This is a genomic window from Serratia sp. AS12 (genome assembly GCF_000214195.1).
GTDB lineage: Bacteria > Pseudomonadota > Gammaproteobacteria > Enterobacterales > Enterobacteriaceae > Serratia > Serratia plymuthica.
This window is the reverse complement of the sequence record NC_015566.1, coordinates 4,397,260-4,858,632: the sequence shown is the minus strand read 5'-3', so window position 1 is coordinate 4,858,632 and position 461,373 is coordinate 4,397,260. Positions and strand designations below refer to the sequence as shown.

Genomic DNA, 461,373 nt, shown 5'->3' with positions numbered 1-461,373 from the left:
GCTCGACCGGCGGCGACGTGAATATCATCGCAGGCGGCAAGGCGCATATCGGCGGCGCGGATGTGATTGCGGATAAGAATCTGAACGTGGTGGCGGGGGACATCAGGATCGATCCGGGCAATGACCTGTTGCGGCGCAAGGAGCGCTACGAGCAGAAGCAGAGCGGGTTGACGGTGTCGGTATCCAGCCCCATCACCGATACCCTGCTGGCGATCAATGATTCGCTGAAGCGTGTGGAGGACACCGGCGACGGCAGGCTGAAAGCCCTCTACGCGGTACAGGCCGTGCGCGCCGGTTGGGTTAACTCGGAGGCTAGCGCCGATCAGGCGCAGGGGCTGGCCAACGGTGAGCTGTCCAATAGCGTGAAAGTGCAACTGAGCGTGGGTGCCAGCAAAAGCACCTCCGAGTCTGAACTGGCGCAAAACCAGGTACGCGGCAGCAACCTGACGGCGGGCGGCAATGTCGCGCTGGTCGCCACGGGGGCGAATGGAGCTGGCGGTGACGTGCATGTCAGCGGCAGCGGTATCACCGGCAACAAGGTGACGTTGGTAGCGCAAAACGACGTGTTGCTGGACGCGGCAAGCAACAACAGGGAGCAAACCAGCAAGAACAACAGCAGCGGCTGGAACGCCGGGGTGCATATCTCGCTGGGGCAGGAGACCGGCATTGGTGCCTCGGCCAGCGGTTATCAGTCGAAAGGCGCCAGCGACGGCAACAGCACCGAGTACGTTAACACGCGGGTGAATGCACGGGATGAACTGAGCCTGAGCAGCGGGCGCGATACGGTGCTGTCCGGCGCGCAGGCGCTGGGTGAGAAGATTAAGGTGGATGCCGGTCGTGACCTGTCCATCAGCAGCCTGCAGGATACCGACGATTACCACAGCTGGCAGAAGGACAGCAGCGCGGGTGCGAGCTTTACCTTCGGTTCGATGGCGGGGTCGGCATCGCTGAGCATGAGCCAGACCAAAATCGACAGCGAATACGCCAGCGTGGGTGAGCAAAGCGGGCTGTTCGCGGGTGATAAAGGGTTTGATATCAACGTCGGCAAACACACTCAGCTTAACGGTGGGGTGATTGCCTCGACGGCGGACAGCATCAAAAACCAGTTGTCGACCGGCACGCTGGGCTGGGATTCCATCGATAACAAGGCGGAATACAAGGCTAGCAGTAGCGGGTTCGGTCTGTCGACCGGCGGGCCAACCGGTGGCGGGCTGGCGAAGGAGAAGGGCAAGGCGAGCGGTACCACGCAGTCGGCCATCGCCGGGGGCCAGATTGATATCCGCGATACGGCGAACCAAACTCAGGATGTCGCAGAGTTAAGCCGGGATACGGACAACGCCAACGGACGTATCGATAAAATTTTTGATGAAGCGAAGGTGAAGGACAACCTGGCGTTTACCCAGGGAGTCACACAACTGGCGACGCAGCTGGTGAGCGACTACGGCAACAAGCAGATGCTGCAGGCGCAGCGTGCGGCAGCGGAAAAACTGAGCAAAGACCCGGCTTACCTGAGTGCCTCGCCAGAGCAGCGGCAGCAGATGCTGGAAACCTCGCCGGAGTATAAGGCGGCGCAAGAAGCGTATGGGGTCGGCAGCAACTTCTGGGCGGCGGGTACGGCCATCAGCGCGGCGCTGGCGGGGCTCAGCGGCGGTGATATCGGGGCGGCGGCGGGTGGTGCACTGGCCCCCTATCTGGCGAAGGAAATCAAAAGCCGGACGGAGGGCAACACGGCGGCGAACGCGGCAGCGCATGCGGTGGCGGGAGCCCTGGTGGCGCTGGTATCGGGCAATAACGTGGCGGCGGGAGCTGCAGGTGCGGCGAGCGGTGAACTGGCTGCTAAAATCATCAGCGAGCAGTATTATGGCAAGGCACCGTCGGCGCTGACGGAGGCCGAGAAGCAAAACGTCAGCGCGCTGAGCCAACTGGCTTCCGGGCTGGCGGGTGGACTGATAGCGGACAGCACGGCTGGCGCCGTGGGCGGTAGTGTGGCCGGTAAGACGGCGGTGGAGAATAACTATCTGAGCGTGTCTGAAAAGACGGAGTTTGAGATAGCGAAGCAGAAGCTCAGCAGTAAAGACCCGGCAGAGCGCGTGCAGGCGCAACAAAAAGTTAACGAACTGATGGAGCTGGATATCAGTCGTGACAAGAGGGTGATCGAGGCTTGCGGAAATGGTACGGCAGCGAGTGCGGCCTGTGGGGCGGCGAGACTGGAAGTTATTGCGGCTAAAGGTGAGTATGAAACCGGGCCGTATAACTCGAGGGTAAGCCAGCAATACGCGGATGCTTACGGCAAGATAGTAAACCTGCTTAATATCACCAGTGTTGATGCGCAGAATCAACAGCAGATCCAAGACGCAATGATCAACTTCTTTATGACAACGAAAGGAGTTGATTACGCAACAGCCAAAGATTACACCGAGTTGAAGCAAGGGGCCGATATTATTATGGCTTCGGTTACTCCGGTACTTGGTGCGGCAGCGGCGAAACAACTTGGCAAGATTGTCGATGCGAATCTGAAGGTTGTTGCGAAAGGAAATGTTGATGGCAACAAGTTCACTGATACTAATCAGGGAGTGAGACCACCATCATTAGCCGATATTAATAAGCCAACACTTATAGATGGAAGGATACAAGCCAAAATAGAAAAGCTTGGTAAAGATATGCCTAACGGAAATATGGCAACGGCTCATGCTGAAGTAGGAGTGATCCAACAGGCTTATGAAAAGGGCATGACTCTAGGTCGTGAGATGACTATGACTGTGTCAAAAGAGCCTGTGTGTGGCTTCTGTCGTGGAGATGTAGCTGCAATGGCTGAAAAATCTGGATTGAAATCGCTCACTATATATGAAGAGCAGACAGGGAAAGTTCTGTATTGGCAGCCTGGAATGAAATCTCTGAAGGTGAGGGAGTAACTATGATTTTTTTATCTAGCTGGACATTGAATGGCAAGGGAGGAAATAAAAAAACTTCCCAATGGGAAGATATATCGCTTCTATTAAAATGGCTTAAGGATGAGGCTGGGACATTAACACTTGATCGGGTAAATACTGATAATACAGGCCCTGAAATGTTACAAGTTAGAACTGAAAAAGGTAATTATCTACTGATGTTGGGGGAAACAACAGAAGATGACTATGAGGTACGTTCTTACTGGGATAAAAGCTTGCCAGAGGAAAAGATTTTAATCCTAGGAGATTATTGGTCAGCAAGGCAGGTAACAAAAGACTTTGATCTTGTTGTCAGGATCTTTAAGGAATTCTTCGAGACTGGCAATGTATCAACGGATCTTCTGAACTAATGTACTCCCCCCAGCCTTGGCCGGGGGGGGGATTGAGCCCTAAATCCTCCTTCTTCCCGCCGCCGTAACCGGATAACACCGGGTGCGGCGGTGATCTCCAGTTGTTCCGCCTCGGTAATGCCAGACTCGGTAAGCCAGTCGCCGCCAATCACCAGCTCGCCGTTCTGCCGTACCCAATCCGCTCCCAAATCTTGCCTATGTTGACTAGCCTCACAGGCGGCCTCTCAGATAGCCGCATCGGTGACGACGGTTATCCACAGCCCGTCTGGCCGCAGGGTGAGTTGCAACGGCTCACCGATACTAAAACCCAGTTCGGCCAGCTCAGCACCTGCGAGAGTCAGCTCGGGGTTCGGTTCAGGGGTAAAGTTGATATTCATGCTGTACCCCCCGTGACTGGTGCAATACGGATGATCAGCTGGCCCGGCTCGGTGATCACTTGGATCTTCTGTCCGGTGGTGAATCCCAGAGGTTCCAGCCATTGGCCGGTGAGGGTGAGTTGCGGCGGCAGGTTGGGCCTGCCGCCGTTGTGGCGGTAGCCGTCATGCAAGCCCTGCACTCTAAACCCGCACTTCCCCAATCCTCTCCAGCGCATCCACCACCAAATCCCAGAACCTGTCTTGATCCAGCGTTACCGCGACCTGCGTGTGGCAATCCGGCGGCGGCGGGGCGCGAAAATCGGCCACGGTCATGCCCAGCGTTAGGGTGCCGGTCAGTTCGATATCCACCGGCACCTTACGCACCGTCATCACTTCAGGGTCGATTACGTAGGCCACCGCGCAAGGATCATGTACCGGTGGTGCGCTAAAGCCCTGCGCCTGTTGGTACATCTTGCCGAAGAACGCGAGCAGCTCGCCGACGAATTTCGCCGGCCCGGTACCGATGGCGGCAATGCGTTCGCACACCTCCGGCGTGGCGAGCGCCTGATGGGTCAGGTCCAGCCCGACCATGGTCAGCGGCCACTTTTCATTAAACACGATGTGCGCCGCTTCAGGGTCGATCTTGATATTGAATTCCGCCACCGCGCTCCAGTTACCCACGTGATAGCCGCCGCCCATCAGCACCACTTCCTTTACCCGCTCGGCGATACGCGGTTCTTTGCGCACCGCCATGGCAATGTTGGTCAGGCCGCCGGTCGGCACCAGCGTCACGCTGCCTGGCGGATGCGCCATCAGCGTATCGATGATCAAGTCCACCGCATGGCGCGGCTCCAGCGTCAGGGTCGGCTCCGGCAGCGCCGGACCATCAAGGCCAGACTCACCGTGAATATCGGGTGCTACCTCAATCTGCCGCACCAGCGGGCGCGGGCAGCCGGCGGCAAAGGGGACGCCGGTAATATTGGCGATACGCGCAACGGCCAGTGCGTTGCGGGTGACTTTATCCAGCGTCTGGTTGCCGACCACGGTGGTGACCGCCAGCAGTTCGATCTGCGGGTTGCCCCAGGCCAGCAACATGGCGATCGCATCGTCATGCCCAGGGTCGCAATCCAGTATGATTTTTTTCATTTTTATTCCTGATGCAGAGGAGAGGTGCCCGCAGCATAGCGCAGCGGTGCAGAGCGGAGTAATGCCAATGGTGCTTTTGTTAATCGCATCAAAGCATTGCCAATGTTGCGGTGTAATTAAACGTAAATCCCCGCGCCGGCGCTTTACCCTGGAGTGGAGTCCATGGTTTACATTGCTGCTTAGTGCAACACAGAAAGGGGAGATCATGACAAAGAACGGATGGGCGCTGGCAGCCGTGCTGGCGGCAATGGGGTTATGGACGCTGCTGGCCTGGGGCGTCTCCGGCGTGCTGGGTTGGTTACCTGCACTGGTGGGCTTGGCGGAAAACGGCTCGGCGCAGTTGGCACCCCAGTTTACCGGCTTGCTCAGCCTGGTGCCGCAGACGCTGGTAGAGGGCTGGTTACCGATGCTGCAGGAGCTGGGGCGTTGGTTGGCCGGCTCTTTCCCGCAGTTGCTCACCTGGGCGGGCTACGCCGTTTGGTTAATCTGGGGGCTGGGCATGCTGGCGCTGTTGCTGCTTGGTGCCCTGGCGCGCCGTTTTCTGATCAGCGGTAGCCCTGATAGACTTCCGCCACGCGCTTGAAGTACTCCGTCAGGTAGTCGATGCACACCTGCACCTTAAGCGGCAGCTTGTCTTTCTCGGTGTACAGGGCGTATACCGGGCGAGGATCCGAGTGATAGCTTTTGAACAGGATCTCGATCTCACCGCGTTTGATCTCTTCGATCACCCACATCAGCGGTGCATAGGCGATGCCTGCCCCGGCTTTCAGCCAGCGGATCATGGTTTGCGAATCGTTGGTGACAAAGCGCCCTTGCGGCGAGATGCGTGTGGTGATGCCTTCGGGGGCTATCAGTTCGAATTCGCTGTCCGGCCGCACGCTGTATTCCAGCCAGGAAAAGTTGACCATGTCGCTGGGCTTCTGCGGCGTGCCGTGCTGGCTGAGGTAATTTTTCGCGGCGCATATCACCATCGGCATTGAACCGAGGCGTTTGGAGAACAGGCTGGAATCTTGCAGCGCGCCGGTGCGGATCACCACATCCAGCCCATCGGCAATCAGATCCGGCGCCGGAATACCGGTCACCAGGTTCACCGTCAGGCCGGGATATTCCTTCAGCATATCGGCGGTCATGGTCGCCAGCACGTTTTGCGCCATGGTGGACGAACTGCCGATACGCAGCGTGCCGGTCGGCGTATTGTTAAACGCGTACAGCTGCTCGTGCACCTCGCTCACTTCCTGCAGCATGCGGCGGCAGCCCTGATAGTAAATTTTCCCGGCTTCCGTCAGGCCAATGCGGCGCGTGCTGCGGTTGAGCAGCTTGACCTGCAGCTCATTCTCCAGTTTGGAGACGGTCTGGCTGATAGACGAAACGCTCATATCAAGCTGGCGCGCAGCCGCCGTAAACGACCCGCATTCAACGACTTTTGCGAACACCGACATCCGTTTTAGTCTTTCCATTATTCACTCTGGCTTAAAAGTGATTTAGATCACAGATTGTTGATAGGTTGATAGTAAGCACGCTAATATAAACCGGTCGGGTGGAAAGACCTTACCAACGCGTGAGTGCGGTCGGCAGAGCAGCTTTGGCCGATCCCTCCGATATCCTCGCAATCCCTATCGCGGATGTATGCCCCTGAGTTTATCCTTTTTTCAGGTTCCTGACCTGTCTGGGCCGAAATTTGTGGTGCGCGTCAGCTAACATGTAAAGAGAATGTGAATGAGAAGAAAGGGTAACGCCCGGTGCAGTGAACAATAAGGAAAAATGGATGAGTTTGCTTCCGGTTATGGTCATCTTCGGACTGTCGTTTCCCCCGGTATTTTTTGAGTTGCTGGTATCGCTGGCGCTGTTTTTCTTGCTGCGCCGCCTGCTGCAACCCACCGGGATTTACGATTTTGTCTGGCATCCGGCGCTGTTTAATACTGCGCTGTATTGCTGTCTGTTCTATCTGATTTCACGTCTTTTCGTTTGAGGTCGCTGTGAAAAATTTCTCAATAAAAATAGTTCGAATCGCGATCACTTTGTTTCTGGTCCTGTTAGCGATCGTCGCCATATTCAAAGCCTGGGTGTTTTACACCGAATCCCCCTGGACGCGTGACGCCAAGTTTACCGCCGACGTAGTGGCGATAGCGCCGGACGTCACCGGCCTGCTGACCGACGTGCCGGTGGTGGATAACCAACTGGTGAAAAAAGGGCAGGTGCTATTCGTTATCGACCGGCCGCGCTATGAGCAGGCCTTGGCGGAAGCCAGCGCCGACGTTGCCTATTATCAGACGCTGGCGGCGGAGAAAAAACGTGAAGCCGGCCGTCGCGTGCGTTTGGGCGTACAGGCGATGTCGCAAGAAGAGATCGACCAGGCGAACAACGTGCTGCAAACCGTGCAGCATCAGTTGGCGAAAGCCGTGGCGACCCGCGAGTTGGCGCAGCTGGATCTGGAGCGCACCACGGTGCGTGCGCCGGCCGACGGCTGGGTCACCAACCTGAACGTCCACAGCGGTGAATACATTACCCGCGGCTCGGTTGCTGTGGCACTGGTGAAGAAAAACACTTTCTACATTCTGGCCTATCTGGAAGAAACCAAGCTGAATGGTCTGAACAAGGGCGACCGCGTAGAAATCACCCCGCTGGGCAGCAACCGCATCATGCACGGCACCGTCGATAGCGTGGCCGCCGCCGTTAACAACAGCAGCAGCACCGTGAACAGCAAAGGGTTGGCGTCTATCGACAGCAACCTGGAGTGGGTGCGCCTGGCGCAGCGCGTGCCGGTTAAAATTCTGCTGGACGACAAAGACCAGTTGCATCCGTACCCGGCCGGTACCACCGCGACCGTGGTGATCACCGGCAAGAACGATCGCAAGGCCGACAGCGGCTCGCCTTTTGTTCGTTTGATGCATCGGCTACGTGAGTTTGGCTAATGAATAGCCCAACGTTTATTCGGCTGAGATTTGCTTTCAAGCTCAGCTTCGCGATTGTGTTTGCCCTGTTTGTCGGTTTTCATCTCAATTTGGAAACCCCGCGGTGGTCGGCGATGACCGCCGCCATCGTGGCCGCCGGCCCGGCCTTTGCGGCGGGCGGCGAGCCATTCTCCGGTGCCATTCGCCACCGCGGCTGGTTGCGCATCATCGGTACTTTTATCGGCTGTTTCGTCGGTCTGGTAATTATCGTCACCACCGCGCGTGCGCCGGTGGTGATGTTGCTGCTGTGCTGCATGTGGGCCGGGTTTTGCACCTGGATCTCTTCGCTGATCAAGGTTGAAAACTCCTACGCCTGGGGGCTTGCCGGCTATACCGCGCTGATCATCATCGTCACTGTCGCTACCAGCGAAGCCCATCTGCTAGAGGCGCCGCAGTTCGCCATTGAACGTTGCAGCGAGATTGTGCTGGGGATCGTCAGCGCGGTGCTGGCGGACCTGTTGTTCTCGCCACGTTCGATCAAACTGGATATCGACCGGGCGGTAGACAAGCTGCTGGTGGATCAGTATCTGCTGATGCAGATGTGCGTCAGTAACGCCGAGAAAGAAGACATTGACCGCGCCTGGAGCAATCTGGTCAAAAGCACTACCGCGCTGAACGGCATGCGCAGCAACCTGATGATGGAGTCATCGCGCTGGCAGAAGGTCAACCGGCGCGTTCGGGCGCTGCATACTCTGTCGCTGACGCTGATTACTCAGGCTTGCGAGACCTATCTTATCCTGCTGAATCACCCGGATGCGGTGAAGGACAATATCCGCGAACTGCTGATGGTGCCGGCGGAAACGCCGCAGGAGATCCACAAGCGCATGAAGCTGCTGCGCCAGGTGCTGACCACCAACCGCACCGACGAGACGCTGCTGACTATCACCAGTTGGGTCGGCGCGGCCACGCGTTACCTGCTGTTGGCCAAAGGCGTGCATACCAACAGCAGCATCAGCGCAGTGGAAGAAGACGTGCTGAGCAGTGAAGTGGTGGTCAAACCGACCTCAGCGGAAGGGCATCACGCCATGATTAACGGCCTGCGCACCTTTGTGGCGACGGCGTTTGGCAGCCTGTTGTGGCTGTGGACCGGCTGGACTTCCGGCAGCGGTTTTATGGTGATCATTGCGGTGATTACGTCGCTGGCGATGCGCACCCCGGCACCGCGCATGGTGGCGATGGACTTTGTGCTGGGCATGCTGGCGGCGATCCCGGTCGGTTCGCTGTTCTTTATGGTGATCCTGCCGGCGACCCAGCAGAGTATTTTATTGCTGTGCCTCAGCCTGGGTCTGCTGGCGTTTTTCATCGGCATCGAGGTGCAAAAACGGCGGCTGGGTTCGCTCGGCCTGCTGGCGGGGACCATCAATATTCTGGTGTTGAGCAACCCGATGACCTTTAACGTCACCCAGTTCCTCGATGGCGCGCTCGGCCAGTTCCTCGGCAGCTGTGTGGGGTTGATGGTGCTGCTCTTGATCCGTGACAACTCGCGTGAACGCACCGGCCGCACGCTGCTGAACCAGTTTGTCGGCAGCGCGGTCTCGGCGCTGACCACCAAGGCGTCGCGCCGTCGGCAGAATCATCTGCCGGCGCTTTATCAGCAGCTTAATCAACTGTTGATGATGTTCCCGAACGACATCGCCAAGTACCGGCTGGCGCTGAACCTGATCATCGCTCACCAGCGCATGCAGCGGGCGGAAATTCCGGCCAGCGAGGAGCTTTCGGCCTTCCATAAGCAGATCCGCAATACTGCCGACCACGTGGTTTCGGCCAAGAATGACGTGAAACGTGCCTACTATTACGATCGGCTGCTGAGCGAGATGAACGACTATCAGCAGAAGCTGGTGGACTATCAGGCACCGCTCAGCGTCACCGGTCCGGTAAAACGCCTGGCCGACATGTTGCACCGCTATCGCCATGCGTTGATCGACTGATGCGCTAAGGGCCCCTGATGCCGCTATCCGGGGCTATACTTGCCTGATATGGCCTTGTTTCGGAGTTGCACTGAGTGTCAGGCATACGGGAAAATGGCATGATAAGCATGAATGGGTGATGCGGATTGTTGAGGCATGGGTTCCCTGAAGTGAAAATGTTACCTGCCGGTCATCTCTGATTCATTTTTTTCATCTATAAATCCAACGGGCATGGGTACTGATGTACCCCTGTCGGCACTCAGTCAGGGACAGTAATGAACAAGCGGATCCTCGTGGCGATCGTCATCGCCGTTGTGATAGCCGGTTTTAGCGCTTTGCGCGGTAACGATCGGGTGATTGCCAACGTGCCTGCGGTGGCCGAAGGCCAGAGCATTGACCAACTGACGCAGCAAAAAAGGGTGGTGAGCTACCTGCAGCAGCATCAGCGGCTGCCGGACTATTACATCACCAAAAAGCAGGCGCGTGAGCAGGGGTGGGATGCGCGCAACGGCAACCTGTGTTCGGTTTTGCCGGGCAAAGCGATTGGCGGCGATCGTTTCTCAAACCGTGAAGGGCAACTGCCCACCGCCCGCAGCCGGGTATGGCGCGAGGCGGACATTAATTATCAATGCGGCCGGCGCGGGGCCGATCGCCTGTTGTATTCCAGCGACGGCCTGATTTTTGTCACGCGTGACCATTATAAAAACTTCATTCGGGTGGAGTGAGTTTGATGGCAAAAGTAGAGTTCGATTTTAATCAGATCCACGATTTGCCGGCGTTCTATCGCGATTTTGCGCATAAGTTTGCGCTCGACGAAGCGTTCGGCGCCAATCTGGACGCGCTGTGGGACGTGGTGACCGTCGATATCGGGTTACCGGTCGAGATTGAGTTTACCCATCTCGATGCCCGTAGCAAACGCCGCTTCGGCGCGATTATCCTGCTGTTTGAAGAGGCGGAGGAAGAGCTGGAAGGCAGCCTGCGTTTCAATATTCGTGAAAGCAGCGGTGAACCTGCACATCACCGGGGATGAAACGGGTTCATCCCATGGTGACGGCGACGATCATTCGGCGGTCTCGGCCAGATCGCGCAGGTACTGGAAGATTTGACGGTAGGCTTTCGGCGGCTTGTTAGCGGCCTTCTCTTTCTGCGCGTTACGCACCAGTGCGCGCAATTGCTGGCGATCGGCTTCCGGGTACAGGGCCAGGATAGACGGGATCGCGTCATCGCCTTCTTCCACCAAACGGTCACGCAGCGCTTCCAGCTTGTGGAACAGCGAAACCTGCTGGTTGTGGCGGTTCTTCAGCTTGTCGAGCGCGGTTTGAATCGGCTCTACGTCGCGGGCGCGCAGCATCTTGCCAATCAGTTGCAACTGACGGCGGCGGCCTTCTTTCTTGATCTTCTGCGCCAGTTCAATGGCGGCGCGCAAATCTTCGTCCAGCGGGATGCGTTCCAGCGCGTTCTTACCCAGTTCGACCAGCTCGGCCCCCAGGTCTTTTAGTGCTTCGGCATCACGTTTAATTTCACTTTTACTGACCCAGATAATCTCGTCATCGTCCTCGTCTTTGTTCTCCGGGACATCGTCGAGCCAGTCTTCAGGCTGTTTGTTCATGGTAGGCTCCGATAAAAAGAGGCTAATCCTAACAGGTTGCCGGCTTTATGCGAAATTCCACGCGGTTCCTGTTAGACTCAAAAGCATAAATCACATGATTTTTGCGCGTGACTCCGCGCGCAACCACGCCGCCACGGCACTTTTCTCAACGATTTTCTGATTAATTATGGCAGATTGATGAAAGTAGTCACTCAAGTTGCAGAACAGCGCAAGGCGCTGGAACAGGCCGTTTCACAGGCTCTGGAACTGGCGCGCGCCGGTTCCGATGCGGCAGAAGTTGCCGTAACCAAATCTACCGGTATCAGCGTCAGCACCCGCTTTGGCGAGGTGGAAAACGTCGAGTTCAACAGCGATGGCGCGTTGGGCATTACCGTGTATCACCAGCAGCGTAAAGGCAGCGCTTCTTCAACCGATCTCAGCCCGGACGCCATTGCCCGCACCGTGCAGGCTGCGCTGGATATCGCCCGGTATACTTCTGCGGATCCGAACGCCGGCCCGGCGGAAAAAGACCTGCTGGCGTTTGAGGCGCCGGATTTGGATCTGTTCCACCCGGCGGAGCTGGACGCGGAGCGAGGCATCGAGCTGGCTGCCCGCGCCGAGCAGGCATCGCTGGCGGCGGACAAACGCATCACCAATACCGAAGGCGGCAGCTTTAACAGCCACTACGGCATCAAGGTATTCGGCAACAGCCACGGCATGTTGCAAAGCTACTGTTCAAGCCGCCATTCGCTGTCGAGCTGCGTGATCGCCGAACACAATGGCGACATGGAGCGTGACTACGCCTATACCATTGGCCGCGCCATGGGCGATTTGGCAAGCCCTGAATGGGTGGGGGAAGAGTGCGCCCGTCGCACCTTGTCGCGCCTGGCGCCGCGCAAGCTGTCAACCATGACCGCCCCGGTGCTGTTCGCTTCTGAAGTGGCGACCGGTCTGTTCGGGCACCTGGTTGGCGCCATCAGCGGCAGCAGCGTTTACCGTAAATCCACCTTCCTGCTGGACTCGCTGGGCAAGCAGATCCTGCCGGACTGGCTGACCATCGAAGAGCACCCGCACCTGCTGAAAGGGCTGGCTTCCACGCCGTTCGACAGCGAAGGCGTGCGTACCCAGCGGCGTGACATTGTCAAAGACGGCGTGCTGCAAACCTGGTTGCTGACCAGTTACGCGGCGCGCAAGCTGGGCATGCACAGCACCGGCCATGCCGGCGGTATCCACAACTGGCGCATTGCCGGGCAGGGCCATGACTTTGCCGGTATGTTGAAGCAATTGGGTACCGGTCTGGTGGTCACCGAGTTGATGGGCCAGGGCGTTAGCGGCATCACCGGCGACTACTCGCGCGGCGCCGCCGGTTTCTGGGTGGAAAATGGCGAGATCCAGTACCCGGTCAGCGAGATCACCATTGCCGGTAACCTGAAAGACATGCTGCGCAACATCGTCAGCGTGGGCAGCGATATCGAAACCCGCAGCAATATCCAGTGCGGTTCCGTACTGCTGCCGGACATGAAAATCGCCGGCCAGTAATACCGGTCAAGGCTGGCCGCTCCGGTTGCCAGCCTCTCCCCTTTCCCCCGTTATAACCTTGCTTACAAATCTCTTGTTCCGGTTTTCAGTGCCTTTGCCTATGTTTAGGTTGAACAAAAGCTTATACCCTATGAATGTCGAGTGGCGGCCAACAACGCTGCCGCTTGAAAGGCGACGGGTAGATAAAATAATAACTGGAAGGTGAGTAAGCATGTCGAACAAACTGAAAGCATTGATGGCGCTGGCGCTGCTGGGAGCCAGTTCATTGGCGGTCGCAGCCGATCTGGCTGATGATATGGACACCATCGCCGGCAATTACAAAACGGTGCTGAGCACGGACTCAACGGACACTCTGAAGCAGAGCCTGCAGAACATGCGCGCCGCCGCGCTGGATGCGAAGCAATCCACGCCGCCGAAGCTGGAGGATAAAGCGGCCGACAGCCCGGAGATAAAAGATTTTCAGCATGGGCTGGACCAGCTTATCGGCCAGATAGACCAATCGCTGGCGCTGGCCAATCAAGGCAAGCTGGCTGAGGCCAAGCAGATCGCCCAGGGATTCAAGCAGACCCGCGACGTTAACCACAAGAAGTTCCGCTAAGCCTTTTCGCGCCGTTCCGATCCCAGATAGCAGGACGGCGCCTGTCCCAACACGCGGCGAAACATGGTGGCAAAAGCCGCGCTGCTCTCATACCCCAACTCCAGAGCGACCTGCGTTACGCTGCTGCCTTCCGCCAACTGAGCCAGCGCCAGTACTACGCAGGCCCGTTGTCGCCATTGTGAAAATGACATCCCCGTTTGTGCGCGAAAGAATCGGCTGAAGGTGCGGATGCTCATGTACAGGCGCGTGGCCCATTCCTGCGGCGAATCGTGCGCGTTGGGCTGAAGCAGGAACAGCTGGCACAGCTCACCCAGCCGCCGATCGGCGGGAAGGGGGATGTGCAGCGGCAGGGATTGCAGTTGGGCAAGCTCGTGAAGCAGCAGGAAAACCAGCGCGCCGTCGCGGCCGTCCGGATCGTACTCCAGCGGCATATCCACCGCCGCCATCAAGAGTTGGCGCATCAGCGGCGTAACGCTGACCACCTGACAAACCTGCGACTGAGAGGCCAGCAGTGCGGCCGGTTCAATGTACAGGCTGCGGGTGGTGACGCCGACCATTCTCACTTCATGCGGCATCTGCGGCGGCAGCCACACCGCCCGCTGCGGCGGCACAATCCAGTTCCCCTGGTGGGTAAATACGTGCATGACGCCGGTGGCGCCATAGAGCAACTGAGCACGGCGGTGGCTGTGCATGGGCAGTAAATGACCCGACGGGTAGTCGGTGCCGATGGCAATCACCGACCTTGGCACGTGGTCGATGTCATCAATGCGTACGTTGCGCATAATCCTTATCGGAGCAGTTTGGCCGAAATGCAATGATAGTTGGCCTTTCATATAAAGCAAGCCACTGGTCATAGCTCTACTATCAGGGCAGAAAAATAACGCTGCCTTGGTGGCGAAGTATTTTTATTGTTGATTACCCCCTTTTTAATTTAAACGCCGGGGCCGGGCGGGTTATCTCGTCTGCATCATACAAGAAGTTAATAAGGAATTATTCTATTCCAACACCTGAAGCAATAGTTCTTCTTTTAATGCTGTAACTATAAGGTGATATTTCATGTATAAGATCGGTGTGATTGGCGGTGGGGCGGCAGGTATTTCTTTCGCTTATAATTTTATCAAGAATAAGTCTGTTAATAATTGCACTAAGCCTCTTTCCCTGAAGGTGTTTGACAAGCAGGGGTTCAATGGCGGTATGGCCTACAGCAGCGATTTTGACAGCCATATTTTAAATATGGCGCCAGAGAATATGTCGGCGGATATTTTTGACAGCGCACATTTTTCCGATTGGATCACGACGCATTTTCGGCGATACAGTAAAGACCGTTATCCACCCCGCTGGCTTTATAAAGAGTATCTCGATTTTATTCGCGACAGGGCGGTGTTTATGGCGGCTGCCAGCAACGTCACGCTGAATTTCGTGACCGCGGAAGTTGAGGAGGTAGGTTCGCACCCTGGAGGATATCTGCTGACAACGGCCTGCGGGGCCGCGGAACAGATGAATGCGGTAGTGCTGTGCTCGGGGCATAACGAGCCGGCGAGCCTCTACCCGGTTGACGGGGTGATTGCCTATCAGGCCAATCGGGATCTGCCCGCCATCAATCCTGCATCGGCAGTCGGCGTGATTGGCTGTAGCCTGACGGCGATCGACGCCATTATTGAGCTGATTGAGCGGGTGGGGGCGAGCAATATTTCCGCCCTGTCGCGTTCCGGGCTTTTCCCCAGCGTGCAGCCTGCGTTGATGCGCGCGCCACCGCCAGAATTCAGGCAGCGGCTGAGCCGTTTTGTCGCCGACAACAACTATATTGATGCGCACCAATGGGTTCAGGTGATTAACGCGGCGCTTGAAGAATATTACCCAGGGCAGGAACGGCTAACGGTGCTGTCTGCAATGGGCGCGGCCAGGGATTGCTATCGCGACCTGGCCGAAAGCCTGGATCGGGCGCGCTTTGCCCGTGAGCATATCTGTAGCTATCTGGCGGCGATTCACCCGACCGTATGTGAAGCTTGGGTAAAAATGGATGAACATAACCGACAGATCTTCATGCGCTTCTATAACTCTTCCTGGATGCGCAATCGGCACGCCATGCCATTAAAAAATGCCTATAAAATGATTACGGCGCTAGAGAGTCAACGTCTGCGCGCCTTTGGTGGGGTGGTAAATATAGAAAAAGAGGGCCGGGGATTTAAAACTCTCTGCCACAATGTGGAGGTGCACAGCCAATATTTACTTAATTGCACCACGCCCTCATACCAGCTGAAGTTAAGTCGATTAAATAAAAACCTGCTTCAGGGCGGCCTGGTGCAGGAAAATATCTTCGGTGGCGTAAAATGCAATCCATTTACGTTGAAAGTATCGGATGAAAAAGGTAACGAGCAGGATCTTTATTCCCTTGGCGCTCCTGCCAAAGGCGACCTTTTTTATACTTCCGCGATGGAATCCATTACCCGGGATATCAGCAAAATAGTTTTCAATAACAGCATATTTAATGGAAATAAGGCGGAAGCATGAAAAACGTAGCGCTATTTGTTGGCAACGATATTTTTTCCTGGCTGGCCTGTCAGGATGTTATTAGCGCCTTAAACAAGGAATGCACCTTTAGGGTTTATTTTCCACTGGCGAAAGCCACCGGCCGGATGCAGGAGCCTGAAGTTCGCCAGCTTGCCCTGTATGAACGTGAAGTGCTGAATGACTTCGTTTTCCCCTTTGTCAGCGGAAATGCCGATGCCTGCGAGGGCGCGTACCAGCCGCCGCAGGTTTTCCTGGCCGGCGCAGGCGTCACGGCGCACCGTATTGCAGACATCAATGACGTCACTTTTATCAGCAGTCTGGGTAATATGGACGCGGTGATTTCTTTGCGCTGCTACCAGAAATTTTCCGCGGATTACGTCCGGGCCTTCAGCCAGCGAGGCAAGCTGCTGTGGAATCTGCATCCGGGCGACTTGCCGCATTACCGTGGCGTGATGACGCTGTTTCGCGCCATGATGAACGGCGAGAAAAACGGCGCGTTAACGTTGCACGAGATGGATGAACACTGGGATGCCGGGCCGGTGCTTGCCCGCTTGCCGGTCGAATTGCGCTATGAGCTGTCGTTTTTGGAAAACATGATGCTGGCGGGCATGCGGTCCGGTGCCTTTTTAGCGGGGCAGCTAATGCGCGCAGGCGAACGTAAGTCGCTTATTGTCGAGCGGCAGGGTAATTACCGCTATTGGGGATTTCCTGATGCGCTGACTCTGGCGCAGGCGGCGGAAGCCGGGATTGAGCTTATCGATCATGATGCCATTCGCCGGCATTATCTGGCGCTGTTTGTCGGCGACGAGTTCCATCCACTTGCCGGCCAGTTCTCTGCCGGTTTCGACGATTTCATCCGGGCGCATGGCCATGTTTGAAACGTTGATTATTCTCGGTGCCGGTTTTATTACCGGCATCACCACCATCTTGTTCGGCTTTGGCGGCGGCTTTGTGGTGGTGCCCTTTGTCTATCACCTGGTGTCTTCCTCAGGCGAACAGCCGGGCCAGGCGATGCATATCGCCGTAGCGACCTCGACGGCGGTGATGATCCTCAATTCGGGTTACGCCACCCTAACCAACTGGCGTAGCGGCAACCTGCTGCGTGAAACCATCATCCCGCTGATCTTTTTCATCAGTATTGGCGCCGCACTGGGCGCTTTTGCCTCCACGCTGCTGGCGGACAATGTGGTCAGGCTGCTGTTCGTAATTTATATGCTGGTGACGATTGCGGATTGTCTGTTCAGGCAGGGTTTTTTGGTCAAACCGGCGCGCGCGGCGCTGTCAAAGATGACGTTGTGGGTCGGTGGCCCGCTGATTGGGGTGATCGCCACTATGCTCGGCGTGGGAGGCAGCGTGATGACGGTGCCTTTATTGCGTCGGCATGGCTATGAAATGAAGCACTGCGTCAGCGCGGCCAATCCCTTGTCGATTCCGGTCGCTGTCATCGGCGCACTGATGTATATCGGTTTGGGCTGGCAGGAAATGAGCGGGCCGCACTATCTCGGCTACGTAAACCTGACCATTCTTGGGCTGCTGGTGGCGGCCGGCATTGCGGGGATCGTCTTTGCCAAAAGGGCGTTGCCGAAGGTTAATGACAAGCTGCACGCCAGAGTTTACGTGTTGCTGCTGGTGGTGGTACTGATCGCCATCAGCCTGTAAGGCTCAGAAAGGGCGGCATGTTCACCGCCCTGAATTACCGCTTAGCGGTGGTATTCACCTGCCGCTTCCGGCTGGTACAGCAGTTCCAGCACTTCGATCCGCGCTTCTTCGCCGTTCGGCAACTGCCAGGTAATCTGGTTGCCTACATGCATGCCCAGCAGCGCTGCGCCCAGTGGGGCCATCACTGACAGCTGCTCGTGGCTGTCCTTCAGCGAGGCCGGGTACACCAGCGTGCGCACGTGCTCTTCTGCGGTATGCAGATCGCGGAAACGCACGCGGCTGTTCATGGTCACCACGTTGGCCGGGATCTGGGCCGGCGGCAGGATTTCGGCGCGATCCAGTTCGTCGTTCAGCGCGATGGCGACGTCGGTGTTGGCAAAGGCCGGTTGTTCCAATAGCGCATCCAGGCGTTCCGCATCCAGCTCATTAATAGTAATGATTGGTTTGGTCATTCCACTCTCCAGTCAAATCAAAGGGCGCCCGTTTTCGCGCCCATAAATTCGGAAAAACAGCACAAAAGCAACGCCCCCGCGCCAGAGGAGCGGGGGCGTTGCTGATGTCGAATTGTCTTACCGATAGTAGGCGGTTAAGCGGTGAAAAGAAAGAGATCCCGATCACGAAGCTTTTCACTGCGGCGGGGCGAACTGGAAACCCTTTGTGGCATTAACTTTTTGTAATGTCATTAAATTATCTTAAAAGCGCTTATTTTGCGAAATGGATCCCTGACAATCATTGAATTTCCACTTTAAACTGGAAAAAAAGCGGCTACACAGAAATTCTCCCCGGGGTTAGGGTAAGGCATCAAAGAAAGCGGGAAATACCCGTCGCCTTTCAAGCTGCAACGTTGTTGGCTGTTTGACAAGACTCACGAGCTGACCGCCTGGCTGCAACTTGAAATTCATAGGGTATATTCAAGTGATGCATTCTGCGACTTACGAATAATGTTGGAACCAGGGGTATTGAAAAGTGAATGAAGGATCTGTTGCGAGAGAAAAAAATGAACGGTCTGACCTCAGCGAGGCCGGGGCGATCACCGATAAGGTGTTGGCCGATATTACCGCCATGCTGAATGCAGAAAGCATTTATACCAATGCAGTACAGCAACAGATGCTGGAGTCGCATATTCGTGCCATGGTGCTGCGCTCAATGACCGGTGAACCTTTGCCGGAAGTCGATAAATCGCTTTTTGATGAGATTTCAGAGGAATCGATGCAAATGGCTGAGCGAGTTGTCGATAATTTTCCGGCTCTGCCGATCGAAGAAGCTTATTTACTTTCTGTGCATTTTGAAGTGGCAAAAGACAATAACCAATAGCGATTAACGCATTCATATCATCAGGAGAAAATACCATGGGTCAAATTACCGTAGTGATTGGCGATCGTTTGGGCAAAGGCCAGAAAGTCGGCCAAGGCATTGAAACAGCAGGCGGAAAAGCCATCGTTATCCCTGGCGTAGCGGCGGATATGAAGCTGGGCGACGTAATGAAAGCGGAAGGTGCGCAGTTGGGAATTTCTTTCTGCGGCAGCGGCGGCGCCGGGGCCATTACCGCGCAGACCAAATACGGCTACAAAGCAAAATACGGCATGCGCTCCATTGATGAAGGCGTGACGGCAATCAACGAAGGTTACACCGTGTTAGGTTTTGGCTTTATGGATAAAGAAGAATTGGGCCAAAAACTGGTGGAAGCCTACATCAAAAAACATGGCAACCCGTAATGAAAGAACACTATACCACATCGGTAAAGGTGGAGGGCAAGGGTGACAGCAAAGCGAAAGCTTTTGCTTCCGCCTTGGCTAATGTGCAGGGCACGGTATTAAAATCCACCAGCAATATTCTGCTGCGCATTGAACCGCAGGATGTCAGCGTATTAAAAGCGGAAGAGAAAATAACAAAAGAGAAATTTCTCTTTTTCTTTTTACCGCGAGAAAGAAAAACCTACACCGTGACTCTGGAAATAACCGTGAACGTGACAATGATTAATACAGAAAAGGTTGTCTTCGTCACGAAATAAAAACGTTAGCATAAATCAAAGGGTATACTGATGTTTTTAATCATCTTATTTAAGTCGCTTATTATTGGCGGGCTGGTGGGGGTTGGCGTAGGGGCCGGCGCCGCACGCATGTTCCATGCTCCGACGACGCAGGGCATGGGCGCCTTCCGCACCTTGGGCGAGCTGAATTCCTGCGAAGGCGATCCGGCTTCCCACTTCTCATTCGGCCTGGGTTTCTTCTTCAACGCCTGGGCGTCTTCCGTGGCGGCGGGGGCCTTCACGCAGGACGTTGACCACCGCATCATCCCTCATTGGGGCGCGGCAGCCTTGATGGTCAAGAACCGCAACCTGGCGCAAACGCTGCATGACCCGAAAAAAATGGCTATCGCCTGCGGCGTTATCGGCATGCTGGTGGTGGCGTTCCTCAATACCACCGCTTCCGCAGTGCCCGCTGCATTGCAGGTTACGGCAATCAAAGTGCTGGTGCCGGCGGCCAACCTGCTGGTGAATACCGTGATGCCGGTGATCTTCTGGCTGGCGGCGATCGACGCCGGGCGTCGCTCCGGTTTCTGGGGCACCATTTTCGGCGGCCTGGCGCAGCTGATCATGGGCAACGCCGTGCCGGGTCTGGTGCTGGGCATCCTGATCGGTAAAGGGGTGGAAGAGAGCGGCTGGAACAAAATCACCAAGATCATGATGGCGGTGATCGTGCTGCTGTTCGTGCTGAGCGGTTTCTTCCGCGGCTTCGACATGAAAGTTCTCGAGTCCTTCAGCCTCGGCGTGCCGGGTTGGCTGGACACTATTCACAACACCCTGAGCGGTAAATAAGGAGCGGGATGATGGAAGAACAAACCCAAAAAGGCTTCTGGTACGCCGACTGGTCATTCCCGATTTTTGTTGGCCTGCTCTCGTCCGGCGTGTTCGCCGGGACGCACATGTACTACCTGTATGGCATCGGCGCGTTTAACGAGGTGGCCTTCGTTTCCATGCTGCGCGCCGGGATGGACACCGGCGTTTATGGCGCGGTGGCGGCATTCGGCGCCAGCTTCCTGTTTGCGCGCATCATTGAAGGTTCGCTGGTGGGCATTCTGGACATCGGCGGCGCGATCCAGACTGGTGTGGGGCTGGGCGTTCCGGCGCTGCTGCTGGGCGCGGGGATTATCTTCCCTGTCGCCAACTTTGCCGCCTCGCTGGTGACCGGCCTGGTGATTGGCCTGGCGATTGGCTACCTGATCATTCTGGCGCGTAAATTTACCATCAACCAGAGCAATTCCACCTACGGCGCAGACGTGATGATGGGGGCAGGTAACTCCTCCGGCCGCTTCCTGGGGCCATTGATCATCCTGTCGGCGATGACCGCATCCATTCCGATTGGCGTAGGTTCGCTGCTTGGCGCGCTGCTGTTCTATATCTGGGGCAAGCCAATCACTGGCGGGGCGATCCTTGGTGCAATGCTGTTAGGGGCCATTTTCCCTGTCGCCATTGCTTAATCACCGTTCCAGAGCCGTGTGTGTGATAGTGGGGGCGGTGCGCCGCCCCCTGCTGGAAAAGGAGTAGCGCAGTATGTATGACTTAGTAATTAGACGCGCCAGACTGGCGGACGACCGGCTGGTCGACCTGGCGGTTCAGGACGGTAAGATTGTCGACGTTGGGCAATTGACCGATGACATCAGCGCCCACAGGCAGCTGGATCTGGCGGGCAATTGCCGCCTGAGCGCCGGCTGGATCGACTCCCACGTGCACTGCTATCCCTCTTCACCGATTTACCATGACGAACCGGATTTAGTGGGCGTAGCCAGCGGCGTGACCTCGGTGGTTGACGCCGGCAGCACCGGCACCGACGATGTTGACGAGTTCTATGCCCTGACGCGCCGCGCCAAAACCAACGTGTTCGCCTTCCTGAATATCTCGCGCATCGGTCTGTTACGCCAAAATGAGTTGGCCGATCTGGCGGATATCGACCCGCCGACGGTGAAAAAATCCATCGATGCGTACCCCGGTTTCATCATCGGCATCAAGGCGCGCATGAGCAGCAGCGTGGTGGGTCAAAACGGCATTGTGCCGCTGGTGCGCGCCAAGCAAATCCAGCAGGAAAACAACCGTTTGCCGCTGATGGTGCATATCGGCAATAACCCGCCGAATCTGGATGACATCGCCGATCTGCTGACCCGCGGCGACATCATTACCCACTGCTATAACGGCAAGCCGAACCGCATTCTGACCCCGGCGGGTACGCTGCGTGAGTCTATCCAGCGGGCGCTGAAACGCGGCGTGCTGCTCGACGTGGGCCACGGTACCGCCAGTTTCAGCTTTGACGTGGCGCGCCAGGCGATCGGACTGGGTATTCTCCCGCACACCATCAGTTCCGATATCTACTGCCGCAACCGCATGGCCGGGCCGGTACACAGTCTGGCGACGGTGATGTCCAAGTTCTTCAGCATCGGCCTGTCGCTGCCACAGGTGATTGCCTGCGTGACGGAAAATGCCGCTTCGGCGCTGCACCTGCCCCATAAAGGCCGGCTGGAGCCGGGTTATGACGCCGATTTCACCCTGTTCGATCTTCGCCAGGGGCCGCAGGTATTTGCCGACTCGGAAGGACAATCGATCGGCGGCGAACAGGTGTTGGTTCCGTTGGCTGCAGTGGTGGCCGGTGAAATTCTATTAACCGACGAAGGGAAAGCTCATCATGTCTTCGATTTATGAAAAATATAATTTAAAACAAGTGATTAACACTTCCGGCCGTATGACCATTCTTGGCGTATCTACCCCGCGTCAGGAGGTGATTGACGCCGTCGACTACGGCCTGAATCACTATTTTGAAATCAAGGATCTGGTTAACAAGACCGGCGCTTACATCGCCGATCTGCTGAATGTGGAAGATGCCGTGATCGTGTCCTGCGCCTCGGCGGGTATCGCCCAGTCGGTGGCGGCGGTGATCGTCAAAGACAACGCCAACCTGCTGGTGAACCTGCACTCGGCACCGATCACCGTGCCGCGCGAGATTGTGTTGCCGCGCGGTCACAACGTGAACTTTGGTGCCCCGGTCGACACCATGGTTGCCCTCGGCGGCGGCAAGGTGGTTGAGGCGGGTTATGCCAACGAATGCTCTGCAGAGCAACTAGAGGCCTGCATCACGCCGCAAACGGCGGCGATCCTCTACATCAAGTCGCACCACTGCGTGCAGAAAAGCATTCTTTCCGTCGAGCAGGCGGTGGTGGTGGCGCGTAAGCACAACCTGCCGCTGATCGTCGATGCTGCCGCAGAAGAAGATCTGATGTGCTACTACCAGATGGGGGCCGATCTGGTGATCTACAGCGGCGCCAAGGCCATCGAAGGCCCAACCAGCGGCCTGGTGGTGGGTAAGCGACAATACGTTGAGTGGGTGAAGCTGCAATCCGGTGGCATTGGCCGGGCGATGAAGGTCGGTAAAGAGGGCATTCTCGGCCTGACGCAGGCGATTGAAAGCTACCTGAAGCTGGAAAAAACCACCGGTGAGCAAATGGTGGCGCGAATGACGCCGTTTATCACCAGCCTGAACTCGCTGACCGGCATCAGCGCCAAAACCGTCTGGGACAGCGCCGGCCGCGATATCGCCCGTGCTGAAATCACCTTTGACGAAGCGGTACTGGGGCGCTCTACCACCGACATCGTCCAGGCGCTGAAAACCGGCGAAATTGCCATTTACTTCCGGGGTTATAAGGCCAATGAAGGCAAGATCGAAGTGGATGTGCGTAGCGTCGACGAGCAGCAACTGATGACCGTCTTTACCTGTATTAAAAATCTGTTCACGGAGAAACAAGCATGAAGCTGCAGCCAAATTATTATCGCGACCGTCTGTGCCTCAACGTACTGGCCGGCTCTAAAGACAATGCGCAAGCTATTTATGCGGCGGCGGAAGGGCATGTGCTGGTTGGGGTTCTCTCCAAGAACTATCCGGACGTCGACAGCGCGGTGGCGGATATGCAGCACTATGCGCAACTGATCGAGAATGCGCTGTCGGTGGGCCTGGGGGCGGGCGATCCCAAACAATCCGCGATGGTCAGCCTGATTGCCCAGCGCGTTCAGCCGCAACACGTCAATCAGGTGTTTACCGGCGTGGGCGCCAGCCGTGCACTGCTGGGCCAGAGCGACAGCGTGGTGAACGGGCTGGTTTCTCCGACCGGTCGCGTCGGCTTTGTGAAGATCTCGACCGGCCCGCTGAGCGCTGCCGCGCCAGACGGCATCGTACCGGTCGAGACGGCCATCGCCATGTTGAAAGATATGGGCGGCAGCTCCATCAAGTATTTCCCGATGGGCGGGTTGGCGTGTAAAGAAGAATACCGGTATGTGGCTCAAGCCTGCGCCGAGCATGATTTTATGCTGGAGCCGACGGGCGGCATCGATCTGGAAAACTTCGAACCGATCGTTGAGATTGCATTGGCCGCCGGCGTGAAGCGAATTATTCCGCATATCTACAGTTCCATTATTGATTCTGCCACCGGTGATACCCGCCCGCAGGATGTGAAAACCCTGTTGGCGATGAGCAAAAAGCTGGTGGGTTAAGCGCAGCCAACAACGCTGCAGCTTCAAGCAAGAAAGGTATATCGGATGACGTAAGGCAGGGAGGCTATAGGTTTTGTCTCCACAGGCGCGGTATGCCGCGCCGTTAACTACAATAAGGACAATCATGCGAAACTGGCAGGCTTCCCCCTTACGTACTGCGTTAACCCTGGCGCTGCTGGCTATCGCCAGCCCGGCGCTGCATGCTGAGGATGCAATGAACCCCACGTCATCTCATTTTGCTTATATCGGTACTTACAACCCTAACGGCGAAGGTGTTTACCGGGTACAGGTCGATCCGGCCAGCGGCGCGCTGAGCGCTAAAACGCTGGTCAGCAACCAGCCTAATCCGGCGCAGCTTACCCTGGATGCTCAAGGCCGGACGCTGTATGTCGCCAGCGAAGTGGCCGATTTTAACGGCAGCAAGCACGGCGGCATCATCGCTTATCGCATCAACCCGGTTGATGGCGGGCTGACGCAGCTGAATCAGGTTGATTCGCAGGGCGCGGGGCCGGTTTACCTTTCCCTGACGCCGGACGGCCGCCATCTGCTGGTGGCGAACTATGTCAGCGGCACCGTGGCGGCGTTTCCGGTTGAGAATGACGGCAAATTGGGCAATGCCAGTTCAGTGCAACAGGATCAGGGGCCGGCAGGCGCGAGCAAACCTGCGGCGGCGGTGGAGGGCAGTTTTGCCGCCAGCGACCATAATGGCCCGCACGCGCATATGATCGCCTGCGATCCGAGCGGCAAGTTTGTGTTTTCCACCGATCTGGGGCTGGATCGCCTCTACCAGTGGCGCTTTGACGGCGCAAGCGGCCAACTGACGCCGAACGATCCGCCGTGGATCGCCGCTTCTTCCGCCGGTGCCGGCCCGCGTCACTTTGTGTTCCATCCGGACGGCAAGACGGTGCTGTTGGTGAACGAAGAGGCTTCGACGCTGACCAGCTACCGTTTTGACAGCCAAAAAGGTACTCTGAAACAATTACATACCCTTTCTTCGCTGCCTGCCGATTATAAGGGCACCAGCTTTGCCTCGGGGTTGGTCTTGAGTGAGGACGGCAAGAATCTGTATGTCGCCAACCGGCTGCATAACAGCATCGCGCAGTTCAGCGTTGGTGCCGATGGCGAATTGAAGCCGGTGGCGGAAATCTGGACGCGCGGTGACTATCCGCGATCGTTGACGTTGAGCCCGGACGGGCATTATCTCTATGCGATGAATCAGCGCAGCGATAACGTCACCCGTTTCAGCCTGGACAAGGCCAGCGGCAAACTCAGCTTTGTTGAGGGCTATACGCCGGTAGGCAGCCCCTCGCAAATGGTGTTCCTGCCGGTGGCGAAGTAACTCGTTGCCCGCCTGATTTCCCCAGGTGGGCACCTTAATTGACGGAAAGAGCATGGTACGATTTCCCTACCCGCGTTTGGCCTATCTGTTCGACGCTTTGCAGTCTGAGACCTTGCCGCAGGATGAATTGGCGAAGCGCTTTGCGGTATCCACCCGTACCGTGCGTGCCGATATCACCGCGTTGAACGATATCCTGGAAAAATACGGCGCTCGCTTTGTGCATAGCCGTGGGGCGGGCTATCGCCTGCAGGTGGATGATGCCGCGCTGTTCAGCGCCCTGCAGCATAAAGAGCGCAAAAAGCACGCCACGCCACGCAGTGCGCAAGAGCGGGTGCACTATCTGCTGATTCGTTTTTTGACCTCAGCCTTTTCCCTGAAGCTGGAAGATTTGGCCGATGAATGGTTTGTCAGCCGTGGAACGCTGCAAAACGACATGGCTGAGGTGAGAGAGCGCCTGGCGAACTACCAATTAACCATTGAAACCAAACCACGCTATGGCATGAAGCTGTTCGGCTCGGAGATGGCGATCCGCGCTTGCCTGACCGATCTGTTATTCCAACTGCATCTGGCCGATGCCGAAAACCCGTTGCTCAACAATGAAATCCTGCTGCAACCGCAGGTGGCGACCTTCGCCGGGCTGCTGCATCCGCTGCTGTCGCAATACGCCATCCGCCTGACGGATGAAGGCGAGCAGTATTTGATTTTCTACTGTGCGGTGGCGCTGCGGCGCATCGGCGATGGCTACCCGCTGTCGGACTTTGACGTTGAAGACGGCGATGACGCGGTGCGCAAGGTGTCCACCTGGCTGGCGGGGGAACTGCGCAAGGCCAGCGGCAAAGAGGTGTCGATGGCGGAAGAGGCCTACCTCAGGGTGAATATTGCCGCGCGCCGGGTGCAGGACGTGCAGCCGACCGAGATCAACGCCGACGACGAAGAAGCGCTGGTGGACTACATTTTGTCGTACATCAACGCGCACTATAACTACAACCTGCAGGGTGACCACCAACTGCGGGCTGACTTGCTCACCCATATCAAGACCATGATTACCCGGGTGAAATACCAGATTAATATTCCCAACCCGCTATTGGCCAATATCAAGCAACACTACCCGATGGCCTATGACGTGACGCTGGCGGCAGTATCGAGCTGGGGAAAATATACCCCTTACACCCTGAGCGAAAACGAAATCGGCTATCTGGTGCTGCATATCGGCGTTGGGTTGGAGCGGCACTACAACATCGGCTACGAGCGCCATCCACAGGTGATGCTGGTGTGCGATACCGGTAACTCAACGGTGCGCATGATCCAGGCGCAGATTGCGCGCAAGTACCCGCAGCTGGTGATGACGCGCATCGTTTCGCTGCGCGATTACGAGGTACTTACTCATATCGACGAAGATTTTGTCATTTCCAACGCGCGGGTCAGCGAAAAGAACAAACCGGTGGTGGTAATGTCGCCGTTTCCTACCGACTACCAGTTGGAACAGCTGGGTAAACTGGTGCTGGTGGATCGCACCAAACCCTACATGCTGGAGAAGTTCTTCGACGCCGCGCATTTCTGGGTGGTGAACGAGCCACTGACGCAGGCGGAGCTGTTCCGGAAAGTGTGTGTTCAGTTGGAGCGGGAAGGGTATGTCGGTGACGATTTTTACCCGTCGGTAGTGGAGCGCGAAGCTATAGTGTCGACCATGCTGGGTGAAGGTATTGCACTGCCGCACTCGTTGGGATTGCTGGCGAAAAAAACCGTGGTGATGACGCTGCTGGCGCCGCAGGGCGTGGTGTGGGGCGACGGTGAGATCGCCCACGTGATTTTCCTGCTGGCGATCAGCAAAAGCGACTACGAAGAGGCGATGGCGATTTACGATCTGTTCGTCACTTTTGTACGCGAACGTTCGATGAGTCGCCTGTTGGGCAGCGATAATTTCGACAGTTTCAAGGCGGTGGCGCTGGACTGTTTAAGCCGGATTTAAGCCGTGCGAGCACCTCAGGGGGCGAATATAGTCGTCCATTTGCACAAGAAACAAGCTGGATGGATTTACAGGGATTTGCTGCAGAATTTGGAATTCGGCTCGCAAAGCGGCGTGTGGCCTTAATAGTGCTGAAGGGGACTGGGCATTGGGGGAGTGGCGGTTATTAACGCGCCAAGAAAGGCGCGTTTATCAGGCTTCTTACTACAGGCTAGTCTTCATCAAACCCGGAATTAATCAGTTCAATCACCGCATTCAGCGCTTTCACTTCGTCCGGGCCGGTGGCTTCCACTTCGATGTGCCGCCCCTGTGCGGAGTCCAGCATCAGCAGCGCAATCACGCTGCTGGCTTCGGCCTCGGTGCCGCTGTCGTTACGCAGCATCACTTCGGCGTCAAAACTCTGCACCAGCTCGAACAACTTCATCGCCGGACGAGCGTGCATACCGAGTTTGTTTTTGATTTCAACCGTTTGCTTGACCGTCATTGTTTACGTTTTTCCAGCGTCCGGTGGCGCGATTGCACATTCTTGCCGCGTGAGCGGAAGTAGTCGGCCAGCTGTTCGGCTACGTAGACGGAACGGTGTTTACCGCCGGTACAGCCAATCGCCACCGTCAGGTAGCTGCGATTGTTGGTTTCCAGCATCGGCAGCCACTGTTCCAGATAGCTGCGCGTCTGGTAGATAAAGTTGTGCACTTCAGTGTGACGATCGAGGAACGAGGCGACCGGTTTATCCAGGCCGGTCATCGGGCGCAGTTTCGGATCCCAGTGCGGGTTCGGCAGGAAGCGTACGTCGAATACGTAATCGGCGTCGATCGGGATGCCGTGCTTAAAGCCGAAGGATTCGAACACCATGGTCAGTTCGCGCTCGCGTTTACCCAGCAGACGGGTACGCAGCATTTCAGCCAGCTCATGCACCGACATTTCCGACGTGTCGATGAGCAGATCGGCCCTTGAGCGCAACGGCTCAAGCAGATCGCTTTCTTCATCGATCGCGCTTTCCAGCGACAGGTTCTTGGTGGAGAGCGGATGCAGGCGGCGGGTATCACTGTAGCGGCGAATCAGGGTATTACGGTCGGCGTCGAGGAACAGCAATTGTGGAGAAAAGCAGTCCGGCAATTGGGTCATCGCATATTCAAACACTTCCGGCGATTCCGGCATGTTACGCACGTCGATGCTTACCGCTGCGGATATGTTGCGTTCCGCCAGCGTATTGGCAAGCTGCGGCAGCAGTACCACGGGCAGGTTATCAACGCAGTAAAAACCCATGTCTTCCAGCGCCCGCAAGGCGACGGATTTCCCTGAACCGGAACGGCCGCTGACAATCATCAGCACCATGTGGCAACTCCCCCTGGCATCTCAGTGGCGTTTATCGCCACCGTTAGAAACTTTATTATTCCGGCCTGAGCCGAAACCCATCATAGCTAAACAGTATCGTTATCCTGGCTGGAAGTCACGCCAGCCGGGCGTTACTCGGTAATGATCTGGTAAAGCTCTTCGTCGCTTTGCGCCGAGCGCAGGCGACGGCATACGGTTTTGTCGGCCAGGCGCTTGGCGACCAGCGACAGGGTATGCAAATGGGTTTTACATTGGTCTGCCGGCACCAGCAAGGCGAACAGCAGATCGACCGGCTGGTTATCAATGGCGTCAAAGGCAATAGGTTGGTCGAGACGGATAAACACGCCAACGGCCCGCAGTGTGTCCTCTTCCAGTTTGCCATGGGGAATGGCGATACCGTTGCCGATACCGGTACTGCCCATGCGCTCCCGGGTGAGAACCGCGTCAAACACCACCTGCGACGGCAGGTTGAGCTGTTTTGCAGCCAGTTCGCTGATAATCTCCAAAGCCCGTTTCTTGCTGGTGCAGTGTACCGAGCTTTTGGTGCACTCGATGTTTAACACCGAGCTTAATTGCATTGTTTCGTTGTTCATCTCATCTTCACTTAAAACCACACCATCAAGTTGCCTTGTGAGGTGATTTTTCGCCTTGTTTAACCCTGATGGCTTATCGGCGCGGTACCATACCCGTCATACTTGAAGCTGCCTCTGTGTTGGCTGTGCTTACTTACCCGAATCACTTACCTGTGTAAGTTCGTGGGATAAGCGCTCATGCCACTTCGATGCAACGTCAATTATTCAGAGTAATACAGGTAACGCGCCGACGACCTGGGCTATGTTTGAGCCGTGCCCGCTGACGGAAACGGCCCAGAATGTCAGTGTTGTTTCAGTTTGTCTTTATGTTTGTTCAATTGACGCGCCAGTTTGTCGATCAGGGCGTCAATTGCGGCATACATGTTCTCGTCTTCCGAGGTGGCATGCAACTCGCCTCCATTCACGTGCACCGTCGCTTCTGCGATCTGCTGCACTTTTTCCACGCTAAGCACGACATACACCTGATTTATGCGGTCAAAATACTGTTCGAGCTTGGCGAACTTGGTATTCACGAACTCGCGTAAAGGTTCGGTGATTTCGATGTGGTGTCCGGTAATGTTGAGCTGCATAGTGTCTTCCTTCTCTATTGAGGTCAAACCAACTGTTTACGCTGGTTGGACGGCGGGATGGACAAAGACTCTCGGTACTTGGCGACGGTACGCCGCGCCACGATGATCCCCTGATCGGAGAGCAGGGTGGCCAGCTTGCTGTCGCTGAGCGGTTTAGCGGGGTTTTCCGCCGCAATCAATTTCTTCACTAACGCCCGGATCGCCGTAGAGGAAGCTTCGCCTCCGCTGTCGGTATTCACATGGCTGGAGAAGAAATATTTCAACTCGAAAATGCCGCGCGGACTGTGCAGAAACTTCTGCGTGGTGACACGTGAGATTGTCGATTCATGCATCTCCACGGCCTGAGCGATATCCGCCAGCACCATGGGCTTCATAAATTCAGCACCCTGTTCAAAGAACGCCTGTTGCTGCTCGACGATGCAGCGCGTGACTTTCAGCAAGGTGTCGTTACGGCTTTCCAGGCTCTTGATCAGCCATTTCGCTTCCTGCAGATTGCTGCGGATATACTGGCCGTCACTGTCGTTACGCGCGCTGCTGCCCATGGCGGCGTACTGCTGGTTGATCTTCAGCCGCGGAATGCTGTCGGCGTTGAGCTCTACCGTCCAACTGTCCTGTACCTTGCGTACCAGCACGTCCGGGATCACGTATTCTGACTCGCCAGTATTGATCGACTGGCCCGGGCGCGGATCAAGAGACTGAATCAGCAGCATCGCTTCTTTCAGTGTATCTTCTTTTAGCCGGGTTGTTCGCATCAGGCTGCGAAAGTCGTGATTGGCCAACAGAGCCAGATGTTCGCTGATGATCAGGCGCGCTTCAGCCAGATAGGGCGTATCTTTTGCGTATTGGGAAAGCTGGATCAGCAGACAGTCGCGCAGATCGCGCGCGGCGACGCCAACCGGATCAAAACGCTGCACGCGCTTCAAAACCGCTTCGACTTCGTCCATTGTCACACTCTCGTCACCCATGCTCTCCAGAATATCTTCCAGCGGTACGGTGAGATAGCCGGTGTCGTCGACGGCGTCGACTATCGAGGTGGCAATGGCGATATCGGTATCGGAGAATGGCGTGAGATCCACCTGCCACATCAGGTAATCCTGCAGCGTCTGGGTGGTTTCGCCCTGATAGACCGGCAACTCATCATCGCTGTAATCGGTGCCGGTGCCGGACGGTGTACCTGCGGTGTAGATTTCGTCCCAGGTGGCGTCAAGCGGCAGCTCTTCGGGCATGTCCTTTTGTTCCAACGCCTCGCGGGTATCCAGCCCTTCGGTCTCGGTACTCTCTTTGGCGTCGATTTCTTCGTGCAGATCGGTCTGCTCAAGCAGGGGATTGCTCTCTAACGCCAGCTGTATCTCCTGCTGGAGCTCAAGCGTGGACAACTGCAGCAGGCGGATAGCCTGCTGGAGCTGGGGGGTCATGGCCAGTTGTTGGCTGAGCCTGAGTTGCAAACCTTGCTTCATAATCTTCAGTCTACTTCCGTTAACAGTCGTCCATCAGGACGCGCCGGCACTCAGAGGCGGAATTCTTCGCCCAGATAAACGCGTTTCACCTGCTCGTCAGCCAAAATGGCATCCGGCGTGCCGTGAGCAATCAGTTTGCCTTGGCTGACGATATAGGCACGTTCACACACGTCCAGCGTTTCGCGCACGTTGTGGTCGGTGATCAGCACGCCCAGGCCGCTGTCACGCAAGTGCTCGATAATTTTTTTAATGTCGATAACGGAAATGGGATCAACCCCGGCGAACGGCTCATCCAGAAGGATGAATTTCGGGTTAGCCGCCAACGCACGGGCGATCTCCACACGGCGGCGTTCGCCACCGGACAACGCCTGGCCCAGGTTATCGCGCAGATGGGAGATATGAAACTCTTCCATCAGCTCAACCGCACGGTCCGCACGCTGCTCGCTGCTGAGATCCTCGCGGATCTCCAGGACAGCCATCAGGTTGTCATACACGCTCAGGCGACGGAAGATCGACGCTTCCTGCGGCAAATAGCCAATGCCGCGACGCGCACGGGCGTGCAGCGGCAGCAGGCTGATATCTTCTTCGTCAATCACGATACGGCCGGCGTCACGTTGAACGATGCCGACCACCATGTAGAAGGTGGTGGTCTTGCCGGCGCCGTTTGGCCCCAGCAGGCCGACGATCTCGCCGGATTTCACTTTCAGGCTGACGTCTTCAACAACTTTACGGCCTTTGTAGGCTTTCGCCAGGTTTTCTGCGATGAGTGTAGCCATAAGTGATTAGTTACTCTTCTTTTGCCCGTTTTTGTCTTGCAACTGCGACGGTACCAGAACCGTAGTCACGCGTTTGCCTTTATCGCTGAACGCCTGCATTTGCTGCTGTTGCACCAGATAGGTGATGCGATCGCCCTTCACGTTGCTGTCGAGCTGTTCCAGATAGGCGTTCCCGGTCAGGGTCACCAACTGCGACGCCACGTCGTAACGGACCTTCTGCGCATGGCCTTTTACCGGCTTGCCGCTGTCTTGCATCTGGTAGAAGGTGACCGGATTGCCAAAGGCTTCGATATAGGTTTTGTTCTGATCGCCGCCTGGGCGGGTAACGACCACTTTATCCGCTTTGATATCGATGGTGCCTTGCTTGATCACCACGTTATCGGTAAAGGTGCTGACGTTGCTCTGCATATCCAGAGACTGTTTCAGCGAGTCGATGCTCACCGGTTGGTTGGAGTCAGATTTCAGCGCCCATGCGGGTGCGCTGGCGGCCAAAATGAGGCTTCCGATCAACAGATTACGGCGTTGTTTTTTGGTTTTGAATTTCATAGTTGGTCTTAACCTTATCAATCAGCTCAGCGGTTTTGGCCCGCAGGTTCCCACGCATTTTCATGCCGTTCGAGGTAAAGTTTGTCCCGTAGAGGGTCACTTCATCATCCGAAGCGACATCCTGGGTCACCAGATTCACCTGAGCATTGTCCGTTTTAATTTTTTCCAGCTGTGAGGTGGTGGTCAGGCTGTTCACCTCAACGTGGCCGTAAAGATACAGCATTCTGTCTTTAGTCAGTTTGGCGCGATCGGCGCGAACTGACCAGGTGGCCACTGCGTTTTCATCAAACAGCGTCATCACCGGCTGGGTAAACCAGCTTAATTCATCGGCGGTATAATACTTCACGTCTTCCGCCACCAGCTTGTAACTCAGCTTACCGGCCGGATTGTACACTATGGTGACCGTGTGCTGGCTCTGATAAGTCGGGTCCTGATCGTTAACGGGGCCTGGAACCGCATCATCACTGAAATCAGTCATGTTCCAGCCAATCAACGCCAAGGCGATCACCGCCAAAAGGAGGGTGATCCAAAGTTTGGTTTTGCTCATATCGACAGCCCTTTGGCGTCCTCCAGCTTATTCTGCGCCAACAGTATAATGTCGCACAGTTCGCGCACTGCGCCACGGCCGCCGGCAATACGGGTAACATAGTGGGCTCTTGGCGTCAGCAACGGATGTGCATCCGCAACGGCGACCGCCAGGCCAACCTGAGCCATCACCGGCCAGTCGATCAGGTCATCGCCGATATAGGCCACCTGATCCGCGTTTAACGACAGTGTATCCAACAGTTCGCGGAAGGCCAAAAGCTTATCGGACTGCCCCTGATACAGATGGGTGATGCCGAGGGTTTTCGCCCGATCTTCCAGTAGTTTGGCTGAACGGCCGGTGATAATTGCCACGTCGATATCCGACGTCTTCAGGCAGCGAATGCCATAACCGTCGCGCACGTTGAACGCTTTTAATTCTTCGCCGTTGTTGCCCATAAAAATCAGGCCGTCTGACAGCACGCCGTCGACATCGCAAATCAGCAGGCGGATTTTGCCGGCACGCGCCATGACGTCTTGTTCTACAGGCCCGTAGCAGGTTTCAACCAGACTCATTGAGTTCTATTCCTTTAATTAAACGACGCCGGCGCGCAGCATGTCATGCATATGTACCACACCCAGCAATTGGTCGCCATCGGCAACCAGCAGCGCGGTGATATGGCGCTGTTGCATCAGGTTCAACGCATCGACCGCCAGCAGGTTCGGGCGCACCCGCACGCCGCCGAGCGTCATGACATCGACGATCCGGGCTTCATTGAGGTTGATGCCCATATCAAATATCCGCCGCAGGTCACCATCGGTAAAGATACCGGCGATTTTCATCAGATCGTCGCAGATGACCGTCATGCCCAGGTTTTTGCGCGTGATTTCCAGCAACGCGTCGCGCAGCGATGCATCGGCGCTGACGTGCGGGATTTCGTCGCCGCTGTGCATGATGTCGCAAACGCGCAGCAACAATCTGCGGCCCAGGGCGCCACCGGGGTGCGACAGTGCAAAATCTTCCGGCGTGAAACCGCGGGCTTTCAGCAATGCCACCGCCAGCGCATCACCCATCACCAGGGTCGCGGTGGTGCTGGTGGTTGGTGCCAGGCCAAGCGGGCAGGCCTCCTGCGGCACCTTGATGCACAGGTGAATATCCGCCGCTTTACCCATCGAACTTTCCGGGTTGTTGGTCATGCAGATCAGCGGGATTTGCTGGCGCTTCAAGACCGGGATGAGGGCCTGGATCTCGTTGGACTCACCGGAGTTGGAAATGGCGAGCACGATATCTTGTGCCGTCACCATGCCGAGGTCGCCGTGGCTGGCCTCCGCCGGATGAACAAAGAATGAAGGCGTGCCGGTGCTGGCGAAGGTCGCGGCAATCTTGCAACCAATATGCCCGGATTTACCCATGCCCATCACGACCACTTTACCGCAACAGCCGGCGATCAATTCGCAGGCGCGGGTAAAGTCTGCATTGATGTACCGATCGAGCTGGGCCAGCCCGTCACGCTCAATCTGCAGCACTTCTTTGCCTGCCTGTTGAAAATCAAAGCCTGGTTGCAACTGAATGTTCGACATGCTCATTCCTATCGGTTTAGCCGAAAGTACTGAAAGGATTAAAAAACAGCACCGCAAGATACGCAATAAAGCCACATAATAACAGAGCGCCTGCCAGATGACCGATGCGATGTTTTCGCCCGATGCACAGGGCGCTGAGCACAATGCTGACCGCCAGCATGACCCAATAATCGCGGTGGAAGGCGGCAGGATCGACACTGCCCGGGGACAGCAGGGCGGGAACGCCCAGCACGATCACCGTGTTGAAAATGTTGGAGCCGATGATATTACCAATCGCCATATCATCCTCACCCTTTAGTGCCCCGGCGATGGATGTGGCCAACTCCGGCAGGCTGGTGCCGATGGCGATGAGGGTCAACCCGACCACCAGTTCGCTCATGCCAAAATAATGCGCAATTACCGTGGCGTTATCGACCACCATTTTGGACGACAGCGGCAGAATAATGAACGCCAACACCAGCCACAGCACCGCCACGGTGTTGCTGCTGTCTTGCGGCAGCTCGGCGAGTTGTTCCACGGTCAGGCTGTCGCTGCCTTCGCGCTGCGCCAGCCGGGCAATTTTCAGTATCAATAAAATAAAGGCGGCGGCGGCAGCCAACAGCACCACGCCATCCAGCCGGCTCAGGGTGCCGTCCATCAGCACAAAACCGCACAATACTGTGACCGCTAACATCAGCGGCAGTTCGCGGCGCAGTACCTCGGAGCGCGCCGCCAGCGGGTGAATCAGCGCAGCCACGCCAAGGATCAATAATATATTGGCAATGTTGGAACCTAATACGTTCCCCACGGCCATATCTATCTGCCCATTCAGCGCAGCGGTGGTCGAGACGAACAGCTCCGGCAGCGATGTGCCGATGCCGACGATGGTCATGCCGATGATTAACGGCGGCACGCCAAGCGAACGGGAAATCACCGCAGCACCGTAAACTAAGCGGTCTGCGCCATACACCAGTAAAAATAAACCAACGATGAGTAAAGCTATCGCGAGAAACATGCAGGGTCCTTTGTTGGGTATCAACCCGGTTCGTTGGTTAAAAGCCGAAATTCGGCTATCTTGCTTTGCCCTCCGTTGCGCAGGCTAAAGCCGCAGCAACGGGTTTTCCCGGCTAATATATGAACAGATTCGTTTTTTTCGTTATATGAGCAATTTTGACCGGGTGGCGCGTAAAAGTAAAATCAGGTACAGCCTTAGCGCACCATTGGTAGCGAAATACCGGTAAGTTTTTGTAAAGATGAGACGCATTGCGTCCGTTGCTTTAACATCGTGGGTAGATTTGGCAAAAATGAGCCGTAAAGGATCCATTAACATGCACCAAAATGCAGAGAATCTGGTCGAAGTGCGCGACATGAGTTTCTCGCGCGGCGATCGACTGATATTCGAAGACATCAACCTGACGGTTCCCCGTGGCAAGGTCACGGCGATCATGGGGCCGTCCGGTATTGGTAAAACCACGCTGCTGCGCCTGATTGGCGGCCAACTGGCACCGGACCGCGGCGAGATCTGGTTCGATGGCGATAACATTCCCGCGTTATCCCGCCATCAGTTGTATGAAGCACGCAAGAAAATGAGCATGCTGTTCCAGTCCGGCGCGCTGTTCACCGATCTTACGGTGTTTGAAAACGTGGCCTATCCGCTGCGTGAGCACAGCCGTTTGCCGGAACCGATTTTGCGCAGCACGGTGATGATGAAGCTGGAAGCTGTCGGATTGCGCGGCGCGGCTGAGCTGATGCCCAATGAACTGTCCGGCGGCATGGCGCGACGTGCCGCGTTGGCGCGTGCGATCGCGCTCGACCCGGAACTGATCATGTTCGACGAACCTTTCGTCGGTCAGGATCCGATCACCATGGGCGTGTTGGTGAAGCTGATCGATGAGCTGAATCATGCGCTGGGCATCACCTGCATTGTGGTTTCGCACGATGTGCCGGAAGTGCTGAGCATCGCCGACTACGCGTATATCGTCGCCGATCACCGGGTGATTGCCGAAGGGACGACGCCACAATTACAGAACAATCCTGATGCGCGCGTGCGCCAGTTCCTGGATGGTATTGCCGATGGGCCGGTACCCTTCCGTTATCCGGCCGGGGATTACCAGGCCGAGCTGTTAGGCTTAGGGAGTAAATAAGCTCATGTTATTACAGGCGTTAGCGTCGTTAGGGCGCCGTGGCATCAATACCAGCGCCAGCTTTGGGCGCGCGGGGTTGATGCTGTTCAACGCGCTGGTCGGGCGGCCGGAGCCGCGTAAACAGTGGCCGTTGTTGCTAAAGCAAATGCACAGCGTGGGTGTGCAATCGTTGCTGATCATCATGGTTTCCGGGCTGTTTATCGGCATGGTGCTGGGGCTGCAAGGTTATCTGGTACTGACGACTTACAGCGCCGAGGCCAGCCTGGGCATGATGGTGGCGTTGTCGCTGCTGCGTGAACTGGGGCCGGTGGTTACTGCTCTGCTGTTTGCCGGCCGCGCCGGTTCCGCGTTGACGGCGGAAATCGGCCTGATGAAGGCGACCGAACAGATTTCCAGCCTGGAAATGATGGCCGTCGATCCGCTGCGGCGGATTGTTGCGCCGCGCTTTTGGGCCGGTTTGATCAGCATGCCTCTGCTGACGATTATCTTCGTCGCGGTGGGCATCTGGGGCGGTTCGATAGTCGGCGTGGATTGGAAGGGCATCGACAGCGGCTTCTTCTGGTCGGCGATGCAGGGCGCAGTAGAGTGGAGAAAAGACTTGCTCAACTGCTTGCTCAAGAGCGTGGTATTCGCCATCACCGTGACCTGGATTGCCATTTTCAACGGGTATGATGCGGTACCGACCTCTGAAGGGATTAGCCGGGCAACGACGCGTACCGTGGTACATTCGTCACTGGCGGTGTTGGGATTGGATTTCGTGCTGACAGCACTGATGTTTGGGAATTGATTCGATGCAAACGAAGAAGAGTGAAATTTGGGTTGGGGCGTTTATGCTGATTGCGCTGTGCGCCATCGTCTTTCTCTGCCTGCAGGTAGCAAACATTAAGTCGATCGGTAATGAGCCGACGTACCGCATCTATGCGACCTTCGATAATATCGGCGGCCTGAAAGCGCGCTCGCCGGTGAAAATCGGTGGCGTGGTGATTGGCCGTGTGGCCGATATCTCGCTCGATCCTAAGACCTATACGCCGCGAGTAGCCCTGGATATTCAGGACAAATTTAACCAGATTCCGGACACCAGCTCGCTGGCGATCCGCACCTCCGGCTTGCTGGGGGAGCAGTATCTGGCGCTGAACGTCGGTTTTGAAGATCCTGATATGGGCACCACCATTCTGAAGGACGGCGGTACCATTCAGGACACCAAATCAGCCATGGTTCTGGAAGATCTGATCGGCCAGTTCCTGTATAAAAGCGGCGGCCAGGATAATGCAGCCAAACCGGGAGACGCGGCCGCTGAGCCGGCTGCCGGTACTGTGCCGCAATCTGTCGCCCCAAGTCATTAAGAGAGGAAACCTGCATGTTTAAACGTTTACTTATGGTTGCCCTGCTGGTGGTTGCGCCGCTGGCGAATGCGGTCGATCAAACCAACCCGTACAGCCTGATGCAAGATGCGGCTGAGAAGACCTTCACCCGGCTGAAAACCGAGCAGCCAAAAATCAAGCAGGACCCTAACTATCTGCGTTCGGTGGTGCATCAGGAGCTGATGCCGTTTGTACAGGTCAAGTATGCCGGTGCGCTGGTGCTGGGCCGTTATTACAAAGAAGCGACGCCGGCGCAGCGTGAGGCCTATTTCACCGCATTCCAGGCCTATCTGGAGCAGGCTTATGGACAGGCGCTGGCGATGTATCATGGTCAGACCTACCAGATCGCCCCTGAGCAGCCGCTGGGTAATGCCGACATCGTCGCGATCCGCGTGACCATCATCGATAAAGACGGCCGTCCACCGGTACGTCTGGATTTCCAATGGCGTAAAAACAGTAAAACCGGCTACTGGCAGGCGTATGACATGATTGCCGAAGGCGTCAGCATGATCACCACCAAGCAGAACGAATGGGCGTCCACCCTGCGTACTCAGGGCATTGACGGTCTGACCAAACAGCTGCAAGCGGCTGCGCAGCGGCCTATCACGCTGGATCAGAAAAACTGATGTCGGCCGCACTCAGCTTTGAATCGCAGCAGCAGACCCTGATCCTGCGCGGCGAACTGGACCGGGAAACGCTGCTGCCGCTGTGGGAACAGCGGGAAACGTTGCTGGCGGATAAAACCGCTCTCGACGTCTCGCAACTGCAGCGCGTGGACTCTTCCGGGTTGGCGCTGTTGGTGCATTTGCGTGAGCAGCAGCGCCAGCGCGGCGTTGAATTAAAAATTTCCGGCGCCACCGATCGCTTGAAAACGCTGATCGCGTTGTACAACCTGCAAGCAATAATGCCTGTCGATACCGCTGGTTAGCGATATTTTCAGCTGGCTGAAGACGGTCATCCCCCAGAAAGCCCCTGTTACACAGGGGCTTTTTCTTTAGTTTAAGAAAACGTCGTATTCCACTAAGATGTCAGGCTGATTATGATCCTTTTGCTGCAGAACTGGATACTATGGAAAATAACGAGATTAAAGACGTGCTGATGCAAGCATTGGCACTGGATGAAGCACATGTCACGGGCGATGGCAGCCACTTTCAGGTGATCGTGGTCGGCGAGCTGTTTGCCGCCATGAGCCGCGTCAAGAAACAACAGACTGTCTACGCACCGCTGATGGAATACATTGCGGACAACCGAATTCATGCCTTATCGATCAAGGCGTACACCCCTGAAGAGTGGCAGCGAGACCGCAAACTCAACGGATTTTAAGGCTGTTTGCCCTTCGGGCGGGCAGCTTCAGATTAGATAACAGAGAGTAGTCAGATGGATAAATTTCGTGTGCAGGGCCGGACCCGCCTCAGCGGTGAAGTTTCTATTTCCGGGGCGAAAAACGCCGCCCTGCCGATCCTGTTCGCCGCATTATTAGCGGAAGAGCCGGTCGAGCTGCAGAATGTCCCTAAGCTGAAGGACATCGATACCACCATTAAGCTACTCAGCCAGTTAGGCACCAAGATCGAACGCAACGGTTCGGTATATGTAGACGCCAGCGGTGTGAACGAGTTTTGTGCACCTTATGACCTGGTGAAAACCATGCGCGCTTCTATCTGGGCATTGGGGCCGTTGGTCGCGCGCTTCGGCCGCGGTCAGGTTTCTCTGCCGGGCGGTTGTGCGATCGGTGCACGTCCGGTCGATCTGCATATCAGCGGCCTGGAGCAGCTTGGTGCGGAGATCAAACTGGAAGAAGGTTACGTTAAGGCTTCCGTTGAAGGCCGCCTGAAAGGCGCGCACATCGTGATGGATAAGGTGAGCGTTGGCGCCACCGTAACCATCATGAGCGCAGCGACCCTGGCGACCGGTACCACCGTGATTGAAAACGCCGCACGCGAGCCGGAAATTGTCGATACCGCCAACTTCCTCAACACGCTGGGTGCGAAAATCAGCGGCGCCGGCAGTGATCGCATCACCATCGAAGGCGTTGAGCGCCTGGGTGGCGGTGTGTATCGCGTTCTGCCTGACCGTATCGAGACCGGCACCTTCCTGATTGCCGCAGCGGTTTCCGGTGGTAAAGTGATGTGCCGCGACACCCGTCCGAATACGCTGGACGCCGTGTTGGCCAAGCTGCGTGAAGCCGGCGCGGATATCGAAGTGGGTGAAGACTGGATCAGCCTGGACATGCACGGCAAGCGCCCTAAAGCGGTTACCGTACGCACCGCGCCACACCCTGGTTTCCCGACCGATATGCAGGCCCAATTCAGCTTGCTGAACCTGGTAGCGGAAGGCACCGGCGTGATCACCGAAACCATTTTTGAAAACCGCTTCATGCATGTGCCTGAGCTGATCCGTATGGGTGCACACGCCGAGATTGAGAGCAATACCCTGATTTGTCACGGTGTTGAGCAACTGTCCGGCGCCCAGGTGATGGCAACCGATCTGCGCGCTTCCGCCAGCCTGGTACTGGCCGGCTGTATCGCCGATGGTGTGACCGTTGTCGATCGTATTTACCACATCGACCGTGGTTATGAGCGTATTGAAGATAAGCTGCGTGCGCTGGGTGCGAATATTGAGCGTGTGAAAGGCGAGTAATTTGTCAGATGCCGGGGCGACGCCCCGGCGGAAACACTGCGTTGAGGGTCCGGCTCACTTTGGCCGGGCCCTTTTTAATTGCTGTCTTCCGGGAACTCTCCCACCGTCATCTTCAGCGTAATGCGTTTGCCGTCGCGCAGCACGATGACCGGAATTTCCGTGCCCGGGCGGATCTCAGCGACCTGGTCCATGGTTTCCAGTACCGATATTGCCGGTTTGCTGTCTACGTTGGTGATTACGTCGTTAATATGGAAGCCGGCGTTACCCGCCGGTCCGTTCGGCGTAATTTCGGTTACGATAATGCCTTGCAGGCGGTCGATACCGGAATTGGACGAACGCAAAGGAATAATCTCTTTGCCCTGAATGCCGAAGTAACCGCGGATAACGCGGCCATCACGGATCAATTTGTCCATGATCTTGGTGGCCAACTCGATGGGAATGGCGAAGCCCAAGCCTTCCGGCGTCTCGCCGTCGGTGATTTTATCGTAGGTCAGGGTGTTGATGCCGATTAACTCACCCAGTGAGTTAACCAGAGCGCCGCCGGAATTGCCGCGGTTAATCGAGGCATCGGTTTGCAGGAAGGTCTGGCGACCGGTGGTGCTCATACTGATGCGACCTGTAGCACTTAGGATCCCCTGAGTGACGGTCTGGCCGAGATTATAGGGATTGCCGATCGCCAGTACCACATCGCCCACGTGCGCGGCGCGGGCGTTATTGATAGGGATTACCGGCAGATTGCCCGGATCTATCTTCAGCACCGCCAGATCGGTCAGGCTGTCGGAGCCGACCAGCAGCGCTTCGTAGCGGCGGCCGTCCTGCAGCACGACGGTAATTTGCTGGGCATCCTTGATAACGTGGCGGTTGGTCAGAATATAACCGCGCTCGTTCATGATCACGCCGGAACCCAGCGACAGCACGTTGGCGGCGCCGCTCATATTACGGTTGTAGATATTCACCACGGCGGGCGCCGCGCGCCGCACGGCCTTGTTGTAGCTGACCGGCGTTTCGTCACTAGTATTGTCATGTTTTTCTGCGAACAGAGTATTGGAAGAGCGCAGCACAGGCAGCGCAGCCAGCAGCAGGCCGGCAACGATTAAACCAATAACGACAGAACGCAAGAGCTTAGCAAACATGGAGTTTTAGTACGTGAGATGAAGGATGCAGGGAGGATAACATGAGAATACCGGGCGCAGTATGTCACTGAGCCCGGTTTTTAAACAAATTAACGCAGCAGCAGATAAAGGGTTTCAGTGCCACGCACGATGTTCAGCGCCATGACTGGAGGCTTGGCTGCCAATACTTTGCGCAATGTCGTGATGTCCTCAACGCGCTGGCGGTTGACGCCAATGATCACATCGTCTTTCTGCAGCCCAATCTGCGCTGCCGTAGAGCCTTTATCCACCTTATCGATCTTCACGCCTTTATCACCGCTGGCAAGGGTGCCGTTGCTGAGGGAAACACCCAGCAGGGCCGGTGAAAGCGTTTCGGCATTGGTGGAGGTGCCCTCGCTGTTATCCAGCGTAACGGCAACTTCCTGCGGTTTGCCATCGCGCAGCAGCCCGACCTTAATGGTTTTGCCCGGTGCGGTAGTGCCCACTTTGGCACGCAGTTCTGCGAAGCTGCTGACCGGTTTGCCGTCGACGGAGACCAAGATGTCGCCAGCCTTGATGCCCGCTTTGGCAGCGGCGGACTTCGGCAGTACTTCACTGACGAAAGCGCCGCGCTGGGCGTCAGTATTAAACGCTTTGGCCATATCGGCGGTCATTTCGCTGCCTTTGATGCCTAGCAGGCCGCGTTTCACCTCGCCGAATTCGATCAACTGTTGGCTGAGGTTCTGCGCCATGTTGCTCGGAATGGCAAAGCCGATGCCGACGTTGCCGCCGCCCGGTGCCAGAATGGCCGTGTTGATGCCTATTAGCTCGCCGTTGAGATTAACCAGCGCGCCGCCGGAGTTGCCGCGGTTGATGGAGGCGTCCGTCTGGATAAAGTTTTCCAGCCCCTCCAGGTTCAGGCCGCTACGGCCCAGGGCTGAGATAATGCCGGAGGTGGCGGTCTGGCCGAGGCCAAACGGGTTGCCGACGGCAACGGCGAAATCGCCGACCCGTAAGGCATCGGAATCCGCCATTTTTATCGCGGTCAGGTTTTTCACGTCACTGAGCTGCAGCAGGGCTATATCGGATTGCTCGTCGCGGCCAACCAGCTTGGCGTCCACTTCGCGGCCGTCATTCAGCTGTACGCTGATTTTGTCGGCGTTGTTGATGACGTGGTTGTTGGTCAGCACATAGCCTTTGGCAGCGTCGATGATTACGCCGGACCCCAGCCCTTCAAACGGGCGTGAGCTTTGTTGCTGCCCAGGGCCGCCGGGGCCGAAGAAGCGTTTGAATTCCTCCGGAACTTGCTGGCGCTGCACCTGGGTCCCTTCAACATGCACGCTCACCACGGCGGGCAAGACTTTTTCCAGCATCGGTGCCAGGCTCGGCAGCGATTGCCCCTGAACAGCGACGGGCAATGCGGCGCTGGCTGCCGGTACGGAGGTGATCGTGAGGCCAATACTCATTGCCAATGCACTAAGAATTAACGACTTTTTCTTCATTGATAATAACTCTCTCAATACCTGCCGATGAAATAGTGATGATAAAGCAGCAGCAATACCATAGTGAAGGGTAAGACCGTGAATTTGCGTGAAAAGTTCACTCAAGCACTAGCGTTAAGGATAGTTCAGGCGCGAGGAGATAAAGCGGGCAAGATCAAAACCCGTGGGGCGGGCCCACGGGCAGGGGCGAGGATCAGTCGCGGCGCGGACGTTCGCCACGCAGCAGGCCAGAGGCGCCTTCAGAATAGTCGCGCGGCATTTCTACCGGTGCCTGATCGTTATCGGCTTCGGCTTCGGTCAGGCGATAGCGGAACGGATTTTCCTGCATCGGCAGATCCGGCAGCAGGTTGTTGGAGCTTTTCGCCATGTGTTGATACAGCTGGCGATAGTCTCGCGCCATGTTATCCAACAGCTCGGCGCTGCGGGCAAAGTGGCCGACCAGTTCCTGACGATACTCTTCCAGCTCGGTTTTGCTCTTGTCCAACTCGTTCTGCAAAACTTGTTGTTGACGTAATTTACGGTTACCAAAACGCATCGCTACCGCACCAATGGCGATGCCGACGACTAAACCAATCAGCGCATACTCCCAGGTCATGATGACTCCTATTTTGACTTCGTTGTTCCGCAGGGATTTTTCACTTAATAATATCCACTATAACCGTTAACCTTGTCCGAGTGGAATCCTGATAAGCCATAACCTGGCGTTTGCAGGGTTTTTCAGTATGCCGCGACGCGGACATTTGTGGCGATAACGGTGCGAAGCAGCATCAACATGCCGCGAAAATTTGCTAAATAATTTCTACGGGTTCTAAGGGAACATCGAACAGATGCAGGCATTATCACCGTTATCACGCTACCAGCAGGCGCTGGATGCGGGGGAATATCAGGCCGACGAGGTTCAACGCCAGGCGGTTACCCGGCTGGAGGGCATTTATCAGGCATTACAGCAGACACCTGCAGCAAGCGTGGCGGCCAATGGCCTGCGCGGCAGGTTAAGCCGCTGGCTGGGCAAGGGCGCTGAAACGGCCAGCCTCCGTCCGGTACAGGGGCTGTACATGTGGGGCGGCGTTGGACGCGGTAAAACCTGGCTGATGGACATGTTCTTCCACAGCCTGCCGGGGGAGCGCAAGCTGCGGCTGCATTTCCACCGTTTTATGCTGCGCGTGCACGAAGAACTGACCGAGCTGCAAGGGCAGGAGAACCCGTTGGAGATGATTGCCGACGGTTTCAAGGCGCAGACCGACGTAGTGTGTTTTGACGAGTTCTTCGTCTCCGACATCACCGACGCGATGTTGCTGGCCACGCTGTTGCAGGCGCTGTTTGCCCGCGGCATCACGCTGGTGGCGACGTCCAATATTCCGCCGGACGATCTGTACCGCAACGGCTTGCAACGTGCGCGCTTCCTGCCGGCGATTGCCCTGATTAACGACTATTGTGATGTGATGAATGTCGATGCCGGCATTGATTACCGTTTGCGTACTCTGACTCAGGCACATTTGTACCTGACGCCGCTCGACGGTCAGACCCGAGAGACCATGGACAGGATGTTCATCAAGCTGGCGGGGAAGGCTGGAGAGGACGCGCCGGTGCTGCAGGTCAATCACCGGCCGCTGCAAGCGATCCGCGCGGTGGATGGGGTATTGGCGGTAGATTTCCATACCCTGTGCGAAGAGCCGCGCAGCCAACTGGACTATATTGCGCTGTCGCGGCTGTATCACAGCGTAATACTGTACAATGTCCAGGTGATGGGGCCGTTGAAGGAGAACACCGCCCGCCGTTTCCTGGCGCTGGTGGACGAATTCTACGAACGCCACGTCAAGTTGGTGATTGCCGCCGAAGCGTCGATGTTCGACATCTACCAGGGGGAGCGCTTGAAGTTTGAGTATCAACGCTGCCTGTCGCGCCTGCAGGAGATGCAAAGCGAAGAGTATCTGAAGCTGCCTCATCTGCCTTGATCGTCCGGGGGGCCTGGCCGCCAGGATCCCCATTTTCCTCTCGCCGGCGATAAATTGCTTTTCCATTCAAAAAGCGTTCGATCTTTGTGAGCGACTTCTCTATAATCTTGCGACCCCACGTTACAACAAAGTTTTTTTCCCAAAAACTTTATAGTGCCGGCAATGGCTATTCGAAGGGGTAGGTTTGCTGGACTTGTATGGTCGTGTGAGCCTCAACTGTTTTCGAGCGTTTGGGTGTTCACCAACGTGTAACTAATTATTGGGTAAGCTTTCTAATGAAAACTTTTACAGCTAAACCAGAAACCGTAAAACGCGACTGGTTCGTTGTTGATGCGGATGGTAAAACTTTAGGCCGTCTCGCTACTGAACTCGCTCGTCGTTTGCGCGGCAAGCATAAAGCGGAATACACCCCGCACGTTGATACCGGTGACTACATCATCGTTCTGAACGCAGAAAAAGTTGCTGTAACCGGCAAAAAGCGTACAGACAAGGTGTATTACCGCCACACCGGCCACATCGGTGGTATCAAGCAAGCGACCTTTGAAGAGATGATTGCCCGCAATCCTGAGCGCGTGATTGAAATCGCGGTTAAAGGCATGCTGCCAAAGGGTCCGTTGGGTCGTGCAATGTTCCGTAAACTGAAAGTTTACGCGGGCAACGAGCACACTCACGCGGCACAGCAACCGCAAGTTCTTGACATCTAATCGGGATTATAGGCAATGGCTGAAAATCAATACTACGGCACTGGTCGCCGCAAAAGCTCCGCCGCTCGCGTCTTCATCAAGCCGGGCAACGGTAACATCGTAATTAACCAGCGCAGCCTGGAACAGTACTTCGGTCGCGAAACTGCCCGCATGGTAGTTCGTCAGCCGCTGGAACTGGTCGACATGGTTGGCAAATTTGACCTGTACATCACTGTTAAAGGTGGTGGTATTTCTGGTCAAGCTGGTGCTATCCGTCACGGTATCACCCGTGCACTGATGGAATATGACGAGACTCTGCGTGGTGAGCTGCGTAAAGCTGGCTTCGTCACTCGTGATGCTCGTAAAGTTGAACGTAAGAAAGTCGGCCTGCGTAAAGCACGTCGTCGTCCGCAGTTCTCCAAGCGTTAATTTTTACTGCTTCGGCAGTGGAGTTTACGCCAAAAACCCGGTGCTTCACCGGGTTTTTTTATGCCTGAAAATCACCTTCTCACGACTAAAATCTGTGGCATATCAGACAATTCAACACGAAATCACCGCAGAGTCCCCACAAAACAAGCAAAATCTGGTAAACTATCATCCACTTTTGCGCCTGTTCGCCATGCAGCTGTCGTCAGTCTACCTCCGCGTCCTGTTTTAGACCCAGGGTTTATCTGTGTGCTGCTGGCTAGCGGTCAAGATCATTCAGGATAGCAGCCTGTTAGTTGGCTATTCGCAGTATTTTCTAGATAAACTTGGAGGTTTTCATGGCTGTCGCTGCCAACAAACGTTCGGTAATGACGCTGTTTTCTGGCCCGACCGACATTTTTAGCCATCAAGTACGTATCGTACTGGCGGAGAAAGGTGTCAGCGTCGAGATTGAGCAGGTTGAGTTGGATAACCTGCCGCAGGATTTGATTGACCTCAACCCGTACCAAACGGTGCCTACGCTGGTTGATCGCGAGCTGACCCTGTATGAATCCCGTATCATCATGGAATACCTGGATGAGCGCTTCCCGCACCCGCCACTGATGCCGGTTTACCCGGTAGCTCGTGGTGAAAGCCGCCTGATGATGCTGCGTATCGAGAAAAACTGGTACTCGCTGATGTACAAAATCGAGAAGAGCAACGGCCAGGAAGCAGAATCAGCCCGTCGTCAGCTGCGTGAAGAACTGCTGGCGATTGCTCCGATCTTTGGTCAGACGCCTTACTTCATGAGCGAAGAGTTCAGCCTGGTGGATTGCTACCTGGCACCGCTGTTGTGGCGTTTGCCGCAGTTGGGCATTGAACTGAGCGGTACAGGTTCCAAAGAGCTGAAAGGCTACATGACCCGCGTGTTCGAGCGTGATGCCTTCCTGGCCTCCCTGACCGAAGCCGAGCGCGAAATGCGCCTGCAGACTCGGGGCTAAGCGTCATGGATATGTCTCAGATGACCCCGCGCCGTCCGTATCTGTTGCGGGCGTTCTATGACTGGTTGCTTGATAATCAGCTGACGCCGCATCTGGTGGTGGACGTGACGCGCCCTGACGTGCAGGTGCCGATGGAGTTTGCCCGCGATGGCCAGATCGTACTGAACATTGCGCCACGTGCGGTAGGCAGCCTGGAATTAGGCAACGACGAAGTGCATTTCAACGCGCGTTTCGGTGGTGTGCCACGTCAGGTCTCGGTGCCAATGGCAGCGGTACTGGCGATTTATGCGCGTGAAAATGGCGCTGGCACCATGTTTGAACCGGAAGCCGCCTATGAGGCGGAAGGCACTTTTGAAGGCATGGACAATGAGACTATTCCATCGGAAAGCCTGATGTCGGTGATTGATGGCGATCGCCCGGACATGAGTGATGACCACGAGCCGGACGATGAACCGCCACAGCCGCCGCGCGGTGGCCGCCCGGCGCTGCGCGTGGTGAAATAATCCTGCAGTTACGGACAGCAAAAGGTCGCTCAGGCGACCTTTTTTATTGCCCTGATCCTGCCGAATAATCAAGTCATGCAATCGTTGTATCGGGGCCGAAGGTGGCGGTTGTTGCGTGTGCACAAAAACAAAGGGCCCGGTATTGTGAACCGGGCCCCTGAAGCGTGAAGCAGAAGGGATATTACACTTCCAGGTAGCTCATGATGCCATCGGCAGCTTTACGGCCTTCGGCAATCGCCGTGACTACCAGGTCTGAACCGCGCACCGCATCGCCACCGGCGAAGATTTTCGGGTTGCTGGTCTGGAAGGCATTATCGGTGCCTTCCGGGGCCACAATGCGGCCCTGCTTGTCGAGTTCAACGTCATGTGCCGCCAGCCAATCCATCTTGTGCGGACGGAAACCAAACGCCATCACTACGGCGTCGGCATCGATCACGTGCTCGGACCCCGGCACTTGCTCAGCAACCTGACGGCCATTGGCATCCGGCTCACCCAACTGAGTGCGAACCATTTTCACACCGGCGACGCGGCCGGCGCTGTTCAGTTCGATGCTCAGCGGCTGCAGATTGAATTTGAACTCAACCCCTTCCTCACGCGCATTTTTCACTTCGCGTTTGGAACCCGGCATGTTGGCCTCATCACGACGGTAGGCGCAGATAACCTGAGTTGCGCCCTGACGGATGGAAGTACGCACGCAGTCCATCGCGGTGTCACCACCGCCCAGAACCACCACGCGCTTGCCTCCCATGCTGACATACGGCTCGTGTGGCTCGGCTTCATAGCCCATCAGCTGCTTGGTGTTGGCGATCAGGAACGGCAGTGCGTCGTAGACGCCCGGCGCTTCCTCGTTCTCCAGCCCGCCGCGCATCGACTGATAGGTGCCGACGCCAAGGAACACTGCGTCGAACTCGTTCAGCAGTGCATCCATGGTGATGTCTTTGCCCACTTCGGTATTCAGCTGGAACTCAATGCCCATCTCGCTGAAGATGCCGCGGCGTTTCACCATCACTTCTTTTTCCAGCTTGAAGGCCGGAATACCGAAGGTCAGCAGCCCGCCGATCTCCGGATGACGATCGTAAACCACCGCTTTCACGCCGTTACGGGTCAGCACATCGGCACAGGCCAGGCCGGCTGGACCGGCGCCAATCACCGCCACACGCTTGCCGGTAGGCTGCACGTGGGACATGTCCGGCTTCCAGCCCATTTCGATCGCTTTATCGCTGATATAGCGTTCGATGTTACCGATGGTCACAGCACCAAACTCATCGTTCAGGGTACAGGAACCTTCGCACAGGCGATCCTGCGGGCAGACGCGGCCACACACTTCCGGCAGGCTGTTGGTCTGGTGCGCCAGATCCGCAGCCTCCATGATGCGGCCTTCGTTCGCCAGCTTCAGCCAGTTCGGGATGTAGTTGTGAACCGGGCATTTCCATTCGCAATAAGGGTTGCCGCAGGAAAGACAACGGTCCGCCTGCGCTTTCGCCTGAGTTTCCGAAAACGGCTCGTAAATCTCTACAAACTCAATTTTACGGATCTTCAGCGGTTTTTTTGGCGGATCAACGCGCTGCAGGTCGATAAATTGATAAACATTCTGACTCATTAATGACCTCTTACTGCGCCTGAACCCGCAGCTCGGCTGCGGAACGACTACGGTGACCCAACAATGCTTTGACATCACTGGACTTCGGCTTAACCAGAGCGAACTTCGGTGCCCATTCCGGCCAGTTAGCCAGAATCTCTTCCCCGCGCGCAGAACCGGTCGCTTGCACGTGTTCGGTAATCAAACCGCGCAGGTGCTCCTCATGAATGGCCAGTTGCTCGACATCCAAGACTTCCACCAGCTCCGGGTTAACGCGTTTGCGGAACTCGCCATCTTCATCCAGCACGTAAGCGAAGCCGCCGGTCATACCCGCGCCAAAGTTGATGCCGGTTTTACCCAGCACGCAGACGATGCCGCCGGTCATGTATTCACAACCGTTATCACCAATGCCTTCAACTACGGTGATAGCGCCGGAGTTACGCACCGCGAAGCGCTCGCCCGCACGGCCTGCAGCGAACAGTTTACCGCCGGTGGCACCGTACAGACAGGTGTTGCCGATAATGCTCGCTTCATGGCTGCGGAACGCAGAACCAATCGGTGGGCGTACGGCGATACGGCCGCCGGCCATGCCTTTGCCGACATAGTCGTTGGCGTCGCCGGTCAGGGTCAGCTCAACGCCGCCCGCATTCCATACGCCGAAGCTCTGGCCAGCGGTGCCTGAGAAATAGGCCTTGATCGGATCTGCTGCCATGCCCTGATCGCCATGTACGGTGGCAATAGCGCCGGACAGGGTGGCACCTACTGAACGGTCGGTGTTACGGATATCGAAGTAGAAGGTCTTGCTGTGCTTCGCTTCGATATGCGGCTCCGCCTGCGCCAGCAGATCTTTGTTCATCAACCCTTTATCGAACGGCGGGTTGCTGCTTTCGGTGCAGTACAGCGCCTTGCCTGGATGCGGCGTTGCGGTTTTCAGCAGCGGCGACAGATCCAGTTTGTTCTGTTTGGCGGAGATGCCGTCCAGCTCGGTCAGGAACTCAGTGCGGCCAATCAGATCAACCAATTGGCTGACACCCAGCTGCGCCATGATCTCGCGGGTTTCACGCGCGATAAACTGGAAGTAGTTGGTTACGCGTTCCGGCAGGCCGTGATAGTGATCGCGGCGCAGTTTTTCATCCTGAGTCGCCACGCCGGTTGCGCAGTTGTTCAGGTGACAGATACGCAGGTATTTACAACCCAGCGCCACCATCGGTCCGGTGCCGAAGCCGAAGCTTTCTGCGCCGAGGATCGCCGCTTTGACGATATCCACGCCGGTTTTCAGGCCGCCATCCACCTGCAGGCGGATTTTGTGGCGCAGGCCGTTAGCCACCAGCGCCTGCTGAGTTTCCACCAGGCCCAGTTCCCACGGGCAGCCGGCGTATTTCACCGACGACAGTGGGCTGGCACCGGTACCGCCATCGTAGCCGGCGATGGTGATCAGATCGGCATAGGCTTTCGCCACGCCGGTAGCGATGGTGCCGACGCCCGGTTCGGAAACCAGTTTCACCGAGATCATCGCCTTCGGGTTGACCTGTTTCAGGTCGAAGATCAGTTGCGCCAGATCTTCGATCGAGTAGATGTCATGGTGCGGTGGTGGAGAAATCAGGGTTACGCCCGGCACCGAATAACGCAGTTTGGCGATATAAGGCGTCACTTTATCGCCAGGCAACTGGCCGCCTTCGCCCGGTTTTGCCCCTTGCGCCACTTTAATTTGGATCACGTCGGCATTCACCAGGTAGGCCGGCGTCACGCCGAAACGACCGGATGCCACCTGCTTGATGCGTGAAACCTTGTTGGTGCCGTAACGTGCAGGGTCTTCGCCGCCTTCCCCGGAGTTGGAGAAACCGCCTAGGCTGTTCATGGCGATGGCCAGCGATTCGTGGGCCTCCGGGCTCAATGCGCCGATAGACATTGCCGCAGTGTCGAAGCGTTTGAACAGCGATTCTGCCGGTTCAACCTGGTCGACCGGGATCGGCGTACCCTGCGGCGTAATGGCCAGCAGATCACGCAGCATGGCGACCGGGCGTTCATTCACCAGTTTGGCGTAAGCCTGATAGTCGCTGTATTTGCCGCTGTGTACCGCAGTTTGCAAGGTGCTCACCACGTCAGGGTTGTACGCATGGTACTCGCCGCCGTGAACGAACTTCAGCAGGCCGCCCTGTTCCAGCGGTTTGCGTTTCAGCCATGCGCGCTTGGACAGGTTCTGCAAATCCTGCTGGAAGTCGCTGAAGCTGGCACCGCCGATGCGGCTGACTACGCCCTGGAAGCAGAGATCGGACAGGTCACGATGCAGACCGACCGCTTCAAACAGTTTGGCGCAACGGTAAGAGGCGATAGTCGAGATGCCCATTTTGGACATGATCTTGTACAGACCTTTATTGATGCCGTTGCGGTAGTTCAGCATCACGTCGCGGTATTTCTTGTCGATCGCCTGAGTATCCACCAGTTTGGCCAGCGTTTCGTAGGCCAGGTACGGGTAGACCGCGGTCGCGCCGAAGCCCAACAGCACGGCGAAGTGGTGCGGATCGCGGGCGCTGGCGGTTTCAACGATAATGTTGGCATCGCAACGCAGGTTTTTCTCTACCAAACGGGTCTGGATCGCGCCTACTGCCATCGGCGCAGGCACCGGCAGACGGTTGGCGGCGATGGCGCGATCTGACAGCACCAGCAGCACGGCGCCGTCGCGAACTTTACGTTCCGCTTCGTCGCACAGGGCGCGGATGGTTTGCTCCAGATCCTGCACTGCAGGATCGAAGGTCAGATCGAGCGTGTCGGCGCGATAATATTCGCCTTCCAGCGTGGTGAGCTGTTTAAAGTCGGAGTACAGCAGGATCGGCGATTTGAAGCTCAGGCGGTGCGCCTGGCCTTCGGCCTCGCAGAACACGTTCATTTCGCGGCCGATGCTGGTCGCCAGCGACATCACATGCGCTTCGCGCAGCGGGTCGATAGGCGGGTTGGTCACCTGCGCGAACTGCTGGCGGAAATAGTCATACACGATGCGCGGACGGCTGGAGAGCACGGCGAACGGGGTATCGTCACCCATCGATCCGGTAGCTTCCTGGCCGATCTCGCCCAGCACGCGGATCACCTGATCCAGCTCTTCGCTGCTGTAGCCGAACTGTTTCTGGTAAGTCTCGAGCTGCGAGTCATCGAGTTCACGGCTGCCAACCTGATCTTCAGGCAGATCTTCGAACGGCACCAGGCGCTTGACGTTCTTTTCCATCCACTCTTTATACGGGTGGCGGCTTTTCAGGTCGTCGTCGGTTTCGGCGGAGTGCAGGATCTTGCCGCTGCGGGTGTCGATCACCATCAGCTCGCCAGGGCCAACTCGGCCTTTTTCCACCACTTCATCCGGCTGGTAATCCCAGATGCCGACTTCGGAGGCGCAGGTGATCAGTTTGTCTTTGGTTATGACATAACGCGCCGGGCGCAGACCGTTACGGTCCAGGTTACAGGCGGCGTAGCGGCCATCGGACATCACGATGCCAGCAGGGCCGTCCCACGGCTCCATGTGCATCGAGTTGAAGTCGAAGAAGGCACGCAGATCGGTGTCCATGTCCGGGTTGTTCTGCCAGGCCGGCGGCACAAGCAAACGCATGGCGCGGATCAGGTCCATGCCACCTGCCAGCAGCAGCTCCAACATGTTGTCCAGCGAGCTGGAGTCGGAGCCGGTTTCGTTAACGAAGGGAGCGGCGGTTTGCAAATCCGGGATCAGCGGCGTCTGGAATTTATAAGTACGGGCGCGCGCCCATTGGCGGTTGCCGGTGATGGTGTTGATCTCACCGTTGTGCGCCAGATAACGGAATGGCTGCGCCAGCGGCCAGCGCGGCACGGTGTTGGTGGAGAAACGCTGGTGGAACAGGCAGATGGCCGATTCCAGGCGCAGGTCCGCCAGATCGAGATAGAAACGCGGCAGATCCGCAGGCATGCACAAGCCTTTATAGATCGTGACCAGATTCGAGAAGCTGCAGACATAGAAGCTGTCGTCCTGAACGCGCTTTTCGATACGGCGACGCGCCACAAACAGGCGGCGTTCCATATCGCGCGGGCGCCAACCCGCTGGGGCGTTAACGAAGATCTGTTCAATGCGCGGCAGGGAAGAGAGGGCGATCTCACCCAAAACGTCCGGATTGGTCGGCACTTCACGCCAGCCGACGACCGACAGCGTTTCATTTTGCAGCTCTTCTTCCACAATGCGGCGGCTGGCACGGGCTTCCTCTTCGTTCTGGCTGAGGAACATCATGCCAACGGCGTAGTTCTTGGCTAAACGCCAGCCGCGCTCTTCTCCAACCATGCGGAAAAAGCGATCGGGCTTTTGCAATAACAGGCCGCAACCGTCGCCAGTCTTGCCGTCAGCAAGGATTGCGCCACGGTGCTGCATTCGGGCCAGCGCGTGAATAGCAGTTCGCACCACCTTGTGGCTAGGTTCGCCTTCTATGTGGGCGATTAGGCCGAAACCACAGTTGTCCCTCTCAAGGGATTTATCGTACAACATATTAGTGAACCTCCCCAGGCTCTGCGTGACTCTTACAACCAACTGCGAGGGGGCTTCCCAACGTCAGGCGGAAGTCCAATCAGCAAGGTTAATATCGCCGATCTGCTTTTCCGCCCTCCATCAATGGCCTCTCGTGACGGTTCTCACAAGTGGTGAATGACTTGTTTTAAGAGGGAGTCTTAAATAACTGCATAAATATGACGAGACGTTTGCCCGTCCAGAAAGCTTCCAGCGGACTTCCAACTTAGCGAGAAAGAATACGCAGGTCAAATATAGGCTTAAGATCGTTTTTTATTGAATTATTGTGGGTTATCTTTTTGAAAAATAACTATTTTTACATGAATTTACGGTGGTGGCGAGGAACGTCTGGGCTTGAGGAAATGTGAGCTGTCTCACTATAGTGCAACCTCTGAATCTCTGCACCATGCTAGTGCGGGCGTGAATGTCAGAATTTTATTCTATTAAGTTATGCTTTCTTGTTATTTGTAACTATTTTTCATCGCTTTGTCATACAGACGTTAACGGTTAGGGGAGAATAAGAAAAATTCATCTTGGCTCGGGTGATTTTATTTGCATTTATAATGAATAGTTATGCCTGGCGAAGCCTTGAAGGGAAAGCGTTGATCTCTGTCATCGCGGGAAAAGCCGTTTCTTATTAGCATCACGGGCTTTGAGTACAGAGAAAGCCAAGATTATGCAGTTGCCGCAATTAGTCAATATGTTTGGCGCCGATCTCCAGCGTCGGCACGGCGAAAAGATCCATAAACTCACGCTGCACGGCGGTTTTAGCTGCCCAAATCGCGACGGTACCCTGGGCCGCGGCGGTTGTACCTTCTGCAACGTAGCCTCTTTTGCGGACGAACAGATGCAGCGCCAGAGCATTGCCGAACAGCTGAGGGTGCAGGCCGGCAGGGTCAACCGTGCAAAACGCTACCTGGCCTACTTTCAGGCCTATACCAGTACTTATGCAGAAGTGAGCCTGCTGGCGGACATGTATCGGCAGGCGCTGGCGCAGGCAGATATGGTCGGGATCTGCGTTGGCACGCGGCCGGACTGCGTGCCGCCCGCCGCGCTTGATTTGCTGGCGGGTTACCTTGAACAAGGTTATGAGGTTTGGCTCGAACTGGGCCTGCAGACGGCACACGATAAAACGCTGAAGCGCATTAATCGCGGCCACAACTTCTCCTGTTATCAGCATACCGCCCGATTGGCACGCGAACGTGGGCTGAAGGTATGCAGCCACCTGATCGTCGGGCTGCCGGGGGAAAACTCGGCCGATCATCTGGCTACGCTGCGGCAGGTGGTGGACAGCGGCGTGGACGGCATCAAGCTGCACCCGCTGCATATTGTTACCGGCAGCACCCTGGCGCGGGCCTGGCAGGCCGGGCGCATGCCTGAATTGGCGCTGGAGGAATACGCCGCCAGTGCCGGGGAGATGATCCGCCATACGCCGAAAGAGATTGTCTATCACCGCATTTCCGCCAGCGCCCGTCGGCCGACGCTGTTGGCACCATTATGGTGCGAAAACCGCTGGAACGGCATGCAGGCGGTCGGCGGTTACCTGCAGCGTTATGGCGGACAGGGCAGCGGATTGGATGAAAAGCGGCAATATCGCCCTTGATCGCTGTTTTGATTTGCAAACTTTCCCACACTTCGGTGTTTGCTTCCTTATCTCACCGAGGTTTTACGGTATGATTTAACCGATTCTGTCTGATGGGAGCCGCTATGAAGCAAATCCGGGTATTAGCCCAGTACTACGTTGATTTAATGGTGAAACTGGGGCTGGTGCGCTTTTCGCTGCTGCTGGCTTCGGCGCTGGTGGTACTGGCGATGGTGGTACAGATGGCGGTGACCATGCTGCTGCGCGGCGAGGTGGAAAGCATCGACGTGGTACGTTCGATCTTCTTCGGCCTGCTGATTACGCCCTGGGCGGTGTACTTTCTGTCGGTGGTGGTCGAGCAACTGGAAGAATCCCGCCAGCGCCTGGCGCGTCTGGTCGATAAACTGGAAGAAATGCGCCACCGCGATCTGGAGCTGAACCAGCAGCTCAAGGACAATATCAGCCAGTTGAATCAGGAAATCGCCGACCGCATCAAGGCGGAGCAAGATCGCCAGCAGGTGATGGACAAGCTGACGGAAGAGATGGAACAGCGCGAGCTGGCGCAGATTGAGTTGGGTCAGCAATCGGCGCTGTTGCGCTCGTTCCTCGATGCCTCCCCTGACCTGGTGTATTACCGCAACGAAGACAAAGAATTCTCCGGGTGTAACCGGGCGATGGAGCTGCTGACCGGCAAAAGCGAAAAGCAGCTGATCGGCCTGACGCCGTTTGACGTCTACAGCCAGGAGATCGCCGAAAAGGTGATAGAAACCGACGAGAAGGTCTTTCGCCATAACGTCTCCCTGACCTACGAACAGTGGCTGGTTTACCCGGACGGGCGCAAGGCCTGTTTTGAGCTGCGAAAGGTGCCGTTTTACGATCGCGTGGGCAAACGTCACGGACTGATGGGCTTTGGCCGCGATATAACCGAGCGTAAGCGCTACCAGGACGCGCTGGAGAATGCCAGCAGGGACAAGACCACCTTCATCTCAACGATCAGCCACGAGCTTCGTACGCCGCTTAACGGCATTGTCGGGCTGAGCCGCATTCTGCTCGATACCGACTTGAACGATGAGCAACTGAAATACCTGAAGACCATCCATGTCAGCGCCATCACGCTGGGCAATATCTTTAATGACATCATTGAGATGGATAAGCTCGAGCGGCGGAAAGTGCAGCTCGACAACCAGCCGGTGGATTTTACCGGTTTCCTGGCGGATCTGGAAAACCTCTCCGGTCTGCTGGCGCAGCCGAAAGGCCTGCAGTTCGTGATGGAGCCGCAATCGCCGCTGCCGCAGCAAATCATCACCGACGGTACCCGCCTGCGGCAGATCCTGTGGAACCTGATCGGCAATGCGGTGAAGTTTACCCCGCACGGGCAGATTGTGGTGCGTGTGCGGCGTGAAGAGCAGGATCGACTGGTGTTTGAGGTGGAAGACTCCGGCATGGGTATCCCTCAGGACGAACAGGACAAGATCTTCGCCATGTATTATCAGGTTAAAGATCAGCACGGCGGCCGCCCGGCGACCGGCACCGGCATCGGGTTGGCTGTTTCCAAGCGCCTGGCACAGAGTATGGGCGGCGATATCACCGTCAGCAGCGTACAGGGGCACGGTTCTTGCTTCACCTTGACCATCAATGCGCCGGCGGTGCAGGAAGCTGAAAGTGAGGCGCGGGCCGAGGAGGATCTGCCGTTGCCGGCGCTGCATATCCTGCTGGTGGAGGATATCGAACTGAACGTGATTGTGGCGCGCTCGGTGCTGGAGAAGCTCGGCAACAGCGTGGACGTGGCGATGAATGGCACCGACGCGCTGGCGATGTTCGATCCGGACGAGTTTGATCTGGTGCTGCTGGATATCCAACTGCCGGACATGACCGGGCTGGATATCGCCCGGGTGTTGCGCGAGCGTTATGCCGGACAAGCGCTGCCGCCGCTGGTTGCTTTGACCGCCAACGTGCTGAAAGACAAAAAAGAGTATCTCGACGCGGGTATGGACGATGTGCTGAGCAAGCCGCTTTCTGTACCGGCGTTGACCAAAGTCATTAAACATTACTGGGATCATCAACCCTCTCACACTACAAAGAAAACGGAGCAAAAGGCGATGCAGATTAATGAGTCGTTACTGGATACCACAATGCTGGAACAGTACATGGACCTGGTGGGGCCGCAACTGATTCATCAGAGCCTGGAGATGTTTGAGCAGATGATGCCGGGCTATCTGGCGGTGCTGGAGTCCAATATGACGGCGCGTGACCAGAAAGGCATCACCGAAGAAGGGCATAAAATCAAGGGCGCTTGCGGGTCGGTTGGCCTGCGTCATTTGCAGCAGCTTGCACAGCAAATTCAAACCCCGACGCTGCCGGCGTGGTGGGATAACGTGCAGGACTGGGTTGATGAGCTCAAGCAGGAATGGCGCAACGATGTACAGGTACTGCGTGAGTGGGTTGCGAACGCTGAAAAAAAATGACCCCGACCTAGGCCGGGGTGCGCGAATATTGCGCCAACACCAGGGAAATTGTGAACCTGCGTATTGGTATTCAGTGTTCTGGTCGAGCAGGTTGTAGAGAATTCCTAAACATCATACAGCCAACAACATAGCAAATGTAAGCGCTCTTGTTAGAAGATTCATTAAAATATGTGATGTAGATTAGTGTTTGTTAACTCCGAGCATTAACCAGTTGACAGTCTCATAAGGAGTAAGGGTGATGAAAAACGTTGGCGTTGTGCTGAGCGGCTGCGGAGTTTATGACGGCGCGGAGATCCATGAAGCTGTCCTGACGCTGCTTGCATTGGACCGGGCGGGGGCACAGGCGGTGTGCTTTGCACCGGATAAATCTCAACTTCATGTTATTAATCACTTAACTGGCGATGAAATGCCGGAAGAACGCAATGTTTTGGTCGAGTCTGCGCGTATTGCCAGAGGGAACATTCAGCCGCTTTCACAGGCCGATGCCAGCCAGTTGGATGCGCTGATTGTACCCGGTGGGTTTGGTGCGGCGAAGAACCTCAGCAGCTTCGCCAGTGAAGGGGCGGAATGCTGGATTGATAAAGATTTAGCTAAGTTAACGCAACAAATGTATAAGGCAAATAAACCAATTGGTTTTATGTGCATTTCCCCCGCGCTGCTGCCGAAGCTGCTGGATCAACAAGTGCGGCTGACCATTGGCAACGATCCGGACCTGGGTGAAGTGATTGATGCCATGGGGGGCGAGCCGGTTATTTGCCCGGTTGATGACATCGTGGTGGATATTGAGAACAAAGTGGTGACCACGCCGGCCTATATGTTGGCGAAATCTATCGGCGAGGCGGCCGACGGGATTGATAAGCTGGTTTCACGGGTGCTGGATTTGGTTGAATGAGAAAGTCCGCGGGCAAATCGATTTTTTCCCGACCGTGGTTTTGGCTGAAACTCGGAATTATTGCCCTTGTCGGCCTGTGGGGGCTTGGGATAGCCGTTTTTGCTTTCTTGCCGGTGCCTTTTTCTGCGGTGATGGCGGAGCGGCAGTTCGGCGCCTGGCTGAGCGGTGATTTTGGCTATGTGGCGCATTCCGACTGGGTATCGATGGACGATATTTCCCCGCAGATGGCGCTGGCGGTCATGGCGGCGGAGGACCAGAAGTTCCCTGAACACTGGGGGTTCGACGTGGCGGCGATCGAAAAGGCGCTCAGCCACAACGAACGTCGCCCCACACGCATCCGCGGCGCCTCCACGCTGTCGCAGCAAACGGCGAAGAACCTGTTTCTGTGGGATGGCCGCAGCTGGCTGCGCAAGGGGCTGGAGGCCGGGCTGACCTCGGGGATCGAACTGGTGTGGACCAAGCGTCGGATCCTGACGGTTTACCTGAATATCGTTGAATTTGGCGATGGGGTATTCGGCGTGGAAGAGGCGTCGCAACGCTTTTTCAATAAGCCGGCAAAACGCCTGACTGCTTCTGAAGCGGCTCTGCTGGCGGCGGTGTTGCCAAACCCGCATCGTTTTAAAGCCAGTGCGCCTTCCGGCTATGTGATTCAACGGCAACAGTGGATTATGCGCCAGATGCGGCAGTTGGGTGGGGAAGGTTTTCTTAAAGACAATAATCTGGATTAGCGCGCCGGGATAAAGGCATCAGGCCTACCCCGGCGCAGCGGGTTATTTCACGAAGGTAAAAGCGGTGGTGACGTGTTTCACGCCGCTCACCTGGCTGGCGATCTGCGCAGCCGATTGCGCTTCCTGTTGTGTGACCAGGCCCAGCAGGAACACCTCGCCGTTTTCGGTAGTGACCTTCACATTGGATGATTTCACCGTGTCGCTGGTGAGCAGCTGCGAGCGAACCTTGGTGGTGATCCAGGTATCGGAGGACGCAGTGCCGAGGCTGATTGGCGTCCCTTGGCGGATCTCGTTATACACCTCGGACGTGCCTTCGACACCCATCGCTATTTGCTTGGCGCGGGCGGCGAGGTCGGTGCTCGGCGACTGGCCGGTCAGCAATACTTTACCCTGATAGGCGGTAGCAACCACCCGGGCGTCTTTCTTCAGCTGTTGATCTTTACTCAGGGCGTTTTCAACCCGGGCTTCCAGCGTGCCGTCGTCTACCTGAGTGCCCACGCTGCGTGGGTCAGTGGCGCTCTTGGTGGCGACAGCTGCGCTGCCGACGACAACGCCGGCGATACAGCCTTGTAACAGCAGGGCGCTGGATAGCACTGCAAATGTGGCTTTCAGCTTCATCTCAGTTCCTTATTCGTCCTGGTGGGGAAACAACGTACTATCTATCAGGTCGCATAGGCAATTTACTGTGAGCATATGCATTTCCTGAATACGAGCACTGCGATGCGATGGGATACGGATCTCGACATCCTGTTGACCGAGCAAACCGGCCAGCTCCCCGCCGTCGTAACCGGTGAGTGCGACAATCGTCATGTCACGCGTCACTGCGGCTTCGACCGCTTTCACAATATCACGGCTGTTGCCGCGGGTGGAAATTGCCAGCAAGACGTCGCCGGCATGGCCGAGTGCGCGCACCTGCTTGGCATAAACTTCATCGTGCAGACGATCGTTGGTGATCGCCGTCAGCACCACGTTATCGGCATTCAGCGCAATGGCCGGCAGGCTTGGGCGCTCGGTTTCAAAGCGGTTGATCATGCTGGCGGCGAAATGCTGCGCGTTGGCCGCCGAGGTACCGTTGCCGCAGCACAGAATTTTATTACCGTTAAGTAAGGATTGAACCAGCGTCATCGCCGCACGCGAGATGGCGTCGGGCAAGGCTTCCGCCGCCGCAATCTGGGTTTGGATGCTTTCGGTAAAACAGGCTTTAATTCTATCCAGCACGTTGTATTAATCCACTAAGTCAAAGGGCCGGTCTGCACCGGTAAACCATGATTAATCCGCATTGAAGGCGTTGGGTATCCATTCTAACTGGCTACCGGTGATGGCCAAAACATCAAAACGGCAAGACGATGTGTCAAAACTGGCTCCGCGCCCCGCCAACCAAACGGCGGCGGCATGCAGCAACCGCTGCTGTTTACGGTAAGTCACGCTGGCGGCCGCACCGCCAAAGGCGTCGCTGCGGCGGTAGCGGACTTCAACAAACACCCAGGTTTGACCATCGCGCATGATGAGATCGAGCTCACCGCCGCGCAGCGTAACGTTGGCGGCGAAGAAGGTGAGCCCGGCGCGTTCCAGATAGCGGCGGGCCTGTAACTCATAGCCCGCCCCCTTGGCGCGTTGACTCAAGAGACGGGAACCACCATTCCCTGACGGTATTGCAGCCAAGGCAGTTTCCTGTTGATCACACAGCTTGGTGAGGCGGTCAGCATGCCGGTGGTGCCGGATACCTGGAAGCCAGGCAACTGGCGCATTTCAGCAAAGTGATTGGCCAATGTCCAGGCATCCATCCCCATGGCGTACAGACGCACCAGCGAATAGTCGTTGCGGAACCGGCTGCTCGCCTGCTGCAACAGCTGCGGGTTGGCGCCGGCCAGCAACGGGATATCGCTGAACTGCAGGCCTTCCATTTCCAGACGGAAGTCAGGGCCTGCACCGGCCTGGTAGCTACGCGAGCTGGCGTACATTGCCGGCTTGCTGCGCGAGGTGGTGGCCATGTCGATCATCGGTTTGATCAGCGTCAGCTGGGACTGGGTCGCCACGATGTAGACTGCATCCACGTTGCCGCCGGATTCGGCAGGCACATCGCTTGGCGGCGCCGGGATGGTCAGCCCGGCAATGGTCACGGCCTGTGGAGCCGGTGCCGCGGAAATCGGCGTACCGGTCATGCGGATGCCGCCGCTGTTCACCGCCTGACGCAGTTCGCCGGCAGAGCCGATACCTTGTTGCAGTACGGTCTGGCCGCCCAGTTTTTGCCATTCCTGGTTAAAGGCTTTGGCAACGCGATCGCCGAACGAACCGCGCGGGATCAGCAGCAGTGGTTGGCGCTTTTGCTGTTCCCAAATGTGGCGGGCAGCGTCGCGCGCTTCGTCTTCCGGCGACAGGGCGAAGTAACAGATGTTCGGATTGTCTTTCGGCGTTTCCGGCTGATTGAGCGCCAGCACGTTCAGCGTGGTATTGCTGCCGGACAGTTGATCGACGTTCTCTTTCAGCAGCGGGCCCACCACCAGGGTTGCGCCGTCTTGCTGTGCCTGTGTCAGTAACGCGGCCAGCGGTTGGCTGGTGGTATCATACACTTTAATTTGCGTATTGGTGGCCTGCGGCGGCGTAATCTGCGCATTGGATGGCGTAGAAGGTTGAGCCGCAGTCACGGGCGCGGCATCCGCAGACGGCGCCGAGGTGCTTACCGCGCCGTTGGCATTGGCATCCGCAGGGGCTGCTGCCTGAACGGGATTGTTGGCAGGTTGCTGTTGTTGCTGTACCTGCGCCGGTGCGGTCACGCCGTTTTTCGCCGCTTCAAAACCTTGTTGGATTGCGTCGGCGAACACTTTTGCCTGGCCGTTCATCGGCAGCAGCAGGGCGATTTTAGAGGTGGAAGCCTGGGTAAAGTTCAGCACCTGGTTCAACTGCGTCGGCAACGTTTTCGCCGCCGGGTTCTGCGGGTAACGGTTTTGCCAGTCCTTGATGCCGGCCTTCAGCAGGTCGGGATCTTGCTTGTTGTCCTGATAGACACGCAGCAGATCCAGCCAGCCTTGCAGCACGTTTTCATTGGCGTTGATCACCAGACTGCTCATGTCCTGCGGCGTCAACTGCAGCAGCGCCTGCCAGGTTTGATCCAGATTGGTTTGATGAGCCTTGCCGGTCAGCAACGGTTCCTGCGCAACGTAGGCGCGGATCAACGGCAGAGAGGGTTTACCCTGATTGGCGGCGATCTGCGCCTGGTAGAAGCGCACCAATTGGTTAGCTGACAATGAACCGCTATCCAGATGGCCCAGCGTGCTGCGGGCGCTCACATAGCTTTTGTTCGCCACCTGCAGTTCTGCGGTCAGCAACTGGCGTTCAACCTGCTGAACGCTGTTGAGGTTTTTCGACAGTTGGTTCAGTTGTTCACCGGCCTGCGGCAGTTTTCCTTCACGTAACAGCGCGCGAATAGCAAGTAATTGCCAGTCAGCCTTGTTATCATCGCTGCTTTGTTGCAGCTGCTTCAGATAGTAATCGGAGCTGGCGCTCGCTTCGTCCTGTATATTGGCGGGCGGCGTCTGCGGGGCCTGACCAGGACAGCCTGCAAGGAGCAGGGCTGCCGCGATAACTGCGGTAAGTCGGACAGGCTTTGAACGCCCTGCTTTGGTACGAACGAATGTTGAGGAAAGCATACTGTATCCAGTGATGTTTTTTTCAAGATGCTCAATATTAAATCGGCAACCCGGATGAAACAATGAATCAACACCAACAATCAGTCATTTCTGCATCAACGCTGTATGTGGTGCCCACTCCCATCGGCAATTTGGGGGATATTACCCACCGCGCGTTAGAGGTACTGAAAAGCGTTGATCTGATTGCGGCCGAGGACACGCGCCACACCGGGTTGCTGTTGCAACACTTTGCGATTAGCGCGCGGTTGTTTGCGCTGCATGACCATAACGAACAGCAAAAGGCGGACCAACTGCTGGCGAAACTGCAGGAAGGCCAGAGCATTGCGCTGGTTTCCGACGCCGGCACCCCGTTGATCAACGATCCCGGTTATCACCTGGTGCGTCGCTGCCGCGAAGCCGGCATCCGCGTGGTACCGCTGCCGGGGGCCTGTGCGGCAACCACCGCACTGTGTGCCGCCGGCGTTGCTTCAGACCGCTTCTGTTACGAAGGGTTCCTGCCGGCGAAAACCAAGGGGCGTAAGGATACGCTGATGGCGCTGGCAGAGGAACCGCGCACGTTGATTTTCTACGAATCCACCCACCGTTTGCTGGAAAGTTTGCAGGACATGGTCACTGTGTGGGGGCCGCAGCGCTATGTAGTGCTGGCGCGTGAACTGACCAAAACCTGGGAGTCCATCACGGGTGCGCCTGTGGGTGAGCTGCTGGCCTGGGTGCAGGAAGACGAAGTGCGTCGCCGTGGCGAAATGGTGCTGATTGTCGAAGGCCATAAGCCGCAGGATGACGCATTGCCGCTGGAGGCGCTGCGCACGCTGGCGTTGCTGCAAAAAGAATTGCCGCTGAAAAAGGCGGCGGCGTTGGCGGCGGAAATCCACGGCGTGAAGAAAAATGCGTTGTATAAACACGCGTTAGAGCAACAAGAACAGTAAAGCGGTTGACCTGCCGTGAGCGCGACGCTACTATCCGCGCCGGAGTTGACCAGACAGTCGCCGCTTCATTGCCGTCCCTTTCGGGGGAGACAGATGGAGGGGAGGAAAGTCCGGGCTCCATAGGGCAGGGTGCCAGGTAACGCCTGGGAGGCGCAAGCCTACGACTAGTGCAACAGAGAGCAAACCGCCGATGGCCCGCGCAAGCGGGATCAGGTAAGGGTGAAAGGGTGCGGTAAGAGCGCACCGCGCGACTGGCAACAGTTCGTGGCACGGTAAACTCCACCCGGAGCAAGGCCAAATAGGGGTTCACATGGTACGGCCCGTACTGAACCCGGGTAGGCTGCTTGAGCCAGTGAGCGATTGCTGGCCTAGAGGAATGACTGTCCACGACAGAACCCGGCTTACCGGTCAACTCCCTCTATAAAGAAAACCCCGCGTGACGCAAGTTACGCGGGGTTTTTTCCTTTCTGGATGCCCATTACACCGGTAAATCGATCAGCAGCGCGCGCAGCGGTGTCTCGGCGCGGATGGTCAGGCGGTTTTCCTCGTGGATAAAAGCCCCGTCGCCGCAGGTCAAGCGTTGGCCTTCGTTACGGTCGCCATTGGCTTCAATGGTACCGTGTATCGACTGCAGGTAAGCCCGTTGCCCGTTCAGCGCAAACGTCTGCTGTTCGCCCGGCTGTAAATCCAGATGATGGATCCACACCTGCTGGCGCAGTTGCAGGCTTCCCTGGGCGCCGTCCGGTGATGCCAGCAGCGTCGAGCCGTTATCCGGCAGCATCAGGCGCTGTACTCGATCGTTGTTGCGCTCCGGGCAGGCATCCAGCCACAGTTGCAGACGGGTCAGCGGCGTATCGCTGCTGACGTTCTGTTCGCTGTAACTCAGCCCTGGCTGCGTGGCCAACAACAAGGCTTCACCGGCCTTGGCGCGCACGGTATTGCCGTCGTTGTCGCGGTATTCGGCTTCCCCCTGCAAGATCAGATTCAGGATGTCCACGCTGGGATAGGTGCGTGGCTGGAATGACGCACCCGGCGCCAGCACCTCCTGGTTCAGCACCCGCAACGAGGCGTAGCCCATCAGCTTGGGATCGAAGTAATGTCCAAAAGAAAAGGTGTAGCGAGCCTGCAGCCAACCAAAGTCAGCTTGCCCGCATTGTTGTGCTGTTCTGCATGTAATCATGGCAATCGGCTCTCTAAATTCATTATCCAAATGGTAAGCATCTGGACGCCGGATTGTTAGCCAGTTAATCTGGTCGGCATATTCAAATTTCCTGACAGAGAGATTCGATGGCCAGAGATCGGGCGTTAACGCTTGAAGCGTTAAGGGTTATGGATGCGATCGACCGACGTGGCAGCTTTGCTGCGGCAGCCGATGAACTGGGGCGTGTGCCCTCGGCGCTCAGCTACACCATGCAAAAATTGGAAGAAGAATTGGACGTGGTGCTGTTCGATCGCTCCGGCCACCGCACCAAGTTCACCAACGTTGGGCGCATGTTACTGGAGCGCGGGCGGGTACTGCTGGAGGCGGCGGACAAGCTGACCACGGATGCCGAAGCGCTGGCGCGCGGTTGGGAAACTCACCTGACCATCGTCAGCGAAGCGCTGTCACCGGCGAGCAAACTGTTTCCGCTGGTCGACAAGCTGGCGCTGAAGGCCAATACCCAGGTATCGATTTTTACCGAAGTGCTGGCCGGTGCCTGGGAGCGGCTGGAGCAAGGGCGAGCCGATATCGTCATCGCCCCGGACATGCATTTCCGTGCTTCCTCGGAGATCAACACCCGCAAGCTCTACAAGGTGATGAGCGTCTACGTCGCCGCGCCGGATCACCCCATTCATCTGGAGCCGGAACCCTTGTCCGAACTGACTCGCGTGAAATACCGCGGCATTGCGGTGGCGGATACTGCCCGTGAACGGCCGGTATTGACCGTGCAGTTGTTGGATAAACAGCAACGCCTGACGGTCAGCACCATTGGCGACAAGCGCCTGGCGCTGCTGGCCGGCCTGGGCGTGGCGACCATGCCTTACCCGATGGTGGAAAAAGACATTGAAGAAGGGCGGCTGAGGGTGGTGGGGCCGGAATACAGCCGTGAGGCCGATATCATCATGGCCTGGCGGCGCGACAGCATGGGGGAGGCGAAAGCCTGGTTCCTGCGCGAAATCCCGCGGCTCTTCGCCCAGCAGGAACGGCAGTAACCGGACTGTGTGCTGCATTGATCGCCAACGGCCCGCAGGTGCAAGCACGGCGGGCCGTTTTATTGTTCCCCTTACCGCTAAAGAAAGGGGGAAAATGGGCTAACCGAAACGTTTGTCGCGGCCGTGCGGCTCGTCCAGATCCTGCGCCGGCCCGATGGAAATAATGCCGTGCGGATTGAGAGTGGTGTGGCTACGGTAATAGTGGTTGCGGATGTGCGGTAGGCTAACCGTTTCGGCGATGCCTGGCATCTGGTAGATGTCGCGCAGGAAGCCGTACAGGTTGAGATAATCGCTGATGCGGCGTTTATCGCATTTAAAATGGGTGACATACACCGGATCGAAGCGCACCAGCGTGGTCCACAGACGCAGGTCGGCTTCGGTCAGGCGATCGCCGGCCAGGTAACGGTGTTGGCCCAGGATCTGCTCCAGCCGCGCCAGTGCGTCAAACAGCGCATTCACCGCTTCGTCATAGGCTTCCTGACTGGTGGCGAAACCGGCCTTGTAGACACCGTTATTCACCTGGTCATAAATCCAACCGTTCAGCTCATCGATTTTACCGTGCAGATCGTTGGGATAATAATCCCCCGCGCGAGCGCCGACGCCATCAAATGCACTGTTGAACATGCGGATGATATCGGCAGATTCATTGCTGACGATGGTCTGCTGCTGCTTGTCCCACAATACCGGCACCGTTACGCGGCCGGTGTAATGTTCATCGGCGCGCAGGTAAAGCTGATAGAGAAAGTCTGAGTGATAAAGGCTGTCGCCGGTCGTTTCAGGGAAGTCCTGGCCGAAGGTCCAGCCGTTTTCCAACATCAGCGGATGCACCACGGAAACCGGGATAATCTGCTCCAGCCCCTTCAGCTTGCGCATCAGCAAAGTGCGGTGCGCCCAAGGGCAGGCGAGTGAAACATACAGGTGATAACGATCTTTCTCCGCTTTAAACCCTCCGGTGCCGTGTTCGCCCGGTTGGCCGTCTGCAGTCACCCAGTTGCGGAACTGAGAGGTTGAGCGTTTGAAACGGCCTCCGGTGGACGATGTGTCATACCAGATGTCTTGCCAAACGCCATCGACGAGTTGTCCCATGATGATCTCCTTCGTGTCCGAGTGAAAACGCAGAAGGGTCCGGCATGCCGGACCCCTGATTCGGTAATTAGAAGCTTACCACTTTTTGTTCAAAATACGGTCGATGCTGAAACCGCCTGGGCCGGCAACGGCCAGTACGATATAGCCACCGGCGATGGTCAGGTTCTTCATGAACATCAGCTGGTTTACGCCTTCCGCAAAGTTAGTATGGAACAGTACCGCGGTCAGAAGAGTGAAACCGGCAGTGAACAGCGCCACGGTGCGGGTCAGGAAACCGAACAGAATTGCCAGGCCGCCACCAAACTCCAGCAAGATGGTCAGCGGCAACAAGAAGCCAGGTACGCCCATCGATTGCATGTACTGCTGGGTGCCGGCATAGGCGTCGCCCATTTTGCCGTAACCTGCCACGATAAACAGAATTGGCATCAGAATACGAGCAACCAGCAAACCTGTATTTTCTAATTTTTTCATCATCAACTCCAAAGTGATTTTTAGTTCGCCAGTCTTGGCGTTTACCGCTGTTAGCGGGCGGAATGCCGGGTCTCTGACCCTGTCCTGCCCGTTACGTGTTTGATGGAGTGAATGTTAATCGGGAAGTGATTCCGTTGTTAGCAAGTAAAACTGTCGTATTTTTTCAAAAAAACTGAATCTGTAGCCTGCTAACAAATGATGGCGAATCAGAAAGTTACCCAGCCTTTATCGACAGAAAGAATAAATTTCTGTGAAAAAGGGGGCATAACGACGGAAGAATTGAAGAAATAAGTAGGATTACTTGGTCGAAAAAGTTTTCTGGATCAATCGGATAGTGCCAAAGGCACCAAAAGCGCGACGTGACCAGCGAATCAGTTTGCTTGGGTGGCGGATACCGTAAAGCGCCATCACGCTGGAGCCGACGACCAGGTATTTGCGCAGACCGAAGAGGGTTTGCCAACCGCGATCGATGCGTTCGGTTTTTTCCAGCCACAGGCTTTTGTTGTCGGCCAGATCCAGCCGTTGTTGCTGGATCTGCCGAATCAGTTTCTCTTTTCTCCATTCCAGGTAGCGACGGCGATTCATTTTTCACCCTCCAGCTCGGAACGGTCGATCTCCAACTGTTTGCGTGTAGCGCCCAACAGGGTGGAGCGGCGCGCTTTGACCAGCGTCCAGATGGCGCCGAAAATAGCCAGGAACAGCAATATGCCCGTGGTGGCGCCTAACGCCATCAGGCGGTAGATAGGGTCAATGGCCCAGAAAATCAGGATCAGCAGGCTCATCAGGCCAAATGCGGTGAATAAAAGGGTCATACCGGCCATGATCAGCAACTGAATGAGGTTCGCTTTCTCCTCTTCCAGCTCGACAACCGCCAGGCGCACCCGCGTTTCGACCATACTCACCAGAATGGTGATGATGCGTTGGGCGATATCGAGGACCCCTTTGGCGGGGCCCTGTGCACGAACTTGTGGTTGTTCTGCCATATTAGCGGCGCGCTAGCAGAACGCCCAGCACTACGCCAACCGCAGCGCCGATACCGATACCTGTCCACGGATTATCACGCACGTAATCATCCGCCTGGCCGGCGATTTGCTTGGTCTGGGAAGCTATTTTGTCCCCGGCGTCGCTCAGGCGAGCGCGGGTATCTTTCAATGCGTCTTCAGCTTTGGAGCGCAGCTTTTCCAGCTCGGCTTTTGGTTTATCGGTGGAAGAGTTCAGCACTTCTTCCAGCGTATCGGCTAAGGATTTAAGTTCAGCGCGTAAGTTTTCTGCATTTGAATCATGTGCCATGTGATTATTCCTTAACGTTAACTTCGACAGACTTTCAACATAGCGGATTTTTTCGCCGGAGCAAAGGGTGAATGGGTAGCTGATATCACTAAGCATTCATTCTATATACAGTAAAAATCCCGTATGATGCGGCTCTCAGCGATAAATCCGCTGGTGTAAAAAAATTATTCCGCCTGGGCCTGTTTAAGCTCGGCCTGTGCTTCCGTCAATTTTTTCTGCTTCTTGGCAACTTTATCCAGGTTGCCGGTTTGCTGGGCTGTTTTCAGCTCTTGCTGACGTTCAGCGACCTTGCTTTGTTTCTCTTCGATTTTTTTCTGGCGCTCGGCCTGCAGGCTCGCTTCGGTACAGTTCGCCTGTACTTCACTCAGCGCCTTTTTCAGCCCGGCTATACGGTTATGATTGCCATGTTGGGTGGCGTAATCAATCTGCTGCTGGATGTTTTGCGCCTTGGTCGCACAACCGCCTTCGGCGGCAAATGACAGGGTCGGCAATGCACATAACGGGAGGGCCAGTAAGAGTGAGTGGCGTAATTTCATGCTATCGGTTCCTTGTTAATGGGACGCATTGGCACGCATCCGCTTTTCCTGACTGCTTGCAAAAGCAGTGCGACAGGAGTTTACGCAGCTAGCTTTCAGCATAGCCTTGAATCGCGCAGACCCCAAAGAATCAGCCGCAGTTCGATGGCGATTGGTGATTAATTGAACGGGGCGTAAAAACGAAAGGAAAACCCTTCATTCGAAGGGGTATTATCCCAGATTGAGTGGGGCGCGTGCAAATTCACGCACCCAATGGGTCGGAACAGGGGATTCGCTCAGAGCGATGATATAACCCGGCGGTAAAATCGTTTGCAGCGCTTCGCGCGCCAACAACTGCTGTTCCGGTGAATCCAGGCGAATCACCAGACCATCACCTTCGGGAGTAATGCTTTTGATGCGAATGCCACGCTCATCCAGCCGCTGATAGACAAAAAAGCCGTCAGGCAGCGAAAGGCCTTGCTGGCCGGCGCGGATACGCAGCTCGCTTTCGGTGCGCACCATACAGGGCACCAGCAGCGTTGCCAGCGCCAACAGGGCGAGTGCAATCAGCAAAACATACTGCCAGCGCGGGCGCTTTGCCATCACGCCCCTTTCCCCTGATTCTGGCTGTCGGCGCGTTTCTTGCGCCACAGCACGATCAGCGATCCCACCAGCCCAACCACCAGCAGCACCAGCGGCAGCAGCATCAGGCAGAACATCAGTTGGTCTTCGTACTTGCGGAATACCGGGGTTTTGCCCAAAGCAAAGCCCAGTGACGTCAGGATCACCACCCACAGCAGGCCACTCATCCAGTTAAAGAATTGGAAACGGGCATTACTCAGGCCGGAGAGACCGGCAATGGTAGGCAACAGGGTGCGGACAAACGCCAGAAAACGACCGACCAGCAGAGCGGAAAGCCCGTGGCGGTGGAACAATTGGTGCGCGCGCTGGTGATAATGCGCCGGCAGATGCGACAGCCAGCCCTGCACCGTTCGCGTATTGCCCAGCCATTTGCCTTGTATGTAACTGACCCAGCACCCCAGGCTGGCGGCAACGGTCAGGATCAGGATGGTGAGCGGGAAATTCATGGTGCCTTTGGCGATCAAAACACCTACCAGGATCAGCAGGCTGTCGCCGGGTAAAAATGCCGCCGGCAGCAGGCCGTTTTCCAGAAATAAAATCAGAAACAGCAGGACGTAGAGCGTCCAGACCAGCGACGGGTTCGCCAGCGTCTCAAAATCCTGCTGCCATAAGGCATGTAACAGTTCTTTAATGATGTCCATCCGATGTTCCTAAAACGTCATTGTTTGTCTTTATCTCAGCGGCGGATCAGGAGTGGGCTGAAAGCGCGCGGGCGATCCTGGCTGCTGATAACGATGAAACGGTGTTGCTTTTAGTGAGTTCTCGTCGGTGCGACACCGGTCATGAGTGGTAAGTCAGCGTGCCACGATAAAGCATATTACTTTCTTTCCAGCCACCGAGCCTGTTTTGCTGCTGTGGGGTGTGCAGCATCCAGTTGGCCTGAACAAGCTGATTGGGTACAGATAAGTGCTGACGCGGGAATCTGGCATTATGGCCCAGTTCAGAGGTCAACGCATAGACCGGCTGCAATTGGGCGGAGGCCGGCAGTGAGCCGGGATAAGAATGCACACGCGGCAACAGCAGCGGTAATTTGCCGGGCGCTTTGCGCTGCAACTCTGCTGGAGACCGATAAACCTGGTCATAAGGGGACAGCGCCGGGTTATCGAGCGAGGGCAGGCTACTCAGTGCCGTGGGGGTTGCTTTGGAGGGTGCCGCGCATAGCTTTTGGCCGGAGACCGAGCCGGTCCAGCAAAAAAGAGCAATAAGCATGGCAAACAACCAGCGCATGTATTCGTGTTCCGCCCCGTAGCAAAGGGTAAAAAAAGTGGCCTAACTTTACCAAAATAGCACGATTGGCAACAGGGAAATCTACGTTGCCTCCGGTGAAATACTACACGGCAAACGGCGGCTCAGGCATCGATTCGGAGGATTTTACATTACCTGACATAACCCAACGGTTTTTGACCGCGTACGCTATTTGTTTTCGGCGGTCATGCCGTCCAGATGCACCACCGGGTTTTCGGCGAACAGATAGCGGTCGGCGTTATATTCGAAATCGTCGCTGGTGGCGTTGAACAGCATTTGCTTGGTGTTTTCCAGATGCTGCCACATTGCCAGTTTCGCGGCATAAGGGTCTTTACGTATCAATGCCTTGAGGATTTGATCGTGATCGTCGCACCAACTGGCGATAGATCGCTCGTCGATATGCTCGTGCAGCTTGATCCAGTAAGGGTTATTCACCCGCTGGCTCCACATTTTTTCCACGATGGTCGCCATCGCGGTATTTTGCGTGGCCAGCGCCACCTGCACGTGGAATTTCAGATCCCACTGCGAATCACGGAACCGGTCTTCCTTGCGTGCGTGTTCCTGGATCTCCATCAACTGGACGATATCTTGTTTGGTGACCTGTGTGGCGGCGAATTCGGCGATGTTGCTTTCAATCAACTGACGCGCCTGCAACAGTTCGAACGGCCCGGCGGTGGCGAACTCAATGCTGTCGCCCGGCACCACCAGATGCTTTTGCTGGTTGGACATCACGTGGATCCCGGACCCCTTGCGTACGTCAACGTAGCCTTCCACTTCCAGCATGATGATGGCTTCGCGTACCACGGTGCGGCTGACATTCATCTCTTCAGCAATATAGCGCTCGGCCGGCAGCTTATCGCCCACCGGGTAGCGGCCGCTTTCAATACGCTGCTTAAGCTCGGCGGCCAGTTGCTGATACAGGCGTCTGGTTTCAGTGAATTCCATAATGAATGCTCTTAGGGTAAGAAGGGGCGTGGCTGTCGGATTTGTTATACCACTTATTCGGCAGGGCTGCCAGTGGCCGCAGGGGACGCCCGGCGCGTGGCCGGGCGGGGGGTTAACTGCGCGCCGGGACAGGCTGTGGAGCCTCTTTCGTGGGGGATAAGGCAGGCCGGTTTTGCAGGACGGTCCAGATAACGATGGCGCCGAGAATATCGAATACCGACAGCGCGGCGAACAGCGGGCTGAAGCCCAGGGTATCTGCTAAGGCGCCGACCACCAGAGCAAACAGGGTGCTGGCGGTCCAGGCCGCCATGCCGGTCAGGCCGTTGGCGGTCGCGACCTCGTTACGGCCAAATACGTCTGAAGACAGGGTGATCAACGCACCGGACAGCGCCTGGTGAGCAAAGCCTCCGACGCACAGCAGCGCGATGGCGGCATAAGGGCTGGTGAACAGGCCGATCATACCGGGACCAATCATCAGCACCGCGCCCATCGTGACCACCAGCTTGCGTGAAACGATCAGGTTCACCTTGAAGTGTTTCTGGAAAAACGGCGGCAGATACCCGCCAACGATGCAGCCGAGATCGGCGAACAGCATTGGCATCCAGGCAAACATGGCGATCTCTTTCAGGTTAAAACCATAGGCTTTGAACATGAATAGCGGGATCCAGGCGTTGAAGGTGCCCCAGGCCGGTTCTGCCAGAAAACGCGGCAGCGCGATGCCCCAGAACTGGCGGTTGCGCACGATCTGCCAGGCGGACATTTTCTTGGCGTTGCCGGTCTGGTGTTGCGGTTCCTGGCCCTCGAGGATGTAATCCCGCTCTTCCTGGCTGAGTTTCTTTTGATCTTTCGGATGCTTGTAGAAGATCAGCCAGCAGATGGCCCAGATCAGACTCAGCACACCGGTGATAATAAACGCCATTTCCCAGCTGTGGGCGACGATGGCCCAGACGACCAGCGGCGGCGCGATCATCCCGCCGATCGACGAACCCACATTAAAGTACCCTACGGCGATGGAACGCTCTTTGGCCGGGAACCACTCGCTGCTGGCCTTCAGGCCGGCGGGGATCATTGCCGCTTCGGCCATGCCCACGGCGCCGCGCGCCAGCGCCAGCCCGCCCCAGCTGTTAGCCAGCGCGGTCCCCATGCAAAACAGCGCCCACAGGACGGCGAACATGGCGTAGCCCACCTTGGTGCCCAAGACGTCCAGCACGTAGCCCGCCACCGGTTGCATCACGGTGTAGCAGGCGGAATAAGCGGCGACGATGTAAGAATACTGTTGCGTGGTGATATGTAAGGTGCCTTCCAGCGTCGGCGCCGCCACGGCAATGGCGTTGCGGGTCAGGTAACCCAGCACGGTGCCGATGGTCACCAGCCCAATCATGTACCAGCGTAACCCTTTAATTTTACGCATCCGAAATATCTCCCAGTCTTGAATATGCGCAGCCGAGGTGGCGGCGTGTAGGGGTGTGATTCCTTTTCGTTGATCTGCATCGGCCCTTCCATCACCGACACATTCCCAACGCGCCAGCGACGGGGTGGCGAGACAATAACTTGTCATACAGATTTAAAAGTTGAGTGATATCACAAAAGCCAAGATTCAATGGGGCAATACGCTTTGGCCTGTAATCACGTGATTTAGGCCGTGTTTTGCTGCGAAACTGCGCGTTAATCGCCTTTCACGAGGGAAATAGGCCGTAGGTTGGGGTAAGATTTTGCTGGACGCTCTGTGTAATTGGTGTGATAACTTTGTCTCATTGAACACTGTTCCGAACGGTCAGCAAGGTGAGGAGCCTGATATGGCGACGTTTTTAAATGAAGATTTCTTGTTGGGCAGCGAATTTGCCCGGCGTTTGTATCACGACTATGCGGCGGATCAGCCGATCTTTGACTACCACTGTCATTTGCCGCCTGAACAGATCGCCGAGAATACCCGCTTCAAAAACTTATATGACATCTGGTTAAAGGGCGATCACTACAAATGGCGGGCGATGCGCACCAACGGCGTGGCCGAACGTTTGTGTACCGGCGATGCCGACGACCGCGAGAAATTTGACGCCTGGGCCGCCACTGTGCCACATACCATCGGCAACCCGCTGTATCACTGGACTCATCTCGAACTGCGTCGCCCGTTCGGCATCACCGGCACGCTGCTTTCCCCGACGACGGCGGACGATATCTGGCATCGCGGTAACGCGCTGTTGGCACAGGACGATTTCAGGGCGCGCGGCATCATGCAGCAGATGAAGGTGAAAATGGTCGGCACCACCGACGATCCGATCGACGATCTGCGCCACCATAAAGCGATCGCCGCCGACGACAGTTTCGATATCAAGGTGCTGCCCAGCTGGCGGCCGGATAAGGCGTTCAATATCGATGCGCCGGGCTTTAACGATTACCTGAAAAAGCTGGAGGCGGCAGCGGATATCAGTATCAGCCGCTTCACCTCGCTGTGCGACGCGTTGAAAAAACGTATGGATCACTTTGCCGCCCACGGCTGCAAAGTGGCTGACCATGCGCTGGACGTGGTGGTGTATGGCGAAGCGAACGAAGCCGAGCTGGACGCCATTCTGGCCCAACGCCTGAGCGGCAAGCTGCCTGGGCCGGAGCAGAGCGCCCAGTTCAAAAGCGCAGTGCTGCTGTTCCTGGCTGCTGAATATCAACGCCGTGAATGGGTGCAGCAGTATCACATTGGTGCATTGCGCAATAACAACAGCCGGATGCTGGCAAGCGTTGGTCCGGATATCGGCTTCGACTCCATTAACGACCGGCCACTGGCGGAACCGCTTTCCCGCCTGCTGGATGCTCAGTCCCGGCAGGGAGGATTACCGAAAACCATCCTGTATTGCCTCAACCCGCGCGATAACGAAGTGATCGGCACCATGGTGGGTAATTTCCAGGGGGAGGGCACGCCAGGCAAGATGCAGTTTGGTTCAGGCTGGTGGTTCAACGATCAGAAAGACGGCATGCAACGCCAGATGACGCAGTTGGCACAGCTTGGCCTGCTGAGCCGTTTTGTCGGCATGCTGACCGACAGCCGCAGCTTCTTGTCGTATACCCGTCACGAATATTTCCGCCGCATTCTCTGCCAGATGATGGGGCGCTGGGTGGAAGAGGGTGAAGCGCCGGCGGATATCGCGCTGCTCGGCGAGATGGTGAAAAACATCTGCTTCGACAATGCCAAAAATTATTTCGCCATTGAACTGGCGTAGCCGCTGCCCGAGGTTGGTTTATGCAAAGCATCGTAAAAATTCATTCGCAGGATAATGTGGCGGTGGCGCTGCGCGATTTGGCCGACGGCGAAACGCTGGCGCTGGAAGCGTTGACCCTTCGGCTTTCGCAACCCGTGGCGCGTGGGCACAAGTTTGCGCTGCAACCGATCGCAGCCGGCGAGGCGATCATCAAGTACGGGCTGCCGATCGGCCATGCGCTGGTCGCCATAGCGCCGGGTGTGCACATTCACTCGCAAAATGCCAAAACCAACCTGAGCGATCTGGACAGCTATCAGTACCAGCCGGAATTTCCCGTACTGCTGCCACAGGCAGCGGATCGAGAGGTCCAGCTCTATCGCCGCAGTAGCGGAGAGGTGGGGATCCGCAACGAACTGTGGATCGTGCCGACCGTCGGTTGCGTCAACGGTATTGCCCGGCAGATCCAGCAGCGTTTTCTGAAGGAAACCCAGGATGCGCAGGGGATCGATGGCGTACACCTGTTCAGCCATCCGTTCGGCTGTTCGCAATTGGGGCAGGATCATGAAAACACCCGTACCATGCTGCAAAATATGGTGCGCCATCCGAATGCCGGCGCGGTGCTGGTGATTGGCCTGGGGTGCGAGAACAATCAGGTAGACGTTTTCCGCAGCACGCTGGGGACGATGGATGAACAGCGGGTGCGCTTTATGGTGTGCCAGCAGCAGGACGATGAGGTGGAAGCCGGGCTGGAGCAACTGCATGAGTTGTACCGGGCCATGCGCGACGATCGTCGCCAACCGGGCAAATTGAGCGAGTTGAAGTTCGGCCTGGAATGCGGCGGATCGGACGGGCTGTCCGGCATCACCGCCAACCCGCTGCTGGGGCAGTTTTCCGACTATGTGATCGCCAACGGCGGCACCACGGTGCTGACCGAGGTGCCGGAGATGTTTGGCGCAGAACGGATCCTGATGAGCCGCTGCCGCGATCGGGCGACCTTCGAGAAAACCGTCAGCATGGTCAACGATTTCAAACAGTATTTTATCGCCCATAACCAGCCGATTTATGAAAACCCTTCGCCGGGCAACAAGGCGGGCGGCATTACCACTTTGGAAGAAAAATCTCTCGGTTGCACGCAGAAAGCCGGGCAAAGCCGGGTAGTGGACGTGCTCAAATACGGCGAACGGCTGCGGCAGCCAGGGTTAAACCTGCTCAGCGCGCCCGGCAATGACGCGGTGGCGACCAGCGCGCTGGCCGGCGCGGGCTGCCATATGGTGTTGTTCAGTACCGGGCGTGGCACGCCCTACGGCGGCTTCGTTCCCACGGTAAAACTGGCGACCAACAGCGAACTGGCGGCGAAAAAACCGCACTGGATCGACTTCGACGCCGGGCAATTGATCCACGGTACGCCGATGGATCGCCTGCTGGAACAGTTTGTCGATCTGATCGTGGCGATCGCCGATGGCAAAGCGGCGCGCAACGAAGCGAACGATTTCCGCGAGTTGGCGATTTTTAAAAGTGGGGTGACATTGTAAAGCACCGGCAGCGGGAGTAGCATAAAACAGCGTTTCACTTTTAACGCCATTGTCTCCCGCTTCAGGATCCCCTAATGACGTTTTATTGGTTTGCCCAGGCCGTGGGCGTGCTGGCTTTTCTGGTCGGCATCACCAGTTTTTTCAATCGCGACGACCAGCGTTTCAAGCTGCAACTGTCAGGATACAGCCTGATTATTGGCATCCACTTCTTCCTGATGGGGGCGAGCGCCGCCGGCAGCAGCGCGTTGCTCAGCGCCTGCCGCAACCTGGTTTCAATGCGCACTCGCAGCCTGTGGGTGATGTGGCTGTTTATCGGTTTGACGCTGACCATCGGCCTGACGCACTTCCAACATCCCATCGAACTGTTGCCGATCTTCGGTACTTCAATCAGCACCTGGGCACTGTTTCGTACCCGCGGGCTGACGACCCGTTGCGTAATGTGGTGCTCCACCGCCTGCTGGGTCACGCATAACATCTGGCTCGGGTCGATAGGCGGTTCGCTGATAGAAGGCAGCTTCCTGCTGATGAACGGCTTCAACATTATCCGTTTCCGCCGCCTGCAACTGCGCGGCATCGATCCTTTTGCGGTAGAAAAAAAGGCGCCCATTGGGCGCCTTGCTGACGATCGTTAACCGCTTAACGCACGTTCAACGGGTCTTCATCCGCCAGACGTTGATCTTCCGCCTGGCAGGCCGCCGCGGTGAACAGCACGTCGGTGGATGAGTTCAGTGCGGTCTCTGCGGAGTCCTGCAGCACGCCGATGATAAAGCCCACCGCCACGACCTGCATGGCGATATCGTTCGGGATGCCGAACATGTTGCACGCCAGTGGGATCAGCAACAGCGAGCCGCCGGCCACGCCGGAAGCGCCGCAGGCGCAGATCGCTGCCACCACGCTCAGCAGCAGCGCGGTCGGAACGTCAACCGGAATGCCCAGAGTGTGCACCGCCGCCAGCGTCAGCACGGTAATGGTGATCGCCGCGCCGGCCATATTGATGGTTGCGCCCAACGGGATAGAAACCGAGTAGGTGTCTTCGTTCAGATTCAGCTTCTTGCACAACTCCATATTCACCGGAATATTGGCGGCCGAGCTGCGGGTGAAGAACGCGGTCACGCCGCTTTCACGCAGGCAGGCGAACACCAGAGGATAAGGATTGCGGCGGATTTTCCAGTAAACGATCAGCGGGTTCAGCACCAGCGCGACCAGCAGCATACAGCCGATCAACACCATCAGCAGTTGCGCGTAGCCCCACAGCGCGCCAAAGCCAGTTTCCGCCAGCGTCGAAGCCACCAGACCGAAGATGCCGAGCGGCGCACAGCGGATCACCGCGCGCACCACCAAAGTTACCGCATGCGACATGTCGTTAATCAGCGATTTGGTGGTTTCCGAAGCGTGGCGCAGCGCCAGCCCCAGGCCAATCGCCCAGGCCAGGATGCCGATATAGTTGGCGTTAATCAGCGCGTGGAACGGGTTGGCGACCACGCTCATCAACAGACTTTTCAGCACTTCAACAATGCCGCCTGGCGGGTTGATGTCCGCATTGCCGGCAACCAGCGCCAGATTGGACGGGAACATAAAGCTGACCACCACCGCCACCAGCGCCGCAGCGAAAGTCCCCAGCAGATAGAGGAACAGGATCGGGCGAATATTGGTTTTCTGCCCGTGCTTGTGGTTGGCGATTGAGGCCATGACCAGTACCAGAACCAACAGCGGCGCCACGGCCTTTAACGCGCCGACGAACAGTGCGCCAAGCAGCCCGATGGCGGAGGCCGCTCCCGGTGAAACCAGCGCTACGATAATACCGGCCACCAGGCCGACCATAATTTGCTTAACCAGGCTGCCCTGTGTGATCCATTTTAACAGTTTTTGCATAATGCTTTTCTTCCCGGTGAGGTTGCGCACAGACTGACCGCCTCGACAGGAACGCTGCCGGGCAATTTTTATTTCTATCTGTAACTAAGTATGTTTGCCAAATCAGTATTCAGTAAACAAATGGGGTTGGAAAGGAGAGGAAGTGAAATTCTGAGGGCGGATCAACTCTTGATAACATACTGGTTACATTTGTGTGATCGCAATAACGTTTGGCGTTTTGGACGAATTGCCAAACAATCACGGGGCGGCTAGCGCCCCGGATAACAGATTATGGTGCTTTATTCGCCAGGCGATCGTTGCGGCGGTTAACCCAGGCATTGATCAGCAGCGTTAATGTCAGAATACCGGCTACCACGCCGAGTGAAACGCCGATCGGGATATGGAAGAAGTCGATAATCAGCATTTTGACGCCGATAAACATCAGGATGATCGACAGACCGTATTTCAGCATCGAGAAGCGCTCCGCCACGTTGGCCAGCAGGAAATACATGGCGCGCAGGCCCATGATGGCAAACAGGTTAGAGGTCAGGACGATAAACGGATCGGTGGTGACGGCAAAGATGGCCGGAATGCTGTCGACCGCGAAAATCACGTCGCTCAGTTCCACCAGGATCAGCACCAGCACCAGCGGCGTAGCGAACAGCAGCCCGTTGCGGCGCACGAAGAAACGCTCGCCTTCGAGATTGTCGGTCATGCGCAGATGGCTGCGCAGCCACCTTACCAGCGGCTTGTCGCCAATCGCCGAATCGTCTTCCTTCGCCAGCGCCATCTTGATGCCGGTGAACAGCAGGAAGGCACCGAACAGATACAGCAACCACTGGAACTGGGTCACCAGCCAGCTACCGGCGAAGATCATGATGGTACGCAGCACGATCGCGCCCAATACGCCGAAAATCAGTACGCATCGTTGCAGGTTAGCCGGAACGGCGAAATAGCTGAACAGCATCAGCCAGACGAAGACGTTATCGACCGCCAGCGCTTTTTCGATCAGGTAACCGGTGAGGAAGGCGAGCGCCTGCGTATCGGCGACGGCGCGCCCGGCGGTTTGGTTCAGGTAGTACCAGAAACCCAGGTTGAACAGCAGGGAAAGGCTGACCCACACCAGCGACCAACTGGCGGCCTGCTTCAGCGTCATGGTGTGCGCGCCTTTGCGGCCTTGCAGCAGTAAGTCGATTGCGAGCATCACAACTATGATGGCGGCGAAACTGCCCCATAACCAAGGTGTGCCAACGGTATTCATCATCAGAGATATCCTTCAAAAACAAAAACGGCCAACGTCGGAAGACGCCAGCCGCTCTGTGAACGCTGCAAGCAAACCTCGCCTTCCGGCAAGGTCTCACTTACAACGTTGATGAAGGTGCACCTGCAGTGCCCGTCACATCATGTTGCCCGGTAACCGGATGCTTGCGCATCGTAATGACGATTAACCGGCAATGAAGTTACTCCCCTTTGCACCGCAGAAAGTAATGCAAAATGTGTCAGCGGTCAACGTTTATCACGCTAGCCGGCCAGGGCCTTCTGCGCGCCGAGGCTGACGACGAAACCTTGCAGCAATAACCGACTGAAGGGCGTATCGCTAACCTGCTGTTGCTTAAGCTGATACTGCGTCTGCTGCTCGGGGTTCAGTTCGCCGAGCCAGCTCAGGTATTGATGCATCACCGCGCCGTTAAATTCCGGATGGAACTGGGTGGTCAGTACGTGATCGCCATAACTGAGGATCTGACAGGCGTCCTGTTGTGAGCGAGCCAGCACCTTCGCGCCGGCAGGCGGCGTCAGTACGCTCTGCGAGTGGATCAGATTGGCCTTGAAATGCGGCGGCAGCATCGCCAGACGCCGATCGTTGGTGGCGGCGGGCAGCAGTTCAATATCCAGCGTACCGACCTCCATGCCCTGCGGGTGGTAGCCCACTTCACCGCCGAGCGCATAGGCCAGCAGTTGGTGACCGTAGCAGGCGCCGAAAATCGGCAGCTTGATCTGCATCGCCTGACGCAGCCACTCGGCGGCCTGCTCGCTCCACGGCAATTGTTCGGTGACCATCGCCGCCGATCCGGTAATGACCACGCCGGCGTAGTGTTGCGGCGCCTGCAGCTGTTCGCCTGAGGGAAGGTGCACGATCTGCACGCGATCGGCGTCAATGTTACCCTGTTGCAGGAACATTTCGTCGAAGTTGGCCTTTTCCCTGCGGATAATCTCCGGCGCATCACCGGTTTGCATCAACAATAGCGGTTTCACGTCATTCTCCGTCGGCAGGGAATACTACGCCGGTCTGGCGGCGGATTTCGGTCAGCAACTGGGCGACGATCAGCGAGTTTTCCAACCCTGGATGTTCCACCTGCCGTTTTTCAACCAGTTCAGCGAAGGCTTGCGCCTCATACAGCATGGTATTGATATGCTGCGGTTGGGTCAGATCCTGACGATTGCCACCGCGCGGCGTCAGCGCCACACCCTGACACTCCGAAATTTTATCAATGACCAGCGTCCCTTCTTCACCCTGGATTTCGCTCGGAATATCCGAGTTGCTGACCTTGGAATGCGAAATGGTTACGTCAAAATCCCCGTAATTGAGGCAGGCGGTTCCATGCGCATCAACGCCGGTGTCCAGCAGCGCGGCGCTGGCGATCACGGATTTTGGTGCGCCAAACAGCGCCACGGCACTGGCCAGGCAATAGTAGCCAATGTCCATGATCGAGCCATTGGAAAACTGTGGGTTAAAGGTGTTTGGGTTCTCGCCGGCCAGATAACGCGGATAGCGCGAAGAGTATTGGCAGTAGTTGATAAAGGCTTTGCGCAGCCGGCCGATTTTCGGTAGCGCCTGCTTCAGGGCCAGGAAATTCGGCAGGTGGGCGCTTTTGAAGGCTTCGAACAGCACCACCTGGTTTTCCCGTGCGCAGGCGACCAGTTGTTCTGCTTCGCGCAGGGTGGAGGCCAGCGGCTTTTCGCAGATCACGTGCTTTTTATGGCTGAGGAACAGCAGCGATTGCTGACAATGCAGGGAATTGGGGCTGGCGATGTACACCGCGTCGATGGCGTCGGATTGGGCCAGCGTCTCCAGGGAATCGAAAAACAGACTGACGTGATAGTTGGCGCCAAACGCCTGCGCCTGCTCGAGCTTGCGCGAATAGATGGCGGTCAGCTTCAGTTTGCCACTTTCATGTGCGGCGTCGATAAAGCGTTCTGTAATCCAGTTGGTGCCAACGACGGCAAAGCGAATCATAGATATCTCCGGTTCCCAAGCCCTATACCCTATGAATTTCAAGTGCTGCATAGGGTAGAAAGAATCAGATTATCACGGCAATTACCGAAGGCGAATCCCGCTATGCATACAGATCGCCAAATACGGAGAGGTGGGTCAGGTACAGCCGGGTGTCGAACTCCAGTTGATGGTAATTCGGCTCCATATGGCAGCACAGGCTGTAGAAGGCTTTGTTGTGATCCTTCTCTTTCAGGTGCGCCAGTTCATGTACCACGATCATGCGCAGGAACGGCTCCGGTGCCAGCTTGAACACCGTCGCCACGCGGATTTCCGCCTTGGCCTTCAGCTTGCCACCCTGCACGCGTGAAATGGCGGTGTGCATGCCAAGCGCGTGTTTCATCACCTGGATTTTACCGTCGTAGGCCACTTTGCTCAGCGGCTGAGCGTTGCGCAGATACTGGTTTTTTAGATCGACGGTATACTGATAAAGCGACTTGTCGGTGGTGCAATCATGCACCTGCGGATAGCGCTGCAGCAGCACATCCCCCAGCCGCTGCTGGTCGATCAACTGCTGCACCTGGCTTTGCAGATGTTCAGGGTAACCCTGCAGGTAAGTCAGTTCGGACATCATCTTCCCGTATTGGCGGCAATTCAGCGGGCTATTCTATGACGTTTTTTCGCGCAAAGCCCGCAAAGGGCAATTTATCCGAAAAAACATTTTACTGATGGACGTTTTTAGGGGATAAACAGCCCAAATTTTATCAGTCAGGAGGGGCAATGAGCCAACTCGATCTGGGAACACAGCAACTTGAGCTGGAGCGTTATCCCCAACAGGAAGAATCCACCCAATTGCAGGCGTGGGAAGCGGCAGACGAATATCTGCTGCAACAGCTTGAAAATGTAGACATTGGCGGTCGCCCGGTGCTGATTTTCAACGACAACTTCGGCACGCTGGCCTGTGCGCTGCACGGCCATCAGCCTTACAGCATCAGCGATTCCTATATGAGCCAGCTGGCTACGCGCCATAACCTGAAGCTCAATGAGTTGGATCCGGAGCAGGTTACGCTGCTGGACAGCCTCGCCGAACTGCCTGCATCACCTGCAGTGGTGTTGATCCGCATTCCCAAGGCGCTGGCGCTGCTGGAACAGCAACTGCGCTCGCTGCGCAACGTGGTGGCGCCGGACACGGTGATCATCGCCGGAGCCAAGGCGCGCGACGTGCACACCTCAACCATGCAGCTGTTTGAAAAGGTGCTGGGGCCGACGCGCACCAGCCTGGCGTGGAAGAAAGCGCGCCTTATCCACTGCGAAGTGGCGGACATCGTGCCACCGGCGGCGCCGGAAACCACCAACTGGACGCTGGACGGCACCGATTGGCTGATCCACAACCATGCCAACGTGTTCTCACGCGGCAGCCTGGATATTGGCGCTCGTCTGTTCCTGGAAAATCTGCCGCACGATCTGGACGGTCACATTGTCGATCTCGGCTGCGGTAACGGCGTTATTGGCCTGGCCGCGCTGGTGCAGAACCCGCAGGCGCAGATGAGCTTTGTCGATGAGTCCTATATGGCGGTGGCGTCCAGCGAGTTGAACGTGGAACACAACCTGCCGCAGGAGCTGGATCGCTGTCAGTTTGAAGTGAATAACTCGTTGGCGGGGATTGAGCGTGAAAGCGTGCAGGCGGTGCTGTGCAATCCGCCGTTCCACCAACAGCATGCGATCACCGATCATACTGCCTGGCAGATGTTCTGCGACGCCAAGCGTTGCTTGCAGGTGGGTGGCGAGCTGCGCATCGTCGGCAACCGTCATCTGGATTATCACCAGAAGCTGAAGCGTCTGTTTGGTAACTGCACCGTCGTGGCATCCAACAAGAAGTTTGTGATCCTGAAAGCGGTGAAATCCGGCGCACGTTATTGAGTAACCGGGGGGCGCAATGCATGCGCCCCTTAATGAATGGCTATTTATTACAGCGCCATCGCCAGCCGCGTGCCTTGATCGATTGCGCGGCGGGCGTCCAGCTCGGCGGCAACGTCCGCACCGCCAATCAAATGCACGGTTTTTCCCATCGCCAGCAGCGGCTGCTGCAGTTCGCGGCGCGGTTCCTGCCCGGCGCAGATAATCACCGTATCTACCGGCAGGCAGCTTTCCTGCTCGGCGCGCGCGATGTGCAATCCTTCCTCATCAATACGTTGATAGTTCACGCTATTGAGCATCTTGACGCCACGCATTGTCAGACTGGTGCGGTGGATCCAACCGGTAGTTTTCCCCAGGCCTTCACCCACTTTGCTGGTTTTGCGCTGCAGCAGATAGATTTGCCGCGGCCCGCGTTCCGCCACCGGCCCTTGCGCCGCCAGCCCGCCGCGTTGGCTGAGCTGGCCATCGATACCCCATTCACGGTTAAATTCTGCCTGATCCAGGCTGCTCGACACGCCGTGCTGGCTGAGGTACTTGGCGGTGTCGAAGCCGATGCCGCCGGCGCCGATAATCGCCACCCGCTGGCCGACCGGCTTTTTGTCGCGCAATACGTCCAGATAGGTCAGCACCTTGGCGTTATCAATTCCTGGGATCGCCGGCGTGCGCGGCACTATGCCGCAGGCGAGGATCACTTCGTCGAATTCCGCCAGATCGACGGCTTCTACCTGCGTACCCAGTTTTACCGTCACCTCAAGCAGTGCCAGCTGGCGACGGAAGTAGCGCAGGGTTTCGTGGAATTCTTCTTTACCGGGGATCTGCTTGGCGATATTGAACTGTCCGCCAATCTGATCGGCGGCATCGAACAGCGTCACCCGGTGGCCGCGGCTGGCGGCGGTGGTGGCAAACGCCAATCCTGCTGGCCCGGCGCCGATCACCGCCAGCTTTTTCGGCTTTTCGGCCATGGTCAGCGGCATTTCGGTTTCACGGCAGGCGCGCGGGTTCACCAGGCAGGAGGTGAGCTTGCCTTCAAAAATCTGATCGAGACAGGCCTGATTGCAGCCAATGCAGGTGTTTATCTCGTCGGCACGCCCTTCTGCGGCTTTTTGCACAAAAGCGGCGTCGGCCAGGAACGGGCGGGCCATCGACACCATGTCGGCGCAGCCGTCCGCCAGCACCTGCTCTGCAACCGCCGGGTCATTGATGCGGTTGGTGGTGATCAGCGGAATGCGCACTTTGCCCATCAGCTTGCGGGTCACCCAACTGAAACCGGCGCGCGGCACCATGGTGGCGATAGTCGGGATCCGCGCTTCATGCCAGCCGATGCCGGTATTGATCAGGGTTGCACCCGCCTGTTCGATCGCCTGCGCCAGCTGTTCGATCTCCTGCCAGCTGGAGCCGTCTTCCACCAGATCGAGCATCGACAGGCGGTAAATCAAAATGAACTCGCGGCCAACCGCCTGACGCACCGCCCGGACGATCTCCACGGCAAAACGCATGCGATTGCTGAAGCTGCCTCCCCATGTGTCCTCGCGCTGGTTGGTGCGTGCCACCAGGAATTGGTTGATCAAATAGCCTTCGGAACCCATCACTTCTACGCCGTCGTAGCCGGCCTGCTGAGCCAGCAGTGCACAGTGGGCAAAGTCGGCGATGGTCTGTTCGATCTCCGTCTCACTCAGCGCGGTCGGGGCGAAAGGGTTGATCGGCGCCTGCAGCGCGGACGGCGCCACCGGCTGCGGTTGATAGCTGTAGCGGCCGGCATGCAGGATCTGCAACGCAATTTTTCCCCCGGCCTGGTGGACGGTATCGGTGACGATCCGGTGATGATCGACCTGATCCCGGCGGTTGAGAGTGGAGCCGCCGCGATACACCACACCCTTTTCATTGGGGGCGATGCCGCCTGTCACGATCAGCGCCACGCCGGCCGCTGCGCGTTCGGCATAGAAAGCGGCCATGCGTTCCGGGCCATCGGGAAGTTCTTCCAGGCCGGTGTGCATCGATCCCATCAGCACCCGGTTTTTCAGGGTAGTGAAGCCGAGATCCAGCGGCGCCAGCAGGTGTGGGTAATTGCTCATTGCAGTCTCCATCGCGTCTTTCATCGTTATTATTATGTGCGACCCAAGTGGTCGGATGAGATAAATCTAGCCGTTGTCTGTGCCGTTGGGAATTTGCATTGCGCTGAATGTGATAGATGTCATGAATCTTTGTAGTTGTTTGCATAGTAGACAAGTTATCGGGTAACCTTTGTCTGCGGCATGTCCATGCCTTCTCTGCGGAGCCATTATCGAAAATGAACAAACACGCCTGTTGATATCTTGTCCCATGCTGAGCACGCCAGTGCCGGATGGGGATGCTTTGATTTCACTCAGGAGTGCTTATGGCTCATTTTGCGCAATCCCCTCATTTTGTTTTACACCAACTAACTTGCCAGTTCGCTAACGGCGAAACGCTGTTCGGCCCGCTGGATCTCACTTTCGATCAACAACGCTGTGGCCTGGTTGGGCGTAACGGCGTCGGCAAAACCCGTCTGCTGCGCTTGATCGCCGGCCTGGATCAACCGGCTGGCGGGCATGTGGAAACGCATGCTTCTCTGGCTTATGTGGCGCAACAGCCGGAAATCGCAGTGCAGATTACGCTGGCGCAGTTGCTGGGCTATGGCGAGGTGTTTGCCGCGCTGGCCCGTATTGAACAGGGGCATCCGTTGGCGGACGATATCGATCGCCTGGAAGGGCAGTGGGATCTGATCGATCGTCTGCACGCTGCCTTTGCTGCCGCCGGATTGCCGGCGTTCGATCCGCTGCGGCCGGCCGGCTCCCTGAGCGGCGGGGAGCGAATGCGCGCGACGCTGTGTGGCGCGATGTTGGGCGGTGCGGATTACTTGCTGCTGGATGAACCGACCAACCACCTTGATACCGATGGGCGCGACTGGCTGTACCGGCAGTTGGCACAGTGGCGCGGCGGGCTGCTGGTTGCCAGCCACGATCGGCAACTGCTGGCGCGTATGGCGCGCATCGTCGAGCTGACGCCCGATGGGCTGCACAGCTACGGCGGCAACTACGATGACTATCGGCGGCAGCGCGATTTGGAGCAGCAGGCGGCGCGATCAGGCTGGGAACATGCGCGGCAGGAACGCAAACGCATTCGCGCCCGACAGCAGAAAGAGCACGACATCAGCCAGCGGCGCTCAGCCCAAACGCTGAAAACCGTCGATACGCTGAATATCGCCTCTTTCGAACGCGTGGCCTACAAAGCGGCGGCCAAAGAGAGCCTCGGCACGCTGCGCAAACAGCATCAGGACCAAAAAAGCAGTCTCGATGCCGCCGTGCGCGAGGCGTACCAGCGGGTGGAAGAAGACAGCCCGGTGATGTTAACCCTGCCTGGCAGCGCGGTGATGGCGGGCAAGCAGGTGCTGGTGCTCGAGCAGCTGCAACTGCCTTTTGTCAGTGCGCCGCCGCTGGATATGCGTATCGACGGACCCATGCGCGTAGCGCTGACCGGCCCGAACGGCTGCGGAAAATCCACGTTGCTGAAGGTGATTCTTGGCCAGTTGGCTGCGGTGTCCGGTCACGTTCACTGCCCGCTGCCAATGGCTTACCTCGATCAAACCCTGTTGCAGTTTGATTCGCGGTTATCGGTGATGGCGCTGCTGGGGTTGCAGGATTCTCCGCTGGCCGAGGGGGCGTTGCGCACCCAACTGGCGCAGTTGCAACTCGGTGCGGAACGGATCACGTTGCCGTTGGCGGCGCTGAGCGGTGGAGAAAGGCTGAAGGCGGCGCTGGCCTGTGCGCTGTGGCGTAAAGAGCCGGCGCAATTACTGTTGCTGGACGAGCCGACCAACCATTTGGATCTGGCTTCGTCACTGGCCATTGAGGCCGCGCTGGCGGAGTTTCCCGGTGCTATGTTGGTGGTCTCGCACGATGAAGCCTTCCTGCGGGCGCTGAAACTGACTCATCGCCTGCATTGGCAGGACGGGGGCTGGCAGTTCAGGGCGCTGTAATGCATTGCAGCAGCAGGGTAAAGGCGGCGGCCATCTGTTCCTCCGGCACGCAGGCGAAGCCCATCAGCAAGCCGCGGCGGTGGTTGGGCAGCATGTAGTAACGCGACAGCGGTCGCACCAGCACGCCGTGTGCGCTGGCGGCGGCGGCGATCGCCACGTCGTCGGCTTCGTCCGGCAGGTTCAGGATCAGGTGCAGCCCGGCGTTGTTGTTGAATTCGCTCAACGCCTGCTTGCCCAGATGCTGCTCAATCAATGCGGTCAGAAACGCCCGCCGCCGGGCATACAGCAGCCGCATGCGGCGAATATGCGCGGTGTAGTGGCCTTCCTGAATAAACTGCGCCAGAGCGGTCTGGATCAGCAGGTGACCGCCGCGATACAGTTCGGCGTGCGCGGTTTTCAGCGCCGTCATCAAGGGTTTTGGCAGCACCACGTAACCCAGCCGCAGCGCCGGGTACAGCGTCTTGCTGAAGGTGCCGATATAAATCACCGGCGCATCGGCTTCCAACCCTTGCAGCGCCGGGATGGGCTGGCCGGAAAAGCGGAACTCGCTGTCGTAGTCGTCTTCGACAATCCAACTGCCGCCGTTGCGCGCCAACGCCAGCAACCGCTGCCGCCGTGCCAGGCTCATCACCGATCCCAGCGGATACTGGTGCGATGGGGTGACGAAAATCAGCCGTGGCGCGCCGGTTGGCTGTTCCGGCGGCACCATGCCGGCCTCATCGACCCCCAGTGGGCAGATATTCACGTCGTTCATCCGCAGAATATTGCGGATCCCCCAATAGCCCGGTTCTTCAATCCACGCGTCGTCGCCCGGATTGCACAGCATGCGCGTCACCAGATCTATCGCCTGATGAATGCCTTCGGTAATCAAAATTTGCTCCGGCGAGCAGCGCACCGAACGCGCCACGCGCAGATAGTCCACCAAGGCATGCTGCAACTCCGGGCTGCCGCCCTGATTACTGTAGGTCAGCCGCTGCGGGACGGGGCGGCGGCCGATGCGCGCCTGGATCTTGCTGAACAGCTGGTGAGGAAAGGCGTTGACGTCGGGTACGCCAGGGATAAACGCACCCCACTGTTTGGGGCTGGCGCTGGCGTGATGCAGCAGGGTGGATCCTCGGGCCGACAGCTCAATGCGCCGTTGTTCTCCGTCACTGCCTGCGGGGGCGCTGACGGTAGATAAACAGCTGTCCGGCACGGTTTCGGCGACGAATGTGCCGCTGCCTGCGCGTGCCAAAACATAACCTTCTGCCAAGAGTTGTTCATAAACGGTTAATACAGTGTTGCGTGACAGCCTGAGTTCCTGCGCCAGATCGCGCGAGGCGGGCAGGCGGCTGGAGGGCGACAAACTGCCGTCCAAAATGCTGGTGCGGATCGCGTTATACAGCCGCTTGTGCAGCTTATCATCAGGCTGTTCGCCGAGGCGCTGCAACAACAGGTCACCACTCAGTGAGCGCAATTGGATCCCTCAATTAATCGTAACTGGCACTCGATTATAGGGCCACATCCTGTGTAAATAAACGTCATTGTTTCACGAATGTGAACGAAACGTACAACGGACACCGACCGGAGAGAACAGCATGAAAAACGCAGAACTGAATCAACGTCGTCAGGATGCCACCCCACGGGGGATTGGCGTGATGTGCGGTTTTTACGCCGAGCGTGCGGAGAATGCCACGCTGTGGGACGTAGAAGGCAATGAGGTGATCGATTTCGCTTCCGGTATTGCTGTTCTGAATACCGGACACCGGCATCCGAAGGTGATCGCCGCCATTGAACAGCAACTGAAGGCCTTCACCCACACCGCTTACCAAATCGTTCCTTACGAAAGCTATGTCTCGTTGGCAGAGCGCATCAACCAGCGCGCACCGATCGAAGGCCCCTGTAAAACCGCGTTGTTCACCACCGGCGCCGAAGCGGTGGAAAACGCGGTCAAAATCGCCCGCGCCTATACCGGCCGACCGGGCCTGATCACCTTTGGCGGCGGTTTCCATGGCCGCACTTACATGACCATGGCGCTGACCGGCAAAGTGGCTCCGTACAAGCTGGGCTTCGGGCCCTTCCCCGGTTCGGTGTTCCACGGCCAGTATCCGAATGCGCTGTATGGCGTGACCACCGAAGACGCGATGAACAGCCTGGAGCGCATCTTTAAGGCGGATATCGATCCCAAACAAGTGGCCGCCATTGTGCTGGAACCGGTGCAGGGCGAGGGCGGTTTCAACATTGCGCCGGCCGATTTTATGCAGGCGCTGCGCGAACTGTGCGACCAGCACGGCATTTTGCTGATTGCCGACGAAGTGCAGACCGGTTTTGCCCGTACCGGCAAGCTGTTTGCCATGGAACATTACGCGGTGAAACCGGATCTGATCACTATGGCGAAAAGCCTGGCGGGCGGTATGCCGCTGTCGGCGGTGGCCGGCCGTGCCGACGTGATGGACGCCCCGGCGCCGGGCGGGCTGGGCGGCACTTATGCCGGTAACCCGCTGGCGGTGGCTGCGGCACTTGCGGTGCTGGACGTGATTGACGAAGAACAGCTGTGCCAGCGTTCCCAACGTTTGGGCCAGCATTTGGTGGAGGTGCTGCAACAGGCGCGCAAAACCAGCCCGGCGATCGCGGATATTCGCGCGCAGGGATCGATGGTGGCGGTGGAGTTCAAGGATCCGGCGACCGGCAAGCCTTCGGCGGAGATCACCCGTCAGGTACAGCAGAAGGCGCTGGAGGAGGGGCTGTTGCTGTTGAGCTGCGGTGTGAACGGTAACGTGATCCGCTTCCTGTATCCGCTGACCATCCCTGAGGAGCAGTTCACCCAGGCGCTGGGCATTCTTTCCCGCGCGTTGGCCCAATAAGGAGTGACCGGCAATGAAACTGAATAATCCCGAGCTGCTGCGCAGCCAGTGTTTGATTAGCGGTGAGTGGTGCGACGCCTTGAGCGGCAAGCGTGAGGCCGTCATCAACCCGGCGACCGGTGCTGAGCTGGCAAGCATCCCGTTGGTCAGCGAAGAAGAAACGCAGCAGGCGATTAACGCGGCGCAGTTGGCGCAGCAGGGCTGGAAGCAGCTGACCGCCAAACAGCGCTCCGTGCTGTTGCTGGCCTGGGCCGACAAGGTGCTGGCAGCCCAGGAGGATTTGGCGCAGCTGATGACGGCCGAGCAGGGTAAATCGCTGGCGGAAGCGCGCGGTGAAGTCGCCTATGCCGCTTCGTTTATTATCTGGTTCGCCGAAGAGGCCAAGCGCGTCGACGGTGCCGTGTTGCAGGCGCCGCTGGCCTCGCAGCGCCTGGTGGTAGTGAAACAGCCGATCGGCGTTTGCGCGGCGATCACGCCGTGGAACTTCCCGGCGGCGATGATCACCCGCAAGGTTGCGCCGGCGCTGGCAGCGGGCTGCGCGATAATCGTCAAACCGGCCGAGCAGACGCCGCTGACCGCGTTGGCATTGGCGAAGCTGGCGCAGGATGCCGGCATTCCGCCGGGCGTGTTGCAGGTGGTGACCGGCGACGCGGCGCAGGTGGGCAAGGTGCTGTGCGACAGCCCGGTGGTGCGCAAACTGAGCTTTACCGGTTCGACCGAGGTCGGCCGCATTCTGATGGCGCAGTGCGCGCCGACGATTAAAAAGCTGTCGCTGGAACTGGGGGGCAACGCGCCGGTGATCGTTTTCGACGACGCCAATCTGGACACGGCGGTGGCGGGCATTATGGCCTCCAAGTTCCGTAACAGCGGCCAGACCTGCGTCTGCGCCAACCGCATCTACGTGCAGGACGGCATCTATGATCGTTTGGTGGACAAGCTGGTGGCGGCGGTTGAGCAACTCAAAGTCGGTGACGGCAGCCATGAAGGCACCACCCAGGGACCGCTGATCGACCAGGACGCGGTGGATAAAGTGCAGAGCCACATTGACGATGCGCTGATCAAAGGCGCGCAGATTGCTATCGGTGGGCAGCCGCACGAGCTGGGCCGCACCTTCTTCCAACCGACGGTGGTGACCGGCGTGACGCAAAAAATGCGCTTCGCCCGGGAAGAAACCTTTGGCCCGGTGGCGCCGCTGTTTCGTTTCCATGATGAGGCGGAAGCGATCGCCATGGCCAACGACACCGAGTTTGGTCTGGCCGCTTATCTGTTTACGCAGAGTGCCTCGCGCCAGTGGCGAGTGCCGGAAGCGCTGGAATACGGCATGGTCGGCATCAACACCGGGCTGATCTCCAATGAAATCGCGCCGTTTGGCGGTGTGAAGCAGTCAGGACTCGGACGTGAAGGATCGCGTTACGGCATTGAAGAATATCTGGAGCTGAAATACCTGTGTATCGATGTGAGCTGTTAACCACCGGGAAATTAACCTGTCCCGGTGGCCGGAGCCGCCGGGCAACAAAGGATGCTGCATGTCTTCTGAAAACATCTCTATTTCTCCGGCGCTTGCCGCCGGGGTGCGAACGTCTGCACCCGCCAAATCACTGAGTTTCCTCGAAGGGGTGGCGATGATTGTCGGCACCAATATTGGCGCCGGCGTGTTGTCCATCGCCTATGCCTCCAGCAAAGCCGGTTTTTTACCGCTGCTGTTCTGGCTGGTGCTGGTGGGGAGTTTGACCACCATCACCATGCTGTACGTCGCCGAATCCACCCTGCGCACCCGTGCCCACCTGCAATTAAGCGGGCTGGCGAAACGCTATGTCGGCGGTATTGGCGCCTGGCTGATGTTCGCTTCGGTGTGCGTCAACAGCGTCGGGGCGTTGACCGCGTACATGACCGGCAGCGGCAAGCTGCTGCAATCTCTGTTCGGCATCTCGCCGGCCATCGGCAGCCTGCTGTTTTTCGTTCCCGCTGCTGGGGTGTTGTACCTGGGGCTGAAGGCGATTGGCCGTGGGGAGAAATTTATCAGTATCGGTATGGTGGTGATGCTGACCGCGCTGGTGGCGGCCACACTGCTGAAAGACACCACCCAGATGCGCAACCTGCTGGACGGCGACTGGCGCTTTATGGTGCCGGTATTCAACGTGGTGGTGTTCTGCTTCTCGGCGCAGTACATAGTGCCGGAAATGGCGCGTGGCTTCTCGGATAAGCCGGAACAGCTGCCGAAGGCGATTATCGTCGGCATGGCGGTAACCTTCGTGCTGCTGGCGGCGGTGCCGATGTCGGTGATTGCCCTCAGCGGGCTGAATAATATCTCCGACGTGGCGACCATCTCCTGGGGGCAGGCTCTCGGGCAGTGGGCGTTCTTCTCCGCCAATATCTTTGCGCTGTGCGCGATGCTGACCTCTTACTGGGGGCTGGGCGGCAGCTTCCTGACCAATATTTTCGACAAGTTCAGACTGGGCAATGACGAGCAACCGCTGCGCCGATTCGGCGTGCTGTTGCTGGTGGTGGTGCCCCCGTTCGCGCTGGCATACAGCGGCCTGGTGTCGTTCGTTAACGCGCTGTATTTCGCCGGGGTGTTCAGCGGGGTGATCCTGTCGATTATGCCGATGCTGATCCTGCGAGGGGCGCGCAAGCACGGTGACCAAACGCCGCGCTGGCAGTGCAACTGGATCACCCACCCGCTGTTGCAGATCAGCATCGTGCTGCTGTATCTGGCCAGTGCGGTATACGCTATTGCGTCGTTGTTAGGCTATCTGCCCTCTGGATGGTGACCTGCCTTCCTTCAGGAAGTGATGTTGTTTCTCAGTTGAGAGCGGCGGCGTCGTGGCCGCCGATTTTTTTATTTTCCGTGCATTTGTTCCGGCAGCGCCAGCCAGGCCTGCACCGAAGGGCGTTGCCACTGTTTTTGCGCGTAGTGGCGAAGGTTCTCCGGCACGTCATCTCCGTTCATCACCAGCCGGTTCAGCATCAACGCCAGATCGGTATCGGCAATGCACCACTCCCTGAACAAATTATCCTGGCCGTGGCCCAGCAATTTTTCGACTGCGGCGATCAGCTTGTTGGCAGCGGCCTCGGCGGCGGCGGACAGGGGTGGGAATTTTTCGTTGCCGAATACCGCCTCGGTTGGCCGTTCGACGCGAATTGGCAACAGATCGCTGCGCAGCCAGGCTTGAATTTCGCGCGCTTTGGCGCGCAGCTTGACGTCGCGCGGATAGACCGCGTGAGCCGGATGGATATCTTCCAGATACTCGGTAATTGCCGAGGACTCGGACAGCTGGAACTCACCGATCACCAACGTAGGCACCCGACGGGTTAGCGACAGTGCCGCATAGGCAGCGCCTTTATTTTCTTCCTGCGCCAAATCGACCGGTTTCACGGTGAAGGGGATGCTTTTCTCCGTCAGCACAATAAATGCGGACATGGCATAAGGGCTGAAAAATTGGCTGTCGGTATAGAGCTCGGTAATCGGTTGAGGCATCGGCTTTTCCTCAAGGCTAAGGGGAGAACATTGATCATTACCGAGGGGGGGCGAAAAATCAATCTGTTAGCGGAAAGTTGTTGCCGGGTGCAGGCGGGGCTACGGTTATTCCGCCGGACATGATGTGATATATTTGTTGCTATTACGTTGAATTTGGCAGTGCGAAGTAACATGAAGAACCCGTTAGTAACAAGATTCAAGATTGGTTGCGCGCGCCTGTGGCCGCACCCGTTGGCCATGGGCAAAAAAGAGATTTTGCTTTCCAGCATCGGCGCCGGGCTGGGGTTGATGATTACCGGTTGGATCAGCCATTTTGTGTTGGGGGAGGTAAACCTGTGGTTTATCGCGCCGATGGGAGCCTCCGCCGTTTTGCTGTTTGGCGTACCGAACAGCCCGTTGGCGCAACCCTGGTCGATCGTGGGCGGCAATATGTCGGCTGCGCTGGTGGGGGTCAGCACCAGCCTGCTGATTGCCGATCCCGGGCTGGCTTGTGGCGTGGCGGCCGCAGTGGCCATTGGATTGATGTTCAAACTGCGTTGCCTGCATCCGCCCGGCGGCGCGGTGGCGCTGACCGCGATCCTCGGCGGGCCGGGCATTCACCAACTGGGTTACAGCTTTGTACTGTACCCGGTGCTGCTTAACTCGGTGTTGCTGGCGGTACTGGCGATTATCTTCAATAACCTGGCCGGGCGCCGTTACCCGCACCAACTGGCACCGGCCGAAGCCAAGCCCACTGGCCTGCCGATTGATGCGGTATCGATTACCCGGGCGGATCTGCATGAAGTGCTGATGCAGGGTGAGCTGTTTGACATCGACGAGGACGATTTGCAGGAAATCCTGCAACGAGCGGAGCAGGTCGCTCATCGGCGGCAGAACGGCGCAGCCTGATGATGTCGGCGAGCGACAAGACGGCACCGGTACACAAACCCACTGTTTTAACCATACAGAATCACAGAACGTCGATCTGTGTGGTGTTGATTATTGGTTGCTGAATCTGTCTTGTGTTTGTGACCTGAGTCACCCTATTACTTTGAGTGTAATTGGGATGACCTTAATGGAAAAGACACTAGATTTACCCGCTGACCGCGAAGGCTTGTGGCGCAAATTATGCCGGTATTGCCGCCGTGGGTATTTTACGTATACCCGTAGAAAGTCTTTGCGCTCGATGAGCCGGGAGCAACTGCATGACATCGGGCTACGGCGTTGCGACGTGCATCAGGAGGGGCGGGATTCGCTTTGGCAGCGTTGAGTGAGCGGAAACAAAAAACCACCTGCAGCGAGGTGGTTTGATGCGCTGTTATGTCAGCGAGAATTTGGTGGCCCCTACTGGACTTGAACCAGTGACCAAGCGATTATGAGTCGCGTGCTCTAACCAACTGAGCTAAGGGGCCAAGCGGCGAGATTATACGGTAATCCTCCGGTGCAGGTCTACTGTTTGACGCCTGTATGTTGTTTTTCTGCGCAGTTGTAGTCTGTTGTAATTGCTGGCGGATTTTGCGATAACCGATGTAAATCCCTTTTATCGGACCTCTCAGACCCATGAATCTTTTGGCGCCAAACTTGCGGGTGGTGTTTTGCGGCATCAATCCCGGCCTTTCCTCCGCCCATCAGGGCTATCCCTTTGCCAATGGCAGCAACCGTTTCTGGAAGGTGCTGCATCAGGCCGGTTTCACCCAGCGCCAACTGGCGCCGGAGCAGTGGCAGCAGTTGCAGGATACCGGCTGCGGCATCACCGCTTTGGTGGCGCGCCCGACGGTCGCGGCCAGCGAAGTGACGCGTGAAGAGTTGCGCAGCGGCGGTGAGGCGTTAAAAGACAAAATTCTGCAATTCCAGCCGCGTGCATTGGCGGTTCTGGGTAAGCAGGCGTTCAGCAGCGCCTTCGGGGTGAAAAATGCGCCCTGGGGGCGGCAGGAGATGACGATCGGCAAAACCGAGGTGTGGGTATTACCTAATCCCAGCGGGTTGAACCGTGCCACGCTGGAGCAGCTTACGGAGAGCTACCGCGAGCTGTTCCTGGCGCTGGAGTGATCCCCCAGGATTTCAGGCAATAAAAAACCCCGGCATGCCGGGGTTTTTTGTTTGCAGCTAACCGCTAGCCTTAGTCGTCCAGGAAGCTGCGCAGCACTTCGGAACGGCTTGGGTGACGCAGTTTACGCAGTGCTTTGGCTTCGATCTGACGAATACGCTCACGGGTAACGTCGAACTGTTTGCCCACTTCTTCCAGCGTGTGGTCAGTGTTCATATCGATGCCGAAACGCATGCGCAGCACTTTCGCTTCACGGGCGGTCAGGCCGGCCAATACGTCGTGCGTTGCAGAGCGCAGGCTTTCCGAGGTGGCAGAATCCAGCGGCAGTTCGAGGGTGGTATCCTCGATGAAATCGCCCAGATGTGAATCTTCATCATCACCAATTGGCGTTTCCATGGAGATCGGCTCTTTGGCGATCTTCAGCACTTTGCGGATTTTGTCTTCCGGCATCAGCATACGTTCAGCCAGCTCTTCCGGCGTCGGTTCGCGGCCCATCTCTTGCAGCATCTGGCGCGAAATACGGTTGAGTTTATTGATGGTCTCAATCATATGCACCGGAATACGGATGGTACGCGCCTGGTCGGCGATAGAGCGGGTGATGGCCTGACGGATCCACCAGGTGGCGTAAGTTGAGAACTTATAACCACGGCGGTATTCGAACTTGTCTACCGCTTTCATCAAACCGATGTTGCCTTCCTGGATCAGATCCAGGAACTGCAGACCGCGGTTGGTGTATTTCTTGGCGATCGAAATAACCAGACGCAAGTTGGCTTCAACCATCTCTTTCTTCGCTCGGCGGGCTTTCGCTTCACCGATAGACATGCGACGGTTGATGTCCTTCACCTGCTCGATGGTCAGGCCGGTCTCTTCTTCGATTTGACGCAGTTTCTGCAGGCTGCGCTGTACGTCGTCCGTTACGTCTTTCAGCTTTTCTGACCATGGCTTGGCCATCGCCAGCGCCGCTTCGAACCAGGAATTGCTGGTTTCGTTGCCGGCGAACAAAGTGACGAAGTTTTTCTTCGGCATTTTGCACTGTTCAACGCACAGCTTCATGATGATACGTTCCTGGGTACGAACGCGGTCCATCATGATGCGCATGCTGTTGACCAGGAAGTCGAACTGTTTTGGCACCAGGCGGAACTGCTTGAACACCTCAGACAGCTTCAGAATTTCTTCTGCTGCGCTGGCGTGGCTACGGCCGTTCTTTTTGATGACCAGACGGGTCGCTTCATACTGATCGCGCAGGTCGGTGAATTTCTGACGTGCCAGTTCCGGATCGATGCTGTTGTCGTCTTCAGCGTCGTCGTCTTCATCTTCGTCTTCTTCGTCGTCGTTCTGCTCTTCGGTCGACAGCTCAGAACCGACGTGCGTTGCGGTTGGGGCGATGTCCTCTTCCGCATTAGGATCGACGAAACCGGTGATCAGGTCGGACAGGCGAGCTTCGCCGGCTTCAACGCGATCGTACTGCTCCAGCAGATAGGTAATGGCTTCCGGGTATTCGGCAACCGAGCACTGAACCTGGTTGATACCGTCTTCAATACGCTTGGCGATGTCGATTTCGCCTTCGCGCGTCAGCAGTTCAACGGTACCCATTTCGCGCATGTACATGCGCACCGGGTCGGTGGTACGGCCAATTTCAGATTCAACGCTGGACAGGACTTGAGCGGCAGCTTCTTCCGCATCTTCGTCTGTGCTGTTGGAGTTTTCAGCCAGCAACAGGTCATCGGCGTCCGGGGCTTCTTCCATCACCTGGATGCCCATGTCGTTAATCATCTGGATGATGTCTTCGATCTGATCGGAGTCGACGATATCTTCCGGCAGATGGTCATTGACCTCAGCATAGGTCAGATAGCCTTGCTCCTTACCACGTTGGACAAGAAGTTTAAGCTGTGACTGCGGGTTTTGCTCCATAAGACGGTATCCACACTTCAGAGTATTTAGGTTGGTGTCGGTCGGCGAAACCGCCAACAATAGCATTTGGGGCGTTTTTGTTGTTGCCGCGGCCCACTGTGGCGGCATATTGCAGGGCTCTGCCCTCGCATTTATCGGCACTTAAGCCGTTTGGTATTCAGTTTTTCTTCGCTAAAACCTGATTGAGAGAACGGACTTCTTCACGTTCTTCCGGGCTCAGGCCGTGCGTTCTGGCCTGCGCAATCAATGTCTCCAGCCGCTGCTCCAGTACGGAGTCGTACAGGCTGGCCAAGGTATCCAAAAATGTCTGCTCGACCCTGTCCTCAACGATCATATGGTTCCATGTCGCCAAGGTTTCAAGCTGCTGGCTCAATTTGTTGTCGCGATACTGCTCCAGCAATTGGCCGGTTGTCAGCCCCGGTTGGGCCAGACAGGTCTGCACCAGCTCGACAAATAGCGGTAAACCCGCCTGTTTGGTCTGCTCCAATCCCTCGAGTGAAGGGATAAGTGTAGCCAGTTGCGGATTTTGTACCAGTAACCCTATTAGTATACGCATGGTTGTGCGTTTTAGCTGGGGCGCCTGATAAGTATTCGCATTTTCAGCCTGTTTGGGCATCAGCTTGTCGAGCTGGCTGTCATCGAGCAGGCCAAGCTTGCTGCCGAGCTGTTGGCGCAGGTACAAGCGCAACGTTTCGCCCGGCACCTGAGTAATCAGTGGCAGTGCCAGCGTGCTCAGTTTGGCGCGGCCGTCCGGGCTGCTCAAATCTACCTGTGGCATCAGCGTTTCGAACAGGAAAGTGGAAAGCGGCTGCGCCAGCTCCATTCGCTGCTCGAAGGCGTCTTTGCCTTCTTTTCGGACCAATGTGTCCGGGTCTTCGCCGTCGGGCAAAAACATAAACCGCAGTTGGCGCCCGTCGTTCAGATAGGGCAATGCGGTTTCCAATGCGCGCCAGGCCGCTTCGCGACCGGCTCTGTCACCGTCATAGCAGCAGACAACGTTATCGGTAGCGCGGAACAGCAGCTGAATATGTTCAGCCGTCGTTGAGGTTCCGAGCGAGGCGACGGCATAATCGATGCCGTATTGCGCCAGCGCCACCACGTCCATATAACCTTCCACTACCAGCAAACGTTGCGGGGTAGGGTGGTTCTGCTGCGCTTCATACAGGCCGTACAACTGACGACCCTTGTGGAATACTTCGGTTTCCGGCGAGTTCAGGTATTTCGGCATGCCGTCACCCAATACGCGTCCGCCAAAGGCGATCACTCGCCCGCGTTTGTCGCGAATAGGGAACATCACGCGCTCACGGAAACGATCGTACGAGCGGCCTTGATCGTTAGTCACCAGCATGCCGGCATCGTTCAATGCGAGACGGCTGTCGGCGTCACGACCAAAACGCTTCAATGCGTTATCCCAACCGGCAGGTGCAAAGCCGATGGCAAAATGGCGGATAACGTCGTCACTGAGCCCGCGCTGTTGCAGGTAATTGCGCGCCGGCGTGCCGGAAGGCTGATGCAGTGACTGTTGATAGAACGCACTGAGCTGTTCCATCAGTTGATACAGGCTTTGACGCTGATGACGTTCAATCTGGGTCGGCCCGGTTCCTGCCTCGTAAGGCACTTCCAGCCCGTGCATGGTCGCCAGCTCTTCGATGGTTTCGACAAACTCGAGTCTGTCGTAATTCATCAGAAAGTCGACGGCGTTACCGTGCGCACCACAACCAAAACAGTGGTAAAACTGCTTTTCGCCATTAACCGTAAATGAAGGCGTTTTTTCGTGGTGGAACGGACAGCACGCGTGATAGTTCTTGCCTTGCTTCTTGAGCTTTACACGCGCGTCGATCAGATCGACGATGTCGGTGCGAGCCAGCAAGTCATTGATAAATACACGCGGAATTCGTCCAGCCATAAGCCCTTACTTTACTAGCCTATAAACGAGAACAAGCCGCGCATTCCTTTCGGAAAGCACGGCCTTCGTATGCAACTACACGGTCTGCGCGATTTTTAAAATCAGAAATTCACGCGGCGGGGTTACCCCCGAAGAATTAATACAGACGAGTGCGGCGTGCGTTTTCGCGAGCCAGTTTCTTCGCGTGACGTTTCACAGCAGAAGCTTTAGCGCGTTTACGTTCGGTAGTCGGTTTTTCATAGAACTCACGACGACGAACTTCAGCTAAAACGCCTGCTTTCTCGCAAGAGCGTTTGAAACGACGCAGAGCAACGTCAAATGGCTCGTTTTCACGTACTTTAATTACCGGCATGTGCCTCTCACCTCAATAAAATTCGGTTTGCTGCTGGCCAAGCGCCAGCCTTTTCAAAATGGTGCGGAATTTTACTTCAACGGATGCTGCTTTGTAAAGCACCACAGCAAATTGAAACCTGCGCCGCCCTGGTAAAACGTGCGCAATTTTGCATCGGGCGCTGATTATAGTCTAATCAAAAAAAAATGCTCGTTTTTAATCAAACCGGCATTTATGGCTGGAATCATCGACATAGCTTCCGGCCAGCGACAAGATGTACCCTGCTGGCGGTAAATAGGCATGATTGTGGTAAACTGCAGGCCGCACGTGAATGATGGGAAAGGGTAATGCGAGTACTGGGTATAGAAACCTCCTGCGATGAAACCGGAATTGCAGTGTATGACGATCAGACCGGTTTATTAGCGAATCAGTTATACAGCCAGGTGAAGCTGCATGCCGATTACGGCGGTGTAGTGCCGGAGCTGGCCTCCCGCGATCACGTGCGTAAAACCGTGCCGTTGATTCAGGCGGCCTTGAAAGAAGCGAACCTGACTGCCGCCGATATCGACGGCGTCGCCTACACTGCCGGGCCAGGCCTGGTGGGGGCGTTGCTGGTCGGTGCCACCATTGGTCGCGCGCTGGCGTTTGCCTGGAACGTGCCTGCGGTGCCGGTGCACCACATGGAAGGCCACCTGTTGGCGCCGATGCTGGAAGACAATCCGCCGGCATTCCCGTTTGTCGCGCTGCTGGTTTCCGGCGGCCACACGCAGTTGATCAGCGTGACCGGCATTGGGCAGTATGAACTGCTGGGCGAGTCGATAGACGATGCGGCCGGTGAAGCCTTCGATAAAACCGCCAAGCTGCTTGGGCTGGATTACCCTGGTGGGCCAATGCTGTCGAAGATGGCGCAACAAGGTGTGGCGGGCCGTTTCACCTTCCCGCGTCCGATGACCGATCGTCCGGGGCTGGATTTCAGTTTCTCCGGGCTGAAGACGTTTGCCGCCAACACCATCCGCTCTAACGGCAATGATGATCAGACGCGTGCAGACATAGCTCGCGCGTTCGAAGATGCGGTGGTGGATACGCTGGCGATAAAATGCAAACGTGCGCTGGAGCAGACTGGCTTCAAACGCCTGGTGATGGCCGGCGGCGTCAGCGCCAACCGCACTCTGCGCACCAAAATGGCGGAAATGATGCATAAACGCGGTGGTGAGGTGTTCTACGCCCGTCCGGAATTCTGTACCGATAACGGCGCGATGATCGCCTACGCGGGTCTGGTGCGGTTGAAGAGCGGTGCCAACCCGGAACTGAGCGTTTCGGTGCGTCCGCGCTGGCCGTTGGCAGAATTGCCTGCGGTATGATAGACATAAGGCCGGAAATTTCCGGCCTTTTACTTCACGATTCTTTCTTTTCTTCCTGATCCGCCGCATCCGCTTTTTTCTTGCGGAACTTGTCCCAGATTTTCCCTTCCTGCCCACGCCACAGGCGTTGGATGTTGTCATGGTGCCGCATTAAAATCAGGCAAGACAGCATCGCTACCGGGAAGGTGAACTGCGGTTTGAACCACCAAACGTAAAACGGGGCAATCAAGGCGCTGATAATTGCGCCCAGCGAGGAGTAACCGCTAAGCAGCACGGTCAGCAGCCAGGTGCCGGTCATCAGGCCGGTAAGATCCCACCCGATCGGCGCGATGGCGCCAAAGGCCGTCGCCACGCCTTTACCGCCGCGGAAATGGAAGAATACCGGATAGATATGCCCCAGGCAGGCGGCGATCGCCGTCAGGCCCAGATACAGCGGCGGTATTTCAAGCTTGTACGCCAGCCAAACCGGCAGCATTCCCTTGAGAATATCGAACACCAGCACCGCTGCCGCCGCCAGGCGACCGCCGATGCGCAGGACGTTGGTGGCCCCTGGATTCCCTGAGCCATGTTCACGCGGATCGGGCAGCCTGGCGATCCGACAAACCAGGATCGCACTGGAAACTGAGCCACACAGATACGCGAAGATAATCATGCCAAGCGCGGTAGCACTCATAACGCGGTTCCGTTTAATAATGGTCGTTTTACTAGCAACATCTATGGATAATACGCATATTCCGCTGGAAGTGGTATCCGGCAAGGCCAAAAACAGAGAATGACGTGATGGATATCGTATTTATTGAAGAGCTTACCGTTATTACTACCATTGGCGTTTATGATTGGGAACAAAACATTCGCCAGAAGCTGGTGTTCGATATCGAAATGGGCTGGGACAACCGCCAGGCCGCTGCCAGCGATGATGTGAACGACTGCCTGAGCTATGCCGATATCAGCGAAGCCATCATCCAGCACGTGGAGCCGAATCGTTTTGCGTTAGTTGAGCGGGTGGCAGAGGAAATATCTGAAATTTTACTCCAGCGCTTCAATTCCCCGTGGGTCCGTATTAAGGTCAGCAAACCGGGCGCAGTTGCACACGCCAGCCGGGTTGGGGTCATTATTGAGCGTGGTACCCGGCCGGTGTGACTTCCTGTCATACGCGTGCAACTAAAGACCGTTAACCTGGTCTGAACCTGAGAATTGTTTTAGCGGCAATGTATTGAGCACTGCCGCTTTTTTATGTTGGTAGTCGCAAATTTATAGGGTGAGCGAAACACATGGCGGACATGCATTCACTGTTTATCGCGTTTGTTCTTGGGGTGGTCGAAGGGTTAACTGAATTCTTGCCGGTATCCTCTACCGGGCACATGATCATTGTGGGCGAGTGGCTGGGCTTTACCGGCGACAAGGCCAAAACCTTTGAAGTCATTATTCAGTTGGGATCGATTCTGGCGGTGGTGGTGATGTTCTGGCGCCGTCTGTTCGGCCTGATCGGCATTCACTTTGGCGGTAAGCCGGTTGAGCACGAAGGCAAGACCGCAGGGCGGTTAAAACTGGGCCATATCCTGCTGGCGATGATCCCGGCGGTGGTGCTGGGGCTGTTACTCCATGATTTCATCAAGTCGCTGTTCGCACCAAAGAACGTGATGTATGCGCTGGTGGTCGGTGGTTTCCTGCTGCTGGCAGCGGAATGGCTGAAGCCGAAAAAACCGAGTGCGGAAGGGCTGGATGACATCACTTACCGTCAGGCGTTTATGATTGGCTGTTTCCAGTGCCTGGCGCTGTGGCCGGGCTTCTCCCGTTCCGGCTCCACCATTGCCGGCGGCATGTTGGTGGGCGTGAACCGTTATGCGGCTTCTGAGTTCTCGTTCATTCTTGCGGTGCCGATGATGATTGGTGCCAGCGGCCTGGACCTGTACAAGAGTCTGCATTTCCTGACGATGGGCGATCTGCCGATGTTCGCCGTCGGCTTTGCGACCGCTTTCGTGGTGGCGCTGATTGCGATTAAGACCTTCCTGTCGCTGATTAAGCGCATCTCGTTTGTGCCGTTCGCCATCTACCGCTTTATCGTTGCCGCCGTGGTTTACATGGTCTTCATGTAAGCGGCAGCGTCAATAAAAAACCCCCCCCTCTGCGGGGTTTTTTTATGCCTGATCGAGAGGGATATCCTGGGTGAGTTTCCAGTCGGCCAGTACCTGCTGGCGACGGCGTTTTAGTTCATCGCGGATCGCCAGTCCCTGCAGGCCGCTGGCGACCACCTCTTTTACCGAGACAGCATTTGCTACCAGGAAAGCCTGGCGCAAATAGTCGCCCTGTGGGTAGGGATTGTTTTCAAAGCCGGTACGGCCGCGCGCGTCCGCCTCGCTGGTCAGGATCATCTGTTCCAGCCGCTGTGGTTTACGCCAGACGTCTATCGCATCGAAAAGCTTCAGCAGAGTCTCCGGACGCAGCTTGTTTACGGTATGAATCAGGTCATGGTATTCAGCCACCAGCTTGGCCAAATCGCGTACCGGGTTGGGCACCCGTAAACGTTGGCACAATTCTTCGACCAGCTTAACGCCGGTCAGGCCGTGACCGTGATGGTGCGGCCAGAGTTCTTGTGGCGTCAGCCCTTTACCGAGATCGTGGCACAGTGCCGCGAAGCGTACGTCGACGTCAGGGCTGAGCTGGGCGGCAATAGCCAGCGTCATCAGGGTATGAATGCCGGTGTCGATCTCCGGGTGCCACTTGGCCGGGGCCGGCACGCCGAACAGGGCGTCAATCTCGGGGAACAGTATCGCCAGCGCATCGCAGTCACGCAGGACCTGGAAATACACTTGCGGACTCTGGCTTTGCAGCGCTTTTTCCGTTTCCTTCCATACCCGTTCGGCGGTCAGCGTCGCTAATTCACCGCTGTGGGCCATTTGGCGCATCAGCTCAGTGGTTTCCGGGGCTATGGTAAAGCCCAGATGAGCAAAGCGGGCGGCAAAACGGGCCACGCGCAACACGCGCAACGGATCTTCACCAAAGGCATCCGAAACGTGGCGCAGCACGCGCGCTTGCAAGTCGGCCACGCCGTGGAAAGGGTCTATCAGCTCACCGTCGCTGCCGCGAGCGATGGCGTTGATGGTCAAATCGCGGCGCTGCAAATCTTCTTCCAGCGTCACATCCGGCGCGGCGTAGCAGGTAAAGCCGGTATACCCCTGGCCGGATTTACGCTCGGTGCGCGCGAGCGCATATTCTTCATGGGTCTCAGGGTTGAGAAACACCGGGAAGTCTTTACCGACCTGTTGATACCCCTGCGCCAGCAGTTCTGAAGGCGCAGCGCCCACCACCACCCAGTCACGGTCGAAAACCGGTATCTCAAGTAAACTGTCGCGGACAGCGCCGCCGACCAGGTAGATCTTCACTATTATGCTCCTGCATGATTCTGGGACTCTGTTGACCAGATTACCTTAATTAGCCGGGCCGTGCCGAAGCCAATAAAAAAGGCGCCCGCAGGCGCCAATCTCAAACTGAACGATACTGAAATCAGTTCATCCAGCGATTGCTGTTCTTGCGACGCGGGATCAGGTGCGGCAACAGCAGGCCGAGCAGCAGGCCAACGCCGGCGACGCCGCCGCCGTACATGAACCACTGCAGAATAATGGTGCGCTGTTTGTCGTCGAGCTGCAGGTTAACCGCGTTAACCTTCTTCTGGGCTACGACCAGCTGGTTTTTCAGATCTTGATTTTCCTGCTGCAGGCCGCTGATGGTGCCGTCGCTTGCAGCCACTTTTTGCTGCATTTCCGCCGTGCGCTGGTTCCAGCTGTTGTCGATATTGGCCAGCTTGTCGGTCAGGGTTTTCACCTGTTGTTCCAGCGCAGGTACGCGAATGCGCAGGCTTGGCGTCTGGCTGAGCTGATCGAGCGGGATCCAGATATTGCGGCCTTTAGGATCGCGGATTTGGCCATAATTGGTGCTTTCATTTACGCTCAGCAGGGCGACTTCTTCACCGGCGTTCAGAGTACCGACAATACGGTACTGATTACCTGGGCCGCTGTGGACGTAAGTACTTAATTCATCGGAGATATAGCGCTTATCTTCGGCATGTGCGCCCCAAGTGATGCTGAAGCTCAGCACGGCAAGGCAAATTAGGCGTAATTTCTGCATTAGTTCATCGTTTCTGTGTGAATTTATGGAACGATAGTAGAGCGTTCAGTCTGACGACGCAACGCAAAAACCGGAATGAGAACTATCTTACTGTGGCAGATTCTGTGAGTTGCGCAGCGTTTTATAACGTAACAGGTTTTTTCTGCAGTTAGCAGGGTTAAGGCGCCGGGAATCGCGGTAAGATAACGGCAACTGTGCGTCATCGGGCAGAGCGTGGCAGGCAGAGCTCGCCGCCGTGAAGGCTGACGCGAACGCGTAACTTATTGGTGTAAAAGACTTATGACCGTTGAAATAGAATTGAAATTTATTGCTACCCCGGATGCCGTCGCCGCGTTGCCGCAGCAACTGGTTGCCTGGCCGCATCAGCATTCGGCGCCGCAAAAGCTGACCAATATTTACTTTGAAACCGCCGACAATTTTTTGCGCAGCCATGATATGGGGCTGCGCATTCGCGGTTTTGACGACAGTTACGAAATGACCATCAAAACCGCCGGTAAGGTGGTGGCGGGTTTGCATCAGCGTCCTGAATACAACGTGGCGATCGCCAAGCCCGAGCTGGCGCTGGATTTGTTCCCGGCGGATATCTGGCCGCAAGGCTGCGACATCCAGGCGCTGCAGCAGCAATTGCAACCGCTGTTCCGCACCGATTTCGTCCGTGAGAAGTGGGTGGTCACTTACGGTAAGAGCGAGATTGAGGTTGGTCTGGACCAGGGTGAGGTGAGCGCGGGTGAACTGAACGAAGCGCTGTGCGAGATCGAGCTGGAGCTTAAAGAAGGCAACACCGCCGATTTGCTGGCGTTGGCTAACGCGCTGGCAGAACACGGCGGCCTGCGTCAGGGCAGCCTGAGCAAGGCGGCGCGTGGTTATCATTTGGCGCAGGGCAACCTCCCGCGCGAGCGCCACCCGCTGGCGGTATTGAAGCCGGCAGCCAAGTCCAGCGTTGAGCAGGGGATGGTTGCCAGCTTTGAACTGGGGCTGAGCCATTGGCAGTATCACGAAGAACTGTGGTTACGCGGTGATAACCAGGCTCGTCGTTCGGTGATGGAGGCGATTGCTCTGATCCGCCAGGCTCTGGTTATCTTCGGCGGCCTGGTGCCGCGCAAGGCCAGCGCCGATCTGCGCGCCCGGCTAACTGCCCTGGAGCCGCTGCTGGTTGATAAGACCACCAAACCGCAGGTGCTGTGCTACAGCGCGGAATATCTGCAATGTAAGTTGGCGCTCACATCGTGGCTGGTGACCGGCGCCTGGCGGCCATTTATCGACGCAAAAGCGCAGACCAAGCTGGACGGTTCCTTCAAACGTTTCAGCGACATTATGTTGGGGCGCAGCGCCGCCGAGCTGAAAGAAGCCTTCACCCGCACGTTGAATGACGACGAGTATGAAGAACAGCTGCCGCGTCTGACGCGCCAGGTCTCTGCGTTTATTCTGCTGTCGGGCGCGTATCCGGACGACGAAACCGGCCCGTATATCGAAAGCTGGCGCGAGCTGCAGCTGGCGGTGGCTGAACGGCGTCAGGGCTGGTACGAAGCTACCCGCAAACAGGCCTTATCGCATGCGCCATTCTGGTTAAACGGCGCGCTCCGCTAATCAAGCCGGCCTGCGAGGCGCAGGCCGCAGGACGGATCATTCACTATGTTGCCACTCTCATGCGCGTTACAGGCTCAGGCACAGAACATCGTGCAGCGTTTTCAGGAAACTCAGGGCGCGGATTGCGCGCTCAGCAGTCAGGAACAATGGGTTTTAGCGTCAAGTGACTTTGTCAGCGACATGTTGCTCAACCAGCCAGCATGGCTGGAGACGCTGCGTAAGCAACCGCCGGTGGCGGATGAGTGGCAACACTATGCCGCTTGGTTGCAGGACTCTCTGGAAGAGGTGCGTGACGAAGCGCAACTGATGCGTGTGCTGCGTCTGTTCCGCCGCGAGACGCTGGTGAGGATCGCCTGGGCGCAGGCGCTGAACCTGTGCAGTACGGAAGAAACGCTGCTGCAACTGAGTGGGCTGGCGGAAACGCTGATCGTCAGCGCCCGTGATTGGCTGTACCAAACCTGTTGCCGCGAGTGGGGCACGCCTTGCAACGCGCAGGGCGTTCCGCAGCCGCTGCTGATCCTCGGCATGGGGAAATTGGGCGGTGGTGAACTGAACTTCTCGTCCGATATCGATCTGATCTTCGCCTACCCGGAAAACGGCCAGACCCAGGGCGGGCGGCGTGAGCTGGATAACGCCCAGTTCTTCACCCGTCTGGGGCAGCGGCTGATCAAAGCGCTGGACCAGCAAACCATTGACGGCTTTGTCTATCGCGTGGACATGCGGCTGCGGCCTTTTGGCGACAGCGGCCCGCTGGTGATGAGTTTTGCCGCGCTGGAAGATTATTATCAGGAGCAGGGCCGTGACTGGGAACGTTACGCCATGGTAAAGGCGCGGCTGATGGGCGGGTCTGAAGACGCTTACAGCCAGGAGTTGCGCAAAACCCTGCGGCCGTTCGTGTTCCGTCGTTATATCGATTTCAGCGTGATCCAGTCGCTGCGCAACATGAAAGGTATGATCGCACGTGAAGTGCGTCGGCGGGGTTTGAAAGACAACATCAAACTGGGCGCCGGCGGCATTCGCGAAATTGAATTTATCACCCAGGTGTTCCAGCTGATCCGCGGCGGGCGCGAGCCGATGCTGCAAGGGCGTTCGCTGCTGCCGACATTGCAAGCGGTGGGTGAACTGGGGCTGCTGGAGCCGCAACAGGCGAAGGCGCTGAGCACCAGCTATCTGTTCCTGCGCCGGCTGGAAAACCTGCTGCAGGCGATTGCCGATCAACAGACCCAAACGCTGCCGCAGGATGAGCTCGATCAGGCGCGTCTTGCCTGGGGCATGGGGTTCAGCGACTGGCCGGCGCTGCTGGCGGCGCTGGAAACCCACATGCAGGCAGTAAGGGCGGTATTTAACGACCTGATTGGCGATGATAGCCCCGATGTGGGCGAAGATCCCGACTATCAGCACTATCACAGTCTGTGGCAGGACGCGCTTGAAGAGAACGAACTGGCGCCGCTGACCCCGCATCTGGATGAAGAAGCGCGCAGGCAGGTGCTGCGTATCATTGCCGAATTCCGCCATGACGTAGACAAACGCACCATTGGCCCGCGCGGCCGCGACGTGCTCGATCAACTGATGCCGCGCTTGTTGGCCGAAGTGTGCCCGCGCCGGGATGCGCCGACTGCGCTGCTGCGTTTGACGCAACTGCTGCTGAGCATTGTGACCCGCACCACCTATCTTGAGCTGTTGGTGGAGTACCACGCGGCGCTCAGCCATTTGATTCGCCTGTGCGCCGCTTCGCCGATGGTCGCCAATCAGCTGTCTCGCTACCCGCTGCTGCTGGATGAGTTGCTGGATCCGGCGACGTTGTATCAGCCGGTGGCGCCGGACGCCTACCGCAGCGAGCTGCGCCAGTACCTGCTGCGGGTACCGGAAGACGACGAAGAACAAAAGCTGGAAGCGTTGCGCCAGTTCAAGCAGGCCCAGCAACTGCGTATCGCCGCCGGGGATATCTCCGGCGCGCTGCCGGTGATGAAAGTCAGCGATCACCTCACCTATCTGGCAGAGGCGATCATCGACGTGGTGGTGCAGCAGGCGTGGAGCGACATGGTGGCGCGCTACGGCCAGCCAACCCATTTGCAAGAGCGGGAAGGGCGTGGTTTTGCGGTGATTGGCTACGGCAAATTGGGCGGTTGGGAACTGGGCTACAGTTCCGATCTGGACCTGGTGTTTATCCTCGATTGCCCGCCGGACGTGATGACTGACGGCGAACGCTGCATTGATGGCCGCCAGTTCTATCTGCGTCTGGCGCAGCGGGTGATGCATTTGTTCAGCACTCGCACCTCGTCCGGTATTTTGTATGAGGTGGATGCCCGCCTGCGGCCTTCGGGCGCCGCCGGCATGCTGGTCAGCACCGTCGAGGCGTTTGCCGATTATCAACAGAACGAGGCCTGGACCTGGGAACATCAGGCGCTGGTGCGGGCGCGCATCGTGCACGGCGATCCGGCTTTGCATCAACAGTTTGACGTCATCCGCCGCGAGATCCTGTGCAAACCGCGCGATCCTGAAACCTTGCGGAAGGAGGTGCGCGAGATGCGCGAGAAAATGCGCAGTCACCTCGGCAGCAAGCAACGCGAACTGTTTGATATCAAAGCCGACGAGGGCGGCATCACCGATATCGAATTTATCGCCCAATATCTGGTCTTAGGCTATGCGGGCGCCGAGCCGCGCCTGACGCGCTGGTCGGATAACGTGCGCATTTTCGAGCTGATGGCCAATTACGACATCATGCCGGAAGAGGAAGCGCGCGCTCTGACCCAGGCTTATGTCACCATGCGCGATGAGATCCATCACCTGGCGTTGCAAGAGCATTCTAGCAAGGTCAGTAGTGAGCTGTTCGCCGCCGAACGTGAGCAGGTACGCGCCAGCTGGGCGAAATGGCTGGGCTGACAAGGCCGGTTGCGCAATACGTTTTGCAGGTATTACGGACGTCTGTGGTAATATCTGCGCCACTAAAATTTTGGACTTTTTTGGAGTTATCGGATGAAAGTTACGCTGCCTGATTTTCGCCGCGCCGGAGTATTGGTGGTGGGTGACGTCATGTTGGATCGCTATTGGTATGGCCCGACCAGCCGCATTTCACCGGAAGCGCCGGTGCCGGTGGTCAAGGTTGATACCATCGAAGAGCGTCCGGGCGGTGCGGCTAACGTGGCGATGAACATCGCTTCGCTGGGCGCTAACTCACGTCTGGTGGGCCTGACCGGCATTGATGACGCGGCGCGGGCGCTGAGCGCCAAGCTGAACGAAGTGAACGTACGCTGTGATTTTGTTTCGGTGCCGACGCACCCGACCATCACCAAGCTGCGCGTGCTGTCGCGTAATCAGCAACTGATCCGTCTCGATTTCGAAGAAGGTTTCTCCAACGTCGATCCGCAGCCGATGCTGGAACGTATCCAGCAGGCCCTGCCGCACATTGGCGCGCTGGTGCTGTCTGACTACGCCAAAGGCGCATTGAGCCAGGTGCAGAGCATGATCCAACTGGCACGCGCCGCCAAGGTGCCGGTGCTGATCGATCCAAAAGGCTCCGATTTTGAGCGTTATCGCGGCGCGACGCTGCTGACGCCAAACCTGTCCGAGTTTGAGGCGGTGGTAGGCCACTGCAAAGACGAAGCCGAATTGGTTGAACGCGGCATGAAACTGGTGGCGGATTTTGACCTTTCCGCGCTGCTGGTTACCCGCTCCGAGCATGGCATGACGCTGCTGCAACCGGGTATTGCGCCGCTGCATCTGCCAACGTTGGCGCAGGAAGTGTTTGACGTGACCGGTGCCGGCGATACCGTGATTGGCGTGTTGGCTGCTGCTCTGGCTGCCGGTAATACGCTGGAAGAGTCCTGTTTCCTGGCCAATGCCGCCGCCGGCGTGGTGGTGGGCAAGCTGGGGACCTCGACCGTTTCGCCAATCGAACTGGAAAACGCGGTGCGCGGCCGTGCCGAAACAGGCTTTGGCGTGATGACCGAAGCCCAGTTGAAAACTGCCGTGGCGCAGGCTCGCCAGCGCGGTGAGAAAGTGGTGATGACCAACGGCATCTTCGACATCCTGCATGCCGGCCATGTTTCCTATCTGGCGAATGCCCGCAAAATGGGCGATCGCCTGATCGTGGCGGTGAACAGCGATGCGTCCACCAAACGTCTGAAAGGCGAAACCCGTCCGGTCAACGTACTGGAAAACCGCATGATCGTGCTCGGCGCGCTGGAAGCGGTGGACTGGGTCGTGCCGTTTGAAGAAGACACCCCGCAGCGCCTGATCGCCGACATCCTGCCGGATCTGTTGGTGAAAGGCGGTGACTACAAGCCTGAAGATATCGCCGGCAGCGCCGAGGTGTGGGCCAACGGCGGCGACGTCAAGGTACTGAACTTTGAAGACGGCCTGTCGACCACCAACATCATCAAGGCAATCAAAGACGGGCGTGGTTAACGCCTGCTGAAAATGGCGGTGGTCAGTGAGTGGACTGAAGCAGGAACTGGGGTTGGCGCAGGGCGTTGGGTTATTGTCCACTTCGTTGCTGGGTACCGGAGTGTTTGCCGTTCCGGCACTGGCGGCACAGGTAGCGCAAGGCGATAGCCTGTGGGCCTGGCCGGTGCTGATTGTGCTGGTATTCCCTATCGCCATCGCTTTTGCGGCTCTGGGTCGCCACTTCCCCAGTGCCGGTGGCGCTGCACACTTTGTCGGTATGGCGTTTGGCCCACGCATGGCGAAGGTCACCGGCTGGTTGTTTCTGTCGGTGATCCCGGTTGGCCTGCCGGCCGCCTTGCAAATTGCCGCCGGGTTCTGGCAAGCCACGCTCGGTTGGAGCGCCAACGGTCTGCTGCTGGTACAGATCGCCACGCTGGTGGCGATTTGGCTGTTGGGGACGCGCAGCGCGGGCTCCAGCGCCAATATTCAAACGCTGATCGCCATTCTGGTGGTGGGGTTGGTGGCCGCTATCTGGTGGCGAGGCGATATCTCGCCTGCCCAAATCCCCTGGCCTGCAATAGACGAAATTTCTCCTCCCAATTTGTTCCATGCGTTGGCGGTGATGTTCTGGTGTTTTGTCGGGCTTGAAGCGTTCGCGCATTTGGCAACCGAATTTCGCAACCCCGAGCGCGATTTCCCGCGTGCGCTGCTGCTTGGCATGTTAGTCGCCGGGGCGGTCTATTGGGGCTGCACCGTGGCGGTGCTGCATTTCCACGCTTACGGCGAACATCAGGCTGCCGCGGCGTCGCTGCCCGGCATCGTGGTGCAATTGTTTGGTCAGCATGCGCTGTGGGTTGCCTGCATCATTGGTTATCTGGCCTGCTTCGCCAGCGTGAATATCTATACGCAGAGCTTTGCCCGGCTGGTGTGGTCGCAGGCGCAGGATCGGCCGTCCAGCGCATTGGCCAAGCTGTCTGCCGGGCAAGCACCGGTCAACGCATTGAGCGCGGTGGTGGGCTGCTGCCTGCTGTTCACCTTGCTGATTTATACGCTGAAACTGCCGCTGGATACGCTGCTGGTGTATGCCAATGGCATCTTTGTGCTGATTTATCTGCTGTGCATGCTGGCGGGGTGCCGAATTTTGCACGGGCGTTCGCGGTTGATGGCGGTGGCGGGTTTGGTGCTGTGCCTGTTACTGATGGTGATTATCGGCTGGAAAAGCCTGTATGCGTTGGGGATGTTCGCGCTGATTTGGCTGGTGTTGCCGCGCAGGCCGCGAGCGGCGATTGGCTCCTGATAAGGGCGCGGTATCGCGCCCTTGGCGACATCTTATTCAGCGTCTGGCTGTTGCGCTGCCGGTGCTGCGTTCAGCTTGCTTTCCAGCTCGCTCATACGCTGTTCCAGTAACGCCAGTTTTTCACGGGTGCGCAGCAGCACCTGAGTTTGCACGTCGAACTCTTCGCGGTTGACCAAATCCAGGCGAGTGAGCTGCGACTGCAGCACCTGACGGATTTTCTTCTCGACGTCTTCCCCGAATTCACGAACGCCTTTAGGCATGGACTCATGAACCTGGCGTGCGATCTGTTCAATTTTTTTCGGGTCAATCATGGCGTATCCCTTTCAGAGTTTAATAGCTGTTGCCTAGTGTAATGCGAGTTGCCCGCCGGATAAACCAATAACCGCATTCTCCGCAGGGGGCCGAATTGTGCTTTTGCCAATTGCCCTGATTAATCATTAGCGTTATAGTCAGAATGCTTATTCTCAGGGCGGGGTGCAAGTCCCCACCGGCGGTAAATCACCTTCTACGGTGAAAGCCCGCGAGCGCTCAGCCAGTCTCTTGTAGTTTGGTTAGAGGTCAGCAGATCCGGTGTAATTCCGGGGCCGACGGTTATAGTCCGGATGGGAGAGAGTAACGGTATCTGCCGGGCTTGCGCCCGCTTGCGTTATTTTTTTAGCTATTGTTGTAGCTACTCCTCAAGATCGCCCTGGTTCTGGTAATCCATAATTTTCTAATGAGGTTTTTTACCATGAATCAGACGCTACTTTCAGATTTCGGCACGCCGGTAGAACGCGTTGAACGCGCTCTTGAAGCATTGCGCAACGGGCGCGGTGTGATGGTGCTTGATGATGAAAATCGTGAAAACGAAGGTGATATGATCTTCGCCGCAGAAACCATGACCGTTGAGCAAATGGCGCTGACCATTCGTCACGGCAGCGGTATCGTGTGCCTGTGTATCACCGAAGACCGCCGTCAGCAGCTTGAGCTGCCGATGATGGTGACCAACAACTCCAGCCAGTTCCAGACTGCCTTCACCGTGACTATCGAAGCGGCGCAGGGCGTGACGACCGGCGTTTCCGCCTCCGACCGCCTGACCACGATTCGTGCGGCAGTGGCCGATAACGCCAAGCCGAGCGATCTGAACCGCCCTGGCCATGTGTTCCCGCTGCGTGCGCAGCCGGGTGGGGTGCTGAGCCGCCGTGGCCACACCGAAGCGACTATCGATCTGGTGGCCATGGCCGGTTTCAAACCTGCCGGCGTGCTGTGCGAGCTGACCAACGACGATGGCAGCATGGCGCATGCTCCGGAAGTGATCGCGTTCGCCAGGAAGCATGATATGACTGTGCTGACCATCGAGGATCTGGTGGCTTACCGTCAGGCCCACGAGCAGAAAGCCAGCTGATTTAGCCTGGTCTTCGCCGATAAAAAAAGCCGCGTAATGCGGCTTTTTTATCGGCTTAACAAAGGGCTACAGATTTGACAGACGTTCGCCGATACGGCTGGCGTGGTTCATCACATGAAACGTGTAGTTCTCCTCGACCGTGCCCTGGAACAGATGCGACCAAGGGCCGATGGCGTAGATGCCAAGATCCTCCCCCCCATGCGTTTCGCTCTTCATCGGCACCAGCGCCGGCTGGATAAAGTCGGGTACGCTGGCCTGCTCCATGGTGAGTGCTGGGCGCTCCGGTAGCGGAATGACACCGCCGGGGCCGTTGGCGAAGCTGACCGTGGTATAGGGCTTGCCGTCGCTGCCCAGCAGCGGTTTGCCGTTGACGCCAATTGAGATGCCGAGGATCGGATTGCCCCGTTTGGCATAGCCGGCAAGGGTGAGCGTATGGCTATGATCGCCGGTCACCACCACCAGCGTCTCGTTCAGGTCAACTTTGCCGATAACGGTTTTTACCGCTTCATTGAGGGCCACCGTATCGGTCAGGGTGCGATAGGCATTGCCGTTATGGCTGCCGTGGTCAATACGCCCGCCCTCAACCAGCAACAGATAGCCCTCGGGGTTTCTGGCCAGAATATCGATGGCCTTACCGGTCATTTCGGCCAGAGAAGGCTCACCTGCGGCATCTTCCCGCCGATCGTGGTCGAAGTTCATATGTGACGGTTCAAACAGGGCCAACAGATGATCAACCTTCGTGGAGTCGATCCGATCGAACTGCGCTTGATTCCACACGTAGCTGCCGCGTTCACCATAGCGTTTTAGCCAGGCTTGCGTCAGGTCACGACCATCCTTCCTGTTGCCTTTTTTAGCGGAGTATTCAGGGTCGGTTGCGCTCTCCGGCAGGAAGTTGGCGCGCCCGCCGCCCATGGCGACGTTGAGGCCGTTGCCGTATTTCATCTCAACCAACTGACGAGCAATATCGCTGCAGCCGGCGGCCAGGGCTTCGGCCGGCATTTTTGCATCGGACTCCCAGTCTCGGTTAGCGATATGGGCATAGGTGGCGCCGGGAGTGGCATGGGTGATGGTCGCGGTGGTGACGGCTCCGGTGGACATGCCGAGGGAGGCGGCCATCTCCCACAGGGTGGTGACCGTTTTGGTTTTCTGATCCTCGCAGTTGTTAAGGCTCGCCGTATGGTCCAGCCCCATCAAGTCATTGAGGGTTTTGACGCCGGTGGTCATGGCGACTGCGCTGGGGGCGGAGTCGGTTATCTGGGCATTGGCAGAGTAAGTTTTGGCTGCAGCCAGGTAGGGGAAGGCTTCCCATGCCAACACGTTAGATTCGCCGTCGACTCTGCGTTGTTGCCCTTCGAAAATGCGTGCTGCGGTAACGGTTGAAAACCCCATTCCGTCGCCAACGACCAGAATGACGTTTTTCGCCCGATGGGTATTCTTAGGCTGTGCCAGCCTTTGTTGCAGCTGTTCCTGCGCCTGTTTGAAGTAAGGATCTTCGCGCTGTACCAGTTGAGCTTTTTCCTCTGCGCAGACGGTTGCTACCCACCCGGTGCATAAGGTAGCGGAAAGAGCCAGGTGGGTTGCCAGTGTGGATCTGAACATGAATTCCTCCTTGTTGTGCTTGAGTTCCGTGTTGCCGAGCGCGGAGGGTACGACGTTTTCACCGTAGCGCCGGAACCTGCCGACGGGGAGCCGGCAGAGAAATTCATTGTATATTTTGAATTAACAAATCATATGCAATTTGTTCACAATTTAGACCTGTGTGGCAGTAATGCTTTGATATTCATAAGGGTTATGAATTGAGTGGAAGGTATTCGATTTGGCGGGGTTGGGTGGCCCCGCCAGTCAGAATCGGCGTTAACCGATGCCGCCGCTTTGCAACAGCGTCAGGCTGAACCCCATGACCGCCATCCCGCATAATACGCCGTAGCTGGGGTTGTTGTGTGGGTCGATCTCTTTGGCCAGCGGCATCAATTCATCTACCGACAGCGCCACCATAATACCGGCCACGGCTGCCATAATCGACGCCATCACCACCGGCGAGATCATCGGGCCTAACAGCAGGAACGCCAGCACGCCGCCGAGAATTTCCGCCATGCCGGAAATGCCCGACCACAGCAGCGCTTTGGTTTTTGAGCCGGTGGCGGCATACACCGGTCCGGCAACCGCCAACCCTTCAGGAATATTGTGGATGGCGACCGCCAGCGCGACACCCATCCCCAATTCCAGATCGGCGCTGGCGGTAACGAAGGTAGCGACGCCTTCCGGGAAATTGTGCAGGCTGATGCCGAGTGTCAGCAGCATTGCGGTGCGTTTCAGGTTATAGGGAGTGAGCGGCTTTTGCTGTAAATCCTGTGGATGCTGATGTGGCAACATGCGGTCCAGCGCAAAATACCCCAAGAGGCCGAGCATAAACATGCCGTAGCCCAGTATCGGCGACATACCCTGGGTGTGCAGCGCCGCAGGCAGCATTTCCATCAATGAAATCAGCAGCATAATCCCGGCGGCAAAGCCGAGGGCAAAGGCCAGCATCCTGTTGGACGGTTTTTGGCCGATGATACCGAACAGGGCGCCGACAAAGGTGGCACCGCCGGCCAGCAGGGTCAGGATCAGGGGTACTGACAGAATAGCCTCCTTATATGCTGCTAATTAGTGTTTATTTTCTGATACTAACAGAGTCACAGCTGAAATCGAGCGGGTTTGACGGATGACTTCGATTGTTTAAACCATTCAAATTTATTGAAGATCATCATCATGGTTATCCGGCTGTGTTGCTGTGGCAAACGGCGTAATCTGGTTAGCAGAACGTAAGATGACTAACCAAGGATTATGTATGAACACCTCTCGTATGCCTGCTCTTTTCCTCGGTCACGGTAGCCCGATGAACGCGCTGGAAGAAAATCGCTACACCCTGGCATGGCGTGCGCTGGGTGAAATGCTGCCGCGTCCAAAAGCCATCGTCGCCGTTTCCGCGCACTGGTACACCCGTGGCACCGCGGTTACCGCGATGGAAAAGCCAAAAACCATCCATGATTTTGGCGGTTTCCCGCAGGCGCTGTTTGATACTCGGTACCCGGCGCCGGGCTCTCCTGAACTGGCGGCGCAGTTGCAGCAGTTGCTTGCGCCGATTGAGGTCACGGCGGATGTCAGCGAATGGGGGCTGGACCACGGCACCTGGGGAGTCTTGATCAAGATGTATCCCGACGCGGATATCCCAATCGTACAACTCAGTATCGACGGCACCAAACCGGCTGAATATCATTACCAACTGGGGCGCAAACTGGCGGCGCTGCGTGAGCAGGGGGTGATGATTGTCGCCAGCGGCAACGTGGTGCATAACCTGCGAATGGTGAAATGGCAGGGGGATACCACCCCTTATCCGTGGGCGGAGTCCTTTGACAAGTTCGTGCGCGATAATCTGAATTATCAGGGGGATAATCATCCTCTGGTGAATTTCATGCAGCATCAGGGAGCGGCGTTGTCGAACCCGACGCCGGAACATTATCTGCCGTTGCTGTACGTGCTGGGCAGTTGGGATGGCGAAGAAGCGATATCCGTGCCTGTGGACGGCATCGAGATGGGCGCTTTGAGCATGCTGTCGGTGCAGGTCGGTTAAATAAAAAACGCCAGTCTCAGACTGGCGTTTGCATTTTAGGTCACTGGCGAGTCCCCGTCAGCCGAGGATGATGTGCGGGTAGAAACGCGACAGATCCTGGGTGATCAGCTCGCGATCTTCACGCAGGCCGATACCGCAGGGTTGATCGTCCACCAGCCAACTGCCGATCAGCGTATAGCTGCCCTCGAACTGCGGCAAGGGGTGGAACTGTTGCACAATCATGCCTTCTTCGCCGTACGGGCCGTCAACGCGTGCCACTTCCTGACCGTTCTGCACGATCTGGATATTGGCGCCTTCGCGTGAGAACAGCGGCTTGGTGACGTAGTGATCGAGCTGCGGATGTTCGTCCTGCGCGAAGTAGGCCGGCAGCAGGTTCGGGTGATCCGGGAACATTTCCCACAGCATCGGCAGCAGCGCCTTGTTGGAGATAATGCTTTTCCAGGCCGGCTCCAGCCAGCGCACGCCGGCATCTTCCAGCTTGGTGGAGAACATCTCGCGCAGCATAAACTCCCACGGGTAGAGCTTGAACAGATTGCCGATGACCTGGTCTTGCAGATCGGTAAACTGGCCCTTTTCGCCAAGACCAATGTCTTCCATAAACAGGAACTCGGTCGGCACGCCGGCTTCCTGCGCGCAGTCCTGCAAGTATTGCACCGTACCGCGATCTTCTTCGCTGTCCTGGCAACAGGCCAGATGCAGCAGACCGAAGCCGTGGTGCGCTTTCAGATCGGCAAAACGCTCAATCAGCTTTTCTTGCAGGCTGTTGTACTGATCGGACTCCGGGCTGAGATTGCCGGCGTTGATCTGGTCTTCCAGCCACAGCCATTGGAAGAAGGCCGCTTCATACAGCGAGGTTGGCGTATCGGCATTGTTCTCCAGCAACTTGGGTGGATTGACGCCGTCGTAGGCCAGATCGAGACGCGAATACAGCGAAGGTTGGCTGGTGCGCCATGAGCTGCGTACGAAATCCCAGGTGTGCTTCGGGATCTGGAATTTGGCCATCAGCGCATCGCTGCTGACCACTTTCTCCACCACTTGCAGGCACATCTGGTGCAGCTCGGCGGTGGCGCTTTCAATCTCTTCGATTTGCGCCAGCGTAAACTGGTAATAGGCATCCTCACACCAGTATGGCTCGCCATACATGGTGTGGAATTTGAAGCCGAACTCGGTCGCTTTTTCACGCCAGTTCGGGCGCTCGGTAATCGCAACGCGTTTCATGCCTTAACCGCCCATGCTGCGTGAGCTGCCGGAGGTGGCGCTGCTGCGCTGCATGCTGGTCTGCTTGGCCACGGATTCGCCAAAGCCACCGCGGGTAACGGTGTTGGTTACCGCCGGTTTTGGCGCCATCGCGGTTTTCGGCACCGTCATGGTGCGGCCGCCTGCAGTGGCCGGGCCGTAGCTCTTGCCGGTGGCGTCAACGAACTTGCCGTTGGCTGGGCTGGCGGCGTTTTTGGAGGTGAACAGCGGCTGTTGGGCAAAGCCGGAGCCGCCCATCATGCGGCCCATCATGTAGCCTGCCATCAGTGGCATCCAGAAGCTGCCGCTGCTTTGCGATTCTGCCGCCATGCCGGCCTGCGCCGGAGCGGGTGCCTGAGTACACTGCGCTTCACCGAACTCGGCGACGCAGTCTTCACGGGTGGCGTATTTAGGCGCGGTTTTTTCGGCTTCTTTCAGGGCGTTGTTATAGGCGGTGGTGCACTGCTCGCTCATGGAAGGGTTAGTGCGCGAACACTCGTCGGCATTTTGATACATCGAGACCGTTTCATCCGCTTTTTCACAGCCGGCCAGCATAAAGACTCCGCTGATTGCCAAGGCTACGGGCGCAACGCGGTAGCTGCGCCAGGATTTGCGGAACGTCTCTTGGTTGATGTTTTTTGTCCGTTTCATCGTTATTAATCCCATCAGTCGGGCTGTTTTCGCCCTTTCCCAGTAGTGGCGGTAAGAATAGGGGAAAGATGGTCAAAATTAAAGCTGAAACGCCCGTAGAATCCACTCTTTACGCAGTTATACGTTAGGCTGTGCGCCAGCTCGCTTTACCGGCTGGAAAAGCGGCGGCAGAGTTTCATTATGAAACGGTGGAGTGGCTGTTATGTTCCATAATGGAACAAAAACGCAGTCTGTCGAAAAGCTCTCCGTTAGCCCTATAGTCAGTGCATAACAACGCGACGGCACAAGACCGGACGCATCATCACCTGATATCTGAACGTTACCATCGCCAATTTCCCCACAAGGATCCGGTTATGTTGAGAATCATCCAGTCTCCAGGCAAGTACATTCAGGGCGCCCATGCACTGGTCGCCGTGGGCCAATACGCGAAAGCGCTTGCCGACCATTATTTCGTGATTGCCGACGACTTCGTCATGAAGCTGGCGGGCGATACCCTGATGGGCAGCCTGCAACAGCACGGGGTGAAACATCACGCCTGCCTGTTCAACGGCGAATGCTGCCATAAGGAAATCGACCGGTTGGGGCGCGAACTGAAGGCCCATGGCTGTCGCGGCGTGATTGGCGTCGGCGGCGGCAAAACCCTCGATACCGCCAAAGCCATCGCGCACTACCAGCAATTGCCGGTGGTGTTAATCCCCACCATTGCTTCCACCGATGCGCCGACCAGCGCGCTGTCGGTGATCTACACCGAACAGGGCGAATTTGCCGAGTACCTGATCTACCCGCGCAACCCGGATATGGTGGTGATGGACAGCGCGATTATCGCCAAGGCACCGGTGCGCCTGTTGGTCGCGGGAATGGGCGATGCGCTTTCCACCTATTTTGAGGCGCAGGCCTGTTTCGATGCTCAGGCAACCAGCATGGCGGGCGGCAAATCGACGCTGGCGGCGCTCAGTCTGGCGCGGCTGTGCTATGAGACGCTGCTGGCAGAAGGCGTCAAAGCCAAACTGGCGGTTGAGGCCGGGGTGGTGACGGAAGCGGTCGAACGTATTATCGAGGCCAATACCTATTTGAGCGGCATTGGCTTTGAAAGCAGCGGGCTGGCGGCGGCGCACGCTATTCACAACGGTTTCACCGTGCTGGAAGAGTGTCATCACCTGTACCACGGCGAGAAAGTGGCTTTCGGCACGCTAGCGCAACTGGTGCTGCAAAACAGCAGCATGGCGCAGATCGAAACGGTGCTGGATTTCTGCCACCGCATCGGCCTGCCTGTCACGCTGGCCGAGATGGGCGTTAGCGGCGATGCGGCAGAGAAAATCATGGCGGTTGCCGAAGCCAGCTGCGCCACCGGCGAAACCATCCACAACATGCCGTTCAAGGTGACGCCGGCCAGCGTGCAGGCCGCAATCTTGACGGCAGACCGGCTGGGCAGCGCCTGGCTGCAACAACACCAACGCTGATAATGCAGGGGCGCAGCAGGCTGCGTCCCATTGGCTAAACGAGGAAATGACCGTGAAAAAACTGATCAATAAGGTTGAGTCGGTACTGGAAGAGCAATTGCTGGGGCTGGCGGAAGCGCACCCTGAACTGCTGGTGCATCAGGAGCCGGTGTTCGTGACCCGCGCCGACGCGCCGGTAGCGGGCAAGGTGGCTATCCTGTCCGGCGGCGGCAGCGGCCACGAGCCAATGCATTGTGGCTTTGTCGGCGAAGGCATGCTCGACGGCGCCTGCCCTGGGGAGATTTTTACCTCGCCGACGCCGGATAAAATGTACGAATGCGGCCAGGCAATCGACGGGGGGGCCGGGGTGTTGTTGCTGATCAAAAACTACACCGGCGACGTGTTGAACTTCGAAACCGCCACCGAACTGCTGCATGACAGCGGCACCCAGGTGGCGACGGTGCTGGTGGACGATGACGTGGCAGTCAAAGACAGCCTGTTCACCGCCGGCCGGCGTGGGGTAGCGAATACCGTACTGATGGAAAAACTGCTCGGTGCAGCGACGGCGCGTGGCGACGATCTGGACACCGTGGTGACGCTGGGCCATAGGATCAACAATCAAGGGCATTCGATTGGCATCGCGCTGGGTGCCTGTACCGTCCCCGCAGCCGGCAAGCCCTCGTTTGTATTGGCGGAAAACGAGATGGAGTTCGGCGTCGGTATTCACGGCGAGCCGGGCATTGCGCGGCGTCCGTTCACCGGCCTCAACGCGGCGGTGGATGACATGTTCCATACCCTGATCGAACACGGCCATTACCAGCGCACCCTTCGTGCCTGGGATCGCCGGCAGGGTGAATGGCGCGATGAAGTGCAGACCAAGCAGCCGCTGACGCGCGGTGACCGGGTGATTGTGTTGGTGAACAATCTGGGGGCGACGCCGCTTTCCGAGCTGTACGGCGTTTATCACCGGCTGGCGGAGCGCTGCGCCGAGGCGGGCATGATCGTTGAACGCAGTCTGGTGGGATCCTATTGCACCTCGCTGGACATGCAGGGGGTATCGATCACCCTGTTGAAGGTGGATGACGAACTGTTGGCATTGTGGGATGCGCCGGTGAAAACCCCTGCGCTGCGCTGGGGTTGCTGAGGAGGATTTATGGCATTAACGAAACAACAGATAGTGGACTGGCTGATGCGTTGCGGCGAGGTGTTTACCCAGCAGCGTGACTTTTTGACCCGGCTGGATACCGAGATCGGCGATGCCGACCACGGTCTGAACATGAACCGCGGCTTCAACAAGGTGGTGGAAAAGCTGCCGTCGGTGGCGGATAAAGACATCGGTTTTATCCTTAAAAACACCGGTATGACGCTGCTGTCGAGCGTTGGCGGCGCCAGCGGCCCGCTGTTCGGCACTTTCTTTATTCGCGCGGCACAGGCGGCCAATGCCAAGCAAAGTCTGGATCTGGCGGAGCTGCATCAGTTGATGCAAGAGGGCGTAGAGGGCGTGGTGATGCGTGGCAAGGCGGAACCGGGCGACAAAACCATGTGCGACGTCTGGTGGCCGGTGGTGGAAAGCCTCGGCCAGTCGGCGCAGCAGCAGTTGAGCGTGGCAGAAGCCTTGCAGCGCGCCAGTGAGCGGGCGGAACAGGCGGTGGAGGGCACCATTATTCTGCAAGCGCGTAAAGGGCGGGCCAGCTACCTGGGTGAGCGCAGTATCGGTCATCAGGATCCGGGCGCCACCTCGGTGATGCTGATGATAAAAACGCTGGCCGAGGTTGCCGGCCACTAGCAGGAGGCGAGATGATCAATATCGTTGTAGTTTCCCACAGCGCGCAGTTGGCGCGCGGGGTTGAAGAGCTGGCGCTGCAGATGATGCGTGGCGACGGCTGCAAACTGGTGCTGGCGGCGGGCGTCGATGACGCCGAGCATCCGATAGGCACCGATGCAATCAAGGTCATGGAAGCCATTGAGTCGGTGGCGGACGGTGAGGGTATTGTAGTGCTGATGGATTTGGGCAGTGCGTTGCTGAGTGCCGAAACTGCGCTCGATCTGCTGGACTCGCAGTTGGCCGCCAAAGTGCGACTGTGTTCGGCACCGCTGGTTGAGGGGACGCTGGCTGCGGTGGTCGCCGCCAATTCCGGCGCCGGGCTGGAACAGGTGTTGGCAGAAGCGCAGGGCGCGCTGCTGGCCAAGCAGGCGCAACTGGGTGAAGCCGTGCCTGCGGCAAAAAGCGTTGAATTGCCGTTGACGCAGGGAAAAAGCATCAGTTGGACGGTGCAGAACCCGCATGGGTTACACGCCCGACCGGCGGCGCGGCTGGCGGAAGCGCTGGCGCCCTTTGAGGCCGAGCTGGTGTTGGAAAAACAGGGGCAATGCGCCAATCCGCGCAGCCTCAATCAACTGGCGTTGCTGCAGGTGCGACACGGCGACACCGTTCGGTTGATTGCCGACGGCCCGCAGGCTGAGCAGGCGCTGGCGGCGTTCAGGGCACTGGCGGAACAGCACTTTGGCGAAACGGTATCAGAGCAGCAACTGCCCTCGCTGCACGGCATCCCGGTAGCGGAAAGCGTGACCAGCGGCCCGGTGTTGCAGGCGCTCAGCTTTTGGCCGACGGTGACCGAGCGCCCGATTGGCGCGGACGACGTGCTGACCGAACAGCAGCGGCTGCGCGAGGCGCTGCAGCATACCCTGAGCGATCTTAGTCGGCTGGCGGAGCGTACCGGCACATTGATTGGCAAGCCGCAGGCGGCGATTTTCGGCGCGCACAGCATGCTGCTGGACGATCCGGATCTGCAACAGGCGGCCTATACGCGCATTGCTCAGCAACAATGTTGCGCCGAGCAGGCCTGGCGGCAGGAAATGGAGGCGATCATCGAAGATTATCGCGCGTTGGACGATGAGTACATGCGGGCGCGCGAACTGGACGTGCGGGACATGCTGCGCCGTACTCTGAGCCATCTGCAACAGCAGCCGTTGCTGCCGATTACGCTGACTGCGCCCTCGATACTGGTGATGGATGAACTGATGCCTTCCGACGTGGTGATGCTCGATCGTCGCCTGGTGCTCGGCATCTGCCTGAGCGGCGGCAATGCGCTGTCGCACAGCGCGATCCTGGCGAAAGCGATGGGCATCCCGATGGTGGTCGGCATGAACGACTGTATGAGCAAAACCCGCAGCGGCCAGAAAGCGATGCTGGACGCGGCGCGCGGGGTATTGCAGCTCAGCCATTGAGTGCGGCTATCAGGCACGTAGCTTAAATTGCCTGATATCAATTTGATATTGTTTGATTTTTCGCCACAGCGTGGTGCGGCCGATGCCCAACAGCTGTGCCATTTCGTTGAGCTGCCCGCGGCTGACGTTGGCCGCGCGAATGATTGCCTGGCGTTCCATTTCCGCCAGCGTCAGCAGCGGCATACCCGGCTGCGGTTCGTTTTCCAGCAGCGGCTGGTGGCTGAGCAAGTGCTCGGGCAAGTCCGCTAACTGGAGATGGTGGCCGTGGCAAATCATCGCCGTGCGCTCAACCACGCCTTTCAGCTCCAGATCGTTGCCGGGCCACAGATACAGGCCAAGCTGGGCCATGACTTCATCATCGACCCGGAACCGGCACTGGAAATGCTGTTCCAGCGCACGCAGGTGGTGCTTTACCAACAGCGGAATGTCGCTCAGCCGCTGGCGCAGCGCCGGGATCTGGATCTCGAACGCTTGCAGGCTGTAAAACAGCTGGCGGCGGAAGCGGTTCTGCTGCACCAACAGCGGCAGATTGGCGGCGCTGCCGGCGATCACCCGGACATCGACGGGGATCACCCGGTTGGAATTAAGCCGCATCACCACACCGGTTTTCAGCACCTGCAGCAGTGCCGACTGCATTTCCGCCGGCAGATACTCAATCTGCTCCAGGTACAAGGTGCCGCCGTTGGCCAGTTCAAACTTGCTGAGCTGGCCCGCTTCCTCCTCACTGGCGTCGCTGCCCAGCAGTTCGCGCAGCCCCTGCGCTTCCGGCAACAACTGGCAGTTGAGCGCGATATATGGCCCAGCGGCGCGTTCGCTGGCGTTGTGGATTGCCTGGCTGAGCAACTCCTTGCCGACCCCTTCTTCGCCGCACAGCAGGATCGGGTGCTGGCCCTTTGCCGCCTGCTGGCCGTAGCGGATCAGACGGCGCATTTCCAGAGAAGCGGAAGGCATCTGTTCAAAGCTGTGGCTGACGCGACCCAGCTGGCTGCTGACGTACTGGTGTAGCCGTTCAATCGGGTGCAACAGGGCGATAAAACTGCATCGCTCGCCGTCGAAGATCGGTTTTAGGGTCAGCAGCGCGGCGATAAACTGCCGCTGGCTTTCGAAGGTGACCTCAACATGTTGCAGCGGCTGGCGCTGGGCGATGGCCCGCTTGAGCAGGGCGGGCAGCGTCAGCAACTGCGTCAAGGGTTTGCCCTGGCTTTGCTGTTCGTCCAGCTTCAGCAGGGTGGCGGCCCGCTGGTTGATGTATTGCAGGTAGCCGCGATGGTCCCAGGCCATCACCCCGTCATCTACCCCGTCAAGCAAACCGTAAAGCTGGTTCAGGTGACGGTTGGATTCCGCCAGCAGGCCGTCGGCGTTCAGCGAGTTGCCTATCTCGCGTGCGATCGCCAGCGTCAGTGACAGATCGCCGGCGGCGGAATCAGCCAGCAGGCAGCCTAGCGCAATCGAGCCGCGCTGGCGGCCGCTGTTGTCATAAACCGGCGTGGCGCAGAATGACCAGTCGTGCAGTGCCTGGCGCACATGCTCGCTGCCGCTCACCTGTATCGGGTGGCCTTCTGCCGCCGCCAGCGAAGGCGCGTTGGTGCCAATGTCCCCCTCGGCCCAATAGGCGCCGGGGGTAAATCCCAATTGCTGCAGGCGTTCACGCGTCAGGGCATCGCCGCACAGCCACAGCATGCAGCCGCTTTCGTCGAGGATCATCAGCAGGCAGCGACGGGGCTCCATATATTCGCAGGCGTCTTCCAGCGCCGCCTGGCCCAGCGTCAGCAGATCGTTTTTACGCTGGCAGATAGAGTTGAAGGTGGCGCCGAGCGCACAGTGCGGCGCTTTCCACACGGGGGGCTGCATCAGGCTGCGACAGCGCAGCCAGGAAGCATAGATTGCCGGCGCAGGGCGTTGTGCGGGCGGCAATACGCCATCGGCCATCAACTGTTGCCAGCTTGAGGTGTTCTCCATGGGATCCCATCCGGACTGAGATAAGGCAGTGGCGCCGATGATACCACCGCAGGGCGGGGGGCTGGCTGTGAGGCGGTGGGCAGAACCGGCATTGAGGCAAAAAAAACGGGGCGCGGCAGATGCCAGGCCCCGTGTTCAGCAGTGCGCGAATCAGTTGCGGAATGGGTTACCGCTGTTGCTGCGCGTCGGCTGGGTAGTGGTGATCGCCGGCGCAGATGCGCGGGTAGCGACCGGTGCCGGTGCAGCCGTTTGCGGCGCAGGGGCATTGCCGTTATAACCTTCCGCGTAAGCGTCTTGCGCGGTGGTCGGCGGCGCTACTACATCTTGCGAGGTAGAAACCGGTTTGCCCAACGCACCGTTCAGCAACAGCAGGTCATTTTCATTCAGCGTGCCGAGCGCGGACTTGATGTTCAACTGGTTGATCAGATAGGTATAACGCGCGCTGGAGAGCTGCTGCTTGGCGTTATACAGCGTGGTGGTGGCATCCAGCACGTCAACGATGGTACGGGTACCCACCTGGTAACCGGCTTCCATCGCATCCAATGAACTCTGAGCAGAGATCACGGCCTGTTTGTAGGCATTGATGCTGCTGATCGACGCGTTCACGTTGTTGAATGACGAACGCACGGTCTGCACTACGCTGCGGTGCGCGCTTTCCAATTGCTCACTGGCGCCGACGAAGTTGTACTGCGCCTGTTGCACCTGTGAATTGGTCTGACCGCCGCTGTACAGCGGGAGATTGAAGCTCAGCCCCACTTTGTTTTCGCCGGCATCGTTATCCGTAGTAATGCTACGGGAACCGCTGTACCTGTTGTTGGACACGGCGGTTGAAGCGCTGAAATCAACGGTCGGCATATAGCCGGTTTGCGCTGATTTGATCTGCTCGCGCGCCAGATCCTGGCTCAGACGGGCGGAAAGCAGGCTCAGGTTGCGGCTTTCGGCTTCTTTCAGCAGATTATTCACCGCTTCCGGACGCTGGGTGCTGAAGCGATCGGTATTCAACGAGGCCAGTTCCGGGTAGAAGGTGCCGGTCACCTGGCGCAGTTTTTCCAGCGCGTTATCCAGGGTGTTGCGAGCGGTCACTTCGGCCGCCAGCACGGTGTCGTAGTTGGAACGGGCGTTCTGCACGTCGGTGATCGCCACCAGGCCCACGTTAAAGCGTTGGGTGGTTTGATCCAGCGTGCGGTAAACCGCCTGCTTTTGCGCCTGCGTATAAGACAGCGAGTCGATCGCGCTCAGCACGTTGAAATAGGCGGTGGCGGTGTCGAGGATCAGCTGTTGCGACGAGGTTTGGAAGGTCACGTCGGAGATACCGGCGGTTTTTTCCTGCAGCGTCAGTGCGCGCCATTTCGACATGTCGAAAATGGTTTGGGTCAGCGCCAGCGAGCCGCTGGTGGTGTTGCCGTTTTGGTCACGGTTGTCGCGATAGCCATAGCTACGGTCATAACCGGCGCTCAAACCCAACTGCGGCAGCAGCGGGCTGCGCGCTTCGTTGATTTTTTCGAATGCGGCGTCACGGTCAGCGGCAGTCTTGCGCAGATCCGGGTTACTTTCCCTAGCCTGTTTGTAAACCTGCAGCAGGTTCTCTGCCTGGCTCATTGCACTGAAGCCGCCCAGGCTCAGTCCGATAAGAAGGGGGAGCAGTTTCTTCATTTGCATTCCTTGTTGTGCAGCAATATTGCTATGTTAGCGCTGACGATAGACGAAATAGTTGCCGATTCTAGCAGAGTCTGTTGTTCGCATAAGGTGGCTGAATGTGCCATCTCGCGTATCTTTTGCCTTTCAGACCGCCGTGTTTACTTTGGTTCAACTGGCCGAGCACGTTACACCTGATATCATGGTTCACAATCTAGCATAAAGCTGCGGAAGATTACCCCGCCGTTTCTGTCATCAAAACTGTTTATTTTATCGGCATACTCACGCAGGAGAATTCGCTTATGAACCACTCACAGCCGTCGCCCGTTACTCTCGATAAAAATGATGTAGAAATTATTGCACGTGAGACGCTTTACCGTGGTTTTTTTTCACTCAATCTCTATCGGTTCCGCCATCGCTTGTTCAACGGCGACATGAGCCCGGAGGTGAAGCGCGAGATTTTCGAACGCGGCCATGCGGCGGTGCTGCTGCCCTATGACCCGGTGCGTGACGAAGTGGTGCTGATTGAACAACTGCGGATCGCCGCGGTCGATACCAGTAGCTCCCCCTGGCTACTGGAAATGGTGGCGGGTATGATCGAAACCGGCGAGAGCGTTGAAGACGTGTGCCGCCGTGAAGCGCAGGAAGAGGCCGGCGTCGAGGTCGGGCGCTGCAAACCGGTGCTGAGCTACCTGGCAAGCCCCGGCGGCACCAGCGAACGGTTGTCAATCATGGTGGGCGAGGTGGACGCGACCACTGCCGAAGGCATCCATGGGTTGGAAGAAGAGCATGAAGATATCCGTGTCCACGTCGTCAGCCGCGAACAGGCTTACCGTTGGGTTGAAGAAGGCGCGATTGATAACGCCGCATCTGTGATTGCATTGCAGTGGCTGGCGTTGCACCATGAATCGTTAAGAAAAGAGTGGGCCAACCAATGAAACAGCGCTATACCCCTGATTTCCCGGAAATGATGAGATTGTGTGAAACCAACTTCGCGCAATTGCGTCGCTTGCTGCCGCGCAACGATGAAGTGGGCGAAACGGTGACTTATCAGGTGAACGGTGCCAGCTATCGTCTGACTATTGTTGAATCCACGCGCTACACCTCGTTGGTGCAGATAGAGCAGACCGCACCGGCGGTCAGCTATTGGAGCCTGCCCGCCATGACGGTGCGGCTGTATCATGACGCGATGGTTGCGGAAGTGTGTTCCAGTCAGCAGATCTACCGCTTTAAAGCGCGTTATGATTATCCCAATAAAAAGTTGCATCAACGCGACGAAAAGCATCAAATTAACCAGTTTCTTGCTGATTGGTTGCGCTACTGTTTGGCGCATGGAGCAATGGCGGTTCCGGTTTGTTAGGTAGACTGAAATAACAAAGGACACCATTTGGAAAGCCTGTTTAAACTGACCGTGGCAAGTGGGGCCAGGGTCAGGATTCTGCAAATAACAGATACCCACCTTTTTGCCGGCGAAAACGAGACCTTGCTCGGCATCAATACCTATCGCAGTTACCACGCGGTGCTGGACGCCATTATGGCGCAGCAGCGCGATGTTGATCTGGTTGTCGCCACCGGCGACTTGGCTCAGGATCATTCGCTGGCTGCTTACCGGCACTTTGCCGAAGGTATTGCGCGGTTGCCTGCGCCTTGCGTCTGGCTGCCGGGCAACCATGATTTTCAGCCGGCGATGGTCGATGCGCTGGCCGCCGCAGGCATTGCCCCGTCAAAGCAGGTGCTGTTGGGCGAGAACTGGCAGGTGTTGCTGCTGGACAGCCAGGTGTTTGGCGTGCCGCACGGTGAGCTGAGCGACTACCAGCTCGAGTGGATGGAGCGCTGCCTGCAGGCCCATCCCGAGCGTTATACGTTACTGCTGCTGCATCATCATCCGTTGCCTTCCGGTTGCACCTGGCTCGATCAGCACAGCTTGCGCAACCCGCACATGCTGGGCGCGGTGCTGCTGCGCTACCCGAACGTAAACACCGTGGTGTGCGGGCATATTCACCAGGATCTGGATCTGGAATGGCAGGGCCGCCGTTTGCTGGCATCGCCTTCCACCTGCGTGCAATTCAAGCCGCACTGCACCAATTTTACCATCGACGACGTTTCGCCCGGTTGGCGCTATCTCGATCTGCTGCCGGACGGTCGCGTCGAGACCCAGGTTTTCCGCTTGGAAAACGATGATTTTCGCCCCGACATGGATTCGGAAGGGTACTGATGTCGACGCTACTTTATTTGCACGGTTTTAACAGTTCGCCGCTCTCGGCCAAGGCAACCTCTTTCAAGGCGTGGCTGGCTGAGAACCACCCGGACATCGAGATGCTGGTGCCGCAATTGCCGGTTTTCCCGGCCGATGCCGCCGAGATGCTTGAAAATATGGTGATGGAGCGCGCCGGGCAGACGTTGGGCGTCGTGGGTTCCTCGCTGGGCGGATACTACGCCACCTGGCTTTCACAGTGTTTTTCACTGCCGGCGGTAGTGGTTAACCCCGCTGTGAAGCCGTTTGAGCTGTTGATTGACTACCTTGGCAAAAACGAGAACCCCTACACCGGTCAACAATATGTGTTAGAGTCACGTCACGTTTACGATCTGAAAACGATGCAGATCGATCCCTTGGAGTCACCGGATTTAATCTGGTTGCTGCAACAAACGGGCGATGAAATTCTCGATTATGGGCAGGCGGTGGCCTATTACACTGCGTGCCGGCAAACGGTGGAGTCGGGTGGAAACCACGCCTTCGTCGGTTTCGAGCACTACTTCCCCCAGATTGTGGATTTTTTAGGGCTAAACGCTGTGTGAATAAGCGAGTTATACCCTGCGGCTTGAAAGACGACGGGTATAGGCACCTTCCTTCTAACCACGAAAAAAATTCAACGATGACTCAATCCACCTATAACGCTGATGCCATTGAAGTCCTCAGCGGTCTAGAACCAGTGCGCCGTCGTCCCGGCATGTATACCGACACGACGCGCCCAAATCACCTCGGCCAAGAGGTGATCGATAACAGCGTCGATGAAGCCCTGGCAGGCCATGCCAAGCGCATCGACGTGATTCTGCACGCCGATCAGTCACTGGAAGTGATCGACGACGGCCGCGGTATGCCGGTGGATATCCACCCTGAAGAAGGCGTCCCGGCGGTTGAGTTGATCATGTGTCGTCTGCACGCGGGCGGTAAATTCTCCAATAAAAACTACCAGTTCTCCGGCGGCCTGCATGGCGTGGGGATTTCGGTGGTTAACGCCCTGTCGACGCGGGTGGAAGTCAACGTTAAGCGTGACGGCAACGTCTACAGCATCGCCTTCGAAAACGGCGACAAGGTGCAAGAGCTGGCGGTGACCGGCAGCTGCGGCAAACGCAATACCGGCACCAGCATCCACTTCTGGCCTGACGAGAAGTTCTTCGACAGCCCGCGCTTCTCGGTTTCGCGCCTGAGCCACCTGCTGAAAGCCAAAGCGGTACTGTGCCCCGGCGTTGAAATTTACTTTATCGACAAGCTGAACAATACCGAGCAACGCTGGTGTTATCAGGACGGTCTGACCGATTACCTGATGGAAGCGGTCAACGGCCTGATCACCCTGCCGGAAGCGCCGTTTATCGGCAACTTCGCCGGCGATACCGAAGCGGTGGATTGGGCGCTGTTGTGGCTGCCGGAAGGCGGCGAGCTGTTGACGGAAAGCTACGTTAACCTGATCCCGACCATGCAGGGCGGCACCCACGTTAACGGCCTGCGTCAGGGGCTGCTGGACGCCATGCGCGAATTCTGCGAGTTCCGCAATATCCTGCCGCGCGGCGTGAAGCTGTCCGCCGAAGACATCTGGGACCGCTGTGCCTACGTGCTGTCGGTGAAGATGCAGGATCCGCAGTTCGCCGGGCAGACCAAAGAACGCCTGTCGTCGCGCCAGTGCGCGGCCTTCGTTTCCGGCGTGGTGAAAGACGCCTTCAGCCTGTGGCTGAACCAGAACGTACAGGCGGCGGAACAACTGGCCGAGCTGGCTATTTCCAGCGCCCAGCGCCGTCTGCGCGCCGCCAAGAAAGTGGTGCGCAAGAAGCTGACCAGCGGTCCGGCTCTGCCGGGTAAACTGGCGGACTGTACGTCGCAGGATCTGAACATGACTGAACTGTTCCTGGTGGAAGGGGACTCGGCGGGCGGTTCAGCCAAGCAGGCTCGCGATCGCGAGTATCAGGCCATCATGCCGCTGAAGGGCAAGATCCTGAATACCTGGGAAGTGTCCTCGGACGAAGTACTGGCCTCGCAGGAGGTGCATGACATTTCCGTGGCGATCGGCATCGATCCGGACAGCGAAGACCTCAGCCAACTGCGTTACGGCAAAGTCTGTATCCTCGCGGATGCGGACTCCGACGGCTTACACATCGCCACGCTGCTGTGCGCGCTGTTTGTACGCCACTTCAGTTCGCTGGTGAAGGGCGGCCACGTGTATGTGGCAATGCCGCCGCTGTATCGCATCGACCTCGGTAAAGAGGTGTTCTACGCGCTGGATGAAGAAGAGAAAGCCGGCGTGCTGGAACAGTTGAAGCGCAAAAAGGGCAAACCGAACGTTCAGCGCTTTAAAGGGCTGGGCGAGATGAACCCGCTGCAACTGCGTGAAACCACGCTCGACCCCAATACCCGTCGTCTGGTACAGCTGACGGTGAGCGATGACGATGTGGCCCAGACGCTGGCGATGATGGACATGCTGCTGGCCAAGAAACGTTCTGAAGATCGCCGTAACTGGCTGCAGGACAAAGGCGACATGGCCGATCTTTCCGTCTGATTCTGATCTCTTGTCAGGCCCGGCTTCTGCGCCGGGCCTTCTTCCCGCAGGGGTGCGGCAGGCCGCACCCGACCACTCTGGGCGGAATGCATGAAAATCACCCTCGAAGAATTGCTGGCGTTTACCTCTGTGGTCGACAGCGGCTCCATTACCTCCGCCGCAGAACAGCTCGGCCAGACCACGTCCGGTATCAGCCGCGCGCTCAGTCGCCTGGAAAAGAAACTCGACACCACCCTGATGCGCCGCACCACGCGCCGACTTGAGCTGACCGAAGAAGGCCAAAGCTTTCTTGGCCATGCGCGCGACATTATCCGTTCGGTGGAGAACGCCGAAGAGCAGATGGCGCTGCGCAGGCTGATCCCGGCCGGCAAATTGCGGGTCAACGCCGCCGCCCCCTTTATGGAACACGTGATCGTGCCGCTGGTGGCGGGATTTCGCCAAAGTTATCCGCAGATCGAGCTGGAGTTGAATACCGACAACCTGATTATCGATCTGCTGGAGAAGCGTACCGACATCGCCATTCGCATCGGCATATTGCGCGACTCAACCATTCATGCGCGTCTGCTGGGGGCCAGCCGTTTGCGTATTCTCGCCAGCCCGGATTATCTTGAACGTTATGGCACCCCGAACAGCGTGGAAGCGCTGCGCGACCACTGTCTGCTCGGCTTTACCCAGCCTGAGTCACTCAATCTGTGGCCGCTGCGCAACCCTCAGGCGCCGCATTTCGCCATCACGCCGACTCTCTCGGCATCCAGCGGTGAAACGCTAAGGCAACTGGCGTTACGTGGCGAAGGAATAGTGCAGTTGGCGGATTTCATGACGCGCGACGATCAGCGCAGCGGGCGGTTGGTGCAGTTGCTGGAGCAGGACACGCTGGATGTGCGCCAGCCGATTAATGCGGTGTATTACCGCAATACCCAGCTGGCGGCGCGTATTACCTGTTTTCTGGACTACGTCAGCGCGCATATCGACGCGCAGACGCTATAGGGACCAGAGCGGCCCCGGGCATTACAGCGCGTTACCCAGCACGTGAATGGTCACGCCAACCACGCTGTCTTTGATGGTGTCGCGATGCTTGTGCATATGAGCGATATCCAGATGTTTTTCCAGATGCGCCTGGCTTTCCCATTTTTCCAGCATAAACACCGAGTCCGGCGACAGCTTCTGCCATGGGGCCTGAGTATGGCTGTCGATCATCGGCGTATATTCGCCGCAACCCTCTTCCGCCAGTACCAAGGGGATCAGTTTCTCGATCGCTTTGAGCACCGTTTCACGGTGGCCCGGTTTGGTCTTGATTTCTGCAATTACGGTGATCATCACAACCTCATTGTTTTATGCGCTTACGCGGCCTTAGTTAAGCAAAAATTTCTGCCAGGTGCGCGCGATAACGTGCGATATCGCTGTCGATATCAGGTTGTTTAATCACGTCATTACAGATAAAGGTCGGCAGCGCTTCCATGCCCAGGAACTGATTGGCCTTGTGGAAGTGCAGATAAACGCCGTCAACGCCCACGCCGTGGAAGAACTGCTGCGGGTCGGTAAAGGCTTCCAGCGGCGCGTTCCAGGTCAGGCTCAACAGGTATTTCTTGCCCTGGATCAGGCCACCTGAGCCGTATTTCTTGCCGGCGTCGGCGCGGGTGCGACCGTCGCTGGCGTACAGGCTGCCGTGCCCGGCGGTGAACACTTCATCGATGTATTTTTTCAGGATCCAGGGTTCACCCATCCACCAGCCTGGCATCTGATAAATCACCACGTCGGCCCACAGGTATTTCTGCACTTCGGCTTCGATGTCATAGCCGTCGTCGACCACGGTGACCTGCACATCGTGTTTCACGTCGCGCAAGAAGCTTTCCGCCACGTCGCTCAGCGTTTGGTTAAGTTCGCCGTTTGAATGGCCGAATTGCTTTTTAGCATTGATAATCAGGATGTTGCTCATTTTCGCGGCTCCTGTCAGAGTTAAAATGGGGACTGCTTTCCGCGTTTGAGCGCAGAAAGCATTTCGTTGACAGGGAGTGTAATCGTTAGCAATAGCCGTAAAAATGGGATCCAGCGCACAACAGTGTTGACTCTGAGTCAATAAAGGCACCGCCAGGTAATGAATTTTTGCATAAAATCGGCCGTTGAACCGGCTTCACCGGGCGATTGCTGCGCCAACTGTGACAGCTACCCTGCTGATGGGTTACTATCGCCGACAGAATCGACAAGCTATACCCTTTGTCGTCCAGGGATTGCCAAGCCACGGTCTGAGGATAATTGAGTAATGAGTGATCTGACTCATGACGGTGTAGAGCGTTTACCGCTGCACACATTCACTGAAAACGCCTATCTGAACTATTCCATGTACGTCATCATGGATCGGGCGTTGCCGTACATTGGCGACGGTCTAAAGCCGGTACAACGGCGCATCATCTACGCCATGTCCGAACTGGGGCTGAACAACAGCGCCAAATTCAAAAAATCCGCCCGTACCGTGGGTGACGTGCTGGGTAAATACCATCCGCACGGCGACAGCGCTTGCTATGAAGCGATGGTGCTGATGGCGCAGCCGTTCTCTTATCGCTATCCGCTGGTAGACGGCCAGGGGAACTGGGGGGCGCCGGACGATCCGAAATCCTTCGCGGCGATGCGTTATACCGAATCCCGCCTGTCCAAATACGCGGAAGTGCTGCTGGCCGAACTGGGCCAGGGCACCGTTGACTGGGTGCCGAACTTTGACGGCACCATGCAGGAGCCGAAGATGTTGCCGGCGCGCCTGCCCAACATCCTGCTGAACGGCACCACCGGCATTGCCGTCGGCATGGCGACCGACATCCCGCCGCACAACGTGCGGGAAGTGGCCGCCGCCGTCGTGGCCTTGATCGACAAACCCGGCGCAGGGCTTGAGGAGTTGCTCGAGTTCGTGCAGGGTCCGGACTTCCCGACCGAAGCCGAAATCATTACGCCGCGCGATGAAATCCGTAAAATTTACCAGAACGGCCGCGGCTCGGTGCGTATGCGCGCCATATGGAAAAAAGAGGACGGCAGCGCGGTGATCACCGCCTTGCCGCACCAGGTTTCCGGCGCCAAGGTGCTGGAGCAGATCGCCAGCCAGATGCGCGCCAAAAAGCTGCCGATGGTGGAAGATCTGCGTGACGAATCCGATCACGAGAACCCGACGCGGCTGGTGATTGTGCCGCGCTCCAACCGTATCGATCTGGACCAGGTGATGAACCACCTGTTCGCCACCACCGATCTGGAACGCAGCTACCGCATCAATATGAACATGATCGGTCTGGACAACCGCCCGCAGGTCAAAGGGCTGGTGGAAATCCTTACCGAATGGCTGGCATTCCGCCGCGACACGGTGCGCCGTCGTCTGAATTATCGTCTGGAAAAAGTGCTGAAACGCCTGCACATTCTGGAAGGTTTGCTGGTGGCGTTCCTCAATATCGATGAAGTGATCCACATCATCCGCAGCGAGGACGAACCCAAGCCGGTGCTGATGCAGCGTTTCGGCATTTCCGACACCCAGGCGGAAGCGATCCTCGAGCTGAAACTGCGCCATTTGGCGAAGCTGGAAGAGTTCAAGATCCGCGGCGAGCAGGATGAGCTGGCCAAAGAACGTGATCACCTCCAGGCATTGCTGGCTTCTGAACGCAAGCTGAACACCCTGATCAAGAAAGAGATCCAGGCCGATGCGCAGGCCTATGGCGACGATCGCCGTTCGCCGATTACCGAGCGTGCGGAAGCCAAGGCGATGAGCGAGCATGACTTTGTGCCGTCCGAGCCGGTGACTATCGTACTGTCGGAAATGGGCTGGGTGCGTAGCGCCAAGGGCCACGATATCGATCCAAGCGGCCTGAGCTACAAAGCCGGCGACAGCTACCGCAGCGCGGCGCGCGGCAAAACCAACCAGCCAGTGGTGTTTATCGACTCCACCGGGCGCAGCTACGCGCTCGATCCGTTGACGCTGCCTTCGGCGCGCGGGCAGGGCGAGCCGTTAACCGGCAAGCTGACGCCACCGCCGGGCGCGACCATTGAGCAAGTGCTGATGGCGGCGGACGATCAGAAACTGTTGATGGCCTCTGACGCCGGTTACGGTTTTGTCTGCACCTTCAACGATCTGGTGGCGCGCAACCGTGCCGGTAAGGCGATGATCACTCTGCCGGACAACGCCAAAGCGCTGGCGCCGATGGAGATCCACGGTGACGACGACATGTTGCTGTCGATCACTGCTGCCGGACGCATGTTGCTGTTCCCGGTTGCCGATCTGCCACAGTTGTCGAAGGGCAAGGGCAACAAGATTGTTTCTATTCCGGCGGCGCAGGCCGCTTCCGGCGAAGACAAGCTGACATGGTTGTTCGTGCTGCCACCGCAAACCTCCGTGACCTTGCATGTGGGTAAACGCAAGCTGACGCTGCGTCCGGAAGACTTGCAGAAATTCCGTGCGGAGCGCGGCCGTAAAGGCACCTCATTGCCACGTGGCTTGCAGCGTATCGATCGCGTAGAGATCGATGCACCGGCGCGTGCGCCTGCGGGCGACAGCGAAGAGTAAGCCGACGGCATAACAAACGGGCGCAGCATGCTGCGCCCGCTTTATTTCCCGCCACCGGCAATTATTTTCAAATAGTTAACATTTCTCTGCATAAAATTATTGTGCGTATCGTCGGCTGGCGGGAAAATAGAAAAAAATGCAGGTGAGGTTTTCGGACTCTGCAATCAAAGAATGAGTAAAGGGATCTGCGCAGCGCTTCAGGCTGCGTCGGCAGTGTGCTAATGAGGTTGTTATGTTATTAATTTTACGTGCCGTGCTCGCCACTCTGTATTGTCTTCTGGTGTGCATTTTCGGTTCTATTTACTGTTTATTATTCCGTCCCCGCGATCCCCGCCATGTGGCGACGTTCGGCCATCTGTTTGGCCGTCTGTCCGGGTTATTCGGTTTGAAAGTAGAAGTCCGCGTACCGACCGATGCAGCCAAAAACGGCAACTGCATTTATATCGCTAACCACCAGAATAACTACGATATGGTGACGGCAGCCAAAGCCGTGCAACCGCGAACCGTGACCGTCGGCAAAAAAAGCCTGTTGTGGGTTCCCTTTTTTGGCCCGCTGTATTGGCTGACCGGTAATCTGCTGATTGATCGGGATAACCGCGCCAAAGCGCATGGCACCATTGCTCAGGTAGCCGAACAGTTCAAGAAGAGAGATATCTCGATCTGGATGTTTCCGGAAGGCACCCGCAGCCGCGGGCGCGGGCTGATGCCGTTTAAAACCGGTGCATTCCACGCGGCAATCGCCGCTGGGGTGCCGATTGTGCCGATCTGCGTTTCTACCACCACCGGTAAAATTAATCTTAACCGTTGGAATAATGGCCATGCGATCGTAGAAATACTGGAGCCGATCGACATCAGCAATTACGGCAGAGAAAATGTGCGTGAGCTGGCGGCCCATTGCCATGAGCTGATGTTGGCGAAAATCGCCGAGCTGGACGAAGAAGTCGCTCAGCGCAATGCGGCCGGAAAATAATATTCCCACCGGCTTCAAAGAATGAACTTTTAAACGGCGCTTGATGCCGTTAACGCCTGGGCTCCTGCTAATCTGATTAACAGGGGTCCGGTCTTTGCACATGGTTTAGTCATTGATTTTCATGGAGAAAATATGTCACTCAGTCGACGTCAGTTTATTCAGGCATCGGGCTTGGCGCTGTGCGCGGGAGCCGTGCCGCTGAGGGCTGAGGCGAGCGGAACGCAGACGCCATTACCGATTCCTCCGTTGCTGGAATCCCGCCGCGGTCAGCCGCTGTTTTTAACCTTGCAGCGCGCCCATTGGGCGTTTATGGATAACCGCAAGGCGTCGGTGTGGGGCATTAACGGCATGTATCTTGGGCCGACGGTGCGGGTTTATAACGGGGACGACGTCAAGCTGATCTACAGCAACCGTCTGCCGGAGCCGGTGGCGATGACCATCAGCGGCCTGCAGGTGCCCGGCACCCTGATGGGCGGCCCACCGCGTATGATGTCGCCTAACGTCGACTGGTCGCCGGTGTTGCCTATTCGCCAGAGCGCGGCCACCTGCTGGTATCACGCCAGCACGCCGAACCGCATGGCGCCGCACATTTACAATGGCCTGACCGGGCTGTGGCTGGTTGAGGATGAGGTCAGCAAAGCGCTGCCGCTGCCGAACCACTACGGCGTTGACGACTTCCCGCTGATCATTCAGGACAAACGGTTGGATAATTTCGGTACGCCGGAATACGATCCGCCGTCGCAGGGCGGTTTTGTCGGTGACACGCTGCTGGTCAATGGCGTGCAAAATCCTTACGTCGAGGTTTCTCGCGGCTGGGTGCGCCTGCGACTGCTTAATGCCTCTAACTCGCGCCGCTACATGCTGCAACTGAGCGACGGCCGGCCGTTCAACGTTGTCGCCAGCGATCAGGGCTTCCTGCCTGCGCCGGTGGCGGTGCAGCAGCTTTCGCTGGCGCCGGGCGAACGCCGTGAAGTGCTGGTCGATATGTCAAAAGGCGATGAGGTCACCATCACCGCCGGTGAAGCGGCGGGCATGATGGATCGCCTGCGCGGCCTGTTTGAACCTTCGAGCATTCTGGTCTCCACCCAGGTGCTGACGCTGCGGCCTACCGGCCTGTTGCCGTTGGTGACCGATAACCTGCCGATGCGCCTGCTGGCGGATCAACTGCTGGACGGCAGCGCCAGCCGCACCCGCGAATTCCGTCTGGGCGACAGCCAGCCAGGGATCAACGGCGCTATCTGGGACATGAACCGCATCGACGTGCAAACACAGCAGGGCACCTGGGAGCGCTGGAACATTCATGCGGATACACCGCAGGCGTTCCACATTCAGGGTGTGCAGTTCCTGGTGAAACGCGTCAATGGCGCGCAGCCAATGGCGGAAGATCGCGGCTGGAAGGACACCGTATGGGTCGACGGCGACGTCGAGCTGCTGGTTTACTTCAATCAGTCCACCTCGGAGCACTTCCCGTTCCTGTTCTACAGCCAGACGCTGGAGATGGCGGATCGCGGTACCGCAGGTCAGTTTATGGTGCAGCCGGCGCTGTAAGCCGGCCCTGTGCGGCGCTGTCAGGGGGCCGCACGCAGCATGTCCAGAAACGCCTGCACTACCGGCGTGGCGCTCTCGGCATGATAAATGGCGTACAAATCCGCTGACGGCGCCTGCTGCAGCGGGCAGAACCGCACGCCTGGCCACGGAATGCGGCCGTAGCTGTCCGGCAACAGCGTGATGCCATAACCTTCGGCCACCAGCGCCATCAGGGTTTGCGGCTCATTGACCTGATAGGCGATGTCCGGTTTGAAACCTTGCTGCAGGCACAGATTGTGCAGATACAGCCCCAGACTGGCCTCGTGCGGCGGCAGGACCATGAATTTGTCATGCTGCAGTGCCGCGAGCGGCAGGCTCTCCGCCTGTGCCAGCGGGTGATCGAGCGGCAGCACCACCGCAATATTCTCCCGCGCCAACAGTTGGCAGGCCAACCCCGGCAATGCCTGTTCCCTGGCCTCTCGCCAGACGCCAATATCGATATGACGCTTTTGCAGCGCGGCGATCTGCTGGCTGGGCGTCAGCTCGTTCAACGCCCAGGTGACGTTGGCCGTTTGCCCGGCAAAGCGCTTCAACGCCGGGATCAACCCGCCCCACACCGAGGTGCCTACCATACCGACCACCATATGACCGGCTTCGCCACGGCCCAACTGTTGCACCTGATTCAGCGCATGACCGGCCTGATCCAACAGCATCTCGACGTTGCGAAACAGCGTGCGGCCGGCCAGCGTCAGCGACATCGAACGGGTGGTGCGCTTGAACAGCGCGACGCCGAGTTGGCTCTCCAGTTCTTTAATGTGCTTGCTGAGCGGCGGTTGCGAAATATTCAGCCGTAGCGCCGCCTGGGTGAAGTTCATTTCCTCTGCCACGACGCGGAAATAGTGCAGCAGGCGGAAGTTAATCCGGCTGGGGTCTGGCAGTTGCTGGGGGGATTTTATGCTGATGATGGCCTCCTGGTGCTACCAATTTATAGGTAAACGGAATAAATCGGCTGCCAATAATGTATTGGTCGCCGTCGCGCATCGCTCTCTACTATGGGGATTATTTCACCCACCCACAGAAGAGAATACTATGTTTAATCAAGAAGATGCTTTTTCCTGTGCCGAAGCGATCCGCCGCCGCCTGCCGGGCTTCCAGCCGCGCGCCGCGCTGATACTGGGTTCCGGGCTGGGCGCGCTGGCGGAGGTGATGACCGACACCCTGATCATCGACTACGCTGAGCTGCCAGGGTTCCCGGTCAGCGGCGTTGCGGGCCACGCCGGGCAACTGGTCGCAGGCTGGCTGGAAGGCGTGCCGGTACTGTGCATGAAAGGCCGCGGGCACTACTACGAAGGGCGCGGCATGCAGGTGATGACCACCGCCGTGCGCACGTTCAAACTGCTGGGCTGCGAATTCTTGCTGGCAACCAACGCCGCCGGCTCGTTGCGCCAGTCGGTGCCGCCGGGCAGCCTGGTGGCACTTACCGATCACATCAACTTTATGCCTGAATCGCCGTTGGTTGGCGACAACGATGAGCGTTTCGGTCCACGCTTCTTCAGCCTGGCCAACGCCTATGACCGCGAACTGCGCGGCCAACTGGCGCAGGTAGCCGAGCGCGCGGGCATTCCGCTGGCCGAAGGGGTATTTGCCGCCTACACCGGGCCTAACTTCGAAACCCCGGCGGAAATTCGCATGATGCAGACGCTGGGGTGCGATGTGGTCGGCATGTCGATCGTGCCGGAAGTGCTCTCGGCGCGCCACTGCGGCCTGAAGGTGCTGGTGGTGTCGGCGATGACCAACTACGCCGAAGGGCTGTCCGATACGCCGCTCTCCCATGAACAAACCCTGAGCTGCGCCGCGCTGGCGGCCGACGATTTTATGCGCCTGATCCGTGAGTTCTTCAAAACGCTGTGATGCTGTAAACCTCGCGGCAGGGCGCAGGGACCTTGCCGTGCGAATCATCGTTTCAATCAAAATAATAAGGTGATGGTGATGGCAATAAAAACGCGACTGAAGGTAATGGTTTTTCTGCAGTTTTTTATTTGGGGCGCCTGGCTGGTCACGCTGGGATCTTACATGATTAACACCTTGCATTTCAGCGGTATGCAGGTGGGTATGGTGTACAGCGCCAAGGGCATAGCGGCGTTGATTATGCCGGGTCTGGCGGGCATCATTGCCGATCGCTGGGTCAAGGCTAACTATCTGTATGCGCTGTGTCATCTGTTCGGTGCGATCGCGCTGTACTGTGCCGCCCAGGTTGAGCAGCCGATGATGATGTTCTGGGTCATGCTGTTCAATGCCATGATGTATATGCCGACCATTTCGCTGTCCAACGCCATCGCCTATTTTTGTCTGGAGAAACACGGTTACGACACGGTGAAGGATTTCCCGCCGGTGCGGGTGTACGGCACTCTGGGGTTTATTGTGGCGATGTGGCTGATCGGTTTCAGCAAAATTGAACTCAGCAATATGCAACTGTATCTGGCTTCCGGGGTGTCGCTGCTGCTGGCCGGCTATGCGCTGACGCTGCCTAATTGCCCGACCAGCAAAGTGGAAAAATCAAAAAGCTGGTTCAGCGTTCTGGGGCTGGACGCGCTGGTCTTATTTCGCCAACGACGCATGGCGCTGTTTTTCCTGTTTGCCATGCTGCTGGGCGCGGCGCTGCAAGTGACCAACACCTTCGGTAACCCGTTCCTGCACGATTTCGCGCAAAATCCGCTGTACCAGGACAGCTTCAGCGTCAGATACCCGGCGGTGCTGTTGTCGCTGTCGCAAATTTCTGAGGTGTTTTTCATCCTCACCATTCCGTTTTTCCTGCGCAGATACGGCATTAAACAGGTGATGTTGATCAGCATGGCGGCCTGGACGCTGCGCTTCCTGTTCCTGGCCTACGGTACCCCGGTCGGTTTTGGCTTCGTGCTGCTGCTGCTTTCGATGATCGTTTATGGCTGCGCCTTTGATTTCTTCAATATTTCCGGCGCGATCTTCGTAGAGAAAGAGGCCGATCACCGCATCCGCGCCAGCGCGCAGGGGCTGTTCATGACGATGGTGAATGGTTTGGGCGCTTATCTGGGGGCGATCGCCAGCGGCGAGGTGGTGGATTTCTTTACCCGCAACGGCATAAAAGACTGGCAGAGCATCTGGCTGGTTTTCGCGCTGTATACGCTGGTGCTGGGCGTGGTCTTCGCACTGACCTTCCATTATCGGCACCGGCCGGAGGAGCAGACCGGGCCGGTAGAGCGCGCTCATTAGATCAAGGCAATGGGCGCAGAGGTGCGCCCATTGTGCTTCAGCTTTCGGGAAAGCGTTGTTGCAGCTGTTGCCAGTTCGGTGCGCTTGCTGCACCCTGGCTTGCCACTACGCAGGCGGCCACGCGGTTGGCCAGGCTGACTGCCTGCGGCAGTGGCCAACCGGCGGAGATACCGGCCAACAGACCGGCGCAGTGGGCGTCGTCGGCACCGAGAGTATCCACAACCTGGGCCTGAGATGCGGCAACGTTCAGCGGCGGATTACGGCCATCGCAAATCCATGCGCCTTCCCCCTCCAGCCGGCATATCAGCGTAATATTGTGCGCGGCGGCAAAACGTTGTGCGGCGGTGAACACGTCGCCTTCGCCGCACAGCGTTGTTGCCTCGTTGCGATTGAGCGTCAGTACCGTGTCGCTGTCGCTGAGCATGGCGAAGAAATCCGCATCCAGCAGGCCAACCCGCGAGCCGGGATCGATCAGGCGCCATTGGTCGAACGGCAGCCGTGTCAGCCAGTCGCGCAGCGCTTCACCGCTCTCGCCCGTCAGTTCGTCGCCATGGATGTAGATCAGCGTTTCCTGCGTCAACGGCAGTGTGGCGAGCTGAGCCTTGTTCCACTGCGTTTCGCACCCCGGTATCCTGACAAAGGTGCGCTTGCCGCAGGGCTCCAGTTGCGTAAGACGCTGGCCGTTATCCCTTTGGCCGTGGCGCAGCAGCACCGGCAGACCGAGTTCATTCATGGCGGTTTCAATCATCGCGCCCCATTCGCCATTGCCTACCGGCATGCCATTGACCACCGGCGCCTGCAGGCGGCTTAGTGCGCGGGCCACGTTAAATGCACTGCCGCCGATCTGCCGCTGTTGCCCCAGATCGATTTCTCCGATTGCGCTACCCAGCACCAGAACCGGTTTTACTGCTAAAAGCTCATTCATTTTGTCCTCCGCTGCCGGCCATCGGGCCGGACAGATAGGCTATGATGACGTCGCAAACGCCCGGAGTCGAGGGGCAAGCGGGTTGGCGATGTGACTAATGTGTGAAATAACCATGCTCTTTTTGTCACTAGTGCGTATAATCGCCGCCCGGCGATTAATTAACCTGTGAAAGAGCACCAGAATGAGCACGACCAGCCTGATCCAACCCGACCGTGAATTGTTTTCCTATAAGCCTTATTGGGCCGAATGTTATGGCACCGCGCCGTTTTTACCGATGTCGCGCGAAGAGATGGATCAACTGGGCTGGGACAGCTGCGATGTGATCATTATCAGTGGTGACGCCTATGTCGATCACCCGAGTTTTGGCATGGCGATCATCGGCCGCATGCTGGAAGCGCAGGGCTTCCGCGTGGGCATTATTGCGCAGCCGGACTGGAGCAATAAAGAAGATTTCATGCGCCTGGGCAAGCCGAACCTGTTCTTCGGCATCACCGCCGGCAACATGGATTCGATGATCAACCGTTATACCGCCGATCGCAAACTACGCCACGACGATGCCTATACCGCCGGCAACGTGGGCGGCAAACGCCCGGATCGCGCAACACTGGTGTACAGCCAGCGCTGCAAAGAAGCCTATAAAGACGTGCCGATCGTACTGGGTGGCATCGAAGCCAGCCTGCGTCGCATCGCGCATTACGATTACTGGTCGGATACCGTGCGCCGTTCGGTGCTGGTGGATTCCAAAGCCGATATGCTGATCTACGGCAACGGCGAGCGTCCGCTGGTGGAAGTGGCGCACCGCCTGGCCGCCGGTGAAAAAATCAGCGAGATCCACGATATCCGCAACACGGCGGTGATGCGTAAAGGCGCGCTGCCGGGCTGGACCGGCGTGGATTCCACCCGTCTGGACAAACCGGGCCGCATTGAGCCTATCCCCAACCCTTACGGCGAGGATCTGCCGTGCGCCGACGGCGGTACGCCCGAGCCGGAAGCCAAGCCGGTCACCGTGCGCGCCGCCAAGCCAAAGCCGTGGGAAAAAACCTACGTGCTGCTGCCGTCCTTCGAAAAAGTGAAGGCCGACAAAGTGCTGTATGCGCACACTTCGCGAATTCTGCACCATGAAACCAACCCAGGCTGCGCCCGTGCGCTGATGCAATCGCATGGCGACCGTTATGTGTGGATCAACCCGCCGGCAATCCCGCTGACCACGCCGGAAATGGACAGCGTGTTTGCCCTGCCATACCAGCGTATTCCGCATCCGTCCTACGGCAAGGAAACCATTCCGGCCTACGACATGATCCGCTTCTCGGTCAATATCATGCGCGGTTGCTACGGCGGTTGTTCGTTCTGTTCGATCACCGAGCATGAAGGGCGTATCATCCAGAGCCGTTCGGAAGATTCGATCATTCGTGAAATCGAAGAGATCCGCGACAAGGTGCCGGGCTTTACCGGCGTGATCTCCGATCTGGGTGGCCCGACCGCCAACATGTACATGCTGCGCTGCACCAACCCGCGCGCTGAGCAGACCTGCCGTCGCGCCTCGTGCGTCTATCCGGAAATCTGCACCTACATGGACACCAACCACGAGCCGACCATCAACCTGTATCGCCGCGCGCGTTCGCTGGAGGGCGTCAAGAAGATCCTGATCGCTTCCGGTGTCCGTTATGATCTGGCGGTGGAAGATCCGCGCTACATCAAAGAACTGGCAACCCACCACGTCGGCGGCTATCTGAAGATCGCCCCGGAACACACCGAGGAAGGGCCGCTGTCGAAAATGATGAAGCCGGGCATGGGCAGCTACGATCGGTTCAAACAGCTGTTCGACCATTATTCGAAGTTGGCGGGCAAAGAGCAGTATCTGATCCCGTATTTTATCTCTTCGCATCCGGGTACTCGTGATGAGGACATGGTGAATCTGGCGCTGTGGTTGAAGAAAAACCGTTTCCGCCTCGATCAGGTACAGAACTTCTATCCTTCACCGATGGCCAACTCCACCACTATGTATTACACCGGCAAGAACCCGTTGAGCAAGGTAGGGTATAAGTCGGAAGACGTGGTAGTGCCGCGCGGCGATCGTCAGCGCCGTCTGCACAAGGCGCTGTTGCGCTATCATGACCCGGCTAACTGGGCGATGATCCGCACCGCGCTGGAAGAAATGGGCATGAAGCACCTGATCGGCAGCCGCCGAGAGTGTCTGGTACCGGCGCCAAGCATCGACGAGCAGCGCGAAGCGAAGCGCCTGCAGCGTCATACCCGCCCGGCGCTGACCAAGCATACCGACATTACCCGGCAGCGCACGCCGTCGAACAAGCCGCCGCGCAAGCCTATCCGCAACGGCAAGCCGTAACGGCTGAGTCAGGTGCTTAAACGAAAGGAGAACCCCAGGGTTCTCCTTTTTTGCTTTTGAAAATCACAATTGTTCGTAGGCCGCTTCCACCTTCATCAAATGGCGCGGTGCCTGCGGAGCGGGATGATATTTGCGCACATGCCAGTTAAAGGCTTCCGGCGACAGCGTATTAATCATCGTGATGGCTTGCTCGCGGTTGCTGGAAAAGGTCCGCAACAGCGCGCCTGTGCCGTTGACGTAGGCGATAATGGTGGCGTAACGCAGAGTCACTGGATCGTAGATCCCTCTAAGCTGCTGTTTTTGCAACACGGCCAGATAGGCAGCGCCGAGATCGATGTTGGTATCGGGATCCAGTAGATCGTCTTCGTCCGGGCAGCCGCGTTTCCCTTTGTAGCGATAGGCGTCGCAGCCGGCGGTGTCGGCTTTCAACTGCATTAAACCGATGGCATTGGACTTACTCACCGCCTCTGGGTTAAAGCCGGATTCTACCTTAATCATTGCGGCGATCAGTTTTTGGTCGACGCCGTATTTATCGGCAGCATCTTCGATCGCGTCGTCGTAGGCGTGAGGATTGTAACTGACGCGGTGCTTTTTGCCGGCGCAGCCTGCCAATACCAGCATCGCGCAAACGATGCCCAAGCGTGACCACTGCCGTAGAGAAAATTTCATGGTGCTCCGTGCTTTAGTTGAGTGGGGGGTAACCTCAGGTGCGTCATGATAGCGTCAGCCGGGTAAAAGATCTTTAGCAAAAAAATGGCTGTTTTCCTGTACTCCATGATGATGAATTTATCGCCGGCGGCAATTCTGGATCTTCCTCACATAACCCGATTAAATGATGAAACCGGTTACTGAAACCGGTTGCTGTTTTTTCATATTTTCCACCATACTCATTTCTCAACTGAATCATTTGTACGCAATTAGCTTCAGGAGATCGGATGAAAAAGATATTTCTTTGCTGTGCTGCCGGCATGTCGACCAGCATGGTGGTGAGTAAAATGAAAAAGTCTGCCGAACAGCAGGGAATTGAGGTGGATATTATTGCCGTAGGTATAGAGGAATTCGAATCTACGCTGGCTAATTACCAATGCTGCCTGCTGGGGCCACAAATCAAATATAAGCTGGCCGATTTTAAAAAGATCGCCGATCGGGAAAATAAGCCGATTGCGGTTATTAACAGCATGGATTACGGCATGATGCGCGGCGATAAAATTCTGGCCGAAGCCTTGGCGATGATCGCATAACACCGAGAGAACCAGGGCCGTGCCACCTCTGTTATCCCTGGCTCTCCGGCCAGGATTGAGCCGCTTTTTACCCCATTGCTCACCAAACGTCCCGAGGGTTGAACCATGAGTATCAGCCAGGCTGCATTCAATTTCATCGAAAACCGCATCAGCCCGATTGCCGGTAAATTATCGACCCAGCGCCATATTATGGCGATCCGCGACGGTTTTATTTCCGCCATGCCGTTCATGATCGTCGGCTCATTTTTACTGGTCTTCGCCTATCCGCCTTTTGCCGCCGACAGCAGTTGGGGAATAGCCCAATGGTGGCTGGGTGCGGCGGAAAAACATCAGGTCGCCATTCTTACCCCGTTTAATATGACGATGGGCATTATGTCGATCTATATTACCGCCGCCATCGCCTACAATCTGGCGCAAAGTTATAAGCTCGATCCCTTTATGGCGGCGATGCTGGCGCTGATGTCTTTTTTACTGGTCGCTGCGCCGCAGACCGAGAAGATGTTGCCGACCGCCGCGTTGGGCGGCGTGGGGATCTTCACCGCCATTCTGGTGGCGATCTACACCACCGAGCTGATCCGTTTCCTTAAAGTGCGCAATATCGGTATCTCGCTGCCGGAGCAGGTGCCGGCCAAAATCAAGCAGTCGTTCGATCTGCTGATCCCGATCCTGGCGGTGGTGATTACGCTGTATCCGCTCAGCCTGCTGGTGCAACACCAGTTTGGCCTGCTGTTGCCGCAGGCGATCATGGCGCTGTTCCAGCCGCTGATTTCCGCCGCCGACTCGTTGCCGGCGATCCTGCTGGCGGTATTGATCGGCCATCTGCTGTGGTTTGCCGGGATTCACGGCGCGGTGATTGTCTCCGGCATGCTGCAGGCGTTCTGGCTGACCAATCTGGGCATTAACCAGGATATGCTCGCGGCCGGTCAACCGCTGCCGCACATTTTTATGGAAGCCTTCTGGACCTTCTTTATCGTGATTGGCGGCTCCGGAGCCACCTTTGGGCTGGTGCTGCTTTATCTGCGCAGCCGTTCGGCACACCTGCGGTCGATCGGCAAGCTGAGCCTGGTGCCGAGCTGTTTCAACATCAACGAACCGGTGATCTTCGGCACGCCGATCGTGATGAATCCCACCTTCTTTATCCCGTTTATCACCGCGCCGATCGTCAATTCGATCATCGCTTATGCGGCGGTGAAGCTGGATCTGATCGGCCGGGTGATCTCGGTGGTGCCCTGGACCGCACCGGCGCCGATTGGCGCAGCCTGGGCCACCGGCTGGGACTTCCGCGCAGCGCTGCTGGTGATGGTGCTGGCGGCGGTATCGGCGTTGATCTACTACCCGTTTTTTAAAGTCTATGAACAGCAACTGCTGGATCAGGAAGTGAGTGACGCGGATCCGATTGAACAAACGCAAGGAGTGACCGAATGATCGACATGGAAACGGCGGTAATGGAGCTGATCATCAATGCCGGCGAGGCGCGCAGCTGCGCCATGCAGGCGCTGTATGCGGCACGTAAATACCAGTGGGATCAGGTAGATATTCTGCTGGCGGAATCGCAGCTGGCGGCGAAGCGCGCCCACGCGACCCAGACTGAGCTGATCGGCTTTGACGAGGGGGAAGGCAAGCTGCCGGTCAACCTGATTATGGTACACGCGCAGGACCACATCATGAACGCCATGCTGGCGCGCGATCTGGTGGAAGAGCTGGTCAGAATTTATCGATTGCTGGAACAGAACGGAGTGCAAAACGCATGAGCGTATTTCCAAAGGATTTCCTCTGGGGCGCGGCGACCGCGTCTTATCAGGTTGAGGGCGGCCATGATGCCGACGGCAAGGGCTTGTCCAACTGGGATCTGTTTTCCCATCTGCCCGGTACTACCTATCAGGGCACCAACGGCGACGTGGCGGTCGATCACTATCATCGCTTCCGGGAAGACGTGGCGCTGATGGCCGAGCTGGGCATGCAAACCTATAGATTTTCGATCTCCTGGCCGCGGCTGCTGCCGCAGGGGCGGGGAGAGGTGAACGAGGCCGGGATCCGCTTCTACAGCGAACTTATCGACGAACTGCTGAAGCACAATATCAAACCTATGATCACCCTTTATCACTGGGATCTGCCGCAGGCTTTGCAGGAACAGTTCGGCGGCTGGGAATCGCGTGAGATCGTCGACGCCTTCGATGAATACGCCCGCCTGTGCTATCAGCGCTTTGGCGATCGCGTCGAGCTGTGGTCAACCTTCAACGAAACCATTGTGTTTATCGGCATGGGCTACATTACCGGCGCACATCCACCCAGGCTGACCGATCCGAAAAAGGGCATTCAGGCCTGCCACCACGTGTTTCTGGCCAATGCGCGGGCGGTGAAAAGCTTCCGCGAAATGGGGATCGACGGGCAGATCGGCTTCGTCAACGTATTGCAACCTAACGATCCGATCAGCGACTCGCCGCAGGATCGGCGCGCCTGCGAGATTGCCGAAGGGATCTTCACCCACTGGCTGTACGATCCGGTGCTGAAGGGAGAATACCCGGCAGAGCTGCTGGCGATGGCGCAGCAGGCGTTTGGCGTGCCGTATTTCGCGCCGGGTGATGAGGAGCTTCTGAAGCAGAACATCGTCGATTTTATCGGCCTGAATTACTACAAGCGTGAGATGGTGGCGCATAACGACGACGTGGACGGCTATGCCATCAACACCAGCGGCCAGAAGGGCAGTGGGCGCGAACTGGGCTTTAAGGGGCTTTTTAAACAGGTACGCAACCCGAACGGCGTTTACACCGATTGGGATTGGGAGGTTTACCCGCAAGGGCTGACCGACGCCATTGGCCGCATCGTCAAACGCTACGGCAATATTCCCCTCTACATCACCGAGAACGGGCTGGGGGCCAAGGATCCGATTGTCGACGGCGAGGTGCGCGATCAACCGCGCATTGATTATCTGCGCGATCATATTCAGGCGATCGGCGCGGCGATCGAACAGGGTGCCGACGTGCGCGGCTATTACCCCTGGTCGTTTATCGATCTGCTTTCCTGGCTCAACGGCTATCAGAAGCAATACGGTTTCGTCTATGTCGATCATAACGACAATCTGGCGCGCAAGAAGAAGCAGAGCTTTGGCTGGTATCAGCGGGTGATCGCCACCAACGGCGAGCAGCTATAGCGGGGAAATAAAATGGCCCTCTCGTTGGGGAGAGGGCCGGGAACATTACAGCGACTCGGGATCCGGCCCCAGGCGATTGCCGATATCCAGTTTGGCTATCTCGCTCAGTTCGTCTTTATCCAGTTTAAAATCAAATACCTCGAAGTTTTCACGGATGCGCGACGGCGTGACCGATTTCGGGATCACGATCAGGCCGCTGTCCAGGTGCCAGCGCACCACGATCTGCGCCGGTGTCTTCTCGTATTTGTCCGCCAGGTGTTTGATCACCTGCTGGTCAAATACCCCTTCGCCACCCTGTGCCAGCGGGCTCCAGGACTCGGTGGCGATATGATGGGTGGCATTCCAGGCGCGCAGCTGACGCTGTTGCAGCAGCGGGTGCAGCTCGATCTGATTGATTACCGGTGCGATGCTGGTTTCATCCAGCAGACGCTGCAGGTGCGGAATGTGGAAGTTGCACACGCCGATGCTCTTGATCAGCCCCTGCTCGCGCAGCTTGATCAGCCCGCGCCAGGCGTCGACGTACTGATCCTGCTGCGGTTTTGGCCAGTGGATCAGATACAGATCGACATAGTCCAGTTTGAGCTTTTCCAGGCTGGTTTCCAGCGCGGCCTGCGGATCGCCCTGATCGTCGTTCCACAGTTTGGTGGTAATGAACAGCTGCTCGCGCGGCACCGAGGCAGATTGCAGCGCGGCGCCGACCCCTTCCTCGTTCTTGTAGATCGCAGCGGTATCAATCGAGCGATAACCAATTTCCAGCGCTTTGGTCACTGCATTGGTGGTCTCTGAAATACTCGCCTGCCAAACGCCGAGACCCAACTGCGGCATCAGATTGCCATCGTGGAGTTTGATGATGGGTTGTTGCGTTGTCATGCGCGTCTCCTTGTGAACTGATTGCCCGGCACAGCATGCGCCGGAAAACGGCTATAAATAAATTCTAGTTGGCAAACCGGGGTGTTGCTGAGTTTGCTAACCAAATTTCAGCGGTTGCGGCACGGTCTGGTACAGGTCATGTTTTTCTCCCATTAGATTAACGAGACGAGGTCATGCGATGCGATCGGCAGCGCAGAGAAAGCGCTGAACTGCGCCCGGTGATCGGTCGGGCGCAGGGTGCAGAAACGGTAAATAGAAACTAAAGCCTAGCAGGAAATCGCCGGTTTGCGATTAACGCGCCGCTTCATAAATGCGTTGGCTGACTTCCAGGGTGATGTCCTGGTGTTCGCCCAGTGCGGTCATGCCGTGCTGATGCAGCTTGTCGAGCAGCGCCGGGATTGAGCTGCCGTCGAGCTGGTAATCCGCCATACGGGTCGGTACGCCCATTTGCTCGAAGAAAGCGCGGGTGGCAGCGATGGCGCCATCGATACGGCTGTCTTCGCTGCCGTCGCGCAGGCCCCAAACGCGTTCAGCGTATTGCAGCAGTTTTTCGCGCTTCTGCGCTTTTTTCTCGGTCAACAGGGCCGGCAGAACGATCGCCAGCGTCTGTGCGTGGTCCAGATCGTGCATTGCAGTCAGCTCGTGGCCCAGCATGTGGGTCGCCCAGTCCTGCGGCACACCGGCGCCGATCAGGCCGTTCAACGCCATGGTGGCGCTCCACATCACGTTAGCGCGCACTCCGTAGTTTTCCGGCTCGGCGAGCGCGCGCGGACCGTCTTCCAGCAGCGTCAGCAGCAGGCCTTCGGCAAAACGGTCCTGCACTTTGGCGTTGACCGGGTAGGTCAGGTATTGCTCAAGGGTGTGTACAAAGGCATCTACCACGCCGTTGGCGATCTGGCGCGGCGGCAGCGAGTAGGTCACTACCGGATCCAACACCGCGAACAGCGGCTGTACGTGCGGCGAGAAGAAGTGTTGCTTGTCGCCGCTGCTTTTGCGGGTGATCACCGCACCGCTGTTGGATTCAGAACCGGTAGCCGGCAGCGTCAGCACGCAACCCATAGGCACCGCACCGGTGATCTGGCTGCCGACGGTTTTCAGGATGTGCCACGGATCGCTGTCCGCCTGATAATGCGCTGCGGCGGCAATGAACTTGGTGCCGTCAACCACGGAACCGCCGCCGACCGCCAGCAGGAAATCGATGTTTTCCGCACGTACGACGTCGACCGCTTTCATCAGCGTTTCGTAGGTTGGGTTAGGCTCGATGCCGGAGAACTCCAGCACGTTACGGCCGGCCAGTGCGGCATAAACCTGATCCAGCACACCGTTTTTCTTCACGCTGCCGCCACCGTAGGTGATCAGGATGCGTGCGTCCGCAGGGATCTGCTGTGCCAGGCCGGCAATTTGATCCTGGCCGAACAGGATTTTGGTTGGGGTATGGAGAATAAAGTTTTGCATGGGGTAATTTCTCTTCTGCATGAGGCAAGCGCCGGCGGCGCAAAAATATCTGATGCGTATTGTCAGTAACTTAGCCTCGCAGCACAATGCACATTCCTGTGCAAGTCTTGCCTATTCCTACAAAGCGTTGTAGAAAAATAGAGTTTTACACTATTATTTATGCCGAATTGTTCTGAGTGTAAGAGGGTATTTCAGTGATGGAAATTGATGAGCTGCGCTGCCGCATGGCGCGCCAGGCCGCGCGCTTTGCCGAGGGTAACGGCTATACGCCGTCGCCGGTGCCGCGGGTCAAGATCCTGTACGTTGATCGCTACAGCCCGCGTCAACCGGTGATGTATGAACCGGGGGTGGTGATCGTTTTTCAGGGGCACAAGGTCGGTTATTGCGGCAATAAGGTGTTCCAGTACGATCCGCGCAACTATCTGCTGATGTCGGTGCCGCTGCCGTTCGAGTGCGAAACCTTCGCCAGCCCGGAGCAGCCGTTGGTAGGGTTGGCGGTCAATATCGATACCCAGATGCTGCAGGACCTGCTGATCGATATCGGCGATGACGACTATCTGATGCAGCCGCGCCGGGAAAGCAGCGGGGTGAATCTGGCCGCGCTGTCGGAAGAGATGCTGTGCGCCACCGAGCGCCTGCTGGACGTGATGGCCAAACCGCTGGACGCCCGGGTGCTGGGGCCGCAGATCGTGCGTGAAATCCTCTATCACGTGCTGCGCGGCTCCTGTGGGGCATCGTTGCAGGAGTTGGTCAACCGCCATACGCATTTTAGCCAGATCGCCAAGGCGCTGCGGCGTATTGAGAATCAGTATGCGGAAGGCCTCAACGTGGAGCAGCTGGCGGGCGAAGTGAATATGAGCATCTCGGCGTTTCACCATAACTTCAAGGCAGTGACCAACACCTCGCCGCTACAGTATGTGAAATCGTATCGGCTGCACAAGGCGCGTTTATTGATGGTGCACGACGGCCTGAAGGCCAGCACCGCGGCGATCCGCGTCGGCTACGAGAGCGCCTCGCAGTTCAGCCGCGAATTCAAACGCTTCTTTGGCGTGACGCCGAGCGATGAAATTGCCCGGCTGCGCGACAGCCCACTCGGTTAACGTCGGCTGCCTGCCGCCGGGCAGTGCCTCAAGGGATCAGCACGATCTTGCCGAAGGCCCCGCGGTCGAGATGATCGAGCGCCTGCGGCAGTTGGTCGAAGCGGTAAACCCGGTCGATCACCGGCTGCAGCCCGAGGGTGTCCACGGCGCGCACCAGATCTTCCAGCGCGCGGCGATGGCCGACGCCAATCCCTTGAATCACCGGCGATTTCATCAGCAGCGGGCCGGCAGGGGCAGAGACTTCGAAGCCTTCGAGGGCGCCGATCACCGAGATGCGCCCGTGAACCGCCACGGCACGGACCGAATTGCCGAGGTTGGGGCCGCCAACGGTGTCAATCACGTGATCGATACCCTGGTCTTGCGTCAGTTCATACACGGCGTCCACCCAGTCGCCGTTCAGGCGGTTAATGCCGTGATCGGCACCCAGCGCTTTGGCACGCGCCAGTTTTTCATCGCTGGCGGAGGTGATGTATACCTCCGCGCCGTGTGCCTTGGCTATCTGTAGCGCGAACAGCGCCACGCCGCCGGTGCCTTGCACCAACACCGATTCGCCGGCGTGCAGGCGGCCTTGTTCCACCAGCGCGAACCAGGCGGTCAACCCGGCGCACGGCAGGGTGCTGGCCTGTACGTCGTCCAGCGAGGAGGGTGCTGCGGCCAGCCAGTCTTCGTGCACCACCACGTATTCCGCCAGCATACCCTGATAGAAACCGCCAAGGGCGCGGTAGGGCGGTGTACGCGCGTCGCCGTGCGGCTTCTGTCGACCGTCGATCCAGCCTGGGCTGAAGGTGGAGATCACTCGATCGCCGGGTTGGAAGCGGCTGACGTCGGCACCGATGGCATCCACTTCGCCGGCCATGTCGGAGGCGGGGGTAAAGGGCTGCGGCAACGTCATCCCCATACCGGTTTCAATCACCATCTTGTCGCGGTAGTTGAGCGCCACCGCTTTCACTTTCACCCTGATCTCGTGCGGCCCCGGCTGCGGGATGGCGCTTTCGGTCAGTTGCAGGTGTTCACGCCCCAGGGTGGCCATTGTCCAGCGTTGCATTGTGTCAGTCATGATTCACTCCAAAGTCGGTAATAAGTAGACCTGTCAATATTATCGTTGATTGATATTCGCCAGTGGCGATAAGATTTCCTTTGATTGTTTCCTTCAGAGATACAAACCATGACCGATCGGTTGAACGGCATTTCGGTATTTGTCACCGCCGTGGGAGCGGGGAGCTTTGCGCTGGCTGCCAGCCGGCTGCATCTTTCGCGCTCGGCGGTGGGGAAGACCATCGCCAGACTGGAACAGCGGCTTGGCGTGCGCCTGTTCCACCGCACGACTCGCAGCCTGAGCCTGACCGACGACGGGGCGCTGTTCTACGAACGCTGCCTGCGGGCGCTGGAGGAGATCCGCACGGCGGAAACGCTGCTGGAATCGGGCAAACGAGAGGTCAGCGGCAAGCTAAGGGTAACTATGCCGGTGCTGTTTGGCCGCATCTGCATCGCGCCGCTGCTGACCGAACTGGCGCGCGAACACCCTGGGTTGGAGCTGGAGCTGTCATTTAACGATCGCGTCGTGGATTTGATTGAGGACGGTTTTGATCTGGCAATCCGCAACGGTGAGTTGGGCAACAGCAGCGAACTGGTGGCACGGCGACTCGGTAACCATCGCATGGCGCTTTGCGCCGCGCCGGCTTACTTGCAGCGCCGCGGTGAACCGCAGAACATTGAACAACTGGCGCACCACGACGCGGTGGCTTATGTGCGTGCCGGCATGGTGCGCAACTGGTTGATCCCCGAAGCGGACGGCGTGACGCGGGAGATGATGCCGGGTACCCGTCTGCAGATGGATGACCTGCAGGCGATAGCGGATGCGGCTGTTGCCGGGTTCGGCATTGCCTGGCTGCCGTGTTGGCTGGTGCGCGGGCAACTGATTAAAGGTGAACTGGTGCGGATAATGCGAGATCGGCCGGGGCTGTTTTTCGACGCTCATGCGGTGTGGCCGCAGACGCCGCATTTGCCGTTGAAGGTGCGGCTGGCGGTGGATCGGTTGGCGAGCAAGTTGCCCGCCAATATGGAGTTGATTGAAGCGAAGCCTGTCGGTTAGGCGGAGGCGCGTTTTTTGCGCCAGATAACCAGCATGGCGCCCAGTAAGCCCACCAACAGCAGCAGCAGCGGCAGGATCATCAGCCCGGTCATCACCTGGCTTTCGTAGCGTTTCACCAGTGGGATCTGGCTGAAAGCGTAGCCGAGGCTGACCAGAGTGCCGACCCAAACTGCCGCGCTTAACCAGTTAAACAGATGAAAACGCGCGCTGTTCAGCCCAGAGATGCCGGCTATGGTTGGCAACAGGGTGCGAACGAAGCCGAGGAAGCGGCCGATCATCAGGGCCATCAGGCCGTGACGGCTAAACAGGTTGTGCGCACGTTGGTGATACTGGGCGGGCAGTTGCAGCAGCCAGCCTTTCACCAGGCTGGTATGCCCCAACCAGCGGCCCTGCAAGTAGCTGAGCCAGCAGCCGAGGCTGGCGGCGAGGGTCAGAATAATCAGCGTGGGGATAAAAGCCATCACGCCTTTGGCGATCAATGCACCGGATAACAGCAGCAGGCTGTCGCCGGGCAGGAAGGAGGCTGGCAGTAATCCATTTTCAAGGAACAAAGTGGTGAAAAGTACGGCATAAACCACCCAAATTACGCTTGGATCGGCAAGGGCAATGAAGTCCTGCTGCCAAAGCGCATGAACAATCTCTCGTAATACATCCATTTTAAGTCCTGTTGCATGCCGGTTGCGCCCGGGGCCCCCTTCTCCAGGAGGCGGTGTTGACCGTATCTGACCATTACCCGCTTAGTGTACTGCTAATAGCTTAAGCACACATTAAACGAAGCAGAATAAAATTGGCAGCGCAACGGGCTGCGGATCAGCGTGCGTTGGCGATACGCTCGAACCCTTTTGCTAGGTCGGCGATCAGATCCTGCACGTTCTCCAGGCCGATATGGAGGCGCACCAGCGTACCGGAAAAATCAACGCCGCCCGCCGGACGGATCGCCTCCAGCTCTTCCGGTTGGTTGGCCAGGATCAGCGACTCGTAGCCTCCCCAGGAATAGGCCATGCTGAAATGGCTGAAGTTATCCAGATAGTCGGCCAGTTGCTTGTCGCTGAGCCGTTGTTTCAGCACGAAAGAGAACAGGCCGTTGCAGCCGCTGAAATCGCGGCGGTAGAACTCATGGCCTTTGCAGCCGGGCAGTGCGGGGTGATTGATTACCGCCACCTCCGGCCGTTCTGCCAGCCAGTTGGCGACTTCGATACTGCTCCGCTCGTGCTGCTTCAGGCGTATGCCCAGCGTGCGCAAGCCGCGGCTTGCCATATAGGCGGTATCGGCGTCCACCATCTGGCCCATCAGGTAAGAATATTCGCGCAGTTGATCCCAACAGCGTTCGTTGGCCACGGCGGTACCGAGCATGTAATCGGAGTGCCCGATAATGTATTTGGTGCCGGCCTGAATCGAAATATCGATATCAAAATCCAGCGCCTTGAACAGCACGCCGGCCGCCCAGGTGTTGTCGATCATGATCACTATTTCCGGCGCTACGGCGCGGATGGCCTGCACCATCGCCGGGATATCCTGAATTTCCATGGTGATGGAACCGGGGGATTCAAGAAACACCACGCGGGTATTGGGCTGAATCAGCCCGGCGATATCGGCGCCGATCAGCGGGTCGAAATAGGTGGTCGTCACGTTCATGCGGCTAAGAATATGGCTGCAAAAATCCTGTGTCGGCTCATAGACCGAACCGGTCATCAGCACGTGATCGCCGGCGCCGACAAAGGATAAAATGGCGTTGGATACCGCCGCCGCGCCGCACGGATAAAGCACGCAGCCCGCACCACCTTCCAGCTCGACCATCGCATCCTGAAACGCGAAGTGGGTCAGGGTGCCGCGGCGGCCATAAAACAGTTCGCCGTGGGCACGTTGGGCGGTGGCGTGTTTCTTGGCCGCAACGGAGTCAAATACCAGTGAGGAAGCGCGCTGGGTGACGGGATTGACGGAGCCCTGGGTATAGCGTTTGCTGCGCCCGGCGGCGATCAGCGTGGTTTCGATATTTTTTGACGTCATAGGAATGGGCTCACTTTTACTGGCTTTTCACTGGCGTTTTTGCGATAGCCCTTAGGTTAACATGACATATAATAGCCATCCAGACGTTTTAACTTCCAGATATAGAAACGGCCATAATCCTCTGCCGGAGCGCGTTCTGGCACGCCATCATTCTGCGTGACGGCGTTTAACTCGCTCGCATATCGGCAAACGGACAGCCCACAGGCAAAAATGCTGTCGGCGCGCGTTTGTTGCATCTCTGTGGGCGAAAAGTAACGAAAAACCCGTTAAAAGGGGAGTCAAGGGCCTGACCGGCAGCGAATGGGTGAATGTTGCGGCTCCGACGCCGCGAGATCTTAAATATTGCCGATTATCAGGTGCGCCGTAAAACCCCGTCCTTCAGGGCGGGGAGGATGTCAATTGGTAAATAATAATGAGAACTACTATCAATCCCTGATTGGTTTGATATGATCACACGCTGAATTATTCCTCAATTTTGATCGGTAACGGGTGGAGGCACAGCGTGAAAACGGCTGGCAAGCATTTAAATCAAGGAGCGTTCGGCCAAGACCGGGCGCAATGGGGCAAGGCGTTAGGCCGTGGTCTGATCGCTTCAATGGTATTGGTGGTTGGGCTGGCCGGCAGCGCACAGGCTGCACCGGCGGCAAACCCCGCCGTGACCGAGAGCGTTGCTCCGGTCGCCGCGCCTTCCGCTTCAGCGCCTGAAAGCCTGACCCCGCTCAATCCGGCGCCGACCCTTCAGCCACCGGAAACGCGCGGCATGGATCTGTCCGTTTGGGGCATGTACCAGCACGCGGACATCGTCGTGAAGATAGTGATGATCGGCCTGGTGCTGGCGTCTATCGTCACCTGGACCATTCTGTTCTCCAAAGGCAGCGAGTTGTTCCGCGCCAAGCGCCGTTTGCGCCGCGAGCAACTGGCGCTGGCCAATGTGCGTACGCTGGATGAAGCCAGCGAACTGGCGCAGGGTTTCTCCGAAGAAAGCATCAGCGCGGTGTTGCTGAACGATGCGCAAAACGAGCTGGAACTGTCGGCGGAGTCCAACGACAACAACGGCATCAAAGAACGTACCGGTTTCCGCCTTGAGCGCCGCGTAGCGGGCTACAGCCGCAATATGGGCCGTGGCAACGGCTTCCTGGCGACCATTGGCGCTATCTCGCCGTTCGTCGGTCTGTTCGGTACCGTTTGGGGTATCATGAACAGCTTTATCGGCATTGCCCACTCGCAAACCACCAACCTGGCCGTCGTCGCGCCCGGCATTGCGGAAGCGCTGCTGGCGACCGCGTTGGGGTTGGTCGCCGCGATCCCTGCGGTGGTGATTTATAACGTCTTTGCCCGCGTCATCAGCGGCCATCGTGCCCAGGTTGGTGATGTGGCGGCGCAGGTATTGCTGCTGTCGAGCCGCGATCTGGATCTGGCCGCGACGGCAGAGGCCAAACGCTCACAGCATTCACACCAACTGCGGGTGGGGTGAGTTATGGCGATGCGCTTAAATGAAGATCTGGACGACAGCGGCGAACTGCATGAAATCAACGTGACGCCGTTTATCGACGTCATGCTGGTGCTGTTGATCATCTTTATGGTGGCCGCGCCGCTGGCAACGGTAGATATCCGCGTCGATCTCCCCGCTTCTTCAGCCAAACCGCAGCCGCGCCCGGAAAAACCGGTGTTCCTGTCGGTGAAAGCGGATAAGCAACTGTACGTGGGTGAGCAAGCGGTCAGCGCCGATCAACTGACGGCGGTGCTGGATCAGCGCACTCAGGCGAACAAAGAGACCACCATCTTCTTCCAGGCGGACAAGACCGTGGACTACGAAACGCTGATGAGCGTGATGGATACGTTGCGTAAAGCCGGCTACCTGAAAGTGGGGCTGGTGGGGATGGAAGGCGCCGCGAAGTAGCGGGCCGGATATCGCTAACGATGAGAAGGGCGCCGAGGCGCCCTTTTTCTATTTCAATGCTTTGATAGAATTCAGCCGCGAGCATGCGCCGCGGCGCGGGCGATCTGCTCATCGGTAGGGCGCACGCCGGTATAAAGCACAAACTGCTCCAGCGCCTGCAATGCAATCACTTCCGCACCGGTGACCACCCGTTTACCTTGCGCGCGCGCGTTGCGAATCAGCGGGGTTTCCGCCGGCAGCGCCACCACGTCGAAAACGATTTTCGCCGCTTCGAGGGTTGCCGGGGTAAAGGCCAGTTGTTCCGCCTCTGCGCCGCCGGCCATACCGATGGGGGTCACGTTGATCAGCATATCCACGGTTAACTCTCCGACTTCCGCCAGCCACTGATAACCGTAAGCGCTAGCCAGCGCCTGGCCTGCCGCCGCGTTGCGGGCGATGATGTGACCGCGTTTGAAACCGGCGTCGCGCAGGGCGGCAGTCACCGCCTTTGCCATACCGCCGCTGCCGCGCAGGGCGAAAGTGGTTTCTACCGGGATCTGATGCTGCGCCAGCAGTTTGGCGATGGCGATATAGTCGGTGTTATAGGCCCGCAGAAAGCCGTCGTCATTGACGATGGTATTGACTGATTCAATCGCCGTGGCAGAAGCATCCAGCTCATCAAGGAAGGGAATGCAGCTCTCTTTGAACGGCATGGAGACCGCGCAACCGCGAATACCCAGAGCGCGCACGCCGCCCACCGCCGCCTGAATATCCTGGGTGGTGAATGCCTTATAGATAAAGTTCAGATCCAGTTCCTGGTACAGATAGTTATGGAAGCGGGTGCCGAAGTTGCCAGGGCGGCCGGCCAGCGACATGCACAATTGGGTATCTTTGTTAATCTCGCGACTCATGATGGGCTCCTTAATCGGGGAAAAAACCTGAATTTAGGGCTGGCCGAGCAGCGCCTTCGAAGCGGGGTGGCGCCAGTGGATGCTGCCCGGCAGATATAACGCATTCTGCGCCAACGGCTGCTCGTCGATAAGCTGGCTGACCATGTTGAAACTGTGCTGGGCCAGGGCGCGGCAATCCTGGGCTACGGTGTCGATTTTCAGCGTCAGGCCATCGAACAGGTAGTGGTCGTCGAAGCTGCAAAGGTGCAGGTCGCTTTCCATCAACTGGTGCTGATTCAGGTAGCGCAGCACCCCTTCCAGCAGGCCGCAGGCGGCGGTAAACAGCGCTTTCGGCGGCCGGCCAAGCTGCGCGCAAAGCTGAGCGAACATCTCGTAGCCGGAGCTGGGGTGGTAATTGCCGTTGATGATCCATTCCGGTTTACAGGTTACCCCGGCGCGTTCAAGACCGAGCTGAAAACCGGCCAAGCGATCGCGCGTTGGCGAGATGCGCGGCTGGCCACCGAGGAAATAAAATTCGTCAGGATGCTGGCGTGCGACGTTTTCCACCAGCGTGGCGGTCGAGGTCAGTGAGTCTGTCATCACCAGCGGCAGCGCGGAGCCGGTGATCAGGCGGTCCATCTGCACCACCGGCAGGCCGGCGTTAATCTTTTGGTATTCCACATCGCTGAGCTGGCTGGAGGCAACAATCAAGCCGTCGACCTGACGTTGCACCAGGCTGTTCACCGCCATCATTTCCTGCGCCGGGTTTTCATCGGAGCAGGCGATAAGCAACTGCAAACCCGCCTCGCGGCAGAGGGTTTCCAGCTCGCGTGAAATCACGGCAAAACCGTAGTTGGTCATCTCCGGCACGACCAGCCCCAGGGTATGGCTGCGGGAGGATCGCAGCGAACGTGCGTGGAAGCTAGGCTGATAGTGGTGCTCGCCGGCCAGCGCCAGAATACGGTCACGGGTGTCGTCGGACACCCGATATTCTTTGCTGCGTCCGTTAAGCACCAGGCTGGCGGTCGATTTCGACACGCCGGCCAGCGCGGCAATATCACTGATGGTTATGCGTTTGTTTTTTTTCACTGGCGGCATCTGAGTTCAACGGGAGATGCGTCATTCTAGCATGCATGGCGTCAGCGGCCAGTGCTCCAGTGCAAGCTGCGTCTCACCGCTCAAACGCAGCAACGGTTGCGGGCCAGGGAAGTAGCGTGAGCTCATGACCCCTTCGCCGTGGTTGATAAAAATCTCCACGCTGGAGCTGTCGAACAGCATTTGCAGATGGGTGACCTCACCGCGCCAGTAACGGTGTTCAGGCTGCCCGTTGCGCAGGTTGTTGCGCGTCAGACGCAGCAAGGCGCCGTCCCAGCTCAGCGTCATCGCATCGCCAAAGTCGGCGCTGAATGCGCCGTTGGGCGTCAACAACACTTCGGCACTGTCGACCGGCCAGACAGGGGCGTTACCCGCCATTCCCTGCCATTGGCTGCCCTCGCCGCGCAGCCGTTGCAGCTCGCGCGCCGGCTGCTGGTAAAGCTTGCCGTTCTGCAAAGAAAGTTCGCGCGGGCAGGTCATGGTATGGATCCAGCCGTATTGCAACGTCGGGTGACAGGCTTCGTCCTGCTCCGGTACGCCCATCCAGCCGACCAGCAGGCGGCGGCCGTCTTCGGCCAGCGTGGTTTGCGGCGCATAGAATTCGAACCCGGCGTCCAGCTCGTGGAATTCGCCATGTTCAAAGGCCGCCTGTCGATAATCCAGCTTGCCGGTCAGATAGCCCGCCTGGTAAACGTTGAGATAACGTTCATCCTGCGCCGCCAGCCCCTGCGGGCAACAAATCAACACCTCGGCACCCGCCAGCGTGAACAGGTCCGGGCATTCCCACATATAGCCGAAATCGCCCATGCCGTTCAGCTGTGTGCCGGCAATTTCCCCCAACAGCTGCCAACTGCGCAGATCGGCGGAGCGCAGCAACAGCACCTTGCCGCGATCCTGCAGGTCACGGGCGCCGAGCACCATGTACCAGCTGTCTTGGTGGCGCCAAACCTTGGGATCGCGCACGTGGCCGCTGTAGCCTTCCGGCAGCGGCAGCACCGGGCCGAGCTTGTCATACCCGCCCTGCGCATTTTCCAGCGCCAGGCACTGGTACGCGGTGCGAGAACCGTCGGGGTATTTTACGTTGCCGGTATACGCCAGCATGATTTTGCCGTCTGCCACCACCGCCGAGCCTGAGTAACAGCCGTGGCTGTCGTAACAAGCGCCGGGCACCAGCGCCACCGGCTGATGCTGCCAGTTGAGCAGATCCGTCGATTGCCAATGGCCCCAGCATTTGTTGCGGTGATCGCAGCCCAGCGGGTTCCACTGATAGAACAGATGATAAACCCCCTTATGCTGAATAAACCCGTTGGGGTCGTTCAGCAGGCCGACGCTGGGGGCCAGATGCCATGCCGGGCGATGAGGATCGCGCAGCGCCAGCGGCATACCCGTCATCAGCGCCTGAACGGCCTGTTTCATCAAATTCAGTTCTTCCATCATTCACTGTCCGTTTTGTATTTCAGCAGCAGCGAGAGCGTAAAGGCGCTGCCGAAGGCGATAACCAGACCAATGATATAGCTCAGCAGCGAGCTGGCCTGCACGATCGCCAGCCCCGGTATCGCCGTCAGCCCGACGGCGTTCATGCCGACGTGATTGGCCACCACCCAGGCACCGCCGAGCGCGCCACCCACCAGCGCAGCCAGGAAGGGTTTCACAAAGCGCAGGTTGATACCGAACAGCGCCGCCTCGGTAATGCCGAGCATGGCGGAAAAGGCTGAAGGCACCGCAATGGCTTTAATCTTGGCGTCGCGGGTTTTGAAATACACCGCCAGGCAAGCGCCGCCCTGGGCGATATTGGCCATCGACCAGATCGGCAGCAGGAAGTTAACGCCGATTTTCGGGTTGCCGAGCAGCCCGGCCTCGACGGCGTGGAAGCTGTGGTGAATGCCGGTGATGACGATGGCGGAATACAGGCCGCCGAACAGGAATCCGGCGAACCAACCGGCGTGGGCAATCAGCGTGCTGAGCACGAAGGAGATGCCGTCACCCAGTGCGCGACCGGCGGGGCCGATAAACAGCATGGCGACGAAGCCGGAGATCACCACCGTCAGGAATGGCGTCAGGATCAGGTCCAGCGCGTTGGGGATCACTCTGCGCAGCTGTTTTTCCAGCACGCTCATAAACCACACCGTCAGCAGCACCGGGAACACCGTACCCTGATAGCCGATCATGGCGATATCGAGTCCGAAGAAATTCATGGTGTGGAAACCGCCCGCGACGCCCCAGGCGTTGGTCAGCGCCGGGTGGGTCAGGATGCCGCCCAGCGTGGCGCCCAGATAAGGGTTGCCGCCGAATTCGCGCGCGGCAGTGAAGCCGATCAGGATAGGCAAGATGATAAACGCCGCCGAGCTGAACATGTCCAGCATCACGAACAGCGCGCTGTTCGCGTCGGCCCAGCCGTAGGTTTTCACCATGCCGAGCAGGCCCATCAGCAGGCCGGAGGCGACGATAGCCGGAATGATCGGCACAAAGATGTTCGACAGCAGGCGGGCGATACGTTGCAGCGGGTTGAGTTTTTTCGCCGCGATGTCGGCGGCTTCAGACTTGCTGGATTCGCTGACGCCCGCCGCCTTGATAAATTCCGCATGCACCTTGTTGACCAGCCCGGTGCCGAAAATCACCTGGATCTGCCCGGCGTTGCTGAAGCAGCCCTTCACCCCGTCAAGTTTGCCGATTGCAGCTTTATCCACCTTGCTGTCATCCACCAGCACCAGCCGCAGACGGGTGGCGCAGTGGGCGGCGCTGGCAATGTTCTCTTTGCCGCCAAGCAGCGGCAAGAGCGCGTTAGCGGTTGCGGTAATGTCCATGTTTTCTCCCTTAATAAATCAAAACACCGCCGCGGCTTTCCGCGGCGGAAATTAGTCACCAGCCTGCGTCAGAAGAAGTACTTGAATCTGGCGCGCACACCGTAGCGCTGATCGTTATTGGCGTTGGCTATTTTGTTATCGGCATTGGCTTCAAGCATCGAGACGTAGGCCCCGAGGTACAAGTTGAAGTTCTTCATATTCATGATATTAGGTATCTGATACGAAGTATGGATGGTGTGAATGTCATACTTGCCCGGTTCACTGAGCGGGTTATTGATGTCGGCCGCCATTCCGGCAGTATTAAACTCTTTGATGTCGTTGTGGGCGTAGATATATCCCACTTCGAAACGACGCCACAGCACGTTGATGCCGGCGGTTAAGTCTTTTTCGCCCGACGCGTCCAGATAGGCGGTACTCAGGTTGGCGACCACACCGTTGTCCGGATTGGCGGCGGTGTTGTTCCAGGTCATGGTCATGCCATAGCCGTTACGTTTGGACTGGTCGACGAATTTTCCCTGATTGTCCTGATACCCATAGGCATTGTTGACCACGTTGCTTTCCATCGCCACCGCCGCGCTGAACTGGTCTTTCTTCCAGGCGAGCACCGGCCGCAGATAGGCCACGTTTTTCTTATTATCCAGGCTGTTGCCGTGGTAGGCCCTGTCCTGGAACAGTGAGGAACCGTCTTCCACCAGCGTATTGAGCTCGAAGTAGAAGTCGCCGGCGTATTTGCTCAGCATCAGGTTGCCGCCGCTGCTGCTGCGGCCGCGGCCTTCTTTCATCATGTAGATATAGCCGAAGCCATCGGCATACAGATCGTTGGCGGTATTGCCGGAATACTGGATGAAGGTGTCTTGATTGAGCGGGAACATGTCGTAGGCTTCAAAGCGCCCGATTTTGGTCTGCCAGTTCTTTTCGTTGCCGAAGAAGAAGGCGGCATCATCAAGGTTCATTTTACCGGTCATGTCGGCCAGCGGTTGTACGCTGAAACCGGAGAAGTTGCCGTCCTGGTTACGACGGTAACCGTCCACGCCGACCAGAATACGGCCATTGATATCCCAACGCTCTTTGTTGCCCGGTTTCCAGTCCTTGTTGTTGCTGGTTTTCAAAGAGGTGAGCTGGCCGCTGCGGCTGGCACCGTCGAGGTTGAACTCGACGTCGCCATACAGTTTCAGATCGTTAAAACCGTTCAACTTCAGGCTGGAAGCCGGCGCAGCCTTGGTTTCCAGCGTCGCGGTACGCTGCGCAACCTGTACGGTTTGCCGCTCGGTGTTGGCGGTGCGTTGTTCCAACTGTTGTGCGTGACGTTCTGCCGCCGTGGCGCGTGTTTCGGCCTGGGTGGCACGTTGTTCAGCCTGTTGCAGCCGTTGTTCCATCGCATTCAGGCGTGCTTCGATACTGCTGTCGGCGCCAGCCGCCGCTGCAGAGGTGGAAATGAGGAGCCCTGTAGTTACAGCCAAATAGCTAAGTTTTTTCATGGTTCTCTATCATCCGGGTAAAGTTGTTATTGTTTTTTGCTAAATTGCTAAACCGGTTTTTCAAGATGAAAGATAAAGAGTTGAACGGCGGCTGGCAATCAAGTTTGCTAACCCGATTCAGCTATTGTGATCGAGTGCGCAAATTCGGCCCAGCAGTGGAAAACGGTGAGCCTGGCCCACCGTTATGGGTTTAGCGCTGGAGGAAATCTTTTAACTGTTCTGAGGTAGGCAGAGCGGTCATGGCGCCTTTGGCGGTGGTAGCCAAGGCACCGCAGGCTTGGGCCTGGGCGATCACCTCTGGCCACTGTTCATCCTGTGGCAGAGCGCCGAGTTGCGCCAGCGCAGCCAGCAGACCGGAGACAAAAGCGTCGCCCGCGCCCGTGGTGTCGATCGGGACGATCAAGGGGGCGCGGAAATGGCGGATCTGCTTGCCGTCATGCACGCATACGCCATCGCCGCCCAGCGTCACCAGCAGCAAACGCAGCGGATAACGCTGCATCATCCAGTCGATGGCGCTTTCCAGCTCACCGATATTGCTGATAAAACTCAATTCTTCCTGTGAGATTTTGACCACGTGCGCCAGCAGCAGCGCCTTTTGCAGGCAGGGGCGCAGCGCTTCCGGTTGGCGCCAGACATCTTCACGAATATTAGGATCAAAACTCACCCAGCCACCGGCCGCCCTGATGTTCTCCATCGCGGTAAAGGTGGTGCTGCGGCTGGGCTCTTGCGACAGGGCGATAGAGCAAACGTGCAGCCACTCATCCGCTTTGAACTCAGGCAGATCTTCAGGTTGCAGGAACAGATCGGCGCTGGGGGTGACCATGAAAGTGAAAGTGCGTTCGCCGAGCAGATCGAGATCCACCACCACGGTGGAGGTGTGATGCTTGTCATCCTGAGTCATGTGGCGGATATCTACCTGCTCTTCGCTCAGCACCTGCTGCAAGAATGCGCCGAAACCGTCTTTGCCGACCCGGCCGATAAAGGCGCTATCGCCGCCCAGACGGGCGATGCCGACCGCTACATTGGCAGGCGCGCCGCCGGGGCATTTGAGATAACTGTTTGAATTTTCAGGAACCAGATCGACTACAGCGTCACCCAGCACCCATACGCGATTTCCCATGATCAACCTCTGTTTTAACCTGTGTCAGATGGCGAGCTAAAATAGAAGAACCGGTTTAGCAATGCAATGAAAGAATCCGCAAAGGCCCTAAATCCGGGCGCTGGAAGAAAGGATAGAGAGCCAGTTACCGTCTTCTGGAATAAGGGGGGGCAGGTTGATAACGCTGCCCTGGGAACCTTAAATTACGGCCAGCAACGCTGCAGCTCGAAATAGGATGAATATAATCAAAAGGTAGAAGGTGGCTTAATAATAATATCATTCATCGCGGTGATTAATTCGCGAAAAAATGCGCTTGAAATAGGAAATGTCTTAAATTTATGGTGTTATCTGGCAATGATTAGTCATGATGAATAATTGCATTGTTGGCATGCAATTATTCCTAATTATTTTTAGTGGGTATTTTTGTTTTTTTTATTATTTATTTAATATAAACAGCTGGTTGTATTAATATTTGGCGTGAGGGTGCTAACCTCTTGGATTATTCATACCGCGTATTTGTTATCCGGCGCTCATTATTGGCAAAAATAGAGTTGATCCCGAGCTATTCACGCGCATAATGTTCGCGTTTACTTACAATTCTTATCTTTTATTTGTCCTTCGACAGGGAAAACGTCATGCGCGTCTCTGCTTATTCTTCGCTCAGCCTTGCTGTGCGCAAGGGGTGTATTCCATTTGGCTCTGTTGTCTTGCCGCTGTTTATATTCAATCAACCGGTTCTGGCGGCAGCGCCAAATGGCGATCAGCTGATCATACAGCAGCAGAGGCAAAAAGCGCTGGAACAGCAGCTAACCCCCCCGACGCCGGATGTGCGGCTGTCGCCGCCTTCGTCCGGTTTTGGCCGCATTGCGTTCCCGCAGGAAAAACCCTGCTTCCCTATCGAACAGGTCGTTCTGACCGGCCAGGACAAACTCCCGCATTGGCTGCCGTTGCAGCGCATTGCCACCCAGGCGCAGGGCCAGTGCCTGGGCGGGCAGGGCATCAACCTGTTGATGAGCACCCTGCAGAACCGACTGGTGGATAGCGGCTATATCACCACGCGCGTGCTGGCGCCGACGCAGGATCTGAAAAGCGGCAAGCTGCGGCTGGTGGTAGTGCCCGGCTATGTGCGCCAGGTGAAACTGACGCCGGACAGCGGCCGCTACATTCAACCCTACAGCAGCTTCCCGGCTCATGCCGGCAACTTGCTGGACTTGCGTGATATCGAGCAGGGGCTGGAAAACCTGCAGCGCCTGCCGACGGTGCAGGCCAACATGGAAATCATCCCCGGCGAGCAGCCCGGCGAAAGCGATATCGCCCTGAGCTGGAAGCAAGAACGCATGTGGCGCGTTGGCGCCTCGCTGGATGACTCCGGCACCAAGAGCACCGGTCGCTATCAGGGCGGCCTGACGCTATCTTTGGATAACCCGTTCTCGCTCAGCGATCTGTTCTACATCTCCGGCACCACTGACCTGCAAAACCAGGGCGGCAGAGGCACCAAAAACATCACCGGCCATTATTCGGTACCGTTCGGCTACTGGATGGCCGGGGTGACCGCCAACAGTTATGACTATCACCAGACCATCGCCGGGCAGAATCAGGATTACCGCTACAGCGGCAAGAGCAAGAACCTGGATTTCCAGCTCAGCCGGGTGCTGCACCGTAACGGCAGCCAGAAAACCACGCTGACCTATGACGTGTTGGCGCGCGAATCCAGCAACTACATCAACGATACCGAAGTGGAAGTGCAGCGCCGCCGCACCTCCGGCTGGCGGCTGGGCTTGCAGCACCGCCATTACATCCAGCAGGCCACGCTGGATGCCGGCGTCAGCTATCAGCGCGGCACTCGCTGGTTCGGCGCATTGCCTGCGCCGGAAGAGACCTTTGGCGAGGCCACGGCGCTCAGCAAAATCGTGCAGCTCAACGCCCAGCTTGACGTGCCGTTCAGCCTGTTCAGCCAGAACTTCAGATACAACGTGCAGTACCAGCGCCAGATCAGCGATACCCCGCTGACGCCGCAGGATCAGTTTGCTATCGGCAACCGCTGGACGGTACGCGGCTTTGACGGCGAACGCACCCTGAACGCCAATCACGGCTGGTTCGTGCGCAACGATCTGGCCTGGCGCACGCCGCTGCCGGGGCAAGAACTGTACCTGGGGGCTGACTATGGCGAAGTGGGCGGTTACGGCACCGATTACCTGGTCGGGCAACACCTGGCGGGTGGGGTGGTCGGCCTGCGCGGTTACGCCTTCAAGGTGGGTTACGACCTGTTCGCCGGCGTGCCGTTCTCCAAACCGGACGGCTTCAGCACCAGCCCGGTGACGCTGGGCTTTAACCTGAGCTGGAACTACTGAGGGAACGACGATGCGCATAGGTGACTACGATATTCGAGCGCCGCTGATCCTCGGCGGCGATGACAGTGAGGCGGAAGCCTTTGGCGCGGCGGTATGGTTGTGGATGCATTCGCCGATGCACCGCGATGCGCCGTTGCACACCCTGCCGACGCTGCTGTTGCCGATCATCAAGCGGCAGCAATATGTGCTGGCGTCACACCAAAATCAGCCGGTGTTTTTCCTCAGTTGGGCCTGGATGAATCAAGAAGCCGAGGCGCGCTATTTGACGCAACCGGCGATAAACATGCAGGAAAATGACTGGAACAGCGGCGATCGTCTGTGGTTCTGCGATTGGATCGCCCCGTTCGGCCACACGCGGGAAATGCGCAATCTGATCGCCCGGGATATTTTCCCGCAGTTCTGCGTACGGGCGCTGTACCACCGGGGCGCGCAGCGCGGCAAACGCGTCGTGAACTTTAAAGGCGCTCAGGTCAGCCACCAGCAAGCGCAGCAATGGTGGGCGAACCACCCGTTAGCCGTCGAGCCGTCGGACATTCAATAAGGACATTGCCATGAACAAGAACCTGTACCGTATCGTTTTCAACAAAGCGCGTGGCATGCTGATGGTGGTGGCGGATATCGCCCGCTCCGGCCGCGCCGGGTCCGCACGGTCGCCTGGCCTGGGCCATACCCTGAGCCAGTGTATCGGCAAGATGAGCGCCGTCAGCTTCAGCCTGTTATTGGCATTGGGCGCTATCCAGCCGGTGCAGGCGGCCATTGTCGCTGACGGCAATGCGCCGGGCGGCCAGCAGCCGACCATCGTCAACAGCGCCAACGGTACGCCGCAGGTCAATATTCAGACCCCAAGCGCCGGTGGGGTTTCCCGCAACACCTACAGCCAGTTCGATGTCGACAAGCAGGGCGCGATCCTCAACAACTCGCACAAAATGACCCAGACCCAGCAGGGCGGCTGGGTTGATGGCAACCCGTGGCTGGCGAAAGGCGAAGCCAAGGTGATCCTCAACGAGGTCAACTCCCGCGATCCCAGCCGCCTGAACGGGTATATCGAGGTCGCCGGCCAGCGCGCGCAGGTGGTGATCGCCAACCCGTCCGGCATTACCTGTAATGGCTGCGGTTTTATCAACGCCAACCGCGCCACGCTGACTACCGGCCAGGCGCAGATGAACAACGGCAATCTGACCGGTTTTAACGTCGAGCGCGGCGAAGTGGTGGTGGAAGGCGCCGGCATGGACAGTTCGCGTCAGGATTACACCGAGATCATTGCCCGTTCGACGAAGATCAACGCCGGGCTGTGGGCCAATGATTTGAACGTCACCACCGGGCGCAACAAGGTGGATGCGGCGCATCAGCAGATCGAAAAACAGGGCGACGATCCGGCCACCCGCCCGCAACTGGCGGTGGATGTGGCCAAACTGGGCGGCATGTATGCCGGCAAGATCCGTATGATCGGCACCGAAACCGGCGTCGGGGTGCGCAACGCCGGTAATATCGGCGCGCAGGCCGGCAGCGTGGTGGTGACCGCCGACGGCCGCATCGAAAACAGCGGCACCATCAGCGGCGGCGATATGGCAATGGCTTCGAAGCAGGGCATCAGCAACAGCGGTTCGCTGTTCGCTGCGGGCAATGCCGCCGTCACCAGCGAGGGCGAGGTGCAAAACAGCGGTTCCATCGCCGCGCGGAATAATGTGCAGATTCAGGCCGCCAGCCTGAACAGCAGCAAAGGCAGTACCCTGGCGGCAGGCGTGCAGCAGGACGGTAAACTGGGCGGGAGCGGCGAACTGGCGTTGACCGCCAGCGGCAAACTGACCGCGCAGGGCCAGAACCTGGCGGCGGGCAACCTGCGTGCCAGCGGGCAAGGCATGGACATCAGCGGTAGCCGCACGGCCGGCACCCATGTAACGCTCAACGCCGGGCAGAGCGACTTAACCACGGCCAATGCGCAGGTTGAAGCGGCGCAGCAACTGGCTGCCGACACCGGCAAACGGCTGAACAACGACGGCGGCACGCTGACGGCGAATAAACTGGCGCTGAGCGCGCATGACATATCCAACCGCAAGGGCGAGATCGCCCAGCTCGGCGAAGACGATCTGGCCCTGAATCAGCAGGGTACGCTTGACAACGGCGGCGGCCGCATCGCCAACAACGGCAACAACCTGACGCTGAACGCCGGGGCGATCGACAACCAGAGCGGGCAGATTATCCATGCCGGCAAGGGCCGGCTTGCGGTGAATACCGGCCGGCTGCAAGGGGATAACGGCAAGCTGTTGTCCAACGGGCAGCTCTCGATGCAGGGCGGCGATTACGTGCTGGATGGTGGCACTACGTCGGCGCAGCAGATCGCGATGGATGCCGGCAGCCTGTCCAACCGCAACGGCCAATTGGTGCAGAGCGGTAACGGCAACATGCGCCTCAGCACCCGTAAGGGTATCGACAATCAGGGCGGCCAACTGGCGGCCAACGGCAATGTGGCCTTGAACGCCGCACAGCTGAACAACCAAAACGGCAAAGTGATCGCCGCGCAGGACGGCAGCCTGAGTGCGCAGATTGGCGGCACCCTCGACAACCAGCAAGGCCAGCTGGCCGCGAGCGCCAATACGCGGTTACAGGCGGATAAACTGGATAACCGCAAGGGCCTGGTTTCCGCCGCTACCGGCAACAGCGAGGTGGCGACCCGTCAGGCGCTGGATAACCGCAGCGGCCGTATCGAAGCCAAACAAGGGCTGCAACTGAGCGGCACCGGGCTGGAAAACCAGGGTGGGCAAGTGGTTGGCGGCGCCATTTCCCTGGCGCTCGGCAACGGCGCGTTGAACAACCAACAGGGCGCTATCGCCGCTGCGGGCGATTTGCGCCTGAACGGCGGGGCGCTGACCAATGACGGCGGCCTGCTGCAATCCGCCGGTGACATGAGCCTCGACACCCAGGGCGCCGCGTTGAGCAACCGCCTGAGCGGCGAAACCGGCGGCATTCTCAGCCAGGGGGCGCTGTCGATCCACAGCGGCGCGCTGGACAATAGCCAGGGCATGCTGGTGGGGGGCGGTGCCACCGAAGTGTTCACCGGCCGGCTGGATAACGGCAAAGGCACGCTGGTTGGCAAGCAGCGGTTGAACATCGACAGCCTGGCATTGACCAACGACGGCGGCCTGCTGCAGGCCGGCGGCGACGTGACAATCGATACCCACGGCCAGGCATTGACCAACCGCGACAGCGGCAAAAATGGCGGCATCAGCAGCCTGGGCAAACTGAACATCGCCGGTGGCGAGGTGGATAACCAAAGCGGCTTTATCGCCAGCTCGGGCGACCTGCAACTGAATGGCAGCCAACTGGATAACCGCCACGGCACGCTGGCTTCCGAAAAACGGCTGTCGGCGACCGCCGGGGTGATCAATAACCAGGGCGGGGCGATCAAATCCGGCCAGGACATGGCGCTGAACGCCAAAGAACGGTTGGATAACAGCAATCTGGGGGTGATAGGCGCAGGCAAACAACTGCAGCTGGACAGCGGGTCTCTGCTGAATAATCAGGGGACGCTGGTCAGCGCCGATGCGGCGAAGATCAACTTCGGCATGCTGGAAAACCGGGGCGGCCAACTGGTGGCCCAAACGGCGCTGGAGCTGCACGGCAATAACCTCAACAACAACGACGGCGGGTTGATCCAGAGCGGCAATCGCCTGGATCTGGCGGTCGATCGGCTGACCAACGCCAACAGCGGCGAGAAAGGCGGCATTACCAGCCAGGGCGCGATGAACCTGTCTACCGGTCTGTTCGATAACGGCCAGGGTGTGGTGATTGCCGGCAAAAATCTGCAACTTGACGCCGATACGGTGCTGAACGGTGGCGGCAAGCTGGTGGCGCAGCAGGCGTTGACGCTCACCACCACCGGCGCGGGCGGCCTGAACAATCAGAGCGGGCTGGTGCAGGCCGGCGGCGACATGCTGCTGGACACTCGCGGCCAGCAGCTGGATAACCAAAACGGCACTCTCCACAGCCTGGGCCAGCTGCAACTCAACGGCGGCGATATCAATAACCAGGGCGGTACGCTGGGGGCCAAGGGCGATTTCATGCTGGCGGCGCTCAAATTGGACAACAGCAACGGCGGGCGGATTATCGGCGAGCAGGCGGTAACGCTGAACAACACCGGGCTGGATAACCGCAACGGGCAGATTCAGGCGATCGGCAATCTGTTGCTGGGCAGCGCACAGGGGATTATCGATAACACCCTGGGGCTGATCCGCAGCGGCGCTACCGTGACGCTCAACGCCCTGCAGTTCACCAACGACGCCACGCTGGCGGACAATAAAGGGCTGGAAGGCCAGACGGTAACGCTGAACACCGGCACGCTGAGCAACCGTGGCGGCAGCATTTTGGCTGACCGGCAGTTGGCCATCACCAACGACGGCACCCTGGATAACAGCGGCGGCCAGTTGGCTGCGGCCGACACCCTGCAATTGAAAGGCTCGGCGCTCAACCTGCTGAACACTGGAGGCACGCTCAAAGCCGGCAAGCTGCTGGAGATTAACGCCAACGCGATCGGCGGTGACGGGCAATTGTTGTCGCTGGGCGATATCAATCTGGTCAGCGCTCAGGGCATCAATAACAGCGGTGAGATGATCGCCAACGGCAATTTCAACTTCACCACGCCGGGCGATGTCACCAACAGCGGCAAACTGCTGGCGGGCGCGAAGCTGGATCTGCACGCCAATAATCTGTTTAACGCCGCCAGCGGCGAGATCAACGCCGGGCAGGATTGGCTGACGGTGAACGGCACCCTGACCAACTATGGCCTGATCGACGGCAAGCACACCCTGCTGACGGCCAACACGCTGAACAACATCGGCACCGGCCGTATTTATGGCGACGCCATCGGCGTGCAGACCGCTACCTTCAACAACCTGGCGGAGAACGGCACCGCCGCCACGCTGGCCGGGCGCGAGCGGGTGGATATCGGCACTCAGACGCTGAACAACTACGATCACGGGCTGATTTACAGCGGTGGCGATATGGCGATTGGCGGCCAGCTTGACGCCAACCACCTGGCAAGCGGCCAGGCAGGCACCCTTAACAACCACAGTTCGACCATTGAGTCCGCGGGCAACATGGCGCTGTCCGCCGCGCTGATCAACAATATCAACGATCGTTTCAGTACCGAGTTAGTCACCGTTTCCAACGAAAAAGTCACCGAGTATCAACAGTCCGGCGATCCGGTGCGCTGGAAAGCGGGGGAACAAGGCGTCTTCGTTGACCGCAATTCGTCAGACTCATTGCTGAACCTGAACACCCCAGGCAAAACCGGGCACGGCAACGACAGATTTAATCAGTACGACTATAACCGGACGGTGCAGGAAACCCAGATTAAGGAAAGCGATCCGGCCAAAATCATCGCCGGTGGCGATATGGCGATCAACGCAGGGCATTTGCTGAACGACAAGAGCCAGGTGGTGGCCGGTGGCACGCTGGCGATTAACGCCGGTAGCGTGGATAACGTGGCGGTGGCGGGCCAGCGGCTGACCACCGACGTCGGGGAAGTGACCAGCTACTACCGCATCAAGAAAAAAGGCACTGACAAACAGGGGCATAACACCACGGCCTATACGCCGCCGACCAGCATCCAGACCATCGCGTTGAAACCGAGCCAACTGATCGACCACGGGCAGGTGGCGGGTAACCCGGTCGCCATTGCACCGCTGACGCCGCAAGGCACAGACGCCACCATCGACCAGGCCGGCGGAGTGAATGCGGTTGTCACCGGCAGCGATGTTTCCGCCGGGATGCAGACCATCGGCGGCGGCGACCTGCCGGTGATTCAGGCGGCGGCCCTGCAACCGGGCCAGCAGTTTGAAGTGGCCAACAACGTGAACGCCCAGCAGGGCGACGCGGCGAGCAGCGTGGTGCGCATCGTCGGACCGGACACCCGCCTGCCGGACAACAGCCTGTTCAAGACCAATCCGGCGCCGGGCGGCCAGTATCTGGTGGAAACCGATCCGCGCTTCACCAACCAAAAATCCTGGCTGGGGTCGGATTACATGATCGCGAAAGCCACCAACAACCAGGACAACGTGCTGAAACGTCTGGGGGATGGCTACTACGAGCAGCGGCTGATCCGCGAACAGGTGATCAACCTGACCGGCCAGCGTTATCTGGACGGGTACAACAACGACGAAGAGCAGTTCAAGGCGCTGATGGATCAGGGGCTGGCCTTCAGCCAGCAATATAACCTGAAGGTCGGCGTGGCGCTGACGCCGGAACAAATGGGGCTGTTGACCAAAGACATCGTCTGGCTGGTGAACGCCAAGGTCACGCTGCCGGATGGCAGCCAGCAAAACGTACTGGTGCCGCAGGTGTATGCCCGCATGCAACCGGGCGATCTGGACGGCTCCGGCGCGCTGATCGCCGGGCGCAACGTTAACCTCAACCTCGGCGACGGCCTGTTTAACAGCGGCCATATTGCCGGGCGCGAAGTGGTGAAACTGAGCGCCGCCAACATCACCAATATGGCGGGCAGCATTCAGGGGGCCGACGTCGGCCTGACCGCCCGCACCGATATCAACAATATCGGCGGCGTGATCCAGGGCAACAACTCGCTGCTGGCCAGCGCCGGGCGCGACATCAACGCCATCAGCACTACCCGAGCGGCGCAAAGCGTGAACGGCGCCAACAGCTTCGAGCGCACCAATATCGACAGCGTGGCCGGCATGTACGTGCAGGGCGCCGACGGCAAACTGATGCTGCAGGCCGGGCGCGACATCAAACTGGATGCGGCGCAGGTGGTCAACAGCGGCGAGAACGGCCAAACGCTGCTGAGCGCCGGGCGCGATCTCAACCTGAACGCGGTGACCACCGCCAGCCGCGACAACCTGATCTGGAACGGCGACAACAGCCTGAAACAGGGCAACAGCCAGCAGGTGGGCAGCGAAGTGGTCGGCAAAGGCGCGGTGACCCTCAATGCGGGCAACGATATCACTGCTCATGCGGCGGCGATTTCCGCCGGCGAGGCGCTGAACCTGAATGCCGGCCATGACGTCAACATCCTCAACGGCGAAAACACCCAGGATCTGGACGAGCGCCACAAGGTGACCGGCGGCAACGGCCTGATGTCGAAAACCACCACCACCACCCGCGACACCCTGGATCGCCAGACCCTGCAGAGCAGCACCCTGAGCGGTGACAGCATCAAGGTGCTGGCGGGCAACGATCTGCGCGTGCAGGGCAGCAGCGTGGCCGGCACCCAGGACGTGAAGCTGCTGGCGGGCCATGATCTGACCGTTACCGGCGCCACCGAGCGCAACAGCGAGCTGCACCTCAAGCAGGAGAAAAAATCCGGCCTGATGAGCAGCGGCGGCATCGGCATCAGCTACGGCACCGAAAGCCTGAAAACCACCGACACCTCGCAGGGGGTGACCAACCAGGGCAGCACCGTCGGCAGCGTGAACGGCAACGTCACGCTGGGGGCGGGCAATAATCTGGAGGTGACCGGTTCCGAGCTGGTGGCCGGCAAGGACATGGCGCTGAGCGGCAAGAATGTGTCGGTGACGCAGGCTCAGGATGAAAACAGCCAGACCCACAAGGTCGAGCAGAAAAAATCCGGGCTGACGCTGGCGCTTTCCGGCACCGTCGGCAGCGCGCTGAACACCGCCGTGGAAACCTCGCAACAGGCAAAATCCACCGACGACAGCCGCCTGGCGGCCTTGCAGGGCACCAAAGCGGCGCTGAGCGGCGTGCAGGCGGTACAGGCGGCGCGTTTGGCGCAGGCACAGGGCAGCGATCCGGCCAATGACAACATGGTGGGGATCAGCATTTCCTACGGCACCCAGTCTTCCACCTCGACCCAGAACAGCGGGCAGAGCACCGCCCAGGGCAGCAGCCTGACGGCGGGCAACAACCTGAGCATCACCGCCAGCGGCAACGGCGTGAAGGGCCAGGACGGCGACATTCTGGTGCAGGGCAGCCAGTTGCAGGCGGGCAAAGACGTCACCCTGAACGCCAACCGCGACGTGAACCTGCTTTCCGCCAAAAACACCCAGTATCTGGACGGCAAGAACGAGAGCCAGGGCGGCACGCTGGGCGTGGGCATCGGCGTCGGCTCCGGCGGTATCGGGCTGAGCATTTCGGCCAGCGTCAACAAAGGCAAGGGCAACGAGAAAGGCAACGGCACCCGCTACACCGAAACCACGGTCAATGCCGGTAACCGGGTCAACATCACCAGCGGGCGCGATACCAATCTGATCGGCGCGCAGGTCACCGGCGAATCGGTCAAAGCCGACGTGGGCCGCAACCTGCTGCTGGAGAGCCAGCAGGACAGCGACCGCTACGATTCCAAACAGCAAAACGCCAGCGCGGGCGGCAGCTTCACCTTTGGTTCGATGACCGGCTCGGGCAGCCTCAGCCTGAGCAAAGACAAAATGCACAGCAACTACGACAGCGTGCAGGAGCAGACGGGCATCTTTGCCGGCAAGGGCGGTTTTGACGTGACGGTGGGCGAACACACCCAGCTTAACGGCGCGGTGATAGGCAGCACCGCCACGGCGGATAAAAACAAGCTCGACACCGGCACGCTGGGCTTTAAGGACATCCACAATCAGGCGGACTTCGAGGTAGAACACCAGAGCGTGGGCATCAGCTCCGGCGGCAGCATCGGCAGCCAGTTCGCCGGCAATATGGCCAACGGCCTGCTGGTGGGGGCCAACAACAGCGGGCACGACAGCTCCACCACCCATGCGGCGGTGAGCGACGGCACCCTCGTCATTCGCGATCAGGACAAACAGACGCAGAACGTCAGCGATCTGAGCCGCGACGTCGAGCACGCCAACCAGACGTTAAGCCCGATCTTCGACAAGGAGAAAGAGCAGAAACGGCTGCAACAGGCGCAGCTGATCGGCGAGATCGGCAATCAGGCGATGGACATAGCGCGGACCGAGGGGGATATCCGCTCCATCAATGCAGGTAAGGCAGAGCTTGAGAAGAACGGGATCAAAGAGCCGGGTAAGGATGCCACTAAAGAGCAGTGGAAAGCTTATAACGAGAAGCTGCACGCGACAGACAGCTACAAAGAGACGCAGAAGCAGTGGGGCACCGGCAGCAGCGTTCAGCAGGGCATGCAGGCGGCCACGGCGGCGATTCAGGGGCTGGCGGGCAACAATCTTGCGCAGGCGATGGCCGGGGGGCTGAGCCCTTATGCGGCCGGGGTCATCAAGGCGATGACGACCAACGAGGATGGCAGCACCAACGTTGCCGCGAACGCGATGGCGCATGCGGTGTGGGGGGCGGTAGCGGCCAAAGCCAGCGGTAACAGCGCTCTGGCGGGAGCAGCCGGTGCGGCCAGCGGAGAACTGATGGCGCGCTACATTGCGGGAGAGCTTTACCCGGATGTGAAACCTGAAAACCTGACGGAAGACCAAAAACAGACGCTTAGCGCGCTGGGGACGTTGGCGGCAGGACTGGCAGGCGGGTTGGTGGGTGATGGGACCGGGGATGCGGTCGCGGGGGCGCAAAGCGGCAAGAACGCGGTTGAGAACAATTATCTGAGTGATGCCCAAAAAATTCAAAAAGATAAAGAGTTGGCGGAGTGTGGCACGCTGGTCTGTAAAGCGGGTACTCAGGCTAAATGGACTGCGATAGATGCGGGTCAGGATGGCAGCTTTGCAGCGGGGATGGTTGCTGGGGTGCCGGCTGGGCTATATGACACGGTTGAAGGTATCGTGCAAATGGGCTTGAGCCCAGTAGAAACCTATGATGCTTTGAAACAGCTTTTTAACAGTGGAGATGTGCTCGGTAATGTGTCTGATGCGGTAAAACAGTCGTATATTGAGCGCATCGACAATATGGAAGCTGAGTATCAAAAAGCAGGTGCGAGTGGCTCGTTTAACTCGGGTATTGAAGGCGGTAAACTGCTTACTGATATCGCCTCTTTAGCTGCTGGCGGTGCCGGGATCGCCAAAGGCGGTGTGGTACTGACGGAGAAGATTGTCGCGAAGGTTGCTGGTAAGGCTGAGTCTATTGCTGTTGATGTGGGCAAAACTGGTACCGTATTTGATTCTATAAAAGGAACCCAGCCTGTTTATCCTGGCTCTGTTATTCCGAAATCTTTTGAAATGACACTACCTAACGGTCAAAAAGTATGGGTGCATGGAAATGCTACAGAACACATGGCAGAATATGCAGCATCTAAAGCTGTAACCAATACGCCAGAGGCAGTTAGACTTGCTAGCCAGACAGAACTCAGAAGTTTTCAAGCGGCATTAGATACAGCAACAAAGAACGGTATGTCATATGGGCGTATAACAGTTGATGGTTGGCAACTGGAAATCAAACCTCCGCGTGCTGTTGGTGAGTTGCCTACAGTTATTCATGCTCGTTATTTGGGGGGGAATTAAGTGGATATAGAAATTACAAGCCCTATCAGTATCACATTGGACGTAATAGAACTTGATGAACATATTCCATCATTGAAGTTTAATTTGGCGATTCAAGTGAATAAATTTAATTATAGCTTGAGTGTGGCTTCTCAGCTATGGCTTGAATGTCAATGCTTTGATGAGTTTATCGATAATATACGGAATGAGGATGTTGCTCATCTTAAAGATATGAATGGGGGCTTTGAATTGATTTTAAATCCAGTTTTAGGCTGGCTTGAATGGTCATGTGCCAAAGAAGATCTGGATGGGTATGTCACAGTATCAAAAGGCAGAGAAAAATTAACGGACGAGGCAAAATCTGCAATATATGCAGCGTTTAATAATTATCCTAAATGGTGGTGACTGTCAGATCTAAGCTACTAAAACTGAAAGTAACCCCCAGCCTTGGCTGGGGTTGTTGCTTCTAAGCCCTAAATCCCCCCCAACTTCTCACCGCCGCAACCGGATCAGACCGGGTGCGGCGGTGACTTCAAGCTGTTCAGCCTCAGTGATTTCAGCCTCGAACAGCCAGTCGCCACCAATCACCAACTCACCGTTCTGCCGCACCCAGTCCGCCCCCAGATCCGTGCGGTGCTGGCTGGCCTCGCACAGTGCTTCCCAGATAGCATCGTCGGTAACGGTAGTGATCCACAACCCGTCCGGCCGCAGCGTGAGCTGCAACGGCTCACCGATACCAAAACCCAGCTCGGCCAGTTGGTTGCCTGCAATCGTCAGTTCGGGGATCGGTTCAGGGGTAAAGGTGATGTTCATGTGGCGGTTCCTTCCGTGGTGGGTGCGATGCGGATGATCAACTGACCCGGTTCAGTGATCACCTCGATCCTCTGGCCGGTGGTAAAGCCGAACTGCTCCAGCCATTTACCGGTAAGGGTCAGCTGTGGTGGCGGGTTGGGCTTGCCGCCGTTGGGGCGGTAGCCAACAATGCACTTGCGTGCTTGGGGTGTGGCGGGTTCTGACGTAGAATCTGCTCTAGCCATAGTAACTACTCCTATAGTTGCTTGTGGTTAGCGGGGTTGAGGTGTTAGCGCACCTCAGTCTCGCGTCTGTTAACTACTCTGTTTTACCAATCACATTATCCAGCATCTCAGTGACAAACTTCTGTCGGGTTTTAGGCATCCGACTGATAATCTCAATTTGCTGCTCCAGTCGTGAAGTGGGGCCACGCTTGGCGGCCCGCTTGTCAGGAAGCCCCAGCAGTTCATCCAGCGTAAGGTTCAATATCGTTGCCAAATGCGGCAGTAGCGCAGCAGAAACCTTGAGCCTTGCACCTTCGTAATGTGCCATTGTCTGTTGGGCAATACCCAACTGTTCAGCCAGTTGCTGCTGTGTCAGCTGTTGCTCTTTTCTTGCCAGAGCAATTCGCGCGCCTAATTCTTTGAAAAACTGCTCATCTTTAGTATTCATGGCATTACGTTGTTGTCTGGTGAGTATTGCCATGATGATACTCGCTGTTTTAAATAACTCAGATGACAATACTCCAATATGGAGTACTCTACAATGGAGTTATTCTTACTGCGAACAAGTTTTTACAGGAATTGGCTATGACCCGTATCCCCAAGCATGAGCAGGATGAAATCAAGCGCAAAGTATCATTGTTGATGCTGGTGCAGGGTTAAGTTGAAACCGCCGATTGCACCGTTGCTCGTGCCTGTATCCGTACCATATCGAGAAAACACCTTTTGTTTTTTCGGGGCTTCGGAGAGGTTGTACAACTGTTTTCGATTGCGGGGAGAAAGGCTTGGTCATCGACTTTTTATAGTATATTCAAATCGGGTTATTTTTATCTAAACCCTATTGACAGGTTTTTACGAGAGTAGAGGAATGACCTGCATTGCTAAGCATGGATTGGATGAGATCATTTGACGCAGCTATAGACCCATAATCCACCGACGACAGCCGCCTGGCGGCCTTGAAGGGCACCAAAGCGGCACTGAGCGGCGTGGAGGCGGTACAGGCGGCGCGTTTGGCGCAGGCGCAGGGCAGCGATCCGGCCAATGACAATATGGTGGGGATCAGCATTTCCTACGGCACCCAGTCTTCCACCTCGACCCAGAACAGCGGGCAGAGCACCGCCCAGGGCAGCAGCCTGACGGCGGGCAACAACCTGAGCATCACCGCCAGCGGCAACGGCGTGAAGGGCCAGGACGGCGACATTCTGGTGCAGGGCAGCCAGTTGCAGGCGGGCAAGGACGTCACCCTGAACGCCAACCGCGACGTGAACCTGCTTTCCGCCAAAAACACCCAGTATCTGGACGGCAAGAACGAGAGCCAGGGCGGCACGCTGGGCGTGGGCATCGGCGTCGGCGCCGGCAAAATCGGGTTGAGCATTTCGGCCAGCGTCAACAAAGGCAAGGGCAACGAGAAAGGCAACGGCACTAGCTATACCGAAACCACGGTCAATGCCGGTAATCAGGTCAACATCACCAGCGGGCGCGACACCAATCTGATCGGCGCGCAGGTCACCGGCGAATCGGTCAAAGCCGACGTGGGCCGCAACCTGTTGCTGGAGAGCCAGCAGGACAGCGACCGCTACGATTCCAAACAGCAGAACGCCAGCGCGGGCGGCAGCTTCACCATTGGCTCCATGACCGGCTCGGGCAGCATCAGCCTGAACAGTAAGCGTTAAAATTGATGTAGGATATCCGGGGAGTGGCGGTGTTCGTCCAGATGCATTTAGGGTGACGGCAATAGTAGATGGTGTACCTAAAACATATACATTTATACAGTGAGATACATGATGACTATAGAAGAAGCCTACAGCTTTATAGCGAAGGAAGTATTGGCATTTGTTGGTTCTGAACCTTGGGATGTGGCTGGCGTTGATATTGAGATTTTTGATCAAATGACAAGTAGTCAAGGTTGGCGTGAGTATCGTGGGCAACGTTATCCAGCGTTGAGTATACCAAGTCTACCCGTTTCAGTTGCCTCTACAAAAGCAGCTATTTGTTTGAGGGATAATTTAGTTAAACAACATGAAAAAAACATAACAAATATATATTTCAGTATTTCTCCTGATGGTGATTTTAAAATAAATTATAAGTATGCCGAATGATCTCATTCCCCCAGGGTGTTCGGGAGTAGTGAGGTTTAAATAATTAAAAGTATAATAATCGTCGTGGTTGTAGTGGTGTATACCTATCTATAAGAAAGACGATAATATGTTGCATGCTATTCCATCTAGAGATGACCTGAAATGTAAATTAGAACGACTTTGCTCTGGTGATGAAAGCCGGGAGCAAATTTCGGCATGGGCAATGTCAATTATTGATGATGACTCAATTCGGATTAGCGACTCTATTGTATGGGATGTGCTTGAGTCGTTAGGAGCTATTGATCTCCCATCAACGGATAGAGCTTATTTGTATGACTTAGTCGATTTTGAAAGCTGGTTATCCAAACTATCTGAATCATAAAAAGGCTTTAAAAAAACCCATTTTCTCCCCGTCGCAACCGGATTACACCGGGTACGGCGGTGATACCAGTTCTACTGCACTTGGTCTGCTTTGAGATCTGGGTGGTGCAGGCTAAATGGCTGTCGGTCTGTGTTTAACGATATACTGACGCTGATGTTATGACTTACTTTAAGCAACTTTCGGGGTTAGAGAATATGCCATCAGCTAAGGTGGTTCCTGGTAAAGGTACGGTGTATTCGATAAAAGTCACAGAAGGACCTTCTGCTGGTAGCACTTTGACATTGAGAGACTTTTCAACGTCAGCACAACAAACTGGTGCTAAATGGACCATAGATTTAATGACTCCATCTATAAATGGTGGAAGAAGGGTGGAGATTAAATTTAAATGATTAAAAATATCAATGAGATATATACATCTGTTGCCGAAAGTTCTTATGGATTGTCTTTGGGGGCTATATGGCAACATATCAGTGTTGAATGTTCTGAGTTGCCTGATAACTACTCTTTCAGGAAAAAAATATTTTTTGTTATTTTGGGTAACTTATTGAATGATAAAAAAATTAAACTAGCTACGAATGGCGTGTTTTTGACTGCTCCTGTTGAGCAACAAATAAAAATGTTGCAAGAAGCCTGGCCTGCTTACCCATATGAAGATGAGGATGATGATTTAGATGAATATGGAATGTGGTTTTTAGTTAAGGCACCTGTTGGGGTCGTTTGGCTAACACCTGATGGTGGAGAGCTATGGACTTGAAATAATTCCGGCTACCGAGCCGGGATCCTTTTATCAGCCGTTACCAGCTCCATCCGTCACGGCGCTTGAACACCGGCGCATCGCCGATATCGTTCAGCGGGCCCGGAAAATCCTTCAGCCACAGGGCCACCTTCTTGCGGTTGTCGAGAATAACTATCTGAGCAGTAAGCAGATAGATGCATGGTCTGCTGAAATGGAATTCTGTCAGACCAGCGGTGGTGAGCGACGGTACTATCGTCATTCGCGATCAGGATAAACAGACGCAGAACGTCAGCGATCTGAGCCGCGACGTCGAGCACGCCAACCAGACGTTAAGCCCGATCTTCGACAAGGAGAAAGAGCAGAAACGGCTGCAACAGGCGCAGCTGATCGGCGAGATCGGCAATCAGGCGATGGATATTGCGCGGACTGAGGGGGATATCCGCTCCATCAATGCAGGCAAGGCAGAGCTTGAGAAAAACAGGATCAAAGAGCCGGGTAAGGATGCCACGAAAGAGCAGTGGAAAGCCTACAACGAGAAGCTGCATGCGACAGACAGCTACAAAGAGACGCAGAAGCAGTGGGGCACCGGCAGCAGCGTTCAGCAGGGCATGCAGGCGGCCACGGCGGCGATTCAGGGGCTGGCGGGCGGAGATATTGCCAAAGCCATTGCTGGCGGAGCCGCGCCGTATCTGGCGGAGGTGATCCATACCCAGACCACCGACCTGAAAACGGGCAAGGTGAACGTGGAAGCGAACCTGATGGCGCATGCTGTACTGGGAGCGGTAGTGGCGCAAGCCAGTGGAAACAGCGCACTGGCAGGGGCTTCCGGCGCGGTGATGGGCGAGTATATCGCCCAGCAGATGTACCCGAATGTCGACCGTAAGGACCTGACCGAAGAGCAGAAACAGACCATCAGTGCACTGGGTACGCTGGCGGCTGGGCTGGCCGGTGGGATAGCGAGTGGCGATACTGCCGGAGCGGTTGCAGGGGCACAGGCGGGCAAGAACTCGCTCGAAAACAACGAGCTGAGTCTGCCGGGCGGGATGTCAAGTTATGGCATGGCGGCAACGACCTTGGCTGAAAAGATGATTAAAGACGGTAAAAGCGCGGCAGAGATAAGCGCAGCGTTGAATAAGAATGCGAGAGGTGATTTACCGGAAGGGGCGAATATCACCAAGGTCATTGTTGAAGGTTATACCGATGGTGTGATTATTGCCGGGGCATGGTATCTGGGGCCAGCGGCGTCAATAGGGAAAGTTGTTGCCGGTTCGGTGATTGCAGAAATCGCTAATGGCACTTACCAATGGTATGACCTGAATAAGCCGGGTAATGAGGATAAGAGCTGGGATTATAAAGGGAGTCTGTCAGCGGGCGTGAGTGGTGCTCTGGCTCCGGGGCGTGGGATACCCGCGAATATCGGGATAGCGATAGGTGGCTCGATCTTTAGTGATGGTATCAATGCTGGTGGGCAGTTGGGAGCAGGAACTGGTGCATTACTGGGGGGAGTCTTTGGTAAATATGCGCCTATCGGCGTAGATAAGATCATGTCAGATAATAAGGTTCCAGGTGCCGTTTATGATATTATAGGTTCGGGTGGTGCTGAAGTTACTGGTGGTTTTATCAAGGATGGATTAAACCAAAAAGAAGAAAAAGATAAGGTGAGTAAATAATATGATTAATTATTTTAAGCTGCTAATTTACTCATGTGTATTTTGTTGTGTTGTCTACTTTATTTTAACAGGGGGGGCGGCAGTTTTTATCTATATGTTTAAAGGGTATTTTTTCTATCCGTTGGCTCATGTGAAAAGAACATTGGTGTTCGGTATTATTTCTGGGGTTGCAATTACCTTGGCAGCTATAGTGTTTAAAATTATTGATAAATTAAAAACCAAAAAAGCCCCGCCGAAAGAGTAACCACACAACCCCGGCCACTGGCCGGGGTTGTTGTCCTTGGGGGAAGGAAGATAAAGAGTGCAGTTATAAAACAGGTTTGCTGGGTGGTAGAAATTATGAATGACGTGAAGTAGTTCTAAATTAACCTGTCTAACTAATTAATTATAAAACAGGTTTGCTATGCTCTAATCTTATCTATCAATTAAGTTTGATTATATCCAATAAATAATTTATGCCATCAATATGGTATGGATGGCTATTTTGTGCCAAAGCTGCTCCACTTACTATTAAGGATAGTTCAATGAAGAAATTAGTTATCGCCAGTATGGTTATTTCCACTCTGGGTCTCAGTGCTGCGGCGAATGCCGGGCAAAGCACCCTTAGCGTCGGTTATGCGCAAAGCAAGGTGCAGGATTTCAAAAATATCAATGGCGTTAACCTCAAGTACCGTTACGAGTGGGATTCACCGCTCAGCGTTATCAGTTCCTTTACCTATATGAGCGGGGATCAAAACGAGTCTTACTATGTTGAGCGCGACATTATCGATAACCACGCAGAAGTCAAATATTACTCTTTATCGGTTGGCCCGGCGTACCGTTTTAATCAATATATCAGCGTCTATGGCCTGTTGGGCCTGAATTATAACAAGGTTGATTATAAGTCATCCTGGAATAACTACGCCAACAACGCTTACGAGTATATGGGCGACGAGAGCGGCAGCGAGAAGAAAACCTCCTTGATGTATGGTGCCGGTTTCCAGCTCAACCCAATGGAGAATCTGGCGATTGATATTGGCTATGAAGGCTCAAGACTGAATATCGACGGCAGGAATCTTTCGATCAACGGTTTCAATATCGGCGTTGGCTATCGTTTCTGATAGTGAATGCTTTCGGCCTCCCATTGCGGGAGGCCAGCCGGCGTTGCCAGCCGTGCGCACCCGCTGCAGTACAAGCAGGATAATTGAGAATGCGTTTTAGTTAAGGGGTTTTATTTAAATAGCAATATGGTCTTGGTTTTTTATTCGGCAGGATTTTATGTTGTGAGTGCATTTTTTTTAAATAAATGATGTATTGAAAGGGAGTGTTATGAAAATTTTATCTTATATTATGGTTGTTTTTTCTCTCTTCTTGGCGGGGTGTAGCGTATTGCCTAACCCTGGGCCGCTAGCGGGTAAAGAGGTAAAGGAAATAGATCGCAGTATAGTTGATGGTAAAACGACAAGTAGTGAGCTTTTGTCTATTTATGATAATAAAGTAATAACAGAAACAACACCGCAGGGGAAAAAGGTATTAAACTGGTATAGAGGTTGGAGCTCTGGTTTTACTCAGACAATGACAGTCCTGAGTGTATTGGTGGAAAATAACATTGTTGTCAAGCACGTTGTACTTAGATATAACCCTAACACAGATTATAGTTTTGTCAGTAAACTTTCTGATGACGACTTGAAATCATTTATTATTCCAGGAAAAACAACCCGCTTGGATGTTGAAAATAAATATGGAAAGCCTAATGATAATTCGTTTGATGATGATTCCGATCAAGTTATAATTTACAGATACGCAGAATCCAGTCGGAGTCAATATGGCTGGATACCTAATGTCGGTGGGTTTGCTGAAGCTCTCGCAGGTGATGTCAAGACTAATGTAAAAGTGCTGAAAGTACTTATAGATAAACAAAATATAGTCAAATCCTATCAGAGAAAAACGATTAATTATCAGCAAGGTATAGGTTTGTTAAATTCTTCGGATGTAGAGGAAGTTAAATAAGATCCTGAGTGATCTCCACAAGAATCCCAGCAGCTTGGCTGGGATTTTTTTGTCTGTCACTCAGCAACAGGCCGGATTACCCGTATTCAACGACGACAGTAATCGGCGTATCAACAATCAGGGGACAGAAATAAACCGAGCTACTGCCTATGGTAAGCCTCAAGGCGTCAAAGCCACAGTAGCACAGGTGAAATAATAGAGTTTAACCAAAATCAGGACCATTGAATTAGCTGCTATTGCAATAATGAATTTTTGTTTATTGAAACTCCATCTGGATTGGGTATGGTTGCCGTCGCTCCTCTTTTTCCCCTCTTTATTACAGCCAGATACCAGTGAACATGATATGGGTGAAACAATAAGCCGTTCCGGATTTGATGAGGGCTATATAGCGGAAAATTAGGCGCCCGCCTTAAGCGGGTGCCGGGACAACGACTAACCAGCAGGCCGAGCACTCTCACTGTGGAGCAGGGTGACAACCCCCACGCCGCCAAGGACAAGGCTGGCGGCGGCCAGCAGCAGTGCGGGTTCCTGGGAGGCAAACAGTGCAATGCTGAGTGACGAAATCAACGGGCCAATGAGCTGACCGGTGGCGTAACCCGAGGTTAAAAGACCTACGGTTCTGGCCATCGAACCGGAAGAAAGCTCCCGCGCCAGTCTCATGGTCAATTGCATGATGACGAGAAATCCCAAACCGGTCAGTATCGTTGAAATCAGCAAGCCGGCCACATTGTGAACCAGCACGGCGGCAGCCACACCGATCCCTTGTAAAATCATGGCACCAGCGAGGCTGTTTCGGGTATTGAATTGCGCGGCAAAAAATATCACCAAAATGACCCCAATGGCGGAAGAAAGACCAAAAAGCGGCCAGAAAAAGGCGGAAATCTGCCCGACAGGAAAAGAGGATCTCGCCATCTGAGAAAGGAAGGTGGCGGGTAATATATAACCAAATCCCGCAAGCGCATAAATAAATACCAGCCTTTTGAGGTTGCTGCTGACAGGCGTTTTATTAACGTGCGGTTGAGCGGAATCAACCTCTTTCGGTAAATGCCGAAAGATGATCAACGCGGCGAATAGCGCCACAGCACCATAGACATACCATGAACGCGAGGCATGATAATGCGCCGAGGACATGAACCAGGCCAGTAAACCCGAAAGCGTGATACCGAGTCCAGGGCCTGTAAATACGGCTGCAGATAGCCGGGGGGCGCGATTACCCAAAAGTATGAGCTGTGTCCAGGTGGTCACGATGATCAGGGCCCATGCCCCGCCAATACCCGCCGCCAGCCGAAAGAGACACTGTAGTGCAAAGTTTGGGGTCGAGCCGGACAGGAGAGTGGCCATGACGGTAATGAGGAGGCCGGCCTTGAGATAAAAAGCGTGTCTACTCTGCATGCGGCTGACGTGCAGCGCCCCAATGAGATAGCCGATGTAGTTCATGGATGCCATGATCCCGGCACCGGAAAGCGTCAGATAGCCGTCGTTAATCATCACTGGAATTTGAGGCGTTAACGAGAAACGGCCGATCCCCATCACGGCGATGAGCGTCATAATGCCGATAAACATGGTCGTTATATTGCTGGGTGCTTTTGCGTTCATCTACTGCCTTTCTATACGCTATTGCCGACGAGATGTCGTAATCTAGGCGGCTATGTTAGAAGGCCATTCCTCTGATGAAAATAGGGCAGATTATCCTATGACCAGGAGTCCTACCCAGGAGCAGTTATGTCGAGAAGTGAGGATATAAAAACCTTTTTACTCAAGCGCCGAGCAAGACTTAATCCGGAAGACTACGGGTTCAGTAAAAACAATCGGAGGGTGAGTGGATTACGCCGGGAGGAGGTCGCACAGTTGGCTGCCGTCAGCGCAAGCTGGTATACCTGGCTCGAACAAGGGCGTGATATCAGTATCTCGCCTGCGGCGCTGACTCGTATTGCCCAGGTTTTGCGATTAACAGACATTGAACAGGATTATCTCAATGCGCTGGTTTTTGGTTCCGGCTCCTCAAAACGCACTCATGATGAAATTCCCCGAGAGGTGATGGCCATGGTAGATGCCCTGGATCCGCACCCCGCCTTTGTCAGACGCGAGAATATGGACATCATTTACTGGAACAATGCGGCTAAAACCAAAATATTCGACTGGTCAAGCGTTCCCGTCACCGACAGAAACTCACTCAAGCTCATGTTTATCCAGGATGACTACCGCCGGAGACTCAATGACTGGGAAAGTGCCGCGCGGCATACCATAGCCTCATTTCGCGCCTATTACGCGACCGGTAATCACCCTGCTGCCTTTAAATCTGTTGTTGACGATCTGATGGCAAGAAGTGCGGAGTTTCGTACCCTGTGGGATTATCATGATGTCAGCAAGGTGGGGGCAGGAAATAAAGATATCTTTGATAATAAAGGCCAGCTCAGGCATTACACCTACACCTCGCTTGAAGTAGAAAACAATCCGGGCATGTTCGTGATTTTTTATTGTCAACGTGTCCTGGAATAGCAAACTTTTACCCGCTGTGGCAGGGACAGTAAAAACGGATGCAGTGAGCTTACGGAGGGTAAAGTTTTTTTGGTCAGAGGGTAAAAGATGCGGTTCCGCTGTTGCTGGCCATTGACGCGCCCCATTACGGATATTTTAGCCTGAGCTGGGGCTTTTTTCTCGTCACGGCGTGGCAAGAGCCTGGGGGAAATAGGATAAAGAGTGCCATTACAAGACCGGGTTGCTGGGCGGCGGAAATTACTATTAATGCGTGCTGGTTCGCAACTTACGAGTTCGACTGATTTATTTTTATCTCATGTCAGTTATTATTTATTCTTGTTTGCTAGCTGTTGAGTTTATAAATTCCAATAAAGCATTCATGTCATCAATAACTCATAGTTTCATATGAGTTGGCACTGTATTTGTTCTACTTACTATTAAGGATGATTCGATGAAGAAGTTAGTTATCGCCAGCATGGTTATTTCCACTCTGGGCCTCAGCGCTGCGGCCCATGCCGGGCAAAGCACCCTTAGCGCCGGTTATGCGCAAAGCAAGGTGCAGGACTTCAAAAATATCAACGGCGTTAACCTCAAATACCGTTACGAGTGGGATTCCCCGATCAGCGTGATCAGCTCATTTACCTATATGAGCGGCGATCAGAGCGAGTCTTACTACGTATATCGCGACAGGGTAGATAACCATGCGGAAGTTAAATATTACTCCTTGTCGGTTGGCCCTGCGTACCGCATTAACCAATATGTCAGCGTCTATGGCCTGTTGGGTTTGAATTATAATAAGGTCGACTACACGTCATCCTGGAATAACTACGCCTACAACACTTACGAGTATATGGGCGAAGAGAGCGGCAACCAGAAGAAAACCTCCTTGATGTACGGCGTCGGTTTCCAGGTTAACCCAATGGAGAATCTGGCGCTTGATGTCGGCTACGAAGGCTCCAGGCTGGATGTCAATGGCAGGAACTTCTCGATCAACGGCTTCAATATCGGCGTTGGCTATCGTTTCTGATGAGTTGAACGCTTTCGGCCTCCCTGCTGCGGGGGGCCGACAACCTTTACCCCCATTTTTGGTAAACCGCCCAGCCACAAATATCTCAGGCTTTGCCCATCAGCGGATCGCTGACGCTATCCCGGCCGGTTTCCAGGCGGCCTGCCAGCCGGCGCTGCCAGCCGTGCGCACTCTCTAGCACCAGATCATACCAGCCGCCGCTGGATAGGGTATCGAAGGCCTGCCGATGGTTTTCGCCCGGCGGCAGTTCAATGCGCCACGGGCCGTTTTGCGTATAGGGGCAGCGAGCGATAGTCAGGGTTACTGCCTGGTCGCCGGGGTTATTGAGCGCCAGTTCCAGGCTGCCGTCATGTGGAACCAAACGCACTTCCGGCTGCGGCCGTTGCAAGGTGCCGCGCAGCTCGCGGTGGAAGCCGTTAGGCCCCAGCAACCAGAGGTGGTACTCGTCCGCCGTTTGCCAGTCATCGCTGACCGCCTTGCCGGCCTCGACGGTGTAACGACGCGGGATCTGGTCCAGATGCCGCTGGTCGTAAACGTGAAACACCGCGCCCTGCTCACCGGTATTCAACAGGTTGAGTGTCAGTCGCTTTTGTTCGGGATAGGCGCTGGCTTCGACATGCAACTGGTAAGGCAGCGCCCGGGAAGGGCGGGCCAGTCGCTGCTGATGCGGTAACTGCTGGCTGCCAGGCGGCGGTAACGGCACCTGCGGCAGCTGTTCCTGGTGCATGCGCAGGCGGTCGGCGCTGTGGCGGGTGATGGCCGGCAGCTTGGGCAAGGTTTCCCCGTTGGGATCGACAAAGTTGAATGCCGAGGTGAGATCGCCGCATACCGCGCGGCGCCAGGCGCTGATGTTAGGTTCATGCACCTGAAAACGTTTTTCCAAAAATTGCAGCACCGAGGTGTGGTCGAATACCTGCGAATTGACCCAGCCGCCGCGGCTCCAGGGCGACAGGATCAGCATCGGCACGCGAGGCCCGGGGCCATAGATGCGGCCATCCGGCGGCGGTTGCTCCTGCGAGCCGGGCGGGGCGACATGCTGGAATATCTCGGTGTCGAACGGCACTGAAGATTTGCCGGCGAAGCTGCCGTCTTCCCGCAGCGAAGGCGCCGAAGGGGAAGGCATGTGATCGAAGAAACCGTCGTTTTCGTCGTAATTCACCAGCAACACGGTTTTGCTCCATACCTCGGGGTTGTCGGTCAGCGCATTCAGGATCTCCTGGGTAAACCAGCCACCCTGCACCGGGCTGGAAGGCCCGGGGTGCTCCGAGTAGGCCGCCGGGGCGATTATCCAGCTTACCTGCGGCAGTTTGCCCTGCTGCACGTCGGTGCGAAAACCGGCCAGCATCGCTTCCAGATCGTTACCGTCGGCGGCCGGCAGGGTATTGCCGTTGCCTTTGTACAACGGCGCGCTGTCGTTCAACTCGTCGCGGTAGGGCACAAAGGCGGTGAAGTCTTTCGGCGGTTGCGCCGGGTTACCCACCTTAACGCTGGCGGCGCGGTACTGGCGAAAACCCGCCAGCGGGTTATCGGTGAAGTTATCCGGCAGGAATTGGTAAACCTTCCAACTGACGCCACTCTCCTCCAGCCGTTCCGGATAGGTTTTCCAGTCGTAGCCGACGCCGACTGGGCCGGGACTGTCCCACTCGTTAACCACCACGGCGACGTTGGCCGCCGATGGGCCGTTGGTGCCGGTCCAGTGGAACAGGCGGTTGGTGTTGGTGCCCGCGTGGATTGAGCAATGATAGGCGTCGCACAGGGTGAAGGTTTCCGCCAGCGCAAACTGGAACGGCAGCTCGGGACGGCGGTAATACCCCATCGAGGTCGGCGTTTTATAAGTGGGCCAGGCATTCATCCGGCCATGATCCCAGGCCGACTGCTCATCTACCCAGGAATGCGGCGTGCCATCGACGCGCTGGGCGTTGCCGCGCTTGCTGTCCAGATGGTAAGGCAACACCAGCCGCTCCGCGCCCTGCTGTTGCCAGACGTGGCGGCCTTCCAGCAGGGGAATGGTGATGCGATCGCTAAAGCCGCGCACGCCGGGCAGGGTGCCGAAGTAGTGGTCGAAGGCGCGGTTTTCCTGCATCAGGATCACCACATGCTCGACATCCTTTATCGTGCCGGTGCGGTTATTGGCCGGTATGGCCAATGCCTTGCGAATCGAGGCGGGCAGCAGTGAAAATGCCGATCCGATGGCGGCAGCCTGCAGTAACTGTCTGCGTGAAAAATGGGGCATGCGTCGTTAACTCCCTTTAGCGGTGTGGTTTGAAGATAGTTGTTAACGACGGTAATGGCCAAAAATAACAAGGAGATGAATGGGGGAAATAATGCCCCCGGGTGAGGGCATTACAGGGCTGGCGTTTATTGTCTGATCAACCGGCCCAAGGTTGGCGCCGTTTCGAAATCACTGCGGAACGGATTGATGTCCAGACCGCCACGGCGGGTATAGCGAGCGAATACGCTGAGTTTTTCCGGCCGACAGTGTTGCTTGATGTCGTTGAAAATGCGTTCGACGCACTGCTCGTGGAACTCATTATGCTGGCGGAAGGAGATCAGGTAGCGCAGCAGGCACTCACGATCGATTTTCCGGCCCTGATAATGGATCACCACGCTACCCCAATCCGGCTGGTTGGTGACCAGACAGTTGGATTTCAGCAGATTGGAGGACAGCGTCTCCGTCACGCTTTCCGCCTGTTCGCTGACGGCACCGTGCAGATACTCCGGCTTGAAGTCAAAGTCATCCACGGCAATATCCAGGTCGTCAATATTGATGCCCGGCAGTCGGTCGATCTGCGATGAATAACCCTCTAACCCCGGATACAGCTTCACCCCGACCTGACCGTTGGCGGCCTGCGACAGATCTTTTTGCATCGCGGCGCTGACCTGTTCCACGCTGTCGAAACGGTTCTGGTTAAAGCTGTTGAGATACAGCTTGAATGATTTGGACTCGATCAGGTGGGCTGAGGAATAGGGCAAGGTGAATTCGCCAATGCCGACCACCGGCTTACCTTTGGCATTGAGCCAGGACAGCTCGAAGGCGGTCCACAGATCAAAGCCGTGGAACGGCAGGTTCTGTTCATCTACGCCGATCAGATCCCGACCTCGTGCGCGTGGCAGGGCTTCGAGCAACTCGGGAGCATACTGGTCCGGGTAATCGGAGTTGGCGCCAAGATGGGTGATTTTATCTTGTTTTTTGATATGCATATTTATTGCTCCTTGCAAGATCGGTATTGATATAGCGGTTAAACAGGCTGCGGGCGGCGTAAATCGGCCCAACACCGACCAGGGCGTAGACTACCTTGATCAGGAACTGTGACAAGATCATGGTTTTGATGATATCCCAGCTCAGGACGTTGTAGAACGCCAGGGTACAGAACACCACGCTGTCGATGGCCGAGGCGACCACGGTGCTGGTGATCACTCGCACAAACAGGTAACGGGAGTTGGTCAGTTCCTTGATTTTGCACAACAGATAGGAATTGACGTTCTCGGAGATCAAATAGGCCGTGGATGAGGCTACCAACACCGCCATGATGCTGTGGACGATGCCGTCATAAGTCTTGCTGAATTCCCACTGCGGAATGCTCGGCACCAGCGTGGTCGCCCAGACGCCCAGTACAAAAATCAGGTTGGCCATAAACGAGATGATAATGGTGCGTCTGGCCAGCCGCAGTCCGTAAAACTCGTTCAGAATATCCACCAGGATAAAGGTGAGGGGGTAAATAAATATTGCCGGAGGCGTAATCAGGTTCAATGCGGGGATTTGAATCGGTTTGACGCCGCACAGGGTTGAGAAGATATAAATCACGCTGAGCGCCACGGTAATGATCAGATAGGCATACCAGGATCGTTCATGACGATCGCTGAGCTCATAGGCGGTTTGCTGTTGATTATTGCCGTAGATTTTGCGATAGAGCGCTTGTAACTCATGGCGGCTCAGATCTTCCGATATGTCGCTGTCGGCCAGTTCATTCAGCCCCATGGTAATGGTTTTACCGGTGGCCAATACCATGACATTGGCAGCCAGAGTGCCATGACGAGTAAAACCCAGCAGTTTAAATTTTTGATTAGATTCCATTTATAGCCTTTCTCCAACGATATAACCCAGAAATCGCACGTTATCCTCCATGCCGTTATCTTCTTTGCCGTTAACCACAAAGAAGCCATTTTTTCCCGAGTGATACAATAAAGGCGAATCGCAAACCAGCACCGGCGGGCGTTTTATAATAATGACCTCGCCTGGGATAAATGAACCTTTTATTTCGGTTTCTATTTTCATTGCTACCATATTTGACTCATCGCCGAAGAAATAAGTCAAAGGGAACGCTGTGACCAACTGCCCGACCTTCCAGCCGGCCACCGATAAATATCGGGACTGGGGAATGATGGGGATAGCGGAGGGGTTTTTATTCCCTTCGGTGGACAGTGTCTCGTTGAGCCGCTCCAGTTTTTCCAGATCATAGTCCTCGATCTCTTCGCAGGAAACGCCAAAGAAATCTGAGATCCGGTTAACGGTGGCCTGTTGCACATTGTTGACCCGGCCGTCCAAAATTTTATAGAGGGTAGTGCGCGTCAGGCCGGTGCGGTTAGAGAAGGATGCCTTGGTTTCGCCCCGGGTACGCATCAGATATTCAATATTTTTAATGATGTTGATTTTGCGCTGAGCGTTGGTGGTCTTCATAAGCATTCCTTACAATATTGTCGCGGGCAGTACTATATCCTACGCACCGACATTGTCTACAACGGACGCATTCCTTACGGTGATAAGCGCCTGATTCTCCTTTAAAAATAGATGCTATAAAATTAACTCATTCACCTAATTGATGCTTTAATCATGATTAGCATGATGGGTAATCTAAATAATTATATTTAAATCAATTTGTTATGTTTAGTTTTTGATAAAGTGGACACAAAAGTGACTTTTATGTCCACTTTTATGTTGACCAGAGTGGTTTGGGTGGGCTACTGTTCATCCATACTGAAGTGTTTCTTTATGATCAAAACAGTTAAAAAAAGGTCATTAACGGCTTCTATAATAAAAACTCAGAGGGGAGGCGTTTTCCGCTCTCTGAGTAGTAAAGAATATTTTAGCAACTGACACCAGGGAATTCCAAGCACGTCTCCAGCTTTAAAACCGCAGTTTTAAACCTAGCCTAACTCCAGATGCCAGTCGGCTGCCCAGCCGACCGATATCTATTTTATTGCCTCAGGCCATTAAAGCCCGAACCCCGCCTTATTTTTCTCTTCGCTTAGTCCTGCCCGGAAAGAACCGGGCGCATAAAGCTCCGTTTATAACTGATGATGCTGCGATTGCGTTTTTCCAACTCATAGGCAGCGCAACACTCTGCATCTGCGGCCATTTTTATGCGGTATTCCTCGTAGGCGGCCAGGCTGGGAAAACTGAATAATGCCAGCGCGATGTTATTGGCGCCTTCCGACGGCAAAAAATAACCGTGGTGAGTGCCGCCCATGCGATTGACCAAGGGGATCCATAAACGGGCGTATTGCTCAAATTCGGCGATTTTATACGGGTCTAAAACATATCTTAGGGTGCAGGTGATCATTCGGGGTTCTCCTCACTCCCCGCAAGCGGGGAGTGTTGGTATGATTCGGGCAGACCGGATTACGTCAGTTTTTGTGAGGGTACCGGCTTCTGATAACGGCCTAGCGCCAATTTGAATACCCAATATAAGAGACTGGCGACCAACAGTGAATTGATTGTTGGCACGCCCCACTCGGTAACCAGCCCAACGATGCCGCCCACAATACTGGCGATAATCGCCGTCCAGCCAATGGTTGGCGTTTGGTCGGGTAATTTGCCTGCCTGTCGGCTCTCATCCAGAATTTTGCGGTGGGTGCGCAGCAGATAATAATCCACCAGCATGATGCCGATAATCGGCGGGAAAACCACGCCCAGCACCGTCAGGAAATCGACGAAGCGGTCCAGGATCCCCAGCACGGAAAGCGTGGTGCCCAGTACGCCGATAACCAGCGTGGTGGCGGTGTACTTGAGCCTTTTGCCGGTCATGCCTTCGACGGCGTTGACGATGCCGAGCGAGGACGAATACAGGTTGAGATCGTTAACCCTTAGGGTGGAGAACACCACGACCAGCAGGCCTGCGCCGCCGGCGGCCTGAGACATGATGGTCACCACATCCGCCGTACCTAGCGTTTTGGCGATCAGGATCGCCAGGCCATTGACCACGAACTCACCGGCGACGATGGTGAAAATGGTCACGCCAAAAACATGTTTGCCGTTTTTGGAATAACGGGTCAGATCGGGGGTCATCAGGCTCGCCACGATGGCGCCGCCGACCACGATGGTGATGCCGGCGCTGATGGTCAGCGGCTCTCCCGGCGGCACCAACTGGATGATCTCCTGCAGGTTATGGCCGGAGAGGACGGTGATGGAAATATAGGCCACCAGCATGATGAACATCGGAACCGCAATTCGGGCGGCAATGCGCAATGCCTTGAAGCCAAACGCCACCAGAATCGTCAACAGGGTGCCGGACAGGCCGGCGGCCAGGCCAAAGCCCAGTTTATTGCCCAGGGCGAAATCCAGCGATTTGGCGAAGATGGCGTTTTGTATGCCAAACCAGCCCAGCAGGCTAATGGCCACCACCACCCCGATCAACACCGAGCCCAGGCGGCCGAAACCGCACCAGCGGGCCAGCAGGCTGCCGGAGATCCCTTCGCGCATGCCCGCCAGCCCAAGGCCGTAGGTCACTACGCCAAATATCAGGCTGCCGATGAAAATGGCGGTGAACGCATCAAACAGCGTCATGGAGTGGCCGAGCACCGCCCCAAGCATAAACTGGTCCAGCGCGGTCAGCATGCCCATATGCACGATGGCCACGCTTAAAAAGGAGACTCTTTTATCCTGCGGTACCCGCGTTAACGGATAGTCTTCAATCTTGATCACGATAAGGTATTCCTTGCTGTTCAGATAAACTGGATGCCTTTTGCTATCAGGCGATCGGGAATATAGCTGTCCAGACGCGCATACTTGCAAAACTCCTCAAACTGTTGCAGCGTATGGACGTCAGATTTCTGATAGATGTTATATATTCTATTTTCTATCGTTTTAGTGCTGATGTTATATATTTTGGCGATCTCTTTCACCGACAGCCTTTGCAGCATTAAAAATATAACGTCGAGCTCGGCTTGGGTGAAAACAGTACTGTTCACTTCTGTGGTCAGCACGCTGGGTTTTTGCTGGTTGATGTATTTTAGCGGGGATAGCGTGTTAAGCGGTTTGGCATTCCACATCACCCCGAAGACCTGTTTTTTATCATTGTAAATGGGCAGTTTTTCGCTGATAAAAGGTGTCAGGCTGTCTTTCCCGTACCAATAATGCGTTTCTATTACGGCAACCCGATCCCGCGACATTTCTGTCATCTTGTCGTGTTCTATAAAGTCGTCTGCGCAGTCGGCCCAGTCGGCGGGAAACTCGTCGTCCCGTTTTCCGGATATATCGAAACTCAACGGCGTATTGGTATAGAGGTAGGCGGCATGGTTCATATAGATATGACGGGATTCCAGATCCTTAATGCCCCAGGGATCACTCAAGTGCTCCATCATGGCAATAAGACCCTTCAAATAAAATTCATTATTTTTATCGGGCGAATCCATTCTGACCTCACCGATTAAAATTGGGTTAAATTTCTTTCGCCAGGTAATGACGCGTATGCTTTTTGGCATAGCCGCCTAAATTGCCGTAGACCTGATAACCCAATTTTTCGTAAAAGCCTCTGGCCTGGAAGTCGAACGTATCGACATAAGCCATGTGGCATCCCCGTTGACGGGCTTCTTCTTCCGCTTTTTCCATCAATTGGCGGCCATAACCGCTTTTACGATGGGCATCGCTGACCCAGAGATACTGTACTTCAAGGCCGCCCCACCAGGTTCTGGCCACCAATCCGGCGACGATTTTACCGGCATCATCGGTAACGGTCAGAAACAGCGGGTGGATGTCTACGGGTTGATAATTTTCGTTGTGGGCCCAAAGGTTGTCGATAACGTACTCTTCGTCCTGTGGATTTGGCTGGTCCGTCACATTGATATTCATGGCAGTAATATACTTTCCCTTAGTAATAATTTGCGTTGAAATTAAATGAAATCCGCCCAACTAGTTTAACTATCACTTTTCATAATGTATTACAAGGGTGCTTTTCACCCGTTCCCGTCAGGCATACCTGCGGTTATATTGAACGTAACAGGGCGAACAATAGCGTAATACACGCATAAATAACGGTAGACCCTGCTCGTAACCTATTCCTATTGCGCCTCACCAGGGCCTCACCAGGAACGTTGATCTGCTGTTCAAGGCTCCACCGGTAGAGCAAGCTAACTTGCCAAAGGGGAGCCGCCATCTTCAGTCTTTTGGATTATCCCGTACAACGCTAAATGTTCAGATGTTGCCGCCGTCAGTTAGCGAGCACAACAGAATCACGCATATACTTATCAGCCTTATTATTTTCCATAAATATAAGATTTACGCATTCCTTACACTTTAAATACGGGTTATGGCTTTTATTGTTTGCATTTATATAAACGCCCGGCAATTCATCTTTAAAAAAACTTTTATTCTTTAAAAGGTGAATTTCCGCATGGTCAGAACGCAATATTGCATTTTTATTATGTGTGGTTATTTATTAAGATACGCACCGCTTGTCATCGCAAGCTTCGTGATATTGGTTCTGCTCTGGAACACCTCCTTTGACGTGATAAAAAGGAGGTTTTTTCGCTTTGTCGGCACGTTTACAGACGAATATGAGCACCCCAGTCACTTAGTTTACCAAGCTCCCGGGGATGAACGGCCTTGCCGCCGAGATGCAACGCCAATTATTTTGGGTATAACCTCGTTGTATTCGCAAAAAATAGACGTCTGACAATCAAGATATAAACAATGATTAAACCGCCAGCGCGTCATAGTTTTTACGCCGGTAGTTGACCGCCGACAGCACCCAGAACAAGACAAACAGCGCAATAGCGGCGTAGCCGACGCTGCCCATGTTGTCATTGAGCAGCGCAATGCCATCCCAAACGGCACCGTGCAGGTTCAATTTTTCGGCCAGCAGCCCCAATCCTTCCAGGCCACCAATCAACACCGCAATCGCCACGCTGGTGGCGGTGATGGTCATGTTGTAATACAGCTTGCGCACCGGTTGGTTGAACGCCCAGCCGTAAGCGCCAATCATGACGAAATTATCCAGCGAATCCACCAACGCCATACCGCTGGCGAACAGCAGCGGGAAGATCATGATCGACCAGACTGACATGCCGGAGCCGGCTCCGGCGGCGGAAATGCCCAGCAGGCCAACTTCGGTGGCGGTATCGAACCCCAGCCCAAACAAAAATCCCACCAGATACATATGCCAGCTTTTATTCACGGTATTGAAGGTCACGCGGAACAGCCGCGTCATCAGGCCACCGTGTTGGTGCGTCAGGGTACCCTCCGTCAGTTTTTCGCCCCTTTTCACCCGGCGGAAGGTGCGATAAACATCGCGCAGAATCAGCCCGTTGAGTACCGCCATCGCCAGCAGGAACAGCGAAGAAATCAGCGTGCCGAGGGTGGAGCCGTAGTCATGCAGCCAGCCGATGCGGCTGCCGAACGCCAGCGAGGTGGCGGCGATGGCCGCGCAGGCCAGAATCACGATGCTCGAATGCCCGAGCGAGAAAAATGCGCCGACGGAAACCGGCCGTTGGCCCTGTTGCATCAATTTGCGCGTCACGTTGTCGATAGCGGCGATGTGGTCGGCATCCACCGCGTGGCGCAAACCGTAGCTGTAAGCCAGCAGCGCGGCGGCCATCAGCGCCGGGTGCTGATGAAATGCGGCAAAGGCCGCAGCCCAGGCCAGCAGGTTAACGGCGATCAACGCCAACAGCAGCCAGAAGGCGCGGGTGTTTTTTTGGAAGAACTCAGGGTAATTCATGTTGCGTCCTGTCAGAAAGAGAAGAAGAAAGCGGGGATTGTTGCGCACAGGCGACCATCGCCTGGCCGAATGCCAGCCCGCCGTCGCCTGCGGGGATGCGCTGTGGCAGCAGTACCTGCAGCGGTGCCAGATGATGCACCAACCGTTGGCGCAGCAGCCGGTTGTGCAGCACGCCGCCGCTCAGCGCCACCTGTTTGATGCCATACTGCGCGGCAAAATGCTGGGCCAGGGCGGCGAACCCTTGCGCCAACGCGTCGTGAAATGCCCAGGCGCGCTCGGCCGGCGGTGTGCGCCAGCCAAGCCATTGCGGCCAGAAGGCGGCGAGATCGAGCAAATTGTCTTTGAGCTGCAGGTGCAGCGGGTGGCGGCAATGGGTTGCCTGATGCGCCAGCGCTTCCAGCCGGCAGGCCGCTTCGCCTTCCCAACTGAGTTGCAAAGGCGCACAGCCTAGCGCGGCGGCGGCGGCGTCAAACAACCGACCGCACGACGACGCCAGCGGGGCGTTGATGCCGGCGTCGATCGCTTTCAGCAGCGGCTGCCACGGTTGTTGCAGCAAAAACTGCGTTTCCGGCAGCCGTTGCCAACCGTCGACAAAGCGCGCGCAGTGCGCCAACAGGTTGCGCCACGGCTCTTGCGCAGCGCGATCGCCGCCCGGCAGCGCCACCGCCGGCAAACCGCCGAGCGAGCGGCAGTGGCGGTAGTCCACCCACAAGCATTCGCCGCCCCACAGCTGGCCGTTTTCGCCGTATCCCAGGCCGTCCAGCGCTAACCCGATAACCGCGCCGCCGTCGAGCGGCCACTGGTGCTCCGCCAGGCAGGCCGCCACATGCGCGTGATGATGCAGCACCTCGGTCAAGGGTACAGATTGACATTGCGCCCAGCGGCGGCTGGCATAATCCGGGTGCGCATCGGTGGCGATGCGCTGCGGCCGGCAGTGATACAGCGTCAGGAAATGGGCGATGGCGTGTTGCCACTGTTGTTGAACGTCTTCCTGCGCCAGATTGCCAACATGCTGGCTGAGGATCGCTTTGTCGCCGCGCACCAGGCAGAAGGTATTTTTATTGTCGCCACCGACCGCCAGCAGCGGCGGTTGAACCGGGAAGCCGGGCGGCAGCGGCAAGGCATCCGGCGCGTAACCGCGAGAACGGCGTAGCATCTCGATGCCTTGCGGTTGCTGTCGCAGCACAGAATCATCGGCGCGTTGCAGGATCTCGCGGTTATGCATCAGCCACAGATCGGCAATGCCGGCCAGATCCTGCAGGGCCTGTGCGTTGGTTAACACCGGTGCGCGCCCGGCGGCGTTGCCGGAGGTCATCACCAGCGGGCGTCGCACCGCTTGCATCAGGAGATGATGCAGGGGGTTGGACGGCAGCATCACGCCGACTTCGTCGAGATGCGGCGCAACGGCATCACACAACGCGGAGTGGGGCCGCTGCGGTACCAGGACGATCGGCGCCGCCGGGGAAAGCAGGATTTCGCTCAGTTGCGCCAGCGAGTGGCTACCGGTGCAGCGCGCCAGCCAACTGACATCCGGCAACATTACCGCCAGGGGTTTACCCGGCCGGTGTTTACGGTTGCGCAGGCGCATCACCGCGTGCTGATCGGTGGCGTCGCAGGCCAGATGGAAACCGCCAACGCCCTTGATGGCGACGATTTCGCCGGCGCATAACAGCGCCGCCGCCTGTTGCAGCGCCATATCTGCCAGGTTGATTGCTTTGCCGTCGGCGTGGCAGCTGAAAAGCTGCGGCCCGCATTGGCTGCAGGCCACCGGCTGGGCATGAAAGCGCCGGTCCTGTGGCGAGTGGTATTCCCAGGCGCAGTGCGGGCACAGTGCGAACGGCGCCATGCTGGTCGCCGGGCGGTCGTAAGGCATATAGCGAATCAGGGTGAAACGCGGGCCGCAATGCGTGCAGTTAATGAAGGGATAGCGGTAACGGCGATCGTGCGGATCGTTCATTTCACGCAGGCAGTCGGGGCAGGTTGCGGCGTCGGGAATGACTTGCGTGTCCATTTGGCTTTGCCGGCTGCGACGAATGGCAAAGTCCTGCGGCGGCTGCAACCAGGTAAAGGGACGCAGGCCGATATTATCAATCCGGGCCAACGCCGGCGCCTGGCGCTGCAGCATATGCAGGAATATATCGATATCCACCGGTTGTACCAGCCGAATTTCGACCCCGGCGCTGTCGTTCCAGACTTCGCCACGCAGGCCGAGGCGCTGCGCCAGTTGCCAGACAAAGGGGCGGAATCCCACCCCCTGCACCTTGCCGCTGATGCGAAGCAATAATCCTGACGGTGACTTGGACATCTTACCTACCCAATAAGTAGGGGACGAACAGGTTCGTCCCGGTTTGGCTAACGGTCACATCACGTCTTCCACCGCCCTGCGCAGGCGGGCTTTCATGTCGCTGTAGCTTTGGCTGGCGTAGTTTTCCGCCCATTTTTGATCGCCAATCGCTTCGAGCTTGACCGCGCAGTACTTGGTTTCCGGCGTTTTGGATATCGGATCGAGGTTTTCCTGCGTCAATTCATTGCAGGCGCCAATCCACCACTGATAGGTCATGTACACCGCGCCCAGGTTAATGCGCTCGTTGTAGTTGGCGCGGGAGATCACCTTGCCGCGCCGCGAGGCGACCCACACCAGTTGCTGATCGCCAATGCCCAGGGCGGCGGCGTCTTGCGGGTTGATTTGCACGAAGCCCGGCTCATCCGCCAGCGTTTGCAAGGCGGCGCAGTTGCCGGTCATCGAACGGCAGGAGTAGTGGCCGACTTCACGCACCGTACACAGCACCAGCGGATAAGCGGCGTCCGGTACTTCGGCCGGGGCGCGCCAGGTGGTGGCGAACAGCTGCCCCTTGCCGGACGGGGTGGTGAATTGATTGCCCTGATACAAATACGGCGTGCCTGGGCTGTCGAGCGTGGTGCAAGGCCATTGAATGTGGCCGAGCTCGCCCATTTTTTCGTAGGTTGCGCCGTAAAACAGCGGGCACAGCTCGCGCATTTCATCCCAGATTTGCTGGTTGTCTTCGTAATGCATCGGATAGCCCAGTTCGGTCGCCAGCAGGCTGATGATTTCCCAGTCGCGCTTGACGTTGTACTGCGGTTCGATGGCTTTTTCGAAACGCTGGAAACCGCGATCGGCGCACGAGAACACGCCACCGTGCTCACCCCAGGAGGTGGATGGCAGGATCACGTCCGCTTGTTCGGCGGTTTTGGTCATGAAGATGTCTTGCACCACGATAAACTCAAGCGCATCGAAAGCGCTGCGCACCAGGCTGAGATCGGCTTCGGTCTGTAACGGATCTTCCCCCATGATGTAATAGGCTTTCACTTTGCCTTCGTGCACCAGGTGCGGCACTTCAGTGATGCGATAACCGATATCCGGATCCATTCCGGCGGCGTCAATGCCCCAGGCGGCGGCGAATTTGGCGCGGACTGCGGGGTCAGTAACGGATTGATAACCGGGGAATTCGTTTGGCAGCACGCCCATGTCGCAGGCGCCCTGGACGTTGTTCTGGCCGCGCACCGGGCCGACGCCGACGTTGGCGCGCCCGAGGTTACCGGTCAACAGCGCCAGGCTGGCCAGCCCTTTGACCACATCCACCGCCTGGCCGAACTGGGTGACGCCCATGCCCCACATGATGGTGGCGGAAGGGGCGCTGGCGTAAGTGCGCATCGCCTGACGGATTTGCTGGGCGCTGACGCCGGTCAGCTGTTCCACCGTTTCCGGCGCGTAATCGGCCACTTGTTGGCGATAGGCATCGAAGCCTTCGGTGTATTTCGCCACATAATCGCGGTCATACAGGTTTTCTTCGATCAGCACGTGGCCGAAGGCGTTAACCAGCGCCATATTGCAGCCGTTGTTGATTTGCAGATGCTGATCGGCGATGCGTGCGGTTTCAATACGGCGCGGATCGCAGACCACGATTTGCGCGCCTTTCTCTTTGGCTTTCAAGACCCGACGGGCGACGATCGGGTGCGAGTCGGCGCAGTTATAGCCGATGATCAGTAAACATTTGGAGTTTTCGATATCGCCGATCGAGTTGCTCATCGCGCCGTTGCCCAGCGTGGCTTGCAAACCGGCTACCGACGGGCCGTGACAGACGCGGGCGCAGCAGTCGACGTTATTGTTGCCGATCACCGCGCGGGCGAACTTCTGCATCACATAGTTGGTTTCGTTGCCGGTACCGCGTGAGGACCCGGTGTGCATAATGGCGCGTGCGCCGTGCTGCTGCTTGATGGCTTTCAGCCGCTGCGCGGTGTAGCGGATGGCTTCGTCCCAACTGACCGCTTCAAACTTGCCGCCTTTTTCGCGGCGGATCAGCGGTTGCGTCAGGCGCGGCGTCAGCAGTTTGGTGTCGTTGAGGAAGTCCCAGCCATAGTAACCCTTCAGGCACAGTTCGCCCTGATTGGTGGCGCCGTCGGCGGCTTCTGCGCGAAGGATTTTGCCGTTATCCACCACCAGTTTCATTTTGCAGCCTGCGCCACAGTAAGGGCAGACGGTCGTGATTTTTTTCATTGGTTCAGCTCCTAAAACAGAGACGACAGGTTGTCGAGCGCGGCACGGCGGCGTTTCTCGGCGTTCATTTCCTGCAACAAATTGCGGTCAACGCAGTGCAACGCTTTGGTGGGGCAGGTTTCCATACAGGCCGGGCCGGCGTCGCGACCGGTGCACAAATCGCATTTGTGGGCTTCGGCTTTGTCGCTGGTGGCCGTCAGTTGAGCGCCGTTCTGGCGGATCACCGGGCGGGTGATCACTTCCATGGCGCCGTAGGGGCAGGCCACCACGCAGGTTTTGCAGCCGATGCAGCGTTCCTGCATCACCAGCACCATGCCGTTTTGGCGGCTGATGGCGCCGTTGGGGCAGACGTTGGCGCAGGGCGCGTCTTCACACTGGCGGCATAACACGGCGGTACTGACGTTAACGCCTTTAATCACGTGTAGCCGTGGGGCGAAGGTGGCGGCGGTCAACGCCGAAATGTCCTGGGTGGCGCTGTGTGCCATGACGCAGGCGATTTCGCAGGTACGGCAGCCGATGCATTTCTTCGGATCGGCGATGATGAACCGGTTCATCAGGAACTCCTGGTTTACGGGGTTGGCAGTGGCGGAATGACAAGGTCTATACATAAAGCGTGCCAACCCACAAATATCAATAAAAGCAAAAGGTTAGTTTTTTGGTGACGAGCGAGCCGACAAAAATGACGATGACGATGTCAGGCCGTCGTCACGGTTAATGTCGAATAGCCGCCGTGGGCCTGCCAGTGACCCAGGCGCTGATGCAGGGTTTTCACCGCCTGCTGCACCGCCGGGCCAATGGGGTAGTAAAACGCCACCACCTCCGGTTGAATGCCGATGAAGGTAATGTCCGGTATGTCGGCGCGCAGTTGGTCTATCAGGAAGCTGAGCGGCATGTTGTGGGTGGTCATGATGAACATTTCGGCGATATCCGCCGGATCTATCACCCGGGTCTCGCCCGGTGCCAGCCCCATGTCGGTGGCGTCGACGATCACCAGCCGCTGTGGCCGCAGTTGGCGAATGGCGTGAATGTCATTCTCCGGCGCCGCGCCGCCGTCGATCACCGTCCAGCCGGTGGGCGGGGCGGCCTGGCACAGTTCCGCCAGCAGTGGGCCGGCGCCGTCGTCGCCCATCAGGCAATTGCCGACACATAACAAAACGCTATCCATGGTGCCTCCTGACCATCAGATAAATCGCCGGTTCGTTTTCGATGGATTGCAACAGGGCGATTAACCGTTGGCTCCAGTCTTGTTGCTGCGACGTCATTTGTCCGGCGGCGCGGCTCAGCGCGCTGGCCAGCAAATGGGTGTGGCTGCTGTCGATGCAGATTTCGCCAAAGCGTTCGACGCCGGCCAGTTTACGCCTGGCGGCACCCTCGGCCGGCAGGTGCGCAATCCAGTCGCGAAACGCCGCCAGCGGGCAATCGAGCCTGGCCTCCAGACAGTCGATCACCCCCAGGTGATGGCCGATCGCCAGGCTGTAATAGATCACTTCCTGCGCCTTGGGTGGCGCCTTCTTTTCCTGCACGAACTTGCGGCTGAGGGAATAAAACGTCACGTGGCAGACCGCGCTCATAGCCGTAACTCCCCTTGCTGTACGCGCTGATAAAGGGCTAACAGATGACCGACGATCTCTGTCAGGCGCGGGTCGTCTTGCCGTTGCAAATACGCCGCCACGCGCTGTTCCGCCGTTTGCGCGTCGGTGGCGGCCAGCAGTTGCAGGAAGTGATCGGCGATTTGCCGGCCGTAGCGATATCCGGCCAGGCGCCGCGCTTCGCGATCTACCGCCACGCGCAGCGGCTGCGGCAGTTGCGGGTGCAGCAGCGCGGTGGCCTCGCCCTCGGTTTCATCGTGCTGTTGGCGGTGGATTTTCTGTTCGAGCAGGCCGAGCGCCATGGCGAAGCCGTAAATCGTGGCGGCGGGCGTCGGCGGGCAGCCGGGGATATACACGTCAACCGGTACGATGCGGTCGGTACCGCCCCACACGCAGTACAAGTCGTGGAAAATGCCGCCGCTGTTGCCGCAGGCACCGTAGGAAATGCAGATTTTCGGATCCGGCGAGGCCTGCCAGGCGCGGATCGCCGGGATGCGCATCGCACGGGTGACTGCGCCGGTGAACAGCAAAATGTCGGCATGGCGCGGCGAGGGCACCACTTTAATACCGAAGCGTTCGGCGTCGAACAGCGGCGAAATAGCGGCGAAAATCTCGATCTCGCAGCCGTTGCAGCCGCCGCAGTCAACGCGATAGACATAGGCGGAGCGGCGGATATCTTTCAGCAAGGTGGTTTTTAACTGGGCGATGCTGTCGTCGAGCGTTATCGGCACCGGCTGCCCGTTGGCGTCACGCGGGCCAATCAGCGTCTGGTTCATTGGGCGACCTCCCGGGTCAAATGACGGCCGACGTCGATACGGTCGGCCTGGGTCAGGCTTTGTTGCTGTTTGCAGGCGGGGCAGGTTTCGAACTGTTCGCGGCGCTGCTCGCCGAGTTCGAGCAGCGCCAGGGCGTAATCGATTTCTTTCTGCGGGGCATAAGCCTTGCCGCATTGGCGGCAGTGGCAGAGGGTGAAATCGGCGCTTTCGAGCAGATCTTCTTTGCGCCACACCGCCAGTTCGAACTGGTTCGACAGGCGAAGGGCGGTCGTCGGGCAGACTTCTTCGCAGCGGGCGCAGAAAATGCAGCGGCCCAAAAAGAACTGCCAACGGATCACGCCGTTTTCGACATCGGTTTCCATGGTCAGCGCGTTGGACGGGCAGGCGTTGGCGCAGGCGCCGCAGGCGATGCATTGCTGCGGGGTATACTCCGGCTTACCGCGAAAGTTGGCGTCCACCGCCAGCGGCTGCGCCGGATATGCCAGGGTGGCATTGCCGGTTTTCAGCACTTTTTTAATCAGTTTCAGCATGGTGTCGTCCCCTTAAAACGGTGCGTTTTTCCGCTCGATGCCGTAGCGCTCAATTTCCTTGTACGGCACCACGACAGACTTGCGTTTGCGGATATCGACGATGGTCATGCGGTCGGTGCAGGAATAGCAGGGATCGAGGCTGCCGATGATCAGCGGGGCGTCGGAAACGGTATTGCCGCGCAGCATAAAGCGCAGCGTCGGCCAGTTGGCGTAGGTGGCGGCGCGACAGCGCCAGCGGAACAGTTTCTGATTGTCGCCGGTCATGCTCCAGTGAATGTCGTCGCCGCGCGGCGCTTCGGCAAAGCCCAGCGCAAACTTGTGCGGCATATAGGTAAAGCCTTCCACCGCCAGCGGCCCGGCGGGCAGGCATTGCAGGCCGAATTCGATGATGCCGAGCGAGTTGAACACTTCGTGAATGCGCACTTTCAGGCGCGAATACACGTCGCAGCCGGTTTCGACGCACAGTTCCACCGGCAGCTTGGCGTAACCGGCGAACGGATGATCGATACGGGTATCCCGGCGGTGGCCGCTGCCGCGCAGCATCGGCCCGACGTTGCTGTAATCGCGCGCGATCTGCGGATCCAGCCGGCCGACGCCGATGCTGCGCTGCTCGGTATTCGGCGTGCTGAGCAGAATATCTACCAGATCCTTGAGCTCGCTGCGCATCTCTGCCGCCAGCCGCAGGGTTTGCAGCATGTCGTCTTTCAAGATGTCGCGCCGAATGCCGCCAATCAGGTTCAGGCCGTAGGTTTTGCGCGCGCCGGTAAGGATTTCCGCCATCTTCATCGATTTCTCGCGCACGCGGAAAAACTGCATGAAGCCGCTGTCGAAACCGACGAAATGGCAAGCCAGGCCGAGGTTGAGCAGGTGGCTGTGCAGCCGTTCCACCTCCAGCAGGATCGAGCGGATCATTTGCGCCCGTTCCGGTATCTGAATGCCCATGGCGTTCTCCACCGAGCTGGTGTACGCCACGCTGTGGGTAAAGCCGCAGATGCCGCAAACCCGGTCGGACAGGAAGGTTACTTCGTTATAACCCATGCGCGTTTCCGCCAGCTTTTCCATGCCGCGATGGACGTAGAACAGGCGGTAATCGGCGTCGATAATGTCTTCACCGTCGACGAACAGGCGAAAATGGCCCGGTTCGTCCGAGGTGATGTGCAGCGGGCCAATCGGCACCACGTTGGCCTTGGCGCCGGCTTCGCTGACAAACGGATAGGTTTCGACGTCGGTGGTGGGCGCCGGCCGCTGGCGGTAATCCATTGCATCTTTACGCAGCGGGTAAAGATCGTCCGGCCAGTCGTCCGGCAGCACCAGACGCCGTTCATCCGGCAACCCTACCGGGCGCAAACCGTACATGTCCCGCACTTCGCGCTCGCCCCACACCGCCGCCGGCACCCGTGGCGTTACCGACGGGAACTCCAGCGTTTGGGCGTCGACTTCGGCGCGCACGGTGATCCAGCATTTCACCCCTTGCTCCATCGACAGCACGTAATACAGCGCATAGCTGCCGCACAGCGTGCGTTCGTCATTGCCGAACAGCACCGAAAGCCAGCCGCCTTGCTGGTAATACAGCCATTCCACCACCTCCGGCAGCGCATTCAGCTTCACCGTTACCGTGAGCTGATCGGCGGTTTGCCATTCTGCCGCCAGCACGGCTGCCGGGAATTGCCGTTGCAGCGCCGTCAGATAATCTTGGCCCAGATGTTCAGTAATCATGATGTTCCTACTTGTGAATTAGCTGACGACCAGCCAGGAAACCAGCGCCAAAAATGCCAGGCCGAAGCCGGCCCAGGTGGTGCGAGCGGTTTTCAGAAAACGCAGCCGTGCGACGCTGTTTTCCACGACGGCGACGGCCACCACCGCCAGCAGCAGCTTGCACAGCGATAACGCCAGCGCCACCGCCAGCGCGGGCAGGGTCAACGCGGTGGCCTGGCCCCAGGGCACGAACACGCCGATAAACAGTTGCAGCACCACCAGTTGCTTCAGGCTGATGCCCCACTTGAGCATGCCGAGCGCTGTGCCCGCGTATTCGGTCAGCGGGCCTTCCTGCAATTCCTGTTCGGCTTCCGCCATGTCGAAAGGCAATTTGCCCATTTCGATAAAGGTGGCGAAACCGCAGGCCAGCAACGCCAACAGCAGCGGCGCGCTGGCGTACAGCGGCCAATCCGCGACGCACTGGCTGATGGCGCTGAGCTGGGTTGAACCGGCGACCAGCGCCGCCACCCACAGGCCAAGCAGCAGAATCGGTTCCACCAGAATGCCCAGCACCGCTTCGCGGCTGGCGCCAATGGCGGTGAAGGGGCTGCCGGTATCCAGCCCGGCGATGGCAAACACGAAGCGCACTACGGCGAACAGATAAATCAGCGTGATGACATCGCCGATTGCCGGCAGCGGAGAAGCCTGCAACAGCATCGGCAACGCGCAGGCAATGGCCAGCAGTGTGCCGGTCAGCAGATAAGGCATGGCGCGGAAGGCGATTCCCGCTGCCGCAGGGGCGAGGGATTGACGTTTGAGCAACTTGGCGATGTCGCGGTATTCCTGCAACACGCCCGGCCCGCGACGGCTGTGGAGGCGGGCGCGCAACTGGCGGCTGACGCCGGCAAACAGCGGCGCTATGGCCAGCAGCAACAACGCCTGCACGATGCCAATCAGTAGAGTGGGATAAGTCATCAGGTTCTCCTTAGGCCAGCGCCACGACCAGCAGCACCGCCAGCTCGATGGCGGCGACGCCACGGCAAAACGCGTTGAGGGGCGCGCGATGCAGCCAGCGCTGTAAGGCGACCGGTTGCAAGGTTTGGCGCAGGGCGTACAGCGGCGCGAACATCACCCGCAGCGGCTGAGCGAAGCCGGTGGCGGTAATCACCATCGAGGCTTCGTGGCCGTAGCCGCAGGCCCAGGCTTCGCCGCCCGAGCGGCGCGCCTGGCGTTTCCCTCGATAAACCGCAGCGATCAGCAACGGCAGCAGCGGCATCGCCAACAGCAAAATGGCGATCAGCGGCGGGGAAACCAGCAGAGGGTTGCCGAGCGGCGCTTGCGGAGTCAAGGTGGCGGCCAGCCGGGCAAACAGCGGGATCAGCCACGGCGCGCCAATGCCGCACAGCAGGCACAGCAAGGCCGGCAGCAGATGGCTGAGCATCATCGGCCACGTCGCCGGCCGGGCGTTGGCGGCGGCTTCACAGCGCGGTGCGCCGAGGCACACCACGCCAAACACTTTGCTGACGCACATCACCGCCAACGCGCCGGTGATCGCCAACGCCACCGCCAGCAACGGGCCAAGCAGCCGGCCGACAAAGGCCGATGCGGCGCTGAACTGGAACAGGCCTTGATAAATCAACCACTCGCTGGCGAAACCGTTGAGCGGCGGCAGCGCCGCCATCGACATCAGCCCGACCAGCAATGCGATGCAGGTCCACGGCATCAGCCGCGCCAGTCCGCCCATTTTTTCCATGTCTTTCAGCCCGGTTTGCTGTTCGACAGCGCCGGAGGCAAGCAGCAATGCCGATTTAAACAGGCTGTGATTGCACAGATGGAACAGGCCGCCCATCAGCGCCAGCGCGGTCAGTTCAGGCAAGTGCAACGCCAGACCCACCATTGCGCCGCCGATGCCGAGCAGGATGATGCCGATATTTTCCAGCGTGTGGTAAGCCAGCAGTCGACGCAGGTCATGCTCCATCAGCGCATACAGCCCGCCGAAAAAGGCGGTGCCGGCCGCCAGCAGCAACACCAGCAACCCCCACCACAGCGGCGGTGTGCCCAGTAGATCCATGCCGATTTTGATCACGCCGAGCAGCCCGACTTTCATCAGCGCGCAAGAAAAGAGCGAGGCCGCCGGGGCGGGCGCGCTACTGTGCGCTTGCGGCACCCAGCCGTGCAGCGGCATCACGCCGGCGTAAATGCCGAACCCCGCCAGCGCGAGCAGAAATGCCCCGCTGCGCAGCGCCGAAGGCAAGGCTATCTCGCGCATGATGCTGAATTGCAGGCTGTGGGTTTGGTTGTAGATCAACGCAAAAGCGGCGACCAGCAGCAGCGTACCGAAGCGCATCAGCAGAAATTGGCTGTGGCCGGCCTGCTGGCTCTTGGCGTCTTGCCGCCGAACAATCAGGAAGTAACCGCACAGTGCCGCCAGTTCCAGCAGCAGCACCAGCGCCAACGCATTGTCCGCCATCACGGCCGCGCTCAGCGCCGCGGGCATCAACAGCATCAGGCTGCCCTGCCGGGTGCGGCCGTGGTCATTGAGCGTCGTCAGCCAATGGCAAAGGTACAACCCCACGAACAGGTTGCTCAGCGCGATCACCAGCAGCAACAGCGCATTCAGGCCACTGATTTCCACCGCATAGTGCAACCACGGCAGGCGGGCAGGATGAGGCGTGGTGAACAGCCAGGGCAGAGCCGCCGCAGTGGCGGCCAGCGACACCAGCAGCGTGCCGATGCCGCAAACACCGGCGCAAAAACGCGGCCAGATCGCCAGCAGCCAGCACAGTGCGGCCAGCAGCAGCGAACCGCTCAGTGACAGCGTCAGCAACAGCAGCGGGTCGGGCAGAAAATCGGTGATCATCGGTTCGGCTCCTTGCGGGCGATGGGGGGGCTGACAAACGGCAACTCGGCGGCTAACGCCTGCATCGCATTGCGGCGTTTTCGTTCGCTGGCCTGCCGCACGTCGTGGTCGGCAACCAGCCGGATGGCGTTGGTCGGGCAGGTGCGAATGCACGCCGGGCCGTCAGGGCTGAAGGCGCACAAATCGCATTTCACCGCCACCGCGCGTACCCCCGGTTGGCAATCGAGAAACGCGCTGACCGGGCGAGCGGGAGCGGGTGGCGGCGGCGCCAGCGCGGTCTGGCAATCGCCGGGAATGCCCAGCGGCACGCTGCCGCCAAAATCAATGGCGCCAAACGGGCAGGCGATGCCGCACAGTTTGCAACTGACGCACAGGCTTTCGTTCAGCACGATGGCGTTATCCTGATGCGTTATCGCGTTTACCGGGCAAACCTGTGCGCAGGGCGCGTCTTCGCACTGGCGACACATCACCGGCGCGGTATCGCGCGCATTGCGCATCACCTGTAAACGCGGCAAGGCTTGCAACCCGGCCAGGCGGTGTTCGGTCGCGCAACTGGCCATGCAGGTATTGCAACCCATGCATAATTTGGCATCCGCAATAAGAAAGCGGTTCATGCACACTCCTTGCGGTTTCGTCACTTTTGACGAAATCGACAGTAAAAATGACGTTTCGACAGTCGCTGTCATCAATAAAGCGGCGTTATTCAGGCCGGCAGAATGATTTTTTTCAATTCTTCATGAATGGTGCAATCGCCATGCAACGAATCAAATAAGCATTGGTAAATAACGGCGATCTTATTCAGGTAATGCTCCAGCACCGCAGGCTTATCACGGTTATTGATTTGGCCGTCAATCAGGCCGTTTTCATCCAGCGTGGCGTGAGCGAAAGGGGCGAAATTTTCCTCTTCGTTTGGCGCGGCCAAATTAATGCTGTAGCAGATATCGCGGCTGTAAAAACCGTCGCTCAATTGAATGCGCAAGGTGAAGTGATTGAACAGCGTGAAGCGGATGTCCTGACCCTGTCCGCAGATAAACTCATGATTAATACTCTGTTTTGTGGTGGTTACCGCTTTGACCAGCGTGTTGTGGTAATGCTGCCATTGCGCCATCAACCGGTTGTTTTTGCCGGAGATATAATCGGCCTGGCTAGTCAGTTCATTTATTGTGCTCATCTGTGTCACCCGGTGTGTCGACATTTCCTGTGGTGACGCTAATAGGGCATAAATCGTGCCAGCTTGGTTTTGTTTTAATTAATGACTTTAAATTCAATGACGCGATGAATTATTTGATGTGTGAGTTGACGCCGTATGGCGGCTTTTACTGTCGATGACATCGACACTCGACAAATGTGTCGGCGCCTGACTGGCACCGTATTTGCACAGATATTTTCAGTTGGACGTTTTATTGCCGTTACCGGAGACCGCATGCACGAAATAACGCTTTGCCATTACGCGCTGGAGATTATGCAGCAGCATGCGCAGCAACAGCAGGCGCGGCGAATTACTGCCGTGTGGCTTGAGGTAGGCGCATATTCCTGCGTCGAGGCGCAGGCGCTGCATTTCTGTTTCGACATGGTGTGCCGCGGCACGCTGGCCGAAGGTTGCACGCTGCATTTACAGCAACAGCAGGCGCTGAGCTGGTGCCATGACTGCCAGTGTGAAGTGACCTTGCCGTTACCGCAGGTGCGCATCTGCCCGCATTGCGAAGGCCACAACCTGCGCGTGCAGGCCGACGACGGCATACAAATAAAACGCCTGGAAATTGAATAACCACAGAGGGGAAAGCTTATGTGTAGCACTTGCGGTTGCGCCGAGGGAGAAGTGGCCATTGAAGGTGACGCTCAGCCCGCGAGGGTGCCGTTTCGCCCGCGCCAGAACCCGAAAGGCGATCTGCATTATGGCTTTGGCGCGGCCGGCACCCACGCGCCGGGCATCAGCCAGCGGCGCATGCTGGAAATCGAAACCAACGTGCTGGCGAAGAATGACCGCCTGGCGGCGCACAATCGCGAACATTTCGCCGCGCAACAGATCCTGGCACTGAACCTGGTGTCCAGCCCCGGCTCCGGCAAAACCACCTTGCTGACGCAAACCCTGCTGCGGCTGCGCGATAGCGTGCCGTGCGCGGTGATAGAAGGCGATCAGCAAACCACCCACGACGCCGAACGCATTCGTGCCACCGGCGTGGCGGCGATCCAGGTCAATACCGGTAAAGGGTGCCATCTGGACGCGCAGATGGTGCATGACGCTGCCCACCGTCTGGCGCTGAAACCCCACAGCCTGCTGTTTATCGAAAACGTCGGCAACCTGGTGTGCCCGGCCGGGTTTGATCTCGGCGAACGGCACAAGGTGGCGGTGCTGTCGGTGACCGAAGGCGAGGACAAGCCGCTGAAATATCCGCATATGTTCGCGGCGGCGCGGCTGATGCTGCTGAACAAGATCGATTTGCTGCCGTACCTGGATTTTGATCTCGACGCCTGCATCGCCAATGCCCGGCGGGTCAACCCGCAGATTGAAATCATCACGCTGTCCGCCACTCGCGGCGACGGCATGGATCAGTGGCTGAACTGGCTGGCGGTGCAACGATGTGCATAGGCATTCCGGGGCGAGTTGTCGCGCTGGACCCACTGCACTCGCAGCATGCGTGGGCGGAGGTGTGCGGCGCCCGGCGTGAAATCAACATTGCATTGGTGTGCCAGGCCGGTCAGCCGCATGAAACGCTGCTGGGCTCTTGGGTGCTGATCCACGTCGGTTTCGCTCTGAGTCGGCTGGATGAACAGGAAGCCGCTGAGATGCTGGCGGCGTTACAGGCGATGGGCGAAGTGGAAAACGACGTGGCGCTGTTTATGGCGGGGGAAGGCAATGATGAAATACGTTGATGAATTCCGCGATCCGCAGTTGGTGAAATCCCTGTTGCAACGCATTACGCAGCGGGCGGCAACGCTGCCGTTCAGCGCCGAACGTCCATTGCAGCTGATGGAAGTGTGCGGTGGCCATACGCACGCCATTTTCCGTTTTGGCCTGGATAAACTGCTGCCGCCGCAGGTGGAGTTTATTCATGGGCCAGGTTGCCCGGTGTGCGTATTGCCGATGGGGCGTATCGACGCCTGCCATGAAATCGCCGCCAAACCCTCGGTGATTTTTTGCACCTTTGGCGACGCGCTGCGGGTGCCGGGCAAGCAGGGATCATTGATGCAGGCGCGAGAACGCGGTGCCGATGTGCGGGTGGTGTATTCGCCGCTGGACGCACTGCAACTGGCGCGCGCCAATCCGCAGCGGCAGGTGGTGTTCTTCGCGCTCGGTTTTGAAACCACCATGCCGGTGACTGCGGTGACGCTGCAACAGGCGCGTTTGGAGGGCATTGAGAATTTCAGCGTCTTCTGCCAGCACATCAGCCTGATCCCGACCTTGCGCAGCCTGCTGCAACAGCCGGAGGTACGCATTGACGGTTTCCTGGCGCCGGGCCATGTCAGCATGATCATCGGCACCGAACCCTACCGCTTTATCAGCGGCGAGTATCATAAACCCCTGGTGGTGACCGGCTTTGAACCGCTGGATATTCTGCAAGGCGTAATGATGCTGATTGACCAGTTCTGCGAGGGGCGCAGCTGCACCGAAAACCAATACCGCCGGGTGGTGCCGCAAAGCGGCAACCTGCTGGCGCAGCAGGCGATGGCGGAGGTGTTTGCGATCGGCGGCAGCAGCGAATGGCGTGGATTGGGCACCATTGCCGATTCCGGCATCGGCCTGAGCGCCGCCTATGCCGATTTTGACGCCGAACGCCGCTTTCAGCCCCAGCCTCAGCAGGCGGCAGATGACCCGCGCGCCTGTTGCGGCGCGGTGCTGACCGGCCGCTGCAAACCGCGCGATTGCCCGCTGTTCGGCGGTGTCTGCACGCCGCAAAACGCCTTTGGCGCGCTGATGGTGTCTTCCGAGGGCGCTTGCGCCGCCTGGTATCAATATCGTCGAGAAACAGAGGAAAACGTCGCATGAATCCGGTTATTAGCCTGGCACACGGCAGCGGCGGCAAAGCTATGCAGCAACTGCTGGAATCGCTTTTCTTGCCCGCCTTCGCCAACCCGCAGTTGGAACAGCGTGAAGATCAGGCGCGCATCGCGTTGGCGTCGTTAATGCGGCAGGGCGATCGGCTGGCGTTTACCACCGACAGCTACGTTATCGATCCGCTGTTTTTCCCCGGCGGCGATATCGGCAAGCTGGCGGTATGCGGCACTGCCAACGATCTGGCGGTCAGCGGGGCGACGCCGCGCTACCTGTCCTGCGGCTTTATTCTGGAGGAAGGGCTGCCGCTGGCGGAATTGGCGCGGGTGGTGGAGTCGATGGCGGCAACCGCCCGCGAGGCCGGCATTCAGATCGTGACCGGCGATACCAAAGTGGTGCAGCGCGGCGCGGCCGACAAGCTGTTTATCAACACCGCCGGCATTGGCGTGATCCCGCAGAACATCGAGTGGTCGGCGCAGCGCATTCAAGCCGATGACGCGATCATCGTCAGCGGCACCCTGGGTGACCACGGCGCCACCATTCTCAACCTGCGCGAACAGCTTGGTATGGCGATGGACATCACCAGCGATTGTGCGGTGCTGACGCCGTTGATTGCGCCATTGCGGGCGATTGACGGTGTACACGCATTGCGCGACGCCACCCGCGGCGGCGTGAACGCCATACTGCACGAATACGCCGTTGCCTGTGGTTTCGGTATCGACATCGACGAGCAGCGCCTGCCGGTGAAACCGGCGGTGCGCGGCGTTTGCGAACTCCTGGGGCTGGACGCGATTAACTTCGCCAATGAAGGCAAGCTGGTGCTGGCGGTGGCGCAGGCGGCGGTTCCTGCGGTATTGGCTGCGTTGCAGGGGCACCCGTTGGGCGCGGATGCGGCGGTGATCGGCCGGGTGACCGACGGCGCCACACAGGTGCGGCTGCGCGGAGCCTATGGCATCAGCCGGTTGCTCGATTTGCCGCATGCCGAGCCTTTACCTCGCATTTGTTGATCCGGTCGGGGGAAGCGGTGGCCGGTCAGCAGTAAACTTTGCGCCGTAGCTCACATAAAAATAAAAAAATTCAATTACCGCAACCGGATGCCTTAACCGGCAGAGTGATGGTCAATGTCGAATGCAAGCATAGAAAAACAGGAACTGTTGGAAATTGCCCGCTTGTTGTTCAGCCAGCGCGGCTATGGCGATGTGCTGACCCAGCTGCAACAGATCGTTCGGCGCTGGCGGCTGGCGGACGATGTGACGTTGCTGTTGCTGCACCCGAGCAGCGCGCGAGTCGGCTTCCACGGTCACGACAGCCACGGACAGCCGTTGAACTATCAGGATGAAACGCTGTTGGCCAATGGGCCGATCGCGCTATTACGCGAGAATGCGCAGCCGCTGCGCCTGTGCGGGGCCGATCTGCGCCAGCGTTACCCGCAGTTGGCGATGTTGGCGCTGTATCCGCCGCTCAGCCATTATTGCCTGATGCCGCTGCGCACTGGCGGGCAGTTGCTTGGCGGTTGCGAACTGTTGCGTAACGACGGCAACGCGTTCGAGGATGCGGCGCTTGACGCATTGACCCCCTTGATGGAGCTGACGGCGCTGGCGGTAGAGCAGGTACAACTGCGCGAAACCGCCGAGCGCCAGCAGAGCCAGTTACGCCATGAGCGCGATGATTTCCGCGTGCTGGTGGATGTCACCAATGCGGTGCTGTCCAAGCTGGATCTGGACGATCTGATTGGCGAGATCTCCAGCGAGATCCACCGCTTCTTCAAAACCGATGCCATCAGCATTGTGCTGCCGGGCGATCGCGACGATCGCGTGACGATCTACGCCACCCATTATCTGCAAGATAACGTGGCTAAACGTCAGCAATACAGCGTACCCCTGGCCGGCACGCTGTCGGAAAAGGTGATGCAGAGCGGCGAAATGCTGCTGCTGAATCTGAAACACTCGGATCCGCTGGCCGAGTATGAACGGCAGCTGTTTGATCTGTGGCATGAGCAAATTCAGACGCTGTGCGTGCTGCCGCTGATTTTCGGCCAGAAAACCCTCGGTGTGCTGAAGCTGGCGCAATGCCAGCCGGATAACTTCAATGCCGCCAACTTGCGGGTGTTGCAGCAGATCGCCGAGCGTATCGCCATTGCGGTCGATAACGCGTTGGCCTATCAGGAAATCAGCCGCTTGAAAGAGAGTTTGGTGCATGAAAATCTGTATCTGACCGAACAGATTAATGACAACAATCCGGATTTCAGTGAGATCGTTGGCCGCAGCGCGGTGATGTCCAGGGTGCTGCAACAGGTGGAAATGGTAGCGAAAAGCGACTGTTCGGTATTGATCCTCGGCGAAACCGGCACCGGAAAAGAGTTGATTGCCCGCGCCATTCACAATTTGAGCGAGCGCCGCGATCAGCGAATGGTGAAGATGAACTGCGCGGTGATGCCTGCCGGGCTGTTGGAAAGCGATCTGTTCGGCCATGAAAAGGGCGCATTTACCGGCGCCAGCACCCAGCGTATGGGCCGTTTCGAGCTGGCGGACAAAGGCACGCTGTTTTTGGACGAGGTAGGGGAAATCCCGGTCGAGTCGCAGCCTAAATTGCTGCGCGTGCTTCAGGAGCGCGAGTTTGAGCGGGTTGGCGGCAACAAGCTGCTTTCCGTCGATGTGCGTTTGATCGCCGCCACCAACCGCGATCTGCAGCAAATGGTCGCCGACCGCGAGTTCCGCAGCGACCTCTATTACCGACTCAATGTCTTCCCGATACTCATTCCGCCGCTGCGCGAGCGACCGGAGGACATCCCGCAACTGGTGAAATTTCTTACCTACAAGATTGCACGGCGCATGAAACGCACCATCGACAGCATTCCGGCCGAAACGCTGCGCATGCTGAGCCAAATGCCGTGGCCGGGCAACGTGCGCGAACTGGAAAACGTCATTGAGCGGGCAATATTGCTGACGCGGGGCACGGTGCTTAATCTGCAACTGCCGGAGCTGCAATATGCGCAGCCTTCCATCGCGCCAATCGCAGTGCCGCCGCCGGCAATAGCGGGTGAAGATGAATATCAACGGATTGTGCGGGTACTGAAAGAAACCAACGGCGTGGTCGGTGGGCCGCGTGGCGCTGCGCAACGGCTGGGGCTGAAACGTACCACTTTGCTTTCACGGATGAAGAAAATGGGCATGTGAGGCAGAAAACGATTTCCGAATGTTGTTGAGTGTTCGTATGAAGCTTATAAAGAGTAACGGACGGGAAACCCTGTTGAATCAAGAGGAATTGGCCATATTGTCCAGGCAGCTTTGTGCCCTGGAGGCGAGTTTCTCCCTGTTGCCTGACTATGAGGAAAGTGAAACGTTGGCACCGATGGAGTCGGTATTGAGTGAGCTATCTTCAAGGATGGCCGATCATTATCCCTATTTTTCGGTCCGGCTTGTTGTTGTCTTGGCCGGAAGCTCACCCTTCTCTGTCAGCACTACCGATAATTATTATGATAATAAATAAATGCCAGAGTGGAGAATATGGCGGCAGGGGTGAAAACTATTTTTCTTTAAAAAAATGCCTGATTGATTTCATTGCTTATATTTTGAAAAGTGTTATTTCCTGTGCAGTAATGAAACTGTTTTAGCAGGTCAAGATTAAAGCTCTTCCACCGTAAAATGAGTGGCCAACGGGATGTATTTATAGCGGAGTTGAATTATTTTTCAGGAAAGCAATTCACTGCTTATGAGCAAGGTTAACACGAAAGTATATGGCTGCACCTGTTCAGCCGGCGAGATCCGATTACTCGAGTCATGTCGACATTTGCTGCGTGCTGGCGTTGTCACCGTGCTTGTCGTGGGCCCCTGCCCGGAACAATGCTGTTGCAGCAATATCTTCGCTTATAAAATTACATCCGGTAGGCATTTTACTGAGGTACCAGATCGCCCCTCACTATTTGGCGTAGTCTGGTGTCTACTTCGCTCATCACGTCTTCGGATGCTATCCGGTCGTAACTTGGGTATCCGCCAAGGATATCAATTTTTTCAATAACGGTGATTGATTGTTTTTACGCCATGCAAAACCAATATCCAATCGCGGCAGATTTTCCAGCAGTTCCACATAGGCCACACCGGTTCGCGCCAGATGGCGTAATGAATTCGGCACCAGAGAAAGACCGATCCCGGAAGCAACCAGGCTGATGATAGTTTGCATTTGAATAGCTTGCTGAATGATATTTGGTTTCGTACCGTTATTGGCGTAGTACTGCATCACCAGTTTATAGAATGATGGCGCCGCTTTTTGCGGGAAAATGATTAGCGGTGAATTAATCACGGATCGCGAGCAGAGTTTGCCATGGGTTAACTCGAGCCTGCCATTATCCAGCCAGGCCTGAGGCACCGCAGCGACCAACGATTCCGAGAGGATCTTTTTATAGTCCAGACAGCCCGGCAGTTGTGCCTCCTCCGGGGGGATAATGATACCGGCGTCAATCCGTTCCTCCAGCAATTCGCTCAATTGCACATCGCTGGTCGCTTCTTTTAAAATCAGTTCAACCGCAGGGTAAATTTGACGAAAATGACTGACCAGTCGAGGAAGAATGTTATATCCCGCTACACTGATAAAGGCTAGCGATAATGTTCCTGATTCACCTTTACCCAGTCTGTCGGCAATATCAGGTAACGCATTCAAACTGCTTAGTGAGTTTCTGACGTAAAATAACCATTGTTCTCCAAAAGGCGTCAGCTGCACATTTCTTTTGTTACGAAAAAAAAGAGTGTGTCCCAATTCTTTTTCCAACGACATTATTGACTGGCTCAATGGAGGTTGCGTCATATTAAGACGTTCCGCTGCCTTGCCAAAATGTAGGGTTTCCGCAACTGTTACAAAGTATTTCAACTGTCTAACATCCATGACAAATACTCACAGCAACTTAATCGATAGGGGAGATTATATTTCACCGCGCAGTTTGTCCACTCTAATATTGGGCCTTACTTGTTCAGTTAAGGCACCCATAAAAAATGTATCGTTCCCGTACTTCTACCCATGGTCGTAATATGGCCGGTGCTCGCAGTTTATGGCGTGCTACAGGCATGACAGACGCCGATTTTGATAAACCTATCATTGCGGTAGTGAACTCTTTTACCCAATTTGTGCCGGGTCACGTACATTTGAAAGATCTCGGCCAGATGGTCGCCCGCGAGATCGAGCAGGCTGGCGGTGTCGCCAAAGAGTTTAATACCATCGCCATCGACGATGGCATCGCGATGGGGCATGACGGTATGCTTTACAGCTTGCCCTCGCGTGAGCTGATTGCCGACAGTGTGGAATATATGGTGAACGCGCATTGCGCCGATGCCATGGTCTGTATCTCCAACTGCGACAAAATCACGCCGGGAATGCTGATGGCAGCGTTACGCCTGAATATCCCGGTCATTTTCGTCTCCGGTGGCCCGATGGAGTCTGGAAAACTGACATTACGCGGCGAAAAGCGCGCCTTTGATCTCATCGACGCCATGGTGGTTGCTGCAGATGACACCATGACCGACGAGGAAGTGACGGCGGTGGAGGCCGTGGCCTGCCCGACCTGTGGCTCCTGTTCAGGGATGTTTACCGCCAATTCCATGAATTGTCTGACGGAAGCGCTGGGGCTGGCGCTGCCTGGCAATGGCTCAATACTGGCAACTCATGCGCTGCGCAAGCAGCTGTTTCTTGAGTCCGGTCGTCGCATCGTGGAGCTGTGTCGTCGCTACTATGAGCAACACGATGCCAGCATCCTGCCCCGTTCTATTGCCACAAGAGAAGCATTCGAAAACGCCATGACGATGGATATCGCCATGGGCGGCTCCACCAACACCGTACTTCACCTGCTGGCGGCGGCCTATGAAGGCCAGGTGAATTTCACTATGGAAGATATCGATCGTCTGTCACGTAAGGTGCCGGTGCTATGCAAAGTCGCGCCTGCGGTTGAGAACGTCCATATGGAGGATGTGCATCGCGCAGGAGGCGTGATGGCGGTAATGGCAGAACTGCACCGCGGCGGGTTGATTAACGTCAATACCGGCACGGTACATGCCGAGACGCTGGGCGCTGCGCTGGCACGGTGGGATATAAAAACCAGCGATGATCCGGAAATTCGCCGGTTCTATCGCGCCGCGCCGGGAGGTGTACGCACCCAGGTGGCATTCAGCCAGGATAACTATTACCCGGCGCTGGATCTCCATCGCCAGGCAGGCTGCATTCGCAGCATTGAACATGCATTTTCGCAGGATGGCGGTCTGGCGGTGTTGTTCGGCAATATTGCGCAGGAAGGCTGTATCGTGAAAACCGCCAGCGTCGATCCCTCAATGATCCGTTTTACCGGCACTGCACGGGTATTTGAAGGGCAGGACGAAGCGGTGGCAGGCATTCTGTCCGGTGGGGTGCAAGCCGGTGATGTGGTGGTCGTGCGCTACGAAGGCCCGCGCGGCGGGCCGGGAATGCAGGAGATGCTCTATCCCACCAGTTACCTTAAGGCAAAAGGCCTGAACAAGACGTGTGCGCTGATCACCGATGGCCGTTTTTCCGGCGGTTCATCAGGTTTGTCGATTGGCCACATCTCGCCGGAAGCGGCGGCCGGCGGCAATATCGCCCTGATTGAAGACGGGGACATCATTGAGATTGATATCCCCAATCGCGCCATCCGGTTCAAACTGGACGATCATGAGCTGGCCACACGTCGCGCAAAGCGGGAAGCACTGGGCAAGAAAGCCTGGAAGCCGGCCAACCGTCAACGCCGCGTCTCTTCGGCATTACGAGCCTACGCGGCCGTGACCTCCAGTGCCGCCTTCGGTGCGGTACGCATAATCGAGGACGAGGTATGAAACCGGCGCTAACCGTGCGAGGAACCGCAACCCGTCTGACGCACGGCGGTAGAACGCCGGCAGAACACCATGGTTTTGTTAATCCACCCGTTTACCGGGGTTCAACGGTGTTGGCCCCTACGGTCGACAGCTTGTTGAACTACCGTCAGCCCTATGTTTATGGCCGCCTGGGCTCTCCAACCACGGCCGCCCTGCAGGAGGCGCTGCGTGAGCTGGACGGTAGCGCAGGCGTATTGCTTTGCCCGTCCGGGCTGGCGGCTATTGCACTGGCGCTTCAGGCTACCCTGACTCCCGGTGACCATCTGCTGATGACCGACGTGGCCTATCGTCCGGCACGTCGGCTTTGCGAAGGGGTGTTAAACCGTCAGGGAATTACGACGCAGTGGTTCTCACCTTCTCTGGGGGCCGACGAGCTGCGCCGGTTGATTAACTCCAAGACTCGGGCTATTTATCTGGAAACTCCAGGGTCGCAGACCATGGAAATGTCCGATATTCCCGTCTTGGTGGCTGTGGCCAGGGAGGCCGGATTGCTGGTGATAATGGATAACACCTGGGCAACGCCGCTGTTTTTCGATGCGTTTTCCTATGGTGCCGATATCGTGATCCAGGCCGCCACCAAGTACATCGCAGGCCATGCTGATGTGATGTTGGGAATCGTTTCTGCCTCTGAACGCGCCTTGCCTCTATTGCGTGAATATCACCGTGAAACCGGCTTGTGCGTCAGCCCGGATGATGCCTGGCTGACACTGCGTGGTCTGCGTACCCTGGCGGTGCGCATGCGTCAGCATCAGGAGAATGCACGCCATCTCACCCAGTGGTTGGCAGGGCGTGAAGAGGTGCAAGCCGTATGGTATCCGGCGCTGGAAACGGATGAGGGTCATGCCCTGTGGCAGCGCGATTTTACCGGCGCGGCAAGTTTATTCACCGTCGTGCTGCAGCCGGCACCGGCGCAGGCGGTTGCAGCCTTTCTCGAGGGGTTGCAGCTTTTTGGCCTTGGTTTCTCATGGGGCGGTTTCGAAAGCCTGGCGCTGCCTTTTGACTGCTCTGAATATCGCCTGGCGCCTCCCCGACAGCCCGTGGGCCCCTGTGTCCGATTTTATATCGGGTTGGAAGATCCGGACGATCTCCGCCGCGATCTGGAACAAGGCCTGCGACGCTTCAATGCAGAACGAGATTAACGCAAATAGAGATTGCGACCAATTTGTCATCAAACTTCACCGATAACCGGAATATACGATGAAAAAACATCTCTGCCTCGGCGGTTTTATGCGCCCAATCTGCCTGCACACTGCCTGGTGGCGCCATCCTTCAGCACCGGCTCACGCCAATTTCCACTGGCCAACCATCAAATATCTGGCGCAGAAACTGGAGCATGCCTGTTTCGACGCCATTTTCACCGCCGATCATCTGGCGTTAATGCCAATGCCCCCGTCTGCGCTGCGCCGCAGCGCTACGGTCACGTCCTACGATCCGTTGGTCATGCTATCGGCCATTGCCGCCTGTACGGAACATATTGGCCTGATTGCTACCGGCTCCACCAGCTATGAAGATCCTTATCTGTTGGCACGACGCTTCGCTTCACTTGATCATTTAAGCAATGGGCGGGCCGGGTGGAATATTGTCACTACGGTAAATCCTCAGGCGGCGCACAATTTTGGTCTTGATACGGCACTGCGTCATGGTGAGCGTTACGCTCGGGCAGAGGAGTTTTTCAAGGTGGCCACCGGGTTGTGGGATGGCTGGTCCGATAACGCTTTGGTCATGGACAAGGAGAGCGGTATCTTTAGTGATTTGGATAAGATCCAGCCGTTAAACCATCAGGGTGATTTTTTTTCCGTGCAGGGCCCATTGAACATTGCGCGTCCGGTACAGGGGTGGCCGGTTATTGCGTTGGCAGGCGCTTCGGAAGGCGCCAGAGAGATGGCGGCCCGCTCCGCTGACCTTGTCTTCGGCAATGCTCGCAGTCTGGAAACCGGGCAACAGTTCTATCGCGATGTTAAAAACCGTGCCCGCGCCTGGGGTCGCGATCCGTCAGCGATTAAGATCCTTCCGGCTAACCAAGTGTACGTCGGCGCGACCCACGCCGAAGCGCTGGCAAAAAAACGCTATATGGACAATCTGGTCCACATCGAAAGTAATATTCCCAATCTCTCGATCCGTTTGGGTGTCGACTGTTCCAAATTTGACCCGGATAAATTATTGCCCGACCTGCCCACCACGGAGCAGGGCCAGGGAAATCAGCGTGAGTGGGTCGCATTGGCGCGGCGTGAAAAACTGACCGTCCGGGAGTTGGCTAAACGTGCGGCAGAATCCGGAACCGGCGAAATGGTCGGTACGCCGACGGAAATTGCCGATCAGATGGAAGCCTGGTTCATGGAGGAAGCCTGCGACGGTTTCATTATTGTTTTTCACACCGTTCCCGATGGCTATGAGGATTTCACTACTCTGGTCGTGCCGGAATTACAACGTCGTGGTTTAATGCGAACACAATATACAGGTAACACACTGCGGGAAAATATAGGCCTGCCGCGTCCGATCAGTCACCTTGATAAATAAAAGCAACATTGATTTAAACTCAATGGCAGTTATTTACGCATTGGCATGTGGATTCACGTTATTCGGGAGTGGAAATGGAATCAAATACATTAATGCAGCGCCGGTCATCTGATTTTTCCTGGCAGGCCGCTGGAGCGGGCCTGCTTTCTTCTTTTGTCGGTTTCGCTTCTACATTTACGCTGATTGTACAGGCGCTGGTCAATACTGGTGCAACGCAGCAGCAGGCTGCTACCGGGTTGATGGCGGTGTCTGTCGCCATGGGATTGGCGGGGATTTTACTCAGTTTAAAATACCGTATGCCGGTCAGCGTTGCATGGTCAACCCCGGGGGCGGCGCTGTTGGTGGGGCTGGGCGTGGTGAAAGGCGGTTTTGCCGTCACCACAGGAGCTCTGTTGATGGCAGCAGTGATGCTGATCGTAGCAGGGCTGTGGAAACCCCTGAGCCAGGCCATTAACAAGATCCCATCGAGCATTGCCAATGCCATGCTGGCAGGTATTATCCTCAATCTGTGTGTCGCCCCGGTGCATGCTTTGGCGAGCTATCCACGCTATATTGCGCCCGTGCTGATTGTTTGGTTAGTGATGTTGAAAATAAACCGGATATTAGCCATTCCCTGCGCAGCTATTGCAACCCTTGCGGTAATTTATATGACGGCGAATATTGGCGATATTCACATGTCAGAGATCTTGCCTGAATTTATTCTGGTACGACCGGAATTTACGCTCTCCGCTTTTATCAGCATTGCCTTGCCGTTATTTATTGTCACCATGGCTTCACAAAACATTCCCGGGATGACTGTTCTGAACGTCAATGGTTATAAGCCGGATGCAACGCCGTTATTTACCAGCACCGGTGTCAGCAGCCTGTTGGCGGCACCCTTCGGCGGCCCGGCCATCGGGCTGGCGGCGATTACCGCCGCCATCTGCGCCGGAGATGAAGCAGGTAAGGATCCTGCCAAACGTTACTGGGCGGGCATCATCTGCGGTGCGGCGTACATCGTCTACGGCATGCTCGCAGGTGCCGCCACGCGGTTTATTTCCGTTTCGCCGCCGGTGCTGATCGAAGCCGTCGCGGGGCTTGCGCTGATGGGGGCGCTGGGTAATTCGCTGGTGAATGCCCTTAGCGACAAAACGCATCGCGATGCGGCAATTATCACTTTTCTGATCACTATGGGGGGGCATGCCTTTTTTGGCATTGGCGGTGCTTTCTGGGGTCTGATTGCCGGTATTGGAATGGCCTTTTTTCTGCGCCGGCGCGCAGTCACCGCAGCCTGACGCGCTTTCACTTTTAACGGCAAATAAGGGCAGTTATGCAACAGAAAATTATCAAGATCGAAGCTACACCGGTCTTTGTCTCCGGAAATGTGGAAGTGGGCGGCTTGCCTATCAACGGTAAACTTTCCGGCCTGATTGTCGAGATTGAAACCGAAACCGGGATTGTCGGGCATGGTTTCACTGCCATCACTGATGAAGAGGTCGTGGCCGCGATCGTGAAAACCGTCGTGACCCCCAATGTGATCGGGATGGATGCATTGCAGAGAGAAGCGATCAACGAACGCCTTTATTGGTTGTTGAGTCCACGTGGCCAGACCGGTTATGCCAGCCATGCCATTGCGGCCATCGATATTGCGCTTTGGGACATTGCAGGCAAGGCTGCGGGGCAGCCGGTGTGGAAACTGCTGGGCGGTGCCCGTCAGGAACTGAGACATTATACCACCTTTGGTTTCCCTTCCCTGAACGATGAACAACTGGTTCATGCCGCTCGCACCTTGGTCGCGACGGGACATACCCATTTGAAAATGCTGGTGGGCTTTCACGCCATGTCGCGCCGTGACCAGGGGCGTTCTCTTGACGATGTGATCCGTCAGGATGCCCGTCGGGTACGCGCGGTACGTGAGGCGGTGGGCGATACGGCGGAAATCTATATCGACGCCAACTGTGGCCTTGATCACTATCATGCCCTGCGTTTGGCCCAGTCAATCGAGGAGTGCGATATCGCCTTCTTTGAAGAGCCGATCATGGATAACGACCCGGTAAAACTGGCGGATTTGCGTCGTCAGATTCGTATCCCGGTAGCCGCAGGCCAGAGCGAAGGTCAACTTTTCCGCTTCCGCGACATGCTGATGAATAACGCAGTCGATGTGCTGCAACCCAATGTGTGCGTGTGCGGCGGTTACTCCGCCGGGCTGAAAGTGGCCGCGCTGGCGAGAGCTTTCGGGGTCCCCATCGATAATGGGGGAACATTCCCCTATCAGAACATGCATCTGCATGCGGGTGTCGCCAACGGTGGCATGGTGGAGTTTCACGTGGCGGTGACGGATATCTGCCATCAGCTATACCTCGGTTTGCCGGAGCACAACGGAGACAGTGTGACTCTGTCGAATAAACCCGGGCTGGGTTTTGAACTGAACAAAGAGACTTTGGCCGTGCTGTCGCAGGGGCCGTTTTCGCAAGGATTGGGTAAGGCCTGATGCGGAATAATCGCACACTCTTGTCGCCATCCGTGGCGGTATAAACACAACCTGTTGGTGAGACCGACGATGCAATTATCGCAAGAATACACGCCTCAACACACGACGTTGCCAGTGTTCGAAAACTGGTCTCCCACGATGGCCCGGGCGGAATATGACGGCAATACCTGGTCAGCAGTGAGTTTTAGCCCTGTAGCCCCGCTGACCATCGCGCCGGGCGCGATGGCACTGCAATTCGGTGCCGGCGTATTTGAAGGAATGAAAGCCAGGCGCGCAGATGCCAACAAGGCTTACATTTTCCGCGGCGACGAAAACTATCAGCGTTTGTGTCGCTCGGCCCGGCGTCTCTGCCTGCCGTATCCGGATCCGGTGCTGTTTGACGCCGCGCTGGACGGTATCGTCAGCCACTGTGCGAACTGGCAGTCACCATTTTCCAGCGAATGGCTCTATTTGCGCCCATTAATCTACGCCATGGACGATCATCTGATGCCTGTCACCAGCCGGCGTGCGTTGTTCCTGCTACTGGCAGCGCCGATTCGCGCTTACCGGCCCGCTACCTTCTCATTGCGGGTTGAACAGCATCAACATCGTGCGGCACCGGGCGGGTTGGGCGCGGCGAAAACGGCGGCGAATTATGCGCATCAGTTCCAGGCGACGCAGGCCGCTCACTCTGCCGGCTATCAGGCCGTTTTGTGGCTCTCGGCCCTTGATAATCACACCATTGAAGAAGCCAGTACCATGAATGTCTTTTTCGTCGTGGGTGATACCGTTATTACCCCGTTGCTCTCTGACCGGGTTTTAGCCGGGATCACCCGTCAGTCCGCTATCTCCCTGATTCGCAGGCGCGGTATCAGGGTCATTGAGCGAAATATCACGCTGGAAGAGGTCATGCAGGCCAGTCAGCAGCGAAAACTCCGGGAGCTGTTTGTCACTTCGACTGCGCTGGGCGTGCGGGCGGTTGACTATCTGCAAATCGGTGAACGACGCATCGCCACGGCCAACAATCCGTGCTTGTCGGCAGAGATAGCCGTTGAACTGGAAAACATCCAGGCGGGGCGCTGTGGTAGCGACACCTCCGGCTGGCTCAAACCTGTAGCGCTACATAGGGAAGCGTAACGATGTCATTCCCATTAACTCTTTACTACTGTCCCGGTCATCTCTCTTTTGCACCCCATGTGCTCCTCAATGAGATCGGCCAGCCTTTTGAACTGCAGTGCGTATCAATAAAAGACGGTGAGACACGACAACTCGCTTTTCGTGAGCTGAATCCCAAAGGCAAAGTCCCGGTCCTGGCGACACCGCATGGGATCCTGACCGAGGCCTCGGCGATTCTTGTGTGGCTGGCGCTAACCTGGCCGGAATGTCGTTTACTGCCTGCTACGCCGTTTGAACGCGCACAGGCCATAGAGTGGCTTAACTGGCTAAGCAGCATGATGCCTGCCAGCATTGCTCTGCGTCTGCATCCGCATCGCGTTACCGACGAAGAAAATGCCTGGCAGGGGATCCGCCGGCACGGCTTGCGAGAATGTGAACAACTGTATCAACAGATTGAAAACAGGCTACGAGATAAAACCTGGGCCGTGGGTGGCGCATTTTCGATTGTCGATCCGGCTGTGATGATTTTTTTCCGTTGGGGGACATTGCTGGGGCTGGATATGAGCCAATTCCCTCACTGGCGGCAGCATACAGACAATATGCTGAGACGACCGGCAGTACTAACAACGTTGTCCACGGAGCAGATTGCATTCTGAATAATATTTCCAACTTTCAAGGTGGTTATTATGGCATCGCCAAGTTTAGATACACTGACTCAATTATTCCGCCAATTCTTCAGTGCAAGAGATAATATTAATTATATAGAATTTAATGCCAATACCGATCTTTTTGCAGCGGGTTTGCTGGATTCGCTGACCATTGTGGAATTTGTGATCTACCTTGAGGATCTTTTGCATAAAGAGATCCCGGTGGGCGACTTTACTCTGACGTCAATTAAAAGCGTTTCTTCGGTTTACGATCATTATGTACTGGATTAAGTCGGGAGGGGATGTATGTTTGCTTCAGCTTTGCCGTGTTATCTGTTTGCTTATGGTTCATGCATGAACCAACAAAGCTTTACTGCGACGCTCGGCTGCGACAGCCGACGTTATTTTCTCAGTGTTGCCACGTTGCATCAGCATTGTTTGCGCTTTAATTATCCCTCTCTTAACGAGCCAGTCTGTTGCGCCAATATCACCCCTGCCATCGGACATGCTGTGCAGGGAGCGCTTTACCGGATGCCGACCGCATTGTTGGCGTCGGTTGACCGGCGGGAAGGCGTGCATCTGCATCGTTACAAACGCCAATGGGTCAGTGTTTTATTGCCTGACGGACAACAGGTCATGGCCATGACCTACTTCGCGCGGGTAATACATGAGCAAGAGGCTGCCCCCAGCGCCCGCTATCGCCAGTTACTGCTCGATGGCGCGCACGACGCCGGCGTGACGTTAGACTATAAAATCAATTTATTGCAGCATATGGCACGGTTACCGGCCAGAGAGATGACGGACAACGCGCTATTACCTTGAAGTATTCCCCTTCATTCAAGAGAGGCATTTGCATGAAAGACGATATTGTCGCTGCGGTAAACCTGTGTCGAAAGAAAATTATAGCGGAAGGAATAACCGCTGACATTGAGCAGATTCATCGCTGTATTGTCCCCATATTGAGTAAATATCGGGATAATATTCATATTAATACCTTGCTAAGAAACTGCGCCAATCGGAGTTTTTCCTGCGGAAATTTACTCGATCTTACTTGTTTTTCCGATCCTGAATTTATTGTGGGATTTTTTTCTGTACCCTATAACCCGGATGCCTTTCTGGAAGCCATGCGTGTAAAAATTATTCCGTTACCCAAGGTAGTCACTGATTTAGTCCCCATATCTGACGCTGTACCGGCAGTGATTGAATCTTGTACCGAAGGGTTTCTTAATCCGTTGGCGGTAGCGGTTTTTGCGGAAAATTACCGTGACGCCGAGGTTAAAGAACATCACCAGGCTTATTATTTGATCGACAAATTTGTGGCGCGTTTTAAAGGCTATACGCGTAAAGCGATTGACGCTTTCTGGTCACCTACCGCCTTCGCCGACATTATCGATGCCGATGATCCGTTGTTGATCAACGCCAGCGCTATTTGGGTACATCTGCATGAGCATTATCATCGTCGCGGCTATTTGCCCCTGCCGGAGCACCTGAAAGCCAAAAGTTCACGTAATGGCGCCGGCGCGGAAGAGTTGCGGGTGGATATTCTGACGTTGCTGACGCTGTTGCGTTTGAGTTCCCCGGTAGCGGAACTGCGTGCTGCTACGCAGTACATTCTGGCTGAAAGGCTAATTCGTTATCCGCTGCAGGCCTCTGCGCAAGATAACTACGATGCACGTTCCTCTGTCGCTCTGTTCCAGTACCTGCAGCGCCATGGGATTATTGCCAGTAATGGTGGTAAATTTTATTTTAGAGGCGGTTATGCGGCTCTTGAACAGGCATTACAATCAATTGCCGTGAAAATGGCAGCGCTGGAGTACCGACTGAGCCGGTTGCCGCAAGAGGAGCGTAAACAGCGATGGTCTTTGCTCCTTCCTGCACTGGCGAACAACAATAACCAATGGAGTCTGCAGGCATGAGTGTCATAACGACTGCCGCGCTTAGCGCTCGTCGCGGGGCGGATGTATTGTTGGAAACCTTGGCCAGTGAAGGTGTGGAATATATTTTCGGCAACCCGGGTACCACCGAGTTGCCGCTGATCGACGCACTGCTGCGCAACCCGGCGCTGAAATATATTCTCGCACTGCAGGAGGCGAGTGCCGTAGCGATGGCCGATGGTTACGCTCAGGCGTCTGGAAAACCGGGATTTCTTAACCTGCATACTGCGGGGGGCCTTGGTCATGGCATGGGAAATCTGTTGAATGCCAAAGTCTCCCAGACGCCGTTGGTGGTGACTGCCGGGCAGCAGGATACTCGGCATGCGATCAGCGACCCCTTGCTCTATGACGATCTGAACAGCATCGCGGCGCCAGCGGTTAAATGGGCAGAAAATGTCTCCAACGCCATGCAGTTGCCGGTGCTCATCCGGCGCGCTTTTCATGATGCCAACGCAGCTCCCAGCGGCCCGGTATTTCTCAGCTTGCCGATGGATATCATGGATCAGCTCAGTGATGTGCCTATCGGTGAGCCTTCGCAGATTGATCGGCATACCACGGGGGGATCATTACCTGCTTTGGCGCAAATCCTGGCTGATTACCTCCCCGGCAGAGTGGCCATTATCGCCGGGGACGAGATCCATCACAGTCACGCTTCGGCCGAGACCCAGCGAGTCGCGGAGTTGCTTGGGGCTCACGTGTATGGTTCATCCTGGCCTTCGCGCATTCCGTTTCCCACTTCGCACGCGTTATGGCGCGGTAACATGCCGACTACCGCGCGGGGGATTGCCGAGATCCTGCAAAACTACGAAGCAATCTTTGCCCTGGGTGGCAAATCATTAATCACTATCCTCTACAGCGAAGGCTCTGCAGTGCCGGAGAATTGCGCGGTCTATCAGCTTTCCGCCGACGTTAATGATTTGGGACGTTCCTATGCCACCCGGCTTTCCGTAGTCGGCGATATTAAAACGTCACTGAATGCCATGCTGCCAAAGCTGGAGAGTCTGACCGAGGCAAAACGCGAGAACTATGACGCCCTGATCCAGCACGCCCGGAATGAAAAACAATGGGCGCGGGAGGTCCTGGAGCGAGAGGTCGAGGTGAAATTCGCGTTGCCGGTCATTGCGCCGCTGGTGGCTGCCCATGAGGTTGTACGTGCCATCGGGCCCGACGTAGCCATTATTGATGAGGCATTATGCGTCTCATCGTCGATGCGTAGATTTCTCTCCAGCGATCAAGCCGGGCAATATGGTTTCATGCGTGGCGGCGCGTTGGGATGGGGTATGCCTGCGGCAATTGGTTACAGTCTGGGACGTGGTCGACAACCGGTCGTCTGCCTGGTGGGGGATGGCGCGGCGATGTACTCGCCTCAGGCGATGTGGACGGCTGCCCATGAAGATCTGCCCGTGACCTTTGTGGTGATGAACAATCAGGAATACAACATCCTGAAAAATTTTATGCGCAGCCAGCAGCATTACACTTCTTCCCAAAGCAATACGTTTATTGCCATGGATATCACTCAACCCACCATTGATTATCTAGCACTGGCAAAATCAATGGGGCTTGCAGCATTGCAAATCCGCCGTGCCGGCGATATTGCCCCGGCGATTGAAGCGGCAATCGTCAGTGGAAAACCTGGGTTGATTGAGATTATCATCAGCGCGAGTTAAACGCGCACTCCGGTGAATACAGGTACAACCTGGCCTGACGCCACAGTCACCGGAGGCCTTTGAACCGGCCTATTCGTGAGGGCTGGCATTGTCAACGGATTGTGCGGGTACGGAAAGAAACCAACGGCTGGGGCTGAAACGTACCACTTTGCTTTCACGGATGAAGAAAATGGGCATGTGAACCGGTAAAGGTCTCTGGGGGTAGTGGCACGTTATTATAAATAAGGTGGGCATTTAATGAGACGCTTATAATTAACGCTGAAATTATCCCTGGGTATTTTTATAATTAACGTTACTGACACCTCCGACTTGAAGGTTTTTTTAATGGCGCTCTGGCGAGTTTATAATACGTCACCTATAACTAACCGAGTGTTTTTATTGGTGGGACGGTAAGTATGCTATCAATTCCAAGTGTATTAATATCCAACAGACACAGTATATTATTAAAAGATGATGTCAGATTGTTGCTCACGGCGCTCGAGGGAATTGAGGGCGACTTCCTGGTAAATATGGAACCTGCGTGCCGACAGATATTGAAATTTTTAAATCACGAGGTGGCGAGAGCGGAAAGGGTCAGTAATGAAGCGTTCAGTATTTTTGATGATTACTTCGGTATAACACGAACCTCGGATCGGCCCTTGGACGTTTATATTTCATCAGGAATTCATTGTGCTTTGCTTTTTAGTGAGGAAATAAAGGTGTCTGAAACGGCACTGCGGATTGATGAGCAAGAAAGATTATTGCAAGGGATACATGAAGCACTGTTAATTGGCATTGATTACCTCAGTGCTTCAGAACAGCATGTCAGGGAGCGGATATGAAGAGTCCAGAGTTAACCCGTTGGAAGGTCGGGCATAAGATTTTCACCCTTTTTATTCAGGCGGCATTGTTGGCATTACATAATGTTGAAGAATATTTCCTGCAGGGTAACAGGCATGACGGTATTCTCTCACTGAGAAATGCGGCCAATATGATGAGAATGTCGGCACTGGCAATGAAATACAGCGCTGACTTTCAGAAAGGAAAGTATGAAAGCATTATCCGGCCCTCTATGCCCGAGAGGTTCAGCGGGTTGGGGAGTATGGATCATGCCTATTTAATTAAAATCATGGCGCGCATAAAAAAGAATAAAGAACGAATGCGGGCATTTTTTGGTGAGGAATACGATGATTTTGTTGCCTCGGTACAGCAAGCCTACGATGCCCACATTCTTGTCTGCGAGCGTTTTGTGGAAAACCAAAATAGCCTGAGAAGCGCAAATTTACACCCTGCGGCTGAAGTGCTCACCGAGTTTAAAATTAAACGTTTGTCTTTTATTCAACCTAAATGATCGGGGGGCAAGGAAACCATGTTTAATCAAGAGGAATTGGCCCTATTGGCCAGACAGCTCTCCGCCCTGGAGGCGAGTTTCTCCCTGTTGCCTGACTATGAGGAAAATGAAGCCTTGGCGCCGATGGAGGCGGTATTGAGTGAGCTATCTTCAAGGATGGCCGATAATTATCCCTATTTTCACCCCTTTTATTTGGGGCAAATGCTGAAACCCCCTCATCCCATTGCGCGTCTCGCTTATTCCTTATGCCTGTATATCAACCCTAATAATCATGCACTTGATGGTGGAAGAGCCACCTCGGCGATGGAAAAGGAAGCGGTTGCCGAAATAGCCCACATGTTTGGCTGGTCCGAGCATCTTGGCCATCTGACCAGTGGCGGGACCTTTGCCAATCTGGAAGCGCTTTGGATAGCCAAAATGCTACGTCCAGGGACGACGGTGGCCGCTTCAGAACTGGCGCATTACACCCATGAGCGTATTAGCCAGGTGCTGGACATGAGGTTTGAAAAGATCCCCTGCGATGCCGCCGGGCGAATGGATCTCGTCGAGCTGGAAGCGAGGTTGCAACAAGGCAATATAGGTACCCTGGTCGTGACATTAGGCACTACCGCGGCAGGAACGCTTGATCCCCTGGATGCCATTCTCGCGTTAAAAAGAAAGTATCACTTTAGAGTTCACGTCGATGCCGCCTATGGAGGCTATTTTTCTCTGTGCGAGGGGCTGTCTGTGGCGAGTAGGAGTGCGTTTGAGGCCATGGCGCAAGCGGATTCTATCGTTGTCGATCCGCATAAACATGGTATGCAGCCCTATGGATGCGGCTGTGTCTTGTTTAAGGACCCAGGGGTAGGAATACATTACAAACATGATTCGCCGTACACCTATTTCAGTTCTGATGAATTGCATTTGGGGGAGATCAGTTTGGAATGTTCACGAGCAGGCGCATCGGCCGGCGCGCTTTGGGCTACCCAAAAACTGCTGCCTTTGGTGGCGGGCGGCACGTTTGCTGCTGCGCTGCAATGTTCCAGGGACGCCGCCATGTCACTGTTCCAGTGGTTGGAGGAAGAAGCGGACTGCGTGACGGTTTTGGAACCCGCTCTGGATATTGTGCTGTGGTTTGTGGCTGGCGCCAGTGCCCAGGCCAGTTCAGCGCTGTCGCAAAGGGTGTTTGAAAAGGCCGCTGAAATGAATCTCCATCTGGCATTGGCACGCGTCCCTAAAAAATTGCTGCGGGATAAAATCGCGCCGGACAGCGCATTTTGGGATGCGGAGTCGGTGTTGTGTTTACGGGTATGTCTGATGAAGCCGGCGCATATTGCCTGGTTGCCGCAGATTAAAACGCATCTGCGGGTTGCGATGAATGAGGTTGTCAGGATACCGGCGGAAAAAGCATAAATCATCAGTTGGGAAACCGTATTAAAAACCTTACAGGAGTTCAATGTATGGCAGCAGATCTTCAGGAGCGTTTTGCTTATAGCGTGTTGGATGAGACTCACGCCGAACAGACTATTGCATGTCTGTGTACGGTATTTAGCGCTCAGGAACCGCTGGGGAAGGCGATAGGCATATCTTCAGACGAGTTGACGCCTTTCGTAACGGATTTGGTTCATCACGCGATAAAAACCCAGCTGTCTTGGGTGGCGATAGAAAAAACATCCTCCCGGTTGGTGGGGGTAAGGATATTGACGGATTTTCATAATGACTTTATCCCCGGCGATTATGAAAGCCAAAAGTTGAATACCATCTTCGCTTTTCTTGATTCGCTTTATGAGTTTCAACACTCTGCCGAGGAAAATGAAAGTAAACCGCTGCTGCATTGCTGGATGACCGCAGTGTTGCCGGCATTTCAGCGGCAAGGCATATTGCGAAGCCTTTATCGGGCGGCGAGTTTGTCGGCCATTGAAAAGGGATTTAGATTTGGTATTTCGGAGGTGACCAGCCCGTATAACCTCGCTTTTCTGGAAAGCGACGTGACTGTGAAGAAATTGAATACCCTTTATTATACGCAATATCAAAAAGACGGTGTCTTTCCTTTTTCATTGGCTGAAGACAGCGAACTGTGCGTGTTATGCCGATATCCCCTGGTAGTGCGATAACCCTTTTCCAAGGCTGTGGATGATTGCCGGGCAGATGGCGGAAAGGATACGCGGATCGCCGACGGCCGATCAGTATGCCGTTGGTGCCAAAATCAGGGTGATGACTTCGCTGTCGCGGAGTAAGTAATGGCCTCTGACGCGATATCCGGCGGGTAGCCTGGGGGCCAGCCTCTGGGTCAGTTGTAAAGTAAACGCGTTCTGTTGCGGATTAAGTTCACATAGCCAGGCGGCTTCGAAACCAAACATATGCTGAACCTGCGGGAAAAGTGCTTTAAATAAACTTTCCTTGGCGGAAAACGTGATCAGCAGCGCGGTTTCGTAGGGAAGCCGGCTCTTGGCGAGCAGCGCACGTTCATCAGGCGTAGTAAAGGTCGTCGCGATTTCTCGCATAACTTCCGGCTGGAGCCGCTCAATATCAACGCCCGGATTTACGCAATAACGCTGAGGAGAAAGTACCGCGATGGCCCATTTGCCGGTATGCGAAATACTGCCGCACCAGCCGTCTGGCCAGACGGGCGCACGGTCGGGGCCGACGGCAACGGCATCGCGACAGCCTGCATTCATCAACAGCTGACGCGCGGCATAACGCCCGGAAAGATAGTCGGCCCGCCGTTTCGCCACCGCCGACGTCAGCGCGCCCGGCAAGGGGATCGATAGTTGGGCAAACAGCGCATTGTGGTAACCGCAGCCATCAAATTCCACAAGGCATGCCGTAACGGCGGGAACATCGGTGACAAAGCCCGTGCTCTGTTGGCGTATAAAAGCGGAGGCGACAAACGTCGTTTCAAAAGTAAACATATGCCCAGCGTAATACGTTTATAGGCGAACATCGCAACCGATGCCCTTCGGCGCCTGGCGCCCCATCAGGTTACCCCTCGCGTGCCGTCGCGTCGGGTTTATCCGCCGGCAAAATACGCACCAGTACGCGCTGCCCGATACGAATCTGCGGCGCATCCAGGGTCAGTACGCATTCAATAACCCGCGTATCCTGATTCACATTGGGGTCGTCCGTGGGTTGTCGGGCGCCAAACACTTCGCTCAGGCGTAAAACCTGCGCTTTATAGATGCGCTTATCGTTATTCTCCAGAGTGACCTCCGCATGCTGTCCAGGCTGAACGGCGTTAACGAAAACGTCCTCCAGCTCGGCGCGTACGATGCGTGGCGCATTGGGGGCCAGCATAAACAACCGGGTGACGTTCAGCGTGGACGCGCCTTCGCCCGGTTTGGCGTCGCGTTTGACAATGCGGCCATCCGCCGGCGCAACGACCAGGTATTTTTCCACCTCCAGCTCAGCGGCTTTGACCCCCGCGTTTGCCGTTTCCAGCGTGGCTTTCTTCATCGCCAGCTCGCGCTGCTGCAGTGCCATCTGATCCGCTGCGTTGTCATGCTGCTGCTCGGAAATCACCGTGGTATTCAGCTTTGCCAAGCGGTTGAACTCCCGTGTCGCTATTATCAGCTTCTGCTGTGCCCACTCCAGATCGCGCACTGCCTCGATTTGTTGTTTGACCTTGATGTTTAGTGCATCAAGTGCTTCGTTATCTTCGATGCGCGCCAGCAGCTGGCCTCTTTTTACCACCGCGCCTTCTTCTACCAGAATCTCTTTGATAATGCCGGGGCGGGGGGCATCGATACTGATTAAGCCGCCTTCGATGCTGATATAGCCTTTAGCCACGGCGGCCCAAGGGGAGGGCGTGGCGGTGGCGGCAGCGGCGAGAGGAGTGTCATCGCAGCCACTCAAGCTCAAAGCCAGAGACATTGCCAGTAAGCAGAGACGCAGGACGTTTTTCATAGGGTGCACGATCTCTCAGGAATAGGACGAGTGTCGTCGGTTATGTGTCCATCTTCGATGGTAATTACCCGGTCAGCATGATCGATCAGGCGGCTGTCGTGGGATACGGCAAGCACGGTGTAGCCTTTTTCGCGGGCGATATTGTGCAGCAGGTCCACCACCGTCTGCCCGTTGTGCTTATCAAGCGCGCTGGTGGGTTCGTCGGCAAAAAGAAAAGGCGGATCTTTTACCAACGCGCGCGCAATCGCCACGCGTTGCTTTTCTCCTCCGGAAAGCTCGGTTGGACGCAGGGTTTTGCGCTGGCTCAGCCCAACGATGTCCAGCGCCTCGCTGGCCCGCCGGGCGGCTTCTTTTTTCGGGACTTTTGCGCCGTAGACCAGCGGCAGGATGACATTATCCAGTGCGGTCATCGCGGCAAACAGGTTAAAGCCCTGAAACACGAAGCCGCAGTTCATCAGCCGAAAATATTCCAGCTCATGGCGTGATAGGGTCGTCAGCGTTGCGTCATTAACCTGTACGCGCCCGCTATCTGGGCGCAGCAGCCCCGAAAGAATCGCCAGCAGCGTACTTTTTCCAGAGCCCGATGGCCCGATAATCAGGGTCAGCTCCCCACTGAAAATGCTGAGGTCAACATTCCTGATCACCGGCTGTACGATTTTCCCCACGGTAAAGCCGTGGGAAATCTGCTCGGCCAGAATTGTGGCAGTTTTTTTCATCGTATTTCTCAGCGTAGTAACGTAAAGGGTTCGGCACGATTAAGCGCGCGCAGGGCAGAAAGCCCGGAGAGCAGCGTAATGACCATCACCAACAGCAGAATGCCGGCAGCGGCAACCAGCGGAATGGTAAAGGTGACATAAAAGAGCTCAGCCCCGGCGGCGATAAGGACGCTGACCAGTGCGGCAATGCACAGTCCCACCACGCCAATCCAGAAAGATTGTTCCAGCACCACGGCGCGCAGGGATCCTGACGATACCCCGAGCGCGCGAAGCGTGGCGTATTCACGCAGTGCGGAAACAATCGCCGCCATCAGCGTCTGGCTGGTGATCACTACGCCTACGATAAAACCAAGCACGGAGGAGAACAGGAATCCCCCGCCCGCGCCTGATTCAAACAGCCAGTACGCGACCGATTGAATGGAAAATTCCTCGGTGGTCCAGATTTGGTAATGGCGAAACGAACCGTGTGGCTGGAGCCGATCGCGTACCGCCTCAGCCTGCATCGGGTCTTTTATTTTCACCAGGAAGTAGTCGACGTCGTTATTGAGCAGGCTCTTATCGATGGTGCGTGCGGTGGTGAGTGAAGAGATGACGTTGGCGCCGCCCATGGAGCGCATCCCTCTGACCGTCCCGGCCACATGTACCCGCTTGCCTTGCAGTTCGGTATAGTCGCCCACTTTCACGCCCAGCTTGTCGAGATCGCTTTCATCAACCAGCAGATTACCGGGCACCCGCAGCAACTGTCTGAGTTGGGGGTTCAGCAGGTGCGAAAATGTCATGGATTCTGCTTTTGGATTGATGCCTATCAGGGTGGCGGAAATGCGACCGCCGGTCGGCCGTTTCCAGTCAGCCAGCGTCCAGGTATAACGTTCGACGTCGATGACGTCGGGATCCATGCGCAGTTGATTTTCAACTTTTTCAGGAATGGAGCGCGGCTGATCGACACTTTGCGTGCCGGGAAACCCAACCCATAAATCGGCAGAAGAACGATCGATATAAACGCTGACGGCGCTGAACATGCCGAGCAGTAATCCAAACTGAATCAGCACCAGTAATCCTGCAAAAGCCACGGCTAGCACGGCCGGTAAAAACCGTCGCCACTCGTAAATCAAAATAGCTCGGGCTAATGAAAACATAGGGCGGCGATTCCTTACCAGATAATGGGCCTGTGTCATAAAAACGGGGTGATATAATTAACCGGACAGGCAACGTAGCGCGTCTTTCGGTTAGCGTACGAATGAATTAATTCCCCTTCTAATTATTTTTGATTAATTAATTCGCTATAATTTTCTCCGTAAAGCCGCATTCCAGGCCATATTTCTGCCTGCGGGGATAATAAAAAATACAGCGCTCGGACTATCGCACTTGCGATTTGTTTATGTAAAGGCTTTTTTATGAATATTTAATGAACCTAATGTCTTATTTTTGAAGTTGGTCAACAAAAAGTGTTATCCATTTGATTTTACTGGTTAAATTCATTGGGTGTAAAATTCTGTTTTTTTATTTTTGTTAGGTTTAAAGTTCTAAAAAAAACAACAAATGAAGGTTTATGTAACAATTTGGTTAAGTTAAACTCAGCTAAGTGATTAATTTATAAGTCTATAGTCTTTTTTTGTTCCTAAGATTCTGCTGACTATCGATTAAGTTGAAATATAAGCTTTAGGCATGTATACCGTTATTTCATAAATTTTATGTGATATTATTCCCCACATATTCATATGCATTCTTTAACTTGTTTGTAACACTTCTTTGTTTGGCTATATATGGCGGGACTGGGTTCGTTATGACGCATATTTCTACGTATAACAGGTTGTCCGGGGCGGCGTTCATGAATGTCGCCATTCGCAGCGCACTGGATTGTCTAATAATCGGTGGTATTTTTTTTTACGTTAATCCGTCGGGGGGATTTACTTCTGTAGGAATTTTCCTAGCCTTGTTCCCGCTGGTGGCGATTATTTCCATCTCGGGTGAGGTTGTTTATGATCTCCTCAAAGGGTACGCAACAGAAGATTATGCTGTTCATCGCCGAACGTCTGAAGACATATCGCCTGCGGGCTGGGGGGAAACGCTCTGGGGGCGAATCGCCAGCTGCGCGATACTGCTGGCGCTGATTACCGTGCCACCGCTTTATTGGTTGCTACAAGCGTTTTCACCCGAAGGAAAAACCTTAACGGGCTGGGTGCTGGGTGCGGTCTGCCTGGTGATTATCGCGGCGTGTTGCCTGACCCTGCGTATCGTCGGAGATCGGATTATCGATTGGTATGTCGGGCGGCTGGCCATGCCGCAGCAGGAGGCCAGCAAAGAAGCCAGCGACAGATTTATGGTCTTTAATTATTTTCTTCCCTGGGCCGTGATCGCGGCAATCATTGCCGGCCTGCTGTCGTGGGGATATTTTTCACCGAGAAGCGAACACGCTCCCGCCTATATCGACGTTGCAGAAATGGCCTTCAGCTGCGGCGGAACCGCTTATATTATTGCCCTGTGGATCGCCTATATCACGCAAAAGCAGGCAACCATTGACATTAGAGCCCAGTTATTACGTTTCGAGGACGATGACACTCTGGATGAAGGAACGATGTATTTTCTGATCCATGCATGGAGTGGCTGCATTATCGTCGCGATTTTCATCATTAGTCGCTTTTTTTCCTGGGCATCTTTTACGCCGCTGCAGGTGACGCTAATTGACGCTCTGGTCGCGGCGCTTAGCGCCATCGTAGGTGCGCTGGGGGGATTGCTAAGAGCAAGGACCAGTTTGTTAACGCAGGGACTCAAGAAATAATAACGTAAAGCTTCATTCACTTTATTGAAATAAAACAGCGCTTATTACGCTGCCAATAATGGCAGTGATTGTACTGTGCCCGTAAGAAAATTATGGGCGGGACATGGGGTCCATTCATCTGAATCGCGAGGAATATATGTCAGAGACATATCTAACGCATGGTCAGAAAACACATGGCGATATTGCTATTGTCGGCATGGCCAGTCATTTTCCTGATGCATCTAACCTGCATGAATTCTGGGAAAACATTACCAATAAATGTGATTCGCTAACGGATATCAGTTCAATGTCCGACGCTGCATATTGGCGCAAAGAGGATTTCTACGATCCGGATGCGACGGCTGCGGATAAAACCTACGGCCATAAAGCGGGCTTCGTTCCCGCTATTGAATTTGATCCTGTCGCATTTAAGATCCCACCCGCCATTATGGACTCCATCAGCACCGCCCAACTTTTCTCGCTCTATATGGCAAGGCAGGTGATGCAGGATGCAGGGCTGGTGGATAAAAAAGACGCTCAGGTTGATCGCGACCGTATCGGCGTCATTCTGGGGGGAGGAGGCAACGGCAATACCTCGTTCTCGCTGGCGGCGCGTCAGCAGGCCCCTTATCTGCGCGAAATCATGATCAAATCCGGCCTTTCCACGGAAGTGGCCGACGATGTGATTGCCCGTGCGCATGAACTCTACCTGGAGTGGAACGAAGACAGTTTTCCCGGTTTTCTGGGGAATGTCGCCTGTGGACGCATCGCCAGCTATTTTGATCTTGGCGGCACGTCATACATGGTTGACGCTGCCTGCGCCAGCAGCCTGGCGGCGATCAAGGCGGCGATAGGCGAGCTGAATTCCGGCAGCTGCGATGCGGTATTAACCGGTGGCGTTAATCTTGAAAACTCGGCCTTCTCGTTTCTTTGCTTCAGCAAAACGCCCGCGCTTTCAAAAAGCAATCGTTCACGTCCGTTTGATCGCGACTCCGACGGCATCATGCTCGGCGATGGTGTTGGGCTACTTGTGTTGAAGCGGCTTGAAGATGCCGAACTGGCTGGCGATCGCATCTATGCGGTAATCAAATCTCTTGAAGCCTCCAGCGATGGCCGGGCAAAAAGTATTTTCGCTCCACGCTACGAGGGGCAAATCAAAGCGCTTAAGCGCGCCTACGCCAGCGCGGGTATCCTGCCTGGCGATATTCAACTGATTGAGGCGCATGGAACGGGTACGGCATCCGGCGATGGCACCGAACTCAAGAGCCTGCGCGCGGTATTTGACGAGTATCGTCTGCCGGCGCATTCGATTGCCGTCGGCAGCGTAAAATCTCAGATCGGGCACACCCGTTGCGCGGCGGGCGCGGCCTCCATGATTAAAGTGGCGCTGGCGTTACACCACAAAGTGCTGCCGCCTTCCATTAATGTCCAGCAGCCGATGGAAGCGCTGAGCGTTGAAGATAGCCCGTTTTATCTCAACAGCGAGACGCGGCCCTGGCTGCGCCCGCTTGACGATTCGCCGCGTCGCGCTGCGTTAAGCGCCTTTGGTTTCGGCGGCACTAATTTCCACGCCATTCTCGAAGAGTACGAACAGGATGCGCACGGCGCTTACCGGCTGAACGAATCGACCTACACCCTGTTGTTCAGCGGCGATAATGCCGACCAGCTTTTGCAGCGTTGTGAAACTGCGCTGGAGAGCTTCAGTACCGGCTCGGCCGCGCGGGCTTTGCGACAGCATCTTGCCGCCCAGGATATCAACACGCTGGAAGCGCATCAGGCACGTTTGTTGCTGGTCGCTACCTCGGCCGAGCATGCCGGGCAACTGTTGCAAACCGCCGTAAAACAGCTGCGAAATAACCAGGACAAGGGCTGGGAGCACCCGCAAGGCATCTATTTCCAGCCGGAAGGGAAGGCTCTGAGCGGCAAAGTCGTGGCGCTTTTCCCGGGGCAGGGATCGCAGTATGTCAACATGGGGCGTGAGGTCGCCATCGATTATCCAGAGATGCGCCAGGCGCTGGAAACCTTGGATAAATTTGCCGCTGATGTGCGCGGTCATGGCCTGTCAGACATTGTTTATCCGACCCCCGCATTTTCGGATGCCGAACGCGACGCGCAGCGGGAGCGTTTGACGGACACCGCCAACGCGCAGCCGGCCATTGGTGCGGTTAGCGCGGGTTATTACGCTATTTTGAAATCCAACGGCTTTACGCCCGATTTCGTCGCGGGCCATAGCTACGGCGAAGTGACCGCGCTATGGGCGGCGGGCGCGCTTTGCGATGCGGACTTTTATCGCGCCTCGCTGGCTCGCGGTATGGCGGCAGCTTCGGCCGTCGCGCAAAACGAGGGCGACGGCGGTGCCATGCTGGCTGCCGCCCTGACGGTTGAAGCATGTGAAAAGCTGCTGGTACGCTATCCCGATATCGTGCTGGCTAACGACAACTCACCGGCCCAGGTGGTCTTGGGCGGCGCCACGGCGCGCATCCACGCACTGTACGACGAACTGAAAGCCGGCGATGTTCAGTGCCGTATTTTACCGGTTTCCGCCGCGTTCCATACACCCTTCCTGCAGGCTGCCTGTGCGCCATTCCTGGAAAGTCTGTCATCCATCCGCTTCGACACGGCGCACTGCACCGCTTTCTCAAGCGCATCTGCGGCACCTTGGCCTGCTGACACCGCAACCTACGCGGAAACCCTGGCCCAGCAGATGGTCATGCCGGTTCGTTTCCGGGAAACCATTGAAGCCCTTTATCAGCGCGGCGGACGGCTGTTTGTTGAAATCGGGCCGAAAGGGGTGCTGGGAAAACTGGTGGCAGACATCCTGAAAGGACGTGAGCACACGCTGATCTCACTGAATACCGGCGATTCGGGAGACGATCGCCTTCAGTTGGCCCGTGCCCAGGCTCGGTTATTGGCCGAGGGGGTCAAGCTGAACGCCCTGGATCGCTACGTGCGCCCGGCTCCAGAGCAGGGTGATCTTACCGGACGTTTGAGTTGCCGTTTGAACGGCGGCTTTTACCTGTCAGAAAAAAACCAGCGTCGGCGGCAGCACGCGCTTCGTGAAGGTGATACCGAAGTGGTCGAGCGCTTCATCCGTGCGCGACAGGGGGCAGCGATGCCCGTTGCAACCGTGACCGCAGCACCCGTGACCGCAGCGGCGAAAGTGCAGCCTGCCGTAGCGCCCCTGCCTGCCACGGCATCACCCCTGTTTCAATCCACCAAATCCAACACGTCGGAAGCCCTTCACAAGCGAGATCAAGCTATGGAACAGATTAATCAGCGAGTTGAAAGTAACGATAACACCCCGTTGAATGGGGTTCTGCAGGCTCAGCAGGTTATGAGCCAACTGCATCAGCAGTTCCAGACCAATCAAAAAGAGTATATTCAGCTACTGGACTCGCTGCTGAATAAGCAGTACGCGCTGCTGGAAAACTTCCGCGATCACCACAACTTACCGACGATCCTTGCCAGCCTTGGGCAAAGCGTGCAACTGCTGGATAAAAATCTGGAGTTGTATCACAGCAACCATGAGCGCTATTTCTCGACTCAACAAAGTCTGTTCCAACCGGGCCAGGCGCCGATGCCGGTTGCGCCTCGCGCGCTGAACACGCCGGTGCAGGCTTACCCTCAGGCCGCCGTAGTGTCCGTGTCGCCTGTCGCTGCGCCTGTTCATCCTGTCGCTGCGCCGGTCAGCCTCTCGGCACCGCGTCCTTCAGTCCCTGAAATGCCTGTCGTAGCCAAGGCTGCGCCGGCGCCTGCACCGTCAGCGCCAGCACCGCAGGCGGCGAAACCGACCGCCAGCCCAATGTCTCCGGACGTTGAAGCGCAGCTTTCCCGCTTTGCCAGCATCACGGAGGCCGAAATCACGGCGCGGCTGGTCACCATTGTCAGCGACCGAACCGGCTATCCGCAGGACATGATAGACGCGAACATGGATCTGGAAGCCGATCTCGGCATTGACTCCATCAAGCGACTGGAAATTTTCGGTGCCATGTTTGACGCCTTCTCCGCCGATGCCGGTATCTACCACGACGCGTCGAAAAATAAGGACCTGGAGACTTTCGACATCGAGGCGCTGAGCAATGTTCACAAAATGTCTTTGTTCTTCAAAGAGATGATTGATGAAATCATTGCCGATATCCGTCGCAAGCAGGGCTTGGATGAAGGGGAAGAAACGCCGGATACCGCGTCCTCTAAAGACTTCTTTACTGAAGATAATCAGCGCGAAAGCGAGGCGGAGTTGCCTGCGGATGCGTTACGCGCTTCCGAAGATATCGGTGGCGACGCCAAACTGCGCACGCTCGGCTTTGTCACCTCTACGGTAGTCGTCGCAGAGGTTGAATCGGCAAAAAAGTCTTCAACTGAATCGCAGCAGTATGTGGCGCCTGCGGTTCAGTCTGCAACAGAAGAAACAGTAAGCGTAAAGCCGCATACACAACGTTTTAGCGTGACTTCGCAGCCTCTGCCGACGCCGGATTGCGATACGCAGACTTTTGCCGTCAAACGTCACTGGCTGATTGTCGATGAAGGAAAAACGCTCATCGATGACGTAACGAAACAGCTGACGCAGCTGGGACAGACGGTCTCGGTGCTGGCGCTGCATTCGGCAGCCGCCAAAAATAAAAAGCAGGGGAAAACGTCGCATGTCTACAGCCTCGCTCATCCGAATGAGGCGACGCTGGACACCGCCATCACGGAAATTGAGCAGGCTCGCGGCGCGTTAGACGGCGTGATCTGGCTGCAGGCCACGCGCGAAAAAGTGAAAAAGGTTACCGACATTTTCAGCGCCAATGGCTACCGTTCGCTGGAAACCGCCTTCCTGCTGGCGAAGCGGCTGCAGGAGAGCCTGAACCGCGGTGAACAGCACCCAGGCTGGTTCTTTGTGGTCACTCGCGGTGACGGTCAGCTGTCCATTTCAAGGGCAGGCGGTCTCTCCACCATGCTCCCGGCAGGCATTAGCGGGCTGACCAAATCACTGAATATTGAGTGGAAAACGGCATTTTGCCGCACGCTTGATATTGACGCCGGGCTGAAAAGCGGCGAGGCGGTGAGCATTCTGCTGGAGGAACTCCAGGATGCGCGCCGCGATCTGGCGGAGGTCGGGCGCAGTGCTCAAGGCGAACGGATGACGCTGGCTTTGAGCGCAGCGCCGACGGAGAACGAAGAGACGCCGCCCGACGTTAGCGAGCGGGATGTGCTGGTGGTCACCGGCGGTGCACGCGGGATAACCGCAAAATGCGTGATTGAACTGGCGCAGCGCAGCCAGGCTCATTTTATCTTGCTTGGCCGCACCGACATCAATGCACCGTTGCCGGCGTGGGCGCAGGGCACAGCCACGGTAGCGGAACGCAAGGCTGCGGCGATAGCCCAACTGCAATCTGAGGGTGTGCAGCCAACGCCGGTAAAAATCGACGCCATGCTGAGCGGCTTGCTGCATAGCGACGAAATCAACGCCACCCTGCACCAGATTGCTCAGGCGGGCGGAGAGGCGATTTATCGCCACTGCGATATTACCGATGCGCAACAGGTTGCGGCGGTACTGAACGAGGCGCAGCAGGTTGTCGGTCCCATCACCGGCATTATCCACGGTGCGGGCAACCTGGCCGACAAGCGCATTGAGAAAAAAACGCTGGGTGATTTACGTTCCGTGTTTGACGTGAAGGTCAGAGGGCTGGAAAACCTCTGCCGCGCGCTGGATATCACCGGGCTAAGGCACGTGATGCTGTTCTCTTCCGTGTCAGGCTTCTTTGGCAACGCCGGCCAAACGGATTACGCGATGGCCAACGAGACGCTGAACAAGTTTGCATGGCTGCCGCTGCAGGCGGAGGGGCAACCGACAGTGCGCGCCATCAATTGGGGCCCGTGGGACGGCGGTATGGTGAACGATACGCTGAAGCGCGCCTACGATACCCATAACATGGTGATCATTCCGCTGGAGACTGGCACTGAATTATTTGTGCGCGAGTTCACGGACGCGGCGCATCCGCAGGTCATCATCGGCGGAGACAACTATCGTGCGAAACGACGCTTGACGGCGCCTGCGGAACGGTACGAAGTCACGCGCCTGCTCCAGCCGCAGAACAATCCGTTTTTGCAACATCACGTGATCAACGATAACCCCGTGTTGCCTGCTACCGCAGCCATCGCGTGGATGACGCGCGTCTGCGAAGAGCGGTTCCCCGGCTATCAATTGCAGCGAGTCAGCCACTTTACCGTCCTGAAAGGCATCGTGTTCGACGGCAACGAAGCGGAGCGTTATCGCGTGAGCATGACGCCTCATGCCGGCGACAGGCCTGACGACGATCATCTGGCCGTCGATCTGATCATCAGCAGCCAGCAAGAGATGAAGCACTATCAGGCCACGCTGTTGCTCGCCCTGCAGGGAAGAGAAGCGCAGTTTGCAGAATTGCACGGGGATCTCGACGTCGCGATCCCGCTGGCGGTACCGCTTTATGGCGATATGACGCAGGGCGCGCAGCTGTTTCACGGTAACGCTTTCCGCGGCATTCAGCAGGTGGTGCACATCGATGAGCAGAGTCTGATCCTTAAATGTCGCTTACCGTCGCTGGAGGCCCAGGAGCAGGGACAGTTCCCGGCCAACTCCTTCAACCTGTTTATCAACGATGTCGGTCTTCAACTGCCGCTGCTGTGGTTGATGCAGCAATCGGACAAGGCGGGGCTGCCTGCGGCGATAGGGGTTATCGAGCAATATTCGCCGCTGGATTTTGACCAGACATTCTACGCCTCCATGCGCATTACCAGTCAGACGGCAACCCTGCTGCTGGCGGATATCACTTTGCACGACGAACTGGGCAATGTTTATAGCCGGTTTGAAAAAGTGAAATTCACCGTCTCCACCACGCTTCGGTCGCTGTTTACCTGCACCGACGAAGCGTTGGAAAAAAAAGAGCACCGCTAAACGGCGCGCTTAACCGCTGACGATGTTCATCCGGGCGCGGTTAAGCGCCCGGCAACAGGCTTATGTTCAGGAGTGGCTGGTAATGGAAAATATTGCGATCGTGGGATTGGGCTGCCTGTTTCCGGGGGCGGATTCCACGGAGAAATACTGGGAAAATTTGATTCAGTGCCGGGACTGCGCCTCGCCCCTTTCCGTTGCGGAAACCGGCATCGACCCTGCGGTCTATTATCATCCGGTGGCGGGAACGGCGGATAAAATCGGCTATAACCGCAATGGGCACATCCGCGATTTTCACTTTGATACCTCCGGCTACGCGTTACCGGCGCAAGAGCTGGAGACGCTGGATAACTTGTTCAAGTGGACCCTGCACGCCGCAGCGCAGGCGTTAAACGATAGCGGCTATCGCGGGCAGCCGCAGACGCTGGCAAAAACCGGCCTGCTTATTGGCAACATCGGCATGCCGACGCACAGCGGCAAGCGGCTGATGAGCCGCTTTTATCACCAGATGCTGACTCCCTATCTGCGTCAGTTGCTGGGTCGGGACGATTTTGCATTCGACCGCGTCTGGCCTGAAGAGACGCTGTCCGACTTGAACCTTATCACTGGCGGTCATAATGCCACCGTCGCCGCCCAGGCGCTGGGGTTGCAGGGGCCGAGCTACGCGTTGGATGCGGCCTGCTCTTCTGCGTTCTACGCCATCAAAATGGCCAGTGATTACCTTGCCAGCGGCAAAGCCGACATGATGTTGGCGGGTGCGGTGTGCCATGCCGACCACATCTATATCGATCACGGTTTCAATGTGTTGCAGGCGTTTCCGCAGAAAGGGCAGTCGATCCCCTTTGACCGTACGTCGGAAGGCTTGAAGGCGGGAGAGGGCGCAGGCGTGATCGCCATGAAACGCTACGCTGACGCCATTCGCGATAACGATAAAATTTACGGCGTTATCGAGGCGGTCGGTCTCTCCAACGATGCCGGCAGCCGCCATATGCTGGTGCCCGACAGCAACGGACAACAGCTGGCGCTGACACGCGCCTATGGCAAGACCGAGCCGGATATCGATTATCTGGAGTGCCATGCTACGGGCACGCCGGTGGGCGATCAGATCGAGCTGGCGGCAATGGAAGCCTTCTTCGCGCAGGCGCCGACGCGCCCTCTGCTTGGCGCCAACAAAGGGATCAACGGCCATATGCTGACGGCCTCCGGCATGGGCAGCCTGTTCAAAGTGATCCTCGCCATGCAGCACAATCTCATCCCGCCTACGCCTGGCGTGCAGCAACTGGTTAACACGCCCGCCGGCCAACTCGGCCTGGAGGATGTGGTCCGCGAGGCCCGCCCCTGGCCGCAGCGCGATCGACAAAAACGCGCCGGCATCAACGCCTTCGGTTTCGGCGGCGTCAACGCCCATCTGGTGCTGAGCGAGGATCACCCTGCGTTGCGTGCGGCGCTGCCGCAAGCCGCAGAGCCATTAAAAGCGGAGCCGCTGGCGCTGGTCGGCATCGGCGTACACGCCGCCGATACCGAGGATACGCTAAGTCTCGATCGCACCTTCCGCGAGGGCAGGCAACATCAGCGCCCACTGCCCGCTACGCGCTGGTTGGGCGTAGAGCGCCAGCAGGATCTGCTGGCCACGCGCGGTATCGAACAGATTCCGCAGGGGGCCTGGATCGAGACGTTTGAATTTGACTGTAAACGCTTCCGGCTGCCGCCAAATGTGGTCGGCCCTCATCTGCTTTCGCATCTGTTTCTTCTGCCGGTGGCGGAACGCGCTTTTCTCGACGCGGGTTATGCCCTGGATGGCACGCGCCGTAATCTGGCCGTGATTGTCGCAGGCGGGGTGGATTACAGCTGCTTGCGTTATCAGGCACGTAACGAGATTAGCTGGCAGCTTGAACAGAGTCTGCGCAGCCAGGGCATTGCGCTGAGCGAAGAGGATCTTCAGGCATTGCAGAATGTCGTGAAGGACAGCCTGTTCCCGGCGCCTTACCCCGAAGGTATCACCGGTGGCATCGGTAATGTGGTCGCCAGCCGGCTGGCTGCCCATTTGCACCTGAACGGACCGGCGTTCTCCCTTTACAGCGAAGAAAACGCCGCGTTTAAGGCCATTGAACTGGCGCAGTTCCTGCTGGCGCGCCACGAGGTCGAGGGCGTGCTGATTGCCAGTTGCAGCTTTGGCGGCGCGCTGGAGAATGTGCTGTGGGATCATCAATCCGTGCAGGCGAACCAGACGCCGGGCGATGGCGGCAGCGTGGTGGTCGTGCGCCGCGAGCAGGATGCGCAGCAGGCAGGAACGCCGATTTACGCCGTTATCGACGGGCTGGCCGTTGGGCACGAATTGAGCCCGGCGCTGGCGTACACCGCCAGCCGCCAGGGGATTGCCGATAGCGCCAGCCGCGCATTGCAGGCCGCCGGCTGTAGCGCGGCGGATGTCGACTACCTCGAACTTTATTCCGGAGCACGCCCGGGGGAGATGGAAACGGAACTGGCCGCGCTGGCCAGCATCTATGCCACGCCGGAACGGCAGGCACCCGTGACGGTGGGAACGCTGAAGGCGCACTATGGCCATCTCGCCGCCGCTGCGGGGTTGCTGGGGATCGTGAAATGCGCGTTGCAGTTGTCGCAGCGCTATCTGCCCGCGGTGCCCGTGTTCAACCAGCACTCCTCGTTGGCGAAGCAGGCAGACGGACGCTTTAGACTGCCGCAGCAGACGCAGGAATGGGCGCAGCCGAGGGGCGCTTTGCGTCGCGCGGCGGTCAACCATATCGGCATCGATCGCGCCTGTAGCCATCTGTTATTACGCGAGCCGCTGAGCGGGCCTTGCGCGCAGCCGGCCGCAGCGAACTCCGCATCGAGCGGCGGGCTGACGGTAACCGTCTATACCGGGCGGGAGAAGCCGCTGGGCGAGTTCATCATCAATGCGGATACGCTGGCGCGTTTTGCGCCGAGCAGCCCGACGCAGACGCCGGCCGGGAATATCCTGGCGAACAACATTGCCCTGCACCATCTGACGCGCCATGCGCAGACGCATCTGCATTACCTGCATGTTCAGCAAAATTACTATCATCTGATCCGCCAACTGCTGGCGGGGCAAGACCCGGTCGCTGCGCCGCTGTTTAATGAGGAGCAGGTGATCGAGCTGACGGATGGGCTGGTGAGCAACGTCCTGGGGCAAGACTACGCGGGGGTGGATCAGTATCCGGTACGTACCCGAATGCCGTCGCCGCCTTACCTGTTTGTCTCCCGCATTACCGCCCTGAGCGCGAAAAAGGATCGGATGGAACCCTGCTTTATCGAATGGGAATACGATATTGCGCCGGACGCCTGGTTCCTGGTCGACGGCAAAACGCCCCCCTTCGTCGCGCTGGAGTCCTCGCATGCCATGATTGTCGCCTTCACCGTTATCGGCTGCGATCACCTGTTCAAAGGGCAGCTTTGCTACCGAGCGGTCGATAGTCAGACCACGGTCTACAGCGAAATGCCGCGTGCGGGCGAAATGTTGCGCGGGCGGGTAAATATCACCTCCTTTGTCAGGGCCGGCGGCGTGGCGCTGATTGCTTATGAATACTTCTGCTACGTCGGCGATCGGCTGGTGTTTAAGCTGGTCGCTAACTCAGGCTTCTTCGGCAAGCGCGAAATCGCCAACGCGCGGCAGATTGATACTACCGGCTATTTCGCGCGCGCCGCGCAGGCGCGACCGTTTACGCCGCTGTTGCATTGCGAGCGCCGCGAATTTGATGACGCTGCGCTTGATGCTCTGATCCGCGGGGACGTCGCCGCCTGTTTTGGCCCGCACTACGCGGGGCATGCGGCAGGCACGCTGTGCGCACCCGATGCACGCATGCTGAACCGGGTCACATCGATCGATCCTCGCGGCGGTGCCTGGGGGCTGGGTGAGGCGATGGGCGAAGTGGATATCGATCCCGATCACTGGGTGTTCCGCGCTCACTTCAAGAATGACCCGGTGATGCCGGGCACCTTCCTTGTGGAGGGGTGTGAGCAACTGGTGAAATTCTTCCTTTATTACCTCGGCCTGAATGCCAGCCCTGACCTGGTAGCGCATACGTTGTGTCACCACCAGTACAGCGCCAAGTTCCGCGGCGAAGTGAAATGCGAACGCGACGTGCTGCGCTACCGGCTGACCTGCAAGTCAATTGATGCGCGCTGGCGGCCCGACGGCAAAACGCCTGATGCCATCGCGTTGGTTTTTATCGTGGAAATTCTCTATCGCGGCAGCGTAATCGGCCTGTGCGATAACCTTGGCGCGGGCTACACGCACCGCCTTTCTCAAGACGCCAGCGCCCTGACGGCGCTTCAGACACAGGAAGTTTCATCATGAGCCCGCGTTTCTCCGTCAATCATTCGGGCGGTAAACGCCCGTTCGATGCCCTGCCGCTGGTGGCAGGTTCAGCCGCGCTTTATGACCTCGGGCAAGCCTTACAGGTAGTTCAGTCAGGCGATGAGGCGCACCTCTGCGCCGTGGGCGAGGCGTTACCCTCGGCAGAGGCAAAGCCGATCGGCACCTTGCCTGCGGTAACGGAAGCGGAATTGGGTGACGGCAGCTTCTGCCGCGACTATGGCGTACGCATGGCTTACTACGCCGGCGCGATGGCGAACGGTATCCATTCGGAGGCGATGGCTATCGCGTTGGGGCAGCAAAAAATTCTGGGGATTTTCGGCGCGGGGGGGCTCGATATTCCTCGCATTGCCCAGGCCATAGCCACCCTGCGTCAGCATCTGCCCGATGGGCCTTTTGGCATTAACCTGCTGCATAACCCCGGCAACCCAGCCTGGGAAATGGCCTGCGTACAGCTTTGCCTTGAGCATCAGGTGACGATTGTGGAGGCCTCTGCCTATATCAACCTCAGTCCGGCGTTGGTCTGCTACCGTGCCTGCGGCCTGACGCGTGGGCGCGACGGCACCATTGCGCGCCGCAACCGCATTATCGCCAAGGTCTCGCGTCGCGAGGTGGCGCAATGTTTTCTGCGGCCGGCGCCGGAAAATATCCTGAAAAAGCTGCTTGCCGACAACCTGATCAATGCCGAACAGGCTGAGCTGGCGCGTCAGGTGCCGATGGCGGACGACATTACCGTGGAGGGGGATTCTGGCGGCCATACCGACCAGGGCACGCTCGCCTGCATATTCCGCTCAGTGGTTCAGCTGCGAGATGACATTGAACGAGAATCGGGTCATCGCCATCGGGTGCGCATCGGCGCGGCCGGCGGCATCGGCACGCCGCATGCGGTGCGGGCCGCGTTCGCCCTCGGGGCCGCGTATGTAGTGACCGGTTCGATAAACCAGGCTTGCGTAGAAGCAGGCACGTCCGACGCGGCCAAACAGATGCTGGGACGAGTGCGCATCGGCGATGTGGCGACCGCGCCTTCTGCCGACATGTTTGAGATGGGCGCTAAAGTTCAGGTGCTTAAACAGGGCAGCATGTACCCGGTACGCGCGCAGAAACTCTATGCGCTCTACAAGCAGTATGAGGGGCTGGCTGCGCTGCCCGCCGACGACGTCGCCCAACTGGAAAAACAGATTTTTCGTCAACCGCTGGCCAACGTCTGGCAGGAAACCGTGGCGTATTTTCAGCGCTGCGGCCGTCCGGAGGTCATTGAGAAGGCGTTGCAGCAGCCAAAGAAACAGATGGCGCTGGTGTTCCAATGGTATCTCGGACAGTCCTCGCGCTGGGCGATCCAGGGCGAAGCCGGTCGCGAAATGGATTATCAGATCTGGTGTGGCTCGGCGATGGGGGCCATGAACGAATGGCTACAGGGCACACCGCTGGAAGATCCGGCCCAGCGTCACGTCGCGGAACTGGCGCATTTGCTGATGAGCGGCGCGGCCTGGCTGACGCGCACCGCGCTGCTGGAACTGATGCACATCGCGCTGCCCGACACGCTCGGACGCTATTCCCCCTTTAACCTGACGGTCGGCAGCGAGAGCCAGTCCGCCAGGCAGTCGCTGTCTATCCTTTCATCTTCCTGTAAACAAACGGAGAACGCACAGAATATGGACGCATCAACCAAGTTGTCCCTGGATGTATCGAAGAATTTTTATAAAAAATGCTGGGATCTGCTGCCCGGCGGCACGCATTACAACTTTGGCGATCCCGAACGACCGCTGGTGATCCCGTTCAATCGGGGGCGTAATTCGCGCGTCTGGGATCTGGACGGCAATGAACATCTCGATCTGTTCTGCAAGTTTGGCGCGCTTTTCGTTGGCCACCACAATGAAGCCTACAACGCGGCTCTGATGGATTACATGGGCAAAGTCACCTCGGTGGACACGTGCGATCTGGAGGTCGAGGTTTGCGAAACGCTGGTGAAACATATTCCCAGCGCGGAGATGGTGCGCTTCTGCCTGAGCGGTACCGAAGCGGTACAAAACGCATTGCGTCTGGCGCGCGGCTTCACCGGTAAAAACCGCTTTATCCGCTTCCACGGCCATTATCACGGCAACGCCGACAATATTATGGGGTGGCGTAAAAAACAGGATTTGAGTTACCCGGTGCCGGAGCAGTTCAAAGGCGATCTGCTGGACACCTGGGGCCGTGCGACCGGGGCGATTGCCGATCAATCCTTTATGCTGCCGTGGAACGATATCGAGGTGCTGACCGCCACCATCGAGCGCTATCACGATGAGATTGCCGCCGTGTTGATGGAGCCGATCTGCATCAACGGCGGCGGTATTTTCCCGCGTGAAGGCTATTTGGAAAAAGCCAAGGCATTGTGTGAAAAGTACAATATCGTCCTGATTTTCGACGAGATCATTACCGGCGTGCGTCTTGGCCTGGGCGGTGCGCAACAGCTGCTGGGCGTCACGCCGCATCTCTCGACTTTCGGTAAAGCGCTGGGCGGTGGCTCCATGCCGATCTCCGCCATCGTCGGGCGTCGCGACATCATGAACCTGTATACGCGCGGTAAGGTTATCCATGCAGGCACCTTCAACGGTTATCCGCTGGGTCTGGCCGCCATCAAGGCGACCTTCTCGCTGATAGAACAAGATCCCGGCTGTTATGAGCGCATGGCCGGTTTCACCCGCCAGATCTCGAACATCTTCGTTAAAGCCGCCGAGTCGGTAGAGCTGCCGCTGGTGGTTCAGGGGATGCCGACGGCGCTGGTTTACCACTCGCAGAACTCGCCGGTCGATCGTTCCGAAGGGTACAGCGATAAGGTGAAATTCTGCGACATCATCATTCGTGAAATTTCCAAACGCTACGGTATCCAGTTCTCTCCGTTATCGCGCATTTACGCCAACATGCTGATGTCCCAGGACGATGTGCAGTTCTTTGAAGAGCGTATTTATGACGCAATGGCTAATGCGAGAAAAATCATCGACATCACCTTTAAAGAGGGCGTTGACGCATGAGCCATCAGGTCGCCGTGGTGACCGGTGCCGCAGGGGGGTTCGGCACGGCCATCGCCAGGGTGTTGCTGGATATCGGCTACCAGGTCGCCGCCGCAGACGTCAGTGCAGAACGGCTGACGCAACTGGTTGAGCGCCTGGGACACCCGGAAGGGTTGCATACCTTCGTTATGGATGTCACGCAGGAGGATTCCATTGCCCAAGCCGCGCGCGAAATCGAAGCGCGCCTTGGCGCTGCGTTGACCGTGCTGGTGAATAACGCCGGTGTTATCGAACGCAGCTTCTGCCTTTCCGAGCGCGGCCTCAGCGGCGCGGCGCGCGTGCTGAACGTCAACCTGCTGGGCACCTTCAACTGTACCGCCGTGTTCTCCCGTTATATGGCGCGCCTGAAGTACGGGCGCATCATCAATATCGCCTCCATCGCCGGTATCTGGGGCGCTGCCGGCGGATCCGCTTACGCGGCCTCGAAGGCGGGCGTGATCTCGGCTACCGAATCATGGGGGCGCGAACTGGGGCCGCTCAATATCAGCGTCACGGCGGTCGCGCCGGGCATCTGCAAAACCGAAATGCTCGCGCAGTTCGTCGACCCGCACATGATCGATACCCCCGAAGAAGAGAAGATCGTGCGCTCCATCGTGCCGGTAGGGCGATGGGGCACGCCGGAGGATGTGGCGGAGGTCGTTGGCTTCCTCGCCAGCTGTAAAACCAATTACCTCAATACCACGGTGATCCCGCTGGATGGAGGGATGCGTGTCGGCACCCTTTAGCCGTCGCGGGTCAGGCTCATTTAATCGCTTTGTTGAGGGATGAACATGGTCAATGTTAATCAACAGGTAAAAAATATACTGCTTACCGGCGCAACGGGGGTATTGGGCGGCCGTATCCTGCTCGAAATCCTGCTGAGTACCGACGCCTGCGTGTACTGTCTGGTGCGCGCCGCCAGCCCGCAGCAGGCGCTGGAGAGGCTGGAACAACTTCTCTATACCTACGATCCCGAACAGCGCAGCCGGGAACATCTCTGGCGCGTGATCCCTCTTATCGGGGATATCACCCAGCCACGGCTCGGGTTGAACCAGGCGGATTACCAGGAACTGGCAATGGGGATCGATCGCGTTATCCATTGCGCAGCTAACGTCAGCCTGGTGGCGTCGTACGGCAAAATCGCGCCGGTCAACGTCGGCGGTACGCAGAACCTTATTGCGCTGTGTCTGCTGGGCAATGTGCCGCTGCTCTATACCTCAAGCTTCAGCATCGTCGGCGATAAGCTTTACCAGGACGGGTTTACGCTGCAGGAAACGGATTTGGACGTCGGCCAGTCGTTTAATGACATGGACTACGAACGCTCCAAGTTCGAAGCAGAGCAGGCGGTACACGAGGCGGGTAAACGCGGGCTGCGTTGGGTGATCACCCGGCCGGGCAATATCTGGGGCGACAGCGTCAGCGGGCGCTACCCGCTGGTGGAGACCCGAGTGAAGGGCATCTACTACGAGATGATCAAAGCGCTGGTGGAAACCGGCCTGACGTTTAGCTCGCGGGAAGATTTTGATATTACGCCGGTGGATTACGTTGCCCGCGCATCGCTTTGCGCGATAGTGGAAATAGACAGCTTCCAGGGCCGTACGCTCAACCTGACCCATCCCAACCCCATTACCTATGACGATATCGTCGACTTTCTGCGGCAGTACGGCTATCGCATCAGCACGCTGATCAACGCCGATTATTTCGACGCTCTGACCGAGAACCGTCTCTGGTTGCAAGGCAAACCTTATCGCTCCACCTTCACCGATCTGCTGGCGCTGTTCTACTGCGGCAGCGAAATCAGCGAGAAGGCCCGTTACGCCACGCAGTACACCCGTCAGCAGTTGTCGCATGCCGGGATTACCTGCGAGCCATGCGACCGGGCGCTGCTGTTCCGCTACTTCGATTATCTGGTGGAAAGTGGATTTATCGCCGCGCCCGGGCAGCAGGGGCCTGCCGCTGAAATTCGGGAAATCGTGCGTCAGGGCGGCTTCCTGGAGCAACTGTATGACGCCGATCTGCGCTGAAAACATCACACATTATTGAGGGAGGTTAGAGACATGACAGATCAGGATCTGCGCGTCACCTTGGTCCAGAGCGACATTATCTGGGAAGACGCCGAAGGCAATCGCCGCCGTATGGCGGAGCACATCGCCAAGGCCGAAGCCAGCGACATTATTATCCTGCCGGAAATGTTCACCACCGGCTTTTCCATGGCGCCGCGGGGGATCGCGGAAACCATGCAGGGGCCTGGAGTCGCGTGGATGCAGGAGCGCGCCTCTCATTCCGGCAGCGCGTTGGTGGGCAGCATGATCATCACCGAAGAAGGGCGCTTTTATAACCGCTTGCTGTTTGTCACGCCGGACGGCGGCATTGCGCACTACGACAAAAAACACCTTTTCTCTTTTGCCGAAGAGGACCGCGAATATACCGCGGGCGAGGCTCAGTTGGTGGTCAAGCTTCGCGGCTGGCGCATTGCGCCTTTTATCTGCTACGACCTGCGCTTTCCCCTCTGGTCACGCAATGCGGACGCTCGCTACGACGTCGCTCTCTATATCGCCAGCTGGCCGGAAAAGCGCGCGGCGCATTGGCAAGCCCTGCTCACCGCGCGGGCGATTGAAAATCAGAGCTACGTGATTGGCGTCAACCGCGTGGGAGAGGACGGTAACCGGCTGCGCTACAACGGCCACTCGATGCTTATCGACCCGCTCGGCGAGGTTCTGATCGATGAGGTGGAGGTGGAAAGCGTGCGCAACGCCACGCTGTCGCGTGAGCATTTGCTGGGCGTCAGGGAGCAATTGCCTTTCCTCAGGGATGCAGACGCGTTTGCGCTGATCTAACCCCTTTTACCGTTACCCCCGTCAAGAAAAGCAAAGGAAGGATGGCAAATGTCTGTTTCCGCAGTATTTGAGCAGTCTGTAAATCGTGATCCGCAGCGGGTCGCCATTAGTCAGGGCGAAACGCGGGTAACCTATCAACAGCTATTGCAACGGGTCACCGCATTGAGCGCCGCGCTGCGTCGGCAGCCGGGTAGCCCCTTTACGCTGGTGCTGTTGGAGGAGGGGGCCGCGCTGGTGACGGCGGCGCTCGCGATTATGCATGCGGGGCAGGCATTTGTTCCTTTATCGCCGACGTTGCCTCGGCAGCGACTGGAAACCCTGTTGGCACAGTTTCCCGATGCGCGGTTGATCGCGACGTCGCACGGGCTGGCTTCGGTTCGCCATCTTACCGACCGGCTGAGCGTTGTCGAGGTGGATGAGTTGGGCGTGCCCGCGCTGTCCGCCGGGGAGCCCCTTCCCTTAGAGCCGACGCGAACGCAGCCGTTGGCCTACGTCTATTTCACTTCCGGCTCCACCGGCATACCCAAAGCGGTGCTGGGGCGCAGTGACAGCCTGCTGCATTTTATCGAGTGGGAGAGCCGGGAACTGGCTATCACGCCGGACGATCGCGTCAGTATGCTGACGTCGCAGATGTTCGATCCTTTTTTGCGCGACATGTTGCTGCCTTTGCTCAATGGCGCCACCCTGTGTATTCCGCCGTCCCGCGAACTGATCCACACGCCCGCCGCGCTGCTGGCATGGATGCAGGCGCAGCGGATTACCGTCACTCATCAGATCCCCTCGTTGCTGCAGGTTTTGCTGGAGTATCCCGATGCGGCGCAGCGGCTGCACGATGTGCGCTATGTGCTGCTGGCGGGCGAGATGCTGAAAGGTTCGCTGGTGGCGCGCTTTTATCAGAACGGCCCGGCAAACGCCCAGCTCATCAACCTTTACGGCCCGACGGAAACCACGCTGGCTAAGCTGTTTTATCGCGTAACGCCGGCCGATGCCGCGCGCGCGGGCGTGCCCGTAGGGCGGCCCATTCCCGGTGCGAGCATCAGCGTGATTGATGAAAGCGGCAATCCCGTCGCCGATGGCGAAAGCGGTGAGGTCATCATTATTACGCCGTGGATGAGCGCAGGTTATCGGCAGCCCGATGCCTCCGACACCTTTTTCACCGACGCGCGCGGGACGAAAATGTACCGTACGGGCGATGTGGGGCGTCTGACGGCCACGGGCGATCTGGAGCTGCTGGGGCGCAACGATTTTCAGTTGAAGATCAATGGTCAGCGCGTGGAAACGGCGGAAATTGAAACGCTGCTTGAGCGCCATCCGGCGGTACAGCAGGCTGCTGTCGTCGCCTTTGCGCAGCCGCAGCAGCTGGTGGCGTTCATTACCCTGAAAAACGAACTGAATCAGGCGTCAACCGCGCTGCGCGATTATCTGGCCGCTTCGTTGCCCGCCGCGCTGTTGCCGACCGATTTTAGCCTCCTAGAGCTCTTTCCCCGCCTGCCTAACGGCAAGCTTGACCGCAAAGCGCTGCCTCAGCCTGCGCCGCGCCGAAGCGCCCCGTTGGCCGCGGCGCAGCAGCCCCACGCCGGTGAGGAGCAGAAGCTGGCGGCGATCTGGCAGCGTCTGCTGCCGGTGAATGCGGTCGGGCGCGATGACGACTTTTTCGCCCTCGGCGGGAATTCCCTGCTGGCGATGCGCATGATCGCCTGCGTGCGCGCCGAACTGGACCGGGAACTTGAGCTCGCCGATCTGCTGACGCAGCCGACGCTGGCGGTCTGCGCACTAGCGCTGCGCCAGGCCGAACAAGATAGCGTGCAGACGCAGAGCAGCGTCACGCTCAGCGATGAGCAGCAGGGCATGTGGTTAATTCAGCAACAGGCTCCCGAATCGCCCGTATGGCAGTTGGCCTACCGTGCCGAATGGCAGGGGCCGCTGAACATTGAGCTGTTGCAGCAGGCGCTGAATCAGGCGCTGCGTCGCCATGACGCGCTGCGGACCCGCTTTACCCCGTATCAAGACGGCGTGACGGCGCAGATCGCCGAACAGGTTGTCGTGGATATCGACCGGCAGGATTTTAGCGCGCATGGCAGTGACGCGCGGGGAGCGGCGGAGGGCTGGCTGGCGCAGTTAACCACGCGACCGTTCAATCTTGCTCAGGCACCGCTGCTGCGCATCGCTTGTGCGCAGGTACAGCCGCACCGGACGCTTATCGCTCTGGTGTGTCATCACATTATCGCGGATGCGGAGTCCGTGGCGATGCTGTGGCGACAGATGCTGGCGGATTATGGCCGTCTGCTGGCGGGCAAAACGCTGACGCCGGTTGCAGCGACTTCCTGCCAGACAGTCCATGCACGCCGCCAGCAGCAACGTAGCACAGGGCCGCGAGGGGAAGCGCTGCGTGCCTGGTGGCGACAGCAATTGGCGGGGCCGCTGCCGTTGCTGCAGCTGCCTTATGATTTTCCCGTCCCGGCGGTGCGGAGCTACTGCGGCGGCCGTATTCCTTTCCACTTGGCCCAGGCGACCGCAGATGCGCTGGCGGCGCTGGCCGTGCGTCACGGCGTTACGCCTTACGTGGCGTTATTGACGGCCTACACCGCTTTTATGGCGCGCTATACCCGCCAGCAGGATCTGACGATAGGTACACCTGTCAGCTCCCGCCATGCGTTGGATAACGAGCAGGCATTCGGCCTGTTGTTCAATGTGGTGGCGCTGCGTCAGACCGTGGATTTGCATCAGCCGTTTAGCCGGTTGATGCGACAGGTTGCCGCTGGCTTTATCGCGGCCATTGCCCATCAGGATTTGCCGTTTGGTCAGGTGCTGACGGCGCTGGAGGAGACGCGTCATCCGGGCATTTCCCCGCTGTTTCAGACTCTGTTCGTCTGGCAGCAGAAACCGGATGCCGCAACCCGCCTGGGCCAGAGCAGCGTCTCGGCGCTGCAGGCGGTGGATCGCGGCAGCGCCACCTATGAACTGACGCTGGAGATGTGGCCCGACGAGACGGGCATCGCAGGCCAGTTTGAATATGCCGACGATCGCTTTCTGCCGGACACGATTGCCCGTATGGCGGCCAACTTTACGACTTTTGTCGAGCACTGCATCGCGGACAGCGAAGAGGCGGTGGGGCGTCTGCCGCTGCTTTCCGAAGCAGAGCGTCGGCAAATCTGGCAGTGGAACCAGACGGCGCAACCTTTCAGCAGCGATATTGGCATTCATCAGATGTTCGAGCGCCAGGTGTCGCGCACGCCGGACGCGCCTGCGCTTGAGTTTCTCGATGAGGTGCTGAGTTATCGCGAACTGGACGCGCGTGCCAACCAGCTCGCCCACTGGCTCATCGCGCAGGGGGTTGGGGTGGACGTCGCGGTTGGGTTGTGTATCGAGCGTTCGCTGTCGCTGGTGATTGGCTTCCTGGCCATCCTTAAGGCAGGTGGCGTCTATGTCCCTATCGATCCGGACTACCCGCAGGAGCGCAGCGATTATGTGATTGCCGATTCCGGGCTGCAGTTGATGCTGACGCAGGAGCAGTTTGTCGGCCGCTTCACCCGTGCCACGCAGCACATAACGCTGTTCACTGTCGAAGCGCTGGAGCCGCAGCTGAACGACTTGCCGACCCGGGCTCCCGCGCCGCGTGCCGGCGCCGACAACACTGCCTATATCATCTATACCTCAGGCTCCACGGGCCAGCCGAAGGGCGTGCCCATTCGTCATCGCGGCGTGTGTAATCTGGCGGAAACCGAAGTGGCGCTGCTTGATATGCAGCCCCCTGGTCGGGTGCTGCAGTTTGCTTCGTTCAGCTTCGATACGTCGGTCTGGGAAATCGTCATGACCCTGTGCTCCGGCTGTACGTTGCTGATGGCGCCGCGCCTCTCGCTGCTGCCCGGACCGGATCTGCTGGAGCAACTGGAGCAGCGTCGGGTCAGTCATGTCACGCTGCCGGCCTCGGCGCTGGCGGCATTACCGGAGGCTCCGTTGCCGGATCTGCGCGTGCTGATCGTGGCGGGCGAAGCCTGCGGACTCGATCTGCTGCAAAAATGGGGGAAAAACCGCCGTTTCATTAACTCTTATGGCCCCACGGAAACGACCGTCAGCGCCACCAATGCCGAGCTGACGCAGGCCGACAACCGTGTGCATATTGGCCGCCCGGTGCATAACACCCAGGTATGGATCCTGGATGAGTTCCGTGAGCCGCTTCCCGTTGGCGTCGTCGGGGAGCTATGTATTGGCGGCGTCGGCGTTTCACAGGGCTATTTGAACCAGCCCGCCCTGACCGCCGACCGTTTTATCGCCGATCCCTTCAGCGCGACGCCAGAGGCGCGGCTCTATCGCACCGGCGACCTCGCCTGCTATCGCAACGACGGCAATATTGATTACCTGGGACGCATCGATAATCAGGTGAAAATCCGTGGTTATCGCGTTGAGTTGGGCGAGATTGAGACCGCGTTGCGTCGCCACCCTGCCGTGGCGGATGCGGTCACCCTGGTGCGCGAGGATTACCTGGCCGCCAGCGCCGTCGTCGCTTATGTGTTGCCGCATGCGGGGCAGCAGCCGGATCGGGCGCAGTTGCATGCCTGGCTGGCCGCCACGCTGCCGGAGTTCATGTGCCCCGCCTGCTATGTATTGATGACCGCGTTTCCTCGCCTGCCGAACAATAAAATCGATCGTAAGCGTTTTCCGACGCCGCAACCCGATGCCGTGGCGAACGCGCCAGGCGAGGCGCCGAAGGGCCGGGTGGAGCAGGCGATCGCCGCTGTCTGGAGCCGGGTGCTGGGGATCGAGGGCATAGGTCGCGACGACTCCTTCTTCACGCTGGGCGGACATTCGCTACTGGCGGCGCGGGCAGTGGCGCTGCTGGCCGCTGAGCACCAACTGCATTTGCGCGTCAGCGACATCTTTACCCGTCGCACTCCGCGCCAGTTGGCGCTCAGCGCAGGAGAAACCCAGACGGACAGCGCGTTGTGCAGGCAGCCGGCGCTGAAAGAGGCGCCGCTGAGTTTCGCTCAGCAGCGTATTTGGTTCCTTGAGCAGCTTCATCCCGACGGCAACAGCTACATTACGGGAGAAATTAAAACCTTTACCTCGTCGGAGGTGACCACCGAACGGTTGAGCGCGGCGCTGGAAGCGCTGTTCCGTCACTTCCCCTTGCTGAATACCCGACTGCGCGCCGACGGTGCCGTACCCCATCAGTATTGGTCTGACGCTCCCGTTGAGTTTACGGCTGAAGGCGTCGACGATGACGCGTGGCACGCCCGTGTACAACAGCGCGCTGCCGCGCTGATGAGCGAGCCCTTTACGCTGCTCGCGGCGCCGCTCTATCGTCTGTGCTTTATTTACTCCCCGCAGGGGCGCAACGCGCTGATTTTCTGTGTACATCACCTGCTGGTCGATGAACATACGCTGTCGCTGATAGACCAGAGCCTGACACTGTTGATTGACGATCCGCAGGCGGCTTGCACCGCGCCTGCCATCAGCTATTTGCAGTATGCCGCGTGGGAGCGCAGCACCCCGCATCAGGAGGGGCTTGATTGGTGGCGCGAAGTGTTCCTTACGCCACCGCCGGTTATCGCCCTGCCGCAGCGTCCGCAACCCGATGAAACGGACTGGCGGGCGGCTTATCAGACGTTGACGTTGCCGCTGCCGCTGACCGAAGCGCTGCGCCAACTGGCGCGACAGCAGGACACCACGCTGTTTACCCTGCTGTTGTCGACGTTCCAACTGCTGCTGCAACGTTACAGCGGTGAAAACGATTTAACTATCGGCCTGCCGGTGTCGCTGCGCGACAGCGACACGTTGCAAAGTTTGCCGGGGTTGCTGCTCAATACGCTGGCGTTTCGTCAGACCCTGGACACCAGCCAGCCCTTCGCCACTTTTCTTGCCGCCAGCGAGGCGGCGCTGCGTGAAGCGCTGGCTCATAAAGAGACGCCCTTCGAGCAGGTGGTTAATGCGGTATTGCCGGCGGAGGGGCGAGCTACGTCCCCGCTGTTCCGCATTATGTTCGTTTATAACACCTCACAGGATGAGCGCAGAGAGGGGGCCGAAGCGCGGCTCAGTAACCAGGCACTCAACGCGCCGGACGCCAAATTTGATCTGACGCTGTTTGTGCAGGAGACGGCGACGCAGTTGACGCTGAATATTGAGTATCGCCCGTCGCTCTATAGCGCCGAGGCTATCGACGCTCTTGCCGCGTCCTATGGTCGCCTGCTGGCGAGTTTGAGCCGTCGGCCGCAGTTGCCTGCCTGTCGGCTGGATATGCTGTCAGAGGCGGAGCACCGCCATTTGCTCGATACCCTCAGCGCAGGTCCACGCCGTGCGGCCGCGCCGCTGTTGCAACAACGTTTCGAACAGCAGGCGCGGGCGACTCCGCAGGCCACGGCGTTGGCCTGGGGAGAACGGCAGATGAGTTATCAGCAGCTCAATCAGCAGGCCAATCAGTTGGCGCATTTGCTGACGGGGCTGGATATCGGGCCTGGCGCGCGCGTGGCGGTGCTGCTGCCGCGTTCCACTGCGCTGGTCTGCGCGATCCTCGCGACGGTCAAAAGCGGGGCGGCCTGGGTGCCGGTGGATATCGCTTATCCGGCGGAGCGCATCCGTTACATGCTGGAGGATGCGCGTGTGGCGCGTGTCATCACCACGCGCGAACAGGCTCTGCGGCTGGCGCTGACCGAGCAGCAGACGATGTTGTTGACGCCGGAGATGATGACAGACGGCGACGTCAGCATGGCTGACCCGGCACAGGGCGCCGTTGCGGACGATCCCGCTTATGTGCTCTACACCTCCGGCACCACCGGCGCGCCGAAAGGCGTGGTCATTCCCCATCGCGCGCTCGCCAATTATCTGCAGCATGCCTGCGATAACTACGATTGCGCGCAGGGACGCGGCAACACGCTGCACGCCTCCATCTCGTTCGATGCCACTCTGACCAGCCTGTTCCTGCCGCTGTTGAGCGGTAAAACGCTGTTTATTCTGCCCGATGAAGAGGATGTCCCCGCGCTGGTGTCGGCCTGGAAGCAACTTTCCGGCATGACGATGGCGAAGATAACGCCTTCTCATCTTGAACTGCTCAGCCAGCAGATTCCCCCTGCGGCGGCTGGCCATGCGGCAACGCTGGTCATCGGCGGCGAAAACCTGGCGGGCGCCGCAGTGCGTTTCTGGCGTGAACATGCGCCTCAGGTCTCGATCGTGAATGAATATGGGCCGACGGAAACCACCGTCGGATGCTGCGTCTATGCGCTGGCTGCGGGCGAATGCGCCGTCTCGGGCGCGGTTCCGATTGGGCGGCCGATTGCCAATATGCGTATTTTCCTGCTGGATGAACACCGGCAACTGACGCCGCCGGGGGGCGTAGGGGAGATCTATATCGGCGGGGCGGGTGTGGCGCTGGGCTATTTTAACCGCCCGGAACTGACCGCCAGTCGTTTTATTGACGATCCTTTTGCCGCCGAACCCGGCGAGCGGCTCTATCGCACCGGCGATCTGGCCCGCTGGTTGCCGGATGGCAATCTGCTCTATCTCGGCCGCCGGGATAATCAGGTGAAGCTGCGTGGGCACCGCATTGAGCTCGAAGAGGTTGAAGCGCAACTGGTCGCGTGCGAGGGCGTCAGTCAGGCTGCGACAGGTATTCGTCAGGTCAACGGGCGCCCTCACCTGGTGGCCTATGTGGCCCTGGCCACGGGGGCGGCAACGCTGGATAGCGTGCGTCAGCAGATAGCGCGCCGTCTGCCGGAAATCATGCGCCCGACCCAGTGGCTATTGCTGCCGTCCATTCCCCTGACCAGCAACGGTAAAGTCGATCGCGCCTGGCTGGCCGTACAACCGCTGCCGGTGACGGTCGCGCTCTGCTTCCGGGCGGCGGAGAGTGAGACGGAGCGGCAACTGGCGGCTATCTGGCAAAAGGTGCTGGGAGGCGAAACGCCAGGGATGGATGACGACTTCTTTGCCTTGGGCGGCGACTCCATTCTTAGTCTGCAAATCGTCTTCCTCGCTCGCGAGGCGGGGCTGCGCGTTCAGGCGCGTATGCTGTTTGATTATCCGACGATCGCCAGCCTCGCCAGCGTGGTGGAGCCACTGGCATCCGCGCCGACGCAAGCACGCCCGGCCATGCAGGCTTATAAGTTGCTGCCTGCCCAGCGCTGGTTCTTCGCGTTGGGCTCGGAAAACACGCATCACTACAACCAATCTTACCTCTGGCGGTTGGACGCGCAGGTCAATTTGCCGCAGCTGGAACGGGCGCTGCGCGGGGTTTTGCAGCAGCATGAAGGGTTGCGCGGCCGCTTCAGCGCAGCCGATGCGCCGGCCACTATCGCCGCCCTGACGGACGCGCCGCTGCTGCGTGAAACGCGCCTTGGCGCGCCTCACGACGGCGAAGCGGCGGTTATCGCCTGGGCCGGATCGCGTCAGTCACAGCTGGACATTGCCCAAGGGCCGGTGTTCAGCGCCGATGTTATCCGTGCGGCATCCGCCGATTACCTGCTGTTAAGCGTTCACCACCTGGTGGTGGATGGCGTCTCCTGGCGCATTATTATCAGCGATCTCAGCCGCGCGTATCAGGCGCAGGCACGAGGCGAAGCACCGCCCTGCGAGCCGGCGACGGCTTCGCTGGCGGAATGGGGCACATGGTTGCAGCAGGTCGTCGATCCCGTTTCGGCTGCCGATGAGCACCGCTATTGGGAAACGCAGCGGCATGCCGGCGCCGCTATTCCGGTAGACAGCAGCACGCGTGCGCTGCCTGGCCGTACGGGAGAAATGCGCAAGGTTCAGATTACGCTGGATCGCGCGGCCACCCAGGCGTTGGTGCGTCAAACCGGGCGGGCTTATCACACCCATGTCGGCGATCTGCTGCTGGCGGCGCTGGCGCAGACGCTAAGCGAATGGACCGGCAGCCGCCAACTGCGTATCGATTTCGAAGGGCACGGGCGCGATGACGCGCCGGATGCGCCGGATGTCAGCCGTACTGTGGGCTGGTTTACCGCTATTTACCCGATCCTGCTGCAATTGCCGCCAACGGGGTCGTGGGGAGATCTGATCCAGGACGTCAAAGAGGCGCAGCGTCGGGTTCCTCACGGCGGTGTGGGTTACGGCATGCTGTATGACGCCGCTGCACAGGCAGCGGAGGTCTGCTTCAATTATCTTGGGCAGTTCGACGGCGATTTCCATCAGCCTCCGCTGAGCGGCGTAGCCGATCTGCTGATGGCGCACCGTTATGCGCCTGAAAATCGTCGTGGCTGGGCGCTGGAGGTGGATAGCTACATCGATGAGGGCGAACTGGTTATCGTCTGGAGCTACAACCCGAACAGTTGGCGGGCGGAGACCATCGCCGCGCAGACGGACGCGATGAAAAAGCATCTCGATGCGCTGATCGCCCACTGCCAGGCGCAAGCGCACACGACCTGGACGCCGTCCGATTTTCCTCTCGCAGGCCTGAGCCGGGCATCGCTGTTGCAACTGCAGCAGCGTCATTCGCAGATTGTGGATATTTATCCTCTTACGCCGACTCAGGAGGGGATGCTTTACCATTCGCTGGCCGACAGCGATGCAAGGCTCTATCACGAGCAGATCTGTTTTGATCTTGCGCGCGGGGTCGATCTTGCTCGCCTGCAACAGGCGTGGACGCAGGTGATCGCCGCCTGCCCGGCGCTGCGTACCACCTTCGATCTGAACGCCGAAGTCGGGCCGCTGCAACTGGTGCATCAGCAGATGCCTGACGCCTGGCGCGTGGTTGATTATCGCTCGCCGCAGGAAGAGGACATCGCGGCGCTGTGGCGTGCGGATCGGGAGCAGGGGTTCGATCTGCATCAGGGGCCGCTGTTCCGCATCACCGTGCTGCTCGCGCAGGATAGCGTGCAGATGCTGTTCAGCCATCACCACGCCATTCTGGACGGCTGGTCGGTGACCCTGCTGCTGGCGCAGGTGGCTGCGGCCTATCATCAGACGCCGCCACCGCCGTCGGCACCGGCATTCAGGCACTATATCCAGTGGCTGCGCCGTTCCCGCGCCGGCAGCCTGGCGCACTGGCAGCAACGGCTGGCCGGCCTCAGTGCCGCGACGCCGTTGCCGGCCGCTTATCCGGGGCGTACGCCGTCTCAGCAACGCCAGCGGCAGGATTTTCAACTGGATGTCGCGCTGTCCGCGCAACTGGCCAGCTTTGGTCGCCGTCATCGCCTGACCATCAGTACGCTGGTGCAGGGCGCCTGGGCGCTGCTGCTGCAACGCTACAGCGGTTCGACGGAGAGCCTGTTCGGCGTCACCCTTTCTGGCCGCCATGCCGATCTCAGCGGCATTGAGCGCATGGTCGGTTTGCTTATCGGCACGGTGCCGATGCGGGCGAGCGTCCAGCCGGACGTTCACGTGGTCGACTGGTTGCATGCGCTCCAGCGTCAGCAACTGGAAAATGAGCGCTTTAGCGACATTTCGCTGGCGGAGCTGAAGCACAGTTGCGGGCTGGCCGGTTGGCCGACGCTGTTTGATACCCTGGTGGTCTTTGAGAACTACCCGCAGCAGGAGAATAACGGGCTATTCAGTTTCACGGCGGCCCAGGAGAGCACCAACTATCCGTTGACGCTGGTGGCGTCGTTTGGCACGGCCCTGAGCGGGGCGCTGGTGTATGACGACGGGCTTTACTCTCCGCATACCGCCGGTCAGTTGACGCAGCACCTGCTGCATATATTGCAGCAATGGATAGACGCGGATGACCGGCGGCTGTCGGAGGTCTCCCTGCTGGACGCCTCCGGGAACGCGGCTCTGCTCAAAGGGCTGCAAGGGCCGGTTCTGCCGCTGCCTGCGGGCGGTGTTTACGCGCTGTTTGCCCAGCGCGCCGCAGCCATGGGCGACCATATCGCCGTGATAGAAGGCGACCTAAGCCTGACCTATGACAGCTTGCGGCAGCGTGCCGAGCAGATCAGCGCCCGTCTGCATCAACGCGGGCTGCGCGCCGGGGATCGCGTCGCGCTGTTTTTGCCTCGCGGTGTGGAGTATGTCGCGGCGATGCTTGCCGCCAGCCGCATCGGCCTTTGCTATGTGCCGATCGACGCCGCCAGCCCTGCCGAACGCATCCGGTATTTGCTGTCCGACAGCCAGTGCCCTCTGACCCTCACCCAGCAGACCCTGGCGGGTGCGCTGCCGTCCGATCAGCCTCTGCTGCTGGTTGACGAAGCCTCGCCCGATCTGCCTTTGCCGCCGGAGGTCAGCCAGGGGAACTCACTGGCTTATATCCTGTATACCTCCGGCTCAACCGGCAGGCCGAAAGGCGTCATGATTGAGCATCGCAGCCTGATTAATTATCTCCTCGATGCGAGCCGACGCTATCAGCTACGTGCCGGTATGCAGAGCCTGTTCCATTCGTCGGTGAGCTTTGATGCGACCCTGACCAGCCTCTGGCTGCCGCTGCTGACGGGCGGCACCCTCGTTGCCATCCCCGGTGAGGGCGATTTGCAGGCCATGGCGCGCCACCTGAGCACCTCTTCTGCGGAACAACTGCTGAAAATCACCCCTGTCCATCTCGCGCTGTTGCAGGAGCAACTGGATCACGCGGCGAAAGGGCGCGTCAGCGCGCTCGTCGTCGGGGGCGAAGCCCTCAATTGCGAAACCGTGCAGCGCTGGCTGCGGGAGGCGCCCCACACTCGCATTTACAACGAATATGGTCCGACGGAAACCGTGGTGGGTTGCTGCGTCCATTTGGCGGATGCGGAGCGCGATCGTCAGGGCGCAATGGCGATTGGTCTGCCCATCGCCAATACCCGCCTGCTGGTGCTGAACGAGGATCGGTCGCCGACGCCGCCGGGGGCGGAGGGGGAGCTTTATATCGCCGGTGCCGGGTTGGCGCAGGGGTACTGGAACCGGCCTGATTTGACCGAGGAAAAATTCATTACGCTGGATTTGGCCGGGGAAGCCGTACGCGCCTACCGCACAGGCGATCGGGTCGGCCTGATGCCGAACGGCGAACTGATGTATTTCGGCCGCTGCGATCGCCAGCTCAAAGTGCGTGGCTACCGTATCGAGCCGGGTGAGATTGAGGCGCAGCTGATGCGTCATCCGCAGGTGCTGCAGAGTGCCGTCGCCCTGCTGCCCGGACGCTCGCAGGAAGATGCGCAACTGGCAGCCTGGGTGGTGCCGCAGCAGGCGGGGATGGAAAGCGAGGCGCTGCGTGCGTTTCTGGCGCTGACGCTGCCCGGGTACATGATCCCGGGCGCGATCGTGGTGCTGCCCGCGCTACCGCTGACGTCGAACGGGAAAGTGGACTATGGCGCTCTGCCTCTGCCCGTTCGCCCGCAACAGACCGAGCTGCTGGCACCCGCTACGCCGCTGGAGAGCGCCATTCAGGCTACCTGGGGAGAAATCTTACGCTGCGGGCCGGTCAGCTGTGACCAGAACTTTTTCGCGCTGGGTGGGCATTCGCTGCACGCCCTGCGGGTCGCCGCGCGACTCGAAAATCAACTTAATGTCAGGGTCTCCCTGATCGATCTGCTTAACCATCAGACCGTCCGGCAGTTAGCGGCGGTACTGGCACAACGGACGACGCCGTTATCGGAAGAGCGCGCCATCACCCGCGTGTCGCGCCGACAGGAGACGCCATTGTGATGCACAACCAAGAATACGATAAACCGCAATTTACCGGAGGCGACATGCAGGAAAACCATTTCCAGTTCAGAGCATCGCTGGCGCAAAAGCGTCTGTGGCTGCATGAACAACTGGGACATGATTCAGCAATTTATCACATCAGCACGTTACTGGAGCTGGAAGGGGAGCTGGACGAAACGGCGCTGCAGCAGAGCGTGAATGACCTGGTGGCGCGCCATGAATCTTTCCGCACCGATTTTGTCTGGCAGGATGAGGCGCTCTTTCAGCGCTGTCATGACACCATGACGCTGCCACTGGAGAAGGTGGATTGGGTCGCGGCGGATGAAGCGGCGTTGCAGGCGCAGCTGAATGCGGCGAGCGAACGCCCCTTCAATTTACAGCAGGCGCCGCTGTCGCGTTTCGTGCTGTTCCGCCGCGGCGCATGTCACCATATGCTGCTTATCGTGTTGCATCATATTATTTCCGATGGCTGGTCAGCCGGCATTATCAGCCGCGAGCTGGCTTCCTGCTATAACGCCCGGCGTCAGGGGCTGGCGGCGGATCTGCCCCCGCTTGACATTCAGTACATCGATTATTCCGAATGGCAGCATCAGCAGCAGGAGGGGGATGACGTCGCCCGCTCCCTGGACTGGTGGCGCGAAAAACTGCGTAACCTCGAACCGATAGATTTGCCCTGCGATCGCCCACGGCCAAATCGGCTCAGTCTGCGCGGAAAAACCCGCTTCTTCTCGCTGCCGCCGGCGCTGGCGCAAACGCTGGGTGAACGCGCCCGCGCACGCAACAGCACGCTTTATTCGCTGTTGCTTAGCGCCTTCTCGTTGATTCTGCATCGTTATAGCGGACAGCGCGACCTGGCCATCGGCTCGCCGGTGTCCGGGCGTGGGCGGCTTGAGCTGGAAGGCGTGGTGGGCTTCTTCGTCAATACGCTGGTTTACCGTATCCAGATCGATCCGGAAGAGAGCTTCACCGCCTTGCAGCAAAGCGTTTTCCGCACGGTGGTCGACGCGCTGGAGCATCAGCAGGTGAGCTTCGATCGGCTGGTTGAAACCCTTAATCCAACGCGCGATCTCAGCTACTCGCCGCTGTTCCAGGTGATGTTCTCCTTTGACGAGAGTGGGCAGCAGGGCTGGACGTTCGATGGCCTACAGGTTAAGCCGCATTCTCTGGCCGGTGAACAGGCAAAATTTGATCTGACGTTGTCGATGGAGAGCCGAGGCCGGCAGCTACAGGGTGCCTTCGAGTACAGTAGCGATCTGTTTGATGACGCCACCATCGCGCAGTTGGAAGCGGATTTCCTGTTCCTGCTCGGTGAAGTGGCCCAGGATGACACCCAGCGGCTGGAATGCTACCCCTGCATCACCGCGCGCGACCTGCACAGCGAACGCCCCCATACATACCCGGTCAGCCAGGCGTTGCATCAGCGTTTCGAATATCAGGCGCAGCGCTATCCGGATGCCGTAGCTATCGGGACGGGTGAGGGACGCAGGCTGACCTATCAGCAGTTGAACGCGCGGGCGAATCAGCTGGCGCACTATCTGTTGCTGGGCATGCAGGAGCGTCCGGCGCAAGGCGGCGGTCTGGTCGGGATCTGTATGGATCGCGACGAAGCTTTGCCGATCGCCATTCTGGCGGTGCTGAAGGCGGGGATGGCCTATCTCCCCATTGACAGTGGCCACGGTGCGGAGCGCGTCCGTTTCTACGTCGAGGACGCCGGGGTTCGTCAGGTGATCGGTGTCTCGGCGCATCAGTCGCTGTTTGAGGGCTGCGAGGTCGACTATCTGTGCACCGATTGCGAAAGCGGCTTGATCCAGACGATGCCGGAGACCAATCCCGATCGGCCGGTTACGCCCGATGCGCTCGCCTATGTCATCTACACCTCCGGCTCGACCGGCACGCCGAAAGGCGTGGAAATCCCTCATGCCAACGTTATGCGCTTGTTTGCTGCCGGCGAGCGCCATTTTGCCTTCAGCGAACATGACATATGGACGCTGTTCCACTCCAGCGCCTTTGATTTCTCCGTCTGGGAAATCTGGGGGGCATTGCTGTATGGCGGTCAGCTCAGCGTGGTGCCGTACTGGGTCAGCCGCTCCCCGGAACAGTTCCGGCAGTGGGTAAGCGATGAGCGAGTGACCGTGCTTAACCAGACCCCTTCCGCCTTTGCGCAGTTTATCGCCGCCGATGCGACGTCCCCGGACGCGGCGCCTCTGTCGCTGCGCTACGTGATTATGGGCGGTGAAGCGCTGGAACCGGCGACGCTGCTCGGCTGGCTGGCAAAATATGGCGAAGATGCGCCGCAGATTATCAATATGTACGGCATTACCGAAACCACGGTGCACGTCACCTGGCGGCGCATCACGTTGGCGGACGCGCGACAGGGAGGCAAAAGCCCCATTGGCGAGCCGCTGGACGACCTTGAAATCTATCTGCTGGACGCGCAGCAGCGGCCGGTGCCGCCCGGCGTGGTGGGCGAAATGTATGTCGGTGGCGCCGGGGTCGCGCGCGGCTATCTGAACCGTCCCGAACTGACTCGCGAGCGGTTTTTGAATAAAGCCGAGCTGCTGGGCGGCGGCGATGACGATGGTGCGCGCCTCTATCGCAGCGGCGACTTGGCGCGTCGACGTCGCGACGGCTCACTGGAGTATCTGGGGCGCGCCGATCATCAGGTCAAAATACGGGGTTTTCGCATTGAGCCGGGAGAGATTGAAGCGGCGCTGCAGCGGCTGGATGGCGTGGATCAAGCGGTGGTGATTGCCCGTGCGGACAGCGCCGATCGTCAGATGCGTCTGATTGCCTGGGTCGCCACGCGTGAAAACGGTCTCAAGGTGGAAACGCTGCGCAATGGGCTGCGGCGCACGCTGCCGGATTACATGCTGCCCTCCGCCTTTGTGTTTATGGAGGCGCTGCCGCTAACGGCGAACGGCAAGCTGGACCGGCGCGCGTTGCCGGATCCGCAGGCGCTTCGTCCGCAGTTGGCGAGCGACTATCAGGCGGCGCGCACCGAGACCGAGGCGGCGCTGCTGGCGCTCTGGCGCGACGTGCTGAAGGTGGATGACATCGGTGTTTACGACAACTTCTTTTCGCTGGGCGGCGATTCGTTGCGCGGAGTACAGGTTGTCGGACGCGGGCGCGAACGGGGGTTGGCGCTGACGCTGGTCAATCTGTTCCAGCATCAGACCGTGGCCGAACTGGCGGCGTTGCTGGACGCCGGCAGCGGGCAGGGCGTCGGCGGTCCGATAACCGCTGCGCCATTCAGCCAGATCACGCAGGAAGATCGCGAGCTGTTGCCGCCGGAGGTGATTGACGCCTATCCGCTGAGCCGTATGCAGGCGGGCATGTTTTACCATATGAACCTGACGCCTGACGCCAACGTTTACCACTGTACCGGCACCTCGCACTTGCGTATCAACGCCGCCTTCGACGAAGCGGCTTTTCGCCGGGCGGTGGCGGAAACGGTGGTTGCTCACGATGTGTTGCGAACCGGGTTTGATTTCGCACGCTACAGCCAGCCGTTGCAGTTAGTCTGGCCGCAGGCGGAGCTGCCGATCCTAGTGGAGGATCTGCGCCATCTCGACAAGCAACGGCAGGAGGAGCGTATCAGAGCCCTGTTGGATGAAGAACGCCATACACCGTTCGATTTGCAAAGACCGACGTTGCTGCGTTTCTTCATTCAACTGCGTTCCCCGCAAAGCTTCCAGTTCACCATGACCGAATGCCACCCGGTATTCGATGGCTGGAGCTATCACACCATGATCGTTGAGGTGTTTAACCGCTATGCCGTTCTGACCGGTGGCAGCCAGTGGCAGCCGCCGTTCAAGCCGCAGCAGGAGTACCGCGACTTTATCGTTCAGGAACAGGCCGCCATCCGGGACGATGCGCAGCGCCGTTACTGGCAGCAAACTCTGGCGGATTGCACCCTTCTCAGGCTGCCTCATCAGGCGCAGGAGGCGACGCTGGGAGCTGCGCCGCGTCTGAAATCGCTCTCGTTTACGCTCGACGATACGGTTTATCAGGGGATGCGCCAACTGATGCAGCAACTGGGCGTGCCGCTAAAAAGCGTGCTGTTGGCAGCCCATGTCAAAGTGATGAGCGTGTTCAGCGGCGAACCGGATATCCTGACCGGCATTCCGACCAATGGTCGTCCGGAGGCGGAAGGCGGTGATTGGCTCTACGGCCTCTATCTCAATATTTTGCCGTTCCGCCAGGTGCTGGGAGCGCAAAGCTGGGCGGAAGTGATTCGTCAAACCTTCGCCAACGAATGCGCGGCGATCCCTCATCGCTGCTATCCCCTTGCCGAAATTCAGCGCCACTTTGGCCCTCAGCCGTTGCTGGATGAGGTGCTGTTCAACTATATGGATTTCCATATTTACGATCAGATGACGCCGGCCCTGGGATTGGGCGTGGTGGATAAGCTGAACGTGCAGGATGTCCATGAGGGGACGCACTTTACCCTGAATGTTCATTTCCAGCACAAAACGCTCTCTTCAGCGCTGGCCAGCAATCAGGTGAGCGTCCAGCTGGATTATAACGCCAGGCTGCTGAGCCGGGAGCAGGTGGAGCAAATGGCGGCCTGCTACCAACGCGTCCTCGGCGCGATGGCGGCAGAGCCGCAGGCATTGCACCTTGCCGTCGATTTTGTTCCCGCAGAGCAGCAGCGTCAGCTGGCTGCATTTACGCGCGGACCGGCAGGCTACGCCGGCACGGAAACCCTGGCGACGCTGTTCGCCCGTCAGGTGGCGCAGCAGCCCGATGCCGACGCGGTAGAATGGGAAGCCCAGCGCCTGAGCTATCGCGAACTGGACCGGCAGTCAGACCGGCTGGCGTCCTTGCTGGCGCAGCGCGGCGTGACGCGCGGCAGCCGCGTAGCGCTCTATCTGGGCCGCAGCGTCGGCCTGATTGTTTCAGTGCTGGCGCTCAGCAAACTGGAGGCGGTTTATCTCCCGCTTAATCCGGAAGATCCGCATGCGCGTCTGGTGGAGCAGATAACGGATGCGCGCTGTTGCCTGCTGATCACGCATCAGCCGGAGAGGGCGCTGGCAGCAGAGACCGGCGTGCCGCAGTTGACGGAGAAGGAACTGAGCCAGGGCGATACCCCGGTGATGCCTTTTGCTGTCGCGCGAGGAGAGAGTTCCCTTCCTCTGTACGTGATGTACACCTCCGGCTCGACCGGTAAGGCCAAAGGGGTGCTTATCGCTCAGCAGGGGGTGATTCGCCTGGTGAAAGAGGTCGGCTATCTCGATTTCACCCATTGCCGCCGCTTTCTGATGCTGGCCGCCGTGAGCTTTGACGCGTCTACGCTGGAAATCTGGGGACCGCTGCTGAACGGGGGCACCATCGTCATCTATCCGCAGGGCCCGGTGGCGATACCGCAACTGGAGACCTTGCTGGTCGGACAGCGGGTAGAGAGCCTGTTTCTCACCACGTCGCTGTTTAACCTGATTGTCGATGAATGCCCGCAGGCATTGCGTGAAGTACGGCAGGTGATAAGCGGTGGCGAGGCGATGTCGCTGCGTCATGCCACCCGCATCAGCGGGCTCTATCCGGCGCTGACCCTGATCAATGGCTACGGCCCGACCGAAAACACCACCTTCACCACCAGTTGGCGTTTTCGCGCTACCGAAAGTGGCATCGTGCCAATCGGCAGGCCCAATGAGGGAAACATTGCCTGGATTCTGGACGCCTTCATGCAGCCGACGCCTCTCGGCACGCCTGGCGAGCTCTATATCGGCGGGCCGGGTCTGGCGCTGGAGTACCTCAATCAGCCCGAACTCTATCAGCAGCGTTTTATCGCGAATCCTTTCGATCCGGAACGATCCGAGCGCCTTTATCGCACGGGCGATCGCGCCCGCTTCCTGGCCGACGGGGCGATCGAATTTTTGGGGCGGATTGACGATCAGTGCAAGATCCGCGGTTTTCGTATCGAGACGGGCGAGATCGAAGCGACGATAGGTCGCCACCCTGACATTGAGCGGGCTGCGGTGCAGGTGGTGGAGGAGCCCAGAGGCAAACGCATTGTCGCCTGGCTGGTGATGCAGCCGGAACGTTCTTTCGATGCCGCTGCGCTGCGCACCTGGCTACTCCAGCATCTTCCGCGCTATATGGTTCCGGCCCGCTTCCAGGTGCTGGATGCGTTGCCGCTGACGGCCAACGGCAAGCTGGATACCTCCCGCCTGCGCGCTGAAGATCGCCAACCCGTGCCGACCGACACGGCTCCGGTGGAACTCACCGATCCTACGGCAAAAGCGATACAACAGGTCTGGAGCACGGTGCTGGGCGTGGCCGCGCCAAATCAGCAGGAGAACTTTTTTGACCTGGGCGGCGATTCGTTGCTGCTGGCGCGCGCGCACCTGCGGCTTGCCGCGCTGGGCTATAGCGGGGTGAGCATCGTTGATCTGCTTAACTACCCGACCATTCAGCAACTGGCGGATTACATCAACGGCGGCCAGCGGCAGCCCGACGCCAGCCTGGATGCCATTCAGTTACAGGTGAATGCCGGCCGCAGCCGTCTTGCCGGCTTGCAGCAAAGAAGGAGCGGTAAACAATGAGCAATGCAGAGATGTTAAAGGACGCACTTCCTCAATCCCTGCACGGTTTTGAGATCGCGATTGTGGGTATGGCGGGGTCGTTTCCCGGCGCGGCAGATATTGAGGCTTTCTGGCGAAACATTGCCGCAGGGGTTGAAGCGATACGCGAACTGAGCGATGAGGAACTGGATGCGGCCGGTACGCCGCACGCTGAACGCGAACAGCCGGACTTTGTGCGCCGGGCGGCGGTGCTGGAGGATGCCGAGGCGTTCGACGCCGCTTTCTTCGGCTACTCGCCGCGCGAAGCGCAGGCGATGGATCCGCAGCAACGGCTGTTTCTGGAAACGGCGTGGCTGGCGCTGGAACATGCCGGTTATGCGCCGGGGAAATTTCCCGGACAGATTGGCGTTTTCGCCAGCGCGTCCAACAGCAGCTACGCCATGAGTTATCTGCTGCGTCATCCCGATATCCAGCGGCATGTGGCGCTGGACGGTCTGTTGTCGGGCAATAATAACGATTTGTTATCCACTCGCGTTGCTTACAAGCTCAACCTGCGTGGCCCGGCGATGACTATCGGAGCCGCCTGTTCCAGTTCGCTGTTGGCGCTGCACGCCGCCTGCCAGTCGCTGCTGGCGGGCGAGTGCGATATGGCGCTGGGTGGCGGCGTGCATGTCGGCTTCCCGTTAAAAAGCGGCTACCGCTATGAAAACAGCGGAATTTTATCGCACGACGGACGCTGCCGCAGCTTCGACGCCGATGCCAGCGGCACGGTGGCGGGCGATGGAGTCGGCGCGGTGGTGCTGAAGCGGTTGCAGGATGCTCTTGATGGCGGCGACAGAATATACGCCATCATTAAAGGCTCGGCAGTCAACAACGACGGCTCCAGCAAACCGGGCTTTACCGCGCCGTCGATCAACGGTCAAACCGAGGTGCTGCGGCGCGCGCTGGTCGCGGCAGACGTGGCCCCGGAAAGCATCGGCTACATTGAGGCGCACGGCACGGCCACGCGGCTTGGCGATCCCATTGAGTTAAAGGCGCTGCTGAATGCCTACGGTAAACAGCGGGGGCCGGATCATCGCTGTGCGGTTGCTTCGGTCAAAGCGAACGTTGGCCATCTCGATTCTGCCGCGGGCGTTACCGGCGTGATCAAAGTGGCGCATATGCTGATGCATCGCTATCTGCCGCCTGCGGTGAATTTTTCCCGGCTGAATACCGAGATTGATCTGCGGGGATCGGCGTTTTATATCCCGCAACAGGGGGAACCCTGGTCCAGCGACCGGCCGCGCCGCGCCGGAGCCAGCGCCTTCGGCATCGGCGGCACCAACGTGCATATGGTGCTTGAGGAATCGCGTTTTGTCGCTCCCTCCGGGCCGGGACGCCCGCAGCAGTTGCTCTGTTTCTCGGCGCGCTCGGCGGCGGCGCTGCGCGACGGGATGGCGCGTATGCAGGCATGGTTGTCATCCGCAGAGGAGAACGAATCGGAGGGCGAAGCCCTGGCCGATGTCGCCTGGACGTTGCAGGTTGGACGCGAGGAGATGAACCATCGTTGCGCGCTGGTCTGTCGCGATCGGCAGCAGGCGCGGGCGGAACTGGCCCACCGATTGGCTCTGCCCGAAGGGGGCAAGGCGATGGCGGATGCGCGGACGATTTTTATGTTCAGCGGCCAGGGATCGCAGTATGCGGGCATGATGCATGATCACTATCAGCAGGAGCCGTTTTTCCGGGATGTGGTGGATGAATGCGCCGGCTTGTTGAAACCGCTGCTGGGACGCGATATTCGTCCGCTGCTGTTTGAAGCCGCCGACGATGCTTCGCTCTCGGCGCTTTATCAAACGCGTTTTACCCAGCCTGCGCTGTTCGTGGTGGAATACGCGCTGAGCCGGCTGCTGATGTCCTGGGGCCTGGCGCCCGCGGCCTGCATCGGGCACAGCATTGGCGAATATGTTGCCGCCTGTCTTGCGGGCGTATTTTCGCTGGAGGACGGACTGCGCATCGTCGTCCGCCGCGCGGCGCTGATGAACGAGATGCCGCCGGGTAAAATGCTGGCGGTTGGCCTGAGCGCCGTAGAACTGGCGCGCCGGCTGCCGGATGGCGTGTCGCTGGCCAGCGAAAACGCGCCGGAGTTTTGCGTGGCTTCAGGAGAAAGCGAGGCTATTGAAACGCTACAGGCTCTGCTGGATGCCGACGGCGTCGAGGCGAAACCCCTGCACACCTCGCACGCCTTTCACAGCGCCATGATGGAGGGCTGCCTGGCGGATTTTGAACGCGCTTTTGACGACATTACACTTTCGCCGCCTACGCTGCCGTTTATTTCCTGCGTCACCGGCGACTGGATACGCCCTGAGCAGGCGACCTCTCCGGACTATTGGGTCAGTCAGTTGCGTCAGCCGGTGGCCTTCAGTCAGGGGGTAAAACGCCTGCTGGACGAACCGCAAAACCTGCTGCTGGAAGTGGGGCCGGGCAGTACGCTCACTGGCCTGGCGCGCATGCAACTGGAGGGTGTCGCTGCCCGGCGCCGGGTATTTAACGGCGGCGTCGGCGTCAAGCAGCCGCGCGCCGGCCTGCAGACGCTGTTGGCGGCACTGGGCGAGCTGTGGTGTCAGGGCGTGGCGGTCGACTGGCCGCGCCTTTATCAACATCAGCAGCGGCGACGCGTGCCGCTGCCCGGCTATGCGTTTCAGCGTCAGCGCTATACGCTGGCGTCATTGGTCAACAGCCAGAGTGAGCAACTTCCGGCGGTTGGCGAGCGTCTGCCGATGGCGGAATGGTGTTATCAGTCACGCTGGAAGCAACTGCCGCCGCTGTCGTCAACGCCGGGTTCCTGGCGCGGACGGACGGTGGTTCTGTTTATGGATCGGCTGGGTAGCGGTAAACGGCTCGCGCGCATGCTGGAAAATCAGGGCGCGCGGGTCAGGCGCGTCAGTAAAGGAATACGCTTCCGTATCCTGAGATCCGGCAACGTCACCGTCAATCCGCAGCGTCCACAGGATTTTCATCTGCTGGCAGAGTATCTCCGCAGCCAGCAGCAGGCACCGGACGCGCTGATCCACGGTTGGAGCATCACGCGCAGTCGTGCGCTGTCGGCAAAAAACGCCACCCTTCATTATGAGTCGCTGCTGCATATCGCCCGCCATTTTCACCCGGAAAATGACGACGCCCCGTTGGATCTGTTTGTGCTGTCCAATCATCTGCATGCGCTGGCAGGCGATGAGCAGATCGATCCGGGTAAGGCGCTCATCATCGGCCCGAGCCGCATCATTCCGAAAGAGTTCAGTCAGATTCGTTGCAAAAGCATCGATTTCATCCCGCCATCGCGCTACCGGGGGCTGGCGACTACCCGCGCTTTGTCGACGCTGCTGGCGGAGATGCAGCACACCGATGAGGCTCTGATGGTGGCGCTCCGTGGCGCGCAGCGCTATGCACCGCTGACGGAGCTGGATCGCGGGCAGCAGGCTGAACCGCCGTTTAGCTTCTGCGATGGCGGCAATTACCTCATCACCGGGGCATTCGGCGGCATCGGTTCCACCATTGCCGAGAATTTGGCGCGCCGGCATCGTGCCCGGCTGCTGTTTATTGTCCGTGGGGAGCTGCCGCCCGAAGCGGAGTGGGAGAGCTGGCTGGCGCGGCATGATGCCAGCAACGCCAAATCGCGGCGCATCGCTTTCTTGCGGCAACTGCAGCAGGCCGGTGCCCAAGTCACGGTGATCAGTGCCGACCTGGCCGATAAGCGCAGCGTCAGTCGCGGTATCGCCGCTTTTACCCAGCGCTATGGAACGCTTAACGGCATATTCCACTGCGCAGGCGTGGCGGACGGCGGTCTGATCCAGAACCGCTCGGCGGACGATTCGCAGCGGGTATTTCAGGCGAAGGTGCAGGGGACGCGTGTGCTGGAAGCCTGTCTGCGCCAGCATGCGCCCGATTTTTTTGTCGTCTGTTCTTCGCTGGCCGCCTTCGTCGGGCCGGTCGGCCAGGTGGCTTACTGTGCGGCTAATGCCTGGCAGGATGCCTGGGCGCTCAACGCTCACCAGCGGCGCGATGCGCGTACCCGTTATCTGGCCATCGGCTGGGATGCCTGGCGCGATGTCGGCATGGCGGTTGACAGCCTGCGGCAGTGGCACGGCGACAGCGGCGAGAAGACGTTGCGTGACGCCATTACGCCCAAGGAGGGATGGACGTTGCTGACGCAACTGCTGGCGCGCAATGGCGGCCATTATCTGATCTCGACACGCGGTCTGCCGCTGGTCGACAGCGACGCGAATGTGCAGACGGATATCGCCCAGCCGGATCGGGACGGAGAGAGGCTTCAGCCGGCCTTGTTTCCGCGCCCGCCGCTCAGCAGCGAGTATCTGGAGCCGCGCAATGAAACCGAACGTCAAATCACCGCAGCCTGGCAGGAAAAAATGGGTATCGGACCGCTTGGCATCGAGGATGATTTCTTTGAGCTGAACGGTCATTCGCTGATGGCCGTGCAGATCATCGCCCTGATTCGCCAACGGTTGAATGTTTCCCTGCCGGTCGGTTTTATCTATGACCACCCGACAGTGGCTGCGCTGTCGGAGCAGGTTCTTATGCGTTTGCAGGAGCGTCAGCCCGCGGTGGAGGAGGCTAAATGAGTGTTCATCATGACGTTCAGCATGCACGCAACCCTTATGGCGACGAATGGACAAGCGCCGCACCGCAGGAGGGCGTCGTCTATCCGCTGGGGTATGCCCAGCACTGCTTCTGGTTTGTTGCCGCCACCCTCGGGGATACGGCGAATAACCAGAGCTGCATTCAGATTGAGGGAGAACTGCAGCCCGCGTTGTTGGAGCAGGTATTGAGTGGCCTGATTGCCCACCATCCGATATTGCGCAGCGCCATTTCGCGCTGGGCGCCCACTCAGCGTATCCGGCCGGTCGGCGGCTTCGATTTGCCCTTTGCCGATTTGACTGGCGATCCCCCGGTGCAGGCGCAGCAGCACGTCAAGGACGTGGCGTGTCGTTTGCTCGCCGAACCATTCGATCTCCAGCGGCCGCCGCTGCTGCGCGCTCAGCTTTTTCGCCTGCAGCCCCAGCAGCACGTTCTGGTGCTCTGCTTTCCGCATATCGTGGCTGATGGCGCGGCGGTGCATCTGTTCTGCCAGCAGCTCTGGCAGCGTTATCGTCTGCTGGCGCGCGGAGACAAGGAGCCGTTAGCCGGACAGGCAGAGATGCCCTTTACCGCGTTAATCGCCAGTGAACGGGCGCGCTATCGTCGTCATGGCAGCGAAGATCAACGCTTCTGGCGCCGGCATTTGCAGGGCTATCCGTGGGCCACTTTTCCCCAGTGCTATATCAATCAGCAGCAGACGCACGCCAGCGACCGCTATGTCTCTTTTCCGGCCGACAGCTATGAACGGCTGGAGAGCGTGGCGCGTCAGCATAAGGTGAGCCTGCAGATGGTGCTGTTGGCGCTTATCGGCAGGGTGGTACGCGAGATGACCGGCGCATCGCGTTTCGCGTTGAATTCCGTGCTGGAAGGGCGTGACCGACCGGGGAGCGAGTCGCTGATGGCGCCGTTGCTTCGTGTCATGCCTGTCCCCCTGGATATGAACGATGCGCCAACCTTCCCCACGCTGCTGGCCCAGGTGCGTGAAAGGGTGCTGCGCGCCTACGAACATATCGATTGTCCGTGGAGTTTGCCGGTTGGCGTGATGGCCGAACAACGCTGGCGCAACAGCCCGCGTCTTTTAACGCTGTTGATCCGTGCCGTCAGCGGGATCTATACCGCGCTCTGCCCGCGTGCAGCCCTCTATCCGCGCTTTCTTGCCGATTTCCTGCTGATGGAGCCGCAGCCGCCGCGCGCATTGTTCCGGCGCATTCCGCAAAGCGCCGGTGTCGCAGACCCGATCATCAACATCAATATTCTCCAGGATGCATTTCGGCAGAAAGCGCCGAGCGGCGGGGATGATCCGTTACGCCTGAGCGTCTGGCGGCAACCTGATTCGCTGGATGAGCAGGAGGAGGCGGATAACTGGGAGAACGACTCGATCAATATTTATCTCACCAGTTCGGCGGAGGGAAAACCCGTTTTACATATCACCTGCTGCTGTTTCAACGCTGACGGGATAGAACAATTTATCAATCTGATGCAGCGGGAGCTTAGTGCTGTTGCGTTTGCGGCCTCCTGATAACGGACAAAAAAATTATGGAAAATAAAAGCAGTGAAAAAGTCATCGCCTTTGATGGGGTGCGTAAGCGCTACCGCAATCATGAGGCGCTTAAAGGGATTACTCTGGATATTTTTCGTGGCGAGTTTATCGGCCTGCTGGGCCCTAACGGCGCCGGTAAAACCACGCTGGTGGAGATCCTTGAAGGGTTAAAACAGCCGGACTCCGGTTCGGTAAGGGTGCTGGGGAAAAGCTGGGCGCAGGATGCGCAGTTTCTGCGTCGACGGTTGAGCGGGGTGCTGCAGGAGACCCTGTTTATCAACAAACTGCGGGTGGAGGAGACGGTGAATCTGTTCGGCAGCTTTTACGGCTGCCCGCGCCGCCGTACCGGCGAAGTGCTGGAGTTGGTCGAGCTGTCGGCCAAGCGTCGCACCTTTGTGGAGGGGCTTTCCGGCGGTGAGCGTCAACGTCTGGCACTGGGGGTGGCGATTCTCAACGAACCCGAGATTATGATCCTCGATGAGCCGACTACGGGCCTGGATCCGCGCATCCGTCACGATACCTGGAATATTTTGCGTCGCCTCAACCAGGAGAAAGGTTCAACCATGATGCTGACCACCCACTATATGGAGGAGGCTGAGTATCTCTGCGATCGCATCTGCATTATGAACCAGGGGGAGATCCTGACGCAGGGCACCATGACGCAATTGCTGAAAAAGCATTGCGACGGTGAAGTGATTGAATGTCGGGCCACCCGGCCCGAGCGCCTGGAGGCCATGAGACAGCATCCTCAGGTGCTTGAATACGATTTCAACGAAAAGGACGGAAAAATCAGCATGCTTATTATGGATGCGAGCAGCTTTATCAGTCACTTACTGGCATTTGCGCAAAGCGCCGGCGTCGAAATAGCCGAGCTGATCGTGCGGAAAAAAACGCTCGACGATCTGTTTATGTCGCTGGCTGGGAGGGGGTTCCATGAATAGCGCGCTGTTCAACCTGATGCTCACTCAATTCCGGCAATACATTCGTGAGCCGCAGATCCTTTTCTGGTCATTTGGGTTTCCACTGCTGCTGGTATGGCTGTTGGGCCTCTCTTTTTCCTCGCAGGACATACCGGAGAGGCGTATTGGCATTGTTATGCCGCAGGATCAGACGGCGGCGGCGCAGGTTCGCGAGTGGAGTGCGCAGCTGGCCGGTACCGATCACCAACTGCAGGGTATCGTCAATCTGCAAGAGGTGAAGCGCCAGCATCTGATTAAGGTGAAATACCTCGTCAGCTATTATCAGAACCGCGATGAGGTTATCTTGGCGCTGAAACGCGGCGACATCCAGATGTTTGTCGAAGTCATTCCGCAGCAGACGGGGCAGAAGCGGATTTACTATCTCGATCCGCAGGACAATGAAGCCATGCTCTCGTACTATTTGATGAATGAGAAGGAGCAGGGCGAGCGGCAACCGACGGATAAAAATCTTTCCGTTCTCGAAACTGCCGGCCTCCGTTACGTTGATTTCCTGGTGCCGGGGCTGCTGGCGATGGCGATCATGGAAACGTGCCTGATCGCCGTTGGCTGGGCGTTGGTGGAGAAGCGAATTACCCGCGTCACACGGCAGATGTGTATCACGCCGATGCGAAAATCCACCTTTCTGATGGCCCATATCGGCGCCTGTTTTCTGATCAACTTCATTGAGATTCTGATCATTAATCTGTTCGCGCGCGTTTATTTCGATGTGGAAATTCAGGGATCGTTCAGCGCGTTTCTGCTGCTGCTGTTCGCCGGTAATGTCTGTTTCTCTGGCATCGCGGTGCTTGCCTCGTCACGGGCGATGAAGGCGCAAACGGCAAATGGCCTGCTGGAAGTGACCATTCTGGTCCAGGTGCTGTTTTCCGGCATCTTCTTCAGCTACAAAAATTTCCCGCACTGGATGGTCAGCATTATTGAATACCTGCCGCTGACGATGCTGGCGGACGCCATGCGCAAAGTCTTTATCGAAGGCGGAGATATCAGGTTGATCATGCCGGCTACGCTGATGCTAATGGGAGTTGGCGTATTTACCTTTGTTCTGGGGATGCGGATTTTCCGCTGGCACTAGGTAAGGAAGAGGGCGGGGAGGAAAACTCCCCGCAGAGGTTTTTTACTGGCAATGACGGTGCTGCCAAGCGAAGTCCTGCTGATCCTGTAAAAAGCCGGGATAGAAAATGGCGCGTGGGAACAATAAACCTTTGTACCAGGTCTCTATTAATGAGTCCTCGGTGCTTTTTTCCAGCATGGAGTGTGTTGCCTGCGGATAAAATTTGATATCCAGCTGGCCTGCTTTGTTTAAGCGATTGCGGTATTCATTTTCGGTATTTTTAATATCGACGTTAATGTCTTTTCCGCCCAAGGCTAAAAAGACCGGCGAGTGAACCTGGCCAAGATCTTGCGTAGCGTCTGAACGGTAATTTTTCATCACGAAGGTCCAGCGGTCGGGGGTGAAATCGGCGGCATTCCCCTCTTTTTGTTGATATTGTTCGAAGCTGGCGTTGGCGTCGAGCAATGCCAGGACCTGCTGCTCGCGCTTTAATTCCGCCGCTATCTCACTTTCCGAACGGCCTTTTTGCTTCATGCTGGCGATAGTATTATAGCGACCCTGCTCCAGCCAGTTAACGGCGGGCGAAACGGCAATCATGAAACAGATATCGGGATATCGCGTTGCGACTTTCGGTAATACCCATCCACCTTGGCTGGCACCCCAGAGTGCTATACGCTGGCCATCCAGTTGGGGCTGATGTTTTATCCAATCGATGGCGGAGATCACTTCGCTGGTGCGATCGTCCATGCTTTGTTGCAGCCAGTTGCCCGGCGCACCGCCAACGCCAGGTTTATTCCAGGAGAGCGAACTGAAACCGGCTTTGGACAGCGCTTCCCAGATGGGGCGGTAAAAGCCGCCGTGAGTGGCGTTAATATCTCCGTCGCCATGAACAAATATCACTACACCGGGTTTCTCGCCAGGAGGAAGATGGCGCGGCATCGCCAGGACGGCATCAAGATTATTCGGCTTATGAGGGATCGTTACCGTACTTTCAACCAACTGATAATTATTCTGATAAAGAATAAATGCCAGAATGGAGGATGTGGCGGCAAGGGTGACAACTATTTTTCTTTTTAAAAGAAAACGCCTGATTAATTTCATTACGTATATTTTTAAAAATGTTATTTCTTGTACAATAATGAAACTGTTTTAGCAGGTCAAGCTTAAAGCTCTGTCACCGTAAAATGAGTGGTGAGCGGGATATCTTGATAACAGCGTTGAATTATTTTCCAGGAAAGTAATTCACTGCTTATGAGAAAGGTTAACGCGAAAGAATAACGGCGTGGCAGGCAGCCGGCAGCAAGTCGACTTGGTTAAATACGTCGAGTTTTGGGTTGTTATCCGGCGCAAATCAGGAAACGTCTGACGATACCCAAGCCATCTTGCGGCAAAGCAAAAGTTCAACATCACCCATTGGAAGATTTGCATAAGGCGTTCATTGATCGCAGTGATTGATATTGGGTTCCGCGCAGTTATCGGCAGTAGTACTGCAGCACGCGTTTATATAATGACGATACAGCTTTTGCAGGAAAATAATTAGCGGTAAATTAATTACATGTCGTGGGTAAAGGTTGACGAAAATGGCTGACCCGCTTGGGAATAGTGTTGTAACCCGCACACTGATAAATGCTGGCGATAATGTTTCCGACTCGCCTTTACCAAGCCTGTCGGCTATATCAGATGGCGCATTCAAACTGTTTAGTGAATTTTTAACGTAAAATAACCCCTGTTCGCCGAAAGGTACGAGTCGCATTGTAATTTAATATATATTTTTTGATTTGGTGTTTTTTGTACCCTCATTTATATCCTCAGTCCTTAATGATAAGAATACGGAATAGAATCGAGCACGAGGCAAGCCCTTGGTCAAAAATGTAAACACACCCAGTGAGAGTCATGTTGATAATGGCTTTGAGCGGCACCTCTGACATGTTCAAGGTACAGGTGAACGCCCCCGAAAAACACGCCAGAAACACCAGAACAACGTTGTACATGCGTCGCATCATTCACGCAAATCTGCCACTGCCTCTTGCCGGTCAAACAACAAAATTCAAGCCTCTGGAGGTAAGGCTGCAGGAAAATGCTTTGCTGCAATGTCCTTCATCTTATCGATCGGTTCCGGTCTTTTAAAAGTGAAACGGGGGCGTTTACCGGTGCCGGCACCCAGCATATGGGGCGTTTCGAGCGGGTGGGCCAAGGCACGCTGTTTTTGACGAGCTGGCAGAAATCTCGATCGAGTTGCCGCCACCTGCAGCAGAGGGTCGCCGACCGCGAATTCCGCAGCGGCCTCTATTACCGGCTCAATGTCTTCCCGATACTCCTTCCGGCAGAAAAAAAAGTTCCGAATGTTGTTGAGTATTCGTATGAAAACCAGACGGATAATTATTTTTAGACTGAATGTTTGATTGTGGAAAAGATATTATTTTATGGATGTTTTTATACGTAAGTAACGAATGGGTTGGAGTTGATTATTCTTGTTGGTTGGCAAGTTTATAATGCATCGACTATAACTAACTGGGTGTTTAATTTATAAGATAATGAGCATGCTATCAATTCAAAATGAATTAATATCTAATAGGTAAAGTGTTTATTTAAAAGGATGAGGTCAAAGCGGCGCTGGCAGTGATTGAAAGCGTCTAACATGGCCTTTTTAGATAAGTCACGGTGCCTTTTTTATTAAAATAGTCAAGTAAAAACAGTATGTTGTGCAGATGTCTTTTGGGGGTGAGTCAGGGGTGTTATAAGGCTTTATTTTATTATGATAAATAATTTTGCGGTCTTGTTTTTCCTGCTTCTCCCGTAACTCTAACCGGTTGAAAATAATATTTTTAACCGGTGGTTGGGTAGTGAAGAATTAGGGTTTTGAGGGGGTGCTTCGCATGAGGATATATCGCTGAGTTAACTCAGAAACGGAATTTGCACTTTTTAGATTAGATTCTAGTCTGAATTAGAACCTAATTTAACATCTCCACTAGCTCCTATGGGAGAGTGTCATGAGCAAACCGATCAAGAATATCGTCATCGTGGGCGGCGGCACTGCAGGCTGGATGTCCGCCTCGTACCTCGTCCGGGCGCTCCAACAGCAGGCGAACATTACGCTCATCGAATCTGCGACGATCCCCCGGATCGGCGTGGGCGAGGCGACCATCCCGAGTTTGCAGAAGGTGTTCTTCGACTTCCTTGGGATACCGGAGCAGGAGTGGATGCCCCAGGTGAACGGCGCGTTCAAGGCCGGCATCAAGTTCGTGAATTGGAGAACCTCTCCCGACCACTCGCGCAACGATTACTTCTATCATTTGTTCGGCAATGTGCCGAGCTGCGACGGCGTGCCGCTTACCCACTACTGGCTGCGCAAGCGCGAACAGGGCTTTCAGCAGTCGATGGCGTACGCCTGCTACCCGCAGCCCGGGGCGCTCGATGGCAATCTGGCACCGTGCCTGCACGACGGCACCCGTCAGATGTCTCATGCGTGGCACTTCGACGCGCACCTGGTGGCCGATTTCTTGAAGCGCTGGGCCGTCGATCGCGGGGTGAACCGCGTGGTCGACGAGGTCGTGGAGGTTAACCTGAACGAGCACGGCTTCATCTCCAGCCTGCTCACCAAGGAGGGCCGGAAGCTGGAGGCGGACCTGTTCATCGACTGCTCCGGCATGCGGGGACTTTTAATCAATCAGGCCCTGAAAGAGCCCTTCATTGATATGTCCGACTACCTGTTGTGCGACAGCGCGGTCGCCACTGCCGTACCCAACGACGACGCGCAAGTGGGGGTCGAACCCTACACCTCCGCGATCGCCATGAACTCGGGGTGGACCTGGAAGATTCCGATGCTGGGCCGGTTCGGCAGCGGCTACGTGTTCTCGAGCAAGTTCACCTCCCGCGACCAGGCCACCACCGACCTCCTCAACCTTTGGGGGCTCTCGGACAATCAGCCGCTCAACCAGATCAAATTCCGGGTCGGGCGCAACAAGCGGGCGTGGGTCAACAACTGCGTCTCTATAGGGCTATCGTCGTGTTTTTTGGAGCCCCTGGAATCGACGGGGATCTACTTCATCTACGCGGCGCTTTACCAACTCGTGAAGCACTTCCCCGACACCTCGTTCGACCCGCGGTTGGCCGACGCGTTCAACGCCGAGATCACCTACATGTTCGACGACTGCCGGGACTTTGTTCAGGCGCACTATTTCACCTCGTCGCGCGAAGATACGCCGTTCTGGCTCGCGAACCGGCACGACCTGCGGCTCTCTGACTCCATCAAAGAGAAGGTTGAGCGCTACAAGGCGGGGCTGCCGCTGACTACCACGTCGTTCGACGATTCCACGTACTATGAGACCTTCGACTTCGAATTCAAGAACTTCTGGTTGAACGGGAACTACTACTGCATTTTTGCCGGCCTGGGCATGCTGCCCGACCGGTCGCTGCCGCTCTTGCAACTGCGACCTGAGTCGATCGAAAAGGCCGAGGCGATGTTCGCCCGCATCCAGCGTGAGGCCGAGCGTCTGCGGGCGAGCCTGCCGACGAACTATGACTACCTGCGGTCGCTGCGTGAGGGCGACGTGGGGCTGTCTCGATCCGGATCGACGCCCGCGTCGCCGGAGAGCCTGTAGTGGAACGCACCCAGGACCGGGCATGTGTATTCGCGGCCACGCACGCTGCCGTGGCGGCTTGCGATCCGCTGCAGGCTCGCTCGCTCGTTCTGCAACTGCCGGGCCTGAACCGTAACAAGGACGTGCCCGGCATCGTTGGCCTGCTGCGCGAGTTCCTCCCGGTGCGCGGCGTGCCCTCCGGCTGGGGCTTCGTCGAAGCCGCCGCCGCGATGCGGGACATTGGGTTCTTCCTGGGGTCGCTCAAACGGCACGGACATGAGCCCGCGGACGTGGTGCCTGGGCTCGAGCCGGTGCTGCTCGACCTGGCGCGCATGACCGATCTGCCGCCGCGCGAGACGCTCCTGCATGTGACGGTCTGGAACCCCGCAGCGGCCGACGCGCAACGGAGCTACACCGGGCTCAGCGACGAAGCGCACCTGCTCGAGAGCGTGCGTATCTCGATGGCGGCCCTCGAGGCGGCCATCGCGGTGACCGTCGAGCTGCACGACGTGCCCCTGAGGTCGCCCGCGTTCGCGCCAGGGTGCGACGAGCTGGCCGCCTATCTGCAAAAAATGGTCGAATCGATCGTCTACGCGTACCGCTTCATTTCGCCGCAGGTCTTCTACGATGAGCTCCGCCCCTTCTACGAACCGATTCGCGTCGGGGGCCAGAGCTACCTTGGCCCCGGTGCCGTAGAAATGCCCCTCTTCGTGCTGGATCACGTCCTGTGGGGCTCGCAATCGGACCACCAGGCTTATCGAGAATTCAAAGAGACGTACCTGCCCTATGTGCTTCCCGCGTACCGGGCGGTCTACGCTCGGTTCGCCGGCAAGCCGGCGCTCGTCGACCGTGCGATCGGCGAGGCGCGAGCGGTCGGCGCGCAGGACGAATCCGTCCGGGCCGGGCTGGCTGCCCTCAACCGGATCTTCGTGGTCCTGCTGCGCTTCCGGGCACCTCATGTTCAATTGGCAGGGCGGGTGTACGAAGTCGGGCGAAGCGGCCCGGCAATCGGCAGTGGGGGGTACGCGCCCAGCATGCTCGGCGATCTGGTCACGCTCACGCTTGCCGCGCGCTCCCGCATTCGCACCGCTCTCAACGAGTTCTGACGCGCACGGCCATCTGTTCCATCTCATTAAGGAGATTTGCCCTCATGACTCAGAAGAGCCCCGCGCACGGGCGCGATAACAACCACTTCGACGTGATCATCCTCGGCTCGGGCATGTCCGGCACCCAGATGGGGGCTATCCTGGCCAAACAGCAGTTTCGCGTGCTGATCATCGAGGAGTCGTCGCACCCGCGGTTCACGATCGGCGAATCGTCGATTCCCGAGACGTCTCTTATGAACCGTATCATTGCCGATCGCTACGGCATCCCGGAGCTCGGCCACATCACGTCGTTCTACTCGACGCAGCGTTACGTCTCGTCGAGCACGGGCATCAAGCGCAACTTCGGCTTTGTGTTCCACAAGCCTGGCCAGGAGCACGACCCGAAGGAGTTCACGCAGTGCGTCATTCCCGAGCTGCCCTGGGGGCCGGAGAGCCATTATTACCGGCAAGACGTCGACGCCTACCTGTTGCAGGCCGCCATTAAATACGGTTGCACGGTCCGCCAGAAGACTAAAGTGACCGAGTACCACGCCGATAAAGACGGCGTCGCGGTGACCACCGCCGAGGACGAACGGTTCACCGGCCGGTATATGATCGACTGTGGAGGACCCCGCGCGCCGCTCGCGACCAAGTTCAATCTCCGCGAAGAGCCTTGTCGCTTCAAGACGCACTCGCGCAGCCTCTACACGCACATGCTCGGGGTCAAGCCGTTCGACGATATTTTCAAGGTCAAGGGGCAGCGCTGGCGCTGGCACGAAGGGACCTTGCACCACATGTTCGAGGGCGGCTGGCTCTGGGTGATTCCGTTCAACAACCACCCGCGGTCGACCAACAACCTGGTGAGCGTCGGCCTGCAGCTTGATCCGCGTGTCTACCCGAAAACGGACATCTCCGCGCAGCAAGAATTCGACGAGTTCCTCGCGCGGTTCCCGAGCATCGGGGCGCAGTTCCGGGACGCCGTGCCGGTGCGCGACTGGGTCAAGACCGACCGCCTGCAGTTCTCGTCGACCTCCTGCGTCGGCGATCGCTACTGCCTGATGCTGCACGCGAACGGGTTCATCGACCCGCTCTTCTCCCGGGGGCTCGAGAACACCGCGGTGACCATCCACGCGCTCGCGGCGCGCCTCATCAAGGCGCTACGCGACGATGACTTCTCCCCTGAGCGCTTCGAGTACATCGAACGCCTGCAGCAAAAGCTTTTGGACCACAACGACGACTTCGTCAGCTGCTGCTACACGGCATTCACGGACTTCCGCCTGTGGGACGCGTTCCACAGGCTGTGGGCCGTCGGCACGATCCTCGGGCAGTTCCGGCTCGTGCAAGCCCACGCAAGGTTCCGCGCGTCGCGCGACGAGGGCGACCTCGATCACCTCGACAACGACCCCCCGTACCTCGGGTACCTGTGCGCGGACATGGAGGGGTACTACCAGTTGTTCAACGACGCTAAAGCCGAGATCGAGGCGGTAAGCGCCGGGCTCAAACCGACCGGGGAGGCCGCGGCGCGGATCCACGCCCTCATCGACGAACGAGACTTCGCCAAGCAGATGTTCGGCTTCGGGTACTGCATCACCGGGGACAAGCCGCAGCTCAACAACTCGAAGTACAGCCTGCTGCCGGCGATGAAGCTGATGCACTGGACACAAACCAGCGCGCCGGCAGAGGTGAAAAAGTACTTCGACTACAACCCGATGTTCGCGCTGCTCAAGGCGTACATCACGACCCGCATCAGCTTGACTCGGAAGAAGTAGCCGGCCATCGAGGACACAAAAATGATGAACGACATTCAATTGGTTCAAGTGAACGCCGAGGAGCATCCTTCGAGGGCGTACGACGCGACTACGAGCGTGGCCGCGAGCTGGTACGTCGCGATGCGCTCGGACGACCTCAAGGACAAACCGACGGAGTTGACGCTCTTCGGCCGGCCGTGCGTGGCGTGGCGCGGAGCGACGGGGCAGGCGGTGGTGATGGACCGCCACTGCTCGCACCTTGGTGCGAACCTGGCCGACGGGCAGGTCAAGGACGGGTGCATCCAGTGCCCGTTTCATCACTGGCGGTACGACGAGCAGGGCCAGTGCGTTCACATCCCCGGTCACAACCAGACGGTGCGCCGGCTGGAGCCCGTGCCGCGATCGGTGCGTCAACCGACGTTGGTCACCATCGAACGATACGGCTACGTGTGGGTCTGGTACGGCTCCCCGGAGCCGCTGCACCCGCTGCCCGAAATCGCCGCAGCCGACGTCGACAACGGCGACTTTATGCACCTGCACTTCGCGTTCGAGACGACGACGGCGGTCTTGCGGATTGTAGAGAACTTCTACGACGCGCAACACGCGTCCCCCGTGCATGAGCTCCCGATCTCGGCCTTCGAGCTCAAGCTGTTCGACGATTGGCAGCGGTGGCCGGAGGTTGAGTCTCTGGCTCGGGCGGGCGCGTGGTTCGGTGCCGGGATCGACTTCACCGTGGACCGGTATTTCGGGGCCTCCGGCATGCTGGCACGCGTGCTCGGCCTGAACATGTCGCAGATGAACCTGCACTTTGATGGCTACCCCGGCGGGTGCGTCATGACCGTCTCCCTGGACGGAGACTTCAAATACAAGCTGCTCCAGTGTGTGACGCCGGTGAGCGACGGCAAGAACGTCATGCACATGCTCATCTCGATCAAGAAGGTGGGGGGGGCCCTGCGCCGCGCGACCGACTTCGTGCTGTTCGGGCTGCAGACCCGTCAGGCAGCGAAGTACGACGTTAAAATCTGGAACGGGATGAAGCCGGACGGCGGCGGTGCGTACAGCAAGTACGACAAGCTCGTGCTCAAGTACCGTGCGTTCTACCGGGGCTGGGTCGACCGCGTTGAGAGTGAGCGATGATGCGTGAGCTAGCCGAGCCGGTCTTGGGCGCGTCGTTCCGCCAGGCGCTCGCGAACCTGGCGAGCGGCGTCACGGTCATCACGGCGTATGGCGCGGCGGGCCCAGTCGGGCTCGCGGCCAGCAGATTCGTGTCGGTGCCGCTCTTTCCGAGGTATTCATGACTGTCTGGCTGTTGCAACTGGTGCTGGTAATCGCGCTCTGCAACGTCTGCGGCCGCCTTGCCGAACGGCTCGGCCAGTGCGCGGTCGTCGGCGAGATCGCGGCCGGTTTGCTGTTGGGTCCTTCGCTGTTCGGCGTGATCGCACCGGATTTCTACGACGCATTGTTCGGCCCAAGCACGCTGTCGGCGATGGCGCAAGTCGGCGAAGTCGGCCTGATACTGCTGATGTTTCAGGTGGGTCTGCATATGGAGTTGGGCGAGACGCTGCGCGGCAGGCGCTGGCGCATGCCCGTCGCGATCGCCGCGGGTGGGCTCGTCTTACCGGCCGTGATCGGCATGATCGTCGCCACTGTCTCGAAAGACATGCTCGCCGGCGACGCGCCGGCGCTGCCCTATATACTCTTCTGCGGTGTCGCGCTTGCGATATCAGCGGTACCGGTGATGGCGCGCATCGTCGACGACCTGGCGCTCAACGCCATGGTGGGTGCACGGCACGCAATGTCTGCCGCGATGCTGACGGATGCGCTCGGATGGATGCTGCTTGCCGCTATTGCTTCGCTATCTAGCGGGCCTGGTTGGGCATTTGCGCGCATGCTCGTCAGCCTGCTCGCGTATCTGGTGCTGTGCGCGCTCCTGGTGCGCTTCGTGGTTCGACCGACGCTTGTGCGGCTCGCATCGACTGCGCATGCGACGCGCGACCGCTTGGCCGTGTTGTTGTGCTTCGTCATGGCGTCGGCACTCGCGACGTCGCTGATCGGGTTTCATAGCGCATTTGGCGCACTTGCGGCGGCGCTGTTCGTGCGGCGCGTGCCCGGCATTGCGAATGAGTGGCGGGACAACGTCGAAGGTTTTGTCAGGCTTGTGCTGATGCCGGTGTTTTTCGCGTATGCGGGGCTGCATGCGTCGGTCGGCACGATCGACGACGCGGCATCATGGATGTGGTTCGGTGTATTCTTTGCGGGCGGATTCATCGGCAAGTTCGGCGGCAGTTATCTGGGCGCGCGTGCCACCGGGCTTGAGCCACGCGATGCGATGTTGGTGGGTTCGCTGATGAATACGCGCGGCTTGATGGAGCTAATAGTCCTGTCAATCGGTCTGCAGATGCAGATCCTTCCGCCAAAGGTCTACACGATCCTCGTGGTGTTCGCGCTGGTGACCACGGCGCTGACCGTACCGCTGGTTCGACTCACCCTGCGCGCACAATCGCGCGCGACGTCAGCAATTCAGGGCACCGAAAAGTGACGCGCATCAGGTAGGTTGCGCCAATTGAAAATTGTTCCTCTGGCGGATCGCTACGCATACGCGCCAGGGCTATTATCCGCAGGGCATTATTTGCTTCACGTGAGCCACCACGTTTAATCGGTGCCCAGAAGAGGCTGGTAAGGGATTCACGTCACAGAGTGATGCCAGCGCCGCTTCACTTTTCAACCGTTCGGGGTTATCACCAGTGATCGAGAAAAGGACGCCTGTGCGCCAACACAGGCATCCTTTTTTAAGAGAAGCTTGGTTATTAATATAGAGTGTACAAGTTCGAAAACACTGTGATATCAACTTGCCAGTTCTTTTGGGTATTAACCTACAGAATAGCCACCGTCAACCGTGATAATTTGGCCAATGATAGAACGGGCATTATCCGAAGCCAGGAAAAGTGCCGTTGCAGCAATCTCCTCGGTTGTAACAATACGACCTGTAGGCATTTTACTGAGAAATTTTTCCTTCGCTATCGGATCGTTACCCACAAACCGGTCAAACATTGCTGTTGCTACTGGCCCGGGCGCAATGGCGTTAACCCGCACCCCGTCAGCGGCAACTTCAAGTGCGGCGGAGCGCGTTAATCCGTTTACTGCATGTTTACTTGCTGAATAGACGCTGCCGCCAGGAATACCGACTTGCCCAGCTTGCGATGAGAAATTAACTAAGCTGCCTGACCCCTGTTTGCACATAACCGGCAGAACATGCTTCATCACCAGTTGGGTTCCCAGCACATTGGTATCAAATACATGGCGGAAGTCTTCGACTGTGGTTCTGTCATGTGAGATAGGCTGCCCCTCTGTACCGGCAACATTAAGCAATACATCGATTTTCCCAAAAACCTGCTGCGTGTACTTAATTAATTCGGAAACCTGATTCTCAAATACGATATCGGCTAAAAAGAAGTGAATCTCAGGATTGATTTGACGTAGTTCGGTTTCTAATTCCCTACCTCTTTTTTCATTACGTCCTGAAATTATTACATTATACCCCATTTGACTGAACTTGCGGGCACATTCTTCTCCAATGCCGCTAAGCGCACCAGTAATTATGACGGTTTTTTTCTTAGACATCCTGAATCTCCATGGACTGTAAAATACCTACCCCAGTATAGATTGGGATTCAGGAAACGGAAATAAAAAATCCTGTTTTTAGTTGAGTTGTAGTTATAATGAGACGCGGTTTTAATACGTAAAACAATAATGAAAGGTATTGTTACATTATATTCATAAAACGAGAGGGTTTTTAGGTTGCAGAAATATGTTACTTATAGAGTGAAAATGACGGATTATGCTTTCGCTTTACAGTGAAAGCCCTAAAGTCCATGGGAGGACTTCCATGACCAAGATAGAGAGTAGACAGTTTTCACCTTTGGATGAGAAGAACTCACCAACCATTGAGTATTATTTAGACAACCCCGTAATACCTGCCTGCGCCGGGATAAGCCTTGTTAAAGATCTCAATCACCGCTTTGTTGCATCTAACTTATTGTTTAGCCGGTTCTCTGGTGTGGATCCATATAGGTTGCCGACTCTTGATGACTCAGACATGCCATGGGCTGAAAGAGGCGATATTTATAGGGATCATGAGAAAGCGATCCTTGCAGGTGAGGTTTACAATGTTCTTGAGCCACTCCCGGGAGTCGTTCATGCATTTTTACATACGTCTAAACAAGTTATATATGATAAAAATGGATTTCCTGCCGGGACCACGGCAACAGCTATTATTATGAATGGTTATATTGATTTTCATAATGTTACCGGTGTATCAAAAGTGTTAAAAATATCATCATACAAAGATGTGAAACTCAGTGCCAATGAGGCTAAATTGCTTTTTTTTCTTCTTAAAGGATTGAAAAGAAAACAAATATCAGAGCTTTTAAATATTAATCTTGCTAATTATGACTACTGCATGAGAAGCCTGAAAGTCAAGTTCAATGTAACTTCAAGTGTTCAGCTTATAGATGAGTGCATTAAGCTAGGGTATCAGGATACATTTCCTTTTCAGATTTTTTTCAAATAGTTATCGTGAGTCTATTGGTTTTATACTATGACTTCTCATAGGATCTTAAATCCTTCCTTTTGACACGTTAATAAAATTAATATTATTCTACTCCAACGCGTTGCTAATTAAAAAACTATAGGTAATTATCATAATACCTTGTAATATTATTGTGGCCGGATTTATTTAAATAACGGTCAGGGCATTGAAAATATGTAACACCAGGGGAATTTTCAACACTTAGCATTAGAATGATTATAATGCATAAGGTAATCTATTCTCTAAGGGAGAATAAAATGAATCGATGGCAATAAATAGAGTGTTAATATCTGTACAGATATATATATTCGAATTTTTGATATCGGTGCTGAAAATCCATATGTTCGAAGTCTATACCATATATCCTTTCTTATTGCCTGGATTAACGCCTTTTCTACGTAATAAGATAATGTGATGTAATGGTAAGTTTACCATCCCTATAAAAATTTAAAAAAGATATAGCCCTGATATTTTTTAGCGAGCTACTGCTTCAACTCACTTTCCATGGGATCTTTTTACCAGACACAAGCAGCATGTATGACAGCCTAACGGAAACTTTTTCAGTTGCGAAAAGGTTTTCCTATGGTGCGTACCCTATTGACTTGGGCAGGTAGCACCGGTGATGATTCAACGGAGTACTGCTAATGCCTTATTTAGATATACCTGAACAGGCCGCCATCATCGGTTTGGTCTGGAAGCAAACTGGTGGTAAAGGCTTTTACCGGCACCGGCAAAATGTCCGCACGGGTAGAAGAGGTAAATGTCGGAAGATCTCTAACAGTGAATGGTTCGTTTTTCAGGGATACACCGCACGTTTTAATGCCTCCACAATTGCCTTTCGCTCCTCGAATAAGTCGCTCCACTATTTTTAATGAATTTGTAGATGAGGGAATGTTGTTACTGGATGTTCATCACAGAAACGTGCGCAGTTGAGCGACCAGAGCCGCCGACTGTTCCAGAGGGATAAGGTGAGCGCAGTCGGTAAGGGTTATTTCCGTCAGGTCAGCGGTTACGCTGCGCAACTGGCCTGCCAGGGCGCTGCCTACAATGCCGCCAGCGATGGCCATGACGGGTAATTCGAGTTTGTTTTCCGTAACCATGTCTTTAATCTGACGTGCATTTTCGGGGAGGGCACGGTAATGTTCGAAACCGCAGCGCATAGCATCACGGTTGCTGTAAGCATCAATGAATGCTCTGCGAATCTCGGTTGCGACGCCTTTGCGCCCTTTAGTTCCTGACAGCAAGAATTCATCAATATATGCTGCTTCGTTACCCTCCAGAACCTTCTCGGCGAACCCAGGGACTTGATGGAAACCGAACCACCACGGTGGTCCATTTTTCACGAAGGTCTCAGCGCCAGGGAGGGTTCCGAGTAGTCCTTCCATAACTACAAGTTTGCTGGCTCTGGCAGGATGGCGTGCAGCGAGCATCCAGGAGACAGCGACGCCCAAATCAATCCCCACAATCCCTGCAGTTTGCAGCCCCAGGGCATCCAAAATCCCGGCCGCATCATCGGCAAGCGTATGCAGGTCGTAGCCCCTTTCTTCTCTTGCGCTGGCACCCAGACCGCGCAGATCGGGGGCAATGACGGTATAGTTTGATTGCATCTCCTTCATGACATCACGCCAGATTTCCCAGGTATGGGGCCAACCGTGTAAAAAGAGGATAGCCGGGCCTGAGCCGCCAGTGGCCACGTTGAGTGTTGTATTGTTGACGCCGATACGCCGAATACGAAAATGATTTGTATGTATGTTCATATACCACCTGATGGATGATTGTTACTGGAGGTGATAGCATGCCTAAGTTGTACCTTGGTATCAATTAGATACCAGAATGTCACTTAGAAACCTTGAGGTAACCATGGATTTACGAGGGCCATTTTCTATCGCTTGTCCGACCCGCGAATTGTTGGATCAACTTGCCGACAAGTGGTCAATGCTTGTGCTGATGGCAGTGAGAGAACACCCGGTGCGCTTCAACGCGCTAAAACGCGCTATAGAGGGAATTAGTCAGAAGGTGCTAACACATACATTGCGGAAACTGGAATGCAACGGACTGGTCACGAGGACGGTGTTTGCTGCGGTACCCGTCAAGGTAGAGTACAGCATCACCCCCCTCGGTGAGTCGTTGGTAATTTTACTAGCCCCCCTAAGGGAGTGGGCAATTGAAAATCTGCCTCATGTCGAACAAGCCCGTAAGCTGGCAGCGGCCAGCAGACAGCCATCAGATATTCCGTCCGAAGACTGAGTGCGGTTTGACACAGAAGACGTTAATTGAGGTCAGTTAGTGCCATATCATTAAACTGTCCCCGGACCCAGTCGGAAAAGAGCCTGACCCGTGGCGCAAGCTGGCGGTTTTCGGGCCATGCAATATGAACCGGCAGTTTATCCACTTCCCACTCATCAAACAGGCTGACAAGTTCCCCTTTTATTAACGCATCCTTCACCAGAAATGCGTAGGTTGTTACAATGCCTAATCCCGCCCGTGCAGCACACAATGCCGCAAAAGCATCGTTTACGGAAATCTGAAACGGCCCTTGAATGGCAAAAGATCCGTTATCTTTTACCAGTTGGTGCCCAAAACTCCTGCCGCTTTGCGGTGACCTGACCTGAATCAGATAATGCTTCAAAAGCTCAGACGGGTGAGTAGGTCTCCCATTCTTTTCCAGATATTGTGGTGCGGCGCAAACAGCCATCGGCAATGTTCCGAGCGAGCGTGAAATGAGCGTATCATGACGCAACGCACCAACACGGATCACGCAGTCAATCTGATTATCTATAAGGTCGCTGGTACGATTACCAATGCTTGTGATGACTTGCAGGTCCGGATAGCGGTTCATGAAATCAGGAATGCGAGGGATAAGCAGGCAGTACGCCAATGCACCTGGCATCTCAACCCTCAACTGCCCACGCCACGTTGCATCAGAGCCTGACACGCTATTATCAAGCCTTTCGGCCTGTATAAGCAGGTCCTGAGCACCTTTATAGTACACCTCTCCCTGTTCAGTCAGACGGAGCCTGCGAGATGAGCGGTGCAGCAGTTTTACACCCAGTTCTGCTTCAAGTGCCTGGATTTGTCGCGTCACCGTTGATTTAGGCAATCCGAGGCTTTCAGCCGCACGTATGAAGGCGCCGGTTTCTACAACCCGTAAGAAACTGCGCATTGTGGAAAATTTATCCATAAACCACCTTATCGTTGCTTTATTTGCAATTTAAGTTTGCCTGCTGCCCAGTTGTTCATCATGTTTCGCAAATGCGAAGATAATGCCATCAGCAGTAAATAAACGAAAGGAAAGGCTTATGAATGACCTGTTAACCTGGCAAGTGGCTGGAGCAAAAATCACAAAAATCCCGGAACAGCAGAGTACCGCCATTCCGGCGACGTCCCTGTTTCCGCAATGGAATCGTCAGACAGTTTCAGCGTTCGCTGAACATCTCAAACCGAACTGCATAGACCTGCAAACTGAAACACTAACGCTCAGTACGCACAGCTGGCTTGTTGAAAGAGACGGTAAGTTCATCATCATTGATACAGCTTCCGGTAATGGCAAGGATCGTCCGGGTAACCCTAAATTCCATCAGATGAAGAGTGACTGGCTGAAAGCACTAAGAAGCACCGGAGTTACTCCTGAGCAGGTGGACGCCGTGGTGCTGACGCATCTTCACGTCGATCACGTGGGCTGGAATACGACTTATTGTGAGGGGGAATGGATACCTACATTCCCAAATGCCCGTTACTACTTCTCAGCACAGGAATACATCTTCTATCAGGATCCAGAAAATGTAATGCGACCGAGCATTGGTGCACTGGAGGACAGTGTTATCCCGGTGGTGGCATCGGGGCAGGCAGTGCTGCTGGATGAACACGCGGCTGAGATTTTTCCCGGACTGCGTATTCACAGGACTCCGGGGCACAGCGTTGCTCACTTAGCTTTCAGCATGTCACGTGGGGGGGAAACCGCTCTGTTCTGGGGAGATATTGCGCATAGCCCTCTGCAGGTCTGTCTGCCGCAGTGGAACAGTAGCTACTGCGAGTTTCCCGATACTGCGCAGCAATCCCGCCGGGACATGCTGAGTTTTGCCGCAGAGACCGGCGCACTGGTTTTCACCTCACATTTTCCGGATCGCTCTGTCGGAAAATGCGTATCCATAAATGGCCAGCTGTGCTGGCAGCACGCGTAACAGGATAAGAACATGTCATCTTTAATGCCACTGTTTAGTGAGGCTTTCGCTATCGATTCAGATACCACAGACATTAAGCTGTGGTTGCGTCATCGGCGGTTGGCCGATATAAGCGTATTCGACACTGCGCATACGGTGATCCTGATGCACGGCGCGACCTATTCATCAGGGAGTCTATTTGATACGCAAATTGAAGGTGAATCCTTCATGGATTATCTCGCCGCCTCCGGTATGGACGTTTGGGCCCTTGATGTTCGCGGTTACGGTGGCGCATCCAGAATGGCTTCATTCGATGCCCCCGCTCTGGAAAATCCGCCTTCCGCGCGCGCCGAGGTAGCAGCAGGCGATCTCGGCAATGCCATTGATTTCATCCTTCAGCAACAGGATCTGACGCAGCTGAATATCATTGGCATGTCGTGGGGCGGAACCGTATCAGCACTCTATACCACGCTTAATCCCTGGAAAGTGCGCCGGCTTACATTGATCGCGCCGCAGTGGCTTCAGGAAGGCAAGCCTGCGCTCGACCCCGGCGGTGCCATTGGAGCATGGCGAGACATCGAAATTGATGCCATCGAAGCCCGCTGGTTGAGGAGCGTACCTGACGAGAAAAAACATGACCTTATCCCTTCTGGAGGATTCAGCCAGTGGGCCACACAAACGCTTTCTGACGAGCCCAATCCGCAGTTAAAGGTGCAGCGTAAAATCCGCGCCAGCACTGGCCCTATCCAGGATACCCGAGACTACTGGTCAGTGGGTATTCCTGTTTACGATCCGGGGGATATCAGGGTTCCGGTCCTTCTTCTGCATGGCGAGTGGGATCAGGATGTACCTGTTAATGCCACACTGAACTGGTTCCTGCGCGCTACCGGCGCACCGTGGAAACGTTGGGTAGAGATAGGTGAAGCTACCCACATGATGGTGCTGGAGAAAAACCGTAAGCAGGTTTTTGCCCTGTCCCGTGATTTTATCACCCAGATACTTAACGTCTGATCGGTAATTTTCTCACTTCTTACAACTGACCCTCGCTGGCAGGAATAGGGCGCATAGCGGGTTCCAGCGGACTGTTTTAACTTTATTAACATGGAACAAAACATGAATGCTGAACATGTATTATCTTCATCAGATGTGAAACAGATATATATTTTGATAAGCACGCGACCGGGTTTGTAATGTCCGTTCTTGGCGCCAATCCGCAGCAGCGCTATCTGATACACCTGAACAGGCCTCCATCGTCGGTTTGGTCTGGAAGCAAACTGGTGGTAAAGGCTTTTACCGGCACCGGCAAAATGTCCGCACTGGTGCGGTTCGCGTTAGCGAAGCCTGACAGCAGGATGCTCTATCTTACCTATAACCGGCAGTCAGGGACGATGCAGGGCAAATGTTGATGGACAGCGAGGGTGATGTTATCGCTGGAGGCGTGGCATGCTGAAGGCCATCAAATAGTTGCTTGTTGGGGCTCGGGATATGCCGGCAAAGCTAACGGCAATCACTTCAGGCTCACGGGGCTCCGCTGGCTACTATGCTTCAGCCTTGGTCCGCAGGAAGAGTCGATACCCCGGAAAGCAAAAAACCCGCCATAGGCGGGTTCTTCTAAATATGGTGCCCGGACTCGGAATCGAACCAAGGACACGGGGATTTTCAATCCCCTGCTCTACCGACTGAGCTATCCGGGCAACGGGGCGCATTTAACCCTATTGGCTGGATATCGTCAATCGCTTTCTGTCACAAACCCGATCGGTTGCTCTATTTTCATTCAATGGGGCGGGGCGCTGTCGAGCGTCAGCATTGGCCTGCGGTAATAGATATGCAGAAAAAATGTGTATTTATACCGTTTTGATTTTACAGGTTTTTATTTTTATTTGATAAATAACAATGAGTTATGTAACGACGACCTCAATGGGCAGTAACATAATTGTTACTTGAACCTCATAAAAAAACATGCAATCATTGCGCAAATTTTGGCACTCTACGTCCCCTAACGGTGTTTCCGCTCATTTAAGTCAGAGGATTACTGGCATGACTGGTTTTGTTACTCAAGCGCCACTGCGCACCAGACATCTGAAGATGCCATCACGCCGCCGTTACCTTTCCCGAACACAGTACGCCAAGAACGCCCTGCCGACCATGCGGTAAGGCATCTTCTGATGCTCGCTGTTAGGCATTATTAAAAATAGAGCTGCGGCTCTGATTTTACTGATGTCTATCGGACGCTGCCGATACCAGTCCCCGATAGCTGCCTGATGATCTCGCGATCATGAGCCGGTCACGGTTGCGCTTTATGCTGCAACGCCGGACATCACTTTGCCGGGATAACCTTTGTTATCTCATCGCCGTGCCCCGTGGCACCACCTCATCCTTAACCGTTTGAGAGTTAGCATTATGAAAGAATTGAAAATAGCAACAAGCGCCAGCCTGGTCGCCACGATTGAAACGCTGCGCCAGATTGTCCGCATTGAACAGACGGACTATACCGATGTGGCCGCGGTGGTCGTGTCGGTTGATGACGTTAACGCCGGTATTTTGGCGCAGCTGAAAGCCACCGGATTCGAGATCCCAACGTTTGTTGCTGTTGAAGGGGATGAACATCTCTCCCCGGACTACCTGCCGTTTATTACCGGCGTTTTTGCCCTGGCCGGCGCCAGCAAGGCGTTCTATATGGCGCAGCTGGAAGCCGCTGCGGACGCCTACGAGCAGGCGCTGCTGCCGCCGTTTTTCAAAACGCTGAAGACTTACGTGGAGATGGAAAACTCCACCTTCGCCTGCCCGGGGCATCAGGGCGGGGAGTTTTTCCGCAAGCACCCGGCCGGCCGGAAGTTTTTCGAATTCTACGGTGAAACGCTTTTCCGTTCCGACATGTGCAACGCCGACGTCAAGTTGGGCGACCTGCTGATCCACGAAGGCTCGGCCAAGGATGCGCAAAAGCATGCGGCGCGGGTCTTCAACGCCGATAAAACCTATTTCGTGCTCAACGGCACTTCGGCGGCCAACAAGGTGGTGACCAATGCGCTGCTGACCCGCGGCGATCTGGTGCTGTTCGATCGCAACAACCATAAATCCAACCACCACGGCGCGCTGATCCAGGCCGGGGCGACGCCGGTGTATCTGGAAACCGCGCGCAATCCGTTTGGTTTTATCGGCGGCATCGATTCACGTTGCTTTGACGAGCGCTATCTGCGTGAGCAAATTCGTGAGGTGGCGCCGGAGAAGGCCAATGCGGCGCGGCCGTTCCGCCTGGCGATCATTCAGCTCGGTACTTACGATGGCACTATCTATAATGCGCGCCAGGTGATCGACACCATCGGCCATCTGTGCGATTACATCCTGTTTGACTCCGCCTGGGTGGGTTACGAAGGCTTTATCCCGATGCTGAAAGAGTGCTCGCCGCTGTTGCTGGAGCTGGATGAACTCGATCCGGGTATTTTCGTTACCCAGTCGGTGCATAAGCAGCAGGCAGGTTTCTCGCAGACCTCACAGATCCACAAGAAAGACGATCATATCAAGGGCCAGAAGCGCCACTGTAACCACAAGCACCTTAATAACGCTTTCATGTTGCATGCCTCGACCAGCCCGTTCTACCCGCTGTTCGCTGCGCTTGACGTTAACGCCAAGATGCATGCCGGGGCCGCCGGCCGTCGCATGTGGATGGACTGCGTAAAGCTCGGTATCGAGACGCGCAAGCAACTGCTGGAACGCTGTTCCCAGCTCCGGCCGTTTATTCCGTTGCAGGTAGCGGGCAAGGACTGGCAGGATTACGATACTGACCTGATCGCCAACGACGCCCGTTTCTTCAATTTTGTGCCGGGCGAGACGTGGCACGGTTTCGAAGGTTATGCGCAGGACCAGTATCTGGTCGATCCGTGCAAGCTGCTGCTGACCACGCCGGGCATCGACGCGGCCACCGGCCAATACACCGAGTTCGGCGTGCCGGCCACCATTCTGGCCAACTTCCTGCGTGAGAACGGCATAGTGCCGGAGAAATGCGATCTTAATTCGATCCTGTTCCTGCTGACCCCGGCGGAAAATCCGGCCAAGATGGAGCACCTGGTCGATATGCTGGTGCGGTTCGAACGCTACGTGGAAGAAGACGCGCCGCTGAGCGAAGTGTTGCCGACGGTGTACCGCAAGAACGAGCAGCGCTACCGCGGCTATACCCTCCGCCAGCTGTGTCAGGAAATGCACGATCTGTACGTCAGCTTCGACGTTAAGCAGCTGCAAAAAGAGATGTTCCGCCAGAACCATTTCCCGCAGGTGGTGATGAACCCGCAGGACGCCAACGTGGAGTTTATTCGCGACAACGTCGAGCTGGTGCCGATCGGCCAGGCTGAAGGGCGCATTGCGGCGGAAGGCGCGTTGCCGTACCCGCCGGGCGTGCTGTGCGTGGTGCCGGGGGAAGTGTGGGGCGGAGCGGTGCAGCGTTACTTCCTGGCGCTGGAAGACGGCATCAACCGTCTGCCAGGCTTCTCGCCGGAGCTGCAGGGCGTGTATATCGAGAAAAAAGATCACGGCTGGAAACGCATTTTCGGCTATATGATCAAGCAGTAAACGCGCCTCGGGCCGCTTTGCCGCAATAATTAAGAGAGGCCTGCTTCCCGCAGGCGCCGCCACAGCGTGGTGCGGCTGATGCCGAGGTACTGCGCTGTCGCGGCGCGATCGCCATTAAATTGCGCCAGAGCGGCCTTAACGTCTGATATGACGGGCGCAGGTGGCTCGGGCGATAACCCGACGCAAACCAGCTCCGGCAGCCAGCCGCAGAGCTTCTGTTCACTCAATGCCTCCGAGGGTTCGGCGCTTAAAAACAGCGCCAGCCGCTGCATCATGTTACGCAACTCGCGAATATTCCCGGGCCAGCTATAGCCCTGCAACCGTTGTCGGCAGGAAAAAACGCCCTGCATCCAGGCGGCGGTAAATGGCACGCTCAGCTCCGCCAGCGCCTGTTTCAGATACCACTGGGCCAGTTCCATGACATCCTGCTCTCGCTCACGCAGCGCGGGCAGGCTCAGGCGCAGCGTATTGAGCCGATAAAACAGATCGGGGCGAAACTCGCTGCGGCTTACTGCGTTTTCCAGGCTGCAGTGGGTGGCGCTGATAATGCGCACCTTCACCGGGATAGGGCGCTGTCCGCCAACCCGGGTGATTTCTTTTTCTTCCAGCACGCGCAGCAAGCGGCTCTGCAGAGGCAGCGGCATTTCACCGATCTCATCGAGAAACAGCGTGCCCCCATCGGCCGTTTCAAACAGGCCGGCGCGCCCACCGCGGCGGGAGCCGGTAAACGCCCCCTCTTCATAACCGAATAACTCCGCCTCCAGCAGCGATTCGGCAATGGCGCCGCAGTTGATGGCAACGAACGGAGCCGCCGCACGGCGGGAAAAGTATTCCTGATGAATGGCCTGGGCGGCCAACTCTTTACCGGTGCCGGTTTCCCCCTGGATGAGTACCGCGGCGGATGAGCGGCCATAAAGCGCGATCGTGCGGCGAACGCTCTCCATCATTGGTGAATCGCCGCGCAGGTGGTTTATCCCATAACGCGCGCGCAGGGTTTCGCGGCCAGAGGCGGGCTTGCGCGGTTGGGCCGCGCCTTGCAAGGAACGTGTCCTGCTCAGCGCTTCGTGAAAGGCCTGGCGCACCGTGGCGGTCGAATAGATGAGCACGCCTGCAAGCCCCGCTTCCTGAGCCAGATCGGTAATCAGCCCGGCGCCGACCACCGCCTGAACGCCTTTCGCTTTTAATTCATTGAGTTGCTCGCGCGCTTCTTCTTTAGTGACGTAGCTGCGCTGTTCCAGTTGCAAATCAAACGCGTGCTGAAATTCCAGCAGCTCCGGCAGCGTTTTTTTATAGGTAATGATGCCTACTGACGAGGCCATGCGGCGCGCCTTGGCCAATGCCTGAACGATGTCAAAACCGCCCGGTTTGATCAGCACCACCGGCACGGAAAGGCGGCTTTTCAAATAGGCGCCATTGGAGCCTGCGGCAATGATGACGTCGCAGCGCTCGGTGAGTAATTTTTGGCGGATATGCTGCACGGCTTTTTCAAAGCCCAGTTGAATGGGTGTGATGCTTGCCAGGCTGTCGAATTCCAGGCTGATATCCCGCAGCAAGTCAAACAGGCGCGTGACGGAGACGATCCAGATGGCGGGTTTGTCGCCGGCGCCGTCCGGTAGATCTGAAGAGTAAGCCATAGGATCAGTACGCATGCGGAAACATAGCTATTGTTGTAGGCGCGTTTCACGCATGTTTCAAGCCAAGGGTGTGAAACGTTTCATGAAACGTTAACCGGGGCGCATTTTTTGAAATGGCGGCCTGGCTCAGCGAAGAGGTTTTATTATCTGATTGATTAACATTGTTTTTTTAGAACGTCGATTTTAAGCCAAGGTTGGTACGTCCCTTGCTTTATTGCCGACACCTGAAAATCACAGCTGTCTGCAAGAGGATAAGCCTATGACATCCCTCTCTCCGGGCCAGGCCTTTCGTGCCGCATTAAGTAAAGAAAGCCCGTTGCAAATTGTCGGGACCATCAATGCAAACCATGCGCTGCTGGCGCAACGCGCCGGTTTTCAAGCCATCTATCTTTCCGGCGGCGGAGTGGCGGCCGGCTCGCTGGGGCTGCCCGATTTAGGCATCTCCACGCTTGATGATGTGCTGACCGATGTGCGGCGGATAACCGACGTTTGCCCGTTGCCGCTGTTGGTTGACGCGGACATTGGATTCGGCGCTTCGGCCTTCAACGTGGCGCGCACCGTGAAGGCTATCGGCAAGGCCGGCGCGGCGGCGCTGCATATCGAAGATCAGGTTGGCGCCAAGCGTTGCGGGCACCGGCCAAATAAGGCCATTGTTTCTACGGCGGAGATGGTCGATCGCATCAAGGCGGCGGTGGATGCCCGCACCGATCCCAATTTTGCCATCATGGCGCGCACCGATGCGCTGGCCGTGGAAGGGATTGAGGCGGCGCTCGATCGCGCCCGGGCCTATATCGAAGCCGGGGCGGATATGCTGTTTCCCGAGGCGGTGACCGAGCTGGAGATCTACCGTCGATTCGCCGGCGCGGTGCAGGTGCCCATTTTGGCCAATATCACCGAGTTCGGCGCGACGCCGCTGTTTACTACTGAAGAATTGAAAAGCGCGCATGTTGCGATGGCGCTCTATCCTTTATCTGCATTCCGCGCCATGAATCGTGCGGCGGAAAATGTTTATCGGGTTCTGCGCCGGGAAGGCACGCAAAAAAACGTCATCGACCAAATGCAAACTCGTCACGAGCTTTACGAGAGCATTGGTTACTACCAGTTCGAAGAGAAATTGGATGCCTTATTTGCCCGCGAACGCGGCGAATAAGGTTTTCTTCGCCAATATCACAGAGAGGCTGACATGACAGAGACAACGCCCCAACAGACACCGTCAGGCAATAAACCGAAAAAATCCGTTGCCTTATCTGGCGTGGTCGCGGGCAATACCGCGCTGTGTACCGTGGGCAGAAACGGCAACGATTTGCACTACCGCGGTTATGACATTCTCGAGCTGGCGCATTATTGTGAATTTGAAGAGGTGGCTTATTTGCTGATCCACGGCAAATTGCCCACCCGGCACGAGCTGGACGCTTATAAGGTCAAGCTAAAAGCGCTGCGTGACGTGCCGATGAACGTTAAAACGGTGCTGGAAGCGCTGCCCGCCGCCTCGCATCCGATGGACGTCATGCGTACCGGTGTCTCCGCATTGGGCTGCGTTTTGCCGGAGAAAGATGCGCATGGCACCCCGGGCGCCCGCGATATTGCCGACAAACTCCTGGCCTCGCTCGGTTCCATGCTGCTGTACTGGTATCACTATAGCCACAACGGCAAACGCATTGAGACGGAAACGGATGACGACTCGATTGGCGGCCATTTCCTCCATTTGCTGCATGGCGCCAAGCCCACGGAAAGCTGGGAAAAGGCGATGCACGCCTCGCTGGTGCTCTACGCCGAACATGAGTTCAACGCTTCTACCTTTACTGGCCGGGTCATTGCCGGTACAGGTTCGGACATTTATTCGGCGATTGCCGGCGCCATTGGCGCGCTGCGTGGCCCTAAACACGGCGGTGCCAATGAAGTCTCTCTGGAAATCCAGCAGCGTTATGAAACGCCGGAAGAGGCGGAGACCGACATCCGCAGACGCATCGAAAACAAAGAGGTGATCATCGGTTTTGGCCACCCGGTGTATACCCTCGCCGATCCCCGCCATCAGGTCATCAAACGCATTGCACATCAGTTGTCGCAGGAGGCGGGGCAGTCGAAGCTGTTCAATATCGCCGACCGATTGGAGAGCGTGCTGTGGGAAACCAAAAAAATGTTCCCTAACCTCGATTGGTTCTCGGCGGTCTCTTACAACATGATGGGCGTGCCCGCTGAAATGTTCACGCCGCTGTTTGTCATCGCCCGCGTTACCGGTTGGTCGGCGCATATTATTGAGCAGCGCCTCGACAACAAGATTATCCGGCCCGCGGCGGCCTATATCGGCCCGGAGGAACGCGCTTTTGTGCCCCTCGATCAGCGTCAATAAACCGGCGGCCGCATGGCGCCGCATTTGCCAATAATCATAAAACAGGAAGATAGCCTTATGTCCGCCTCCGTGCTCAATATCCGTCCGGATTTCGATCGTGAAATGGTCGATATTGTTGATTATGTTATGAATTTTGAGATTTCATCTGCACTGGCATATGAAACCGCGCACTATTGCTTTCTCGATACGCTGGGATGCGGCCTGGAAGCGCTGCAATATCCGGCCTGCAGGAAGCTGCTTGGGCCAATAGTGCCGGGTACCCAGGTGCCCCACGGCGCACGCGTTCCGGGGACCCAGTTTCAGCTCGATCCGGTGCAGGCGGCCTTCAATATTGGCACCATGATCCGCTGGCTCGATTTTAACGATACCTGGCTGGCGGCTGAGTGGGGGCACCCTTCGGATAATCTGGGCGGGATCCTGGCGGTGGCGGACTGGCTATCGCGCAATGCGGTGGCCGGTGGGAAAGAGCCTCTGACTATCGGGCAAGTACTGGGCGGCATGATCAAGGCCCATGAAATTCAGGGCTGCATTGCGCTGGAGAACTCCTTTAACCGCGTCGGCCTGGATCATGTTTTGCTGGTGAAAGTCGCTTCCACGGCGGTGGTGGCAGAGATGTTGGGGTTGTCCCGCGACGAAATCCTCAACGCCGTCTCGCTGGCCTGGGTGGATGGCCAGGCGCTGCGTACCTACCGCCATTCACCCAATACCGGCACGCGCAAGTCCTGGGCCGCCGGCGACGCCACCTCACGCGCAGTGCGGCTGGCACTGATGGCGCAAACGGGTGAGATGGGTTATCCCTCGGCGCTCAGCGCCAAGACCTGGGGATTTTGCGACGTGCTGTTCAACGGCGAACCGCTGCGCTTTCAGCGCCCCTATGGCTCTTACGTGATGGAAAACGTGCTGTTCAAGATCGCTTTCCCGGCGGAGTTCCATGCCCAGACGGCGGTAGAAGCCGCCATGACGCTGCATCAACGGATGTTGGCGGCAGGCAAAAGCGCAGCGGATATCAGCAAAGTGAGCATTCGCACTCATGAAGCCTGCATCCGCATTATCGATAAGCAGGGGCCGCTTGATAACCCGGCGGATCGCGATCACTGCATTCAGTATATGGTGGCTATCGCGCTGCTGTTCGGGCGCCTGCACGCCGCCGATTACGAAGACAATGTGGCGCAGGATCAACGCATCGACAGCTTGCGCGCCAAGATCGGGTGTGTGGAAGATCCCGCTTTTACCGCCGACTACCACGATCCCGAGAAGCGTTCTATCGCTAACGCCATTACGTTGGAATTTAGCGACGGCAGCCGCTTCGAGGAGGTGGAGGTGCAATACCCGATCGGGCACGCCCGCCGTCGCCAGGACGGTATCCCTTTGCTGATTGAAAAATTCACCACTAACCTGGGGCGCCAGTTCCCGCTCCGGCAGCAGCAGCGGATTTTGGCTATCTCTTTGGATCGGCGGCGTTTAGAGCAGATGCCGGTGCATGAATACCTCGATCTGTACGTGATTTAAACGCCGTATCTGCAGCGATAAGCCGAAAAAAGGGCCGGTTTTTATGCCGGCCCTGATTATTTTCCGCCTGGAGCGTATTACTTCCTGCGATAACTCTTCTGCGCGTTGTTCACCTTCACCAGATAACGGCGTGACTCGCTGGCCGGGTGTTTGGTGGTCAGCGTCTGGTAAATGTCACCCGGCTGCATGCCGTTGATGATACTCACCGCACGGGTTCTGTCGCTGGAGAACACCCGCAACACGCTGCCTGCGCCGCCGTTATAGGCGGTGATCACCGCATAGCGGCGCGAGGTCGGGTTCTGAATGCCGCCCAGATAGTTGTTTTGCAGGATTGCCAGATATGCGGTACCGGTGTCGATGTTGTTCTCCGGATCGAACAGGTAACTGCGGCTTGGCGTGCCCCATTTCCCGCGCATCTGGAACACGTCTTTACCGGCGGTATGCTGCACAACCTGCATCAGGCCGAGCGCATCCGAACCGCTTACCGCATACGGGTTAAAGCTGGATTCGGTTTGCATGATCGCCAGGATCAGCGACTCTTCCACGCCGTATTTCTCCGACGCCTTGCGTACCATCGGCAGGTATTTGTGCGCACGCTGATCCAGGTGGTTTGGCACCAGCTGAATGGTGACCGAGTAAATCACGTGCAGGCCGGAGGTGCGTTTTTGCAGCTTGGTTTGCAGCAGATAGTCGGCAAAGTGCGCCGCACGCCATTCCCAACGGATCGGCGCGCCTTTGTTATCCAGCACCTGGCCGTACAGGAACGGCTCTTTACTGATCTGGATATCGTTGACGTCGGAATAGAGATCGATTGAACCCGGATCGTCCCCCATCAGCAGGGTGCTGATGATAGCCTGGCGCAGGTGCGCGGCAGGATCGGTGGTGGCGATGGTTTCAATGGTAATCGCGCCAGAATCAAAGTTGATGTGGCTACGAGTTTCATACTGATCGGTATATTTAACGTAATCTTTTGGCCCGGCGATCAGAACCTCGTTCAGACCCCAGATATTCTCGATGTTGTGGGCAAATTGGCCCATCAGGATCTCGAAGCCGTTAGTGTCTTTGACCCAGGCTTCGTTGACTTCGTCGGTTTTCTTGCCGGAACAGGAAATCAGCAATGGCGCTATTACTAGCAAAGCTAAAATTTTCTTCATCTTAAAGCCGTATACGAGAAGTTTTGGAAGGGCCAGCGCCTGGCCCCAACAGCATTATTCGCTCGGTGGCGTATAGCCTTCGATATGGACGTCGTGCCCTTCGAACAGGAATTTGACCATTTCGGCTTCCAGCAGTTTGCGGTCATCCACATTCATCATGTTCAGCTTTTTCTCGTTGATCAGCATGGTCTGTTTTTTCATCCATTCGGCCCAGGCCTCTTTCGAGATCTCGTTATAGATGCGTTTGCCGATGTCCCCTGGATAAAGTTGGAAGTCCTGCCCTTCGGCATCGCGCTGCAAGAAGGTACAAAAAATGGTTCTGCTCATGCTAATTCCTCATCAATGGCGCTAGCGCCAAATAAACCCTGTTGGAGCGGGGAGTGTTTTGCCAACTGTTGTAACAGGCGGTCAACCGGCGCTGCCAGCCCGACGGCGGGCGGTTGCGCCAGGTTATACCAGAGACCGACCCCCTCATCCATACTGCCGCCAGCATCGTTCATTTCCAGCCACATTGGCACGATATCGAGATGAAAATGGCTGAAAGTATGGCGAAATGCGGTCAACTGCTCCAGGCGATTGCCTTTCAGACCGCGCTGTTGCAGCCAGAGTTCCATCTCTTCGCGTTCGCTGAACTGCGGGAAGCAAAACAGCCCACCCCACAGCCCTACGGCCGGGCGTTGTTCCAGCCAGGCCCGCTCGCCGTTTTGCAGCAATAAGAAGTAGGCGGTTTTTTCCGGCAGCGTCTGCTTCGGTTTTTTGCCGGGGTATTTTGCCCAACTGTGGTTAGCGTAAGCGATGCAGCCGGTATTCAGGGGGCACAGCTCGCATTTGGGTTTGGAGCGAGTGCAGACCATCGCCCCCAGATCCATCATCGCCTGATTGAACTGGCCGACACCCTTGGCCGGGGTGACGTCTTCACTGATCCGCCACAGGCGGTTCTCTACGTCTTTCTTGCCCGGCCAGCCCTCAACCGCATAGCAGCGGGCCAGCACGCGCTTCACGTTGCCGTCGAGGATCGGATAGTGTTGACCGAGCGCCAGCGACAGCACCGCACCGGCGGTTGAGCGGCCGATGCCGGGCAAAGCGGCGATTTCTTCAAAGGTTGTCGGGAACTCGCCGCCGTGCTGTGCGACAATGGTCTGCGCCGCCTTATGCAGGTTGCGCGCGCGAGCGTAGTAGCCCAGGCCGGTCCACAGGTGCAGCACTTCGTCCAGCGGCGCTTCTGCCAAGGCGCGTACGTTGGGAAAGCGCGCCATAAAACGCTGAAAGTAAGGAATAACGGTGGCAACCTGAGTTTGTTGCAACATGACCTCGGAGAGCCATACTTGATAGGCGGTCTTATCAAGCTGCCACGGCAGGGTTTTACGGCCGTAACGCTGGTACCAGTCAAGCACTACCTGTGCGAACTGTTGTGCTTGCATCATAAGCAGATTCGATATCCGGCAGAAAATGAAGCGAGATTGCAGCATAGAGTCATGTTGCTGTAAACCGGAACTTTCCGACGTCGCACGGCAGGTATCAAGATGAACACTTGCTAAACCAAGGTATCTTTGCATAATGCGCGTTTCCCTAATTGGCAGCCAAACAGACAGAAAGCACTATGATTAATGACGTCATCTCCCCGGAATTTGATGAGAACGGCCGCGCGATGCGCCGTATCCGCAGTTTTGTCCGCCGCCAGGGGCGGTTGACCAAAGGCCAGCAGCACGCGCTGGACAACTATTGGCCGGTGATGGGCGTGGAGTATCAGGCTGAACCTGTCGATATCGCCGCACTGTTCGGGCGCGACGCGCCGACCGTGCTGGAGATCGGTTTTGGCATGGGCGCCTCGCTGGTGACCATGGCGAGCAACAATCCACAGCAGAACTTCCTGGGGATTGAGGTGCATTCGCCGGGCGTGGGCGCTTGCCTGGCTGACGCCACTGAAGCGGAATTGAGCAACCTGCGCGTGATGTGTCACGATGCGGTTGAGGTGCTGGAGAATATGATCCCGGACGGGTCGCTGGACATGGTGCAGCTGTTTTTCCCCGATCCGTGGCACAAAGCGCGCCACAACAAACGCCGCATCGTACAGACGCCGTTTGTTGAACTGGTGCGACGCAAACTGAAAGTCGGCGGCGTATTCCATATGGCCACCGACTGGCAACCTTATGCAGAACATATGTTAGAGGTTATGAACGGGATCTCAGGCTACCGTAATCTTTCCAGCGATAATGATTACGTGCCGCGTCCGGATTCACGCCCGCTGACAAAATTTGAATTACGCGGCCAGCGTCTGGGACATGGCGTTTGGGATTTGATGTTTGAGAGGAAAGAATAATGGCTAAGAACCGCAGTCGTCGTTTACGTAAAAAGTTACACATTGAAGAGTTTCAGGAGCTGGGTTTCTCCGTAGCATGGCGCTTTGCCGAAGGCACCGCGGTTGAGGATATCGACAACACGCTGGACGCTTTCATCGACGAAGTGATTGAGCCGAATGGCCTGGCGTTTGACGGAAGCGGCTATCTGCAGTGGGAAGGGTTAATCTGCCTGCAAACCATCGGGCATTGCACCGACGAACAGCGTGAACTGGTCAAAAAATGGCTGGAAGCGCGCAAGCTGTCTGACGTTAAGGTCAGCGATCTGTTCGATATCTGGTGGGATTGATTTTCTCAGCCTGATGAGTGCGGCATCGCGCCGTGCTGTTCATTGATTTAAGGTGCCTTTACGGCACCTTAGACTGTGGACAACCCGCCGAAAAACGTGGTTTTCGCTGGGTTGGGGTAAAACAGAAAATCTGATTCTTTGTTTTTATTGGCACTCATAGCGCTGCTTTTAACTACAGAGAACTTTTTCAGCATTCTCAGGTGCCTTTACGGCACCTTTGTTTTGTCCGGAGTGTGACCGAGGTGGTAACGACATTGGATAACGCGTTGCTGGATGACATCCTGCAACAGGTGCGCCCGCTGATTGGTAAAGGGAAAGTGGCGGACTATATACCGGCGCTGGCGGAAGTAGCCGCCGACCGTCTGGCGATCGCCGTTTGCACCGTCGACGGCGAGATGTTCCAGGCTGGGGATGCCACGGAGCGTTTCTCTATTCAGTCCATTTCCAAAGTGCTGAGCCTGACGCTGGCGCTGACGCGCTACCAGGAACACGAGATCTGGCAACGGGTCGGTAAAGAGCCTTCCGGCCTGCCGTTCAACTCGTTGCTGCAGCTGGAAATGGAACAGGGCAAGCCGCGCAATCCGTTTATCAATCCCGGCGCGCTGGTGGTGTGCGACATGCTGCAAACCCGGCTCAGCGCCCCTAAACAGCGGATGCTGGAAGTGGTGCGGCAACTGACCGGCGTAGACGATCTGGCCTATGATTCCCGCGTGGCGCGCTCCGAGTTCGAACACTCCGATCGCAACGCGGCGATAGCCTATCTGATGAAGTCGTTCGGCAACTTCGAAAACGACGTGCTCACCGTTTTGCAAACCTATTTCCACTACTGTGCGCTGCGCATGAGCTGCGTGGAGCTGGCGCGCAGCTTTGCCTACCTGGCCAATCACGGGCGTGACCTTAGTGGGCGCGAAGTGATAAGCCCGCTGCAAGCCCGCCAGATCAATGCGCTGATGATGACCAGCGGCATGTACGACGGCGCGGGGGAGTTTGCTTATCGAGTGGGCATGCCGGGCAAATCCGGCGTGGGCGGCGGCATTGTCGCTATCGTGCCCGATGAGTTGTCGATCGCCGTCTGGTCGCCGGAGCTGGATGCATCCGGTAACTCCCTGGCGGGAACTGCGGCGCTGGAACTGTTGTCTCAACGGATTAGCCGTTCGATTTTTTAATCCCACCACGGAAGGGAGTCAGGAGAAAATATGTTAAAGAAAACCGGGTTAGCCTTACTGCTGTTGACCGCTTCACAGGCGCATGCCGAATATCAGTGCAGCGTTAAACCCCAGGACGACGTGGTTATCAGCCCGCAAAACGTGCAGGTGACTGGCGCCAGCGGCAATCTGCAGATTTCGGCGGATGGCGATGTCACCCGTAACGGCCAGGCGCTGAGCCTTAACGACAGCCAGCGCCAGAAAGCTTTCAGTTACCAGAGTGCGCTACGCAAAGAACTGCCGTGGATCGACAAGGGCGCGCAGCAGCATCTGGAAAAAGCTCGGGTGGCGCTGGACAAGGTGATCGTGAAGGAGCTGGGGAGCGACAGCAATGTGCGCAACCGCCTGACCACGCTGAACGACCAACTTAAGCAGCAGATGAACCGCATTATCGAACACCGCAGCGACGGCCTGGCCTTCCACCACAAGGCGATCGACCAGGTTGAGCAGGATGGCCGCAATCTCGTGCAGCAAAGCATGGGCGGCGTGCTGCAAGACAGCCTGAACGAGATGGGCGTCAAGCAGGCCACCAGCAGCGGCGGTAACCCGTTGCAGGCGATTATGGGCAATCTGGGTGGCCTGCAGAAGGCGATTCAGAACGAATGGAACAACCAGGAGCAGGATTTCCAGAACTTTGGTCACGACGTCTGCAACCGCGTTACCGGCCTGGAAACCCAGCGTAAAGACCTGCTTAACGCGTTGAAGTAACATTAGCTTTATCGCTATCGGAGCGTTTTTTGACCTGCTGACGACTATCTGACAGACTGGCTAAACTATAATCAATTGCCAAAAGGATTTTGCATTGATGCCAGTGATATTTCGTTTTAAAGGGTATAAGTTTTTCTTTTACTCAAATGAAGGCGATCCGTTAGAACCTGCTCATATTCATTTCAGAGACACGGGGACGGAAGCCAAGTTCTGGTTGACGCCGGTTGTGCAACTGGCACGCAATGATGGGTTTAATTCCAGAGTATTAAAAGAGTTAGCTGGAATTATTGAAGATCACCAGTCGCTGTTTTTGGAGGCCTGGAATGAGTATTTCAGCTAAAGCTGTCAGCTTTGATGAGGTGACAATGTGGGTGGAGCTGAGCGATGCCAGAATTATTGGTGTTCCGCTAACATGGTTCCCCCGGTTGCTGAATGCAACGGATGAACAACGTGCTTGCTATGAGCTGAGTGCTTGTGGGATCCATTGGGATGCGTTGGATGAAGATATTTCCGTTGAAGGTTTGCTAAAGGGGCGTGGCGATGTGACACATCGCCCCCATCAGGCGGCCTGAGACACAGGTCCGTTGACTTAATAAAAAAGCGCTGATAATTCAGCGCTTTTTGTTTATTCATCCGCCAGGAACAGCTCCAGCAGCGAGTTAAGGAACAGTTTGCCTTTTTCGGTGATCTGCCAGTATTCCGTCGTTTCTTCCAGATAACCTTTCTCCAGCGCCTCATCCAACTGCGGGCGAATAACGCTTTCGTCCAGCCCGGTGTAGTTGGCGAAATCGACGCGTGGCGCGGCTTCCAGCAGGCGGAAGCGGTTCATAAAGAACTCGAACGGCCGATCTGCCGTCGTCACCTCATGCTGTTTGTCCATGTACTTGCCCTGCATAAAACCGCGCGGATGCTTGGTTTTCGCGGTGCGCAGAATGCGGCCGTCGCTGAAGGTCAGCTTGCCATGCGCGCCGCAGCCAATCCCCAGATAGTCGCCGAAGCGCCAGTAGTTGAGGTTGTGCTGGCATTGGTAGCCCGGTTTGGCGTAGGCCGAGGTTTCATACTGCTGGTAGCCGGCGGCGCTCAGCAATTGGTGGCCGCGTTCGAAGATGTCCCACAGCGCATCGTCGTCCGGCAGCACCGGCGGCCGCGAGCTGAACAGGGTGTTTGGCTCGATGGTTAGTTGGTACCACGACAGGTGCGGCGGGTTCAGAGCGATCGCCTGGCGCAGATCGTCCAGCGCCTCTTCCAGCGACTGGTCCGGCAAGCCGTGCATCAGATCGAGGTTAAAGCTGCGCAGGCCGAGATCGGTGGCCAGGTGTGCCGCACGCTTGGCCTCTTCCGGGCCGTGAATGCGCCCCAGACGAGTTAACTTCTCCGCGCTGAAGCTTTGCACGCCGATCGAGATGCGGTTCACACCGGCGCGCTGGTAGCCGCTGAAGCGATCGGCCTCCACGGTACCGGGGTTGGCTTCCATGGTGATCTCCGCGTCATCGGCGACGCGAATACGCGCCCGCACGCCATCGAGCAGCGATTGCATCGCCTCGGCGCTCAGCAGGCTGGGGGTACCGCCGCCGATAAAAATGGTGCTGATCTCCCGGCCGTCTACCAGCGGCAGATCGGCATCCAGATCGGCCAGCAGATGATCGACGTATTCCTGATGCGGCACTTCCCCCTTCAACGCATGCGAGTTGAAGTCGCAGTACGGGCACTTCTGCACGCACCACGGGATGTGAATGTACAAACTCAGCGGGGGCAACTTAAGCATTGCGCATGGCTTCCAGCATCAGCTTCAGCGCCTTACCGCGATGTGACACCGCGCTCTTCTCGTCGCGGCTCAGTTCGGCGGCGGTGCGGCCCAACTCCGGGACGTAGAAGACAGGATCGTAACCGAAACCACCGGCACCGGCGGATTCAAAAGCGATTTCACCCGCCCAGCAGCCGTGGAACACCAGCGGCGTCGGGTCTTCTGCATGGCGCATATACACCAGCACGCAATGGAACTGCGCGCCGCGGCTGCCTTGCGGCACGTCTTTCAGCGCTACCAGCAGCTTGTCGAGGTTTTGCTGGTCAGAGGCGTCTACGCCGGCGTAGCGTGCAGAGTAGATGCCAGGCGCGCCGCCCAGGGCGTCCACCGCAAGGCCGGAGTCATCGGCGATCGCCGGCAGGCCGGTGATTTGCGCCGCGTGACGGGCTTTCAGGATGGCGTTTTCGATAAACGTCAGGCCGGTTTCCTCGGCGGAATCCACGCCCAGCTCGGTTTGTGCGACCACGTTCAGACCGAAATCGGCCAGCAGGTCGGCGAGTTCACGCACTTTTCCCGGGTTACCGGTGGCAAGAACGACTTTTTGCATGATGACTACCTTGAACATTATTCGATAAGCGCCGCGACCACGGCGGGGATTTGTTGCGGATTAACGATGCGTAACTGTTTATGCCGCCCCAGTTCGCCTTTCTCGATAGTGACGTTGCTTTTCGCCACTTTAAACTGCTTGGCGATAAACTTGATCAGATGGGCGTTGGCCTGGCCGTCAACCGGCGGGGCGGTAATGGCGACTTTAAGTTCGTCGCCATGCAAACCGATAATCTGGTCGCGGCTGGCTTTCGGCTGAATATATAGCCTGATCGCCAGCCCGTCCAGCACGGGGGTGACTGCACTCACAGCAGGAACCAGATCTCACCGAACAGATCCATACCCAGGTAGTTGATCAGATACAGGATCAGGATCACCACCATCGCTGAAAAATCGATGCCGCCCATGGCGGGAAGAATGCGGCGGATCGGGGCCATCAGGGGTTCAGTCAACTGATACATCACATAGTCAATCGGGCTGCGGCCCTGGCTTATCCAGCTCATCAGGGCACGGATAATCATCACCCAGAAGATCAGATAACCCGCTGACTTGACCAGCGAAATCAGGCCAAACAGCAGGTTATACGGGCTGAGCGACATTGCGCCGCCCTGAATCAGCAGCAGCAGCGGGTACTTGATCGTCATCAGCAGGAACGCCAGCAACAGCGAAGCGCTGTCGACAGGCCCCAGCGACGGGATGATGCGACGCAGCGGGCCGACCACCGGTTGGGTGATCTTCACCACGAACTGGGCGAACGGGTTATAAAAGTCGGTACGCGTCCACTGCATCCAAATGCGTAGCAGCAGCACCATAACGTAAAGATCAATAACGGTTTTGACCAAAAAAGTCAGCGTTAGCATGAAAGGGTCCTTCTCCTTAACTCTCGGTTATTTAAAATGATTTTTCCATTTCCTGCGCACGGGAAACCGCCGCGCGCATGGCTTTGGCCACCGTCTCCGGCAGTTGCTGCTCGTTGAACACCCGCAGCGCTTCGGCGGTGGTGCCACCTTTGGAGGTGACCTGCTCGCGCAGGGTCGATAATGGCGTGTCCGGGTTGGCTTCCACCAACGCGGCGGCGCCGGAAGCGGCCTGTTGCACCAGCTCGCGCGCGGTTTGGCTGTCGAAGCCCATGCGCTCGGCTTCTTGCTGCATGGCTTCCATAAACAGGAAGAAGTAGGCCGGTGCGCTGCCTGCGGCGGCGATGACGCCGTTGATGCCGTTTTCGTCATCCACCCAGCAAACCTTGCCGACGGAGGCCATCAAATCGCCGGTGTAGTCGCGATCCTGCTGGCTGACCTGTTGCGGCGCGTACAGGCCGCTCATGCCTTTGCCAACCAGAGACGGGGTATTGGGCATAATGCGCACGATGCTCAGCTTGTCGCTCAACAGTTGGTAAAAACGGCTGACCTGAATGCCGGCGGCGATCGACAGCACCAGCTTGCCGGAGAAATCGACCTGTTGCAGCGGCTGACAGACGTCGGCCATCATCTGCGGTTTTACCGCCAACACCACAACCTCGGCCTCGCGCGTGCAGGCCAGGTTGTCGCTGCTGCTGACGATGCCGTAGTCCGCCGCCAGCGCATCGCGGTTTTTAGCCGAAGGCGCACAGACGCTGATGAATTTAGCCGGGTATCCGCCTGCCACCAGGCCGGCGATAATCGCGCGCGCCATGTTGCCGGCGCCAATAAAGGTAATCTTACGGTGTAGCATCAAAATTCCTCGTTATATGTGTATACCCGTCGTCTTTCAAGCTGCAGCGTTGTTACCTGCACTCGCTCACCCCAGTTACTTACTCAAGTAAGCGCCTGGGGATGAGCGAGCTGGGCGCCTAGCTGCAACTTGAAAACCATAGGGTATGTTAATTCGGTGAATAATCACGAGCGCCAAAAATTGCGGTGCCGATGCGCACCAGGGTGCTGCCTGCGGCGATCGCCGCCGCCATATCATCCGTCATGCCCATCGACAGGGTATCCACCTGCGGATAGCGCTGTTGCAGGGCCAGGAAGGCGTCGTTCATCTGGCCGAACACCGCCAACTGGCGCTGGTAGTCTTCTTCCGGAGCGGGAATCGCCATCAGCCCGCGCAGCGTAACGTTCGGCAGCGCGGCTACCGCCTCCGCCAGCGCCGGTAATTCAGCCAGTACAATGCCAGATTTACTCTGTTCATCGCTGATATTAATTTGGATCAGAACGTTAAGCGGCGGCATGCCTGCCGGGCGTTGATCGCTGAGCCGCTGGGCGATGCGCAGCCGATCCACCGTGTGGCACCAGGCGAAGTGCTCCGCCACCAGCCGGCTTTTATTGGATTGCAACGGGCCGATAAAGTGCCAATCCAGCGTTGCGCCTTCCGGCTGAGTGGCGAAATGCTGAACTTTATCCACGCCTTCCTGTACGTAATTCTCGCCAAAGGCACGCTGGCCGGCGGCGATGGCTTCTGCGATCGCCGCCACAGGTTTGGTTTTGCTGACTGCAAGCAGAGTGATTTCTTCTGGAGCGCGTGCGCAACCTTGAGCGGCTGTCGCGATGCGGCTTCTGACATCCTGCAGATTCTGTTGGATAGTGCTCATTATTGACCCAGGAGATTGATATGGATATCGACGAATTCGTGGCCCTTAGTGTAAAGCATAATGCTTCCGATCTGCACCTTTGTGCGGGCCATCAGCCCATGTTGCGCATTGATGGTGAACTGCAACCGCTGGAAAGGGCGGAAATACTGACTCAGGAGCGAATGCACCAGCTGTGCGGCGCGCTGCTGCAACCACCGCAACGGCAACATTTGCAGCAGCATGGGCAGCTCGATCTGGCGTTGATGCTGGCGGGCGATATCCGGCTGCGCGCCAATTTCTTTTTGCAAAGCCTGGGGATATCCATCGCGCTGCGGTTGATTGCCGGCCACTGCCCGACGCTGGCGACGTTAGCGGCGCCGGCCATTGTCCCCGCGCTGCTGCGGCGTGAGGATGGCCTGATATTGGTCACCGGCGCGACCGGCAGCGGTAAATCCACCACGCTGGCGGCGATGATTGACGACATCAATCAGCATCAACGTCGGCATGTCATCACGCTGGAAGACCCGATCGAATTTATGCACCGCAGCCGGAAGTCGTTGATTCAACAGCGTGAACTGGGCCGTGACAGCCACAGTTTTGACGAAGCGCTACGCGCCGCGCTGCGTGAAGATCCGGATGTGATCCTGTTGGGAGAACTGCGTGACACCACCACCATCCGTCTGGCGCTCACTGCGGCGGAAACCGGCCATTTGGTGCTGGCGACGCTGCATACCCGCAGCGCGCCGCAGGCGGTGGATCGTTTGGTAGACGTTTTCCCGGCGGAAGAAAAGCCTTATGTGCGTGCACAGCTGGCTGCCAGCCTGCAGGCAGTGATTGCGCAAAAGCTGCTAAGCAGGCCTGGTGGTGGGCGGGTGGCAATCTTTGAGGTGCTGACGGCGACGGCGGCGGTCAGCAGCATGATCCGCGAAGGCAAAACCCATCAGCTCTCCAGCGTGCTGCAAACCGGCGCGCAGTCCGGCATGCAGACTTTCGAACAGGGGTTACAGCAGCGGATCGACGCCGGTTTGCTGGGTGGAGAAGAAGGGGCGTGACGGGCCGGTTAACCCCGTTGCCGTTCGAACCAGCTTTCCAGAATCACGACTGCGGAGGCGGAGTCTACGCTGCCTTTGTCCAGAGCGCGGAAACCGCCGCGATCGAACAGATTGGCGCGCGCTTCGACGGTGCTGAGGCGTTCGTCATGCAGCGCGACCTGCACGCCAAAGCGGCCATGCAGACGGTTGGCGAATTTGCGTGCCTGGTCGGTCACCAACTGCTCGGTGCCATCCATATTCAACGGCAGGCCGACCACCACCAGATCCGGTTGCCACTCTTTCAGCAGCTTTTCGATCTTTTGCCAGTCCGGTGAGCCGTCCTGCGCTTTGAACGCCGCCAAGGCGCGGGCGCTGCCGGTGAGTTCCTGACCTATGGCCGCGCCGATGCTTTTGGTGCCGAAGTCGAAGGCGATAATGGTGCGGTTGGTCATCAGGCGTGTCCTGCGTGGTTGGCAATGCTGCGGATATCAATGCCAAGAAGGTTGGCGGCCTCGCGCCAGCGGCTGGCGATCGGCGTATGGAACAGAATGTCGGTATCGGCTTCGATGGTGAGCCAGGCATTTTCCAGCACTTCCTGTTCCAACTGGCCTTTTTCCCAGCCGGCATAGCCGAGCGCCACCAGCACGTCATCCGGCTGCTCCGGGGTGCCCAGCGTTTCCAACACGTCTTTTGAGGTGGTGATCATGGTATCCGGCGAAATCTGGATGCTGGAGCCAAAGCCACTGCGCGGCGTATGCAGGATAAACCCGCGATCGTCCGCCAATGGGCCGCCGGCGAATATCGGCCTATCCAGGCTGATGGCCGGATTGCGAGCGGGCGGCATGATCTTCAGCTTGCTCAACACCGTTTCCACCGTGAACTGTTCCACCGGCTTGTTGATCACCAGGCCCATGGCGCCTTCTTCATTGTGCTCGCAGACGTAAATCACCGAGCGTTTGAAGCGAGGATCCTGAAGAGATGGCATGGCGATAAGAAAATGGTGCTGTAAATTCATGGCGTTATTTAAGGTAATTGAGTGGTGAGAAGTTAAACAGCCGCCAGTATGCGGCTATACCCGTCGCCTTTCAAGCCGCAGCGGCGCTCCGAAAGGTCAGGATTGCGGGCGACAGCGCCGCCCGCATGGCGGATTACTTCGCTGCCAGGCGCTTTTCGATCGCGTCCATCAGCATACCGGTGATGGAAACCGGGAAAGCCGCTTCGATTTCGCGCGCACAAGTTGGGCTGGTGACGTTGATCTCGGTCAGACGATCGCCGATCACGTCCAGGCCAACGAAGATCAGGCCTTTCTCTTTCAGCGTCGGAGCCACTGCGCGGGCAATTTTCCAGTCGCTTTCGCTCAGAGGGCGCGGTTCGCCACGGCCACCGGCCGCCAGATTACCACGGGTTTCCCCCTGCGCCGGAATGCGCGCCAGGCAGTACGGCACAGGTTCGCCGTCAACCACCAGAATGCGCTTATCGCCTTCCTTGATCGCCGGCAAGAAGTTTTGCGCCATGCAGAAACGGCTGCCGTGCTCGGTTAAGGTCTCGATAATCACCGACAGGTTAGGATCGTCCTGCTTCACGCGGAAGATGGACGCGCCGCCCATGCCGTCCAGCGGTTTGAGGATGATGTCGCCGTGCTGCTGGTGGAATTTGCGGATGTGGGCTGCGCTGCGGCTGACCAGGGTGTCCGGCGTCAGCTCCGGGAACCAGGCGGTGAACAGCTTCTCGTTGCAGTCACGCAGGCTCTGAGGTTTGTTGACCACCAGCGTGCCTTTTACCTCTGCGCGCTCCAGAATATACGTCGCGTAGATGTATTCGGTATCGAATGGCGGATCCTTGCGCATCAGGATCACGTCCAGATCCTGCAGCGCCAGATCCTGCTCGGCTCCGAAGCTGAACCAGCTTTCTTTATCTTCTTTCACGCTTAGCAAGCGGGTGCGTGCGCGCCCATCACCGGCGTGCAGATAGAGATCGTTCATCTCTATGTAGTGCAGTTCCCAGCCACGGCGCTGCGCTTCGAGCAGCATGGCGAAGCTGGTGTCTTTCTTGATATTGATGGAGGCGATAGGGTCCATCACGATGCCGAGCTTAATCATTTTCTCTCCTTTAACCCAGATCGCCGAAACGTACCTGCAAAGCGGTAATTGCGGTGAGCGCTGTAGTTTCTGTACGCAGAACGCGTGGCCCCAGCAGGATATCAGTAAATCCGTAGCCAGTGGTCATCGCAATTTCGTCGGCGGATAACCCGCCTTCCGGCCCAATCAGCAGGCGGACATGGTCCACCGGCAGCGGCAGGGTATTGATGCTGTGGCTGGCGCGCGGGTGCAGGTTAAGCTTCAGACTGCCGTCCTGCTCGGCGCACCAGGCTTCCAACTGCATGGCCTCGCGAATTTCCGGAATGCGGTTGCGGCCGCATTGTTCACAGGCGGCGACGGCGATTTTCTGCCATTGCTGAATTTTTTTCGCCAGACGTTCGCCGTCCAACTTGACGCCGCAGCGTTCGGAAAACAGCGGGGTGATGACGTTAACGCCCAGTTCGATGGATTTCTGAATGGTGAACTCCATCTTCTCCCCGCGGGAAATCACCTGGCCCAGGTGCAGATTGAGCGGTGACTCGCGGTCTTCCAATTGGCCGGCGCTGAGTTGCACCTGCACGCTTTTCTTATCAACCCGAACGATCTCGGCGTTAAACACCCGGTTGCTGCCGTCGAACAGCTGCAACGTCTGGCCAGCGCTCATACGCAGCACGCGCCCGACGTGGTTGGCGGCATCTTCGCTCAGCGCGATTTCCGCATTGTCGATCAGCGGTTGCGGGTGATAAATGCGGGGTATACGCATGTGAATATTCGATCCTGACTAAAGGGGTAGGCAGCTTGATAGAGAGAGGCTATACCCTATGAATTTCGAGTTGCAGCTAGGCGCCCAGCTCGTTCATCCCCAGGAGCTTACTTAAGTAAGTGACTGGGGTGAGCGAGTGCAGGTAACAACGCTGCGGCTTGAAAGGCGACGGGTATATAGTAGGTTAGCCTTTTCGTTGCTGGCAAGCCTGTTGAATATAGGCGTTATGGTTGCCCTGAACCTTGGCGATGCGTGCTTCACGCAGACATTCCCATTGGCTGACCGGATATTGGCGGTTCCACACTTCGAACAATTGGGTTTGCTGGCGCGAAAGCCGCAGTTGATAACGGTCGCGCATATAGAAATAGGTGCGTGCGATAGTGCCACGGGCCCGCGCCGGCGGCTCAGCCTGCTTATTTTTGAAGTCCACTTTCATCGGGCATTGGCCGTACTGGCCTTCACCGCCTTTCCACTGGCTGTACATAAAGTTATTGCGATCGCCGTTCACTTCCCCGATCGCCGGCTGCAGGTTGTGCAGATCGGTTTCGATCTGGCGGTAGGTCGCGTCTTTATTGCAGTTTTTGCGGCCGCCCTGTTGCCAGCATTGCAACTGGTGGCCGAACTGCCAGGCCGGCACCACGTGTTCCCATTCAATGCGCTGTGCGCGCTGGACGTTTTTACGCGCCTGATAGCCGCAGCTGTTGAGGTCAGGAATGCCTTTTTTACCCTGCCAGTCGATCCGGCATCCGCAGTAAAAAGAGCCGGGCGCGTCCTGATTGATTTTGGCCGCTGCGGTCTTGGCCTGAGAGAAATTATTGATGCCGTGGGCGTGCGCGGCACCTGCAATGAAAACTACCATAAACAGAATTTTGCGAAGCATATTCCAAAACAGCTCGAAATTGGAAAAGCAGGCAGGGTAATGGAAGTTTACAACAGTGGCAAACGTCCCCGTCGCCTTTCAAGCTACAGCGTTGTTACCTGCACTCGTTCACCCCAGTCACTTACTAAAGTAAGCTCCTGGGGATGAACGAGCTGGGCGCCTAGCTGTAACTCGAAATTCATAGGGGGATACGCGTGATTCTCTCGATTAAACAGGCTCGCCGGCGAAAAATTTCAGCTTGTCGCCGCACTGGCGACAGCGGTATTCGCTTTCACCGCGCAGCACCCGATTATGACGGCGCACGGTGAGCTGATGCTGCTGACAACCGCACAGGTAGGGGAAGGTTTTGCTCTGCACCGAGGCGATTTCAAACTGGTGAGTGCGGCTGGCGGGCACCTGCAAGACGTTTTCCATCATCTGGCGCCATTCATGGCCATGTGGCGGCACGCGGCCAAACTGGCGGAACACCAGCAGGTGCGCCAGCTCATGCGGCACCACTTCGTCGATAAACGGCTGCTGATTTTCCATTAACAGCACCGGATTCAGCCTGATTTCCCAGGATTGCAGCCAGGCGGTGCCCGCAGTGGTGCCGCGTTGCTGGTAAACGACTTTGGGTTCAGGAAACTCGACGGAAAAATGCTGGCGGGCCAGCTGGAGCTTTTCCCGCAGGCAGCGCATTACCGCCTGTTGCAGCGCAATGGGGATTCTTACTTTATTCATTGTGGGTAGCTTAAGCAAAGGCGCACCGGCTGGCAATAAGACGGAAAACTAATTCCGCGCTCACTCCCGGCAGGTTTTTCACCGCATTGATAAGCCGATCGTCTCTGACGGATTGTAATCAATGTGTTAACTGCGGGATAATAAAGCGTGCATGCTGAGTCTGTACCCGCAGTGCTCATCGTATGAGGTTGGAAAAAAACCACCTGAAGTAATACCTTGCTAATATAGGGGTTATTATGCGATTCAGCGCAATAACCGACTGATTAAAAATAAGTAAGGTGTGGGCAGTTTTTTGCCGCAGCCTGCCCCGGGCATGCTGAGTAAGTGTGAATTTAACGCAGCTGATGTTGCAAGTGAGAGATCAATGTCGAATAAACCGTTCCATTATCAAGATCCGTTCCCGCTGAAGAAAGACGATACCGAGTACTATCTGCTGAGCCGCGATCACGTTTCTGTGAGTGAGTTTGAAGGCCAGGAAATCCTGAAAGTTGCCCCCGAAGCGTTAACCCTGCTCGCCCAGCATGCTTTCCATGACGCTTCGTTTATGCTGCGCCCGGCGCACCAACAGCAGGTTGCCGATATTCTTGAGGATCCGGACGCCAGCGAAAACGATAAGTACGTTGCGCTGCAATTTCTGCGTAACTCAGAAATCGCCGCCAAGGGTATTTTGCCAACCTGCCAGGACACCGGCACCGCGATCATCATGGGGAAAAAGGGCCAGCGTGTCTGGACCGGCGGCGGCGATGAAGAAGCGCTGTCGCGCGGGGTGTACAACACCTTTATCGAAGACAACCTGCGTTATTCGCAAAACGCCGCGCTGGACATGTACAACGAGGTCAACACCGGCAGCAACCTGCCGGCGCAGATCGATCTCTACAGTGTGGACGGTGAAGAGTACAAGTTCCTGTGCGTCGCCAAAGGCGGCGGCTCGGCCAACAAAACTTATCTGTATCAGGAAACCAAGGCGCTGCTGTCGCCGGGCAAGCTGAAAGATTACCTGGTCGATAAAATGCGCACGCTGGGCACCGCGGCCTGTCCGCCTTACCACGTGGCGTTTGTCATCGGGGGCACTTCGGCTGAAGCTACGCTGAAAACCGTCAAGCTGGCGTCGACCAAGTACTACGACGGCCTGCCGACCGAAGGCAACGAACATGGTCAGGCGTTCCGTGATGTGGCGCTGGAAGAAGAGTTGCTGAAAGAAGCGCAGAACCTGGGGCTGGGCGCGCAATTTGGCGGTAAATACTTCGCGCATGATGTCCGCGTGGTGCGTTTGCCGCGCCACGGCGCATCCTGCCCGGTTGGCATGGGCGTTTCCTGCTCCGCTGACCGCAATATCAAGGGCAAAATCAACCGCGACGGCATTTGGCTCGAGAAGCTGGAGCACAATCCGGGCAAATTTATCCCGCAGGAGCTGCGTCAGGCCGGAGAGGGAGAGGCGGTCAAGATCGACCTCAACCGCCCGATGGCCGATATCCTCAAGCAGCTGTCGCAGTATCCGGTATCGACCCGCCTGTCGCTGAGCGGCACCATCATCGTGGGTCGCGACATCGCGCACGCCAAGCTGAAAGAGCGTCTGGATCGCGGTGAAGGTTTGCCGCAATACGTTAAGGATCACCCGATTTACTACGCCGGTCCGGCCAAAACGCCAGACGGTTACGCCTCGGGTTCGTTGGGGCCGACCACCGCCGGGCGCATGGACTCTTACGTCGATCTGCTGCAATCTCACGGTGGCAGCATGATCATGCTGGCGAAGGGCAACCGCAGCCAGCAGGTGACGGATGCCTGCAACAAACACGGCGGTTTCTACCTTGGCAGCATCGGCGGCCCGGCTGCGGTTCTGGCGCAGCAAAGCATCAAGAGCCTGACCTGTGTGGAATACCCGGAACTGGGGATGGAAGCGATCTGGAAAATCGAAGTGGAAGATTTCCCGGCGTTTATTCTGGTGGATGACAAAGGCAATGACTTCTTCCAGAAGATCCAGGCCGGCCAGTGCTCGCGCTGCGTGAAATAACCCTTCAAAAACAGTTGCCGCCTGATAGGGGCGGCAACTTTCAGACTGAACTTCATCCTGTGTAAAGTCCTGTTGCCCGCTGGACGCCTTGTTTTAACCTGTATACCCTACGCACAAAGCAGTAAAACGTGCGCACCGGCATATTTGGAACGGAAGGTTCGGTAAGAAAATGGGAACGCAGGAAAATCACATCAGGGATCTGCTGGTCTGGATTGAGGACAATCTGACTAATCCGCTGTCATTGGATATTGTGTCCGCCAAATCAGGCTACTCGAAATGGTATCTGCAGCGGCTTTTCAAGATGCAGACCGGTCTGTCGCTGGCGTCGTATATTCGCGCACGACGTTTGTATCTGGCCGCTTTCGCTTTGCGTTTCACGCGAAAGAGCATTCTTGATATTTCCGTAGAATATCAATTTGATAACCAACAAACCTTTTCCCGCTGTTTCAAAAAGCACTTTGCCGAATCCCCCAGCGTCTACCGCCATGCCCGCAAGCAGGACTTCAGCCATCTGGTGCGTTCGCTGTCCGCCGGTCAGCCTGGCGATATTAAGGTCGATCGCGTCACCGTTGATAAAGGCCAGTATCTCCTCAGAGGGAAAAATTACGCCTATCACCTGGACATCGAACATCTGGATAAGTCGCATCTGCATCTGCGCAGCGGAATCAAAGAGAATTTCTACAAGCTGCTTGGCGGCCGTCCGTCGTTGGTCTACGCGCTGACCCATTTGAGGCCGGATGGGGAACGGGTCAGGGTGGATTATGCTCTCGGTGTTGAGGCGGACGGTTCGGTCGATGCCGTTTCCGAGCTTGAGCCGCTGCCGGACATCCACGGCGATTTTTGCCGCTTTTGTTATTCCGGCAAGCCGGTGGCACTGAACGACCACGTGGTGCAGATATACACTCAGGTATTGCCGGAACTCGGTCTGGCCCGCCGGGAAGGACCTGACCTGACGTTGTTCAGGTATTCGCTCGATGAGTGGGAGGAGCTGCATCTGGAGCTTCAGCACCTGGTACCCGTAATTCCTCTGGACTGAAAGGCCGGGCCGCTGCGCGATTTTTCTGTTGCACGATATCGGCCATCACCGCCAGGGCGATTTCCGCCGGCGTTTTACTGCCGAGCGGCAGCCCGATCGGCGCATGAATACGCTCCAGCTCTTGTGGGCTGAACTCGGCAATCTGCTGCAGGCGCTGGCGGCGGCGCGCGCTGTTGCGCAGCGAACCCATGGCGCCGATGTAAAACGCCGGGGTATGTATGGCCTCCATCAACGTCAGATCGTCCATCCGCGGGTCGTGAGTCAGCGCCACAATGGCGGTATTGGCGTGGCACCCGCCGTCCTCAATAAATTTGGCCGGGAACTGGCGCAGCAGCGTCACGCCGGGCCGGAGCTGGGGGGCGAAGTTATCCAGCGCCTCCGGGCGGTTTTCGCACACCAGCACTTCGAACCCCAACGAACCGGCGAAATCGGCGCAATACAGTGCCACGCTCGATAACCCGGCAATCAGCAGGCGCGGTGCAGCGGCGATATTCAGCGTGATTTGTTGCCCATGGCGCTCCACCTGGGTGGCACTGGCGAAGTCGGTCAGTTCCAGGTTGCGGCAGGCATCGGGCAAGGTCAGGCGTTTGACCAACGCGTGGTGTCCGTCCAGTGCGCCGGCGATTTTTGTCAGGTAGCCGATGCTGTCGTCACCGGCCGGCAGGTATTCAATCAGCACGTCCAGCACGCCGCCACAGGGCAACGCCACGTTCGGCTCCAGGCCGCCTTCACCGTAGCGGATCACCTGGCTGGCCGCCAGATACTCCCCGGCCGCCACGCGTCGCAAAAAATCCTCTTCCACGCAGCCGCCAGACAGCGAGCCGCAGTAATGCCCGTTCTGAGTTGCCGCCAGCAGCGCGCCTGGCGATCGCGGCGAGGAGCCGTAAGTATTCAGTACGGTACACAGCCACACCGGCTGCTGTTTTAGCCAGCTTATCGCCTGGCTGACCACGGTGATATCAAGATGCTGCATAGAGGATTTTACTCGCTGGCCGGTAGCTGTGACGGAAGATCAATATCCTGTACGACGCTTGCCCGATCAAGAGGCAACAGATAAACCGTTTCCCCTTGCAGCAGTTCACGTGCGCCATTATCGCCACGCAACTGGCAAAGCCTTTTGCGCAAGGGAGCGGCAAAGCCGACCGGGTGGCCAGGCCGTTGGCCGAAACAGGGGCGAGCTATCGCATGATGCTGCAGCGCATCGGCGACCAACCGGAAGATGTCGGGCGTGACGAACGGCATATCCGCCAGATGGATCAACCAGCCTTGCCAGTGCGGCGTAGCGCCAACGCCGGCGGCAATGGAATCCCCGAGACCCGCGCTGGCGATCAGCGTGACGGGCACCTGATACGCGGCGCAAACCTCCTGTACCCACCGGTTATCCGGCCGGGTGACGACCCATATCGGCAGACCTGAGGCCAGTGCCTGGCGCAAGGTATGTTCAAACAACGGGCGCCGGCGACCCGCCTCATCCGCAAACTCAGCGTTTAATTTGTTGCCTGCGCCACCGGCCTGCGAGAAACGTTCCCCACGCCCGGCGGCGGCGATCACTATGCCTGTTGTCATCTGCTCTGCCCGAATTTGCGCAACTATTGATAACCTTAGCGCTAATGTGTGTTTTTAATATGTGTTTTTGTTGAAAACAGGATGTTAATCATCACATAATTTTGGCTATAAGCATATGCTTATGACGTCTACGGCAAGGTCGTCAGCGTTTGCGCAACAACACCGCGAACACAAAACAACAATAAAGATGTGAAGGACTTTTTATGAGCAATTTCAACTCGTCACGGCGTCGCTTTATCAAAAGCGCCGTGATAGCGGGGGTGTCCGTCTACCTCGCCCCCCTCTACAGCCGCGCCTACGCCGCGCTGTTTGAACAGAATATTCTTCAGTCGCCTAACTGGGACGCCCATGAGAAACGCGTGCGTTTCCGTATTGACGGCCGTGCCAAGGTCATGGGGCAGAAGGTGTTCGCCCGCGATATCCGCGCGGTTGATATGCCGCACTGGCCACAAAAGCAGGCGCACGCCTTTATTCTGCGCGTGACCAAGGCCGACAGGCTGTTTACGGGCCTCGATCTCTCGTTGTTGGGAGACGACCTGCAGCCGGATCGTCTGGTGACGGCGGAAGATTTGGCGCGCGACGGCCTGGCTTTCCCGGCGTTTTATGGCGACGACATGCTGCTGCCCGTAGGCAAGACGCCGGCCTATCTGGGGCAAGCGGTGGCGATCCTGATTTATCACGATTTTGCTCGGTTCCGCTTTGCCAAGGACAAGCTGAAATTCCGCGAAGAGCCCCTCAAATACGGTGCCGAGACCGGCCCGCTGGAGCGCGATCCCTGGGGCACCTTCCGCTATGTGCGGGTGGGCGGCGACCAGCCGTTCGATGACGACCGTTTCTCCAGCCTGAAAGACACGCCGATTTTCCCGGTATCGATGAGGAAACATCTGCCGGTCTGGCCGGAAGGCCGCGAAGGCGGCAAGCTGGATCAGGAAGGCATGCATTATGCCGGGATGATTGCCGCAGAGCTGCAAACGCCGCCGGATGATTGGCTGGTGCTGTCGCGCCGTTATACCACGCAGTCTGTCGATACTTCGGCGCTGGAGCCGGACAACGCCAACGGCTGGTACGATGCTGCGACGCAGACTCTGCATCTGGTGGTGCCGACCCAGTCGCCGCAGGAAGTGGCCGACGAAATGCCGCGCATGCTGGCCAAACGCAACCCGCCGGTGAAGCAGCTGATTTTGCACCCGTGCTACACCGTCGGTTACGGTTCGAAAGATCACTTTAACTTCCCGTACTACGGCGCGGTGGTGGCGATGTATGGCGACGGGCACCCGGTACGCCTGGCCAATGACCGCTTCGAGCAGTTCCAGACGGCGCTGAAACGCCACGCTTTCGACATGAATTACCGTATTGCGGTCAATCGCCAAACCGGCGTACTGCAATCATTCCACGCTGAGATGACGGCAGACGGTGGTGGCCGCAGCAACTTTACGCCGTCGGTGGTGATGGTGGCGGCGACGGCGGCACAGTCGATTTACTACTTCCCGAAAAGCGATCTTTCCTCGGTGGGGCTGGCGTCACGAGCTATCGACGCCGGTTCGGCACGCGGCTACGGCACGCTGCAAAGCATGGCTGCCACTGAGATGATGGTGGATGAACTGGCTGCCGAACTGAAGATCGACCCGATCGAGTTCCGTTTGCGCAACGTACTGAAGTCCGGCATGAAAAACACCCAGGGCGCTATTCCTGCCGGAGCTATTCGTGCCGATGAAGTGCTGGAGAAGGCGGCGAAGCACGAGATGTGGCTGCAACGCGCCCAGCGTAAGGCGGAGTTTGAGAGTCAGCATCCGGGCAAACGCTATGGCGTCGGCTTCGGTTGCGTGCAAAAAGACTTCGGCACCGGCGCGGAAACCTCTTTTGCTCGCGTCGAACTGGGGGAAGACGGGCGCATCATGCTGCATCACAGCGGCGCAGAGATGGGGACCGGCATGTCGACCTCGCAATCGGTGCTGTGCGCGCAGTGGCTGGGCAAACCGGCGGATGAGGCGCACTTTTCGGTGACCGATTGGTCAGTGCTGCCGATGATCACCAGCGGCGATCCTTACATTATGTCGCAGGCCGAGCAGGATCAGTTGCAAACCAACCCAGCCTGGACGCCAAGCTACTGTTCGCCGTCCAGCGCCAGCAACTCGGCGTATTACTTTTCCCACAGTACGCGCGAAGCGGCCCGGCTGATATTCAACCACGGCCTGTGGCCGGCGGCGATGGCGCTGTGGCAGGCGGGTATCGGCGGTGGCCAGGCGGCGCCGCTGGTGGTGCGCAGAGAGGACGCGCGCTGGGTAGAAGGTGGGTTGACTGCCGCCGGCATGGCGGTGTTGAGCCTGGAGATGTTGGCGAAAAAAACCTACCAGATGGGCGGTATCACCGGTGCAGCGGTGCACGTGTTTAACCGCTGGCAGTGGGCGGAGGCGGATTTCACGCTGAGCGGTAACGGTGAGCGCCTGCCGATCGACGGGTTGGCAGTACGCAATGCCAATGGCGAGTTCAAAACGCTGCCGCGCACCCAGGTCTATTATCCGCCGACCCAGCGCAATAACGCGGCGGTGACCTATTACAGCGCCGTCGGCACGTTGGCGGAAGTGGCGGTGGATATCGCCACCGGCCAGGTGGAACTGCTTAACCATCATTCGATCATGGAGTGTGGCAACCTGATTGTGCCGGAACTGGTTTCCGGCCAGCTGCAGGGCGGGCTGGCCATGGGAATCGGCCATGCGTTGCACGAATATTTACCCTTGTACGAAGACGGGCCGGGTAACGGCACCTGGAACTTTAACCGTTACCACCTGCCGCGTGCCAGCGATGTGGCGGTCTGGAAGCAGACCGGTGACATCCTGCCTGCGCTGTCGGAAACCGATCCGCCAAAAGGCATGGCCGAAGTGGTGATGATCCCGGTGGTCGCCGCATTGGTTAACGCCATCGCCCATGCCACTGGCCATCGTTTCCGTGATTTGCCCGTTCGTGCAGAAAATATTCGTGAGGTATTACAATGAGCATTAAAACCCAGCCGATCTCCCTGACCGTCAACGATAAGCCGTATGGCCCGATCGAGGTGCCGGAAGGGCTGATGATGATCGACTTCCTGCATGAATATCTCAATCTGACCGGTTCGCGCCTGGGCTGCGGGCAGGGTATTTGTCACGCCTGCGTGGCGATTGTCGATCACCCGAGCGGCGCCAGTGAGGAGGTGCGCACCTGCATCACCGGCGCACACTTTTTCAGTGGCAAGAAAGTGCGTACCGTCGAAGGGCACGCCAGGGTGGATGAGCAAGGCGAGGTGGTCGAGCTTTCGCCCATCCAGCAGGCCTTTCTCGAACATTACAGCTTCCAGTGCGGCTACTGCACGCCGGGCTTTGTCAACGCCGCCACCCTTTTTGTGGAAAAGCTCAAACGTGAACCCATTGCGCGCGATCAATTGGAAAGCGCCATCGAGCAGGCGCTGGACAACCATATCTGCCGCTGTACCGGCTATGTGCGCTACTACGAAGCGGTGCGCGACGTGGTGCTGAAGACGCCGGGCCTGGTGAAGGAGATGGCGCGATGAAAAAACGTCTCGCACTGTTGATTCTGCTGGTGGCGATTGTCGTTATCGCCCTGCTGTGGTGGCGGGAAAACCGCCGCTACGACGGTCCGGTACAGCAGGTGACCGCCAGCGCTGAACAAATCGTCCGGGGGCGCTATCTGGCCCAGGCCGCCGACTGCGCAGCCTGCCATACCGCCATCGGCGGCGCGCCTTTGGCGGGCGGCTATCCGTTGGATACGCCGTTCGGCACGCTTTATGGCAGCAACCTGACGCCGTCGGCCGACCACGGCATTGGCCGCTGGACCAAAGACGACTTCTTCCTGGCGTTGACTCAGGGCGTGGCGCCGGGCGGGCGCCATCTGTACCCGGCGATGCCTTATACCTCGTACAAAGGGATATCGCGCCAGGATGCCGATGATATTTATGCCTATTTGATGACGCGCCCGGCGGTGGACGTCGCCATCCCGGAAAACGCCATGCCGTTCCCGTTCAACCAGCGCATGGCGCTGATTGGCTGGAACCTGTTGTTCCGCACCCAGGATCCGCTGCCGGTCAGTTCGCAGGGGACTTCGGCACAGTGGCAGCGTGGCCGTTATCTGGCGGATACGCTGGGCCACTGCGGGGAATGCCATACGCCACGCGGCATGCTGGGCCAGATGGATCTCGGGAAACCGATGCAGGGCGGCGAACTGGGGCGCTTTATGGCGCCGGACATCACTCCGCACGGGTTGGCGCAACGCGGCTGGACGCCGGACGACCTGAACCGCTTTCTGGCAACCGGCATCGCGCCGCAGGGCAGCGCCTTCAGCGAAATGCATATGGTGGTGGATCTCAGCACGCGTCATTTGACGCCGGAAGACCATCAGGCGTTGGCTACCTATCTGATGGGTGAGCAGCCGCCGGCCGCGGTGCCGGTAAAAGTGGGGCAGGGCAGCGATGCCGGGCGCATCAGCTATCTGGATCAATGTTCCGGTTGCCATGCACGTGAAGGCGAGGGGAAACCGCATGTGGCGGTCGCGATGCGTGATAACGCTACGCTGCGCCAGCCGGACGCTAAAAACCTGATTGTTTCAGTGCTGGACGGTTTGCCGGCGCAGCAGTTCCCCAACGGTGAAAGCATGCAGAGCATGCCGGCTTTTGGTGTGCGGCTGGATGATGCGCAGGTGGCTGAACTGGTGAATTATCTGCGGGTCACCTGGGGCGGGTTGCCGGGCGATATCACTGCCGAGCAGGTGAAGAAACTGCGTAATAAGCCTTGATCAAGCAGAGGCTCAGCGTACTGAGCCTCTTTTACTCTACTCGCGATTATCCGCCGGTGGTTCACCCAATACCGGCATGCCTTCTTCATTCCACGCTATCGGCTTAATCCGCGTATGACGATTGGGGTCATAGAGCGGATCGCCCTCGATTTCCGTGTAATTGCGCGCATGGTAAACCAACAGATCCCGGCCCTGCTCGTCGAGGGTAAAGCTGTTGTGGCCGGGGCCGAATTGGCGGTTTTTGGCGTTGGTGCGGAATATCGGTTGGCTGGCCTTGTGCCATTGGGCTGGGTCGGTGATGTCACTGTCGATATCGGCCCAGAGCAGCCCGATGCAGTAATTTTCATCGGTGGCGCTGGCGGAATAGCTGATAAATATCCGTTGGCCATGAGTAATCACTGCAGGTCCTTCATTCACCTCGAAACCCACGATTTCCCAGGGCAACTCCGGCTTGCTGAGCAGCACCGGTTCGCCCTTTAGCGTCCAGGGATTCTCCATCTCCGCCAGGTACAGATTGGAGTTGCCGCTGATGGCCGGATCCTTTTGCGCCCATAAATAATAGTGTTTGCCGCGATGTTCAAAATGGGTGGCGTCGAGGGAGAAGCTGTCGATGTGGCTGTATATCCTGCCTTTTTCTGTCCATTCCCCGGTTAACGGGTTGGCTGCGCTGCATTCCAGCGCAAACATGCGATGTTGGAACAGGCCATCTGCAATGTCGGGGCTATGGGCGGCGGCAAAATACAAATACCACTTGCCGCTGATAAAGTGCAGTTCCGGCGCCCAGATCAGCGCGCTCATTGGCCCTTGCTGCGGCTTTCGCCACACCACTGTTGCCGTGGCCTGCGGCAGTTCGTCGAGGCTGCGCGCCCGGCGAAGCTCAAGGCGATCATATTCCGGCACCGAGGCGGTGAAATAGTAATAGCCATCGGTGTGGCGCAAAACAAACGGATCGGCCCGCTGTTCAATAAAGGGATTAGGGTAGTCTCGCATCGCGGGCTCCTTACGGGTGTTTGGTTTCTAACTGCTGCTCACGATAGTCGGCCAGCTCCTGGTAATTGACCCGGCGCTTTTCCAGATCGATCTGAATCTGCTGCATCAGTTGACGATCGACCTTCAGCAGGCGCACTACGCCTGCCGTGATCAGATAGCCAATGCCTGGGATCACGGTGAACAACAATACGATGCTATTCAGTGCACTGGCGCTTTGGCTGGCCGCATCGGCCTGATAACCGGAATATGACATCAGGAAGCCGACCATGGCGCCGGCTACCGCCAGCCCGACTTTCAGGAAGAACAGATTGCCGGAAAAGCTGATGCCGGTGATGCGCTTGCCGGTTTTCCACTCGCCATAGTCGTCCACGTCGGCCATTAACGACCAGTGCAGCGGTGAAGGGATCTGATGCAAGATATTCAGCAGGAAGTAGGCGACCACGATTAATGAGGTCAACTGAGGGTTGAGGAAGTAAAAACCGCAGGAAAACGCCGCCAGCACGATATTGGTCCAAAAGAACACTTTCAGTTTGCAGAAGCGGTCGGTCAGCGGCTTCGCCAATGCGCTGCCGATCATCATGCCGACTACGCCCAGCGCGATAAACAGGCTGGCGAATGAGGTTGACTGCTGCATGACGTAGGTCACGTAATACATGGTGGCCGCCATGCGGATAAAACCGGGGCAAACGTTGCAAAAGGTCAGCAGCAGAATGCGTACCCATTGATCATTTTTCCACACGTCTTTCAGATCGGACTTGAGCGCGTCGTGGGTCGGTACGGCCGGACGTATGCGCTCTTTTACCGTGGCAAAGCAGAACAGAAACATGAACAGGGCGATCAGCGCCAGTACGCCCATCGCCATCTGATAGCCGCGCGCCTTGTCGGCGCCGCCAAACCATTCGGCCATCGGCAGCAGGGTTAGCGAGAGGATGAGCGTCGCAATGCCGACCAGAATAAAACGGTATGACTGGCAGGATACCCGCTCTTGCGGATCGGCGGTGATTACGCCGCCTAATGAACAGTAGGGAATGTTAATGGCGGTGTAGGTCAGCGACATCAAGAAGTAAGTCGCGAAGGCATAGATGACCTTGCTGTTGTAACTCCATTCCGGCGTGGTGAACATCAACACGCTGAATAATACATAGGGCAGGGATACCCACAGCAACCAGGGACGAAAGCGCCCCCAGCGGCTTTGGGTACGATCGGCGATGGCACCCATAATCGGATCGGTTACCGCATCCAGCACCCGAACCGAGAGCAACAGAATACCGACCAGCGCCGGAGTCAATCCGAAGATGTCGGTATAGAAATAGTTGAGAAACAACATAATCGCTCCGCCAATCATGTTGCAGCCGGCATCTCCCATGCCATAGCCAATCTTTTCTTTTATCGATAGGGCATTGCTCTTCATGGACATTTTCTCCGTGGCGGCAGGATCTGACTGAGTGGCAACGATTATTGTCCCGGCTGGGGGCGAGTTATCAGAAACTATTGGTTGTAGAGATGGACAAACCGAGCGTGGCGAAGAAACTGTGAGCCAGTTGGCAAAATGGAAGGGCAATAAAATGGCCCGCATTTGCGGGCCATGTTGATTTTAACGCGGTTTATCAGCGACTGGCGGTGCTCGCCGCACGCTGGCTGCGCTGTTTGATGGCGTAGCCGATGGCCAGAACCGCTACCCATACCGGGATCAGCAGCACCGAGATTTGGATACCTGGCGTCAGGTACATGATCACCAGAATACCGGCCATAAACGCCAGGCACAGGTAGTTACTGAACGGATACCAGAATGCCTTGAACTTCGGCTCTACGCCTTCACGGTTCTTGGCCGCGCGGAACTTCAGGTGCGCCAGGCTGATCATCGCCCAGTTGATCACCAGCGCCGATACCACCAGCGCCATCAGCAGCTCGAAGGCGCGCCCCGGGATCAGGTAGTTGATCAGCACACAGAAGGCGGTGGCAATGGCGGACACGCCGATGGCGATCACCGGCACGCCGCGGCCGTCGACTTTCAGCAGGCTTTTCGGGCCGTTGCCCTGTTGCGCCAGGCCGTACAACATGCGGCTGTTGCAGTATACGCAGCTGTTATAGACCGACAGCGCTGCAGTCAACACCACGATATTCAGTACCGTTGCCACCACATCGCTGTTCAGCGCGTGGAAGATCAGCACGAACGGGCTGCCGCCTTCAACCACTTTGCCCCACGGGTACAGCGACAGCAGAATGGTCAGTGAACCGATATAGAAAATCAGAATGCGGTAGATCACCTGGTTGGTGGCTTTAGGGATGCTTTTCTGCGGGTTGTCGGCTTCGGCGGCGGTGATGCCCACCAGTTCCAGACCGCCGAACGAGAACATGATCACCGCCATTGCCATCACCAGCCCCATGATGCCGTTCGGGAAGAACCCGCCCTGTGCCCACAGATTGGTTACGGTGGCTTCCGGGCCGCCCATGCCGCTGAACAGCAGGTAGGCGCCGAACACGATCATGCCGATAATCGCCACCACTTTGATAATGGCGAACCAGAACTCCATCTCGCCATACACTTTCACGTTGGCCAGGTTGATGGCGTTAATCGCCAGGAAGAACACCGCGGCGGACACCCAGGTCGGGATTTCCGGCCACCAGTACTGAACATAGATGCCGACCGCGGTCAGTTCCGCCATCGCCACCAGCACGTACAGCACCCAGTAGTTCCAGCCGGAAGCGAAGCCGGCGAAGTTGCCCCAGTATTTATAGGCGAAGTGGCTGAAGGAACCGGCAACCGGCTCTTCCACCACCATTTCACCCAGCTGGCGCATAATAAGAAACGCGATGAAGCCGCCAATGGCATAGCCGAGAATGACCGACGGGCCGGCCATTTTTATTGTTTGAGCGATACCGAGAAACAGCCCGGTACCAATTGCGCCACCTAGGGCGATAAGCTGAATATGGCGGTTTTTCAGGCCGCGTTTCAGCTGGTCGCCATGCTGTTGACCATCCATCAATGAAACCCTCTGTCGTTGCAGAATACTCACATGCTGTAAAGCAGTGGTTACGATGTGTGTTTTGTTTTATTTACGGCGTTATAGCTATTAATTCCACGGAGCCGCTACCGTTTGGAAAAGAATAATGTTATGTGCGTCAGTTTGCACCTGCTTTATTCTATGAGTGATTAAGATTTCAGCAGTTTAGGAAACAAAATGCGGGTTGTGTGACGACAGAGGGGATTCAATGCACGAAACAAGCAGCAAATCACATAATGCGCAGAAATAACGTAGCTATGATCCCTTGGTGGCGGTGAAAGAGTAATCAGCTTTATTCCGGGCATAGGATGCAAATAGCTATTCGTTAAAGCTTAATAAACATGCAATAAAATTCTGCTTTTGATGCTTCAGTCTTCCTGACGGGAGGTTTCGCAAACGTTAAATCAGAAACCTACCTCGTAAATGGTATTACCAACCCTCAGTTATCGGTGTGCAGCAGGCCTGATATCGAGGTGTTAAAATGTGCGGGGAATCATGATTTCGAACGAGGCCCATATGGACAGGAGGTGAATACTTTGTTACTTTACCGTCACGTTTTTGAAATTGGTATTACCAATTGACTCCGCGCCATTCGCAGAGAAGAATTCACCCATGGCCTACAGCAAAATCCGCCAACCCAAGTTGTCAGACGTTATCGAGCAGCAGCTCGAACACCTGATCCTCGAGGGAACGTTGCGTCCAGGCGAAAAGTTGCCACCGGAGCGCGAACTGGCGAAACAATTTGATGTTTCCCGTCCTTCTCTGAGAGAGGCCATCCAGCGCCTGGAAGCTAAAGGGCTGCTCCTGCGCCGTCAGGGCGGCGGCACCTTTGTACAAACTAATCTGTGGCAGAGCTTCAGCGATCCGCTGGCTGAACTGCTGGCCGACCATCCTGAATCACAATTCGATCTGTTGGAAACTCGTCATGCCCTCGAAGGCATCGCTGCCTATTATGCGGCGCTGCGCGGTACCGACGAAGATCTGGCGCGCATCCGCGATTGCCATATTGTGATTCAGCAGGCCCAGGACAGCGGCGATCTCGACGCCGAAGCCGACGCGGTCATGCAATACCAAATCGCCGTGACCGAAGCTGCCCACAACGTTGTGTTACTGCACCTGTTACGCTGTATGGGGCCGATGCTGGAACAGAACGTGCGTCAGAACTTTGAATTGCTCTACTCGCGCCGTGAGATGTTGGCAAAAGTGAGCAGCCACCGCGCCGGGATTTTTGAGGCGATTGTGGCACGCGAGCCGGAAAGGGCCCGCGAAGCTTCGCACCGCCATTTGGCGTTTATCGAGGAAATATTGCTGGATCTCAGTCGGGAACATACCCGGCGCGAGAGATCGCTGCGGCGTCTCCAGCAACGCAAGGATTAAGAACGATTCTCTTCAGGGTACACCAGCCTGCGGGGTTTATGTTCGGAATGCTTACTTAAGCATTTAAGCGGCAACTAAACTGATGGGCCTGTCTTCGTGTGTTTTGCTTCAGAACACAGGAAGACAGGCTCCAAACAAACCATTAGACAGATAAGGAATACCACCATGTCAGAACGTTTAAACAATGACGTGGATCCGATCGAAACCCGCGACTGGCTGCAGGCGATCGAATCGGTCATCCGTGAAGAGGGTGTTGAGCGAGCTCAGTTTCTGATTGATCAGGTATTGGGTGAAGCCCGTAAAGGCGGTGTTAGCGTTGCAGCCGGTGCTGCCGCCAACAACTACGTCAACACCATCGCGGTGGAAGACGAACCTGCTTACCCAGGCAACCTGGATCTGGAACGTCGTATCCGTTCAGCCATCCGCTGGAACGCGGTAATGACCGTTCTGCGTGCATCCAAGAAAGATCTGGACCTGGGCGGCCACATGGCTTCCTTCCAGTCTTCCGCGACCTTCTATGAAGTCTGCTTCAACCACTTCTTCCGTGCGCGCAACGAGCAAGACGGCGGCGATCTGGTTTACTTCCAGGGCCACATCTCTCCAGGCGTTTACGCACGAGCCTTCCTTGAAGGCCGCCTGACCGAAGACCAAATGAACAACTTCCGTCAGGAAGTTCACGGCAAAGGCCTGTCTTCTTACCCGCATCCGAAACTGATGCCGGAATTCTGGCAGTTCCCGACCGTTTCCATGGGCCTGGGCCCAATCAGCGCCATCTATCAAGCGAAGTTCCTGAAATATCTGGAACACCGTGGCCTGAAGAACACCTCTGCTCAAACCGTTTATGCCTTCCTGGGCGACGGCGAGATGGACGAACCTGAATCCAAGGGCGCGATCACCATCGCTACCCGTGAAAAACTGGACAACCTGGTCTTCGTCATCAACTGTAACCTGCAGCGTCTGGACGGCCCGGTCACCGGTAACGGCAAGATCATCAACGAGCTGGAAGGCATCTTCGCCGGTGCAGGCTGGCAGGTTCTGAAAGTGATTTGGGGCGGACGTTGGGATGAACTGCTGCGTAAAGACACCAGCGGCAAACTGATCCAACTGATGAACGAAACCCTGGACGGCGACTACCAGACCTTCAAATCCAAAGACGGCGCTTACGTACGCGAGCACTTCTTCGGCCGCTTCCCGGAAACCGCTGCTCTGGTCAAAGACATGACCGACGACGAAATCTGGGCGCTGAACCGTGGTGGTCACGATCCGAAGAAAGTCTTTGCTGCACTGAAAAAAGCGCAGGACACCCAAGGCAAACCAACCGTGATCCTGGCCCATACCATCAAAGGTTACGGCATGGGTGAAACCGCGGAAGGTAAAAACATTGCTCACCAGGTGAAGAAAATGAACATGGAAGGGGTTCACCACTTCCGCGATCGTTTCAACGTGCCGGTTGCCGATGCTGACATCGAAAAACTGCCGTACATCACCTTCGAGAAAGAGTCTGAAGAGTACAAATACCTGCACGAACGCCGTCAGGCGCTGAAAGGTTATGTGCCGACTCGTCTGCCGGCCTTCACCCAGAAGCTGGAAATGCCGGCTCTGGAAGACTTCAGCTCACTGCTGGAAGAGCAGAACAAAGAAATCTCCACCACTATCGCTTTCGTACGTGCCCTGAACGTGATGCTGAAGAACAAGTCGATTAAAGATCGCCTGGTTCCAATCATTGCCGACGAAGCCCGTACCTTCGGTATGGAAGGTCTGTTCCGTCAGATCGGTATCTACAGCCCGAACGGTCAGCAGTACACTCCGCAGGACCGTGAGCAGGTTGCTTACTACAAAGAAGACGAGAAAGGCCAGATCCTGCAGGAAGGCATCAACGAACTGGGCGCAGCCTCTTCATGGTTGGCCGCAGCGACTTCCTACAGCACCAACGATCTGCCAATGATTCCGTTCTACATCTACTATTCGATGTTCGGTTTCCAGCGTATCGGTGACCTGTGCTGGGCAGCGGGCGACCAACAGGCGCGCGGCTTCCTGATCGGCGGGACTTCCGGCCGTACCACCCTGAACGGTGAAGGTCTGCAGCACGAAGACGGCCACAGCCACATTCAGTCTCTGACTATCCCTAACTGTATCTCTTACGATCCAGCTTACGCATACGAAGTGGCTGTAATCATGCATGACGGTCTGGTCCGCATGTACGGCGACGCGCAGGAAAACGTCTACTACTACATCACCACGCTGAACGAAAACTACCACATGCCGGCCATGCCGCAGGGTGCGGAAGAAGGTATCCGTAAAGGTATCTACAAGCTGGAAACTCTGGAAGGCAGCAAAGGTAAAGTGCAGTTGCTGGGTTCAGGTTCCATTCTGCGTCACGTGCGTGAAGCTTCGCAGATCCTGGCGAAAGACTACGGCGTGGGTTCTGACATCTACAGCGTGACTTCCTTCACCGAACTGGCGCGCGATGGCCAGGACTGCGAGCGTTGGAACATGCTGCACCCAACCGAAACCCCACGCGTGCCTTACATCGCTCAGGTGATGAACGATGCGCCTGCGGTTGCGTCTACCGACTACATGAAGCTGTTCGCAGAACAGGTTCGTACTTACGTTCCAGCCAGCGATTATCGCGTTCTGGGTACTGACGGCTTCGGTCGTTCAGACAGCCGCGAAAACCTGCGTCACCACTTTGAAGTCGATGCTTCTTACGTTGTGGTTGCTGCTCTGGGTGAACTGGCTAAACGCGGTGAAATCGAAGCTTCTGTGGTAGCTGATGCGATTAAGAAATTCGACATCAACCCAGAAAAAGTCAACCCGCGTCTGGCATAAGAGGTACAGAAGAATGTCTATCGAAATCAAGGTACCGGACATCGGTGCAGACGAAGTGGAAATCACCGAAATTCTGGTGAAAGTGGGCGATAAAGTTGAAGTTGAACAATCGCTGATCACCGTTGAAGGTGATAAAGCTTCCATGGAAGTCCCGTCCCCGCAAGCGGGCGTGGTGAAAGAGATCAAGGTGTCCGTCGGTGATAAAACCGAAACCGGCAAACTGCTGATGATCTTTGAAGCAGAAGGCGCGGCAGCTGCCGCACCAGCCGCCAAAGCGGAAGAAAAACCGGCCGCAGCACCTGCTGCTGCACCGGCTGCCGCTGCTGCCAAAGACGTTGCGGTACCGGACATCGGCGCCGACGAAGTAGAAGTGACCGAGATCCTGGTGAAAGTGGGCGACAAGGTGGAAGCCGAGCAGTCCCTGATCACCGTGGAAGGCGACAAGGCTTCCATGGAAGTCCCTGCACCCTTTGCGGGCACCGTGAAAGAGATCAAAATCGGCGCCGGCGACAAAGTGAAAACCGGTTCCCTGATCATGGTCTTCGAAGTGGCCGGCGCAGCTTCTGCTGCCGCTCCGGCTGCGGTTGAAGCCCCTGCGGCACCAGCCGCCCCGGCTGCCGCCGCTGCCAAAGACGTTGCCGTGCCGGATATCGGCGGCGATGAAGTGGAAGTGACCGAAGTGATGGTGAAAGTGGGCGACAAAGTTGCCGCTGAGCAGTCGCTGATCACCGTTGAAGGTGACAAGGCTTCTATGGAAGTGCCGGCACCGTTCGCAGGTACCGTGAAAGAAATCAAAATCAGCGCTGGCGACAAAGTGAAAACCGGCTCTCTGATCATGGTGTTCGAAGTTGAAGGCGCGGCACCAGCCGCCGCTCCGGCCCAGAAAGCAGAAGCTGCACCGGCTCCGGCCAAGCAGGAAGCCGCTGCGGCCGCTCCAACTGCCAAAGCGGAAAGCAAAGGCGAGTTCGCAGAGAACGACGCTTACGTGCATGCAACCCCGGTCATCCGTCGTTTGGCGCGTGAATTCGGCGTAAACCTGGCGAAAGTGAAAGGCACCGGTCGTAAAGGGCGCATCCTGCGCGAAGACGTCCAGACTTACGTGAAAGACGCAGTCAAACGTGCAGAAGCGGCTCCAACCGCTGCTGCCGGTGGCGGTCTGCCAGGCATGCTGCCATGGCCGAAAGTGGACTTCAGCAAGTTCGGTGAGATTGAAGAAGTTGAACTGGGCCGCATCCAGAAGATTTCGGGTGCCAACCTGAGCCGCAACTGGGTGATGATCCCGCACGTGACTCACTTCGACAAAACCGATATCACCGATCTGGAAGCGTTCCGCAAGCAACAGAACGATGAAGCGGCCAAACGTAAGCTGGATGTGAAGTTCACCCCTGTGGTGTTCATCATGAAAGCCGTCGCCGCCGCTCTGGAGCAGATGCCGCGCTTCAACAGCTCTCTGTCCGAAGATGGCCAGAAGCTGACGCTGAAAAAATACATCAACGTCGGTGTTGCGGTTGATACGCCAAATGGTCTGGTGGTTCCGGTATTCAAGGATGTGAACAAGAAAAGCATCACTGAGCTGTCCCGCGAGCTGATGGCTATCTCCAAAAAAGCGCGTGACGGCAAGTTGACCGCAGGCGAAATGCAGGGCGGTTGCTTCACCATCTCCAGCCTGGGCGGTATCGGGACAACTCACTTCGCGCCTATCGTCAACGCGCCGGAAGTGGCTATCCTGGGTGTCTCCAAGTCTGCGATGGAGCCGGTCTGGAACGGTAAAGAGTTCATGCCGCGTCTGATGATGCCGATGTCGCTCTCCTTCGACCACCGCGTTATCGACGGTGCAGATGGTGCGCGTTTCATCACCATCATCAACAATATGCTGTCTGACATCCGCCGTCTGGTGATGTAATGAAAAAAGGGCGCAGCATGCTGCGCCCTTACCACTTCAGTAGCAGTTTTGTCGGTTTTTGCATGACTCGACAAAATTGTTGAGACACGGGTCACTTCGAACACGCTTTGCAGATTATTAACAATTCTGTAAACTGCTCGCGGTGTAAGCGTCCCGGTGGATGAAGGGCGTTATGAGATCGATTAGCAATAAAAATGACGTCTGACCCGCCGGACAATCAATTAAGAGGTCATGATGAGTACTGAAATTAAAACTCAGGTCGTGGTACTTGGGGCGGGCCCGGCAGGTTACTCTGCTGCCTTTCGTTGCGCTGACTTAGGTCTTGAAACCGTTCTGGTTGAACGTTATTCCACGCTGGGCGGTGTTTGCCTGAACGTGGGATGTATCCCTTCCAAAGCACTGCTGCACGTTGCCAAAGTGATCGAAGAAGCCAAAGCGCTGGCCGAGCACGGCATCGTTTTCGGCGAGCCGAAAACTGACATCGACAAAGTGCGTGTCTGGAAAGAAAAAGTCATCAATCAGCTGACCGGCGGTCTGGCTGGCATGGCTAAAGGCCGTAAAGTTAAAGTCGTTAACGGTCTGGGCAAGTTCACCGGCGCTAACACCCTGGTCGTTGAAGGCGAAAATGGTCCTACTACCATCAACTTCGACAATGCCATCATCGCCGCAGGCTCCCGTCCGATCCAACTGCCATTCATTCCTCATGAAGACCCGCGCGTGTGGGACTCTACCGATGCGCTGGAACTGAAAACCGTCCCAGAGCGTCTGCTGGTGATGGGCGGCGGTATTATCGGCCTGGAAATGGGTACCGTATACCATGCGTTGGGTTCACAGATCGACGTGGTCGAGATGTTTGACCAGGTGATCCCGGCTGCCGACAAAGACGTGGTGAAAGTCTTCACCAAACGTATCAGCAAGCAGTTCAACCTGATGCTGGAAACCAAAGTGACTGCGGTAGAAGCCAAAGAAGACGGCATCTACGTCACTATGGAAGGCAAAAAAGCGCCTGCAGAACCACAGCGTTACGACGCGGTGCTGGTGGCTATCGGCCGTGTGCCGAACGGCAAACTGCTGGAAGCGGGCAAAGCCGGTGTGGAAGTTGACGAACGTGGCTTTATCCGCGTCGACAAACAGCTGCGTACCAACGTGCCGCACATCTTCGCTATCGGCGACATCGTCGGTCAACCGATGCTGGCGCACAAAGGCGTGCATGAAGGCCACGTTGCCGCTGAAGTTATCGCCGGCATGAAGCATTACTTCGACCCGAAAGTGATCCCATCAATCGCTTACACCGAGCCGGAAGTTGCATGGGTGGGTCTGACCGAGAAAGAAGCGAAAGAGAAAGGCATCAGCTACGAAACGTCCACCTTCCCGTGGGCAGCTTCCGGCCGTGCTATCGCTTCCGATTGCGCAGACGGCATGACCAAACTGATCTTCGACAAAGAAACTCACCGTATCATCGGTGGCGCGATTGTCGGCACCAACGGCGGCGAGCTGCTGGGTGAAATCGGTCTGGCTATCGAGATGGGTTGTGATGCGGAAGACATTGCGCTGACCATCCATGCTCACCCAACCCTGCACGAATCCGTAGGCTTGGCGGCAGAGATCTTCGAAGGCAGCATCACCGATCTGCCAAACCCGAAAGCCAAGAAGAAGTAATTCTGCTGGTTTGACCGGTTAACGAACGGCTCCTGAAAAGGGGCCGTTTTTTTATGGGTGGCAGTCAGGTAAAAGGCCGCTCAATGAGTGGCCAGTAGCTTACTTGTTCTGGAATATAACGTTCAACGTGAGGCTGTTGCCGTTATCGTTCTTTAACGATGTAAGAAATCCGTGAGGTGCCTGCTAACACCGAACGGAACAACAGAACCGCCTTAACGGCGGTTTTTTTGTGCCTGCCGTTCCCAATTTTTGATATTCACACTCAATAACCATTGCAAGTGAAAGGGTATCGTGTTGTGCTCTTGGGGCTGGATTTCCGTTTCCCGCAGCCGGGCCCGCGAGCCTGCGTTACAGCCGATTACTCTGTACTCAACGATTCAGCAAAGATTTAATGTTGCTTTTATGTGAACGAATTAACAACCGTTTCAAATCCTGATATGCTGGCTGAGCGGAACCGGGCACTGTACCTTACAGGCCAGGACATCGACAGCAGTGCCCCGTCAGGATCAATGGCACCAACACCGTGCGCTAAACCCGGTTTGAAGAGTTACCCTATGGCTTTCAAGTTGCAGTTAGGCGCCCAGTTCGTTCATCCCCAGGCGCTTACTCAGGTAAATAACTGGGGTGAACGAGCGCAGGTAACAACACTGCGGCTTGAAAGACGACGGGTATAAACGCCAGGCACAATAAATGACAATGAGAGCGAGGAGAATGTCGTGCTAGAAGAATACCGTAAGCACGTAGCCGAGCGTGCTGCAGAGGGCATCGTCCCTAAGCCGTTAGACGCCACCCAAATGGCAGCGCTGGTTGAATCATTAAAGAATCCGCCACAAGGCGAAGAAGAATTCCTGTTAGACCTGCTGATTAATCGTGTTCCACCAGGCGTCGACGAAGCCGCCTACGTCAAAGCAGGTTTCCTGGCGGCTATCGCCAAAGGTGACGCGACCTCTCCCCTGATTACCCCCGAGAAAGCCGTAGAACTGTTGGGCACCATGCAAGGCGGTTACAACATTCATCCGCTGATCGACGCGCTGGATAACGAAAAACTGGCTGCTATCGCCGCCAAGGCACTTTCCCACACGCTGCTGATGTTCGACAACTTCTACGACGTGGAAGAGAAAGCCAAGGCGGGTAACCCGCACGCCAAACAGATTATGCAGTCCTGGGCCGATGCCGAGTGGTATCTGTCACGCCCGAAACTGGCGGAAAAAATCACCGTTACCGTATTCAAAGTCACCGGCGAAACCAACACCGACGATCTGTCGCCGGCGCCGGATGCCTGGTCACGTCCGGACATCCCATTGCACGCCCTGGCGATGCTGAAAAACGAACGTGAAGGCATAGTGCCGGATCAACCGGGCAGCGTTGGCCCGATCAAGCAAATTGAGCTGCTGAACAAGAAAGGTTTCCCGTTGGCCTACGTCGGTGACGTGGTCGGTACCGGTTCTTCCCGTAAGTCCGCCACCAACTCTGTGCTGTGGTTTATGGGTGACGACATCCCGTATGTGCCGAACAAGCGCGGCGGCGGTGTGGTGCTGGGCAGTAAAATCGCACCCATCTTCTTCAATACCATGGAAGATGCCGGCGCCTTGCCGATTGAAGTGGACGTTTCCGAGCTGAACATGGGCGACGTGATCGACGTTTACCCGTACAAAGGCGAAGTGCGCAACCACGAAACCGGTGAACTGATCGCCAACTTCGAACTGAAAACCGACGTATTGCTGGATGAAGTACGCGCCGGCGGCCGTATCCCGCTGATTATCGGCCGTGGTTTGACCACCAAGGCGCGTGAAGCGCTGGGCCTGCCGCACAGCGACGTGTTCCGCATCGCCAAAGAAGTTGCCGCCAGCAACAAGGGCTTCTCGCTGGCGCAGAAAATGGTGGGCCGCGCCTGTGGCGTTGCCGGCGTGCGTCCGGGCGAATACTGCGAGCCGAAGATGGCCTCCGTAGGTTCTCAGGACACCACCGGTCCGATGACCCGTGACGAACTGAAAGACCTTGCGTGTCTGGGCTTCTCCGCCGATCTGGTCATGCAGTCGTTCTGTCACACCGCCGCGTACCCGAAACCGGTTGATGTGACCACTCACCACACGCTGCCGGACTTTATCATGAACCGTGGCGGCGTATCGCTGCGTCCGGGCGACGGCGTTATTCACTCGTGGCTGAACCGCATGCTGTTGCCGGATACCGTCGGTACCGGCGGTGACTCCCACACCCGTTTCCCGATCGGCATTTCCTTCCCGGCCGGCTCCGGTCTGGTGGCGTTTGCCGCAGCGACCGGCGTTATGCCGTTGGATATGCCTGAGTCGGTGCTGGTGCGCTTCAAAGGCAAAATGCAGCCGGGCATCACACTGCGTGATCTGGTGCATGCCATCCCTTACTACGCGATCCAGCAGGGCTTGCTGACCGTTGAGAAGAAGGGCAAGAAGAACATCTTCTCCGGACGTATTCTGGAAATCGAAGGTTTGCCGGAGCTGAAAGTCGAGCAGGCGTTTGAACTGACCGACGCCTCTGCCGAACGTTCCGCCGCCGGTTGCACCATCAAGCTGGATAAGGCACCGATCGAAGAGTACCTGAACTCTAACATCGTGCTGCTGAAGTGGATGATCTCCGAAGGTTACGGCGATCGCCGTACGCTGGAGCGCCGCATTCAGGGTATGCAGAAATGGCTGGCGGATCCGCAACTGCTGGAAGGCGATGCGGATGCGGAATACGCTGCGGTGATCGACATCGATCTGGCAGAGATCACTCAGCCAATCCTGTGTGCACCGAACGATCCTGACGACGCGCGCCTGCTGTCCGACGTGGCCAACAGCAAGATCGATGAAGTGTTCATCGGTTCCTGCATGACCAACATCGGCCACTTCCGCGCTGCCGGCAAGTTGCTGGACCAGCACAAGGGCCAACTGCCAACCCGCCTGTGGGTTGCGCCGCCGACCAAGATGGATGCGGCTCAACTGACCGAAGAGGGCTATTACAGCGTGTTCGGCAAGAGTGGTGCGCGTATCGAGATCCCGGGTTGTTCACTGTGCATGGGTAACCAGGCGCGAGTGGCTGACGGCGCGACGGTGGTTTCCACCTCTACCCGTAACTTCCCGAACCGTCTGGGTACCGGTGCCAACGTTTATCTGGCCTCTGCAGAACTGGCGGCGGTTGCTTCGCTGCTGGGCCGTTTGCCAACGCCGGACGAGTATCAAACGTATATGGAACAGGTCGATAAAACAGCGGCGGATACTTACCGCTACCTGAACTTCGATCAACTGGGCCAGTACACTGAAAAAGCCGATGGCGTGATCTTCCAAACCGCCGTTTAAGCCGCTATATTGCGCAACTGTTCAACGGGAGGCCTTGGCCTCCCGTTTTATTTTGCTCAGTTGCCAACTTTGCGAGCGCTCGCTGAGTTAGTCATGAATTAATGTTTACACTAAGAAAAAGGCTCAGGAGGGCGTGCTATGGATTACGAATTTCTGCGTGACGTGACCGGTCAGGTGATGGTCAGATTTTCGATGGGGCATGAAGCGATTGGCCACTGGATCAATGAGGAAGTCAAAGGCGACTTCAACCTGCTGGATCGGATCGAAGCCGGGGCGGCGGAAGTCAAAGGCAGTGAGCGTCAATGGCAGTTGGAAGGCCACGAATATACATTGCTGATGGACGGTGAAGAGGTGATGATCCGCGCCAATCTATTGGCGTTTGAAGGCGACGAGATGGAAGAGGGGATGAATTATTATGATGAAGAAAGCCTCTCATTCTGCGGCGTCGAAGACTTCCTGGCGGTGCTGAAGGCCTACCGTTCTTTCATGCTCAAATATTAAATGTAAGGGCGCGGCATGTGTATGGCCGCACCCTTAACCCATTACAAGTGCGGAATATTGCGGCCGTAATAGATTTCCTGCATCTCCTTCCACAGCAGATCGGTAATCTCTTTACGCTCGGCCTCGCTCAGGGCTTCCGGCTTGGCGTTAAACAGGTAATGCTTCAGATCGAAATCCTTCAGCAGCATCTTGGTATGGAAGATGTTCTCCTGGTAAACGTTGACGTCCATCATGTGGTACAGCGCCTTCATATCGTCAGACATAAAGTTCTGGATCGAGTTGATCTCATGATCGATGTAATGTTTCACGCCATTTATGTCGCGGGTAAAGCCGCGCACACGGTAGTCCATGGTGACGATGTCGGATTCCAACTGGTGGATCAGGTAATTCAGCGCTTTCAGCGGTGAAATCACGCCACAGGTCGACACTTCAATATCGGCGCGGAAGGTGCATAATCCGCCTTCTGGATGGCTTTCCGGATAGGTATGAACGCAGATGTGGCTCTTGTCCAGGTGTGCGACCACCGTCTTTGAGAGGGGGCCGGGCTGTTCCGACGTATCGACATCTTTCGGATCGACCGGTTCTTCGCTGACCAAGATGGTCACGCTGGCGCCCTGAGGCTCGTAGTCCTGACGTGCGACGTTCAGAATATTTGCGCCAATGATCGAGCAGGTTTCACTCAGGATCTCTGTCAGGCGATTGGCGTTGTATTGCTCGTCAATGTAGGCGATATAGCCATCGCGGTCATCCGCGGTTTTGGCGTAACAAATATCGTAAATACAAAAACTCAGGCTCTTCGTCAGGTTATTGAAGCCGTGCAGTTTTAGCTTTTGCAATTGGGTTCACCTCCTTATCTTCTCGCTTAACGTGTAACGTTCAGTGCGTTAAGCAAGTACTGTGGCAGAGCAAAGCTGCCTGCGTGGATCGCCGGGTTGTAATAACGGCAGTTTAGGCCGCTTTGATTAAAGCGATGTTGCAGGGCGGATAAATCGAGCTGACGCAGAGCCGGGTTTTGGCTCGCCCAGGCGAAGGTCATGATGCCGCCGTAATAGGTCGGGATCGCCGCCTGATAGAAGCTGACGTCGTTGAAATATTGGCTTAGTTTGGCATGGCTGTTGACTGCTTCGTCTTGTTGCAGGAAGCAGACGCCGTTCTGCGCGACAAAAATGCCGCCCTCGTTCAGGCAGCGTGCGCAGCCTTCATAGAACGCCGAAGTGAACAGGCTCTCGCCGGGGCCGATCGGATCGGTGCAGTCCGAGATAATCACATCGAATTTTTCATCGGTCTGATTAACGAAGTTGACGCCGTCGTCGATCACCAGCTTGAAACGCGGGTCGTCGTAGGAGCCGGCATTGTGATTCGGCAGGTACTGGCGGCAGAACTCCACCACCCCGGCGTCGATCTCGACCATGGTGATCTGCTCTACGCCCTGATGACGGCTGACTTCGCGCAGCATGCCGCCGTCGCCGCCGCCGATGATCAACACCTTCTTCGCCTGGCCATGGGCCAGCAGCGGAACGTGGGTCATCATTTCGTGATAAATGAACTCATCGCGCTCGGTGGTTTGCACCACGCCGTCGAGCGCCATCACGCGCCCCAGCACCGGATTTTCAAAAATCACCAAATCCTGATGCTCGGTCTTCTCGCGGTACAGCACATTCTCTACCGAGAAGTACTGGCCGAAGTTGGCATGCAGCGTTTCATACCAAATTTCTTTCTGGGTCATGTGCGGGAACTCCGTAATAACGGCCATGAAAAATTGGCGCAACATCATAGCTAACTCTGCCTGGTGATGCACGGCTGAATTTCAAACAGAGGTAGCGGAAGGCGGGAGGGATTAGTTGGCGTACGCCAGCAGGCTCAGCGAGTCGCGTGCCAGAGATTTGCATTTGTTGGGGGTAGGGATGGCGATGCCACTGAGATCGCGATAGCTGTCTTCACCCAGCGCCTTCATGTTGTAGCTATTATAGTTGCTCAAATCCCAGCGGTTTTGCTGGGCGAAGTAAACGATGGCACGTTTGATTTGCGCGTTGGGCAAGTCGTTGTAGCCGCAATCGTTTTTCAGATAAATAAATACCGCCGTCAGATCGGCCAGATCTTCCGCCTCAGACTCATTGAGCGCCAGACTGGCGTTGGAGAACCCCAGCATGGTGAGCAGCAGCACCAGTAACGTTGTTTTTTTCATCATGAAAATAGACCTGTTTATTGTCAGCAAACGTTATCACACTTGCCTGTAAAGGCACCAAATTTTATTACTTGCGGATAACATAACCGGCAGCAAAGGCTTGACCTTCCGCTAAGGGGAGGGTTTAGGCTGTCCGGCATGAAAGTTATACCTGTTGTCTTTCAAGCTGCAGCGTTATTACCTGCGCTAGCGCCCCGATTGACAGGGGATGAATGAGCTGGAACTTGAAAGCCATAGGGTACCTGTCACTGAGAAAAGGGAGTCAGCGATGTTACGCCGTGATTTTATCAAATTGACCGCTGCGCTGGGCGCGGCAAGCGCCTTACCGCTGTGGAGCCGAAGCGCGTGGGCTGCCGGGTTGCCGGCGTTGCCGATCCCGCCGCTGTTGATGCCGGACGCGCAGGGAAAAATCGCGCTGGCGCTGCAAACCGGTGAAATGAATTGGTTGCCGGGCAAAGCGACCCAAACCTGGGGTGTCAACGGAGCGCTGCTGGGGCCAGCGGTGCGGCTGCAGCGCGGCAAACCGGTGACGGTCGATATCAAAAACGGCTTGCCGGAAGCCAGCACCGTCCACTGGCACGGTCTGGAAATCCCCGGCGATGTCGATGGTGGCCCGCAGGCGCTGATTCAGCCGGGTACCACGCGCAGAGTGAGTTTCACTGTCGAACAGCCCGCGGCCACCTGTTGGTTCCATCCGCATACCCACGGCAAAACCGGCCATCAGGTGATGATGGGACTGGCGGGGCTGGTGCTGCTGGAAGACAACGAGAGCAGTAAACTGCCGTTGCCGAAGACCTGGGGATTGGATGAGATTCCGGTGATCCTGCAGGACAAACGGTTGGGCAAAGACGCACAGATTGAATACCAACTGGACGTGATGAGCGCCGCAGTTGGCTGGTTCGGCGACCGTATGTTCACCAACGGCGCTCAATATCCGCAGCACGTTGCGCCGCGCGGCTGGTTGCGGTTGCGTTTTCTCAACGGCTGTAATGCACGGTCGCTGAACCTGGCGGCCAGCGATAATCGGCCGCTGTATGTTATTGCCAGTGACGGTGGCTTCCTGGCCGAACCGGTGAAGCTGACTGAATTGCCGATGCTGATGGGCGAACGCTTTGAAGTGCTGGTAGATGCCTCGGACGGCAAGCCGTTCGACATCGTCACGCTGCCGGTCAAACAGATGGGCATGACGTTGGCACCCTTCGACCAGCCGCTGCCGGTATTGCGCATTCAGCCTTCGCGGGCGCAGGGAATCAAAACGATGCCGGACAGCCTGGTGAAACTGCCGGCGTTGCCACCGCTGGCCGGGCTTCAGGAGCGTTGGCTGCAACTGATGATGGACCCGCAGTTGGATAAGCTGGGCATGAAGGCGTTGATGGATCGTTACGGTCATCAGGCGATGGCCGGGATGAGCATGGATCACGGCAGCATGAGCAACAGCGATGGCGGAATGGCCGGTATGGTTCACGGCAGCATGAAAGGTATGGACCACGGCAATATGGAGGGTATGGATCATGGCGCCAAGCCTTTCGACTTCAGCCACGGCAATAAGATCAACGGCAAGGCCTTCGATATGACCCAACCGGCGTTTGAAGCCAAACGCGGCAAGTACGAGAAATGGACCCTGTCCGGCGAAGGCGACATGATGCTGCACCCGTTCCATATCCACGGCACCCAGTTCCGCATCCTGTCGGAGAACGGCAAGCCGCCGGCAGCTCACCGCAGCGGCTGGAAAGACACGGTGCGCGTCGAAGGTTGGCGCAGCGAAGTGCTGGTGCGTTTTGATCATCCCGCTAATAGCGAACATGCCTATATGGCACATTGTCACCTGCTGGAGCATGAGGATACCGGCATGATGATGGGCTTTACCGTAAGCGACTAGAGCAGAAGTGGCGGCGCACTCGCGTCGCCACCGGCTTCAGGCTATGCTAAACTCTGCGCCCTTCTTCCGGCAACTGACCTGAAACCTATGAAACACACTGTAGACGTAATGATTTCCGAGCAGGAAGTTAAGACCCGTATCGCCGAACTTGGCCGTCAAATCACCGAACATTACCGCGATAGCGGCAGTGATATGGTGTTGGTCGGGCTGCTGCGCGGTTCCTTCATGTTCATGGCCGATCTGTGTCGCACGATTGAAGTGCCGCACGAAGTCGACTTTATGACCGCCTCGAGCTACGGCAGCGGCATGTCCACCACCCGCGACGTGAAAATCCTCAAGGATCTCGATGAAGACATTCGCGGCAAAGACGTGCTGATCGTCGAAGACATCATTGATTCCGGCAATACGCTGAATAAGGTGCGCGAAATTTTGGCGCTGCGTGGGCCGAAATCTCTGGCGATCTGCACCTTGCTGGACAAACCTGAGCGCCGTGAGGTGGAGGTGCCGGTGGAGTTCGTCGGTTTCTCGATCCCGGACGAGTTCGTGGTGGGCTACGGCATTGACTACGCTCAGCGTTACCGTCACTTGCCGTACGTCGGCAAAGTGGTGCTGCTGGACGAGTAATCGGCAGGGGCGCGGCTTGTCCGCGCCCACACAGAAAGCAAGATAACGCTCTAGGCTTTTACACCCTTGTCCTGCTGCAGCTTGGCCATGGCCTTGCGATACCCCATTTCCAGGCTCTCGCGGCTGGTGGCTGCCACTTCCAGATCGCGCAGGCGCCCGTCCTGAATCCCGTAGACCCAACCGTGGATCGTCACTTTCTGGCCGCGTTTCCAGGCCGATTGCATGATGGTGGAGTGGCCCAGGTTGTAGACCTGCTCGATGACGTTGATCTCGCACAGTACGTCGAGGCGCTGTTCCGGTTCCAGTTCACCCAGCAGTGAGCTGTGCTTGTACCACAGGTCGCGGATATGCAGCAGCCAGTTGTTGATCAGCCCCAGCTCCGGGTTTTCCACCGCGGCCTCTACGCCGCCGCAGCCCAGATGGCCGCAGATGATGATATGTTCAACTTCCAGCACATCCACCGCATACTGCACGACTGACAGACAGTTAAGATCGGTGTGAACCACCAGGTTTGCCACATTGCGATGAACAAAGAGTTCGCCTGGTTCCAGGCCGGTCAAACGTTCTGCCGGAACACGGCTGTCAGAGCAACCTATCCATAAAAAGCGAGGCTTTTGCGCCTGGGATAAACGTTCAAAAAAGTCTGGATCTTCCTGGTTGATATTGGCCGACCAGGCTTTGTTGTTGGCGATCAGCGTTTCGATTTCTTTCATGGAGGGTTATAGACCTGTAACAAACAGATTGCGTTGGGCTAATATAGGACAAGCGTCACAATTTGGAAATCGGAACAGTTACGCTTTTTTCCGCACGGATTCGCCTCAGTGAAATCGCTGCTGATGATAAGATCATCTCTATTACAAGACGCGGCAGCATACTCATCGTCACAAGGTACTTTCTAACTTATGAATTATGCACTGGAATTAGCGCAGTTGACCAAGACCTACGCGGGTGGCGTCAAGGCGTTGCGCGGGATCGATCTTAACGTTGAAGCGGGGGATTTTTATGCCCTGCTGGGGCCAAACGGTGCCGGTAAATCTACCACCATCGGCATTATCAGTTCGCTGGTGAACAAAACGGCCGGCAGCGTACGGGTGTTCGGCTATGACATCGATAAAGATATCGTTAACGCCAAGCGTCAACTCGGGCTGGTGCCGCAAGAATTCAACTTTAACCCGTTTGAAACCGTCATGCAGATTGTGGTCAATCAGGCGGGTTACTACGGCGTGACCCGGCGCGAAGCGTTGGCGCGTGCGGAAAAATACCTGACCCAGTTGGATCTGTGGGGCAAGCGCGATGAACGCGCCCGCATGTTGTCCGGCGGCATGAAACGCCGTCTGATGATCGCCCGCGCCTTGATGCACCAGCCAAAGCTGCTGATCCTCGATGAGCCGACGGCTGGGGTGGATATCGAACTGCGCCGCTCCATGTGGGGCTTCCTGAAAGAGCTGAACGCCCAGGGCACCACCATTATCCTCACGACCCACTATCTGGAAGAGGCGGAAATGCTGTGCCGCAATATCGGCATTATCCAAAACGGGGAGCTGGTGGAAAACACCTCAATGAAAGGATTGCTGGCCAAGCTGAAGTCCGAAACCTTTATCCTCGACTTGGCGGCCAAAAGCCCTTTGCCGAAGCTGGATGGCTATCGCAACCGCCTGACGGATACGTCAACGCTGGAAGTGGAAGTGATGCGCGAGCAGGGCCTGAACGGCTTGTTCGCTCAGCTCAGCGCGCAAGGGGTGCAGGTATTGAGCATGCGTAATAAGGCTAACCGGCTGGAAGAGTTGTTTGTCACCCTGGTTAACGGTAATGGAGAAAAAGCATGACGCGTTTGTATTGGGTGGCTTTACAGAGTATCTGGGCCAAAGAGATCAACCGTTTTGCCCGTATCTGGATCCAGACCCTGGTGCCGCCGGTGATCACCATGACGCTGTATTTCATCATCTTCGGCAACCTGATTGGCTCGCGCATTGGCGATATGCACGGCTTTGATTACATGCAGTTTATCGTTCCCGGCCTGATTATGATGGCGGTAATCACCAACTCGTACGCCAACGTCGCATCGTCGTTCTTCAGCGCCAAGTTCCAGCGCAATATCGAAGAGCTGCTGGTGGCGCCGGTGCCGACTCATGTGGTGATTGCCGGTTACGTCGGCGGCGGCGTGGCGCGCGGCATTTGCGTCGGCGTGCTGGTGACGGTGATCTCACTGTTCTTTGTGCCGCTGCAGGTGCATGCCTGGTGGGTGATTGTGGTCACGCTGTTGCTGACGGCAATCCTGTTCTCGCTGGCGGGCCTGATCAACGCGGTGTTTGCCACCACCTTTGACGACATCAGCCTGATCCCGACCTTCGTGCTGACGCCGCTGACCTATCTGGGCGGGGTTTTCTATTCGCTGACGCTGCTGCCGCCGTTCTGGCAGGCGGTGTCCAAGCTGAACCCGATCGTCTATATGATCAGCGGTTTCCGCTACGGCTTCCTCGGCATCAGTGATGTGCCGCTGGTGCTGACTATGGCGGTGCTGGTGGCGTTTATCCTGGTGTTCTATCTGCTGTCCTGGTACCTGATAGAGCGCGGTCGCGGCCTGCGCACCTGATGTACTGACGCCCCCGGACCCGCGTTCGGGGGCGCTGTTATCGATCTGAAGCCGGCATCACATAAATCAATAGAATTGCTCACATAACCCCTTTCTCCCCGATGTTCAAATCGTGCTATGCTGGCGCTCCACACTTTCTCCATTTTGTTATATACCCTATGAATTTCAAGTTGCAGCTAGGCGGCCAACTCACTCATCCCCAGGCGCTTACTTTAGTAAGTAACTGGGGTGAGTGAGTGCAGGTAACAACGCTGCGGCTTGGAAGGCGACGGGTATACGCACTCGTAAGCAGAACATAACCATGCGGTCTACACACAAGATAGCGGCTGGGCTACTCGGCATCCTGATGTCACTCGCTTCTCCGGCGACGCTGGCAAATTTGTTGTCGGAAAACAGCGCTGTTAAATCTGAATATATGGAAGCGCAACGCGACAGCGAGGTTTATTCGCTGATTGGTGAGCATGTTATCCCGGTCGGAGAAGTGAAGCAGGGGCAGCTGATTCAGGTGTTCCCGGCGGATGCGGAATATTACGAATTCAAGTTTGGTCACGGCACGGGGTTTATCGATAAAGACGACGTGCGCAACCTCAAAAAGTCACGCAAGGTGCAAGACGATCTCGGTGAGCTGAATAAGCCGCTGACCAATCAGAACCTGATCACGCAGAAGGCGATCAACGTCTATACCGAGGCGGATAACGCCAGCGAAGTGTTTGGCGTGCTGGAAGAGAACCTGCGTTATCCGATCATCGGCAAACTGAAGGATCGGCTGAACAATACCTGGTATGAGATCAATATTGGCGATCGTCTGGGCTATATCAGCGAACTGGACTGCGAAATCGACACCGGCGTTCCGGTGCTGACCTACCACCATCTGCTGAAAAACGAAGAGAACAAGCGTTTCCGCCATACCTCGACCACCACGTCGGACGTGGCGTTCAGCAACCAGATGACCTATCTGAAGCAGGCAGGTTATGACACTATTTCCCTGTACCAGTTGGAAGCCTACCTGAAGAACCAGATCAACCTGCCGGGCAAGGCGGTGGTGTTGACCTTTGATGACGGGCTGAAGTCGGTCTATCGCTATGCCTATCCGGTATTGAAGGACTACGGCTTCCGCGCAACGGCGTTTATTATTTCTTCGCGCATCAAACGCCATCCGCAAAAGTGGAACCCGGACTCGCTGCAGTTTATGAGCATTTCCGAACTGAAGCAGATACAGGACGTGTTCGACGTGCAGTCACATACGCATTTCCTGCACCGTACCGACGGCAACCGCCAGCCTATTCTGCTGAGCCGTTCGCTGCACAATATCGAATTCGATTTTGAGCGCTCGCGCCGCGCGCTGTCGCAGTTTAATCCGCATGTGTTGTACGTATCCTATCCGTTTGGCGGCTACAATCAGCGAGCAATACAGGCGGCGAAAGACGCCGGTTTCCACATGGCGGTGACCACGGTGCAGGGTAAGGTAAAGCCGGGGGATAATCCGTATACGTTGAAGCGGCTGTATATTCTGCGTACCGACTCCATTCAGACCATGGCGGACAGGATAGCCAACAAGCCGGGAGCGGTGGTGGTGCAATAGCAGGAAACGGGCGCTGAAATGCGCCCGTTTTTATTCTCAGGCAACCTGAACCGGCACGGCTTTCGCTTTGCGTTGCAGGTTGTTGTCACCTTCGAAATAGGCGACTTTCGGGTGGTGCTGGCGGGCATCGGCATCGCTCATCTGCACGTAAGAGCAGATGATCAGTTTGTCGCCCACGCAGGCGCAACGTGCCGCCGCGCCGTTGACCGAAATGATGTGCGAACCGCGTTCAGCGGCGATGGCGTAGGTCGAGAAACGCTGACCGTTATCAACGTTATAAATATCGATAGCTTCATATTCCAGAATGCCTGCGGCCTCCAGGAAATCCTGATCGATGGCGCAGGAACCTTCATAGTGCAAGTCGGCCTGAGTCACTTTCACCCGATGCAGCTTGCCTTGCAGCATAGTACGTATCATAACTTTACCTAACTGAATATCCGCCTATCCCCGCCATACTCGACGCTGCACCTGTGTTGGCTGTATCCGATCACCCCAGTCATAGAAGTTGTCTATGCTCCCGGGGACTTACGGGCTTGCCACCTTGCTGCAACGCCAATTATTTAGGGTATATAGAAGCGATTGGGGTTGAACATCCATCCGGTGTTTATCGTCACCGATAACGCCATCCCTGTCTACTTTCGGGTGGGCTACAACGGTGACGATTGCACAAAAAATAACTTATAGTGTCAGGTCAACCTGCTGGTTGTCGATCAGGCGTGCCTTGCCCAGCCAGGCGGCCATCAGTACCACTGCGCGTTGGCTTTCAACACCCAGCGGTTGCAGGCTGTCGGCGTCACGGATAAACAGTTCGTCCGGGGTGAAACCGGCGGCGCGCAGGTGCGCGGCGGTTTGCTCCAGCAGATCGTCGACGTGGCGCTCGCCGTTGCTGAGTTGTTCTGCCAATGCGTTCATGATCTTGCTGAGCTGAGGCGCGATTTTGCGTTCTTCGGCAGTCAGGTAGCCGTTGCGCGAGCTGAGCGCCAGGCCGTCTTTAGCGCGCACGGTCGGTACGCCGACGATATCGATGTCGTACCCCATGTCCGCCACCATCTTGCGGATCAGCGCCAGTTGCTGGTAGTCCTTCTCGCCAAAACAGGCCAGATCCGGCTGAACCAGATTGAACAGTTTGCTGACGATGGTGGCGACGCCGCGGAAATGACCAGGGCGGCTGGCGCCTTCCAGCATGGTGGAAATGCCCGGCACGTCGACATAGGTTTGCTGTTCCAGCCCCTGGGGGTAGACATCGGCCGGCGCCGGTGCGAACACCAGGTCGACGTTGCGGCGGGTCAGCTTTTCGCTGTCCTCCTGCAGGGTGCGCGGGTAGCGCGCCAGATCGTCAGGGCGTTCGAACTGCATCGGATTCACGAAAATGCTGACCACCACGATATCGGCGCGCGCTCGGGCTTCATCAACCAGCGTCATATGGCCTTCGTGCAGATTGCCCATGGTAGGCACCAACGCGATGCGTTTGCCGTCCTGGCGCCAGCGGCGGATCTGCTGACGCAGCAAAGGCAGGGTTTCGATAATAATCATTGATAGCTCCTGGAACGATCGCTTAATTAAAAGAGTGTTCTTCAGCGGGGTAAGCGCCTTGCTCCACTTCCTGCATATACTGTTGCACCGCCAGGCGGATATCGCCGCTTTGCGCCAGGAAATTTTTAGCGAATTTCGGCGTATGACCGCCGGTAATGCCAAAGGCGTCGTGCATCACCAGAATCTGGCCATCGGTCACGTTGCCGGCGCCAATGCCGATCACCGGAATGGACAGCGCTTCGGTGATCTTGCGTGCCAGTTCGGTCGGTACGCACTCCAGCACCAGCAGCTGCATGCCGGCCAGCTCCAGATTTTGCGCATCTTCCAGCAGTTGTTTGGCGGCGAGCTCGTCACGGCCTTGCACCTTGTAGCCACCGAATACGTTCACCGACTGCGGCGTCAGGCCGAGGTGGCCGCATACCGGTACGGCGCGCTCGGTGAGCATTTTCACCGTTTCGCACAGCCAACTGCCGCCTTCCAGTTTCACCATATTGGCGCCGGCCTGCATCAGTTCGGCGGCGTTGGCGAAGGCCCGTTCCGGGGTGGCGTAACTCATGAAAGGCATGTCAGCCAGCAGCAGGCAGGCCGGGGCGCCACGGCGTACGGCTCGGGTGTGGTAAGCGATGTCGGCGACGGTGACCGGCAGCGTGGAGTCGTGGCCCTGCAGCGTCATGCCCAGCGAATCGCCCACCAGCAGTACTTTAACGCCTTGCTCTTCAAACAGTTGGGCAAAGCTGGCATCGTAGGCGGTCAGTGAAGCAAACTTGCGTTGCTCCTGCTTCCACTGGCGCAAGTGGGTCACGGTGGTGGGTTTCATCACTACGTCTCCTGAATAGAGCCGCGCGGTACGCGCAGGGCCCTGGCTGCAAAAAAGTGCTGTCATTCTACTGTAACCCTAACGGGGTGGGTAGCGCAGATCATGAAGCTTAAGGGGTTCTTAAGAACCTTGTGATGTAATAGCGAAAAAGGGAGGAGCATGCGAATTCTACTGATAGAAGACGACAAGTTAATCGGTGACGGCATCAAGGCCGGGTTGACCAAACTCGGCTTTAATCTGGACTGGTTTACCGACGGGGTGGTCGGCAAAAACGCGTTGGAAAGCGCACCTTACGATGCGGTGATCCTCGATCTCAGCTTGCCGGGCCTTGATGGGCTGGATTTGTTGCGCCAATGGCGCCAGGCCGGTCATGATGTGCCGGTGCTGATCCTTACCGCGCGTGACGCACTGGAGCAGCGGGTCAGTGGCCTGCAGAGCGGTGCCGATGATTACCTGTGCAAACCTTTCGCCCTGACGGAAGTCGCGGCGCGCCTGCAGGCGTTGATCCGCCGCCGTCATGGCCAACTGATGCCGCAGCTGGTGCATGGCAACCTGGTGTTTGACTCGGCCACTCGCAGCCTGAGCTGCAACGGCGAGCCGGTAACCTTGACGCCGCGTGAACTGGCGCTGCTGGAGCTGTTCCTGCATAACAAGGGGCGAGTGTTGGCGCGGCCGCTGATCCAGGAAAAACTGTACAACTGGGATGACGAAGTCAGCAGTAATGCAGTGGAAGTGCATATCCATCACCTGCGGCGCAAGTTGGGTAACGGTTTTATCCGCACCATTCACGGCGTGGGCTACACGTTGGGGGAAGTTTCGTGAAACATCTCAGCTTGCGGCTGCGGCTGATCCTTATTTTCAGCCTGCTGGCGCTGGTGACCTGGTGTTCCGCCAGCCTGGTGGCGTGGATGATGACGCGCAACAACATCAATGAAGTGTTTGATACCCAACAGATGCTGTTTGCCAAGCGCCTGGCGACCGCCAATCTGGGCGATCTGCTGGCCGACGAAAGCGTGCGTAGCCTGCCGAAAACCAAGAAGCTGGTGCATCACGGCAAGCGGGGCAAGCAGGATGACGATGCGTTGGCGTTCGCCATCTTCGACCGTAACGGCAAGATGTTGCTCAATGACGGTGAGAACGGCGCGGATTTCCGCTTTGACGGCGAACGCGAAGGCTTTACCGATGGCGAACGCCGAGGCGATGACGACAGCTGGCGGCTGCTGTGGCTGACCAGCCCGGACGGCCGCTATCGCATCGTGGTCGGCCAGGAATGGGATTACCGGCGGGATATGGCGCTGGGTATGGTAACCGGGCAACTGGTGCCGTGGCTGGTGACGTTGCCGATTCTGATGCTGTTGATCGCGCTGATGGTGGGGCGTGAACTGCGGCCACTGCGCGTGGTGGCCGCCGGGCTGCGCAAGCGCGCGCCTGACGACGCTACGCCGTTGGATGCGCGTCAGGTACCGACCGAAGTCAGGCCGCTGGTGGATGCACTGAACGCGCTGTTTACGCGCATCAACGCACTACTGGTGCGTGAGCGGCGTTTTACCTCCGATGCCGCCCATGAGCTGCGTAGCCCGTTGGCGGCACTGCGGGTGCAGACGGAAGTGGTGCAATTGGCTGGTGACGACGAGCCGATGCGCGAGCATGCGCTGGGCAATCTGACGGTGAGCATCGATCGTGCCACCCGCTTGGTCGATCAGTTGCTGACGTTGTCGCGGTTGGATTCACTGTCGGATCTGGCCGATTTGGCGCCGGTCGACTGGAGCCGGTTAGTGCCGATGACGCTGGCGGAGCAGGATCGCCATGCTCACGCCGCCGGCATCACGTTGCGTTACGAACAGCAGGGCATACCGATACCGTTACAGGGGCAAGCGCTGCTGCTGTCGCTGCTGGTGCGTAATTTGGTGGATAATGCGGTACGTTACACGCCTGCGGGCGGCACCGTCACTGTGAGGCTTACAGAGCGCTTGCTGGCGGTCGAAGACAATGGGCCGGGAATAACGGCGGAGCATCTGGTACGGCTGGGTGAGCGTTTTTATCGTCCGCCGGGCCAGGAGCAAACGGGCAGCGGGTTGGGGTTATCTATCGTGCAGCGCATCGCCGGTTTGCACGGGCTGCGCATCAGCTTTGCCAACCGGGCAGAAGGCGGGTTTGTCGCTCAGGTGATGCTGTAGGGGCGCTGCATGCTGCGCCCGATTCAGGCTTTTTGCTTGGGCTGATGCCAAAGTTCCATGCCGTTCTCCGGCACGCGCTTCAGGCAACTGGCCAACGACTCGCCGTCCGGGAACACCAATTCGGGGGCGATTTCCGCCAGCGGGTAGAGCATGAACTCGCGTTCTTTCAGGCCGTAATGCGGCACTGTCAGGCGATCGGTATGAATAACCTGCTCGCCATACAGCATGATGTCCAGATCGAGGGTGCGCGGGCCCCAGCGCTCATCTTTGCGCACGCGGCCCTGATTGCGTTCTATCGCTTGGGTATGATCGAGCAGTTGTTCGGCGGGCAGCAAGGTATCGAGCGCCACCACCGCATTGAGAAAGTCCGGCTGGTTCTGCGGCCCCAGCGGCTTGGTGCGGTAAAACGACGAACAAAGGATCAATCGGGTGCGCGGGAGATGCTCCAGCGCCTCCAGTGCGGCTTTTACCTGTTGCAGCGGTTGCGCCAGGTTACTCCCCAGCGCGATATAAACGCGGATCATTATGCTCCTTCTTTACGCGGCGTCCGGCGGCGAGGGCGACGCTGACGCGCGCGACGTGGCGCGGGATCGTCACCCAAAGTGCTCAACATGGTTTTCTGACGCGCCGGCGTGGCTTCCTGGAACTCGCCCCACCATTCGGTCAGACGCAGCATTTCCTGGTTTTCCTCCACTTCGGCGCGCAGCGCCAGCAGATCGTAAGCGGCGCGGAATTTTGGGTGTTCCATCAGCTTGTGCGCACGTTTGCCCTGGCGGCGAGACAGGCGCAACTGCAACTGCCAGATATCGCGAACCAACGTGGTGATGCGTTTCGGGATCGCCAGTGAGCGACACTGTTCGTCCAGCACGTCATTCATCGCCAACGCGAAGGCGTCGTAATACGCCAGCCCGCTCTCCTGCGCCAGTTTCTGCGCATGTTCCAGCAGCGGATACCAAAGCATAGCAGCAAACAGGAACGCCGGATTGACGCGCATGTCGTTCTGCAGCCGATAATCGGTGTTTTTCAGCACCTGTGCCAGAATGCGCTCCATCGGCGTGTCATGGCTAGGCGTGAAGTGGCGTGCTATCTGCGGGAACAGCGGCTGGAACAGCTGGTATTCGCACAGTTTCAAATAGGTTGGGTAACCGTAACCTGCCTGCAGCAGCTTGAGCGATTCCTCAAACAGACGTGCCGGCGGGATTTCATGCAGCAACGACGCCAGGCGTGGGATCGGCTCGGCGGTTTCGTCGCTGATGCTCATGTCCAGCTTGGCGGCAAAGCGCACCGCGCGCAGCATGCGCACCGGATCTTCGCGGTAGCGGGTTTCCGGATCGCCGATCAGGCGAATCACGCCCTGTTGCAAGTCACGCATACCGTCAACATAATCACGCAGGGTGAAGTCCGCCACGCCGTAATACAGGCTGTTGATGGTGAAGTCGCGGCGCTGAGCATCTTCTTCGATCGAACCGAAGATGTTGTCGCGCAACAGCATGCCATTTTGGGCCTGCTGGGAAGAGTTCTTGTCTGATTCCGGGGTTTGCTGCTCGTGGTGGCCGCGGAAAGTGGCAACCTCGATGATTTCCGGTCCGAACATCACGTGCGCCAGACGGAAACGGCGGCCGACCAGGCGGCAGTTGCGGAACAGCTTGCGCACCTGATCTGGCGTGGCGTTGGTGGTGATGTCGAAATCTTTCGGCTTTTTGCCGAGCAACAAATCGCGCACGCCGCCACCGACCAGATAGGCTTCGTAGCCGGATTTGTTCAGGCGGTACAACACTTTCAGCGCATTCTCACTGATGTCTTTGCGTGAGATTGAATGCTGCTCGCGTGGGATCACGGTCATGGGGCCGGTCCCCTCCGCTGCGGGAAAAGGTGGGCGCTTACGCGGCGCCGGTCGGCGGGCAGGGGTTTCTCTGCCGCTTTCGGCGTGCCGTTGTTGTTGTGGCGCGGCAGGCTGTTCAGCCACCACGCTTTCTTCGCGGATTACCTTTTTATCGCTCACCGGCGCATCCTCGCGGGGCAGCTTGTCATCGCGGATTAGTACCTTACGGCAGAAATTGGCTACTCGGGTAAAAATGGTACACCTCGATAGTGACTGATAAAAATGGAGCTAACAAAAAATAGCGGCTAATCATAGCTCACCATGGCTCCTTTGAGAATGCCGATGTGTTTTCATCCACCTGGCGGGGCACATTTTCCAGTTTCCAGTGTGCTATAGCCCAGCTCAATAATAACGGCAGGTCAAGATCTTGCCAGCTTTCCGGCAGCGGTTGACGCAGAAATTTCAGCGCGGCGATCAGCACCGGGCGAGGATCGCCTTCGGGCAGTGCGGGCGCATGATTTTGCTTCGATAGCTTGATGCCGTTTGCACCCAGCGCCAGTGGCAAATGCACATAAGCGGGGACCGGCGCCTGCAACTGATGATACAGCGCAATCTGGCGCACTGTCGGCTCAATCAGATCGGCGCCTCGCACGATTTCGGTCACGCCCTGGAAATGGTCGTCAATCACTACCGCTAAATTATAGGCAAACAACCCATCGCGTCGGCGAATGATGAAATCTTCCCGCGCCAGAGCCGGATCGGCCCGCAACTCGCCTTGCAGGCGATCGTGAAAGGCGTAAACCGGTGCGGATTGACGTAAACGGATAGCGGCGCCCTGCGGGCCAAGATGCAAATCACGGCAGTGGCCGTCATACAAACCGCCAATTTGCTGGATACGGCTGCGGGTGCAATTGCAGAAATAGCTAAGCCCCTGTTGTTGCAGCTGATCCAGGGTTGCGCGGTAGGCTTCGTGACGTTGGGATTGATAGATGACCTGGCCGTCCCAGAGGAGACCATAGTGTTCCAGTGCGGATAAGATACGGGCGGCCGCACCGGCGACTTCGCGCGGGGGGTCAATATCTTCAATGCGAACCAGCCATTGCCCGCGTTGGGCACGAGCCTGGAGGTAGCTTCCCAGAGCGGCAATCAGCGAGCCGAAATGCAGATCTCCGGAAGGCGATGGGGCAAAGCGCCCCACATAATGACTTTCTTGCATATCAGAGGGGAAACTTTCCCTTTTCTCTGTGTGGCGCACGTTGGAGCGTGCGCCACAGCGGTAACATACTCGTTATGCTTGAAACTGCCTCTGTGTTGGCTGCGCCTGCTTACCTAAATCACTTACCGAAGTAAGCTCATCGGGATGCACATTCTTGCCGCCTTGATACAGCTCCAATCATTTAGAGTAGCGGTATTAGCCGGCCATCTGCTTTTCGCGGATTTCTGCCAGGGTCTTGCAGTCGATGCACAAATCGGCAGTCGGACGCGCTTCAAGGCGACGAATACCAATCTCCACGCCGCAGGAGTCGCAGTAGCCGAAATCTTCGTCTTCCACTTTCTTCAGCGTTTTCTCGATCTTTTTGATCAGTTTGCGTTCACGGTCACGGTTACGCAGTTCAAGGCTGAACTCTTCTTCCTGCGCGGCACGGTCTACCGGATCCGGGAAGTTGGCCGCTTCGTCTTGCATATGCGATACAGTACGGTCCACTTCGTCCCTGAGCTGGTTGCGCCACGCTTCAAGAATAAGCTTGAAATGCTTCAACTGGGCGACGTTCATGTACTCTTCGCCCGGCTTCTCTTGGTACGGCTCCACCCCAGCGATGGCGAGAATGCTCAAGGACGAGGTTTTACGGGTTTGCCCTTCTTGCATGTTGCTTCTCCTACATACACACGCACTATCGAATCCCCAATGCGGGGGAAAAACAGGCCGCTATAAATAACAGATGGAAGGTAGGTTGGCAATTATTCCTGTCGCCTGCTTGACAATGCTGTGAAGGAAGGCGTATTTGGCGACGCGATGACCGGTTGTTGAGTTATTGGTGCCCGGTGTCGCTAATCGATAAAAAACGGTAACTTATCGCAGAGAGATATACCGTCAGGTGATAATTTAGCCCCATAACAAACGACTTCTACTCCCAACTGCCGAACCTGTGCCAACAGTGCCGCATAACGCTCATCTATATGATGTGCCGGTGCGACCTGTTCAATACCGCTATGTAACACAGCAAAAAACAAAACCGCCCGCTGCCCGCTTTCAACCACACCGAGCAACTCACGCAGATGCTTTTGTCCTCTGAGCGTTACCGCATCAGGGAAGTAACCACGTTCTTGTTGCAGTAATGTGACTGACTTAACTTCAATATAGCAGTTAACCCTATTTTCTGCCTGTAATAACAAATCGATACGGCTGTTTTCACTGCCATATCTTACTTCGCCGCTGATTTTACTGTAACCGGATAATTCATTGATTAAATTATGCTCAATGGCTTCGCGCACCAATCCGTTGGCGCGCAGGGTGTTGACGCAGATCCAATCCCCCTGTTGGGTATGGGTCAACTCCCAGCTGTGGGCATATTTGCGCTTGGCGTTATCCGAAGTGGAATACCAAAGGGTATCGCCTGGGGTGGCGCAGCCGGTCATGGCGCCCGTGTTGGCGCAGTGCAGGGTGAACGTTTCGCCTTCCGGGGTAATCACGTCGGCCAGAAAACGTTTGTAACGTTTAATCAGCGTGGCGGAACGTAGCGGTGGGGTGAAAATCATGGGGTATCCTGATGGGTTAAAGGCCATTGTTCCAGCGGGTGATAACGCGTGCGACCGTTCTCAAATACTGACTGGTACAGGGCGAAGGTGTCGGCGCTGAAGGTCCAGCCCGGCGTTGCGGGCGGCACGGCTACCGGTTGCGTTGCAGAGCGCAGCAGGGTGATGTGCGGATGAAACGGCATCGGGCTTTGGTAGCAGCCGCTGCGGGCCGCCTGCGATCGCAACAGCTCCGCCAGTTGCAACACTCCTCGCGGTGCGCGGCGGGTGCCAAGCCATACCACGCCAGGGCGCGGCCAGTGGCCAAGATCGTCCAGTACCATGCTGAAGCCGGGTTGGATAATGCGACCGGCCAGTTTTTTCAGCGCGGTTTCCTTTTGCGCGCTGACATCACCGAGAAACGCCAGCGTCAGATGCAGGTTAGCCGCGGCGACCGGCCGACCGGCTTCGGGCGTGAAAGCTTCGGCGCGCCAGCGGATCACCTGTTGCTGTAGCGCATCCGGTAAGGTCAGGGCGAAAAACAGGCGGCGCGAACTGGACATAGATACCCGGCAAATGAATGAAATGCAGAGTCTAATGCTACAATGTGCGCCGTCCAATGTTAACCACTACGGAGAGTTCTGTGTCTTCACTGCCCGTCAGTGCGGTTCTTGATGAATTGCTCACTGCGCTGCAATCCGCCCCGCAGGTGTTGCTGCACGCGCCAACCGGCGCCGGTAAATCGACCTGGTTACCGCTGCAGATCCTGGCTAAAGCCGGCCTGCCGGGCCGCATCATCATGCTGGAGCCGCGCCGTCTGGCGGCGAAAAACGTGGCGTATCGGTTGGCGCAACAGTTGGGGGAAGAGCCGGGCCAGACCGTGGGTTACCGCATGCGCGCCGAAAGCAAAAGCGGGCCGCATACCCGGCTGGAGGTGGTGACGGAAGGCATTCTCACTCGCATGTTGCAGCAGGACCCTGAGCTGCAGGGCGTCTCGCTGGTGATCCTCGATGAATTCCATGAACGCAGCCTGCAGGCCGATCTGGCGTTGGCCCTGTTGCTGGACGTGCAACAGGGGCTGCGTGAGGATCTCAAACTGCTGATTATGTCGGCGACGCTGGATAACGCCCGTATGACGCAGTTGCTGCCGCAGGCGCCGGTGGTGGTGTCCGAGGGGCGCAGCTTCCCGGTTGAACGCGAATATCAGCCATTGGCCAGCCATCAACGGCTGGAGGAGGGTGTGGCGGTGGCGGTGAAACGTCTGCTGTCCGAACAGGGCGGATCGCTGCTGTTGTTCCTGCCCGGCGTGGCGGAAATCAACCGGGTGCTGGAGCGGCTGAACGGTGAGGTGGCGGCCGATACCGACCTGTGCCCGCTGTATGGCGCATTGCCGCTGGCACAGCAGCAAAAAGCGATTCAACCGTCGCCGGCCGGGCGTCGCAAGGTGGTGCTGGCGACCAACATCGCCGAAACCAGCCTGACCATCGAAGGCATTCGGTTGGTGGTGGACAGCGGGCTGGAGCGCGTGGCGCGTTATGACGTGCGTAACGGCCTGACGCGGCTGGTGACGCAGCGCATCAGCCAGGCGTCGATGATCCAGCGTGCCGGCCGTGCCGGGCGTCTGGAACCCGGTATTTGCTGGCACCTGTTTGCCAAAGAGCAGGCAGAGCGGGCAGCGGAGCATGCCGAACCGGAAATCCTGCAAAGCGATCTTGCCGGCTTCTGGCTGGAGCTGTTGCAGTGGGGCTGCCATGACGTTGGGCAACTGACCTGGCTCGATCGGCCGCCGGAGACGGCGCTGGTGGCGGCAAGAAAGCTGCTGCAACACCTTGGCGCTACCGACGACGGCGGCAAATTAACCGCGCGGGGCCGGCAGATGGCTACGCTAGGCTGTGAACCCCGATTGGCGGCGATGCTGACCCACGGTGCAGAGCAGGGGGCGGATGGATTGGCGACCGCTGCGGCGCTGGCTGCGCTGCTGGAGGAACCGCCACGCAATGGGCAGATGGATATCGGCTACTGGCTGAGCCGTCCGCAGCCAAACTGGCAGCGCCGTGCTGCCCAGTTAGCGCGGCGTTTGCAGCCGCGAAGCGGGCAGATTGATGCAGATTTGGCGCCGTGTTTGCTGGCGTTGGCGTTTACCGACCGCATCGCCCAGCGGCGCGGTCAGGATGGCCGTTATCTGCTGGCCAACGGCATGGGAGCGGCGATGAATCAGGATGAGGCGCTGTCGCGAGCGCCGTGGCTGATCGCGCCAAGCCTGCTGCAGGGCCACAACAGCCCCGATGCGCGCATTCTGCTGGCGCTGCCGGTGGAGATTGATGCACTGGCGGCGCAACTGCCGGCGATCGTTTCCCAGCAAACTGCGGTGGAGTGGGATGAAGAAAAGGGCACGCTGCGTGCCTGGAAACGCCAACAGATTGGCCGCCTGACGCTGCGGGCGCAGCCGCTGGCCAAACCGGCCGATGAAGAACTGCAACTGGCGCTGCTCAACTGGGTACGCGCTCAGGGTGTGGCGGTGCTCAACTGGGACACCGCCGCCGAACAGCTGCGCCTGCGTTTGCAGTGCGCGCAAAATTGGCTGCCGGAGGCTGCCTGGCCACCGGTCGATGATGAGTCGCTGCTGGAGAGGCTGGAGCAATGGCTGCTGCCCTCCCTGAATGGCGTACGCGACATGCGCGGGCTGAAACAGGTCAATATCGCCGAAGCCCTTGCGCGCCTGCTGGACTGGCAGCAAAAGCAGCGGCTGGATAATGCGCTGCCCACTCATTACACTGTGCCGACCGGCAGCCGTTTGCCGATTCGCTATGATGCCGGCAAACCGCCGGCGCTGGCGGTGCGTTTACAGGAAGTGTTCGGTGAACAGCGCAGCCCAATGCTGGCCGAGGGTCGCATCCCGGTGGTGCTTGAGTTACTCTCACCGGCACACCGGCCGTTGCAAATCACCGGCGATCTGGCGGCGTTTTGGCAAGGTGCCTACCGGGAAGTGCAGAAAGAGATGAAAGGGCGCTACCCGAAACACGTGTGGCCGGACGACCCGGCGAATACCGCCCCCACGCGGCGCACGAAAAAATATCAGTAACCCCCGTCATACTTGACGCCGCATCTGTGTTGGCTGTACTCACTTACCCGAATCACTTACTAGAGTAAGCTCATCGGGATAAGCTCTCTTGCCACCTTGATGCAACGCCAATTATTTAGGGGGAGAATTCAGATGTTTCTTCTGTTCAGCGGCCTGGCGTCGGGACAGATTAAGCGACTAATAATGGCCGGCAGTGCCGCCAAGTCTGGAGAATGACAGCAATGGCTGGGGATGACCGCGAGCCCATCGGGCGCAAAGGGAAACAACCAAAACGCACCGCGTCGGGCAAACCGCCGCGCCGTCGCCGAGACGACGATTATGATGATTACGAGGAAGACGAGCAGCAAGATGACGATGATGAATATGAAGACGAGGAGGAAAGCGTGCCGCGTAAGGTAAAAGCTACTCCGCCGCGTAAAAAACGCCGTTGGCTTGGCCTGCTTATCAAACTGATTCTGGTGGTCGCGGTTTTGTTGGCGATCTACGGTGTGTACCTGGATTCCCAGATCCGCAGCCGCATTGACGGCAAGGTCTGGCAATTGCCGGCCGCGGTCTATGGCCGCATGGTCAACCTGGAACCGGGCATGCCGTACAGCAAGAAGGAAATGGTCGATCTGCTGGAAGGTATGCAATACCGCCAGGTTAGCCGCATGACCCGGCCGGGCGAGTTCACCGTGCAGGCCAACAGCATCGAGATGCTGCGCCGCCCGTTTGACTTCCCGGATGGTAAAGAGGGGCAAATCCATGCCCGTCTGGATTTCCAGAACAACCGTCTGGCGAAAATCGAAAACATGGAGAACCAGCGTAACTTCGGGTTCTTCCGACTCGATCCGCGCCTGATTACCATGTTGCAGTCACCGAACGGTGAACAGCGTCTGTTCGTGCCGCGCGCCGGTTTCCCGGACCTGCTGGTGGATACGCTGATTGCAACCGAAGACCGTCATTTCTACGAGCATGACGGTATCAGCCCTTACTCCATCGGCCGTGCGATGCTGGCGAACCTGACCGCCGGGCGTGCGGTGCAGGGCGGCAGTACCCTGACGCAGCAATTGGTGAAGAACCTGTTCCTGACCAATGAACGCTCGTTATGGCGTAAAGTCAACGAAGCCTACATGGCGCTGTTGGTGGATTACCGTTACAGCAAGGACCGTATTCTTGAGCTGTATCTGAACGAGGTGTATCTCGGCCAGAGCGGCAGCGACCAGATCCGCGGTTTCCCGTTGGCCAGCCTGTATTACTTCGGCCGCCCGGTGGACGAACTGAGTCTGGATCAGCAAGCATTGCTGGTGGGGATGGTGAAAGGCGCATCCTTGTATAACCCGTGGCGCAACCCGACGTTGGCGCTGGAGCGCCGCAACCTGGTGCTCAAGCTGTTGCAAAATCAGGGGGTTATCGACGCCGAGCTGTACAACATGCTCAGCGCGCGGCCGCTGGGCGTGCAGCCGAAGGGTGGGGTGATCACGCCGCAACCGGCGTTTATGCAGATGGTGCGTCAGGAACTGCAGGCCAAACTGGGCGACAAGGTGAACGACCTGTCCGGGGTGAAAATCTTCACCACGCTGGATCCGGTATCTCAGGATGCGGCGGAAAAAGCGGTCGAAGACGGCATTCCGGCGCTGCGTGCCGCTCGCCATCTTAACGATCTGGAAGCGGCGATGGTGATTGTCGATCGCTTCAGCGGTGAGGTGCGCGCCATGGTTGGCGGTGCCAACCCGCAGTTCGCCGGTTTTAACCGCGCGATGCAAGCGCGCCGTCTGGTCGGGTCGCTGGCCAAGCCGCCAACCTATCTGACTGCGCTTTCCGAGCCGGACAAATACCGTCTGAATACCTGGCTGGCGGACCAACCGCTGTCGCTGAAACAGCCGAACGGCAGCGTGTGGCAGCCGAACAACTACGACCGCAAATTCCGTGGACAGGTGATGCTGGTGGATGGCCTGGCCTTCTCACTCAACGTGCCGACGGTGAACCTGGGCATGGCGGTCGGGCTGGATCAAATCAGCGCTACCTTGCAGCGTTTGGGTATTCCGAAAGCGGAAATCAACCCGGTGCCTTCGATGCTGCTGGGGGCGATTGGTCTGACGCCGATGGAAGTGGCGCAGGAATACCAAACCATCGCCAGCGGCGGTAACCGTGCGCCGCTGTCTGCGGTGCGTTCGGTGATCGCGGAAGACGGTTCGGTGCTGTACCAGAGCTTCCCGCAAGCGGAACGCATGGTGCCGGCTCAGGCCGCTTACCTGACGCTGTACGCCATGCAGCAGGGTGTAGCGCGCGGGACCTCCCGTTCTCTGTCGGTGAAGTTCCCCAACTACAACCTGGCGGCGAAAACCGGTACCACCAACGATCTGCGCGACAGCTGGTTTGCCGGCATCGACGGTAAAGAAGTGGCAATCGCCTGGGTTGGCCGTGATAACAACGGTCCGGCCAAGCTGACCGGTGCCAACGGTGCGCTGACTCTGTATCGTCGCTATCTGGAAAACCAGACGCCGCTGCCGCTGATGCTGCAGCCGCCGGAAGGCATTAACCAGATTGGCATCGACTCCGCCGGTAACTTTGTCTGTGGCGAGGGCGGGCGCAGCATCCCGGTGTGGACCGATAATCCGCAAGGGTTGTGTCAGGCAAGCCAGGCCGCTCAGCAGCAGCAACAACAGCAACAACAGCCGGCAGGTGAGCAAAAAGACGCTGACGGCGTGGCCGGTTGGATCAAGGATATGTTCGGCCAGGGCCAGTAAGTTGGCGAGCGGTTAATCCCCGTTGTTGAAAGGTTTTTTGTTGCAGGCCCGTAACGTCAGTTGCGGGCCTTTTTATTTTCCCGTGCAGTTTATTCCCATCAGCTTAATGCGGTTAAACGGTTAATCCCCCACCTATTTACCGACTGAATTCGACTTGCAGTTTAATTTGGCTTCTGCATAAAATGCGTCGCTTATAATAATTATTATCGTTTACATTCGTTATCAAATAATTCATCAGAGAAACCACCTATGCTGACCAAGCGTCCATTCTCACCGCAGGCCATGAAGGGCCGTTCTCCCGTCAGTGGGTTAGCGATCACTATCGCAGCCGCGCTGGGTATGCTGGCGATGCCGGCATTTTCCGCTGAAGCCAATCCGGTAGCCAAAGAAGATACCCTTACCGTGGTGGGCAGTAGCCAACCGCAACAGGAAAGCGCCTGGGGGCCGGTCGGCACCTATGTGGCCAAACACAGCGCCACCGGTACCAAAACCGATACGCCGATTGAAAAGAATCCGCAGTCGGTTTCCGTGGTCACGCGTGAAGAGATGGATATGCGCCAGCCGGATACGGTGAAAGGCGCGCTGGCTTATGCGCCAGGGGTTTATGCCAGTCGTGGCAGCTCCAGCACCTATGATTCGGTGGCCATTCGCGGTTTCCCGGCGGTGAATACCAACCAGTATCTGGACGGCCTGCGTCTGCAGGGCGACAACTATAGCGAAGCTTCGGTCGATCCTTATTTCCTCGAACGCGCGGAACTGCTGCGCGGCCCGGTATCGGTGCTGTACGGCAAGAGCAGCCCGGGTGGGTTGGTGGCATTGGTCAGCAAGCGGCCGACCACCGAGCCGCTGCACGAAATCCAATTTAAAATGGGCACCGACAATCTGTTCCAGACCGGCTTTGACTTCAGCGATGCGCTGGATGATAACGGCGTCTATTCCTACCGTCTGACCGGCCTGGCGAAAGACAGCGATGCGCAGCAGAACATGGCGAAAGAGAAGCGCTATGCGATTGCCCCCTCATTCAGCTGGCGGCCGGATGACAAGACCAACTTTACGCTGTTGGCCAATATCCAAAACGATCCCTATACCGGTTTCTACGGCTGGCTGCCGAAGCAGGGGACGCTGATCCCGCTGCCGGACGGCAGCAAGCTGCCAACCAGTTTCAACGACGGTGAAGCAAGCAATTACTTTGCGCGCAAGCAGCGCATGATCGGCTATAGCTTCGAACATGCGTTCAATGATACCTGGGCGGTGCGCCAAAACCTGCGTTATATGCAGTTGGAAAGCGACATGAAGAGTATCTATGGCAGCGGCGTTAGCGCGACGGCCCCGACCACGCTGAACCGCGCCTATGTACAATCGAAAGAGCACCTGAACAGCTTCTCGGTGGATACCCAGGCGCAGGCCAGGCTGAAAACCGGCGATGTAGATCATACCTTGCTGTTTGGCGTCGACTATTCGCGCATGCGCAATGACATCAACTCCGGCTTCGGTGCTGCGAGCAGCCTGAGCATGACCGATCCGCAATACGGCAACGACGCCACTACCGTCACTTTCCCGTATAACTACCTGAACCGCCAGGAACAGACGGGCTTATACGTGCAAGAACAAGGCGAATGGAACCAGTGGTTGCTGACGCTGGGCGGCCGCTATGACTGGGCCAAAACTTCGGCCAATAACCGCATCGATAACTATACCAACGAACGCTCGGACGGCCAGTTCACCTGGCGTGGCGGTCTGAACTATCTGTTCGATAACGGCATCACGCCGTATTTCAGCTACAGCGAGTCATTTGAACCGACGCTGGATACCTCCGCTAACGGTCAGACGTTTATCCCGTCGATTGGCAAGCAGTATGAAGCCGGCGTGAAATACGTGCCGAAGGATCGTCCTATTGTCCTGACCGGTGCGCTGTACCAACTGACCAAAAACAACAACCTGACACCGGATCCGGATAACGCGCAGTTCAGTGTCCAGAGCGGTGAGATCCGCTCGCGCGGCGTAGAGCTGGAGGCCAAGGCGGCGTTGAACGCCAACGTCAACCTGATCGCTTCCTACACCTACACCGACGCGAAATACACCAAGGACAACACCTATCAGGGCAAGCCAACCACCGAGATCCCTAAACACATGGCTTCGCTGTGGGCGGATTACACCTTCCACGAAACGGCTGTCAGCGGTCTGACTCTGGGTTCCGGCGTGCGTTATGTGGGGTCCAGTTCATCCTTTAACAGTGATAACAGCACCTTTAAAGTGCCGGATTACACGTTGGTGGATGCGACCATCAAATACGATCTGGCGCGTTTTGGCCTGCCGGGCTCGTCAGTAGGCGTCAATATCAACAACCTGTTTGATAAGACTTACGTTTCAAGCTGCTATCGCGACTATGCCTGCTATTGGGGCGCAGAACGTCAGGTGGTCGCCACCGCAACCTTCCGCTTCTAACCGGATAATCGGGGCGGCGGATCGTCGCTCCGAACAGAGTAGGGCCTATGCAGGATAAACACCTCGATCACGACGCCACTTTCGCGTTAGACAACGTCAGCTTTGCCGTTCCCGGCCGCGTGCTGTTGCAACCGCTGTCGCTGACCTTTCCCCAGGGAAAAGTCTGTGGGCTGATCGGCCACAATGGTTCCGGCAAATCCACATTGCTGAAAATTCTTGGTCGCCATCAGAACCCGACCGCCGGCAGCGCGCAGCTTAACCGACGCCCGCTGGCGCAATGGGACAGTAAAGCCTTCGCGCGTCAGGTCGCCTATCTGCCCCAGCAACTGCCCGCCGCAGAAGGCATGACGGTACGCGAGCTGGTGGCGATCGGCCGCTATCCGTGGCACGGCGCGCTGGGCCGCTTTGGCGTGAACGACCGCGAACAGGTGGAAGAAGCGATAGCGTTGGTTGGCCTGAAACCCTTCGCCAATCGCCTGGTGGACAGCCTGTCCGGCGGCGAGCGGCAACGCGCCTGGCTGGCGATGATGGTGGCGCAGGACAGCCGCTGCCTGCTGTTGGACGAACCGACCTCTGCGCTGGACATTGCGCACCAGGTTGAGGTGTTGGCGCTGATTCAACGCCTGAGCCATGAACGTGGCCTGACGGTGATTGCGGTGCTGCATGACATCAACATGGCGGCGCGCTATTGCGATCATCTGGTGGCGTTGCGCGGTGGCGAGATGATTGCGCAAGGTGCCCCGCTGGAACTGATGCAAGGGCCGGTGCTGGAGCAAATTTATGGTATTCCAATGGGCACGCTGGCGCATCCGAGCGGCGGTGCGCCGGTGAGTTTTGTCTACTGATGCCTGCTTCCTCTGATTTTCAACACGATCCCGTACGCCGCCGTCTGCTGACCGCCATGGCGCTGTCGCCGCTGCTGTTCTCTCTACCGGGGCGCGCGGCGGTGACACCGCCCGATCTCACGCGCATCGTGGCGCTGGAATGGCTACCGATTGAGCTGCTGCTGGCGCTGGGCGTTACGCCGCTGGCGGTGGCGGATATCCATAACTACAACCTGTGGGTGGAAGAGCCGAAAATGCCGGCGTCGGTTATCGACGTGGGCCAACGCACCGAACCGAACCTGGAGTTACTGCAACAACTGCAGCCTTCGTTGATGCTGCTGTCAAAGGGGTATGGCCCTACGCCGCAAAAACTGGCTCCAATAGCGCCGACGATGAGTTTTGGCTTCAACGACGGCAGCGGAAAACCACTGACGGTGGGCCGGAATTCGTTGCAGCAACTGGCACAGCGGCTGGGGCTTGAGGCGCGCGCTGAACAGCATCTGATGCAGTTCGACCGGTTTATTCAGGATGCACGTCAACGCCTGCATTCTTACACCAGGCAGCCGCTGTTGTTGTTCTCCTTGCTGGATACGCGGCATGTGCTGATTATCGGCCAGAAAAGCCTGTTCCAGGAGGTGATGGAGCAGCTTGGCATCCACAATGCCTGGGAAGGGGAAACCAACTTCTGGGGCACGGCGGTCGTTGGCATTGAACGCCTGATTACGGTGAAAAATGCGCGGGCGATTTATCTCGACCACGGTAATCAGGCGATGATGGAAAAAGTCAGCTCGACGCCGTTGTGGCAGGCTTTGCCCTTTGTGCGTCAGAACCAATTGCGGCAGGTGCCGGCGGTCTGGTTCTACGGTGCGACGCTGTCGGCGATGCGTTTTTGCCATCTGCTGGAGCAGACGCAGGAGAGCTATTCATGAGCGCGCGCATCCGGGTATTACCGCTGACGCTGATCCTGCTATTGCTGGCGGCGTCGGGCGGCTTGACGATCTACAACCTGTTGCAACAGTTGCCTTGGGGGCTGTGGGCGCAGGCGCTGAGCGCGCCGAATCACGACGATGTGCGTCAGATGCTGTTCCACTACAGCCTGTTGCCGCGGCTGTCGGTCTCCCTGTTGGCCGGTGCCGGACTGGGGCTGGTCGGCGTGCTGTTCCAGCAGGTGTTGCGCAATCCGTTGGCGGAGCCGGCGACGCTGGGCGTATCGGCCGGTGCGCAGCTCGGGTTGACCATCGCCACCTTGTGGATGCTGCCGGGCGGTGAGATAACCCGGCAATTGGCGGCAATGGCCGGGGCGATCCTGGTTGGCGGGCTGGTGTTCGGCGTGGCCTGGGGCAAACGCATGTCGCCGGTGACGCTGATTCTGGCCGGCCTGGTGTTGGGATTATACTGCGGTGCGGTCAACAGTCTGTTGGCGTTGTTTAATTACGATCAACTGCAGGGATTGTTCCTGTGGAGCACCGGCGCGTTGAACCAACAGGATTGGAGCACTGCGCAATTTATCCTGCCGCGCCTGGCGGTGGCCGGGCTATTGGCAGTGCTGCTGCTGCGCCCGCTGACGTTGCTGGGGCTGGACGACGGCGTGGCGCGCAATTTGGGGCTGGGGCTGTCGATGGCGCGTTTTTGCGCGCTGGCGGTGGCGATTATCTTCAGTGCGATGTTGGTGAATGCGGTGGGTGTCATCGGCTTTATCGGCCTGTTTGCGCCGCTGATGGCGAAAATGCTGGGCGCGCGCCGGCTGGCGCACCGCATGATCTTGGCGCCGCTGCTGGGCGCTTTGCTGCTGTGGCTGACCGACCAGGTGATGATCTGGCTGACGCAGATCTGGCGTGAAATTCCGACCGGGGCGGCGACCGCGCTGTTTGGCGCTCCGCTGTTGCTGTGGCTGTTGCCGCGCTTGCGTAGCGCCGCCACGCCGCCGCCGATGAACCTGGGCGACAAGGTGCCGGCCGAACGCGGCCATCTTTTGGTCTGGGTGATGTTGGCAGGCGTTGTGTTAGTGGCCGGCATCGCCGTGGCGTTGATGTTCGGGCAGAACGCCGCTGGCTGGCACTGGAGCCACGGCGCAGAATTGGAATCATTGATGCCGTGGCGTTGGCCGCGGGTGCTGTCCGCGTTGGCGGCGGGGGTGATGCTGGCGGTGGCCGGCACCTTAATCCAGAAGCTGACCGGCAACCCGATGTCCAGCCCGGAAGTGCTGGGGATCAGCTCCGGCGCGGCCTTTGGCGTGGTGGTGATGCTGTTTATCGTGCCGGGCGATGCCTTCGGCTGGCTGCTGCCTGCAGGCAGCCTGGGGGCGGCGGCGACGTTGCTGGTGATTATGGTCGCTGCCGGTCGCGGTGGTTTTTCTACCGAACGCATGCTGTTGGCCGGCATCGCGCTCAGCACGGCGTTTACCACCACCATTTTCCTGTTGCTGGCCAGCGGCGATCCGCGCATGGGCGGGCTATTGACCTGGATTTCCGGCTCAACCTATTCGGTGACTTCGGAGCAGGCGATCCGTACCGCAGTCATTGCGGCCACGCTGATAGTGCTGGCGCCGCTGTGTCGCCGTTGGCTGACCATTCTGCCGCTGGGTAGCGCGACCGCCCGCTCGGTGGGCATTGCGCTGACGCCGGTGCGGGTGGTGATTCTGCTGCTGGCCGCCACGCTGACCGCCATGGCGACGTTGACCGTGGGGCCGCTGAGCTTTATCGGCCTGATGGCGCCGCATATGGCGCGCATGCTGGGCTTCCGCCGCGCATTACCGCAGATGGTGATTGCCGCACTGCTGGGTGGCCTGCTGATGGTGTTCGCTGACTGGTGCGGCAGGATGGTGATGTTCCCGTATCAAATTCCCGCCGGGCTGCTGGCGACCTTTATCGGCGCGCCGTATTTCGTTTACCTGCTGCGTAAACAAACCTCGTAGCCGTCATCGCAACGCTTGTTTCTGCCATCAAAGGCTCAGCATTGCTGGGCCTTTTTTTCTGCTTTCAGGCTGTTGCAAGGCGTTGCGTATCAATGCGCAGAAACGGAATTCAGAACGGAAAAAGGCGGTGGAACTGAGGCGGAGATCAATATACTGCGTGCGGGTGCTCAGGATCTTTCGTCCTGAGCCTGAGCAAGGGACAGAAAGAGAAAAGCCCCGAGTCGATATTTATCAACCCGCGGCCAACTCTAACGCCAGACAACGTTAGGTTAGCTTCTTACCCGCCGTGAGGCAAGGAGAAGGAGGCATGATGCCGGACAAACGAAGTGTAGTAAAACTGGTCGTTATTTGTGCCACGGTAATATCATTGGTATGGATAACACGCAGCAAGATTTGCGAGCTGCGTATCAGATCGGGCAACACGGAGGTTGCGGCCATTTTGGCTTACGAATCCAAACGGTAAGGCCACTCAACGGCGGGGGCTTTGCTCCCGTCCATAGGCTGTTTGCGCGTTGATCCATGAGCACCTACCCGATAAAACAAAAACGGCAAGCCAGGGGCTTGCCGTTTTTACCAGGATGCGCAGGCTTATTTCAGGCCGGCGGCATCGCGCAGCAATTCTGCTTTGTCGGTCGCTTCCCAAGGGAAGTGCTCACGACCGAAGTGGCCGTAGGCTGCAGTTTCGCGGTAGATCGGTTGCAGCAGGTCCATCATCTGGATCAGGCCGTATGGGCGCAGATCGAAGAACTCGCGCACCAGCAAGGTCAACTGTTCGGTAGGCACTTTCTCGGTACCGAAGGTTTCCACCATGATGGAGGTTGGCTCTGCCACGCCGATGGCGTAGGAAACCTGGATCTCGCAGCGGTCGGCCAGGCCGGCAGCAACGATGTTTTTCGCCACGTAGCGCGCCGCGTACGCCGCTGAACGGTCAACCTTGGACGGGTCCTTACCGGAGAATGCACCGCCGCCGTGACGGGCCATGCCGCCGTAGGTATCCACGATGATTTTACGCCCGGTCAGGCCGCAGTCGCCCATTGGGCCACCGATAACGAAACGGCCTGTTGGGTTGATGTGGTATTTGGTGCTCGCGCTCAGCCATTCGGTAGGCAGAACCGGCTTGATGATCTCTTCCATCACCGCTTCTTGCAGATCTTTCAGAGAGATATCTTCGGAATGCTGGGTGGACAACACTACCGCGTCGATGCCGACGATTTTGCCGTCGTCATACTGGAAAGTGACCTGGCTTTTTGCATCCGGACGCAGCCACGGCAGCGTGCCGTTTTTACGTACTTCGGCCTGGCGCTGCACCAGACGGTGCGCGTAGGTCACCGGCGCAGGCATCAGCACTTCGGTTTCGTTGGTGGCATAGCCAAACATCAGGCCCTGGTCGCCAGCACCCTGTTCCAGCGGATCGGTACGGTCAACGCCCTGATTGATATCCGGGGATTGCTTGCCGATAGCGCTCAGCACGGCACAGGAGTTGGCGTCAAAACCCATATCCGAATGAACATAGCCGATTTCACGCACGGTTTTACGGGTGATTTCTTCGATATCTACCCAAGCGCTGGTAGTGATTTCACCACCGACCAGCACCATGCCGGTTTTGACGTAGGTTTCGCAGGCTACGCGCGCTTTCGGATCCTGTTCCAGGATGGCGTCAAGAACGGCATCGGAGATCTGGTCGGCGATTTTATCGGGATGCCCTTCGGAGACGGACTCGGACGTGAATAGGTGTTTAGCCATTGTATTCTTTACCTTGCATAAGACGGGTTAGAAATTACTGCACAGCGCTGGAGATCCGGCATCGAAGCGAAGGGTCTTCCGCTGATGGCGCGAGATACATCCTGCAACGCCCCTCAGGCAAAGCCGTTAAGCAGTTTCTCAGTTATGCCCGTCGTCTTTCAAGTTGCCTTGCTGTTACCTGCACTCGCTTACCTGGCGGCAACTTGAAATTCATAGGGCATAAATCAGTATAGATGGATTAACATCTGGACGTCTATTTTAGGTCAGGCTTTAGCCGGATTGCCAGTATTTTTTTGTCGTTTCGCTCTTTTGTGTAAAGCCATCGGCGCCATTTTCATCGCTTGAAACACTTTCCGGCGAATTTTCATTTTGCAATTTACCCAGGTTATCGGTATAAACTGCGCGCGCGGCTCATTTGGTGCACAGTGCGGAGCAAAAGTGGCAAGCTCCCGCTCATGGCCTTAATGGTCAGCCGCAGACGCCGACAGTTGGCGTCGCCGCTTCATAGAACGGTCACGTTCTTACACTATTAATAGAGGCTCAGTCGTTCATTCCGGGCGACGTGCGTGGAGGTGGTTGGATTAATGATCCGTTGTCTACCGGTTGTTGGTTCTCAACAGCAGTGCCGTTCTGGCGCACATTCTTCAGCTATTTCCCGTCTTGTCTCTACTCCACCTTCCAGGTGTGATAAACACTTGGGCGCTACTCAGGATTCTCGGGCCGGTTAACGGTCGTCTGAAGAACTGAACAAGGGTAGCCTGCAGCCTTCCTGTGGGATGTTTCTTGACCCGATTCACGAGGTTTGAACAGGGTGTCTTACAATTATATGAGTGATAAACCGATCGCTGACCGCGAACGGCAGTTTTATTCGCTGCCGCAAGGGCGGTTTGTTGGGTTGTTCTCGCGGGTTGTAGCTGCGATAGTGGCTGACTGTATCGTCAGTACGGGATGTGAGGCGAGTAATGTCTGATGATCTGTTGATTCACCGTCCGCCAGCCGCGGGCGAACCTATATCTTTACGCTCCATGCAGGAGGTTGCCATGAATGACCGTGATGCCAGCAAGATGCTGCGCACTTATAACGTCGCCTACTGGGGCAACAATTATTATGACGTCAATGAACTGGGCCACATCAGCGTGTGCCCGGATCCGGACGTCCCTCAGGCGCGTGTCGATCTGGCTGAACTGGTTAAAGAGCGTCGCAAAGACGGCCAGCGTCTGCCGGCGCTGTTCTGCTTCCCGCAGATCCTTCAGCACCGCCTGCGTTCGATTAACGCGGCGTTCAAACGCGCGCGCGAGTCATTCGGTTATGAAGGCGGCTATTTCCTGGTTTACCCGATCAAGGTCAACCAGCACCGTCGCGTGATCGAATCCCTGGTCAACTCCGGCGAACCCTTGGGGCTGGAAGCCGGCTCCAAAGCTGAACTGATGGCGGTGCTGGCGCATGCCGGCATGACCCGTTCGGTCATCGTCTGTAACGGCTATAAAGACCGCGAATATATTCGTTTGGCGCTGATCGGTGAAAAACTGGGACACAAGGTGTACCTGGTAATCGAGAAGATGTCCGAGATCAACATGGTGCTGGAAGAGGCCGAACGCCTGAACGTGGTACCGCGTCTGGGCGTGCGTGCGCGTCTGGCGTCTCAGGGCTCCGGCAAATGGCAGTCGAGCGGTGGCGAAAAATCCAAGTTCGGTCTGGCGGCCATTCAGGTGCTGAAGCTGGTGGAAACCCTGCGCGAAGCGGGTCGTCTCGACAGCCTGCAACTGCTGCACTTCCACCTGGGTTCGCAACTGGCCAATATTCGCGACATCGCCACCGGCGTGCGTGAATCGGCGCGTTTCTACGTGGAATTGCACAAGCTGGGCGTTAACATCCAGTGCTTCGACGTGGGCGGCGGTCTGGGCGTGGATTATGAAGGCACCCGTTCGCAGTCCGACTGTTCGGTGAACTACGGCCTGAACGAATACGCCAACAACGTGATTTGGGGCATCGGCGACGCCTGTAATGAGCACGGTCTGCCGCACCCGACGGTGATCACCGAATCCGGCCGCGCGGTCACCGCGCACCATACGGTGCTGGTGTCCAACGTGATCGGCGTTGAACGCAACGAGTTCAGCGATCCTTTGCCGCCGGCGGAAGATGCGCCGCGTGCGCTGGAAAGCATGTGGGAAACCTGGCAGGAAATGAACGAGCCGGAGAACCGTCGCTCGTTGCGCGAATGGCTGCACGACAGCCAAATGGACCTGCATGACGTTCACACCCAGTACGCTCATGGCATGCTGGATCTGACCAAGCGCGCCTGGGCCGAGCAGTTGTATCTGAATATCTGCAACAAGATCCAGCAGCAGCTTGATCCAAGCAACCGTGCGCACCGTCCGATCATCGATGAACTGCAGGAACGTATGGCGGACAAGTTCTACGTCAACTTCTCGCTGTTCCAGTCCATGCCGGACGCCTGGGGTATCGATCAGCTGTTCCCGGTGCTGCCGCTGGAAGGGCTGGATAAGCCGCCGGAAGGCCGCGCGGTGCTGCTGGACATCACCTGTGACTCCGACGGTACTATCGATCACTACATCGACGGCGACGGTGTGGCGACCACGATGCCAATGCCGCCGTACGATCCGGAAAACCCGCCGGCGCTGGGCTTCTTTATGGTGGGCGCCTACCAGGAAATCCTCGGCAACATGCACAACCTGTTCGGTGATACCGCCTCGGTTGACGTGTTCGTCTTCCCGGACGGTACGGTAGAAACCGAGTTGTCCGACGAAGGCGACACCGTTGCCGACATGCTGGAATACGTGCAGCTCGATCCGATCGCGCTGCTGGCCAAATTCCGCGATCAGGTGAAAGAAACCGATCTGGACGATGAATTGCAGGCGCAGTTCGTCGAAGAGTTCGAAGCCGGTTTGTATGGTTATACCTATCTGGAAGACGAGTAAGTCATAGACCTGTCGGTTTTCAGATTGCCGCCTGTTTGGCGGTAGTCTGAAGTGACTGACCGGGTTAAATAATAAATGGGTGCATTTAGCACCCATTTACATTGACCTTCTATACTGGCCATTAACGTGGTTCCTACTTCTAAAGTGTCGGCTTTGATGAACATCCTCGGCCTTCATGGCCTGAGTCTGCATTCCTACCAGAGATACAGAGCATTGCCTTTGTTGTTAGCTTTATAATAACGTTTATTTCCCTTCAAAACGTCGATAAAGATAATCTACTGCCAGCATGGATACAGGCACATAGACAAGTATTATTTCCATGGAAATATCATTCAATGCATCAGATTGAGAGCACAAATAACCCAACGGGATACTTAGCAAGAAAGTTATAACTTCTAATATTATATAATTTCTTTTGTTTTTAATTGTCCGTGTTTTTTGCATGGGCATGATTTTTAAAATCATATTTATCAATCTCTATTTTTATATGAGTATGTGGTTTTAAATTCTTATGCTTACTATTTACCTTTTCGTTTTACATAATCCATTGCAAATAATTTATATTTATTCAGGTGCTTGTTTATAGTTCGATCTTAATTATTTAAGAAATGAGTTGGAGTGACAAACGTATATAATTTATCCCCCAGGTAAAGAGATCCTCATCACAAACTTCAAGCGCCGGGAACCTATGTTATACCCCCGTAAAGCACAATCGAGCGGAACGGTCACCTGTCTGCAAGATGCAGCGTATATACTTGCTAATGACGAACTGCCAGGAAGACGATGCGCGGGCTTGAAGCGCGAACCAAATACGGCGATAATCTGCCGCATCAGCAGTACCGAAACAGACATCGTATCAATCCCTTTCTCGTCGGGCTAACGACGCGGGAGGGATTTTTTTTTGCCAACGCCTGGTGATTTTACCGCAGGCGAAACGTTGAAATATGAGGGTTTACAATGAGCACGTTAGGCCATCAGTCCGATAATTCCTTAGTGTCCAACGCCTTTGGTTTCCTGCGCTTTCCGCTGAATTTCATGCCTTATGACAGCGATGCAGAGTGGGTCATCACCGGCATTCCATTCGATATGGCAACCTCCGGTCGCGCCGGTGGCCGTCATGGCCCTGCGGCGATCCGTCAGGTTTCCACCAATCTGGCGTGGGAAGGCAACCGCTGGCCGTGGAGCTTTGATCTTCGCGATCGTCTGAACGTGGTTGACTGCGGCGACATCGTGTTCAACTTCGGCGACGCTCAGGACATGAGCGACAGGCTGCAGGCGCACGCGGAGAAATTGCTGAAGGCCGGCAAACGCATGCTCTCATTCGGCGGTGACCACTTCGTCACGCTGCCGCTGCTGCGCGCGCACGCCAAACATTTCGGCAAACTGGCGCTGGTGCATTTTGACGCCCACACCGACACCTACGCCAACGGCAGCAAATACGACCACGGTACCATGTTCTTCCATGCGCCGAACGAAGGCCTGATTGATCCGAACCACTCGGTGCAGATCGGTATTCGTACCGAGTTCGATCACGACAACGGTTTTACCGTGTTGGATGCCGCACAGGTTAACGATCGCAGCGTGGACGACCTGTTGACGCAGATCAAACAGATCGTCGGCGATATGCCAGTGTACCTGACCTTCGACATCGACTGCCTGGATCCGGCGTTCGCACCGGGCACCGGCACCCCGGTGATCGGCGGCCTGACCTCCGATCGCGCGCTGAAACTGGTACGCGGCATGCAGTCTCTGAACATCGTCGGCATGGACGTGGTAGAAGTGGCGCCAGCCTATGACCAATCCGAAATCACTGCGCTGGCCGCGGCGACTCTGGGCCTGGAAATGCTGTATCTGCAAGCCGCTAAAAAAACGAAATAAGTTCCTAATAGTATTAACAGGCGGCTACGGGCTGTAAACCGAGTCGTTTGTAACTGTACCATAGAGAAATACACACAACCGGTATCTATATACCCTATGGATTTCAAGTCACAGCTAGGCACCCAGCTCGCTCATCCCCAGGAGCTTACTTTTGTAAGTGACTGGGGGGAGTGACAAATCTGTCGGGAACAGATTTGAACGCTGCTTGCAGCGGCCCCGAAGGGGCAAGGCCCAGGGATGGGTCTTGTAAGCAGGTAACAACGCTGTGGCTTGAAAGACGACGGGTATGGAGAAAACATGCTGACCAAGCCTTCAACACGTCTTAACAAATATATCAGCGAGAGCGGTATCTGCTCCCGCCGCGATGCCGATCGTTACATTGAGCAAGGCAACGTTTTTATCAATGGCAAGCGCGTTGCGCTTGGCGATCGAGTGTTTCCAGGGGACGTGGTCAAGGTCAATGGCCAATTGATTGAACCCCGCAACGAAGACAACCTGATCTTCATTGCGCTCAACAAACCGGTGGGTATTGTCAGCACCACGGAAGAGGGCGAGAAAGACAATATTGTCGATTTCGTAAACCACAGCACCCGCATCTTCCCGATCGGCCGTTTGGATAAAGATTCGCAGGGGTTGATCTTCCTGACCAACCACGGCGATCTGGTCAACAAGATCCTGCGCGCAGGCAACGACCACGAGAAAGAATATCGGGTTACGGTCCACAAACCGGTGACCGACGATTTTATCCGTGGCCTGGGGGCCGGCGTGCCGATGCTGGGTACGGTGACTAAAAAGTGCAAGGTAAAGAAAGAAGCGCCATTTGTCTTTCGCATCGTGCTGGTTCAGGGGCTTAACCGCCAGATCCGCCGCATGTGCGAGCATTTTGGCTATGAAGTGACCAAGCTGGAACGCACTCGCATTATGAATGTCAGCATGGCCGGGCTGCCGCCGGGTGAATGGCGCGATTTAACGGATGACGAACTGGTCGAACTGTTTAAATCGATTGAGGATTCCTCCTCAGAAGCCAAGCCGGCTAAGAAGGCCAAACCTGCGGTGAAAAAACCGGCCGGCAGTGCGCCGAAAAGCGCCGAGAAATCTGCTGGCAATGCGGCTGCCCGCAAGCGTTTTGCCCAGCCAGGCCGCAAGAAGAAAGGCCGCTGAGTGGTAAAGAATCCCCGTTAGCCACCGCGTCGGGTGGTTTTAAATAGCGATAATGAAACGCCCCCGGTCTTGATGATCGGGGGCGTTTTGCTTTAGGTCACCCGCTCTCGCCAACAAAAACGACAGAACCCCATTAACGACTTCTTAATATATAAACTCACTATGAAAAGCATGCCTGATATCGGTTTTTCATATCGGTGCATTTTTTCGTGATCCCTTCCACACTTGTTACGATCAAACAACCTTTCATTAACATTTGCCGCTTTGCTCCCTTGACGAAAGTTTCGCCAGACTTATAGTGAGTGTATTAAATAAGAAACTGAGTTTCATATATGAAACAATCAGATAGAGGACAGAAGCAATGAGCTGGAAGAACGTGTGTGAAGTGTCTCAGGTGAAAGAAGATTTTCCTTTCTCCGCCAACGTGGAAGGGAAAGAAGTCGGGGTGTATCTGATCGACGGCAACTATTACGCGCTGGAAGACGTTTGCCCACATGCTTATGCCTTGCTCAGCCAAGGGTTTGTCGATGACGGCAAGATCGAGTGTCCGTTGCACGAAGCGCTGTTCGACGTGCGTACCGGTCAGTGTCTGCGCGAGCCTGGCGGCCGTGATCTGCAAACCTATCCCACCCGGGTGATAGACAATCAAATCCAAATCACCTTTATTGCGGAGGAGTAATCATGCAGCACATCACCGATTTCAATCCCTGGCTACCGGACACCCAACAGGTGATCCCGGCACGCGTTGGCGGCAACGGCCAGATCCACCAACCTGGCCAATTCCAAAACGTCATCTGGCAGAACCGCAGCCGGGTACCGGACGGTTTCGAAACTGCGCTGGTCGCGGCGTTGGAAGACATCTTCGAGCAGGGTGCGGAAGAGCTTGAGCAGATCGTCAGCGCGCTGAACCAGCGCCGCCTGTTTGATCGCAACGGCCAGCCGTGGAATGAGGCGGCGTTCCGTGAATTCCTTCACGTTAACGGTTACTGAGCAGCCCGGGAGAAGGCAATGATAGCAAATACAACATCCTCCGCACAGACTTTGCAGGACTATCTCGATCAGGGGCTGCGCGGCATGTGGTACCCGGTGCTGGCCAGTTGGGAAGTGGGCAATAATCCGGTAGGCATTACGCGTCTTGAGCAGCAGATTGTGGTGTGGCGCGACGGTGAAGGCGCGATCCACGCGCTGGAAGATCGTTGCCCGCATCGCGGTGCGCGGCTTTCGATGGGCTGGAATCTGGGTGATCGCATCGCCTGCTGGTATCACGGCGTGGAAGTCGGCGGCGACGGTACGGTCAAAGACGTGCCTGCGGTCGATCGCTGCCCGCTGGTGGGGCAGAAATGCCTGCGTTCTTACCCGGCCAAAGAGGCCTACGGCGCCGTGTTCCTTTATTTCGGCATCACCGCCGACGAAGCGCCGCCGGAGCTGACCTTCCCGCAGGAACTGGCAGATGAGGCGGCCTACAGCAACTTCCTGTGCACTGCCAGCTGGGACTGCAACTATCAGTATGCATTGGAAAACGTCATGGATCCGATGCACGGTACCTATCTGCATTCTTCTTCGCATTCGATGGCAGAAGGGGATCGCAAGGCGGACATGGCGCTGGAGCCGACCGATACCGGGTTCATCTTTAAGAAGAATGGCCAGATCGGCGTCAACTTTGACTGGGTAGAGTTCGGCAGCAGCGGTGCCTACTGGATGCGGCTGTCGATCCCGTACAAAAAACGCTTTGGGCCGGGCGGCCACTTCTGGATCATCGGCATGGTGGTGCCGGAAGATAAAGATCATTGCCGGGTATTCTTCTGGCGTATCCGCAAGGTCAAAGACTGGCAACGCGACATCTGGCGCTTTATGTACCGCAACCGGCTGGAAGCACTGCATTGGGACGTACTGGAACAAGATCGCATCGTGCTGGAGAACATGGCGCCAAACGCGCGTGGCCGTGAATATTTGTATCAGCATGACGTCGGTCTTTCCCGCCTGCGCCGCATGATGCAGAAAGAGGCGCAAAAACAACTGGCGATGCTCGCCGAACAGGAGGCTGCGCAGTGAACGGCCTGCTGGCGGGAAAACGCATTGTGGTGACCGGCGCGGCGCGCGGTCTGGGCTGTAGCTTTGCCGGGGCCATCGCCCAGGCGGGCGGCCGGGTGGTGATGTGCGATATTCTGGCGGATGAATTGGCGGACAGCGCCGCCAGCCTGCGTGAGCAGGGGGCCGAGGTGGAAACGCAGGTTATCGATCTGGCGTCGCCGGACTCGATCACCGCCACGTTCAGTGCCATTGCCGAAGGCGGTACGATCGACGGGCTGGTGAACAACGCGGCGCTGGCGACCGGTGTCGGCGGTAAAACCATGATGGAATACGATATTGATCTGTGGGATCGGGTCATGCAGGTTAACGTGCGCGGCACCTGGTTGGTGAGCCAGGCCGCGGTGCCGCTGCTGGCGCAAAACCCGCATGCCAAGATCGTCAACGTGGCTTCGGATACCGCGCTGTGGGGCGCACCGCGCTTGATGGCCTATGTGGCCAGCAAAGGGGCGATTATCTCGATGACCCGCTCGATGGCGCGTGAACTGGGCCCGCAGGGGATTTGCGTTAACGCCATCGCACCGGGCCTGACGCGGGTAGAAGCTACCGAATATGTGCCCGCCGAGCGCCACCAACTGTACGAACAGGGCCGGGCGCTGGCCGGGGCGCAACATCCTGACGACGTGAACGGTACGGTGCTTTATCTGCTGTCGCCGCTGGCGAATTTCGTGACCGGTCAACTGTTGCCGGTTAATGGCGGCTTTGTCTTTAACTAATCTACATTTTAGCCAGGAGCAGCACATGGCAGACGATCAAGCGTGTAAGTATCTGATCCCGGGGCTGGATCGCGGGTTACAGCTGCTGCTGGCGTTTGGCGAGCAGCACAAGGAAATGACCTTTGCAGAATTACATCGCCTGGTCGATATGCCGAAGGCGACCGCCTACCGCGTGGTGCAAACGCTGGAGCATCTGGGTTTTCTGGAGCGTAATCCGCGCACCAACACCTTTGCACTGGGCATCAAGGTGCTGCGGCTCGGTTTTGAATATATCGCCTCGCTGGACGTGGCGCAGGCCGGCCAACCGGTGATCGAACAGCTGCGTGATCGCAGCCAATGCAGCAGTCACCTGGCGATCCGCGATGAGCGTGACGTGATCTACATCGCCCGCGTCAGTGCCGCCGGTTCGCAAATCAATCAGGTCAGTGTCGGCACTCGCCTGCCGGTACATCAGACTTCGCTCGGCCGCATGCTGCTGACCAGCGCCACCCGCGAAGAGTTCGAGCTGCTGTACCCGCAAGAACAATTGCCGGGCAGCGGGCCGGGCACCCCGGCGGATCGTGAAGTCTTGTGGCAAATGGTTCAGCAGGACAAGGCGCGCGGCTATGTGATCGGCGAATCGTTTTTCCGCCACGGCATCTCTTCGATCGTCTATCCGATTTTCAACCGCGAGCAGCGGGTTGAGGCCGTGGTCAGCATTATGGTGCCGTTCGATGAGATCCCGAAAGCGGATCGCGAACGGCTGCGCAAGGAGGTGCGGGATGCCGCAGAGAAAATCTCCGGCTTCCTGGGCGCACCGCCGCAGGCAAACGTCGGTTAACTGACGGCACCGACTCTTTTACTCAGGCAGGGATAAGGCTCACAGCTATCAGGGGCCGGGGTTCGATCATGCCTGAAAAACGCATTCAGCGAGAACGTGAGGCACAATAATGAGCGTAATCGGAATCGAAAAACTGGAATTTGGCGTCGAAGATCTGCCAACTTGCGAAAAGTTCATGCAGGACTTCGGCCTGCAGGCGGCGCAGCAGCATTGGGGGGAACGCCGGCGCGAATTCACTACCCTGAGCGGTGCGCGCGTGGTGCTGCATCCGTTGCAGAGCGAAGTATTGCCGGCGGCGTTCGAGGGTGGCTCCACTCTGCGCCGCATGACCTGGGGCGTCGACAGCCCGAGCGAATTGGCGGCCCTGGCGCCGTTGCTGGCGCAGATGCCGGGTTTCCGTCAGGTGGGGGAAGAGCTGGAGTGCCGCGATCCGAACGGCATGACGCTGCGTTTTAGCGTCAGCCAACAGCGCGATGTCGAGTTGCCGGTATCGCCGATCAACCAATGGGGCGACGTGCGCCGCATCGATCAGCCCAGCCCGGTGTATGCGCAGGCGCAGCCGATCAACATCGGCCACGTGGTGTTCTTCGTCGAGGATCTTGCCGCCACCGAAAAATTTTACCGTGAAGTGCTGGGTTTTCAGGTCTCGGATCGCTATATCGATCGCGCGGTGTTCCTGCGGACCCAGGCGCGCGGCGGCCATCACAATCTGTTCCTGCTGAAACTGCCTAATCGCCCGCGCGGGCTGAATCACGTGGCCTTTACCGTGCGCGACATCCACGAGGTGATCGGCGGCGGCATCGCCATGAACAAAGAGAAGTGGAGCACTTTTATCGGCCCTGGCCGCCACCCGATTTCCTCGGCCTATTTCTGGTACGTCAACAGCCCGACCGGCGGTGCATTCGAGTACTACACCAACGACGATTATCTGACCGAAAACTGGCAACCGCGCGAATTGGAGCACTCACTGGTGTCGTTCACCGAGTGGGCGGTGGAAGGCGGTATCGACCACGATACGCGGCGCCAGCAGAAAAAACCGGAGGCGCTATGAGCCAGCCAGTGCAGGCGGGCATCGTGATTATCGGCGGCGGGCAGGCCGGCGGTTGGGCGGCGAAAACGTTGCGCGATCGGGGTTATGCGGGCCGGCTGACGGTGATCAGCGACGAACCCTATGATTTTTACGAACGCCCGCCGCTTTCCAAGGCGGCGTTGCTGGACGGCAATGCGCCGCTCAGCAGGCTGTTCAGCGAGCAGGTGGTCGCCGGGTTGAACATCGACTGGTGTCGCCCGTTGCGTGCCGAAGCCATTGATGGGCAGCAGCAAATCGTCACGCTTAGCGACGGGCGGCAGTTGCAGTTTGATCAACTGTTGATTGCCACCGGCGGTCGGCCACGCTTGCCGGACGCCCGTTGGGCCAGCCACCCGCGTGTGATGACGCTGCGCTCCTGGGACGATGCGGCAAAACTGCGCCAGGCGTTGCAAGGGTGTCGCCAGTTGGCGATCGTCGGCGGCGGCTGGATTGGGCTTGAGATCGCCGCTTCCGCCCGGCGGCTCGGTGCCGAGGTGACGGTGTTTGAGCGCCAGCCCACGTTATGCATGCGCAGTGTAGGCGCGGATGTTTCACAGGCGTTGCTCGAGCTGCATCAGCAGCAGGGCGTAACGGTACGCTGCGGCTGCGGCGAGATCTCGCTGGAAGATCGCGACGGCGCTGCGTGGATCGGCAGTGAAAGCAGCGATCCTCAGGCTTTCGATCTGGTGGTCGTGGGCATCGGCGTCGAGCTTAACCTCGAGCTGGCGCACAGTGCCGGGCTGAAGGTTGACGCCGGTATCGTGATCGACGGCCAGGGGCGCACCAGCCACCCGGCCATCTTCGCCGCCGGCGATGTGGCGCGCCACCCGACGCTTGGCCTGTGCCTGCAGTCCTGGGCCTATGCGCAGAATCAGGCGATCAGCACCGCTTGCGCGATGCTGGATGCCTTTGCCGCCCCTTACAACGACGTGGCCTGGCTGTGGTCGGATCAATACGACACCAATATTCAGATCCTCGGCGTGCCGATCGGCGGGGTGCATCACGTGCTGCGCCGCACGCCGCAGTCGCAGGTGTTCTTTACGCTCAACGCCGACCGTCAGTTGGTGCAGATGGTGGCGTTTAACGACGCCCGCACCATCAAGCTGGGTAAACGCTGGCTGGCCAGCGGGCGGGTGCTGGAGCCGCAGCAGTTGGCGGACGCGGAATTTTCTCTGATGGCGTTGAAATAACGCCCGAACCTCGGGAGCGTTTCATGACTACGCAAGACATTGACGCCCGCGCTGGACGGGTGGGGGATGCCGTTGCCGAAAATCCGCAACAGCGGGTGCGCTGGTCGGTGCCTATCGCGCTGTTCGCCTGCGTCCTGCTGGCATTTTTCGACAAGATCAGCATTGCGGCGCTGTTTTCCGACAGCGAGTTCCAGCAGGCGCTGGGCATCAGTTTTGATCCGGCTCGGCTCGGCTTGCTGATGAGTGCATTTTTGTTCTCTTACGGCATATCTTCCATGCTGTTGAGCGGCATTGGCGACCGTCTGAATCCGGTTAAGGTGCTGATCGGCATGATGGTGGTGTGGGGCGTGCTGATGGTGTTGATGGGGTTGTCCCGTTCTTATCACACCATGATGACGCTGCGCATCCTGCTCGGCATCGCGGAAGGGCCACTGCTGCCGATGGCGTACGCCATTATCCGCCAGGCTTTCCCACAGCGCTTGCAGGCGCGAGCGACCATGTTATGGCTGCTTGGCACGCCGCTGGGGGCTGCACTCGGTTTTCCGGTCACGCTGTATATCCTCAACACCTTCGATTGGCAAACCACCTTCTTCTTTATGGCGTTTCTGACGTTGCCGGTGATGCTGTTGGTGCTGTTTGGCATGCGTCATCTGAACGTGGCGCGCCCGGCGGCCAAAACCGATGCACAACCTGTGGCGGTAGAGCGTAAACAGCAGCGCCGGGAACTTTTGCGCAATCCGCATTTCTGGATGATTTGCCTGTTTAACATCGCCTTCCTGACCTACCTGTGGGGGATGAACGGCTGGCTGCCCAGCTACCTGATCAAGGGGAAAGGCATCCATCTGGAACACGCCGGTTACCTGTCATCATTACCGTTTATCGCCATGCTGCTTGGCGAGGTGGTCGGTGCCTGGCTGTCGGACAAGCTGGATCGTCGCGCTCTGGCCTGTTTTATCTCACTGTGCGGCGCCGGGCTGGGGCTGGCCGTGGTACTGCATCTGCAGGGCACTTACAGCGTGATTGCCGCGATGGCTTTCAGCACCTTTATGTGGGGCGCCGGCGCACCGAACATCTTTGCGCTGCTGGCGAAAGCGACCAGCAGCAAGGTCAGCGCCACCGCAGGCGGTATTTTTAACGGATTGGGCAATTTTGCCGGCGCGCTGGCGCCGGTGCTGATGGGGGCGCTGATCGCCGCCAGCGGCAACATGGATAACGGCCTGCTGTTCCTGGTGGTGATGGCTTTCATCGGCTGCATCATCCTGCTGCCGTTGCTGAAAAAATACTGATTTATCTATGGCTATAGAGGAGTAACAACATGTCCCAGGTTGAGAAACAAGCCGGCGTCAAGCCGCAGGAACAGTCGATAGAGAATTGGGTGGAATCACGTATCGCCCGCTTTGAAGGCCGTAAATATGACTGGAACGCGTTGAAGTTCCAGGCCGACTACGACCCGAAATACCGTCGTGCGCAGATGCGTTACATCGGCACCGGTGCTACCGGGGTGGTTAACGACACCAACACCATTCCTGCGGGCAACTTCACCTTCTCCACCATGGTGCTGCCGTCAAAATGCGAAGGGCCGCTGCATCTGCACGATGATGTGGAAGAGGTGTTCTTTATGCTGAAAGGCAGCATCACGCTGATGATCCAGGACGGCACGGAATACTACGAAACCAAGCTGAAAGAGCGTGATCTGATCTCGGTACCGGCCGGTGTCTACCGTGGGTTGTTCAACCACGGTGAGGAAGAGGCGCTGATGTGCGTGATGCTTGGCACGGCCAAACCGGAAACGCCGACCTACCCGGCCGATCACCCGTTATCCAAAGTGAAGCGTAACTGATGAACGGCCTGGCACAACGTCAGCAGCGGCGCTGCGGGGGGTATTCCCTCAGTTGGCGCGAAGCGGGACAGGGCCGACCCGTGGTGTTGCTGCACGGTATCAGCTCCGGTTCAGCTTCGTGGATCAAGCAGTTTAACGACGCTGGATTGATCGACGGCCACCGTCTGCTGGCCTGGGACGCTCCCGGCTATGGCGGCAGCCTGCCGCTGGCCTCCGCCGAGCCGGACGCTGCCGCCTATGCCGCTGCGTTGGCTGCGCTGGTGGCTGAGCTGGGACTGGAGCAGCCGCTGATTGTTGGCCACTCGCTCGGCGCGTTGATCGCCAGTGCCTATGCCGCAGGTTATCCGGACGGGTTGTGCGGGCTGGTGTTGGCGGACCCCGCACAGGGCTATGCCACGGCGCCTGAGGAAAAACGCCGGCAGGTTTACGGCCAGCGCAAACAGATGATTGAAACGCTGGGGCCGCTGGGCTACGGCGAACAGCGGGCGGCTGCGCTGCTGAGTGACGAGGCGTCGGAACAGGATATCGCCTGGGTGCGCAATGGCATGCAGCAGCTCGATCCTGAGGGTTTCCTCAGCGCCGCCTGGATGCTGGCCAACGAGGATATCGGCCGCTATTTGACGCGCTATCGCGGTCCGCTGGAAGTGTGGTGCGGTGATAAAGATCGCATCACGCCCCCCGAGGCGGCCGCGAGGCTGGCGCAACGGCATGACGCGCCGCTGCGCCTGATTGACGGCGCAGGGCATGCCAGCTATCTGGAGGCGCCGGCGCTGTTTAACCGCTATCTGCAGGATTTTACGGGAGCAATTCAACCATGAATTTTCAGCTTGAGGATCGGGTCGCGGTCGTCACCGGCGGCTCGTCGGGCATTGGCTTCGAAACCCTGCGTCTGCTGTTGGCGGAAGGGGCGAAGGTAGCGTTTTGCGGCCGCAATGCGGACAAACTGGCTGGTGCGGAGGCCAGCCTGCGCAATGAATTCCCGCAGGCGCAAGTGCTGGCGCTGTGCTGCGACGTGCTCGATGAGCAGCAGGTGGCACAGTTCGCCGAACGGGTGACGGCGCATTTCGGCGGCATTGATCTGTTGATCAATAACGCCGGCCAGGGATTCGTCGCCCATTTTGACCAAACGCCGCGCGCCGCCTGGCTGCATGAGGCGGAGCTGAAGCTGTTCGGCGTGATTAACCCGGTGCAGGCGTTTCTACCGGCTCTGGAGCGCTCGGACATTGCCTCAATCACCTGCGTGAATTCGCTGCTGGCGCTGCAGCCGGAAGAACACATGATCGCCACCTCGGCGGCGCGCGCCGCGCTGTTAAACCTGACGCTGACGCTGTCGAAAGAGCTGGTGGAGAAGGGCATTCGCGTTAATTCGATTCTGCTGGGCATGGTCGAGTCCGGTCAGTGGCGGCGGCGTTTCGAGGAGCGCAGCGACAAGGATCAAAGCTGGGAGCAATGGACGGCGGCGATCGCCGAACGGCGCGGCATTCCGATGAAACGCCTCGGTAAGCCGCAGGAACCGGCGCGGGCGTTGCTGTTCCTTGCCTCGCCGTTAGCGTCCTTTACCACCGGCGCGGCGCTCGACGTCTCCGGCGGATTTAACCGCCACCTGTAATGGCTGGGAGCTGAAAAATGAAGAACATCATGATGATTGGCTACGGCGCGATGGCGAAAGAAGTGCTTTCCCGCTTGCCGGAGGGCGTCTGCGTCGGCTGGATTGTGGCACGCGCGGCCCATCATGCGGCTATCAATAGCGCTTTCGACGGCAAAGTGCAGGCTTTGACGCACCCGGATCACTGTACCGGGCAGCCGGATCTGGTGCTGGAGTGCGCCAGCCAGCAGGCGGTGGCGGAGTTTGGCGAGGCGGTGGTGAAACGCGGATGGTCGTTGGCGGTGATCTCTACCGGTGCGCTGGCAGATGCGGCGCTGCAGCTCAGGTTGCAACAGGCCGGGCGGCAATATCAGGGGAGGGTGATCGTGCTGTCCGGTGCAGTGGCGGGGATGGACGGGTTGGCGTCGGCGCGCGAGGGCGGGCTGGACAGCGTCACCTATCAGGCCAGTAAAAGCCCCGCCAGCTGGCGCGGCAGCCTGGCGGAAAAACTGATCGATCTCGATACGGTCAGCGAGGCGCGGGTGTTCTTTGAAGGTTCGGCACGCGAAGCGGCGCGGCTGTTTCCGGCCAATGCCAACGTGGCGGCGACCATCGCGCTGAACGGGCTGGGCATGGACGCTACGCGGGTACGATTGCAGGTCGATCCGCACACCCGGCGCAATACTCACCGGCTGCAGGTGTGCGGCAGCTTCGGTGAGTTCCATATTGAGCTGAGCGGCAACCCGCTGGCGAGCAATCCCAAGACATCAACCCTGGCGGCGCTGAGCGCGGTACAAGCCTGTCGCCGTCTGATCGACGGTGGCTTTATTGCCTGAACGGCAGGAGCGGAGCATGGAAAAGTTAAAGATTTTTGTGGCTGGGCGCTGGTGCGAAGGCCGGGGCGATGAGATGGCCTCGGTATTCCCGGCCGACGGCAGCATCAATGCGCGGCTTAATGCCGCCAGCGTTGAGGATGTTAATGAAGCGGTGGAAGCGGCGGAACGCGCCTGGCGCGCCCCCGAGTGGCGCGGGTTGGTGCCGCATCAGCGTGCCTCGATCCTCTATCGCGTCAGCAACCTGATTCTGGCGCAGCAGGAACAGCTGGCGCAGTTGCAAACCCGCGACAACGGCAAGCCGTTGGCGGAAACCCGTGGCCTGGTGGCCAGCGCGGCGGCCACTGCCCGTTATTTCGCCGCCGCCTGCGAAGTGCTGGAGGGCGAACTGCCCACCCAGCGCAGCGCCGAAGTGATGACCCTGAGCCAGTATCAGCCGATGGGCGTTATCGCCGCCATCACGCCGTGGAACTCGCCTATTGCCAGTGAAATGCAAAAGGTGGCCCCGGCGCTGGCAGCGGGCAATGCGGTGATCCTCAAGCCGGCCGAAGCCACGCCGCTGATGGCGCTAAAACTGGCGGAGTTGTTCGAACAGGCGGGGCTGCCTGCCGGGCTGCTCAGCGTACTGCCGGGCAAAGGCTCGGTGATTGGTGAAGCGCTGGCGCGTCACCCGTTAGTGAAAAAGATTTCCTTTACCGGCGGCACCAGTACCGGCCGCCATCTGGCGCATATTGCCGCTGAAAAATTGATCCCCACCTCGCTGGAACTGGGCGGCAAGTCGCCGACCATCGTGTTGGAAGACGCCGATCTGGAACAGGCGGCGCGCGGGATTTGTTACGGCATTTTCAGCTCAGCCGGGCAGGCGTGCATCGCCGGTTCGCGGCTGTTTGTACAGCGTTCGTTGTACCAGCCGCTGCTGGCGCGCCTGAGTGAACTGGCGGCGGGATTGCGGGTGGGCAACCCGCTGACGCCGGGGGTGCATCTTGGTCCGCTGATTAACGACAAGCATCGCCAGAGCGTGGCGGATTATGTGGCGCTGGCGCAGCAAGAAGGCGGCCGGGTCGTGATTGGCGGCGAAGCTCCGGCCGATCCGCTGCTGGCGGGCGGCAGCTATTACCTGCCGACGATTATCGACGGGTTGAGCAACAGCGCCCGCGCTTGTCAGGAAGAGATTTTTGGCCCGGTGCTGGTGGCGCTGCCGTTCGACGATGAACAGCAGTTGGTCGAACAGGCCAATGACTCGGTGTACGGCTTGGCGGCCGGGATCTGGAGCCGTGACTTCCCACGGGCAATGGCGCTGGCGGAGCAATTGGAAACCGGCACGGTGTGGGTCAATACCTACAAAACATTTTCTATTTCTACGCCTTTCGGCGGTTTCAAAGAAAGCGGTCTGGGCCGCGAAAAGGGTCTGCACGGCATCAAAGCCTACATGCAGCAGAAAAGCTTGTACCTGGCGCTGAACCATCAGGTGAACTGCTGGAGCGATTAGCTTTGGTCGACGGTGCGTACCCCTACAACGAACACAATGAGAAGGCAGATGATGAGCGATAAAATAACGGTTGGTGAAGCGATAGCCCGGACGCTGGAGCAATACGAGGTGTCGGCGATGTACGGCATCATTTCGATCCACAATCTGCCGATCGCCGATGCGGTGGGGCAGCGCGGAAAAATCCGCTTCGTACCGGCACGCGGCGAAGCGGGGGCGGTCACCATGGCCGACGCTCACGGGCGCTTTTCCGGCCTGGGCGTGGCGCTGACCAGCACCGGTGCAGGGGCCGGCAATGCGGTCGGTGCGATGATCGAGGCGTTAAACGCCAACACGCCGCTGCTGCACATTACCGGCCAGGTGGAAAAAGCCTGGCTGGACGCCGATGCCGGGTTTATTCATGAAACCCGCGATCAGCTCGGTTTCCTGCGCGCCTGTTCCAAGCGCGCTTACCGGGTTAATTCCCCGGAACAGGCGGTGGCGGTGATCCAGCGGGCGATCCTGGATGCGCAGACCCTGCCTTGCGGCCCGGTGGCGGTAGAGATCCCGATCGATATTCAAAGCAGCCTGGTATCCCGTTCGGTGCTGAGCCGGCCGTTAGCGCCCGCGCCGCTGCCGCCGGCGGATGATGAGGCGGTAGAACGTCTGTATCAGCGGGTGAAAAGTGCCAAACGGCCGCTGTTGTGGCTGGGGGGCGGGGCGCTTGCCTGCGGCGATGCGGTGCGCAAGCTGGCCGACGCCGGGGTGGCGGTGATCTCCAGCACCCACGGACGCGGCATTCTGCCGGACAGCCATCCGCGCAGCCTGCGTGCTTTCCATAATTCGCCTAGCATTGAGGCGATCCTGACGCAGTGCGATCTGACGCTGGTGGCCGGTTCGCGCCTGCGCAGCAACGAAACTCGCACCTGGACGTTGCCGCTGCCGCGCCCGCTGGTGCAGATTGATATCGATCCGGCGGCGGGCAACCGCAACTATCTGGCCGATGAGCAAATCAACGGCGACTGCGCCGCATTGCTTAACGCGCTGGCCACCCGGTTGAGCCCGTGCGAGAAGGTGAATGCCGACTGGGATGCCGAGATCGCCTCTGCGGTGCGACAGGCGGAAAGCGCGTTGCGCGAGCAGTCGGGAGAATACGCCAAACTGAACGACGCCATTGCCGCTGCGCTACCGCAGGATGGGCTGTTGGTGCGTGATATCACCGTGTCCGGCAGCGTATGGGGTAGCCGTTTGTTCCGCGCTTTGGCGCCGCTGTGTAACATTCACTCGTTGGCCGGGGCGATCGGCATGGGCCTGCCGATGGCGATCGGCACCGCGATTGCTAACCCGCAGCGCAAGGTGGTTGGGCTGGTGGGCGACGGCGGGCTGGCGCTGGGGCTGGGAGAACTGGCGACGATGGCGCAAGAGCAGGCCAATATCACGCTGCTTATCATGAACGACGGCGGGTATGGCGTGATGCGCGGCATTCAGGATAAATACTTTGCCGGCCGCCAGTATTACAACGAGCTGCATACCCCGGCGTTTACGCTGGTCGCCGAGGCGATGGAGCTGAAGGCCTGGAAGGTGGACAGTGCGGCGCAGTTCAAGGGCGTGCTGGCGGAAGCGATTAACTATCCGGGGCCGTCGGTGGTGGAGGTGGATATGAACAGTATCGGGCCGCTGACCTTCGCCGGGCCGCCGCAGAAGTCATTGTATTAAGAGATAAAAAATGCCCGGCGGACGCCGGGCATTGAGGTTTACTTGCCTGCCGCGATGCGATCGCGGATATGCTGAGCGCGCTCTTCAGAGGCCGGGTGATCGTCGAACATGCTGCTTTGACGACCGGCTTCCATTTTCGCCAGTTTTTCAAAGCTGGTCACCAGGCCGTTAGGGTCGATCCCGCGTTTTTTCAGCAGATCGAACGAATAATCGTCCGCTTCGCTTTCCTGTTTCTGCGAGAACTGGGCGTTAACCAGTTTTTCACCCACATCCGCCAGTTGCGATTGCGACAGCGAACCTATGATGCCGCCGGTTGAGGATGCCGCAGTGCGCAGCGCCACGGTGCCGTAAGCGACCTGCATCGCCTTGCGGGTATGGCCCAGCGCCACGTGGCCCATTTCATGGCCCAGCACGCCTTCCACTTCGTTGTCGGTCATCATGTCCATCAGCCCGCTGTAAACGCGGATACAGCCGTTGGCCATCGCCCAGGCGTTCACGTCTTTGGTAACGTAAACCTTGTAGTTGGCCGGCGTGCCGTTGATATTATCTCCCAGCGCCGCCGCGATTTTGTTCAGACGTTTGGCGTAGGTGCTGTCGGCTGGCGCGATTTGTGCCTTGCTGTCCATCTCTGCGCAGGATTTAACACTCAGGGTTTTTACGTCGTCATTGCTCAGCGTTGCTGCCTGAAACGCCTGCGCCCCAGACTGCATCAGCGTATCGGTATTCAGGTTTTGACAGCCGCTTACCAAGGTGGCAATGCTTAATGCAATCAAAGAGGTACGAATCTTCATAAGGCCATCTTCCTGTGAGAGTAACAAGGGATAGTGCGAGTGTAGTTTAGGGGAAATCTTGTCGCACGAGACTAGTGTACGTCAGCAATCGGGAGAATAGTGTTATTCCGAAAAAACGTCCGATCGTGCTAATAAGTTGTGAACTCGCTCTCATTTGGCATTAGGGATTGCCGTTTTAATGCTGAGTCTGAGAAAATAGAAAACTTGACCGATTTTTTTAATCCGACCTGGAGTAAAACATGTCCTCTCGTAAAGAGCTTGCCAACGCCATCCGCGCACTCAGCATGGACGCCGTCCAAAAAGCAAATTCCGGCCATCCGGGCGCACCTATGGGCATGGCGGACATCGCCGAAGTCCTGTGGCGCGACTACATGAACCACAACCCGACCAACCCGCACTGGGCTGACCGCGACCGCTTCGTGCTGTCCAATGGCCACGGCTCCATGTTGATTTACAGCCTGCTGCACCTCACCGGCTACGACCTGCCGATGAGCGAGCTGGAAAACTTCCGTCAGTTGCACTCCAAAACCCCGGGCCACCCCGAGTACGGCTACACCCCTGGCGTCGAAACCACCACCGGCCCGCTGGGCCAGGGCATCGCCAACGCCGTCGGGTTCGCCATTGCCGAACGTACCCTGGGCGCGCAGTTCAACCGCCCGGGCCATGACATCGTCGACCACCACACCTACGCCTTTATGGGCGACGGTTGCATGATGGAAGGCATCTCCCACGAAGTCTGTTCGCTGGCCGGTACCCTCAAGCTCGGCAAACTGACCGCGTTCTACGATGACAACGGCATCTCCATCGACGGCCACGTGGAAGGCTGGTTCACCGACGACACCGCCGAGCGCTTCGAAGCCTACGGCTGGCACGTGGTGCGCCACGTCGACGGCCACAACCCGGACGCCATCAAGGCGGCCATTGAAGAAGCCCACAAGGTCACCGACAAGCCGTCCCTGCTGATGTGCAAAACCGTGATTGGTTTCGGTTCCCCGAACAAGGCCGGTACCCACGACGTGCACGGCGCTGCGCTGGGCGCCGCCGAAGTGGCCGCCACCCGCGAAGCCCTGGGCTGGAAATACGCCGCCTTTGAAATCCCGCAGGACATCTATGCCCAGTGGGACGCCAAAGAAGCCGGCCAGGCCAAAGAGTCTGCCTGGAACGACAAGTTCGCCGCCTACGCCAAGGCCTTCCCGGAACTGGCTGCCGAATTCACCCGCCGCGTGAACGGCGAACTGCCGGCCAACTGGAAAGCCGACGCGCAGAAATTCGTCGAGCAGCTGCAGGCCAACCCGGCCAACATCGCCAGCCGCAAGGCGTCGCAAAACGCGCTGGAAGCCTTCGGCAAGGTACTGCCGGAATTCCTCGGCGGCTCGGCCGACCTGGCGCCAAGCAACCTGACGATGTGGTCCGGCTCCAAACCGCTCAATGAAGACCTGGCGGGCAACTACATTCACTACGGCGTGCGCGAGTTCGGCATGACCGCCATCACCAACGGCATCGCGCTGCACGGCGGTTTCCTGCCGTACTCCGCGACCTTCCTGATGTTCGTGGAATACGCCCGTAACGCGGTGCGCATGGCGGCGCTGATGAAAATCCGCAACGTGTTCGTTTACACCCACGACTCCATCGGTCTGGGCGAAGACGGCCCGACGCACCAGCCGGTGGAGCAAATCGCCAGCCTGCGCGTGACCCCGAACATGAGCACCTGGCGCCCGTGTGACCAGGTGGAATCGGCGATTGCCTGGCAGTACGGCATCGAGCGCAACGACGGCCCGACCACGCTGATTTTCTCACGCCAGAACCTGACCCAGCAGCCGCGTAACGCTGAACAACTGGCGAACGTGTACCGCGGCGGCTACGTGCTGAAAGACTGTGCGGGCACGCCGGAAGTGATTTTGATTGCGACCGGTTCGGAAGTGGGCATCACGGTGGAAGCGGCAGACAAGCTGAGTGCAGCGGGCACGAAAGTGCGCGTGGTGTCGATGCCGTCGACGGACGCGTTCGACAAGCAGGATGCTGCCTACCGTGAATCGGTGCTGCCGGCGGCAGTTTCGGCGCGCGTGGCGGTGGAAGCGGGTATCGCGGATTACTGGTACAAGTATGTGGGCCTGAACGGCGCCATCGTGGGCATGACCAGCTTCGGCGAATCGGCCCCGGCAGACCAGCTGTTCAAAGAGTTCGGTTTCACCGTGGACAACGTGGTGGCCAGGGCACAGGCGCTGCTGAAGTAAGAGGCATCGCGCAAGCCAAGGAAAGATCTGAAATTACCGCAATGCCGTTTACTTAATCTTCTCGTGATAGAGTGAACAACGGAAATTCGGATAATATAAAAAGCACCGAATGCTCAGTCTTTCGGTGCTTTTTTCGTTTTGTATGGCGTCCGGGATTACCCGTTTTTGCATGCCTAAATGTGTGACTGCCTGGTCAATACGGACAAAAAGTTCCTGGTGGCTGGAGAAATGTATTTATCTTTGTGGTGAATATAACGAATTCCTCTTGAGAAAGTCATGTCGTCTAATTTTATCTCACATAAAACCCCCGCGCGAATCTCTTGTAAAACTGCAAGTTTAGAGACAATCGAGATACCAAGCCCATGAATTACACCTTGTTTAATTCCCTCCAGGCTACTTATTTCCATAACATCACTCAGTGTTTTATTCTCTTCTTTAAGCCGGCTTAATATAAAGTCTCTTGTAGCGGAGTGTTCTGGTTTTATTAAAAAAGTTTCCGATTCGATTTCTGAAAACTGACAATGGCCAATTTTTGCCAATCGATGTGAAGGTGCGCAAATAACAACCAGTGGGTCTGTCAGAAATGTATCCAGTTTATATTTTCCTGCATCAATATAAATATGGTCAGACATGATTAAAAATTCAAGTTCTTGGGATTCTAATTTGTGAATAAGTTGGCTGGATGTAGAGATATCCATGCTCAAATTTACTGTTGGCGCTTCTTTTTTATATATCGCCATTATTTTTGGAAGCAAATAAACACCGGTAAAATTACTTGCGCCGAACTTTATTGTGCCATTTAATGGGTTATCAAACTGTTTAACATGCTCTCTTGATGCTTTTATCAAATTAATAATCTGGATGGCATATTGCTTGAATATTTTTCCTTGAGGAGTGAGGAATAAACGATTATTGACTCTCTCAAAAAGAACCGTTTTCAGATCCTCCTCAAGCTTGCGAATTTTTATGCTGATACTAGGTTGCGTGCAAAACAAACGTTGAGCCGTTTCTGTCACGCTTAAGCATTCAGACAATACCAAAAAAGCTTCTATTTGATTTAAATTCATACCAGTCCATAAAATTATTTTATGATATCCATATTATAATATAATTTTCAATATGCCTCAACAACCCTATACTGAGCGCCTCTACCCTACGATCAAGAGGATTCGGTTATGGAAAAGACTGACAGGCAGGTAAACGATATACTTGTTAAACCAGCACCATCTTCAACACGAAAGCCCGAAAAAAAACTGACATTAAAAAAAATCGGGATCCCTGCGTCGTTATTTATCCTACTGGTTATAATGAATATCCAGACACCTCAAGGGCTCAGTTTGGAGGGGCAAAAGGCGATTGCCATATTTTGTGCTGCCTTGACATTATGGGTGTGTGGGTCTTTGCCTATTTATCTGACATCAATGATTGTCATCGTTTTACTTCCCTTAACAGGCACGGTTGCAAAAGAGAAAGTCGTCTTCGCTACACTCGGCTATGACGTTATTTGGTTGATGGTTTCTGCGTTTGTGCTCACATCCGCGATGATCAAATCAAATATTGCCCGCCGTTTTGCTTTATGGATGATTACAAGGTTTGGCCAAACCCCCAAAAAAGCGCTCTTTGTGCTTATCATTATCAACTTCTGCTTGGTTTTCTTTGTCCCTTCAACAACGGCTCGCGCTACGTTGATGGTTCCAATTTGTATGATCTTGCTGGAGATTTACAAGGCCACACCAGGGAAAAGCAATTTTGGCAAGGTGATGATGCTTCAAGGAGTACAGGCCGATGCCATTGCTACTTCTGGCGTTATGACGGGGACTGCTGCAAATATCATTGCGGTTGGCTTTATTAATTCTCAGGCCGGTGGTTCGATTGGCTACATGGATTGGCTTATTGCCTCTTTCCCCATTGCGATTGTTGGAATGACGCTTTCATTTTTAATTGGATTAAAACTCTATTCATTTAAAGGTGAAGTTGATTTTTCTGGAGCATTAGAGAAACTTAAAGCAGAAAGAGTAGAGCTTGGTCAATTAACAAAAAATGAAAGAAAAGCCATGTACATTTTTATGATGGCAGTCGTCCTTTGGGCGACGGAAAGCTATCATCAGGAAATGTTGGGTTTTAAAATAAGTGTTTATATGACGGCAGTGATTGCCGCCATTCTCTGCTTGATGCCTGGAATAGGTTTGTTAAGTTGGGCTGAAGCTAATATTAAATGGGATTTAATGATATTTGCCGCAGGCGCTTATGCTGCAGGGAATACACTGGAGTCTACTGGTGGAGCCGAGTGGTTAATCGGGAAGTTGGTCTATGGGCTTGGCATTGAAAACATGAACGCATATCTTGTCTATATTGTCGTCGTGTTTATGTGTATGTACAGTCATTTAATTTTCACCAGTAAGACGGTCAGAACCACTATATTAATACCTTCTATAATTGCATTGGCAAAAACACTGGGAATGGATCCGGTAACGCTTGCCCTCGCAGCCTCATTTACACTCACATATACTATTACGCTGCCACCTCATTCTAAAGTAAATACAATTTATTTTTCTACCGGTTTCTTCAGTGTACTCGATCAAATGAAGTACGGTTTAATAACCTGTTTTATTTGCGCATCATTGATCTCACTGGCTATTTTTACCTGGCTCCGGATTCTTGGATACGGGCTGTGATGAGTTTTACAAAGGAATAATACTATGCGACTTATTTTACTCAGACACGGAGAGACATTGTGGAACATGGATTCACGCCTTCAGGGACACGCGAACTCATGCCTATCCACGAATGGGGTTAAACAGACTGAATCCATAAAAGAATTCGTTCGTTTACTGGCACCCCGGCGTGTTGTCTCATCTGACTTGGGAAGAACGCTACAAACTGCAGACATCGTGGGTTATCCAGATGCTATTCCCGATAGTAAATTAAGAGAAATCAATATGGGGGAGTGGACGGGGTTACGAAAACCTGAACTGATTAAGTATGCACCAGAGAAATATAGAAATTGGCGCTCTGGAGGCTATACGCCGCCAAGCGGAGAAAGCTGGGCTGATTTTTGCCTGCGTATAGGTTCGGCACTGAGTTTCTGGGTGAATGAAGAAGATAGTGATATTTTGGCCGTTGTTCATAGTGGCGTTATTCGCGCAGCATGTAAGGTTTTTTTGAATCTGGCTCCAGAGCAGTTGTTACCGGCAACGCCAGGAACAATTACTATTTTTAATTTTGAGCATGGCGTGAATAAAATGCCAAAACTCGAAGCCTATAATATAGGTTCATTTATTCCTGATATGGATGTGGCAGATTAATCTGCCAGGTTTATTAATTCTAATAAATAATAATAGGTAACGGACGGACGTCGATGAGACGAACAATATCCTTTAAACGCCCGGTATTGCACTGAGATCGGGCTTTTTATTGCCCAAAAAACGCCCAACCTCACAAAACACGAAGATAAAAAATCAACGGCGTTGCTTAAGAACGAGGATTAACTATATGTTAATTTTTAGTTTCTTAAATGTAACCAGGAGTTGATCATGTTGACAAGAATCAGTGCGTCTGTGGTTGCGATCGCGGTACTGGGGGCAGCGCCTGCCTACGCCGACTTCCCGGCAGGCTATCCGGCTGACTATCAGAAAATAGTCGATGGCGCGAAGAAAGAAGGCAAGGTTGTGGTGTATTCCACTACCGACACCAAAGCTGCCGGTCCGTTGATTCAGGGGTTCGAAGCGCTGTATCCGGGCGTGAAAGTCGAATACAACGACATGAACAGCACCGAATTATACAACCGCTACATCAGCGAACAGGCGGCGGGCGGCACCAGCGGCGACGTGGTCTGGAGTTCGTCGATGGACACCGCGCTGAAACTGGCGACTGACTATGCACAGGAGTACGCCTCGCCGGAACAGGGCCAATTGCCGAAATGGGCGGTCTGGAAAGAGAAGGCCTACGGCACCACCTATGAGCCGGTGGTATTCATCTATAACAAACGGCTGATCCCGCAGGGTGACGTACCGGATTCACACGCCGCACTGGCAAAATTGATCGCCAGCCAGACCGACAAGTTCAAAAAGAAAGTCACCACCTATGACATCGAAAAGTCAGGGCTGGGTTTCATGTTGTCGGTACAGGACTCCAAGGCCGATCCGCACTATTTCGCTACCCTGGCTGACGTAGCCAAAGGCGGCCTGGCGGTGCAGTCCTCCACCGGTACCATGATGGAAAGGGTGTCATCCGGTGAGAACCTGATTGGTTTCAACATTCTGGGTTCTTATGCCGAGGCCCGCGCCAAAACCGACCCTTCGCTCGGTATTTCTTATCCGAAGGATTACACGCTGGTGCTGTCGCGCGTGTCCTTTATCAGCAAAGAGGCTGCCAACGCTAACGCAGCGAAACTGTGGCTTAACTACGTGCTGTCGGAAAAGGGTCAAAGCATACTTGCCAATCAGGCGGACATTCCTTCCATCCGCAATGACATCGAAGGCAAGAACGACATTGAAGGCATGACCAAAATGCTTGGTAACGCGCTGAAACCTATCCCGGTGGATGAGAGCCTGTTGGAGTATCTGCAGCCGGCCAAACGCCTGGATTATATCAAGCAGTGGCGTACCGCCGCGGCAAAATAATAACCGGATCCGGACGCGCGTCTGCCACGTCGGCGCGCGCCCTTTGGTCGTCGTCGTTTACAACCATTGGGATATTTTATGGAAGCATGGCGTAGAAAGTGGCAAAGCCTGCCACGCGGCTTGGTGGTGTTGATAACCGCATTGGTTATCTATGTACCGCTGTCGTTTATCGTGATTCAAAGTTTCCTCTCGGCCCCCTTTTTCTCCCCGTCCAAGGTGTTCAGCCTTGAGGCGTTTCAGTTTATTTTTACCGACCCCGACTTTTACAAGGCGCTGAAAAGCGGTTTTATTCTGGCTTTCGGGCTGGTGGTGATCGCCATTCCGCTGGGGGGCATTCTGGCCTTTTTGATGGTCAGAACCGATTTGCCCGGCCGCCGCTTCATTGAGCCGCTGATCCTGGTGCCGATCTTTGTCTCCCCGATGGTGCTGGGGTTTGGCTACGTGGTGGCCGCCGGGCCGGTGGGTTTTTTCTCGCTGTGGGCGGAGGCGCTGCTGGGCTTCGTGCCGTGGAATATCTACTCGATGTCCAGCATCGTGGTCATCGCCGGGCTGACGCATGTGCCCCACGCCTATCTGTACATTTCTTCGGCGCTGCGCAGCGTAGGCTCCGACGTGGAAGAAGCGGCGCGCACGGCGGGGGCCTCGCCCTTGCAGGTGATGACCGCCGTCAGTTTGCCGATGGTGCGGCCGTCCATTCTTTATGCCGGCGTGCTGCTGTTCTTCCTTGGGCTGGAAGTGTTTGGCCTGATGCTGGTGTTGGGCGACCCGGAAGGCAACCTGGTGCTGGCGACCTATCTGTATCAACTGACCAATAAGCTGGGTACGCCGTCTTACCATTTGATGGCGGCGGTGGCGGTGGTGCTGATCTGCATCACCATTCCGTTGGTGATGTTGCAGCGCCGTCTGATGCGCACCGCCAACCGTTTCGTTACCGTCAAAGGCAAGGCTTCGCAGGCTCGCGCGCTGCCGCTGGGTAAATGGCGCTGGGTCGCCGGTGCCGTGGTGGTGTTCTGGCTGACGGTCACCATCGGCGTACCGCTGGTGGGTGTGGTATTGCGCGCCTTTATCTCCAATTGGGGTGTGGGCGTTTCCATCTGGGACGAACTGTCGCTCAATACTTTCCGCACCATCTGGCAGCAACCCAACCTGCTGCGGGCGATTGTCAACTCAATGGCTATTGGGGTGCTCGGTGGCGCGCTGGCAGTGGTTTGCTACCTGTTTATCGGCATCGCCATGCACCGTAAACCCGATGGCGCGACCCGTTTCCTCGACTACAGCGTGCTGGTGCCGCGAGCGGTGCCGGGCCTGCTGGCCGGTCTGGCTTTCCTGTGGGTATTCCTGTTCCTGCCGATGTGGCTGGATAAATCGCTGAAAGAGGGCTGGCTGTCGGCGTTGCCGGTGGTCGAGTGGTTGCGGGAGAACCTGATCGTCTGGTTGCGTTCCTTGCGCAGCACCATCTTCAGCGTTTGGCTGGCCTATACCGTGGTATGGATGGCCTACGGTCTGCGGCTGATTTCCTCCACGTTGTTGCAGGTTGGCCCCGAACTGGAAGAAGCGGCGCGTAGCGCCGGTGCGACCCGTGGCCAGATCACCCGACACGTCACCATTCCGCTGTCGCGTTACGGCCTGATTGGTTCGTGGCTGTTGATGTTCCTGATTTTTGAACGCGAGTATTCCACCGGGGTGTATCTGCTTTCTCCGGGCACGGAAACCATAGGATCGATGCTGGTTTCGCTGTGGGCGGCGGGCGCCATTGATATCGTTGCGGCGCTCTCCTTTATCAACATCCTGTTGGTGGTGTTGGGTCTGGGTATCGCCCTGCGCTTTGGAGTGAAATTACATGATTGAACTTTCGGTAGATAATCTGCATTTGACCTACGGCGACAATCCGGTGCTGAAAGGCGTTTCGATGCAGTTGAAACGGGGTGAAGTGGTTTCGCTGCTGGGCCCGTCGGGCAGTGGCAAAACCACGTTGCTGCGTGCGGTCGCCGGGCTGGAAAAGCCGACGCAGGGCTGCATTATCATCGGCAGCAATAGGGTATACGATGGCGCTTCGCGCAGTGAGATCCCGGCTGAAGAGCGCAACCTCGGGCTGGTGTTCCAGTCTTACGCGTTATGGCCGCATAAAACCGTGTTTGAGAACGTTGCCTACCCGCTGAAATTACGCAAAGTCGCCTCGGCGGAAATTAGCCAGCGGGTGCAGGGCGTGCTCGATCAGCTTGGGCTGGGGGCGTTGGGCAAACGCCATCCGCACCAGCTTTCCGGCGGCCAGCAACAGCGCGTGGCGATTGGCCGGGCGCTGGTGTACAACCCGCCGGTGATCCTGCTGGATGAACCCTTGTCTAACCTGGATGCCAAGCTGCGTGAAGAGGCGAGGGTGTTTCTGCGCGAGTTGATTATCAAGCTTGGCCTGTCGGCGTTGATGGTGACCCACGATCAGAATGAGGCGATGGCGATTTCCGACCGTATTTTGCTGCTCAACAACGGGAAAATCGAACAGCAAGGTACACCGCAGGAAATGTACGGTTCACCTTCGACCCTGTTTACCGCCGAGTTTATGGGCAGCAATAATCGCCTGTACGGCAAGGTTACTGAGGTGAGTGACGGTAAAGCACGCATCGAAGGTAAAGACTGGGCGTTGTGGGGCATGGCAGGCGCGGGGGTAAAAGCCGGCGCAGAGGGGACGGCGGTGATCCGTGTTGAACGCGTGCGCCTGGGGGACGATCAGCAGGGCAATCAACTTGAACTGCCTCTGCTGACCAGCATGTATCTTGGCGATCGTTGGGAATATCTGTTCCGCACGGTGGCCGAGGATTTTGTGGTGCGTGCCTATGGCAGCGAGGTTCGCGGGCAGGCGCTGTGCAGGTTATCGTTGCCGGCAGAGCACCTGTGGATTTTCCCCAAAGAGTAATATCGGCATGACCGCCCCCTGCGATGAGGGGGCGGTCGGCTGGCTAAAAGTTGAGTGTTTCATCGTCAGGCTTTGGCGCCGCCTTAAGTCAAAAGTGTGCGCTAGATCATCTTATTCTCGCAAAACCCTCTCGCGTTGCCCCCCGGCTTGCTGCACCTGTTCCTTTTGGCAAAACTTTGGTTTATGCTCGGCTGAAGCGTTTCAGTTGTGGCAGTATCTCGCAGAAATGCCCGAGTGACGCCGGTGAAGATCCGCCGGCAGAAAGGAATAATGTTACGCGGCGATTCACAGCAGGCGGTGCGATACACTACTCTATGCAGGTTAGTCAGATAACCAGCCAGTGCCCTCTCGATACCGGTGAACGCGCCCGGCGAAAGAAGGCCCTTTTTCAGGAGCAGCATGACCATCCGCATAGCGATAAACGGCTTTGGCCGCATTGGCCGCAGCGTTTTACGCGCACTGTATGAATCGGGACGTAGAGCGGAAATTTCCGTGGTGGCGATCAACGAACTGGCGAATGCCGAGGGGATGGCCCACCTGTTGAAATACGACTCCAGCCATGGCCGCTTTGCCTGGGATGTACGCCAGGAATGCGACATGCTGACCGTCGGGGACGACAGTATCCGTTTGCTGCATCAGCCAGCGGTGGAGTTGCTTCCCTGGAGCGAGCTGGGTGTCGACGTGGTGCTGGATTGCAGCGGCGTGTTCGGCAGCCGGGCTGATGGCGAGGCCCATCTGGCGGCGGGAGCGAAGAAGGTCCTGTTCGCCCACCCGGGCGGCAACGATCTGGACGCGACCATCGTGTTTGGCGTCAATCATCAGACGCTGCTGGCGGAACACCGTATCGTGTCCAATGCGTCATGCACCACCAACTGCATTATTCCGGTGATCAAGCTGCTGGACGATGCCTTTAGCATTGAATCGGGCACCGTGACCACCATTCACTCGTCGATGAACGATCAGCCGGTGATAGACGCCTATCATCAGGATTTGCGGCGCACCCGCGCGGCGAGCCAGTCGATTATTCCGGTCGACACCAAGCTGGCCGCCGGGATTACCCGCATTTTTCCGCAGTTTTGCGATCGTTTCGAAGCGATTTCCGTGCGGGTGCCGACCATCAACGTGACGGCCATCGATCTCAGCGTCAGCGTCAGTTCGGCGGTGAAAGTGACAGAGGTCAACCAGCTGTTGCAAAAGGCCGCACAGGGATCTTTTCGTGGTATAGTCGACTACACGGAACTACCATTAGTCTCGATTGATTTTAACCATGACCCGCATAGCGCTATCGTCGACGGTACGCAGACCCGGGTCAGCGGGCAGCACCTGATCAAGACCTTGGTTTGGTGCGATAATGAATGGGGCTTTGCCAATCGGATGTTGGATACAACACGGGCAATGGCCGCCAGCGGTTTCTAGTACGGCGGCATCGGCGATTTGTCGGTGCGTCGCTTAGGCAACTTTAAAGAGATTTAACCAAGAGGGTTCACCATGTCTGTAATTAACATGTCCGATCTGGATCTGGCAGGTAAACGCGTTCTGATCCGCTCCGATCTGAACGTTCCAGTGAAAGACGGTAAAGTGACTTCCGATGCACGTATCCGTGCTTCCCTGCCGACAATTGAAGCTGCGCTGAAACAAGGTGCTCGCGTGATGGTAACGTCCCACCTGGGCCGTCCTGTCGAAGGCGAATACAATGAAGAATTCTCCCTGCTGCCGGTTGTAAACTATCTGAAAGAACACCTGAAAAACCCGGTACGTCTGGCCAAAGACTACCTGGAAGGCGTTGACGTTGCAGAAGGTGAGCTGGTCGTGCTGGAAAACGTTCGTTTCAACAAGGGCGAGAAGAAAGACGACGAAACCCTGTCCAAGAAGTACGCGGCGCTGTGCGACGTATACGTGATGGACGCTTTCGGCACCGCGCACCGCGCGCAGGCTTCGACACACGGCGTGGGCAAGTTTGCTCCTGTTGCCTGTGCAGGCCCGCTGCTGTCTGCCGAACTGGAAGCCCTGGGCAAAGCGCTGGGTAACCCGGCTCGCCCAATGGTCGCTATCGTTGGCGGCTCTAAAGTGTCTACCAAGTTCGACGTTCTGCAGTCCCTAGTGAAAATCGCGGATACCGTGATTGTTGGCGGCGGCATTGCAAACACCTTCGTTGCTATCGAAAACAACGTGGGCAAATCACTGTACGAGCCAGACTTCGTTGCTGCGGCAAAAGATCTGCGCGATCAGTACGGCATTCCAGTTCCAACCGATTCACGCGTGGGCACAGAGTTCTCTGAAACTGCCGTAGCAACGGTGAAAAATGTTTCAGACATCGCTGATAACGAAGAGATTATGGACTTCGGCGACGAAACTGCTTATGCAATGGCAGCGCTGTTGAAAAACGCCAAAACCATTCTGTGGAATGGCCCGGTTGGCGTCTTCGAATTCCCTAACTTCCGTCGTGGTACCGAAATCGTTGCGAACGCTATCGCAGACAGCGAAGCCTTCTCCATCGCAGGCGGTGGCGACACTCTGGCTGCAATCGACATGTTCGGTATTGCTGACAAGATTTCCTACATCTCAACCGGCGGCGGCGCCTTCCTGGAGTTCGTGGAAGGTAAATCATTGCCGGCGGTAGTGATGCTGGAAGAGCGCGCTAAGCAGTAATTCAGACAACGGGAGGCGAAAGCCGCCCGTTTGTTTTATACCGCGCGGCCAAGGCGGCGCGGCATGAAAAAATCGATTTACATCCATCTACGGCCGACGAAACAGGACAAAGTAACATGTCTAAAATTTTTGATTTCGTAAAACCGGGTGTCATCACTGGTGATGACGTTCAGAAAGTATTCGCAGTAGCTAAAGAGAACAACTTTGCGCTGCCAGCAGTGAACTGCGTGGGTACCGACTCCATCAACGCCGTGCTGGAAACAGCCGCGAAGGTACGTGCTCCGGTTATCGTTCAGTTCTCCAACGGCGGTGCCGCGTTTATCGCCGGCAAAGGCGTGAAGACTGACGTTCCGCAGGGCGCAGCGATTCTGGGCGCGATTTCTGGTGCACATCATGTTCACCAGTTGGCTGAGCATTACGGCGTGCCGGTTATTCTGCACACCGACCACTGTGCGAAGAAACTGCTGCCATGGCTGGACGGCCTGCTGGACGCGGGCGAGAAGCACTTCGCCGCTACCGGCAAACCACTGTTCTCTTCTCACATGATCGACCTGTCTGAAGAGTCTCTGGAAGAAAACATCGAGATTTGCGGCAAGTACCTGACTCGCATGGCGAAGCTGGGTATGACTCTGGAAATCGAACTGGGCTGCACCGGCGGTGAAGAAGATGGCGTGGACAACAGCCATATGGACGCATCTGCTCTGTACACCCAACCGGAAGACGTGGCTTACGCGTACGAAAAACTGAACGCCATCAGCCCACGCTTCACCATCGCGGCGTCCTTCGGTAACGTGCATGGCGTTTACAAGCCAGGCAACGTTAAACTGACCCCGACCATCCTGCGTGATTCTCAGGACTACGTGTCCAAGAAATTCAACCTGCCGCACAACAGCCTGAACTTCGTGTTCCACGGCGGCTCCGGTTCTACCGACGCAGAGATCAAAGAGTCCGTAGGCTACGGCGTGATCAAAATGAACATCGATACCGACACCCAATGGGCAACCTGGGACGGTATCCTGCAGTACTACAAGGCGAACGAAGGTTACTTGCAGGGCCAGTTGGGCAACCCGAAAGGCGCCGACCAGCCGAACAAGAAATACTACGATCCGCGCGTATGGCTGCGTGCAGCCCAGACTTCGATGATTACTCGTCTGGAACAGGCTTTCAAAGATCTGAACGCAGTAGACGTTCTGTAATCTCGGTTAGCTGTTTTGCCATAAAGGCTCCCTTCGGGGAGCCTTTTTCGTTTTAGCTTAACAGGCCGGCGCCGACGTTAATCGACAGCCCCAGGATCACCATATTGAACACGAAAGAGATGACCGATTGCAGCAGGGTGATTTTGCGCACTTCCGCCGCGCCGACCGCCACGTCGGCGGTTTGCGACGCTACCGCGATGGTGAATGAGAAGTAGGCGAAGTCCAGATAGGTCGGTTCGGCAAGATTGCCGGGAAACACCAGCGGCAGCGGATCCTGCTGCGCGCCCTTACGGTAAAACTGGTGGGCGTAATGCATGGTGAAGGCGGTCGGTAGCAGCAGCCAGGACACCACCAACGTGGCGCCGGTCAGCGTCAGATGCAGCGTTTTCAGCGAGTCACTGACCTGCTTGGCCGTGCCCAGTTCAAACATGATAGACAGAATGCTTACCAGGCAACCGATGCTGACCAGCGCCAACACCATACTGGCGCTCTCATCCTGCAAACGGGCGATCTGACGGATGTGCTGTGGCGTGCTCACCAGCATCAAGCGCCAGAGAAACAGCAGGTAGAGCCAGGCCAGCACGTTCCAGCCGATCATCAGGCGTTGCAGTTCAGAAAGCTGAGCCGGTAGCAGCAGGTAGCACAGAATGCCGGCCCCCACCGAAAGCAGCAGCCTCGGCCGAACCTGCCAGTAGTGTTTAATCGACGAAGGAATGTACATAACGGATGGGGTTCCTGGTTAACTTTATGGGGATAGCGCTTTGTTTAGCATAGAGGAAATGGCCTTAAACAGAATGCTGTTTCGGTTATTTTTAGCGCTTGCGGTTGGATGCTGGGCGAATGTTGGTTAACCTAAGGCGGTGGTTTCCAACTGGCGATTGATGTCAGTATATTTTTGCGAGTTTATCCCCTTAGGGACAAAGTTAGGACGACACGAATGAAAGATTTGAATGTAGTGGATGGCATCAACGGCGCCGGTAACTGGCTGGTGAAGAACCAGGATCTGCTGATCCAGTACGCGGTGAACATCGTCGCCGCTATCGTTATCCTGATTATCGGTTCGATTATTGCCCGAGTGATAGGCAACGCATTAAACCGCGTGATGAAGCTGCGCGGCATTGACGCCACGGTAGCGGATTTCCTGTCTGCGATCGTGCGTTATGGCGTGCTGGCGTTTACCTTTATTGCAGTGCTGGGGCGCATTGGCGTGCAGACCACTTCGGTGATCGCCGTGCTGGGTGCCGCCGGTTTGGCCGTAGGTCTGGCATTGCAGGGTTCGCTGTCCAACTTTGCCGCCGGCGTGCTGCTGGTGATCTTCCGTCCGCTGCGCGTGGGCGAGTATGTTGATCTGGGCGGCGTGGCCGGCACTGTCGATCAGGTGCAAATTTTTTCCACCACTCTGCGTACCGCAGACAACAAAACCATCGTGGTGCCGAACGGCAAAATCATTGCCGGCAACATCATCAACTACTCCCGCGAGCCGAATCGCCGTGTGGATATCGTGGTGGGCGTGGCCTATAACGCCGACATCGACGTGGTGAAAAAGGTGCTGGGCGATGTGATAGCGGCCGACAAACGCATTATGCATGCCAAGGGCGTGACCGTGCGTCTGAACGAAATGGCACCGTCTTCGCTGAACTTCGTGACCCGTTCCTGGACCACCAACGCGGAGTACTGGAACGTGTACTTCGATCTGATGGAAAACTTCAAGCGCGCACTGGATGCCAACAACATCGGCATTCCGTTCCCGCAGATGGACGTGCATCTCTATCGCACCGAGCAAGCCGCCGCTAAAGCGGAATAAGCGAGAAGGGGCCCAGGCCCCTTTTTTATTGCTGGCCGAGGTTATCTCCCTGAGAGGCAGCCTCGGCTTTTCGTTTTATCAGTTTGGCAACGCTAATCCAGACGCGGGTACCCGGCGGTACACGCTGAGCCGGTAGAGCAGGAAGAGGGCGGCTGAGCCCACCCATACCGGTACCAGGCGCGGAGGAACAGCAGGCCACGCCAGCCTCTGGTACAGCCTCGAAAATTACAGGTATAATCTCACAAATTATTCAACGGGTTTAGAAACGAAAATGACAAAACTCACCTTACAAGAGCAGATGCTGAAAGCTGGACTAGTGACCAGCAAAAAAATGGCCAAAGTCCAAAAAACCGCTAAAAAATCACGGGTGCAGGCTCGTGAGGCAAGAGAGGCGGTGGAGGAAAATAAAAAAGCGCAACTTGAGCGTGATAAACAGCTAAGCGAACAACAAAAACAAGCGGCTTTATCTAAAGAGTATAAAGCTCAGGTGAAGCAGCTCATTGAAATGAACAGAATCGACCTTGCAAAAGGCGATATTGGGTTTAACTTCACAGATAATAATGTAATTAAAAAAGTCGTTGTGGATAAGCTTACCCAAGCTCAGCTGATTAGTGGTCGTCTCGCCATTGCTCGTTTGGTTATTGATAACCGTGAGGAGAATGAATACGTGATTATCCCCGCGAGCGTAGCTGATAAAATTGCGCAGCGAGATGCGAACAGCATTGTATTAAATAGTGCGCTTAGTCAGGAAGAGCAAGATGAAGAAGATCCGTATGCCGATTTTAAAGTGCCCGATGATTTGATGTGGTAATTAACGTTTTACCGAGGCTTATGCATGAAAAGTCCCTCAGGGCTTTTCATTAAGATTTATGTTCAGCCAGTTTATGGATAAACGCAGGGTTATTCTGGCGAGTTGCCAACACCTTTGCTGCCCGCCCGACTGGATGATGTCTTTTTGGCTACACCGTTTTTATCGAATCTACGCTAAAGTCTTCTGATTAAACCTTTCCATAAGCACTTTGGCACCACACCGGGGCATCGTTCTTCGCTTTCAAAACGGGCTGGCATGACGGGCTTTGATCCGCTCTTTGCCAATGGGGTGAACAAAATGCAGCTCACTGGCGTGCAGCATCAGCCGCGGGATCCGTTCGGTACCCGGCAGCAGGCGACCGCCATACAGGTCACAGCCCAAAATAGGGTGGCCCAATAGCTGACAGTGGATGCGGAGTTGATGAGTGCGCCCGGTTTCCGGGGTTAGCTGTACCCGCGTCACTGGCAGTAACGTCCCGCCTTCCAACTCATGGTAAAAGCGCTCAACGACCCGATAGCCGGAGCGAGCGGGCTTGCCGTGGGTTGCGCAAATCGACATCAACGGGAACAGCGCCGGGTCTTTGGCAATCGCGGCGTCTATCACCCCTTCGTCGTCGTCCAGATGCCCGCAGAGCAGTGCGCTGTACACTTTGGTCACTGTTCGTTGGCTGAACTGTTGGCAGAGAGCGGCATTGATAGCCTTATTGCGGGCAATCACCATCAGCCCGGAAGTACCGAAATCCAGGCGGTGGACCAGTGTGCAGCCGGGAAATATCTGTACCAGCCGATGATGCACCGAATCCAGATTTTGCGGATTTTTCCCCGAGAGGCTGAGCAGCCCGGCGGGTTTATTGATCAGTACCAGACTCTCGTCCTGATAGAGATTCTCGATCTTGTCATGGCACGGCGGGGCAATAAAGGTATCGATAATCTTGGACATCAGGCTACCCGGATGAAGAGTGGGAGCGGATGATAACGAATTTTAAACCGGCTGGCGAATCTGGCTGTTCGTCTGACGGAGCGGCGGCTGGCAACCTGTCACGCAGAGTACGACGCCGGATTATGTCGCGATTTTAATGGCTGTTTTCACCAGACGCCTCTCGGCGTCTGGCTACTACGGTGGTTAGCCTGCGAGGGCGGGCTAACCCGACTTATTGCCCATAATAGGCGTTCTTGCCGTGCTTGCGCAGATAGTGTTTATCCAGCAACTCTTGCTGCATGCTGCCGATACCCGGCATCAGCTGGCGTGAAAAAATCCCCATATAGGCAATTTCTTCCAGCACCACCGCATTGTGCACCGCGTTGTGCGGATCCTTGCCCCAGGCGAACGGGCCATGTGCATTCACCAGCACCGCCGGAATGGCGTTGGGGCTGATGCCGCGCCGGCGGAAGGTGTCGATAATCACCTTGCCGGTCTCCAGCTCATAGTCATGTTCAATCTCCTGCTCGGTCATCAGCCGGGTGCAGGGGACGGCGCCGTAGAAGTAGTCGGCGTGGGTGGTGCCCCAGGCGGGGATGTCCAGCCCGGCCTGCGCCCAGATGGTGGCGTGACGCGAATGGGTGTGTACGATACCGCCGATATCGGCGAATTCACGGTACAGCGCCAGGTGGGTGGCGGTATCTGAAGACGGCTTCTTGGTTCCCTCGACGGTGCGGCCGCTAGCGAGATCTACCACCACCATATCCTCGGCTGCCATATGCTCGTATTCCACGCCGGAAGGCTTGATCACCACCAGCCCGCGCTCGCGGTCCACCGCGCTGACATTACCCCAGGTGAAAGTCACCAGATTGTGGCGGGGCAGGTCGAGGTTGGCTTCCAGCACCTGTTGTTTAAGCTGCGGCAGAGTTAGCATGTCATTCCCCCTTGTTGCATTTTCTGTTCGATCCAGCGGCGTGCCTGAACAATCTCGGCCACCGGCTCCTCGGCTTTTTCGGTCCACATTTCGATCAGGAAAGCGCCGCGGTAGTTAAGCTGTTTCAGCGTGCGGAACACGGCGACAAAATCCACGCAGCCTTCGCCAAAGGGCACGTCGCGGAACTGCCCCGGCGAACTTTCGGTGACCGGATAGGTGTCTTTCAGGTGGATGGCGGCAATGCGATCAATGCCCAGCGCCAGCTCCTGCGCCACATCGTTGCCCCAGGCACTGAGGTTGCCGACGTCCGGATACACGGTGAACCATGGCGATGCCAGACAAGCGTCCCAGGCCTTCCATTTGCTGATGGAGTTCATAAAGGCGGTGTCCATGATTTCCACCGCCAGCATCACCTGGGCGGCGGCGGCACGCTCGACCGCCCATTGCATGCCCTCGGTAAAGCGCGCCAGAGTGCTGTCGTCCTGCTGTTCGTAATAGACGTCATACCCGGCGAGCTGAATGGTGCGGATACCGACGTCTTTCGCCAACTGAATGGCCTGTTCCATCACCTCGAAGGCGCGCTGGCGCAACTCATCATCATGACTGCCGAACGGGAAACGGCGATGGCCCGACAGGCACATTGACGGGATACTGATGCCGGTTTCCAGCATGGCGCTGACCAGCGACAGCCGCTGCTCCTTGCTCCAACTCAGACGTGCCAGCCGCTCGTCGCTTTCATCCACCGACATCTCGACAAAATCGAAACCGCAGGCTTTGGCCAGCGCCAGCCGCTCGGGCCAGGTCAGGTGTTTCGGCAACGCTTTTTCATAAATTCCCAACGGGTGCTGGCGCATATCAACCTCTCCAGATGTCATCAATGGCGGAACGGAACTGACCGGCGGCGGCCAGCGGATCGGCAGCCTCCGCCAGCGCCCGACCGACGATAAAGGCGGTCACGGCGATATCTTTGAACAGCGGTAAATCGGCCGGTGTGATACCGCCGGTGACCGACAGCTCGATACCCAGATCCGACAGCGCTTTCATCAGATCCAGATCTTGCCGCCCCCAGGTTTGCCCGCTGGCCTGAGCGTCGCGGCCACGGTGGTAGATCGCCTGGCGGATGCCGAGCTCGCGCCATTGTCTGGCGTCGTCCAGCGTCCAGCGGCCGAACAGCTCAATCTGAATGTCCCCCTGATGCTGATGCGCCACTTCCAGTGCGCCGGCCATGGTGGCCAGCGGTGCGGCGCAGATCACCGTCATCCAGTCGGCACCGTGGCCGAAGGCCTGTTGCGCCAGGGTGCCACCGGCATCGGCCACTTTCAGGTCAGCCACCAACGTATGCTGCGGGCAGCGCTCACGCAGTGCGCTCACCGCCTGGATACCGGCGCTGATACATAAAATGGTGCCGGCTTCGATGATGTCGACGTGTGATTGCAGGCGTTCTGCCGTTTGCAGGGCGGCCTCCAGCCGGGTATGGTCGAGCGCCAGTTGCAGGCGCGGTTTATTGCTCATGGAACCTCCTGGTGGCCGGATTGCAGCCCTTGCAACGCCGCAATCAGCGCCTGATAACCTTGATGTTTTCGAGCGTAGGCTTCACCGGCTGCGGTGTCCGGCAGCACCCGTTCGATGCGCGGTGCCAGCGCCAACTGGGCGGCGGTGAAATCATGGAATGCGCCGCTACCGACCATGGCCGCCATCGCGGCACCCAAGCAGCCGGTTTCCTCTACCTGCGGCAGTTCCACCGGCAGGCTGCTGACGTCGGCGAACATCTGCATCCAGGGTGCCGATTTGGCGGGGCCGCCGGTGACGCGCAACGCTTTAGCCGCCGGGAAGCGTTGCCGCATGCGGTTAAGGTGGGTCATATGACAGAACACCACGCCTTCGTAGATCGCCTGCACCAGATGTTCGCGCTGGTGGAAGGCCTGTAGGCCGTGGAAGCTGGCGTTCAGCCCCAGACCGGCGTTGGAGCCATACAGGAAGGGGGCGAACAGCAGGCTGCCGGCGGCCTTGGGCAGCGCGGCGACCCAGTCATTGAGTTGGGCGTAGTCGCTCAGCCCCCATTGGCGGCAGAACCATTCCAGGTTGGCGGCTGAGGTGGGGCTGGCTTCGTGCACGATGTATTTCCCCGCCTCGGCGTGGCGGCCATAGACAAAGGGATGGTCGAAACCTTCGGTGATGCTGTCGGTGATGCCGCTGGTGACCGACCAGGTGCCCATCACCGCATTAAGCCGCGTCTCATCCTGCAACCCGGCGCACAGCGCGGTGGAGACCACGTCAAACAACCCGCCAACCACCGGCGTTCCCGGCAATAATCCGGTAGCCTCGGCGGCTGCGGCGTTCACCCGCCCGGCGATCTCGGCGGAGCCAACGATCGGCGGCAGGGCGTGCATGATGTCGCCGATGCCTAACAGTTGCGCCAACGCCGGGTCATAGCGCCCGCCGCTCATCTGGTACAGATTGGATTCGGAGATATTGGTTTCTTCGCAGGCCAGCTCGCCGGTCAGGCAGTAACGCAGGTAATCGTGCGCCATCAGCACGCTGCCAATCCGGCGGTAGCGTTCCGGCTGGTGCTGTTTGACCCAGCGCAGTAGCGAGACCGGATGGCCGGTCCACAACGTTTGCCGCGTCTGTGGGTACAATGCCTGCGGCACGCCCTGTTTCTGCCACTCTTGCACCTGCGCCAATGCGCGCTGGTCGGAAGACAGCATGGCGTTACCCAACGGTTGGCCTTGCTCGTCTAACAAAAATGCGCCTTTACCCTGCGCCGAGATGCCGATGGCCTGAATATCAGCGGCGGCAATGTCGTTGCGGGCCAGCAATTCGCGGATCACCTCGGCGGCGGTCTGCCACAGCGCGGGCATATCACGTTCCGCCCAGCCGGGTTGCTGCGCGATAATGTCCAGCGTACGGCGGGCTATGCCCAGTTCTGTGCCATTCCGGTCATACAGGCCGGCTTTGATAAAGGTGCCGCCGCAGTCCAGCCCCAGCCAATAGTCCATTATTCGGCCCCCGCTTTTTGGTCGCATCTGTTCGGCAGCATCAACGCCAGCACCGAGGCGATGGCCAGCGACACCGCGAGGCTGTAAACGCCGACGTCTTTGCTGAACAAGGTGATCAACACGCCGACCATATAGGGGCCGCAGAAACCGCCGAGGTTGCCCAACGCATTGATCACGCCGCGCGCGCCGCCGGCTACTTCGGCGTTAAACAGCTTGGGCGGAATGGTCCAGAACACCCCGGCGGCGGCCTGGATAAAGACGCCGCAGCCCACCAGCGCCGCGTAAGACCACCAGATGTGATCCTTCAGCAGCACCGACAGCGCCATGCAGATGGCAAAGCAGGCCAGCGGCAGTGCGACGAACACTTTGCGCTTGCCGGTGCGATCGGAGAGGGTGGAAATGATCAGCATGCCGAAGATGGCGCCGATATAGGGCAGGATAGCCAGCATCCCGACCTGCTCCATATTGCCGTTGGTGAGTCCCTTGAGAATGGTCGGCAGCCACAGGGTGTAGCCGTAAATCCCGGTCTGGTAGAAGAAGTTCACCAGAATCAACTGCCACATGATTTTGTCGCCCAGCACCCGACGCAGCGAGGCGTTGCGCACTGTTTTGCCTTTGATCAGCAACTGTTCGTCGTGCAGCGTTTTGATCAGATAATCTTTTTCCGCCTGCGAAATCCATTTGGCCTCTTGTGGACGGTTGCTGATGGTGAAATACCACAGCACCATCACGACCAGCGACAGCGCGCCCTCGACCAGGAACAGCATGCGCCAATCCCAGGCGGTGATGATCCAGCCGGACAGCGGTGCGGTGAGGATGCCGGCGATCGGGACGAACATGATGACGATGGCGTTGGCGCGGCCGCGTTCCTTGTCCGGGAACCAGTTGCTGATCATGGTCAGCACCACCGGCAGCATGCCGCCTTCGGAAACGCCGAGGGCGAAGCGCAGGAACAGCAATTGATACTGGTTAGTGACCAGCCCGGTCAGCACGGAAATCACCGCCCAGGCCAACAGCGACCAGCCGATGAATTTCTTGCCGTTGCCGTACACCGCCAGCTTGCCGCCCGGCACTTGCAGGAACAGATAACCGATAAAGAAGATGCCGCCGGCCAACCCGGCCATCGAGGCGGTGATACCCAGTTCATCGTCCATGCCGCCGGGCATGGCGAAGGCGATGTTTACCCGGTCCATATAGGAAATAATGCAGGTAATAAGAATAGGCGGCACTATTCTCAACCAGCGTAATTTGGGGATCGCCTGGCTTTGGGTGACAGAAACAGAGGCTGTATTCATATATACACCTGTAGAGTCATTTAGTGGTGTTAAGGCGTAGGGGCGCCCACACAGGCCCGCAGGCCCGTGCTATTGGTGGTTATAAAGTCAGCGTTGCTTATTGGGCGTTAAATAACGCCAGCGGTATTTTCACTACCACTTTGCGAATAGCGCAGGGCCGTTGATGAATACAGGCCGGGCGATGAACGTCCTGCGGAAAAAATACCGCGAAATTGCCGGGGCGCATTGTGAGCCAGGATTCGTCCGCGACGTCCTGATAAAAAATGATGTCGCGCTGCGCCAGCAATTCCTGATGGACCGGGTTATCGCCGCGATCGGCCGCTACGCCGATCAATTCGGTGCCGCTGACCAGAAACTGTACGTCTACGTTCTTACGGTGTACTTCGGGCCGCAGTTCGTCCGGCGGTTGAGTGTGCAGATCCAGCACTTGCACCACGAAACCCGTGGCGGGATCTTCATAACGCCCGGCGGGCAGGGCGCTGAAATCGGTATTCTGCAAATAGGCGACGGCGTTGGCGACCGGCGCAGGGTACTGTTCGGGAGCCGTATTGGCGATATGACCGAATATCATGGCGGTTCTCCTGTTACAGCGCCTGAATGCGCGCCCAGACGCGTTCATCGACCGGAATGCCGTCGCGCATGTTTTCCGCCTGGATGCGCGGGAATTTATGGCCCGGCAGGCGAATGGCAACTTCCGGGTTATCGCGCTCGGCGCTGGTGATGTAATCCATGATCCGTTGCAGCTTTTCGTCACGGGTATTGCCGTCGATCAGGCGCTCGATCTCAATGGCGATAAACACCTGGGATACTCCGTACTCATCGCGGTTGTCTTCGGTGACCTCCGCCACCGAGGATCCGCCGGACAACAGGGTGGCGATCATATCCAGCACAATCGACAGCGCCGATCCTTTCCAGTAACCCATTGGTAAAATGCGGCGGTTCTCTTCAATGGTGGCCGGATCTCGCGTCAACTGGCCGTCGTTGTCGAAGCCGCCGTCTACCGGCAGCGTTTTGCCGGCCAGCCGGTTCAGCTCCAGCGCGCCGTAGGAAAACATCGACATCGACATATCCACCATGGTGATTGGGTTGCCCGGCACCGCGACGATCAGCGGATTGGTGCCGATGCGGCACTCTTTGGATCCCCACGGCGGCATCACGGCTGCCGAGTTGGTCCAGCAGATGCCGATATAGCCTTTCTCCGCCGCCTGCCAGCCGTAACCGCCGCCGCGCATCCAGTGATTGGCGTTGCGCAGCGCCACCAGGCCGATACCGTGGCTATCGGCCAGTTGCATGGCGCGATCCATCATGTTGCGGGCGGTGAGGTTGCCGATGCCCTGATGGGCGTCCCACTGTTCGATTGCGCCCAGCGACAGCAGCTTGCTGGGTTCGGCGTCCGGCACGATATCGCCTGCGTCGAGCTGCTGAATAAAGCGCGGAAATCGGTTAACGCCGTGGGAGTAAACGCCGCTGGCCGAGGTGTCGGCGAACATGCCGGCGCAGTCGTCAGCGGTGGCTTCTGCCACGCCCCGCGACAGCAGTACGCGTTTGAATTGCTGTTTCAGATCGGTGTAACTCACTCTCATGCGGGCTCTCCGTTACGGCGTATTTGTGTGTTTTACGCTCGTTAAATTTCAATATACGAAATTACATTTCAAATAAATGCTATACCTGCGGCTGAGTGAAGTCAAAGTAAGCAAAGAGAAAGTTATTTATATAAAACAGTAGGTTAAATTAATCTGGTGGTTTTGTGATCGGCGGCACATTTTGGGCCATTGACGTGCTTCAGACGTGACGAAGCAGAGCGGAACAGGCCCGCTCTGCGTTCACTTTTCCTGTCAGTTATCCCTGGGTATTCAACACCCTGCGGTATAACGAGGTGGTGGCGGTAATGTACAGCTCGTTGCCGTCCGGCCCGCCGAAGGTACAATTGGAGACGCGTTCCGGCACGTCGATTTTACCCCGCTGTTTCCCCTGGCTGTCGAAGATCAGCACGCCATCGGCGCAACTGCAAAACAGGTTGCCGGCCCTGTCTACGCAGAAGCCATCCGGGAAGCCGGGGGTGACGGTGGCGAAACGCCGGCCACGGCTCAACTCACGCCCATCGACCTGATACACCCGCAATTCGCTGCGGCCGAGGATCGGGAAATCGACGACCGACATATCCGCCACGTACAGCAGCGACTCATCCGGTGAAAAGGCCAGACCGTTCGGGCGCTGCAGATCGCAGGCGGCAATGTTCAACGAACCGTCGCGCGGGTCAAAGCAGTAGAGATAGCAGCCGATCACCTGGCTTTCCGACTTGTAGCCTTCTTCGTCGCCGGTAATGCCGTAGGGCGGATCGGTGAACCAAATCGTACCGTCAGAGCGCACCGCCACGTCGTTGGGTGAATTGAAACGCTTGCCGTCAACGCGTTCGATCAGCATGTGCACTTCACCGCTGCTTTCAGTGCGGGAGATGCCGCGGCGTCCGTGCTCGCAGCTGACCACCCGCCCTTCGGCATCGCGGGCATTGCCGTTGGCGTAGTGCGAAGGGGAGCGCCACAGGCTCAGCTCCCCCTGCCGTGACCAGCGGAACATGCGGTTGCCTTTCACATCGCTGAACACCACCGCATCCTGTTGCGGCAGCCACACCGGTCCTTCAGCCCAGATGGCCGGTGAACACAGGCGCTCAAGCTGATGGTCCGCCATCAGTCCGTTCATACCGACCTCCGCTTACTTCACGCCCCAAATGGTTTTGTAGTGGCCCTGATAATCATTTTGCGGGTCATACAGGTTGTTGCTGCCACCGTCGGCGGCGATGTTGTCGCGCGTCACCAGGTGCGCCGGTGTGACATAGCCGGAAGGTGGCTGCTTGGCGAAGGCGCGGTTGAACTCATCCAGCAGTTGCCAGCCGTGTAGTTTCAGCGGTTCGGGCACCGTGGCAGACTGGCTGTCGCCGGAACGGATGCGCTGGTAGGCGGAAATGGATCCGTCGCCGGCGGAGATGTTATAAGGCGCGTTCTTGCCGCCTTTGCCTGCGGTTTTCAGCGCAGGCGCCATGAAATCAAAGTACAAATCGTTGATCGCCAGTGCGTACTGGAATTTATCGCCGTATTTCTGCAACAGGCTGAAGGTCATGGACGGCATGCGGTTGGAGGTGTCCGACAGCGGGGTGTCGATAAATTCCACCACTTTGCAGCCACTGCATTTGCCGATTTCTTCTTTCATCACGTTGGCCTTGTCCAGCGCGATTTGATAGAGAGAATCGGTAAAAATCAGCACGCTGGCCTTGCCGCCGGATTGCACCACCGCGTATTGGGCGGCGATGCGTGCCACTTCGTTGGAATCTGAGGTGACGTTATAGAACACGTTGTATTTGGCGATCGGTCCCGGCTCCGGCACCGCGTGCCACGCGGTCAGCACTATGCCTTGCTGGATGGCCTTCTTCAGCGGGATCTTGGCTACGTTCGGGTTCCAGCCACCGATCACGATGCCGTTCGGTTTCTGGGCGATCGCCTGATTGAGCGAAGCCAACTGGTCTTTCACCGAGCCGCCGCCGTCCAACGTTTCCAGCTTCCAGCCGGCGGCTTTCGCCGCTTCGCTCAGCCCTTCTTGCACGCCCTGCACGCCGCCGTTTTTCATGTCTGAAGCGATAAAGATGATTTTCTTGTTGGCCTGCAACTGCGGGCCGCTGGTCGGCCCGTCCCACTGGGTGACGCTGGCGGTGGCCTTGGCGACCGCCGCCGTGGCCTGATCGAGATAGGCGTCGGCCCAGGCGGGTGAGGTGGCGCTGGCCAGCAGCAGGGTAGTCGGTAAGATCCAAAGACGTTTCATTGGGTGAGCTCCTGGTTAAGGATTGATCGCTTTTTGGTTATTGTTATCCGCCGTAACGGCCGGGCTGCGTTGTACCGCTTTTTGATTGAGTAGCCGGCGGCGCTGGGCATAGCCCGCCAGGGTGATCGACAGCAGCAGCGTCGCGCCGTTGAACAGTGGCTCGACCCAGAATTCGCCGCCGAACTGCTGAATACCGGCGATGCCGATAGCCAGAATGGCGATGCCGACCACGGTGCCCCAGACGTTCACCCGGCCGGGGCGAATGGTGGTGCTGCCAAGGAAGGCGCCGACCAGTGCCGGCAGCAGGTAGTCCATGCCGACGCTGGCCTGGCCGACACCCTGTTCGGCGGCGATCAGTACGCCGCTGAAGCCGGTCAACACGCTGGAGGCAATAAAGGCGCCGACAGTAAAGCGATTGACCGAGATACCGTTTAACCGCGCCGCCGCCGGGTTGCCGCCCACTGCGTACATGCAGCGGCCCAGCGGTGTGTGTTCGGTGATCAGCCACAGCACCACGGCGACGATCAACACATAGAACGCGACGATCGGGATCCCGCCGATCTCGGTGTGGTGCAGGGCGATAAAGGCGTCCGGCAGATCGCCGACGATCTGGCGCCCGCCGGAGTGCCACAGCGCTATCGCATACAGCACGGTGCCGGAACCCAGGGTGGCAACGAAGCTGTCGATATCCGCCAGCGCCACCAGAATGCCGTTCAGCAGGCCGTACAGCGCGGAGATGACCAATACCGTCAGCACCGCCATCTGCCACGAGAAGCCGTATTCCACCTGCAGGGTGATGGCCAGGATATGCCACAGCACGATGCCGAAGCCGACGTTAAGGTCAATTTTGCCGACGATCATCGGAATGGTCGCCGCCAGCGCCAGCAGGGCGATCTTGGATTTGCTGGAGAGAATCGCCTGCACCGTCAACATCGAGGCGAATGACGGCGCGATCAGTGAAAACAGGACAACCAGCGCAACGCACAGCAGCAGCAGGCCGTAGCGGGTGAGAGCCTGCATCAGCCACGGCCCGATGCCGTCTTGCGACAGGCTGACCCTTTGCTCAAGTGCCGTTGATTTAACAGATGTTTTAGACATTACCCACCTCAGATTCTAACGTTGTTGCGAGGGTTTCCCCGGCGCTGGCGGAGGCCAGTTCCAATAAATTGGCGAATGACACCTGCTGATTTTTCAGCTCGCCGACCACTTTTCCCCGGTTAAACACCAGAGCGCGGTTACAGATATGGGCGATCTCCTCAAAATCGTTGGAGACAACCAATACCGCCACGCCTTCTGCCAGGGATTTATTTAAGAGATGATAAATTTCCGCCCGTGCGCCGACGTCCACGCCGGCGGTGGGATCTTCCAGGATCAGCAGCGGTGCGCCCAGGTGCATCCAACGCGCCATCACCACCTTCTGCTGGTTGCCGCCGGACAGGGCGCTGATATCGATGTTGACGTCCTTGGGCCGTACATCGAACAGCTGGACTTTCCACCAACTGGCGCCTATCTCCGCGCGGCGGCTGTAGCGCGAAAGCAGTTTGTGGCCGGAGGCCGCCGGATTGATAAACAGGTTTTCACGCACGCTCATCGACATCACCAGGCTTTCGCCGGTACGATCGCCTGCCACCAATGAGACGCCGCAGGCCATTGCCTGTTGCGGGTTGCCGGCCGTATAGGGCTGGTCACGAAAACGGATCTCGCCGCCGTCGGCCTGGCGCAGACCGAACAGCAGCCGGCCGATCTCCTCTTGTCCGGCACCGCGCAGACCGGCCAGCGCCAGCATTTCGCCAGGTTGCAGGCTGAAACTGACCGGGCCGATATCGCCCACCACTACGTTATTGAGCTGCAATACCGGCGGCTGGTGTTCCGGCAGCGGCTCGCGCTGATCGTCGGCCATGGCTTCTCCAACGATCATCTGCACCAGATCGCGCAGTGTGTAGTCGGCGGTATTGCCACCGGCCACGTAGCGTCCGTCGCGCATTACGCACACCCGGTCGGCAATCTCGATCACTTCATCCAGCCGGTGAGTGACGTAAATCATGCCGACTTTTTTGGCGCGCAGCCGGTTGATGACCGCGAACAGATGGCGCACGTCGTTGGCGGGCAGCGAGGCGGTGGGTTCATCCAGCACCAGCAATTCGGCATTGACCGCCACCGCCCGGGCGATCGCCAGCAGTGATTTTTCGGTGCGCGACAGTTCGAAAACCCTGGCATCGGGATCCAGCGCAATGCCGACGTCCTGCAACGCCTGAACGGCGCGGTGGCGGATGGCGCGCCAGTTGATCAAGCCAAAACGGCGCGGGAAGCCCATCACCAGCGCCATGTTCTCCGCTACCGTCATCCATTCGATCAGCCCGAGATCCTGATGAATAAAGGCAATAGGCTGGCGGCTGTCACTTTTTATCGCCGCAGCTGAGGCTATGCTGGCTCCCTGAAACTGAATGTCGCCGCCGTCACGCGGGTAAACCCCCGCCAGCACCTTGATCAGCGTCGATTTGCCTGCGCCGTTCTCACCCAGCAGGGCCAGTACCTCGCCCGGCATTACTTGCAGACTGACGTCATTGACCGCCACGTTGCCGCCAAAACGCTTGACGATATGGCTGAGGGTGAGAATGGGTTGTTCCGCATTGTCTGGTGTCATGTGATGCGCCCCTGGTGTCCGGCATGCGCGATCGGCGCAATGCAAAATGGGTGAACTTCTGGTTGTTATATCGCCTTTAAATTTCACTATGCGAAATTCAATTTCAAAAATAATATGCCGATCGTTGATCTAAAGCAAAGCCAGAGGCATTTTAATTATTGTTTTAAAACAATGTGTTATTTGTCTCTTTGCGGAATTGTGACGGACAACTCACTTCAGGGGTTACCCGATTGTTGCGCATTTTCGACCTGCTGCTGACAATGAAACGGCGTTCCGTCTTCACCTGATGCGGGCCTTGGGGTAACATTCCCGACAAAAGGTCCGCTTGCCACTCCGTGGCGTTGGCCGGCGGCTAGACACTGGAGAAATTGCGCTATGAGCCTGAAAGCTGTCGACGAGAAAGATGACAAGAAAGATAAACCCCTGGGCAGCCAAAGCCTGTTCCGTGGTTTGCAACTGATCGAGATCCTGAGCAATTTCCCTAATGGCTGCCCGCTGGCGCACCTGTCCGAGCTGGCGGGAATGAACAAAAGCACTGTCCATCGTCTGTTGCAGGGATTGCATACCAGCGGCTATGTGACTCAGGCGCCGTCGCCTGGCAGCTATCGCCTGACCACCAAATTTATTTCCATCGGCCAGAAGGCGCTTTCTTCGCTGAATATCATCCACGTTGCTGCGCCGCATCTGGAACAGCTGAATCTGGAAGTGGGGGAGACGGTGAATTTCTCCAGCCGGGAAGATGACCACGTCATTCTGATCTACAAACTGGAGCCGACCACCGGCATGATGCGTACCCGTGCCTATATCGGTCAGCATATGCCGCTGTACTGCTCGGCGATGGGCAAGATTTTCATGGCCTACGGCAACAACGACTATCCCGAACACTATTGGCAAACCCATCAGCAAGAGATTCAGACGTTAACGCGCAATACCATTACCGAGTTGCCGAAGATGTATGAGGAGTTGGCCGATATTCGCAAGCAGGGCATGGCGATGGATCGTGAAGAGAATGAGCTGGGCGTGTCCTGCGTGGCGGCGCCGGTATTTGATATTCAGCAGCGGGTTCCCTATGCGGTGTCGGTGTCGCTGCCGACCGCCAAACTGCAACAGATTGGCGTGAAGGCCCTGATCAAGCCGGTGTTGGCGACGGCACAGCGCATTTCCCAGGAATTGGGGTTTGTGATCCCGGCTTGAATATTAGTATTTCTGATAGTTGATTAGAAATATCAATTTCACCTAATAATTCCTTCCTCGTATGATGCGCGTGTTGACCGACACGCGCCCCCGAACGGCGCTTTTTTCTCTGTGAGGAACACCATGCTAGCTGTCTTTCTGCAGGGCTTCGCCTTGAGCGCCGCGATGATCTTGCCGCTTGGCCCGCAAAACGTCTTTGTGATGAATCAGGGCATTCGCCGTCAGTACCATTTGATGATCGCGTCGCTGTGCGCATTGAGCGATATCGTGTTGATCTGCGCCGGTATTTTCGGCGGTAGCGCCTTGCTGAGCCGTTCGCCGTTGTTGCTGGCGGTCGTCACCTGGGGGGGCGTAGCCTTCTTGCTGTGGTACGGCTGGGGCGCATTTCGCACGGCGTTCAGCCGACGGTTGGCCTTGGTGACGGCAGAGGAATTGAAACAGAGCCGCTGGCGTCTGGTGGTCACCATGCTGGCCGTGACCTGGCTGAATCCGCATGTTTATCTGGATACCTTTGTGGTGTTGGGCAGCCTGGGTGGCCAACTGACGCCGGATGTGCGCTCCTGGTTTGCGCTGGGTGCGGTGAGCGCCTCCATCGTCTGGTTCTTCGCGCTGGCGTTGTTGGCTTCCTGGCTGGCGCCGTGGCTGAAAACCCAACTGGCGCAGCGCATTATCAATACGCTGGTGGGGCTGGTGATGTGGGCCATCGCAGGGCAATTGGCCTGGCAGGGTGCAAATTTATAAGAATTTGTCACTAATCCGAATTTAAAAACCCGCGCGATATGCTACGTTTTATGCCAAGGAACCGGCTGTCAGGCCGGTAATCAGTTACAGCCTGTCATCAAGGAGACACTGTGAAGCTTAAAGCATTGGCTATGGCCGCAATGGTTGGATTAGGGACGCTGCCTCTGGCGCTGCAGGCTGCGGAGTTGCCGGAAGGGCCGCACGTAGTCACCTCGGGTACCTCGAGCGTAGACGCTACCCCAGATATCGCGACGTTGGCTATTGAAGTCAGCGTTTCTTCCAAAGACGCCGGGCAGGCGAAAAAGCAGGTCGACGAGCGCGTGGCGCAATATTTCGATTTCCTGCAGAAAAACAATATCGAGAAGAAAGACATCAGCGCCGCCAATCTGCGCACCCAGCCGGAATACGATTACCTGAAAACCGGCGAGTCGGTATTGAAAGGCTACCGTGCGGTACGTCAGGTGCAGGTGACCTTACGCCAACTGGATAAACTGAACGAGCTGCTGGACGGCGCGTTGAAATCCGGCCTGAACGAGATCCGTGCCGTTGAACTGGGCGTGGCGAAACCGGATGTTTACCGTGAGCAGGCGCGTCAGAAGGCGATTGAGAACGCCACCCAGCAGGCCGCTTCATTGGCGAAAGGGTTTAACGCCAAGCTGGGGCCGGTCTTCAGTATTCGTTACCACGTGGCCAACTACCAACCGATGCCGGTAGCGCGCATGTATAAATCGGCGGGTGCAGCGGCGGAAACCGATGCGGCGCAAACCTACGAACAGCAAAGCATTCACTTTGACGATCAGGTCGATGTGGTGTTCGAGTTGCAGCGCAACGCCGCTCAGTAACGGCAGGCTTGTCGCAGTAAAAAAGGTTCGCCACGGCGAACCTTTTCCATTTAATCCTGGCGCAAAACCTGGCGGCCATGCTCCAGCAGGGCGTCGGTCACTTTACGCATCATGCGGCTCTCCGGCGCGAAGCGGTGCCAGAACAGCATGCGGCGCTGGAACAGGCCTGGCGTCAGATCGATAAGCTCACCCGAATCCAGCTCTTTCTCAATTTGCAGGTGCGGGATCATACAGCAGGTGGTGCCCTGGCGCGCCAATTGCACGAAGGCTTCCGACGAGTTCACGATGTGGCAGGGCACGCTGCCCGGCGACAGATCAAAGTTCTGTTGCAAGAAAGCCTGATGCATATCGTCGAGGTGATCGAACGCCACCGCCGGCGCTTTCAGCAACGCGGAGCGCGTGACGCCGTTCGGGAAGTAGCGCTCGGCAAAGCCTTTCGAGGCGACGAACAGATAATCCAGTGCGCCCAGTTGGTCCACCAGACAGCTTGGCAGCGGCTGCGGCTGGATACTCACCGCGCCCACCACTTCACCGCGGCGCAGCCTTTCCTGGGTGCGCGTTTCGTCTTCCACCTGCAGGTTCAGGCGGATAGGGGAATCGGTCAGCACCGGTTTCAACGCGGGCAGCAGCCAGGTCGCCAGACTGTCGGCGTTGACCGCCAGCGACAATAGCAGCGGCGTATCGGCGCCGGTGTCGTTACCCAGCCACTCCTCTTCCAGCAGTTCCACCTGGTGCAACAGCGCCAGCAATTTCTGGCCCTGCTCGGTCGGGCGCGGCGGTACGGTGCGCACCAGCAGCGGCTGGCCGAACAGATTTTCCAACTGTTTAATGCGCTGGGATACCGCCGATTGGGTGATGCAAAGTTTCTGCGCGGCGCGCTCAAAGCCGCGCTCACGGATCACCGCGTCCAGCGCTTGCAGCGTTCGATAGTCTGGGCGTTTCATCGGAAAGATATCCCTTAAAGTAGATTGATACTGGCACTATGCCACATTTCTGGCGTTTTACAGGTGGAAAAATCACGGGGCTATCCTGCTGCGGCGCGCCTAAAAATGCGGCTTAGGGTGAAGAAGTGTGATCCTGCCGGAGTGAAAAATAGCGATTTACCCTATAATACGCACACGTTTTCGTACAGAGGCAATGGACATATCATGACGCAGGATGAACTGAAAAAAGCGGTTGGCTGGGCAGCGCTGGATTACGTTACCCCGGGCACCATCGTTGGGGTGGGCACCGGCTCTACCGCCGCCCACTTTATTGACGCACTCGGCTCCATCAAGCACCAGATCGAAGGGGCGGTGTCCAGCTCCGACGCCTCTACCGCCAAGCTGAAAAGCCTGGGTATCCACGTGTTCGACAGCAACGAAGTGGATTCGTTGGATATTTACGTCGACGGCGCAGATGAAATCAACCGCCAGATGCAGATGATCAAAGGCGGCGGCGCGGCGCTGACGCGTGAAAAAATCATTGCCGCCATCGCGCGCAAGTTTATCTGTATCGTCGACTCCAGCAAACAGGTAGACGTGCTGGGCAAGTTCCCGCTGCCGGTGGAAGTGATCCCGATGGCGCGATCTTATGTGGCGCGTGAGCTGGTGAAGCTGGGCGGCCTGCCGGAGTACCGTCAGAACGTGCTGACCGACAACGGCAACGTGATCCTCGATGTGCATAACCTGAGCATCATGGATGCCATTGCGCTGGAAAACAAAATCAACGGCATCGCCGGGGTGGTGACCGTCGGCCTGTTCGCCAACCGTGGCGCGGATGTGGCGCTGGTCGGTACGCCTGACGGCGTGAAGGTGGTTGAATAACCCCCATGCTATGGAGGCGCGTATAGTGCGCCTTTATCTTGTATGCGGTCTTGGATCCTGCCTGACCGCATAATTCACTGGCTAAAATATCTTTTATTAAAAGCGCCAAATTTGGTGACATATGTCACATTGTGAGCCTTGGCTCCACAAAGCTTCTGTCTATTTCTTTCCCTTTGGCATTTTCTGCCAAAAACCAGCAACAACGCTGAGCCTTGTACTGACGGGCAGGCAATCGTTTGTATTGCCGCCCGCGTTATTTTTGTTATGTTGGATGCGTGCTGTTCCACAACAGCCGCTTCTGAAGTCTGAATATAGGGTCGGGTAAATGGCAAAAGTATCATTGGAGAAAGACAGGATTAAATTCCTGTTGGTGGAAGGGGTTCATCAAAGCACGGTAGATAATCTGCGTGCGGCCGGGTATACCAACATTGAATATCACAAAGGTGCGTTAGACACCGAAGCGCTTAAGGCATCCATCCGCGATGCTCACTTCGTCGGCATCCGATCGCGTACGCATCTGTCCGAAGAAGTTTTCGCTGCCGCCGAAAAACTGGTGGCGGTGGGTTGTTTCTGTATCGGCACTAACCAGGTTGATCTGAAAGCGGCGACCAAACGCGGCGTTCCGGTGTTTAACGCACCTTTCTCCAATACCCGATCCGTGGCCGAAATGGTGCTGGGCGAGCTGTTGCTGATGCTGCGCGGCATTCCTTCCGCCAACGCCAAGGCACACCGTGGCGAGTGGCAGAAACTGGCCGTCGGTTCGTTCGAAGCACGTGGCAAGAAGCTGGGGATTATCGGCTACGGCCATATCGGCACCCAGTTGGGTATCCTGGCCGAAGGCCTGGGCATGAAGGTGTTTTTCTACGACATCGAGAACAAGCTGCCGTTGGGTAATGCCCAGCAGGTAAGGCATCTGTCCGATTTGCTCAATATGAGCGATGTGGTGACGCTGCACGTGCCGGAAACCCTGTCGACCAAGAACATGATGGGTGCAGAAGAGCTGGCGCTGATGAAGCCGGGCTCGATTCTGATCAACGCCTCGCGCGGCACCGTGGTGGATATCCCTGCGCTGTGCAAGGTACTGGCCAGCAAACATTTGGCCGGTGCGGCGATCGACGTCTTCCCGGAAGAGCCTGCGACCAACAGCGAGCCGTTCAACTCGCCGCTGTGCGAGTTCGACAACGTGATCCTGACTCCGCATATCGGCGGCTCTACTCAGGAAGCGCAGGAGAACATCGGCGACGAAGTGGCGGGCAAGCTGGCGAAATACTCCGACAACGGTTCGACCCTGTCGGCGGTTAACTTCCCGGAAGTGTCGCTGCCGGCGCATGGCCCGAACGCCAGCCGCCTGCTGCACATCCACGAGAACCGCCCTGGCGTACTGACGCAGATTAACCAGATCTTCGCTGAAGAAGGGGTGAACATCGCCGCGCAGTACCTGCAAACCGGTCCGGAAATCGGCTACGTGGTTATCGATATCGAAGCGGAAATCGAACGTGCTGACGCCGCATTGCAGCGCATGAAGGCGATTGCCGGTACCATTCGCGCCCGCCTGTTGTTCTGAGTGTTCGCGCGTTAACGAAAAGGCCGGATTTATCCGGCCTTTTGCTATTCCAGCTCCCGCCACACCCAATTCTGCGACGGAGTGATGATTTCCGGTAGCGGGATATCCCAATGCTCCACCGGGACCTTTTCCACCTGCTGACAGTCATGCGCCAACCCTATCGGGTAGAGGCCTGTAAGCTGCCAGTTTTGCAGAGTGCGATCGTAGAACCCGCCGCCCATCCCCAAACGCTGGCCTGCGCTGTCAAAGGCGACCAGTGGCGTCAGCACCACATCGAGTTCACCGACAGGTAATACATGGCGTACGTCGAGCTGTGGCTCAAGGATATGGAAGCGGTTGTTCACCAAGAGCGTATCCGGGGCATAGCGCAGGAACAGCAGATTGCCGGCGCTGAACGGGTGCAGAACCGGCAGATAAACCTGCAAGCCTTGCCGCCATAACCGTTCGATCAGCGGAGCGGTATCCAGTTCGCCGTCAAACGACAAGAAGACTGCAACGCTCTGTGCCGCCAGAATACGCGGATGCGCAGCGATACGATCGGCCATCTGCAAAGCAAAATCATGTTGTTGTTCAGGCGTTAAAGCGCGTCGACGTTGACGGATTCGGTTTCGGATATTCTGCCGCTGTTGGGCATATTGGGATTGAAAAGACATAATCAGCACACATACCGCTGAGGAAGGGGGAATCTCCGAGATGCCGTCGCAGGCTGTAACCCTTGAACCCATGGTTCAAGGTGAACGTGCTGTCGCAATCTTAAGGCTTCTCGGCGGGCCGAGCATGCACACCGATCGCGGATCATCACATTCTGTTGGTACTAAATATCGGCTCAGGGGACTGGCCCGCTGGCGAACATCTCAGAGAAATTTTTTACTCATTGCCGAAATCTTGGATTTCAGCAATTTAAGTTATTCGAATTGTGCATCCTGACGTTCAGAGATGCGACCCTGTTCAAGCAAAGCTTGTTCAATGGTCTGTTGCAGCATACGAATGCGTTGTTCCATATTGGACGCATAATCACGGGTTTTCAACCGTTCTTGAGCAAGTTCGTGACATACGTTCAATGCCGCGATAAAAACCAGTTGCTCAGTATTTGAGACTCTAGTGCGAACTTTAAGATCTTGCAACCGTTGGTTAAGATCGTCCGCCGCCATGTTCAACGCATCTTGTTGTTCTGGCGGGCAATTGACTCTTAACGAGCGGCCAAAAATTTGAATATCTACCGGTTGTGCAGACATGCCACCTTCCTGCCTAAATTTCGCGCCAGCCCCAGTTCGCCCTTACCGAGCCACCAAAGCGGGCGCCACTATATATACCTCGGTACCAAGATACAACCCCTTTTTCAGTACCTGGTTGTAATCTACCGCGACAGACATTACCAGTCAAAAAAGGGTTTCAAAATGCGTATTTAGCGTCATTTTGATCCCTGCCGGCACTGTGTGAGTTCTGGCGCATCACGATTATAACTAGCCACTGAGGTGTCGCGCTTATCTGGTACAGCGATGGACCTTGGTGGTAGCATAACACGAACTTATCCTGCCAACGATGACGAATGCGCATGTCTATACAGAATACATTTCCAAGTTACCAATCTTTGACCGCTGCTCTCAACCAGCAAGCGGTGGCGTTGACCGCAGCAGAAATGCACGGTTTGATCAGCGGCCTGTTGTGCGGTGGCAGCCGCGACGCCGGCTGGCAAACGCTGGTCTATGATCTGACTAACGAAGGCGTGGCCTTTCCGCAGGCATTGAGCCTGCCGATCCAGCAACTTTATGAAATTACGCGTGAAACGCTGGACGACGACGACTTCATGTTCCAACTGATGATGCCGGAAGGCGAAACGGTCAGCGTGTTCGATCGCGCCGATGCGCTGGGCGGCTGGGTGAACCATTTCCTGCTCGGGTTGGGGATGATGCAACCGAAACTGGCCCAGGTGAAAGACGAAGTGGGTGAGGCGATCGACGATCTGCGCAATATCGCTCAACTGGGTTACGACGAAGACGAAGATCAGGAAGAGCTGGAACACTCTCTGGAAGAAGTGGTGGAGTATGTGCGGGTGGCGGCTATTTTGTGCCATACCGAATTTACCCGCCGCAAGCCGACGGCGCCGGAGAATGTCAAACCGACCTTGCACTAAACCCCGATACCACGCCCATTAGAGGCCGTGAGCACAGGCAGATTGATTTCAGGAGAAGGTGATGACTCAGCAGGAATTCAACAACCGCCGTCAGGCGCTGTTGGCGAAAATGGCTCCGGCCAGCGCGGCAATTATTTTCTCTGCGCCGGAAGCGACGCGCAGTGCAGATACTGAATATCCCTACCGTCAGAACAGCGATTTCTGGTATTTGACCGGTTTCAACGAGCCGGAAGCGGTGTTGATTCTGGTGAAGAGCGACGAAACGCATAACCACAGCGTGTTGTTCAACCGGGTGCGCGATCTGACGGCGGAAATCTGGTTTGGCCGTCGCCTCGGCCAGGATGCCGCACCGGCTAAGCTCGGGGTGGATCGCGCGCTGTCGTTCGATGAAATCAACGATCAATTGCACTTGCTGCTCAATGGTCTGGACGTGGTTTATCACGCGCAGGGCGAATATGCCTATGCCGATCAGATCCTGTTTTCGGCTCTGGACAAGCTGCGCAAAGGCTTCCGTCAGAACCTGCAAGCGCCGGCGACCATCACCGACTGGCGTCCGTGGTTGCACGAAATGCGCCTGTTCAAATCCGCTGAAGAACTGGCAGTGATGCGTCGCGCCGGTGAGATCAGCGCGCTGGCTCATACCCGCGCGATGGAAAAATGTCGCCCTGGGATGTTCGAGTATCAGCTTGAGGCGGAGATCCTGCATGAGTTTACCCGCCTTGGCGCCCGTTACCCGTCTTACAATACCATCGTCGGCGGCGGCGAGAATGCCTGCATCTTGCACTACACCGAAAACGAGAGTGAGTTGCGCGATGGCGATCTGGTGCTGATTGACGCCGGTTGCGAGTATAAAGGCTATGCCGGCGACATCACCCGTACCTTCCCGGTCAACGGCAAGTTCAGCCAGCCGCAGCGTGCCCTGTACGACATCGTGCTGGCGTCGCTGATGCGGGCTCTGGAACTGTTAAAACCGGGTGCCAGCATCCGTGAGGCGAACGACGAGGTCGTGCGTATCATGATTACCGGGCTGGTGGAACTGGGCGTCCTGAAAGGCGAAGTGGATCAACTGATTACTGAACAAGCGCACCGTCAGTTCTATATGCACGGGCTGGGCCACTGGCTGGGGCTGGACGTGCACGACGTCGGCAATTATGTCACGCCGGCCCGCGATCGCGAGCTGAAACCGGGCATGGTGCTGACCGTCGAGCCGGGCTTGTACATTGCACCGGACGCAGACGTCCCGGAACAATACCGCGGCATCGGCATTCGCATTGAAGACGACATTGTGATCACCGTCGGCGGCAATGAAAACCTGACCGCCGGCGTAGTGAAAGACGCTGATGCCATTGAAGCGTTGATGGCGGCGGCAAGGTAAGCGGATGAGCGTAATTATCGTTGGCGGCGGCATGGCGGGGGCGACGTTGGCGCTGGCCATCTCGTCGATGACCCAGGGAAGGATGGCGGTTGATCTGGTCGAAGCTACGCGGCCGGACGACCGCAGCCATCCGGGGTTTGACGCCCGTGCCATCGCCTTGGCGCAGGGTACCTGCCAGCAGCTGACGCGTATCGGCGTCTGGCCGGCGCTGCGCGACTGCGCGACGGCCATTACCCATGTGCACGTCAGCGATCGCGGCCACGCCGGATTTGTTAACCTGTACGCGCAAGATTATCAGGTCGATGCGCTTGGTCAGGTAATTGAATTGCACGACGCCGGCCAACGGCTGTTCGCGTTGCTGGCCAAAGCGCCCGGCGTCACGCTGCACTGCCCGGCGCGGGTGGTCGACGTGCTGCGTACTGCGGACCGTGCCGAAGTGCTGTTGGATAACGGACGGCGCATCAACGGGCAACTGTTGGTGGCGGCGGACGGATCGCGTTCGGCGCTGGCACAGGCCTGCAATGTACAGTGGCAACAAAGTGAATATCCGCAGTTTGCCACCATCGCCAACGTCACCACTTCAGAGGACCCGCAAGGGCGAGCCTTCGAACGTTTCACCCGCTATGGGCCATTGGCGCTGTTGCCGATGTCTCAGGGCCGCAGTTCGCTGGTGTGGTGCCATGCGCGTGAAGATCGCGCCGAGGTCGATGGTTGGGATGACGCCCGCTTTATCAGTGAGCTGCAACAGGCGTTTGGCTGGCGGCTGGGCCGGATCGTCAAAACCGGCAAACGTCACAGCTATCCGCTCAGTCTGCTGACCGCCAGCCGGCATGTCAGCCATCGGCTGGCGCTGGTGGGCAATGCCGCGCAGACGCTGCATCCGATTGCCGGTCAGGGGTTCAATCTGGGCCTGCGCGATGTGATGTCGTTGGCGGAAACGCTGGCAGAGGCGGAGCAGACGGGCGAAGATCCTGGTGGCTATGCGCTGCTGAGCCGCTATCAGCAGCGGCGGCAGAAAGATCAGCAGGCGACGGTCGGCGTGACCGACGGCCTGATCCGGTTGTTCGCCAATCGTTATGGTCCTTTAGTGGTCGGCCGCAATCTGGGCCTGATGGCGATGGAACAGCTGCCGGCGGTGCGTGATGCCTTTGCCAAACGCACGCTGGGCTGGGTGGAACGCTAGGCTGGTGTATAAGCAGGGGCGCAGCGTACTGCGCCCGGAACGCCGCGCAATCGCTGCGCAGCGAGTCATTTAAGGAAATTAAGCAGCATGCAATCATTTGACGTGGTTATCGCCGGCGGCGGTATGGTGGGGTTGGCACTGGCCTGTGGCCTGCAAGGCAGCGGCCTGCGCGTTGCGGTGCTGGAGCACCGGCAACCGGAAATGACGCCGCCGCAGGAACAGCCGGCGCTGCGCGTATCCGCCATCAACGCCGCCAGCGAGCGTCTGCTGCAGCATATTGGCGTGTGGGACGAAATCCTCGCCCTGCGTGCCAGCGCCTACAACGCGATGGAAGTGTGGGATCGCGACAGCTTCGGCAAGATCGCCTTTCGCGGCGACGAATGCGGCTTCAGTCACCTCGGCCACATCATTGAAAACTCGGTAATCCAGCAGGCGCTGTGGAAGCGTGCGGAAAGCCTTAGCGATGTCACGCTGATCACCCCGGCGGCGCTAAAACAGGTGGCTTGGGGCGAGAACGATGCCTTTATCACGCTTGAAGATGGCCGCATGCTGACTGCCCGGCTGGTGGTGGGGGCCGACGGCGCGCATTCCTGGTTGCGTCAGCACGCCGATATTCCGCTGACCTTCTGGGATTACCGCCATCATGCGCTGGTGGCCACCATTCGCACCGAAGAGCCGCACCTGGCGACGGCGCGGCAGGTGTTTTATGGCGATGGCATTCTGGCATTTCTGCCGTTCAGCGATCCGCATCTGTGCTCTATCGTGTGGTCGGTAGCGCCGGAAGAAGCGGAGCGTCTGAAGCAACTGGATCCGGAACAATTTAACCGTGAGTTGGCGATGACGTTCGATCTGCGCCTCGGCGCCTGTCGGCTTGAAAGTGAGCGCCAGACCTTCCCATTGACCGGGCGTTACGCGCGCAGCTTTGCCGCGCACCGTCTGGCGTTAGTGGGGGATGCGGCGCATACCGTGCATCCGTTGGCCGGCCAAGGAGTGAACCTGGGCTTTATGGACGCCGCCGAGCTGATTGCCGAACTGCGGCGCCTGCAACGTCAGGGCAAGGACATTGGCCAACATTTGTACCTGCGTCGCTATGAGCGCCGCCGCAAACATGGCGCGGCCGTGATGTTGGCGAGTATGCAAGGGTTCCGTGAGCTCTTCGACGGCAATCACCCGGCGAAGAAACTGCTGCGCGATGTCGGTTTGCGTCTGGCCGACAGCCTGCCGGGCGTGAAGCCGAAACTGGTGCGCCAGGCAATGGGCCTGAGCGATTTGCCGGAGTGGCTGGCTTAACCGGCTTATGAAAGAGGCTGGCGCTCCGGCCTCTGCAACCCCTCTTCAATTCTGTGTCTGGCGCTCCAGGCGCGTCGGGTACGGCTCCTTATACCCATAGCTTTTCCTTATATAACCCTTCATTTGAAATAATCTAATTTCAGCCCAGTTTTAGCATTACTTTTTCTAATTCCATAACCGGTTATCAAAAGTCGAAATCCCGCGACTGGCCATTGGTTTGTTATATAACTTCGGATTTTTGGTGCTTCAATTGTTGTTTTTGTGCCTTAAAGCGCATTTTTCCAGTTAAAAACTCTGCACACTAGCCCGGCGTTTTACTGGCGACGGACACTGCCAAGCCTATTTTAACTTATGGTTAATGTGGTCGTTCGGTGATAACGTCAGAACAAAGGTATCGTTTGCGTCACGACGGTTAGCCACAGTTTCCGTACGTTTCGGCGCAGCGTTTCTGTTGGGCAGTCAGTGCGCCACGTAACCCGGCCCGCGAGCCATAATCTGACGTATTGCGTGGCAGCACCCTAACTTCAGCTACTGAGTGAAATGAGGGAAAAGATGGCAAAGCAAACCCCACTGTACGACCAGCACGTGGCGTGCGGTGCGCGCATGGTAGATTTTCATGGCTGGATGATGCCGCTGCATTACGGCTCCCAGATCGATGAGCACCACGCCGTGCGTCAGGATGCCGGTATGTTCGACGTCTCCCATATGACCATTGTGGATCTGCGCGGTGCCCGCACCCGCGAGTTCCTGCGCTATCTGCTGGCGAATGACGTCGCCAAACTCACTCAACCTGGCAAAGCGCTGTACACCGGCATGCTGAATGCGTCCGGCGGCGTGATCGACGATCTTATTGTTTACTTCTTTACTGAAGACTATTTCCGCCTGGTGGTGAACTCCGCCACGCGCGACAAAGATCTGGCCTGGATCGAAGAACACGCAGCGCCTTACAGCATTGAGCTGAGGGTGCGTGACGATTTGGCGCTGATTGCGGTGCAGGGCCCACAGGCCAAAGAACGCGCCGCCACCCTGTTTACCCCGGAGCAAAAAAACGCGGTTGAAGGCATGAAGCCCTTCTTCGGCGTACAAGCCGGGGATCTGTTCATTGCCACCACCGGCTATACCGGCGAAGCGGGCTATGAAATCGCCCTGCCGAAAGAGCAGTCGGCGGATTTCTGGCAAAAGCTGCTGGCGGCGGGCGTTAAACCGGCCGGCCTCGGCGCGCGCGACACGCTGCGCCTGGAAGCGGGCATGAATCTGTACGGCCAAGAGATGGACGAAGGCGTTTCGCCGCTGGCTGCCAACATGGCCTGGACCATCGCCTGGCAGCCGGAAGATCGCCAGTTCATCGGCCGCGACGCGCTGGAACAGCAGCGGGAACAGGGCACAGAACAACTGGTCGGTTTGATCATGACGGAAAAAGGCGTATTACGTAATGAGTTGCCGGTGCGTTTCACCGACGCGGCAGGTCAGGCGCACGAAGGGGTGATCACCAGCGGCTCCTTCTCGCCAACCCTGGGCTTCAGCATTGCCCTGGCGCGCGTGCCCGCGGGTATCGGCGAGCAGGCTATCGTGCAAATCCGCAACCGCGAAATGCCGGTCAAGGTCACCAAACCTGGCTTTGTTCGAGCCGGTAAGCCACTGATTAATTGATTTTTTTATTCTCTTATTTCTTCGAAGGAGTAGCTGGCGATGAGCAATGTGCCAACAGAATTGAAATACGCGGCATCCCACGAATGGGTGCGTGACGAAGGCAATGGCGAATACGTGGTAGGCATCACCGAACACGCGCAGGAACTGCTGGGCGACATGGTGTTTGTCGATCTGCCAGACGTTGGCGCGGCAGTGACCGCCGGTGACGACTGCGCCGTGGCGGAGTCGGTTAAGGCCGCTTCCGATATTTATGCGCCAATCAGCGGTGAAATCATCGCCGTCAACGACGCGCTGGAAAGCTCTCCGGAGCTGGTTAACAGCGAGCCTTATGGCGATGGTTGGCTGTTCCGCATCAAGGCTTCCGACGCTGCCGAGCTCGGTAAGCTGTTGGATGCCGGTGCCTACCAGGCTTCTATCGACGAGTAATCGACATACTCTTGGTCTTTCAAGCTGCAGCGTTGTTATCTGCACTTGCTTACCCCAGTGACTTAAGTAAGCGCCTGGGGATAAGCAAGCCGGTCGCCTGGCGGCAGCTTGAAATCCATTGAGTATGTAACCGCCTCTACCTATGATTTGATAGCAGGGCGTTTTAGTTCAGGCTATATCCCGTACCCCGTCAGCATTCAGGAATTTGTAGCAATGACTCAGACACTCAGCCAACTTGAACACAGCGAAGCGTTCATCGAACGCCACATCGGCTCTTCTGCGCAACAACAGCAGCAGTTGCTGGAAGCGGTGGGCGCACGCTCGCTCAGCGCGCTGATCCAACAGATTGTGCCGGCAGACATTCAACTGCCAGGGCCGCCGCCGGTGGGCGATGCGGCGACTGAACATCAGGCGCTGGCCGAACTGAAGGCGATTGCCTCGCAGAATCAGCGCTACAAATCCTATATCGGTATGGGCTACAGCGCGGTGTTGACGCCGCCGGTGATCCTGCGCAACATGCTGGAAAATCCGGGCTGGTACACCGCGTATACGCCATATCAGCCGGAAGTGTCGCAGGGCCGTCTTGAGGCACTGTTGAACTTCCAGACGGTGACCCTTGATCTGACCGGTCTGGATCTGGCGTCCGCTTCGTTGCTTGACGAAGCCACCGCCGCCGCCGAAGCGATGGCGCTGGCCAAGCGCGCCAGCAAGCTGAAAGACGCTAACCGCTTCTTTGTGGCCGACGATGTGCACCCGCAAACGCTGGACGTGGTACGCACCCGCGCCGAAACTTTCGGCTTTGAAGTGATCGTCGATAAAGCCGAGAAGGTGCTGGATCTGCAGGGTGTATTCGGCGTGCTGCTGCAACAGGTGGGCACCACCGGCGAGCTGCACGACTACGGCGCGTTGCTGGCTGAGCTGAAAACCCGCAAAATCGTCACCAGCGTGGCAGCCGACATCATGGCGCTGGTGCTGTTGACCGCACCGGGCAAACAGGGCGCAGACGTGGTCTTCGGCTCCGCGCAGCGCTTTGGCGTACCGATGGGCTACGGCGGCCCGCACGCTGCCTTCTTCGCCTGCCGCGATGAATTCAAACGTTCAATGCCGGGCCGCATTATCGGCGTTTCCCGCGACGCTGCCGGCAACACCGCGCTGCGTATGGCGATGCAAACCCGTGAGCAACATATCCGCCGCGAAAAGGCCAACTCGAACATTTGTACCTCGCAGGTGCTGCTGGCCAACATCGCCAGCCTGTACGCGGTGTACCACGGCCCGCAGGGCCTGCAGCGCATTGCCGGGCGTATCCATCGCCTGACCGACATTCTGGCCGCCGGGCTGCAGCAGGCCGGTCTGGCGCTGCGTCATAAAACCTGGTTCGATACCCTGACGGTGGAAGTCAAAGACAAGGCCGCCGTGCTGGAACGCGCGCTGAGCTTTGGCATCAACCTGCGCACCGACATCCACGGTGCGGTCGGCATCACGCTGGACGAAGCCACCTCGCGTGAAGACGTGCAGACGTTGTTCGCCCTATTGGCGGGTGACGAGCACGGTCTGGACATCGACGCGCTGGACGCGGCGGTGAGCAAAAACAGCCAGTCGATCCCGCCGGCAATGCTGCGCAAGGATCCGATCCTCTCCCATCCGGTATTCAACCGCTACCACAGCGAAACCGAGATGATGCGTTACATGCACCGTCTGGAGCGCAAAGATCTGGCGCTCAACCAGGCGATGATCCCGCTCGGTTCCTGCACCATGAAACTGAATGCGGCGGCGGAAATGATCCCGATCACCTGGCCTGAGTTCTCCGAACTGCACCCATTCTGCCCGCCAGAGCAGGCGGCAGGCTATCAGCAGATGATTGGCCAGCTGTCGCAGTGGCTGGTGCAACTGACCGGTTACGACGCGGTTTGCATGCAGCCGAACTCTGGCGCGCAGGGCGAGTATGCCGGCCTGCTGGCGATCCGCCGTTACCACGAAAGCCGTAATGAAGCGGGCCGTCATATTTGCCTGATCCCAAGCTCGGCGCACGGCACCAACCCGGCTTCCGCCCAGATGGCGGGCATGAGCGTCGTGGTAGTGGCCTGTGACAAGAACGGCAACATCGATCTGCACGATCTGCGCATCAAGGCGGAACAGGCGGGCGAAGAACTCTCCTGCATCATGGTGACCTACCCGTCGACCCACGGCGTGTACGAAGAAACCATCCGTGAAGTGTGTCAGATCGTTCATCAGTTCGGCGGCCAGGTGTATCTCGACGGTGCCAACATGAATGCTCAGGTCGGCATCACCACGCCGGGTTACATCGGCGCAGACGTCTCGCACCTCAACCTGCATAAAACCTTCTGCATCCCGCACGGCGGCGGCGGCCCGGGCATGGGCCCGATCGGCGTCAAAGCGCATCTGGCTCCGTTTGTGCCGGGTCACAGCGTAGTGCAGATCGACGGCGTAACCACTCAGCAAGGCGCGGTCTCCGCCGCACCGTTCGGCAGCGCTTCTATTTTGCCAATCAGCTGGATGTACATCCGCATGATGGGCGCGGAAGGGTTAAAACTGGCGAGCCAGGTGGCGATCCTCAACGCCAACTACATCGCAACCCGCCTGAAAGATGCCTATCCAGTGCTGTATACCGGCCGCGACCATCGCGTGGCGCATGAATGTATTCTCGATATTCGTCCGCTGAAAGAAGAGACCGGCATCAGCGAAATGGACATCGCCAAGCGCCTGATCGACTACGGCTTCCATGCACCGACCATGTCGTTCCCGGTCGCGGGCACGCTGATGGTCGAACCCACCGAATCGGAAAGCAAGGTGGAGCTGGATCGCTTTATCGACGCGATGCTGGCCATCCGCAGCGAGATCGACCGGGTGGCGAAAGGCGAATGGCCGCTGGAAGACAACCCGCTGGTGAACGCACCGCACATTCAGGCGGAGCTGGTCAGCGATTGGCAACATGCCTACAGCCGCGAACTGGCGGTGTTCCCTATCGCCGGTGTGCGTGAGAACAAATACTGGCCGAGCGTGAAGCGTCTGGATGACGTGTATGGCGACCGTAACCTGTTCTGTTCCTGCGTGCCAATGAGCGAATACGAATAACACATTCGGCAAAGTTTGTTAGCAAGGGACACCGCATGATGCGGTGTCCCTTTTTTATTGCCGGGCCGCAGTGATTGCGCTTCACTGCTTAATGGGCAAACTCAATGGCATAAGGAATCGTTATGAAAGCGGCAATCGTAAAAGCGTTAGGGCAGCCACCGGTTTTCGGGTCAGTCGAAGAGCCGCAGGCTCAGGCGGGGGAGGTGTTGATTGAGGTGACATTGGCGGGCATCAAGCAGCTTGACCGCGCGATGGTGGCGGGAACCCATTACTCCAGCCCGAAGAGCTTGCCGATCGTTCCGGGTACCGATGGCGTGGGTTATACGCCTGACGGTCAGCGGGTTTATTTTGCCTCGTTCCGTCAGCCGCATGGCGCGCTGGCGGAACGAACCGTCGCGTCATGGACAGTGCCGGTGCCGGAAGGCGTGGATGACGCCACTGCAGCGGCGCTGATAAATCCGGCTTTCGCCGCCTGGCTGCCGCTTCATTGGCGGGCTGAGGTGCAGCCGGGGGAAACTGTGCTGATTATCGGTGCCACGGGCACGTCGGGCAAGCTGGCGGTGGCCGCCGCGCGTCAGGCGGGAGCGGGGCGCATCGTGGCCGCCGGCCGTCGGCAGAGCGTGTTGGATGCGCTGGGTGTTGATGGCACGGTAGATCTCGGATTGGAAGGCGCTGAGCTGGTACAGGCCTTTGCCGACGCAGCAGGCCCGGCAGGTTATAACGTGATTGTCGATTATATCTGGGGAGCGGCCACCGAAGCGCTGCTCGCCACCTTGAACAACCATGACCTCTCTTCCTACGCCGGTGGGCGCGGCATCCGGCTGGTTAACGTCGGCTCAATGGCCGGGCCGGATATCCGGCTGCCGGCGGCGGTGCTGCGCAGTAATCAGCTGCAGATTATGGGCAGTGGCACCGGTAACTTCCCACCGGTGGCGGAAATGCAGAGATACGCCAACGAGATCCTGGCCCTGGCGGCGGCAGGCAAGATCGCCGTCGAGACGCAGGAACATGGTTTGACCGAGATTGCCGCGGTCTGGGATCTGAACAAGAAAAGCGATGTTCGCTCGGTGATCCGCATTTCTCGTTAAGCTGGGAGCCTGGTGGCCAGTTTGGTCGCCAGGAAAAAACTGGCCAGCGCCGCCCCGCCGATGATCAGCCCGAGCCAGTACGGCACCCGCCCCCAAATGGGCCAGATTCCTTATTCCTTTCCCTGTGGCGCCGGGTAATTTTCCGGCAGATCGATAACAAACCCGATACCGCGATCGTCAAGCCCTTCGGTGATCCGCAATTGTGCGCCGATTTTATCGGCCAGGTTCTTGGCTATCGCCAGCCCCAGGCCGCTGCCGATCTGCTGGGTGCCTGGCACGCGGTAAAAGCGTTCAAACAGGCGTTTGCAATGTTCTTCATTCACACCCGGCCCGTTGTCGCGCAGGCTAATATAGCAACCCATTGGCGACAGTGAGCGGATGTTGGCTTCGATATGACCACCGGCCGGCGCGTATTTGATGGCGTTATCCAGCAGGTTGGTGAATATGGCAATCAGCGAGTGGCGGTCGGTCTCAACCACCACATTTTCACTGCCATCCAGCGAAAGTTCGACATTTTTTTCCAGTGCATAGGGCACGTGCTGCGCAAGGCATTTGCTGATTTCCGCGTGGATATCTACCGCTTCAATCTTCAGCGGAAAGTTCTCCGACTCCAGTTTGGCCAGATCAATCAGCTGGCGTGACAGCGATGCTGCGCGATCCAGCCCCTGTTGCATGTCCTCAATAATTTCCTGCCGCTCGGTTTTATCAGCCACCTGTGTCAACAGGTGCAACTGCGCCAGCACGGCGGCGATCGGGGTGCGCAACTCGTGGGCGGCATCGGCCATAAAGCGTTTTTCACGCTGATTGGCGGCGTCGATACGCGTCATCAACTTATTGATTTCCAACACTACCGGCCGGATTTCCTGATATTGTTCACGGACGCTGATCGGCGATAAATTGCCGGGTTTGCGATCGGAGATCATCCTGGCGATTTGCCGCAGCGGCCGCAGGCTGAAATAGGCGGTGATCAGCAGAGTAACAATAATGGCCGCCAGGACCACCAGCAGCGGGATCGCGGTGCTTTCCGCCGGGTTGCCGAAAATAGTGGTGCGGTTGTCAAAGGATTCGCCGACGATCACTCTAAAACGCTGTTTATCGCTCCAACTGCCGGCGATATGCCACTTCACGTTGGCATAGCTGATGGTGCCGGACAACACGGAAGGCGGCAGGGACAAGGGTTTTTCCTGCGGCGGCGAGGCGTAGATCATCTGATTATTATGGTCGTAAACCAAAAACAACGGACGATAGTCTATTTCGTCCTGCATGCCGTTTTTGATCGAATCGATATACATTATTTCGATATCTTTGATAATCTCGACATAATTGTGTCCGGTAATATCGGTTTTATCGAGAATGTTGGCGATACCGCGTGCGACAAGACGTTGCTGATTATCCAAATACTTCTCTGCATCGGGGTAATACAGATATTTTACCCAGCCAAGCAATATTCCCCATAGTACGAGTATTGCCATAACCTGAAAAACAATGGTGCGTATAAAAAAAGATTTGAAACTAATCATCCCTGCGTCTCTTTTTTTAATAAATAGCCGATGCCGCGCACGGTAATAATTCTTTCCTTGCCGATCTTGCGTCGCAGGTTATGCATGTGCACCTCCAGAGAATTACTTTCCACGCTGTCGCCATTGCCGAACAGCCGCTGTTCCAATGTGGCTTTGCGCACTACGGTTCCGGCGCAGCGCATCAGCTCATGCAGCAGTCGGTACTCTTTTTTTGATAACAGCAACAGTTCGTCTTCCAAGGTGACCTGATGGTTCATCGGGTCCAGATACAGATTACCGAGGCTCCAGGTTTGGGAGGCGAACCCGGCCATGCGTCGGTTCACCGCCTTCACGCGCGAAATCAGTTCCGGCAGCGCAAAAGGTTTTGCCAGAAAGTCGTCGGCACCGGAGTCCAGGCTATTGACCAGACTCTCGATGCGGTCGCGGGCGGTCAGAATAATGATCGGAATATTTTGTCCGGCGGCGCGCCATTCGACCAGTTTCGTCAAGCCGTCGCCATCGGGCAGGGTCAGATCCAGCAGCATTAAATCGAAGCTGCCCTGCGATAATTGAAGTTGTGCATCATGGACCAGCCGCACCCAGCACAGATCGAACCCTGCCAGTTCCAATGCGCGGCACAGGGCTTTGCCCAATTGCAGATCGTCTTCCACAAGCAAAATGTTCACTGGATATCCGGTTTATGTCACGGCGCTGGCGGCTATATAACTACAACCCTCAGCGGAAGACAACGCCGTGCGGCTTTTCGCTTATGCCTTTTTAAGCAAACCTTAATCTGGCGTTAATTTCGCGTTAAGGCAACGACTCAGGGTTTCGGGTAGGCTGCTCCAGCACAACAGTCACCTTAGGGTAAAAAAATGCATGCTGGCAACGCTTTAAATTTAGCCCTCTCTGGCGGGATTGTCCGTCCGTGCGTGATTTTATTTATCGCTCTGGAGCTGCTGATTTTTCACGTAGGTGCCCGGGAAGAAAATAATTCAGTCCCACACCATCCCGCCGTACAGCTCAGCCCGCATACGGAGATGTCGGATATTTTTGACGGTTTTAAACCACGTATGAAAAAACAATTACGGCGCCTGATAGCGCTATAACACTCCCATTAAATAATAAGGTAGATACGGTGAAAAATACTCTGGGTTATTCTGCGATGACGTTGTTGATGCTATTTCCCCTGCAGGGTTTTGCGCAGGATGGCGGAGAAGCTTCATTGAAACTCAGTGGCGGTATGGCGGTAGCACCGGTTTATCAGGGGGCTTCCAGCTATAGCGCCGTGCCGTTGTACGATATTCAGGCCGGTTACGATAAATCGGACTGGGGTGATTTCAGTCTGGGCCTGATCGACGGCGCACGCTGGCAGTTACCCTTGTCAGGGCCGTTTGGCATCGCCTTATTGGCCGGTTATGACGCCGGACGAGATGAGGAAGTGAAAACGCTGAGCGGCCGCAACAAGCGGCTAAAAGGCATGGGTGACCTCGACGGTGCTCTTGAGGCGGGCATAGAACTTAGCTATAAATTTGACCCTTTCCATGCCTTTGTAAAAGGTATGCAGGCCACCAAAGCACGTCGTTACGGCGATGAGGATCTGGGGCATACCGCCTATGTCGATCTGGGTGTGGCGGCAGTTTATTCGCTGAGCGAGGCGCTGACCCTGTCGAGTGATCTGAGCACCACCTGGGCCAACAGCGGTTATCAGCGCGGCTATTTTGGTGTGACGCAGCGGCAGGCGCAGCAAACCTCTTTCGCCGCCTATCGGCCGGGGAGCGGTTTTAAGCAGGTGACGCTCAATGGCGCGCTGAATTACCAATGGACGCCGGAAATCGCCTTCCAGGCCGGTGCGGGTATCTATACTTTGTTGGGTGACGCGGCTAAAAGCCCGATCGTCGAGAAAAAAGTGGCTGGGGTTGCCTTCCTGGGCGCCAGTTACAGTTTCTGATTTCCCAACCATAACAAGGAATAGCATGTCGAAAGTTGCACTGGTCACCGGCGCCAGCCGGGGCATTGGGCGCGCCACGGCGCTGCTGCTGGCCCGCCAGGGTTACGCGGTGGGTGTTAACTATCTGAAAGATGAAGCGGCGGCGCGGCAGGTGGTGGCGGAGATCGCGTCCCTGGGGGGCCGGGCGTTGGCGCTGCGAGCGGATATCGCCGATGAAAGCCAGGTAGTGGCGATGTTTGCTGCGCTGGACGTGACCCTTGGCCCGATCGACGCACTGGTCAACAACGCCGGCATTCTGTTTCAGCAGGCCGGTATCGAGCAACTTACCGCCGAGCGCATCAACAAGGTATTGACCACCAACGTGACCGGTTATTTTCTCTGCTGCCGCGAGGCGGTGAAGCGCATGGCGAAGCGCCATGGAGGGAAGGGCGGGGCAATCGTTAATGTGTCGTCCGCCGCCGCCCGTTTGGGGGCGCCGGGGGAATATGTCGACTATGCCGCATCAAAGGGCGCGGTCGACACCCTGACTACCGGGCTTTCTCTGGAGGTGGCGGCGCAGGGCATTCGGGTCAACGGCGTGCGACCGGGGTTTATTTATACCGAAATGCACGCCAGCGGCGGTGAGCCGGGGCGTGTCGACCGGGTAAAAAGCGGGTTACCGATGCAGCGTGGCGGCTATCCGGAAGAGGTGGCGGAAGCCATCGCCTTTTTGCTGTCCGATGCCGCGTCTTACGTGACCGGCAGTTTTATCGAGGCTGCCGGTGGGCGGTGATTGAACGCGGTGCTGCGTGAAGCGATGCTGAAGGAGCATGAGCACGAAGAGTAAAATCGAGTTGGCGTTGTGGCTAATTGTCCGGTGATTTCAGGTCACCGGATTTGTTCTCTGAGTCTGCTCAGCCCTCGTGCAACAGCGCGCTGCGGAACGACAGAATATGCGCTTCTGCCGCGTCGGCCGCGGCGTCGCTGTCCTGGGCGGCCAGTGCGGCGATAATCGCCCGATGCTCCTCGATCACTTCCCGCATATGCCCTTCCCGCGACAACGTGCTGGCCCAGAAACGCTGCGCCCTGGCGTGCAGCACGCTCAAGATATCCGCCAGCATGTTATTGCCGGCGATCAGCGCCAGTTCCTGATGGAACGCATGATCGAGCGTCATCATCCGAATCCGGTCGCGGCTCTGGCAGGCGGCTTCGATTTGTTGGTTGAGCGCGGTCAGCGCAGCGATCTGTGGCTCGGTAATCCTTTTGCTCGCCAGCCGCATGCACAGCATTTCATTGGCCAGCCGCACTTCGATCAGCTCCAGCGCGTCATCCATCGACAGCGGCGATACCATTACCCCTTTGCGCGGGATCACCTGCAGCAACCCTTCATTCGCCAAACGGTGGATCGCCTGATTGATCGGCGTTCTGCCCATATCCAGTTCGCTCATGACCTGTGCGGTATTGAGATACTCACCGGGTTTATAGCTTAACGTCACCAGCGCCTGCTTGAAGCGCCGATAGGCCAGTTCATTCAGTGACAGCCCGGCTTCCTCTGCCGTCGGGAGTGTCTGGCTCTCTGCGTCAACGGTCATCACGTTCTGCTCCTGCAAGAAGAAAGTTTTTAGACATAGTACACAAAAACATGGCACGGAAATCGCTTATTTGGTTACTAAAGATATAGTGAAATTTCACAGTATTTTAACTAAAGAGGCACAATGCCATGAGATTGACCTTCACTTTACCCGAATCCTGCGGCGCCGTGGCGCTGGATGTCGAGATTGATCATCTGGTGATCGCCGGCTGGACCGGCCGCGACCGCGAGGCGATCCTGCACCATATTCGGGAGTTGGCCGAGCTGGGCGTGCCCCAACCCAGTGCAATCCCACTGTTTTACCGGGTGGCCGTTAACCAGCTTAGCCAGAGCGAACGCATCGAAGTGATCGGCAACGCCACCTCCGGGGAAGCTGAACCGCTGATCTTCGCCCACCGTGGCGAGCTGTACGTTTCGCTGGCGTCCGATCATACCGATCGTCAACTGGAAGCGCACAGCGTAGCGCTCTCCAAACAGATCTGCGTTAAGCCGGTTGCGCGCTCCGCCTGGCCGCTGCGAGAGGTGATCGCGCACTGGGATTCGCTGATCCTGCGTTCGTGGATCAAGGAAGACGGGGAATTCCGGCTCTATCAGGAGGGAAGCCTCGCCAGCCTGCGCACGCCGGGCGATCTGCTGGAGCGCTATCTGGGCGGACAGCAGTTGCCGGAAGGCGGGCTGACGGTACCGCAGCCGCGTGATGGATTAGCTATGACCTGCGGTACGGTGGCGGCGATTGGCGGCATCCGGCCGGCGGCCGAGTTCCGCATGGAACTGGCGGACGAGGTGCTGGGGCGTTCTATCACTCATGGCTATCACAGCATTGAACTGCCGGTGGTGGCGTGATGAAAAAACTGACTTTAGGGCAAGCCGCCGCCGGGCTGGCCAGCGGTGAATTGACCGCCGTGCAACTGACCGCCGCCGCGCTGGCGCACATTGCCGATGAGCAGGGCGAGGGGGGGCGCGTTTTTACCCGCGTTTATGCGCAGTGGGCGCAACAGCAGGCACTGGCGGCCGATCGTCGGCGTGCGGAGGGGAAGCCATTGTCAGCGCTGGACGGCGTTCCTGTGTCGGTCAAAGACCTGTTCGACGTGGCCGGTGAAGCTACCGCCGCCGGCTCACGGCTGCTGGCCGCAGCACCGGCCGCCGCAAAACACGCCGCCGTGGTGGAACGCTTGTTGCAGGCGGGTACGGTGGTTATCGGTAAAACCAACATGACCGAGTTCGCCTATTCCGGGCTTGGGATCAACCCTCACTACGGCACGCCTGCCAACCCTTGGGATCGCGCTGCACGTCGTATTCCCGGCGGTTCATCCTCCGGCGCTGCGGTCGCGGTGGCCGACGGTATGTGTTTTGGTTCGATTGGCAGCGACACCGGAGGATCGGTGCGGATCCCGGCGGCCTTCTGCGGCCTGACCGGTTTTAAGCCTACCGCCCGGCGAATTAACGATGGCGGCCTGTTGCCGCTGTCACCGTCGCTGGATTCGATCGGCGTGATCGCCCACGACGTTGCCGGTTGCATCGC

Annotated in this window: 390 protein-coding genes, 2 tRNA genes, 2 other RNA genes, 3 pseudogenes and 1 riboswitch (2 of these 398 cut by a window edge); of the genes and pseudogenes, 227 read left to right on the top strand and 170 right to left on the bottom strand. The window is 57.2% G+C overall.

The window, feature by feature from the left end:
• Together SERAS12_RS22500 and SERAS12_RS22495 are read left to right on the top strand one after the other, a co-directional pair.
• A protein-coding gene (locus SERAS12_RS22500; protein ID WP_013814704.1) for a hemagglutinin repeat-containing protein crosses the window boundary here: on the top strand, window positions 1–2,912 show its final stretch. It extends 7,033 nt beyond the left edge of the window; only the last 2,912 of its 9,945 coding nucleotides appear in the window; its start codon lies off the left edge, out of view; its stop codon occupies window positions 2,910–2,912.
• Window positions 2,913–2,914: 2 nt separating this feature from the next.
• Window positions 2,915–3,298 carry a hypothetical protein gene (locus SERAS12_RS22495; protein WP_013814703.1) on the top strand — a complete coding sequence of 128 codons (384 nt, stop codon included), beginning with the start codon at window positions 2,915–2,917 and terminating at the stop codon, window positions 3,296–3,298.
• Here SERAS12_RS22495 and SERAS12_RS26760 read toward each other — a convergent pair.
• The 3 genes and pseudogenes from SERAS12_RS26760 to SERAS12_RS22485 all read right to left on the bottom strand — a co-directional run bounded on the left by SERAS12_RS26760 (window position 3,295) and on the right by SERAS12_RS22485 (window position 4,800).
• Window positions 3,295–3,675, bottom strand: a pseudogene (locus SERAS12_RS26760) (hypothetical protein). The gene SERAS12_RS22495 and the pseudogene SERAS12_RS26760 overlap by 4 nt on opposite strands.
• Complete coding sequence (locus SERAS12_RS22490) at window positions 3,672–3,890, bottom strand: SymE family type I addiction module toxin (protein WP_013814701.1); 219 nt, start codon at window positions 3,888–3,890, stop codon at window positions 3,672–3,674. Before SERAS12_RS22490 ends, SERAS12_RS26760 begins: the two are co-directional and overlap by 4 nt.
• Window positions 3,856–4,800, bottom strand: a complete 945-nt coding sequence (locus SERAS12_RS22485; protein WP_013814700.1) for a nucleoside hydrolase — start codon at window positions 4,798–4,800, stop codon at window positions 3,856–3,858. Before SERAS12_RS22485 ends, SERAS12_RS22490 begins: the two co-directional genes overlap by 35 nt.
• Before the next feature lie 205 nt (window positions 4,801–5,005).
• Between SERAS12_RS22485 and SERAS12_RS22480 the strand changes: the two genes are divergently transcribed.
• Window positions 5,006–5,383, top strand: a complete 378-nt coding sequence (locus SERAS12_RS22480; protein ID WP_041416430.1) for a hypothetical protein — start codon at window positions 5,006–5,008, stop codon at window positions 5,381–5,383.
• Here SERAS12_RS22480 and aaeR read toward each other — a convergent pair.
• The gene (gene aaeR, locus SERAS12_RS22475; protein ID WP_013814698.1) at window positions 5,346–6,257 is read right to left on the bottom strand and encodes an HTH-type transcriptional activator AaeR; all 912 of its coding nucleotides are present in this window, start codon (window positions 6,255–6,257) and stop codon (window positions 5,346–5,348) included. The two genes, SERAS12_RS22480 and aaeR, sit on opposite strands and share 38 nt — an antisense overlap.
• 308 nt (window positions 6,258–6,565) lie before the next feature.
• Between aaeR and aaeX the strand changes: the two genes are divergently transcribed.
• From aaeX to SERAS12_RS22450, 5 genes are all read left to right on the top strand, one after another.
• Complete coding sequence (gene aaeX / locus SERAS12_RS22470; RefSeq protein WP_004948617.1) at window positions 6,566–6,769, top strand: p-hydroxybenzoic acid efflux pump operon protein AaeX; 204 nt, start codon at window positions 6,566–6,568, stop codon at window positions 6,767–6,769.
• A gap of 7 nt (window positions 6,770–6,776) precedes the next feature.
• On the top strand, window positions 6,777–7,712 hold the full coding sequence (gene aaeA / locus SERAS12_RS22465) for a p-hydroxybenzoic acid efflux pump subunit AaeA (RefSeq protein WP_004948614.1): 936 nt from the start codon (window positions 6,777–6,779) through the stop codon (window positions 7,710–7,712).
• Window positions 7,712–9,679 (top strand): p-hydroxybenzoic acid efflux pump subunit AaeB, encoded by a 1,968-nt coding sequence (gene aaeB, locus SERAS12_RS22460; protein WP_013814697.1) that lies wholly within the window; start codon window positions 7,712–7,714, stop codon window positions 9,677–9,679. Before aaeA ends, aaeB begins: the two co-directional genes overlap by 1 nt.
• 254 nt (window positions 9,680–9,933) lie before the next feature.
• Entirely contained in the window at window positions 9,934–10,383 is a 450-nt protein-coding gene (locus SERAS12_RS22455) for a ribonuclease (RefSeq protein WP_004948611.1), read from the top strand.
• Between the two features lie 5 nt (window positions 10,384–10,388).
• Window positions 10,389–10,688: a barstar family protein gene (locus SERAS12_RS22450; protein ID WP_004948609.1), complete on the top strand. Its 300-nt coding sequence runs from the start codon at window positions 10,389–10,391 to the stop codon at window positions 10,686–10,688.
• Between the two features lie 30 nt (window positions 10,689–10,718).
• Here the strand turns inward: SERAS12_RS22450 and yjgA are convergent, their stop codons facing one another.
• On the bottom strand, window positions 10,719–11,267 hold the full coding sequence (gene yjgA / locus SERAS12_RS22445) for a ribosome biogenesis factor YjgA (RefSeq protein ID WP_013814696.1): 549 nt from the start codon (window positions 11,265–11,267) through the stop codon (window positions 10,719–10,721).
• Window positions 11,268–11,444: 177 nt separating this feature from the next.
• Here yjgA and pmbA point away from each other — a divergent pair, with 177 nt between their 5' ends.
• Both pmbA and cybC read left to right on the top strand, forming a co-directional pair.
• On the top strand, window positions 11,445–12,785 hold the full coding sequence (gene pmbA, locus SERAS12_RS22440; RefSeq protein ID WP_013814695.1) for a metalloprotease PmbA: 1,341 nt from the start codon (window positions 11,445–11,447) through the stop codon (window positions 12,783–12,785).
• A gap of 211 nt (window positions 12,786–12,996) precedes the next feature.
• A complete protein-coding gene (cybC, locus tag SERAS12_RS22435; RefSeq protein ID WP_013814694.1) occupies window positions 12,997–13,383 on the top strand; it encodes a cytochrome b562 in 387 nt (128 codons plus the stop codon).
• On the opposite strand, the gene SERAS12_RS22430 is transcribed toward cybC, so the two are convergent.
• Window positions 13,380–14,165: a helix-turn-helix domain-containing protein gene (locus tag SERAS12_RS22430; RefSeq protein ID WP_041416426.1), complete on the bottom strand. Its 786-nt coding sequence runs from the start codon at window positions 14,163–14,165 to the stop codon at window positions 13,380–13,382. The genes cybC and SERAS12_RS22430 overlap by 4 nt on opposite strands.
• 274 nt (window positions 14,166–14,439) lie before the next feature.
• On the opposite strand from SERAS12_RS22430, the gene SERAS12_RS22425 reads away from it, so the two are divergent.
• From SERAS12_RS22425 to SERAS12_RS22415, 3 genes are read left to right on the top strand one after another with little or no spacing between them, the layout of a single operon-like run.
• The gene (locus SERAS12_RS22425; RefSeq protein ID WP_013814692.1) at window positions 14,440–15,894 is read left to right on the top strand and encodes an FAD/NAD(P)-binding protein; all 1,455 of its coding nucleotides are present in this window, start codon (window positions 14,440–14,442) and stop codon (window positions 15,892–15,894) included.
• On the top strand, window positions 15,891–16,772 hold the full coding sequence (locus SERAS12_RS22420; protein ID WP_013814691.1) for a formyltransferase family protein: 882 nt from the start codon (window positions 15,891–15,893) through the stop codon (window positions 16,770–16,772). The genes SERAS12_RS22425 and SERAS12_RS22420 overlap by 4 nt, the downstream gene beginning before the upstream one ends.
• Window positions 16,765–17,553, top strand: coding sequence for a sulfite exporter TauE/SafE family protein (locus SERAS12_RS22415; protein WP_013814690.1), 789 nt, complete (start codon window positions 16,765–16,767; stop codon window positions 17,551–17,553). The genes SERAS12_RS22420 and SERAS12_RS22415 overlap by 8 nt, the downstream gene beginning before the upstream one ends.
• 41 nt (window positions 17,554–17,594) lie before the next feature.
• Here SERAS12_RS22415 and rnk read toward each other — a convergent pair whose 3' ends face one another.
• Entirely contained in the window at window positions 17,595–18,005 is a 411-nt protein-coding gene (gene rnk, locus SERAS12_RS22410; protein ID WP_013814689.1) for a nucleoside diphosphate kinase regulator, read from the bottom strand.
• A gap of 514 nt (window positions 18,006–18,519) precedes the next feature.
• Here rnk and SERAS12_RS22405 point away from each other — a divergent pair.
• From SERAS12_RS22405 to SERAS12_RS22360, 10 genes are all read left to right on the top strand, one after another.
• The gene (locus SERAS12_RS22405) at window positions 18,520–18,867 is read left to right on the top strand and encodes a glycine dehydrogenase (protein WP_013814688.1); all 348 of its coding nucleotides are present in this window, start codon (window positions 18,520–18,522) and stop codon (window positions 18,865–18,867) included.
• A 35-nt stretch (window positions 18,868–18,902) separates the two neighbouring features.
• Window positions 18,903–19,268 (top strand): SFCGS family glycine-rich protein, encoded by a 366-nt coding sequence (locus SERAS12_RS22400; protein WP_013814687.1) that lies wholly within the window; start codon window positions 18,903–18,905, stop codon window positions 19,266–19,268.
• Window positions 19,268–19,564, top strand: a complete 297-nt coding sequence (locus SERAS12_RS22395) for a DUF4312 family protein (RefSeq protein WP_004948579.1) — start codon at window positions 19,268–19,270, stop codon at window positions 19,562–19,564. Before SERAS12_RS22400 ends, SERAS12_RS22395 begins: the two co-directional genes overlap by 1 nt.
• Before the next feature lie 30 nt (window positions 19,565–19,594).
• Window positions 19,595–20,371 (top strand): DUF4311 domain-containing protein, encoded by a 777-nt coding sequence (locus SERAS12_RS22390; protein ID WP_006317117.1) that lies wholly within the window; start codon window positions 19,595–19,597, stop codon window positions 20,369–20,371.
• 11 nt (window positions 20,372–20,382) lie between these two features.
• Window positions 20,383–21,033 carry a DUF4310 family protein gene (locus tag SERAS12_RS22385; RefSeq protein ID WP_006317116.1) on the top strand — a complete coding sequence of 217 codons (651 nt, stop codon included), beginning with the start codon at window positions 20,383–20,385 and terminating at the stop codon, window positions 21,031–21,033.
• 73 nt (window positions 21,034–21,106) lie between these two features.
• Entirely contained in the window at window positions 21,107–22,246 is a 1,140-nt protein-coding gene (locus tag SERAS12_RS22380; RefSeq protein ID WP_013814686.1) for an amidohydrolase/deacetylase family metallohydrolase, read from the top strand.
• Window positions 22,230–23,348, top strand: coding sequence for a DgaE family pyridoxal phosphate-dependent ammonia lyase (locus tag SERAS12_RS22375; protein WP_013814685.1), 1,119 nt, complete (start codon window positions 22,230–22,232; stop codon window positions 23,346–23,348). Before SERAS12_RS22380 ends, SERAS12_RS22375 begins: the two co-directional genes overlap by 17 nt.
• On the top strand, window positions 23,345–24,085 hold the full coding sequence (locus SERAS12_RS22370) for a KDGP aldolase family protein (RefSeq protein WP_004948565.1): 741 nt from the start codon (window positions 23,345–23,347) through the stop codon (window positions 24,083–24,085). The genes SERAS12_RS22375 and SERAS12_RS22370 overlap by 4 nt, the downstream gene beginning before the upstream one ends.
• Window positions 24,086–24,209: 124 nt before the next feature.
• A complete protein-coding gene (locus SERAS12_RS22365; RefSeq protein WP_013814684.1) occupies window positions 24,210–25,424 on the top strand; it encodes a lactonase family protein in 1,215 nt (404 codons plus the stop codon).
• A 52-nt stretch (window positions 25,425–25,476) separates the two neighbouring features.
• Window positions 25,477–27,393, top strand: a complete 1,917-nt coding sequence (locus tag SERAS12_RS22360; protein ID WP_013814683.1) for a transcription antiterminator — start codon at window positions 25,477–25,479, stop codon at window positions 27,391–27,393.
• Between the two features lie 208 nt (window positions 27,394–27,601).
• Here the strand turns inward: SERAS12_RS22360 and npr are convergent, their stop codons facing one another.
• The 11 genes from npr to SERAS12_RS22305 all read right to left on the bottom strand — a co-directional run bounded on the left by npr (window position 27,602) and on the right by SERAS12_RS22305 (window position 35,763).
• Window positions 27,602–27,874, bottom strand: a complete 273-nt coding sequence (gene npr, locus SERAS12_RS22355) for a PTS phosphocarrier protein NPr (protein ID WP_004948556.1) — start codon at window positions 27,872–27,874, stop codon at window positions 27,602–27,604.
• On the bottom strand, window positions 27,871–28,725 hold the full coding sequence (gene rapZ / locus SERAS12_RS22350; RefSeq protein ID WP_004948553.1) for an RNase adapter RapZ: 855 nt from the start codon (window positions 28,723–28,725) through the stop codon (window positions 27,871–27,873). Before rapZ ends, npr begins: the two co-directional genes overlap by 4 nt.
• 131 nt (window positions 28,726–28,856) lie before the next feature.
• The gene (gene ptsN, locus SERAS12_RS22345; protein WP_004948550.1) at window positions 28,857–29,318 is read right to left on the bottom strand and encodes a PTS IIA-like nitrogen regulatory protein PtsN; all 462 of its coding nucleotides are present in this window, start codon (window positions 29,316–29,318) and stop codon (window positions 28,857–28,859) included.
• Window positions 29,319–29,599: 281 nt separating this feature from the next.
• Complete coding sequence (hpf, locus tag SERAS12_RS22340; RefSeq protein ID WP_013814681.1) at window positions 29,600–29,887, bottom strand: ribosome hibernation promoting factor; 288 nt, start codon at window positions 29,885–29,887, stop codon at window positions 29,600–29,602.
• 23 nt (window positions 29,888–29,910) lie between these two features.
• Window positions 29,911–31,344: an RNA polymerase factor sigma-54 gene (gene rpoN / locus SERAS12_RS22335; protein WP_013814680.1), complete on the bottom strand. Its 1,434-nt coding sequence runs from the start codon at window positions 31,342–31,344 to the stop codon at window positions 29,911–29,913.
• Window positions 31,345–31,394: 50 nt separating this feature from the next.
• Window positions 31,395–32,120: an LPS export ABC transporter ATP-binding protein gene (gene lptB, locus SERAS12_RS22330; protein WP_006317106.1), complete on the bottom strand. Its 726-nt coding sequence runs from the start codon at window positions 32,118–32,120 to the stop codon at window positions 31,395–31,397.
• A 6-nt stretch (window positions 32,121–32,126) separates the two neighbouring features.
• On the bottom strand, window positions 32,127–32,666 hold the full coding sequence (lptA, locus tag SERAS12_RS22325) for a lipopolysaccharide ABC transporter substrate-binding protein LptA (RefSeq protein WP_013814679.1): 540 nt from the start codon (window positions 32,664–32,666) through the stop codon (window positions 32,127–32,129).
• A complete protein-coding gene (gene lptC, locus SERAS12_RS22320; protein WP_004948534.1) occupies window positions 32,635–33,213 on the bottom strand; it encodes an LPS export ABC transporter periplasmic protein LptC in 579 nt (192 codons plus the stop codon). The genes lptA and lptC overlap by 32 nt, the downstream gene beginning before the upstream one ends.
• On the bottom strand, window positions 33,210–33,764 hold the full coding sequence (gene kdsC / locus SERAS12_RS22315; RefSeq protein ID WP_004948532.1) for a 3-deoxy-manno-octulosonate-8-phosphatase KdsC: 555 nt from the start codon (window positions 33,762–33,764) through the stop codon (window positions 33,210–33,212). The genes lptC and kdsC overlap by 4 nt, the downstream gene beginning before the upstream one ends.
• A gap of 18 nt (window positions 33,765–33,782) precedes the next feature.
• A complete protein-coding gene (gene kdsD, locus SERAS12_RS22310; protein ID WP_004948529.1) occupies window positions 33,783–34,769 on the bottom strand; it encodes an arabinose-5-phosphate isomerase KdsD in 987 nt (328 codons plus the stop codon).
• A gap of 16 nt (window positions 34,770–34,785) precedes the next feature.
• A complete protein-coding gene (locus SERAS12_RS22305) occupies window positions 34,786–35,763 on the bottom strand; it encodes a calcium/sodium antiporter (protein WP_013814678.1) in 978 nt (325 codons plus the stop codon).
• Window positions 35,764–36,076: 313 nt separating this feature from the next.
• Between SERAS12_RS22305 and mlaF the strand changes: the two genes are divergently transcribed.
• The 7 genes from mlaF (at window position 36,077) to murA (ending at window position 40,890) form a co-directional block, all read left to right on the top strand.
• Complete coding sequence (gene mlaF, locus SERAS12_RS22300) at window positions 36,077–36,892, top strand: phospholipid ABC transporter ATP-binding protein MlaF (protein WP_004948525.1); 816 nt, start codon at window positions 36,077–36,079, stop codon at window positions 36,890–36,892.
• Between the two features lie 4 nt (window positions 36,893–36,896).
• Complete coding sequence (gene mlaE / locus SERAS12_RS22295) at window positions 36,897–37,679, top strand: lipid asymmetry maintenance ABC transporter permease subunit MlaE (RefSeq protein WP_004948524.1); 783 nt, start codon at window positions 36,897–36,899, stop codon at window positions 37,677–37,679.
• 4 nt (window positions 37,680–37,683) lie between these two features.
• Window positions 37,684–38,235 carry an outer membrane lipid asymmetry maintenance protein MlaD gene (gene mlaD / locus SERAS12_RS22290; RefSeq protein WP_013814677.1) on the top strand — a complete coding sequence of 184 codons (552 nt, stop codon included), beginning with the start codon at window positions 37,684–37,686 and terminating at the stop codon, window positions 38,233–38,235.
• 14 nt (window positions 38,236–38,249) lie between these two features.
• Window positions 38,250–38,879: a phospholipid-binding protein MlaC gene (mlaC, locus tag SERAS12_RS22285; RefSeq protein WP_013814676.1), complete on the top strand. Its 630-nt coding sequence runs from the start codon at window positions 38,250–38,252 to the stop codon at window positions 38,877–38,879.
• A complete protein-coding gene (gene mlaB / locus SERAS12_RS22280) occupies window positions 38,879–39,181 on the top strand; it encodes a lipid asymmetry maintenance protein MlaB (RefSeq protein WP_004948514.1) in 303 nt (100 codons plus the stop codon). The genes mlaC and mlaB overlap by 1 nt, the downstream gene beginning before the upstream one ends.
• 140 nt (window positions 39,182–39,321) lie before the next feature.
• Window positions 39,322–39,576 (top strand): BolA family iron metabolism protein IbaG, encoded by a 255-nt coding sequence (ibaG, locus tag SERAS12_RS22275; protein WP_004948511.1) that lies wholly within the window; start codon window positions 39,322–39,324, stop codon window positions 39,574–39,576.
• Window positions 39,577–39,630: 54 nt separating this feature from the next.
• Window positions 39,631–40,890, top strand: coding sequence for a UDP-N-acetylglucosamine 1-carboxyvinyltransferase (gene murA, locus SERAS12_RS22270; protein ID WP_004948506.1), 1,260 nt, complete (start codon window positions 39,631–39,633; stop codon window positions 40,888–40,890).
• A 74-nt stretch (window positions 40,891–40,964) separates the two neighbouring features.
• Here the strand turns inward: murA and degS are convergent, their stop codons facing one another.
• The 3 genes from degS to zapG form a co-directional block, all read right to left on the bottom strand.
• The gene (gene degS / locus SERAS12_RS22265; RefSeq protein ID WP_013814675.1) at window positions 40,965–42,023 is read right to left on the bottom strand and encodes an outer membrane-stress sensor serine endopeptidase DegS; all 1,059 of its coding nucleotides are present in this window, start codon (window positions 42,021–42,023) and stop codon (window positions 40,965–40,967) included.
• A gap of 89 nt (window positions 42,024–42,112) precedes the next feature.
• On the bottom strand, window positions 42,113–43,483 hold the full coding sequence (degQ, locus tag SERAS12_RS22260) for a serine endoprotease DegQ (protein WP_013814674.1): 1,371 nt from the start codon (window positions 43,481–43,483) through the stop codon (window positions 42,113–42,115).
• 193 nt (window positions 43,484–43,676) lie between these two features.
• The gene (gene zapG / locus SERAS12_RS22255) at window positions 43,677–44,078 is read right to left on the bottom strand and encodes a Z-ring associated protein ZapG (protein WP_006317094.1); all 402 of its coding nucleotides are present in this window, start codon (window positions 44,076–44,078) and stop codon (window positions 43,677–43,679) included.
• A 232-nt stretch (window positions 44,079–44,310) separates the two neighbouring features.
• Between zapG and zapE the strand changes: the two genes are divergently transcribed.
• From zapE to sspB, 5 genes are all read left to right on the top strand, one after another.
• Window positions 44,311–45,438, top strand: coding sequence for a cell division protein ZapE (gene zapE / locus SERAS12_RS22250; RefSeq protein ID WP_013814673.1), 1,128 nt, complete (start codon window positions 44,311–44,313; stop codon window positions 45,436–45,438).
• 275 nt (window positions 45,439–45,713) lie between these two features.
• Window positions 45,714–46,142 (top strand): 50S ribosomal protein L13, encoded by a 429-nt coding sequence (gene rplM, locus SERAS12_RS22245; RefSeq protein WP_006317092.1) that lies wholly within the window; start codon window positions 45,714–45,716, stop codon window positions 46,140–46,142.
• A gap of 15 nt (window positions 46,143–46,157) precedes the next feature.
• Complete coding sequence (rpsI, locus tag SERAS12_RS22240; protein WP_004948488.1) at window positions 46,158–46,550, top strand: 30S ribosomal protein S9; 393 nt, start codon at window positions 46,158–46,160, stop codon at window positions 46,548–46,550.
• Window positions 46,551–46,885: 335 nt separating this feature from the next.
• On the top strand, window positions 46,886–47,527 hold the full coding sequence (gene sspA / locus SERAS12_RS22235; RefSeq protein WP_004948486.1) for a stringent starvation protein SspA: 642 nt from the start codon (window positions 46,886–46,888) through the stop codon (window positions 47,525–47,527).
• A 5-nt stretch (window positions 47,528–47,532) separates the two neighbouring features.
• Window positions 47,533–48,030: a ClpXP protease specificity-enhancing factor gene (gene sspB / locus SERAS12_RS22230; RefSeq protein ID WP_041416417.1), complete on the top strand. Its 498-nt coding sequence runs from the start codon at window positions 47,533–47,535 to the stop codon at window positions 48,028–48,030.
• A gap of 181 nt (window positions 48,031–48,211) precedes the next feature.
• Here sspB and SERAS12_RS22225 read toward each other — a convergent pair whose 3' ends face one another.
• On the bottom strand, window positions 48,212–49,630 hold the full coding sequence (locus tag SERAS12_RS22225; RefSeq protein ID WP_013814671.1) for a glutamate synthase small subunit: 1,419 nt from the start codon (window positions 49,628–49,630) through the stop codon (window positions 48,212–48,214).
• Window positions 49,631–49,640: 10 nt separating this feature from the next.
• Window positions 49,641–54,101: a glutamate synthase large subunit gene (gene gltB, locus SERAS12_RS22220; RefSeq protein ID WP_013814670.1), complete on the bottom strand. Its 4,461-nt coding sequence runs from the start codon at window positions 54,099–54,101 to the stop codon at window positions 49,641–49,643.
• A gap of 694 nt (window positions 54,102–54,795) precedes the next feature.
• Here gltB and SERAS12_RS22215 point away from each other — a divergent pair.
• From SERAS12_RS22215 to mtgA, 4 genes are all read left to right on the top strand, one after another.
• The gene (locus tag SERAS12_RS22215) at window positions 54,796–55,722 is read left to right on the top strand and encodes a TIGR01212 family radical SAM protein (RefSeq protein ID WP_013814669.1); all 927 of its coding nucleotides are present in this window, start codon (window positions 54,796–54,798) and stop codon (window positions 55,720–55,722) included.
• Window positions 55,723–55,826: 104 nt separating this feature from the next.
• Complete coding sequence (gene arcB / locus SERAS12_RS22210; RefSeq protein ID WP_013814668.1) at window positions 55,827–58,166, top strand: aerobic respiration two-component sensor histidine kinase ArcB; 2,340 nt, start codon at window positions 55,827–55,829, stop codon at window positions 58,164–58,166.
• Between the two features lie 238 nt (window positions 58,167–58,404).
• Window positions 58,405–59,058 (top strand): isoprenoid biosynthesis glyoxalase ElbB, encoded by a 654-nt coding sequence (elbB, locus tag SERAS12_RS22205; RefSeq protein ID WP_013814667.1) that lies wholly within the window; start codon window positions 58,405–58,407, stop codon window positions 59,056–59,058.
• On the top strand, window positions 59,055–59,786 hold the full coding sequence (mtgA, locus tag SERAS12_RS22200) for a monofunctional biosynthetic peptidoglycan transglycosylase (protein WP_013814666.1): 732 nt from the start codon (window positions 59,055–59,057) through the stop codon (window positions 59,784–59,786). Before elbB ends, mtgA begins: the two co-directional genes overlap by 4 nt.
• Window positions 59,787–59,828: 42 nt before the next feature.
• On the opposite strand, the gene dolP is transcribed toward mtgA, so the two are convergent.
• Genes dolP through SERAS12_RS22180 form a run of 4 tightly spaced genes read right to left on the bottom strand, consistent with a single transcriptional unit; the run spans window position 59,829 to window position 63,433 of the window.
• A complete protein-coding gene (gene dolP, locus SERAS12_RS22195) occupies window positions 59,829–60,404 on the bottom strand; it encodes a division/outer membrane stress-associated lipid-binding lipoprotein (RefSeq protein ID WP_013814665.1) in 576 nt (191 codons plus the stop codon).
• 9 nt (window positions 60,405–60,413) lie between these two features.
• On the bottom strand, window positions 60,414–61,004 hold the full coding sequence (gene diaA, locus SERAS12_RS22190) for a DnaA initiator-associating protein DiaA (RefSeq protein ID WP_004948462.1): 591 nt from the start codon (window positions 61,002–61,004) through the stop codon (window positions 60,414–60,416).
• Window positions 61,005–61,055: 51 nt separating this feature from the next.
• Complete coding sequence (locus tag SERAS12_RS22185) at window positions 61,056–61,409, bottom strand: YraN family protein (RefSeq protein ID WP_004948459.1); 354 nt, start codon at window positions 61,407–61,409, stop codon at window positions 61,056–61,058.
• Window positions 61,406–63,433, bottom strand: a complete 2,028-nt coding sequence (locus tag SERAS12_RS22180) for a penicillin-binding protein activator (RefSeq protein WP_013814663.1) — start codon at window positions 63,431–63,433, stop codon at window positions 61,406–61,408. Before SERAS12_RS22180 ends, SERAS12_RS22185 begins: the two co-directional genes overlap by 4 nt.
• Before the next feature lie 62 nt (window positions 63,434–63,495).
• Between SERAS12_RS22180 and rsmI the strand changes: the two genes are divergently transcribed.
• Window positions 63,496–64,359, top strand: coding sequence for a 16S rRNA (cytidine(1402)-2'-O)-methyltransferase (gene rsmI, locus SERAS12_RS22175; RefSeq protein ID WP_013814662.1), 864 nt, complete (start codon window positions 63,496–63,498; stop codon window positions 64,357–64,359).
• 41 nt (window positions 64,360–64,400) lie between these two features.
• Window positions 64,401–64,779, top strand: an RNA gene (rnpB, locus tag SERAS12_RS25185) — RNase P RNA component class A.
• Between the two features lie 58 nt (window positions 64,780–64,837).
• Here the strand turns inward: rnpB and SERAS12_RS22170 are convergent.
• The gene (locus SERAS12_RS22170) at window positions 64,838–65,539 is read right to left on the bottom strand and encodes a pirin family protein (RefSeq protein WP_013814661.1); all 702 of its coding nucleotides are present in this window, start codon (window positions 65,537–65,539) and stop codon (window positions 64,838–64,840) included.
• Between the two features lie 107 nt (window positions 65,540–65,646).
• Between SERAS12_RS22170 and SERAS12_RS22165 the strand changes: the two genes are divergently transcribed.
• Window positions 65,647–66,552 (top strand): LysR family transcriptional regulator, encoded by a 906-nt coding sequence (locus SERAS12_RS22165; RefSeq protein ID WP_004948447.1) that lies wholly within the window; start codon window positions 65,647–65,649, stop codon window positions 66,550–66,552.
• A 99-nt stretch (window positions 66,553–66,651) separates the two neighbouring features.
• On the opposite strand, the gene SERAS12_RS22160 is transcribed toward SERAS12_RS22165, so the two are convergent.
• The 11 genes from SERAS12_RS22160 to SERAS12_RS22110 all read right to left on the bottom strand — a co-directional run bounded on the left by SERAS12_RS22160 (window position 66,652) and on the right by SERAS12_RS22110 (window position 74,157).
• A complete protein-coding gene (locus SERAS12_RS22160) occupies window positions 66,652–67,638 on the bottom strand; it encodes a glutathione S-transferase family protein (RefSeq protein ID WP_013814660.1) in 987 nt (328 codons plus the stop codon).
• A 75-nt stretch (window positions 67,639–67,713) separates the two neighbouring features.
• Window positions 67,714–68,109 (bottom strand): DoxX family protein, encoded by a 396-nt coding sequence (locus tag SERAS12_RS22155; RefSeq protein WP_013814659.1) that lies wholly within the window; start codon window positions 68,107–68,109, stop codon window positions 67,714–67,716.
• A 297-nt stretch (window positions 68,110–68,406) separates the two neighbouring features.
• Entirely contained in the window at window positions 68,407–68,694 is a 288-nt protein-coding gene (locus tag SERAS12_RS22150) for a YqjK-like family protein (protein WP_013814658.1), read from the bottom strand.
• Window positions 68,691–69,092, bottom strand: a complete 402-nt coding sequence (locus tag SERAS12_RS22145; RefSeq protein ID WP_013814657.1) for a phage holin family protein — start codon at window positions 69,090–69,092, stop codon at window positions 68,691–68,693. The genes SERAS12_RS22150 and SERAS12_RS22145 overlap by 4 nt, the downstream gene beginning before the upstream one ends.
• A 1-nt stretch (window position 69,093) precedes the next feature.
• The gene (locus SERAS12_RS22140) at window positions 69,094–69,399 is read right to left on the bottom strand and encodes a YqjD family protein (protein ID WP_013814656.1); all 306 of its coding nucleotides are present in this window, start codon (window positions 69,397–69,399) and stop codon (window positions 69,094–69,096) included.
• 164 nt (window positions 69,400–69,563) lie between these two features.
• On the bottom strand, window positions 69,564–69,935 hold the full coding sequence (locus SERAS12_RS22135; RefSeq protein ID WP_013814655.1) for a DUF1090 domain-containing protein: 372 nt from the start codon (window positions 69,933–69,935) through the stop codon (window positions 69,564–69,566).
• A 210-nt stretch (window positions 69,936–70,145) separates the two neighbouring features.
• Window positions 70,146–70,517, bottom strand: a complete 372-nt coding sequence (gene mzrA / locus SERAS12_RS22130) for an EnvZ/OmpR regulon moderator MzrA (protein ID WP_006320501.1) — start codon at window positions 70,515–70,517, stop codon at window positions 70,146–70,148.
• A complete protein-coding gene (locus SERAS12_RS22125) occupies window positions 70,517–71,197 on the bottom strand; it encodes a DedA family protein (protein WP_004948426.1) in 681 nt (226 codons plus the stop codon). Before SERAS12_RS22125 ends, mzrA begins: the two co-directional genes overlap by 1 nt.
• Before the next feature lie 139 nt (window positions 71,198–71,336).
• Window positions 71,337–71,783, bottom strand: a complete 447-nt coding sequence (locus SERAS12_RS22120) for a hypothetical protein (RefSeq protein ID WP_013814654.1) — start codon at window positions 71,781–71,783, stop codon at window positions 71,337–71,339.
• Window positions 71,784–71,969: 186 nt separating this feature from the next.
• Window positions 71,970–72,746, bottom strand: a complete 777-nt coding sequence (gene exuR, locus SERAS12_RS22115) for a transcriptional regulator ExuR (protein WP_004948422.1) — start codon at window positions 72,744–72,746, stop codon at window positions 71,970–71,972.
• A 112-nt stretch (window positions 72,747–72,858) separates the two neighbouring features.
• Window positions 72,859–74,157 (bottom strand): MFS transporter, encoded by a 1,299-nt coding sequence (locus SERAS12_RS22110; RefSeq protein ID WP_013814653.1) that lies wholly within the window; start codon window positions 74,155–74,157, stop codon window positions 72,859–72,861.
• 385 nt (window positions 74,158–74,542) lie between these two features.
• Between SERAS12_RS22110 and uxaC the strand changes: the two genes are divergently transcribed.
• The 3 genes from uxaC to SERAS12_RS22095 all read left to right on the top strand — a co-directional run bounded on the left by uxaC (window position 74,543) and on the right by SERAS12_RS22095 (window position 78,098).
• Window positions 74,543–75,955 (top strand): glucuronate isomerase, encoded by a 1,413-nt coding sequence (gene uxaC, locus SERAS12_RS22105; protein WP_013814652.1) that lies wholly within the window; start codon window positions 74,543–74,545, stop codon window positions 75,953–75,955.
• A 20-nt stretch (window positions 75,956–75,975) separates the two neighbouring features.
• Window positions 75,976–77,466 carry a UxaA family hydrolase gene (locus tag SERAS12_RS22100; protein ID WP_013814651.1) on the top strand — a complete coding sequence of 497 codons (1,491 nt, stop codon included), beginning with the start codon at window positions 75,976–75,978 and terminating at the stop codon, window positions 77,464–77,466.
• 74 nt (window positions 77,467–77,540) lie between these two features.
• On the top strand, window positions 77,541–78,098 hold the full coding sequence (locus SERAS12_RS22095; protein ID WP_013814650.1) for a YgjV family protein: 558 nt from the start codon (window positions 77,541–77,543) through the stop codon (window positions 78,096–78,098).
• 4 nt (window positions 78,099–78,102) lie between these two features.
• Here SERAS12_RS22095 and sstT read toward each other — a convergent pair whose 3' ends face one another.
• The 5 genes from sstT to SERAS12_RS22070 form a co-directional block, all read right to left on the bottom strand.
• Entirely contained in the window at window positions 78,103–79,338 is a 1,236-nt protein-coding gene (sstT, locus tag SERAS12_RS22090) for a serine/threonine transporter SstT (RefSeq protein WP_041416410.1), read from the bottom strand.
• Between the two features lie 268 nt (window positions 79,339–79,606).
• Window positions 79,607–80,581, bottom strand: a complete 975-nt coding sequence (locus SERAS12_RS22085) for a TerC family protein (protein WP_013814648.1) — start codon at window positions 80,579–80,581, stop codon at window positions 79,607–79,609.
• 257 nt (window positions 80,582–80,838) lie between these two features.
• The gene (locus SERAS12_RS22080; RefSeq protein WP_013814647.1) at window positions 80,839–81,570 is read right to left on the bottom strand and encodes a glutamine amidotransferase; all 732 of its coding nucleotides are present in this window, start codon (window positions 81,568–81,570) and stop codon (window positions 80,839–80,841) included.
• Between the two features lies 1 nt (window position 81,571).
• Complete coding sequence (locus tag SERAS12_RS22075) at window positions 81,572–82,552, bottom strand: Gfo/Idh/MocA family protein (protein ID WP_013814646.1); 981 nt, start codon at window positions 82,550–82,552, stop codon at window positions 81,572–81,574.
• A gap of 100 nt (window positions 82,553–82,652) precedes the next feature.
• On the bottom strand, window positions 82,653–83,159 hold the full coding sequence (locus tag SERAS12_RS22070; RefSeq protein ID WP_004948389.1) for a M48 family metallopeptidase: 507 nt from the start codon (window positions 83,157–83,159) through the stop codon (window positions 82,653–82,655).
• A 149-nt stretch (window positions 83,160–83,308) separates the two neighbouring features.
• Here SERAS12_RS22070 and rlmG point away from each other — a divergent pair, with 149 nt between their 5' ends.
• Window positions 83,309–84,448 (top strand): 23S rRNA (guanine(1835)-N(2))-methyltransferase RlmG, encoded by a 1,140-nt coding sequence (gene rlmG / locus SERAS12_RS22065; RefSeq protein WP_013814645.1) that lies wholly within the window; start codon window positions 83,309–83,311, stop codon window positions 84,446–84,448.
• Between the two features lie 47 nt (window positions 84,449–84,495).
• Here the strand turns inward: rlmG and SERAS12_RS22060 are convergent, their stop codons facing one another.
• Window positions 84,496–86,517, bottom strand: a complete 2,022-nt coding sequence (locus tag SERAS12_RS22060; RefSeq protein ID WP_013814644.1) for an FAD-dependent oxidoreductase — start codon at window positions 86,515–86,517, stop codon at window positions 84,496–84,498.
• A 302-nt stretch (window positions 86,518–86,819) separates the two neighbouring features.
• Between SERAS12_RS22060 and SERAS12_RS22055 the strand changes: the two genes are divergently transcribed.
• A complete protein-coding gene (locus SERAS12_RS22055; protein ID WP_013814643.1) occupies window positions 86,820–88,439 on the top strand; it encodes an ABC-F family ATP-binding cassette domain-containing protein in 1,620 nt (539 codons plus the stop codon).
• Here SERAS12_RS22055 and SERAS12_RS22050 read toward each other — a convergent pair.
• Window positions 88,426–89,895 carry a PLP-dependent aminotransferase family protein gene (locus tag SERAS12_RS22050; RefSeq protein ID WP_013814642.1) on the bottom strand — a complete coding sequence of 490 codons (1,470 nt, stop codon included), beginning with the start codon at window positions 89,893–89,895 and terminating at the stop codon, window positions 88,426–88,428. The genes SERAS12_RS22055 and SERAS12_RS22050 overlap by 14 nt on opposite strands.
• 121 nt (window positions 89,896–90,016) lie before the next feature.
• Between SERAS12_RS22050 and SERAS12_RS22045 the strand changes: the two genes are divergently transcribed.
• Genes SERAS12_RS22045 through SERAS12_RS22035 form a run of 3 tightly spaced genes read left to right on the top strand, consistent with a single transcriptional unit; the run spans window position 90,017 to window position 94,053 of the window.
• Entirely contained in the window at window positions 90,017–91,282 is a 1,266-nt protein-coding gene (locus tag SERAS12_RS22045; RefSeq protein ID WP_013814641.1) for a 4-aminobutyrate--2-oxoglutarate transaminase, read from the top strand.
• Between the two features lie 13 nt (window positions 91,283–91,295).
• Window positions 91,296–92,750, top strand: a complete 1,455-nt coding sequence (locus tag SERAS12_RS22040) for an NAD-dependent succinate-semialdehyde dehydrogenase (protein ID WP_013814640.1) — start codon at window positions 91,296–91,298, stop codon at window positions 92,748–92,750.
• A 58-nt stretch (window positions 92,751–92,808) separates the two neighbouring features.
• Window positions 92,809–94,053 carry an amino acid permease gene (locus tag SERAS12_RS22035; RefSeq protein WP_013814639.1) on the top strand — a complete coding sequence of 415 codons (1,245 nt, stop codon included), beginning with the start codon at window positions 92,809–92,811 and terminating at the stop codon, window positions 94,051–94,053.
• Window positions 94,054–94,121: 68 nt separating this feature from the next.
• On the opposite strand, the gene yfcF is transcribed toward SERAS12_RS22035, so the two are convergent.
• Entirely contained in the window at window positions 94,122–94,760 is a 639-nt protein-coding gene (gene yfcF, locus SERAS12_RS22030; RefSeq protein WP_013814638.1) for a glutathione transferase, read from the bottom strand.
• A gap of 171 nt (window positions 94,761–94,931) precedes the next feature.
• On the opposite strand from yfcF, the gene SERAS12_RS22025 reads away from it, so the two are divergent.
• On the top strand, window positions 94,932–95,648 hold the full coding sequence (locus SERAS12_RS22025) for an HPP family protein (protein WP_013814637.1): 717 nt from the start codon (window positions 94,932–94,934) through the stop codon (window positions 95,646–95,648).
• A gap of 426 nt (window positions 95,649–96,074) precedes the next feature.
• On the opposite strand, the gene SERAS12_RS22020 is transcribed toward SERAS12_RS22025, so the two are convergent.
• Window positions 96,075–96,151 (bottom strand) — tRNA-Ile (locus tag SERAS12_RS22020).
• A gap of 148 nt (window positions 96,152–96,299) precedes the next feature.
• Between SERAS12_RS22020 and mug the strand changes: the two genes are divergently transcribed.
• Window positions 96,300–96,788 (top strand): G/U mismatch-specific DNA glycosylase, encoded by a 489-nt coding sequence (gene mug / locus SERAS12_RS22015; protein ID WP_004948359.1) that lies wholly within the window; start codon window positions 96,300–96,302, stop codon window positions 96,786–96,788.
• Window positions 96,789–96,858: 70 nt separating this feature from the next.
• Here mug and rpoD read toward each other — a convergent pair whose 3' ends face one another.
• From rpoD to rpsU, 3 genes are all read right to left on the bottom strand, one after another.
• Entirely contained in the window at window positions 96,859–98,697 is a 1,839-nt protein-coding gene (rpoD, locus tag SERAS12_RS22010; protein ID WP_006328195.1) for an RNA polymerase sigma factor RpoD, read from the bottom strand.
• 157 nt (window positions 98,698–98,854) lie between these two features.
• Window positions 98,855–100,603 carry a DNA primase gene (gene dnaG, locus SERAS12_RS22005; protein WP_006328193.1) on the bottom strand — a complete coding sequence of 583 codons (1,749 nt, stop codon included), beginning with the start codon at window positions 100,601–100,603 and terminating at the stop codon, window positions 98,855–98,857.
• Between the two features lie 136 nt (window positions 100,604–100,739).
• Window positions 100,740–100,955: a 30S ribosomal protein S21 gene (gene rpsU, locus SERAS12_RS22000; RefSeq protein WP_001144069.1), complete on the bottom strand. Its 216-nt coding sequence runs from the start codon at window positions 100,953–100,955 to the stop codon at window positions 100,740–100,742.
• Window positions 100,956–101,281: 326 nt separating this feature from the next.
• Between rpsU and tsaD the strand changes: the two genes are divergently transcribed.
• A complete protein-coding gene (tsaD, locus tag SERAS12_RS21995; protein ID WP_013814636.1) occupies window positions 101,282–102,295 on the top strand; it encodes a tRNA (adenosine(37)-N6)-threonylcarbamoyltransferase complex transferase subunit TsaD in 1,014 nt (337 codons plus the stop codon).
• Window positions 102,296–102,329: 34 nt separating this feature from the next.
• Here the strand turns inward: tsaD and plsY are convergent, their stop codons facing one another.
• Window positions 102,330–102,968: a glycerol-3-phosphate 1-O-acyltransferase PlsY gene (gene plsY / locus SERAS12_RS21990; RefSeq protein WP_041416403.1), complete on the bottom strand. Its 639-nt coding sequence runs from the start codon at window positions 102,966–102,968 to the stop codon at window positions 102,330–102,332.
• Between the two features lie 107 nt (window positions 102,969–103,075).
• Here plsY and folB point away from each other — a divergent pair, with 107 nt between their 5' ends.
• On the top strand, window positions 103,076–103,435 hold the full coding sequence (gene folB, locus SERAS12_RS21985) for a bifunctional dihydroneopterin aldolase/7,8-dihydroneopterin epimerase (protein WP_006320572.1): 360 nt from the start codon (window positions 103,076–103,078) through the stop codon (window positions 103,433–103,435).
• A 131-nt stretch (window positions 103,436–103,566) separates the two neighbouring features.
• Window positions 103,567–104,391, top strand: a complete 825-nt coding sequence (bacA, locus tag SERAS12_RS21980) for an undecaprenyl-diphosphate phosphatase (protein WP_004948342.1) — start codon at window positions 103,567–103,569, stop codon at window positions 104,389–104,391.
• Between the two features lie 42 nt (window positions 104,392–104,433).
• On the opposite strand, the gene SERAS12_RS21975 is transcribed toward bacA, so the two are convergent.
• Both SERAS12_RS21975 and SERAS12_RS21970 read right to left on the bottom strand, forming a co-directional pair.
• Complete coding sequence (locus tag SERAS12_RS21975; protein WP_013814634.1) at window positions 104,434–105,678, bottom strand: multifunctional CCA addition/repair protein; 1,245 nt, start codon at window positions 105,676–105,678, stop codon at window positions 104,434–104,436.
• Between the two features lie 121 nt (window positions 105,679–105,799).
• Window positions 105,800–106,420 (bottom strand): TIGR04211 family SH3 domain-containing protein, encoded by a 621-nt coding sequence (locus SERAS12_RS21970; protein ID WP_013814633.1) that lies wholly within the window; start codon window positions 106,418–106,420, stop codon window positions 105,800–105,802.
• A gap of 279 nt (window positions 106,421–106,699) precedes the next feature.
• On the opposite strand from SERAS12_RS21970, the gene SERAS12_RS21965 reads away from it, so the two are divergent.
• The 4 genes from SERAS12_RS21965 (at window position 106,700) to yjeH (ending at window position 113,690) form a co-directional block, all read left to right on the top strand.
• Window positions 106,700–108,007: an inorganic triphosphatase gene (locus SERAS12_RS21965; RefSeq protein WP_013814632.1), complete on the top strand. Its 1,308-nt coding sequence runs from the start codon at window positions 106,700–106,702 to the stop codon at window positions 108,005–108,007.
• Window positions 108,008–108,052: 45 nt separating this feature from the next.
• Entirely contained in the window at window positions 108,053–110,890 is a 2,838-nt protein-coding gene (glnE, locus tag SERAS12_RS21960; protein WP_013814631.1) for a bifunctional [glutamate--ammonia ligase]-adenylyl-L-tyrosine phosphorylase/[glutamate--ammonia-ligase] adenylyltransferase, read from the top strand.
• A gap of 93 nt (window positions 110,891–110,983) precedes the next feature.
• The gene (gene hldE / locus SERAS12_RS21955; protein WP_013814630.1) at window positions 110,984–112,414 is read left to right on the top strand and encodes a bifunctional D-glycero-beta-D-manno-heptose-7-phosphate kinase/D-glycero-beta-D-manno-heptose 1-phosphate adenylyltransferase HldE; all 1,431 of its coding nucleotides are present in this window, start codon (window positions 110,984–110,986) and stop codon (window positions 112,412–112,414) included.
• A gap of 25 nt (window positions 112,415–112,439) precedes the next feature.
• Complete coding sequence (gene yjeH / locus SERAS12_RS21950; protein WP_013814629.1) at window positions 112,440–113,690, top strand: L-methionine/branched-chain amino acid transporter; 1,251 nt, start codon at window positions 112,440–112,442, stop codon at window positions 113,688–113,690.
• Between the two features lie 32 nt (window positions 113,691–113,722).
• Here the strand turns inward: yjeH and ubiK are convergent, their stop codons facing one another.
• Window positions 113,723–114,001 (bottom strand): ubiquinone biosynthesis accessory factor UbiK, encoded by a 279-nt coding sequence (gene ubiK / locus SERAS12_RS21945; RefSeq protein WP_004948322.1) that lies wholly within the window; start codon window positions 113,999–114,001, stop codon window positions 113,723–113,725.
• Between the two features lie 145 nt (window positions 114,002–114,146).
• Window positions 114,147–114,308, top strand: a riboswitch (FMN riboswitch).
• A gap of 112 nt (window positions 114,309–114,420) precedes the next feature.
• Here ubiK and ribB point away from each other — a divergent pair.
• The gene (gene ribB / locus SERAS12_RS21940) at window positions 114,421–115,074 is read left to right on the top strand and encodes a 3,4-dihydroxy-2-butanone-4-phosphate synthase (protein WP_013814628.1); all 654 of its coding nucleotides are present in this window, start codon (window positions 114,421–114,423) and stop codon (window positions 115,072–115,074) included.
• Between the two features lie 66 nt (window positions 115,075–115,140).
• Here the strand turns inward: ribB and SERAS12_RS21935 are convergent, their stop codons facing one another.
• Entirely contained in the window at window positions 115,141–116,673 is a 1,533-nt protein-coding gene (locus SERAS12_RS21935; RefSeq protein ID WP_013814627.1) for an alkaline phosphatase, read from the bottom strand.
• Between the two features lie 255 nt (window positions 116,674–116,928).
• Window positions 116,929–117,696 (bottom strand): zinc transporter ZupT, encoded by a 768-nt coding sequence (gene zupT, locus SERAS12_RS21930; RefSeq protein ID WP_041416399.1) that lies wholly within the window; start codon window positions 117,694–117,696, stop codon window positions 116,929–116,931.
• 208 nt (window positions 117,697–117,904) lie between these two features.
• On the opposite strand from zupT, the gene ygiD reads away from it, so the two are divergent.
• The gene (gene ygiD, locus SERAS12_RS21925; RefSeq protein WP_013814625.1) at window positions 117,905–118,687 is read left to right on the top strand and encodes a 4,5-DOPA dioxygenase extradiol; all 783 of its coding nucleotides are present in this window, start codon (window positions 117,905–117,907) and stop codon (window positions 118,685–118,687) included.
• A gap of 57 nt (window positions 118,688–118,744) precedes the next feature.
• Here the strand turns inward: ygiD and SERAS12_RS21920 are convergent, their stop codons facing one another.
• Together SERAS12_RS21920 and SERAS12_RS21915 are read right to left on the bottom strand one after the other, a co-directional pair.
• The gene (locus tag SERAS12_RS21920; protein ID WP_013814624.1) at window positions 118,745–119,905 is read right to left on the bottom strand and encodes a glutathionylspermidine synthase family protein; all 1,161 of its coding nucleotides are present in this window, start codon (window positions 119,903–119,905) and stop codon (window positions 118,745–118,747) included.
• Window positions 119,906–119,908: 3 nt separating this feature from the next.
• Entirely contained in the window at window positions 119,909–120,574 is a 666-nt protein-coding gene (locus SERAS12_RS21915; protein WP_013814623.1) for a DUF1190 family protein, read from the bottom strand.
• A gap of 353 nt (window positions 120,575–120,927) precedes the next feature.
• Here SERAS12_RS21915 and SERAS12_RS21910 point away from each other — a divergent pair, with 353 nt between their 5' ends.
• From SERAS12_RS21910 to dhaM, 4 genes are read left to right on the top strand one after another with little or no spacing between them, the layout of a single operon-like run.
• Window positions 120,928–122,034 (top strand): glycerol dehydrogenase, encoded by a 1,107-nt coding sequence (locus SERAS12_RS21910; protein ID WP_013814622.1) that lies wholly within the window; start codon window positions 120,928–120,930, stop codon window positions 122,032–122,034.
• A 52-nt stretch (window positions 122,035–122,086) separates the two neighbouring features.
• Window positions 122,087–123,157 (top strand): dihydroxyacetone kinase subunit DhaK, encoded by a 1,071-nt coding sequence (dhaK, locus tag SERAS12_RS21905; protein ID WP_013814621.1) that lies wholly within the window; start codon window positions 122,087–122,089, stop codon window positions 123,155–123,157.
• Between the two features lie 9 nt (window positions 123,158–123,166).
• Window positions 123,167–123,799 carry a dihydroxyacetone kinase subunit DhaL gene (gene dhaL / locus SERAS12_RS21900; protein WP_013814620.1) on the top strand — a complete coding sequence of 211 codons (633 nt, stop codon included), beginning with the start codon at window positions 123,167–123,169 and terminating at the stop codon, window positions 123,797–123,799.
• Window positions 123,800–123,810: 11 nt separating this feature from the next.
• Window positions 123,811–125,241 carry a dihydroxyacetone kinase phosphoryl donor subunit DhaM gene (gene dhaM / locus SERAS12_RS21895; protein WP_013814619.1) on the top strand — a complete coding sequence of 477 codons (1,431 nt, stop codon included), beginning with the start codon at window positions 123,811–123,813 and terminating at the stop codon, window positions 125,239–125,241.
• A 9-nt stretch (window positions 125,242–125,250) separates the two neighbouring features.
• On the opposite strand, the gene dhaR is transcribed toward dhaM, so the two are convergent.
• Window positions 125,251–127,200 carry a dihydroxyacetone kinase operon transcriptional regulator DhaR gene (dhaR, locus tag SERAS12_RS21890; RefSeq protein WP_013814618.1) on the bottom strand — a complete coding sequence of 650 codons (1,950 nt, stop codon included), beginning with the start codon at window positions 127,198–127,200 and terminating at the stop codon, window positions 125,251–125,253.
• 150 nt (window positions 127,201–127,350) lie between these two features.
• Entirely contained in the window at window positions 127,351–128,853 is a 1,503-nt protein-coding gene (gene tolC / locus SERAS12_RS21885; RefSeq protein WP_013814617.1) for an outer membrane channel protein TolC, read from the bottom strand.
• 284 nt (window positions 128,854–129,137) lie between these two features.
• Between tolC and nudF the strand changes: the two genes are divergently transcribed.
• The 6 genes from nudF (at window position 129,138) to SERAS12_RS21855 (ending at window position 134,591) form a co-directional block, all read left to right on the top strand.
• Entirely contained in the window at window positions 129,138–129,773 is a 636-nt protein-coding gene (gene nudF, locus SERAS12_RS21880) for an ADP-ribose diphosphatase (protein WP_004948289.1), read from the top strand.
• Window positions 129,770–130,195 (top strand): DUF1249 family protein, encoded by a 426-nt coding sequence (locus SERAS12_RS26355; protein ID WP_004948286.1) that lies wholly within the window; start codon window positions 129,770–129,772, stop codon window positions 130,193–130,195. The genes nudF and SERAS12_RS26355 overlap by 4 nt, the downstream gene beginning before the upstream one ends.
• 27 nt (window positions 130,196–130,222) lie before the next feature.
• Window positions 130,223–131,050, top strand: coding sequence for a 3',5'-cyclic-AMP phosphodiesterase (gene cpdA / locus SERAS12_RS26350; protein ID WP_013814616.1), 828 nt, complete (start codon window positions 130,223–130,225; stop codon window positions 131,048–131,050).
• A complete protein-coding gene (yqiA, locus tag SERAS12_RS21865; RefSeq protein ID WP_004948280.1) occupies window positions 131,050–131,631 on the top strand; it encodes an esterase YqiA in 582 nt (193 codons plus the stop codon). Before cpdA ends, yqiA begins: the two co-directional genes overlap by 1 nt.
• Before the next feature lie 77 nt (window positions 131,632–131,708).
• Window positions 131,709–133,604, top strand: coding sequence for a DNA topoisomerase IV subunit B (gene parE / locus SERAS12_RS21860; protein ID WP_013814615.1), 1,896 nt, complete (start codon window positions 131,709–131,711; stop codon window positions 133,602–133,604).
• 90 nt (window positions 133,605–133,694) lie between these two features.
• Window positions 133,695–134,591, top strand: coding sequence for a LysR substrate-binding domain-containing protein (locus SERAS12_RS21855; protein WP_013814614.1), 897 nt, complete (start codon window positions 133,695–133,697; stop codon window positions 134,589–134,591).
• 21 nt (window positions 134,592–134,612) lie between these two features.
• On the opposite strand, the gene SERAS12_RS21850 is transcribed toward SERAS12_RS21855, so the two are convergent.
• Both SERAS12_RS21850 and SERAS12_RS21845 read right to left on the bottom strand, forming a co-directional pair.
• Complete coding sequence (locus SERAS12_RS21850; protein WP_004948272.1) at window positions 134,613–134,921, bottom strand: putative quinol monooxygenase; 309 nt, start codon at window positions 134,919–134,921, stop codon at window positions 134,613–134,615.
• A 37-nt stretch (window positions 134,922–134,958) separates the two neighbouring features.
• Complete coding sequence (locus SERAS12_RS21845) at window positions 134,959–135,540, bottom strand: NAD(P)H-dependent oxidoreductase (RefSeq protein WP_004948269.1); 582 nt, start codon at window positions 135,538–135,540, stop codon at window positions 134,959–134,961.
• A gap of 324 nt (window positions 135,541–135,864) precedes the next feature.
• Between SERAS12_RS21845 and parC the strand changes: the two genes are divergently transcribed.
• The 3 genes from parC (at window position 135,865) to ftsP (ending at window position 140,656) form a co-directional block, all read left to right on the top strand.
• Complete coding sequence (gene parC, locus SERAS12_RS21840) at window positions 135,865–138,138, top strand: DNA topoisomerase IV subunit A (protein WP_013814613.1); 2,274 nt, start codon at window positions 135,865–135,867, stop codon at window positions 138,136–138,138.
• Window positions 138,139–138,370: 232 nt separating this feature from the next.
• Window positions 138,371–139,108: a 1-acylglycerol-3-phosphate O-acyltransferase gene (locus SERAS12_RS21835; RefSeq protein ID WP_013814612.1), complete on the top strand. Its 738-nt coding sequence runs from the start codon at window positions 138,371–138,373 to the stop codon at window positions 139,106–139,108.
• A gap of 132 nt (window positions 139,109–139,240) precedes the next feature.
• Window positions 139,241–140,656, top strand: coding sequence for a cell division protein FtsP (gene ftsP, locus SERAS12_RS21830; RefSeq protein ID WP_013814611.1), 1,416 nt, complete (start codon window positions 139,241–139,243; stop codon window positions 140,654–140,656).
• 20 nt (window positions 140,657–140,676) lie between these two features.
• Here the strand turns inward: ftsP and SERAS12_RS21825 are convergent, their stop codons facing one another.
• Window positions 140,677–141,591, bottom strand: coding sequence for a LysR family transcriptional regulator (locus SERAS12_RS21825; RefSeq protein ID WP_143760045.1), 915 nt, complete (start codon window positions 141,589–141,591; stop codon window positions 140,677–140,679).
• 133 nt (window positions 141,592–141,724) lie between these two features.
• Between SERAS12_RS21825 and xapA the strand changes: the two genes are divergently transcribed.
• Both xapA and SERAS12_RS21815 read left to right on the top strand, forming a co-directional pair.
• Entirely contained in the window at window positions 141,725–142,546 is an 822-nt protein-coding gene (gene xapA / locus SERAS12_RS21820; RefSeq protein ID WP_013814609.1) for a xanthosine phosphorylase, read from the top strand.
• Window positions 142,547–142,624: 78 nt separating this feature from the next.
• On the top strand, window positions 142,625–143,884 hold the full coding sequence (locus SERAS12_RS21815; protein WP_013814608.1) for a nucleoside permease: 1,260 nt from the start codon (window positions 142,625–142,627) through the stop codon (window positions 143,882–143,884).
• A gap of 37 nt (window positions 143,885–143,921) precedes the next feature.
• Here SERAS12_RS21815 and SERAS12_RS21810 read toward each other — a convergent pair whose 3' ends face one another.
• The gene (locus tag SERAS12_RS21810; protein ID WP_013814607.1) at window positions 143,922–144,809 is read right to left on the bottom strand and encodes a PfkB family carbohydrate kinase; all 888 of its coding nucleotides are present in this window, start codon (window positions 144,807–144,809) and stop codon (window positions 143,922–143,924) included.
• A 181-nt stretch (window positions 144,810–144,990) separates the two neighbouring features.
• Between SERAS12_RS21810 and SERAS12_RS21805 the strand changes: the two genes are divergently transcribed.
• The gene (locus SERAS12_RS21805; RefSeq protein ID WP_013814606.1) at window positions 144,991–147,156 is read left to right on the top strand and encodes a YgiQ family radical SAM protein; all 2,166 of its coding nucleotides are present in this window, start codon (window positions 144,991–144,993) and stop codon (window positions 147,154–147,156) included.
• A gap of 63 nt (window positions 147,157–147,219) precedes the next feature.
• Here the strand turns inward: SERAS12_RS21805 and SERAS12_RS21800 are convergent, their stop codons facing one another.
• Window positions 147,220–147,825 (bottom strand): transglycosylase SLT domain-containing protein, encoded by a 606-nt coding sequence (locus tag SERAS12_RS21800; RefSeq protein WP_013814605.1) that lies wholly within the window; start codon window positions 147,823–147,825, stop codon window positions 147,220–147,222.
• Between the two features lie 266 nt (window positions 147,826–148,091).
• Here SERAS12_RS21800 and SERAS12_RS21795 point away from each other — a divergent pair, with 266 nt between their 5' ends.
• The 4 genes from SERAS12_RS21795 (at window position 148,092) to SERAS12_RS21780 (ending at window position 151,548) form a co-directional block, all read left to right on the top strand.
• Complete coding sequence (locus tag SERAS12_RS21795) at window positions 148,092–148,397, top strand: PTS sugar transporter subunit IIB (RefSeq protein WP_004948253.1); 306 nt, start codon at window positions 148,092–148,094, stop codon at window positions 148,395–148,397.
• 105 nt (window positions 148,398–148,502) lie between these two features.
• Window positions 148,503–149,822, top strand: coding sequence for a PTS cellobiose transporter subunit IIC (locus SERAS12_RS21790; protein ID WP_013814604.1), 1,320 nt, complete (start codon window positions 148,503–148,505; stop codon window positions 149,820–149,822).
• Entirely contained in the window at window positions 149,819–150,148 is a 330-nt protein-coding gene (locus SERAS12_RS21785; protein WP_004948247.1) for a PTS lactose/cellobiose transporter subunit IIA, read from the top strand. The genes SERAS12_RS21790 and SERAS12_RS21785 overlap by 4 nt, the downstream gene beginning before the upstream one ends.
• Window positions 150,145–151,548: a GH1 family beta-glucosidase gene (locus tag SERAS12_RS21780; protein ID WP_013814603.1), complete on the top strand. Its 1,404-nt coding sequence runs from the start codon at window positions 150,145–150,147 to the stop codon at window positions 151,546–151,548. Before SERAS12_RS21785 ends, SERAS12_RS21780 begins: the two co-directional genes overlap by 4 nt.
• A gap of 45 nt (window positions 151,549–151,593) precedes the next feature.
• On the opposite strand, the gene dkgA is transcribed toward SERAS12_RS21780, so the two are convergent.
• Window positions 151,594–152,418 carry a 2,5-didehydrogluconate reductase DkgA gene (gene dkgA, locus SERAS12_RS21775; protein WP_013814602.1) on the bottom strand — a complete coding sequence of 275 codons (825 nt, stop codon included), beginning with the start codon at window positions 152,416–152,418 and terminating at the stop codon, window positions 151,594–151,596.
• 291 nt (window positions 152,419–152,709) lie between these two features.
• Window positions 152,710–153,873, bottom strand: a complete 1,164-nt coding sequence (gene yqhD, locus SERAS12_RS21770) for an alcohol dehydrogenase (RefSeq protein ID WP_013814601.1) — start codon at window positions 153,871–153,873, stop codon at window positions 152,710–152,712.
• 194 nt (window positions 153,874–154,067) lie between these two features.
• Between yqhD and SERAS12_RS21765 the strand changes: the two genes are divergently transcribed.
• Entirely contained in the window at window positions 154,068–154,973 is a 906-nt protein-coding gene (locus tag SERAS12_RS21765) for an AraC family transcriptional regulator (protein WP_041416392.1), read from the top strand.
• Window positions 154,974–155,001: 28 nt separating this feature from the next.
• Here SERAS12_RS21765 and SERAS12_RS21760 read toward each other — a convergent pair whose 3' ends face one another.
• Window positions 155,002–156,030 carry an NAD(P)-dependent alcohol dehydrogenase gene (locus tag SERAS12_RS21760; RefSeq protein ID WP_013814599.1) on the bottom strand — a complete coding sequence of 343 codons (1,029 nt, stop codon included), beginning with the start codon at window positions 156,028–156,030 and terminating at the stop codon, window positions 155,002–155,004.
• A 108-nt stretch (window positions 156,031–156,138) separates the two neighbouring features.
• Here SERAS12_RS21760 and SERAS12_RS21755 point away from each other — a divergent pair, with 108 nt between their 5' ends.
• Window positions 156,139–157,065: a LysR family transcriptional regulator gene (locus SERAS12_RS21755; RefSeq protein WP_013814598.1), complete on the top strand. Its 927-nt coding sequence runs from the start codon at window positions 156,139–156,141 to the stop codon at window positions 157,063–157,065.
• Here SERAS12_RS21755 and SERAS12_RS21750 read toward each other — a convergent pair.
• On the bottom strand, window positions 157,062–157,721 hold the full coding sequence (locus SERAS12_RS21750) for a DedA family protein (protein ID WP_013814597.1): 660 nt from the start codon (window positions 157,719–157,721) through the stop codon (window positions 157,062–157,064). The two genes, SERAS12_RS21755 and SERAS12_RS21750, sit on opposite strands and share 4 nt — an antisense overlap.
• A 154-nt stretch (window positions 157,722–157,875) precedes the next feature.
• Entirely contained in the window at window positions 157,876–159,072 is a 1,197-nt protein-coding gene (metC, locus tag SERAS12_RS21745; RefSeq protein ID WP_013814596.1) for a cystathionine beta-lyase, read from the bottom strand.
• Between the two features lie 502 nt (window positions 159,073–159,574).
• Here metC (SERAS12_RS21745) and exbB point away from each other — a divergent pair.
• Both exbB and exbD read left to right on the top strand, forming a co-directional pair.
• Window positions 159,575–160,546: a tol-pal system-associated acyl-CoA thioesterase gene (gene exbB / locus SERAS12_RS21735; RefSeq protein WP_013814595.1), complete on the top strand. Its 972-nt coding sequence runs from the start codon at window positions 159,575–159,577 to the stop codon at window positions 160,544–160,546.
• A 3-nt stretch (window positions 160,547–160,549) separates the two neighbouring features.
• A complete protein-coding gene (exbD, locus tag SERAS12_RS21730) occupies window positions 160,550–160,972 on the top strand; it encodes a TonB system transport protein ExbD (RefSeq protein ID WP_006328132.1) in 423 nt (140 codons plus the stop codon).
• A 71-nt stretch (window positions 160,973–161,043) separates the two neighbouring features.
• On the opposite strand, the gene SERAS12_RS21725 is transcribed toward exbD, so the two are convergent.
• The 6 genes from SERAS12_RS21725 to SERAS12_RS21700 form a co-directional block, all read right to left on the bottom strand.
• Window positions 161,044–161,862: a shikimate 5-dehydrogenase gene (locus SERAS12_RS21725; protein ID WP_013814594.1), complete on the bottom strand. Its 819-nt coding sequence runs from the start codon at window positions 161,860–161,862 to the stop codon at window positions 161,044–161,046.
• A 33-nt stretch (window positions 161,863–161,895) separates the two neighbouring features.
• Window positions 161,896–162,939: a substrate-binding domain-containing protein gene (locus SERAS12_RS21720; protein WP_013814593.1), complete on the bottom strand. Its 1,044-nt coding sequence runs from the start codon at window positions 162,937–162,939 to the stop codon at window positions 161,896–161,898.
• Window positions 162,940–162,960: 21 nt separating this feature from the next.
• Window positions 162,961–164,370: a sucrose-6-phosphate hydrolase gene (locus tag SERAS12_RS21715; protein ID WP_013814592.1), complete on the bottom strand. Its 1,410-nt coding sequence runs from the start codon at window positions 164,368–164,370 to the stop codon at window positions 162,961–162,963.
• A complete protein-coding gene (locus SERAS12_RS21710; protein ID WP_013814591.1) occupies window positions 164,370–165,740 on the bottom strand; it encodes a sucrose-specific PTS transporter subunit IIBC in 1,371 nt (456 codons plus the stop codon). Before SERAS12_RS21710 ends, SERAS12_RS21715 begins: the two co-directional genes overlap by 1 nt.
• Before the next feature lie 68 nt (window positions 165,741–165,808).
• Window positions 165,809–167,218, bottom strand: coding sequence for a carbohydrate porin (locus tag SERAS12_RS21705; protein ID WP_013814590.1), 1,410 nt, complete (start codon window positions 167,216–167,218; stop codon window positions 165,809–165,811).
• Between the two features lie 190 nt (window positions 167,219–167,408).
• Window positions 167,409–168,338: an aminoimidazole riboside kinase gene (locus SERAS12_RS21700; RefSeq protein ID WP_013814589.1), complete on the bottom strand. Its 930-nt coding sequence runs from the start codon at window positions 168,336–168,338 to the stop codon at window positions 167,409–167,411.
• Window positions 168,339–168,952: 614 nt separating this feature from the next.
• On the opposite strand from SERAS12_RS21700, the gene SERAS12_RS21695 reads away from it, so the two are divergent.
• From SERAS12_RS21695 to SERAS12_RS21680, 4 genes are read left to right on the top strand one after another with little or no spacing between them, the layout of a single operon-like run.
• Window positions 168,953–170,668, top strand: coding sequence for a ShlB/FhaC/HecB family hemolysin secretion/activation protein (locus SERAS12_RS21695; RefSeq protein WP_013814588.1), 1,716 nt, complete (start codon window positions 168,953–168,955; stop codon window positions 170,666–170,668).
• A gap of 10 nt (window positions 170,669–170,678) precedes the next feature.
• Window positions 170,679–171,209 (top strand): toxin-activating lysine-acyltransferase, encoded by a 531-nt coding sequence (locus tag SERAS12_RS21690; RefSeq protein ID WP_013814587.1) that lies wholly within the window; start codon window positions 170,679–170,681, stop codon window positions 171,207–171,209.
• 10 nt (window positions 171,210–171,219) lie between these two features.
• Window positions 171,220–181,035, top strand: coding sequence for a hemagglutinin repeat-containing protein (locus SERAS12_RS21685; RefSeq protein WP_013814586.1), 9,816 nt, complete (start codon window positions 171,220–171,222; stop codon window positions 181,033–181,035).
• Window positions 181,036–181,419, top strand: coding sequence for a hypothetical protein (locus tag SERAS12_RS21680; protein ID WP_041416383.1), 384 nt, complete (start codon window positions 181,036–181,038; stop codon window positions 181,417–181,419).
• An 87-nt stretch (window positions 181,420–181,506) separates the two neighbouring features.
• On the opposite strand, the gene SERAS12_RS21675 is transcribed toward SERAS12_RS21680, so the two are convergent.
• From SERAS12_RS21675 to SERAS12_RS21665, 3 genes are all read right to left on the bottom strand, one after another.
• Window positions 181,507–181,827, bottom strand: coding sequence for a hypothetical protein (locus SERAS12_RS21675; RefSeq protein WP_013814585.1), 321 nt, complete (start codon window positions 181,825–181,827; stop codon window positions 181,507–181,509).
• Window positions 181,824–182,051: a SymE family type I addiction module toxin gene (locus SERAS12_RS21670; protein WP_013814584.1), complete on the bottom strand. Its 228-nt coding sequence runs from the start codon at window positions 182,049–182,051 to the stop codon at window positions 181,824–181,826. Before SERAS12_RS21670 ends, SERAS12_RS21675 begins: the two co-directional genes overlap by 4 nt.
• 73 nt (window positions 182,052–182,124) lie before the next feature.
• Window positions 182,125–182,511 (bottom strand): helix-turn-helix domain-containing protein, encoded by a 387-nt coding sequence (locus SERAS12_RS21665; protein ID WP_006316688.1) that lies wholly within the window; start codon window positions 182,509–182,511, stop codon window positions 182,125–182,127.
• Window positions 182,512–182,956: 445 nt separating this feature from the next.
• Here SERAS12_RS21665 and SERAS12_RS21660 point away from each other — a divergent pair.
• From SERAS12_RS21660 to SERAS12_RS21635, 8 genes and pseudogenes are all read left to right on the top strand, one after another.
• Window positions 182,957–183,688, top strand: a pseudogene (locus SERAS12_RS21660) (hemagglutinin repeat-containing protein); the annotation flags it as partial.
• 120 nt (window positions 183,689–183,808) lie between these two features.
• Window positions 183,809–184,126 carry a hypothetical protein gene (locus SERAS12_RS26345; RefSeq protein ID WP_143760043.1) on the top strand — a complete coding sequence of 106 codons (318 nt, stop codon included), beginning with the start codon at window positions 183,809–183,811 and terminating at the stop codon, window positions 184,124–184,126.
• A 106-nt stretch (window positions 184,127–184,232) separates the two neighbouring features.
• Window positions 184,233–184,487 (top strand): hypothetical protein, encoded by a 255-nt coding sequence (locus SERAS12_RS25910; RefSeq protein WP_071880470.1) that lies wholly within the window; start codon window positions 184,233–184,235, stop codon window positions 184,485–184,487.
• 385 nt (window positions 184,488–184,872) lie between these two features.
• Complete coding sequence (locus SERAS12_RS21655; protein WP_006328114.1) at window positions 184,873–185,241, top strand: DUF596 domain-containing protein; 369 nt, start codon at window positions 184,873–184,875, stop codon at window positions 185,239–185,241.
• A gap of 176 nt (window positions 185,242–185,417) precedes the next feature.
• On the top strand, window positions 185,418–186,893 hold the full coding sequence (locus SERAS12_RS21650; protein ID WP_013814582.1) for a VENN motif pre-toxin domain-containing protein: 1,476 nt from the start codon (window positions 185,418–185,420) through the stop codon (window positions 186,891–186,893).
• 1 nt (window position 186,894) lies between these two features.
• Window positions 186,895–187,137 carry a hypothetical protein gene (locus SERAS12_RS21645; protein WP_013814581.1) on the top strand — a complete coding sequence of 81 codons (243 nt, stop codon included), beginning with the start codon at window positions 186,895–186,897 and terminating at the stop codon, window positions 187,135–187,137.
• Between the two features lie 280 nt (window positions 187,138–187,417).
• Complete coding sequence (locus tag SERAS12_RS21640; RefSeq protein WP_013814580.1) at window positions 187,418–187,993, top strand: Ail/Lom family outer membrane beta-barrel protein; 576 nt, start codon at window positions 187,418–187,420, stop codon at window positions 187,991–187,993.
• 208 nt (window positions 187,994–188,201) lie between these two features.
• Complete coding sequence (locus tag SERAS12_RS21635) at window positions 188,202–188,882, top strand: hypothetical protein (RefSeq protein ID WP_013814579.1); 681 nt, start codon at window positions 188,202–188,204, stop codon at window positions 188,880–188,882.
• A gap of 432 nt (window positions 188,883–189,314) precedes the next feature.
• Here SERAS12_RS21635 and SERAS12_RS21630 read toward each other — a convergent pair whose 3' ends face one another.
• Window positions 189,315–190,478, bottom strand: coding sequence for a YbfB/YjiJ family MFS transporter (locus SERAS12_RS21630; protein WP_013814578.1), 1,164 nt, complete (start codon window positions 190,476–190,478; stop codon window positions 189,315–189,317).
• A gap of 126 nt (window positions 190,479–190,604) precedes the next feature.
• Here SERAS12_RS21630 and SERAS12_RS21625 point away from each other — a divergent pair, with 126 nt between their 5' ends.
• Entirely contained in the window at window positions 190,605–191,381 is a 777-nt protein-coding gene (locus tag SERAS12_RS21625) for a helix-turn-helix transcriptional regulator (protein ID WP_013814577.1), read from the top strand.
• A gap of 430 nt (window positions 191,382–191,811) precedes the next feature.
• Complete coding sequence (locus SERAS12_RS21620) at window positions 191,812–192,387, top strand: Ail/Lom family outer membrane beta-barrel protein (protein ID WP_013814576.1); 576 nt, start codon at window positions 191,812–191,814, stop codon at window positions 192,385–192,387.
• A gap of 85 nt (window positions 192,388–192,472) precedes the next feature.
• On the opposite strand, the gene SERAS12_RS21615 is transcribed toward SERAS12_RS21620, so the two are convergent.
• The 21 genes from SERAS12_RS21615 to hycA form a co-directional block, all read right to left on the bottom strand.
• Window positions 192,473–194,620, bottom strand: coding sequence for a phosphocholine-specific phospholipase C (locus SERAS12_RS21615; protein WP_013814575.1), 2,148 nt, complete (start codon window positions 194,618–194,620; stop codon window positions 192,473–192,475).
• 125 nt (window positions 194,621–194,745) lie between these two features.
• Complete coding sequence (gene queF / locus SERAS12_RS21610; RefSeq protein ID WP_013814574.1) at window positions 194,746–195,588, bottom strand: NADPH-dependent 7-cyano-7-deazaguanine reductase QueF; 843 nt, start codon at window positions 195,586–195,588, stop codon at window positions 194,746–194,748.
• Entirely contained in the window at window positions 195,566–196,462 is an 897-nt protein-coding gene (locus SERAS12_RS21605) for a queuosine precursor transporter (RefSeq protein ID WP_013814573.1), read from the bottom strand. Before SERAS12_RS21605 ends, queF begins: the two co-directional genes overlap by 23 nt.
• Entirely contained in the window at window positions 196,463–197,065 is a 603-nt protein-coding gene (locus SERAS12_RS21600) for a helix-turn-helix transcriptional regulator (RefSeq protein ID WP_013814572.1), read from the bottom strand.
• A gap of 568 nt (window positions 197,066–197,633) precedes the next feature.
• Entirely contained in the window at window positions 197,634–197,948 is a 315-nt protein-coding gene (locus tag SERAS12_RS21595; protein ID WP_013814571.1) for an NIPSNAP family protein, read from the bottom strand.
• 59 nt (window positions 197,949–198,007) lie between these two features.
• Window positions 198,008–199,309, bottom strand: a complete 1,302-nt coding sequence (locus SERAS12_RS21590) for a cytosine permease (protein WP_013814570.1) — start codon at window positions 199,307–199,309, stop codon at window positions 198,008–198,010.
• 20 nt (window positions 199,310–199,329) lie between these two features.
• Window positions 199,330–200,019 carry a PAS and helix-turn-helix domain-containing protein gene (locus tag SERAS12_RS21585; protein WP_013814569.1) on the bottom strand — a complete coding sequence of 230 codons (690 nt, stop codon included), beginning with the start codon at window positions 200,017–200,019 and terminating at the stop codon, window positions 199,330–199,332.
• 25 nt (window positions 200,020–200,044) lie between these two features.
• On the bottom strand, window positions 200,045–200,455 hold the full coding sequence (locus SERAS12_RS21580) for a GNAT family N-acetyltransferase (RefSeq protein WP_013814568.1): 411 nt from the start codon (window positions 200,453–200,455) through the stop codon (window positions 200,045–200,047).
• Between the two features lie 844 nt (window positions 200,456–201,299).
• Window positions 201,300–202,322, bottom strand: coding sequence for a HoxN/HupN/NixA family nickel/cobalt transporter (locus SERAS12_RS21575; protein WP_013814567.1), 1,023 nt, complete (start codon window positions 202,320–202,322; stop codon window positions 201,300–201,302).
• Window positions 202,309–204,627: a carbamoyltransferase HypF gene (gene hypF, locus SERAS12_RS21570; RefSeq protein WP_013814566.1), complete on the bottom strand. Its 2,319-nt coding sequence runs from the start codon at window positions 204,625–204,627 to the stop codon at window positions 202,309–202,311. The genes SERAS12_RS21575 and hypF overlap by 14 nt, the downstream gene beginning before the upstream one ends.
• Window positions 204,628–204,681: 54 nt before the next feature.
• A complete protein-coding gene (gene fdhF / locus SERAS12_RS21565; protein ID WP_013814565.1) occupies window positions 204,682–206,838 on the bottom strand; it encodes a formate dehydrogenase subunit alpha in 2,157 nt (718 codons plus the stop codon).
• Between the two features lie 11 nt (window positions 206,839–206,849).
• A complete protein-coding gene (hydN, locus tag SERAS12_RS21560; protein WP_013814564.1) occupies window positions 206,850–207,392 on the bottom strand; it encodes an electron transport protein HydN in 543 nt (180 codons plus the stop codon).
• 140 nt (window positions 207,393–207,532) lie between these two features.
• Entirely contained in the window at window positions 207,533–208,003 is a 471-nt protein-coding gene (gene hycI, locus SERAS12_RS21555; protein ID WP_013814563.1) for a hydrogenase maturation peptidase HycI, read from the bottom strand.
• Window positions 207,996–208,409, bottom strand: coding sequence for a formate hydrogenlyase maturation HycH family protein (locus tag SERAS12_RS21550; RefSeq protein ID WP_013814562.1), 414 nt, complete (start codon window positions 208,407–208,409; stop codon window positions 207,996–207,998). The genes hycI and SERAS12_RS21550 overlap by 8 nt, the downstream gene beginning before the upstream one ends.
• Window positions 208,406–209,203 carry an NADH-quinone oxidoreductase subunit B family protein gene (locus SERAS12_RS21545; protein ID WP_013814561.1) on the bottom strand — a complete coding sequence of 266 codons (798 nt, stop codon included), beginning with the start codon at window positions 209,201–209,203 and terminating at the stop codon, window positions 208,406–208,408. The genes SERAS12_RS21550 and SERAS12_RS21545 overlap by 4 nt, the downstream gene beginning before the upstream one ends.
• Window positions 209,200–209,733 (bottom strand): formate hydrogenlyase complex iron-sulfur subunit, encoded by a 534-nt coding sequence (locus tag SERAS12_RS21540; protein WP_013814560.1) that lies wholly within the window; start codon window positions 209,731–209,733, stop codon window positions 209,200–209,202. Before SERAS12_RS21540 ends, SERAS12_RS21545 begins: the two co-directional genes overlap by 4 nt.
• A 12-nt stretch (window positions 209,734–209,745) precedes the next feature.
• Window positions 209,746–211,449 carry an NADH-quinone oxidoreductase subunit C gene (locus tag SERAS12_RS21535; protein ID WP_013814559.1) on the bottom strand — a complete coding sequence of 568 codons (1,704 nt, stop codon included), beginning with the start codon at window positions 211,447–211,449 and terminating at the stop codon, window positions 209,746–209,748.
• A gap of 18 nt (window positions 211,450–211,467) precedes the next feature.
• Entirely contained in the window at window positions 211,468–212,403 is a 936-nt protein-coding gene (locus tag SERAS12_RS21530) for a respiratory chain complex I subunit 1 family protein (RefSeq protein ID WP_013814558.1), read from the bottom strand.
• 10 nt (window positions 212,404–212,413) lie between these two features.
• Window positions 212,414–214,288, bottom strand: a complete 1,875-nt coding sequence (locus SERAS12_RS21525) for a proton-conducting transporter membrane subunit (protein WP_013814557.1) — start codon at window positions 214,286–214,288, stop codon at window positions 212,414–212,416.
• On the bottom strand, window positions 214,285–214,902 hold the full coding sequence (locus tag SERAS12_RS21520) for a 4Fe-4S dicluster domain-containing protein (protein WP_013814556.1): 618 nt from the start codon (window positions 214,900–214,902) through the stop codon (window positions 214,285–214,287). The genes SERAS12_RS21525 and SERAS12_RS21520 overlap by 4 nt, the downstream gene beginning before the upstream one ends.
• Before the next feature lie 89 nt (window positions 214,903–214,991).
• The gene (gene hycA / locus SERAS12_RS21515) at window positions 214,992–215,459 is read right to left on the bottom strand and encodes a formate hydrogenlyase regulator HycA (protein ID WP_041416376.1); all 468 of its coding nucleotides are present in this window, start codon (window positions 215,457–215,459) and stop codon (window positions 214,992–214,994) included.
• A 252-nt stretch (window positions 215,460–215,711) separates the two neighbouring features.
• Between hycA and hypA the strand changes: the two genes are divergently transcribed.
• From hypA to SERAS12_RS21480, 7 genes are all read left to right on the top strand, one after another.
• Window positions 215,712–216,056 carry a hydrogenase maturation nickel metallochaperone HypA gene (gene hypA, locus SERAS12_RS21510; RefSeq protein ID WP_013814554.1) on the top strand — a complete coding sequence of 115 codons (345 nt, stop codon included), beginning with the start codon at window positions 215,712–215,714 and terminating at the stop codon, window positions 216,054–216,056.
• A gap of 18 nt (window positions 216,057–216,074) precedes the next feature.
• Window positions 216,075–216,878 (top strand): hydrogenase nickel incorporation protein HypB, encoded by an 804-nt coding sequence (hypB, locus tag SERAS12_RS21505; protein WP_013814553.1) that lies wholly within the window; start codon window positions 216,075–216,077, stop codon window positions 216,876–216,878.
• Window positions 216,869–217,162, top strand: coding sequence for a HypC/HybG/HupF family hydrogenase formation chaperone (locus tag SERAS12_RS21500; protein ID WP_013814552.1), 294 nt, complete (start codon window positions 216,869–216,871; stop codon window positions 217,160–217,162). The genes hypB and SERAS12_RS21500 overlap by 10 nt, the downstream gene beginning before the upstream one ends.
• Complete coding sequence (gene hypD / locus SERAS12_RS21495) at window positions 217,149–218,276, top strand: hydrogenase formation protein HypD (RefSeq protein WP_041416373.1); 1,128 nt, start codon at window positions 217,149–217,151, stop codon at window positions 218,274–218,276. The genes SERAS12_RS21500 and hypD overlap by 14 nt, the downstream gene beginning before the upstream one ends.
• A complete protein-coding gene (hypE, locus tag SERAS12_RS21490; RefSeq protein ID WP_013814550.1) occupies window positions 218,273–219,289 on the top strand; it encodes a hydrogenase expression/formation protein HypE in 1,017 nt (338 codons plus the stop codon). Before hypD ends, hypE begins: the two co-directional genes overlap by 4 nt.
• A gap of 114 nt (window positions 219,290–219,403) precedes the next feature.
• Window positions 219,404–221,458, top strand: coding sequence for a formate hydrogenlyase transcriptional activator FlhA (gene flhA, locus SERAS12_RS21485; protein WP_013814549.1), 2,055 nt, complete (start codon window positions 219,404–219,406; stop codon window positions 221,456–221,458).
• 37 nt (window positions 221,459–221,495) lie between these two features.
• Window positions 221,496–221,771: a hypothetical protein gene (locus SERAS12_RS21480; protein ID WP_013814548.1), complete on the top strand. Its 276-nt coding sequence runs from the start codon at window positions 221,496–221,498 to the stop codon at window positions 221,769–221,771.
• A gap of 477 nt (window positions 221,772–222,248) precedes the next feature.
• On the opposite strand, the gene SERAS12_RS21475 is transcribed toward SERAS12_RS21480, so the two are convergent.
• The gene (locus SERAS12_RS21475) at window positions 222,249–223,145 is read right to left on the bottom strand and encodes a LysR family transcriptional regulator (protein ID WP_239440964.1); all 897 of its coding nucleotides are present in this window, start codon (window positions 223,143–223,145) and stop codon (window positions 222,249–222,251) included.
• Between the two features lie 122 nt (window positions 223,146–223,267).
• Between SERAS12_RS21475 and ilvD the strand changes: the two genes are divergently transcribed.
• From ilvD to SERAS12_RS21400, 15 genes are all read left to right on the top strand, one after another.
• Entirely contained in the window at window positions 223,268–225,109 is a 1,842-nt protein-coding gene (gene ilvD, locus SERAS12_RS21470) for a dihydroxy-acid dehydratase (RefSeq protein ID WP_013814546.1), read from the top strand.
• Window positions 225,106–226,287 (top strand): cystathionine beta-lyase, encoded by a 1,182-nt coding sequence (gene metC, locus SERAS12_RS21465; protein WP_013814545.1) that lies wholly within the window; start codon window positions 225,106–225,108, stop codon window positions 226,285–226,287. Before ilvD ends, metC (SERAS12_RS21465) begins: the two co-directional genes overlap by 4 nt.
• A 58-nt stretch (window positions 226,288–226,345) precedes the next feature.
• Complete coding sequence (locus tag SERAS12_RS21460; RefSeq protein ID WP_013814544.1) at window positions 226,346–227,665, top strand: LLM class flavin-dependent oxidoreductase; 1,320 nt, start codon at window positions 226,346–226,348, stop codon at window positions 227,663–227,665.
• Between the two features lie 74 nt (window positions 227,666–227,739).
• Window positions 227,740–228,939, top strand: coding sequence for a benzoate/H(+) symporter BenE family transporter (locus SERAS12_RS21455; protein ID WP_013814543.1), 1,200 nt, complete (start codon window positions 227,740–227,742; stop codon window positions 228,937–228,939).
• A gap of 35 nt (window positions 228,940–228,974) precedes the next feature.
• Entirely contained in the window at window positions 228,975–230,135 is a 1,161-nt protein-coding gene (locus SERAS12_RS21450) for a mandelate racemase/muconate lactonizing enzyme family protein (RefSeq protein ID WP_013814542.1), read from the top strand.
• 69 nt (window positions 230,136–230,204) lie between these two features.
• Window positions 230,205–231,251 (top strand): aminotransferase class IV, encoded by a 1,047-nt coding sequence (locus SERAS12_RS21445; RefSeq protein ID WP_013814541.1) that lies wholly within the window; start codon window positions 230,205–230,207, stop codon window positions 231,249–231,251.
• Between the two features lie 2 nt (window positions 231,252–231,253).
• A complete protein-coding gene (locus tag SERAS12_RS21440) occupies window positions 231,254–231,886 on the top strand; it encodes a glutathione S-transferase family protein (RefSeq protein ID WP_013814540.1) in 633 nt (210 codons plus the stop codon).
• 30 nt (window positions 231,887–231,916) lie between these two features.
• Window positions 231,917–232,168 carry a phosphopantetheine-binding protein gene (locus SERAS12_RS21435; RefSeq protein WP_013814539.1) on the top strand — a complete coding sequence of 84 codons (252 nt, stop codon included), beginning with the start codon at window positions 231,917–231,919 and terminating at the stop codon, window positions 232,166–232,168.
• Between the two features lie 15 nt (window positions 232,169–232,183).
• Window positions 232,184–232,699 (top strand): gamma-glutamylcyclotransferase family protein, encoded by a 516-nt coding sequence (locus tag SERAS12_RS21430; protein ID WP_013814538.1) that lies wholly within the window; start codon window positions 232,184–232,186, stop codon window positions 232,697–232,699.
• Between the two features lie 32 nt (window positions 232,700–232,731).
• On the top strand, window positions 232,732–233,793 hold the full coding sequence (locus SERAS12_RS21425) for a DUF6421 family protein (RefSeq protein WP_013814537.1): 1,062 nt from the start codon (window positions 232,732–232,734) through the stop codon (window positions 233,791–233,793).
• Window positions 233,790–235,478, top strand: a complete 1,689-nt coding sequence (locus SERAS12_RS21420; protein WP_013814536.1) for a thiamine pyrophosphate-binding protein — start codon at window positions 233,790–233,792, stop codon at window positions 235,476–235,478. The genes SERAS12_RS21425 and SERAS12_RS21420 overlap by 4 nt, the downstream gene beginning before the upstream one ends.
• 395 nt (window positions 235,479–235,873) lie before the next feature.
• Window positions 235,874–236,299, top strand: a complete 426-nt coding sequence (locus SERAS12_RS21415; RefSeq protein WP_013814535.1) for a hypothetical protein — start codon at window positions 235,874–235,876, stop codon at window positions 236,297–236,299.
• Window positions 236,296–236,808 (top strand): hypothetical protein, encoded by a 513-nt coding sequence (locus SERAS12_RS21410; protein WP_013814534.1) that lies wholly within the window; start codon window positions 236,296–236,298, stop codon window positions 236,806–236,808. The genes SERAS12_RS21415 and SERAS12_RS21410 overlap by 4 nt, the downstream gene beginning before the upstream one ends.
• Window positions 236,809–236,826: 18 nt before the next feature.
• Complete coding sequence (locus SERAS12_RS21405) at window positions 236,827–238,200, top strand: aminotransferase class V-fold PLP-dependent enzyme (protein WP_013814533.1); 1,374 nt, start codon at window positions 236,827–236,829, stop codon at window positions 238,198–238,200.
• Between the two features lie 47 nt (window positions 238,201–238,247).
• Window positions 238,248–238,901 carry a hypothetical protein gene (locus SERAS12_RS21400; protein WP_013814532.1) on the top strand — a complete coding sequence of 218 codons (654 nt, stop codon included), beginning with the start codon at window positions 238,248–238,250 and terminating at the stop codon, window positions 238,899–238,901.
• A gap of 69 nt (window positions 238,902–238,970) precedes the next feature.
• On the opposite strand, the gene SERAS12_RS21395 is transcribed toward SERAS12_RS21400, so the two are convergent.
• The 4 genes from SERAS12_RS21395 to SERAS12_RS21380 all read right to left on the bottom strand — a co-directional run bounded on the left by SERAS12_RS21395 (window position 238,971) and on the right by SERAS12_RS21380 (window position 242,542).
• Window positions 238,971–239,699 carry a 4'-phosphopantetheinyl transferase gene (locus SERAS12_RS21395; RefSeq protein ID WP_013814531.1) on the bottom strand — a complete coding sequence of 243 codons (729 nt, stop codon included), beginning with the start codon at window positions 239,697–239,699 and terminating at the stop codon, window positions 238,971–238,973.
• Between the two features lie 70 nt (window positions 239,700–239,769).
• Complete coding sequence (locus SERAS12_RS21390; RefSeq protein WP_013814530.1) at window positions 239,770–240,690, bottom strand: efflux RND transporter periplasmic adaptor subunit; 921 nt, start codon at window positions 240,688–240,690, stop codon at window positions 239,770–239,772.
• Window positions 240,687–241,406 carry an ABC transporter ATP-binding protein gene (locus SERAS12_RS21385; RefSeq protein ID WP_013814529.1) on the bottom strand — a complete coding sequence of 240 codons (720 nt, stop codon included), beginning with the start codon at window positions 241,404–241,406 and terminating at the stop codon, window positions 240,687–240,689. Before SERAS12_RS21385 ends, SERAS12_RS21390 begins: the two co-directional genes overlap by 4 nt.
• 8 nt (window positions 241,407–241,414) lie before the next feature.
• Window positions 241,415–242,542: an ABC transporter permease gene (locus tag SERAS12_RS21380; protein ID WP_013814528.1), complete on the bottom strand. Its 1,128-nt coding sequence runs from the start codon at window positions 242,540–242,542 to the stop codon at window positions 241,415–241,417.
• Between the two features lie 647 nt (window positions 242,543–243,189).
• Between SERAS12_RS21380 and SERAS12_RS21375 the strand changes: the two genes are divergently transcribed.
• The 13 genes from SERAS12_RS21375 (at window position 243,190) to SERAS12_RS21315 (ending at window position 288,594) form a co-directional block, all read left to right on the top strand.
• On the top strand, window positions 243,190–244,185 hold the full coding sequence (locus SERAS12_RS21375) for a DUF6347 domain-containing protein (protein WP_013814527.1): 996 nt from the start codon (window positions 243,190–243,192) through the stop codon (window positions 244,183–244,185).
• A gap of 103 nt (window positions 244,186–244,288) precedes the next feature.
• Window positions 244,289–251,080: an SDR family NAD(P)-dependent oxidoreductase gene (locus tag SERAS12_RS21370; protein WP_338053728.1), complete on the top strand. Its 6,792-nt coding sequence runs from the start codon at window positions 244,289–244,291 to the stop codon at window positions 251,078–251,080.
• Between the two features lie 82 nt (window positions 251,081–251,162).
• On the top strand, window positions 251,163–255,413 hold the full coding sequence (locus tag SERAS12_RS21365) for a beta-ketoacyl synthase N-terminal-like domain-containing protein (protein WP_013814525.1): 4,251 nt from the start codon (window positions 251,163–251,165) through the stop codon (window positions 255,411–255,413).
• Window positions 255,410–258,442, top strand: a complete 3,033-nt coding sequence (locus SERAS12_RS21360; protein WP_013814524.1) for a PfaD family polyunsaturated fatty acid/polyketide biosynthesis protein — start codon at window positions 255,410–255,412, stop codon at window positions 258,440–258,442. The genes SERAS12_RS21365 and SERAS12_RS21360 overlap by 4 nt, the downstream gene beginning before the upstream one ends.
• Entirely contained in the window at window positions 258,439–259,206 is a 768-nt protein-coding gene (locus tag SERAS12_RS21355; RefSeq protein ID WP_013814523.1) for an SDR family NAD(P)-dependent oxidoreductase, read from the top strand. Before SERAS12_RS21360 ends, SERAS12_RS21355 begins: the two co-directional genes overlap by 4 nt.
• 45 nt (window positions 259,207–259,251) lie before the next feature.
• Window positions 259,252–260,484 (top strand): thioester reductase domain-containing protein, encoded by a 1,233-nt coding sequence (locus SERAS12_RS21350; RefSeq protein ID WP_013814522.1) that lies wholly within the window; start codon window positions 259,252–259,254, stop codon window positions 260,482–260,484.
• Between the two features lie 33 nt (window positions 260,485–260,517).
• The gene (locus tag SERAS12_RS21345) at window positions 260,518–261,297 is read left to right on the top strand and encodes an amidohydrolase (protein WP_013814521.1); all 780 of its coding nucleotides are present in this window, start codon (window positions 260,518–260,520) and stop codon (window positions 261,295–261,297) included.
• Between the two features lie 48 nt (window positions 261,298–261,345).
• The gene (locus SERAS12_RS21340) at window positions 261,346–273,855 is read left to right on the top strand and encodes a non-ribosomal peptide synthetase (protein ID WP_013814520.1); all 12,510 of its coding nucleotides are present in this window, start codon (window positions 261,346–261,348) and stop codon (window positions 273,853–273,855) included.
• Window positions 273,855–280,397, top strand: a complete 6,543-nt coding sequence (locus SERAS12_RS21335) for a non-ribosomal peptide synthetase (RefSeq protein ID WP_239441014.1) — start codon at window positions 273,855–273,857, stop codon at window positions 280,395–280,397. The genes SERAS12_RS21340 and SERAS12_RS21335 overlap by 1 nt, the downstream gene beginning before the upstream one ends.
• A complete protein-coding gene (locus SERAS12_RS21330; RefSeq protein ID WP_013814518.1) occupies window positions 280,394–284,989 on the top strand; it encodes a type I polyketide synthase in 4,596 nt (1,531 codons plus the stop codon). Before SERAS12_RS21335 ends, SERAS12_RS21330 begins: the two co-directional genes overlap by 4 nt.
• Window positions 284,986–286,524 (top strand): condensation domain-containing protein, encoded by a 1,539-nt coding sequence (locus SERAS12_RS21325; RefSeq protein ID WP_013814517.1) that lies wholly within the window; start codon window positions 284,986–284,988, stop codon window positions 286,522–286,524. Before SERAS12_RS21330 ends, SERAS12_RS21325 begins: the two co-directional genes overlap by 4 nt.
• Before the next feature lie 17 nt (window positions 286,525–286,541).
• Entirely contained in the window at window positions 286,542–287,486 is a 945-nt protein-coding gene (locus tag SERAS12_RS21320; RefSeq protein WP_013814516.1) for an ABC transporter ATP-binding protein, read from the top strand.
• On the top strand, window positions 287,479–288,594 hold the full coding sequence (locus tag SERAS12_RS21315; protein ID WP_013814515.1) for an ABC transporter permease: 1,116 nt from the start codon (window positions 287,479–287,481) through the stop codon (window positions 288,592–288,594). Before SERAS12_RS21320 ends, SERAS12_RS21315 begins: the two co-directional genes overlap by 8 nt.
• A 42-nt stretch (window positions 288,595–288,636) precedes the next feature.
• Here the strand turns inward: SERAS12_RS21315 and SERAS12_RS21310 are convergent, their stop codons facing one another.
• Window positions 288,637–289,674, bottom strand: a complete 1,038-nt coding sequence (locus SERAS12_RS21310) for a S9 family peptidase (RefSeq protein WP_013814514.1) — start codon at window positions 289,672–289,674, stop codon at window positions 288,637–288,639.
• 976 nt (window positions 289,675–290,650) lie between these two features.
• Here SERAS12_RS21310 and SERAS12_RS21300 point away from each other — a divergent pair.
• The 6 genes from SERAS12_RS21300 to SERAS12_RS21270 all read left to right on the top strand — a co-directional run bounded on the left by SERAS12_RS21300 (window position 290,651) and on the right by SERAS12_RS21270 (window position 298,525).
• Window positions 290,651–290,962 (top strand): sigma 54-interacting transcriptional regulator, encoded by a 312-nt coding sequence (locus SERAS12_RS21300; protein ID WP_239440961.1) that lies wholly within the window; start codon window positions 290,651–290,653, stop codon window positions 290,960–290,962.
• Window positions 290,963–291,563: 601 nt separating this feature from the next.
• Window positions 291,564–293,174 carry a tryptophan halogenase family protein gene (locus SERAS12_RS21295; protein WP_013814513.1) on the top strand — a complete coding sequence of 537 codons (1,611 nt, stop codon included), beginning with the start codon at window positions 291,564–291,566 and terminating at the stop codon, window positions 293,172–293,174.
• On the top strand, window positions 293,174–294,259 hold the full coding sequence (locus tag SERAS12_RS21290; RefSeq protein WP_013814512.1) for a monodechloroaminopyrrolnitrin synthase PrnB family protein: 1,086 nt from the start codon (window positions 293,174–293,176) through the stop codon (window positions 294,257–294,259). The genes SERAS12_RS21295 and SERAS12_RS21290 overlap by 1 nt, the downstream gene beginning before the upstream one ends.
• Window positions 294,260–294,303: 44 nt before the next feature.
• On the top strand, window positions 294,304–296,007 hold the full coding sequence (locus tag SERAS12_RS21285) for an NAD(P)/FAD-dependent oxidoreductase (RefSeq protein WP_013814511.1): 1,704 nt from the start codon (window positions 294,304–294,306) through the stop codon (window positions 296,005–296,007).
• A gap of 21 nt (window positions 296,008–296,028) precedes the next feature.
• Window positions 296,029–297,123 (top strand): Rieske 2Fe-2S domain-containing protein, encoded by a 1,095-nt coding sequence (locus SERAS12_RS21280; RefSeq protein WP_013814510.1) that lies wholly within the window; start codon window positions 296,029–296,031, stop codon window positions 297,121–297,123.
• A 157-nt stretch (window positions 297,124–297,280) separates the two neighbouring features.
• Complete coding sequence (locus SERAS12_RS21270) at window positions 297,281–298,525, top strand: cation:proton antiporter (protein WP_013814508.1); 1,245 nt, start codon at window positions 297,281–297,283, stop codon at window positions 298,523–298,525.
• 46 nt (window positions 298,526–298,571) lie between these two features.
• Here SERAS12_RS21270 and SERAS12_RS26680 read toward each other — a convergent pair.
• Window positions 298,572–298,735 (bottom strand): annotated as a pseudogene (locus SERAS12_RS26680) (transposase); the annotation flags it as partial.
• A gap of 119 nt (window positions 298,736–298,854) precedes the next feature.
• The gene (locus tag SERAS12_RS21265) at window positions 298,855–299,607 is read right to left on the bottom strand and encodes an SDR family NAD(P)-dependent oxidoreductase (RefSeq protein ID WP_013814507.1); all 753 of its coding nucleotides are present in this window, start codon (window positions 299,605–299,607) and stop codon (window positions 298,855–298,857) included.
• 265 nt (window positions 299,608–299,872) lie between these two features.
• Here SERAS12_RS21265 and SERAS12_RS21260 point away from each other — a divergent pair, with 265 nt between their 5' ends.
• On the top strand, window positions 299,873–300,556 hold the full coding sequence (locus SERAS12_RS21260) for a LuxR family transcriptional regulator (RefSeq protein ID WP_013814506.1): 684 nt from the start codon (window positions 299,873–299,875) through the stop codon (window positions 300,554–300,556).
• A 929-nt stretch (window positions 300,557–301,485) separates the two neighbouring features.
• Here the strand turns inward: SERAS12_RS21260 and SERAS12_RS21255 are convergent.
• On the bottom strand, window positions 301,486–302,331 hold the full coding sequence (locus SERAS12_RS21255) for an alpha/beta fold hydrolase (RefSeq protein WP_013814504.1): 846 nt from the start codon (window positions 302,329–302,331) through the stop codon (window positions 301,486–301,488).
• Between the two features lie 103 nt (window positions 302,332–302,434).
• On the opposite strand from SERAS12_RS21255, the gene SERAS12_RS21250 reads away from it, so the two are divergent.
• Entirely contained in the window at window positions 302,435–302,821 is a 387-nt protein-coding gene (locus tag SERAS12_RS21250; protein ID WP_013814503.1) for a helix-turn-helix domain-containing protein, read from the top strand.
• Between the two features lie 22 nt (window positions 302,822–302,843).
• On the opposite strand, the gene SERAS12_RS21245 is transcribed toward SERAS12_RS21250, so the two are convergent.
• Entirely contained in the window at window positions 302,844–303,755 is a 912-nt protein-coding gene (locus SERAS12_RS21245; protein WP_013814502.1) for a LysR family transcriptional regulator, read from the bottom strand.
• A gap of 118 nt (window positions 303,756–303,873) precedes the next feature.
• Between SERAS12_RS21245 and SERAS12_RS21240 the strand changes: the two genes are divergently transcribed.
• A complete protein-coding gene (locus SERAS12_RS21240) occupies window positions 303,874–304,755 on the top strand; it encodes an MBL fold metallo-hydrolase (RefSeq protein ID WP_013814501.1) in 882 nt (293 codons plus the stop codon).
• Between the two features lie 12 nt (window positions 304,756–304,767).
• Complete coding sequence (locus tag SERAS12_RS21235) at window positions 304,768–305,745, top strand: alpha/beta hydrolase (protein ID WP_013814500.1); 978 nt, start codon at window positions 304,768–304,770, stop codon at window positions 305,743–305,745.
• A 607-nt stretch (window positions 305,746–306,352) separates the two neighbouring features.
• Here the strand turns inward: SERAS12_RS21235 and SERAS12_RS21230 are convergent.
• Window positions 306,353–306,428: transfer RNA gene (locus SERAS12_RS21230), tRNA-Phe, on the bottom strand.
• 706 nt (window positions 306,429–307,134) lie between these two features.
• On the opposite strand from SERAS12_RS21230, the gene speF reads away from it, so the two are divergent.
• The gene (gene speF, locus SERAS12_RS21225; protein ID WP_013814499.1) at window positions 307,135–309,297 is read left to right on the top strand and encodes an ornithine decarboxylase SpeF; all 2,163 of its coding nucleotides are present in this window, start codon (window positions 307,135–307,137) and stop codon (window positions 309,295–309,297) included.
• A gap of 29 nt (window positions 309,298–309,326) precedes the next feature.
• Here the strand turns inward: speF and prpR are convergent, their stop codons facing one another.
• Complete coding sequence (gene prpR, locus SERAS12_RS21220) at window positions 309,327–310,931, bottom strand: propionate catabolism operon regulatory protein PrpR (RefSeq protein ID WP_013814498.1); 1,605 nt, start codon at window positions 310,929–310,931, stop codon at window positions 309,327–309,329.
• 259 nt (window positions 310,932–311,190) lie between these two features.
• Between prpR and prpB the strand changes: the two genes are divergently transcribed.
• Genes prpB through SERAS12_RS21205 form a run of 3 tightly spaced genes read left to right on the top strand, consistent with a single transcriptional unit; the run spans window position 311,191 to window position 314,790 of the window.
• Window positions 311,191–312,081 (top strand): methylisocitrate lyase, encoded by an 891-nt coding sequence (gene prpB, locus SERAS12_RS21215; RefSeq protein ID WP_013814497.1) that lies wholly within the window; start codon window positions 311,191–311,193, stop codon window positions 312,079–312,081.
• Between the two features lie 33 nt (window positions 312,082–312,114).
• Entirely contained in the window at window positions 312,115–313,281 is a 1,167-nt protein-coding gene (gene prpC / locus SERAS12_RS21210) for a 2-methylcitrate synthase (RefSeq protein WP_013814496.1), read from the top strand.
• Between the two features lie 57 nt (window positions 313,282–313,338).
• Complete coding sequence (locus tag SERAS12_RS21205; RefSeq protein WP_013814495.1) at window positions 313,339–314,790, top strand: bifunctional 2-methylcitrate dehydratase/aconitate hydratase; 1,452 nt, start codon at window positions 313,339–313,341, stop codon at window positions 314,788–314,790.
• 77 nt (window positions 314,791–314,867) lie between these two features.
• On the opposite strand, the gene mltC is transcribed toward SERAS12_RS21205, so the two are convergent.
• Genes mltC through mutY form a run of 3 tightly spaced genes read right to left on the bottom strand, consistent with a single transcriptional unit; the run spans window position 314,868 to window position 317,368 of the window.
• On the bottom strand, window positions 314,868–315,944 hold the full coding sequence (mltC, locus tag SERAS12_RS21200) for a membrane-bound lytic murein transglycosylase MltC (protein ID WP_013814494.1): 1,077 nt from the start codon (window positions 315,942–315,944) through the stop codon (window positions 314,868–314,870).
• Between the two features lie 54 nt (window positions 315,945–315,998).
• Window positions 315,999–316,271: an oxidative damage protection protein gene (locus SERAS12_RS21195; RefSeq protein ID WP_004948040.1), complete on the bottom strand. Its 273-nt coding sequence runs from the start codon at window positions 316,269–316,271 to the stop codon at window positions 315,999–316,001.
• Window positions 316,268–317,368, bottom strand: coding sequence for an A/G-specific adenine glycosylase (mutY, locus tag SERAS12_RS21190; protein WP_371105480.1), 1,101 nt, complete (start codon window positions 317,366–317,368; stop codon window positions 316,268–316,270). Before mutY ends, SERAS12_RS21195 begins: the two co-directional genes overlap by 4 nt.
• A 176-nt stretch (window positions 317,369–317,544) precedes the next feature.
• Here mutY and trmB point away from each other — a divergent pair, with 176 nt between their 5' ends.
• The 6 genes from trmB to SERAS12_RS25890 all read left to right on the top strand — a co-directional run bounded on the left by trmB (window position 317,545) and on the right by SERAS12_RS25890 (window position 321,075).
• The gene (trmB, locus tag SERAS12_RS21185; RefSeq protein WP_013814492.1) at window positions 317,545–318,264 is read left to right on the top strand and encodes a tRNA (guanosine(46)-N7)-methyltransferase TrmB; all 720 of its coding nucleotides are present in this window, start codon (window positions 317,545–317,547) and stop codon (window positions 318,262–318,264) included.
• A complete protein-coding gene (locus SERAS12_RS21180; protein WP_006327910.1) occupies window positions 318,264–318,590 on the top strand; it encodes a YggL family protein in 327 nt (108 codons plus the stop codon). The genes trmB and SERAS12_RS21180 overlap by 1 nt, the downstream gene beginning before the upstream one ends.
• A 242-nt stretch (window positions 318,591–318,832) precedes the next feature.
• On the top strand, window positions 318,833–319,756 hold the full coding sequence (gene glsB, locus SERAS12_RS21175) for a glutaminase B (protein WP_013814491.1): 924 nt from the start codon (window positions 318,833–318,835) through the stop codon (window positions 319,754–319,756).
• A 30-nt stretch (window positions 319,757–319,786) separates the two neighbouring features.
• Window positions 319,787–320,503, top strand: coding sequence for a DUF2884 domain-containing protein (locus tag SERAS12_RS21170; RefSeq protein WP_013814490.1), 717 nt, complete (start codon window positions 319,787–319,789; stop codon window positions 320,501–320,503).
• A gap of 97 nt (window positions 320,504–320,600) precedes the next feature.
• Window positions 320,601–320,843 carry a DUF4160 domain-containing protein gene (locus SERAS12_RS21165; protein ID WP_013814489.1) on the top strand — a complete coding sequence of 81 codons (243 nt, stop codon included), beginning with the start codon at window positions 320,601–320,603 and terminating at the stop codon, window positions 320,841–320,843.
• Window positions 320,827–321,075, top strand: a complete 249-nt coding sequence (locus SERAS12_RS25890) for a DUF2442 domain-containing protein (protein ID WP_013814488.1) — start codon at window positions 320,827–320,829, stop codon at window positions 321,073–321,075. The genes SERAS12_RS21165 and SERAS12_RS25890 overlap by 17 nt, the downstream gene beginning before the upstream one ends.
• A 53-nt stretch (window positions 321,076–321,128) precedes the next feature.
• Here SERAS12_RS25890 and hemW read toward each other — a convergent pair whose 3' ends face one another.
• From hemW to SERAS12_RS21135, 6 genes are all read right to left on the bottom strand, one after another.
• Window positions 321,129–322,268 (bottom strand): radical SAM family heme chaperone HemW, encoded by a 1,140-nt coding sequence (gene hemW, locus SERAS12_RS21160; protein WP_013814487.1) that lies wholly within the window; start codon window positions 322,266–322,268, stop codon window positions 321,129–321,131.
• On the bottom strand, window positions 322,261–322,854 hold the full coding sequence (locus SERAS12_RS21155; protein WP_041416652.1) for an XTP/dITP diphosphatase: 594 nt from the start codon (window positions 322,852–322,854) through the stop codon (window positions 322,261–322,263). Before SERAS12_RS21155 ends, hemW begins: the two co-directional genes overlap by 8 nt.
• Window positions 322,855–322,871: 17 nt before the next feature.
• Window positions 322,872–323,162, bottom strand: a complete 291-nt coding sequence (gene yggU, locus SERAS12_RS21150) for a DUF167 family protein YggU (RefSeq protein WP_004948014.1) — start codon at window positions 323,160–323,162, stop codon at window positions 322,872–322,874.
• Window positions 323,159–323,713 carry a YggT family protein gene (locus SERAS12_RS21145; protein ID WP_004948012.1) on the bottom strand — a complete coding sequence of 185 codons (555 nt, stop codon included), beginning with the start codon at window positions 323,711–323,713 and terminating at the stop codon, window positions 323,159–323,161. The genes yggU and SERAS12_RS21145 overlap by 4 nt, the downstream gene beginning before the upstream one ends.
• Window positions 323,714–323,744: 31 nt before the next feature.
• Window positions 323,745–324,563 carry a pyrroline-5-carboxylate reductase gene (gene proC, locus SERAS12_RS21140; protein WP_013814485.1) on the bottom strand — a complete coding sequence of 273 codons (819 nt, stop codon included), beginning with the start codon at window positions 324,561–324,563 and terminating at the stop codon, window positions 323,745–323,747.
• A 148-nt stretch (window positions 324,564–324,711) separates the two neighbouring features.
• Window positions 324,712–325,419 carry a YggS family pyridoxal phosphate-dependent enzyme gene (locus SERAS12_RS21135; protein ID WP_013814484.1) on the bottom strand — a complete coding sequence of 236 codons (708 nt, stop codon included), beginning with the start codon at window positions 325,417–325,419 and terminating at the stop codon, window positions 324,712–324,714.
• A gap of 20 nt (window positions 325,420–325,439) precedes the next feature.
• Between SERAS12_RS21135 and SERAS12_RS21130 the strand changes: the two genes are divergently transcribed.
• Window positions 325,440–326,450 (top strand): type IV pilus twitching motility protein PilT, encoded by a 1,011-nt coding sequence (locus tag SERAS12_RS21130; RefSeq protein ID WP_013814483.1) that lies wholly within the window; start codon window positions 325,440–325,442, stop codon window positions 326,448–326,450.
• An 8-nt stretch (window positions 326,451–326,458) separates the two neighbouring features.
• On the opposite strand, the gene ruvX is transcribed toward SERAS12_RS21130, so the two are convergent.
• From ruvX to SERAS12_RS21100, 6 genes are all read right to left on the bottom strand, one after another.
• Window positions 326,459–326,881, bottom strand: a complete 423-nt coding sequence (gene ruvX / locus SERAS12_RS21125; RefSeq protein ID WP_013814482.1) for a Holliday junction resolvase RuvX — start codon at window positions 326,879–326,881, stop codon at window positions 326,459–326,461.
• Window positions 326,881–327,444 (bottom strand): YqgE/AlgH family protein, encoded by a 564-nt coding sequence (locus SERAS12_RS21120; RefSeq protein ID WP_013814481.1) that lies wholly within the window; start codon window positions 327,442–327,444, stop codon window positions 326,881–326,883. The genes ruvX and SERAS12_RS21120 overlap by 1 nt, the downstream gene beginning before the upstream one ends.
• Before the next feature lie 133 nt (window positions 327,445–327,577).
• Window positions 327,578–328,528: a glutathione synthase gene (gene gshB / locus SERAS12_RS21115; RefSeq protein ID WP_013814480.1), complete on the bottom strand. Its 951-nt coding sequence runs from the start codon at window positions 328,526–328,528 to the stop codon at window positions 327,578–327,580.
• Window positions 328,529–328,538: 10 nt separating this feature from the next.
• Window positions 328,539–329,270 (bottom strand): 16S rRNA (uracil(1498)-N(3))-methyltransferase, encoded by a 732-nt coding sequence (rsmE, locus tag SERAS12_RS21110; RefSeq protein ID WP_013814479.1) that lies wholly within the window; start codon window positions 329,268–329,270, stop codon window positions 328,539–328,541.
• Window positions 329,271–329,454: 184 nt separating this feature from the next.
• On the bottom strand, window positions 329,455–330,150 hold the full coding sequence (gene endA, locus SERAS12_RS21105) for a deoxyribonuclease I (RefSeq protein WP_013814478.1): 696 nt from the start codon (window positions 330,148–330,150) through the stop codon (window positions 329,455–329,457).
• Between the two features lie 207 nt (window positions 330,151–330,357).
• Entirely contained in the window at window positions 330,358–330,870 is a 513-nt protein-coding gene (locus SERAS12_RS21100; RefSeq protein WP_013814477.1) for a SprT family zinc-dependent metalloprotease, read from the bottom strand.
• 364 nt (window positions 330,871–331,234) lie between these two features.
• Between SERAS12_RS21100 and fumA the strand changes: the two genes are divergently transcribed.
• Together fumA and SERAS12_RS25885 are read left to right on the top strand one after the other, a co-directional pair.
• On the top strand, window positions 331,235–332,881 hold the full coding sequence (gene fumA, locus SERAS12_RS21095; protein WP_013814476.1) for a class I fumarate hydratase FumA: 1,647 nt from the start codon (window positions 331,235–331,237) through the stop codon (window positions 332,879–332,881).
• A gap of 169 nt (window positions 332,882–333,050) precedes the next feature.
• Complete coding sequence (locus SERAS12_RS25885) at window positions 333,051–333,917, top strand: helix-turn-helix domain-containing protein (RefSeq protein WP_013814475.1); 867 nt, start codon at window positions 333,051–333,053, stop codon at window positions 333,915–333,917.
• On the opposite strand, the gene SERAS12_RS21085 is transcribed toward SERAS12_RS25885, so the two are convergent.
• Together SERAS12_RS21085 and SERAS12_RS21080 are read right to left on the bottom strand one after the other, a co-directional pair.
• Entirely contained in the window at window positions 333,841–334,890 is a 1,050-nt protein-coding gene (locus tag SERAS12_RS21085; protein WP_013814474.1) for an XdhC family protein, read from the bottom strand. The genes SERAS12_RS25885 and SERAS12_RS21085 overlap by 77 nt on opposite strands.
• A gap of 8 nt (window positions 334,891–334,898) precedes the next feature.
• Window positions 334,899–335,483 (bottom strand): NTP transferase domain-containing protein, encoded by a 585-nt coding sequence (locus tag SERAS12_RS21080; RefSeq protein WP_013814473.1) that lies wholly within the window; start codon window positions 335,481–335,483, stop codon window positions 334,899–334,901.
• Window positions 335,484–335,686: 203 nt separating this feature from the next.
• Here SERAS12_RS21080 and SERAS12_RS21075 point away from each other — a divergent pair, with 203 nt between their 5' ends.
• The 3 genes from SERAS12_RS21075 to SERAS12_RS21065 are packed head-to-tail and all read left to right on the top strand — an operon-like array spanning window position 335,687 to window position 340,265.
• Window positions 335,687–338,476 (top strand): xanthine dehydrogenase family protein molybdopterin-binding subunit, encoded by a 2,790-nt coding sequence (locus SERAS12_RS21075; protein WP_013814472.1) that lies wholly within the window; start codon window positions 335,687–335,689, stop codon window positions 338,474–338,476.
• Window positions 338,473–339,027, top strand: coding sequence for a (2Fe-2S)-binding protein (locus SERAS12_RS21070; protein ID WP_013814471.1), 555 nt, complete (start codon window positions 338,473–338,475; stop codon window positions 339,025–339,027). Before SERAS12_RS21075 ends, SERAS12_RS21070 begins: the two co-directional genes overlap by 4 nt.
• A complete protein-coding gene (locus SERAS12_RS21065) occupies window positions 339,024–340,265 on the top strand; it encodes a cytochrome c (RefSeq protein WP_013814470.1) in 1,242 nt (413 codons plus the stop codon). Before SERAS12_RS21070 ends, SERAS12_RS21065 begins: the two co-directional genes overlap by 4 nt.
• Before the next feature lie 36 nt (window positions 340,266–340,301).
• Here the strand turns inward: SERAS12_RS21065 and SERAS12_RS21060 are convergent, their stop codons facing one another.
• The 3 genes from SERAS12_RS21060 to SERAS12_RS21050 all read right to left on the bottom strand — a co-directional run bounded on the left by SERAS12_RS21060 (window position 340,302) and on the right by SERAS12_RS21050 (window position 344,239).
• On the bottom strand, window positions 340,302–341,255 hold the full coding sequence (locus SERAS12_RS21060; RefSeq protein ID WP_013814469.1) for a family 43 glycosylhydrolase: 954 nt from the start codon (window positions 341,253–341,255) through the stop codon (window positions 340,302–340,304).
• A gap of 10 nt (window positions 341,256–341,265) precedes the next feature.
• Window positions 341,266–342,666, bottom strand: a complete 1,401-nt coding sequence (locus SERAS12_RS21055) for a glycoside-pentoside-hexuronide (GPH):cation symporter (RefSeq protein WP_013814468.1) — start codon at window positions 342,664–342,666, stop codon at window positions 341,266–341,268.
• 196 nt (window positions 342,667–342,862) lie between these two features.
• Window positions 342,863–344,239, bottom strand: a complete 1,377-nt coding sequence (locus tag SERAS12_RS21050) for an amino acid permease (protein ID WP_013814467.1) — start codon at window positions 344,237–344,239, stop codon at window positions 342,863–342,865.
• 633 nt (window positions 344,240–344,872) lie between these two features.
• On the opposite strand from SERAS12_RS21050, the gene pdhR reads away from it, so the two are divergent.
• The 6 genes from pdhR (at window position 344,873) to yacL (ending at window position 355,843) form a co-directional block, all read left to right on the top strand.
• Window positions 344,873–345,637: a pyruvate dehydrogenase complex transcriptional repressor PdhR gene (gene pdhR, locus SERAS12_RS21045; RefSeq protein WP_004947949.1), complete on the top strand. Its 765-nt coding sequence runs from the start codon at window positions 344,873–344,875 to the stop codon at window positions 345,635–345,637.
• Between the two features lie 165 nt (window positions 345,638–345,802).
• The gene (aceE, locus tag SERAS12_RS21040) at window positions 345,803–348,466 is read left to right on the top strand and encodes a pyruvate dehydrogenase (acetyl-transferring), homodimeric type (RefSeq protein ID WP_013814466.1); all 2,664 of its coding nucleotides are present in this window, start codon (window positions 345,803–345,805) and stop codon (window positions 348,464–348,466) included.
• A gap of 13 nt (window positions 348,467–348,479) precedes the next feature.
• Window positions 348,480–350,369, top strand: a complete 1,890-nt coding sequence (gene aceF, locus SERAS12_RS21035) for a pyruvate dehydrogenase complex dihydrolipoyllysine-residue acetyltransferase (RefSeq protein WP_013814465.1) — start codon at window positions 348,480–348,482, stop codon at window positions 350,367–350,369.
• A 234-nt stretch (window positions 350,370–350,603) separates the two neighbouring features.
• Entirely contained in the window at window positions 350,604–352,028 is a 1,425-nt protein-coding gene (gene lpdA, locus SERAS12_RS21030; RefSeq protein ID WP_004947933.1) for a dihydrolipoyl dehydrogenase, read from the top strand.
• A 716-nt stretch (window positions 352,029–352,744) separates the two neighbouring features.
• Complete coding sequence (acnB, locus tag SERAS12_RS21025; protein WP_013814464.1) at window positions 352,745–355,342, top strand: bifunctional aconitate hydratase 2/2-methylisocitrate dehydratase; 2,598 nt, start codon at window positions 352,745–352,747, stop codon at window positions 355,340–355,342.
• A gap of 138 nt (window positions 355,343–355,480) precedes the next feature.
• Window positions 355,481–355,843, top strand: a complete 363-nt coding sequence (gene yacL / locus SERAS12_RS21020) for a protein YacL (protein ID WP_013814463.1) — start codon at window positions 355,481–355,483, stop codon at window positions 355,841–355,843.
• Window positions 355,844–355,884: 41 nt separating this feature from the next.
• Here yacL and speD read toward each other — a convergent pair whose 3' ends face one another.
• The 3 genes from speD to SERAS12_RS21005 all read right to left on the bottom strand — a co-directional run bounded on the left by speD (window position 355,885) and on the right by SERAS12_RS21005 (window position 358,028).
• Window positions 355,885–356,679, bottom strand: a complete 795-nt coding sequence (speD, locus tag SERAS12_RS21015) for an adenosylmethionine decarboxylase (protein WP_013814462.1) — start codon at window positions 356,677–356,679, stop codon at window positions 355,885–355,887.
• 26 nt (window positions 356,680–356,705) lie between these two features.
• Window positions 356,706–357,569 (bottom strand): polyamine aminopropyltransferase, encoded by an 864-nt coding sequence (gene speE / locus SERAS12_RS21010; protein WP_041416651.1) that lies wholly within the window; start codon window positions 357,567–357,569, stop codon window positions 356,706–356,708.
• A 111-nt stretch (window positions 357,570–357,680) separates the two neighbouring features.
• Entirely contained in the window at window positions 357,681–358,028 is a 348-nt protein-coding gene (locus SERAS12_RS21005; protein WP_006327880.1) for a YacC family pilotin-like protein, read from the bottom strand.
• 268 nt (window positions 358,029–358,296) lie between these two features.
• Between SERAS12_RS21005 and cueO the strand changes: the two genes are divergently transcribed.
• Both cueO and hpt read left to right on the top strand, forming a co-directional pair.
• A complete protein-coding gene (gene cueO / locus SERAS12_RS21000) occupies window positions 358,297–359,907 on the top strand; it encodes a multicopper oxidase CueO (protein WP_013814460.1) in 1,611 nt (536 codons plus the stop codon).
• Between the two features lie 87 nt (window positions 359,908–359,994).
• Window positions 359,995–360,531: a hypoxanthine phosphoribosyltransferase gene (gene hpt / locus SERAS12_RS20995; protein WP_004947911.1), complete on the top strand. Its 537-nt coding sequence runs from the start codon at window positions 359,995–359,997 to the stop codon at window positions 360,529–360,531.
• Between the two features lie 50 nt (window positions 360,532–360,581).
• On the opposite strand, the gene can is transcribed toward hpt, so the two are convergent.
• Window positions 360,582–361,244 (bottom strand): carbonate dehydratase, encoded by a 663-nt coding sequence (gene can / locus SERAS12_RS20990; RefSeq protein ID WP_013814459.1) that lies wholly within the window; start codon window positions 361,242–361,244, stop codon window positions 360,582–360,584.
• Window positions 361,245–361,433: 189 nt separating this feature from the next.
• Here can and SERAS12_RS20985 point away from each other — a divergent pair, with 189 nt between their 5' ends.
• The 3 genes from SERAS12_RS20985 to SERAS12_RS20975 all read left to right on the top strand — a co-directional run bounded on the left by SERAS12_RS20985 (window position 361,434) and on the right by SERAS12_RS20975 (window position 364,706).
• Entirely contained in the window at window positions 361,434–362,357 is a 924-nt protein-coding gene (locus SERAS12_RS20985; protein ID WP_004947905.1) for an ABC transporter ATP-binding protein, read from the top strand.
• A complete protein-coding gene (locus tag SERAS12_RS20980; protein WP_006321086.1) occupies window positions 362,354–363,124 on the top strand; it encodes an ABC transporter permease in 771 nt (256 codons plus the stop codon). Before SERAS12_RS20985 ends, SERAS12_RS20980 begins: the two co-directional genes overlap by 4 nt.
• Before the next feature lie 301 nt (window positions 363,125–363,425).
• Window positions 363,426–364,706 carry a polysaccharide deacetylase family protein gene (locus SERAS12_RS20975; RefSeq protein WP_013814458.1) on the top strand — a complete coding sequence of 427 codons (1,281 nt, stop codon included), beginning with the start codon at window positions 363,426–363,428 and terminating at the stop codon, window positions 364,704–364,706.
• Between the two features lie 36 nt (window positions 364,707–364,742).
• On the opposite strand, the gene panD is transcribed toward SERAS12_RS20975, so the two are convergent.
• From panD to panB, 3 genes are all read right to left on the bottom strand, one after another.
• Window positions 364,743–365,123, bottom strand: coding sequence for an aspartate 1-decarboxylase (panD, locus tag SERAS12_RS20970; protein ID WP_004947897.1), 381 nt, complete (start codon window positions 365,121–365,123; stop codon window positions 364,743–364,745).
• Between the two features lie 261 nt (window positions 365,124–365,384).
• Window positions 365,385–366,239 (bottom strand): pantoate--beta-alanine ligase, encoded by an 855-nt coding sequence (panC, locus tag SERAS12_RS20965; protein ID WP_013814457.1) that lies wholly within the window; start codon window positions 366,237–366,239, stop codon window positions 365,385–365,387.
• Between the two features lie 22 nt (window positions 366,240–366,261).
• A complete protein-coding gene (gene panB, locus SERAS12_RS20960) occupies window positions 366,262–367,056 on the bottom strand; it encodes a 3-methyl-2-oxobutanoate hydroxymethyltransferase (RefSeq protein ID WP_006327867.1) in 795 nt (264 codons plus the stop codon).
• A gap of 159 nt (window positions 367,057–367,215) precedes the next feature.
• Between panB and qseB the strand changes: the two genes are divergently transcribed.
• Together qseB and qseC are read left to right on the top strand one after the other, a co-directional pair.
• Window positions 367,216–367,878: a quorum sensing response regulator transcription factor QseB gene (gene qseB, locus SERAS12_RS20955; protein ID WP_013814456.1), complete on the top strand. Its 663-nt coding sequence runs from the start codon at window positions 367,216–367,218 to the stop codon at window positions 367,876–367,878.
• Window positions 367,875–369,233 carry a quorum sensing histidine kinase QseC gene (gene qseC / locus SERAS12_RS20950; protein ID WP_013814455.1) on the top strand — a complete coding sequence of 453 codons (1,359 nt, stop codon included), beginning with the start codon at window positions 367,875–367,877 and terminating at the stop codon, window positions 369,231–369,233. Before qseB ends, qseC begins: the two co-directional genes overlap by 4 nt.
• Before the next feature lie 23 nt (window positions 369,234–369,256).
• Here qseC and folK read toward each other — a convergent pair whose 3' ends face one another.
• From folK to thpR, 6 genes are all read right to left on the bottom strand, one after another.
• Window positions 369,257–369,757, bottom strand: a complete 501-nt coding sequence (folK, locus tag SERAS12_RS20945) for a 2-amino-4-hydroxy-6-hydroxymethyldihydropteridine diphosphokinase (RefSeq protein WP_004947882.1) — start codon at window positions 369,755–369,757, stop codon at window positions 369,257–369,259.
• Window positions 369,757–371,310, bottom strand: coding sequence for a polynucleotide adenylyltransferase PcnB (pcnB, locus tag SERAS12_RS20940; protein ID WP_071880467.1), 1,554 nt, complete (start codon window positions 371,308–371,310; stop codon window positions 369,757–369,759). The genes folK and pcnB overlap by 1 nt, the downstream gene beginning before the upstream one ends.
• 61 nt (window positions 371,311–371,371) lie before the next feature.
• Complete coding sequence (gene gluQRS / locus SERAS12_RS20935; RefSeq protein ID WP_013814453.1) at window positions 371,372–372,271, bottom strand: tRNA glutamyl-Q(34) synthetase GluQRS; 900 nt, start codon at window positions 372,269–372,271, stop codon at window positions 371,372–371,374.
• Window positions 372,272–372,466: 195 nt separating this feature from the next.
• Complete coding sequence (dksA, locus tag SERAS12_RS20930) at window positions 372,467–372,922, bottom strand: RNA polymerase-binding protein DksA (protein WP_004947862.1); 456 nt, start codon at window positions 372,920–372,922, stop codon at window positions 372,467–372,469.
• Between the two features lie 182 nt (window positions 372,923–373,104).
• Entirely contained in the window at window positions 373,105–373,812 is a 708-nt protein-coding gene (gene sfsA, locus SERAS12_RS20925; protein ID WP_013814452.1) for a DNA/RNA nuclease SfsA, read from the bottom strand.
• Window positions 373,809–374,351 (bottom strand): RNA 2',3'-cyclic phosphodiesterase, encoded by a 543-nt coding sequence (gene thpR, locus SERAS12_RS20920; protein ID WP_013814451.1) that lies wholly within the window; start codon window positions 374,349–374,351, stop codon window positions 373,809–373,811. The genes sfsA and thpR overlap by 4 nt, the downstream gene beginning before the upstream one ends.
• A 56-nt stretch (window positions 374,352–374,407) precedes the next feature.
• On the opposite strand from thpR, the gene hrpB reads away from it, so the two are divergent.
• The 7 genes from hrpB to SERAS12_RS20885 all read left to right on the top strand — a co-directional run bounded on the left by hrpB (window position 374,408) and on the right by SERAS12_RS20885 (window position 386,245).
• On the top strand, window positions 374,408–376,870 hold the full coding sequence (hrpB, locus tag SERAS12_RS20915; protein ID WP_042437371.1) for an ATP-dependent helicase HrpB: 2,463 nt from the start codon (window positions 374,408–374,410) through the stop codon (window positions 376,868–376,870).
• A gap of 221 nt (window positions 376,871–377,091) precedes the next feature.
• Window positions 377,092–379,599: a bifunctional glycosyl transferase/transpeptidase gene (gene mrcB, locus SERAS12_RS20910; RefSeq protein ID WP_013814449.1), complete on the top strand. Its 2,508-nt coding sequence runs from the start codon at window positions 377,092–377,094 to the stop codon at window positions 379,597–379,599.
• A 249-nt stretch (window positions 379,600–379,848) separates the two neighbouring features.
• Window positions 379,849–382,044 carry a ferrichrome porin FhuA gene (fhuA, locus tag SERAS12_RS20905; RefSeq protein ID WP_013814448.1) on the top strand — a complete coding sequence of 732 codons (2,196 nt, stop codon included), beginning with the start codon at window positions 379,849–379,851 and terminating at the stop codon, window positions 382,042–382,044.
• Between the two features lie 47 nt (window positions 382,045–382,091).
• Complete coding sequence (fhuC, locus tag SERAS12_RS20900) at window positions 382,092–382,889, top strand: Fe3+-hydroxamate ABC transporter ATP-binding protein FhuC (protein ID WP_004947844.1); 798 nt, start codon at window positions 382,092–382,094, stop codon at window positions 382,887–382,889.
• Complete coding sequence (gene fhuD / locus SERAS12_RS20895; RefSeq protein WP_013814447.1) at window positions 382,889–383,797, top strand: Fe(3+)-hydroxamate ABC transporter substrate-binding protein FhuD; 909 nt, start codon at window positions 382,889–382,891, stop codon at window positions 383,795–383,797. The genes fhuC and fhuD overlap by 1 nt, the downstream gene beginning before the upstream one ends.
• Window positions 383,794–385,782 (top strand): Fe(3+)-hydroxamate ABC transporter permease FhuB, encoded by a 1,989-nt coding sequence (gene fhuB / locus SERAS12_RS20890; RefSeq protein WP_013814446.1) that lies wholly within the window; start codon window positions 383,794–383,796, stop codon window positions 385,780–385,782. Before fhuD ends, fhuB begins: the two co-directional genes overlap by 4 nt.
• A gap of 310 nt (window positions 385,783–386,092) precedes the next feature.
• Window positions 386,093–386,245 carry a Hok/Gef family protein gene (locus SERAS12_RS20885; protein ID WP_013814445.1) on the top strand — a complete coding sequence of 51 codons (153 nt, stop codon included), beginning with the start codon at window positions 386,093–386,095 and terminating at the stop codon, window positions 386,243–386,245.
• Window positions 386,246–386,370: 125 nt separating this feature from the next.
• Here the strand turns inward: SERAS12_RS20885 and metK are convergent, their stop codons facing one another.
• Entirely contained in the window at window positions 386,371–387,525 is a 1,155-nt protein-coding gene (gene metK / locus SERAS12_RS20880; RefSeq protein WP_004947833.1) for a methionine adenosyltransferase, read from the bottom strand.
• An 826-nt stretch (window positions 387,526–388,351) separates the two neighbouring features.
• Here metK and SERAS12_RS26755 point away from each other — a divergent pair.
• The 18 genes from SERAS12_RS26755 (at window position 388,352) to SERAS12_RS20795 (ending at window position 406,825) form a co-directional block, all read left to right on the top strand.
• Window positions 388,352–388,495 (top strand): virulence promoting factor, encoded by a 144-nt coding sequence (locus SERAS12_RS26755; RefSeq protein WP_006327842.1) that lies wholly within the window; start codon window positions 388,352–388,354, stop codon window positions 388,493–388,495.
• On the top strand, window positions 388,488–390,464 hold the full coding sequence (speA, locus tag SERAS12_RS20875) for a biosynthetic arginine decarboxylase (protein WP_004947831.1): 1,977 nt from the start codon (window positions 388,488–388,490) through the stop codon (window positions 390,462–390,464). Before SERAS12_RS26755 ends, speA begins: the two co-directional genes overlap by 8 nt.
• A 957-nt stretch (window positions 390,465–391,421) precedes the next feature.
• Window positions 391,422–392,342 (top strand): agmatinase, encoded by a 921-nt coding sequence (speB, locus tag SERAS12_RS20870; protein WP_013814443.1) that lies wholly within the window; start codon window positions 391,422–391,424, stop codon window positions 392,340–392,342.
• A 297-nt stretch (window positions 392,343–392,639) separates the two neighbouring features.
• The gene (gene rluF / locus SERAS12_RS20865) at window positions 392,640–393,503 is read left to right on the top strand and encodes a 23S rRNA pseudouridine(2604) synthase RluF (protein ID WP_013814442.1); all 864 of its coding nucleotides are present in this window, start codon (window positions 392,640–392,642) and stop codon (window positions 393,501–393,503) included.
• A gap of 361 nt (window positions 393,504–393,864) precedes the next feature.
• On the top strand, window positions 393,865–394,182 hold the full coding sequence (locus SERAS12_RS20860; protein WP_004947822.1) for a non-heme iron oxygenase ferredoxin subunit: 318 nt from the start codon (window positions 393,865–393,867) through the stop codon (window positions 394,180–394,182).
• Between the two features lie 2 nt (window positions 394,183–394,184).
• Window positions 394,185–394,493 (top strand): recombinase-like helix-turn-helix domain-containing protein, encoded by a 309-nt coding sequence (locus SERAS12_RS20855; protein ID WP_013814441.1) that lies wholly within the window; start codon window positions 394,185–394,187, stop codon window positions 394,491–394,493.
• Window positions 394,494–394,511: 18 nt separating this feature from the next.
• Entirely contained in the window at window positions 394,512–395,555 is a 1,044-nt protein-coding gene (locus SERAS12_RS20850; RefSeq protein WP_013814440.1) for an aromatic ring-hydroxylating dioxygenase subunit alpha, read from the top strand.
• On the top strand, window positions 395,552–396,307 hold the full coding sequence (locus SERAS12_RS20845; RefSeq protein ID WP_013814439.1) for an SDR family oxidoreductase: 756 nt from the start codon (window positions 395,552–395,554) through the stop codon (window positions 396,305–396,307). The genes SERAS12_RS20850 and SERAS12_RS20845 overlap by 4 nt, the downstream gene beginning before the upstream one ends.
• Before the next feature lie 25 nt (window positions 396,308–396,332).
• Window positions 396,333–397,127 carry an IclR family transcriptional regulator gene (locus SERAS12_RS20840; RefSeq protein ID WP_013814438.1) on the top strand — a complete coding sequence of 265 codons (795 nt, stop codon included), beginning with the start codon at window positions 396,333–396,335 and terminating at the stop codon, window positions 397,125–397,127.
• Window positions 397,128–397,236: 109 nt separating this feature from the next.
• On the top strand, window positions 397,237–398,178 hold the full coding sequence (locus SERAS12_RS20835) for a VOC family protein (protein ID WP_013814437.1): 942 nt from the start codon (window positions 397,237–397,239) through the stop codon (window positions 398,176–398,178).
• A complete protein-coding gene (locus SERAS12_RS20830; protein ID WP_013814436.1) occupies window positions 398,175–399,386 on the top strand; it encodes an NAD(P)/FAD-dependent oxidoreductase in 1,212 nt (403 codons plus the stop codon). Before SERAS12_RS20835 ends, SERAS12_RS20830 begins: the two co-directional genes overlap by 4 nt.
• Window positions 399,387–399,409: 23 nt before the next feature.
• The gene (locus SERAS12_RS20825; protein WP_013814435.1) at window positions 399,410–400,672 is read left to right on the top strand and encodes an MFS transporter; all 1,263 of its coding nucleotides are present in this window, start codon (window positions 399,410–399,412) and stop codon (window positions 400,670–400,672) included.
• A gap of 29 nt (window positions 400,673–400,701) precedes the next feature.
• Window positions 400,702–401,226 carry a cupin domain-containing protein gene (locus SERAS12_RS20820; protein ID WP_013814434.1) on the top strand — a complete coding sequence of 175 codons (525 nt, stop codon included), beginning with the start codon at window positions 400,702–400,704 and terminating at the stop codon, window positions 401,224–401,226.
• On the top strand, window positions 401,226–402,044 hold the full coding sequence (locus SERAS12_RS20815; protein ID WP_013814433.1) for an alpha/beta fold hydrolase: 819 nt from the start codon (window positions 401,226–401,228) through the stop codon (window positions 402,042–402,044). Before SERAS12_RS20820 ends, SERAS12_RS20815 begins: the two co-directional genes overlap by 1 nt.
• Complete coding sequence (locus SERAS12_RS20810; RefSeq protein ID WP_013814432.1) at window positions 402,041–402,835, top strand: SDR family oxidoreductase; 795 nt, start codon at window positions 402,041–402,043, stop codon at window positions 402,833–402,835. The genes SERAS12_RS20815 and SERAS12_RS20810 overlap by 4 nt, the downstream gene beginning before the upstream one ends.
• A gap of 17 nt (window positions 402,836–402,852) precedes the next feature.
• Window positions 402,853–403,647, top strand: coding sequence for an aspartate dehydrogenase (locus SERAS12_RS20805; RefSeq protein ID WP_004947791.1), 795 nt, complete (start codon window positions 402,853–402,855; stop codon window positions 403,645–403,647).
• Window positions 403,648–403,663: 16 nt separating this feature from the next.
• On the top strand, window positions 403,664–405,133 hold the full coding sequence (locus SERAS12_RS20800) for an aldehyde dehydrogenase (protein WP_013814431.1): 1,470 nt from the start codon (window positions 403,664–403,666) through the stop codon (window positions 405,131–405,133).
• Window positions 405,134–405,184: 51 nt separating this feature from the next.
• Complete coding sequence (locus SERAS12_RS20795) at window positions 405,185–406,825, top strand: thiamine pyrophosphate-binding protein (RefSeq protein ID WP_013814430.1); 1,641 nt, start codon at window positions 405,185–405,187, stop codon at window positions 406,823–406,825.
• A gap of 38 nt (window positions 406,826–406,863) precedes the next feature.
• Here SERAS12_RS20795 and SERAS12_RS20790 read toward each other — a convergent pair whose 3' ends face one another.
• The gene (locus tag SERAS12_RS20790; RefSeq protein ID WP_004947785.1) at window positions 406,864–407,616 is read right to left on the bottom strand and encodes a M48 family metallopeptidase; all 753 of its coding nucleotides are present in this window, start codon (window positions 407,614–407,616) and stop codon (window positions 406,864–406,866) included.
• Between the two features lie 239 nt (window positions 407,617–407,855).
• On the opposite strand from SERAS12_RS20790, the gene tkt reads away from it, so the two are divergent.
• Window positions 407,856–409,850, top strand: coding sequence for a transketolase (tkt, locus tag SERAS12_RS20785; protein WP_013814429.1), 1,995 nt, complete (start codon window positions 407,856–407,858; stop codon window positions 409,848–409,850).
• 173 nt (window positions 409,851–410,023) lie between these two features.
• Here tkt and SERAS12_RS20780 read toward each other — a convergent pair whose 3' ends face one another.
• Window positions 410,024–410,917, bottom strand: a complete 894-nt coding sequence (locus SERAS12_RS20780; RefSeq protein WP_013814428.1) for a LysR family transcriptional regulator — start codon at window positions 410,915–410,917, stop codon at window positions 410,024–410,026.
• A gap of 108 nt (window positions 410,918–411,025) precedes the next feature.
• Between SERAS12_RS20780 and SERAS12_RS20775 the strand changes: the two genes are divergently transcribed.
• The 8 genes from SERAS12_RS20775 (at window position 411,026) to fbaA (ending at window position 421,228) form a co-directional block, all read left to right on the top strand.
• On the top strand, window positions 411,026–412,525 hold the full coding sequence (locus SERAS12_RS20775; protein ID WP_013814427.1) for a DASS family sodium-coupled anion symporter: 1,500 nt from the start codon (window positions 411,026–411,028) through the stop codon (window positions 412,523–412,525).
• A 24-nt stretch (window positions 412,526–412,549) separates the two neighbouring features.
• Entirely contained in the window at window positions 412,550–413,155 is a 606-nt protein-coding gene (locus SERAS12_RS20770; protein ID WP_013814426.1) for a histidine phosphatase family protein, read from the top strand.
• A gap of 228 nt (window positions 413,156–413,383) precedes the next feature.
• Complete coding sequence (locus tag SERAS12_RS20765; protein ID WP_013814425.1) at window positions 413,384–414,472, top strand: ABC transporter substrate-binding protein; 1,089 nt, start codon at window positions 413,384–413,386, stop codon at window positions 414,470–414,472.
• Between the two features lie 78 nt (window positions 414,473–414,550).
• Window positions 414,551–416,320 (top strand): iron ABC transporter permease, encoded by a 1,770-nt coding sequence (locus tag SERAS12_RS20760; RefSeq protein WP_013814424.1) that lies wholly within the window; start codon window positions 414,551–414,553, stop codon window positions 416,318–416,320.
• A complete protein-coding gene (locus tag SERAS12_RS20755) occupies window positions 416,313–417,383 on the top strand; it encodes an ABC transporter ATP-binding protein (protein ID WP_013814423.1) in 1,071 nt (356 codons plus the stop codon). The genes SERAS12_RS20760 and SERAS12_RS20755 overlap by 8 nt, the downstream gene beginning before the upstream one ends.
• A gap of 399 nt (window positions 417,384–417,782) precedes the next feature.
• Complete coding sequence (gene epd, locus SERAS12_RS20745) at window positions 417,783–418,799, top strand: erythrose-4-phosphate dehydrogenase (RefSeq protein WP_013814422.1); 1,017 nt, start codon at window positions 417,783–417,785, stop codon at window positions 418,797–418,799.
• Between the two features lie 72 nt (window positions 418,800–418,871).
• Window positions 418,872–420,032 carry a phosphoglycerate kinase gene (gene pgk, locus SERAS12_RS20740; RefSeq protein ID WP_013814421.1) on the top strand — a complete coding sequence of 387 codons (1,161 nt, stop codon included), beginning with the start codon at window positions 418,872–418,874 and terminating at the stop codon, window positions 420,030–420,032.
• Window positions 420,033–420,148: 116 nt separating this feature from the next.
• Window positions 420,149–421,228 carry a class II fructose-bisphosphate aldolase gene (gene fbaA / locus SERAS12_RS20735; protein WP_013814420.1) on the top strand — a complete coding sequence of 360 codons (1,080 nt, stop codon included), beginning with the start codon at window positions 420,149–420,151 and terminating at the stop codon, window positions 421,226–421,228.
• Window positions 421,229–421,280: 52 nt separating this feature from the next.
• Here fbaA and SERAS12_RS20730 read toward each other — a convergent pair whose 3' ends face one another.
• The gene (locus tag SERAS12_RS20730) at window positions 421,281–421,949 is read right to left on the bottom strand and encodes a DUF1345 domain-containing protein (RefSeq protein WP_013814419.1); all 669 of its coding nucleotides are present in this window, start codon (window positions 421,947–421,949) and stop codon (window positions 421,281–421,283) included.
• Between the two features lie 216 nt (window positions 421,950–422,165).
• On the opposite strand from SERAS12_RS20730, the gene mscS reads away from it, so the two are divergent.
• Window positions 422,166–423,032, top strand: a complete 867-nt coding sequence (gene mscS / locus SERAS12_RS20725; protein WP_013814418.1) for a small-conductance mechanosensitive channel MscS — start codon at window positions 422,166–422,168, stop codon at window positions 423,030–423,032.
• 271 nt (window positions 423,033–423,303) lie between these two features.
• A complete protein-coding gene (locus tag SERAS12_RS20720; protein ID WP_013814417.1) occupies window positions 423,304–423,843 on the top strand; it encodes a DUF2058 domain-containing protein in 540 nt (179 codons plus the stop codon).
• Between the two features lie 240 nt (window positions 423,844–424,083).
• Here SERAS12_RS20720 and SERAS12_RS20715 read toward each other — a convergent pair whose 3' ends face one another.
• The 12 genes from SERAS12_RS20715 to SERAS12_RS20660 form a co-directional block, all read right to left on the bottom strand.
• Entirely contained in the window at window positions 424,084–424,782 is a 699-nt protein-coding gene (locus SERAS12_RS20715; protein WP_013814416.1) for an RluA family pseudouridine synthase, read from the bottom strand.
• Window positions 424,783–424,993: 211 nt separating this feature from the next.
• Window positions 424,994–425,695 carry an L-ribulose-5-phosphate 4-epimerase gene (araD, locus tag SERAS12_RS20710; protein ID WP_013814415.1) on the bottom strand — a complete coding sequence of 234 codons (702 nt, stop codon included), beginning with the start codon at window positions 425,693–425,695 and terminating at the stop codon, window positions 424,994–424,996.
• Complete coding sequence (locus SERAS12_RS20705) at window positions 425,689–426,549, bottom strand: L-ribulose-5-phosphate 3-epimerase (RefSeq protein ID WP_013814414.1); 861 nt, start codon at window positions 426,547–426,549, stop codon at window positions 425,689–425,691. Before SERAS12_RS20705 ends, araD begins: the two co-directional genes overlap by 7 nt.
• 1 nt (window position 426,550) lies before the next feature.
• On the bottom strand, window positions 426,551–427,207 hold the full coding sequence (gene ulaD, locus SERAS12_RS20700; protein ID WP_006327776.1) for a 3-keto-L-gulonate-6-phosphate decarboxylase UlaD: 657 nt from the start codon (window positions 427,205–427,207) through the stop codon (window positions 426,551–426,553).
• Complete coding sequence (locus SERAS12_RS20695) at window positions 427,204–428,694, bottom strand: FGGY-family carbohydrate kinase (RefSeq protein WP_013814413.1); 1,491 nt, start codon at window positions 428,692–428,694, stop codon at window positions 427,204–427,206. The genes ulaD and SERAS12_RS20695 overlap by 4 nt, the downstream gene beginning before the upstream one ends.
• Window positions 428,694–429,989: an MFS transporter gene (locus tag SERAS12_RS20690; RefSeq protein WP_013814412.1), complete on the bottom strand. Its 1,296-nt coding sequence runs from the start codon at window positions 429,987–429,989 to the stop codon at window positions 428,694–428,696. Before SERAS12_RS20690 ends, SERAS12_RS20695 begins: the two co-directional genes overlap by 1 nt.
• Before the next feature lie 97 nt (window positions 429,990–430,086).
• On the bottom strand, window positions 430,087–430,560 hold the full coding sequence (locus SERAS12_RS20685; protein ID WP_013814411.1) for a YhcH/YjgK/YiaL family protein: 474 nt from the start codon (window positions 430,558–430,560) through the stop codon (window positions 430,087–430,089).
• A 13-nt stretch (window positions 430,561–430,573) separates the two neighbouring features.
• On the bottom strand, window positions 430,574–431,572 hold the full coding sequence (yiaK, locus tag SERAS12_RS20680) for a 3-dehydro-L-gulonate 2-dehydrogenase (RefSeq protein WP_013814410.1): 999 nt from the start codon (window positions 431,570–431,572) through the stop codon (window positions 430,574–430,576).
• 256 nt (window positions 431,573–431,828) lie between these two features.
• Window positions 431,829–432,689, bottom strand: coding sequence for an SMP-30/gluconolactonase/LRE family protein (locus SERAS12_RS20675; protein ID WP_013814409.1), 861 nt, complete (start codon window positions 432,687–432,689; stop codon window positions 431,829–431,831).
• A 12-nt stretch (window positions 432,690–432,701) separates the two neighbouring features.
• Window positions 432,702–433,802 (bottom strand): substrate-binding domain-containing protein, encoded by a 1,101-nt coding sequence (locus tag SERAS12_RS20670; protein WP_013814408.1) that lies wholly within the window; start codon window positions 433,800–433,802, stop codon window positions 432,702–432,704.
• A 15-nt stretch (window positions 433,803–433,817) separates the two neighbouring features.
• A complete protein-coding gene (locus tag SERAS12_RS20665) occupies window positions 433,818–434,900 on the bottom strand; it encodes an ABC transporter permease (RefSeq protein WP_013814407.1) in 1,083 nt (360 codons plus the stop codon).
• Window positions 434,893–436,446 carry a sugar ABC transporter ATP-binding protein gene (locus SERAS12_RS20660; protein ID WP_013814406.1) on the bottom strand — a complete coding sequence of 518 codons (1,554 nt, stop codon included), beginning with the start codon at window positions 436,444–436,446 and terminating at the stop codon, window positions 434,893–434,895. The genes SERAS12_RS20665 and SERAS12_RS20660 overlap by 8 nt, the downstream gene beginning before the upstream one ends.
• A gap of 375 nt (window positions 436,447–436,821) precedes the next feature.
• Here SERAS12_RS20660 and SERAS12_RS20655 point away from each other — a divergent pair, with 375 nt between their 5' ends.
• From SERAS12_RS20655 to SERAS12_RS20645, 3 genes are all read left to right on the top strand, one after another.
• On the top strand, window positions 436,822–437,640 hold the full coding sequence (locus tag SERAS12_RS20655; protein ID WP_013814405.1) for an IclR family transcriptional regulator: 819 nt from the start codon (window positions 436,822–436,824) through the stop codon (window positions 437,638–437,640).
• A gap of 123 nt (window positions 437,641–437,763) precedes the next feature.
• Complete coding sequence (gene argO, locus SERAS12_RS20650; RefSeq protein ID WP_013814404.1) at window positions 437,764–438,381, top strand: arginine exporter ArgO; 618 nt, start codon at window positions 437,764–437,766, stop codon at window positions 438,379–438,381.
• A gap of 110 nt (window positions 438,382–438,491) precedes the next feature.
• Entirely contained in the window at window positions 438,492–439,223 is a 732-nt protein-coding gene (locus SERAS12_RS20645) for an oxidative stress defense protein (RefSeq protein ID WP_006319489.1), read from the top strand.
• A gap of 50 nt (window positions 439,224–439,273) precedes the next feature.
• On the opposite strand, the gene SERAS12_RS20640 is transcribed toward SERAS12_RS20645, so the two are convergent.
• Window positions 439,274–440,167 carry a LysR family transcriptional regulator ArgP gene (locus SERAS12_RS20640; RefSeq protein WP_006327766.1) on the bottom strand — a complete coding sequence of 298 codons (894 nt, stop codon included), beginning with the start codon at window positions 440,165–440,167 and terminating at the stop codon, window positions 439,274–439,276.
• A gap of 204 nt (window positions 440,168–440,371) precedes the next feature.
• On the opposite strand from SERAS12_RS20640, the gene rpiA reads away from it, so the two are divergent.
• Together rpiA and serA are read left to right on the top strand one after the other, a co-directional pair.
• Window positions 440,372–441,028, top strand: coding sequence for a ribose-5-phosphate isomerase RpiA (gene rpiA, locus SERAS12_RS20635; protein ID WP_006327765.1), 657 nt, complete (start codon window positions 440,372–440,374; stop codon window positions 441,026–441,028).
• Window positions 441,029–441,353: 325 nt separating this feature from the next.
• Window positions 441,354–442,592 carry a phosphoglycerate dehydrogenase gene (gene serA, locus SERAS12_RS20630; RefSeq protein ID WP_013814403.1) on the top strand — a complete coding sequence of 413 codons (1,239 nt, stop codon included), beginning with the start codon at window positions 441,354–441,356 and terminating at the stop codon, window positions 442,590–442,592.
• Between the two features lie 44 nt (window positions 442,593–442,636).
• On the opposite strand, the gene SERAS12_RS20625 is transcribed toward serA, so the two are convergent.
• The 3 genes from SERAS12_RS20625 to zapA form a co-directional block, all read right to left on the bottom strand.
• Window positions 442,637–443,245 (bottom strand): 5-formyltetrahydrofolate cyclo-ligase, encoded by a 609-nt coding sequence (locus SERAS12_RS20625; protein ID WP_041416643.1) that lies wholly within the window; start codon window positions 443,243–443,245, stop codon window positions 442,637–442,639.
• A gap of 28 nt (window positions 443,246–443,273) precedes the next feature.
• Window positions 443,274–443,456, bottom strand: a non-coding RNA gene (ssrS, locus tag SERAS12_RS25865) — 6S RNA.
• 41 nt (window positions 443,457–443,497) lie between these two features.
• Entirely contained in the window at window positions 443,498–443,827 is a 330-nt protein-coding gene (gene zapA / locus SERAS12_RS20620; protein WP_004931621.1) for a cell division protein ZapA, read from the bottom strand.
• Between the two features lie 320 nt (window positions 443,828–444,147).
• On the opposite strand from zapA, the gene SERAS12_RS20615 reads away from it, so the two are divergent.
• From SERAS12_RS20615 to SERAS12_RS20580, 8 genes are all read left to right on the top strand, one after another.
• Window positions 444,148–444,726, top strand: coding sequence for a YecA family protein (locus tag SERAS12_RS20615; RefSeq protein ID WP_041416347.1), 579 nt, complete (start codon window positions 444,148–444,150; stop codon window positions 444,724–444,726).
• Window positions 444,727–444,787: 61 nt separating this feature from the next.
• Entirely contained in the window at window positions 444,788–446,101 is a 1,314-nt protein-coding gene (gene pepP / locus SERAS12_RS20610; RefSeq protein WP_013814400.1) for a Xaa-Pro aminopeptidase, read from the top strand.
• Window positions 446,102–446,105: 4 nt separating this feature from the next.
• Complete coding sequence (ubiH, locus tag SERAS12_RS20605) at window positions 446,106–447,284, top strand: 2-octaprenyl-6-methoxyphenyl hydroxylase (protein ID WP_013814399.1); 1,179 nt, start codon at window positions 446,106–446,108, stop codon at window positions 447,282–447,284.
• Between the two features lie 87 nt (window positions 447,285–447,371).
• Entirely contained in the window at window positions 447,372–448,574 is a 1,203-nt protein-coding gene (ubiI, locus tag SERAS12_RS20600) for an FAD-dependent 2-octaprenylphenol hydroxylase (protein WP_013814398.1), read from the top strand.
• A gap of 552 nt (window positions 448,575–449,126) precedes the next feature.
• Window positions 449,127–450,224, top strand: coding sequence for a glycine cleavage system aminomethyltransferase GcvT (gene gcvT / locus SERAS12_RS20595; RefSeq protein WP_013814397.1), 1,098 nt, complete (start codon window positions 449,127–449,129; stop codon window positions 450,222–450,224).
• Window positions 450,225–450,263: 39 nt separating this feature from the next.
• A complete protein-coding gene (gene gcvH / locus SERAS12_RS20590; protein ID WP_013814396.1) occupies window positions 450,264–450,650 on the top strand; it encodes a glycine cleavage system protein GcvH in 387 nt (128 codons plus the stop codon).
• A gap of 213 nt (window positions 450,651–450,863) precedes the next feature.
• Window positions 450,864–453,743 carry an aminomethyl-transferring glycine dehydrogenase gene (gcvP, locus tag SERAS12_RS20585; RefSeq protein WP_013814395.1) on the top strand — a complete coding sequence of 960 codons (2,880 nt, stop codon included), beginning with the start codon at window positions 450,864–450,866 and terminating at the stop codon, window positions 453,741–453,743.
• Between the two features lie 122 nt (window positions 453,744–453,865).
• Window positions 453,866–454,831, top strand: a complete 966-nt coding sequence (locus SERAS12_RS20580; protein ID WP_013814394.1) for a zinc-binding alcohol dehydrogenase family protein — start codon at window positions 453,866–453,868, stop codon at window positions 454,829–454,831.
• A gap of 110 nt (window positions 454,832–454,941) precedes the next feature.
• Here the strand turns inward: SERAS12_RS20580 and SERAS12_RS20575 are convergent, their stop codons facing one another.
• Together SERAS12_RS20575 and SERAS12_RS20570 are read right to left on the bottom strand one after the other, a co-directional pair.
• Window positions 454,942–456,351: an ATP-binding protein gene (locus tag SERAS12_RS20575; protein WP_013814393.1), complete on the bottom strand. Its 1,410-nt coding sequence runs from the start codon at window positions 456,349–456,351 to the stop codon at window positions 454,942–454,944.
• Window positions 456,348–457,016, bottom strand: coding sequence for a response regulator (locus tag SERAS12_RS20570; RefSeq protein ID WP_013814392.1), 669 nt, complete (start codon window positions 457,014–457,016; stop codon window positions 456,348–456,350). Before SERAS12_RS20570 ends, SERAS12_RS20575 begins: the two co-directional genes overlap by 4 nt.
• A gap of 189 nt (window positions 457,017–457,205) precedes the next feature.
• Between SERAS12_RS20570 and SERAS12_RS25860 the strand changes: the two genes are divergently transcribed.
• From SERAS12_RS25860 to SERAS12_RS20560, 3 genes are read left to right on the top strand one after another with little or no spacing between them, the layout of a single operon-like run.
• The gene (locus tag SERAS12_RS25860) at window positions 457,206–457,439 is read left to right on the top strand and encodes a hypothetical protein (RefSeq protein ID WP_013814391.1); all 234 of its coding nucleotides are present in this window, start codon (window positions 457,206–457,208) and stop codon (window positions 457,437–457,439) included.
• 29 nt (window positions 457,440–457,468) lie between these two features.
• The gene (locus SERAS12_RS20565) at window positions 457,469–458,281 is read left to right on the top strand and encodes a MipA/OmpV family protein (protein WP_013814390.1); all 813 of its coding nucleotides are present in this window, start codon (window positions 457,469–457,471) and stop codon (window positions 458,279–458,281) included.
• Window positions 458,282–458,306: 25 nt separating this feature from the next.
• Window positions 458,307–459,053 (top strand): SDR family oxidoreductase, encoded by a 747-nt coding sequence (locus SERAS12_RS20560; RefSeq protein ID WP_013814389.1) that lies wholly within the window; start codon window positions 458,307–458,309, stop codon window positions 459,051–459,053.
• 121 nt (window positions 459,054–459,174) lie between these two features.
• Here the strand turns inward: SERAS12_RS20560 and SERAS12_RS20555 are convergent, their stop codons facing one another.
• A complete protein-coding gene (locus SERAS12_RS20555; RefSeq protein ID WP_013814388.1) occupies window positions 459,175–459,852 on the bottom strand; it encodes a GntR family transcriptional regulator in 678 nt (225 codons plus the stop codon).
• Window positions 459,853–459,980: 128 nt separating this feature from the next.
• Here SERAS12_RS20555 and SERAS12_RS20550 point away from each other — a divergent pair, with 128 nt between their 5' ends.
• A complete protein-coding gene (locus SERAS12_RS20550; protein ID WP_013814387.1) occupies window positions 459,981–460,694 on the top strand; it encodes a DUF2848 domain-containing protein in 714 nt (237 codons plus the stop codon).
• Window positions 460,694–461,373: the 5' portion of an amidase gene (locus tag SERAS12_RS20545; protein ID WP_013814386.1), read on the top strand. It continues 670 nt past the right edge of the window; the window shows 680 of its 1,350 coding nt (coding positions 1–680); the start codon lies at window positions 460,694–460,696; its stop codon lies beyond the right edge, outside the window. The genes SERAS12_RS20550 and SERAS12_RS20545 overlap by 1 nt, the downstream gene beginning before the upstream one ends.

Coding starts and splice junctions, on each gene's coding strand:
- SERAS12_RS22495 (WP_013814703.1), top strand. CDS start 2,915: ATGATTTTTTTATCTAGCTGGACATTGAATGGCAAGGGAGGAAATAAA.
- SERAS12_RS22490 (WP_013814701.1), bottom strand. CDS start 3,890: ATGCGCTGGAGAGGATTGGGGAAGTGCGGGTTTAGAGTGCAGGGCTTG.
- SERAS12_RS22485 (WP_013814700.1), bottom strand. CDS start 4,800: ATGAAAAAAATCATACTGGATTGCGACCCTGGGCATGACGATGCGATC.
- SERAS12_RS22480 (WP_041416430.1), top strand. CDS start 5,006: ATGACAAAGAACGGATGGGCGCTGGCAGCCGTGCTGGCGGCAATGGGG.
- aaeR (WP_013814698.1), bottom strand. CDS start 6,257: ATGGAAAGACTAAAACGGATGTCGGTGTTCGCAAAAGTCGTTGAATGC.
- aaeX (WP_004948617.1), top strand. CDS start 6,566: ATGAGTTTGCTTCCGGTTATGGTCATCTTCGGACTGTCGTTTCCCCCG.
- aaeB (WP_013814697.1), top strand. CDS start 7,712: ATGAATAGCCCAACGTTTATTCGGCTGAGATTTGCTTTCAAGCTCAGC.
- SERAS12_RS22455 (WP_004948611.1), top strand. CDS start 9,934: ATGAACAAGCGGATCCTCGTGGCGATCGTCATCGCCGTTGTGATAGCC.
- SERAS12_RS22450 (WP_004948609.1), top strand. CDS start 10,389: ATGGCAAAAGTAGAGTTCGATTTTAATCAGATCCACGATTTGCCGGCG.
- yjgA (WP_013814696.1), bottom strand. CDS start 11,267: ATGAACAAACAGCCTGAAGACTGGCTCGACGATGTCCCGGAGAACAAA.
- pmbA (WP_013814695.1), top strand. CDS start 11,445: ATGAAAGTAGTCACTCAAGTTGCAGAACAGCGCAAGGCGCTGGAACAG.
- cybC (WP_013814694.1), top strand. CDS start 12,997: ATGTCGAACAAACTGAAAGCATTGATGGCGCTGGCGCTGCTGGGAGCC.
- SERAS12_RS22430 (WP_041416426.1), bottom strand. CDS start 14,165: ATGCGCAACGTACGCATTGATGACATCGACCACGTGCCAAGGTCGGTG.
- SERAS12_RS22425 (WP_013814692.1), top strand. CDS start 14,440: ATGTATAAGATCGGTGTGATTGGCGGTGGGGCGGCAGGTATTTCTTTC.
- SERAS12_RS22420 (WP_013814691.1), top strand. CDS start 15,891: ATGAAAAACGTAGCGCTATTTGTTGGCAACGATATTTTTTCCTGGCTG.
- SERAS12_RS22415 (WP_013814690.1), top strand. CDS start 16,765: ATGTTTGAAACGTTGATTATTCTCGGTGCCGGTTTTATTACCGGCATC.
- rnk (WP_013814689.1), bottom strand. CDS start 18,005: ATGACCAAACCAATCATTACTATTAATGAGCTGGATGCGGAACGCCTG.
- SERAS12_RS22400 (WP_013814687.1), top strand. CDS start 18,903: ATGGGTCAAATTACCGTAGTGATTGGCGATCGTTTGGGCAAAGGCCAG.
- SERAS12_RS22395 (WP_004948579.1), top strand. CDS start 19,268: ATGAAAGAACACTATACCACATCGGTAAAGGTGGAGGGCAAGGGTGAC.
- SERAS12_RS22390 (WP_006317117.1), top strand. CDS start 19,595: ATGTTTTTAATCATCTTATTTAAGTCGCTTATTATTGGCGGGCTGGTG.
- SERAS12_RS22385 (WP_006317116.1), top strand. CDS start 20,383: ATGGAAGAACAAACCCAAAAAGGCTTCTGGTACGCCGACTGGTCATTC.
- SERAS12_RS22380 (WP_013814686.1), top strand. CDS start 21,107: ATGTATGACTTAGTAATTAGACGCGCCAGACTGGCGGACGACCGGCTG.
- SERAS12_RS22375 (WP_013814685.1), top strand. CDS start 22,230: ATGTCTTCGATTTATGAAAAATATAATTTAAAACAAGTGATTAACACT.
- SERAS12_RS22370 (WP_004948565.1), top strand. CDS start 23,345: ATGAAGCTGCAGCCAAATTATTATCGCGACCGTCTGTGCCTCAACGTA.
- SERAS12_RS22365 (WP_013814684.1), top strand. CDS start 24,210: ATGCGAAACTGGCAGGCTTCCCCCTTACGTACTGCGTTAACCCTGGCG.
- SERAS12_RS22360 (WP_013814683.1), top strand. CDS start 25,477: ATGGTACGATTTCCCTACCCGCGTTTGGCCTATCTGTTCGACGCTTTG.
- npr (WP_004948556.1), bottom strand. CDS start 27,874: ATGACGGTCAAGCAAACGGTTGAAATCAAAAACAAACTCGGTATGCAC.
- rapZ (WP_004948553.1), bottom strand. CDS start 28,725: ATGGTGCTGATGATTGTCAGCGGCCGTTCCGGTTCAGGGAAATCCGTC.
- ptsN (WP_004948550.1), bottom strand. CDS start 29,318: ATGAACAACGAAACAATGCAATTAAGCTCGGTGTTAAACATCGAGTGC.
- hpf (WP_013814681.1), bottom strand. CDS start 29,887: ATGCAGCTCAACATTACCGGACACCACATCGAAATCACCGAACCTTTA.
- rpoN (WP_013814680.1), bottom strand. CDS start 31,344: ATGAAGCAAGGTTTGCAACTCAGGCTCAGCCAACAACTGGCCATGACC.
- lptB (WP_006317106.1), bottom strand. CDS start 32,120: ATGGCTACACTCATCGCAGAAAACCTGGCGAAAGCCTACAAAGGCCGT.
- lptA (WP_013814679.1), bottom strand. CDS start 32,666: ATGAAATTCAAAACCAAAAAACAACGCCGTAATCTGTTGATCGGAAGC.
- lptC (WP_004948534.1), bottom strand. CDS start 33,213: ATGAGCAAAACCAAACTTTGGATCACCCTCCTTTTGGCGGTGATCGCC.
- kdsC (WP_004948532.1), bottom strand. CDS start 33,764: ATGAGTCTGGTTGAAACCTGCTACGGGCCTGTAGAACAAGACGTCATG.
- kdsD (WP_004948529.1), bottom strand. CDS start 34,769: ATGTCGAACATTCAGTTGCAACCAGGCTTTGATTTTCAACAGGCAGGC.
- SERAS12_RS22305 (WP_013814678.1), bottom strand. CDS start 35,763: ATGTTTCTCGCGATAGCTTTACTCATCGTTGGTTTATTTTTACTGGTG.
- mlaF (WP_004948525.1), top strand. CDS start 36,077: ATGCACCAAAATGCAGAGAATCTGGTCGAAGTGCGCGACATGAGTTTC.
- mlaE (WP_004948524.1), top strand. CDS start 36,897: ATGTTATTACAGGCGTTAGCGTCGTTAGGGCGCCGTGGCATCAATACC.
- mlaD (WP_013814677.1), top strand. CDS start 37,684: ATGCAAACGAAGAAGAGTGAAATTTGGGTTGGGGCGTTTATGCTGATT.
- mlaC (WP_013814676.1), top strand. CDS start 38,250: ATGTTTAAACGTTTACTTATGGTTGCCCTGCTGGTGGTTGCGCCGCTG.
- mlaB (WP_004948514.1), top strand. CDS start 38,879: ATGTCGGCCGCACTCAGCTTTGAATCGCAGCAGCAGACCCTGATCCTG.
- ibaG (WP_004948511.1), top strand. CDS start 39,322: ATGGAAAATAACGAGATTAAAGACGTGCTGATGCAAGCATTGGCACTG.
- murA (WP_004948506.1), top strand. CDS start 39,631: ATGGATAAATTTCGTGTGCAGGGCCGGACCCGCCTCAGCGGTGAAGTT.
- degS (WP_013814675.1), bottom strand. CDS start 42,023: ATGTTTGCTAAGCTCTTGCGTTCTGTCGTTATTGGTTTAATCGTTGCC.
- degQ (WP_013814674.1), bottom strand. CDS start 43,483: ATGAAGAAAAAGTCGTTAATTCTTAGTGCATTGGCAATGAGTATTGGC.
- zapG (WP_006317094.1), bottom strand. CDS start 44,078: ATGACCTGGGAGTATGCGCTGATTGGTTTAGTCGTCGGCATCGCCATT.
- zapE (WP_013814673.1), top strand. CDS start 44,311: ATGCAGGCATTATCACCGTTATCACGCTACCAGCAGGCGCTGGATGCG.
- rplM (WP_006317092.1), top strand. CDS start 45,714: ATGAAAACTTTTACAGCTAAACCAGAAACCGTAAAACGCGACTGGTTC.
- rpsI (WP_004948488.1), top strand. CDS start 46,158: ATGGCTGAAAATCAATACTACGGCACTGGTCGCCGCAAAAGCTCCGCC.
- sspA (WP_004948486.1), top strand. CDS start 46,886: ATGGCTGTCGCTGCCAACAAACGTTCGGTAATGACGCTGTTTTCTGGC.
- sspB (WP_041416417.1), top strand. CDS start 47,533: ATGGATATGTCTCAGATGACCCCGCGCCGTCCGTATCTGTTGCGGGCG.
- SERAS12_RS22225 (WP_013814671.1), bottom strand. CDS start 49,630: ATGAGTCAGAATGTTTATCAATTTATCGACCTGCAGCGCGTTGATCCG.
- gltB (WP_013814670.1), bottom strand. CDS start 54,101: ATGTTGTACGATAAATCCCTTGAGAGGGACAACTGTGGTTTCGGCCTA.
- SERAS12_RS22215 (WP_013814669.1), top strand. CDS start 54,796: ATGCAGTTGCCGCAATTAGTCAATATGTTTGGCGCCGATCTCCAGCGT.
- arcB (WP_013814668.1), top strand. CDS start 55,827: ATGAAGCAAATCCGGGTATTAGCCCAGTACTACGTTGATTTAATGGTG.
- elbB (WP_013814667.1), top strand. CDS start 58,405: ATGAAAAACGTTGGCGTTGTGCTGAGCGGCTGCGGAGTTTATGACGGC.
- mtgA (WP_013814666.1), top strand. CDS start 59,055: ATGAGAAAGTCCGCGGGCAAATCGATTTTTTCCCGACCGTGGTTTTGG.
- dolP (WP_013814665.1), bottom strand. CDS start 60,404: ATGAAGCTGAAAGCCACATTTGCAGTGCTATCCAGCGCCCTGCTGTTA.
- SERAS12_RS22180 (WP_013814663.1), bottom strand. CDS start 63,433: ATGCTTTCCTCAACATTCGTTCGTACCAAAGCAGGGCGTTCAAAGCCT.
- rsmI (WP_013814662.1), top strand. CDS start 63,496: ATGAATCAACACCAACAATCAGTCATTTCTGCATCAACGCTGTATGTG.
- SERAS12_RS22170 (WP_013814661.1), bottom strand. CDS start 65,539: ATGATTACATGCAGAACAGCACAACAATGCGGGCAAGCTGACTTTGGT.
- SERAS12_RS22165 (WP_004948447.1), top strand. CDS start 65,647: ATGGCCAGAGATCGGGCGTTAACGCTTGAAGCGTTAAGGGTTATGGAT.
- SERAS12_RS22160 (WP_013814660.1), bottom strand. CDS start 67,638: ATGGGACAACTCGTCGATGGCGTTTGGCAAGACATCTGGTATGACACA.
- SERAS12_RS22155 (WP_013814659.1), bottom strand. CDS start 68,109: ATGAAAAAATTAGAAAATACAGGTTTGCTGGTTGCTCGTATTCTGATG.
- SERAS12_RS22150 (WP_013814658.1), bottom strand. CDS start 68,694: ATGAATCGCCGTCGCTACCTGGAATGGAGAAAAGAGAAACTGATTCGG.
- SERAS12_RS22145 (WP_013814657.1), bottom strand. CDS start 69,092: ATGGCAGAACAACCACAAGTTCGTGCACAGGGCCCCGCCAAAGGGGTC.
- SERAS12_RS22140 (WP_013814656.1), bottom strand. CDS start 69,399: ATGGCACATGATTCAAATGCAGAAAACTTACGCGCTGAACTTAAATCC.
- SERAS12_RS22135 (WP_013814655.1), bottom strand. CDS start 69,935: ATGAAATTACGCCACTCACTCTTACTGGCCCTCCCGTTATGTGCATTG.
- mzrA (WP_006320501.1), bottom strand. CDS start 70,517: ATGGCAAAGCGCCCGCGCTGGCAGTATGTTTTGCTGATTGCACTCGCC.
- SERAS12_RS22125 (WP_004948426.1), bottom strand. CDS start 71,197: ATGGACATCATTAAAGAACTGTTACATGCCTTATGGCAGCAGGATTTT.
- SERAS12_RS22120 (WP_013814654.1), bottom strand. CDS start 71,783: ATGCGCTGGTTGTTTGCCATGCTTATTGCTCTTTTTTGCTGGACCGGC.
- exuR (WP_004948422.1), bottom strand. CDS start 72,746: ATGGAATTCACTGAAACCAGACGCCTGTATCAGCAACTGGCCGCCGAG.
- SERAS12_RS22110 (WP_013814653.1), bottom strand. CDS start 74,157: ATGCGTAAAATTAAAGGGTTACGCTGGTACATGATTGGGCTGGTGACC.
- uxaC (WP_013814652.1), top strand. CDS start 74,543: ATGGCGACGTTTTTAAATGAAGATTTCTTGTTGGGCAGCGAATTTGCC.
- SERAS12_RS22100 (WP_013814651.1), top strand. CDS start 75,976: ATGCAAAGCATCGTAAAAATTCATTCGCAGGATAATGTGGCGGTGGCG.
- SERAS12_RS22095 (WP_013814650.1), top strand. CDS start 77,541: ATGACGTTTTATTGGTTTGCCCAGGCCGTGGGCGTGCTGGCTTTTCTG.
- sstT (WP_041416410.1), bottom strand. CDS start 79,338: ATGCAAAAACTGTTAAAATGGATCACACAGGGCAGCCTGGTTAAGCAA.
- SERAS12_RS22085 (WP_013814648.1), bottom strand. CDS start 80,581: ATGATGAATACCGTTGGCACACCTTGGTTATGGGGCAGTTTCGCCGCC.
- SERAS12_RS22075 (WP_013814646.1), bottom strand. CDS start 82,552: ATGATTCGCTTTGCCGTCGTTGGCACCAACTGGATTACAGAACGCTTT.
- SERAS12_RS22070 (WP_004948389.1), bottom strand. CDS start 83,159: ATGTCCGAACTGACTTACCTGCAGGGTTACCCTGAACATCTGCAAAGC.
- rlmG (WP_013814645.1), top strand. CDS start 83,309: ATGAGCCAACTCGATCTGGGAACACAGCAACTTGAGCTGGAGCGTTAT.
- SERAS12_RS22060 (WP_013814644.1), bottom strand. CDS start 86,517: ATGAGCAATTACCCACACCTGCTGGCGCCGCTGGATCTCGGCTTCACT.
- SERAS12_RS22055 (WP_013814643.1), top strand. CDS start 86,820: ATGGCTCATTTTGCGCAATCCCCTCATTTTGTTTTACACCAACTAACT.
- SERAS12_RS22045 (WP_013814641.1), top strand. CDS start 90,017: ATGAAAAACGCAGAACTGAATCAACGTCGTCAGGATGCCACCCCACGG.
- SERAS12_RS22040 (WP_013814640.1), top strand. CDS start 91,296: ATGAAACTGAATAATCCCGAGCTGCTGCGCAGCCAGTGTTTGATTAGC.
- SERAS12_RS22035 (WP_013814639.1), top strand. CDS start 92,809: ATGTCTTCTGAAAACATCTCTATTTCTCCGGCGCTTGCCGCCGGGGTG.
- yfcF (WP_013814638.1), bottom strand. CDS start 94,760: ATGCCTCAACCGATTACCGAGCTCTATACCGACAGCCAATTTTTCAGC.
- SERAS12_RS22025 (WP_013814637.1), top strand. CDS start 94,932: ATGAAGAACCCGTTAGTAACAAGATTCAAGATTGGTTGCGCGCGCCTG.
- mug (WP_004948359.1), top strand. CDS start 96,300: ATGAATCTTTTGGCGCCAAACTTGCGGGTGGTGTTTTGCGGCATCAAT.
- rpoD (WP_006328195.1), bottom strand. CDS start 98,697: ATGGAGCAAAACCCGCAGTCACAGCTTAAACTTCTTGTCCAACGTGGT.
- dnaG (WP_006328193.1), bottom strand. CDS start 100,603: ATGGCTGGACGAATTCCGCGTGTATTTATCAATGACTTGCTGGCTCGC.
- rpsU (WP_001144069.1), bottom strand. CDS start 100,955: ATGCCGGTAATTAAAGTACGTGAAAACGAGCCATTTGACGTTGCTCTG.
- tsaD (WP_013814636.1), top strand. CDS start 101,282: ATGCGAGTACTGGGTATAGAAACCTCCTGCGATGAAACCGGAATTGCA.
- plsY (WP_041416403.1), bottom strand. CDS start 102,968: ATGAGTGCTACCGCGCTTGGCATGATTATCTTCGCGTATCTGTGTGGC.
- folB (WP_006320572.1), top strand. CDS start 103,076: ATGGATATCGTATTTATTGAAGAGCTTACCGTTATTACTACCATTGGC.
- bacA (WP_004948342.1), top strand. CDS start 103,567: ATGGCGGACATGCATTCACTGTTTATCGCGTTTGTTCTTGGGGTGGTC.
- SERAS12_RS21970 (WP_013814633.1), bottom strand. CDS start 106,420: ATGCAGAAATTACGCCTAATTTGCCTTGCCGTGCTGAGCTTCAGCATC.
- SERAS12_RS21965 (WP_013814632.1), top strand. CDS start 106,700: ATGACCGTTGAAATAGAATTGAAATTTATTGCTACCCCGGATGCCGTC.
- glnE (WP_013814631.1), top strand. CDS start 108,053: ATGTTGCCACTCTCATGCGCGTTACAGGCTCAGGCACAGAACATCGTG.
- hldE (WP_013814630.1), top strand. CDS start 110,984: ATGAAAGTTACGCTGCCTGATTTTCGCCGCGCCGGAGTATTGGTGGTG.
- ubiK (WP_004948322.1), bottom strand. CDS start 114,001: ATGATTGACCCGAAAAAAATTGAACAGATCGCACGCCAGGTTCATGAG.
- ribB (WP_013814628.1), top strand. CDS start 114,421: ATGAATCAGACGCTACTTTCAGATTTCGGCACGCCGGTAGAACGCGTT.
- SERAS12_RS21935 (WP_013814627.1), bottom strand. CDS start 116,673: ATGTTCAGATCCACACTGGCAACCCACCTGGCTCTTTCCGCTACCTTA.
- ygiD (WP_013814625.1), top strand. CDS start 117,905: ATGAACACCTCTCGTATGCCTGCTCTTTTCCTCGGTCACGGTAGCCCG.
- SERAS12_RS21920 (WP_013814624.1), bottom strand. CDS start 119,905: ATGAAACGCGTTGCGATTACCGAGCGCCCGAACTGGCGTGAAAAAGCG.
- SERAS12_RS21915 (WP_013814623.1), bottom strand. CDS start 120,574: ATGAAACGGACAAAAAACATCAACCAAGAGACGTTCCGCAAATCCTGG.
- SERAS12_RS21910 (WP_013814622.1), top strand. CDS start 120,928: ATGTTGAGAATCATCCAGTCTCCAGGCAAGTACATTCAGGGCGCCCAT.
- dhaL (WP_013814620.1), top strand. CDS start 123,167: ATGGCATTAACGAAACAACAGATAGTGGACTGGCTGATGCGTTGCGGC.
- dhaM (WP_013814619.1), top strand. CDS start 123,811: ATGATCAATATCGTTGTAGTTTCCCACAGCGCGCAGTTGGCGCGCGGG.
- dhaR (WP_013814618.1), bottom strand. CDS start 127,200: ATGGAGAACACCTCAAGCTGGCAACAGTTGATGGCCGATGGCGTATTG.
- tolC (WP_013814617.1), bottom strand. CDS start 128,853: ATGAAGAAACTGCTCCCCCTTCTTATCGGACTGAGCCTGGGCGGCTTC.
- nudF (WP_004948289.1), top strand. CDS start 129,138: ATGAACCACTCACAGCCGTCGCCCGTTACTCTCGATAAAAATGATGTA.
- SERAS12_RS26355 (WP_004948286.1), top strand. CDS start 129,770: ATGAAACAGCGCTATACCCCTGATTTCCCGGAAATGATGAGATTGTGT.
- yqiA (WP_004948280.1), top strand. CDS start 131,050: ATGTCGACGCTACTTTATTTGCACGGTTTTAACAGTTCGCCGCTCTCG.
- parE (WP_013814615.1), top strand. CDS start 131,709: ATGACTCAATCCACCTATAACGCTGATGCCATTGAAGTCCTCAGCGGT.
- SERAS12_RS21855 (WP_013814614.1), top strand. CDS start 133,695: ATGAAAATCACCCTCGAAGAATTGCTGGCGTTTACCTCTGTGGTCGAC.
- SERAS12_RS21850 (WP_004948272.1), bottom strand. CDS start 134,921: ATGATCACCGTAATTGCAGAAATCAAGACCAAACCGGGCCACCGTGAA.
- SERAS12_RS21845 (WP_004948269.1), bottom strand. CDS start 135,540: ATGAGCAACATCCTGATTATCAATGCTAAAAAGCAATTCGGCCATTCA.
- parC (WP_013814613.1), top strand. CDS start 135,865: ATGAGTGATCTGACTCATGACGGTGTAGAGCGTTTACCGCTGCACACA.
- SERAS12_RS21835 (WP_013814612.1), top strand. CDS start 138,371: ATGTTATTAATTTTACGTGCCGTGCTCGCCACTCTGTATTGTCTTCTG.
- ftsP (WP_013814611.1), top strand. CDS start 139,241: ATGTCACTCAGTCGACGTCAGTTTATTCAGGCATCGGGCTTGGCGCTG.
- xapA (WP_013814609.1), top strand. CDS start 141,725: ATGTTTAATCAAGAAGATGCTTTTTCCTGTGCCGAAGCGATCCGCCGC.
- SERAS12_RS21815 (WP_013814608.1), top strand. CDS start 142,625: ATGGCAATAAAAACGCGACTGAAGGTAATGGTTTTTCTGCAGTTTTTT.
- SERAS12_RS21810 (WP_013814607.1), bottom strand. CDS start 144,809: ATGAATGAGCTTTTAGCAGTAAAACCGGTTCTGGTGCTGGGTAGCGCA.
- SERAS12_RS21805 (WP_013814606.1), top strand. CDS start 144,991: ATGAGCACGACCAGCCTGATCCAACCCGACCGTGAATTGTTTTCCTAT.
- SERAS12_RS21800 (WP_013814605.1), bottom strand. CDS start 147,825: ATGAAATTTTCTCTACGGCAGTGGTCACGCTTGGGCATCGTTTGCGCG.
- SERAS12_RS21795 (WP_004948253.1), top strand. CDS start 148,092: ATGAAAAAGATATTTCTTTGCTGTGCTGCCGGCATGTCGACCAGCATG.
- SERAS12_RS21790 (WP_013814604.1), top strand. CDS start 148,503: ATGAGTATCAGCCAGGCTGCATTCAATTTCATCGAAAACCGCATCAGC.
- SERAS12_RS21785 (WP_004948247.1), top strand. CDS start 149,819: ATGATCGACATGGAAACGGCGGTAATGGAGCTGATCATCAATGCCGGC.
- SERAS12_RS21780 (WP_013814603.1), top strand. CDS start 150,145: ATGAGCGTATTTCCAAAGGATTTCCTCTGGGGCGCGGCGACCGCGTCT.
- dkgA (WP_013814602.1), bottom strand. CDS start 152,418: ATGACAACGCAACAACCCATCATCAAACTCCACGATGGCAATCTGATG.
- yqhD (WP_013814601.1), bottom strand. CDS start 153,873: ATGCAAAACTTTATTCTCCATACCCCAACCAAAATCCTGTTCGGCCAG.
- SERAS12_RS21760 (WP_013814599.1), bottom strand. CDS start 156,030: ATGACTGACACAATGCAACGCTGGACAATGGCCACCCTGGGGCGTGAA.
- SERAS12_RS21755 (WP_013814598.1), top strand. CDS start 156,139: ATGACCGATCGGTTGAACGGCATTTCGGTATTTGTCACCGCCGTGGGA.
- SERAS12_RS21750 (WP_013814597.1), bottom strand. CDS start 157,721: ATGGATGTATTACGAGAGATTGTTCATGCGCTTTGGCAGCAGGACTTC.
- metC (WP_013814596.1), bottom strand. CDS start 159,072: ATGACGTCAAAAAATATCGAAACCACGCTGATCGCCGCCGGGCGCAGC.
- exbD (WP_006328132.1), top strand. CDS start 160,550: ATGGCGATGCGCTTAAATGAAGATCTGGACGACAGCGGCGAACTGCAT.
- SERAS12_RS21725 (WP_013814594.1), bottom strand. CDS start 161,862: ATGAGTCGCGAGATTAACAAAGATACCCAATTGTGCATGTCGCTGGCC.
- SERAS12_RS21720 (WP_013814593.1), bottom strand. CDS start 162,939: ATGCCGCCAGTGAAAAAAAACAAACGCATAACCATCAGTGATATTGCC.
- SERAS12_RS21715 (WP_013814592.1), bottom strand. CDS start 164,370: ATGGAAGAACTGAATTTGATGAAACAGGCCGTTCAGGCGCTGATGACG.
- SERAS12_RS21710 (WP_013814591.1), bottom strand. CDS start 165,740: ATGGACATTACCGCAACCGCTAACGCGCTCTTGCCGCTGCTTGGCGGC.
- SERAS12_RS21705 (WP_013814590.1), bottom strand. CDS start 167,218: ATGAAAAAACTTAGCTATTTGGCTGTAACTACAGGGCTCCTCATTTCC.
- SERAS12_RS21700 (WP_013814589.1), bottom strand. CDS start 168,338: ATGGGAAATCGCGTATGGGTGCTGGGTGACGCTGTAGTCGATCTGGTT.
- SERAS12_RS21695 (WP_013814588.1), top strand. CDS start 168,953: ATGCGCGTCTCTGCTTATTCTTCGCTCAGCCTTGCTGTGCGCAAGGGG.
- SERAS12_RS21690 (WP_013814587.1), top strand. CDS start 170,679: ATGCGCATAGGTGACTACGATATTCGAGCGCCGCTGATCCTCGGCGGC.
- SERAS12_RS21685 (WP_013814586.1), top strand. CDS start 171,220: ATGAACAAGAACCTGTACCGTATCGTTTTCAACAAAGCGCGTGGCATG.
- SERAS12_RS21675 (WP_013814585.1), bottom strand. CDS start 181,827: ATGAACATCACCTTTACCCCTGAACCGATCCCCGAACTGACGATTGCA.
- SERAS12_RS21670 (WP_013814584.1), bottom strand. CDS start 182,051: ATGGCTAGAGCAGATTCTACGTCAGAACCCGCCACACCCCAAGCACGC.
- SERAS12_RS21665 (WP_006316688.1), bottom strand. CDS start 182,511: ATGGCAATACTCACCAGACAACAACGTAATGCCATGAATACTAAAGAT.
- SERAS12_RS26345 (WP_143760043.1), top strand. CDS start 183,809: ATGATGACTATAGAAGAAGCCTACAGCTTTATAGCGAAGGAAGTATTG.
- SERAS12_RS25910 (WP_071880470.1), top strand. CDS start 184,233: ATGTTGCATGCTATTCCATCTAGAGATGACCTGAAATGTAAATTAGAA.
- SERAS12_RS21655 (WP_006328114.1), top strand. CDS start 184,873: ATGATTAAAAATATCAATGAGATATATACATCTGTTGCCGAAAGTTCT.
- SERAS12_RS21650 (WP_013814582.1), top strand. CDS start 185,418: ATGCATGGTCTGCTGAAATGGAATTCTGTCAGACCAGCGGTGGTGAGC.
- SERAS12_RS21645 (WP_013814581.1), top strand. CDS start 186,895: ATGATTAATTATTTTAAGCTGCTAATTTACTCATGTGTATTTTGTTGT.
- SERAS12_RS21640 (WP_013814580.1), top strand. CDS start 187,418: ATGAAGAAATTAGTTATCGCCAGTATGGTTATTTCCACTCTGGGTCTC.
- SERAS12_RS21635 (WP_013814579.1), top strand. CDS start 188,202: ATGAAAATTTTATCTTATATTATGGTTGTTTTTTCTCTCTTCTTGGCG.
- SERAS12_RS21630 (WP_013814578.1), bottom strand. CDS start 190,478: ATGAACGCAAAAGCACCCAGCAATATAACGACCATGTTTATCGGCATT.
- SERAS12_RS21625 (WP_013814577.1), top strand. CDS start 190,605: ATGTCGAGAAGTGAGGATATAAAAACCTTTTTACTCAAGCGCCGAGCA.
- SERAS12_RS21620 (WP_013814576.1), top strand. CDS start 191,812: ATGAAGAAGTTAGTTATCGCCAGCATGGTTATTTCCACTCTGGGCCTC.
- SERAS12_RS21615 (WP_013814575.1), bottom strand. CDS start 194,620: ATGCCCCATTTTTCACGCAGACAGTTACTGCAGGCTGCCGCCATCGGA.
- queF (WP_013814574.1), bottom strand. CDS start 195,588: ATGCATATCAAAAAACAAGATAAAATCACCCATCTTGGCGCCAACTCC.
- SERAS12_RS21605 (WP_013814573.1), bottom strand. CDS start 196,462: ATGGAATCTAATCAAAAATTTAAACTGCTGGGTTTTACTCGTCATGGC.
- SERAS12_RS21600 (WP_013814572.1), bottom strand. CDS start 197,065: ATGAAGACCACCAACGCTCAGCGCAAAATCAACATCATTAAAAATATT.
- SERAS12_RS21595 (WP_013814571.1), bottom strand. CDS start 197,948: ATGATCACCTGCACCCTAAGATATGTTTTAGACCCGTATAAAATCGCC.
- SERAS12_RS21585 (WP_013814569.1), bottom strand. CDS start 200,019: ATGGATTCGCCCGATAAAAATAATGAATTTTATTTGAAGGGTCTTATT.
- SERAS12_RS21580 (WP_013814568.1), bottom strand. CDS start 200,455: ATGAATATCAATGTGACGGACCAGCCAAATCCACAGGACGAAGAGTAC.
- SERAS12_RS21575 (WP_013814567.1), bottom strand. CDS start 202,322: ATGAATTACCCTGAGTTCTTCCAAAAAAACACCCGCGCCTTCTGGCTG.
- hypF (WP_013814566.1), bottom strand. CDS start 204,627: ATGTCCAAGTCACCGTCAGGATTATTGCTTCGCATCAGCGGCAAGGTG.
- fdhF (WP_013814565.1), bottom strand. CDS start 206,838: ATGAAAAAAATCACGACCGTCTGCCCTTACTGTGGCGCAGGCTGCAAA.
- hydN (WP_013814564.1), bottom strand. CDS start 207,392: ATGAACCGGTTCATCATCGCCGATCCGAAGAAATGCATCGGCTGCCGT.
- hycI (WP_013814563.1), bottom strand. CDS start 208,003: ATGGATAGCGTTTTGTTATGTGTCGGCAATTGCCTGATGGGCGACGAC.
- SERAS12_RS21550 (WP_013814562.1), bottom strand. CDS start 208,409: ATGAGCGCGGTCTGCCACGTGACGTTTTATTCCCTCAGCCGCAAGTTC.
- SERAS12_RS21545 (WP_013814561.1), bottom strand. CDS start 209,203: ATGAACCAGACGCTGATTGGCCCGCGTGACGCCAACGGGCAGCCGGTG.
- SERAS12_RS21540 (WP_013814560.1), bottom strand. CDS start 209,733: ATGCTGAAACTGATTAAAAAAGTGCTGAAAACCGGCAATGCCACCCTG.
- SERAS12_RS21535 (WP_013814559.1), bottom strand. CDS start 211,449: ATGATTACTGAACATCTGGGCCAAGATTATCTGACGGCGCTGCAACGG.
- SERAS12_RS21530 (WP_013814558.1), bottom strand. CDS start 212,403: ATGACTTATCCCACTCTACTGATTGGCATCGTGCAGGCGTTGTTGCTG.
- SERAS12_RS21525 (WP_013814557.1), bottom strand. CDS start 214,288: ATGATCACCGATTTTCTGCCCGACCCGCTGCTGTTGCTGACGCTGTCA.
- SERAS12_RS21520 (WP_013814556.1), bottom strand. CDS start 214,902: ATGAACCGCTTTCTTATTGCGGATGCCAAATTATGCATGGGTTGCAAT.
- hycA (WP_041416376.1), bottom strand. CDS start 215,459: ATGAGCACAATAAATGAACTGACTAGCCAGGCCGATTATATCTCCGGC.
- hypA (WP_013814554.1), top strand. CDS start 215,712: ATGCACGAAATAACGCTTTGCCATTACGCGCTGGAGATTATGCAGCAG.
- hypB (WP_013814553.1), top strand. CDS start 216,075: ATGTGTAGCACTTGCGGTTGCGCCGAGGGAGAAGTGGCCATTGAAGGT.
- SERAS12_RS21500 (WP_013814552.1), top strand. CDS start 216,869: ATGTGCATAGGCATTCCGGGGCGAGTTGTCGCGCTGGACCCACTGCAC.
- hypD (WP_041416373.1), top strand. CDS start 217,149: ATGAAATACGTTGATGAATTCCGCGATCCGCAGTTGGTGAAATCCCTG.
- hypE (WP_013814550.1), top strand. CDS start 218,273: ATGAATCCGGTTATTAGCCTGGCACACGGCAGCGGCGGCAAAGCTATG.
- flhA (WP_013814549.1), top strand. CDS start 219,404: ATGTCGAATGCAAGCATAGAAAAACAGGAACTGTTGGAAATTGCCCGC.
- SERAS12_RS21480 (WP_013814548.1), top strand. CDS start 221,496: ATGAAGCTTATAAAGAGTAACGGACGGGAAACCCTGTTGAATCAAGAG.
- ilvD (WP_013814546.1), top strand. CDS start 223,268: ATGTATCGTTCCCGTACTTCTACCCATGGTCGTAATATGGCCGGTGCT.
- metC (WP_013814545.1), top strand. CDS start 225,106: ATGAAACCGGCGCTAACCGTGCGAGGAACCGCAACCCGTCTGACGCAC.
- SERAS12_RS21460 (WP_013814544.1), top strand. CDS start 226,346: ATGAAAAAACATCTCTGCCTCGGCGGTTTTATGCGCCCAATCTGCCTG.
- SERAS12_RS21455 (WP_013814543.1), top strand. CDS start 227,740: ATGGAATCAAATACATTAATGCAGCGCCGGTCATCTGATTTTTCCTGG.
- SERAS12_RS21450 (WP_013814542.1), top strand. CDS start 228,975: ATGCAACAGAAAATTATCAAGATCGAAGCTACACCGGTCTTTGTCTCC.
- SERAS12_RS21445 (WP_013814541.1), top strand. CDS start 230,205: ATGCAATTATCGCAAGAATACACGCCTCAACACACGACGTTGCCAGTG.
- SERAS12_RS21440 (WP_013814540.1), top strand. CDS start 231,254: ATGTCATTCCCATTAACTCTTTACTACTGTCCCGGTCATCTCTCTTTT.
- SERAS12_RS21435 (WP_013814539.1), top strand. CDS start 231,917: ATGGCATCGCCAAGTTTAGATACACTGACTCAATTATTCCGCCAATTC.
- SERAS12_RS21430 (WP_013814538.1), top strand. CDS start 232,184: ATGTTTGCTTCAGCTTTGCCGTGTTATCTGTTTGCTTATGGTTCATGC.
- SERAS12_RS21425 (WP_013814537.1), top strand. CDS start 232,732: ATGAAAGACGATATTGTCGCTGCGGTAAACCTGTGTCGAAAGAAAATT.
- SERAS12_RS21420 (WP_013814536.1), top strand. CDS start 233,790: ATGAGTGTCATAACGACTGCCGCGCTTAGCGCTCGTCGCGGGGCGGAT.
- SERAS12_RS21415 (WP_013814535.1), top strand. CDS start 235,874: ATGCTATCAATTCCAAGTGTATTAATATCCAACAGACACAGTATATTA.
- SERAS12_RS21410 (WP_013814534.1), top strand. CDS start 236,296: ATGAAGAGTCCAGAGTTAACCCGTTGGAAGGTCGGGCATAAGATTTTC.
- SERAS12_RS21405 (WP_013814533.1), top strand. CDS start 236,827: ATGTTTAATCAAGAGGAATTGGCCCTATTGGCCAGACAGCTCTCCGCC.
- SERAS12_RS21400 (WP_013814532.1), top strand. CDS start 238,248: ATGGCAGCAGATCTTCAGGAGCGTTTTGCTTATAGCGTGTTGGATGAG.
- SERAS12_RS21395 (WP_013814531.1), bottom strand. CDS start 239,699: ATGTTTACTTTTGAAACGACGTTTGTCGCCTCCGCTTTTATACGCCAA.
- SERAS12_RS21390 (WP_013814530.1), bottom strand. CDS start 240,690: ATGAAAAACGTCCTGCGTCTCTGCTTACTGGCAATGTCTCTGGCTTTG.
- SERAS12_RS21385 (WP_013814529.1), bottom strand. CDS start 241,406: ATGAAAAAAACTGCCACAATTCTGGCCGAGCAGATTTCCCACGGCTTT.
- SERAS12_RS21380 (WP_013814528.1), bottom strand. CDS start 242,542: ATGTTTTCATTAGCCCGAGCTATTTTGATTTACGAGTGGCGACGGTTT.
- SERAS12_RS21375 (WP_013814527.1), top strand. CDS start 243,190: ATGACGCATATTTCTACGTATAACAGGTTGTCCGGGGCGGCGTTCATG.
- SERAS12_RS21370 (WP_338053728.1), top strand. CDS start 244,289: ATGGGGTCCATTCATCTGAATCGCGAGGAATATATGTCAGAGACATAT.
- SERAS12_RS21365 (WP_013814525.1), top strand. CDS start 251,163: ATGGAAAATATTGCGATCGTGGGATTGGGCTGCCTGTTTCCGGGGGCG.
- SERAS12_RS21360 (WP_013814524.1), top strand. CDS start 255,410: ATGAGCCCGCGTTTCTCCGTCAATCATTCGGGCGGTAAACGCCCGTTC.
- SERAS12_RS21355 (WP_013814523.1), top strand. CDS start 258,439: ATGAGCCATCAGGTCGCCGTGGTGACCGGTGCCGCAGGGGGGTTCGGC.
- SERAS12_RS21350 (WP_013814522.1), top strand. CDS start 259,252: ATGGTCAATGTTAATCAACAGGTAAAAAATATACTGCTTACCGGCGCA.
- SERAS12_RS21345 (WP_013814521.1), top strand. CDS start 260,518: ATGACAGATCAGGATCTGCGCGTCACCTTGGTCCAGAGCGACATTATC.
- SERAS12_RS21340 (WP_013814520.1), top strand. CDS start 261,346: ATGTCTGTTTCCGCAGTATTTGAGCAGTCTGTAAATCGTGATCCGCAG.
- SERAS12_RS21335 (WP_239441014.1), top strand. CDS start 273,855: ATGCACAACCAAGAATACGATAAACCGCAATTTACCGGAGGCGACATG.
- SERAS12_RS21330 (WP_013814518.1), top strand. CDS start 280,394: ATGAGCAATGCAGAGATGTTAAAGGACGCACTTCCTCAATCCCTGCAC.
- SERAS12_RS21325 (WP_013814517.1), top strand. CDS start 284,986: ATGAGTGTTCATCATGACGTTCAGCATGCACGCAACCCTTATGGCGAC.
- SERAS12_RS21320 (WP_013814516.1), top strand. CDS start 286,542: ATGGAAAATAAAAGCAGTGAAAAAGTCATCGCCTTTGATGGGGTGCGT.
- SERAS12_RS21315 (WP_013814515.1), top strand. CDS start 287,479: ATGAATAGCGCGCTGTTCAACCTGATGCTCACTCAATTCCGGCAATAC.
- SERAS12_RS21310 (WP_013814514.1), bottom strand. CDS start 289,674: ATGAAATTAATCAGGCGTTTTCTTTTAAAAAGAAAAATAGTTGTCACC.
- SERAS12_RS21300 (WP_239440961.1), top strand. CDS start 290,651: ATGCTTTGCTGCAATGTCCTTCATCTTATCGATCGGTTCCGGTCTTTT.
- SERAS12_RS21295 (WP_013814513.1), top strand. CDS start 291,564: ATGAGCAAACCGATCAAGAATATCGTCATCGTGGGCGGCGGCACTGCA.
- SERAS12_RS21285 (WP_013814511.1), top strand. CDS start 294,304: ATGACTCAGAAGAGCCCCGCGCACGGGCGCGATAACAACCACTTCGAC.
- SERAS12_RS21280 (WP_013814510.1), top strand. CDS start 296,029: ATGATGAACGACATTCAATTGGTTCAAGTGAACGCCGAGGAGCATCCT.
- SERAS12_RS21270 (WP_013814508.1), top strand. CDS start 297,281: ATGACTGTCTGGCTGTTGCAACTGGTGCTGGTAATCGCGCTCTGCAAC.
- SERAS12_RS21265 (WP_013814507.1), bottom strand. CDS start 299,607: ATGTCTAAGAAAAAAACCGTCATAATTACTGGTGCGCTTAGCGGCATT.
- SERAS12_RS21260 (WP_013814506.1), top strand. CDS start 299,873: ATGACCAAGATAGAGAGTAGACAGTTTTCACCTTTGGATGAGAAGAAC.
- SERAS12_RS21255 (WP_013814504.1), bottom strand. CDS start 302,331: ATGAACATACATACAAATCATTTTCGTATTCGGCGTATCGGCGTCAAC.
- SERAS12_RS21250 (WP_013814503.1), top strand. CDS start 302,435: ATGGATTTACGAGGGCCATTTTCTATCGCTTGTCCGACCCGCGAATTG.
- SERAS12_RS21245 (WP_013814502.1), bottom strand. CDS start 303,755: ATGGATAAATTTTCCACAATGCGCAGTTTCTTACGGGTTGTAGAAACC.
- SERAS12_RS21240 (WP_013814501.1), top strand. CDS start 303,874: ATGAATGACCTGTTAACCTGGCAAGTGGCTGGAGCAAAAATCACAAAA.
- SERAS12_RS21235 (WP_013814500.1), top strand. CDS start 304,768: ATGTCATCTTTAATGCCACTGTTTAGTGAGGCTTTCGCTATCGATTCA.
- speF (WP_013814499.1), top strand. CDS start 307,135: ATGAAAGAATTGAAAATAGCAACAAGCGCCAGCCTGGTCGCCACGATT.
- prpR (WP_013814498.1), bottom strand. CDS start 310,931: ATGGCTTACTCTTCAGATCTACCGGACGGCGCCGGCGACAAACCCGCC.
- prpB (WP_013814497.1), top strand. CDS start 311,191: ATGACATCCCTCTCTCCGGGCCAGGCCTTTCGTGCCGCATTAAGTAAA.
- prpC (WP_013814496.1), top strand. CDS start 312,115: ATGACAGAGACAACGCCCCAACAGACACCGTCAGGCAATAAACCGAAA.
- SERAS12_RS21205 (WP_013814495.1), top strand. CDS start 313,339: ATGTCCGCCTCCGTGCTCAATATCCGTCCGGATTTCGATCGTGAAATG.
- mltC (WP_013814494.1), bottom strand. CDS start 315,944: ATGAAGAAAATTTTAGCTTTGCTAGTAATAGCGCCATTGCTGATTTCC.
- SERAS12_RS21195 (WP_004948040.1), bottom strand. CDS start 316,271: ATGAGCAGAACCATTTTTTGTACCTTCTTGCAGCGCGATGCCGAAGGG.
- mutY (WP_371105480.1), bottom strand. CDS start 317,368: ATGATGCAAGCACAACAGTTCGCACAGGTAGTGCTTGACTGGTACCAG.
- trmB (WP_013814492.1), top strand. CDS start 317,545: ATGATTAATGACGTCATCTCCCCGGAATTTGATGAGAACGGCCGCGCG.
- SERAS12_RS21180 (WP_006327910.1), top strand. CDS start 318,264: ATGGCTAAGAACCGCAGTCGTCGTTTACGTAAAAAGTTACACATTGAA.
- SERAS12_RS21170 (WP_013814490.1), top strand. CDS start 319,787: ATGTTAAAGAAAACCGGGTTAGCCTTACTGCTGTTGACCGCTTCACAG.
- SERAS12_RS21165 (WP_013814489.1), top strand. CDS start 320,601: ATGCCAGTGATATTTCGTTTTAAAGGGTATAAGTTTTTCTTTTACTCA.
- SERAS12_RS25890 (WP_013814488.1), top strand. CDS start 320,827: ATGAGTATTTCAGCTAAAGCTGTCAGCTTTGATGAGGTGACAATGTGG.
- hemW (WP_013814487.1), bottom strand. CDS start 322,268: ATGCTTAAGTTGCCCCCGCTGAGTTTGTACATTCACATCCCGTGGTGC.
- SERAS12_RS21155 (WP_041416652.1), bottom strand. CDS start 322,854: ATGCAAAAAGTCGTTCTTGCCACCGGTAACCCGGGAAAAGTGCGTGAA.
- SERAS12_RS21145 (WP_004948012.1), bottom strand. CDS start 323,713: ATGCTAACGCTGACTTTTTTGGTCAAAACCGTTATTGATCTTTACGTT.
- proC (WP_013814485.1), bottom strand. CDS start 324,563: ATGCTACACCGTAAGATTACCTTTATTGGCGCCGGCAACATGGCGCGC.
- SERAS12_RS21135 (WP_013814484.1), bottom strand. CDS start 325,419: ATGAGCACTATCCAACAGAATCTGCAGGATGTCAGAAGCCGCATCGCG.
- SERAS12_RS21130 (WP_013814483.1), top strand. CDS start 325,440: ATGGATATCGACGAATTCGTGGCCCTTAGTGTAAAGCATAATGCTTCC.
- ruvX (WP_013814482.1), bottom strand. CDS start 326,881: ATGACCAACCGCACCATTATCGCCTTCGACTTCGGCACCAAAAGCATC.
- SERAS12_RS21120 (WP_013814481.1), bottom strand. CDS start 327,444: ATGAATTTACAGCACCATTTTCTTATCGCCATGCCATCTCTTCAGGAT.
- gshB (WP_013814480.1), bottom strand. CDS start 328,528: ATGATTAAGCTCGGCATCGTGATGGACCCTATCGCCTCCATCAATATC.
- rsmE (WP_013814479.1), bottom strand. CDS start 329,270: ATGCGTATACCCCGCATTTATCACCCGCAACCGCTGATCGACAATGCG.
- endA (WP_013814478.1), bottom strand. CDS start 330,150: ATGCTTCGCAAAATTCTGTTTATGGTAGTTTTCATTGCAGGTGCCGCG.
- SERAS12_RS21100 (WP_013814477.1), bottom strand. CDS start 330,870: ATGAATAAAGTAAGAATCCCCATTGCGCTGCAACAGGCGGTAATGCGC.
- fumA (WP_013814476.1), top strand. CDS start 331,235: ATGTCGAATAAACCGTTCCATTATCAAGATCCGTTCCCGCTGAAGAAA.
- SERAS12_RS25885 (WP_013814475.1), top strand. CDS start 333,051: ATGGGAACGCAGGAAAATCACATCAGGGATCTGCTGGTCTGGATTGAG.
- SERAS12_RS21085 (WP_013814474.1), bottom strand. CDS start 334,890: ATGCAGCATCTTGATATCACCGTGGTCAGCCAGGCGATAAGCTGGCTA.
- SERAS12_RS21080 (WP_013814473.1), bottom strand. CDS start 335,483: ATGACAACAGGCATAGTGATCGCCGCCGCCGGGCGTGGGGAACGTTTC.
- SERAS12_RS21075 (WP_013814472.1), top strand. CDS start 335,687: ATGAGCAATTTCAACTCGTCACGGCGTCGCTTTATCAAAAGCGCCGTG.
- SERAS12_RS21070 (WP_013814471.1), top strand. CDS start 338,473: ATGAGCATTAAAACCCAGCCGATCTCCCTGACCGTCAACGATAAGCCG.
- SERAS12_RS21065 (WP_013814470.1), top strand. CDS start 339,024: ATGAAAAAACGTCTCGCACTGTTGATTCTGCTGGTGGCGATTGTCGTT.
- SERAS12_RS21060 (WP_013814469.1), bottom strand. CDS start 341,255: ATGCGAGACTACCCTAATCCCTTTATTGAACAGCGGGCCGATCCGTTT.
- SERAS12_RS21055 (WP_013814468.1), bottom strand. CDS start 342,666: ATGAAGAGCAATGCCCTATCGATAAAAGAAAAGATTGGCTATGGCATG.
- SERAS12_RS21050 (WP_013814467.1), bottom strand. CDS start 344,239: ATGGATGGTCAACAGCATGGCGACCAGCTGAAACGCGGCCTGAAAAAC.
- pdhR (WP_004947949.1), top strand. CDS start 344,873: ATGGCCTACAGCAAAATCCGCCAACCCAAGTTGTCAGACGTTATCGAG.
- aceE (WP_013814466.1), top strand. CDS start 345,803: ATGTCAGAACGTTTAAACAATGACGTGGATCCGATCGAAACCCGCGAC.
- aceF (WP_013814465.1), top strand. CDS start 348,480: ATGTCTATCGAAATCAAGGTACCGGACATCGGTGCAGACGAAGTGGAA.
- lpdA (WP_004947933.1), top strand. CDS start 350,604: ATGAGTACTGAAATTAAAACTCAGGTCGTGGTACTTGGGGCGGGCCCG.
- yacL (WP_013814463.1), top strand. CDS start 355,481: ATGGATTACGAATTTCTGCGTGACGTGACCGGTCAGGTGATGGTCAGA.
- speE (WP_041416651.1), bottom strand. CDS start 357,569: ATGACCCAGAAAGAAATTTGGTATGAAACGCTGCATGCCAACTTCGGC.
- SERAS12_RS21005 (WP_006327880.1), bottom strand. CDS start 358,028: ATGAAAAAAACAACGTTACTGGTGCTGCTGCTCACCATGCTGGGGTTC.
- cueO (WP_013814460.1), top strand. CDS start 358,297: ATGTTACGCCGTGATTTTATCAAATTGACCGCTGCGCTGGGCGCGGCA.
- hpt (WP_004947911.1), top strand. CDS start 359,995: ATGAAACACACTGTAGACGTAATGATTTCCGAGCAGGAAGTTAAGACC.
- can (WP_013814459.1), bottom strand. CDS start 361,244: ATGAAAGAAATCGAAACGCTGATCGCCAACAACAAAGCCTGGTCGGCC.
- SERAS12_RS20985 (WP_004947905.1), top strand. CDS start 361,434: ATGAATTATGCACTGGAATTAGCGCAGTTGACCAAGACCTACGCGGGT.
- SERAS12_RS20980 (WP_006321086.1), top strand. CDS start 362,354: ATGACGCGTTTGTATTGGGTGGCTTTACAGAGTATCTGGGCCAAAGAG.
- SERAS12_RS20975 (WP_013814458.1), top strand. CDS start 363,426: ATGCGGTCTACACACAAGATAGCGGCTGGGCTACTCGGCATCCTGATG.
- panD (WP_004947897.1), bottom strand. CDS start 365,123: ATGATACGTACTATGCTGCAAGGCAAGCTGCATCGGGTGAAAGTGACT.
- panC (WP_013814457.1), bottom strand. CDS start 366,239: ATGATTATTATCGAAACCCTGCCTTTGCTGCGTCAGCAGATCCGCCGC.
- panB (WP_006327867.1), bottom strand. CDS start 367,056: ATGAAACCCACCACCGTGACCCACTTGCGCCAGTGGAAGCAGGAGCAA.
- qseB (WP_013814456.1), top strand. CDS start 367,216: ATGCGAATTCTACTGATAGAAGACGACAAGTTAATCGGTGACGGCATC.
- folK (WP_004947882.1), bottom strand. CDS start 369,757: ATGATCCGCGTTTATATCGCGCTGGGGAGTAACCTGGCGCAACCGCTG.
- gluQRS (WP_013814453.1), bottom strand. CDS start 372,271: ATGCAAGAAAGTCATTATGTGGGGCGCTTTGCCCCATCGCCTTCCGGA.
- dksA (WP_004947862.1), bottom strand. CDS start 372,922: ATGCAAGAAGGGCAAACCCGTAAAACCTCGTCCTTGAGCATTCTCGCC.
- sfsA (WP_013814452.1), bottom strand. CDS start 373,812: ATGATTTTCACCCCACCGCTACGTTCCGCCACGCTGATTAAACGTTAC.
- thpR (WP_013814451.1), bottom strand. CDS start 374,351: ATGTCCAGTTCGCGCCGCCTGTTTTTCGCCCTGACCTTACCGGATGCG.
- hrpB (WP_042437371.1), top strand. CDS start 374,408: ATGTTAACCACTACGGAGAGTTCTGTGTCTTCACTGCCCGTCAGTGCG.
- mrcB (WP_013814449.1), top strand. CDS start 377,092: ATGGCTGGGGATGACCGCGAGCCCATCGGGCGCAAAGGGAAACAACCA.
- fhuA (WP_013814448.1), top strand. CDS start 379,849: ATGCTGACCAAGCGTCCATTCTCACCGCAGGCCATGAAGGGCCGTTCT.
- fhuC (WP_004947844.1), top strand. CDS start 382,092: ATGCAGGATAAACACCTCGATCACGACGCCACTTTCGCGTTAGACAAC.
- fhuD (WP_013814447.1), top strand. CDS start 382,889: ATGCCTGCTTCCTCTGATTTTCAACACGATCCCGTACGCCGCCGTCTG.
- fhuB (WP_013814446.1), top strand. CDS start 383,794: ATGAGCGCGCGCATCCGGGTATTACCGCTGACGCTGATCCTGCTATTG.
- SERAS12_RS20885 (WP_013814445.1), top strand. CDS start 386,093: ATGCCGGACAAACGAAGTGTAGTAAAACTGGTCGTTATTTGTGCCACG.
- metK (WP_004947833.1), bottom strand. CDS start 387,525: ATGGCTAAACACCTATTCACGTCCGAGTCCGTCTCCGAAGGGCATCCC.
- SERAS12_RS26755 (WP_006327842.1), top strand. CDS start 388,352: ATGAGTGATAAACCGATCGCTGACCGCGAACGGCAGTTTTATTCGCTG.
- speA (WP_004947831.1), top strand. CDS start 388,488: ATGTCTGATGATCTGTTGATTCACCGTCCGCCAGCCGCGGGCGAACCT.
- speB (WP_013814443.1), top strand. CDS start 391,422: ATGAGCACGTTAGGCCATCAGTCCGATAATTCCTTAGTGTCCAACGCC.
- rluF (WP_013814442.1), top strand. CDS start 392,640: ATGCTGACCAAGCCTTCAACACGTCTTAACAAATATATCAGCGAGAGC.
- SERAS12_RS20860 (WP_004947822.1), top strand. CDS start 393,865: ATGAGCTGGAAGAACGTGTGTGAAGTGTCTCAGGTGAAAGAAGATTTT.
- SERAS12_RS20855 (WP_013814441.1), top strand. CDS start 394,185: ATGCAGCACATCACCGATTTCAATCCCTGGCTACCGGACACCCAACAG.
- SERAS12_RS20850 (WP_013814440.1), top strand. CDS start 394,512: ATGATAGCAAATACAACATCCTCCGCACAGACTTTGCAGGACTATCTC.
- SERAS12_RS20840 (WP_013814438.1), top strand. CDS start 396,333: ATGGCAGACGATCAAGCGTGTAAGTATCTGATCCCGGGGCTGGATCGC.
- SERAS12_RS20835 (WP_013814437.1), top strand. CDS start 397,237: ATGAGCGTAATCGGAATCGAAAAACTGGAATTTGGCGTCGAAGATCTG.
- SERAS12_RS20830 (WP_013814436.1), top strand. CDS start 398,175: ATGAGCCAGCCAGTGCAGGCGGGCATCGTGATTATCGGCGGCGGGCAG.
- SERAS12_RS20825 (WP_013814435.1), top strand. CDS start 399,410: ATGACTACGCAAGACATTGACGCCCGCGCTGGACGGGTGGGGGATGCC.
- SERAS12_RS20820 (WP_013814434.1), top strand. CDS start 400,702: ATGTCCCAGGTTGAGAAACAAGCCGGCGTCAAGCCGCAGGAACAGTCG.
- SERAS12_RS20815 (WP_013814433.1), top strand. CDS start 401,226: ATGAACGGCCTGGCACAACGTCAGCAGCGGCGCTGCGGGGGGTATTCC.
- SERAS12_RS20810 (WP_013814432.1), top strand. CDS start 402,041: ATGAATTTTCAGCTTGAGGATCGGGTCGCGGTCGTCACCGGCGGCTCG.
- SERAS12_RS20805 (WP_004947791.1), top strand. CDS start 402,853: ATGAAGAACATCATGATGATTGGCTACGGCGCGATGGCGAAAGAAGTG.
- SERAS12_RS20800 (WP_013814431.1), top strand. CDS start 403,664: ATGGAAAAGTTAAAGATTTTTGTGGCTGGGCGCTGGTGCGAAGGCCGG.
- SERAS12_RS20795 (WP_013814430.1), top strand. CDS start 405,185: ATGAGCGATAAAATAACGGTTGGTGAAGCGATAGCCCGGACGCTGGAG.
- SERAS12_RS20790 (WP_004947785.1), bottom strand. CDS start 407,616: ATGAAGATTCGTACCTCTTTGATTGCATTAAGCATTGCCACCTTGGTA.
- tkt (WP_013814429.1), top strand. CDS start 407,856: ATGTCCTCTCGTAAAGAGCTTGCCAACGCCATCCGCGCACTCAGCATG.
- SERAS12_RS20780 (WP_013814428.1), bottom strand. CDS start 410,917: ATGAATTTAAATCAAATAGAAGCTTTTTTGGTATTGTCTGAATGCTTA.
- SERAS12_RS20775 (WP_013814427.1), top strand. CDS start 411,026: ATGGAAAAGACTGACAGGCAGGTAAACGATATACTTGTTAAACCAGCA.
- SERAS12_RS20770 (WP_013814426.1), top strand. CDS start 412,550: ATGCGACTTATTTTACTCAGACACGGAGAGACATTGTGGAACATGGAT.
- SERAS12_RS20765 (WP_013814425.1), top strand. CDS start 413,384: ATGTTGACAAGAATCAGTGCGTCTGTGGTTGCGATCGCGGTACTGGGG.
- SERAS12_RS20760 (WP_013814424.1), top strand. CDS start 414,551: ATGGAAGCATGGCGTAGAAAGTGGCAAAGCCTGCCACGCGGCTTGGTG.
- SERAS12_RS20755 (WP_013814423.1), top strand. CDS start 416,313: ATGATTGAACTTTCGGTAGATAATCTGCATTTGACCTACGGCGACAAT.
- epd (WP_013814422.1), top strand. CDS start 417,783: ATGACCATCCGCATAGCGATAAACGGCTTTGGCCGCATTGGCCGCAGC.
- pgk (WP_013814421.1), top strand. CDS start 418,872: ATGTCTGTAATTAACATGTCCGATCTGGATCTGGCAGGTAAACGCGTT.
- fbaA (WP_013814420.1), top strand. CDS start 420,149: ATGTCTAAAATTTTTGATTTCGTAAAACCGGGTGTCATCACTGGTGAT.
- SERAS12_RS20730 (WP_013814419.1), bottom strand. CDS start 421,949: ATGTACATTCCTTCGTCGATTAAACACTACTGGCAGGTTCGGCCGAGG.
- mscS (WP_013814418.1), top strand. CDS start 422,166: ATGAAAGATTTGAATGTAGTGGATGGCATCAACGGCGCCGGTAACTGG.
- SERAS12_RS20720 (WP_013814417.1), top strand. CDS start 423,304: ATGACAAAACTCACCTTACAAGAGCAGATGCTGAAAGCTGGACTAGTG.
- SERAS12_RS20715 (WP_013814416.1), bottom strand. CDS start 424,782: ATGTCCAAGATTATCGATACCTTTATTGCCCCGCCGTGCCATGACAAG.
- araD (WP_013814415.1), bottom strand. CDS start 425,695: ATGCTAACTCTGCCGCAGCTTAAACAACAGGTGCTGGAAGCCAACCTC.
- SERAS12_RS20705 (WP_013814414.1), bottom strand. CDS start 426,549: ATGCGCCAGCACCCGTTGGGAATTTATGAAAAAGCGTTGCCGAAACAC.
- ulaD (WP_006327776.1), bottom strand. CDS start 427,207: ATGAGCAATAAACCGCGCCTGCAACTGGCGCTCGACCATACCCGGCTG.
- SERAS12_RS20695 (WP_013814413.1), bottom strand. CDS start 428,694: ATGGACTATTGGCTGGGGCTGGACTGCGGCGGCACCTTTATCAAAGCC.
- SERAS12_RS20690 (WP_013814412.1), bottom strand. CDS start 429,989: ATGAATACAGCCTCTGTTTCTGTCACCCAAAGCCAGGCGATCCCCAAA.
- SERAS12_RS20685 (WP_013814411.1), bottom strand. CDS start 430,560: ATGATATTCGGTCATATCGCCAATACGGCTCCCGAACAGTACCCTGCG.
- yiaK (WP_013814410.1), bottom strand. CDS start 431,572: ATGAGAGTGAGTTACACCGATCTGAAACAGCAATTCAAACGCGTACTG.
- SERAS12_RS20675 (WP_013814409.1), bottom strand. CDS start 432,689: ATGAACGGACTGATGGCGGACCATCAGCTTGAGCGCCTGTGTTCACCG.
- SERAS12_RS20670 (WP_013814408.1), bottom strand. CDS start 433,802: ATGAAACGTCTTTGGATCTTACCGACTACCCTGCTGCTGGCCAGCGCC.
- SERAS12_RS20665 (WP_013814407.1), bottom strand. CDS start 434,900: ATGTCTAAAACATCTGTTAAATCAACGGCACTTGAGCAAAGGGTCAGC.
- SERAS12_RS20660 (WP_013814406.1), bottom strand. CDS start 436,446: ATGACACCAGACAATGCGGAACAACCCATTCTCACCCTCAGCCATATC.
- SERAS12_RS20655 (WP_013814405.1), top strand. CDS start 436,822: ATGAGCCTGAAAGCTGTCGACGAGAAAGATGACAAGAAAGATAAACCC.
- argO (WP_013814404.1), top strand. CDS start 437,764: ATGCTAGCTGTCTTTCTGCAGGGCTTCGCCTTGAGCGCCGCGATGATC.
- SERAS12_RS20640 (WP_006327766.1), bottom strand. CDS start 440,167: ATGAAACGCCCAGACTATCGAACGCTGCAAGCGCTGGACGCGGTGATC.
- rpiA (WP_006327765.1), top strand. CDS start 440,372: ATGACGCAGGATGAACTGAAAAAAGCGGTTGGCTGGGCAGCGCTGGAT.
- serA (WP_013814403.1), top strand. CDS start 441,354: ATGGCAAAAGTATCATTGGAGAAAGACAGGATTAAATTCCTGTTGGTG.
- SERAS12_RS20625 (WP_041416643.1), bottom strand. CDS start 443,245: ATGTCTTTTCAATCCCAATATGCCCAACAGCGGCAGAATATCCGAAAC.
- zapA (WP_004931621.1), bottom strand. CDS start 443,827: ATGTCTGCACAACCGGTAGATATTCAAATTTTTGGCCGCTCGTTAAGA.
- SERAS12_RS20615 (WP_041416347.1), top strand. CDS start 444,148: ATGTCTATACAGAATACATTTCCAAGTTACCAATCTTTGACCGCTGCT.
- pepP (WP_013814400.1), top strand. CDS start 444,788: ATGACTCAGCAGGAATTCAACAACCGCCGTCAGGCGCTGTTGGCGAAA.
- ubiH (WP_013814399.1), top strand. CDS start 446,106: ATGAGCGTAATTATCGTTGGCGGCGGCATGGCGGGGGCGACGTTGGCG.
- ubiI (WP_013814398.1), top strand. CDS start 447,372: ATGCAATCATTTGACGTGGTTATCGCCGGCGGCGGTATGGTGGGGTTG.
- gcvT (WP_013814397.1), top strand. CDS start 449,127: ATGGCAAAGCAAACCCCACTGTACGACCAGCACGTGGCGTGCGGTGCG.
- gcvH (WP_013814396.1), top strand. CDS start 450,264: ATGAGCAATGTGCCAACAGAATTGAAATACGCGGCATCCCACGAATGG.
- gcvP (WP_013814395.1), top strand. CDS start 450,864: ATGACTCAGACACTCAGCCAACTTGAACACAGCGAAGCGTTCATCGAA.
- SERAS12_RS20580 (WP_013814394.1), top strand. CDS start 453,866: ATGAAAGCGGCAATCGTAAAAGCGTTAGGGCAGCCACCGGTTTTCGGG.
- SERAS12_RS20575 (WP_013814393.1), bottom strand. CDS start 456,351: ATGATTAGTTTCAAATCTTTTTTTATACGCACCATTGTTTTTCAGGTT.
- SERAS12_RS25860 (WP_013814391.1), top strand. CDS start 457,206: ATGCATGCTGGCAACGCTTTAAATTTAGCCCTCTCTGGCGGGATTGTC.
- SERAS12_RS20560 (WP_013814389.1), top strand. CDS start 458,307: ATGTCGAAAGTTGCACTGGTCACCGGCGCCAGCCGGGGCATTGGGCGC.
- SERAS12_RS20555 (WP_013814388.1), bottom strand. CDS start 459,852: ATGACCGTTGACGCAGAGAGCCAGACACTCCCGACGGCAGAGGAAGCC.
- SERAS12_RS20550 (WP_013814387.1), top strand. CDS start 459,981: ATGAGATTGACCTTCACTTTACCCGAATCCTGCGGCGCCGTGGCGCTG.